This window comes from Frankia sp. BMG5.60, assembly GCF_059428125.1.
In genome coordinates this window covers 7,427,083-7,792,474 of sequence record NZ_CM182091.1, presented here as the reverse complement: position 1 = coordinate 7,792,474, position 365,392 = coordinate 7,427,083, and the positions used below count along the sequence as shown (strand labels likewise).

Here is a 365,392-nt window from a genome sequence, read left to right as displayed (position 1 = left end):
GATCACGCGGAGTCACCTTCCGTACACCACGCCGCTGGACGTGACCTTGGTCGAACTCGCCTTCCGCCGCATCCACCAGCTCCTGGTCAATTGACCCAATGCCTTCTCAACCGGTCCGAGTCTCACGGCCACCAGCGTTGAGCATTCGACAACAGCCTCGCCAGTCGGCCCGGCGATATCCAGTCGCGACCAGCCAGCAGGACGTTGTTTAGGACCTCTACAACGCTCGGCCTGCCAAGTACAGCCATGGCTGCCAGAGCCTCTCCTACGGCGACAGCGCCTCGCTCGGCATCGAGATGCGGGGCGAGCTCAGTCAGGGCCCGCGCATGGCCGTCAGGCTGGCCGATGTGGGTGGCAGCATCAAGAGCCTGATCCAGCACGTCGCGGCGTTGCTCGCCGTCGAAGTGGGCCGCAAGCTCGGTCAGTGTCCGTGCACGGACGGGTAGCTTCGTGATGTCGGTGGCAGAATCGAGAGCCCGGTCCAACACAGCGCGGCGTTCCTCGCCGTCAAGGTGAGCCGCGAGCTCGGCCAAGGCTCGGGCGCGGGCAGCCGGGTAGCTGATGTGGGTGGCAGCGTCGAGAGCCTGGCCCAGTAGGTCGCGGCGTTGCTCGCCATCGAAGTGGGCCGCAAGCTCGGCCAGTGTCCGTGCACGGACGTCTGACTTCGTGATGTTGGACGCGGCCTCGCGGGCTTGGCTCAGTATGTCGCGGCGTTGCTCGCCATCGAAGTAGGCCGCAAGCTCGGCCAGTGTCCGTGCACGGACGTCTGACCTCGTGATGTTGGACGCGGCCTCGCGGGCCCGACCCAGCACGATCTGACGCCGTTCGCCGACGAATTGGGCTACCAGCTTAACCAACACCTGCGCGTGGGCATCTGGCTGACCAGAATTCGTTGACGGGTCGAGCGCCCGGATGAGCTGCGCAGTATCAAGGTGGTCTGCGAGCTCCGTCAATGCGCGGGCGCGGTCGGCTGAGCGGTCAATCTGAATGGCGGCGGCGAGGGCCTGCTCCAGCACCACACGACGCCGATCGCCCTCAAAATGGGCTATCAGCCCGGCCAGCGCATGCGCACGAGCGTCCGGACGGTCAATTCCAACAGCCGCAGCGAGGGCCTGCTCCAGCACCACACCACGCCGATCGCCCTCAAAATGGGCGACCAGGACGACCAGCAGCCGCGCGCGGTCGACTGGGCGGTCAATCTGAATGGCAGCGGCGAGGGCCTGCTCCAGCACCACACCACGCCGATCGCCCTCAAAATGGGCTATCAGCCCGGCCAGCGCATGCGCACGAGCATCCGGACGGTCAATTCCAACAGCCGCAGCGAGAACCTGCTCCAGCACCACACGACGTTTCTCGCCCTCGAAATGGGCGACCAGCCCGACCAGCACTCGTGCCCGGTCGCCCGGCCAGTCGAAGCGGGTGACCGCCTCAAGGACTCGGGCCATCTGGTCGGCGTCGAGGTGGGCGACCAGCCCGGTCAACGCCCGTGCGCGGTCTTCCGACCTGCTGATTCGGGTGGCTGCATCAAGGGCTCGGGCCAGTGCCCATGCGCGGTCTTCCGACTTGCTGATCCGGGTGGCTGCATCAAGGGCTCGGGCCGGCTGGTCGGTGCCGAGGAGGGTTATCAGACCGGCAAGCGCCCGCGCCCGGGCGACGGGGTGGTCGATACGGGTGATGGCCTCGAGAGCCTGATCCAGCACCGCGCCACGCTGCTCAGGGTCGAGATGGGCTGCCAGGCCACCCATCGCCTGGAGCCGAGAGTCGGGATGGTCGATGCGGACGGCGGTGTCGAGCGCCCGGGCAAGCTGGTCAGCGTCGAGATGCACGGCCAGCAGGGCCAATTCCCGAGCGCGGTCGACCGGGCGGCTGATGTGGTTGGCAGCCTCCAGAGCCCGATCCAGCACCGCGCGACGCCGCGCGGCGTCGAAGTGGACTGCTAGCCCGGCCATCGCCCGCGCACGGTCGCCTGGGCGATTGATGTGCATGGCGGCGTCGAGAGCCTGATCGAGCACCATGCCACGCTGCTCGACATCGAGGTGCGGTGCCAGCCCGATGAGCGCACGAGTACGAGCTTCCGGCCGGTCGATGGAGATGGCGGTGTCGAGCGCCCGGGCAACCTGGTCGCCGGCGAGATGCGCGGCCAGCCCGGCCAGCACCCGCGCTCGGTCGTCCGGATGGTTGATGCGTGCTGCGGCGTCGAGAGCCCGGTTCATCACGGTATGACGCTGCACGGCGTCGAGGCGCGGTGCCAGCCCGATGAGCGCCCGCGCGCGGGCATCCGGCCCGTCAATGCGGATGGCGGCATCCAGCGCCCGGGCGAGCTGATCGGCGTTGAGCTGCCCTGCCAGCCCGGCCAGTGCATGCGCGCGGGCGGTCGGCCAGACAACGCGCACTGCCGCATCAAGCGCCCGGCTGAGCTGGTCTTCGTCGAGGTGTGCGGCCAGCAGGGCCAGGGCGCGCGCCCGGGTGAGTGGTTGGACGACACGGGTGGTGGAGTCGAGGGCCTGGTCCAGCACCGTGCGGCGTTGAGCCGCGTCCAGGTAAGCCGCCAGCCCGGCCAATGCCCGCACCCGGGCATCCAACGCGTCGATGCGCGCCGCAGCGTCGAGAGCCCGGATGACTTGATCGGCATCGAGGTCCGCGGCCAAGCCGGCCAGCACGCGCGCTCGGTCATCCGGATGGTCGATGTGGTCCGCGGCGTCGAGTGCCTGGTCCAGCACCGCCCGCCGCCGATCCACGTCGAGATGGGTGACCAGCCTGGCCAGTGCCCGCGCCCGCGACTGTGGCTCGCTGATGTGGATCGCGGCATCGAGGGCTTGGTCCAACACCGTGCGACGCTTCTCTGCGTCGAGGTGGATGATCAGTCCGGTCAGCGCCTGAGCGCGGCCTTCTGGCATCGGGATGGCCAACGCGTAGGCCAGCGCCCGCGGCAGCGGCCAGACGCGCAGAGCGACGGCGCGGACGAGCAGATCGGGGTGCATGCGCGCGGCAATGCTGCTGATCGATCCGATGATGAGTGCATAGAATGCCTGCCGATTCAGACCGTCGAGGCGGGAATGATCCGCGGCATGCCGCCACGCCGCGCGTACGTCCGAGAGATAGGTGTCTGTTTGGCCAAGGTTTTCGTGGACGGTATACCAGGCGTTGTGGGCCCGCCCGGGTTCGGCGTCCCATTCCACCGTCAGAAGTTCATCGACCAGATCGGCGCGATCGGCTGAGAGCAGATGGTTCACGAGGGCATCGGTTCCGTACTGGTCGAAGTCGTCGAGCCGTGCCGGGTCGCGTAGCCGGGGCAGTCCCTTGCCGAGCCCACCCCAACGGGTGAGGAGATCGTCGGCGAGGAGGAGGTGAATCCTGCCGAGATTGCTGGTGGGCATGGCGGCGCGTGCGTAGTCGAGTAGAAGGTCATGCACGGTGACCTGGTCGGTGCGTGGGTCGATCTGGACGAGGGAGCGGCGGCCGAGGAGCCGGAGAAGGTCATCGGCGTCGAGGTCATCCAAGCCGGCGGTGATCTGCCACAGCCGTATCACCACGGCAGCGGGAACGGGTCCGTGGAAGATCGCAAGCTCGGTGAACCGGTCCCGGCCGTTGTCGTCGAGGGTGGACACGGAGATGTCCATAGCGGCGAGGAGGTCGGTAGACGGGTAGTCCGGGAATCGGCCCGTCAGCCGGCTTAGATCCGCTCGACGTAGGCGTTCGAGAACGTTTACCCAGGGCCGGCCCTCGCCGACCATGCCGCCAACCAGGGCCAATGCAAGAACCAGCCCGCCACAACGCGTCAAGATTTCCTCGGTGACGGCCGGAAGTTCGTCGAGCTGGCAGCCCGCGTAGCGGGCTAACAGCTGCCGGCCCGCGCCATTGTCCACGCCGCCCACCAGGTAGACCGCGCTGGAGGTGAACAGGCTGTCTCGGCTCCGGGTGGTCACGAGCAGTCGGGCAGGCGCGATCAGGGGGAGGGCGCGGAGCACCTCCACGGACCACACATTGTCGACCACAATCAGGCACGCCGCCCCGGCCAGCAGCCGCCGAGCCCGTGCGATCCCGTCACTGAGGCCAACCAACGGCGCGGGATCTCCGAATGCGGAGAGCACGGTAGCCACCAGTGTGGTCAGGTCGATGTCCGGGCTGGCATCCACCCACAGGATCCCGTCCGTGAAGGCAGCCTTCACCTGCTCCTGGTGGATCAGGGCGCGGGCGAGTGTCGACTTGCCCGCCCCTCCCATCCCGACGATCCCGACCGTGGTTTCCCCTGCAGGATCGGTCAGTAGCCGGCACACCGCGGCCACCTCGCCGTCCCGCGGCACGTAGCGAGCCGGGAGCCCCGGGAGCAGCTCGGCCGAGGGACGCCGCCGGGCCAGCGTTCCCCCAGCGGCTTGCGGCACCGCCGCGACGCCAGGCCTCGGAGACATTCCAGGAAACGGCGGCTCCTCCGACGGTTTCAACCTCAGGTCGTGCACGGCCGCGTCAATCGACCGCAGCAGCCGGTCGCGGGCCTCTTCGTGCCCGAGTCCCACCAGATCGATGTACACGACCTGCTCAAGGACGTCCGGTGGTCGGCAGTCCTCTACTCGTACAACCAGTACCTTCCGCCGATCGCCAGCCGGATCATGCAGCCATGCCTGCCGCCACTCCGCCGCCCCGTACCGGGAACCCGGGTAGCGATGGGAGAGCACCACCACCGTCCGGTCCGCACGCACACCGCGGCGCATCTGCTCCACCCAGTTCGACCCTGGCGGGAAGTCCCATGCCTGCACCAGAACTCGGAATTGCACCTCCTCCAGCACCCAGGAAATCCACTCCGCCCACGGCTGGTCAGGCTGCGTGTAGGAAACGAAGAAATCCCAGCTGTCACCGCCGCGCGCGGCGCCCCCGACGCCCATCCCCTCAGTGTGACACCACGCATCCAGCCCAGAGTGGACGGAGCGGGGAGTGTCAGTTTGACGGTGCTTACCTCCACGCCGACCTGGTGGGCAAGGCGGACTGTGCGGCGCTGATAGCGGTCAAGGACCCCGAGCAGTGCCTCGCGGAAGGTCTGCAGGCAGCCCCGGCCGCCGCCCACTGGCCTTTCCGGCCGGAGACGCTCTCATGGTCGGCGGGCGGGCAGCGGTTGCAGTGAGGGCCAGCGGATGAGCATGCTGTCGCGCATGGCCGCGGCGAGCTGCCCCAGTCCTTCCAGCTCGCCACCGTCAGTGGTCATCCGGCTCAGGATTTCGAGGCGATGGGCGAGCCGCTGGCGCGCCGTCGCCGTGCCCAGCGCCAGTCACGGCGAGGAATCCTGGCCAGATGGTCAACGGCCCCACGCTGGGCCCGCTCGACCAGCGCATCGCCTCGCAGCAGCCAGCCCGCACACGCGTCGGTGAAATCGTCTGAGAGCCTGTCCTGAATCTTGATGGGTTATCGGTCGGTCGTCGGTCTGGGTGTCCAGCGTTGGACCAGGGTGCCGCGGGCGAGGCGGCGTGCCATGGTGCGGATCATCGCCCAGTGGATGAAGGTGGCGGAGCTTGCAGGGTCGCGTTCGTAGTCGCGGGCGAGGCGGCGGTGGGCGGTGATCCAGGCGAGGGTGCGTTCCACGACCCAGCGTCGTGGGAGAGCCTGGAAGCCTTTCTGGCCGTCTTTCTTCCGGACGATCTCAACCGTGGTCTTCACGAAGCGGGCGGCCCAGTCGACGAACTTTCCGGCGAAGCCGCCGTCGGCGAACAGGTGCCGGCAGCTGGGGGTGGCGAAGTAGTGATCGATGAGCAGCTGGCGGGCGCCGTCCCGGTCTTGCCGGCTGGCCGGGACGATCAGCACCCCCAGCAGCAGGCCGAGGGTGTCGACGACGATGAACCGCTTGCGGCCGTTGATCTTCTTCCCCGCGTCGTAGCCGCGAGAGGCGGCGGTAACGACCTGGGAGCCTTTGACCGACTGGGAGTCGATCACACCGGCGGTCGGCTCGGCCGCTCTGTGCTCGGTCTGGCGGACCGTGTCGCGTAACCCGTCGTGGACACTGATCGTCACCCCTTTCTTCTTCCACCGGTCGAAGAAGCCGTAGACCGTCTTCCACGGTGGGAAATCCACCGGCAGCGCCCGCCACACGATGCCGTTGTGGGTCACGTAGAGGATCGCGTCCACGATGTCGCGCCGGTCGTGGCTCTCGGGCCGGCCGTCCTTCGGGACCGGGGGCAGCAACGGCTCGACGTAGGCCCACTCCGCGTCGGACATATCGGAGGGATAGCGGCGAGATCGACCCATGCCCCGACCGTGGCCAGCCCGACCCGTCCGATCACGCCACCACACCGCGAAGATCAGAAACAGATCACGCGCAGGCCACACAACCAAGATCTAAGACAAAGACATCCAGACCGGTCTCCTGGCACCATGCCGCGCGGTAGGCGGCCTCCGCCGCTTCCAGCAGCGGCCGCGGTGGGGTGGTGACGCACCAGCAGGTCGGGAACCCGATGCGCAGGTAGGCGAGTTCGGTGAGCCCGCCGCCCAGCGCCGCCTGTTCGAAATCGATGAACCTGACACCGCCGTCGGTGTGCAGATCGTTACCCGGGCACGGATCGCCGTGCAGCAGGGCACTGTCCGATGAGCGGGCCAGGCGGCTCACGAGGTCGTCCAGTTCGGCGCCTACTCCGCGAGGCGCGGCGACGCCGAGTGCGTAGGCCAGCCGGAGGAAGGAGTCGACGTCGTTCTGGGTCGGGCCGGACCAGGCAGGTAGGACACCCGTGTCCTCGACTCCTGTGGAACCGTGGAGCCGAGCCAGCGCCTCGGCGTAGGCGACCACCCAGTCTTCACGCGGCCGCTGATGCTCCAGATATTCCAGAACCAGGACCCGTTGGTCCGGATCGGTACCGAGGAGCAACGGCACCACGGGCGGGTCAACGCGGGACGCGAGCGTCAACGCGGCCACCTCGCGGGCATACCTCTCGGTGGCCCCCGGCCCGTCGATGAGCTGCTTGACCACCGCGGGAGTGCCGGACAGCTCCACCCGCCATACCCGTGACCGCGGACTACTACCCAGCCGGCGAGGCCGCTGAGGTGAACCCAACTCGGCCCGCAACCTCTCCCCCATCGGCAACGGCAACCACATGGTCCCCATCCTGACGAGTCGGCGTAGCGCCGTCCGGTGAGAAGGCGCAGTGGAAGACGATCTCAGTGTGGCCCGCCAGCACCGTGCGCACCGCGCGCTCAGCCACGGCCCACGAGAGACGAGTTGAACGTTTTGATCCGAGAAAGGCGCGCCGGCGTGGTTCGATGCGGAGGGCGATCGTCGGGTCACGCTGACGACCGGGGGCGGTCGGACTGCCGGAGGTTGGGGTATGGCGATCAGGCCGCGGTTTCGTCGGGTTGCGGCGTTGCAGCGGGAGTTCGTGGATCGGGAACCGCTGCTGCGGGCGTTCGCGGAGGAGATCGGCCGGGTTCGGGACGCACTCGCCGGCAGAGCCTCGTCCCCGCGGGTGTTGAACGTGACGGGCGTCGGAGGGATTGGGAAGTCGCGGCTGCTGCGGGAGTTGCGGGTTCGGGCGCCGGAAGGTTGGCGGACGGCGTCGTTGGATCTTCAGGTGCCGGCGATGCGGCAGCAGGAGGACGCTCTCGCGGTGCTGCGCGCCGAGTTGGGCGGACAGGGTGTGCGGTTCGACCGGTTCGACCTTGCCTACGCGGTGTTGTGGCAGCGAATTCACCCGCACCTGCGGATCAGTCGGGAGACGTTGCCGTTCGTCGAGGAGAGCGGGATCCTCACGGAGATCGTCGACTCGGTGGCCGGGCTACCGGTGTTCGGCACGGCGCTCGGTCTTCTCAAGGCCGCTGAGAAGGTGGCGACCGATGCCCGCCGCCGGTCCCGCATCCGCCATGACGAAACCTTGTCATCGCTGGACGACCTTCCGAATGCCGAGGTCGTCGACGCCGTGACCTTCCTGTTCGCCGAGGATCTGCGGGCCGCCTCGCAGACCCGTCCCTATGTGCTGACGATCGACACCTACGAGGCGTTGGTCCCGGAACCGACGCGCTCGGGGCGCACCCAGCTCGCGGACGTCTGGCTGCGGGACCTGATCGCTCAGCTCGACCGCGGGCTGGTCGTGATCGCGGGAAGGGAGCCGCTGCGCTGGGACGTGTACGACGCCGACTGGCGCGGACTCATCCGTACCCGTTCCATCGACGGGCTGCCGATGGAGGCGCGCCTGGCGCTCCTCGGCTCATCCGGGATCGCCGAGGAAGGCGAACGGCAGCGGCTGGCGGCGGCGAGCGCTGGGCTTCCGTTCTATCTGCACCTCGCGGTCGACACCGGCGGCGCTGGCGCTGAAGACGACTCTGGCTCTGACGGCGACGCCGCCGGGCCGCGCCTGGCACGGGCCGCGGCAACCCAGCGGGAAATCCTGCAACGCTTCCTCCAGCACGTCGGTCCCGACGAGGTCCGGACACTCGAGATTCTCGGGGTGGCGAGGATCTTCGATCTGGAGATCTTCCGGGCGTTGACGGCCGCGCTGCAGTTACCAGGTCATGTGACGGCCTGGGAGTCGATCTCGTCGTACTCGTTCGTCTACCCGGCGGGCGCGCAGTTGCGTTTCCATCAGCTCATGGCGGAGGCGCTGCGCGACCGGCTGTCGGAACCGGCCCGGCTGGAGCTGCACCGGCTCCTGCGCGACGCCTGGACACGGCGGGCCTTCGAGGATCCCGAGGACGGCGGCATCACCGGCCAGGAGGCTTCCCGGACAGTGTACGGGCGGATGTTGGCAGACCCGATCGCGTTCCGGGAGATGGTCTTCCACGCGCTTCCCATCGGAGAGGTGACCGGGACGGAACTGCTCGACCTGGTCGAAGTCGCGGTCCGCGGCGGTTCCGAGAGCGCAGCCGACGGGGTACTGGCCGACCTGCGCGAGTTCCTGCGCAACAACCCGGCCAAAGCCACACCCGAGCTGACGCAGACCGCCCGGGTGCTCGGCGTCGAGGCGGTGCTGCGCAGCGGCGAGGCCACCAAGGCGCTGGAGCTGACGCCCGACCAGACATGGAACACCAGCACCCCGGTCAGCGCCCGACTCGCCGTCGCGGCCGGCCAGGCACGCCGCATCGCCGGACACACGTCCGAGGCACTGACGCTCTACCACCAGGTCTGGAGCGGCCGCGACGACACCGCCCGGATGGGCGCGGGCCTATGGGCCGCCGACCTGCACATGTGCCAGGGGCGTTTCGTCGACGCCGAACGGTTCGCGACCGAACTCGACGCCATCGCCGCGCGGCGCCACCCCGAGGCCTGCGGGGACGTCGCCCGGCTACGCCACCTCGCCCACCGGTTCGCCTTCGACTTCGCCACGTCTGGGCGCCTCCTCGACGAGGCCGCGACCTATTATCAGACGGCCCGGTCCTACCTCGGCAACGCCAACATCAAAACCAACCGGGCCGAGTTGCTCGCCTTCACCGACGCAGAGGCGGCACTCACCGAGGCGAGGGCTGCCATCGAGGTCCAGACCGAGATCGGCGCCCAGCACGAACTCGGCAAGTGCCACACGGCCATCGCCGTCGCATCACTGCGGCTCGGCCGCCTTGACCACGCCGAGGTCGCCTTCAGCGACGCGGTCGAAGCGTTGACCCGGGCCAGCTACCGTTCCGGACTTGCCCGCGCCAGACTGTACGGGGCGGCACTGGAAGCCCGACGCGGCCAGCTCGACCTCGCCCGGACATCCGTGAAGTGGGCGGTGAGCGAGTTGGAGGCCGCCGAGGTGTACCCGACGCTGATACTGGCTGCCGGCATCGCGCTGCGGGAACTGGGAATCGAGGACGGAGACGTGACGCAGGCCTGCCAGCACGCCCAGCGCGCCATCCAGCCACTCACGACACTGGACGACGTGAAGGGCCGTATCGACGTGTTCGTCCGTGACCTGCTCGACCTCGGCGAGGCAGCCCGATGACCCTCCCCGAGCCCGCGAACCCGTCAGCCGACGAGGCCCCCGCGGCCACGAGCAGCAATCCCGACGAGCTCTACCGAGTGGCTCTGGCCCGGACCGACCGAAGCGCCGGCTTCTACAACCACAACGTGCGGGTCGAGACCCCGGACGGCCCGGTCGTCGTCCGGATCCCGATCCCCGGCGCGGACACCATGGATCTGACGATCTGGCCCGAGGCCGCCGTCGTCCAAGCGATCAATCCCATGGTCGGTCGGGTCCCGCGGCTGCTCCGCGCCAACGCAGACCCCGCCTACCAGGTGGTCGAGTTCATCACCGGAGACGTACTCGACGCGGTAGCGCCACGGGGGAAGCGGGTGCCAGACCATGTGATCCGCGATGTCGGTGAACTGTTCCGCCAGCTCGGCCAGGTTCCCCTCGAGCAGCTACCAACGCTGCCAGCAGGCTGGCCCGCCGACGGCGGCACGGCGACGTTCGCTCATCGGCTCTCCGCCATCACCATCGACGTGCATACCCGGTTCCGCGACGAGTTCGGCGACCTGTTCGACTCCCTCGGCTTCCCCGCGGACCCGTTCGAGCCCATCCTCGAACGCTGGCAGACCCTCTCCCCCAGGCCGTTCCGGCTCCTCCACACCGACATCCACCGCAAAAACATGATCATCGATGCGGCGGTGACCTACTTCCTCGACTGGGAACTCGCCCTCTGGGGCGACCCCGTCTACGACCTCGCCGTCCACCTCCACAAGATGGCCTACCAACCCCACGAAGAAGGCGCCGCCCGCGTTGCCTGGCACGCCGCCGTCCCCGCCGACGCCGCCCTCGAGTGGACCGCCGACCTCGCGACGTATCTGGCCCACGAGCGGGTCAAGTCAGCGATCGTCGACACCGTCCGCTACACCAAACTGATCACCAACCACACCGAATCCCCCGCCGCCGAGGCCGCGCTCCTCGACAAGCTCACCACCAAACTGACCGCCGCCCACACCGTCTGGCAGACCGGCCACACCCCCGATCGGCACGGGGTTGAACAGCGGGTACGCGCCGCTCGGTGAACCGAACCACCAGCGAAGATCAGACGCCCCCGGCTTGACCCGTGCAGGAGCGCACCCACTGCCGGATCGTCCGACGAAGCCGTGGGGCCCGCATCCGAACAGAAAGCACTGGCTGGCGTCGCTGGAACCTGGCAAGTTCATCGCATGCAGGATTTCGATGTGTGGCCCCGGTCGGTGGAGTGGCCCCGGTCGGTGGACGACCTACGCAGGCTCCAGGAGACGGACGATCTGCCGAAGTTCCTGTTCTTCTGGGGTCACCGACCGGCCTCTGATGGCGGCATAGGGAAGGGCTGCCTCAGCCAGTGGTGGCCGATTGAGTTCACCGTCGATGGCACTGTCTACCGCAGCGCGGAGCATTTCATGATGGAGCAGAAGGCACGATTGTTCGGCGATGAGACCGTCGCCGAGCGCGTGCTTGTCGCTGCGAGCCCGGGTGAGGCGAAGGCGCTGGGACGCCACGTTCGCGACTTCGACGAGGAGACCTGGTCCGACACCCGCTACAACATCGTCGTGCGCGGCAACATCGCTAAGTTCGGTCAGCATCCCGCATTGCGGGACTTCCTTGTGAACACCGGTCAACGGACGCTGGTTGAGGCGAGCCCGGTGGACCGGATCTGGGGAATCGGTGTGGCGGCCGACGACGAACGATCAGGCCGGCCGAACGCCTGGCCGGGCCTGAATCTTCTCGGTTTCGCGCTGATGGAGGTGCGGGCCCGCGTCGCGAAGCTATGACCTGACCGACAGACGTGTTCAACAGCACCGCCGCGCGTCTCTGGGCCGGTTGTCGGTCTCCGTAGCGGGCCGGACGGTTCCCGGACATCAGGACCGAGCGGGCCCCACGGGGCAGCGCGAGGCGGTGCGGTCGGCAAGCCGCTCGAGCTCGTGGGCGTCCCGGGGCTGCCCGCAGCTCCGGCAGATGTCCACCCGCGGGGGCACGGGGCGCGGCGGCGCCTCGAGCGAACCGAGCTGCGCCGGCCCCATGACACTCAACAGGAAACGGTAGAAGCGGCTGGGCCGGCCCGCCGTCCCGCCCGCCGCGCAGCCTGCCGCGCCGACGGTGCTGTCCTGACGCTTCATCCGTCGCCCTCCCTCATCGGCCGCCGCGCGTGTCGCGTCGCCGGCCGACCCCTGGTGCCCGATTATTTCGTGCACATATGAATCGTACGCGATCGCTTCGTCGACGTGCCGGGTATCCTGGAGCATGACGCACGCCACGAAGGGAGGGACCGGCACGTGATCGAGGACGACGCGAGTATCGGCGAGGACCCCGGGGAGGACCCCCTCGCGCTGGACCGGCAGGTGTGCTTCGCCCTGTCGGTCGCGTCCCGGCTGGTGATCGGGGTGTACCGGCCGCTGCTGGAGCCCCTCGGCCTCACCCATCCCCAGTACCTGGTGATGCTGGCCCTCTGGGAACGCTCGCCACGCTCGGTGAAGGACCTCGGCGCCGCCCTCCTCCTCGACTCGGCCACGCTCTCCCCACTACTCAAACGGCTGGAGTCGGCCGGCTACGTGTCCCGGCGCCGGGCCGCCACCGACGAGCGCCTGCTGACGCTCGAACTCACCCCGGCCGGCAGCGCGTTGCGACAGGAAGCACTGAAGATCCCCCACGCCGTCGTCGATCGGCTGGGCGTCGAGGTCACCGATCTACAGGACCTGCACGGCGCACTCACCCGGATCATCGAGGCCGCCCGCCAGGTACCGGCCCGCTGACGCCCACAGCATGGTGACCCACGTGATCGTCGGCGGTCTCGGCGGAGCGGAGCCTACGCGTCGCGGCGGACCCGCCATGCGAACATAATCTGTCGCTTACATGGCGTGAATACTGGCTTGTGACGATCGACAGATGGTATGCCTCGAGTTCCGGCTGCTCGGCCGCGTCGAGGTGTACCGGGACGGTCAGCCGGTGGACGTCGGCGGGCCCAAGCAGCGCGCCGTCCTGGCCTCGCTCCTGCTCCGCGTCCGCCGAGTGGTTTCGGTCGATCAGCTCATCGACGACCTGTGGCCGCAGCAGCCCCCGGCCCGGGCGGCGGCCACGGTGCAGGTCTTCGTCTCCCAGCTACGCCGGGCCCTCGAACCCGAGCGTTCCCGTGGTGAGGCGGCGACCGTCCTGGTCACGGCGTCGCCCGGCTACCTGCTCGACATCGAACCCGATGCCGTGGACGCGCACGCCTTCGCCGACCTGGTCGTGCGCGGCCGGCAGGCTCTCGACGCCGGGGACCCCGAGCGGGCGGCGCGGGTGCTGCTGCGCGCCGAGGGGATGCTGCGCGGCCCGGCACTGGCCGACGTCCCGGTCACCCCGTTCGTCGGGGCCGCGGTGGCCCGGCTGACCGAACTGCACCTCGGCGCGGCCGAGGACCGGATCGACGCCGAACTCGCCCTGGGCCGGCACGCCGCGCTGGTTGCCGAGCTGGAACAGCGGGTGCGCCGGCACCCGCTGCGAGAGCGGCTCCGGGCGCAGTTGATGCTCGGGCTGTACCGGTGCGGGCGGCAGGTGGAGGCGCTGGCCACCTATCGCGAGACCCGCCGGGTGCTGGACGACGAGCTGGGGCTCGAGCCGGGCGTCCGGCTGCGCGAACTGGAACAGGCGGTCCTGCGGCAGGACCCTGGCCTGGCCTGGCAGCCGCCCGCGCCGCTGACGCGGCCCGCCGCCCCGGCCCAGGTGGCGATGCCGGGCCCCACGGCCCGGATGGCGACGCCGGGCCCCACGGCCCAGGTGGCGACGCCGGGCCACCAGCCACCGTCCGCGGATCGGCCAGGCAGGGTCCTGGTGGTCGATGACACCGCCATCAATCGCACGCTCCTGGCGGCCGCGGTGACCGAACTCGGTCACGAGGTGGAGACGGCCGAGAACGGCCACCGGGCTCTCGAGGTGCTGCGGGCCGCCGATGACGGTCCGCGCGGGTTCGACATCGTCCTGCTGGATCTGCTCATGCCGGTGCTGGACGGCTACGCGACTCTAACCGAGATCAAGGCAGATCCCGCCCTGGCCGCCGTCGGTGTGATCATGGTGTCGGCGGTGCCGGAGCTGGAGAGCGTGGTGCGCTGCATCGAGCTGGGTGCGATCGACTACCTGCCGAAGCCGTACAGCTCGACGATGCTCCGGGCCCGGCTGCGCGCCTCCCTCCAGGCCAGACGCTCGACCGCTGAGCGGGAGACCGCCCTGCGGACCGAGATCGCCGCGCTTCGCGCCGAGGTCTCCCAGGCGCGGATCGGCACCGGGCCAGAACACCCGTGAACTCCTCGCCGATGTCGCTGCGCGGTCTGGTCCGTAGCGGCGTCGGCATCGGCGTGGTCCTGCTGGCCGCGCTGTTGCTGGTCAGCCTGAAGGCCGAGCACAGCACCCGGCAGGCCGCCGCGGCCGAGGCCCGGCGGTCGCAGTCGCTACGTCTGGCCTACGAACTACGGCAGACCTCCGACGACCTGACCCGGATGGCGCGGACGTACGTGGTCACCGGTCAGCCGCGCTACCGCGCCTGGTTCCAGGAGATCCTGGAGATCCGGGACGGTACGGCGCCGAGACCGGAGAACTACGGCAACATCTACTGGGACGTCGTGACCGACACCGGCCGGCGGCCCACGCCGCCCGGGCCCCCGGCCGCCTTCGCCACGCTGGCCGCGCAGGCCGGGTTCACCCGCCCGGAGCTGGACCTGCTCGCCACGGCCAAGGCGCGTTCGGACGCCCTGGCCACCGTGGAGGAGCACGCGTTCGCCCTGGCCGCCCAGGGGGGTGCGGCCCATCGGCAGCGGGCGACGGACATCCTGTTCGACTCGTCCTACCTGCGGGCCAAGGACGAGATCATGCAGCCGATCGGGCGGGTGCTCACGCTCGTCGACACCCGCACGGCCCGGGAGACCGCGCGGGCGACGGACCAGGCCCGGGACTGGTCCGCGGCCGCCATCGCGGCGGCGCTGCTGCTTCTCGCGGGGATGGCGGTGTTCGCCGCCGTGACCCGCCGGGCGGTGCTCCGGCCGGTCGCGGAGCTCGACGCCGCCACCGCCCGGATCGCCGCCGGCGAGGCCGACGTCCGGGCGCGGGTCGTCGGAGTCGGCGAACTGCGTGCCCTGGCCAGGCGATACAACGAGATGACCGAACGGGTCTTCCGCACCGCCGACGCCCTGCGCGACGCCGCTTGCACCGCCCAGACCGCCAACGCCGCCAAGAGCGCCTTCCTGGCCACCATCAGCCACGAGATCCGAACCCCGATGAACGCGGTCATCGGCATGTCGGGGCTGCTGCTGGACAGCCGTCTTGACGCCGACCAGCGGCACCTCACCGAGGTCGTCCACGACGGCGCCCACGCACTGCTCCTGTTGATCAACGACATCCTCGACTTCTCCAAGATCGAGGCTGGCCACCTCGGCCTGGAACAGGTTCCGTTCCACGTCGCCGAATGCGTGCAGGCCGCCATCGATCTCGTCTCGGCCGATGCCGGAGCCAAGGACGTCGAACTGGCCTGCACCCTCGAACCCGGCACCCCGCAGGCCATGGTCGGCGACCCGACGCGGGTCCGGCAGATCCTGCTCAACCTGCTGAGCAACGCGGTGAAGTTCACCGAACGAGGCGAGGTGACCGTCACCGTCGGGGCGGCGCCGAGCGGCGCCGAAGGCACCTACGAGTGGCGCTTCACGGTGCGCGACACCGGCATCGGCATCCCACCCGAGCACCTGGAGTCGATCTTCGATCCGTTCACCCAGGTCGACACCTCCACCTCGCGGCGCTACGGCGGGACCGGGCTGGGCCTGGCCATCTGCCGCCGGCTGACCACCCTCATGGGCGGGACGATCACTGCTGCCTCCCCACCCGGATCCGGCACCACCATGACCGTCACCGTGCCCGCGGCGGCGGCAACGGTGGCGCGGCCGATCCGCCCAGCCCCACAGCGGCGCGCGATGACCACGGCCCTGCGGCTCCTGGTGGCTGACGATCACGCCGTGAACCAGCGACTCGTGCTCCTTCAGCTCCGCGGACTCGGCCACCGTGCCGATCTGGTGAGCAGCGGCGCCGAGGCGGTGGCGGTGGTCCGGCGCAGGCACTACGACGTCGTGCTCATGGACGTCCAGATGCCCGACATCGACGGCCTGGAGGCCACCCGCCAGATCCGGGCTCACTGTGGCGGCCGCGGGCCCTGGATCATCGCGCTCACCGCCAACGCGCAGGCCGGCGCGCGGGAGGCATGCCTGGCGGCAGGCATGGACGACTACGTCACCAAACCACTGGTAACCCCCGACCTCGTCGCCGCGCTGGCTCGGGCCCGGCCGCCGGGCGGCCGGCCCGTCCTGGACCCGGGCGCGCTGGAGCGGCTGCGTGACCTTCTCGGTGGGAACGCGGCAACCCTGTCCGGCCTGATCACCGACTTCCTCACCGACGCGCCGAGGCTGGTGGACACGCTGTCCGCGGCCAGCTCCGACCCCGGCGCGGTGCACCGCGCCGCGCATGACCTGAAGAGCCTCGGCGCCACCTTCGGGGCCACCGACCTGGCCCGGTTGTGCCAGCGGGTCGAGACCCACACCAGTGCCGCCGGCGAGGTGGGCCCACTGGTGCGGGAGATCGTCGCCGAGCACGAACGCGTCGCCCTCGCCCTGCGCGCGCTCGGCTGAGGCCGCCCGCGCCCGGCGGTGGCCGGGACGCTTGGCCGTTGCTTAACGGTTGCTTAGCGGCCGGATGTTGGCTGGTCGGCAGGGGTCAGCGTCGCTCCCGTCGCCCGTTTGTCCGGCGTCCTCGCCACCCGCGACCGCAGAAAGGCCAGCCTGCGATGAGCACCGTCAGTCCCCCGCACGAACCCGCAGCCCACCAACTCGACCCAGGGACCCACCAGCTTGATAGCGGGTCCGCGAAGGAGACCCTGGAGGACTACACGCTCCGGTTCGCGCCGCGCAGTTACCGGCGCTGGGGCACGGGCATGGTCGCGATCTCGGCCCTCGGTGGCATCGCCTACCTCGCGGACTTCGCCATCGGGGCCAACATCGGCATCTCCTACGGAACGACGAACGCCCTGTGGGGCATCGGCGTCTTCGCCGTCGTGATCTTCCTGACCGGCTTCCCCCTGGCCTACTACGCCGCCCGCTACAACCTGGACCTCGATCTGATCACCCGGGGCAGCGGTTTCGGCTACTACGGCTCGGTCGTCTCGAACGTGATCTTCGCATCCTTCACGTTCATCTTCTTCGCCCTCGAGGGCTCGATCATGGCCCAGGGCCTGAAACTGGGCCTGCACATCCCGCTGTGGGCCGGCTACGCGACCTCCACGATCGTCATCTTCCCGCTCGTGGTCTACGGCATGAAACTGCTCTCCACGCTGCAGCTCTGGACGACACCGCTGTGGCTGGTGCTGATGGTGCTGCCGTTCGCCTACCTGCTGATCAGCCACCCCGACTCGATCAGCGGGTTCTTCGACTACGGGGGGCAGGACGGCAGGGGCGGCTTCGACCTCGGCTCGGTCTTCCTGGCCGCCGGCGTCTGCCTCTCCCTGATCGCCCAGATCGCCGAGCAGATCGACTACCTGCGCTTCATGCCGCCACGCACGCCGGAGAACTCGCGCCGCTGGTGGACCGCGATGGTGCTGGCCGGCCCGGGCTGGGTCGTCTTCGGCGCCGTCAAGCAGATCATCGGCATGTTCCTCGCCGTCTACATCATCGCGGGCGTCGCGGACGGCGCGGGCGTGGCCAACCAGCCGGTGCACCAGTTCCTGGAGATCTACCAGGACATCCTGCCGCACTGGGCCGCGCTGGCCCTCGCCGTCGCGCTCGTCGTGATCAGCCAGGTGAAGATCAACGTCACCAACGCCTACTCCGGCTCGCTGGCCTGGACCAACTCGTTCACCCGGATCACCAGGACCTACCCCGGCCGGCTGGTCTTTCTCGGCTTCAATCTGCTCGTGGCGCTGATCCTGATGGAGGCCGACATGTTCAGCTTCCTGAACACGATCCTCGCCTTCTATGCCAACTGCGGCATGGCCTGGGTGGTCGCGGTCGCCTCCGACATCACGTTCAACAAGTACCTGCTCAAGATCTCGCCGCTGCAGCCCGAGTTCCGCCGCGGCATGCTCTACGCCGTCAACCCGGTCGGGTTCGGCTCGATGCTGCTGGCCGCCGGTATCTCGATCATCGACTTCTACGGGGGCCTCGGCTCCGGTCTCAAGCCCTACTCCCCACTCGTGGCGATCGTGCTCGCGCTCGTCCTGCCGCCGGTCCTGGCCGTGGCCACGAAGGGCAGGTACTACCTGCGCCGCACGGACGACGGCATCGACCTGCCGATGTACGACGAGTACGGCAACCCCTCAGGGGAGACCCTCACCTGCCACGTCTGCCAGCAGGAGTACGAGCGGCCGGACATGCTCAGGTGCCAGACGCACGACGCCTACGTCTGCTCGCTCGACCTCTCGACCGACAGGGTCGGCGACCACGTGCTCCCGGCCCAGGCCTGACCCGTCCGGCCAACTGATCACCCGGCGGGGGTCGGGCTGGGAGTCGACCCGTCTCAGGAGTGGTGGGCCAGTTCCCGTTCGTCGTCGGGTCGGTCGTCGTCCACGGAGCCGGAGCCTGCCCCGGTGCCCGCGGGGTGGGCGACGGCCTCGTCGGCCGGTTCGACCGAGACGTGCGGGGTGATCCGTTCCAGCCACGTCGGAAGGTACCAGTTGGCCTTGCCGACAATGTGCATCACCGACGGTACGAGCATCGTCCTGAGGACGAACGCGTCGAGGAACACGGCGGCGGCGAGGCCGGTGCCGAAGATCTTGATCGGGCGGCCCGGGCTGACCAGGAAGCCGAGGAAGACGGCAATCATGATGAGGGCGGCGGCGGTGATGATGCCGCCGGTCTCGGCCTGCCCGATGGTCACCGACCGCCTGTTGTCACGGGTGTGCACCCATTCCTCATGCATGCGACTGACCAGGAACACCTGGTAGTCCATCGACAGGCCGAAAAGGATGGCGAACAGCATGACCGGGATCCAGGCGTCGATCGGTCCGCCGGGACCGGCGCCCATGCTGTCCGACAGCCAGCCGTACTGGAAGATCGCCACGACCAGACCGAACGAACCACCCGCGGCCAGCAGGTTCATGACCGCGGCGGTCAACGGGATGACCAGGCTCCGGAACGCGATGAGCAGCAGGATGAACGACAGACCGACCACGACCGCGATGAACAGCGGCATCTTCCGGGCCAGCACCGAGGCGAAGTCGACGTTGATCGCCGTGTCACCGAAGGTGTAGATGTGGTTGGCGGTGCCGTCGTACAGCGGCGGCAGGGTGGTCGAGCGCAGGTGCCGGACCAGCGTGTAGGTCTTCTCCGACTGCGGTGACGTGGTCGTCTTGAACGTCACGAAGGCGATGTTCCTGGCCAGCGGAACCGTGCTCAGGCTGGCCGGGTCGACGCCCGGGACGGCGGACAGCGTCTTCGTCACGCGTTGCAGGTAGGCCTGGTCCGCAGCGCCGGGCCCGCTCACCACGGCTTCCAGCCCGGAGTTGTAGCCGACACCGAAGTCGGAGGCGATCAGGTCGTAGCCGGCGCGGGTGGTGGAGCTCTTCGGATCGCTGCCCTGGTCGCTGGCGCCCAGCTCCAGGGAGAAGAACGGCAGGGCGATGGCGACCATCACCGCGCCGGAGACGACCGCGACGGCGATGCGGCGCCGGGCGACGAACTGCGACCAGCGGGCCCAGAACCCCACCGGACGGTCATCGATGAACTCGCCGGCCCGCACCGCCGCCCGCTGGCGGCGGGGCAGCACCTTCAGCCCGAACAGGCTGAGCAACGCGGGCAGCAGCGTGAGTGAGGCGATCATGGTGAAACCGACCGCGAGCGCGGTCGCCACCGCCATGCCGTTGAAGAAGCTCACCCCGAGCGCGAGGAGGCCGAGGATGGCGATGCACACGGTCGTACCGGCGAACAGCACCGCCCGGCCGGAGGTGTTGATCGCGTTCACGATCGACTCCCCGACGGGCATGCCGCGCCGCAGATTGCGGCGATGTCGCGTGACGATGAACAGCGCGTAGTCGACGCCGACCCCGATCACCATCAGCTCGGCCAGGTACGGGGTGATGTTGGAGACGTTGATGGCGTGACTGAGGATGTAGATCACGCCGAGGCCGCTGACGAGCGCGACCACCGCGCTGGCCAGCGGCAGCACCGTGGCGGCGACGGTGCGGAACACCAGGGCCAGGATGATCAGCGCGGCCCCGAACCCGATGAACACCGACGAGCCCGAACCGTCGCTCTGCCCGATGCCGGTGAAGGCGTTACCGGTGAACTCCACCTGCAGCGCGTCGCTGCGCAGGGTCCTGAGCTGGTCGTAGACGTTCTTGAACAGCTCGGCGTCGTAGTGGTCGTTCTCCCAGGTGATGGCGACCAGCGCCGTGGTGGAGCCGTGCGCCCTGTTGAGCAGCCCCGGGTTTCCCCGCGCGGCGGCGGTGGTCTTCGAACAGTCGATCGACTCCCACGGCGTCGCGATCAGCGCCACATGGTTACCGGAGGTGCACACCTTGGCGAGGGTCGGCTTGAGCTGCGGGGGCGGGGCCGTGAACGCCCCGGTCCTGTTCTTGAGAACGACCGTGCCCGGGGCACCGTTCTGGTTGTTCAGGCCGGCGTTCTCGAGCAGCTTCGCCACGGACGCGGTCTCGGTGTGCGGGAGGCTGAACGTGTCCTTGTACGAGGCCCCACCCATCGCCCCGGCGATCCCCTGCGCCGCGACGACGAAGACGACCCAGCCGACGACGACGAGCCATCGGCGACGGACGGCGAGTTCAGCGATCCGCTTCATCACTTCTCCTGCTCGGCGGCTGGCGGCTGGCGGCTGGCGGCGTCCTGGCACCGGCGGCCGAATCCAGGTCGCCTCAGCTTCGCACATGCTCCCGAGCAGCCCAGTACCCGGTTGGATCATCTTAATTGCGGGTCCTCGTCGACGCCCTGTCCAAAACCCGACGTGACAGAACCCGACAGCGCCCCCTCGACGGCAGGCTGTCGCGATTTGGTCACGACGCACGTGGCCGCCGTGCGCCGTGGCAGAGTCCAGCCATGCGCGAACCCCGCGACGTCGTCGACGACCTCGAACGCCGGACGGAAGATCGGCCAGACCGGACGAACACGGTGGGTCAGCAGGATCCGCGGCCTCCGGCGGGCGAGGATCGGTTCGCGGGCTACGGGGTCATGGGCCTTCCGTTCCGTTCCGGGCACGTCCTCGGTCTGCGCCGGTTTCCGGAGTCCTCGGTCGGCCCCGGCTATCGGTCGGTCTGGCATCGCGACCCCGACGGCCGCTGGACCTTCTACCAGGACCAGCCCGCCGAGCTGGCCTGTACCCGCTACTTCGGCTCGGCCGTCGACGATGTGCGCGAGGGCCCGATCCACCTCGACTGGGCGGGTCCGCGGACGTTGCGCGTCACCGCCGGCGACGGCGATCTCGACTGGACGGTGACGGTCGCGGCGACACCGGTGACCCGGCTGTTCAGCACCCTCGGTTCCGCCCTGCCGGATCGCGCCTGGCGTTCCCGCCCGCTGCTCGAGGTCATGTCGCGGCTCGCCGGCGCCGCGCTCGGGCCGGGCCAGGTACGGCTGACCGGTCTCGCACCGGACGGGCAGCGATTCGCGGCCAACCCGTTGCGCCTGTGGGTCGTGACCGACAGCACCGCGACGGTCCGCGGTGTACACCTCGGCGAACCGGGACCGATTCCCGCCCAGGCATTCCTTCGCGATTTCGCCATTCCGCAGCGCGGACTGTTCGTCGTCGGGCGGGCGGTGTTCAGCGACCCGGCCGCCAGTGTCCTGAGTCGCTGATTCGCTGGCCATAAGCGGCGGGCCCATCCGAGACAGACACGGGCGATCGGCGGCGAGCGGGGACGACGGCACTTCGTCGTGCGTGGCGGGCGATCCGCCCGGCGATGGTGAACAGCCTGTGCCGTAGCCGTTTGGGCTCCCCGCGTCGGGCGGTGTGGTCCGCCAGGGCCGACCACCCTGAGTGAGCCAGCGCCGGATCCCGGAGAATACAGTGACACGCAGGCCCGTCCGGTGGCATTTGAGCACAATCCATTGGTCCATCGTGGCTAAAAATCGGTTCGACGCACTGGTTGCCTGCGTTCTCGGCGCCTGCGAACATGGCCCGTGACTGATCGTCGCTTTTCGAGGAACGGCCACCGGCGAATAACGGGAGCGTCCGAAGTGGACACGATCGGAACAGTCAATGACATTCACGCCGCCGCCACGGCCCTGACCGGGTTCACCGATTTCGGCCCACCCGACTATCACGAGGGGCTTGACGTCATCCTGGCCGCCTACCAGGACGAGGCCGACCTCACTCCGCTCGGCGTCACGATGGCCCGCGACGAGTTGCGCGACATTCTGGTGGCCCGGCTGTTCAGCGAGGCTGGCTGGCGGCGCTATCCGGAGTACGCCGAGGTTGCGGTCGTGCGGCCGGTGTTCATCGTCGGCATGCCCCGCACCGGCACGACCACGTTGCACCGGCTATTGACCGCCGATCCGGCCCACCAGGGCCTGGAACTGTGGCTGGGCGCGGCCCCGCAGCCCCGCCCGCCGCTTCCGAACTGGGCGAACGACCCGATCTTCCAGCGCGTCCAGGGGGCGATCCACGGATTCCTGGAGCGGAATCCGGGCTATCTCGGTATCCACAACCGGGACGCGGCGAAGGTCGAGGAATGCTGGCTGCTGACCCGCCAGTCGATGCTGTCGGCCTTCTTCGAGTTCACCGGGCACGTGCCGACCTACTCGAACTGGCTGGCCGAGCAGGACTGGACCGCCGCCTACGAGCGCCACCTGCGCAACCTGCAGCTGATCGGGCTGTCCACGCCCGGTCGGACCTGGGTGCTCAAGTACTCCGGCCACATGCTGTGCCTGGACGCCCTGCTGGCCACCTATCCGGACGCGCTGATCGTGCACACCCACCGCCGCCCGGCCAGCACCGTGCTCGGCTCGGCCTGCAGCATGGTCAGCAGGCTTGCGGCGGGCAAGTCCACCAGTTTCCACGGTGACGCCATCGGCCCGGCCCTGCTGGAGCTGGCCGAGCGCGCCCTGACCCGCTTCGCGGCGGACCGCGCCCGCCACGACCAGGCCCACTTCCACGACGTGGAGTTCGACGAGTTCACCGCCGATCCCCACGGTGTCGTAGCCGGGATCTACGCCCGGCTCGGCCGCCCGGTGCCCGAGCCCGCCCGCGCCGCCATGGCCGAGGTGCTCGCCGAGGACGACCGGCTGCGGTCGCACCGTTACGACCTGGCCGAGTTCGGTGTCACCGCCGAACAGGCCGACGCCCGCCTCGCGACTCTGGTCTGACCGCCCACCACACCGAACCGAGGAGATCATGACCACGACGGCACCCTCGGGGACGACAGACGCGGCACTGTCTCGCTGGGGCTTCTCCGAATGGATCACGCGAACCCGACAGACCGGCGAGTTCATCGACACCCCTGAGCTGGACGGGGTCAACGACGCGGTCATCAGCGTCGACGGCCGCCCTATGGTCAACTTCGCCGGCATCGGCATCCTGGGCTGGCAGCACGACCCGGAGGTCCGCCGGGTCTTCGCCACCGCGGCGGCCGAGTACGGCCTGGTCGTCGGCGGTTCGCGGCTGGTCCAGGGCCTCTCCCGGCCGCACCTGGAGCTCGAGACGCTCGTGGCCGAGATCACCGGCCAGGACAAGGCGCTCACCTTCGCCACCGGCCTGTTGGCCAACCTCGGTTTCGTCCACGCGATGAAGGCCCGGTTCTCGTTCGCCGGCGAACCCGGGGTGAACAACGCCGACATGGTCCTGGTGCTCGACTGGGACAGCCACTGGAGCATGTGGAAGGCCGCCGACGGGTTCAAGTACGGACGCAACCTGTTTGCCTTCCCGCACAACGACATCGCGGCGCTGCGAACGCTGCTGGCCGAGCTTGGCGACCGGCGGGTCGTGGTCGGTTTCGAGACGGTCTACTCGGCCGACGGCTCGATGGCGCCGGTGGGTGCGATCCTGGACGCCTGCGAGGAGTTCGGGGCGATCAGTTTCGTCGACGACGCCAACGGGTTCATGGCCTACGGAAACGGAGGCCACCGGTTCGCAGCAGAATACGAGGCGCTGCGCCGCGCCACCTTCCGGATGGTGTCGTTCGGAAAGGCCGTCGGTCTTTCCGGTGGTGCCATCGCCGGGCCGGCGGACGCCATTGACGCCTTCCGTTTCCTGTCGGGCACGTCGATTTTCACGACGAACATCCAGCCGCCGACCGCCCGGGCCATCACGCACGTGCTCGAGCGGATGCGACGCGACCCGTCGGTGATGGAGCGCTATCTCGACCGGATCGACCGCCTGCGCGGACGTCTGGCCGCGATCGGGTGCTCCATCAATCCCACGCCGACCTTCGTCACCTCGATCGCCGTCGGTTCCAACGAGACGGCTGTACGGGTGCGTCGGGACTTTCTTGAGCGCGGCTACCTGGTGCCGATGTTCGCCTATCCGGCGGTCCGGAAGAACGAGGCGGTGATCCGCCTGCTCGTGAACGATCGGCTGTCCGACGAGCAGCTCGACGGTTTCGTCGACGCGCTGGCCGAACTCCGGACGATCCACGGCTTCTGACACCGCCCGGCCCGCCGCGGGCCGGTCCGAGCGAGGGGCACCATGGATTCCCAGTCACCGGATTCCCCGTCTCTGCCCGCGACGGTCGCCCGGCCCGTCGCCCGGCCGGCATCTCGGCCGGTGGCCCTGGTCACCGGGTGTTCGAGCGGCATCGGCGTGCGCTGCGTCCCGGCGCTGGTCCGGCGGGGGTTCCACGTCGTCGCCACCCTGCGCGACCTGGGCCGCCGCGCCGCGCTCGACGAGGTCACCGACGAGCACGTCACGGTGCTTCGGCTGGACGTGACCGACCAGCGGACGATCGACGAGGCCGTCGCCGCCGTCCTGGCCGCGACCGGCCGCATCGACGTGCTGGTCAACAACGCGGGGACGGCGCCGCCGAACTTCGTCGAGGAGGCACCGCTGGCGCAGTGGCGATCGGTGTTCGAGACCAACCTGTTCGGCCAGGTCGCGGTGACCAACGCCGTCCTGCCCACGATGCGGGCACAGGGCCGGGGCCGGGTGGTGATGGTCTCCAGCGTCGGCGGGCGGGCGCCGACGCCACTGCTCGGCGTCTACTGCGCCTCGAAGTTCGCCCTCGAGGGGTACGCCGAGACCCTGCGACTGGAACTGCGACATTCGGGCATCGACGTCGCGCTGGTCGAACCGGGCTCCTACCGGACGCGCATCTACGACACGCCGCTGCTGCACGCGCCCGTCCCCGTCGAGTCGCCCTATGCGGACGACTTCGTCCGGCTGCGCGCGTTCTACAGCGAGTACATCGCCCATCACCTGCGCGACCCCGACGAGGTCGCGGACCTGGTCGCGACCCTGGCCGCCCGGCAGCGCCGGCGCCTGCGCCATCCGGTCGGCACCGACGCCTGGATCAAGCTCGCGCTGCACGCCCTGCTCCCCTGGCCGGCCTACGAGCGGCTGACCCGGCGACTGATCGGCCTGCGACCGTAGCCGCCGCCGGGCCAGCCAGCGTGCGGGGCACAGGTGCCGTCGGTTCGGCGCCGACCCGAGGGACGCCAGATCTGCCCAGCCTGGGGCGCAGCGGTGCTGACGCCGCCCGCCGCGATGCATGAGGAGCGCCGATGACATCGACTTCGAAGCTACCCGGCATGGAAACCACACGTGGTCCTGACCATGTGACGTCGAGTGGGCTGCCGGCCCGCCGGCGGCAGGTGGTGCTGGCGACTTGCTGTCTGAGCGTCTTCGTCGTCGCGATGGATGCGACGATCCTCAACGTCGGCCTGCCGTCGATCAGAAGCGACCTGCACGCCACCGACGCCAGGCTGCAGTGGACGGTCGACGCCTACAGCCTGGTGCTGGCAAGCCTGTTACTCCTTGCCGGCTCGATGGGCGACCGGTTCGGGCGACGGCGCGTCTTCCGGACCGGTCTGACGCTGTTCTCCGTGGGATCCCTGCTGTGCAGCCTCGCGCCTGGGCTCGGCTGGCTGATCGCCTTCCGGATGATCCAGGCGGTCGGCGGGTCAATGCTCAACCCCGTCGCCCTGGCAATCATCACGAACACCTTCACCGACCGTCGGGAGCGGGCCCGCGCAATCGGCCTGTGGGCCGCGGTGGTCGGGCTCAGCCTCGCGCTGGGGCCGGTGCTCGGCGGACTACTGATCGACACGGTCGGCTGGCGGTCGATCTTCTGGATCAACGTACCGGTCGGAGTCCTCGCGGTGGTCCTCAGCGGCCGGTATGTGCCCGAGTCGAGGGCGCCGCGGGCCCGCCGGTTCGATCCCGCGGGTCAGGCTCTCGTTGCCATCACCTTCGTCACCCTCGTGTTCGCGATCATCGAGGCGCCGGGCGCCGGCTGGACCGCCCCGCGGACGGCCGCCGCGTTCCTCGTCGCCGCGCTGGCCCTGGCCGGGCTGGTCTGGTGCGAAAAGCGGCGTGCGGACCCGCTGCTCGATCTGCGGTTCTTTCGCAGCGCACCGTTCTCCGGGGCCACCGCCATCGCGGTCTGCGGCTACGCGGCGATGGGCGGATTCCTCTTTCTGAACACTCTTTATCTCCAGGCGGTGCGGGGCTACTCAGCCATCCACGCCGGCCTGCTCACCCTCCCGATGGCAGCGATCGCCGCAGCGACGTCGCCGATCTCCGGGCGACTGGTGGCCCGCCACGGCCCCCGCCCCGCCCTTGTCCTCGCCGGGATCGCGATACCAGCCAGCGGCGTCATCCTTCTTTCCTTCCTGGGCACCAACCCGGGCCTCGCACCGGTCATCTGCGCGTACGTGCTGTTCGGCGCCGGATTCGGGATGGTCAGTGCCCCAACCACGAACATCGCCGTCTCCGGGCTGCCGCTCACCCAGGCCGGCGTCGCGGGGGCCCTCGCCGGTACCAGCCGACAGCTCGGCCTGTCGCTTGGCGTCGCCGTCTTCGGTTCGGTGGCCGCGAACCACGTCGCGGGTGGTCCAGGGACGGCGACCATCGACCCGACCAGCGCCGCCCCCTGGTGGATCATGATCTGCCTCGGGTTGGCCATCGCGGCACTTGGCGTTCTCACCACCGGCCGCTGGGCTCACGACACCGCTGCCCGCACCGCGGCGCTCCTCACCGCCCATCCGGCGTCGACGCAGCAACCACCAGGGCTGGCATGATGACGACGGCCCCGGATGTCCGGGACGGCTCGGACGGGCGCTTGCGCGGTCTACGTAGGCCGACGCACGGGATCGATGTGACGGTCAACTCGTCACACCGCACTCCGTGGCCGAGCCCGCACCGGGCTCAATGAGCATCTCGCGCCAGCAGGCGATCTGTTCGGTGTGCGCGCCGTTGGCGAGGAGGAATCCCGCGGCGCCCCCGGCGGTGTCGTCAAGGAGATCCAACACGGTGCCGATGGCCCGCGGGTCCAGGGCGGGAGCGCCCCCGAATCCGCGGTCAGGCGAGCCCGCGACACGCAGGTGCGCGTATTCAGGGCGGCGGTCCAGCGCCGCCCTGACCAAATTGATCCGCTGCTCGGTAGCCAGATAGTCGGCGAGGATCGCGGCCCTCTCGACGCCGGCGGCAGCGAGCAGAACCGCCGCGATGACACCGGTGCGGTCCTTACCGGCCGCGCAGTGCACCAGCGCGGGAGTGCGCCCGCTCGAGACCAGGAACCGCAGAATGCGGACCAGGCCGGTGCCGGCCGACTCAAGCATCGAGGCGTACAACGCAGCGAGCTTGTCGCCGACCCGGTAGCGCAACGCCGCCGGATCGGTCAGAGCGGAGAGGTCAATCAGAGGTTCGTGCAGCCAGGCGATGCCGACCTCCGGGAACCATGCGGCCGCGCGGGGATTCTCGAACGGCGCGCGCAGATCCACGACACCGCGCAGGCCGACGTCGTCCCGCAGCAGCGCGATGTCCTCGGCGGTCAGCGCGTCGAGGTTGTCGCCGCGCAGCAGCACCCGCGGACGTACGGTGCCCCCGGCCGCAGGCAACCCGCCCAGATCTCGGACGTTGTGCGCGCCGACGAGATTGATCCAACGAGGTTCTTTCTCTATGGCGGTCATATCAGAACATTAAGACAGCCCGACGCGCCAATCTCATTCATCTGGTTCTTCTATCCTCGGGTCGGTGGCGTAGCTGGTCACGTGTACAGGGCCATGCCGTGAGGCCGGCTCACGCCCTGCCCGGCGGCTCCCGACGGGCAAGGACCGGTCGAGAGGCTATCGGTCCATCCAGGAAACGCCAGCGGTCCGGCGGAATCCCGGAGCTGTCCACGCCGGCCGGCCGCTGGTCGTACGGGGGTTCGGCCCGCGCGTGCGGCAGTAGCGGAGCACCACCAACAGGGCGGCGATGTCACTCGCGTCCGGATCACCCCGGACGATTCGCAGCGCCGTCACCTCGGGACCATTCACTGGGGCTGGTTTCCGTGCTTGCGTACCGGCAGCGGCTGATGCTTGTGCCGCAGCATGGCGAGCGATCTGATCAGGGCCTGTCGGGTTTCCGCGGGACTGATGATGTCGTCGACCAGGCCCCGCTCGGCCGCGTAGTACGGATGCATCAGCTCCTCGCGGTACTCGGTGATGCGTTGGGCCCTCCGTGCGTCGGGATCGTCGGCGGACGCGATGTCCCGCCGGAAGATGATGTTGGCGGCACCTTCGGCACCCATCACCGCGATCTCGTTTGTCGGCCATGCCAGCGACAGATCGGCGCCCACCGAACGCGAGTCCATCACGATGTAGGCCCCGCCGTAGGCCTTGCGCAGGATCACCTGGACCCGAGGCACCGTCGCGTTGCAGTAGGCGTACAGCAGCTTGGCTCCGTGTCGGATGATCCCCTGATGCTCCTGCGCGATACCGGGCAGGAAGCCCGGGACGTCGACCAGGGTGACCAGCGGAATATTGAAGGCGTCGCAGGTCTGTACGAACCGGGCGGCTTTCTCGCTCGCGTGGATGTCCAACGCTCCCGCGAACGCCGCCGGCTGGTTCGCGACAATTCCGACCGTGGATCCGTCCAGCCGGGCCAGGGCGCACACGACGTTCGGCGCCCAGGTCTCGTGGATTTCGAAGTAGTCGCCGTCATCGACGACTTCCTGGACCACCGTCCGCATGTCGTAGGAGCGATATCCCTCGGCGGGCACCACGTCCAGCAGGCGGGTGGTCTGGCGGTCGGCGGGATCGGCGGTGGCCACGGTCGGCGGCAGTTCATGATTGTTCGCCGGTAGCAGGGACATCAGATGCCGGACGTTGTCGAGGCACGTGGGCTCGTCGTCGTAGGCGCCGGCCGCCACCCCGGACAGGGTGGCGTGGACGTCGGCGCCGCCGAGCCCCTCGTGGCTGACGGTCTCCCCGGTAACCGCCTGCACGACGTCCGGGCCGGTGATGAACATCTGCGATATCCCGCGCACCATGAAGACGAAGTCCGTCAGCGCCGGCGAGTACGCCGCGCCGCCGGCGCACGGACCAAGAATGACGCTGATCTGTGGGATGACACCGGAGTTCCGGGTGATCCGCTGAAATATACCGCCGTACCCGGCGAGCGCCGTGACGCCCTCCTGGATCCGCGCGCCGGCGCCGTCGCACAGTCCGATGATCGGGACACCGGCGGCCGCGGCCATGTCCATCACCTTGCCGATCTTCTCGGCGTGCGCCTCGCCGAGCGCGCCACCAAAGACCTGGAAGTCGTGGGCGTAGACGAAGACGGTGCGGCCGCCGATCGCCCCCCAACCAGTGATCACACCGTCGGTGTGCGGCCTTCTGCGCTCGATTCCGAACCCGCTGGCCCGGTGCCGGCGCAACATTTCCACCTCGTTGAAGGTGCCGTCGTCGAAGAGATAGTCGATGCGTTCCCGCGCCGTCCACTTGCCTTTCTTCCGCTGCGCGGCCGCGGCTTCGTGGTCCATGCCGCCGCGTATTACGCCGCGCAATGCGGTGAGCTCGCCGGTCGCTTCTCGCAGCCGGTTCACCGGCACTCCGGCCCCGCGAACCAGTTCGTCCTCGCGGGAATCGTGAACTGCTCGATCGGATACGACGGTCACGCCAGCCTCCTCTCATTACTCGGTCGGTCAGTCCGGACCGATCGCCTGGTGATGCCTTCCGCGATTACCTGCCACTGTCTCTGCCGCCGCTGGTCACTGCGCGGACGCGCTGGTCGTCCACCGCTCGCGGTCGGCGGACGACCGGCGCGCCAACGCCATCGTGAGGTGCGCCGGCTTGAGGGTCAGCGTCTGGCGCACATCGAGCGAGTAGTCGGCCTGATCAAGCAGGCGGTACCGGTGGACGAGCAGGGCCAGCATCAACGCGCCTTCGTGCAGGGCGAACTGCTGCCCGATGCAGGACCGCTGCCCGGTACCGAACGGCTTGTACGAGTGCGGCGGGCGCAGGGCCGTCTGCTCGCGGCTGAACCGGCTGGGGTCGAACAGCTCGACGTTGTCACCCCACACCGGGTCGCGGTGCAGCATGGCGGTCACCACGCTGATCGTCTCGCCGGCCCGTACCGGGTACCGGCCGACCAGCAGGGTGTCGCGTAGCGGGCGCCGGTCGAACGACGGGGCCGTCGGCCACAGCCGCAGCGCCTCCTGGAGGATCTGCCGAATGTAGGTCAGCTTCCGGACCTCGGCGAACGTCGGTTCGGGATTCGGGTCGTCGCCGAAGGCACCGTCGACCTCTCGCTGGGCCAGATGCAGCGTCTCCGGATTCTTCATCAGATAGTAGAGCGCGAACGACAGCAGCCCGGACGTCGTCTCGTGGCCGGCGATGAGAAAACTGATCACCTGGTAACGGACGTTCAGACTGTCGAGCAGCTCCCCGGTCTGCGAGTACGGCGAGGTCAGCATGAGGTCGAGCAGGTCCTTCGGGCCGGTGGACGGCGCGGCCTTCCGCGTCTCGATCACGTCATCGACGATCCGGGCCATGGTCGCGCAGTCCGCCTCGTACTGCCTGGTCAGGACCGGGTCCTCCTCGCCCGGACCCCAGCCCACCTGCAGACGGCTGTAGGTCAGAGCACCGTTCATCGCGCTGACGAACGGATGCGGCTCATCGCGGGTGAACGAGTCGAGGTCGTAGCCGAATCCCGCCAGGCCGATGGTGTCCAGCGTCATCCTGGTCAGATCGCCCGGGACATCGACCGGGGTCGCGCCGGCCGTACCCGCGCCAGCCGACTGATCCCACCGGTCGAGCAGCCTGCGGGCCGCGCGGAGCATGAACGCGTGGTAGCTGCGGAGGCCGTCGACCGCGAACGCGGGCCGCAGGATGGTGTGGGCTTTCCGCCAGTTCTCCTCCTCCGTGTAGGCGGTGAACAGTCCGTCCCCGATGTAGTCCCGCGCGAAGCGCAGCCCCGCGCCCAGGTCCTTACCGAAGCGCGTGTCGTCGCAGACGTCGGCGGCCAGTTCCTGGGAGGAGATGAGCAGCGGGGCGTAGTCGTCTCTGATACGCCAGCGGTAGATCGGGCCCAGCCGGCGGGCCACTCGGATGCAGGCCAGGCTGTACCCGTCATCACCGAACTCCTCCGGTGTGACGGTCGCCTCTGGTATTTCGTCGGGACCCACCGGTGAGAAAGGGGCGTTGGAGACTCCGACTGCCATGATGACGTCCTCCTTGACGCGGATGTGGCGGCCGCGATGTCGCTCCGCCGCGGCGAGACGGGCGGTCGAGACGGCGCGGTCAGCGAGACGGCGCGGTCAGCGATACAGACCGGTCAGCGATACAGAGAGTCGATCTCGGTGGCGAGGTCGAGCAGAACCTTGGTTCGGATGAGCTTTCCCGAGCTGGTGAGGTGGCCGGTGGAAACGCCGAGTTCGCCGGGGAGGAGCCGCCACCGGCGGATCGATTCGGCCCTGGACACCAGGGTGTTCGCGGCGTCGACGGCACGCTGGACCCAGGCCTCGACGTCGGTGGGCGACAGTCGCCGCCGGACCGCCTCGGCGGCGTCCACGGCGATCAGCGCGGTCACGTACGGCCGCTGGTCGCCGACGACGATGCACTGGGTGATCAACGGGTCGGCACGCAGCCGATCCTCGAGCGGCGCGGGCGCGACGTTCTTGCCCGACGACGTGACCAGGATGTCCTTGCGGCGGCCGGTGATCCGGATGAAGCCGTCGTCGTCGACGACCCCGAGATCGCCGGTACGGACCGAGAACGGTCCGGGCCCGCACCGGGCAGGATCCGTCTCACCCCAGTAGCCGGGCGACACGTTGCCGCCCGTTATGATCAACTCGCCTGCGTCGTCAACGACGATGGACGTCCCCGGGTTCGGGCGGCCGACCGTGCCGATCCGGTTGTCGGTCGCCCGGTTGATCGCGGCGGCGGATGCTGACTCCGTCATCCCGTAGGCGCCGAGGACGGCGATCCCGCGACTGCGGAACGACTCCTGCTGCTCGGGCGCCAGCGACGCCCCGCCGCAGATGACGTAGGCCAGCGCGCCCATCGCCCAGGCCGCGTCGCCGTGGCCCTCCCGCTCGTCGTCCAGCACCGCACGATCGAGCTTCTCCAGCAGGTAGGGGGTGAGCGCGAGGAAGGTCGGCGGCCGGTGGCCCATCGCGTCGAGCATTTCGGCCGGCTGTCGGACCACCACCGCCTCGCCGCCGGCGAGCAGGGTCGCCAGCAGCGTCGAGCGGCCGTACATGTGGGACAGCGGCAGGGCGATGACCGTGCGGGGGGCTGTTCCGTCCAGCGGCGAGAAGAGCTCGGGCAGCGCCGCGGCGACATTCGCCGTCCCGCAGTAGACATTGCGGTGGGTGAGCACACAGCCCTTGGGTTCTCCGGTGGTGCCGCTGGTGAAGACGATGGTGGCCACGTCCCCGGCGGTCACCGGACGGCCGGGGCCGTCGTCGCCGGCGGCGGCTTCGGGCAGCGCACCGGAGCGCGTCGGTGCCGGCCGTGGCGCCGCCGTCGGGTCGACGATGACCATGCCCACGCCGGCATCGCGCAGCAGGGCGTACCGCTGCGGGTTGTCGGCGACGCCCACGGCCGGCGTGGTGGTCCGCACGATGTGCTCGACCTGGTTGGCCGAGCTGGTCGGGTAGATCGGCACCACGACGGCACCGATGCTCAGGGCCGCGAAGTCAGCGACGATCCAGTCCAGGCTGCTGTCGCCCATCAGCGCCAGCCGGTCGCCATGCCCGATGCCGTGGCCTCGTAGCCGCGCGGCGAACCGGTCGACCAACTCGGCGAGCCCCCGGTGGCTCACGGCCTCCCAGCCCCGGTCGGCCCGGTAGCGGATGGCGGGCCGATCGCCGTGGTGGACGCGGCCCCGGTCGAGGAAGGGCCAGATGCTCCCCGCCTCGGCGAGGTCGACCGCCTCGGGCTCGGGCTCGGCCTCCGGGGCGGAACCCTGCTCAGCGCTGGACATGGCCCGCCGGACCCTCGTCCTCGGCACCGACGGCGTCGAAGGCGCAGGCGAACTCGAGGTACGCCTTCCCGATCAGGCTCCCCTCGCTGTCGCGCAGGTAGGCCTTGGCGTCACAGGTGATTCGCAGCGCGCCGGGATCGGTCAGCGCGGCGGACAGGATCCGCTCGTCCATCACGACCGCCACCGACACGTCGCCGGCGCCGGGCTTCAGGAAGTCGATCCGGCAGTTCCTGAGGAAGAACATGGTCAGCCCCCGCAGCCGGTGAGCGGTTGCGCCGACGAAGGCCGCCGAGCCCGCCATGTCGGCCGCCAGGAACAGCACACCCGCGTGCAGGGTGCCGACGGAGTTGGTCAGGTCCCTCCGGTAGACGATCTCGACCCGGCCGGCGGTCGGACTGACCTCGGCGATGGTCAGGTCGACGAGGCTGTTGAAGGGGACGGAACTCTGGAGAACCCCGCGCAGGCGGTCGTAGTCGGGGTTCTCGCCCGCGAACGGGTGGAACGCGGAGAACGGTGTGGACACGGTTGCGGCCAGCGCCGGCGTGCTCGTCACAGCCTCACTCCTGTCTGCGTGTCGAAATGGTGCAGGGACTGCGCGGGCACCAGTACGCGCATACGTTGGCCGACCGCGGCCGGGGTGGCCGCCGGGAACTCGACGCACCACGGCCCGCGGTCGCTCACGCAGTGGGCGACCCGTCGGTCCCCGACGAATTCGATGACATCGACCGTGCCCTCGAACACCTCGCCCGGCCCCACCGGGGCGGGCGCGGCGGGCGAGGCGGTGCCGTCCAGGGCGATCCCGTCGGCCGGGCGCCAGCCCAGCAGCCGGCCCTGGTCGTCCAGGCCCGCGCCCGGGGAATCCGGCAGGATGTTCATGGCGGGGCTGCCGAGGAACCGGGCGACGAACCGGTTCGCCGGGCGGCTCCAGATCTCCTCCGGCGTGCCGACCTGTTCCAGCCGGCCCGCGTTGAGGATCACCACCCGAGTTCCCAGGGACAGCGCCTCAACCTGGTCGTGGGTGACCAGGACGAAGGTTCCCGCCACCTCGCGGTGCAGCCGGATGAGCTCGGCCCGCGCCTGCGCCCGCAGGCCGGCGTCGAGGTTGGACAGCGGTTCGTCGAGCAGCAGTACGGGCTTGCGGCGGACCAGGGCTCGCGCCAGGGCCACCCGCTGTCGTTCTCCGCCGGAGAGCTCGCGGGGCCTGCGGCCGAGTTTGTCACCCAACCCGAGAAGGTCACACATCTCGCCCACCCGCCGGGAGATCTCCGCTCGCGGCAGCGCGTTGCGGCCGGCGTGCTTCGCCTCGAGCGTCAGCCCGAAGCCGATGTTGCGGGCCACCGTCATGTGCGGGTACAGGGCGAAGTCCTGGAACACGATCGCCACGCCCCGCTCGCCGGGCCCGACGGAGGTGACGTCCTGCCCGTCGATGTGGATCTGCCCGGCCTCCGGCGTCTCAAGGCCGGCGATCATCCGCAGCAGCGTCGACTTGCCGCAGCCGGACGGGCCGACGAGCACCGTGAAGGAGCCCGCCGGGATGGACAGAGCGGGCAGGTCTGCCGCCAGCTGGGAACCGTACGACTTGCGCACCGAGCGCAGCTCGATGCCGCCAGAGGCGGCGACCGCGGCCGTGGCGGCCGCAGCCGTGGCGGCCGTGGCGGCCGGTTCCGCCTGGGCAGGCGCGGGGACCGATGCCCGCCCAGGCACCGCGGGCTCGGATGTCTTCACTGCGTTCATCATTTGATCCCCGATTGGAGGAAGGCGTCGGTGATGCGCCGCGAGGCAAACGCGTAGACCGCGACGACGGGAACAGTCGTGACCATCGCGGCCGCGAGCAGTGCTCCGGAGGTCGGTCCCTCCTGGTTCCCGAGTAGCTGAAGCCCGGCCTGGATGGTCGTTCTGTTCGCCTTGGGCGCGATCAGCGTCGGCCACAGGTACTCGTTCCAGGTGTTGATGAAGACCAGGATCGACACGGCGGCGAGCGCCGGTCTCAGCAGCGGCAGAACGACCAGGCGCAGCGTCTCCGCGGGCCGGGCGCCCTCCACCACCGAAGCCTCGATCAGGCTGGTGGGGATGGCGGCCAGGTACTCCCGCAGCAACAGGATCGGCAGGCCGCACGCCGCGAGCTGCGGGACGATCAGCCCGACGTAGCTGTTGCGCCAACCGAGGTGACTGGCGGCCAGAAACTGGGGGATGATCAACGCCTGTGGCGGGATGACCACCGCCGCGCCCGCCAGCAGCACCACGGCGCTGGCCCAGCGCGGCCGGAAGCGCACCAGCGCGTACGCCGCGCCGATGGCCACCGCCAGCTGTAGCAGGGTGGCACCGACCGCCATGATCACTGTATTCAGCAGCATCATCCCGATCGGAAACCGGAACAGCGCGTCCCGGTAGTTCTCCGTCGACATCGGCCACGGGATCGGGCGGGTGGAGAACAGGTCGTTCGCCGGCCGCAGCGACGTGATCGCCACCCAGAACAGCGGGAACAACAGCCCCGCGATGACGATCAGCACAGCCCCGTGCCGGGCGAGCGTGGTGGCCCCGCCCCGCAGGCGGGTACCGGAGCGCCGCATCGCGCTCACCCGGCCGCCGGCGCGCCGGCGCGCCGGATCCGTCCGGTCACCAACCGCACCATCACGTAGCCGGCGGCGACACCCACAGTGATCACTACCGCGGCCGCCGCCGCGATACCAGTGTCGAAGAACGTGAACGCGTAGGTGTAGAGCTGGTAGAAGACGTTGTTGGTGGAGCCGTTTGGACCGCCCTGGGTCACAAGGGCGACGTTGGTGAAGACCCACTGGCCGGCCAGCAGCACGCACAGCAGCCCGAGCAGGGCGACGGGCCGGATGAGCTGGGGCACGACGACGTAGCGGACGATCTCCCAGCTCGTGGCGCCCTCGACCCGGGCCACCTCGATGGAGGACTGGTCGATCGTCGACAGAGATGCGGAGAAGAGCAGCGTGTTGAGGCCGATGATCTTTCCTGCGGTGATGGCCACGATGACCAGAGGTGCCCACGACGGGTCGTTCAACCAGCCCGGACCGGGCAGCCCGAGGCCGGTGAGAGCGGCGTTCGTGACCCCCTGCAGCGGGTTGAGGATGAACTGCCAGGAGACCGCGTTGGCTGCGGGCGCCAGCACCACCGGCAGGAACAGCAGCGCGCGGTAGACGCGCGACACCCTTCCGGGCCGCAGCCACAGGGTGATGGCCAGGGCGAGCGGCACCACCGTGGCCAGCGGCAGCATCACGATCACATACCATCCGGTCTGCCAGACCGCGCTGCGGAAGTCGTGGTCGGCGAACAGGTGACGGTAGTTGGCCAGGCCGACGAAGCGGGCCGGCGTGGTGAGGTCCCAGTCGAGCAGGCTCGCGACGCCGGTGGCGACCATGGGCAGGTATACCCAGGCGACCAGCGAGAGGATGGCCGGCGCCGAGTAGAGCCAGGGCCCCGAACGCCACCTGACGCTCGGCACGCCGTGTCCTGCCCGAGCGGGCGGGGCGGGCGGGGCGGGCGGGGCGGACACGTGTCCGGGAACGGCCCCGGCCATCGTCGCTTCGGTCACTGTGCCAAAGACCGGATCTTGTCCGCGGCCGCGCTGAGCACCGGTGCCGCGTCCGCACCCTGCAGGACGACCGGCGTCACGGCCTCGTCCTGGAGAACGACCACCGCCTGATTCGCGCGGCGGCCCCGAAAGTAGGTGTACGGCGTTACGTCCTCGATCTGGTCCAGCGACGGCAGGAGGCGCCCGTCCTCCTTGAAGTAGTCGCCGAGGTAGGCCGGATCGGACACGATGGCCGGCCGCAGTGGCAGGTATCCGATGGTCTTCGTGAGGATCGTGAAGCCGTCCGCGCTGGTGAGGAACCGGATGAACTTCCAGGCCGCCTGTTGCCTGCGCTTGTCCTTGCCGAGGACCGCCAGACCGGCCCCCGAGTAGGTGGGCCTGGCCTTCGAGTCGTTGAACGCGGGGAACGCGGCGGTGCGAAGGTCAAACTTGCCCGCTGCCGATTTCTCGAACGTCGACATTGCCGCCGTCGTGAAGATCATCATGCCGATCTTTCCGCCGGCGAACGCGGCCTGGGCGTCGGTCGCCGCCACCTTCGGTTGCAGTCCGCTGGTGACGAGATCCCGGATCGCGCTGAGGCCGGCGACGGACCGGGGCGAATCGACGGTGACGGCGCCGCTGTCGTCGACCTCGCCGCCGCCCATGCTGTTCATCACCGACTGCGTCATGTAGTCGGACTTACCCGGGTCGGCGATGGCGAAGTAGACGCCCTGCTTACCGATCCTGGTGATGGCGGCCGCGGCGGTCTTCACCTCGGCCAGCGTCGTCGGTGGCTTGTCCGGATCCAGGCCGGCCGCGGCGAAGATGCCCGCGTTGTAGTACAGGACCGGCACCGAGATGGAGAACGGGAAGATGTCGTTCCTTCCGGTCTCCGGGTTGCTGACCGCCTTCAGGATGTTCGGGTAGATCCCGTCGGTGCCGGCCTTCCACTCGGCCGCCGTCGGAATGTCCTGGACCGGGACCAGCGGAAGGGTCGAACGAGCCTCGCCGGCCTTGCTCCAGCCGAGCTGGACCACGTCGGGCGGGCTTCCCGCCGCGGTGTCGGTGCGCAGTTTGGTCAACACGTCCGCGGCCGCCACCCCCTCCGGCTCGATCCTGATGCCCGGGTTGGCCTTCTCGAACTCGTCGATCAGCTGCTGCGTGCCGGCGCCGCAGCAGGGAGTTCCGTAGTTGTAGGACATGAAGCGGAGCGTCACCGGGCCGCCGCCGCCTGTCCCACCGTCGTCAGACCCCGAGCAGGCGGTCATCGTCAGCCCCAGGGCCGCGGCGGTGGTGGCCGCCACCAGCCCGAGGCGAAACCTGTTTCTCCTCGTTCGCATCGTCATCGCTCACTTTTCGCGAGCGTGGAGAACGTCATGCCGGGCTCGCCGACGTGGATGGGTCCGGTGAATTCGGCGGCGGCATCCGCCCGCCGCGCCTGCTTCCATTCCGACTGGGGCGCGGTGAAGTGGGTCAGCACCAGCTCCCGCACCCCGGCCCGGGCCGCCACCCGACCGACATCGGTTCCCGAGAGGTGACCGTGGTTGGTGTGGTCGGACTCCCGCAGCGATGCTTCGGCGAGGAAGATGTCGGTGTCCTTGGCCAACCTCACCAGGTTCTCGTTGTAGCCGGTGTCTCCGGTGAATCCGAGGCTGCCGGAGGGACCGTCGATCCGGATTCCGCAGTCGGGCGATGAATGCCTCATCGGGATCATGCTGACGGCGCAGTCGGCGATCTCGTACGACCCACCCCGCTCGTATTCAATGACCTCGTAGGCCAGTTCGAAGGCCTTGTTCAGGTGGGGTATGGTATTGACCGGGAAGAGCTCGGCGAGCCGGTCGAGCGTCGCCCGCGCGCCGCGCGGTACGAGCAGCTTTATCCGGCTCCCGGTGTCGTCGCCGTGAAAATCGCCCTTGCCGTCGGTGTCGACGAGCCAGGTCTTTCCGTACGGCAGCATCGCCTGCTTTCCGATGGGCAGCACGTCGTAGCAGTGGTCGAGGTGCATGTGGCTGATGACCACCGCGTCCAACTGACTGGCATGCGTGTACTTCGTCAGCATCACCGCGATCCCCGGCCCGCAGTCCATGAGTATCCTGGATCGCTCGGTCCGCACCAGGTAACCCGAGCTGGCGGCACCATCCGCGGGCATGCCAGCTCGGTTTCCTATTATTGTCAGCTCCATGCGCGCCTCATTCTGGGTTTGTTCGGTGGCGGAGCTCAGCCTAGACCTCGAGAAAGGGCGATCCCGTGAAACATTTGGACTGCAAATAGTTCTATGTGGCCGGCGATTTGATCGGTGTTTTCGGCCAGCAACTCCCCGCCGAAACTTCCGAATCAGCTCGGATGTTTGCCTGCTGTTTTCCCTGGATTCCACCGGGGCTTTCCGGATGTCCGGCGTCATCTGTACCGGTCACGACCAGGACGGGAGGCCGAGACGGGAGGCCGAGACGGGAGGCCGAGCAGCCACGATGGCGGGCGTTGCCCCTCGTCCAGTCGGGGCGGCAGTCCTGCCTCACCCTGTCGGGGGCAGTGGCCGATAGCGGCTGGCCCGCAGCGGCGGAGTTACTCCGTGACAACGCAGCGCGGCCACCCGGTGATGAAAGGCGGCGCCCCGCATGATGTGGTGGGCGAGCTCCGGCGCTCGGCGGGCGCCGACCAACTCCAGATAGGTTCCGCGCAACCAGGTGTTGCACGCTCCCATCGCCGGGCCGCACCAGATCTGGTAGTCCGCCACCCGGTCGGCGGCACCGGCCGTGGCCCACCGCGAGGACTGCCCGAGATACCAGCGAAAGACCAGTGCCATCCTTCGTTTCTCGTTCCCCTCCGCCCGCTGGAGCTGCATGGGATCGCGCTCGGCGAAGTACCGGCGCGTGTCCGCCCAGACCTCCTCGAGCGGCAGCCGGAAGACGTTCCGCTCCAGCGCGGCACGCTCCGGCCCCGGGATGTCCGCGATGCCGTCGTAGCGCCGGTAGAGCTCGAAGAGCTGGCGAGCCCGGGCCGCGAACATCGACCCACGCCGCAGCACCTGGACGTCGGCACCGAGCTCGAACATGTCCGCCGAGGGTGCCATCTCGCAGTCGGTCATCCCGGCGGCGCCCAGCAGGGCCTTCGCCGCAGCGGATTGAGCGGACTCGACGCACGCCTGGTTGATCGACCCGGTGACGACGTAGTCGGCGCCCATCGTGAACGCCGCGGCCGCGGCCGTCGGGGTCCCGATGCCGCCGGCCGCGCCGACCCGTGCCATGCCGCCGTCGTAGCTCGGTCCGATCTCCTCGCGCAGGGCGATGATCTCGCTCAGCAGGACGGTGAGTGGGCGCCCGTCGGTGTGGCCGCCGGAGTCGGACTCCGCGGTGATGTCGTCGGCCATCGGCACGGTGGCAGCGAGGCGCGCCTGCTCCGCGCTGATCCGGTCGCTACGCAGCAGGGCGTCGAGGAGCCCTGGCGGCGCCGGCCGCAGGAACAACTCGGCGATCTCCCGACGGGACACCTTCGCGATGATCTGGTTGGCGATCTCGACTCGCCCGTCCCGGGCCATGCTCAGGCCGCGCGCGCGGTAACGCACGATGTCCTGGGTCAGGTCGAGGAATGCCGATGCCTCGACGCACCGCACGCCGTGGCGCAGGCAGGCGTCGACCGCGTCGCGTTCCATGGCCGGCTCACTAGGGCTGTGGATGACGTTGCAGGCGTACGGGCGCCCGGCCAACCGGCGGCTCAACAGCTCCAGCGCACCGTCGAGCCGTTCCACCGGCAGGCCGGCGGCACCGAACGAAGCGAGCAGCCCGCGCTCGGCCAGACTGACGACCAGGTCCGTCGACGCGATACCGCCGGCCATCGCGCCGGCGTGGTAGCACTGCCGAACGCCGTGGGCACGCAGGAAGGCCCGGGATCCGAGACGCTCGGGCGGCAGCGGCCCAAGGGTGAGCAGCCGTCGCGCGGGTGCCCCGCCCGGGCCAGTCCCGTCGTTGGACAGCCAGTAGCCGCCAGCGTGCCGGACAACGTGGACGGGTTCCTCCAGTCGACTCAGGACCGTGTAGACGTCGGCCGCCGGCTGGGTCCGGGCTCCGGCGTCGAGAACATGCGCCATGGGAGTCCCCTCGTGGTAAGTGGCGTGGTCGTGCAGGCCATGTCGGACGCATTCGCCCGGGGCTGTTCCCGAGCCGCTGTTGGCCGCTCGGCCGACCCGCCCGCAGGAGACAGCGGGTCGCACGCGGGTGCGCAGAAAGAGGTGAAGAGATGGCGGCCGTCGCTCATGGCGTCTGTCCGGATGCCGACCACGGCCGGGCCCAACGATTGCGGCGACGTCTGAACTGGCCGTAAACAAGGCGCCACGAGAGTGTCAAAAACGTCTTAATTGCAGACGGCGGAATTGATCCAGACGGTACCGCATTGTGAATCATCACGAAGGCCGATCCTTCTGGTTCACCGGACCGGCTCGTGCTGAAATAGGTTGACCAGCTCGACAGGCCGGCGCTCTGGGCTGCCGGCGGTGCGGGCGCCCAGCGCGGGTGTCGACAGTTGTGTGCGCCGGCGCCGATGGACGGATCACGGTCGCACGGTTCTTCCCCATCCGGTCCGGCCTGGCGGAGATGCCCTCACCTGCAATCATAAGGAAACACGATGATGCCGCGGACAATGCATGGTCGGACGGCTATGGTGATCGGAGCGTCCGGCGGAATCGGTCGGGCGGTGGCGCTGGCTTTCGCGCGTGAAGGCGCCGATGTGGCGCTGGCGGGTCGTGACACCGCGGCGCTCGAGCAGGTGGCGGCTAACTGCCGGGACCAGGATGTGGCGGTGGTCACATCGACGTTCGACGTGACCGACGAGGGTGCTTGTCTCGACGCGGTCGCGGCGGTCGCCACGCGGCTGGCCGCACCGAATGTGCTGGTCAACGCGGCCGGCGTCCCGGACAGTCGGCGGTTCACGGACATCACGGTCGATCTCTGGCGGAGCATCATGCGGGTGCACGTGGAGGGCCCGCTCGTGCTCATGCGGGCGGTCCTACCCCAGATGATTTCCACCGGCTGCGGCACGATAATAAACATCGGGTCGACCGCCTCCGTCGTTGGTCTCCCCAACGCCGCTCCGTACACCGCCGCGAAACACGCGCTGCTCGGGTTGACCAGGTCCGTCGCCGCCGAGTACGCCGATCGCGGAATAACCGTGAACTGCGTCTGCCCCTACTATGTGGACACCCCCATGACCCGCCGCGTCATTGACGAGCGGATGCAGGCAAAGGGATGCGACTACGAAGCGGCGGTCCGGCCGTTACTCAACCCGCAGAGACGGCTTGTCGCGGCCGAGGAGGTCGCGGCCGTCTGTGTACTTCTCGCCTCCGACGGAGGGGCGGCGATCACCGGCCAGGCGTTGCACGTCGACGGTGGAAAGGTCCAGGGCTGAATCCGGTGCCCGCACCAGCGAGCAAGGAGGAATCGCGATGCCTGAGGTCGAGCGCAGTCGCGACAGTAAACCTCGGGGACATGTGTACGTTCTCGGCGCGAGCATTGCGGGGCTGCTGGCCGCGCGCGTCCTCGCGGATCATTTCGACCGGGTGACCGTGCTCGAGCGTGACCCGTTCACCGCCGAGGGATACCGGGACGGTGCCCCGCAGGCCCGGCACATCCACGCCCTCATGCACGGCGGCAGTCAGATCATGGCGGAGCTCTTTCCCGGCCTGCTGGAGGAGATGGAGTCGCTGGGCGCGCCCCACACCCGATGGCTGGAGCGGTCCCGCTGGTATCTGGGCGGGACGCCGATGCGCGCACCGCACCACACCGAGACCACCCTGGCCACCCCCAGTCGACCGCTGCTGGAGCACCTGCTGCGGACCAGGGTGGCCGCCTACCCGAACGTGACGTTGCGTGATCAGGTCAGGGTGGTCGGCCTGGCCCACAGTCCGGGCCGGATCACCGGGGTTCGAGTTGTGGCCGGCCGATCCGGCAGCGAGGAGATCCTCCCCAGCGACCTGGTGGTCGACACGACCGGTCGCAACTCCGCGGCCGGGCGCTGGCTGGCCGAACTCGGCTACCAGACCCCCGCGGAGTCGCGGGTCGAGGTCGACCTCGGTTACTGCTCGCGGCGCTACCGCCGCCGGCCCGGCGACCTCGGCGGCGATGTCGCGCTGACGGCATCGACAGTGCCAGGGATGCCGGGCGCCGCCGTGCTGGCCATCGAGGGCCACGCCTGGCACGTCACCCTGTCGGGCACGCTCGGCCGACGGGCGCCGACGGACCCGGACGGCTATCTCGCCTACGCCGCCGGGCTGCCGATCCCGGACGTGTTCGAACTGATCCGGGACGCCGAGGCCCTGGACGCCCCGGTCCAGCACCGGGTGCGCGACTCCATCCGCCGCCGCTACGAGGATCTGCCGAACCCGCCCGCTGGCCTCATCTCCATGGGCGACGCCGTGACGAGCTTCAACCCCATCTACGCCCAGGGCATGACCGTCGCCGCGCAGGAGGCGCTGGTTCTGCGGGCCGTGCTGCGCGAGCCGGGCCCGGTTCGACCGCGGCGGTGGTACCGGGGTATCGCGCCCCTCATCGACTCCGCGTGGGGGATGTCCACAGCTATCGACCTGCGTTCCCCGCTGGTCAAAGGGGAGCGAACCCGGCTCGGGACGCTTTTCGGGCGGTACCTGAAGCACGTTCAGATGGCCACCGCGACCTCCCCGTACGTCACCGCCCGCCTGCTCGAGGTCATCAACCTGACCCGGCGGCCCCGGATCCTCCTGCGCCCGGGTGTCGCCCTGCGCCTGGGGACGGTCGCCGTGTCGCGCCGCCTGGCCGCCCGGCGGGCGCACCGCCACAGCGCAGTGCCGCCGGCCGTCACGGCCCCGGACAGCACCCCCGAGGTGGGCATGCTGGTCGTGCGCGACCGGATTGACGAGTCCGACGGGGTGATCTCGCTGACACTCGCCCGTCCGGACGGCGCGCCACTGCCGCCCTGGACGCCAGGTGCGCACATCGACGTCCGGGTCGGCGACGGCGAGGTCCGCCAGTACTCGCTGTGCGGCGACCCGGCGCACGTCACGCAGTGGCGGATCGCGGTGCTGCGGGAGCCGGCAGGCCGGGGCGGCTCGGCCTATCTGCACGAGCGGGCAGTCAAGGGCGCACGGCTGGCGGTCGGAGCCCTGCGCAACAACTTCTCGCTCATCCCGGGCGCCCACACGGTGCTGATCGCCGGCGGCATCGGCATCACCCCGTTGCTGCCGATGATGGACCGGCTACGGGCGACGGGCCGGTCGTGGTCGCTGCACTACGGCGGGCGCGACCGGGCGGCCATGGCCTTCGCCGCCGCGCTGGCCGGCGATCCGCGCTGCACGCTGCATCCGCAGGACGAGGTCGGTCCGCTGCCGCTGGAGACCATCCTCGACGCCCAGCCGGTGGAGGGGACGACGGTGTACTGCTGCGGGCCGGAAGGCCTGCTCACCGCTGTCGAACAGCTCTGCGGCGACCGGGAGGCCCTCACCCTGCGCGTGGAGCGGTTCCGTCCCCGCCCGGCGCAGGACGCCGGAACCGGTGCGGCCGCTGCCCGGTCCTACGAGGTGGAACTGCGCCGTTCCGGGGTCACGCTGACGATCGAGCCCGGCCAGTCGATCATCGACAGGCTGTGCGCGGCCGGCATCGAGGTCTCGTTCTCCTGCCGGGAAGGCACGTGCGCGAGCTGCGAGACGCGGGTGCTGGCAGGCGAGATCGTCCACCGGGACTCGGTGCTGACCGATGAGGAGCGGCTGGCCGGAAACACCATGATGCTCTGCGTCTCGACCACCCGCTCCGAGCGCCTCGTCCTCGATCTCTGATCCAGCGTCTCCACCCGCCGGTCCGCGTCGCCATCCCTGGCACGGCGCGGTCTGTCCTGCCTGCCCGCGCCGCGGTGCGGTGCGGTGCGGTGGATCCCGTCCGCCTGCAGCGCGAGCGGACACCCTCTCTCGGAAGGAAAGAAACCCGCCATGTACGACGTGATCATCGTCGGCGCCCGCTGCGCCGGATCGCCACTCGCGATGCTGCTGGCCCGCAGCGGGAGAAGGGTCCTGTTGGTGGATCGGGCGACGTTCCCGAGTGACACGGTGTCGACCCACTTCATCCAGCAGACCGGCATCGCGCTGCTGCGTGACTGGGGGGTGCTGGCGGCCGCGGTGGGCAACGCCGCGCCCATCCAGTACATGACCATGTCCTTCAAGGACGTCAACATCAGCGGATTCTCCGATCCGATCGACGGCATCGACGCGGTGTACGCGCCGCGGCGGACGGTCCTGGACGCCGCGCTCGTCGAGGCGGCGCAGAGCGCCGGAGCGGAGGTCCGTCAGGGTTACACGGTCGAGGAGCTCGTCTTCGACGACGAGGGCCGGGTCGTGGGCCTCCGGGGACGGTCGGCCTCCGGAGCGGTCAGCGAGGAGCGCGCCCGGGTCGTCGTGGGCGCGGACGGCGCGAACTCCACGATCGCCCGACTGGCCGGCGCCACCACCTACAAGCACGTCCCGGCGTCGTGCTTCATCTACTACAGCTACTTCGCCGGCCTGCCCTGGACCTCCTTCCATCACCGCACCGCTCACGACGAGCAGCAGATGGGAGCCTGGCCGACCAACGACGGGCTGTACCTGGTCGCCACCATGCGCAAGCGCTCCCGGTTCCGGGAGTTCCGCGCCACCGCCGAGGCCAGCTTCCAGGAGGTCGTTGACCAGGTGACCCCCGATCTCGGGGACGACCTCCGCCAGGCCGAGCGGGTCGCGCCGTTGCAGCCCATGCTCTATCCGGACAACTACTACCGGCAGGCCAGCGGACCGGGATGGGCGCTGGTCGGCGACGCCGGGTACCACAAGGATCCATACACGGGAAACGGCATCGCCGACGCGTTCCGGCATGCCGGCGCGCTGTCCAGCGCGCTGTTGTCCGGCCTGGCCGCGAGTAACGAGGTTCTCGACGGGTCGTTGCGTGCATACGGCCAGCATCGCGACGAGGAATCCGCGGAGACCTACGACTTCACGTGCACAATCTCCGAGCTCGACCTGCCTCAGGACGTCTACGACGCCTTTGACGCGTCCAGCCGCGACCAGCGCTACCGAACGGAGTTCTTCCGACTGCTGGCCGGTGCGATGCCCGGTCACGAGTTCTTCGCCCCCGAGCGGCTTGCCCGCATGTACCGCGAGGTCGGATTCCAGCCGACCGTCGAGGTCTGACTCGTAGCCGTCTGCGTACACGGAGGGACCGCTATGCCTGTCCGACTGGTGGTCATCGGCGACAGCTTTGTCGAGGGCCGCGGCGACCCCGACCCGCAGGGAGCCGGCTACCGCGGCTGGCTACCGACCTTCGCGGGCCTTCTCGGCCTCCGCGACGACGAGTGCCGCAACCACGGCGAGCACCTGGCGACCACGGCTACGGTCCTGGACCGGCAGCTCGACGAGGTCCGCTCCGCGCGCCCCCCGCTCACCGGAATGATCGCCGGCTTCAACGACATCGTCGGCGAATACCGGCCGGCCGAGTTCCGGCGCAATCTCACGACGATATTCGACGCCATGACCCGTCACGCGTCACTGGCCTTCACCACCACCTATCCGGACCTGACGCGGCGCATGGCCCTGACCGCCCCGGTGCGGGCCGGGATCAGGTCCCGGATCCAGGACGCGAATGCCGCGCTGCGCGGCATCGCGGCGGAATTCGACATGGTCTGTCTCGACCTGGCTCGCGCGGGAAAGGGGTGGGATGACGACGGCCTCTGGTCCGACGACGGTATCCATCCCAGCCGCGCGGGCCACCTCCGCTTCGCCGGAGAGCTGGCCGACGCCGTCGCCGACAGCCTCGGGGTCGTCCTGACCGGGACGGCACCGAATTCGACTCCATCGCCCCCGGCGCTCGCGCTCCGCTGATCCGCCGCCCGCGCGCCGGGCTGCGTGCGGGAACCATGAGAAAGGGAAATCATGGATTCGACCTCCTCGTTCGACGACCGACGGTTGGAGAACACTCCGATCGCCATCGTGGGAATGGCCGGCCTTTTCCCACAGGCCCGGAACAGCGGCGAGTACTGGCGCAACATCGTTGACGGCGTCGACTGTTCGTCCGAGGTCCCCCCGGACCGCTGGCGGGTCGCGGACTACTACGACCCGGACCCCGCCGTGCCGGACAAGGCCTACGCCAAGCGCGGCGGGTTCCTCCCCGACATCGACTTCAGCCCCATCGAGTTCGGCCTGCCACCGAACCTGCTCGGCGTCACCAGCAGCCTCCAGACGTTGAGCCTGCTGGTGGCCCGGGACCTCCTCGTGGACGCGGGTGCGGTCGGCTCACACTGGTACGACCCCGCCCGCACCGGTGTCGTCCTCGGGGTCGTCGGCTGCGTCGGCCTGATGCACCCGTTGGCCATGCGGCTGTCGGCCCCGGTCCTGCGGGAGGTCGTGCGCAGCTGCGGGCTGACCGAGGCCGACGCCGAGGAGATCGCCGACCGGTTCACCAAGGCGTTCGCGCCCTGGGAGGAGAACAGCTTCCCCGGGCTGCTGGCCAACGTCACCGCCGGGCGGATAGCCAACCGGTTCAACCTCGGCGGGATGAACTGCACGGTCGACGCCGCCTGCGCCGCGTCCCTGTCGGCCGTGCGGATGGCGGTCAACGAGCTGGTCGACGGGCGCGCCGACATGATGATCACCGGTGGTTGCGACACCGAGAACTCGATCTTCACGTACATGTGCTTCAGCAAGACCGGCGCGCTGGCCCACTCCGACCGGGTCCGGCCGTTCGACCAGTCCGCCGACGGCACCCTCCTCGGCGAGGGCGTCGGTCTGCTGGCACTCAAGCGCCTGGCCGACGCCGAGCGCGACCACGACCGGATCTACGCGGTGATCCGCGGGATCGGTGCGTCCAGCGACGGGCGGGCCAAGAGCATCTACGCGCCGCGGGCCGAGGGGCAGCACCTCGCGCTGCGGCGTGCCTACCAGGACGCCGGCTTCCCCATCTCGTCGGTGGAACTGTTCGAGGCGCACGCGACGGGCACCGCGGTGGGCGACCGGACCGAGATCGGCGCGCTCGTCACGGTCCTCGACGAGTCCACCACCGACCGCGGGTACGCCGCGATCGGCAGCGTGAAATCGCAGATCGGGCACACCAAGGGAGCCGCCGGCGCGGCGAGCCTCATGAAGACCGCACTGGCGCTGTACCACAAGGTCCTGCCGCCGACAATCGGCGTCGACAGCCCGAACGAGGCGCTCGCCGACGGTCCGCTGTACCTCAACACCACCGCCCGCCCCTGGATCCTCGACCCCGACCGGCCCCAGCGCCGGGCCGGCGTGTCCGCGATGGGCTTCGGCGGCACGAACTTCCATGTCGTACTGCAGGAACATGGTGAGGCCCCGGCCGTCGCCCTCCACCGGCGCGCGCGGGTCCACCTCTGGTATGCCGAGGACGCCGCCGCACTGGCCCGGGCGGTCCGGGCGGGCACGGCGGCGACGTCCGAGGGCCCGGTCCCCGCCGAGGCTCCGCGCCTGGCCCTGATCACCACCGGCGACGACCGGCTGGCCGAGCTGTGCGAGCAGGCGGCCGGCCTGATCGAGGCCCGACCCGACGCGGTCGTCTGGTCCACCCCGGCCGGGATCTACTTCCGGTCGCGCGCGCTGCCGCGGCCCCGGGTGGGCGCGTTGTTCGCCGGCCAGGGCAGCCAGTACGTCAACATGGGGCTTGAGCTGGCCCTGAACGATCCCGAGGTCAGGCGGGCATTCGACGAGGCCGAGAGCGCCTTCGTGGACGCCGGGACGCGCCTGGGACCGGTTGTCTTTCCGCCGCACGGCTTCCGGGAGGAGGACGCCGGCCAGGCTGAGGAGACGCTGCGGCGGACGGAGTTCGCCCAGCCCACGATCGGCGCCCTGGCGGTCGGCCAGTTCCGGGCGCTGCGCGAGCTGGGTCTGACCTGCGACGCCTACCTGGGGCACAGCTTCGGCGAGCTCACCGCGCTCTGGGCCGCCGGCGCGCTGGACGACGGTGACTTCTTCCGGCTGGCCTGCGCACGCGGGCGGGCGATGGCCCCGCGCCGCGCGGGGGACGAGGCCGGGGCGATGGCCGCGTTGCAGTGCTCGGCCGCCGACGCTCATCCCCTCCTGGCGCCCGCGGCGGAGGTCACGATCTGCAACTACAACACGCCCGACCAGGTCGTCGTCGGCGGTCCGACGGCACAGGTCGACGCGGTCGTCGCCGCCTGCCAGGACGCTGGGATCAAGGCCCGGCGACTGCCGGTGTCGGCCGCGTTCCACACCTCGCTCGTCGCCCACGCGGTCGAGGAGTTCCGGGCGAGCGTCGCCGAGGTCGACCTGCGCGTCCCGGACGGTCCCGTCCACGCCAACACCGCTGGCTGCGCCTACGGGCCGGACATTGCGGCGAACCGGGAGGTGCTTGTCAACCAGCTCCTGAACGCCGTCGACTTCGTCGGCGGACTGCGGGCCATCACCGAGGAGTCCGACTGCAACATCCTCGTGGAGTTCGGGCCCAAGCAGGTGCTCACCCAGCTTGCCCGGCGGACGGTCGCCGAGGACGTGTTCACCGTCTCCGTCGACGCGGGGCCACTCGGTGACAGCGACGTCGCCTTCCACCGCGCTGTCGGGCAGTTGCTCGTGCTCGGTGTCCCGCTGCGCGTGCCGCCCGCGGCGCCCGCCGCCGCCGGCGGCGCCCGGGACGCGGTCGCGACTTCGGCCGCCGGGACGGTCGCCTTGACCGGCGCCGAATACGTGCCACCGGCGCGCCGCCAGGCCTACGCCGACGCGATCGGGGCCGAGTACCGCCTCGAGGCGGCCTCGTCGGCGTCGCTGCCGGCTCCGGTGACGCAGGACGTGGCGCTCGTCGAGCCCGACGAGCCCGAAGGGCCCGACGTCGCGGCGCCGCGGCGCACCGAGACCCACGGCAACGGTCACGTCCCGGCGGCCGGGTGGGAGGGAGACGACCCCCTCGAGCGGTTCACCGACGTGCTGAACCGCCAGACCGACCTGCATACCCGGTACCTCGACGGTCAACTGAAGGTCGCCGACGAGCTGCTGGCCGTCCTGCGCGGTCCGCAGGCCAGCGAACGGTCCGGTCTGATCGGGAGCATCGCGGCGGTCAGCGAGGCGATCAGCAGCGGACACTCGGCGGCGAACAACGTCCTGGCCCGGCTGGCGCACGCCGGCCTGCCCGAGCTGGAAGATGCCCCGGGCGACCTCGCCGCGGGCGGCGACCGGGGTGCCGATGCGCGTACGGCGCTGCCACCGCCGCCGGCCGCCGCGTCGGACCTGCCGATCGTGCTGCCGGCACCGCCAACCAACGGCGCCGTGCTCGTCACCGACTCCGAGCTCGCACCGCCCGGCAGCGGGAGGACGCCACCGGCGACGGACCACGGAACCACTGCGGGCAGCGGTCCGGACGGGGAGGCGTTGCGGGTGGCGGTCGCGGCGATGGTGGCCGACCGGACGGGCTACACCATCGAGATGATCGATCCAGGGATGGATCTGGAAGCGGATCTGGGAGTGGACTCGATCAAACGGGTACAGATCGCCAGCCAGCTCCGCGAGCAGTACCCACTGCTGCCCCCACTGGGCCCGGAGACGATGGCCGAGCTCCGCACGATCGACCAGCTCGTGGGCCACCTGACCACCACCGGGCCGGCAACGACCGACCGGCCGGCGCCCACCGGCGGCGAGGGCAGCGGCAACACGATCGGCCCGCTCACCACCATCCCGCGCCACCGGCTCCTGGCGGTGCCGCTGCCTCCGGTCGACCAGGCGCCGGACCCGTTCTCGAAGGATCCGGTGGCGGCGATCGTCCGGCTGGGATCAGGCACCGCCGACGCCCGCGCTCTGGCGGACCACCTCGCCGCGGCGGGCTGGACGGTCGATGAGCTGGTCCTCGGCGACGAGCCGGCAGGGGGCTGGATCGGTGCGGACTGGGACGATGCCGGTCTGGAGCGGCGGCTGGTCGACTTCTTCGCGGCACAGACCCGGCTCGACGCCTGCGTGGTGTGCGTGGAGGCTTCAAGCGACCTCGGCCGCAACGTCCGCCACCTCGCCGACACCGTGCTTGTGGCGAAGCACGCGACCACGCGCCTGCGCGGCCTCGTCGCTGGCGACCGGGCCGCCTTTGTCACGCTGACCCGGATCGACGGGCGCACGGGCGAGCAGAGCACCGAGACGAACCCCGACGAGGACCCCGGCCAGGACCCCGGCCAGGACCCCGGTGCGGCGAGCCGGATCCTCGGCGGTCTGGCCGGCCTGACCAGGACGATCGCCACCGAGACGCCCGAGCTGTTCGCCCGGGCCCTGGACGTCCATCCCGACCTCCCGGCGCAACGGCTCGGTCGCCACGTGCTGGCGGAGCTGTGCGATGCCGCCGTCGCCACCCCCGTCGTCGGGCTCGACGCCGCGGGGAACCGGTGCACGGTCGTTCCGGTTCCCACCGTGAGCGTCGGCCGACCCGACCGGGACGGGGGGCCCGACCGGGACGGGGGGCCCGACCGGGACGGGGGGCCCGACCCGACTGTGCGTGCCGACGACGTCGTGCTTGTCACCGGTGGCGGACGAGGCATCACCGCCCGCTGTGTCGTCGCGCTGGCCGCGGCGGTCCCGGCCGAGTTCATCCTGCTCGGACGGACCGACATCGCGCGGCCCTTGCCCGTCTGGTCCGTCGGGGTGGACGACGCGGACCTGGCCCCCGAGATGATCGCCGCCCACGCGGGCGAGGGCGCCCCGCCGCATCCGCGGGCCGTGGCGGCCGCGGTCGCCCAGGTGCGGGCGCAACGGGAGATCACCAGGACTCTTCAGGCGGTGGAGGCCGCCGGGGCTCGGGCCCGTTACGTCAACGTCGACATCAGCGATCCGGACGCGGTCGCCCGGGCGCTGGAAGCCGACCGGGACCGGATCACCGTGCTCGTGCACGGCGCCGGCGCCCTGGCCGACGGCCTGCTCACCCGCAAGCAAGGCGAGGACCTGCGTCGCGTGTTCGGCCCCAAGCTGATCGGCATGGCCGGGATTCTCCGGACGATCGCGGGCGGGCCGCTGCGGCAGGTCGCGCTGTTCTGCTCGGTGGCCGGGGTCTTCGGTAACAGCGGCCAGTCCGACTATGCCGTCGCGAACGAGGCACTGAGCCGCTGGCCCGTCCCAGCGTCCGGCGGTTCGCGCCCACGCGCCGTGGCGATCGCCTGGGGCGCATGGGACGGCGGCATGGTGACCGCCGACCTGCGGGCGCTGTTCGAGTCGCGGGGCGTGCCGCTCCTCGACGCCGACGCCGCCGCCGACGCCTTCGTCGCCGAGATGATCGAGCACCGGGACGGCGGCAGCGTCCTGCTCGCACCGCCGATGCCGTTGCACGGCAGCCTGCCGGTCCCGGGCGGCACGGACCACATCGCCTGCCGCGACATCGGAAACCTGGCGACCGACGGCGTCCTCGATGCGCACCGGATCGACGCCACGATCGTGCTGCCCGCGGTCCACGCGATCGGCTGGATGATCGCGGTGGCCGAGGCGGCCCAGCCGGGCCGGCAGGTCACCTCGGTCGAGGGCTTCGAGGTGCTGCGGGGGATCACGTTCGATGCGGACGGGGAACGTCCCCACCACGTCCGGCTCACGACCCGGCCCGGGGACGGGGACGGTGACGGTGACGGTGTGATCGTCGCCGCCGCGATCGGAGACGGCCATCCGGCCCGGGACCAGGGACACGGCGCCGCCCGCTATCGCGCGGCCCTCACCCTCACCACCGGACAGCGGGCCGCGCCGGGGGCCGAGCACCCGGTGGTGGACGGGAACGGCCTGGTCGCGCCGGAGGACGGGACACGTCTCTACGAGGACGGCGTCCTGTTCCACGGCCCGGCGCTGCAGGGCATCAGGTCGGTCCTGCGCCGCGGCGTCGACGAACTGGTGGTCCGCTGCCGGATGCCCCATCCGGACGCCGAGCTGCCCGGCTACGGTGGGCAACGCTACCGTGCCGTGCCCACCGACCTGATGTTGCAGGCGGCGCTGGTGCTGGCCGCCGAATCCGGCACGGTCGGCTGGCTGCCGCTGGGGGTCGACCACATCGAGCTCTGGGAACCGCTTCCGTTCGCGGAGGCATTCACCATCCGGGCGCGGAAGGTCGGGCAGGACCTGAACCGGATGCGCGTGGACGCCGAGGCGTTCTCGGCATCCGGGCTCCTCCTGCAGCGGCTGACCGGCATCGCCCTGGTCACCTCGCCCGGCCTGGACGAGAAGTTCAGGGCCGGCGTGCGGAGCTGGAAGCTGTCCGACGTGCCGGCAGGAGGAAGCCATGTCGACTCCTGACCCCGTTCGCCACGGGCCCACCGCCGACGGTGAGATCCTCGTCGTCGAGGTCGACGAGCTGGACTGGTCCGACTTCTCGCACAACGGTGTGGATGGGCACGCCGGGCGGGAAGGCGGTACGGACGGCAACGGCGCGAGCGTCCCGGCCGATTTCGAGACGGCGGGGCAGACCGGCGGTTCGACGGCGACGGCGACGGCCCGTCCCGGGCCGAACGGCGAGGTGCGTGCGATGGACGGGATCGCCGATCGCCTCCACCGCAGCGTGTCGGACGCGCACGGTCATGCTCTGGCCGCACATCAGGCGCTGCAGATGGTCCTGGTGCGGCGGTGGGCGAACGGCCGCACCGGCCGCACCGGCCGTCCCGGTGCCGGGTCGCGGCCGGGTCCCGCGGCCGGCACGGTCGGCGCCCCGGTGCTGTCCGCGCCGCAGGGCCCGGAGGTGGGAGCCTGGCGCTTCTACGAGATCCGCGACAACCGACTCGTCGAACAGTCCGGCCCGCCCGCGGCGTCTCGGCCATGGCCTTCCCTCCGATCCTCGCCCAAGCCGCTGGCACGCTCGGCTCGGACAGCCCTCGCCGAGCAGGACCTGGTGGCGCTCGCCCGCGGCGAGATCGCCCCCGTCTTCGGAGCCGCCTACGCCCAGCCCGGTCTCAACCGGCGGGTGGCGCTCGGGGCGGGCCGGTCGCTGGAGCTGACGGCAGTCGACCAGCTCGACCATCGAGGCGGGACGGCGGGCCGTGGTGCCCTCGAGGCGCACCGCCGGCGGGTCGCAGTGGCGGGGGGCCTTGCGCAGCGCCACCTCACCGCGGCCCAGCAGGCGGTGGAGATCATGGCGCTCTACCTCGGCCTTCACCTGTGTTTCGCCGACTGCGAGCTGGCCGGTGGGCTCCCCGCCGATGCCGTTCCCGACGGGTGGCCGGTGTCCGTCCTGTCTATGCCGGCAGATCCCGACGTCCACACGATGCGGGTCGAGGTGGCAGCGGTCGAGCTGGTCCCGCTGCCATGGCTGGCGGCCGACGTCACGTTCCACGATCCGCGGGGCACGATCACCGGCCGGATCAGCGGGCTCGGCGTTCACGCCCGGCCCCGGCCAGGCGCGCCGCTGGGGCCAGGGCTCGGGGGGATCGTGCCCGAGTTTCTCGGGCGGTTCAACGGCCAGGGTGAACGGGCACTGCTCAGCGAGTTCAACATCACCCACATCGCGGACGGCGATCAGGCCCTCGCGATGGGCCCGGAGTTCGCCGACTTCTCGGACGTGGCGGCCGTCCGGCTGCCCAGCGGCGACCTGCTGCTGGTCGACCGCGTCATGTCCCTGACCGGTCGGCGGGGCGACATCCGTTCCGAATCCCGTTGGCGGACCGAGTACGACTCGCCGGCCGACGCCTGGTACTACCGGGACAGCGCGAACGCCGGGATGCCCAACTGCGTCCACATGGAGTCCTCGCTGCAGGCGGCGGCGTTCATCGGCCCCTACCTGGGCGGCACGCTGCTCGGTGGGGATGCGGAACCGCTGCGCCTGCGCAATCTGGAGGGCCAGGCGACGCTCCTGCGGGAGGTCGAGCTCCGAGACCAGACCATCAGCCAGGAAAGCTCGATCATCTCGACCTCGATAACACCGGGCGCGTTGCTGCAGGAGTTCGCCTACGAGTGCTCGCTGGCCGACGGGCCCTTCTACCGGGGCACGTCGCTGTTCGGGTACTTCAGCAACGAAGCCCTGAACAGCCAGATCGGCCTGGACGGCGGACGACTGGCGCCGACCTGGCTCGACCTCAACCAGACCGCATCCACCCGGACCGTCGACGTGTCCAGGCGCCGGGCCGGCTCGGGACGGACGGCCTGCTCGGTGGGCCGACTGGCGCTCCTCGAGGAGTTCGACGTCGTTGACGGGGGCGGGAGCGCCGGCCTGGGGTACCTGCACTGGGTACAGCCCGTCGATCCGACGGCCTGGTATTTCGAGCAGCATTTCCGCCTCGACCCGGTGATCCCCGGATCGTTCGGGGTCGAAACGCTGATCCAGGCAGTCCAGGAATGGTCACTGGACGCCGGTCTCGATCAGGGTCTCGATGGTGTCGAGTTCGTCGTCCCGGTCGGCTCCGCGCTACGATGGAAATACCGCGGACAGTTTCTCCGGTCCGACACTCCGATGACCTTCGAGGTCCACATCACCGGGGTCGAACGCCGGCCGGGCCGGGTGCGTGTCTCAGCTGAGGGGAATGTCTGGAAGCCGGGGATGCGTATCTACCGCGTCGATCAGATGTCCATCGAGCTGCGTGCGGCGGGTGCGCCGGCCTGGTGAGACGGAGTGCCACTCAGCTTCCCGGCGGGGCCGCTACAGCGGCCCCGCCGGGCTTCGTCATGACGGTCGCGGCTGCGTGGAGGGCATTGATGAATCGGACGAGCAGAGGTGACTCGTTGGATTTCCGCCACGTGGCGTGCAGGTCCAGCCGGGGAGTCGGATCGACCAGCGGAATGTACGCCATCGGACGGCTCACGTGCAGACCCGCCTGGCGGCGTTCGCGCTCCACGCCCGTGGTGAAGCCGACCATCGCGCGGGCGGCCACCAGCGCATTGGCATGCCAGGGGTCAGAAACGACGTCCGCGACATTCAGTTCCACGCCCGCCTGCAGCGCACCGTTCGCGATGGCGTCGTACATCATCGGGCTCTGCGCGCGTTCGAACAGGATGCAGGGACGGTCCGCAAGGTCACGGAAACGAACCGCGCTGCGACCCGCGAACCGGTCGGACGGACCGACGACCACCTGGACCTGGATCGGGTGCAGCAAACGGGCCGACAGGTCGGACGCGGACGGCTTGCCGGACATGATCGCCATATCGATCTCGCCGGCCGCGAGGGCGGCCAGTTGCGGGCCCGTCCGTAGCTGCTGCAGGTGGACGTGGACCCGCGGCGATTCACCCTGGAAAGCGCTCACCGCACCCGGCAATACCGTCCGACTGGCGACGACACTGTAGCCGATCTTGATGGACCCGATACGCCCGACAGCGGCCAGCAGCGCGTTCTCGCGAGCCTGCTCGAATTCAGCCATGGCGTTGCGGGCCTTCATCAGGAATGCTTCGCCGCTTGGCGTCAGCTCAACCTTCCTGGAGGTGCGGTTGACGAGCTGTACCGCAAGATCGCGCTCCAGGATCTGGATATGTTGACTGAGAGTCGGCTGCGTGACGTGAACGCGTCTTGCGGCACGGCTGAAGTGCAGTTCCTCAGCCACCGCGAGAAATGACCTGATGTGCTTGATCTCCATGATTATCTCACCTTGCAGCAGCTGGTCAGGAGTCGGCCCCGCGATGGACGGACACCCGGCAGGGATCATGGTCGGTCCGGGATGAGACTTGCCACCAGACGGTGTCCGCCCCGCTGGCTCGGGGTATTCCGGTTCGGTTCGGCTGCGGCGCCGGCTTCCCGTCGCCGCACTCGCCTCCGAGCAGCAATTCTTGTCCCACCAGCTCCTGGAAGTCCGTCCAGAGGTGCCGGCCTTCTCTACTTCAGGTGACGATGTACCGCGGTGCGGTAAGCTGATTCTCCGTCGCCGGAGCGGATCCGTACAATCCAACGTCGGCCGCCTGCTGCAAACATACCCAAAAATTCCGGTTGACTTCTGGACCAGATCTGGCTCGTTGCGACGACACCAGGCGACGCAAATCAATTCTATAGGCCGAATCTGAACCATGGGTGACAACGGGTCGAAATGTTGGCGACTCCGGTAACCGTACGTATTGAGGATGCTTGAGGCACCGCGCTTTTGTTGATCAGTATCGCCAGAACGTGCCCGCACAGCACGGTAGATCTTGTTGACCGGACGACGGGAGTCGGCGGGCGGGCAGGTGCCGGCACGCCAGGCCGCGATCGTCGCCTTCGTCGTCGCGGCCAGCGGCATCACCCTCGCCGGCATCGGCGCCCTCTTCTGGGCACTCGCCGGCGGCCTCCTCGTCCGCGCCACCCTGCGCCGCCGGCCCTCGGCCCGGCCGCCGGCCGGCATCCCGGCGCTGCCGCAACGCCGACCGGCCGGGTGACGGCCGGGCCCAGTCCTCCGGGTGGGGACCCGCGCCGGGTGTCGGGGGCCCCGCGCCGGGGCCGAGCGCGGCCCGTCAGCCGCGCCGGGTGGCGTTGAGCCGGGCGGCCTGGCGGGTCAGGTGGTCGCGCTCGGCGAGGTTGGGGGCCTTGTGGGCCGCCTCGGCGTACAGCCGCGCCGCCGTCGCCAGGTCGCCGTCGCGCTCGTGGAGGTAAGCCGCCACCGCGGTGTGGCGGGGCAGCGACTCGTCCAGCGCCGCGAGCGCCGCCAGGCCGGCGCGCGGTCCGTCGGCCTCACCGACGGCCACCGCGCGGTTGAGCCGGACGACCGGGCTGTCCGTCAGGTGCGCGAGCTCGTCGTACCACTCGACGATCTGCACCCAGTCGGTCTCCTCGGCGGTGGGCGCGTCGGCGTGCAGTGCCGCGATGGCCGCCTGGGCCTGGAACTCGCCCAGCCGGCCACGGGCGAGGGCCGCCTGCAGGATCTCGACGCCCTCGGCGATCGCCCCGGTGTCCCACCGGCCGCGATCCTGCTCCGCGAGCGGCACCAGACTGCCGTCGGGCGCGGTCCGGGCCGCGCGCCGGGCGTGGTGGAGCAGCATGAGGGCTTCCAGCCCCGCCACCTCCGGGTGGTCGATCGCGGCGGCGAGCTGCCGGGTGAGCCGGATGGCCTCGACGGCGAGGTCGACGTCACCGGAATAGCCCTCGTTGAAGACCAGGTAGAGGACTCGCAGCACGGTGGCGACGTCACCAGGCCGGTCGAACCGCACACCGGACACGGTGCGCTTGGCCCGGCTGATGCGCTGCGCCATGGTCGCCTCGGGCACCAGGTACGCCCGGGCGATCTGGCGGGTGGTCAACCCCCCGACGGCGCGCAGCGTGAGCGCGACCGCGGACGACGGCGTCAGCGACGGGTGGGCGCACAGGAAGTAGAGCTGGAGCGTGTCGTCCACCGCGGACGCGGGCCCGGGCGCCGGCTCCTCGTCGACGAGGTCCTCCCGCCGGCGGCGGGCGGCATCCGCGCGGGTCGCGTCGAGGAACCGGCGCCAGGCCACAGTGACCAGCCAGCCCTTGGGGTCCCGCGGCGGGTCGGCCGGCCAGACCCGGACCGCCTCGACCAGCGCGTCCTGCACGGCGTCCTCGGCCGCCACGAAGTCCGCTCCGCGGCGGACGAGGATCCCCAGCACGCCCGGCGTGAGGCTCCGGAGCAGAACCTCGTCCACCCGCAGCGGTCCGGTCACCACAGACGTCCGTTCACCACAGCGGTCCCTTCACCACAGCGGTCCGTTCACCGCGGAGGGCCGTTCACCGCGGAGGTCAGTGCGTGATGGTGGGTGACGCGGCCAGGAACGGGCGCACCTCGAGCCACTCGTGGATCGGCTTCCCGCCCGCCCCGGGGGCGGCCGACAGCTCCCCGGCCAGCTCGACGGCGCGCTCGTGGCTGTCGACGTCGATCACCATCCAGCCTGCGATGAGGTCCTTGGTCTCCGCGAACGGGCCGTCGGTGACCGGTGGGCGACCCTCGCCGTCGTACCGGACGAACGTCCCCTCGGGGGCGAGCGCCTGACTGTCGACGAACTCGCCGGTCCCCTCGAGCCGGGCCGCGAAGTCGTTCATGTACTGCATGTGGGCCGAGATCTCCGCCGGCGTCCACCGGTCCATCGGCACGTCGTTGACCGCCGCCGGAGCGCCGCGGTAGTGCTTGAGCAGCAGGTACCTGGCCATCGTGGTTCTCCTCGGTGCTGGCGCGACCCATTCTGGTCGCGTTCACTGCGGGGACGGAACCAGCCACCGGTTCTCGACATCGCCGTGCGAAATATTCTCCCTCTCGTAGCTGAACCCGGGTGCGCCGACTCGCGGTGCCCGGGTCCACGACGTGGCACGAGAGCGAGTCCGCCGTAGGGACCTCGGGGCCGGCGCTGGTCCTCGACGCCGTCGTCCGCGCGTCATGGCGTACCCGCTGCCGTTCGACGTCGCGCCGGCGCTGAGCGGCGCGCAGCGGGGTGCTGTACACGGGCCTTGCACCTGTTCGGGCACTACTAGGGCACCCACGAGGGCCTGATCGGCGCGCGGAATCAGGCCCTCGACGCTCCCGCATGCGCGCACAGGACCAGGTGACGGCGCGGGCGGCGCGTCCTGTCCCCGGCCCGACCGACGGCGCCCGCTCACGGACGGCCCGGCGTGAGCGGCTGCGCCGGAACATCCGCGGCGGCGCCGGGATTGAACGCGACATGACTGTGTCTTCGAGCGATACGGCGTCTTCGAGCGGTGCGGCGTCTCTGAATGGTGCTGCATCTTCGGGTGTTGCGGCGACTTCGGGTGTCGTGGTGGCTGCGTCCCCGCTGAGCAGCGAGCGCCTGCTGGACGGCACGGACGCGGCGCCGCTGTTCACGCCGTTCTCCCTGTCCGGCGTCGAGCTTGCCAACCGCTTCGTGATGGCGCCGATGACCCGCCAGTTCTCCCCTGACGGCGTCCCGGGCGAGGACGTGGCCGGCTACTACGCGCGGCGGGCGGCGCACGTCGGCCTGATCGTGACCGAGGGCACCTACGTGGATCACCCGTCGGCCGGGGCCAGCGACCGGGTTCCCCGGTTCTACGGCGAGGAGCCGCTCGCCGGCTGGCGCCGGGTCGTCGACGCCGTGCACGCGGTGGGCGGGCGGATCGTGCCGCAGCTCTGGCATCTCGGCGCCGGCCGGGCGGCGGGTGCTCCGCCGCACCCGGAGGCGGCGGTGTTCTCCCCGTCGGGCCGGCGGGGCGACGGAACGGTGGTCGGCGACGAGGCCAGCACCAGGGAGATCGACGAGGTGGTCGCCTCCTTCGCGCGCGCCGCGGCCGACGCGCGCCGAGCCGGGTTCGACGGCGTCGAGCTGCACGGGGCGCACGGCTACCTGCTCGACCAGTTCTTCTGGCTGGAGACCAACCGGCGCGCCGACGGCTATGGCGGAAGCCTGGCCAACCGGGCCCGGCTCGGGGCCGAGGTCGTCGCCGCGGTCCGTGGCGAGGTGGGGCCCGACCTCCCGGTGATCTACCGGTTCTCCCAGTGGAAGGGCGGCGACTACGACGCCCGGATCGCCGAGACCCCCGATGAGCTCGAGGCGCTGCTCACCCCGCTCGTGGACGCCGGCGTCACCGTGCTGCACGCCTCCACCCGCCGCTACTGGCTGCCGGCGTTCGACGGCTCCCCGCGCACCCTGGCCGGCTGGGCCAGGAACCTCACCGGCCTGCCCACCATCGCAATCGGCTCGATCGGCGTGCCGACGGCCTTCCGCGGCGACGACGAGGGTGCGGCAGCGACGCTGAGCCTCGCCCCGCTGCTGGAGCTGTTCGACCGCGGCGAGTTCGACCTCGTCGGCCTCGGCCGCGCCCTGCTCTCCGAACCCGCCTGGACGACCAAGCTGCGCGACCGCCGCCTGTCCGAGATCCGGCCCTACGACCAAGCCGACAACTCCCGCCTGATCTGACGATCGGCGAAGTGCCGAAGTGCCGAAGTGCCGGGGTGCCGAGGGTGCCGAGGGTGCCGCCGTCCGCGAACTCGCGCTCGCCCGACGGCGGCGGGATGGCGTGACCTCTACCGCGAAAGTGTTACACATTCATGGCAGAGAAATGTCCGCGGAGCCGGCGAGGATTGCGGTTTTCGGACGCCAGGGCTAATGTCCGACTGTGCCATGACGGCTCGTACGCGGGAGGTACGCCGGGTGGCATTTCCTGCCCGATCGGCGCACCGACCGCCCGCCGCGCCCCCTTTAAAACGCGCTCCAGAAAGGCCCGCGAGGCGGCAGCGTCACATGCGATTGTGAGGGAGTCACCGTGACCGCTACCCGCACCGCGCCATACGACATCCGCCCGGCCAGCCCCGTCCTCGGCGCCGAGGTCGTCGGTGTCGATCTGGCCGGTGGCGTCGACGACGCCACCGCCGAAGCCCTGCGCGAGGCATTCTGGCAGCACAAGGTCCTCGTGTTCCGCGACCAGGACCTCTCGCCCGACGCGCACGTGCAGGCGGTACGGATCTTCGACGAGCCCTTCGACCACCCCAGGTGGCTGTACCGCCACGAGGACAACCGGCTGGTGTACACCTTCAACCTGGAAAAGGCCGGGAGCGCGTCGACGTGGCACATCGGCGGCACGTGGCGGACCCCGCCGTTCCACCTCGAGTCGCTCACCTACCAGGTGGTGCCGGAAATCGGCGGGCGCACGCTGTGGGCCGATCTGCAGGCGGCCTATGACGGCCTGTCCGAGCCGTTCAAGCACCTGCTGGAGTCCGTCAGCGCCGTGTACAACGCCGACCCGGGCGACGGGAGCTACAACCGGCCGCCGCTGACCGAGACCGTCGAGCACCCGGTCGTGCGCACCCACCGTCACACCGGTCGCAAGGGGCTCTTCCTCAGCTCGTCGGCGCTGCGGCTGACCGGCGTCGGCGCGGCTGAGGGTGAGGCCCTGCTGCCGTTCCTGCTTGCGCATGCATCCTCGCCCAACTACTCCGTCAGCTTCGGCTGGAAGCCCGGGGACTTCGTCATCTGGGACAACCTGGCCACCTGGCACTTCGCGGTCAACGACTACGACGGCCCGCGCGTCTATCGCAAGGTCATCGGCGGCTGACCCACGACGAGGCCCGTCCGCCCCGTCAGCTCCGACACCGCGCGTGTCGGCGCGTCGCTCCCCTATCCGAGACTCGAAGAGTGATTGCCTGACTTCTCAGAGTGTCCGACGGCATGACGACGGTCGGCCACCTTTGGGGAGGCGTCGATGGGTGCGGTGCGGGCGATGAGGGTGGCGGCGGCAACGACGGTGATGACGGCGGTGATGACGGCGGTGACCGTGACCGGTGCCGTCCTGTCGACCGGGGTGGCGGTGGCGGCATCACCCGCCGGGCCCGTGCAGCCGGTCGACCTCGGTGCCCTGCCGGGCATCGCCCACAACAGTGCCACCTCGATCAACGACCGCGGGGACGTCGTCGGCTCCGGCTACAGCCATCCGTACGACAGCCACGGCTTCCGCTGGTCGCGGGGGGTCTTCACCGCCCTGCCCGACACCGCGCGAGCGCCCTTCCTGATCAACAACGCCGGGCAGATCGCCGGTGACCTTCCGGGGCGCTTCTCCTCGCCCGGCTTCGTGATCCGTCCCGACGGGACCGTGGTCGACCCGGGATTCACCCCGGTCGACCAGAACGAGCGCGGCCAGGTGGTCGGGACGGGTCCGGTCGCCGGTGGGACGCACGCGATGACCTGGCGCGACGGCCGGACCGTCGATCTCGGTGCTCCCGCGGGCTACACCAGCGCGGTCATCGCGGTGAGCGACAACGGGTGGGTCCTGGGTGAGGTGCAGCGCAACGACCACCTCGACGACCACTTCGCCCGCTGGGTGCATGGCCGCTGGGTGCCGCTGCCCGGCCCGAACGGTCGCGCTGTCGACATCAACGACCGCGGGGACGTCGTCGGCTGGGCCACGACGCCGGCGGGGATCACCCACGCCATGCTGTGGCAGCGGGACCGTGCCATCGACCTGGGCCCCGAGGACGCCACCCTCAGCGAGGCACTGGCCATCAACAACGCCGGCCAGATCGTCGGCTCGACGTTCGATCCGGTGACCGACGCCGGGCACATCCTGTTCTGGGAGCAGGGCCGCCGGACCGATCTGGGAACCTTCGGCGGCTCCTTCACCCGACCGCTCGCCCTCAACGACCGTGGTGACATCGTCGTGGAGACCAGCACCGGATCCTTCCGCCGGCGCCACGGCCGGACCGTGCAGCTCGGCGGCTCCGCCGAACCGGTGGCGATCAACAACCTCGGCCAGGTCGTGGGCTCCGTGCTCCTGCCCGACGGCTCCAGCCACGCCGCCCTGTGGAACTGACCCGCCCGGCCCCGATCCCGCCCCGCCCCACCCCTAGATCGCCGACGCCACGCACGATCTTCGCGATCGGTGACCGGATCCAGTGCTGCAGCCGGTGATGGTGGGGATGGGCGGCCACCCGGCCTGATGGGGTGCGCGCGCCGATGTCGCACGTAGAACCTGACCGGGCCCGAGAATGCGGTGATCTGACAGTGGGTCCGGATCGGTCCGATCCTGCGCCGATTTCCTATTGCTCCCAGTACATTCCTGCCGCCTCATTCAGGGTTTACTAAGAATCACAGGAGAGCCTTAGGGAAGTCACAGGGCAATCACAGAGAACCTGCCGCTCCATCTTTCCGGCCGGCGTTGACGCGAACACGCCGACCACAATCCGTCCGGTCGGAGCTACGCACGGCTAACCTTCCCGCTGCAGGTAGCCGATCGATAGTCTCGATGACGGGAGAATCATGGGAAGATCCCTGAAAGGGAAAGCAGCGGTCGCCAGCCTTTCCGCCATGGCGGCGGTCTGCGTGACGGTGGGCCCGCTGGCTTCAGGCGCCTGGGCCGCCGACCGTGTTCCGCCGCGGCCCGTAAACCAGTGGCACGCTACGGACGGTTGGGAGCGGAACAACCAGGACAGGGCGGGTGCGGAGAGGGCTCGTCAGGATACGTCTCGCCAGGGCTGGGATCGTCAGGCCAGGGATCGTCAGGCCAGGTGGCGCCAGAACCAGGGCCGCCAGAACCAGGGCCGCCAAATCCAGACCCCCAGGGGCGGGTGGCGCCAGGACTGGTGGCGCCAGAACCAGAGTGCTGGTCGCCAGGACCCGGAGCGGCGGAACCAGGGTTACCAACCGGGCGGGATAGTTCGATAGAAAGGTGCGTCGGCCGGCCGGTCCGGCGCCTTTGCGCCGGACCGGCCGGAGCGGGTCGCGGGCTTTCGCCTGACCGCGGAACTGGACCGGGATCAGAGTGTCCCCAGCAGATCCCGGGGCGGCTCAGACGAGACTGCCCACCTCGGCGGCGGCCCGCGCGGCGAGCAGGGTGTTGCGCAGCAGCATGGCGATGGTCATCGGCCCGACGCCGCCGGGGACCGGGGTGAGCCGGCCGGCGACCTCGCGCACGGCGTCGAAGTCGACGTCGCCGCGCAGGCCCTGCTCGGTGCGGTGCATGCCGACGTCGATGACGGTCGCTCCGGGCTTCACCGCGTCCGGGCCAATGATCGACTGCTTCCCGGCGGCGACGACCAGCACGTCCGCGCCACGGCAGACGGCGGCGAGGTCCCGGGTACGGGAGTGGCAGATCGTGACGGTCGCGTTGCGCCCGACCAGGAGCTGGGCGACCGGGCGGCCGACCAGCTCGGAGCGGCCGACGACGACGGTGGGGGCACCGCTGAGCTCCACGTCGTACGCGTCGAGCAGCTCGATGATCCCCGACGGGGTGCAGGGCCGCAGGCCGGGCAGGCCGCGGGCGAGCAGGCCGACGCTGGCCGTCGTCAGGCCGTCGACGTCCTTCTCCGGCGGAATCCGGCCGACCAGGGCCGCGCCGTCGAGCCCCTCGGGGACGGGAAGCTGCAGCAGGATCCCGGACACGGCGGGGTCCGCGGCGAGGGAGTCCAGCAAAGCGGCGATCTCGTCCTGGGGGGTGTCGGCGGGCAGGTGCTGGTGCAGGTCGGCCATGCCCGCCTCGACGCAGGACCGGCGCTTGCCGCCGATGTAGACCGCGGACGCCGGGTCGTCGCCCACCAGGACCGTCGCGAGACCCGGCTGGCGACCCGTGGCCGCACGGAACTCGGCGACGTCGCGGGCCACGTCCGCCCGCACCCGGGCGGCAACGGCCTTACCATCGATGATCACTGCGCTCATGTCGGCCTTTCGCCCTCACGATGTCCGGTCGGATCCGCCGTCGCGACCCCGCGCGCCGCCCTGCACCGCGTCACGCGGCCGGCGTCGGCGACGGCCCGACCGAGCACGCTACGCCATTGCGCCCCGGCGTGACCTGCGGGCGTCGCCGGCCGTCCGTCGGAAGGCCTAGCCTCGACGGGTGGCGGATTCCGTGAGCTTCGACCGCATCGCCGACCGGTACGACGCAACCCGGGGCGGTGAGGAGCGGGGCCGGCTCGTCGCCGAGGCGGTCGCCCCGCGCCTGCCCGGGCAGCGGTTGCTCGAGATCGGTGTGGGCACGGGGCTGATCTCGCACGCCTTCGCCGGGCGGGGCCGGTCGGTGCTCGGCGTCGACCTGTCGGCCCGCATGCTCGCACAGGCCCGCGGGCGCCTGCCCGGTCGGATCGTCCGCGCGGATGCGGCGGCCCTGCCGTTGCGCACCGCGACCGTGGATGCCTGCCTCGCCGTGCATGTTCTGCATCTCGTCGGGGATCCCGATCGGGTCCTCGCCGAGGTCGCCCGGGTGCTGCGGCCCGGTGGTCGGCTCGCGGTCGTCGGCGCGGGGCCGCACGAGGGGCGCGGCGACGTGACCGCCGTGCTGCGGGACCTCGACGAGGCGCTGCGAGCCGAACGACCCCGCCGGGACCGGCCGGAGCTCCTGCTGCCGGCCGCGGAGCGCAGCGGGCTGCGGCTGGTCGAGGAGTTCTCCTTCGCCCGGGAGAAGCGCGAGACGCTCACCCCGGCCGAGGCCCGCGCGCAGATCGAGAGCCGGGTGTGGTCGACCCTGTGGGACCTCTCGGATCGGCAGTGGGCGACGATCGTCGAGCCGGCCGTGGCCGCGCTGCGCCGGCTGCCCGACCCCGACCGGCCCCGGCCGGGCGGCCGGAGTTTCCACGCGATGATCCTTCGGCTGGTGGACGACGCCGGCGCGCCGCCACCGCGCTGAGCACGCCTCGGCCGGCCACGGCCATCTGCCGCAGGAAGACACCTGCCGCAGGACAGCCGCTGCCGGACGGCGGATCAGGTGCCGAGCGGGCCCGCGGACAGCGACCGCACCATCGGCAGGCTTGGGGCAGCCACCGCCCCGAGCCACAGCCGCACCTCCCGGGCGGTGCACAGCCGCACCACCCGAGCGGCGGCGCCGTGCGTGTCGAGGGCCCGCAACAGGCGGACCCGGCTGTCCCGCGGGTAGTTCCACAGCCAGCGCAGGAACGCCAGGTCCAGCTTCTCCGGGCACCCGGGGGCGGCGTCGGGACGGTTGCGGCCACGCCACCGGGCCCAACGGCGCAAGACCCGGGTGATGGTGATCCGCCGCGGCAGGTCGAGGAAGACGATGAGCTCGGCGGAGGGGATGCGCAGGTCCAGCGTGCCGCTGTAGTTGCCGTCCATCACCCAGGCGGGCTTCGCGACGAGGCTGGCGACAATCGCGCGCCACTCGTCCACCGGCGTCGCGACCCAGCCGGGCCGCCAGAAGTGCCGGTCGAGGTGCACCGCCGGCAAGCCCGCCTGCCGCGCGAGCTCGCGGGCGAGGGTGCTCTTGCCGGCGCCGCCGCTGCCGACGACGAGGACCCGTTGGACGTCGGAGGTCATCGACGGCGGGCCCTGCGGGCCCGTCCCGAGCGCATTCACGACGCCAGTGTCCCACCGGGACGATCGTTCCGCGTGCGGAACGTGCCGCTTCGACCCACCCGTGCCCACCCGGAGCGGGCACGCCCGGCGGCTGCCCTCAGCCGGCGAGGGTGTGCTGGGTGAAGAACTCCCACATGACGGCGGAGGCGTTCGGTGCCGGCGGCGGCGGATCGGCCTGCTCGCGCAGTCTGCTGCCCCCCGGCCAGGCGTGCCCGGCGCCGGTGACGCTGTACAGCTCGAGCGCGCCGCCGGGCGCGCACGGGCCGTAGACGTCGTGGACGACGGCGCCCTGCCGGGAGCGGGCCGGGGTGTCCGGGCAGCCGTCGCGGCGGGCCCAGAAGGTCATCGCCTCGGCCACCGACCGGTCGATGCGCTCGTCGCCCTGGCGCAGTCCGAGGGACGACTCGCCACCGTCGTAGCGGACCTTGTCGTCGGCGGTGCCGTGGAAGGCGATGACCGGCACGGGCCGGCTCGGCGTGCAGGAGGTCGTGTTCAGGGCGCCGGAGACGGGGGCGATCGCGGCGATGCGCCCGGCGAGTTCGCAGCCCAGCCGGTAGGACATCATGGCGCCGTTGGACATCCCCGTGACGTAGATCCGCGCCGGATCCACCGGGTAGTCCCGCGGCAGCCGGTCGAGAAGGGCGGCGATGAACCCGACGTCGTCGACGCCGTTGCCGTGGGCGTAACCGCAGCAGGTGCCCGCGTTCCAGGTCAGCAACGCCGACTGGCGCCGGCCGGTGCCGTCTGGGTAGACGGCGAGAAAGCCCGCCCGGTCGGCGACGGCGCTCATCCCGGTCTGCTGCTCGGCCTGGCGGGCCGATCCGCCGCCACCGTGCAGGACGAGCACGACCGGCAGCCCGTGTCCGACCGCGGTCGCCGTTGCCGTGGCGGTCACCGACGCCGTGGCGGCCAGCGACGCCGTGGCGGCCAGCGACGCCGTGGCGGCCAGAGTCGTGGTGGCGGGAGAGCTCGGCGTGCCGGCCGCGGTGGCGGCCGAGGGCGGCACGTGGACGAGATAGGTACGCTGCCGGCCGTCGGGGGTGGTCAGCGTGTGGCCCGTGGTGCCGGCGCGCAGTGCCGGCCCGCCGGCGCTCCCAGCAGCCCCCGGCGAAGTCGACCGCGGCGCGGCGCCGAGTACGGTCGGCCCCGAGCGGTCCCCGGCCTCGCCCGCGCCGGCCGACGCGCTGCCCCCGCACGCGACGAGGGCCGCAAGCAGCACGGCGCCGACGGCGAGTCCGGCCGCAGCAGTCGGTGTGGGCCCCGGTGGCCGCCGACACCACCGCCGGCCACGCGTCGTCCCGACCGGTCTCTCGCGGTACGTCCCGGACCAGTTCCCCGGACAACCCCGCCTGACTGCGCCAGCGGTGTCCCGCCGCATCGACGACCTCACGAAGCGACCGTAGGGTCGCCGGATGTGAAGGAGATGAGACCAGATGTGAGCGAGGTGAGCGGTCGCCCGGACGGCCTCAGCCGAGGCCGCGGGAGTCCTGCTTGAGCGCCGTGTCGATGGTGAGGGCGGCGGCGACGACCATGCTGTGCAGCGGCTGCGGCAGCGGCCGGTGGAGCTGGACGACGTAGTTGTCGGCCGTGGTGAACATCGTCCGCATGAGGCCCTCCCAGGTCTTGGTGACCCGGGCGACCTCGACGTCGGTGTGGTCGACGATCGAGAAGTTCCACGCCCGCCAGTTCTCGGCCTTGATCGCGCCGATCGTCGTGCCGCCCGCCTGCAGGTCGAACCGGATCCGGCCGAAGACGTTCTGCTGCGCGATGACGCCGAGTTCGGACCCGTCCGGCAGTGAGACGATCACCTTGGACTTGAACACCTTCGCCGGTCGGTGCAGGAGCAGCTGAACGGTACCGGCGGCGTCGCGGACCTCCAGGCGGTGGGAGAAGAACTGGTCCCACGAGGTGAGCACCCGCGCGGCCTTCTTCAGCGCGCTCTGGCCGACCTCGACGACCGAGCCGATCTGGTTGCCGCCCTGGTCGAAGACGGCGTACTCGTTCGTCACCTCGATGATCTTGGACTTCTGGTTGACCACGAGCACGGGCTCGCTGAACAGCGTCCCGCCACCCGGCCCCGTCGGTTGCACCCCGGCCTGCTCATGGACCTGCCGCTGCACCTGCTCGGCGCTGTGGTTCGTGTACACCGCGCCCTGCTGCACCCCCAGCGGCGCGCCCCACGCCTGGCCCGGCACGACCGCGGCCTGGCCCGGCACGCCCTGGCCGGGCGGCGGCTGGGTGTGCTCGGTCCACTGGTTTCCGTCCCACCATCGGGAACCGTGCTGCCCGCTCGGATCGGCGTACCAGCCGGACGGGATGGTCTGCGTCATGGGATCACTCTGGCATCCTTGGCCGGTGCCGGGCCAGACCGGTGCCGATGTCGGCGTCCCGACTGCTCGCCGCGCAGGTGCTCCTCGTGCCGTGCCGCGAGGCGGCGGCGGTAGACGTCGCTGCGGAACTTCCAGAGCGCCCCCTCCCGCCGCAGGACCTCGTACCGGTGCAGGAGGTCGAGGTAGCGGATCAGCCGCGGCGGCGCGCCGGTGGTCACCATGAACCAGACAGCGCAGACCAGGAACGTCGGCCAGGCCGTGTTGTAGGAGGCGAGGATCAGCCCGACGGTCAGCGCGAAGAACACGCCGTCCCAGGGATGCAGATCCATCGTTCCCGGACGGACGCTGTCCACCAGCGGAGAGAGAGGGCCGAGGACGAGCGCGACGGCCCCGGTGGTGATCAGGCCGACCAGCGCGACGCAGCCGAGGGCGATGACCATGTCCGCGCGGAACGTCGAGCGGGGGGTGGCCGCGATGGACCCGCCGCCAGGAGGCGGTTGGTTGAGCCAGGTCACGCCCCCGGCGACGAGCCCGACCGGGAAGCCGACGATGGTGCTGAACAGCACGGCCACGCCGATCCCGTGGGTGACTCCGTAACGCACACCGCCGACGAACCCGCCGGCCGTTCCCACCAACATGCAGGTCGCCACGCCGGTGAGCAGGAACCGCCAGATCGGGGGCCGGTCCTCGAAGCGCCGCAGCAGGTCGACCCGCGCCGGGGTCACCGGGGCGGCGGCATCGGTCATCGATCGGGCGACGGCGACCGCGACGCCGATGCCGAGAAACACCGACAGGCTGGTCTTCGCCGCCTCGCCGAGCCCCGCCGTGCCACCGGCGGCGACCGCGACGAGTTCGGTCGTGGCCGCGGTCGCGAGCCCCACCCCCGCCGCGGCGCCGAGCACCTGCGCGGGCGACCCGAACATGCGGCCCCACACCAGCAGGGTCAGCAGCAGCGCCGTGCCGAACTGTGCCGCGTCGGCCGACGCCTCCCAGGGGGCCTTCACCGCCATTCCCATCGTGAGCACCACCGCCGCGCTGGTCGCGGCGCCGACGACGGCCGCGGTCCGGTCCATCCGGCGCCCGCGCGTCAGTCCGAACACCAGCGACAGCAGGATTCCGATGGCGAACCCGCGGGTGAGCCCGGGCGGCAGGACGAGTGCGATCCGGTAGGCGGGCGCCGCGAGCAGGCCCACCGCGGCGGTGAACGCGGCCGTCGCGACGCTGTCCTGCAGGCGCCACCAGGCCAGCATCTCCTGGTCGAGCTCCACCATGCGCCCGGCCATGTACTCGGCAACACGCTGCGCGCGGGTCGGGGTGGGCGAGGTGAACCGCGCCAGCGCGTCGTCGAGGAACCGGTCGACGAGGAGCTGGGTGAGCCCCGCCGGCTCGCGCTCGGCTGCCAGCTCGACGAGCTGGGCTGGCTCGAGACCGCCGGCGCAGCACCGGTAGGCCAGCGCGATCATGAACGGCGTGCCGAGCACGGCCGCGAGCGGCCCCTGGGGACGGTCGTCCAACTCGCGCAGCACCGGCTGCCAGTCCGCGGCGCCTGCGGTCTGCCGCCCCGGCGGTGGCAGGTGGGCGATGACGGCGAGGTAGGCGCGCACCTGCTCCCCCGTCGACCGCGCCAGTGCCAGCACCCCACTCGCAGGCAGGTCGGCCAGGCCCGGCGTCCCGTCCCGGGCCAGCAGGAGCACCGGCTGGTCCTGGACCTTCGCGGCGATCAGCCGGACGGCAGAGACGCCGGGGAGCGCTGTGCGCACCTCGTCGATGCCGTCCAGGATGAGCAGGACCCGGTCGGCGGCGAGCAGGGCGGTGAGCAGAGTGCCGTCGCGGGCCGGGCGCAGGGCGGCGGTACTCGGATAGGTCGTGCGTAGCTGCCGGTCGCACCAGACGGCGAAGTCCTCGTGGGTGTCCCACGAGGACACGGAAAGCAGCAGCGGGATCCACCCTCGTCCGTCGGCCCCACCGGCGGCCGTGGCCGGGACCTCGTCGGCGGCGTCGACGTCGAGGAGGCCGAGGGTCAGCAGCAGGCCGAACGTCGACTTCCCGCCGCCCGCGGTGCCGGTGACGGTCGCCCGCCGGACCAGACCGTCGCGCACCAGTGCGGCCGCGAACGCCCGGTAGTGCGACGGCTCCCAGGCGGCGCCGGCGCCGGCCAGCAGGATCGACCGCGCGATCCCCGCCTCGCCGTGGCCGGCTGCTGCCCCACCGCGGACCTCCAGGGTGACCGGGAGCAGGGGGTCGTGCAGCAACCCGCGCTGGTGGGCTTCCGAGCGCCACTCCTCCCGGATCTGCGCCCGCAGGCTCTCCCGGAGCTCGTCGACGGTCTTCGCCGGCTCCTTCGGCCTCTCGACAAGGACCGTGATGATCGCGCCGAAGCCGCCGATGAGCCCGGCGACCTTGAGCGCGACGTCGAGATCGGCCAGGACGAGCACCATCAGCAGGACGCCGAGCAGCGCGGCACCCAACCTGGCCGCCCCGCGCTGCCGCGCCGTGAGCACCACCATCTCGCAGCTCCCCCGAGCGCCCGTGACGAGGTGTTGATCAGTTCGCCCGGGATGGTAGCCGATGGAGATGAACACCCCGGCGACGATCACACCAGAGTGCCGGTCTTCGCTGCGGGTGGTATCCGGTGAGGACTGGAGCGCTGCGGGTCACGCCGGCCAGGTTCACGGTGGCGCGTCACAGTCCCGCGCCTACCGGGTCACAGCGGCTTCTCGGTCACGAGACCGCCGTCGACTTGCAGACGGCGGTTGACCGCGACGGTGTCGAGCATGCGGCGGTCGTGGGTGACGAGCAGCAGCGTGCCGGTGTAGCCGGCGAGTGCCTGTTCGAGCTGTTCGATGGCGGGCAGGTCGAGGTGGTTGGTGGGCTCGTCGAGGACCAGGCAGTTCACTCCGACGGCCTGCAGCAGCGCGAGACCGGCCCGGGTCCGCTCCCCCGGCGACAGCGAGGCGGCCGGGCGGGTCACCTGGTCCGGGCCAAGGCCGAACTTGGCGAACAGGGTGCGGACCTCGGCCGCGGGCCATGTGGTCGCCCGCTCGGCGACGACGAGGGCGGTGGCCTCGCCGCGGAACAGGCCCCGGACCTGGTCGATCTCGCCGAGCCGCACACCGGCACCGAGGGACTGGCTCCCCGCGTCGAGCGGGAGGCGGCCGAGCAGGGCTGAGAGCAGGGTCGTCTTGCCGCCACCGTTCGGCCCGGTGATGACGATCCGGTCGGCCCAGGCGACGGTGAGGTCGACCGGGCCGAAAGTGAAGGCGGGCCGGCGCACGACCGCACCGGTGAGGGTCGCGACGACGTCGCCGGAGCGGGGGGCGGCCGCGATCGACATGCGTAGCTGCCACTCCTTGCGTGGCTCCTCGACCTCCTCCAACCGGTCGAGGCGGGACTCGATCGACCGGACCCGCGCGGCGCTCTTCGTCGCCGCCTCGATGCGCGCGCCCCGCGCGGCCCGGTCGTTGTCGGACATCCGCCGCTTGGCTCGCACCGAGCCACGTACGGACTGCTCCCGCTGGCGCTGCGCCTGCGCGGTGAGACCGTCACGCTGGTCGGCATAGTCCTCGTAGCGATCGCGGGCCTGCCGCCGGGCGACCTCGCGGGCCTGCAGGTAGGCCGCCCACCCACCGGCGAAGAGGGTGAGGCCGTGCTTGTGCGGGTCGATCTCGGCGACGGTGTCGATGGTGCGGTCGAGGAACTCGCGGTCGTGGCTGACGACGACGAGCGCGCCGGACACGCCGCGGACGAAGCGTTCGAGCCGGTCCAGCCCATCGAAGTCAAGATCGTTGGTGGGCTCGTCGAGCAGGGTGATGTCGAACCGGGACAACAGGACGCTCGCGAGCGAGCCGCGGGCGGCCTGCCCACCGGACAGGGCGGTCGTGGGGCTGTCGAGGGCGTCGGCGGGCAGGCCCAGCTCGGCGCAGACCTCCTCGGCGCGAACGTCGAGGTCGGCGGCGCCGAGGGCGAGCCAGCGCTCCAAGGCGACGCTGTACCGGTCGTCGGCGCCGGGGACGCCCGCCGACAGCGCCTCCCCGGCGTCGTCGAGTTCCCGCTGCGCGGCGCCGACCCCGGTGCGGCGGGCGAGGAACGCCCGCAGGGTCTCGCCGGGCAGCCGGTCGGGTTCCTGGGGCAGCAGGCCGACGCCCGCGGTCGGCGGCGCGAGATCGACCCGACCCTCGTCGAGGGGGACCAGGCCGGCGAGGGCCCGCAGCAACGTCGACTTACCGACGCCGTTCGGCCCCACCACCCCGAGCCGGTCACCGGGGGCGACGGTGAGCGAGATGCCGTCGAGAACGGTCGCCCCACCGCGGGTGACGGTGAGGCCGGAGGCGACGAGAGTTGCGGACACCTGGCCAGTCTCGCGCATAACCGGCGCGCGTCGGCCGCCCGCCCGCGCACCGCGGCCACGAGGGCAGCCAGGCCGCGCATGGTCACCCCCCGAACCCGGGCAGGGTGAGCTGCTCGTCGCGGCAGCCCGGCCCGGCAGGCTCGGCCGGCGCCGCCGGCTCGGCCGCTCCGTCGGGCTGCGGCGCGGACGCCGCGAAGCGCCGAACCGGACGCGGCACCGCGGCTCCGATGCGCGCCCGCTCGGCGAGCTCCCGCACCTGCGCCGCGATCCGCTCCCGGTAGGCGCGCGGCGCGTACGCCCCGGACCCGTAGAGCCGGCGGTACGGGCCGACCAGCGCGGGATGGTGCTCGGCAAGCCAGGCCAGGTACCACTCCCGGGCGCCGGGCCGCAGGTGCAGCACCAGCGGCGTGACCGACGACGCCCCGGCCTGCGCGATCTGCTCCACCGCCCGGGCGAGCGCCGCAGGGGAGTCCGTGAGATACGGCAGGATCGGCGCCATGAGGACCCCGGTGAAGATCCCGCGCTCGCCCAACGCCGCGCACGCCTCCAGCCGCCGCCGGGGATGCGGGGTTCCGGGCTCGACGAGCCGCCACAACTCGTCGTCGACGAAGCCGACGGACAGTGCGACGCCGACCTGCGTCACCTCCGCGGCCGAGGCGAGCAGATCGAGATCACGCACGATGAGCGAGCCCTTCGTGAGCACCGAGAAGGGGTTACGGGCGTCGCGCAGGGCGGCGAGGACACCCGGCATGAGCCGGTAACGACCTTCGGCCCGCTGGTAGGGATCGACGTTGGTGCCCATCGCGACGTGCTCACCGCGCCAGCGGGGCGCGGCGAGCTCCGCGCGCAGCCGCTCGGCGACGTTGACCTTGACGACGATCTGGGTGTCGAAGTCGCGCCCGGTGTCGAGATCGAGATAGGCGTGGGTGCCCCGGGCGAAGCAGTACCGGCAGGCGTGGGAGCAGCCCCGGTAAGGGTTCACCGTCCGGCGGAACGCCATCCGCGACGCCGGCGGAACCCGGTTGAGCACGGACCGGGCGTGGATCTCGCAGAAGGTGAGGCCGGCGAACCCGGGGGTGTCGAACGTGCGGGTGACAGCGCCCCGGGCAAGCAGCGACGGCGCACTCGCGCCGGCCGCGACGGGCTGCTCGGTGGCGGCGAGCCGGAGGTTGTCCCAACGCATGCCTCATGGGAACATGTGTTCGACAGATTGTCCAGTCCGGGCGACGAGCCGCGGACCGGGCCGGCTGCGGCCGGCGAGGCCACCGCCCGCGGCGGGTGCTGGCCTCGGGCGGGCGGACGTGGGGAAGGCGGACTCGGTGAGGCTGCGGGGATAGTGAAGGGATGCGGCTCAGTGGCGTCGAGGCCCGGAAGCGGTTCGCGGCGGCCCGGGTGGCCCGGCTGGCCACCGCCGACGCGGACGGTCAGCCGCTCGTGGTGCCCGTGACCTTCGCCGTCGAAGCGGCGGGCACGCCTGCCGAAGCGGGAGGCACGCCTGCCGAAGCGGAGGGCACGCCTGCCGAAGCGGGCGACGCGCCCGGCGAGCCCCGCGAGGTGGGGGGCGCCGGCGGCGACGCTCACGGCGGTGCGGACCCGCCCGCGACGATCGTGACCGTCGTCGACCACAAACCGAAGAGCACCCGCACCGAGCTGCGACGCCTGCGCGACATCCGCGCCAACCCGCGGGTCAGCCTGCTGGTCGACCACTATGACGACGACTGGGCGGGGCTGTGGTGGGCCCGGGCCGACGGGCTGGCCCGCATCGTCGAGGCCGATGATCCTCTGCACGCCGCAGCCGTCGCGGCCCTGACCGCGCGCTACCGCCAGTACCGGCAGGTCCCGCCGACCGGTCCGGCCATCATCGTGGCCGTGACCCACTGGTCCGGCTGGGCCTATTCGGAATCCCCCCCGGCCGCGTGAGCCGCGCCGGGTCCGTCCGCCCAGCCCCGCGGCCAAGCCCCGGACCAGCACCCGGGACCTGGACCCGTGCATCAGGCGCGGGGGCGGTCCCAGCCGGCGGGCAGCGCGTCGGGGGTCTGCCAGGACGGATCCGGGCAGAAGTCGGTCCAGGTGCCGTCGAAGGGGAACACGCCGGCCTCCACCAGCCGCAGCAGCCGCTCCCCCTCGGCCCGCACCGCGTCCGGGTCGGGCACCCAGTAGTGCTCGGGGAAGGCGAGGCGCTCCTCCAGTTCGTGCTCGTCCTTCCACTCCCAGGTCCGCTCCGGCGTGACCCACAGGTCGAGGTCATGATCGGTGGTGTCGACGCCGACGACGCCGTCGTGGCGCCAGGCGACGGCGGGCTCCTCCAGGTTGATGTACCAGCGGACGAACCGGCCCTGCCAGTCCCAGAACCACCACACCGAGTTGGCTCCCTGCGGCGGGACCAGCATGAAGATGTTCGGCCCGCGCCAGACGGTCGTCGTCATCACCGTCGGCTGGCGGATCCACTCGGCGAAGGGCATGTCCCGCAGCCCGCGGCCGTCCGCGCTGAGCTCGACGGCCATCGGGCAGCCGTGCGGAATCCACAGCCGCAGGCCGCGCTCGTCATGCCCGACGACGTGGCCGGTACGGACGAACACCAGCCGCTTCGTGGTGAACGACCGGTGCACGACGACCTCACCGGGCGTGTAGGGCGCGGCCGCCGTCAGGCTCCTGGCGGCTCCCTGCACCGCCGCGTCGGCGGCGAGGCGGGAGACCGGGTCGGTCGGGGACCTCCCCGCGGACGAGACCCCCGCCGGCAGGGGCGGCGGCGAGGCGGGACCGGGACCGTTGACCGCTGGACTCTCCGGCATCGTCACCGCCTGACTGTACGGCGAAGGCCCGTGCGGGCCGAGACTTGCGGCCCACCCGCCCCGACCGAACGCGCGAACCGTCCGGGCCGGACGGCCTGGGAAGCCTCGGAAGCCTCGGAAGCCCGATCGGAACCCACCCGAAACCGTGCCGCCACGCGACCTCGCTTTGCTGGACGAGCGTCCCCGTGGGCAGCCGGCGGTCCGGTTCCGCCTCCACGCGGGCCCTCGGAGGAGCGTTCACCGCGTGACCCCCGCCGCATCGCCAGCACCGTCGCAGTCGTACGCCCCGTTCCACGCGCACATCCACATCACCTATCCCGACGGCCTGCGCCACCTGATGATCAAGGCGATTACCCCGGTCGACGACGACCGCTGCGTACTGGCCCAGATCGTGCTGCGCACCGACACGGAGACCGACCGGCCCGCCGCCGACATCCTGGCGTTCGACGTGGAGGTCGAGAACGAGGACCGGGAGCTGCTGAACCTGCTGCCCACGCCGTTTCCGCTGGCGCCCCGCCTCAACGCCCACGCCCGCGCCGACCGCAACAGCCTGGCGATCCGCCGCTTGTGGACCGACCTCGTCACCGGCCGCTGGCTGCCCACCTGGTAGCCGACCCGCCTGCGGCCGGCGCGCCGTTGACGAGGAGGTCGGCCCGGCCGGCGACGTCCTCGGCGACGAAGTACCGATCCTCGTGACGAGCCCAGCGATCCCAGTGCGGGGCGAAGGTGTCCCCGTCCCGGGCAAGCGCGCGCCGCCGCCGAACCCGCACCGGCGCCGCGACGCACACCAGCCCGCTGAGCAGCGGTGTCGCGGCCCGCGCACCGGCGCCGACGCCTTCGACGACGAGGATCGCGGTCGCCGGGTCCAGCGTCTGTCGGGGGCCGTAGCGCCCCTGGTGCCAGTCGTAACGGCGCCAGCACGCCCGCTCCCCGCGGTCCAGCGGCCGCAGGATCCTCGCGACGAGCTGGTCGACGCCGGCGGCGAGCCCGTCCCAACCGTCATACAGGTCGTCCATCCGCAGCACGGGCGCGTCAAGTCGCTCGGCGACGGCCTGCGCGAGCGTCGACTTACCCGCGCCGGAGCGCCCGTCGACGGCGAGCACCCGAGTGCCGCCCGCCCGCGGCCGTCGGCCAGCAACCCACAGCGCGATCTCCACCGCCGGACTCATCCCGACACCGCTGTCCGCGCCGCCATCCGACACGCCGCCGCTCCCCTCCCGGATCGCCGCCCGGCCGACCCGGGTTCCGCCAGAGAAGGAAAGGCTCGCCGGCCGATCGGGTGTCATACCCGGCAACCCGCCCGCTTCCATCGCAACGTGCACGGATCGCCGCTATGTCGCCATCTTCGGCCTGCCCGCGTGACCGTGCCAGCCGACCGGGTCACGAGCCGGCTCCGGGCCGGCTGAACCAGTCGTCGCGGCTGACGGCATAGATCGCGTGCGTCTCCTCGTGCAGGTACTCGGCGCCCGTCCGGTGCATCCCGAGGCGCAGCGCGACCCGGACCGATCGGATGTTCGCCGGGACGATGGCCGCACACACCCGGTCGAGTTCGGGCCGCAGCCGGAGCACCCAGGTGATCGCCGCGGCGGCCGCCTCCGCCGCATATCCACGTCCCCACCAGGGCCGACCGATGTACCAGAGCGCCTCCACGCCCGGCCAGCCCGGCTCGTCCCACAACCCCGACCGCCCGACGAGCGTCCCGCTCTCCCGCTCCACCACGGACCAGGGCCCGACCCCGGTGAGCGACCAGCACCCGATGCACCCGGCCATCTGGTGCCACACGGCATCCGGCGACGTGACCGGCCCGCCGACATGGCGGGCGAACTCGGGGTCGGCCCAGATCCGGGTGAAGCCGTCGACGTCAGCATTCTCGATCGGCCGCAGGATCAGCCGCGACGTCGTCAGCGTGGGAACGGTCATCTCCACAACACTGCCATCCATCGTCGCCGCCAAGCGCCTGAACTATCCAGGACGCCCGTGGAGCGAGGGACTCACGCTGCTCATGGATCGACCGCACACCTGGTTGATCGATCAAATTGTGGAGCATGCCGGGGGAGCAGGAGTTCAGCCCCCGTCGCCCGCAGGACTGACCGGGCCTTCCGGCCGCGCCGCGGCAGACTGACCGTGAAAGCAGTCGCCGCAGCGCGGCTCGGTAGTTGCTCGCCCCCTCGGGCGCCACTCCGTGCCCTGAGGGCGGATCCAAACGCCGCCGGGAGAGCAATGGCGCCCGGCAGGTCAGCGGGCGGGCTCCAGGGCCCAGCCGCGGTCCTCGCCGAAAACGGGCGAGAGGGCGACCATCGGCGGGAAGATCAGTGCCGGGTGCAGACCGAGGGTGAGTTCGTTCTCCACGACACCGATGGTGACCGTGCCCGGCCGCGGGCCGTCGCTGATCCGCCATTCGCGGGGCTCGGGGAGGGGACGGACCCGCTCGAACACGTCCGGGGAGCCGTCGAAGCCAACGAACAGCGGCGCGGAGGTCTGGCGGATCGTGTAGGTGCTGTCGCCGTTCTGCCCGTTTCCGGACTGCCTGATCTCCCATTCCTGCCCGGGGCCCTCGCCCGGCAGCAGGAAGATGTTGTTGCGGTCAGGCGAACTGAGGGTCAGATTGTCCCGGCCGTCGATGCGGATCCGGTAGACGCCGTCAGCGATTTTTCCCACGGTCAACCCCGTTTCTGGTCGTGAAACAAGCCGACCGTGACACGGCCGGCTCCGGACGGGAGGATGCCACGCCGCGGCGGGACGTCCCCTTCCGCGGCCGATGCCGGCATGTTGCCGGTGCGGCGGTGCTGCGACGGCGCACGGGCACAGTGCATGCGCGGTGGACGTGGGGTTCGGAGCTGAGGTGCGCTGCCCGTGGCGCCGGGCACCATCATGCCCGCGCACGGTCCGGCGGGCCATGAACGCCACACCCGGATTCCGCGGGGCAGCGTATTGACCACAACTGGGATTTCTCGTCGCTCTCGTACTCTCACGTCCCGCGAGCCCGCCGACGCCCCATTCTTGTGGGAACGATCGGTAATGCTGTCGGGGGTGTTTATCCGAGATCACGCTGAGACGAATCGCGCCGTGGACGACCCGGGTGGGTCGTCCACGGCGCAGGGCGGCCGGTCCCCGCCGGCCGGCCCGGGTTCCCGGCCGGCCCCGCATGGGAGGGTCGTGGCTAGCCGATGCTCTCGAAGCTCCAGCCCTTGTCCTCGCTGAAGACCGGCGAGAGCGCGATCAGCGGCGGGAAGACGAGCGCCGGGTGCAGCCCCAGAGTCAGCCCGCTGTCCGGCACACCGATGGTGAAGGTTCCGGCCTGCGGACCGTCGCTGATCCGCCATTCCCGCGGCTGGCCGAATACCCGCACCCGCTCGAAGGTGTCCGGCTCGCCGTCAAAGCCGAGAAACTGCGACGAGTCCGCCGGACGGATCACCCAGGTCCCTTTGTCCGCCTGCTGAACCTGCCATACCTGCCGGTCGGTGCGCTCCGACAGGAGGACGGCATTACCCCCGCCGGCGGCGGTCAGGATCTGCCGCCCGTCGAGCGTGATGCGATAAACACCCTCGTTGACACCTGCCATGCTCCACCCCGTTTCCTGGCGCGCGGCCGACCCAGCCGAGAAGCGTCGGCGTTCCGCGCGAGAATCAGCATCGATGCCAAATCGATTGTTCGTGGGTGGGGTCGTGCCGTCAACCTGAATACGGATTTCAGGTCGGATCCGTGACGACATGCGCAGATCTTTCACGAGCATCAGGGATAACCCGGACGAGAAATCCTCACACTTCCCGCCCGAAAGTTGCAGAACATAGCAGGTTGGCCGAGCAGGCGACGAAACGTCCCAAACGGGACCGCCTGCCATGATCCGTGGATGCGAGCCCAACTCGTCCATCCCGCCGGACCTCAAAGGTCGGGTACGGGGTAGACCTCGCGTAACCGCCGGTCGAACTCGCCGGAGGGGTTCCAGCGCTGCAGGAAGGTCCCGAGCTCCCGGGCGAGCAGGCTCCGGCGATCGTCACCCGGCGTCGGTAGCACGCAGGCGACGAGCGCCCGGGCATGATCGGCGAAGTCCAGCACGGGAGCAGGCACCGCGGCGGGCGGGGGCTGCCAGGGTGAGTTGCCTGCCTGTCGTGGCCCGTCGGCGACGACGGACACCAAATATTCGAGCTTCTCGAGGGTCAGTCCGGTCCGATCGACGTCCACGCCGGGGTGCAGGAGGTGCCACAGGACAGCCGACCTGGTGGAACCGAACACCCGCCCGGCAAACCGCAGCGTCTGCCATTCCTGCGCAAGGTCGCCGGGCAGGTCCGCGGGTGGCTCCGACGCGAAGGGCCATTCCGAGGCCGACCGCCGGTCCGCCGCGCCGCGCTGGCGCGCCAGGGCTGTCCCCGAGGTCGGGAGCACCGCGGATCGGCCGGACGGCGCCGTGGCGTGACGAAACTGCGGGACAGTGGTGACGATCGCGAGCGCGGCGGCAAGCAGCAGCCAGACCGGCGTGGGTCCGCCGACGAGATGTCCGAGCAGCAGCGGGGTCGCGATCGCGCACGATAGACTCACCGCGGCCGCAATCCGACGATCCAGGCCGCTCATCGCACCTCCTCGTCACCAGTGAGGACTTCCGCGCGGTGCAGCGCCTCGGCGTTCCTGATGGGGTCCGGCGATTCCCCGCCTCCGAGCAGATGGTCGATGCGGGCGACGATGCCGCCTCGCGTCGCGTTCACAACTCGGCGTTGAGCTCCGCCGACCGATGCACCAGCCGGCCGACCGACGGACGTCGACCCGGTGGACGTCGACCCGGTGATCGGGGATGCATTGAACGGAGACGCAACGACCGGGGACGCGCTGGCCGGGGGCCGCGTCAGGTTTCCGCTCTCCGCCGAGGCACCTGTGTCGGGGTTCTCCGGGTAGGCATGGCAGCAGACCAGACGGACGGTGGCGAGCAGATCGAAGCGCTCCCGCAGCCCGTCGACGAGCAGGTCAGCCAACCCGGTAGGAGGCGGTCCGGCGCCGTCAGCCGGGCCGTCCAGCCACTCGACGATGCGCTGCTCGACCGCGGGCGACAGGTTGGACGGCACGCGCCGATCAGAGCCGGTGGCGCCGAGATCCTGTTCGATCACGTCGGCCCAGCCGGCGCGAAGCAGGTCGCGGACCTCGGCGTCATCGAGCGCGCGCCAGCCGCCGTGGTGCTTGCACAGCCGGGAGACGGCGGCCAACCGCAGGAACACCTCGCGGTTGCCCGCGCTGCCGACGACCGGCTGTGGGGCGCGGATCACCCGGTCCAGCAGGTGGCGATAGCCGTCCGGGTCGGCGGTGGCCACTCGTTCGGCGGCGAGGAGTGCCTGGTCGGCTACCTGTGGGTCCTCATGGGCAGTGAAGTTGTGCAGGCGGGTCAGCGCCTGAAGCGGGTAGGTGAGGGCGACGAAATTCTCGCAGAGCTGGACGCAGAGCAGGGCGAGGTGGCGGTTGAGGTGACGATTGCGCGACCAGGAGAGGATCGCCCGCCGGAACACCAGGCCGCCCGTGCCCTCGTCGCCCACCGCGAGGCCCGTTTCCAGCAGGCGGGCGCAGCCCGCCATCGCCGCGGCGCCGCGGCGCTCCAGCCATCGGCGGGCGAGGGTGAGGGCGTCCCCGGGCTGGTTGACCCGCAGCGACTGGGTAGCGAAGCGCACGCCGAACTCGCCGAGGTCGCGAGCCGTGAGATGCCGGTCGGCGCCGACGACCACCGCCACCGCCCAGCCGAGGAAGTCCGCGCGCAGCGACGGATAGTTGTCCCAGGCGTAGCCGCGGACGGCCTCGGCGCGCCGCGGCGGGTCGAACTCGACCCGGCGGCGGTCGTTCCAGTCGATGCCGAGGTCCCGCAGCCGCAGACGGTATCCGCGGCCGGCGAGTGTGTGCGTGTCGACCGGCGGGAGTCCGCAGATCGCGGCGAGGCGATGTTCGGCGGTCAGGACGGCGTCGCGGTCCGCGCCCGCCAGCATCGCGGCGGCGACGAGCAGCGAGGCCCGCCGTCCGGTCGCATCTTCGGCGAGCATCTTGTCGATCTCCTCGCCGACCCCGGCTTCGAGTCGACCGAATGCCTCCCAGGCGTGTCGCAGGCAGGTCGCCGGCCGGTCGCTGGGATGGTCGGTCTGCCGTCGGGCCGCCTCGCGGGCGACCCGGCTGACCTGATCGATGGTGGCGTCGGCGAGTCCGGCGACTACCGGAGTCAGGAGTGCCGCGTCGGTGGATACGGGGTTGGTGAGGAGCGACGCGAGTCCGGCCGGCGGCCGCGGCAGCACGGCCTCCCAGTGCCGGGTCAGCACCTCCCGCCAGTCGGGCCGGCCCAACGGCTCCGCCAGGCTATGCAACCCGACGGGCAGCCACGTCCGCGCGTCAGGGGGGAGCAGCACCACGAGATGCCGCTCGGCTCCGGCGCGCTGGACCCGGGAGCACAACGCCTCAAGCCGGCTGGTCTGCTCCGCGGCGGGCGGCAGGTCGGGGCCGCACAGGTCGAGCAGCAGCCCGGCCCGCGGCGGGAGGTCGCGGGGCAGCGCGCCCGCGTCGGCCTCGTCGCCTTCGAGGGGAAGGCGCCACACCTCGGACAGGCCGGCGCCAGCCTCACCGGCCTGCGCGGCCAGCAGGCCGCCGGCGGCACGGCGGCCGTTACCCGCCGCCGCTAGCAGCAGGACCATCCCCTCCCGGTCCAGGACCGCCCGCGCCCGAGCCCAACCGTCGGGACGCACGAAGACGTCGGCGAGGTCGCGCAGCGTCGTGGCCGCCAGCCGCGCCGGCCGCCCGCTGCGGCGGCCGGCCTCCCGGACCTGGTCACCAAGGATCGTGACGAGATCACCGCCGACGGCGATCGCGTCCCCGTATCCCCTGGACTGGGCGGAGAGCAGATCGCCCCTGCCCGTGTGGGTAAGACCGTCGGGATTGATGGCGAGGCCGCCGCCGAGGGCGTCAAATCGCCAGCCTGCGGAAGCCTCAGTCGAGTCCCCCGCCGTGTCTGCGGGGAACATGTGCGCGGCCGGATCGTCACCGTCCCAGCGGCCGACGAGATCGGCGGACCGCGGGTCCGCCGCGTCGGATCGCGGCACGCCCGGGCGGTCCGCCGCCGGGTCGTCGGCGGGTGGGGAGTCCCCTGGGAAAGATCCCGTCCCCGTGGGCCGTTCTGGGAGGTCTCCGTTCGGCGCGAGCGGCGGGTGGTCGCGGTCGCGGTCGCGGTCGCGGTCAGTCATCGTCGGCCCCGTCGGAACCGTGGTCGTCGCCGTTGTGATGGCCGGGCCGGTCCTGCCGGTCGGGTGGGAGTGACGCCTCCTGGGTGAAGGTGTGGCCGTCGAAGGAGGAGCGGTCGATCGGACCGGTGAACTGGTGGCCGGCGCCGTGATGCTCGGTGTGGTGCTCCGCACGCGGCCCGAGGTACTGGTCTGCACCGGCGGAGTAGCTGTCGCCGCGGGTCGTGTGGACACCGCCCGAGATGTTGTCCCCGACGCCCGTGTGCCTCTGGCCATGGCCGTTGACCTCTACGCCGCCGCCCATGCTGTCGACGTCGATGGCGATGGACGATCCGGAGTGGCCGGGTCCCGTGGCGGGCTTCCTCACGCGCGAGGGGACGCGTCGGCGGGCAGCGGCGCGCCCGGCCGGGTTGGACGGGTCGGCCGGGTCAGGCGGGGCCTGCGGCGGCCGGAAGCCCCGGTCCAGCAGGCCGCCGGATGGCCGTGGGACCCGGACGTAGGCCTCGCCGCGGTAGGTCTTCTCCGCGACGGTCACGGGGACGAAGTCGGCGGGACGCAACCCGCAGAAGCCGCCGGTCACGACGTCCCCGAAGGCCCGCGATGACAGGATCGCGCCGACGAGGGTCGCTTGCGGGTCCGAGTCGTCCAGCAGGTGACGCACCGCACCGGCGTCGAGCAACCGGTGCAGGGCGATCCGCGCGTCGCCGCTGCCGTCACCGAGCCGGTTCGTCCCCGAGTCCGTCACCGGGCCGACGTTCAGGCTGACGCGCATCCGCAACGGCCGGTCGCCCCCGGCGCCCGTCGACGCGACCCGGTTGCGGTCCTCGAGCTCCCGCTGCAGGTTCTCCAAGAACGGATGCACGAGGAATGGCAGGCTCCACGGTTCGAGGGCGAGGACGTGCCCGTCCCCGGTGCTGATGTCATAGCGCTTCGCCTGCGTCCAATCCGACCAACCGCTTCGGCGGAATGTCTGGTCCAGCAGTGTCGGCACCTCGCGGGTGAGGCTCTCGTGCCAGCGGCCGGGCATGCCGCTGAAGTCCTTGATGTCGACGACCAGCAGGGCTCGGTAGGGCGGGAGCTCCACGGCCGGAGCGGGAAGACGGTTGGTGTTCGGCGGGGACGTCATCGTCAGTCCTCCAAGTTGGGGGGCGATCCGTCGGCGGTGACGGACGAACACGGACCGGATGTCCGCGTCTACAGGGTCGTGACCGGCGCGGGCGGAAACCGTCCAGCGATGGATGGTCCGACGGTTACCCACGTCACATCCGCCACGGCCATGGGTGCGCGCTCAGCTCGCCGGCAGCCCCGCCTCCAGGCGCAGCAGACGCAGATCGGCGACGGTAAGGCGGGGACCCGGGCGCAGCACGCCGGCCGCCCGAAGCGCCCCCACGTGGGCAGCCACCGTGCTGCGGCCAAGCCCCAGCGATCCGGCGACCAGGTCCAGCGAGAACGGCACCCGCATCGGGTCTGCGAGCTCCGGCCCGGCGTGGGCAACCACCTCCAGCATCAGCCGCGCGATCTTCTGCCGGGGCGGGAGATGCACGAGTCGATGCTGGTAGGGCACGGTCTCGGACAACTTGCCGACCAGGTAGTCTGCGAGGGCGCCTTGGGCGCCGTGCCGGACCAGCAGCGCCTCGAAGGACGTCGCGGTGATCCGGTACGCCGTGCACCGGTCGATCGCCTGCACGGTGGCGGTGCGGCCGCCGCCGATCCGAGCCATCTCACCGATCACGTCACCGGTTGTGCGCAGTGCCAGCAGCAGCTCGGCGCCGTCGGCGTCGGAACGCACGACCCGCACCCGGCCGCGGGCGAGCAGAAGCAGGAAGTCGCCGGGATCCCCCTGACGCAACAGCCGCTCCCGCGGCCGGAACTGACAACGGGTGCCGGCGTTGATGAGAAGCTGCCAGAGTTCGTCACCGAGCAGGGCCCGCATTCCCCGCCGGACAGGTCGGATGACATCGGACATTCCGCAGGGTTATCGCACCCGGGAATACCGACGCCGCGACGAGGACGGCTTCAGGTGACCGCCGTGACCAATCGCCCCTAATTATCCAGACAATCCCATTCGACGTCGCTGCCGCGCCGGCTCGACGCCATCACGGCTGGCGGGCGCCCAGGAATTGCCGGAGCTCAGTGGCGGTTCGCCGGCCTTGGAACAGCCGTCAACCTCCAGCAATGCGCCGCGCGACCGCGAGCCATCCAGCGCTTCGAACGCAGTCGCGACAGGGACGGGGGCAGGTACGCGGCCGGGGTCGGGGCCTCAGACGGGGCCGGGGTCGGGGACAACGCCGGAGCAGGTGCCGGTGCCGGGCAGGCGGCGCGGCGGCGAAGGGCGGGAATGGTGGCGGCGAGCGCGCCGAGGGCGAGGGCGGCGGTGTGGCCGATCCCGTCGAGCTCGCCGTCGGTCACCCCGTACATCATCGCCGGGGCGACGACGACGAGGGCGGCGCCGGCGACGGTGCGCAGCCGGCGCGGGGTGGGTAGCGCGACCAGGGCGGCCAGGGCCGCACCGGCGGCGTAGCTCGGCCCGACGTCGAGCACGTGCAGCGCGCTGGACGGCAGGTCGCCGGTCACGACCCGAAGCCCCAGGATTCCCTCGGAGATCAGCGTCGCGGCGGTGTGGCCGCCGAACGCGACCGCGAGCGCCGCCACGCTCCCGATCGTGGCCTCCAACCCGCCGACGGCCAGGGCGGCGAACGCCAGCCATGGCGCCACCGGCCCGTCGGTCACCCAGGGGATGCTGCCGACGAGGACGCCGAGGGGATGGTGCAGCATCTGGTGCAGCGTCGTGCTCGTCGCCCACTGCCAGCGGGTGGCGCGATCCGGGTCAACCCCGCGTAGCACCCGCGCCGCGAGGAGCACTGCGAGCAGGACGGTCGTCACCGGGAAGCGCCGCAGCGCCGAATGCAGCCACCACGTAGCCCTCGCCGCGGTCCGGCGGGCGGCCGACCCCTGGCGCGGCGACGATGCCCGGCGCGGTGGCGATGCCGGTCGCAGCAGCGATGCCGGTCTCGGTGGCGATGCCGGTCTCGGTGGCGATGCCGGTCTCGGTGGCAGGGCAGCGCTGCGCAGCGAAGCGACTCTCAGGTACTGAGCGTCGCGACGTCCACCCGGCAGCATCACGGAACACCCCCGCCCCACGAGGATCACTGTCACCGTCATGACATCGTGACCTGCCAAGGCATTCCCCGCCACCCGTCGCGGCAGCGTGGATGTGGCCACCGCCACATCTCACGCGCGACAGACGGCGGGTGACAGACCGCGCCGTCCGCCTGGCCGATGCGCGCTGACGACGCCCGCGCGCCGGTCCAGTCCGCCGGGCGCGTCCGAGGTCAGGCCGCCGCGGCGACCCGGGTGGCCGGCCGGAGGGCCGGACGCGCTGCCGGCAGCCCGATGGGGACGCCGGACGCCGGCGCGAGCGCCCAGGCCAGGCCCTCGCGCAGCGCCGGGCGCCACACGCCGAAGTCGTGCGCGCCAGGGCGAAGCCGCAGCCGGACGGTGAACCCCGGCCGCCGGCCCAGGATCGACGCCATCGCCCGGGTGTCCCCCAGCGCCTCGTGGTCACCGAGGCCGCAGTCGAACCAGATGCGCATCGGCGGGTCCGGCATCAGTGTGGCGGCGTAGCGGGCAGGGGTGTTCGCCTCGACGACCCGGGCGAGGTCGGGACGGCGGCCGAACAGTCCGACCATGCCCCCGTCGTGGGTGGGCCGGTCCATGCCGGACATGTCGACGATCGTCCCGACCAGGTCGCGATGGCGCAGGCCGAGGTTCAACGCGCAGAAGCCGCCGGCGGACATGCCGGCGAAGACCCGATCGGCGCGGTCGGGTAGGACGCGCAGCCGGGCGTCGACCGTCGGGATCACATCGTCGACGACGTAGGTCTCGATGTGCTCGCCGGGCCGGTCGACGCATTCGCTGTCGTCGAGCCAGCCGTGGCTCAGCCGTGGGGCGACGAAGATCGCCGGCCGATGATCGTCGGCGAGCCAGGCGCCGGTCTGCGCGGCCCGGTTCGCCCGGTACCAGTCGACCGGCACCCCCGGGGAACCGTGCAGCAGGTAGACCACCGGGAAGCGGGCATGCGGCTCGGTGAAGTACTGCGGTGGCAGATAGACCAGCGCCTGCTGGACACCGAAGCCGCTACGGACCCCGGGCACCGGCAGGTCGACGACCGAACCGTGCGGGTGGGTCCGCACCGGCGCGGCGGCGACAGCCTCATGGGTCGACGCGGTCGGCCAGGACCTGACCCCGATGACGTCGTCGACCCGCGGCAGGTAGCCGTAGTGGGCGTTGACGAGGTCGGCGGCGGTGGCGAGGGTGAGCACGACGGCGACCCCCGCCATCCCGGCCGTGACGGCCCGACGTCCGCGCCGTGCGAACCGCAGGCAGCCCACCCACGCCGCCAGCGTGGCGCCCGCGAACGCCAGCAGGAACCACTTCCCGATGATGACCAAGGAGCCCACACCACACCCCCGCAGCGCCGTCCGAGTCCGCCCGCAGTCCGTATCCGAGTCTCGACCGCAGTCCGGGTTCGACCGCCCCCGGGGTTCGACCGCCGTCCGAGTCTGCTCGCCGTCCGAGTCTGCTCGCCAGCCGCGGTCAGGGCGCGCCCGGCGCCTGCGTCCGGTCCTCCTCGGGCAGGTGGCACTCGCGGCGGGGGCGGCGGGCGGCGGCGAGCAGCGCGCCGGGGCGGGGAAGGTGGTCACGCCAGCGGGGCCAGACGAGGAACGCCTCGGCCTCGAGCATCGCCAGGGCGATCCGCGGCAGTTCGGCGGTCGCCGGATAGCAGACGAAGCGGGGCTGCCAGGTGGGCTGGAACTTGGCGTTGAACCGGTAGAGGCTGTCGATCTGGAACCAGCGCGACAGGAACAGCAGCATGCCGCGCCAGGAGCGGATCACCGGCCCCGCGCCCAGGCGCTCGCCGCGTTCGAGGGCGGAGCGGAAGAACGCGAAGTTCAGCGACACGCGCGCCACGCCGAGCTGCGACGCCTGGCGCAGGGTGCTGACGATGAGGAACTCGTTGAGTCCGTTGTCGGCCGAACGGTCGCGCCGCATGGCGTCGAGGGACAGCCCGTCGCGCCCCCACGGCACGAAGTGCAGCAGCGCGCGCAGCCGCGGCTCGGCGTCGGACGGCAGCGGCCCGCCGGACGTCGCCGACCCGTCGGGCCGAGCCGCGGCGCAGGTGTCCGGCGCCATGTTCTCGTAGGCGAGGACGACGACGCAGTCGCCGTCCTCGGCGTCGCCCAGCCGGCCGAGTGCCATCGAGAAGCCACGTTCGGTCTCGCTGCCCCGCCACGCCGCCGCCTGCGCCTTCAGCCGCGCGATGTCGGGCGGGGCGAGATCGCGGACCCGGCGGGCGACGGCCGTGTAGCCGGCGCGTTCCACCCGCGCGACGGCCTGCCGGACGTTGCGCATCGCCCGGCCGTCCAGGGTGAAGGTGGCAGCGTCGACCACAGCCTCGTCGCCGAACTCCAGCGCGCTCAGTCCGGCGCGGGTCCACGCCGTGCCGCCGGCCTCCGAGCAGCCGATCACCGCCGGGGTCCAGGCGTGATCGGCGGCCTCGCGCAGGAACTCGCGGATCGCCCCCGGCCAGGCCTCCCGGTCCCCGAGCGGATCGCCGCTGGCCAGCATCACGCCGGAGACCACCCGGTAGGCCACGCACGCCTTGCCGGACGGTGACCAGATCACCGACTTGTCAGAACGCAGCACGAAGTAGCCGAGCGAGTCGGCGTCGCCGTGCCGGGCGAGCAGCGCCCGCACCCGCAACCGGTCCTCCTCGGTCAGCCGCGGCCGCGGCTGGGGTGGACGCAGCGCCAGGTAGCCGGTGGTGCCGATGGTCACCACGCCCAGGGTGAGCAAAACCCGGTCGGCGAGGTCGGCGAACCGGTCGGAGGTGAAGTGCAACGGGCCGGGGACGCCGACGAGCCCCAGCACGATCTGTTCGAGCTGGGCCGACCAGGCGTGCGGGCCGGCGATGCGGTGCTCGCGCAGATGCAGCAGCAGGAAGCCGATCGCGATCGAGACGGCGGTGAGCAGCAGGCCGGCGCCGAGTGCCCGCCAGCGGGTCGTCGGGTCGCCCTTGGCCCGGAACTCCCCGCGCACCAGCACGAGCGCGCCGAGCAGGGCCGCCGACGCCGCCGCCTCGTCGTAGTCGAGCCCCTTGGCGACGTGCAGCAGGACGCCCAGCCCGAGCAGAACGACGACGGCCCGCCACGCCCGCCGCTTGCGCCGACGCAGTCCGGCGGCGAGCAGGACCAGCAGCATGCCGACGACGACGGTGAAGGCCGCCGCCTGCCGGGAGGCCGCCGCTGGCAGCAGGACCCGCAGATCCGCCAGTCGGCTCCGCCATTCGGGGGTCAGCGCGGACACCACGTCGCCCAGCCCGACGGTCAGGGTGAGCAGCGCCGCGACCCGCGGCACCCACGGCCGACCCCACGCCGGCAGACCCGGACGCCGTCGCCCGCGGGCGTCCTGCGGACCCGGCCGGCCGACGCCGGGCCCGCCGGCGTCGCCGGCGGCGTCCGGGCCCGGAGTGACCGCACGGACCACGGCCGATCCGGGCACCCGGGCGGTGAACGGCGTGCGCCCCCGCGCACGCCGCCGGCCGAGTTCCGTGCCGGGTCCGGCCCCGCTGGAGCTACTCATGTATGGCATCGTCCCCCGAGGTGTTGACAGCGACGGCACATGGTCCGCCGAGACGATAAACCGCCGCTCGATCGCTCCCGCGACGAACCACCCGAACGTGACCGTCCGGTGCCGGAAAGCCGGCGGGACGGCGCTGGAGACCCGCGACTCCCGCGACGGTGGTAGCACCAACATCACCCACCGTGCCCCCAATACGGGGTGGAACGCACCACTACCGGTCAAGGTGTACGCATGGCGGCCACCCGGCACGGATCCGCACTCATGCCGCCCGGGCATCTCGTGATGTGCTGTCCGGCACCCCGCCGGAACGGGTCACGCAGGGCGCGGGAACGGGTGGCACCGCAGCGACGGGGGAGACGGATGGCCCGGTCAACGACGGAGCACGGGAGCGGATCGCCGTGCGGGTGATCTCGGTCGTGAACTACAAGGGCGGCGTCGGGAAGACCACGCTGACCGCGAACATCGGCGCCCAGATCGCCGCCTGGGGGAAGCGGGTCCTGCTCCTCGACCTGGATCCGCAGGCCAGCCTGACCCTCTCGTTCTACCGACCCGAGCAGTGGCGGGCGGGGCTCGCGGACAATCGGACGATCAAGCAGTGGTTCGAGGCGTGGCGGATGGACGGCCCGGTGCCGCCGCTCGCCCCGCTGATCACGTCACCGGCGGTGGTGAACTCCCGGATCGCGCAGGGCAGCGGGGCGCTCGACCTGATCGCCTCCCACCTCTCCCTCGGCGACGTCGAGATGAACCTCGCCGCGCGCCTCGGCGGCGCGGAGGTGCACCGCTCGACCCGCCACTACTTCGACGTCTACCTGCGGCTCGCCGCCGGGCTGGCGACCCTCCCCCCGACCGCCTACGATCTGGTCCTGCTGGACTGCCCGCCGAACTTCGGCGTCATCACCCGCGCGGCGGTCGCGGCCAGCGACCAGTTGCTGATCCCCGCCCGCCCGGACGAGCTGTCGACCCTGGGCATCGAGCACCTGCAGTCCCGGCTGCGCCGGTTCATCTGGGAGTTCAACCGGATCGTCGACCTGCAGTCGGATCTGCATCCGGCGGTGAAGAAGCTGGAGCCGATCATCCTCGGGGTCGTCTTCACGATGGTGCAGTACTACTCGGGCAAGCCGATCGCGGCCCTGCGCCCCTACATCGCGCAGACCCGGCAGCTCGGGCTGCCGGTCTTCGAGGCGATGGTCCGCGAGAGCAATCACCACTTCGCCGGCGCGGCGCGCACCCAGCTTCCCGTCATCCTCTCCGACCAGGTCACCCCCGCTCTCGCCTGGGAGCTGCACCGCCTCGTCGAGGAGTTCCTCAAGCGAATCAGGACGCCTCACCCTTGACCAACGCCCGCAGCGCCCCCGACGCGCCCGATGCGCCCGATGCGCCCGATGCGCCCGGAGCCTCCAGAACCCCGGAGGCTCCCGATACCGCCCGCCTGAGCACGCTGCTCCTGCGCCAGCTCGCCGACCTGGTGGCCGGACTTGACGAGCAGCAGGTCGGTGACCTGTTGGCCGGGCGCGCGCGGCTGACCGTCACAGCCGCGCCCGGCCGACGGGCGGCGGATCCCGCCGCCGACCCGGCCGCCCCCTCCCCCGCGTCGCTCCGCGACACCGCAACGCACCCCGCCGCACAGACCCCGGCGGGACAGACCCCGGCGCCGAAAGCAGCGTCGACGACGCGGCGGCCGGCGAACCGGTCAAACGCCCGCTCGAAGACGGAAGCCGCCTCGAAGACGGAGGCCGGACCGATGACGGAGGCGGCGGCGGCGGCCTCAGTGGACGTCGAGGCGCTGCGGGCGGCGCTGCTCGGCGCGGCGAGCCGGGAGGAGGCTGCCGACCACCTGGCAGCCCTCGGCCGGGTGTCGGTGCCGCAGCTTCGGGCGCTGGCCGGCGCCCTCGGAGTCGACGGGGTCGGCGGGAAGGACCCGAAGGCGACCGTCATCCGCAAGATCGTCGATGGCACCGTCGGCTTCCGGCTCAGCTCACGGGCGATGCAGAGCGAGGAGACCGACCTCTGAACACGGCGGCCGACCCATGAGCGAGGGGCCCGGCCCATGAGCGAGGGGGCCGACTCCTGCAAGGGGGCACCGGCCTCAGCGGTCACGCCGGGCCGGTGCGAACCCCGTTCGGGGCCCGCACCGGCGACCGGCGGGATCAGCCGACGTGCGCCGGGGCACCCTCCACGTTCGCCGCGGACTCCCGCCCAGCGCGGATGAACACGAAGATCACCACCGCGGCGATCGCGATGAGGATCGCGCCCCAGAGGAACGCCGTGGTGTATCCCTCGATCTGCGACTGCGCGAGGGCGGCCGGACCGTGGCCGTGGCCGTCGAGGTAGCTGCCGACGGCGGTCGCGTAGACCGTGTTGAGCAGGGCGGTGCCCAGCGAGCCGCCGATCTGCTGGGTGGTGTTGACCAGGGCGCTCGCGACCCCGGCGTCGTGCGCGGCGACGCCGACGAGGGCCAGGCTCGACAGCGGGACGAACGAGAAACCCATGCCGATGCTGATGAGCAGCTCCGACGGCAGCACGTGGGCGACGTAGCTGGAGTCGACCCCGATGGACATGAGCAGCGCCATGCCGACCGCGGCCATCGTCGTCCCGACGCCGGCGAGCAACCGCGGACCCACTTTCGGCAGGAGCTGGCTGGCCGCGCCCGCGGAGAAGATGATCCCGGCGCTGAACGGCAGGAAGGCGAACCCGGTCTTCAACGCGCTGTAACGCAGGGTCTGCTGAAAGTAGTAGGTCAGGAACAGGAACATCGCGAACAGCCCGGCGCCGATCAGCAGCGAGGCAAGGAACGACCCACCGCGGTTACGTTCCCACGCGACCCGCAGCGGCAGCAGCGGCGCGGCGGAGCGCGCCTCGATGACGACGAACGCGGCGAGCAGCGCCACCGAGCCGATGAGCAGCCCGAGGGTGCGGGCGTCGCTCCAGCCGTCGTCGGCGGCCACCGTGAAGCCGTAGACGAGCGCGACGAGGCCGGCGGTGACCGTCACCGCGCCGGGCAGGTCGTAGCGGGCCTCGCCCTGCGCGCGGCTCTCCCGCACCACGGGCACCGCGAAGAACGCCGTGACGAGCGCGATCGGCACGTTCACCAGCAGGCACCACCGCCAGGAGGCGTACTCGGTGAGCAGACCGCCGACGATGAGCCCGATCGCGGCGCCACCGCCGGAGATCGCGCCATACACCCCGAACGCCTTGGCCCGCTCCCGGCTCTCCGTGAACGCGACGGTGATCAGCGACAGCGCCGCCGGGGCGAGCAACGCCGCGAACGCGCCCTGCAGGGCCCGGGCCGCGAACAGCAGGGCGGCGTTGGGCGCCAGGCCGCCGAGCGCCGAGGCAAGCGCGAAGCCGATCAGGCCCCAGACGAACGCCCGCTTGCGGCCCAGGTAGTCGGCGATGCGCCCGCCCAGCAGTAGCAGGCCACCGAAGGCGAGGGTGTACGCGGTGACCATCCATTGCCGGTTGGCGGTGGAGATACCCAGGTCGGCCTGGGCGTGCGGCATCGCGATGTTCACGATCGAGGCGTCGAGCACGACCATGAGCTGCGCGACGGCGATGATGCACAGCGCCAGCCACCGCCGGGGATCGGGCTCGCCGTCGGCCACGCCCACCGGGGGATCCCCAGCCTTGCGGTCGACAGTTGTGGTCACAGGAGGCTCCTTGCCGGAGAAGACGAGCTGCCGGGACATCGAGCGGGACGTTCACAACAAGGGGGCGTTCACAACAAGGGGGCGTTCGCATCAAGCGGGTGGTTCACAACAAGCGGGCGTTGACATCGAGCGGGACGTTGTCCTGCGCGGGCAGGGGCGACCGGCGCGCGGGGCAGGGACGCGGCGACGGACCGAAGCGGATGCTGGCCGCCCACGTCGGGCTGGCAGCAGGTGGTGGAACCCGCACAGGGTGGGACGCGGCGGGGTGGGGCAGGTGTGACTCGCGGGCTGGGTCGGCGCTATCTTCGCCGCCCCTGGTCGACCTCTCCACTCGTTTTCAGGTCCGCTGGGCGGCACGCCCAGGCCACTCCGCCTTCGCGCGGGTGTTCGAGAAGATATTAGCTCAGGTGTTCGATCCCCATCGCGGGCGGGGTCGATCGGCCGGCGAGCAGCGGAAGCACCACGTCATCGACGACGTGGCCGGCGAACGCCTCGTCCAGCGGCTCTCCCGTGACGAGCAGACGGGTGAAGATCATGGCAAGGATGACCTCGACAAGCACCTCGGGTTCGGTCTTCGCGAGCAGTTCCCCCCGCTGCGCTGCCCGCTCGAGCAGGCAGCGGCCGAGCTCCACCTTGCGTTGCAGGATGTTGGTCTGGATCACCGCGGCCAGCCGAGAGGACTCGCTGGCCGCCCGCAGGACGCCGACGAGCAGCGCCCCGTCCGGGCCCGAAACGGTATCGATCAGGAGGCGGACCTCGGCGGCCACGTCGTCTCGCAGGCAGCCGGTGTCCGCGGGGACATGATCGGCGGGACCGTGCCGACGCAGCGCCTCCACAACCATCTCGTCCTTGCAGGACCACCGACGATAGATCGTCGCCTTACTGGCCCGGGCCCGGGCCGCGACGGCGACCATGCTCATCCGCTCGTAGCCAACCTCGACGAGCAGCTCCAGCGCCGCGTCCAGGATCGCCTGCTCGCGGGACTCGTCTCGGGGCCGACCCCGACCGGTGGCGGCCGGCGGCGAAATGGCTCGCCACCCCCTTCCTTCTGATCAACGCCCGGCGGACACTCCGGGGAGGGTCGCAGGCCCCCGCGAGGGGTGCTGCGCGACCATGAAAACAGTACCGTACTGTACCGATAAAGTCGTCCCGCGAACCCGCATGGCGTCGCTCACATCCCGCCGACGCCTCGACCTCTCATCCGGGCCGGACTGGCGGCAATCGTGCGTATCCGGGCAGGCATGATGGCACGCGACCACAAGTCGCCCGGACCGCCAGTCGCCGCCCGGCCCCCGAGAGGACCGCCGCCATCCATCACGTCCCGCACCGACTCATGGCCGCGGCCACGGGCGGCCTGCTCGCCCTGGGCCTCGCCGTCGCCGCCTGCTCCCGGCACGACGCCGCCCAACCCGGAACGTCGACGTCGACCAGCGGCCCCGGCCGGGTGGGCGTCCCGGCCGGGACGCCCGGCGAGGTCGACGGGATGTGGGTGCTGCGGGACGTGCCCTACGCGCCGGTGTCGCCAGCCCAGCGCCTGGATCTCTACCAGCCGAAGGAACCGCCCGCCGCCGACGCACCCCGCACCGGGACGGGGCGGCCGGTGGTCATCACCATCCACGGCGGCGCGTTCGCGCTCGGCGACAAGCACGACGACCTGCCCGTGGTCCGCGCTCTGGTTCGCGCCGGGTATGCCGTCGCCAGCCTGAACTACCGGCTCTCCGGTGAGGCCCGTTTCCCCGCCGCGGTGCAGGACGTCAAGGCCGCGGTGCGCTGGGTGCGCGCACACGCCGCCGACCACGGTCTCGACCCGGACCGGATCGCGGCGAGCGGGGCGTCGGCCGGGGCGTACCTCGCGGTCATGCTGGGAACGACGCCGGGGGTCGCGATGTACGACGACCCGACGCTGGGTAATCCGGGCGTCTCCAGCGCCGTGCAGGCCGTCGTCGACTTCTACGGCCCGGTCAACTTCGGCTCCATGGACGACCAGGTCCGCGCGAACGAGCGCTGCGCCGCGTCCGACGCCGGGCACGGCCGCCCCGACTCGCCGGAGTCCCGTTTCCTCGGCCGCACGGTGGCCGCCGTGCCCCAGCTCGTCCGGGTCGCGAGCCCCCTGAACTACCTCGGCCGCGCCCCCCTGCCGCCGTTCCTCATCGAGCACGGCGATGCCGACTGCACCGTGCCGCACCGCCAGTCCCTCGAGCTCGCCGACGCGCTGCGGGCCGCCGGCGCGCCGGCCGTCGAGATCACGATCGTGCCCGGCGCCGGCCACGGCGGCGCGTTCCCGACCGCCGAGCGGATGCCCGCCGTCCTCGCGTTCCTCTCCCGGACCCTCGGTCACTGACCACCCCTGCTCACCGCCTCACACCCTCGGTCACCGGCCAGCACCGTTGGTCACCGCCCCCCTCCCTCGCCAGGCAAGGACCGAGAGCGGGATCAAGGGTCCTCCGGCCCTGTCCGGCCCGGCCACCCGGCCACCCCACGGGTGGCGTTCGGCGCGTCGCCGCAGGTCACCGCACGGGCATGGTGGACGGTGTCGGGGATCACGGTGGCGAGAAGGGTGACAACGATGGCGCGGACCACAGGACGCACGGACGGGGCAGGCCAGTCGAACGTCGCCGGCCAGTCGAACGTCGCCGGCCAGTCGAACGTCGCCGGCCAGTCGAACGTCGCCGGCCAGTCGAACGTCGCCGGCCAGTCGAACGTCGCCGGCCAGTCGAACGTCGCCGGCCAGTCGGAGGCTGCGGGCCAGTCGGAGGCTGCGGGCCAGTCGGAGGCTGCGGGCCAGTCGGAGGCTGCGGGCCAGTCGGAGGCTGCGGGCCAGTCCGACACCGCCGGGGCTCAGCCGGACGCGGGCGGCACGGGCGGCACGGGCGGCATTGTGGTGGGGATCGACGGCTCCCCGGGGTCGGCCGCCGCCCTGCGCTGGGCCGTCGACGAGGGTGCGCGGCGCCGGCTGCCGGTGACGGCGGCGCTGGTCTGGGACGCCGTCGGGGAACCGCGCGCGGTCTTCGACAGGGCGGGCGGTGCCGACCGCGCGGGGTTGGAGCAGGCGGCACGGCGGGTCCTGGCGGACACGGTGGCGGCGGTGCGCGTCCACGACCCGGCGGTCACGGTGACCGAACGCGTCGCCGAGGGCAGCCCGGTGCCCGAGCTGCTCGGGATCGCGACCGGCGCGCGGCTCGTCGTCGTCGGCGAGCGCGGGCCCGGCGCGCTGCACCGGCTGGTGGCCGGGTCGGTGTGCCAGGGGGTCGTCCACCACGCGCCGCTGTCCGTCGTCGTGGTACGCGGCGGCGCCGACCGGTCCGGCGAGGCAGCGGGGGCGGCCGACGCGGTGGGCGCGGCGACGACGTCAATGGACGAACGCCCGGTTGTCGTCGGCGTCGACGGGTCGGCCGGCTCGCTGCGGGCACTGCGCTGGGCGGTGGAGGCCGCCGCCGTGCGCAAGACCGCCCTGCGCGCCGTGCATGCCTGGCATCTCGACGTGCCGGTGTACCTGGGGATCTACGCGGACTTCGGCTCCACGCTCGCCGAGCAGGCGCAGCGCACCCTCGACGACGCCGTGAGCACGGTCATCGCCGAACACGGCGGCGGGCTGCCGACCCAGGTGGTCAAGGAGGCCGTCGCCGACGGCGCCGCCCGGGCCCTGCTGCGCAGCGCCGCGGACGCGCAGTTGCTCGTCGTCGGCAGCCGCGGCCACGGCGGGTTCGCCGAGCTGTTGCTGGGCTCGGTCAGCCACCAGTGCGTGGCGCACGCCCCCTGCCCGGTGGCCGTGATCCGCTAGCAGCCGGTCACGTCACTCGCGCCAGCAGGATGGTTCTGGTACAGATATTCTCTGTACCAGAACTAATCTTCTGACCTGGTGAGGCGCCGTGAGCCCGTTGGCCGAGATCGTCGCCATCACCGCCGTCTGCGTGGCGTCCGGCTGCCTGGGCAGCCTGCTGGGCCTTGGCGGCGGCACCTTCGTCGTGCCGATCCTGACGCTGGCCTTCGGCCTGGACGTGCGGCTGGCGATCGGCGCCTCGGTGATCTCGGTGGTCGCCGGCAGCGCCGCGGCGTCACCGCGCTACCTCGACGAGGGCTTCGCGAACCTGCGCGTCGCGGTCACCCTGGAGGTGGCGACGGTGAGCGGCGCCGTCGCCGGGGCGCTGCTCGCCGGGCACCTCAGCGCCCGCACGCTGTACACGGTGTTCGGTGTCGTGCTGGCGTTCAGCGCGGTGCAGATGCTGCGCAACCGGCAGGACCGCGCCGGCACGGCCGTGCCGGACGACCGCATCGCCGACGCCCTGAGCCTGCACGGCACCGGCACCGGCACAGCCGCCGGCACGGTCGTCCGCGACGTCCGTCCCTACCGGGTCACCCGCACCGCGACCGGCCTGACCATGATGACCGCCGCCGGGGCGGTCAGCGGCCTGCTCGGCATCGGCTCGGGGGCGATGAAGGTGCCGGCCATGGACCTCGCGATGCGGCTACCGCTCAAGGTGTCGACGGCGACGAGCAACCTCATGATCGGGGTGACCGGCGCGGCGAGCGCCGTCGTCTACCTGCAGCGAGGCGACGTCGTGCCGGCCCTGGCCGGCGCGGTGGCGCTCGGGACCGTCGTGGGCGCGCGCCTCGGGTCGCGGCTGCTGGCCGTGGTTCCCGTGGGAGCGCTGCGGGTGATCTTCCTGCTCGTCCTGCTCGTCATCAGCGTCCAGATGCTGCTGCGGGGCCTCGCGTGAGGGCGGTCCGGCGGTCGGGCCGGCGGTCCGCCGCCACCGGGCCCCACCCCCCACGCCGCGGCCCCTCGCCGACAGTTCCCGGAAAGGCGGGTCCCGTCATGGTCCCGACGCCGACATCCCCGACGCCGACATCCCCGACGCCGACGTCCCCGGCGCCGACGTCCCCGGCGCCGACGTCCACGGTGGGGGCGCCCGAGACGGGTGCCCGCCAGGTCGCGCTGGTGCTGCGGATCGGTGGGGCGCTCGGTGCCGCCCTGGTGCTCGCCGGGCTCGCGTTCGCCGTCGCCCAGGGCGGCGCGGGCTGGCGGCACGGCGCGGGCGGGAATCCGCTCGGCGGCGGCGCGGCGATGCGGCTGTCCGACCTGGGTGGCGGGCTGCGCCACGGGCGGGCCGGCGCCGTCATCCTGCTCGGCACGATCGTCCTGGCGGCGACGCCGGCTGCCGGCGTCGCCGCGGCCGGATACGCCTGGCTGCGGGCGCGCCGGGCGTGGCTGGCGGGAGTGGCCGTCGTCGTGCTGCTGCTGCTCGTCCTCGCCAGCGCCCTCGGCGCCGCCGAGTAGCGCGACATCACCGAGCACCCCGACCCGACCGAGCACCCCGACCCTACGGAGCACCCTGACCCGACCGAGCACCCTGACCCGACCGAGCACCGTGACCCGACGGGGGACGCAGGGCACGTAGCAGATCGAGGGCACGCTCGGTGAACTCCTCGGAGCCCCACGTCGACCCGCCGCCCGCCCCGGCCCGCGTCGTCCCCCGGACGAAGGACGGCTCCAGCCGGACGTAGAGCTGGACCGCGGTGACACCCGGCTGGACGAAGGCGGCGATCTGGTCGCGGCACTGCTGGGGCGTGCCGTGGATGAACAGCCGATCGATGACGTCGTCGGGCAGGCCGGCAGCCGCGCCGTGCTGGTCGCCGGCACGCCAGCGCTCGTGGGAGGCGGCGAGCAGGTCGCCGTTGCCGAGCCATGCGTGGAAGGCGCGGTACGGCGTCTGGTTGAGGATCCAGGTGAGGAACGGGCGGCTGCCGCGGCGGGCCGCATCGGCGTCCTCGGTCGGGCTGACGAACACCTTGACGACCAGTTCCCTGCCGGCCGGCTGCGGGCCCACGGTGGCGCGCACCGTGGCCAGGTCCTCGGCGGACAGGAGATTGGTGACCGCGCCGTCTCCCTCGGTGAAGGCGAGGCGCAGCATGCCCGGCCGCAGCGCGCCGAGGATGACCTTGGGGGTTTCGGCCGGCGGTTCGGGCAGCGCGAAGCCGCGAACGGTGAACGTGTCGAATGCGCCCGACACCACCTCCCCACGCAGGGCCCTGGTGAGGAAACGCAGCGTGTCCCGGGTCCGGCGGAACGGCTCGTCGAACGGGATGCCGTTGAGGTCGGTCACGTGCGCGGGCACGGACGAGCCGATACCGAGGACCAGCCCGCCGGCGGTGAGATCGGCCAGCGTCGCCGCGGTCTGGGCGAGCACCGCCGGCCCGCGGGTGTGCACAGGCACGATGGCGCTGGCCAGGCGCAGCCGAGGATCCCACGCCGCGGCGGCCGCGAGCGGGGTGAAGGCGTCCCCTCCCCCGCCTTCGGCCGTCCACACGTCGCTGTAGCCGGCGTCGACGAGTCCACTGACGATGCTGCGGTGCTCCCGCAACGGAACGCCGGGCAACGGCAGGGTGACGCCGAAACGGACCTCGCTCATGGAGACACCTCATGGATGCTGGTCGGAACCCGGCGGCACCGCCGGGGTGGGTGGATGAGTTCTTTCTCGCCGCATTCCAGCCGGGGCCGCCGACCGGGCCGGACGAGCCGAACACACCCTCGGCGGCCGCGACGTTCCCGAACTCACCCGGATGTTCCTGGCCGCGAGCCGACGGCGCAGGCGGATCGGCGGCGACCGGTCGCCCACCCGGCTGGGACTGCGCCCTGCGCGACGGGCAGTGGCAGCCGACCCCGGACGATCGGCGTCTTCCGGACTGGGCCGAGGAGTACGCGGCCGCAGCCGCCCACGACCTCCCGGCCGCTCCCTGCGGGACCTGACGACGCCGGGCGCGGGCGGGCGCTCCCGAGCGGCCGCCCCCGTCCGCCGGGTCACGCCGAGGCCGGGACTCCCGGCTCGTGCTCCTGGGCAACCGCCACCAGCAGCTCCTCGGCGCTGGACGGGGCAAGTCCGTCCGACCTGCCGGCGAAGTAGCGGCGGGCAAGGCTGGCGGCCGATACGTGCCGTGCCTGGTCGAGACCGGCGTCGCGGGCCAGCGCCAGCATCTCCTGGGGGGTGTAGAAGCTGGTGAAGGGCGTGCCGGCGGCCCGCGCGGCGCGCTCGGTCGCCTCCCGCAGCGGACGCTCCGCCGGATCGACGAGCTCCAGCGGCAGCATGAACGTCATGGCCAGGGTGGAGCCGGGGGCAAGGGCCGCGACCTGGCGCAGCGTGGCCGCCGTCGCGTCCCTGGTGAGGTACATGGAGACGCCGGCGGAGGCGACGAGCGCCGGGCGGCCCGCGTCGAAACCGGCGCCCGCCAACCCCTGCCGCCACGAACCGCCCGCCTCGAAGTCCACGGGCACGAACCGCAGCCAGGGCGGGGCGCCGAGACCGAGCTCGGTCAGGCGCAGCCGCTTCCACTCCTGCGGACCCGGCTGATCGACCTCGAACACCCGCATGCCGGCGGCGAGCTGCGGCCGACGCTGGGCGAAGGTGTCCAGGCCGGCGCCGAGGATGACGTACTGGTCGACGCCGAGGCCGGCCTGTTCGACGACCAGATCCTCGATGAGGCGTGCCCGCGCCACGATGGACGCCCGGGTGCGGCTCGTGGTGGACGGGTCCATGTCCGGGCGGCGCAGCCATCCGTCGTCCGGGGCCGCCAGCCGCAGCCCGATCTCGTCCTCGAACACGTGCGGCGGCGGGTCGACCTGGACGTGGACGACCCGCCACAGCGCGACCCGCACCGCCGTGCTGTCCGGCTCCGCGGTTCGCAACCTGTTGATCATCTTGCCGCTCCTCTCGACGATTCCGTCTGCGGCGACGCGCGGTGCAGCGCTTCACCGAGCGGATGGGCATCGGCGTGCGGGCGCACGTCGATCGGCTCGGGCTGCCGTTCGGTAGGATGCTAGCATCCTAGAATGAGAGCGAGCCCTTTCCGAGACGAAAAGGCGACCGACCACCAGAGGGGGCGCCTTGGGGGCGCGCGCGGATCACCCCAGCGTGGGGTGATCCGCCGACGACGGGACGCATGAGGCACCGGCGCCACACGCCCGATCACGACCAAGAGTCACAGCGTAACGCACATATGGTCACCATGGCCGAAACTCATCTTTTATCGACCGGAAACCGCCCGTCGACCGCCGGGCTGGACAGTGTTGGCGTGATGAACATCGGAGCGGCTGCGGACGCCACCTGGCGTGGCGCGGTCGCCCGGTGCCCCAAGAAGATGGATCATGGCCCCTGCGGAGGAGTCCAGGCCGACGGTCGCTGCGAGGTCCCGGAACTCGGCCGGTGCTCCTTCCTGGACGCCCTCGACGCCTGGCCCTACCCCGACCCGCCCGCCATCGCCCCGCCCCTCGTCGACCCGCCCGCCATCGCCCCGCCCCTCGTCGCGCCGCCTGTGGCCGCCCGACCCGTCGCCGCCCGACCCGTAGCCGCCTTGCCCCCGGCCGTTCCTGCTTCCGACGCCCCGGACAACGCAGGCCGATCGGCCCGGCCAGCACCGGCCCGCTCCGCGGCGGCCGCGGCGTTCCTCGCGGCCGCCGCGGAGCGGCCGGTGATCGTGGCCGACCTGCCGGCGGCGGCGATGTCCGCCGACAGCCTGCGCGCCTGCGGCGCGGAACTCGCACCGGTGACCGACGCCTGCCTCATCGGCGATCACGGCGGCGCCCGCGTCCAGTTCCCACCGTCCTACCGGGCCAGGCTGCTGGCCGACGCCGGCGTGTCCGTCTGGGCCGGGGTCAACTGCCGGGACCGCAACCGGGTGGCGATCGAGGGCGAGATCGCCGCCTGCGTCGAGGCCGGCGTGACCGGACTGCACTGCGTGACCGGCGATCATCCGGCGCTCGGTCACCGCGCCGACGCGGCCGGCGTGTTCGAGCTGGACTGCGTGGACGTCGTCGACCTGGCCCGGGACCGCGGGACGCTGGTCTCGGTGGCACACGCGCCGGCCGCGCCGCCCGTCTCCCGCCGGACCTCCCGCCTGCTCGCCAAGGTCGACGCCGGGGCCGAGGTGGTCTTCGTCGACCACTGCGGCGGCCCGGCGGCGGTCGGCGACGCGGTCGCCGAGCTGCGCGCGGCCGGCTTCGGCGGCCTCGTGCTGGCCTGCGTGCCCGTCGTGACGAGCGTCGCGACCGCCACCGTCGTCGCGTCCTTCGCCGGCGGCCGCCTGCCGGCCGGCTACCTGGAGGAGATCATGGCCGCGGACGATCCGCACACCACGGGTACGCGCGCCGCGGCGGAGCTCGCCGGTCGGCTGCTCGACCTGCCCGGAGTCGACGGGATCAACCTCTCCGGCGGCGCGCAGCCGGGCCACGAACCGGTGGCGGCCCGCGCGACCGCCGAGATCGCCCACCTGATCCTCGGCACGCGGGCACGGACGTCATGAGCTGGCTTCGGGGCGCGATGACCGCGCACGGCGACGTGGTGGACGTGGAGCTGTCGGACGGTGTCATCGGGCGGGTCGTCCCGAGCGGCGCGGGCGCCGACGTCGCCCGGGTCGGCCCGGGTGACGTCGACCTGACCGGCCAGGTGCTGCTGGCGTCGTTCGTGGAGCCGCACGCGCACCTGGACAAGGCGCTCACCGCGTCCCTGGCCCGCAATGTCACCGGCGATCTCGCCGGCGCGATCGAGGCGATCCAGACCCTGCTGCCCGACTCGACGGTCGAGGACTTCACGACCCGGGCCGAGGCGGCGCTGCGCATCCAGCTCGCGATGGGCACCACGCACATCCGTACGCACGTCAACGTCGGGGTGCAGTCGGGCATGCGGGCGCTGGAGGCGCTCGTCGACGTGCGGGAACGCTGGCGCGGCCTGGTCGACCTGCAGCTCGTCGCTCTCGTGTCGAACCCGCTGGACGGCCAGCCCGGCCGCGACCTGCGCCGCGCGCTGGCCGAGGGAGCCGACGTGGCCGGCGGTTGCCCCCATCTCGACCCCGAGCCGCACCGCGCGGTCGCGATCTGCCTGGACGCGGCCGGCGAGGCCGGCCGCCCGCTGGACCTGCACACCGACGAGACCCTCGACCCGCGGCTGCTCACCCTCGCCACCCTCGCCGACCTGGTCGGCCGCACCGGTTTCCCGCACGGCGTGACGGCCAGCCACTGCGTCAGCCTCGCGATGCAGCCCCCGGACGTGCAGGACAGGGTCAGCGAGCAGGTCGCCGCCGCCGGCATCGCCGTCGTCGCGCTGCCCCAGACCAACCTGTTCCTCCAGGGGCGCAACCATGCGGTCGGCACCCCGCGCGGGCTGACCGCCGTCGCGCCGCTGCGCCGCGCCGGGGTGACCGTGGCGGCGGGCGGCGACAACCTGCGCGACCCGTTCAACCTCGTCGGCCGCGGCGACGCGCTGGAGACCGCGTCGCTGATGGTCACCTGCGGGCACCTCGCCCCGGACGAGGCGCTGGCGGCGGTGAGCGACGCGCCGCGGCGCGCCCTCGGACTGCCGGCCGTCTCGATCACGCCGGGCAGCCCGGCCGACCTTGTCGCGCTGCCGGCGGCGAACGCCCTCGAGGCGCTGGCCGCGGCCGGCGAGCAGCGGACCGTGTGGCGGGCCGGCCGGGTCGTGGCCCGCACCACGGTGCACTCGGAGCTCGCCGAACCGCACCGACCGGCCCCGCGCGCCGAGCCGGTCCGGCGCCCCGGGACCGAGCCGTACGACGCCCAACCGGACCAGTGGGAGGCCGCCTCATGACGATCGCCGACACCACCGCCGCCGACACCACCGCCGCCGACGCACCGGCCCTGCACTTCGCGGGGGTACGCAAGCGGTTCCGGGACGGCACCGTCGCGCTCACCGACACCGACCTGACGATCCGCCCCGGCGAGTTCGTCTCGATCGTCGGACCGTCGGGGTGCGGCAAGAGCACCCTGCTGCGCATCGCCAGCGGGCTGGACGAGGCCACCGACGGAACCGTCGACGTGGCCTCGACGAACGTCGGCTACGTCTTCCAGGACGCCACCTTGCTGCCCTGGCGCAACGTCCGCGACAACGTGCGGCTGTTCGCGGAGCTGGAACACCTCGACTCCGCCGAACGGGGGCGACGCGTCGCCGACGCGATCAGCCTCGTCGGACTCACCGGCTTCGAGAAACATCTGCCTCACGAGCTGTCCGGCGGCATGCGGATGCGCACGTCGCTGGCCCGCTCGCTCGTGCTCGACCCCTCGATCTTCCTGTTCGACGAGCCGTTCGGCGCGCTGGACGAAATCACCCGCGAACGGCTCAACGACGAGCTGCTGCGGATGTTCATGCTGCGCCGTTTCGCCGCGCTGTTCATCACCCACTCGGTGGCGGAGGCGGTGTTCCTGTCCACCCGGGTGGTGGTGATGAGCGGTCGACCGGGACGGGTGAAAGCGGATCTCGCCGTCCCGTTCGGCTACCCGCGCTCGCCGCGACTGCGCTACAGCGCCGAGTTCGCCGCCCTGTGCGGCGAGGTGTCGCAACATCTCAGGAGCGAGTGATCAGCATGACGGTACCTTCCGTGGCCGAGACGGACGCGACCGGCGCCGCGGCCGCGGCGACGCCGGCGACCGGCGCGCCACCCCCCCGCCCCCGGTCTCGCCGGCGCGGCGGCGGCCTGGTCAGCTTCGTGCTGCTGCCCGGGGCGGTGTTCGCCGTCTTCGTCGGCATCTGGTACGCGGTGTCCGACGGAGTGCTCAACGACCAGCAGCGGTTCATGCTGCCGCCTCCGCACGAGGTCGTCCGGGTCGGCTTCCTGGACTGGTCGAACTTCACGACGATGATGAGCGCGCTGCGGTTGACCTGTGAGGTCACCTTCGCCGGCCTGGCCATCTCGATTGTCATCGGGGTCACCGTCGCGGTGGCGATGAGCCAGGCCAAGTGGATCGAGAACTCGCTGTACCCGTGGGCCGTCGTGATCCAGACGGTACCGATCCTGGCGCTCACCCCGGTGCTGAGCTTCTTCTTCGGGTTCGCGCTGACCAGCCGGATCATCGTCTGCGTCATCATCGCGTTCTTCCCCATCGTGTCGAACACGCTGTTCGGGCTGCAGTCGGTCGACCGGGGGATGCACGAGTTGTTCAGCCTGCACCATCCCAGCCGGCTGACCCGGCTGTGGAAGCTGCAGGTGCCGGCGGCGCTGCCGTCGATGTTCACCGGGTTCCGCAACGCGGCCGGTCTGTCGGTCATCGGCGCGATCGTCGGCGAGTTCTTCTTCAAGCAGGGCGAGCCGGGGCTCGGCACGAACCTGTCGGTGTTCACCTCCCGGTTGGAGGGCGAGCGCCTGTGGGCGACCACGCTCACCGCGAGCCTGCTCGGCGTCGCGGTCTTCGTCTTCTTCGGCTGGCTGGCGCGGCGCGTGGTCGGCCGCTGGTACCAGCCGAAGCGCGGCTGACCCATCCGGCGCGACCCACGCGACGGCGGCGCACCCTGCACGCCGTCGCCCCCCGCCGCCGCGCCCCCACCGCACCACACCCACCGGCCAGAACGGCCTAGGAACTCGGGGAGACATAGTTGACCAGATCTCGGCGACGGCCCGCGCGGCTCGTCGCGCTGACGGCGACCGCGACCGCGCTCGCCCTCACCGCCGCCGCGTGCGGCAGCAGCGGCGGCGACGGCGGGTCCACCGGCGCCGCGGCGCCGTCCGCGGCGGGTGCCGCGCCCGCGGCGCTCGACCTCAAGGCCGCCGGCTGCCCGTCGACGATCGTGCTGCAGACCGACTGGAACCCGGAGTCCGAGCACGGCGGCCAGTACGGGCTGCTCGGGCCGAACCCGAAGATCGACGCGGGTAAGAAGTCGGTCACCGGTGAGCTGACGGCCCACGGCGGCGTCGATACCGGGGTGAAGCTGGAGATCCGCGCCGGTGGCCCGGCGATCGGCTTCCAGACGGTGACCTCCCAGCTCTACAAGGATTCCGGGATCACGCTGGGCTACCTGGGCACCGACGAGCAGATCGCCCTGTCCAAGACGCAGCCGACCGTGGCGGTGCTGGCGGGTCTGGAGAAGAGCCCGCAGGTCATCCAGTGGTCGCCGGACAAGCACCCGGACTGGAAGACGATCGCCGACATCGGCAAGACCGACACGAAGGTCCTGTACTTCCAGGGCGCGTCCTACATGGACTACTTCACCGGCTCCGGCATCCTGAAGAAGGGTCAGGTCGACGGCAGCTACGACGGCACGCCGACCAACTTCGTGGCCTCCGGCGGCGCCGACGCGGTGCAGGGCTTCGCGACGTCGGAGCCCTACACCTGGTCCCACGAGGTGCGCTCCTGGGACAAGCCGCTGAAGTACCAGCTCATCGCGGATGCGGGTTTCAACTTCTACCAGCAGGCGATCGGCGTCCGCAAGGACAAGCTCGACGCGCTCAAGCCCTGCCTGAGCAAGCTCGTCCCGATCATGCAGCAGGGCATCGTCGACTTCATGGCCGCCCCGGCAGCGACGAACAAGCTGATCCTCGGCCTTGTCGACAAGTACAACAACGGCTGGGTCTACTCCCAGGGCGTCGCGGACTACGCGGTGCAGACGATGAAGTCGCTGGGCATCGTCGGCAACGGGGCCAACAGCACCCTCGGCGACTTCGACGACGCGCGACTGCAGAAGCTCATCGAGATTCTCGACCCGATCTACCAGTCGCAGGGCAAGCCGATTCTGTCCGGGCTCAAGCCGGCGAACCTCGTCGACAACAGCTTCCTCGACACCAAGATCGGACTTGGTACCTGAGCGATGTCGGATTCGACCCTCGCGGCGTCGCGCGGCCGGGCCGGGGAGCGCGCGCTCCCCGGCTTCGGCCGGGCGGCGCTGCCCGCCGTGACCCCCCTCGACCCCGATGTGCTCGACGCGCTGGCCACCGAGCTCGCCACCCTGCTCGGCGCCGACGCCGTGCTGCGCGACGAACCGGCCCGCCTGTCGGCCTCCACGGACTGGGCACACATGAGCCCGGTGCTGGCGCCACTGTTGCCCGGCGGTGTCGCCGACGTGGTGGTCCGCCCGCCCGACGCCGCCGGGATCGCGGCGGCGGTCGGGGCCGCGCACCGCCACCGGGTGCCGGTGACCGTGCGCGGCCAGGGCACCGGCAACTACGGGCAGGGCATCCCCCTGTTCGGCGGGCTCGTCATCGACACCACGGCGGCCGCCCGGATCCTCGCGGTGGAGGACGGCTGGCTGACCGCGGAGGCCGGCGCGTCGTTCGTGCTGATGGAGAAGGCGGCCCTGGCCACCGGGCAGGAACTGGCGATCCTGCCGTCGACCGTGGGCAGCACGGTCGCCGGATTCATCGCCGGCGGCTCCGGCGGCACCGGCTCGATCGCCAACGGCGCGATCTGGGACGGCTACCTGCGCTCGCTGCTCGTCGTGCCGTGCACCGACGATGCCATCCCGGTGGAGGTGCCCTTCCCGGCCAACACCGCGATGGCGCACGCGTTCGGCGTCAACGGGGTGATCGCGCAGGCGACCGTGGCCCTGCGCCCCGCGCGCCGCTGGGCCGGGCTGTTCGCGTCCTTCCCGGAGCTGGCCGGCGCGGTCGCCGCGGGCGAGGAGCTGTTCGACCTGGAGCCCACCCCGCGGCTGCTCTCCCTCGACGAGGCCGGGATCATCGCGACCTACCGGCCGGTCGATCCGGCGATGCCCGCCGACCGGGTCAGCGTGCGCGGGATCGTGACCGAGGACAGCGTCGCCGCGGCGAGGGCCGTCGTCGAGCGGCACGGCGGGCGGGTCGACGCCGTGCGCCCCAAGGGGCCGGCGCACATCGCCTCGCTGTCGTACAACCACACCACCTACCGCGTCCGCAAGGTCCGCCCGGAACTCACCCACCTGCAGTGCATGGGCCCCGGGCTCACCCGGCGCCGCGTCGAGGTCGCCGCGCTCGCCCCCGAGTCGCTCATCCACCTCGAGGGCTTCCTCACCGCGAACGGCCGCGACTGGGTCTCGATGCTGTTCCTGCGCTACGACGGGCCCGACGACCTGTACGAACGGATGGCCCGGCTGGCCGACGTCGAGGTGTACGTCGACGACCCGCACACCTGGGAGCTGCACCACGGCCGCCTGGACCTGGTCCGCGAGGCCGCCGCCCGGTTCGACCCGGACGGACTGCTCAACCCCGGCAAGCTCCCCGCCCCCGCCCCCGCCACACCGTCCTGAGCCGTCGCGTCGACCCATGGCGACGAGCGCGAGGGCGAACAGCCACCGTACGAGGAGCGGCCGAGGACGGGTGGCGAAGGTCATGCGGCAACGCTAGTTCCGGCACGGCCCACATGTCGAACACATGTTCGGTTCCGTGACCGGCGAGCCGCAGGATCAGCCGAAAGTATTGATCTTCTTCGGGGTCACCGCGATGCAGTAGCGGTGCTCGCCGGGCGGGGTGAGCTTGCGGATGTCGTCGGCCGTGCGGCCGCGGCTCTCGGCGATCTTCGCGGCCCAGGTGTAGTCGTCGTCGAGGATGACCTCGGCGCTGCCGCGGACCTCCACCGTGCGGTACACGTTGGTGATGTCCAGAAGGAACAGCGAGCACTGCGGCGTGCGCTGCAGGTTCTTCAGCTTCTGCTTGTCCGAGCTGACGGAGATGCGGAAGACGCCGTCGTCGAGCAGGTAGCCCACGGCCGTGGTCTGCGGAGCGCCGTCGGGACCGAGGGTGGTGAGGATCGCGACCTCGGCGTTCTGGGCGAGGTCGCGATGGGTCTCTGGGATGAGGGTCACCGGAAAATCGTACGCACACCGCGCTTTAACGGGATGACGGCGGTCCGGGCATGAATGTCGGGACCACTGGAGCGGTCTCGGTCGCCGGTCGGCCGGTCGCGCCGCTCGGCTCAACGGTCCCGGCGCCGGGAGGCGAGAACGATCTCGGCGGTGTTGCGGCCGCTGGCGCCCCACACCCCGGCGCCTGGGAAGGTCCCGGCGCCGGTGACGTAGAGCCCGGCCACCGGCGTGCGGTAGCGGCTGAGCTCGCGCCGGCGACCGAGCAGCGCGGCGACGACGCCGCCCGGGAAGGACGGGGCGTACCCGCGGGGCATGGAGAACTCGCGCTCGTAGTCCGGTGGGGTCATGACGCGCCAGTCCCGCACGGACGCGACCAGCCCCGGGTCACCCAACGAGGCCAGCCGGCGCAGCCAGGACCACGGCTGGGTCGAGTCGGTCCAGCCGCCGCGCAGCGCATACGGCGTCCACAGGACCTCCAGGCTCAGCAGGTGCGCGTCGGCGGCCGGCCGCATCGACGGGTCGAGCACCGACGGCGTGTTGACGAGGAACATGGGCGGGTCGCTGACGAGCCCGCGCCGGCGCGCCGCCGCGGCGGCGACCTGCTGGGAGACGGTGGGGCTGACGATCGTCGTCGGCACGTGCCGGGCCTCGGCGGGCAGCACGTCCGCACCGATCCGCGCCACCGCGCGCAGCGCCGGCAGTGCGGCGACGACCGCGTCCACCTTGGACTCGTAGCCGTCGACCGCGGGCGCAGCGGCCCAGCGGGCATGCAGCCGGGCGGCGGCCGGCACGCCGTCGAGCCAGTCGACGAGCAGCGTGCGCGGGTCGGTCGCCGTGACCACCGTCGGGGCGCCGACCTCGCGGCCGTCGACGAGACGCACGCCGCGCACCCGCCCGTCGCGGACCAGGACACCGCCCACCCGGGCCCCGGTGACCAGCAGGCCGCCGTGGGCACGCACGCAGGCGGCGAGCGCCGCCGGCAGGGCGCCGCTGCCGCCCACCGGGCGGCCGACGCCGATGAGGTGGCGCATCGCGAAGCCGAGGGCACCCAGCCCGCTGCCGGGCGCGTCCGGCGCCAGGCCCCACACGGCCGGCCCGTTCGTGCCGGCCGCGGCGATGAGCCACGACGGCAGGCCGAACGAGGTCAGCACGTCGAGCAGGCTGCGCCGGGCCCAGTTCAGCACCACGGCGCTGCCACGCAGGCGGCGCCGCGCGGCGGTCGCCGCGATCGCCGCGGTGCTCGGGCGGGTGCCCTGCACGGACTGCACGAGCCGGGCGGCGGGCAGGGCGACGTCCAGGTAGCGCCGGTAGGCGGCCGCCGCCGCGGGGTCCGTGCGGGCCAGCCCGTCGATGGTCCGTTCGACGGAGCGCCAGTGGACGAACGCCGGCTCGTCGCCCCAGCCGACGGCGATGCCCATCGGATCGACGTCGAGGTAGCGCAGCTCGTGCGCGCCGAGCTCGAGGTCGTCGACGATCCCGCTGGCCAGGACCATCGTGTGGTCACAGTTGCAGATGTTCACCCGGGCGCCGATCGCGTCGACGGTCGCGGCGCAGCCGCCGAGCTCCGCGCGGGCCTCGACGACGACGACCGACCGGCCCGCCCGGGCCAGGTAGGCGGCGCAGGTCAGCCCGTTGTGACCACCCCCGACGACGACCACGTCCGCCTGCGCGGGCAGGTCGTCGGCGGAGGACAGCCCGGACGGGGGGCGCTGGGCGGTGTGGGTCACCGCGTCGGTCGCGGGTCGAACCGGGCGATCTCGGCGAGCGACTGGCCCGCCGCGACCACCATCGCCTCGTAGAGCCGTTTGCCGCGCTCCACGGTGGCCCCGGTCGGGTCGCCGATCGTTCCATCGGTGCCGAAGTCGTCGCTGAGCCACCCGAACGAGACCGCACCGCCGAAACGGACCCGGTCGAACGACGCGAGCTGCCCGGGGACGCTGCGCACCCCCAGATCGAGGCGGACCAGGTCGGGACGCAGGTGCAGCAGCAGCGAGGTCTCGTCGATGCCGGCGTGGATGCCCATGCCGAGCTCGGCGGCCGGCGAGGTGCCGCCGTGGTCCGCCGGCAGGGACGGGTGCATGACGAACGTGCGCAACCCGTGCGCGAGGCGGACGTCGCGGCTGGCGACCTGCAGCAGCGCGCTGTTGCCGCCGTGGCCGTTGAGGAACACGAGCCGGCGCACCGGGGTGGTCGCGAGGCAGCGGGCCAGGTCGTCGAGGACCGCGAGCAACGTCGTCGCCGACAACCACATCGTGCCCGGCGACCAGGCGTGCTCGTTGGACTTCGAGTAGGCCAGCGCCGGCAGCAGCCACAGGTCACAGGCATCACCGAAAGCGTCGACGGCATCCCGGGCGAGCGACTCGGCGACGACGAGATCGGTCGACAGCGGCAGGTGGGGGCCGTGCTGCTCGATCGACCCGATGGGCAGCACGGCGACCGCGTCTGGCGAGAGCCCGGCGGCCTCGGGTGCACGTAGATCGGCGAAGTACCGGGTCATCCTGGCTCCTCAGAGGTCCGGGCCGCAGCCGGCAGCAGGGGCACCACGTCGCGGACGAAACGCTCCATCTGCTCGCGAGCCCGGTCGTAGGGGTCCCCGGGCATGGCCGGGAAGATCACCAGGTCGGTCAGGCCGAGCAGATCGTCGAGGGCGACGATGTGCGCGGCGACGTCGTCGGGGGTGCCGACCGCCCACGGCCCCTGCGCCATCGAGTCCTCCAGGGTGGGGACGAACGAGCCGTCGGCGGGCCGACCGTCCGGGCCCACATAGCCCCGACCCCAGCCGTAGGGGGCCAGAAAGCGCCAGAACTCGTCATGGCCCGCGCGGACGGTGGCCATCGCCTGCGCGCGGGTGTCGCCGACGGCGATGTTGAGCACGAGCATCCGGCGTTCTCCGCGTTCCAGCGGCCGACCGTGGACCTGCTCGAAGGTTTCGGCGAACGCCCGCCAGTCGGCGGCGAGCCGGTGGCGTTCGCGCAACCAGAAGACGCCGCCGAAGCCGCGGGTCGGCGCGGCGCGCAGCGTCGGCGGGCTGGTCACCGCCTGCCAGGTCTGGAACGGATAGCGCGGACGGGGCACCAGGGTGAGCTCGCGGACCTCCCCGCCGCGGTCCGGGATCCCCGGCGGCGGCACGCAGAAGTGCTTGCCCGAGTAGCTGAACCGCTCGTGGGTGAACGCGGCGTGCAGGACGTCGAGGCTTTCCTCGGTGATCTCCCGGTTGAGCCGGTCGGCCGCCGCCGCCGACGGGTTGTCGTAGGAGCCGACGGACACCGCTCCCGCCGTCAGCGGCAGCATCTCGCGGGGCACGGTCCCGCGGCCGACGCCGAGGATGCCGCGCCCGCCGCTGAGGTTGTGCAGCAGCGCGAAGTCCTCGGCCAGGCGCAACGGGTGCCACTGGCCGACCACGTTGAACATCGTCCCGATCCGGATCCGGCCGGTGCGGGCGGCGAGGAAGGCGGCGAACATCAGGCCGTTCGGCACGACCTCGTAGCCCTCGTGCTGGAAGTGATGCTCGGTCAGCCAGAAGCTGTCGTAGCCGAGCCGGTCGGCCAGCTCCCCGCAGGACAGCAGCTCCCGGTGGGCGTGCTCGATCGCCGCCTGGTCGTAGCGGCGCTCGGTGGGCTCGGTGCCACCGAGCCCGGCGTCGGCCATCTCGACGCCGCCGAAGAGGAACACGCCGATCCGCACGCTGCCTCCGAATGTTGACGGGATCAACATCGTCGCGCGGGTGCGTGACGGGGCCGTCAGCTCCGAATTTCGGCGGCGCTAAACATATGGCCACCCAGGTGGGGGGTCAGGCGTTCTGCTGGACGACGACGAGGCGCACCTGCTCGCCGTCCAGGCCGCGCCAGCGGTGGCGCACTCCCCCGGCGTAGTAGACGCTCTCGCCCGCGGCCACGGTGTGCAGCACGCCGTCGACGTCGACCTCGATGCAACCGGAGACGACGTAGACGAACTCCTCGCCGTCGTGCTGGAAGTAGTCGTGGAACGACGCCGGGGCGCCGGTGTACTCCGAGGGCAGCATCGCCCGGGCGCCGCGCACGAGGCTGCGGACCGACCCGCCGGGCGAGTCGACGGCGACGGTGTCGTGGCGCACCACGCTGACCGCTTCGACGAGGGGGACGGCTGCCTCCGCCGCGGCCATCAGGGCCTGGGCGCTGGTCCCGAGCGCGGAGGCGATCGCCGTCAGCGACCGCATGCTCGGCCGGGCCAGGCCGCGCTCGAGCTGGCTGAGGAACGGATGGCTGAGCCCCGCCCGGCCCGCCACGTCGACGAGGGTGAGGCCGAGCGCGTGCCGCTGCGCGCGGACCGCCCCGCCGAGCCGGACGCCGACATCCTCCGCGAAGGCGGTCATGACGCGACCGGGCCGGCGGCGGCCACCGCCGCGTCGAGCAGCGCACGGTCCGCCCCGGGCGAGCCGACCAGGGCTAGTCCCACCGGGCCGCCCTGGGTCCTGGGAGTCGGCACGACGCAGCTCGGCAGGCCGTACGCACTAGCCACAACGGTGCAGCCTAGCGTCGCCTGGCGCCAGGCATCCCGATCACGCGCGCCGCTGCCGCGAAGGTGGCCCGGGCCGCCGGCGGCGGGCACCACGAGCCAGGTGTCCACGCCGAGCCGGTCCAGCAGCCGCTGCCGCCCGGCGGCGATCTGGCGTCGGGCCGCGCGTTCGGCGTCGGCGTCGACCCCGGCGCCGAACCGGAAACGCTCCTCGACGGCGGCGCCCAGCGCACGGGGGTGCGCGGTGATCCAGGCACCGTGCAGCCGCCACGCCTCAGCGGCCTGCACCACGCGGAACGCCGCGACCAGTCCCGAGACGTCGCCGAGTTCGCGGACCGGCCCGGTGTGGACGTCCGCTCCCAGCGCGTCGGTGAGCGTGCGAACGGCCGCGGCCGGCAGAGGCCCCGCGACGAACAGACGCGCCGCCGGCCCCGAGGCCGACGCCGGCGGCAGCAGGACGTCTCCGACGGCGCGCAGCAGGCCCGGATCGGCGGTGAGCCAGCCGACCGTGTCGAAGGACGGGGCGAGCCCCAGCACGCCGCCTGCCCCGACCGTGCCATGCGTCGGCCGCAGCCCGTACAGCCCGCAGACGGAGGCGGGCACCCGGATCGACCCGGCCGTGTCGGTCCCCAGCCCGACATCGGCCTGCCCGGCGGCGACCGCCGAGGCGGGCCCGCTGGTCGACCCGCCGGGCACCCGGTCGGGGGCCGCCGGATTGGGCGGGGTGCCGTAGTGCACGTTCGCGCCGGACAGGGAGAAGGCGAGCTCGTCGGTCTGCGCGATCCCGGCGATCGCGGCGCCGGCGGCTCGCAGCGCCCGGACGGCCTCGGCGTCGACCGGCTCCACCGGCGCCTCGGCGAGCCAGCGGGGGTTGCCAGCGCCGATCCGGTACCCGCCGACGGCGAAGAGGTCCTTCACCGCGACCCGCAGCCCGTCGAGCGGGCCGCCGCCGGTCGGCGCCAGCAGCGGGTCGCCGTGTTCCCGCCACACAGCCCGCGGCCACCGGTCGTCCAGGCTCACCGGCCACCCTCCGGCGGCTCCATGCCCAGCAGGTCCGCCGCCGGCGCACCGCCCGACGGGGCACCGCCCGACGGCGCACCGACAGACGGCGCACCGACAGACGGGGCCGCGACCGACGGCGCACCGGCGGGGTTCCCGTCGCTCATCGGCGCGACGCAGGCGGCGATCACCCGCCAGCCGTCGTCGGTGCGGGCCCACACCTGGGTCTGGGTGCTCAGACCGACGATCCGGCCGTCAGGTCCCAGTCGCTCGTTCGTCGACACGGTCACGACGGTCTCCCCGGGGCTGCGCACCGTGTGCAGCGCGCGCAGTCGCCGCGGGCCGGGGGTGGGCCGGGCGGCCCGATAGGCCGCGAGCGCCGACGGCCCGACCAGCGGCCCGTCTCCGTCGACGCGCACCACGTCCGCACCGGCGGAGAAGGACGCCTGCTGGGTCGCCACGTCCCCGGCCATGAGGGCCCGTTCGTAGGCCGCGAAGGCGGCGCCGAGCGCCGGGTCGATGCCCACCAACGCCGCCGCCTCGTCGCCGCCCACCCCGACCCCCGCCGGCATGGGCACTGCGGAGGGGACGGCGGCGTCCGCCGGGATGGGCGCATCGGCGGGGACGGGCGGACCGGACGGGACGGTGGCGGTGGCGGTGGCGGGCGGACGCAGAATGCTGAAGTCGGCGAAGTCGTGCCGCAGCGCCGGGCGGCGCAACAGGTCGGTGCCCGGTCGGCCGGGCGCCTCGCCGGCGGCGACCGCCTCGAACGCGTCCGCGGCCCGGCGCAGGAAGTCCGGGCCGACCCGGTACCGCAGGGTGTGCGCGGGATAGATCTCCCGCACCGAGCCGGCCAGCCGCGACACGAGGCCGCGCAGGGTCGCCGCGAACACGTCGACCTCGGCGTCGGGCATGTGCACCCAGAAGTCGCCGGTGATGAGCGTGTCGCCGGCGAACAGCAGGCCGGCCCGCTCGTCGAACAGGCACAGCGAGTCCGGCGAATGGCCGGGTGTGTGCAGCACGGTCAGCTCCCGGCCGCCCAGGTCGATGCGCTCGCCGTCGGCCAGCGCGGCCGGCGCCGGCCCCGCGGGCACGGTCCAGGCGTCGGCGGACGGCGGCAGCGCCCGGGGCGTCGTGTCCTCGGTGAGCAGGTGGAAGAATCGCTCGTCGTCGGCGCGCAGCCGCTCGTAGGCGGCGTACTGCTCGCGGGCGACGGCGAGGTAGGCGGCCAGCCGCTCGGCGGGCACCGGTGCCGTCAGCGACGACGCCGCCAGCGGGTGCGCCGCGACGTCGCGGAACAGCCAGTTGCCGCCGCGGTGGTCGTCATGCCCGTGGGAGTTGACGGCGAGGATCGGCCGGGCGGTCAGCGAGCGGGCCGCCGCGTGCACGTCGGCGAGGCCCAGCCCGGTGTCGACGAGCACCGCGCGCTCGTCGCCCTCGACGAGGAAGCAGTTGACGTGGCCGGGCTCGGCGACCAGCCAGGTCCGGGCCGCGACGGGCCGCAGCGCGAACCAGTCCGCCGCCGCCACGGCCGCCGCTCCCGTCGGCCCGCCGCCGCCCACGGCAGAACCGGAGACCACCGCGTCGACGCCGGTCATGGCGCGGCGGACGGCGCGGCGGCCAGGACGGCGCGGTCCTCGTCGTCGGTCCCGGCGAGGGGCCCGCGGCGCACCATCGCCGCGAACCCGTCGTCCGGGCTCATCAGGGTCAGCGCGTACATCCGGCCCGGTCCCGTGTTGGTGATGTGGTGCAGGGACGTGGGCGGAAGCACCAGCGTGGCGCCGGCGGCGACGGCGACCTCGGTGCCGTCGCAGACGGCCACCCCGCGCCCGCGCAGGAACACGAACAGCTCGGTGGACGCCGGATGGCTGTTGGGTGGCTGGGCCCCGCCGACGTCCCAGGACTCCAGGATGACGGTGACCGGCGAGACCTCGGGGCCGGCGAGCACGCCGAGGCGCACGGTGTCCCCGGCGCTGATGTGGTGCATCTCCAGGGCGTCCGGGGTGATCAGGATCGGCGTCGTCGGCACGGCGTCACCCCTGCCCGGCGGAGTTGGCGGCGTCGGTGACACCGGCCGCGGCCGCCGGGTGGCGCGCATCGGCGGTCTCGGCGAGGCCGTCGATGAGCGCCGCCGAGGAGGCGACGAACCCGAAACACTGGGCGACGTTGTAGACGGTGGCGTCGTGGCAGAACGGCGGGGACGTCGTCGCCGCGCAGTCCTCGAGCAGCACGACGTCGTAGCCGAGGCAGGCCGCGTCGGTCAGCGTGGCCAGTACACACTGGTCGGAGTTCACCCCGGCGAACAGCAGCGTCGTCACCATGAGGTTGCGCAGCACGGCGTCCAGCGGCGTGTCGAAGAAGCCGCTCATCCGGTACTTGTCGACGCGCACGTCGCCCGGCGGCGCCCGCAGCTCGTCAACGATCGCCGCCGACCAGCTCCCGGCCTGCAGCGTCGGGCTGCCGCCGGGGCGGGCCGGCGCGCCGATGCCGCCGCTGACCCCGTCCGGGTTGTAGACGTGCAGCACGCCGGGGGGGAGGTTCGCCGCGTCCGGCCGGTTGCCCCAGTTCAGCCAGACGACGGCGACGCCGGCGGCGCGCAGCATCGGCAGGGCTCGGCGCAGCGGTGCGATGGGGCGGCGCGCCGGGGTGATGTCGACGCCGATCGAGGCGAGCCAGCCGTCGGGATGGCAGAAGTCGTTCTGCATATCGACGACGACCACGGCGGTGCGGGCCAGATCGAGGGTGAGCCGCTGCGGGCGGGCGTCGACGGTGACCGGCAGCGGCGCGACCGGGGCGCGGCGCAGATCGACGTGTTCGGACGACACCGCCCACGAGTTCCGGGCCCCGCCCAGCCGGATGTTGACCACGCGAACATCCTGCGGGCGGTCGTTTGCCACGGCATTACCGCGCCGTTGCGTCGCAGTGGCGACCGCGCAAGGTGCGCCGCTCCGCCCGAGATGCCCGCCCGAGATGCCCGCCCGCAATGCCCGCCCTCGATGCCCGCCCTCGATGCCGGTGGGCGCCGCGGGTGCCCGTTCCGGCACGGATGCGCTGGTCACGTCGGTAACGACGCCGACATCGGGGTGTGGCAGGGTCCCGGGCCGTGACTGTCTTGCACAGCGGGATCGGGGTCCCGGCGGGCGAGCCGTACCTGCCGTCCCGGCCGGACGAGGTCTGGTGGGGGCTGCTGCCGAACGCGGCCAGCCGACCGGTGCTGACCGTGCCGTCCGGACGGGCCATCCGCATCGACACGATCAGCCACGAGGGACTGCTCGCCGACCAGGGCGGCGACCCGGTCGCCTTCTTCGGCGCCGCGGGCATCCCGGCCGACGGACTGCTCGATGACGTGCTGGCGCTGGCAGGCAGCGACCGGCGCCACCAGCCCGACGTCGCCGGCCCGCATGTCGTCACCGGCCCGGTGGCCGTGGCCGGGGCCCGGCCGGGGGACGTCCTGGAGGTCGAGGTGCTCGACCTGGTCCGCCGGGCGCCCTACGGGGTGATCAGCAACCGGCACGGGCGGGGGGCGCTGCCCGGCGAGATGCCGATCGCGCCGCCGGGTCTGCCGGCCGGGGCCGCGGTGCCGCCGGTGTGCCTGGTCGCGCACACCCGCGGCGAGTCCGGCGTGCTGCCCGTCGGCGACGGCCGCGAGATTCGTTTCCCGCTACGCCCCTTCCTCGGGATCATGGGGGTGGCCGTGGCGACGACCGGGCCGGTCCACTCGGTGCCGCCCGGGCCGCACGGCGGCAACCTCGACATCCGCCATCTAGGCGTCGGCGCCCGCCTCTACCTGCCCGTCCAGGTCCCGGACGCGCTGTTCTACGCCGGGGACCCGCACTTCGCCCAGGGCGACGGCGAGGTCGCACTCACCGCGTTCGAGGCACCGCTGCGCGCGCTGCTGCGCCTGACCGTGCACTCCGACGCCACGGTGCGCCGCACCGCCCGCGCCCTGAGCGCGCCCTGGGCGCAGACCGACGCGCTGCACATCGTCGCCGGGCTCGACCCGGAGCTCGGCGCGGCGATGCGCGCGGCCACCCGCAACGCCGTGGCGTTCCTGCGCGAACGGTTCGCGCTGCCGCCGCAGGTCGCCCTGGCCTACCTGTCCGCCGCCGCCGACTTCGCGGTGAGCCAGGTGGTCGACCAGGTCGTCGGCGTGCACTGCTGCATCCGCCGCGACGACCTGCGCGGGCTGGATGCGCCGGACGGGCTGGGCGGACCGGACGGGCTGGGCGGACCGGACGGACCGGACGGCGACATCGGCGGATGAGACGGCGCCGCAGCGGATACCCTCGGCTTCTGAGCGGTTCCGCGGGCGTCGGAGGGTGGTCCGGGTGGCGATGGCCGAGCAGGTCGAGGTCCCGCTGCTGCGCGGGCTGATCGGGCGGGCGCTGCGCCGGCGCCGGCTTGCCCAGCAGCGCACCCTGCGCGACGTCGCCGCGGCGGCGCTGGTGTCGATGCCCTACCTGTCCGAGATCGAGCGGGGTCGCAAGGAGGCCTCCTCGGAGATCCTCGCGGCGATCTGCCGCGCGCTCGGCGTGCGCCTGACGGACCTGCTCGACGAGGTGCGCCTCGAACTCGCCCGCATCGAGCCCGAGATCACCCCCGCCGTGCCGGCCGCGCCGACGTCCGAGCTCGCCGGGCCGGTCACGGCCCATCTCGGCGTCCCGGCCCCGACGGGGCTGGTGCGAGCGTTCGAGCCCCGTGCCGCCACCGGCGGCCCCCTCGGAATTCGCGGCCCCATGGCAGTCGGCGGCCCCCTCGGAATTCGCGGCCCCATGGCAGTCGGCGGCGCTATGGGGGTGAGCGGCCCTATCGCGATGGGCGTCTCGGCGGCCTGGGACGGCGACGGCACCGGCGCGCGCCCGGTGCTCGACTCCCCAGCGCACCAGCACGGCGTGTCCCCGAACCTGGGATTCTCGGCGGGGTTCGAGGCCGTCCTCGGCGCCGGCCGGATCGTGGTCCCTGCGGGCGCGCGGTTCGCCCGCCGAGCCTTCCACTGGCCCGCCGCCGGAGAGATCCGCGCTTCCCGACGCGGTCGCCCCGCGCTGGCCGGCCGGGCCTGCCCTACCGCGAGTCCGCGGCACCCCGCTGGACGGGTCGGGCGGACCACCCGCCGATCAGCCTCGGTCGCCTCCACCCGCTGACCGTCGACCACTCCCCGGGGGGACATCATGCGGTTCCTGGTCATCACCCTGATCGTCCATCGGCCAGATCCGGTCACCGGCGCCACGCCGTCGACCCGTGATCGGCTGCGCGAGGTGGTCGACAGCGCGGTGCTCGCCGAGGAGCTGGGCTTCGACGGGTTCGGCGTCGGTGAGCGGCACGAGCGGCCGTTCATCTCCTCCTCGCCGCCGGTCGTGCTCAGCCACCTCGCGGCGCGTACCTCACGCATCCGACTGTTCACCGCGGTGACGACCCTGAGCCTGCTGGATCCGGTGCGCGCCTACGAGGACTACGCCACCCTCGACAATCTCTCCGACGGCCGCCTCGAACTGATCATCGGCAAGGGCAACGGCACGGCGCAGCGGGAGCTGTTCGACGTCACCCCCGAGGACCAGTGGGATCGCAACGCCGAGTCCTACGAGCTGTTCCGGCAGATCTGGCGGCAGGACACGATCACCGCGCAGCCACGCTACCGGCCCGCGTTGCACGAGGCCGAGGTCTGGCCGCGGCCATTCCAACAGCCGATCCGGGTCTGGCACGGCAGCGCCACCAGTCGGGAATCGGTGGACCTCGCCGCCCGCTACGGCGACCCGCTATTTTCCGCCAACGTCACCAACCCGATCGAGCCCTACGCCGAATTGGTCCACTACTACCGGCAGCGCTGGGCGGAGTACGGCCACGACCCGGCGCTGGCCGCGGTCGGCGCCGGCACCGCCGGTTTCCACGTGGCCCCCCGCTCCCAGGACGCCGTCGCCGCCTTCGCGCCGGTCTTCGCCGGGCAGCTCGCCTTCCAGCGTTCCATGGGGATGGAGCCGGTGTTCCCGACCCTCGAGGACTTCATCGAACGCAGCTCCGCGTTGATCGGCAGCCCCCAGCAGATCGTCGACAAGGTGCACCGCTACCACGAGCAGTTCGGCCACAGCGTGCTGCACCTGCACGCCGAGGCCGGCGGCCTGCCCGCCGCCGAGCACCGGGCGAGCCTGGAGCTGTTCCAGGCCGAGGTCGCCCCGGCCCTGCGACAGACCATCCCCGACCCGCCGTGGCCCTGGGCGCCGGTCCTGCCCAAGGCCGCCGAACCCGTGTCCGCGGACGCCGAGCCCGTGCCCGCAGATGCCGACTGACCTGACGTCGCGCCCGCCCGTGCAGCACACCGGCGCGTGCGCCTCGTCGCCGGTGAACGCTGACGCCGATCGCGCATCCGTGGCCACGCCCGCGTTTTCGCTGGTCCGGGCGATGGCGTGGGCACTACGCCGAAGCGTTCGGGCGCCCGTTACCCGTATCGGTGGAAAGCGGGTTCGCTCGGCGATACCGTAAAACGGTCGCCGGCCGGCCCGAATCGCCCGCACGCGCGGCGAGGAATCGCACCACGGCATGACATTGTTGCGCCGCCGTGCGGTGGTGTCGTCATGGATGGGCGGAACATGGTCGAACTACAGGTCAGGCCCTGGAAACGATTCGGGCAGGATCGCCTTTACGTGAATCTGCACGACGGCCGCAGCGCCGCCAGTTTCGACCGCCGGACCAGTGAGCTCACCCTGCTGCTCGATGTGGACCGGGACGCCGTGCTCGCCGCTCTGGCACCCCACCTACCCGCAGCACCGACGCCGGAGACCCGGATGGACCCGCCGCCCGCGGCCGCGCCGGACGCCGGGCCGGCCGGCGGCGGGCAGGCCGGCAGCGGGCAGGCCGATCTGGCGACGTATCCGGACGACCTCGCGGGCAATCCGCCCGGGCTCGCCCTCCAGGCGAAAATCGCGGAGCTGACCCCGGGATTCTGGCGCAGGCTGACCAACCGCCTGCTCCGGCGCCCTCGGCCGGAAGTGGAAAGCTGGCGTAAGGGCCTGGCCGGCGAACAGCTCGTGGCCGCGGAACTGGAATCGCTGACGGCGGGCGGCTGGCGGGTGCTGCATTCGATCCCGTTGCCCCGGAATGTGGACATCGATCACCTGCTGATCGGCCCGGGTGGCGTCTTCACCCTCAACACCAAGAATCACCGCGGCGCCCGGATCTGGGTCGGCGACCGGGCGGCCACCGTGAACGGCCAGCCCTATCGGTACGTCGACCGGTCCCGCGCCGAGGCGAAACGCGCATCCGCGGCGCTGAGCGACGCCTGTGGCTTTCCCGTCGCCGTCGCCGGGGTGCTGGTCTTCGTCGAAGCGGACACACTCACCATGGAACCCTCGCTCAAGGACGTCTACGCGACGCACCACAATCTGATCGCCGACGCCTTCGGCGCGCTGGCCGGAGTCTGGCATCCGGCGGACGTCGAGACAATCTACGCCTCGGCGCGCCGCCGGCACACCTGGCACCACGCCTGACGCCGCCGCCGCGCGAAGTCAGCCACCAGGCCGCGTGTCGACTTGTGATCGCTGGGTGGGTGGTTGAAGCGCACCCGAACCTTCCACGACCGCGACCCGCGGCCGCGCCGGCGGCGCTCCGCGTGCCCTGACCCGGTCTGCTCCTCGAGATCGCCGCCGCCGCGCTCCGTCCCGATTTCCGGTCAGAACACGGCCAGATCGTGCCGAGGCTCCGGTACGTTTTTTCGGCCGAAAAGTGGCTTGAACCCTCGGCTCGACTCCGTGTGCAGACAGCCACACAAAGACACGGGGGTCGGAGTGGCCAGATGCCGGTGATCGGCGGTGCGCCGGGCGCCGGCCCTGCGCGGGCACCGAGGTGGCACTACCTGTCGCATGATCCGATCTCACGCCACGGAGACCTACGATCATGCCCTCACCTGCGCACCACGACGGTCAAGATGGAAGGACCACGACAGGCCCCCACGGCCACAACCACCTACGCGGCCTGGCGTCGCGGCGCCAGGAGCACCCGCTGGTCCGGCCGGGTCCTTCGCCGGCCGGACCAGCGGGTGGGGTCAGGCGGCGCCGGTCACCGGCCGGGCCGTCGTCGACTTGCGGCTGGTGATGACGTCGTCGATGAGGCCGTAGGCGCGGGCCTCGGCGGCACTGAAGATCTTGTCGCGTTCCGTGTCGCGGCGGATCTCCGTCTCGCTGCGGCCGGTGTGCCGGGCGAGCAGGGTCTCCTGCAGGGCGCGGACGCGGAGGATCTCGCGGGCCTGGATCTCCAGGTCGCTGGACTGGCCCTCCCCCTGCGCCGAGGGCTGGTGGATCAGGATCCGGCTGTTGGCCAGCGCGAACCGCTTACCCGGCGTCCCCGCCGCCAGCAGCACGGCCGCCGCCGACGCCGCCTGCCCCATGCAGATCGTCGAGATGTCCGGCCGCACGAACTGCATCGTGTCGTAGATCGCCGTCAACGACGTGAACGACCCACCCGGCGAGTTGATGTAGATCGAGATGTCCCGGTCCGGATCCTCCGACTCCAGGAACAGCAACTGCGCCATCACGTCGTTCGCCGACACATCGTCGATCTGCACGCCGAGGAAGACGATCCGCTCCTTGAGCAGCTTCGAGTACGGGTCCATCGAGTACTCGCCGCGCGACGTCCGCTCCACGATGTTGGGCAGGACGTGGCGGGCGGACGGCGCGCCACCGCCCGCGTGGAGCGGCCGGGCGGCGCTCATCGGGCGCTTCCCGCCGGGCCGAAGCCGGTGCGGCCGGCCGCGCGGCGCGGGCCGATCCCGGCGCCGCCGACGCCGCTGGGCACCTGGTCGACCCGTTCGACGACGTGGTCGACCAGCCCGTAGTCGCGGGCCTCCTCGGCGGTGAACCACCGGTCGCGGTCGGAGTCGGCCTCGATCTGCTCGACGGTCTGCCCGCTGTGGAAGGCGATGCGCTGCTGCAGCGTCCGCTTCGTGTACAGCATCTGCTCGGCCTGGATGGAGATGTCCGCGGCCGTGCCGCCGATGCCGCCGTGCGGCTGGTGCATCATGATCCGCGCGTGCGGGAGGGCGTACCGCTTGCCCGCGGCACCGGCGCAGAGCAGGAACTGGCCCATGGACCCGGCGAAGCCGAGCGCGACGGTGGCCACGTCGTTGCCGACGTACTGCATCGTGTCGTAGATAGCCATGCCGGCGCTCACCGAACCGCCCGGCGAGTTGATGTAGAGATGGATGTCGGAGGTCGGGTCCTCCGCGGCGAGCAGCAGCAGCTTCGCGCTGATCGCGTTGGCGACGGTGTCCTCCACCACGGCGCCGAGGAAGACGATGCGGTTTTCCAGCAGCCGGCCGAACACCTGGTCGTCGGCGGTGGCGGCGCCGGCGGCCTGGGCTACCGGGCCTCGCGGCCGGCCGATGCCGGGCCCCGCGTGCGCCGTCGATGTTTCGATCATGAGACGTGTCCTCCCGCCGGCCGGGTCGGGACTCGTCGCGCACGACGAGGGGCCGGCCCTTCCAGGGTCACCTGGAAAGCCGCCGCCGGGCCTGCGGTCTGCCTGCGGCAGATCTGCTCATGGCAGACGGGCCGCGGCGCCGGCCCCCACCACGGCCGGCGCGCCCCTCACCCAGCGCCCGGCGCCCAGCGCCTCAGCGGTCGTCGCCTCAGCGGTCGTCGCCGCCGAGCGGGTCCTCGAGGAAGTCCAGGAACGAGTCGTCGAGGTCCCCCCGACCGCCGGCGAGTCCCGGGGCCGCACCGCCGCGGTCGGACCCGCCCTCGTCGCCGTCGGTCCGCAGCGACCGGGCCGTGTCGTCGCGCAGACCGATCATGAAGTCCTCGGCGAGGCGAACCTGCTCCTGCAGCGAGGCGAGCTTCTCCTCGGCCAGGGTGACCCAGGTCTGCAGCCGGTCGTGCAGCTCGGCGCGAAGCTGAGGAGACAACCCCGGCTGCGCCATCCGCTCACGCAGGGTAAGCAGCGAGCGCATCTCCTCCACCGTGAAACCCAGCGGCTTCATCTTCTTGATCAGAAAGAACCGGTCGAGGGCATCCTCGTCATAGAGCGGAAAACCGCCCTCCGAGCGGCCCACGGCGACAAGAAGGCCGGCCTCCTCGTAGAACCTGGCGGTACGCAGGGACAAGGTCACCAGGGTGGCGACGTCGCCGATCTCGTAGCGCCCGTCGCGGGCGTCGGCGGAAGACCTGGCGCTGCTGGTTGTGGACAATTCAACCCTTATCAGGTGAGCTTGGCGGCTGGTGTTCAGATATCTAGCGTCTACGCGTGGGCAATCCGCGGCTACACACAAGCGGTAAAGATCTGGTAATCCCTGGCCGAGATCGCGTTCCCCGCGGATGCGGCTCCCCGAGGCCCCCACGCACGGCCCTCCCCACCGGGACCGGGGCGGCACCGCGGCGAGCGTCGGCGGACTCTCCGAACCCTCGGAACCGGGGCCGGGCGGCAGACGCCGGAGCCTGCTCCGTCACCTCGCGTAGCCGGCAGGCCCGGCGGGCCGATGTGCCCCACCGGCCTACCGTAGCCGGTGACCTGGCACGACACGCCCAGGCGCAGCCGCCGGCCGGAGGGACGCCTAGCGCCGGGTCAGGCTGATCGGTCGGCGTCGCCGTGCAGGCCGATGACGAAGTCCTCGGCGACGCCGGCCTGCTGGCGCAGGGTGGCGAGCTTCTCCTCGGCCAGCACGACCCAGGTGCGCAGCAGCTCGCGCAGCTCGGCCCGACGGGCATCGGAGATCTTCGGGTCGGACAGCTCGTCGCGAACGGACAGCAGCGAGCGCATCTCCTCGAGGGTGAACCCGAGGGATTTCATCTTCTTGATGACCAACAGCCGGTCGACGGCCTCGTCGCCGTAAAGGCGGAATCCGCCGGGGGTGCGGCCGGCGGTCGTGAGCAGCCCGGCCTCCTCGTAGTACCGGACCGTGCGCAACGAGAGCCCGACCCGCTCGGCCACCTCACCTATCTGATACGTGGTTCCGCGGGCCGCACGGAGCGCGGATGGATCGCGACGCGTCGTGGACAAGGTGACCCTCACGTTAGTGGCTCGACGCCGGGAGCAAGGCTGATAACAGACGACTCTACGACCTTCCGGACAGCGGGCCGATACGGGTCGCTTCGGCCCACCGTGCGCCCCCGAACGATCCGTCCGACCCGGTGCGGAAGGTGCCGTCCCGGCCGGCGCCGGCGGTCCGGGCGGGCGTCCGCGGGCCCGGCGCGACCGCCGTCACCTGCGCCACCTACCCGGATCGGTCGACGCGGGGATCGCGAACGGGCAATCTCTTCCTCGAGGCCCAGGTCTGCGGCGGGGCGGAACTCGCCGGCGGGGCCGAGCCCGGACGCCGCTCGTCTCGGGCACCATCATCGGCAGGATCCGGCCGCCGGGCCGGCGGAGCAGGGAGAGCGTTGTGCTGACCAGGATCGACCATGTCGGGATCGCGGTGGTTTCACTGGCCGAGGCGATTCCGCGCTACGAGGAGGCGTTCGGCCTCAAGGTCGTGCACCAGGAGGACAACGACCGCCAGGGCGTGCGCGAGGCGATGCTGCTGGTGCACAGCGGCGAGGCCGGCAACTCCTACGTCCAGCTCCTCGAGCCGCTGCGCGAGGACAGCCCGGTGGGCAAGTTCCTGGCCAAGCGGGGCCCCGGCATCCACCACATCGCCTACGGCGTCGCCGACATCGACAGCGCCCTGGCCGCGCTGACCACCACCGGCTTCGACCTGGTCAACTCCACGCCGGTGCACGGCACCGCCGGCAGCCGGATCGCCTTCGTCCATCCCAAGGGGCTCGGCGGGGTGCTCACCGAACTGGTCGAGGCCGCAGAGGGACACTGAGCCGACGCACTCCGCGGGAGTCGACCCATCCCGCGGAGTGTCGACCCATCCCGCGGAGTGCGGACGCATCCCGCGAGGTATCGTCCCGGGCCGGGCGGCGAGAGTCGGCGGAGGCGGGCGCGGGGCGGTCGGGAGGAGCATCGGTGCGGATCGTGATCGCGGGGGCGCACGGCCAGATCGCCCGGCTGCTGAGCCGTCGGCTGCGCGGGCAGGACGCGACGGTGATCGGACTGATCCGCAACCCCGACCAGCGCGACGACGTGCGCGCGGCGGGCGCCGAGCCCGTCGTCGCCGACCTGGAGTCGATCGACGCCGCGGCGCTGGCGCAGCACGTGCGCGGCGCGGACGCCGTCGTCTTCGCGGCCGGCGCGGGACCGGGTAGCGGCGCGGCCCGCAAGGACAGCGTCGACCGGGCTGCGGCGGTACTGCTCGCCGACGCGGCGCAGCGCGCCGGGGTCCGTCGCTACCTGCTGGTCTCCTCGGTCGGGGTCGACGGACCGCCCCCACCGGGCACGGACGCGGTGTTCGCGGCCTACCTGCGGGCCAAGGCCGCGGCCGAGGAGGCGATCCGCGGCCGCGATCTGGACTGGACCATCGTCCGCCCGGGCCGGCTGACCGACGACGACCCGACCGGCCGGGTGCGGCTCGCCGCCGGGGTGGACCGCGGGGCGATCTCCCGCGCGGACGTGGCCACGGTGCTCGCCGCCCTGCTCACCACTGCCGGCACGGCCGGGATCACCGCCGGGCTGGTCAGCGGCGAGACGCCGGTGGCGCGGGCAGTCGCCGAGCTCACCTCCGCCTGATCCGGGCGCCACGCCTGAAGCACAGGCGCCGGCACCACCTTGCGTCCGGCCTCGCCGCCACCTGCCTTGCCCTTCCAGAGGGCTCCGTGTCCGATTCGTCCCCCTGGAAGGGCAAGGCACCCACGGGCTGGCGCGCCGCGGGTGGCGGAGCACGGTCAGCGGCGGCCCGCCGAGGCGGCGAAGTCGGCGCTCGGGATCGGGTCGAGCGGCGTCACCGAGGAGCCGTTCCACTGGTAGCGCACGGTGGCCCCGCCGGCGGTCGGGCAGCACATCGGATCGCCCGGCTTGTACAGGTCGTACTGCAGGGCCACCACCCGGTCGGTGGACCAGATCCAGCGGATCGTCGCGCTCGACTGCTGCGAGTCGTTGCCGATGTACGCCCCGCGGTGGAAGAAGAACGCCCGCTGCGGGTGCCCGTCCGCGGAGGTCGAGCGCAGCCCGACGATCACGCTGAGGTCGCTGTTTTGGTCGAAGCCACCCAGAGATATCGGCGTGTAACCGGCAGCGCGCACGACCGACGACGCCTTCGCGACGCTGAGCGCGGGCGCTCCCGCCGCACTTGGCGTGGCCGAGGCGCTGCCGGCGAGTCCGCCTACCAGTATGAGTGCACCGATCATCACTGAAACGGCAAGTCCGCGACGTAGAGTCATGAGACCCCCCAGGTTCCGTGTTGACCCGACCACGCTAGATGCCCTCTTCGACGGCCGCCGCCCCAGCAGGGCCTATGGGCGGTATGTCGCCCGGTTCGACCGCAATCGCCTGGCAGGCGGCCTGTCCGGCTTCGCGGGACGGGCTGTCTCGGGGCACGGGGCACGGGCCTCGGGGCGCGGGCCTCGGGGCGCGGGCCTCGGGTCAATGCCTCGGGTCAAGGCCTCGGGTCAGCGGTCGCGGCGGGCGGACGGGCCGCCGCCGTGGCGGCGGCGGGCGACCCAGTTGACCGCTGCCAGCAGCCCGGGCGGGCGCTGGAAGGTGGTCAGCGTCGTGCCGGGCAGCGGCAGACGCAGCGTGGCCACCGAGCGGGGGCGGGCGAACTCGCGCAGCCCCTCGGCGCCGTGCACCCGGCCGAAGCCGCTCTCGCCGCTGCCGCCGAAGGGCAGGGCGGGAATCCCGGCGAAGGAGAGCACGGCGTTGACGGACACCATGCCGGCGTCGAGTCGGCGGGCGATCTCGTCGCCGCGGCGACGGGAGAACACCGTCGCCCCCAGCGCGTACGGGGTGCCGTTGGCCAGGGCGACGGCCTCGTCGACGTCGGCGACGGTGCGGACGGTGACGACGGGACCGAAGGTCTCCTCCTGCACGGCGGGGCTGTCCTCGGGGACGTCGACGAGGACGATCGGGGAGATGAACGTCTCGCCCACCGCGTCGACGCCGCCGATCAGGGCCGTCGCGCCGCGGGCCAGCGCGTCGGAAACGTGGCGGCGCACGACGGCAGCCTGGCCGGGCATCGTCATCGGGCCGTAGGAGGCGTCGGGACCGCCACCCGGGCGCACCGCGGCCAGAGCCCGGCGGACCTCGGCGAGGAACTGCTCGGCGACGGCCGCGGTGACGTAGATCCGTTCGACGCCGGCGCAGGTCTGCCCGGCGTTCGCCAACGCCCCCCAGACGGCCGCCCGGGCGGCGGCGACCACGTCGGCGTCGTCCGCGACGATGCACGGATCCTTGCCGCCGCATTCGATGACGACCGGGGTCAGCGACTGCGCGCAGGTCGCCATGACCGTGCGGCCGCTGGCCGCGGAACCAGTGAAAGCAATCTTGTCGACACCCGCGGCGCAGAGCGCGGCGCCGGTGTCGGCGAACCCGGTGACCACGCCCAGCACTCCGGCGGGGGCGGCCGGGTTCGCCGCGGCGAAGGACTGCGCCAGCCGGCTGCCCAGCGCCGGGGTGTACTCGCTGGGCTTGAACACCACCGGGTTGCCGGCGGCGAGGGCGTAGGCGATCGAGCCGACCGGGGTCAGCAGCGGGTAGTTCCAGGGGCCGATCACCCCGACGACCCCGAGCGGGCGGTACTCCACCCGGGCGGTGTAGTTGGCCAGGAACGGGCCGGGCAGGACCCGACGCGTCCGCAGCACCCGCCCGGCGTGGCGGGCCGCCCAGCGGATGTGCTCCAGGGTGAGCAGCAGCTCGATGCGGGCGTCGGCGGCGGTCTTGCCGTTCTCCGCGTGCAGCAGCTCGACGAGCTCCCGGTCGTGGAGGGCGAGATGAGCGGCCCAGCGCAGCAGGTGATCGCGGCGCCCGGCGGCGCCGAGCCCGGCCCACCAGGGGGCGGCGACGCGGGCCGCCGCAACCGCGGCCGAGACCTGCCGCGGGGAGAACACCGGGAAGTGGCCGACGATCGCGCCGGTGACCGGGTTCGTGGAGGCGAACGTCGAGTCGGGAGCGACGGCCGGATCAGCCGCGGCGCCTGGGGACGCACCGACGCCGACGAGAAGGGTCGGGGCGCCGCTCGCGGCCGGCTGATCGGGCACCTCCGCCGCCTCCGGCCGGCGGCCAGCCACCTCACCCGGCGAGGTCGCCGCAGACTGTCGCACCGCACGCCCCTCGGTGGTCGTCCCGGACCCTCCCTGATGGGAAGCCCGTCCGCAGCAAGGATAGGTCGCGCGCGAGCCGAGGTCGACTACAGGAAGGAGTCCCGGTAGGCGGTGAACCATTCCCGTTGGGCCCGCTGGTCGGCCGTCTCGTCCGCGTAGACGTTGCCGAACATGGTCACCGGGGCCGGCGGGTCCATGGCGAGGCATGCACGGCGCAGGTCGGCGGCGGCGTCGTCGGCGTGCTCGCGGACCCCGTCGAACCAGTCGGCGGCCACGTCGGCGGCCAGCAGCAGCCGCAGTCGCTCGATGGGGTCCCGCGCCCGCCAGACGGCGAGCTCCTCGGCCGGCTGGTACCGGGTCGCGTCGTCCGACGTGGTGTGCGGCGCCATCCGGTAGGTGTTGGCCTCGATGAGCACCGGGCCATCGCCGCCGCGGGCGTGCTCGAGCGCCCAGGTGGTGACGGCGTGCATGGCGAGCACGTCGTTGCCGTCGACGCGCACGCCCGGGAAGCCGAACCCGTCGGCGCGCCGGGCCAGCTGCATCGTCGACTGCCGCCGGGTCGGCGTGGAGATCGCCCACTGGTTGTTCTGGCAGAGGAACACCACCGGGGCGCCGAAGCTCGCCGCCCACACGAACGCCTCGTTGGCGTCGCCCTGGCTCATCGCGCCGTCGCCGAGGTAGACCAGCACGGCGCCGTCGCGGTCCGGATCGCCGCTGCCGACCGTGCCGTCGAGCACCATGCCCATGCCGTAGCCGACGGCATGCAGGGTCTGCGACGCGAGGACGATCGTGTAGTTGGCCATGTTGTGCTCCGCCGCGTCCCAGCCGTCGTGGCTCACCCCGCGCAGCAGGCGGATGACCTCGGCGGCCGGCACTCCCCGGTGCCAGGCGACGGCGTGCTCGCGGTAGCTGGGGAAGATGAAGTCGCGCGGCCGGACCGCCGCCGCGGAACCGACCTGCGCCGCCTCCTGCCCGCGCAGCGGAATCCAGAGCACCAGCTCACCCTGGCGTTGCAGGGCTGTGGCCTCCTCGTCCAGGCGGCGTGCCAGCACCATCGACGAGTAGAACTCCCGGCACAGGTCGTGGTCGGCGAGGACGGCGAAGCGCGGGTCGGTGACCCGGGTGCCGTCCGGCGCGAGCAGCCGCACGCCGGAATCGGCCGGCTCCTGCGGTGGCGACGGCACTGCCGGGGGTACGGCGACGGCCGGAGCCGGTTCCGGTGGCCGTGCCGGCCGTGCCGGCCGCTCCGCGATCAGCCCCGGCCCGCGTACGACATTCATACCGAGTACCTCTCCCCCACCGGAAGATCGCAGGACGTCCTACGATCGGAAACCATCGAAAAAAGACCGGTATACCGGTAAGACAGTACGCGGTCCGGGTTCGACGAGAACGTCGGATCCCCTTCCTTCATTCACGTCGTACTCCTACCCAGCCGGCCGCCCGGGATTCCGAGGACGTCCAACGATCGGAAACCATCGAGAGGAAACGGTCACAGTTGTGAACTCGCCCGAAACTCGAGTGGGCCTTATGGCGGCCGCAGGTAAGGAGAACATTTCGGCCGCCGCCTTGAGCTCCGCCCGCCGGCGATCCGCCAAGTGCCGTCAAGGGCCGTCCGACCGACCGGAAAGGGGCCCGCCGGTCGGCCCGATCGGCCCGCCGGACCGGACCGGTGGACACCCGACGCGGGGTGGTCGCCGGCCTCCGCCGGCGCACAATGGCCCCATGGCTGGCAGGGCGGGACGTGTCCGGGTGGTGTTGGAACGGTCCGGCGGGCTGCTGGGACGGCCGATCCGGCGGGGGCTCGACAGCGCCGATCTGCCCGAGCCGGAGGCCGCCCGGCTGCGCGAGCTGGTGCGCGGAGCGCTCTCACCGGTCGGCGCGCCCGCGCGGCGGGCCGGCGGCGCGGGAGGGGCAGGAGGGGCAGGAGACGCAGGCGGCGCGGGAGGGGCCGCGCCGCGGGGCGTGCCGGTCGACGGCGGGCAGGGCGGGGGCGCGGACCGCTTTGTCTACACCCTGGAAATCGACTACACCCCTGAGACCGACCAGACCCCCGAGACCGACCACACCCCCAAGACCGACCACACCCCGCGGGTCGACCAGCAGGGCGGACGCACCGTGCGGACCTTTTCCGAGCCGGTCCCCGAGGCCCTGCGGCCGCTGCTGGCCCTGCTGCGGGCCGCCCCCCTCCTGCCGGCCGGCGGCCGCGACACGCCGCGCTGACCCGCCGATGTGTCGACCCGCCGACCCCACCGGCCGGACTGCCGAGCTGGGGGCGGAAAATCATTCGCCGGGCGGCCGTGAACCGGGCATCCTGATCAGGCGGAGCGGAACGGCTTCGATTCGAACTTCCGGACCGGGCCGGCACCTTCACTGAAGGCGGTGGCAGCGACAGGGCGGGAACTGACATGAATACACAAAGCCGGGGTTGCCGTGGCCGGTGGAATCCACCCGCCGGTGTGTTCCAGCGCCTCCGGCGGCAGGCGGGACGGGGAACTTCCGGCGCGGGGCCCTGATTCCGGACCGCCCACCGGCATTCTGAGCGACCGTGGTGAATGCGTTCGCTCGACCAGAGGTGAACTGCACGGAGCCACCCCCGTCGAGAGGAGGAACCACCAGATGAGTCCCGTCGCGACGCTCGGCGCAGCGGCGCATCCGATCTGGCTGTGGACCCGACCCGAGGAGGTCGAGAGCGCCGCGCTGGACCAGTTGCGCAATGTCGCGTCCCTGCCCTACATCCATCACCACGTCGCGGTGATGCCCGACGTGCACCTCGGCTACGGCGCGACGGTCGGCTCCGTCATCGCCCTGCGCGACGCCGTCTCCCCCGCCGCCGTCGGGGTCGACATCGGCTGCGGGATGGCCGCGGCGCGGACCAACCTCACCGCGGCCGACCTGCCCGACGACCTCGGTCCGCTGCGGGCCGCGCTGGAGGCGGCCGTCCCGGTCGGGATGACCAGCCACCGGGAGCCGACCGCGCGGGCCCGGCGCCAGGACGACCTGTGGAGCACGTTCGGCGCGCTGCACCCGCGCGTGGCCGGGCGGCTGGCGAGGGCCATGAACCAGCTCGGCACCCTCGGCTCGGGCAACCATTTCCTCGAGGTGTGCCTGGACACCGACGACGCGGTCTGGATCATGCTGCACTCCGGTTCGCGCAACGTCGGCAAGGAGCTCGCCGAGGGCCACATCCGCGTCGCCAAGCAGCTCGAGCACAACGCCGGCCTGGCCGACCGCGACCTCGCCGTGTTCCTGGCCGGCACCCCCGAGATGGCCGCCTACCGCCACGACCTGGACTGGGCGCAGACGTACGCCCGGCGCAACCGGGACCTGATGCTCGCCGCCGCCGTCGAGGCGCTACGCGGCCCGCTGCCCGGGCTGCGCGTGCCCACCCCGCCGGCCGACGGCCCGCATGCCGGCGACCGCGACTTCGCCCTCGTGAACTGCCACCACAACTACGTGGCCGAGGAGCACCACTTCGGCGCCGACGTACTCGTCACCCGCAAGGGCGCCATCTCGGCCCGGGAAGGGGAATACGGCATCATCCCGGGTTCGATGGGAACCCGGTCCTACCTGGTCCGCGGGCGGGGAAACCCCGACTCGTTCCATTCCGCCAGCCACGGCGCCGGCCGCACGATGAGCCGCAACCGGGCCCGCCGGACGTTCACCGTCGACGACCTCGCCGCCCAGACCCGCGGGGTGGAATGCCGCAAGGACGCCGGCGTCCTCGACGAGATCCCCGCGGCGTACAAGGACATCGACACCGTCCTGGCCCGCCAGAGCGACCTCGTCGAGATCGTCGCTCAGCTTCACGCCGTGCTCTGCGTGAAGGGCTGACTCCACACCATGCGCGCGGCGGCCGGTCGCATCGGACGACGGCCCCCGCGACCTCAGCGGACGCTCCCCTGGGGCTCCCGACCAGCTCGCCCCCGTCCGGCCGGCTCGTCGGCGCCGCCGTCACCACCCGTCACGGCCCGCGGCGGTTTCAACCGCCGTTTCAACCGCCGGCTCCGCGCCTGGGGGTGTCCGACGAACGATGGACGTGCCTCGGCGGTCTCGCCCGACCGATGTGGGAGGAACAGCTCGCATCGGCGCCCATGTCGGTCTTTCGCCCCCTCCGCACGCACGGGTGATTCGACTGCCCCGTCCATCCCGGATTATTGGTGGCTGACGCAGGGTAAAAATAATCCGGCCGATCCCGACGACTTCTGACCGGGGCGGTGGCGTCCGCGCACGTTGCTGGGGGGCGTGATGCTTTTTCGATACCGAGCCGCACGACTCACGGTTGCGGCATTGATCGGTGCCATTGTGATGGTCGGCGCCAACCAGCCGGGCATGTCCGCGCCGACGGCGGCGCCCACACCGCCGCAGGGACAGCCGCTTCGGGACCCGCCGCAATACGTGAGTCAGGACGGCGTCCTGCGGGTCCGTATCGTCGTGGAGCGCCGCCAGGTCGAGTTGGCCGGCCACCGGCTGTGGGCGCTTACCTACAACGGCCTGTACATGCCGCCGACGCTGCGATTCCGGCCGGGTGACCGGCTGGATCTGACGATGGTGAACCGCGTCCGTCCTTACACGAACCTGCATATCCACGGGCTGCACGTGTCGCCAGCCGGAAACTCCGACAACGTCTTCATCCACATCCATCCGGGCGAGACATATCATTACGTATACCAGTTCCCTCGGACCCTGACACCGGGGACCTACTGGTACCATTCCCATGGGCATCCGCATGCCGCGTCGCAGGTCGCCGGAGGGATGTCGGGAATCATCATCGTCGACGGCCTGCAGCGGTACCTGCCGCCGGATCTCCGTCACATCACCGAGCACGTCGTCGCCCTGAAGGACTTCCAGGTCCAGGGCGACGCGATCCGGACCGAGGACCTGCACATCGGAGCGGCGACGAACCGCACGGTCAACGGCCAGCGGAACCCGACCATCCAGATCAGGCCGGGCGAGACCCAGCTGTGGCGGCTGGCCAACATCAGCGCCAACATCTACTACCGACTGCGGCTGCCGGGGCAGCGGTTCCACGTGATCACGCAGGATGCGAGCCCCGTCACCCGGGTCTGGTCCGCGGACTCTCTCGTCATTCCGGCCGGCGCCCGCTATGACGTGCTCGTGCAGGGCGGCCCGGCCGGCCGCACCGCACTGGAAACCCTCGCCTACAACACCGGACCGGCAGGCAACAGTTTTCCCCGGCAGGCCCTCGCCACCGTCGTCTCCAGCGGTCCGGCGATGCGACCGGCGGTGTTGCCCACCACCTTCGACCCGAGACCGCGGACGGACCTGAGCCGCGATCCCATCGCCGCGCGCCACACCATCGTCTTCTCGGAGAACAGCGCCGGAACCCAGTTCTACATCAACGGTCGGACCTTCGACGAAAACCGGGTCGACATTCGGTCCAGGCTCGACACGGTCGAAGAATGGACCGTCCGCAACGAATCCGACGAGCAGCACTCCTTCCACGTGCACACCAACCGCTTCCAGGTGATGAGCATCGACGGCGTACCGCATCACGCACTGAGCCTGCAGGACACCGTGAACCTCCCCGCGCGGGGAGAGGTGGTCGTGCGAATCCATTTCACCGACTTCACCGGAAAGACGGTCCTGCACTGCCACATCCTCAACCACGAGGACATGGGCATGATGGCCGTCCTCCAGATCGTGAGATAGGCCGCCGCATGATGATCGTCATGGCGAAGGACCGCAGGAATGCGCCCGACGACGCGGTTCGATCAGGCGGCATCGTGGAAGATCAGACCGAGGGTGTGGCTCGACGGCGCAGGGCGGCCTGCGGCTCTGGGACGAGGCCATCCATCTGGGGGCGGCGTTTCACCTGGCCGGCTTCCGGCAGGTCATCGCCACCCTGGGTCCGGTGGAGGACCAGACCCTCCGAATGGGCCACCTGCATCCACATCGGTCCTTGAGCTACGGTGCGGCGGCGGTGTTGGGGGGCGGGGCGGGCCGCCTTGGGGACTCGTCAGACGAACGCCTCGTCGACGTAACACCAGCGCCAGTCCTCGCCCGGTTCGAACGAGCGGACGATGGGGTGGCCGTGGTGGGCGGCGTGGGCGCTGGCGTGCCGCGCCGGCGAGGAGTCGCAGCAGCCGACGTTGCCGCAGGTCAGGCAGAGCCGCAGGTGTACCCAGCGGCCGCCGGTGCGCAGACATTCGCCGCAGCCCTGGGGCGTCGCCGGCTCGACGTCGCGGATCGCCGACAGGTGAGGGTCCTGGATGGTGGTCATCGGCCGCTCCGATCGTCGTCTGGCCGGCACGCACGAGGGGTGCACGCCGATGTCGACTATGCCCGGCTGGGAGCCCTGACACATCCTGGCCCGGGTGGTCGGCGTGCCCCGGGTGGTCGGCGTGCCCCGGGTGGTCGGCGTGCCCCGGGTGGTCGGCCGCGGCCCCGCGCTCGTCGCGGACTGCACCCGGGGGTCCGATCAGGCGGCATCATGGAAGATCAGGCCGAGGGCGTGACGCCGGCCCGATCGGACGGTGCTGACTCCGTGCCGCATGGGCGAGGCGGACCAGCCGCGCGCGGAGGGGACCGGCCGATCCCGGGTGGTGAAGATCAGGGCATGCCCTCGCCGGAGGGTGAGAGCGGTGCCCCGGGACTGGGCCCGCATGCGCTGCTCGACGAGCAGGAACTCGCCACCGGTGTAGTCCGCGCCGGGGGTGTCGAGGCCGATGACGACCTGCAGGGGGAAGACCAGCTCGCCGTACAGGTCGCGGTGCAGCGCGTTCCAGTCGCCCGCCCGGTAGCGCAGCAGCAGCGGCGTGGGCAGGCACTGCCCGCCGCGGTGGCAGTCGGCCAGCCAGGCGTCGAGGGTGTCCGGCCACGGGGCGGACCGGCCCAGCCGGGCGGCCCACCGCCGGGCGACGGGCAGCAGGAACGGGTAGAACGCCGCGCGCAGGGCCCGGACCGGCGGGGGAAGTGGCTGATCGAAGTAGCGGTATTCCCCCGACCCGAACCGGTGGCGTCCCATGTCCACGGTGGACCGAAAGCGGGCGGGCTCCTCGTACAGACGCACGAGGTCGCGGCACTGCGTCCCGGTGAGCACCGCGCCGGCGAGGGCACAGCCGGTGGCATCCAGCTCCGCGCCGATCGCCGCCCAGTCCATGGCCCGTACGCGCTCCTCGGCTCCGGCGACCGGCTGCGGTGCCGTCATCCGAACCCCACGGCTGGGCCGGCCGGCGCGCTCGCCGCGGTGGCCTCGCCGGCGAGGTCCAGCGTCGGTGCGAGCGCGCCCTCGTGGCGCAGCAGGAACTCCTTGCGGTCCAGCCCGGCGGCGAAGCCGCGCAGCGTGCCGTCCGCGCCGATCACCCGGTGGCAGGGTCGTACCAGCAGCAGCGGATTCGCACCAACCGCCGCGCCGACCGCGCGCACCTCGCCGCGCCCGACTCCGACGCGGGCGGCGAGCTGGCCGTAGCTGATCGTCGTGCCGTAGGGGATCGCCTCCAACGCCCGCCAGACCCGCTCCTGGAACACGGTGCCGCCGGTCCGCAGGGTGAGGGTGAACGTGTGCCGTTCGCCGACGAAGTACTCCTCGATCTCGCCGGCGGCAGCGGCGAGGAGTTCGGGGGCGCGGCGCCAGTGCGGCGCGGGTACCGCTGCGCCGCGCTGCCCCGGCATGGACAGCGAGGCCAGGGCCAGCCCGCCGGGCGCCTGGTCCGTTGCGGCCCCCACCAGCAGCAGCTCGCCCACCGGGCTCGCCAGCGTCGTGTAGAACATCACCGCTCCCCTTCCGATCCGGTCCCGTCCGTCGGGACTGCCCCGCCCACCGGGACTGCCCCGCCCACCGGGACTGCTTCGCCCACCGGGACTGCGTCGACGTGCGTGGTCGACCCGGCCCGGGAACCGGGCCCGCGGCCAGCTTCCGCCGCGTGCCGGCTCGGACGGGCACGGCCCGCGCGCAGACCCGCGCGGGTCATCCTGGGTGGGTCGCCGCGGGTGGCTGCGGCAGCCCACACGTGGTGCGCCGCATAGCTGCGCCAAGGCGCCCAGGCGGCGGCGCGACCCAGGTCGACGTCGCCGCGGCGGTCCGCGGCGCGCAGGGCCGCATCGCCCGGCGGGAGCACATCCGGGTCGCCCAGGGCTCGCATCCGGAGGTAACCCGCCGTCCAGGGCCCGATGCCGCGTAGCGCCAGCAGCGCCCGTCGCGCCTCGTCGCGGTCCACGCCGGCGTCGAGGACCACGGAGCCGTCCGCAAGCGCGCCGGCAAGCGTCCGCACGGCGTCCCGTCGCGCCGCCGGCATCCCCAGCTCCGCCAGACCGGCCGAGGCGAGGGTGTCGACCCGGGGGAACAGCAGGGTCAGGCCGCCGCTCGGCGTGGGCAGCGGATCGCCGTAGGCAGCCAGCAACACCGCGCCCAGGCGCCGCCCGGCGGCCACCGACACCTGCTGCCCCAGCACGGCCCGCACGGCGAGCTCATGCGGGTCGGCGGCACCGGGGGCGCGTAGTCCGGGTAGGCGGCCCACCTGCGCGGCCAGGGCGGGATCACCGGCGAGCCGGTCGGCGACGGCGAGCGGATCGGCGTCGAGGTCGAACAGCCGACGGAGCCGGCTGACGGCGCTGCCGAGGTCCCGCAGATCGCTCAGGATCAGCCGGCAGTCCAGCCAGCCGGCGTCGTCGCCGGTCGGGCGCTCGGCCACCTCTGCGACGCCGTGGCCACGGGCCAGGCGCAGGGTGCGCCGGTAGGTTCGCCGTCCTCGCTCGCCCACGACCTCCTCCGCCCCGGGCAGGGCCCGCTCGGCGAGGTAGTCGAACAGGTGACCCGCCTCGTAGGGCCGGCGGTAGCCCAACCGGAGGGTGAGGCCACCCTCTTCGGGTCGGCCGCCCGGACCCACCCGATCGCCGCGGCTCGGGCCGGGCGGGACGGTCCGTGGCGGCCGTGGACCGCGCAGCTCGAGGGGTGTCGCCGCATAGACCGTTCGGATGGTGTCGTTGAACTGGCGAACGCTCGCGAAGCCGGCGGCGAAGGCCACCTCGGTGGCGGGCAAGGCGGTGGTCTGCAGCAGCAGCCGCGCGATGTGCGCGCGCCGCGCTCGGGCCAGGGCTAGCGGCCCGGCGCCCACCTCGGCGGTCAGGTGCCGGTGGAGCTGGCGCGCGCTGTAGCCCAGCCGGGCGGCGAGGCCGGCCACGCCTTCCCGATCGACGACACCGTCGCCGATCAGGCGCATCGCCCGGCCGACCACGTCAGCGCGGATGTCCCACTCGGCGGAGCCGGGCACCGCGTCCGGCCGGCACCGGCGGCAGGCCCGGAAGCCGGCACCGTGCGCCGCCGCGGCCGTCGGGAAGAACCGGACGTTCGTCCGCTTCGGCGTCACCGCCGGGCAACTCGGACGGCAGTAGATGCCCGTGCTGGTCACGGCGAAGTAGAAGGCGCCGTCGAATCGGGCATCCCGGCTGGCCACCGCCTCGTAGCGGCCCTCGTCGGTCCTCATGCCCCCACTCTCGGCGCGATCGCCTCCGGATGCTGGCGGGAATCGGACGTCGTGCCCGCTCGCCGGATCGGCGACGTCAGGCGAGCGGCTTGCGCAGGACGATGAAGTAGAGGTCGGGCCGCAGCGGCCGACCGAACCGCTCGTCGGCGTACGGAAACGGTCGGGTGGCGGTGGTCGGGAGGTATCCCTTGCCGCGGTACCAGCCGATGAGTTCGCTTCGCTGAGCGATGACCTGCATCTCCATCCACGACGCCGACCACGCGGTGACGGCGTGCCGCTCGGCGAGCCGCAGCAGCGCCCCGCCCACTCCGGCCCCCTGCCGGGTGGGGCTGACGGCGAACATGCCGAAGTAGGCCCCCGTCACCGCGCTGATCCCCGCTGCGATGGTCCCCTTGTCCTCGCCCGGCCGGGCTACCAGCTCATCCGTCCGGACCACACCAGCTCCGCCGTGCGCCGGGGGCTCGATCCGACGCTCCACGTGGCAGCAGCCCACGAGGAGACCCGAGGGCTCCTCCGCGAGCAGAACTGTCCCGTCCGGAGCGGTCAGGGCGGCACGCACCTCCTCGACATCCGTGCGCTGGCCCCCGATCAGGTCCGCCTCGGTGGTCCACCCCGCCCGGCTGGGCTCCCCTCGGTACGCGGATTCGACGAGAGCGACGATCGCCGCCGCCTCGGCGGCGCTGTCGGTGGCATGACGGAACGCCACGTTCGCGGGCTGGGAGCGGGAGACCGATCGCATCTCCCCATCCTCACAGCTCAGCGGGCGAATCCCCCGACAGGGCCAGGGACGGCACGGTCCGTGACGGCGCGAGCGTTTGTTCGCCGCTGGTGACGGCGGCAGCCAGCCGGGGCAGCAGCGTCCCGAGGGGAGCGTCGACACGGACCGTCGCCCGGCTGTCTCCACGGGTGGACCCCTGGTTGACAATCGCGACCGGAATGTCAAGCTCGGCCGCCCGCAGGACGAACCGGTATCCGGACATCACCGTCAGTGACGATCCCAGGATCAGCACCGCACGCGCGCTCTCGACCAGATCGAACGCCTGCGCCACGCGGGGTCGCGGCACGGTGGCGCCGAAGAACACCACGTCCGGTTCCAGCCGCTCACCGCCGCAGCCACGGCAGTCGACCATGACGAAGCGGGCGACCGTCTCCGCCGAGAGGGTGACGTCACCGTCCGGGTTGGTGGGGGCTCCGGAGATGCGGAAGCCCGGGTTCGCCGCGCTCAGCCGCTCGTCGAGGTCGAGGCGCGGGCTCACCTGCCCGCAGTCGCCGCACACCACGCGGGAGAGGCTTCCATGCAGATCGATGACATGCCGGGAGCCGGCGCGCTGGTGCAACTCGTCGACGTTCTGGGTGATGATGCCGTTGACCAGGCCCGCCTGCTCCAGGCGGGCCACCGCACGGTGGCCCGCGTTGGGCTCGGCCCGGGCGACCTGCCGCCAGCCGGCGTGGCTGCGCGCCCAGTAGCGGTGACGAGCCCCCGGTTCCTTGGTGAACTGCTGGTAGGTCATCGGGGTGTGGCGGCGCAGCGCCCCGTTCGGGCCCCGATAGTCCGGGATACCGGAATCGGTCGAGATCCCCGCCCCGCTCACCACGGCGACGCCGCCTGCCGCGACGAGGGCGCACAGCCGGTCGAACGCCTCGCCGTCGTTGGTCGTCTTTACTCCCACCGCTCCCATGCTGCCCGATCGCACGGCCGCGGACCCGTCCGAGCCGACTGGTGACCTCCGAGCGCGGGTCGTACCGTTGCGCCGGGTAGACCTGTATCGAGGTGATGACCGATGAACGAGCAGGTCAGAAGCGCCAGCAGACCACCACGCCGGCGGCGGGACACTCCCGGCCCCACCGTGGCGTCCCCCGAACGGCGTACGCCGCGCGTCACCGGTGCGGGAGACGAAGCCGCACGTACGGGAGCTGAACGGCTGTCAGCGTGGGAGGCCGCGCAAGCAGCCGCCCGTCCGGGCCCTGAGGCGCCCGTGTGTGGCGCGGCGGGGCAGCTCGCCGGACCGGAGGAGACGATCGAGGCCGAGATCGTCCGGTGCCTGCCGGGCGCGGTAGCACTTGTCCGGACACCGGCCGGCACCGAGGAGATCGGTCTCGCCCTCGTCCGAGCCCAGACAGGCGACGCGGTGCTGGTCCACGCCGGGGAGGCGATCAGCGTCCTCTGACCAGTCGTGCCGTCGGACCGTGGGGTCCGTTCGGCGTGGGGTCCGCTCGGACGGTGAGGTCCGCTCGGACGGTGAGGGTCCATTTTGGCGGTGGCCGGACAGGGTCCGGGCGGTGACAGCACGCGGGGTGGGCGGTGCGGAGACCAGTCCGCCTGCTCGGCCGATCGTGTGGCGCAGCGGCACGCCGGTGCAGCCGAGCGTGAAGGGGGCTTGCGATGAGGACGGTTCAGGCGCGGCTAGACCGGGCGGCGGCGATCGCCGACGCGACGATCTACCGGCACGATCCGGGCCGTCGCGTGCGGCCCGGTGGGGGCGCGTCGGGCGGGCTCGTCGGGGTGCTGACCCCGGCTGCCTACGCCGCACGCCATCCGGCTGACCGGGCCTACGTCCACGCGGAGTGCCTGTTGGAGGCGGGCCCCGACGCCATGCTGACCGCGCAGGTCCGTTGGCTGCAGATCACGACGCGAGAGCAGCAGGTCCTCCGATCGGGCGGTAGCAGCGTCGGGCGGGAGGTGGCCGTCGACGCCGACCCCGACGACCAGGCGGAGTTTCTGCCCCACGAGGTCGATGAGGACGTGACGATCGCGGACCTGCTCGCGGCGCGCCCCGGCCCGATCACTCATCCCTCGACTCCGTCGACCGGAACATGGCCTCGCGGCTGGCTACCTCATCTCAGTGCCCCTCGCCCGGCCCCCTGGGAGCCGGCGGGCGGGCGGGGTGTGGCCCGATCGGGGGCGCACACGGTACGGCTCAGTGCGCCGTCCGGCCGCCAGGTCCGGACAGTGGATCACGGTGGGACGAGGCCGACCAGGATCACCTGGGACGCCTGGTTCGCCCAGGCGGAACTGCGACTGAGCGCTGGGCTGTATCCCGGTCCGCGCCCGCTGCTGCGGCTGCGCGCGGAGCTGGTCAACACCTCCGGCTGGCCGCCCCGCGCAGACGAGGCCGGCGGATGGACTCCGGTGGGGTGGGCCGCCCGGACCCCGCGCGGGCAGGCATTGCGCCATGCGCTGATCGGGGCACACGTGATCCTTGGCACGGACCAGGGTCGGTTCGTCTCCCTGAGCGCGCCCCCCGACTGGGCTGCCGATGTCGCACAGGACTGCGTCAACGACGGCCTGTGGCCTGCGGTGGTCGGCGGGCCGGGCGGTGACCCGACCGCCGTGCTGCTCGCGCCGGTCCGGATCCCCGACGATCCGGGACCGCGGCCGGCGCCCTCCCCGGCGTGACGGGGCCGTCCGGGCGGCGTCGTGGCGGCGACCGGATTCCCTGGCCGAGATCCGCTATGGTCGGCGGCCGCGATCCACGTCGGCCGACGGACCGGGAACCCTCTCGGCCGACGGACCGGGAACAGCCTCGGCCGGCGGACCGGGGACGGCCTCGACGGATGGACCGGGGACCGCGGCGGCGGTCGGGTCACGACCCACGCCCGGGGCCGCCGACGACGGGTCGCTCGCCGGGCGCTGCTGGTCCGGCAGATCGGTGAAGGTGACGTCCACCTGCTGGAAGCTCTTGAACTGCTCCGCCTTGGCGTATGAGGTGTAGGCCCGCCGGTCGGAATCGGTCAGCTCGACGTCGTCGGTGAACGGGGTCAACAGCGCCCGCGGGTAGAGCCGGCCCGCCCGCACCGCGTTGATCTCCATGGCGAGAACCACGACGACGGCGAGGAAGTACAGCCAGGTCATCAGCCCGAGAACGAGCCCGAACAGCCCGTAGACCTGGGTGGAGCCCTTGAGCTGGTGGGCGATGTAGTAGCTGCCCAGCGTCTGCACGAGCTGCCAGCCGAGCGCCGCGAACACCGCCCCGGGCAGGATCTCGCGCACCCGGACGGACCGGGCGGTGAGGACCTTGAAGGCGACGAGGACCAGGCCGGCGTTGCCCGCCGTGGAGATCGCGACCGCGAGCACCTGGAACCCGGCGGCCAACCGGCCGAACGCCGAGGCCCCGGTTGTGACGCTGGAGAGCACCGTCGTCATGAGCACACCGAGGCCGAGCAGGCCGATGAGGCTGAGGCTGCGCAGCCGGGCGAAGAACGGGTTCGGTCGGGCCCGGCGCGGCACCGCCCAGACGGTGTCGAGGGCGTTGCCGATCGCCCGGGCGACGCCGAGGCTGCCGGAGATGGCGCCGAGGACGCCGACGGCGACGGCGATCCCGCTGCCCTTGAGCGCCTGCACGTCGTCGCGGAGCTGATCACCGATGATCGGGAACTGGCTCAGTGTAGAGGTCACGACCTGTTCCTGCAGGTCGGGATGGCCGTGCAGGACGAAGCCCAGCCCGGTCGTGAGCAGCAGCAACAACGGGAACAGCGACAGGAAGGCGTAGAAGGTGATCAGGGCCGCGAGGTAGCCGCCCTGATCGTCGGCGAACTTGTAGATGACGGCGATGACGAAGCCGACCCCCCGGTTGCGTTGCTGGGCCCGGTCGATGCGGCCACCGAGCGCCATCCCGCGCCTCCCAAGGCCGTCCGTCGTCATGAGGCTGTCCCCCGTCCGGGTGGGCCGAATACCCGCTGACCTGCCGATAAAGCGTCTCGACCGGCTACCAACGGACCTCCCACCACAACGCGCCCAAATCGCCGCCTCGGCTGGCCCGATCGGGTGATGTGCCGACTGCGCGACCGGCCCCCACCCGTATCCCCCGATCCGGGCGGCGCCGCGGCGGGCTCCTTCTGCCGGCTCATCATCGCGTTGACGGATAGGCGCTCATGGCCTTGGCTGATGCCGCCACCCTACGCACCCGATCGATCACGAGGCAGCCACGGTTCACCGCCCGAAAGGAGTCCGCGGATGCGACGAGGTCTCAGGGGGATCGTCCCGGGAATCGGCGTGGGCCTGCTTCCCCTCGCCGTCCTCCCGGTCCTGGCCGTGTCCGCCCCCGATGGGGCAGCCACGGTCGGCGCGGACAGGATCGGCGCGGACGCCGGCCATCCGCTCGCGCCGCCCGCCGACGCGGCCTCGACGCCGCCCGGACGAGGTGACACGCCCGGCGGCGAGCCGACCTACCTGATCGCCGAGCTCGGTCCGGTGAACCGATCCGGTGCGAGCGGCACGGTCACCGCGACCCTGCGGGGCAACCTGCTGAGCCTCCGGATCGTGACCCACGGTCTGGCGCCGGGACTGCCGCACCCCCATCACATCCACATCGGCGGCAGCCATTCCTGCCCAAGCCCGGACGCGACGGGCACCGGCGCGAGGGGCCAGGTCCGTTCGGGCGACGCGAAGAAGTCGATCGGCCCCATCGCGGTGTCGCTCACCACGACCGGGGACACCGGCCCAGACAGCTCCTACGCGCTGGACCGCTTCCCCGTCGGCGACGCCGGCTACGAGCGCACCATCACCGTCTCCCCGAAGGTCGCCGCGGAACTGCGCGGCGGCGAGGGCGTGATCGAGCAGCACGGCGTCGACGCGAACCACAGCGGCCGCTACGACGGGGCGGCCCGCAGCGACGTGAAACCCGAGCTGCCCGAGGAGGTCTCCAACTCGGCCGCCTGCGGCCGGCTCGTCACGAGCCCGACCGCCATCCCGGTGGGCGGGGTGGCGGCCGGTGGCGGCGGGACCGCCTGATCCGATCGGGCCGGGGGCCGTGCCTCATCCGATCGGACCGGATGCCGTGGCTCATCCGATCGGACCGGGTATCGGGGCTCATCCGATCGGACCGGGTATCGGGGCTCATCCGATCGGACCGGGTATCGGGGCAGCGGGGCGGAACGCCGGGCCCGGTTCATCGTCCCGCGACGCCACCCACCGCACGGCCCGGGTGCGCCTGGGAGTCACTGGGGTCGGCGTCGACGCCCGCCCGTCCCGGCGCCGCGGCGGGGTAGATCCCGGTCTGCTCGGTGGCGTCGATCGTGGGTGGCCGCCCGTCGGCGAAGCCTAGCTGCACGATCTGGTGCGGGATGACCAGGTCCAGGGCCCAATCCGTGAGCACCCTGACCCGATTGGACCCGTTGTTCAACGCGTACGCGTGGTACGCCCGGGTGACCACGGCCGCGGGCAGGCCGTGCAGGGTGACCCCCAGCGGGTTGGCCACCGCGTCCCGGCCGCCCAGATCGACCACGAACCCGAGATCGCGGTGCCGGTACGGCCGGGCGGTGCCGTGACCGAGGGACGCCGCCACGTTGCGGGCGGCGGCCGCGGCCTGGCGCACGGCATGCTGGGCGGTCTGACCGGCGGGGGCGCCCGAACGGGTCACGTCCGGCACGGCGGCGGCGTCGCCCAGTGCGAACAGGCCATCCACCTCAGGGACGCGGAACCAGTCGTCGACGACGAGGCGCCCGTGCGTGGTGGGCAGGCCCAGCTTGGCCACGAGCGGGCTCGGGGACACCCCCGCGCACCAGACCACCGTGTGGGTGTCGATCGTCTCGTGCTGGTCGGGGGCTTCCGCCTGGCCCAACCGGACGGTGCACTCGGTGACCTCGTTCACCGCCGTCCGCAGCCGTAGCTCGACGCCGCGGGCGGTGAGCACGTCGGCGGCCCGGCGGCCTAGCGACGGCGCCAGCTCGTGCAGCAGGCGCGGCGCGTGGTCGACAAGCACCCAGCGGACATCCTCGGCCCGCACCCGCGGGTAGTTCGCCACCGCGCGCCGGCTGAAGCGGGTCATCTGCGCGGCGAGCTCCGTGCCCGTGTACCCACCGCCGACGATCACGAAGGTGCACAGGGCGCGGCGGCGGGCGTCGTCGGTGGTGGCGTCCGCCCGCTCGAACTGCCGCAGCACGTGATCGCGCAGGTGCACGGCCTCGGCGAGGTTCTTCAGGCCGATCGCGTGCTCGCGCACGCCCGGGATGTCGAAGGTCCGCGTGACGGACCCGGGGGCCAGCACGAGCCGATCCCAGCCCAGCTCCTCGACCGTGCCGTCGCTGCCGAGCACGGTCACCGTGCGGGCCCGGGTGTCGACCGCCGCCGCATGGCCCAGGCGCAGCACGGTGCGGCGCAGCGCCCCCCGGGTGGCCACCGCCAGGTGCCGCGGCTCGACCGAGCTCGCGCAGACCTGCGGCATCAGAGAGGTGTAGAGCAGGTGGTCCACCGGCGAGACGACGGTGAGCTCCGCCGCGGACGCCGGCAGCAGACCCTCCAGCCGCCGCAGCAGCCGCAGGCCGGCGAACCCGCTGCCCACCACGACCACGCGGGACGCCCCCGGAGCCGCGGCGGACCCGGTGGCGCCGGATACGGGGGCCACCCGATCGGACGCCCTGCCAGCGCGCAGGAATCGACGCAGGGGCGCCGGCAACGACGTTGCTGCGGGCACGTTCCACCTCCGGAAGGGCCGCCCACGGCGGTAGCGAGTCGGGCGGCGGCGGGCGCGGGCGCGCAGCCGCACGGGGATGCGGACCGCGCCAGCCACCTTCCCCTGCGTGCCCGGGTATGCGGTCGGGCAACCGTTCGGCGCCGTGACCCCGCCCCCACGCCTGGCCGCTTCTGATGGGCGCGGCGGCGGGAGGCTGTCAACAGCGTTGATTATCTTGTCGTCGTCCACATATCGGAGATCAGCCGACCGGCAGGGCACGAAAACAGGCTCGCGAGGATGCCCGCGACCGGTTGGAAACGTAGTGAATGGCGACGCGAATGACGTGACTGCCATGGATGGAGCAGAGACGAGCTACCGACAGCGATCACGGTGCGGATGGGGTAGGGACCCGAAGCCGATCGCGCTCCACCACTGCTGACACGTCATTCCGCGCTGCGGACCAGGTCCACCATCTGTGGCGCAACCTCCAGTGCGGCCCTGACTTCCAGGGCATCGACCACGACGGTCGAGACGGGAATACCCAGGCGCTCCGCTCTGGAGGTCGCCCATTCCAGAACCCCAGCAGGTAGGCGTAGACATACGTCGCTGATGTCGGACTCATCTTCCAGCAGAGCGTCCAGAAACGTGTAATCATCCGCACTGTCAGGGCGGGAGCCCCACTGTCTACGTTCACGGTGACGGCCACGACTTTGCCCCTGCGAGGGCGTGAGCTCATCGGCTCTCGGGCCGCGGGAGATCCTCACAGCGTCACCACCGCCATGATCGCGATCCCCGACCCCGGCCGGCGATCCATTACGTCGAACCGGTCCGTGTAAATGCCATACGAACGGTGCTCCGCCACACTTCTATCCGTACCCATGGAAGTAATTCCTTAACTATCTGGCCTTGTACCAAAAACGTACCGACCGACCGTTGTCGAATGCTGATTCCGCGCCGACAGGAGCGTCTTCCCTGGCTGACCTCAATACTTCCACCACGAGCGTGCACCCGCTGCGCCCGCGACCGCCGAAGCCGGCTTCAGCGCATTCGGACGCCATACGGCGGGGCGGCAACATCCATGGTCGCCCGAGGCCGTGATCAGCCGAGGGTCATGCCGTCCTCTTTCTGGGCCCAGCCCCAGCCAGCCCTCACACCCCAACTCCACCAGAAATCCACACCGGGACCTACGAGCAGCTACTCGTCGAACTTGCCGGTGTCCTGGTGCCATCGGGGTGCTGGTTCAGGTCTGGACGAATCGGGTGCCGCTTGCGGAGAGCAGGAAGCCTCGGCCGCGGCCTGGTCCGCTCGGCGGGTAGGTGAGGTACCGGCCGCTGACGGGATCCGACTCGCCGGGTTCCGGCTCGAGCACGAGGCGGGTCGGCGCCGACTTGAGCCGGCTCGCGGTCCAGGTGTAGTCGGCCGTGCGCAGCTCGCCGACGCGGGCCGTCGCCACCAGGCGGACACGGGGGTGACGTTCCTGCAGGAAGGCGTTCAGGCTGTCGCCGAGCCGGGTCACGTCGTCGATGAGCAGCAGGGCGGGCCGCTGCTCGCTCGCGGCCCGCTGGGCGAGGGTCACCGCCGTGTCGAGCCCACGCACCCGGTCCGCGGCCGGGCAGCCGGCGAGCGGCGAGTCGGGGGCAGCCGCCGCGTAGATCGCCACGGCGTCACCCAGGCTCGCCCGTGTCAGCTCCGCGAGTCGGCGCAGCAGCGTGCTCTTGCCGCAGCGAGGTGGCCCGTACACCAGGGCCGGGCTGTCTTCCGCGAGGTCAAGGCACACCTGCACGACCGCGCCGTCCTGGGTGGTGAGGCCCACCGGGATCACCAGCACGTCGTCGTCCAGACGGGCGCCCCCGTCCGCGGTGAGTTCGTCCGGCTCGATCGTTGCCGGCAGGGCCCGGATGCGTCTGGGTAGGGACGCGGCGCCGGCGCCGTCCGCGCGGACGCCGTCCGTCCAGGCCCACCGCGGCGACTGACCCGGCCCGCCGGCGCCGCCGAGCAGGGTTGCGGGCACACCGGTGGGCAACGCTCCGGGCGCGGACTCGCGCGTGGTCCCGGCGGGGGAGACGGCGTCGGGGGTGGCGACCTGGACCTCCATCACCAGGTCGTTGCCGGTGGTCCACAGGCCCCGGCCGGGCACACCGCGTGGGATCGAGCGCCGTTCGATGTTGAGGTCGGCGTAGGCGTTGCGGTCCGGTAGGCGCAGGATGAGCCGCTGCGGCGCGCGAGCGGCGACCTCGTTGCGCACCCGGGTGCCGACGACGGACGCGGCCACGGCCACCTTCGACCCGGGCCCCGCGCCGATCACCGCGGCGAAGTCCTCCAGCACCGCGATCCCCTGTTTGGAGCTGACGGCCTCGTGCGCGTTCATGAAGCCACCCAGGTTGTCGATCAGGAGGATCGACTGGGCCTCGGCCGCTCGGCCCGCCGCGTCCAGCGCCCCCAGGCGGGCGATCCGGGCCCGCAGGTAGGCCAGCAGGTTCACCTGCCGCTCCCGCTCGTCACCGAGGATGACGTTGCCGGCACAGTGCGGCAGCCCGGCCAGCCCCTGCAGGTCGCCTCCGGCGAAGTCCAGCGCGTACAGGTGCAGCTCGGCCGGGGACAGCGAGGCGGTGAGACCGGTGGCGAGAACGGTCAGCGCGGTGGTGGCGCCGGCGCCCGGAGCGCCGAAGACGAGCAGGTTGCCCGCGTCGAGATGCCAGGCGACCGCGGGCTGGCGAGCGTGCTCGGACTCGTCCGGACGGTCTGCGCGAGCGAAGTACGCCGCGAGCCCGGCGGGACGCCCGGGGATCACCTCCCCCGCCCGGGCCTGGGCCACGACCTCGCCCCGTGCCAGCGACGTGGGCAGTGCCGGTGGCCAGACGTCCGCGACGGGCCGCAGCTGGCGCCGGTGCAGCGCCGACCGGTAGGCGCGCCGGACTCCGGCGATCAACGCGCCCAGCTCGGTCCGCTCCCCGGTCGCGACATTCTCGTCGTCCTCGGCACTGGTGCCGGTGCCGTCTGCGGCACCCGCGCCGCCCTTGATGGCAGTGCCGGCCCCGAGAACGGTGCCAGAGCGGCCGGTGCCGTTCGGCAGGTTGTCCACCTGCCACCAGGGCTCGTCCAGAGCGGCGGCGCCCGCCAGGTCCGCGCCGCCGGACATCGACGTGACGACGCCTGCGACATCCGCGGTAGCGATGACGGCCGCGCCGGGTGGGACGGCTGAGGCGGCGGTGGCGACCGCACTGGGCGTGGCGGTCCACATGTCGTCGTCGGGGGTGGCGGGAGCGGCGGCGGGGAGCAGCGTGAACGGTTCGAGGCGGACCGCGTCGTCCTCGGACGCGTCGACGGAGCCGGACGGGTAGCCGGCCTGGAAGGCGAGCACCTGGTTGTCGACCCGGGCCAGCCCTCGGCCGGGCACGGTGAACCGGGCGGCGTCCGGCAGGTCGATGAGGCGCAGCGAGTCCTCGACGTCGAGGAGCTTGAGGGTCATCCGCAGCTGGGTGTTGCGCTTGATCTCGTCATAGTTACGCACCGAGGCGGGGCTCTGCGTCGCGAACAGCAGGTGCACGCCGAGGGAGCGGCCCCGCTTCGTCAGGTCGATGACGGTCTGCAGCTCGTCGGGGAGCTCGTCGGCGAGGATCTGGAACTCGTCGATGATGACGATCAGTCGGGGCAGCTCACCGGCGATCTGCTCGATCTTCGCCGCGCCGCGGGCGAACAGCAGCCGTTCGCGGCGCAGCAGCTCGGTGCGCAGGTAGCGCAGTGCCCGCTCGGCCTCGTGCAGGTCGGTGTCGCTGACCAGGCCGACGCAGTGCGGCAGCCGGGTGAGCTCCTGCAGGGACGTGCCGCCCTTGAAGTCGAACAGCCCGATGATCACCTCGTCGGGCGAGTACCGCGCGGCGAGCCCGGCCACGATCATCTTCAGCAGCTCGCTCTTGCCGGATCCGGTCGCGCCGCCGAGTAGTCCGTGCGGGCCATGGCGGACGATGTCGAGCTCGAACGGCCCGTCCTCGCCGACGCCCACCGGGATCGTGAGGCTCCCCGGGTCGTGGCGGGCGGACCAGTGCGCGCGGATGGCGTCGGCAAGCCGGTCGGACGGCTGCGCCAGGTCGAACGGGACGAGGTCGGACAGCCGGACCCCGGCGGGCAGCGGCGCGTCCCGGTCGGCTACGAGCGGATCGTCGAGCCGCGCGAGCATCCGCGCGCAGCGGTGGGCGTCGTCGGCGTCGAGCGCCGCCGGGCTCGCGCCGGGTACGACCCGGCCGGTCCTGGCGTCGGCCTGCGTGACCATGCCGTCGGGGCCGAACTCGACCAGGGTGGTGGTCAGGTTGGGGGGTGGGCCGTCGACGACGATCGCCGACGCGTCGGCGGCGAGCGCGCGACGGAAGGCGAGGCTGGACCCGGGCCGCAGCCGCGGGCCGTCGACGATCAGCAGGGTACGGACCGCCTGCACCCGTTCGGGGGACGCGGCGGCCGGCAGGCTGACCGCGGGACCCCCGCCGGCGGCCCGGCCACCGGAGCCACCGCTGCCGCCGAGGCCGCCCGATCCGCCCGCCCTGCCTGGTCCTCCTGGTCCGGCGCTGCCGGCGGCGGCGAGCGAGTCCACGGCCGTCAGCCAGGCGGCGGCCTCGTCGACGGCGCGCTGCGGGTCGGCGGCGGCGTCGATGCGCCGCACCCGGAGTTCCCCGCTGGCCTCGTCCCGCAGGTGCGGGAGCCACTTGAGCCACTCCCAGTCGGCGGTGTCCTCGACCAGCAGGCCGATCCGCAGATGGGCGGGCCCCTGCGCGCAGCAGGCCTGGCAGATCGCCGCGCGGACCAGGCCCAGCACCTCCGGCCGCGGGCCGCGCAGCGTCACGAGCTCGCCGCGGTCCAGGCTGAAGGTGAGCGGGACGGGTGAGAGGCCCCCCGAACGGGCCACCCGTTCCCTGATCTCGGCGCCGGCCTGGTCCGCCCGCTCGACCGCCGGACGCCACGGCAGGTGCCCGACGGCGACGAAGACGTCCAGGAAGTCGCTGTCGGTCGGACCGCGTTCCCACAGGGTGGCGCCCAGCTGGTCGGCGGCGCGCACCCAGTCGGCGGCCGTCGGCGTGACGTCCCAGCGGCGCCGCAGCTCCTGGCGCCGGGCTTCGGCCAGCCTGGTGTCGAACGCGGCGAGGTCCGCCGCCCGCTCGGCGGCGCCGCGGCGCACCTCCCGGCGGCGGCGCAGGCGGCTTTCCACGAACGAGAACACCACGATGATCGCGCCCATCGCGGACAGGAGCGCGTACGTGAGCTGCCTGGTCATCGTGAACAGCAGGCCGGCGAGGACCAGCGGAGCGCCGAGGGACGCCCAGTTGAACGGGCTCGCCCGGCCCGGCTCCCGTGGCGTCGGCGGCAGCGTGACCACGTCCGGCCCCGGCGGTGGCACCGGACGGGCGGTGCGGTGGAATGGCACGGTCGGGCGATGCTCGGCCGGCAGGCCCAGTGCCTGGCCCGGTTGAGCCAGCCCGCCGCCCGCGCGGGCCAGGCGTACGGTGCTGCTCCCGGCGGTGAGCACCGCTCCGGGGCGCAGCACCTGGTAGTCCGCGGGGGCCTCGCCGTCCACGGTGAACCCGGCCGCCGCCCACCGGCAGGTGACCGCGTCGTCGGCCACGGTGAACTCGGCCGCCGCCTCCTGGACGCCGCCGCGTTCGAGCAGCGGCCCGTCGAACGGGTCGACGAGCAGCGAGACCTCCTGCCCCACCGGCACGGGCAGCCGCCACCCGGCGCCTGGGCCGGCGACGACCACCAGCTCCCACCCGCCGGGGTAGGACCCCGCCAGCGACCAGGGCAGCGCGTCGGACGATGCAGCACGCAGCGACGGCGCGGGGGTCCACCAGTCCGCATCCGCATCCGCATCCGACGCGACCGCATCCGACGCGGCCGCCTCGAAGCCGCCGGCTCCCGGCCCGGCCGTGGGCTCCCACCATGCATCGGCGTCGTCGCCCTGCCAGACGAACGCGCCCGCCGCGGTGAACCCGCTGCCGTACCCGGACCGGTACCCGTCCACGGGTTCGGCCGGGGCCACCTCGACGCCGTCGACGATCCCGCAGATCGCCACCGGCACCTCAGGCCCGAACGACTCCCCCGCCACCACCAGACCGAATTCGCCGAGCGGCCCGAACAGACGAAAGCCCAGCTCCCGCACAGTCGCGTCCGCCCCGACCTCCACCGACCAGTCCCGCACCCCGCCGCCCCCGGCGACCGCGCGCACCCTGACAATCATGAGGTCCGAGACCGCGGACTGCGCCCGACTGGACCGGTCGGAGGTGTCATGAGGCCGTCCAGGCCACCGCATCTTGCAGCGTGTTCACCACTCCCTGCCTCGAGGTGACCTCCCGGTTCTCCTCGCACACAGCAGCTCCGCGTGCGACGTCCAGCACCGTGAGGTCCACCTCACCAGAGTCCCAGAAGATCACGGGAGCCAGACGTGTATCCGACTCCAGATCAACCCAGGCGGCCTTCTTGGCCCGCTCCGCCGGACCAACAACCAGTTCCGCCCGGACGCCCATCCCAGCGAGCGCCTCCGATTCCCCGTCGACCCATTCGCGTACACAATCGAAACTCCACGTCACAGTCCTGCGCCCAGCCATCGTCCCACCCTGGTGAAGCTCCGCGCCGGTCCGGCGTCCAGCGCCGGCGGCAACGGGCCGAAACCGAACCCGTCTCCCCGCCTGAGCAGGCTACCCGTCCTGGTGCCGAGGCCGCCGGTGACAAACGAAAGCCCAGCTCCCGGACGGGTTGCGTCCGCCCCAGTCAACGACCCACGAAGTCATGGGACCGCGCGGGCCTCACACGTTCTCCGGGAACACCTCGAGCCGCGGGGAACGCACGGACATCAGTAGTCCGTCCGTCCGCGTGGGCGCCTCCCCCATGGTACTGATCATCAAGAGACCTCCGAGTACCGAGAGGATCAGGACGTCGTAATAGGTAAGCTCCAGGCAGCGGCCGACCAGAATGCAACCGTCCCCCTGCGGACCGCCCGGCCAGATTCCTTCTGTCAGCCCCTCCGGCTCAACCTGGATGTCCAGCCCCCACCGACAGTCATCCGGAACATCGAGCTCGACGTACACGGGCCCGGGCCGGGGAGCCTCGTCACCGCGCCACCGTCCGACCAGCGGGCCGCCACCGTACCTGAAGTTGACCAGACCGGCTGAAGGGTCGAAGCCCACCACGTCGATCTGCACCACTTTCCTTTCAGTGCGGCGCGCCGGACGACATCATCCCAGGTCGGTGAGAGCTCTGGGCTCCGACTCGGGCGGCGGCCCCCACGGGCACGGAAGTAGGCCGTGCCGTTGAAGGCTGCGGGTCTCCGGGCTGTTGTGGTATTCGAGTGGGATCTCCACCAGCGGCACCTCGCACCCGGTCGATGATCGCCTCGCCGCGACGATGCCGACATAGGGCCGCGGCCCCGGGCCAGTCCGTATCCAGGCATCCAAAGACACCTCCACGTCACCCCAGGGGTGGGCGACGGTAACCAGGACATCCGGGTACTCCTCGAGAGACAGCATCATCACCCTCCGCGGCGATGGCCAAGTTCTGAAGCCTCGCGTACTTTCGGTCCCGTGTCACCGTGATATTGGCCCGAAGACTGCCTTGACGGCCCCCGCGCCTCGGTCGATGTCCACTCGGACGTTGCCGCCACGGTGATCGGCGTAAGTCCATACTTCCCAGTCCCCGAAGTCGCGGCGCACCATCACCGGCTCCCACCACGGGAGGCCTCGCCTGGCACACTCCGCCCGCGCGATTTCCCTGGCATCCTCCTTGCTGATGTGGCCCTTCGACAGGAACAGGCATCGCGCAAGTCGGCTCATCGCAAACCCTCGTAGATTCCGTTTCTGGTAGCGCCGCCCGCCGCGCCGACTCCCGCCAGCTCCAGTACTCGGTGATCTCGTCGGATGTGTAGACGCTATACGCCAGCTCTCCTCTCGCCGACCATCCGCTCTGTACTCCAGCCTCGCTCCCCCAGGTCGCGATCCCGCCGGCGCGCCTTTCGGCGGTTGCCAGTTCGACACTGAGACCACTCGGCCCTGCACCACCCGTCACAGAACCGCCCACAATGAGGTTCTCATCAGTAAATTAATGGTAACGTTCAAAGATTTCTTCCGCTTTGGCAAGAACATCACGCACGGCCGGCATCTAGCTCTCGGGTAGAAGTGTGAATCGAATTCTTTCAATGTCATTGACCATGTCATGGAGGGCATGCTCGTCCGACCGGGCCACATTCATGAGAGAATAAGTCAGGGGCTCAAATGTGTCGTAAGCATCATCGATGCTGATTTGACCAGAAGAAACGCTAGCGCGGAGCATCCGCAACTTCCGGAGAACTTCTGAATTGCTCACTTCGTCATCACTGTCACCACTCGACCCTCCGGGCTTAGAACGACCTCTAGACTGCCACTATAGTGTATGATATTGCCGTCCTGCTGCAATACACCGTCGATGCCTCTTATGGCATCCTCGATATATTGTGGAGCGACACTGCGGCCGTAACCGCCACCAGCTTGGAATATCTGCGGAGTTCCACCGGTACTGCCCCTTCGTGCGGCCCAGGCTTGGCCGAATACCGGAGTCCGCTTGGCTGCATTCTGTCCACCGCATGTCTCGAGTACAGCCGGTTCCCGATCTGAGCGTATTGCCTGCCATCAACAGAGACCTTTGGATAGTTCTGCCAGGTCCACAGTATTTTACCTTCGGCGGCCGGGGCCAGGCTCCTGGTCGCAGCGGATCTGCGGGCCACGGCCAGGCCACCAGCACCGCCCACGCCCACATTCTCCCAGCAATACTCACTACTCCGACGTGACTGCGACTGGCGGCCAAAAAGCTATTCGCCCCATTCAATAAAATCCTCGACAGCCCGCCGGAACCAGGCGTAGAAATTGACATCAGGTAGTAGATCGGCGCACGCCCGAAGAACCGGGCCGTGACACGCCGCACGTTCTCCCGGGCGGCCCAGTACGGATCCTCCCAGCGAAAGTAGTTGCGCACCTCGTCAGCACTCTCGAACGGAACACCTGCCGGCCAGTAGTCGACTTCGTAGTTCACGATCTCGGCTTTTATTGCAGCCAACGCGCCACCCCGATCATCTGCCGTATCAAGATTTCGGAATCCGGCGAATCTTCCCGCCCGGAACCGGAAGGCGCCGCCCGGCGCCCGGCCCGGTCACGACGACCAGCGCCCACCCGCTGGGACGCGGCCCCGCCGGGGGCGTTCGCGGCCCCGACCGGGTGACCACGGCACTCGACGCCGCCGTCCCCTTCGACGTCGGGGTGTGGGCTGGCGCGGGGGTCCACCAGTCCTCGTCCGGCAGGGCCGCCGTGGGCCCACTATCGCGCGACGCCGCAGCGGGCTCCCACCAGGCCTCGCCGGTGCCGGGCCACCCATCGGGCGGGCCCGCCGCGGTGTACCCGCCCCCGTTGCCGGAGCGATTGTCGACCGCAGCCACGGCGACGCCGTCGAGGATGCCGCAGCGCGCCATCACGATCTCGGGACCGAACGACTCTTCGTCCACCAGCGGACCGGCCTCGCCCGGCCGGACGAACAGATGAAGGCCCAGTTCCCCACGGTGGCGTCGGCCCCGATGTCGACCGACCAGTCCCCCGTCGCGCCGTCCTCGGCGACCGCGCACACCCAAATGATCATCGTCTGAGCACGGCGTCCGATACCGCTCTACCCGTCATACGCGATCATGTCCTCGACAGCCTGCCGGAACCAGGCCCAGAAGGTCTCGTAGTTCCGATTGCCGTACCAGAGCTTGTCCGGGGGATCGACGGTGACAATCTTCCTCGTAGCCGGGTGCCAGCAGACGACGTCATCATTCTCCAAAAACCCGGCGAAGGGCACGAGTTGCTCGTTCGGGAACGTGTGGGCGAGGTTGGCGTAGATGACGAGTAGCGCGCGTCCCTCGATGATCTGCCAGGGCTGGAGATCGGTCAGGCCGAGTTCGACGACCCGGAGATACTCCGGCGGATAGGTGAATCCCGGCGGCAGCTCGGTCGGCGGAATCAGCTCGACCACGTCATCCTCAATCCCGTTCCGTGAAATCGGACCCATAACCAGGAGAGCCGACAAGTCAAAGCCTCACCACCGCACCCGACGGTCCCGCACCAGCCACCATCCCCCGCCCTATACGTCGAACTCGATCAGGTCTTGGATCGCCTGCCTGAACCAGGCATAAAAGTCTTTGAATTCTCCCCGCCGATGCCGACTCGAGCTCGTATAGTCATGCACTACGACGATGTTCCTTCTGGCCAGGCGCCAGCAGGCGACATCGTCATTGTCCTCCCTTTTCGCAAAGGGTACGAAACTGTCGCCAGGATAACGCTCGGCAAGTCCGTTGTATATATTGAAGAGGATGGCGCCGTCCATGAGCCACCATGGTTCGAGGTTGGTCAGCCCAAGTTCCATGATGCGCAGATATTCCTTGGGGTAAAAAAAACCCGTCGGGAGCTCCGCCATCGGTATCAGCACCGCCATATAAGCCTCCATCCAAGCCAATTATCGCAAAGCCCGAGGGATACCTGCTCAGGCCCGCCGTCCTATGCGGTGTGCTACACATCTCCCCAGTTCTTGGGAGGCTTGCAATCTCGAGCCGCGAGCCGGCCAGCCGTCGAGGTCGCTCCAGCAAGAACCCCGCGCACAGCCGCCACCTGATTCTCGGGAATCTTTCATCAGCAATACGACTCGAAAAGCGTCTCCGCCTTGTCGAGAACATCACACAGCAGACGGCTGGTTCTCGGGCAGGAGAGTGAAGCGAATTCTTTCGACATCATTGACCAGGCCATGAAGAGTGCACTCGTCCGACTTGGTCACATTTTCAAGTAAATTAGTCAGACCCTCAAAGGTGTCGTCAACCTCATCAATACTGGCCTGACCGGAAGAAATGCTCCCGCGGAGCACGCGCAACCTCTGGAGAAGATGAAGGTTCCTCACTTCGTGACCACTGTCACCACTCGACCCTCCGGATTCAGGGCGACCTCGACTGCCAATCACCTGGCCGCCGGGGACGAACATCACGCTGACGCCGGCTCCGATGACGGCGGCGGCACGGAATTAGGCCTTGCCCTTGTCACCACGGCGTTGGCCCGAAGACACCCATGACGGCCCCCGTGCCTCTGTCAACGAACACTTGGATGTTTCCGCCGCGGAAATTGGCATGAGTCCATACGTGCCAGTTTCCGAAGTGGCGATACACCTTCACGGGCTCCTCCCAGATGAGGTCTCGCCTGGCGCACTCAGCTCGCGCGAGCTCCATGGCATCGTCCTTGCTGATGTTGCCCTTCGACAGGAACAGGCATCGCGTAAATCGGCTCATCGCACACCCCCGTAGATTTCGCAGCCGGCAGCACCGACTCCCGTCAGCTCCGCGCCCAGTCAGGGGATCCGTACGTAGTTGTTGGTGATCGGGAACTTGAGGCCCTGCCACAGGCTGCCCGTACCATAGGTCTCGGCGGCGACCTCCTCGGCATATCGGTTCTTTACATCAGCGGTAACGCTCGAAAATTAATTCTGCTTTAGCGAGAACATCACACACCGCCTGCGGTTGATTCTCAGGTAGACGACCAAATTGAATTAGTTCGATATCGTTGACCATCTCGTGGAGAGCCCGCGCGTCCGACCGAGTAACATCACGGATAGCATAAGTGAGCCCCTCAAAGGCCGCATGAGCATCACCGATATCAATTTGACCGGAAGAAACGCTCATGCGGAGCGCCTGCAGTTCTTCAAAAATTCCCGGATCAATCATTCGCCATCACAGTTACCACTCTACCCTCCGGGCTTAGGACGACCTTGAGACTGCCGCTACAGTGTACGATATTACCGTTCTCCTGGACAATAACGTCGGTGCTTTTTATGACATCCTCGACGTACTGCGGGGCGACACTGCGCCCATAGACGCCGCCAGCTTGGACGATCTGGGGGGTATTGCCAGTCCTGCCACCTTCGTACGGCCCGGGGTTGGCCGAATACCGGAGTCCACTCGGCTGCATTCTGTCCACCGCGTGCCTCGAGTAAAGACGGCTCCCGACCTGGGCATATTCCCGGCCGTCGACGAGGACCTTCGGATAGTTCTGCCAGGTCGTCCAGAGAATTTTATCCTCGGCGACCGTCGGTGCTGCTGGCCGTACCAGGCGTCGGCTGCCGATACCGCCGAGGCCGCCGGTTGCAGTGCTGAAGGCCAGCTCGCCGATATCAAGGTGGCCGGGATGGGTGAGTTCCTGCGCGACGAGGTCTCCGGATGCTCCGGCCAGTGCACCCGACCCGCCCGCTGCCAGATATCCGGCCTGCGGGGCAAGTCTGGCGGTGGCCCCGCCGACGCCGCCGCCGACTCCGCCGGCGATTCCGGCGATGGCAATGGACTTGGGATCGACGTTGCCGGTGACGAGTCCGAGGCCGCCCGAGGTGGCGGCGCCGATGAGGATGCCGGCGCCGATTGCCTGGCCGCCGGGGACGAACATCAGGCCGACGCCGGCGGTGATGACTCCGGCGGCGGCCAGGCTTCCCCAGGGGTCTTCCCTGATGTTGTCCCAGACTTTCCCGAACGTGTTCTTGCTTTCGTGGGACCGATACTTGTCGTAGTCCTTGTCGGACAGTGGGCGCAGACCGGTCGGGTCCAGCATTCCGACCGGGTCGTTCCACGCCTGGTGGTACGGGTTCGCCGCGCCCGGCATCCCGGGAACATGCTCGAGCGGATCCGGCGACAGGAAAGACCGTGTCTGCGGGTCGAGGATCCGGGCGCGCTGCCAGAGCAGGCCGTCGAAGGCGAGTTCGCCGCGGTAACCCAGCCCGACCGGGTCACCGCCGACCGGTGACGGCCCGCGCGCGGCCTGCCCGGTGTCGCGCCCGGGAAGCAGGTCTCCCCAGGGGTCATGGCTGCCGACCGAGCCCTGCCAGTCGGTGTCGTGCCAGCGGCCACGTCCGGCGCTGTTCCCCGACGGGGGCGTGCGTGCTGCGGACGACTCCCGGTCGATCACACCGATGGCTGACCCGGCGCGGACGAACGTGCGCTCACCGAGGCTGTGGACCTGCCCCGGCCAGGTCACCGGGTCCCAGCGGACCGTCGTGGCGTCGATCTGCAGCAGCTCGCCGAGGGCGTCGGTGACCAGGCGAGTCGTCCGCTCCCTCGGCGCTCCGCCGCCGACGGCGCCCGACGGGGTGTGGCTGACCTCGGCGAGCCCACCCAGGGCGTCCCAGCCGTACCGGGTCGCACCCGACGGACCGTCCGCCGCCACCCGCCGGCCGCCCGCGTCATACCGGTAGCGGGTCACCTCGGCCGCACCCAGGCGGCGTTCGACCAGCTGGCCGGCAGCATCGTAAGTGGACCGGAGGACGCCTGCCGGGTCGCCGCGGTCCTCGGCGACGAGACGTCCGCCCAGGTCCCAGGTCAGGGTCTGGGTCCCCCACGGCCCCTCGGCGGTGACCAGCTGGCCGGCTGCGTCGTAGCCGAAGCGCATCTCGCGGCCACCCTCGACGACCCGGGTGATCCGACCCGCGGCGTCGCGTTCCACTGTTCTGTCCGATGCGCTGATCCGCCCGTCGGCGTCCCGATCGATCCGCCGCACGCCGAGCGCCGGGTGCCCGACGGAGCGCAGGTAGCCGTCGTCGTCGTAGTCATGGCGCACCGGCGGCGCGCCCGCCTGGCCCAGCCGGACGCAGCGGTCGTCCGCGTCGTACTCCCAGGTGAGCCGGCCCGCCGCGGTCGTGCGAGAGACCAGCCGACCGGCCGCGTCGTAGGTCAGGGAGACGCCCCGGTCGGATCCCGTCGCATCAGCCCGTGCCGTGGCCCTGATCAGGCGGCCGGCGGCATCGTGGTCGAAACGAGTCCGGGGCTCGGCGTCGTCGAGGAGACCTTCGCCCACCAGCCGGCCGGCCGCGTCCCGCCACCACCGTTGGCCGACGCCGTCCGCACCACGCCAGGTCTGGACCGCACCGTCGCTGGTCCGGGTGACGGTGGTGGTCCGGCCGAGGGGGTCGGTCGTGGCGGTCAGGCGGCCGACGGAGTCGTGGCGCAGTTCGTGGCGGCCGCCGAGGGGGTCGGTCCAGGCGGACAGCTGGCCGCGGGTGTCGTAGGTGTAGCGGGTGACAGCGCCGAGCGGGTCGGTGGCGCTGGTCAGGGCGCCGCGGGCGTCGTAGGTGTAGCGGCGGGAGGCGCCGGTGCCGTCGGTGACGACCACGGGCAGGCCGAGCGGGTTGTGCTCGATCGTCGTGCGCCGCTGGCCCGGGCGGGTCACCGCGACGACCCGGCCGTACGCGTCGTACTCCCAGGTCGTCTCGCGGCCCGCGGGAGTGACGAGCGCGGTCAACCGGCCCGCGGCATCCCGCCGGTAGCGGGTGCGTGCTCCGGACGGGCTGGTGGTCTGGATCCAGCGGCCGGCCCGGTCGTAGCCGTAGGTCTCGCGCCGGCCGAGCGGGGTGGTGACGGCGGCGAGGCGGCCGCCGGGAGTCCATTCGAGCGTGCGCCGCCCGCCGAGCGGGTCGGTGACGGCCACCACCCGTCCGCGCGGGTCATGCCCGTAGCGGGTGGCGGCACCCGCCGGGTCCGTTTCGGCGACGACCGCGCCGGCCGGGTCGTACGCGCGCTGCCAGACCCGCCCGTCCGGACTGGTCCGGCGCACCGGACGGCCGGCCTCGTCGTACTCGACCCGCCACTCGTGGCCCTCGGCGTCGGACTCGACGGTCGGGCGGCCGTCCGGGTCGTAGCCCCGGCGGAACGTCGCACCAGCCGGATCGCTCAACGCGACCAGCCGGCCGAGGCCGTCGTGGTCGAAGTGGAACTTCTCCCCGTCGGGGGCGACGATCAGCGCGGTGTTGCCGAACAGGTCGTACTCGAAGCCGAGCATCGAGCCCAGCGGGTCGGTGACCTGCTCGACCCGCCCGTGCGGACCGTACGTCGAACCCCACCGGCCCCCGGCCGGGTCGACGTAGCCATCGGGACGGCCCGCGGCGGTGTAGTGGTACTCGCTGCCTGCCCCGTCCGGGCCATGCTCGCGCACCACCCGCCCGGCGTCGTCGTTCTCCCACACCCGGGTCTGCCCCGCCGGCCCGGTGATCCCCACCAGCCGGCCGGCCGCGTCGTAGCGCAGCCGGGTCCTCCCACCACCCGCGACCCGCACATCAATGAGCTGGGCGTCGTCGTCCCAGCGGAACCGCGTCGTGACGCCGTCCGGATCAATGACACAGGTCGGCAGATCATCATCGCTGACCGTGATCCGGGTCAACGCACCCGCCGCATCAACGATCTCCACCGGAGTACGGCCGGTGCCGGCATAGACCCACCGGGTCAGATGGCCACGCGGATCGGTGTAGCCGGTCAGCCGGCCCAGGGCATCCCACGACCAGCGTTCGGTGATGCCGCACGGACCCGCGCGATGGACAAGGTTGCCCTCATCGTCGTAGTCCATCGACCACCGGGCACCGGAACGTTCCTCCACACCGCGCAGCCGACCGGCGTCGTCGAACACCCGGTGAAACGGACGATCCGCATCGTCGACGACGCTCACCAACCGACCGGCCGAGTCGTGCCGATACTCGTTGATCGCCCCACCCGCAGCGTCCGTCACCAGAGTGCGACGGCCCTCGCGATAGGCGAACTGGACGAGGCGGCCCTCGGGGGTCAGCTGGGTCAACACCCGGCCGGCGTCGTCGTAGGTGTTACGCACCAACGTCACACCATCGGCGTCGACGACCTCAACGAGCGGGCCGGTACCGCCCCCACCGGCGCTGTGGTCCGCACCAGTACCAACCCCGACCCCGACGCCGGCATCGTCGGCACCGGCATCGTCGGCACCGGCATAGCGATAACGCCGAGAACCCTGCGGACCACCATCAACCCCGACCAGACAGGCATGCTCGTCGTAGCTGTAACGCACCACCCGGCCATCACTGGCCCGCACCGACGTGACCAGCCCGGCCGCGTCATCCCAGCCAAGCTCGACCCACCGGCCCGAACGGGGGTGCGAAAGCCTGGTCAGCCGCAGGTCAGCCCAGGTCAGCAACAGCTCCGACCGGTCGGCACGGACCCGCACCGGCCGACCCGCCGCGTCATACCACCAGGTCTCCCCGGAACCGCGGGTGAAACGGAAACCAGTACCGTCGGCGTGCAGCGTCGCGCCCAGCAGCGGCAGTTCGGTCGGCCGGTCCACCCTGGGGCGCGCCAGCAGACAGTGCGCGCCGTCCGGGGCGCGCCACTCGATCTGCTCGGCGCCCTCGACCCGCTCGTCACCCTCGACTCGCTCGTCACCGAGGTCCAGCGCGGTGTCGGCCCAGCTGGACCACCCGCGCCCGTGCGCGCCGAGCCGCTCATGAGCACGGGAGTTGTAGGTCCGCTGCCAGCTGGCCGGCGCCACCCGGCCGGGTAGCGGCAGGTCGAGTTCCTGCTCGACGAGGTTGCCGTTGGCGGTGCACACCGGGTCGTCGACGAAGCCGCTGTCCGGTGTGTGGCCCAGCAGCGTCGGGTCGTCGATGGTCAGCGAGGCCGTCGGCAGCGCACCGATGCCGGCCGCCCTCAGACCGGCGGCGATCCGGCTGTCGTCGACCGTGACCGGACCGGCGGCCGTGCCCGCGGAACCACTGTCCGCGGCGACGAACGCGTCCCTCACCGTGGCGACGAAACGGTCCCGCTCCTCGGCGTCGCTCAGGTGCGAACTTAATTTCGCCCACAGATCCGGATGCGAAAGACTGTACTGCGCCCCGAACCGGGCGAGCACGTCGTCGTAATAGGCCCGCACACCGCTCGCCGCCGCCGCCAGCGTCGTACGAGCCGCGGTGGCATCCGTCACATAGGTGCCCAGGTCCTCAGGATCCGCGGAACTGGTCGCCACGACGCTCTTCCTCTCTCCCCGCTCCTTCGCGAGGCCGGGTCCCCATCCACCGACCGAGGACCCCGCGGATCCGAACAAAGTTTTCCGCGGTCGTCCGTGCCCGTCCTAGTGCCGGAGCCCTACAATGCCCCGAGCGTTCCGCTGATTCCCGGGGGAGGCCCAGGATGGATGTTCATGGCGGCCAGCACGTGGTCTTCGACTTCGACGGCGCGCTTGAGCTGGCCAGACGGCTGTGGGGCCTGGCCGACGGCGTCGACACCTTCCGCGGAAAGCGGGACACCGCCGCGACCACGGCCCTGCGCCACTGGCAGGGCCGTTATGCCACGGAGTTCCGCGGCAGTGTGACCACCGAACAGGGCGGTGACACACATCTCAGTACCGCGATGCGAGGTGACGCCCGCGCCCTGGCCGTTCTGTGGAGCCAGGCGATGACGGAGGAGGCGAGAGTCCGATACGCCGACAACGTCACCGAGAAAAAGCAGCACCGGAGCTTCTTCCATCGCGTCGAGGACGCGGTGTTCGGTTCCGACGAGGACTACGGACCCGAGCCCGAGCCGTTCGCCGTGCCGCAGCCGCCCGCCTTCACCGCGACGGGCTGCCTCCCGGTCTACGGCTAGGAACCGCACCCCGTGCCGGCGGCCGTCGGCGGCAGTACCTCCCAGGAGCGCCTGCCGCGCAGGGTGCCACCGGCACCGGCACCGGCTCGTCGCCTGGCGGCGGGGCGGGCGGGCGTCGGCACGTCGCTCAGTTGCCGCCCGCATTCATGATGTCCGTGTTGATCTGGCTGACCTTCTGCTGCAGCGCGCCAAGCTGGGTGACCGCGTTGTCCAGCGCCGTCTTGGTCTGCGGCCAGATGTCAGCCCGGAACTGAACGGCGAGGCCGCCGTCCCAGTTGTTCGGGTCACTCAGCAGCTGACCTTCGCGTTCCAGGTTCTGGATCTCCTGGCTGAGCCCGGAGTTGATGATCTGCTGCATACGCCCGATCGCATCGCGCGCCGTGTCAGTGGAGACAACCCGAGCCATCGATCCTGCTCCCCCTGCGAGACGATTCCGTCGCCGACGCCATCATCATAACCACACTCATCTCCTCGGCCGGCGCCTCGTCCTGGCGGCGCCATATCTTTCCTGTTGAACGGCATCGCAGCCCGGACGGACGCCCGCGCCGGCCACCCGAGCAGGCGATTGCGAGTGGACAAACGGCGGTAACGGGTTGGCCGTCCAGATGACCTTGGCGGCCGGTTCCAAGATTCGTGCGCGTTCGAACGGTGGACGCTCTCGCCGGCGCCCGGCTATAGTCGGCCAGCAATGGTGTTGGCCGTTCCCGCGCTGGCCCGGTAGCGCGGTCCCGGCCCGGGTGAATGTGTATACGGGCAGCTCCGGCCGCCGACCGCCACGAGGCCGGGAATTCCGATGACGTTGCTTCCGGGGTCGGCGCGCATTCGGGTGTCGCCGCTGTCCGCTGTCCGCCGGAGACAATGGTGAGTGGTGTGCGTATCTGGCCAGATGACGGGCAGTTCGAGGCGGCGGTCGCGCGCGGCTCGTACTGGCATCCGCGCCTGACCGGCGTCACCTTCGATCGGGAGGGCCCTGCCGGGCTGGGCCGGGCCGATGCCGGCGGCGACGGGTCCGGGCCGCTGCTGCACGCGCTCGGCGCGTCGGCGGTCGTCTTCTTCGGCCGTCGCGGCCCGCAGGGCGTGGCGCTGCGCTGCCCGACCCGTGACCTGGGCGCCGGTGCGACCCGTCGCTACGAGAAGCTCGCTGCCCGGCGAGCCGCCCAACCGCTGCTGGCCGCCGCGATCGCCGAGGCGGAGTGGATCGACCAGGGCGTCGAGATCGACGGCACCTGGTGGCCGGTGATCGTCATGGAGCGGGTGGAGGGCCGGTCGCTGGCCGGCGAGGTGGAACACGTGCTCGAGAAGGACCCGGCCGGGCTGCGCGGCCTGGCCTGGAACTGGGCCGAGTTCGTCGCCGCGCTCGGGGCGGCCGACGTGGCGCACGGCGACCTGCAGCAGAACAACATCTTCGTCACCGGGGACGGGCAGCTGAAGGCGGTCGACCTGGACGGCGTCTGGCTGCCGGCCGTCGCCCACCTGCCGCCGGACGAGACCGGTCATCGGCACTACCAGCATCCCCGGCGGCGGCGCGGCGACTGGGGCCGTACCGTCGACACGTTCTCCGCCCTGGTCATCTACCTTTCCCTGCGCGCGCTGGCCGTCGAGCCGGACCTCTGGGGGCTTTACCACAACGGCGAGAACCTGGTGTTCACCGACGACGATCTCGCGCATCCCGACCAGACCCCGCTGTGGGACCGGCTGAACAGCAGTCCCGGCCAGGACGTCCGTCGGCTCGTGCCGCTGCTGCGGGAGCTCTGCCACGGCCCGGCCGACTCCGGCCGGGACCTGGCCGGCCTGCTGGACGGGTATCGCCAGGTCCGGTCGGAGGGGCTCCTGCGGCCGGCATCGTTCCTCCGTCCCGCCGGGCACGACGACGTCAAACGCTGGTGGGACGAGCCCGAGGCGGCCCCGCCGGATCCCGACGCCACCTGGTCCTGGCCCGGCGAGGCGGACGTCGGCGCCGGCCTGGCCGAGTACAGCGACGCGAACGAGGGTGATGGCTCGGCCCGGTCGGGCCCGGCGCGCGCGCTCGCCTACGTCACCGTGTTCCTCACCGTCTTCGGTGTCGTCTTCGTCATCGTGTACCGCACCGGACTGCTGCGGGCGCTGGTCTCTTGACATCCTCCCCCGACTACGCCCTGGGAGTCGCCCTGATGCCGCTGACCCGCCTCGTGACCCGCCTCGTGACCCGCCTCGTCCTGCGGACCGCGCGGGCAGACGCCAGGTCCGGTCAGCCGCGTCCGACCGGCCGGCCGGACACCTCCGCCGGTCAGGAGCCGGCGACCGCACGATCCGACCCCTCGGCCGACCACCCCGGCGGCCACCCCGGCGGCCGGGACGGGGACCGGACCCGGGTCGGCCGCACCGCCGTCGAGGGGAACGGAGAGCGGGCCAGGGCGCGGGCCGGTGGGCCGCCCCGGCCATCGGGCCCGGCGGACCGTGGCTGGCGGCTGCTGGACGACCCGATCTGCCCGCACTGCGGCACCGATCACGCGATCATCGCGGACTACTACTGCGACCACTGCGACCATGCGTGGACGATCGAGCCCGGCGACCCCTGGCCGGACCTCCTGGTCGATCCGACCGCCCCCATCCCCCGACGACCCCTGCCCCTCGACGACCCTCCGTCCCACCGCTAGGAGCCGGTCCGTGCCCTACTCCCAGTCGATCGACCGCACCACCCCGGGTTGCGTGATCTTCCTGTTGGACCAGTCCGACTCGATGAACCTGCCGGTCGGCGGCCGCCCCAACGTGTCGCGGGCCGAGTTGCTGGCCGACATCGTCAACGACACCATCGCCATGATCATGCGGCGGTGCCGGAAGGTGCACACCGAGCCGACTCCGCGGGCCTACTACGACCTGGCCGTGCTCGGCTACTGCGGGCAGGAGGTGCGCTCGCTGCTGGACGGTCCGCTGACCGGCCAGTGGCTCGTGTCGATCCCGGAGCTGTTCTCCTCGGTGCTGCGGCACGAGGAACGGGACGGACGTTCCAAGCCCGTCTGGGTGGAACCCTTCGCGTCCGGTCCCACGCCGATGTGCCTGGCTCTCAACCAGGCCGGTCGGCTGGCCAGCGGCTGGGCCTCGGGGCACCAGCGGTCCCACCCGCCGATCGTCGTCAACATCACCGACGGGATGGCGACCGACGGGGACGGCGACGAGGTGCGCACCTGGGCCGACCGGCTGCGCTCGCTGCGCACCCGGGACGGGGACCTGCTGCTGTTCAACGTGAGCCTCTCCGACGGCCTGTCGGCCTCGGTGCGTTTCCCGGCCAGCCCCGCGGAGCTGCCCGCGGGCGACGAGTTCGTCCGTCTGCTGTTCGACATCTCCAGCGAGATCCCGGAGGAGATGCGCAAACGGGCGGAATCCAGCACCAACGTCAGTCTCTCCGCCGGGTCCCGCGGTTTCGTGGCGAACGCGGCGCCCGACGACCTCGTGCTGGCGCTGCGGGTCGGCACCAGCCTGACCGACGACCGTCGGTGACCGCCGGCCGGCGGGACCTCGCGCGCCCGCAGGCGCCGCTGCGGTGCAGTGCGAGGATCCTGCGGCTACCGAAGAACGAGATCGACCCGATCGAGGACGGCGCGGCCGCGAGCGAACGCGACGGTCGGTTCGCCGTCGCCGACGGCGCGTCGGCCGGACGCGACGTGCACCTGTGGGCGCAGGCGCTGGTCCGCGCCTACGTCCGCCAGCCGCCCGCGGGCCAGGCCAGCGACGCCGACCTGCGGGAATGGTTCCTCGCCGTGGCCAGGCAGCACGCGGTCACCCTTCCCCAGGCGGTCGGGCCCAGCTGGCTCGACGAGGGTCCCGGCGCGGTGACCAGCGCCTACGCCACGTTCCTCGGGCTGCAGCTCATGTTCGACGACCAGGGCCGCGCAGCCTGGAAGGCAATTGCCATCGGTGACTCCTGCCTGCTGCAGGTAACCGCCGCCGGTGTGCTCACGGCCTTCCCGCTGGCCGCCCCGGAACAGTTCTCCGACACCCCGCGACTGGTGCCGGGCCAGCCCGACCTGCTCGCGGCCAGTATGGACTCCGCCGGGGTGGAACGGGCCTCGGGCTCGGTGGCCGCGGGTGACACCCTGCTGCTCGCCACGGATGCCGTCGCCCGCTGGCTGTTCACTCTGGCCCTCCACGACCTCGGCGCGCTACATCGGGTCATCCGCAGCCCGCGCGACGACCTGCGCGACCATCTCGCCGCGCAGCGGGCTATCGGCGCAGTGGACAAGGACGACCTCACCCTCCTCACCGTCCGCCTGCGCGCCAGTCCACGCAGCCGGTGATGGGTGGGTCGGGCCACAGCGCGCGCAAACCCCACGCGGAAGGCCCGGAGAGGCCCGTAGCCCGTCAGGGGTAGGGGGTGGGGGGGTACCAGCAAACCCATTTGACGGCACCAGAACTGACCCCAAAGCGGGTCGAAGCACCTACGACGAGGGCCCGTTGCCGTTGCTGCTGCGCGGGTTCCGCCCGGCAGTGACCACGATGTACGTTCTACGGCGCGTAGAATCCGGCGGGTGCGACGACAGGTGCAGACGGCTTCCGCGCGTCGCGGCGGCGCCCGGCGGAGCAGGGTCGCCGCCGCGGTCGGCGTCGTCGCCGCGATCCTGCCCGCGCTGCTGCTGGCCCTGGCGGCGCCCGCCGCGGCGCATTCCAGGCTCGTGGCCACCACGCCGGCGGCGGACAGCGTGCTGCCCGCCGCCCCGGGTGAGATCACGTTGACCTTCAACGAGTCCGTCTCATCCCGCTACACCCACGTCGCCGTGACCGGCACCGATGGTGCCAGCGTGATCAGCGGCGCCACGATGGTCGAGGGCGCCACGGTCCGCCAACCGCTCATCGCGCTGGCCGGCGGGCGCTACACGGTCTCCTACCAGGCTGTCTCTGAGGATGGTCATCCCGTCGGGGGGACGTTCACGTTCACCGTCGCCGGACGGGCGGGCCCGCAGGGCGGCGGCGCCGGCTCCGCGTCGCCGGCCGGAAGGGGTGTTCCCGCTCCCGGCGTCGGCGCGGCCACCGCGGCGGTCCCCGGCGGGGCCGCCTCGACCGCGCCCGCCGCCGGCGCGCACGATGGGGACGGCGGGGGTGTCGGCGGGGCCCTCTTCGTGGTGATCGCCGCCGTCGTCGTGGTCGTCGTCGGCGGCCTGCTCGTCTTCCTGATCCTGCGCCGTCGTCAACCCGGAGCGCACTGACCATGGACAAATCCGCCTCGACGGGCACGCCCACCTCGACCGGCGGTCCCGTCGCCCCGGAGATCCTCCCGTCGGGGGGCGTCTCCCCGGCGTCGCTGTCCGCCCGGCCCGCGGGCGCCGCCCGCGCGCTGCCCGTCGCCGTGCTGGCCGGCTGTGCCGTGCTGGCTCTGGTGGTCGGCTTCGGTCCGGGTCCGCTGCGGCTACCCGGGCTGCCCTCGTCCGGCGAGGGCACCTACTGGGCGTTGCCGTTCGCCCGGCTGGTGGGTCGGATCGCCTCGGTCGCCACGCTCGGCTGGCTGCTCACCGCCGCGGTCCTGCTGCCGGCCCGGCGCGCCCCCGCGCGCCGCGACCGAGAGCCGTCCGCCGCGGACGCGCCGGCAGCGCGGGCAGGCGACGCGGCGACACGCGCAGGTGATGGGGCGGCGGCTCGCGCGGGTGACGCGCGGGCGGGCGCGCGGGCGGTCGCCCTGCCGGAACGTGCGGCCGGGTCCCGTCAGCGGCCGTTGACGTCGACCGCGCGCCGCTGCGGGCGGTACGCGGCCGACGCCGCGGTGGTGTGGTTGATCGCCACGCTGGCGGAGCTGGTGTTCACCCTGTCCGACGTCTCCGCGCAGCCGGCCGGGGACGTGCTCGACCTGCACGCGCTGCGCTCGTTCGTCGCCTCGACCGAGCAGGGCCGCGCCCTGCTCACCGTCGCCGCGCTCGCCGCCGTGGTGGCGATCGTGGGCCGCACGGTGACGACGACGACCGCGGCCGGCACGCTGCTCGCCCTCGCCGCCATCGGGCTGCTGCCGCCGGTCCTCGCCGGGCACGCCGCCACGTCCGGTGACCATGCGATCGCGGTGGTGGCGCTCGCCGTGCACATCCTCGCCGCGTCGGCGTGGGTGGGCGGGCTGCTGGGCCTGCTGTCCGCCGTGCGGCTGCCCGCCGGCTCCTTCGGGCCTGCGCTGCGGCGGCACAGCCGGTTCGCGGCCGGCGCAGCGGCCGTCACCGCGGTCAGCGGAATCGGCGGGGCCGCGCTGCGGCTCGGCGGGTTCGCGCCGCTGTGGGAGACCCGCTACGGCCTGCTCGTCACACTCAAGGCGGTGGGCCTGATCGCCGCGGTCGTGCTGGGCGGCCTGCTGCGCCGCCAGGTCGTCGCCCGCCTTGCCCCGGCCACGCCGCCGACCACGCTGGCGGGTCGGACTGCGACGGGGGCCGGGACCACGGCAGTGGCTGGGACCACGGCAAAAGCTGGAACCACGGCAAAAGCTGGAACCACGGCAGAAGCTGGAACCACGGCGGGGGCTGGGACCACGGCGGGGGCGGTCGGCCGGTTCGTCCGCCTGGCGGGCGTGGAGCTGACCGTGCTGACGGCGACGCTGGGGCTGGCCGTGGGGCTGTCCCGCACGGCGCCGCCGGTGGACGACGCCCTCGTCCCCGCCGACCCGACCCGGGCGCTGCTCGGCTACCCGATGCCGCCGCCGGTGTCGGCCGTCCGGCTGGTCGCCGACTGGCGGATCGACTGGGTGTTCCTCAGCGCCTCCGTGATCGCCGCGGGGCTGTACGTCGCCGGGGTGCTGCGGCTGCGCGCCCGGGGCGTCCGCTGGCCGGTCGGGCGCACCATCGCCTGGCTGTGCGGGCTGGCCGTCGTCGTCTTCGCCACCTCCAGCGGGCTGGGGCGCTACGGGCCCGTCCTGCTCAGCGTGCACATGACCCAGCACATGCTGCTGAGCATGCTCGCCCCGATCCCCCTCGTCCTCGGCGCGCCGGTCACCCTGGCGCTGCGGGCGATGCGGCCCGTCCGGGCCCCGCACCGCAGCGGGCCTCGGGAGTGGCTGGTGGCGTTGCTGCACTCCTGGCCGGTGCGGGTGCTGACCCATCCGGCGCTGGTGACGGTGAACTTCATCGGCAGCCTGTACGTGCTGTACCTGACGTCGCTGCTGACCACGCTCATGCACAACCACCTCGGCCACCTGTACATGAACGTGCACTTCCTCGCGGTCGGCGTGTTGTTCTTCGAGCTGCTCATCGGGATCGACCCGTTGCCGCGGCGGCTGCCGCACCCGGGGCGGATCATCATGCTGCTCAGCGCCGTTCCGTTCCACACCTTCCTCGGAATAGCGATCATGAGTGAGTCGTCGCTGCTCGCGGCCGGCTGGTACGGCCGGCTGGTACGGCCGTGGGGCGTCAGCGCGCTCAGCGACCAGCACACCGCCGGCGCCATCGTCTGGGCGTTCGGCGAGCTGCCGACGTTCGCCGTGCTCATCGTGCTGGTCATTCAGTGGTCGCGGATGGACGACCGACGCACCCGGGCCCGCGAGCGCCGCATCGCCGCCGCCGGCGACGTCGACGCGGAACTCGACGCGTACAACGCCTACCTCGCCCGGCTCGCCGACGGCCCGACCCGCCGCCGCACCGCGGCGACGATCAGCCCGGGGCTCACGGCCGGCGTGGCGAGCGGCGGCGGGCCGGCGGGACCTGCCACCACGGGACCTGCCACCACGGGATCGGCCGCGCCCACGGTCGCCGCGGGGCCGGCCACGGCTACGGCTCCCGCGCCCCGGGACGCCGCAGACGACGAGGGTGGCGGCGGGCGCGCTTCGGCCGGGGGCGGCGGCTGACGGCGCCCGCGACGGCGTCTCGCCAGCCGGGCCGGCGACGACCCCTGCGCGCCGCCGTCACGTCCGCGTGACGGCGGTCGACCGCCGCCCGATTCTCGCCGTACGCCATGCTGGGCAGACATTCGTCTCCACCCGTCGCCCCGGCACCCGCTTTCCACCGAAAGTAGTGCGTGACGGCACGGGCGCGTAAGCCTGAACGGAATAGAACATCGCCGGTTCCCGCCGTATTGGCAGCCCATTTCCCGGCAAATCCCGGGCCGTGGCAGGCCACCGGCGGAATGTCGGCGGGGCCGACGGCCCGTCGCATGGGTGGTACGCCCGGCCTCGCCGCGACCCCCGGAAAAGCCCGCGACAACGGGTCCGGACGTGGCGTCTTCGCCATCGACACCGCAGGAGAAGGCATTCCTCGTTACGATCTACAAGGCGGCCGGGAATCCGCCGCCGATCCGCAGACGCCGTCGCGGGGCGGCCGCGACGGAGGAGCAGTCACGTGTCGCAACCGCCCCGTGAACCGGGCCCGGTCCGCCGCCGAACCGCGCAGAAGCAGGCAATTGTCCCGGGCCAGGGAAAAGGTCCGGCCCGGTGGCCGCGCCGACCGTACGGCGACGCACGAGGGGCATATCGCGACCGGTTCGCCGTGTTCCTGCGGGCGGAGACCACCGGCGGGCTGTTCCTCGTCGGCGCGACGGTGGCCGCCCTGGTCTGGGCGAACGTCGCACCCGGCGGCTACAACGCGGTCTGGTCCACCCCGGCCGGCCTCGGCCCGGCCTGGCTGCACCTGGCCGACATGCACGTCACCGACTGGGTCGCCGACGCCCTGCTGGCCGTCTTCTTCTTCACCGTCGGCCTGGAACTGCGCCGCGAACTGACCGTCGGCGCCCTGGCCGACCGCCGCAGCGCGGCGCTGCCCGTCGCCGCCGCGGCCGGCGGCATGATCGCACCCGCGCTGATCTGCCTGGCCCTCACCCACCGCACCCCGGGCGCCGGGCACGCCTGGGCCATCCCCGTGGCCACCGACATCGCCTTCGCCCTCGGGGTGCTGTCGCTGGCGGGCCGCCGGGCCCCGGCGGGACTGCGCACCGTCCTGCTCGGCCTGGCCGTCGCCGACGACCTCGGCGGCATCCTGCTCATCGCCGTCGGGTTCAGCAACCGGATCTCCCCCGGCTGGCTGGCCGCCGCCGCCGCCCTGCTCGCCGCCGCCGCCCTCGCCCACCGCCGGCGCTGGGCCTCACCGCTGCTGCACGTCCCGCTCGCCGTCGCCACCTGGGTCTGCGTGCACGCCGCCGGCATCCACGCCACCGTCGCCGGCGTCGCCCTCGGCCTGCTGGTCCGGGTCCGGCCCGACCCCGGCGAACCCGAGGCGCCCGCCGCCCGGCTCGAACGGCACCTGGGCCCCATCAGCGCCGCCGTGGTCCTCCCCGCGTTCGCGCTGTCCGCCACCGGAGTGTCCCTCGCCCCGTCGGCCCTGCTGCACGTCGCCACCGACCCGATCAGCCGGGGAGTCGCCGTCGGCCTGTTCGCCGGCAAACTCCTCGGCGTCCCCGCCGGGGCGTGGCTCGCCGTACGCCTCGGGATCGCCCGCCTGCCCGACGGCGTCCACTGGCGCCACCTCGTCCCCCTCGGCCTGCTCGCCGGTGTCGGCTACACCGTCAGCCTGCTCATCGCCCGCCTCGCCCTGCCCGACCCGACCGCGGTCGAAGGCGCCTCCACCGCGATCCTCACCGCGTCCGTCGCGGCCAGCGCCCTCGCCCTCACCGCGCTGCGCACCCCGCTCGCGACCGTCGGCGTCCCGGGCGCCCGTGGGTCGAGCAGGCCGGTCGAGCAGGCCGGCGGCCTGGCCGGACCGATCCCGCATACCCGGCGGGAGTCGGACGGCGGCCCGGCCGGCGGGCAGGAGCCGCCCCCGGCGAGCCGGCCGTCGGCGCAGGCGGGGAAGCCCTCGGCGGGGAAGGCTGTCCCCGGGAGGTCCGCTGCCCGCGCCGCCCGCCCCGCATCCTGACCGGCACCGTGGCGCCCTCGGGCCGCGCGTCCCGTCCCGTCCTCCCCTCGCGGCCCGGGTCAGGCGCGAGCCCCCGGCGTCCCCCCACCCGCGGCGGGCTGGGCACCGGGCAACGGCTGCGCCGGCAGCGCCGGCAGCGTCCGCACGTTGCTCTGCGTCGTCGAGGGGCGCCGCGCCGCGGCCAGCTCATTCCTGGAGGCCGCGACCGACAGGTGCCGGCGGGTCAGCAGCCAGACGAGTTCGAGCAGGACCGCCGCGCCCGCGGCGATGCCCACCCCCGTCCACGGACCGGTCGTTCCCACCAGCGACAACTGGAAGAACTCCTGGCCGAACGGGATCACCAGGACCAGCACGAAGGCGACCGCCATGGTCAGGACCAGGGCGATGCGCCACCACGTGTAGGGGCGGGCGACGATCGCCAGCGCCCACAGCGCGATGAGGAACAGCGTCAGGGTCGCCATCGACGTCTCGGCGTTCAGATCGTCGTAGATCGACCGGGCCACCAGGTAGGACGCCATGGTCGCCGCCGCGGCGAGGATCCCGGCGGGCAGCGCGAAGCGCAGCACCCGGCCGACGAAGTCCGGGCGGGCCCGCTCGGCGTTCGGGGCGAGCGCGAGGAAGAACGCCGGGATGCCGATCGTCAGCGAGCCGAGCAGCGTGAGATGCCGCGGCAGGAACGGGTAGGGCACCCGGGTGACGACGACCAGGATGGCGAGCAGCACCGAGTAGACGGTCTTCGTCAGGAACAGGTTCGCGACACGTTCGATGTTGCCGATGACGCGGCGTCCCTCAGCGACGACGGACGGCAGCGTCGCGAAGCTGTTGTCGAGCAGGACGATCTGCGCGACGCCGCGGGCCGCCTGGCTGCCCGAGCCCATCGCGACGCCGATGTCGGCGTCCTTGAGGGCGAGGACGTCGTTGACGCCGTCGCCGGTCATCGCGACCGTGTGCCCGCGTGACTGCAGCGCGGCGACCATCGCCCGCTTCTGCTGCGGGGTCACCCGCCCGAAGATCGAATGGGTTTCCAGGGCGTCGGCGAGGCCGACGGGATCGGTCGGCAGCGTCCTCGCGTCCACCGGCGAGTCGGCACCGGGCAGGCCCAGGGAACGGGCGACCGCGCCGACGGACAGCGCGTTGTCCCCGGAGATCACCTTCGCCGCGACGTTCTGCTCGGCGAAGTAGCGCAGCGTGTCCGGCGCGTCCGCCCGCAGCCGCTGGGCGATCACGACCAGCGCGACCGGGACGACGGCCGCCGGGACGCTCGCCGGGTCGGCCAGCGCGCCGTCGAGCGGGGCGGAGAACCGGCCGAGCAGCAGCACCCGCAGCCCGCGCGCGCCGTAACCGTCAACCTCGGTGAGCACCGGGTGGCCGGCGGGCAGCAGCACGTCCGGCGCGCCGAGCAGCCAGGTGGTGACGGTGCCGGCCGGGTCGGCCAGGGTGGCACCGCTCCACTTGCGGGCCGAGGAGAACGGAGCGTCCGCGCGCACCGTCCAGCCCACCGGCGCCGGGTAGGCGTCGATGATCGCCTGCATGCTGGGGTTCGGTCGGGTGTCGGCCGCGCCGAGCACGCCGAGCACCTGACGGGCCGCCTCCGTCGCGGGGCCGCCGTCCGTGTCGGTTGCGGCCGTTGCGGCCGTTGCGGCCGTTGCGGGGGTTGCGGCGGGTGCGGCCGTTGCGGAGGGTGCGGCCGTTGCGGAGGTTGCGGCGGGTGCGGCGGGTGCGGGGGTTGCCGCGGTCGCCGCGGTCGCGTCGACGATGCGCAGCTCGGCGACGTCCATCGCCGCCTCGGTCAGGGTGCCGGTCTTGTCGAGGCAGACGACGTCGACGCGGGCCAGCCCCTCGATCGCCGGCAGCTCCTGGACGAGGCACTGGCGGCGCCCCAGCCGCACCACCCCGACCGCGAAGGCGACCGAGGTGAGCAGCACGAGCCCCTCGGGCACCATCGGCACCAGGCCCGCGACCATCCGACGGATCGCCTCGGGCAAGTCGTCATCGTTGACGAAGATCTGGCTGATGATCAGCGCGACGCCGGTCGGAATGATCATCCAGGTCACGACCCGCAGGATCGTGCTGACGCCGGCGCGCAGCTCGGAGTGCACCAGGGTGAACCGGCTGGCCTCCTCCGCGAGCTGCGCGGCGTAGGCCTCGCGGCCCACCCGGGTCGCCCGGAACGCACCCCCGCCCGCGACCACGAAGCTGCCGGACATGACCTGGTCGCCGGGCAGCTTGTGCACCGGGTCGGCCTCGCCGGTCAGCAGCGACTCGTCGACCTCCAGGTGTTCGGCCTCGGCGACGACGCCGTCGACGGGAATCCGGTCGCCCGGCCCGAGCTCGATGACGTCGTCGAGGACGATCTCGGACGCGGCGAGCTGCGCCGCGACCCCGTCGCGGCGCACCAGCGGCCGGGACTCCCCGACCACCGCCAGGCGGTCCAGGGTGCGCTTGGCGCGCAGCTCCTGGAACAGCCCCACCAGGGTGTTCGCGACGATCACCCCGCCGAACAGGGCGTCCTGCAACGGGCCGACGACGAGCACGAACGCCAGCAGGACGCCGATGATCGCGTTGATCCGGGTGAACACGTTGGCGCGGACGATCTGCCCGAGGGTCCGGCTGGAGCGCAGCGGCACGTCGTTGACGTGGCCGTCGGCGATCCGCTCGGCGACCTCGGCGGCCGTCAGCCCGGCGGCGGCTGCGCCGGCTGCGACGGATCCCGCGGACCTCACGGACCCCACGGTCGGGGCGGCTGCGCCGGCCGGATCACCTGCCTCGACGGCCTCGGCAGGGTCCGCCGGGTCACCGCCCGACGCGACCCCGCCGCCCGACGCAATCTCGCCGCCCGACGCAACCCCGCCGCCCGCCGTGTCCGGGTCGTCGTGCCGCCCCGGGGACGGCCGCGTTCCCGCGACCCCTGGCCGATTCATGGCGTTCCTCCACGCTCCGTCGCGGCCGCCACCAGGAGCTCGGCGGCGGCGTCGGGCATCGCCTGCTGGGCCCGGGTCCGGCAGGCGGCCGGCGCGCGCACGCGGATCCATGCGCGTGCCCGGGGACGGCCACGTCCCGGCATGCCGCGTCCCCTCGGCGCCGTGTTCCCCGCCACCGCGCCGAGCAGGTACCCCGCACCCCCGCCCACCGCGCGTCGCGTTCCGTACGCCGCATGGGCTGCGAGCCCACCGTAGTTGACGCGACCGCGGCGGGTCCGTCCGCGGGTCGTCAGTCGGTCGCGGCACCCGCGTCCGCGCTGATCGCGCCCCCTGCGAGCAGCGCCAGCAACAGCAGCCCCAGCGCGACCCGGTACAGCACGAACGGCGCGAAACTGCGGGTCGAGATGTAGCGCAGGAACCAGGCGATGGCCGCATAGCCGGTGGCGAACGCCACGATCGTGGCGACGATCGTCGGCCCCCAGGACACCTCTTCGCCGTCACCGCCGATCGACTTCAGCTCGAACACGCCGGAGGCGAGCACCGCGGGCATCGCGAGCAGGAACGAGTAGCGCGCGGCCGCCTCCCGGGTGTATCCGAGCAGCAGCCCGCCGCTGATCGTCGCCCCCGACCGGGACACGCCCGGGATGAGCGCGGCCGACTGCGCCAGCCCGTAGAGCAGGCCGTCGCGCACCGACAGGTCGGGGAGGGTCTTGCGCGGCCGCGGCAGCGAGTGCCGCCCGCGCGGGCGGCCCTTCGAGGCATACCAGTCCGCGCCGCCGAGGATGAGACCGAGCACGATCAGCGTCGTCGCGATCAGGCGAAGGTCCCGGAACGGGCCCTCGATGGCGTCCTGCAACGTGACGCCGAGCAGACCGATCGGGATCGTGCCGAGGATGACCAGCCAGCCGATGCGGGCGTCGGTGTCCTTGCGCATCTCGCGGCGGGTCCACGACAGCGCCCAGGCCCGCACGATCCGCGCGATGTCCCGACGGAAGTAGATCAGCACCGCGGTCTCGGTGCCGATCTGGGTGACCGCGGTGAACGCCGCGCCGGGATCCTCCCAGCCGGCCAGCGCGGCGGTGATCCGCAGGTGGGCGCTGGAGGAGACGGGAAGGAACTCGGTCAGCCCCTGGACCAGCCCGAGAACCGTGCCCTCGAAATAGTTCATGGGCGCCGGCTGGAGCCCGCGGGCCCACAGCGCCCGGACTGCAAGCCGTGCCCGGAGCGCCTGCAGCGGCCGGAGTGCCTGCAGCGGCCGGACTGCATGCCGGTCGGCGGGTCACCCGCCCGTCGGGTCCGGTCTGGTCGCGTCATCCGTCTGCACCCCTCCACGCGCCTCACGCTAGCGGAGCGCGAAGCACGCCTTCAGGGCGGGGACGACGGCCGCCATCGGGCCCGCGGTCGCGGCGACGCGCCCGAATCGTCAGCATCGTGCCTGGTAGGGTGCGTTGCAACTCGTCGTCCGGTTTCCCGCCGTCGTGGCCGGTATGGGCGGCGGTCGTCGACGCGTTCGCCGCGCGTCGGCAGCCCGGACGGTCGCCGCGTCGGCGTCCACGCCCCGGGCCGGACGTTGCCGGGCTTCGTCACCCCGCCGGATTCGCGCCCGCTGCGCGCTGTGGCCCGCGGACGCATCCATGAACCTTTCCCACGACGACGCCGCCGTCCCCCCGGACGTGCCCCACCCCCTCACCGCGCCATCCCGCCGCTCCCCGCGTCTGACGCCGGGCACCGGCGCCGGCCACCGGCGCGCGACCGCCCTCCCCCGCCTGGTCCGCCCCGGCCGGCGAAGCCACGCCGGTGCGGCGCACCGCCCCTCCTCCCCCAACGTGACCTCCCCCAGGCCGACCTCCCCCAGGCCGGCCGAGCCGCCCATCCCGGCGGGCTCCTCGCCCGTTCGGACCACACCTGCACTGCCAGGGCCGGCCGTGTCGCCCGCTGCTCCCGACAGCCTGGCGACCCACGGTTACGGCATGTTGTTGGACCAGCCGGGCGGGTGGGTGCGCGTCGCGGCCGGACTCGTGGGGCGGCTACCCGTCTCGATGCTGGGTCTGGGCAGCCTGCTGCTCGTGGCGGACGTCACCGGCTCCTACGGCCAGGCCGGCGCCGTCAGCGCGACCCTGGCCCTGGCCGGTGCCCTCACGGGTCCCGTGATCAGCCGACTCATCGACCGAGCCGGCGCCCGCCGGGTGCTGCTCGTGCTCGCCGGCCTCCACGTCCTCGTGGGCGTCGTGTTCGGACTGGTGGTGCTGGTCCGGGCGCCGACCGTGGTGATGCTGGCCGCGGCCGCGCTGACCGGCGCGACACTGCCCCAGGTCGGCGCGGTGGCCCGGGAACGCTGGGCGAACCTGCTCGCAGGCTCGCCGACCCTGCAGTCCGCCTACGCACTGGAGTCCGTGCTGGACGAGGTGTCGTTCGTCCTCGGGCCCGCCGCGGCCGGCCTGCTCGCCGGTGCTCTGCCCCCCGCCGGGCTGATCGTCGCCCTGGCCTGCGCGGCGACGGCGGTACCGCTGTTCGCGGCCCTCCCGGCCACGGATGTGCCCCGGCCCGTCCGGACCACGCCCGGCACCGGCACCCCGCTTGGCACCAGCAACAGCGCCCCGTCCGACGTCGGAACCTCACCGCGCGTCGGTGAAGTGGCCGGCTCCGTGACCTCGACCTCCGTCGCCGCTGGAACCTCGACCGACACCAGTAACCCGATCGACACCACCACCTTGGCCGACACCACCACCTCGGCCGCCACCACCACCTCGGCCGCCACCAGCACCTCGGCCGCCGCTGGAACCGTTGCCCACAGGGGTACGACAGCCGGCGCCTGCGCAACGACCGCCCGCCGATCCGTGCCGGTGGTCCTGCTGCCCGGCATGCCGGCGGTGATCATGGCATTCGTCGGGCTCGGCGGCTTCTTCGGCGCCGGTGAGGTCGCTCTGATCGCGCTCGGCCGCGAGCATGGCTGGGGAGCCGGCGCCGGGCTGCTACCCGTCCTGATCACCGTGGTGAGCCTGCTCAGCGGGCTGGTCTACGGCGCGCGCCCGGCCGGCGGCGACCCGGTGCGCCGGTTCGCGCTCGCGGGCCTGGCGCTGGCCGTGGCGGCGGTGCTGATCCCGGTCACCGATCGGCTGGTCCTGGTCGTCGTGGGGGCCGGCCTCGCCGGCCTCCCGCTGGCCCCGCTGATGATTCTCGGAAACACCGTCGCCGGGCGGCTGGTCCCCGCCACCCGGCGGACCGAGGGTTTCACCTGGCTCACCGCCGGCACCAGCGTCGGAGCGGCGGTCAGCTCGCCGCTGTGCGGAATGGTCGTGGACGCCGCCGGGGCGCGGCCGGCGACCGTCGCCATCCCGGTCTCGGCCGGCCTGGCCGCCGTCGGCGCGCTGCTCGCGGCACGGTCCGATGCCGCACGGTCCGATGCCGCACGGTCCGACGTCCCGGACCCGACCGGCTGACTCGGTCCATCCGCCGCCGTCCGCGGGCGTTCACCGCGGATGGCTTCACCATCACGTCACACCGCCGAACGGGGAATCTCGCCTTCCGTTCACCTTAGGACCGCATGGTGTCACCGGAGCGCGGGGTCCGTCGACGCATGCCCTGATCCGCGTCGACACGGGCGGCCGAGCCGCTCCGACGGCGTCGGATCCGCGCGTGCAGCACGTCCACGGCAGCTTCGGGAGGTCCGATGATGAACCATCTGCTCGCAGGAGTGATCATCGAGGTGGTCGGGACAGCCGTGATCCTCGTCCTGACCACCCTGGTCCGCCGCTGGCTCGGTGTGCCGGCCGGCCAGCGAGCCTGACCCGGCTCGGTCTGGCTCGGCCCGGCTCGACCCGGTCCGGCCTGACCCGGCCCGGTCGGGCCCGGCCGGAGGTAGGGCGGGCCCGGCCGGGCGACACACCCGCCGCCTCGGCCGGGTCAGCCCAGATCCGACTGGTCAATGCGGGCCGGGCGGCCTCTCGGAACTCTGACGCCTCGCCGCCCGCCAGGCCACGAAGGTGGCCGCGCCGGCGGCGCCCAGCGCGATGCACCAGCCGACCGGCCCGACCGGGCGGGACCCGAACAGCGCGCTGAGCACCGGTGTCTGGACCAGCACGGCGAGCGCGACCACGCTGGCGATCGCCGTCGTGATGACCAGCGGATCCCGGCCCGCGAGGGTCAGGGTCTGGCCCAGTTGGGCCCCGACGAGCGCGAGTAGCGCGACGGTCGAGGCGCGCCGCCGGGTACCGGTCAGCCGGGCGAGCAGCCAGGCGGCGCTCGCTCCGCCCGCGGTCGTCCCGCCCCGGATCAGCAGGATGCGTCGCAGCGGGCCGGTGAGCCAGTCGATCGCCGCCACGCCGCCGCGGCGGACACCCCCCGGACCGGCCGGGCCGGTCCCGGGCAGCGCCCGCTCGACAGCCCCACCCGTCCGGGCGGACTCGGCGCCGCCGACGGCGGAGGGCTGCCCGCCCTGCGGTGCGCGCCCCCGGACGGCGAGCGCCATCGCCGGGGCCATGTCGGTCAGCAGGTTGACGAGCAGCAACTGGCGCGGATTCAACGGCGCCGTCCCCCCGAGTGCCGTGCCGAGAACGGTGAACGCGACCTCCCCGGCGTTGCCGCCGACCAGCACGGACACCGCATCGGTCACCGCCTGCGACATGCCCGCGCCCTCCTCGAGGGCGTCGACCAGGCGGGTGACGTCGGCGTCGGTCAGCAGGAGGTCGGCGGCGCCGGTGGCCGCCGCCGACCCGTGGCCGCGGACGGCGACACCGACGTCGGCGGCGCGAATCGCGGCGGCGTCGTTCGTGCCATCCCCGGTCATGGCCACGACGTGGCCGCGCCGGCGCAGCGCGAGGACGAGGCGCACCTTCTGCTCGGGGGAGATGCGCGCGAACACCGTCGCCTCCTCGACCCGGCGCGCGTACTCCTCGTCGCCGAGCGCCGCGAGCTCCGCGCCGGTGACGACGTGATCGGCCCCCGGGACGCCGAGCTCGGCGGCGATCGTGCCCGCGGTCACCGGGTGATCTCCGGTCACGACGAGCACCCGAATCCCGGCCTCGACCAGCCGGCGCACGGCTGGGGCCGCCGACGGTCGGGGTGTGTCGGCCAGGCCGAGGAAGCCGACGAGTTCCAGACCGCGGAGCTGCTCCGCCCCCACCGAGCTCCCCCGGCCCGATCTCGGGTGCCTGCCCGGGGGCCACGGCCTGTCGGGTGGCATCGGCTCCGGCGGCGTCTCTTCGGGCAGTGTCCGCTCGGACGAGGTCCGCTCGGACGACGGGTGGTCCGCACGGGCGACGGCGAGGACTCGGAGCCCGCGCCGGGCCAGGTCCTCGGCGACCGACGCCGCCGCGCGCCGCCGGACGGACCCCAGCCCGCAGCGGTCGAGCAGCACCTCCGGGGCGCCCTTGACGGCGAGCGCCTCCGTCCCATCCGGGCCACGCAGCAGCGTGGCCGCGTATCCACGCGCGGTCTCGAACGGCGTCTCCGCCAGGCGTTCCCCCAGCGGAGGAAGCCCGTGGGCGGCGTCGAGCACCGCCCGGTCGGTGGCGTGCGGCACCGGCCCACCCGGCGCGGGACTGGCCGCGGCCGCAAGCCGGTGAACCGCCGCCGCGGCCGGGTCCGATGCGGCGACCCGCCGCCATCGGGCGGCTGGCACGCCTGCGGCACCGCCCGACCCTCCTCGCGCCACGCCCGCGCGGACCACGACGTCGCGCAGCACCAGCCGCCCCTCGGTGAGGGTGCCGGTCTTGTCGAAGCACACGGTGTCGACACGGCCGAGGGCCTCGACGGTGCGAGAGGAGCGGACGAGCACTCCGAGCCGGGCCAGGCGGCGCGCCGACGCCATCTGCGCGACGGTGGCGACCAGCGGAAGCCCCTCGGGGACCGCGGCCACCGCCACGGCCACCCCGGCGTTGACGGCGGACCGCAACGATGTGCCGCGCAGCCAGGACAGGCCAGCCACGGCGGCCCCGCTGACCGCGGTGAGCGGCATCGACAGCCGGGTCAGATCAGCGAGCCGGGCCTGCACACCCTGCGGGCGGTCGTGGCCGACCGCGGCCTGCCCCGCCCGACCGGCCTCGGTCGCAGCGCCGACGGCGACCACCACCGCCCGACCGGCCCCCGCAAGCACGGTCGTCCCCTCGTAGAGCATGTTGCGCCGCTCGGCGAGCGCGGCGCCCGGAGTCGGGGCGAGGTCCTTCAGGACGGGCACAGACTCCCCCGTCAGGGAGGACTCGTCGACCTCCAGGGACTCGGCATGGACCAGCCGGGCGTCCGCGGGCACCACGTCGGCGGCACGCACCTCGACGAGGTCGCCCATGCGCAGGTCGCCCGCGTCGACGAGCAGGGTCCCCGCCGTCGTCACCAACCGGGCCAGCGGAGTGTGCCGGGCCACCAGCCGGCGCATCACCGCCTCGGCCCTGGCCCGCTGCGTCCCGCTGACCACCGCGTTGGCGACCGACACGCCCGCCACGAGTGCCGCGTCGACCGTCGACCCGAGCACCGCGCTCGCGGCGGCCCCGACGAAAAGCACCGGGATGAGCGGATCGCGCAGGTCCGAGAGCACGGCGCCGGGGAGCCCGCGGACGCTGGACACCATCGAGCCCAGGGCCCCTCCGGAGGTCGGGGAGTCGAAGTTCCTCGCAGCCGGCTGGCCCGCCGGCGAGGGACCTGCGAATGGCGCGGCCACGGGCATGGTCCCCTCGGGCGGGACCGGCCGTGCGGAGTCCGGTTCGGCGGTGCGGGCGACGGTCAGACCCGCCGGGTCCCGCGGACCAGCGGCCAGGCGGCGTCGCACGGTGTCGGCCGACAGGGCATGCCAGTCGGTGCGCCATACGGGCGCCGGAGGGCTCCGCCGGTCGGCGCGGCTCGCGCTGAGCGCGCCGAGGGCCATCGCGGCAAGCGCGGCGGCGTTGACCGGCCCGCCGCGTAGAAGCTCCGCGGGCCGGAGCAGCGCCGCCCAGCCGTGGCCCGCATCGGCGTCCCCGCGTCCCAGCCCGGCGATGGTGGTGAGGACGGCCAGCGCCGACGCGGAGTGGGCGAGGGTCGCCGACCGGCTGCTGACCGCCGCGGCGACCGGCGGGAGCTGCAGGATCCGCCAGGCATCGGCGAGCCCGTCCGCGCAGATCAGATCCGCGGACCAGGGCGGCCGGGCACCGGGGGCGTCCACCCCGATGGCCACGTCCGCGCAGAACATCGCGTCAGCGTCGTCGGCGATCGCCGGCGCCTCCGGTCGCGCGCCCCCGGCCACGGCGGCGACCACCCGACCGGCCGCCTGCAAACGCCAGACCTCGGTGTCCGCAGGCGTGTCCGCGGACAGCACGGTGTCGACGATCGCGGCGAGCTCGGCCGTGCTGGCGTGGGCGGTGAGCACGACGGTGCCGCAGGACCGGGCCGCGCGCAGGAGCGCCTCGGCGAGACCGTCGAGTTCCGCGCCGACGACGGCACGCGCCCGGCGGCGGCCGGCGCGCAGCTCGACGGGTAGCCCGGCCGGGTGCAGCGCCGACCGCGGCCCGTGGGCGTGCATCGCCACCACCCGGGCGGCCCCCTCCCGCGCCACGACGTCGCCCGGGTGGAAAACCCTCCGCGGATCCACCTCGTCGAGCAGCCGGTCCGCCCGCGACCAGGTGGCCGCATCGGCGGCGGACAGCACCCGCATTCGCTGTCCCAACAGGACCGGTGCGCAGACGACGACGGCGTCGATCCGATCGAGCCGGCGCAGGCTGGCGGCATCGAGGGTCAGCACGTCCCGAGCGGACAGCCGGCGCGCCGCCGTGGCCGCGAAGACCTCCCGGCCCAGTCGGGCCGCCCGCGGCACGGTCGCCAGCACCAGCTCGCCGCCCATACGCGGGGAGCCGTCCGCAAGCAGGCCGGCCGCGCCGACGGCGAGCCCGACGGCGGCCATCCGCTCGGCGCTGCGCTCGATCGGGCCGGCGGGAAGCGGGCGGGGCCGACGTTCCCGCGCGCGGGCGCCGAGCTCGCCGGGTAGTCGGGACGGGCCAGGCAGACCGCCGGGCGGCGGCTGCCCCGACACCGTCGGATCCGCGGCACCCGGCGACGCCGCAGCATTCGGCGACGCCGCGGCACCGGGCCGGTCCACCGGCGGCAGGATGTCCGGGAGGGCTGGCCGGTCAGGGACCGCACGGCCCGGCTCGGACGGAACCGTGGGCGAGGCGAGTACCTGGTCCGCCTGGGCGGTGCGGCGCAGCAGGTCGGACTGCCGGCGGATGAACACCGCCCGTTCGGCAAGCAGCTCGCCGACGGCCGCCGCCCGGTGGGCAACGCCGACGACGAGGGTGTCCGGGCTCTGGGTCACCGCACCCGCGCCCGCGCCGAGCAGGCCGATCATCAGATCGGCGCCATGCTGGCCGAGGCGGCGTTCGACCGCCCGCCGGACCCACGGTTGATGATCCACGAGCGCCACCACGGCTCCCGCGGCGCGGGGCACGGCGGGCACCCGGCAGATTCGGGCGGCCACGGTGACGCCGAGCGCCGCGGTGTCCACGCCGAGTCCGATCACCGCGGCCGCCACCGGCCCCGGATCCCCCGGGTGCGCGGCCCGCCCGCGCGCCCCGTCCGGGTCCGGCTCGCCGGGGGCGCCCTGGCGCAGGGCTGCCTCCGCCGCGGCGACGGCCTCGACCAGCTCCGCCACGTCCACCCGATCGGAGTCGAAGCTGACCAGGACCCGCCCCAGAGCCTCGTCGACCCCGGCCCAGTCGACGCCGTCCAGTCGATGCAGCGCGGCGACGACGGCGCGATGCAGCCGGCGCCGGTGGACGTAGGCGACCGCCGGATCCGGCTGCGTACCCTCGGGCCACGGCGGATGAACCTCGATATGCGCGTCGCCGTCCCTCGTCCACACTCGCCGCGGTCGCCGCTGCGGCCGGGTCAGCTCGGCGCTCAGCGTCCGGACGAGCACCGCCGCCGCAGACCTGGCCGCGGCCGGGCCGGGAAGCCTCACGCGCGGGGGTTATCCCCGAGAGCGAGGCCGAGCGGCGCCGCCGCCGCCGAGACCGTTGTGACCAGGTCGCTCAGGACCAGGTCGGGAAGAACCAGGCACCGTTGAACCACGTCCCCCGGAACCACGCTCGTGGCGGCCGTTCCCGCTGTGGCCGTTGCGGTCGGACAGCCCGCCCGGCCCGTGTTCGGCATGCCGGAACCGACGCCACAGCCCACGCGGGCCAAGGCCGACTGGCAGCTCCGCGCTGATCTCGACCTCGGCCTCCCGCTCCCGCGCAGGAGCAGCCTGCGGTCCCACCGCATGCCCGGCCACGTAGGTGCCGGCGGCGATGGCCAACGCCACCGGCCACTCGATCAGCTCGACCACGGCCAGAGTGCCCAGGCCGAGGTAGTAGGCGGTGCGACCCGGGGTGGGCAGGCTCAACGGCCCCAACCGGACCTGGCCGCCCGGCGCGGGTGGCGGGGAGACCTCGAAGTGGGCAGTGACGAAGGGCAGTCGCAGAGTCGCCGTGCGCAGCTCGGTCGGAGTGTCTCGGCGGCGACGGGTCTGCGCCACACCCCCCGCAGGGGTGGAGCTCACCCGAACGGCGGAGGAGGCCGTGACCCGGCTGCCCCCGGCCTTCCGGACGGTGCCGCGTCCGCTCACGGCCCGGCCCGACGTCGTCGCAGTGACCCGGCCCGACGCCGGCCTGGTCGCGGCGGCCCGCGATGTCCCGGGACGCGTCGCCGCGCCGGCCCGGGTGCTTGCAGCCCGGCTCGTGGTGCTCCGGCCAGCCGCCGTCGACCGGCCGGCGGTGGCCTCGCCCGACGCCGACCTGTCCGTGCCCCGGGGGGCGGCGGCCGCCGAGGCCGCGGTGCCGCGCCCGGACGCCGCCCGGCTCGGCGTCGACCGGCTGGCGGGGCCCGTTCGGGCGGCTCCCGCCCGCGCGGTGGTCGACGGGGTGCCCGCGGCCCGTCCCGCAGTCCCGGTGGTCGTCCCGACGGAGGCCGATCCCGTCGGCGCCGCCGAGGCGGCGGACCGGCGGCCCGAGGCTGCCCGAGTCGTGCTCGCCCGGGTGGAGCTGGCGCGCGTGGCGGCGGACTTCGCGCTCGCCGGCCCCGACTCTCCCACCTTCCCGGAACTGGACTTGGCGGTGCTGGACTTCGCCGCGGTGGATTCTTCGGTGGCGGTCCTGCCGGTGCCGCTCTTCGCGGTGCCGGTCTTGGCGGTGGACGTCCTGGACGCGCCGGAGCCGGATGTGGCGGGCGCGGACGTGGAGGAGCCCGACGTGGCAGATTCGGGCGTGGCAGATTCGGACGTGGCGAAACCGGACGTGGCGGAACCGGACGTGGCGGAACCGGACGTGGCGGAACCGGACGTGGCGAAGCCGACGCCCGTGGTGCCTGTGCCAGTCGCGCCGGGAGACGTGCCGGCCGAACCGGCCTGCGATGCCGATGCCCCCGCAGACGCCGGGCCCAGCCGCAAGCCGCCATCGCCCGACGACGAGGCGCCGCCGGCAGGTGACTCCGAGGGATACAGGGAGGTCGCCGAGGTCCCGGCGATGGTGTTCTCGCGCGTACCAGCGCTGCTCGGCTCGGCGCCGTTCCTGGAGCTCGTGCTTGCCATGGAGCGCTTCCTCCCCGTCAACCAGCCGGCCGTCGACTCCGAAGAGTCATCGGACTGCGTCGATGGATGCACAGCCTCGCAGCTTCCACGCCGAAGCGCCACCGCTCACCGCAATGATGTGACTACTTTTTGTCGCGACGCGCGCGGGCGGAGCGCCGCCGGGCGGTACGGCCCCCCAGCCCTCAGAAGGCCGCGAAACCGGTCGCAAGCAGCCCGAGCGCTTCGCCGAGGATCGCGACCAGGTCCGTGCCCTCCTCCCGCAGCCACTGTTCGTACGCGGTGACCGCGACCCCCAGGTGCGCGGCTGCGACCGCCTGCGGCGTCAGGGCGTCCGCCGGTTGACCGACCCGGCGGGCGACGAACTCGGCGATGACGCCGCGCCAGCTCGCGTAGCGCAACGTCGAGTGCGCCTGCAGGGCCGGGGTGCGCAGGATGAGCGTCATCCGGCGGCGCAGCCAGGCGCCCTCCGCGGGCGGATAGGTGTTGAAGTCGAGAATCGCCCGGCGCAGCACGGCAACCGTCGGTTCGCCCGCCGCGGCGGATGCCAGCGACGCGCGCATGACCTCGAGCTGGCCGTCGAAGTCACCCCAGGGGACGTCGTTCTTGGAGGCGAAGTAGCGGAAGAAGGTGCGCCGCCCGATCCCGGCCGCGCGGGCGATGTCGTCGACGGTGGTCTCCTCGAACCCACGTTCGGTGAAGATCTGTAGGGCGAGGTGTTCGAGCTCCGCCGCGCTGGTGGCGGGCCGGCGGCCGGTGCGTCGACCGTCGGCGCCCATGCTCACAACGGGGGGCATCACTTGCCCCTCACCCCACTTCACTTCACTTTCGGCACCGAGTGCCATTAATGTTCGAGGCGGCGGGCGACGCCCGGTCGGCCCGCGTCGCCGGCACACCGGACCTGCCGCGCCCAGGCCGCACCCCGCCCGCTACCCACCATCACCGTAGAGGAGATCGATGCGGCCCGGGAAACCGGCGGGCGCACCGCCCGTCCGCGCGGTGGACCCACCCACCCGGCTGAGTCAGCCGATCGTCCTGCGCGGCGGGCGGCGCGCGCCCTCCCGGGTCCTGTTCGGACCGCACGAGACCAACCTGGGCCGGGGGCGGGCGCTGTCCGAGCGCCATGTCGCCTACTACGGGCGGCGGGCGGCGGGCGGCGCCGGCGTGATCGTCACCGAGACCGCCTCGGTCACCCCCGACGACTGGCCCTACGAACGGGCCCCGCTTGCCGCCGACTGCGGGTCCGGGTGGGCGGCTGTGGCCCAGGCGGTCCGCCCGCACGGGACCGTGCTGCTGGCCGGCCTGGGCCATGCCGGCGGCCAGGGGTCGAGCGCATGGTCGCAGCAGCCGTTGTGGGCCCCCTCCCCGGTGGCCGATGTGGTGAGCCGCGAGGTACCCGCCGAACTGGACCAGAGCGCGATCGCGGGCATCGTCGCGGGCTTCGCCGCCGGGGCCGACCGGGCGGTGGCGGCCGGGCTCGACGGAGTGGAGATCGACGCCGGGGTGTTCTCCCTGCTTCGGCAGTTCCACTCGGGGTTGACGAACCGGCGTGCCGACGACTACGGCCGGGACCGGCTCCGCCTGACCCGGGAGATCCTCAGGGCGGTCCGCGCGGCCATCGGCGACGCGCGGATCCTCGGCCTCCGGCTGTGCTGCGACGAGTCGGCACCCTGGGCGGGCATCACCCCGGACCTGGCGGCCGACCACGTCGGCGCGCTCGCCGGCCTCGTCGACCTGCTCGTCGTCGTCCGTGGCGGCCCGTTCGCGACGGGCGCGTACCGACCCGACGCGGCCACCCCACCGGCCTTCAACACCGATCTCGCCCGCCGGATGCGCCGCGCCGCCGACGGGCGGGTGCCCATCGTCCTGCAGGGCAGTGTGGTGGACGCCGCCGACGCCCAGCAGTCCCTCGACACCGCGGCCGCCGACGTCGTGGAGATGACGCGCGCCCTCATCGCGGAGCCGGACCTGGTGGCTCTGGTCCGCGCGGGCCACGGCCACCGCATACGTCCCTGCGTGCTGTGCAACCAGGCCTGCCAGGTCCGGGATGTCCGCAACCCGGTCGTGAGCTGCATCGGCGAGCCCGCCAGCGGCCATGAGACCGTCGAACCCCGGCCCCGCGGTCGCGCCGCGGCGCCGGTGGACGTCCTCGTCGTCGGCGGCGGCCCGGCCGGACTGGAGGCCGCGCGCGTGCTGGCCACCCGCGGGCACCAGGTCCGACTCGCCGAACGCGGCGCCCGGCTCGGCGGGACGCTGCGGATCGCCGCGCGTGGCCCTGGGCGCGACCGGCTCGCCGGGCTGGCCGACTGGTGGGCGGCCGAGTGCCGCCGGCTCGGGGTTCGGATCTGCCTGAACACCGATATCGGCATCGAGGAGATCGACCAGCACCGGGCGACCGGCGGCGCCGTGCTGCTCGCCACCGGCTCGGTCCCGGCGCCCCCCGCCGCGCGGACCGACCTGCCCGCCCCCGACGCCGCCGCGACGATCAAGGTCCTCGACGTGGTCCACGTCCTGGCGGCGGGGCCGGCGGTCCTGCCTCCGGGGCCGGTGGTCGTGCATGACCCGCTCGGGGGACCCGTGGGGGTGGCGACCGCGCAATGGCTGGCCGAGTTCGGCCGGCCGGTCACGATCGTGACGCCCGACCCGGTGGTGGGCGCCCGTCTCGCCGCCGGCGATCTCGCGCCCGCGAACGTGCGGCTGGCCCGCGCCGGGGTCCGGCGGCAGGTGCGGTCCCGGGTGCGCGAGATCGGTTCGGGCGGTCTGGTGCTGGAGGACGTGTGGACGTCCGAGCGGCGGATCCTCGGCTGCGCCGCCGTCATCGACTGCGGTCCCCGGCTGCCGCGGGACACCCTGCACACCCACCGCCCGGACCTGCCCCGAGCGGGGGACACGGTCGCGCCACGGACCATCCTGACGGCCGTCCTCGAAGGCCGTCGCCGAGCGCTGGAGATCGACGTCGGTCGGCCCGGCTCCCTCCGGGCGGACCATGGCATCCCCCGCTCTGACCATGATCGGCCCACCCGGACGGATGATGCCGCGGGCGGCCCACAGGGGCCACAGAGGTCGCAGAGGCCGGAGGGACCACAGAGGTCGCAGAGGTACGGGCCCGGCGGGGTTGGGACGGGGGAAACTCCCGGCCTGTTCACCCCTCGGCGAATCGGGCCGTTGACACTGCGCAACCGGATCGTGTTCTGTGCGCACCTGACGAACTACGCCGACGAGGGTCTGCCGAACGCACGCCACGCCGCCTACTACGCGGCCCGGGCGGCCGGCGGAACCGGGATGGTCATCACCGAGGAGCTCACCACCCACCCGGGCGACCGCCCCTACGAGAAGATGATCCGCGGTTTCGACCCGGCGGTGATCCCCGGCCTACGGCGGATCGCCGACGCGGTCCACGCGCACGGGGTTCCGGTCCTCGCCCAGCTCAACCACAACGGTGGGCAGTCCGCCTCGACCTATACCCGGCTGCCCGTCTGGGCGCCGAGCGCGGTGGCGGACCCGATGTTCCGCGAGGTGCCCAAGGCACTGACAGAGTCCGAGATCGCCGACGTGGTCGCCGGTTTCGCCCGCACGGCCGCACACGCCGTGGCAGGCGGGTTCGACGGCGTCGAGGTGCAGGGTTCGCACAGCTCCCTCATCCGTGGGTTCCTGGCCCCGGCGACGAACCGGCGCACCGACCGCTACGGCGGCTCGCTCGCGAACAGGGCTCGACTGCTACTGGAGATCATCGAGGCGACGCGGGCCGCGATCGGCCCCGGCCGGGTCCTCGGCGTACGGCTGTGCGGGGACGACGGGATCGAGGGGGGCATCATCCTCGACGAGGCGGTCGCCGTCACGGCGATGGTCGAGGCCACCGGCGCGGTCGACTACCTCAACACGGCCATCGGTGTGGCCACCTCGACGCTGCCGCTGATCGTGCCGAGCATGCAGGTCCGCCCGGGCTACGCGGCGCACATCGCCGCGGCGATCCGGGCGGCGGTCGACCTGCCGGTCGTCGCCGTCGGCCGGTTCACCGACCCGGCGCAGGCCGAGCAGGTCCTGGCCGCCGGTCACGCCGATCTCGTCGGAGTGGTCCGCGGCCAGATCGCCGACCCCGCCTTCGCCGCGACGGCCCGGGCAGGAGACCGGGGCCGGGGCGGACGCGAGGAGGGCGCAGGCGACGGCCGGGGCGACCGCGACGTCGACGGCCGCCAACGCAAGAGCGAGCGGGACCAGGACGACCGGCGCGAGGACGACCGGCACCAGGGCGAGCGGGACCAGGGCGAGCGGCGCGAGGGCGGTACCTGTGTGGCCTGCAACCAGGAGTGCGTGGGCCGGACGGGCCGCAATCGCTGGCTGGGCTGCCTGGTCAACCCGCGGGCGGGCCGGGAGGCGGTGCCGCTGGCGCCGCCGCGCCGGCGCGGACGGCGGGTGTTCATCGTGGGGGGCGGCCCTGGTGGCCTGCGGGCCGCTGTCACCGCGGCCGGACGCGGGCACCGCGTCACCGTGGTCGAGCGTGGCGACCGGCTCGGCGGCCAGGTGCGCCTCGCCGCGCGGTTGCCGGGCCGGAGCGCGCTACGCGCACTGGTCGACGACCTCGCCGCCCGCCTCGGCGGGCTCGGCGTCGAGGTGCTGCTGGACACCGTCGCCGACGCCGATCTGCTGCACACCGCCGGCCCCGACGCCGTCGTCCTCGCCACCGGATCCCGGCCGGCCCGGCCCGACTGGGCGGGTGACGATCCACGGATCGTCGGCGTGCGAGAGGTGCTGACCGGCGCGGCCCGCCCGCGCGGGCGGGTGCTCGTGGTGGACAGCACGGGGTTCCACCAGGCCCCGTCGGTGGCGGAGCTGCTCGCCGCCCGTGGCGCCGACGTGACGGTGATCAGCGACGCGATGGTCGTCGGCCAGGATCTCGGCCTCACCCTGGACCTGGAGCGGTGGAACCGGCGAGCGGCCGCCCTCGGCGTCCGGCAGGCCGGCGATCTCGTCGTGACGGCCGTCGGCGACACCGACCCGGATCCGCACAGATCCGCTCCGCCCGATCCACCGGATACGTCCGGCCGCTCCGGGCACGCCGGGCATGTGGACGGGCTGACGGTGAGCGTCACGCACCATCCCACCGGGGCGGTGCGGCGACACGCGGTGGACTGGGTGGTCCATACCGAACCCCCCCGAGCAGAGGACACTTTGTGGTCCACGCTGCGGGTGGATGCCCCGTTCGAGCTACACCGGGTCGGTGACTGCCTGGCGCCACGGCGCGCGCACGCCGCCGTCCTCGAGGGTGACCGGGTGGCTCTCCTGCTCTGAGTAGTCCGAGGCGGCGAGGCAGGTCGTCATCGAGCCGCCTGCTCGGGCTGCTCGGCCCGCGACGGCACGGGCTCCCCCCGGCGGCGGGCCAGACACCACCGGCCGCCCGAGTTCAGGCCGCGCATCGCCCGGCGGACCACCGGGACCTGGGTTGCACGGTGCACTCGGTAGCGCCACGGCGGCTGCGGGCCGTGGCGCCCCGCCATCGCATAGGCGAACGACACCGCGCCCCGGTCGCCGTCCCGGCCGCCCTCCTCGTTGCGCTGCTCGTCGCCGTCCCGGTCGCCGGCCCGGTCGAGGTAGCGGTCCGCCTGCTCGAACCAGGTCATGCTGGTCCGCGCCGCCGCCTGCACCGGGCGCAGCGCCAGGCGACCCCGGGCGTCGAAGGACCGCAGCGCGGCGGTCAGATCGTCGTCGTTGTCGTCGAGGATCTGCGCGAGCATGACCGCGTCGACGATCGCCAACGCCGTCCCGGATCCCAGGGTGAAATGGGTCGTGTGGGCGGCGTCCCCGAGCAGCACGACGTTGTCGTGGTACCAGCGCTCGTTGGAGATCTCGGTGAAGCGCTGCCAGCGCGCGGTCCGGCCGCGACACTGGCTGATGAGGCCGTGGCCGTCCAACGGCTCGGCGAAGATCTCCTCCAACTCTCGCAGCGTGTCGGCGTCGCCACGCTCGCCGAAGCCGAGCCCCTCCCAGGTCCGCCGGGTGCATTCCACGATGCACGTGCTCAGGCCCGCGCTGGACGGGTAGGCGTGACACCAGATCCAGCCCGCCGAGGTCCGCTCGAAGTCGAAGGCGAAGGTGTCGAGGAACCTGTCCGTCCCCAGCCAGATGTAGGGGTTGCTCCCGGTCGCGACGCGGGTCCCGAACGGGTTCCCGCCCCCTTGGCGCACCCGGCTGTTGGCGCCGTCAGCGGCCACGATCAGGTCGGCGTCGGCGTACGCACGCGGATCGTCGACCTCGTGGCGGTAGGAGATCCTGACCCCGAGTTCGACGGCGCGCCGCGCGAGGATGTCGAGCAGCACCGCCCGCTGCATGCTGAAGCCGTATCCGGCCAGGTAGGCCGCGCCCGCCCCCGCGACGCTGATGCGCTGCTCCTGCCAGAGGGTGGACTGCGCCCGGATGTGGCGCGCGCTGGGGGGATCGTTGCGGAAGAAGACGTCGAGCAGGTTGTCCCAGTAGACGACCCCCCAGCCGTAGGTGGCTCCCGGCGGGTCGCGTTCGATCACCGTGACCTCGTGTGCGGGATTGCGCAGTTTCGTCGAGATCGCGAAGTACAACCCCGCCGGTCCACCGCCCACGCAGACGACGCGCATACCGAGTCCTCCGGATCCGCACCCCCTGTTCCGCGCCGCCCGCCGCCATCCGAGAACGACGAAATGGCGACGGTCGACCGGATCGGTACGTCGCCACCTCGTCCCCGGATTAGCAGAACAGCACTGAATGGTGGGTGTCGTGACAGTTGGTTGGAACGTTGCCGGACTACCGGCGACGGCCTGGCCGGCCGAGGGACTGCCGCAGGTCGCGGCGAGTCAGCCGAGGGCTACCAGCCCCAACCGCCCCAGCCACCCCAACCGCCCCAGCCGCCTCCGCCGCCTCCGCGGCCCCAGCGGCTCCAACCCCAGCCACCCCAGCCACCCCAGCTGCTCCAGCCGCCGCCCCAGCCGCCGACGAAGAAGCCGACGAAACCGGTCGCCTGCCGGAACGATCCCTGGGCCTGCAGGGCCGGTGCCTCATATGTAGCCTTCATGCCGGGTTTCCCCCCGTCTGCACTCGGATACTTTCTCTCGGGCATGCCCGGCCCTCGGTGTTCCTCGTTCAAGGCCGGATACACGACCTTCGACCGAGCAAATTCCATTGTGCTACTTCCGGGTCCATTGGGGGTTCATCGACGGTTCGTTGCGGCCGGTCGCAATGGCTTCTGCGGATCTCGCCGCGCCGGCCGCCCCGAGGCGCCCGGCGGGCCCGCCGGGCGCCTCGGGGCGGCCGGGAGCCGGGACGGACGGGGCGACGGGTGGGCCGGCGGGGTTGTTACCATGGAGAAGTCCAGTATCTGGGAGATCCAGTCCACATGGTGGGATACCCAGATGGTGGGATACCTAGCGGGAGAGGCCCCCTGAGGGGACACCCCCGTCGGTGTCCCCGGCGGGCCGAGACAGTCGGCCGGCGTCGGGGACCCTGACGGCCCGTCCGCCGCCGCGACCCGGCCTGGCGGGCGGGCCGTCGACCCCGACACCCGCCATCCCGCCGCCCCCGCGACCACCCGCGCAGTCGACCGGGCGGCGGTTCGACCGCACGCCCGCGGTCGGATCACGGCCGACGCCGATGGCAACCCGGCGCAGGCTGGGGCGCCCGCCCCCACCGTCACCCTGCCGCGCCCACCCGTCCGCAGAAGGAATCGAGAAGCCGCCATGACGACCGCCGCCGCCCCGCCGCAGCTCGCCGCCCGAGCCCGCGCGGTGCGCACCTCCCCGGTGCGCGAGATCCTCGCCCTGACCGCCCGGCCGGAGGTGATCTCCTTCGCCGGCGGTCTGCCGGCCCCCAAGCTGATCGACGCCGACGGCATCCGGCGCGCCTACGACCAGGTGCTCACCGACGAGCCGCGGCGGGTGCTGCAGTACTCCACCACCGAGGGGGACCCCGACCTGCGGACGGCGATCGCCGCGCGCCTGGCCCGGCGCGGCCTGCCGACCGAGCCCGACCACCTGCTGGTCACCACCGGTTCCCAGCAGGCCCTGACGCTGCTCGCCGCCGCCCTGCTCGAGCCCGGGGACGCCGTCGTGGTGGAGGACCCGACCTACCTCGCCGTGCTGCAGTGCTTCGGCTTCGCCGGGGCCCGGGTGCTCGCGGCCCCCACCGACGACCAGGGGATCATCCCCGACCGGCTGGCCGACCTCGTCGCCCGGGAGCGCCCCCGGCTGCTGTACCTGGTGCCCACGTTCCAGAACCCCACCGGACGCACCTTGGCCGCGGACCGCCGCCGCGCCGTCGCCGAGGTCGCCGCCCGGCAGGGCCTGTGGATCGTCGAGGACGACCCGTACGGCGAGCTGCGCTACGAGGGGACGGCGCAGCCGTGGATCGCCTCGTACGCCGCCGCGGCCGACCGCACGGTGCTGCTCGGCAGCTTCTCCAAGACCATGGCTCCGGGCATGCGACTGGGCTGGCTGCGCGCGCCGGCGGCGCTGCGGCGCGCCTGCGTGATCGCCAAGCAGGCCGCGGACCTGCACACCTCGACCGTCGACCAGGCGGCCGCCGCCCGCTACCTGGCCGAGGCCGACCCCGACGCCCACATCGCCCGCATGTGCGCGGTGTACCGGGAGCGGCGCGACGCGATGCTCGACGGGCTCGCCGCGGCGCTGCCGGCCGGCAGCTCCTGGAACCGGCCCGAGGGCGGCATGTTCGTCTGGGCTCGGCTGCCCGCCGGTTACGACGCCACCGCCCTGCTGCCCACTGTGGTCGCCCACGACGTGGCCTACGTCCCCGGCGCCCCGTTCTTCGCCGGCGCGCCGGACCCGGCGGCGCTGCGACTGTCGTTCACCACGCACGCGCCCGCGCGGATCGCCGAGGGGATGGCCCGCCTCGCCCGCGCCCTCGGCGGCCAGGCCGCGACCGGGTGAGGACACCCCCGCCCCACCGGGCGCGGGCGGGGCGGGTGGCGGGGCGGGTGCCGGCCAACCGGACACCCGTGCTGCGGCGCGTGCCCGCGCTCAGGCGCGGATCTCCAGGGTGGCGCACTTGATTCCGCCGCCGCCGCGGCGCAGCTCGTCGAACTCGATCCCGATCGGCTCGAACCCTCGGTCGCGCAGCTCGGCGGCGAACCCCTCGGCGGCGGCGGAGAGCACCACGTGCCGCCCGTCGCTGACGGCGTTGAGCCCGAACACCGCCGCGTCGGCCTCGCTCACCCTGATCGCGTCCGGGAACAGGGTGGCGAGCAGCCGGCGGGCGGCCTCGTCGAAGGCCGCCGGCAGGTAGGCGACGAGATCATCGTCGAGGACGCACAGCGCGGTGTCGAGATGGTAGAAACGCGGGTCCACCAGGGTCAGCGAGTGCACCGGGCGGCGCAGGACGCGCGCCGCCTCGACATGCGCGGCCGGCTCCGACCGGAACCCGGTGCCGGCCAGGATCATCTCGCCGACAGGCAGGAAGTCGCCCTCGCCCTCGTTGCAGAACGCCGGGCGGTGCACCCCGTCCGGGGCCAGTCTCACCAGTCGTCGCAGGTAGGGCTCCTGCTCGCCGCGCCGTTCGGGATGGCGGAACCGGACCCCGAGCGCCCGGCCGCCGACGACGAGCCCGCCGTTGGCCGCGTAGACCATGTCGGGCAGGCCCGGCAGCGGATCGATCAGCTCGACGGTGTGCCCGAGGTCGCGGTACAGCGCACGCAGCGTCTCCCACTGCGCGCAGGCCCGCGCGGTGTCGACCGGGCGGTGCGGGTCCATCCACGGGTTGATGGCGTAGCGGACGTCGAAGTAGGTCGGCCGGCACATCAGGTACCGGCGCGCGCGGGCCCGGCGGCCCCCGGCACACGACGACGTCATCGGCGACTCCCGGGACCGACAGGTGCACTGTCCACCGCCCGACTCAACGCGCCATACCCCGGGGCCGTTCCGCCGGCCGGATCGGTTCGCGGGTTGAGTGAGCACGGGGGCCGGAGGAACGGAGCGACCCCCATTCGGGCTAGGCAAGTAGGTTCGTCCGGAGTGGTCGCCGCTGTGCGCGACCGCACGGTCGCCGCGCCGGTCGTGGCGCCGGGGCACGCGGACCCCCGTCCGATCCCCCGCGGTCAGGAAGGCAGGACACGAGGGCGATGTCGACCTCCGAACCGGAACCGTCCGGTCCCGCCACCCCCGGCGCGCCGGGCTCGCGACGCACCCGCCCCGCCCCGCGGCGCCTACAGGTCGTCCGGGTGGCCCCGCTGGCGGACGACATGGTCACCGTGACCCTCGGCGGCCCCGCACTGGCCGGGTTCGCCCTGCCCCGGCCCGCGCATCACCTCAAGATCTTCCTTCCGGTCGACGGGCAGCGGGAGCCGACCGTCCCGGCCTGGGGACCGGACGGGCGGCCGGTCTTCCCGGCGGGGCAGCCCCGCCCGGTGGTCCGGACCTACACTCCGCGACGGTTCGACCCTGACGCCCTTGAGCTGGACGTCGAGATGCTGCTGCACGCGGGGGGCCCGGCCGGGCGGTGGGCGGCCGTGGCCCGGCCCGGGGACCATCTCGCCATCGCCGGTCCGGGGGGTGGCTACGAGGTCCCCACCGGCGCGGCCCATCACCTGCTCGCCGCCGACGAGACCGGCCTGCCGGCGCTGGCGACGATCCTCGAGCGGCTGCCCTCGCCGGAACGCGTCACGGTGCTGGCGGAGGTCCGCGACGCGGGGCGCCGCCGCGACCTGCCGGTCGACGCGGCGGCCACGGTCACCTGGCTGCACCGCGGCACGCGGGTCGCCGGCGAGCTGCTCGCCGAGTCCGTCGCGGCGGCGGCCCTGCCGGCGGGCACGGCGGCCTGGGTCGCCTGTGAGGCCTCGGCGGTGCGCCGGATCCGCCGCCAGCTACTCGGCTCCGGACTGGACCGCAGCCAGATCTCGACCCGCGGCTACTGGCGGCTGGGAGCGGCGGACCATCCCGACCACGACTTCGGTGAGGTGGACCTCGCCGACGTCGCCCGGGGCGGCGGGGGCCGCGGGGACCGGCTGCGTGGCACGCTCGGGCCGCTGAAGAACCGCGCCCGCAACGCCGCCCGGGAGGTGCGTGCCGCGATGCGCGATCGCGGCGACGGTCGGACCCGATGACCACGGCCGACGCACCGCTGAACGGCGGCGTCCCCGCCAGCGGCGCCCTGACCAGCCGCCTCCCGACCAGCCGCCTCCCGACCAGCGGCGCCCTGACCGGCGGCGCCCTGACCGGCGCGGCGCCGGCACCCCGGTCGGCTGTCGACGCCGCGAACGGCCCGAGGTCGGGACCGCCGGTGCTTCGCTGCGCGGGCGTAGCCCTGGTGCGCGAGGGCCGGGAGCTGCTCGCCGACGTCGATCTGACGGTCCGTCCCGGCGAGCACTGGGCCCTGCTCGGCGCGAACGGGGCGGGCAAGAGCACTCTGCTCGGCCTGTGCGCCGCGGTGCGCCACCCCACCCGCGGCAGCGTGGACGTCCTCGGGCACCGGCTGGGCCAGGTCGACGTCCGGACGCTGCGGGGCTGGATCGGGCACGTCGACCCCCGCCATCCGCTGCGTTCGCCACTGTCCGTCGAGGAGGTCGTGCTGACCGGGGCGACCGGCTCGATCGAGCTCGTTCCCCGTTGGCAGCCCACCGAGGCGCAGCGGCGGCGGGTGGCGGAGCTGCTCGGGCTGCTGGGCATCGCCGCGATCCGGCACGCACGCTGGCCGACCCTGTCCCAGGGCGAACGGGGGCGGACGCTGATCGCGCGGGCGCTCGTGCCCCGGCCGCGGCTGCTGCTGCTCGACGAGCCGGCGACGGGCCTCGACGTCGCGGCCCGCGAACGGCTGCTGACCAGCGTCGAGACGCTGGCCGGGGAGTTCGGCGAGCTGGCGAGCGTCCTGGTGACCCACCACCTGGAGGATCTGCCGGTCACGACGACCCATGCCATGCTGCTGCGCGCCGGGCGGGCGCTGGCGACCGGCCGGGCGGACGACGTGCTGACCACCGAGCTGGTCAGCACCTGCTTCGACCATCCGATCGCGGTCCGCCGGCAGGACGGCCGGTGGTCGGCCCGCGCGCCGCGCCGTACGGGGTGACCAAAAGGTTCGACCTCACTTACCCGTGGGCGTCCGGGAACCTTTTGCGAAATCGGCCAGTTTGACGGGAGCCGCACCGGGGATACAACCCGCGATCATCCCGGCGAACAGGAAAGCGGCGCACCCCGGCACCGCCGCCGGCCACGGCAAAATTGCGGAGGCTCTCGTGCTCTGGTTCATCCTCACCATGATTCTGCTTGGGCTCGTCGCTGGCGCGGTCGCCCGCCTGGTGGTTCCGGGTCGCGATGCGATGAGCATTCCGGCGACGATTGTCCTGGGCCTTGTCGGTTCCTTCATCGGTGGTTTCCTCGGTTACCTCCTGTTCGGCCATGACTTCGACGAGGGTGCGTTCCAGCCCTCCGGGCTGATCGGCTCCATCATCGGTGCGATCATCGCGCTGCTGATCTACCGGGCCGTGCACAACCGTCGGCCGGTGCACCACTGACCTCCGCTGAGCCTGCGCCCGGCGACCCGCCCATCAGCGGCGTCGCTCGGGTCCGGGAGCTGCTTCGAGGGCCGACCGGGCAATCCGGTCGGCCCTCGGGCGTGTGCGGGGTCGACGGCGGGCGATTCCCCGCGCCCGGTGCGGCCGTCGCCGTCCTGGCGCAGCGGCCGCCGATTCCGGCCGGCCGGGGCCGCCGCCCGGAAGACGCGCCGCCGGGAAGCCGGGCCCTTGGTCCCGGCGCACGGTTCGTCGGGCGCCCGGCCGGAATCCGGGTGATGCGGTGGGTATCCCACCGGTCCCGGTTTTGTTCACCGCCACACCCCACGCGCGTAACCGTGCAAACACCGGGCGAGCTCCGGCCGACGAAGCGGGACATGCCCGGGTCACAGTCCAGAAGGCCGTCAGCATACGGCCGACCTCTGGGGCACGGTCGGGCCGCCACGGTCGAACCATCCGTGTCAGGAGTAAAGGGAGCTCCACCACGACGGACGGACGGGCCCATGGCAGGCTGACGGCACGGGCACGGCACGGCAGCGCCCCAGCCGGGCCGCGGACGTCGACGGAGAGGCACGCATGGCGGAGGACGACGCGACGCTGCCCGACGGGGACCATCGCGAGGATCGGTCGGACTCGCTGGGGGACGGCCGTACCGGCGGCGCGGCCGGGTCCGCCCGGTGGCTCGAGCCGACCGAGCCCACCCGGGCTCGCTTCACCGGTTCGCCCCGGCCCGGAGACGGCGACGAGGACGGCCGCGAGCGGGCCGTCGACGCCGGTGCGGTGCCGGTCCCACGGACGATCTCCTCCCCCCGCCGGGGCCCCGCGCCCGGTGTTCCTCGCGACCCGCTGCGGCTGCCCCGCCGGATCGGGCCACCGCTCGGTGCCACCCCACCGCTGCTGGAGGCGCCGAGCGTGCCCGTGGGGCTGCGGGAGTGTGCCGGATGCGGCGCGCCGGTGGCCCGTCCGGGCCAGTCGGGAACGGTCGCGCTCGAGGGCACGTGCGGGGGGTGCGGCCACCGCTACTCGTTCACCGTCAAGCTGCGCCCCGGCGAACGCGTCGGCCGGTACACCGTGCACGGTGTGATCGCCCACGGCGGCCTCGGTTGGGTGTACGCGGCCACGGACGACAATCTGGGCGGCGACGACGTACAGGCCTGGGTGGTGCTCAAGGGCCTGCTCGACGCGGCCAACCCGGAGGCCCGGCGGATCGCGGAGGGCGAGCGCCGCATCCTCACCACGGTGTCCCACCCGGCGATCGTGAAGATCCTCGACTACGTCACCCACGAGGGCGAGGACTACATCGTGATGGAGTACGTGCCCGGGGTCTCCCTGACCGGGCTGGCCGACACCGGGCCGCCCGGTCCGGACGGGCGGCCCGCCCCACCACCCCCCGCGGACGTGCTGCGCTATCTGCTGCGGGTGCTGCCCGCGCTGGGCCACCTGCACCGGATGGGCCTGGTCTACTGCGACTTCAAGCCGGACAACGTGATGGTCACCGCGTCCGGGGTGAAGCTCATCGACCTCGGCGGGGCCCGCCGCCTGGACGACATGGTCTCCGGTTACCTGTCCACACCGGGCTATCGCGCGCCCGAGCTCGACGACGACGGCGAACGCCCCGGCGGCGTCGAGCGGGCCGCGCCGTCGGTGACGACGGACACCTTCGCCGTCGCCCGGACCCTGGCCCGGCTCGTCCTCGGCCGCTTCCCCGGGTTCGTCGACGCCTACCGGCACGTGCTGCCCCCGCGACGCGCCCACCTGCCGCTGCGGGAGTTCGAGTCGCTGGACCGGCTGCTGCGCCGGGCCACCGCGACCGACCCGCAGCGGCGCTTCCAGAGCGTCACCGAACTGGCCGACGAGCTGGTCGGCGTGCTCTACGAGATCGTCGCCCGGACGGAGGGGCCGGTTCCACCGCTGGCGAGCCGATGGTTCGACGCGACCGGGCATCCCACCGGGGAGGCCGGCCCGGCCGGACCCCCCGCCGCCTGGGAGGTGCTGCCGGACCTGCGGGTCGATCAGGACGACCCGCGTGCGCCGGCGCTGACCGCCGGCCCGGAGGAGGACCCGGCGGCGCTCGCCGCCCGGCTGGCCGCGATCGTCCCGGTGACCACGGAGGTGCGTCTGGCGCTGGCCCGGGCGAGAATCCGCGCCGGGCAGCTCGGCGAGGCGGCCCGCGCCCTGGACACCGCGGCCGCGGCGGCCCCCCGCGAGTGGCGCATCGACTGGTACCGCGGGCTGGCCGCCCTGGTCGCGCGGCGGCCGGGGCTGGCCGCGGCGGCCTTCGACCGGGTGTACTCGCAGGTTCCCGGGGAGCTCGCCCCCCGTCTCGCCCTTGCGACGGCCCTCGCCGACGTGGCGGCCACCGCCGGCTCCGCACGGGAGCGCCAGGCGGCCCGGGAGCGCGCGGGAGAGCTGTTCGACGTCGTCGGCGCCATCGACCCCGGCGTCACCAGCGCCGCGTTCGGGCTGGCGCGGTGCCGGACCGACCCGACCAGCAAGATCGACGCCTACCAGCGGGTGCCCCGCTCCTCCTCCGCCTACACGGCGTCGCGGGCGCGGATGATCGGCGTCCTGGTCGCCCGCGTCCCCGGGACGGACTCCCCGGCGGCCGGGTCCGCGGCGCTGCTGCGGGCCGCGGCGCTGCTGGCCGACCCCCTGCTCGACCTCGGTGAACGACGCCGCGCCGAGCTGCGCCGCGACATCTTCACCGCCGCCCTGGCCTTGGTCCCCGCGGGCCACCCACCGCCCGACTCGCCGCGGTCCCCGACCCTGCTCGGTCGGGCCATGGTCGAGCGGGAGCTGAGGTTCGGGCTGGCCGAGACCTACCGGGAGATGGCCCGGCTGACCCCCGATCGGGCCAGCCGGGTCCGGCTCGTCGACCGGGCGAACCACGCCCGCCCCCGCACGCTCCTCTGACCCTCCGACCCGCCCGGCCGATCCGGGTGCCCGGCCCGGCGCCCGCCGGGCTCAGGGGGTGTCGGCAACGGCCAGCGGCGGCCGGCCGGGGACGCGCAACCCGGGACGCAGCCACTCATCGTACAGCCGTGACCAGGTGCCGTCAAGCATGATCTGCCGCAGCACCCCGTTGACGAACGCGACGAACCCGTCGTCCCCCGCGCTGTCCCCGGTGATCGGCATCGCGATGCCGTAGGGCTCGTCGAGCCGCCCGCCGGCCGCGAACGCCGCCCCGAACGCCTGCGGGCCGAGCACCGTCGTGTACGGGTCCTGGGCGGCGAGCCCGGCGAGTAGGACGTCGTCGCCGACGATCGCGTCGACGTCGCCGTGCTGGAGGGCGACCAGGCAGTCGGCGATGCGGGAGCGGGTCACCACGCGCGGGGCGGGCGCCGGCAGCCGCACGAGCTTCTCGCTGGCCGTGCTGCCCGCCGACGTGCACACCGGCCGGCCGGCGAGGTCCGCGATGCCGGTGAAGCCCGCCTCCTGGCGGACCAGCAGCCGCAGCGTCGATTCGTAGTAGACGCTGGAGAACCGGACCTGCCGCTTGCGCTCGCAGGTGATGGTCATCGTCGCGACGAGCATGTCGACCATGTTGGATCGCAGCAGGTCCTCCCGCTCCGACGTGGTGACCGCCCGGAACTGGATGTGGTCGTCGACGTCGTCCGATCCGAAGATCGCCGCGGCGACGGCGCGGGCGATGCCGACGTCGAACCCCTCCAGCCGCAGGGTGCGCCAGTTCATCAGCCCCGCGGGCGGTGCGTCGGTGACGATGCCGACCCGCAGGTAGCCCCGGTCCTGGGCGATCGCACGCATCCGGCTGCCGGCCGGCATGCGACCCGGTGCCGGCATCGGGTCCAGCGGCGGCAGTGTCGAGCGCACCGGCCGGCCGTCCTGGCGGCAGGTGCCGTCCGGATTGACCGCCCCGGCCGGCGCCGGCGTCGGCTCGGCCGGCGGCGCCGGGGAACGCGGCAGCGGGCCGGCCTCGATCGGCAGCGGGCTGCGCGCCGTGCTGCAGCCGGCACTGCCCAGCAGGGCCAGGCAGCAGGCGAGCCCCGCGGCGACCAGCCGGGCACCCCGGCGCAGGCGAGCACGGCGGCGCAGGCGGGCGGCGCCGTCGCGGGGGCTCAAAGGAACTCCCGCAGTCGCGGCCACATGCCGGCCGCGGCGGCGACGATGGCGGCGAGCACGAGGGCCGGGCCGGCCAGCCGCAGGGCCCGCAGGGCGTCGGCGGCCCGGCGCACGTCGCCCTCGAACCGACCGCGGGCGGTGTCGACGGCCATGTCCAGCTTGCCGAGGAAACGGGTGAACGCGGCCGTGCTCGGCCCGAGGGTGCGGGTGACGGCCTCGCCGAACGTGTCGGACGAGCGCGCATCCCCACCGGCGGACGAGCCGACGTCCCCGGGTCCGTGGGCGGCGGCCACGACCGAGTCGGGCGAGGAGGCCAGCAGCCGCACCACGGAGTCGCGCACCCGCAGCCAGGAACGCAGGTCCGCCTCCAACCCGGGTGGCAGGTCGGCACCCTGACGGCTGTCGAGAGCCACGACGAGGGACCCGCGGCGGGTGACCGGTTCGGGCGGCAGCCGGTCACCGGCCGAGTCGAAGCCCAGCCCCCGGGTCACCCAGGCGAAGTGCTCGTCGAAGCGGACGCCGTTACCCAACGCGGTCAGCGACAGGTTCTCGTCGACCCGGGCCTCCAGGGCGAGGGTCTTCGACCGCGTGAGCAGCGTCATCTGCCGATAGCCGGCATCGCGCGCGGTGTCCAGACGGGTCTGCTGGGTGCCGAACGCCACCGCCGTCCACACGACCGCCGCCAGCACCGCGCCGGTCGCGACCACCAGGCCCGGGTTGATCAACCGGTTCGTGCGACGTACCAGCAGCAACTGCACGCCGACCAGCGAGCCCAGCGCGAAGCCGGCGGTGATCACGATGGCCCACTCCCCCTGCGAACCGGTCGCCCGCTGGTAGGCGAGGTCGACGGCGGCGGCGTAGCGGGCGACGAGGACCTCGGTCGAGGGGAGGATCTCGGTGCGCATCATCGTCGAGGCGGCCCGCAGGTTGGCCTCGCCCACGGACAGGCCCGCGCGGTTGTTCGCCCGGGCCCGCTCCACCATCCCGTTGTAGACGGGAATGCCCTGGGCCAGCAGGTCCAGGGGGCACGCCGCGGACGCCCCGCCCCCCGACGACCCCCCCGACGAGCCGCCCGCCGCGCCCCCGGCTCCCGCGGCGCCGAGCCCGCCCGCCGGTCGCACACCGCCGGACGCATCCGCACCCCCCGGGTCGGACCAGGGTGGTTCCATCCCGCCGGCCTGGTCCGACCCGTCGACCGGCCCGTCCGGGGCGATCAGAAGGTCGTTGTCGACGTCGCCGTCCCCCGCCGCGGCGACCGGATCGGGAGCGGCCGCATCTGGGACGAGGGGCCCGAGCCGGGGATCGGGATCCGTGGCGCACAGCCTCGGGTCGAGGCGGCGCAGGTCGAGGACGTCGCGGGCCGCCTCGGCCACGCTCGCCTCGAAGGGCTGACCGGCCTTGATCCCGTCGTAGCGGGTCCGCAGCTCCGCCGCCGGCTCACCCTTGTCGACCAGCAGTTCGACGGGGGCGAACAGCTCGGCGGCTGCGGCGGCGTCGGCCTGGGACAGCGCGGCACGCAGCTCCTGGGCCGTGGCCAGCGCTCGCCCCTGCCGGGTGACCAGGTCGTCGGTGGCGTCGAGACGGTGGGCGACGACACCGCGCAGGGTCAGCCCGAACAGGGCCAGTGCGACGACGAGCACGCCGAGCAGCCCGACCAGCCGCACGCCGGCATCGCAGCGCGCGGCGACGGTGCGCGCCAGCCGCGCGGCCCGGAGGAGCAAGCCCGGGCCGGGCGGGACCGGCGCCCCGGACGCCCTACCCTCGCGCCCTCGCCGGACGCCCCCGCGGCGCCCGGAATCCGGCCCTCCGCTGGGAGCAGGCGGCGGCGACGCTACAACCGTCACGGTCACCGAGCGTATACGTATCCCACGGATCCCGTTACCTCACGCGGTGATTTCACCCGACCCGAGCCGGCGAGGCGCCATGCCCGGTCGTCCGTCCCGTCCGTCCCGTCCGTCCCGTCCGTTCCGTACGTCCTGTCCGTCTGGGAGGATCGGTCGAGCCCATGCCCCCCGACCAGGCGGCGCCGCGTCGGGCGGCGGCCGTGGCGGGGCACCGGGGAAGGAGCAGGCAGCGACGTGTCGACGATCCCATCCCCCGTCCGCGACGAGCCCGCGGGTCCGACGGGACGGCCGGTCGAGCCGCCCCCGGGGATCACCGACGCGCGCCTCGCCCGGCAGATCGCCTTCCTGCTGGAGATCGACCAGCTCAAGTCGGTGCTGCGGCAGAGCCACCTGATCGACCGGTCCCGCCGGGAGAACGACGCCGAGCACTCCTGGCATCTGGCGATGCTCGCCGTCGTCCTCGGCGAGTATGCGGCGGCGGAGGTCGACCAGGCGCGCGTCGTCCGGATGCTGCTGATCCACGATCTGGTGGAGGTCTACGCGGGCGACACGTTCCTGTACGACACGCAGGCCGCGGCCGGCCAGGCCGAACGCGAGCGTGCCGCCGCCGATCGGCTGTTCCCGCAGCTTCCCGGTGACCAGGCGAGCGAACTGCGGGCGCTGTGGGACGAGTTCGAGGCGCGGCGCACCCCCGACTCCCGGTTCGCCCGGGCGCTCGACCGGGTGCAGCCGCTGCTGCTGAACTTCTACACCGGCGGGAGCACCTGGCGCCCGCACGGGGTGACCAGGGCGGACGTGCTGACCCACCGGACGACCATCGAGGACGGTTCCCCGGCGCTGTGGGAGTACGTCCGAGTCATGATCGACGAAGCGGTGCGCCGCGGGTACCTGCCTGCCTGAGGGCCCACCCGCGCCGCGGCCGGGCAGCCCGCTCGGAAGCGGCCGTCAGGACAGTCCGCAGTGCTGCTGCGAGGTGTACTCGCGCAGCGCGGACGCGACGGCGGGCAGGACCGGCACCAGGCAGAACACCGGGTTGCGCCAGAGCTGGCGGTACTCGCTGCCGCCCGCGTCGGTGTCGGATTCGAGCGCGTCGCTGTGGGCGTGGGCGACGGCGGCGGGTGCCGCCTGGCCCAGCACGCCCGCGAGCCACGGCCGGTCGGCCATGATCCTCGCCGCGGCGACGGCGAGCCCGGGGTCGACGGAGTCGCGGACCACCAGGCCGTTGGGGGCGCCGATCGTCGCCGTCGGCTGGTTCACCCCGCTGTACGTGCCGGCGGCGATCGTCCGGTCGGCGAAGATGCCCGGCGCGCCGTCGCGACGGACGAACCCGGCGCCGGCGACCTGCCCGTAGTACCGGTCCCAGTGCGTGCCGAAACCCTCGCGGTACCGGTCGATCGGGAGGAGCTGCAGTCCGCTCGCGGCACCGCCGAGCCGGCGGATCCGCTCGTCGAGGATCTCCGAGGGCGCCGCCACCCACACCACCGCCCGCACCGGGTCCGTGGACGACGCCGGATCGGTCAGCGAACCCATCCCCTCGCCGAGCGTCTGGTAGACGACGTGAGGCAGCGGCAGCTTCGGCGGCGTGAGCGCGCACACGTTGTCGAACAGCACGTCGTTCATCTGCAGGGAGCCGGACAGTTCCAGGCCGCCGGAGACGGTCTTGCCGCACAGGTCGCGCAGGCTCGACACCTCGCCCCGGCGGACGATGACATGCACGAGGTCGAAGTAGGCGGGTCCGAGCGTGCGCAGCCGGTTGACCTGGTTCAGGGTGCCGCGGCGGAACCGGGCCGCACTCTGGTAGTCGAACTGGTAGATGCCGAAGGTGGCGTCCACGGCGACGTTGAGCTGGGTCAGCGCGAGGGAGCACGGCGCGGCCCCGTCGTCCTGGAGCCGGTAGAGGTTGTCGGCGCTGCCGTCGGTGGCGACCGGGTCGACGGTCAGCCCCCAGCCGGGATGGCGCCGGACGAGCTCGCGGCCCAGCTCCTGGGCGACGACCCAGTAGGGGGAGTTCGCCTGCCCGGTGTAGATCTTCACGTTTCGGCAGCGCGTCCCCGGATCGTGGGAACTCCCGCGTGCCGGCACGAGCAGGACGACGAGCAGCGACGCTCCGAGCAGGCCGACCGCCAGGGCGGCGGCCGTGCGCGGCCGCCTCCGTGGCAGCGTCGGCGACGATGACGACACCCCGGTACCCCCGCTTCTCCCCGATCCCCGGCCCCCACAGCGGCGACCGCGGCGGCGCACGCGGGCCCGATGTGCGCTCAGTATGCCCGAGATATGCAGGCGCCTTCACGCTGGGAGACCGGCCGGCGCCACCGCGTCGGCGCGACCGGCACGATCACCGCAGCGCCCCGCACGAGGGCGCGGGGCGGGGGCGGGGGCGGGGCGGGGCGGGGGCGGGGCATCGCGGGGCATGGCGGGGGATGGGAGGCCGGGGGCCGGGCTCAGGCGTCCAGCAGGGACTCCAGGAACAGCACGGTGCGCGCCGCGACGCTGCGCCGTCCCGACCCGGTGAGCACGTCGTGGCCGCCGAGGACCACGTCGAGTTCGGCGCGCGGCGCGGTCCGGGTCGTCATCCGCACCAGGGGCAGGGGGCTGATCTCGTCGTCGGCGCCGTGCAGCAGCAGGATCGGCAGGTCGGGCAGGGCGCGCGGCGAGGGCTCCTCGACGGGCAGACCGGCCACGGGCAGGTGCAGCAGCGGCAGGCCGAGCAGAACCAGGCCATCGGGGCGCACGGCGGGCGAGCCCACCATCGCCAGCGCCGCCAGCGCGCCCGTGTCGGAGCCGAGCAACACGAACGGTGTGCCCGGCACCCGTCCCTCGACCAGGGCGGACACCCGGTTACCGCCGTCGGGGACGACGGTGAGCAGGTAGCCGTCGAGCGCCAGCCGGTCGGCGAGTGCGTCGAAGACCGCCGGGTCCTCCCCGCGGCCGGGCAGGGCAGCGATCGTGGCCCGGATGTCCCGGCGGGCGAGGGTGGCGCGGGCGGCCGGCCGCACGGGTGTCGCGACGGGGCTGCGCGGAGCGGGGGTCGCGGTGGAAGCCACGAGCGGGCGCGCGGAGCGTGGCGCCGCGACGGCGGGATAGGTGCCCGCCTGCCGATCGGCGAGGGACAGGGGCTGGAACGGCGACATCATCGGCGCCTGGTCTCCTTCGAAGGAAACGGATCGCCGCGGCCTGATCACCGGGCGTGCCGCGGACGCGGCAGGAGCATGGTCGTGCGTGGGGTGGCCGGTCCGGGCGGGTCACGCGAGTGGGCGTCCGGGCGGTGGCCTGGTCCCCCGCCTGTCCCAACGCCGAACGCGACGATGCCGGTTCCCGGGATACGGCCGGCTCGCCGGCCGAAGGACGAAGCGGCGCCGGCAAGCCAGCGGGAGCGGGGGCTTCAGGGATGGCGGGGAGGTCTCTCGGCGGCGGCCCACCCTCGTCTGACGGACGAGGTTTGGCGACCGACCGAAGGTCGGTCGCTCCCGGCGGATCAGCTCAGCGACAGCGCCAGGAGGAGGAGGACGGCGACAGGGAGACCCCGTGCCCGAGTCGAACGGACTGACGTGCGTCCACAGACATGACTACTACTCTGGGTAGTCGTGCCGTCATCCGTCAACTGGTTCTTGCTGTGCGCTACATCACTTTCGTGGATCACAGAACGGCGGAGCGCGTAACGACGGCAAGGGCACCACCCAAGCGGGTGATGCCCTCGCCGTGACTCGCCCACGACGCCGCGACGGGGCTCACCCCCGCCGCGCGCCTCGGCCCGTGCCCCCACCAGCCCGGGTCCGGTGGACCGGACTCGAGCGGGCGTGGACCCCGGGCGGCGGTGCTGCGATCAGACTCAGACGGCCGCCGCGGCCTTCGCCTTCGCGAGACGCTCGGCGACGTCGGCCCAGTTGACGATGTTCCACAGGGCCGCCGCGTAGTCCGCCTTGACGTTCTTGTACTGCAGGTACCAGGCGTGCTCCCACGCGTCGAACACCAGCAGCGGGGTGTTGCCGACACCGACGTTGCTCTGGTGGTCGTACACCTGCTCGATGAGCAGCCGCTGGCCGGTGGCGTCGTAGGCCAGCACCCCCCAGCCGGAGCCCTGCACCGTCGTGGTCGCCGCGTTGAGCTGCGCCTTGAAGGCGTCGAAGGACCCGAAGTCGGCGGTGATGGCCTCGCCGAGCGCGCCGTCCGGCTTGTCGCCGCCGTCCGGGGAGAGGTTCTCCCAGTAGATCGAGTGGAGAATGTGCCCGGAGAGGTTGAACGCGAGCGTCTTCTCCAGGCCGACGATGGCGCCGAAGTCGCCCTTGTCGCGCGCCTCCGCGATCTTCTCAAGGGTGTCGTTCGCACCCTTGACGTAGGTCGCGTGGTGCTTGTCGTGGTGCAGCTCGACTATCTGTCCGATGATGGACGGTTCAAGTGCGCCATAGTCGTACTTCAGGTCAGGCAGCGTGTACGTCGCCACTAGAGCACGATCCTTTCCATTCGCAAGGGATTTTTCGGGGGCACCCACGCGGGGGCTCCCGGCGGTTCAGGTGGGCGGTTCCGGCGACGTCGGCGGCCACCGGCCGGGCAGCCGGGGTCGGCGGGGCCTGGCGATGCCCATCGACCCTCTCCTCCTCCGGTGAGCCGCCGAGACGGCACCCTGTGGACGTCGACGTCAGGTGCTGCGAACGCCCGACTGGACACTATCGCCAGGAGGATCGGTCCTGCATAGCGAGACCGGACATCGTCCCGCGAGAAGGATCGCCCATAGCTCCGACCAATAACAGCCGGTGACGGCGACGAGGAGGCGGACGGGATTCGGTGACCCAGGGAACAGCCGAGCGGGCCGGCCGGGGTACCACCCCGTACGAACGTCCCCGACAATCCTCGGCGCCGCCCGTTCGGCCCCGCCCGCACGTGCGCGACGGGGCCGAACGGGCCGCAATAGGAGCCGCCGGGCCGCCAGCGGACCGCCCCAGCCGACCGGATCGGTCGGCGTGAGCCGCACCCGCTCGGACCGGTGACGCGCCCGGCCGCCGCACCGCGGTGCCCACGCGGCGGCGACGCCCCGCATGCCGGGGGCGTGGCGGGGCGCGCGCGTTCGGCGTCGCGGGCGGGGGTGGCCCGCGGAGGTGTCAGTCGTCCTCGTGGATCTGCTGGCTGAGGTAGTTGGCCGCACCGAGCTGGGAGATCAGCTCGAGCTGCGCGTCGAGCCAGTCGATGTGCTCCTCCTCGGAGACGAGGATCTGCTCCAGGAGGACCGCCGAGCCGATGTCGCCGCGCTCGCGGCTCAGCGCGATGCCGCCACGCAGCACGTCGACGGCCTCGAATTCACCGGACCGGTCGATCTCGAGCTGCTCGGGGACCGTCTCGCCGATGCGCAGCGTGTGCAGCCGCTGCAGGTTCGGCAGGCCGCCGAGGTAGAGGACACGCTCGATGAGCAGATCGGCGTGCTTCATCTCGTCGATGGACTCGTGGTAGTAGTGCTCCGCGATCCGCCGATAACCCCAGTTGCGCTGCATCCGGCTGTGCAGGAAATACTGGTTGATGGTTGTGAGCTCGTTCGTCAGCACACTGTTGAGCAGTTCTATGATTTCCGTGTCACCACGCGTCGCCATCGGTCCACACCTTTCCGTCGACTGTTTCCAGCCGGACGTCCCACACCGCGCCGGGGCGGGGCGGCCGGCTGCTCCGCTCACCCCGGCGGCCCGCGACCGGACACCGACCATCTGCGACGACGGGGACACAGATCGACCGGACCGGGCAGGCTTACGACCCTCGAGGCACCAGCAAATCACAAGGATGCGTAATTCGCAGCGAGCCGACACTCCCGACCCGTCACAACGATCCGAACATCGGTACAGGTAAGGCTGCCCGAAGCTAGGAGAGGCTACCCGTAGGTGGTATGCACGACGGGGACGATCCGCCGCAATCACAGCCGGGTTCACCACCGGGCGACCCCCGGGAATCGGCGTGCGATGCCCCGCCGCGCCCACTAATACGGCGGATGGGACGAGCTCAGCTTCCGGGCAGACGGACCAGGCCGAGATAGAAGTCGTCGATCCGATGAAGGGCCTGGATGAAGGCGTCGAAGTCGACGGGCTTGGTGACGTACGCGCTCGCGTGCAGACTGTAGCTGCGCAGCACGTCGGTCGGGGCGTCCGAGGTCGTCAGGACGACCACCGGGATGGTCAGCAGGACCGGATCCTCCTTGACCGACATGAGGACCTCCCGGCCGTCCATCCGGGGCATGTTGAGGTCGAGCAGGACCAGGTCCGGCCGGGGCGCCGCGGCGTCGCGCAGGAAGCGCATCGCCTCGACGCCGTCGGCGGCCACGTGCAGCTCGTGGTCGAACCCCCGGTCCGTCAGCGCCTCGGTGACCATGAGCGTGTCACCGGGGTCGTCCTCGACGAGCAGGATCCGGAACGAACGGACGGCGGTGGCGGACACTGATTCGCCTCTCCTGGCAGTCGTCGGCGTCCCGGGTGAACCGGCGCGGGGTCGGCGCTCACGCGCACTCGGCCACGATATCGCCGGGTGCCCGGTTCGTCCGGGCCTGTCCGCGGGCCGCGGCCGGCCTGGCCCGGGCGGGCGGCGGGCCACCCGTCCCCCGCAGGTCACGCGGTGTAACAATCCCGCCACGACCTCCGCCGCGCGGAGGGGGCTGGTTCGCGCGGTGGGTGCCTGCCCGGCCGCCACCCCGCCAGCTCGGGTCGGTCGGGAGGAGTCGCGTTCGATGTCCACGGGCCAGCGCGCCACCGCCGCCCTGTTGCTGGTCTGCGCGGTGTGCGGCGCGGTCGGCCTCACCGAGTTGCGCCATGCGCTCGACTACCCCGAGGTGCTCAGCGCACCTCCGGCCGACACCCTCGCGGTGGTGCGAGAGCACCGGCTGGCGATCGGCATCGGTGTCGTGCTCGCCGGCATCGCCGCGGGTCTGCTGCTGCCGATCACCGTGGGAATCGTCCGTCTGCTGCCGCGCGGTCCGCATCGCCCCCTGCTGACCGTGCTGGGCGCGGCGACCGCCGGCGCGCACCTCACCGGACTGCTGTTCTGGCTGATCACCGTGCCGGCGCTGGCCCGGCGCGCGGCGATCCCCGCCCAGGCGGACCATGCGTCCGCCGTCTTCGACACCGCACGCACACTGTTCGGGGTGATGATCGGTGAGGTCCTCGCCTGCCTGCTGACGGCGAGCTGGACGGTCGTCCTGCTGACCCGCGCGGCGCGGGCCGGCATGACCCGGCGGCCGGCAGCCCGACCCGCGTTGCCGAGAGCGGCCGCCATCGCTCTCACCGGCTGGGGCGGCCTCGCCGCGGGGGGTGTGCTCGGCGGGGTCCTGCTGCCGTTCGGGGTGGATGCCGCGGTCACCGGGCGCGTCGTCGGGGAGCTGCTGTGGTACCTGTGGCTCGTCGGGCTGGCGGTCGCCGTCGGGCATCTGGATCCCCGGTCGCTCTCGGCGGACCCGACCGCGGCGGCAGCGGCCGGCGGCCCCGCGTTGCCCACCGAACGGGTGGGCAACGACGCAGCCCATTCGGGCGGGGGCAGCCCGGGCCTGCCCGTCGGCAGCATGCCCGCCCGGGCCGCCCATGCCCCCGGAGGCGTCCCCTCGCCCCCGATTGCCCTCCCCACCGGGACCCTCCCCGCCGCGGCCCTCCCCGCCGGAGCCGTTCCCACCGGGGCCGGTCCCACCGGGGGCCCGACCTCCGACGGGGACCCGAGCCCCGCCGCGGCCGTCGCCGGGCGCGACGCTCGACTCTGCGAGCCGAGGTCGACCGTCGACGCCTTCTTCGACGCGGCCACCGAGATCTCCTGGAAGGACCCGCCCGCCGTCGACGGCGGGGCCCTGGACCGGACGGACCATGAGGGCACCCATCGGGAGGATCCCGGCGGCTCCGGCCCGGCTGATCGCGTGCATGCCGGCGACATCGTCGATCCCGACCGCCGACCGCTGCGTGCCGCCACCCAGCCGGCGGGTCGGCTGCTCGGCGACGACGCGCCCACCGACCCGGCGGTCGACGCGCCCACCGGCGAGGACCCCGGCCGGGCCACTCGATCAGCACCGCAGGAAGGTCTGACTCGAACGGGCGAGAAGGGCGGATCCGGTGAGACGGGCGTTGGCGAGGCGAGCGAGGCGGGTGGGAGGGACAAGACGGGCGAGGCGGCTGGGACGGACAAGGCAACCGAGGCGGGTGGGGCGAGCGAGGCGGGTGGGGCGAGCGAGGCGGGCCGAGAGGTCACCGGATGAGGCGTTTCGTCGGCGCGACCGGTCAGGGAGTGTGCCCGCGATCGGCCGGCAGCGTCACAGGGCCGCGAGAGGGCTGGACAACCGGGGCGGCGGCCGTGGCGGACCCCGTGGCCGTCACCCCGGGCACAGCGCGTCGACGACGGCGCGAGTGTCCGCCCCCGAGGCGGCGGCCCGCGCCCGGCCGGCCTCCCTCGCGCCGGTCCCCCCCTGCGGGGGACGCGGCGGCAGGACCCGCTGCGTCTGCCCCGCCTGGTGCACGGTCCAGCCGTCCCGATCGCCACCGGTGACCCTCCACGGCACCGACCCGGTCGGCTCCACCTCGCCGGGCGGGCCCATCCCCTGATCGGGCGGTGCGGCCACCCAGGCGGCCACCTCCCGCATGGCGACGTCGAGCAGATGGCCGCCGCCGCCGAGCACGGAGGCAGCCACGGCGAGCGCGGCGAACAGGCCGGTGAGCGGGTCGGCGATGGCGTCGCCGCAGAACACCGGGCTCGCGGTGCCACCGCCGCCGGAGCGGTCCCACGCGACGAGACCACCCGCCACCGCGGCATCGTCGCCGAACGCGACGGGGTCGGGGCCCGGATGGGCGCTGGCGTAGGCCCGCCCGTAGCCGGTGACGCTCACCCAGGTGCGCCCGGCTCGGGCGGCGACGAGCTCCGCGGCGTCGAGCCCGAGCTGGGCCAGGGCACGCGGCCGCGACGACTCGATGACGACGTCGGCCCGATCCACCAGGCGACGCAGCATGGCCCGGTCGCCCGGGGTCGTGAAGTCCAGGGCCACGCTTTCGTGGCCGGCGTGCAGCCAGTCGTAGAACTCGGGGTCGCCGCGGCGTGCCCCGTCCGGTCTGTGCACGCTTTCGACCTTCACCACCCGCATCCCGGCCTCGCCGAGCAGGTGCGCGCACAGCGGACCCGCCCACATGGCGGACAGGTCGACGACCAGCGGTCGTTCGGCGCTGACGCCTGGCGCGGCCCCCACGGCCCCGATCAGGGGCGACGCCGGCGCAGACGCCGTAGGCCGGGTGGCTCGAGTCGGCCGGGAAACCTGTGTCGGCAGGGTCCGAACCGGCCTGGGCCGGCGGGGCCCGTCCAGCTCGCCGGCTGGGATGGCGAGCAGCCGTGCGATGTCGACCACATCGGCGGCCGGCCGGGCGGCCACCGCCGCGCTCAGTACCGTCCACGCCTGCTCTACGGGATGCAGGCACGGGTCGGCCGACACGAGTCCGATCTGATCCCCAAGAGCGCCGACAAGGGCGTCCACGGCGTCCACGTCGTGCGGCCGCGCGAGGTTCACGGCGATCCAGCCGTCCGCGGCCGGCAGCAGGCGGCAGCTCCCGTTCGCCGACCAGGTGCCCCGGCGGTGCAATCCCAGCAGCGCGGCCCGACCGCCCAACAGCGTGGCCACATCGGGCCGGACGGCCCGGCCGAGTTGCCGGGACAACTCCGTGAACAACCGGGCCGCCGCCTCGGCTCGGCCGAGCACCGGGCCGTCGGGAACCAGCGGGGCCCGTCCGGGCGGGCCCGTGAGCCACATCAGCCCGCTGGCGGCCCAGCCCAGCGCGGCTGGCAACCCGGCTGTCCCCCCGGTGCGGGCGGTGTCCGGCGCCGGCGGGTCGACGGCGACCGGCAACCCCTGGCCGGCGAGCATCGATCGCAGCTCGTCGAGCAGCACGTCGGGTCCGGGCTCGACGGAGCCCTCCGTGCGAGTCCCCCGTGCGGGCCATCCGGCTCGTCCGGCCAGGGCGGCGCCCGCCGGAGGCGTTGCTGGCGACGACATCTCGGCTCCCTGCACGATCACGATTCCTGCGCCGCGGTCCCTACTCTGCGTTGCATGCGCGACGTTGCGGAGGCAACGTACTTCCGCGACGTTGCGTCCGCGACGTTGCGTCCGCGACGTTGCGTCCGCGACGTTGCGTCCGCGACGTTGCGTCCGTGGCGGTACGGCAGGCGGGTCAGTGCCTTTCCTGGGCCGTGCCGGCGGCCGGAGTCTCGCCGCACTGGACGACGACGAAGCCCCCCCGACCGGAGTACTCGATCTGCGCGAGCTCCCCGGAGCTGCGCCCCACGAGGTTGCCCATCTTGAAGGTGGACACGACCCGGGTGCGCACGCCCGCGGTCCAGGCGACGGCCGCGTCCCGGTCGACGCACACCGGCTCGTCCGTCGGAAGTACCAGCGGGGAGCCCAGGCAGAGCACGGCCACTCCGCCGGTGCCCGAGACCTCGGTGTTGAACACCCCACCGGCGATCATCGCCCCGAGCCCACCCGAGGTCGTGGTCACCTTGTAGCGCACCCCGGACTCGAGCGCGAGCAGGCTGCGGCCGTTGACCGTCAGGCTGTCGTGGTCGAGGGTGAAGATCGAGATGTGGCTGCCCGACTCGGCGAACCAGACGGTCCCGCGGCCGGTGACCTTCATCAGGTCCTGGCCCTCGCCGGTCACCGCCCGCCGCAGGAACCCACCCACGCCCTGGCCCTTGTAGGCGAAGTCGAGCCGCCCCCGGTAGGCCACCATCGACCCCTGCTTGGCGTACGTCTGCCCACCGTCGAGGCGGACCCGCAACATCCGGTCGCCCTCCTCGAGAGCGAACGGTGGGCCCGCGGGCTGGCCGTTCGCGAAGTGTCCCAGCGGGTGTGTCATGCCTCCATTGAACGCCCCGCCACCCATCCGTTCGGGCGGTACGTCCCGATGCCGGACGCCTTTCCCTTCGCGGCCGGCCGGAGTGCGGCGTCAGCCCGAGGACCCCGACCAGGGCCACGGCCATGACCCCGCGCAACGGACGGGACGGCAGACACCTGATGTGCCCACAGCCGCCGATGGCCGGAGCGGGCGCGGCTCGGCCGACACAGGACTGTACCCACCCCGCCCGTGGCCGGCTGCGGTGCCATACAGGCCGGTTTACCGAGCCCGGACCGAATGCAAGGCACCGCAACGAGCAATCCGCACCGCAACCGCCGACTCCATTGCAGTGGACACAGCACTTTGTTTTCCTTCCGGGAGGCACCGAATGCGCCGGAAACAGCGCCGGCAGGGCGATCCGGGCAAGACCGGCACGCACGACGCCAACCGTGCGCAGACGATTGGTGAACCAGCACGGACTCGTGCCCGACGAGGCAGGCGGCGACGGGTCGATCGGCGGCGCACCGACCACACAGCGGCGATGCCTTCGCGCATGACTCCCTCGGGCGACGTCACCGATCGCTGCCCGCGCGCGGCGCCCACCGGGCTCAGGCCACGACGGCTCAGGCCACGACGAAATCAGTCGCGTCGGTGGTGTGCGCATCCCGGAACGAGGGGAGAAACGGGATATCAGGTTCCTTCGATGAAACGGTGTGCTATGCGAGCTCTGGGTGCGGTGACCGCGTTCTGTACCGTCCTGCTCGTCGGGGCCGGCGTCGTCGGCCGGCAGACCTCCGCGGACGGTCGGTGGGGATACGTGGTGGTGGTCGTCCTCGCCGCGCTGGCGGCCGGACTCGCCGCCCGCCTGATTCCTGGCCGCCATCATGGTGCCGTCGAGCTGGACTGCCCGCGCTGCCGTGGCGAGGGGCAGGCCTTCTACGGCGTGGGTCGCGAGACCTACCGGCGCCGCTGCCGTGCCTGCCATGGGCGGGGCTCAGTGCGGGGTGGCCAGGCGGGTTCGGCCCGTTGGCCGGTGCCGGAGACGGCCGGGGACCCGCCTACCCTGCCGATGGCGGAGCCGGAGATGAGCACGACCTCGGCGCGATGAGCGCGGACCTCACCCTCAGACCAGCATGAGCAGCATCCCGCCAGCCATGATCAGCCGGGACGCGGCGGGGGTGATGGGGGCAGGGGCGGCGTCCCAGGCCGGCCGGGCCCGGCGCAGCAGCGGCCCGCCGACGGCCGCGACCGCGGCGACGGCGAAGACGACGGCGAACCAGCCGGACAGATCGCCGGGGTCACCGAGGTCACCGAGGTCACCCACCGGCCACCGGCCCGAGCGGGCCATGCACGCCATCGCCAACGCCTCGACGACCAGCATCGAACAGCACGACCAGCGGGCCGGCTCGCAGCAGGCGGGGTTCGTCAGGACGAGGACGAGAAACACCCCGGCGAGGGCGAGATAGGTCAGCGCGAACGCCCCCGAGGACGCCACCCCGGACGGACCGACGAACATGACCGCCATGCCCACCGCGACGATCGTGTGACCGATCTCCACCGGCACGAACGCGGCCACCCGGCCCCGCAGCACCTGGCGGACGAACGCCGGGACGTGGTGCGCCCGGCCGTCGTCGGTGACGATGCGGGTGGCGTGGAACAACGCGACGATGCCCATCGCGGCGGCGGCGACGAGCGCCACGGCCGTCGGAAGCTGCTGCGAGGACAGCGCCGCGGAGTGATGGTGCGTCACCGCGGCGGGCGGCAGGTGCCGGACACCCGGCCGCATGCCCGGACGGCGCCCCGGACCGCGACCCACCCGCTCCCCCGGCGGGGCAGGCCGCCGGGCATCTCAGCCCACGCCCAGGGCGAGTTCCGCGTCGACGAGCTCGGTGATGCGGCCGGCGCGCGCCTCGTCGACGATGACCTGGAGCTGCTCGACGCTCATCTGGATCCGCTGCCCGAAGTCGTCGGTCAGCACGATGCGGCGCTCCGCGGACGCGGTGTGGTCGACGAACAGCTCCGGACAGCCGCAACTGCACTTTCCGCAGAAGGTCAGGACGTGGCGGGAGTTCTCGGCTGCGGGCATGTCGACTCCTGGATCGGAGGAGGGAGCGATGGCGCCAGTTTAGAGATCCACAGATCCAGTTGTCCTTACGTTCATCAGGTTTCCGGCAGTTGTCGTTTTGTTCACTAACGTTTGCTCATGGACGGCCGCCGCGCCTGTCGGCGGGCGGATCCGCGCCGTTCGGGCCGGACGAGCGGTCCGCGACGCCGCCACCACCCCCGCCCGCTCCGCCGCCCGCCGCCCCGCCGCCCGCCGCCCGGCCGGCCGCCCGGGCCGTCACCGCGAGACCGGAGGCGACGCCACCGCCGCCCATGTGCGGATGGCCGTGCACGACCGGCGGACACAGGTTTTCCTTGACCACCCGGGAGCTGACCCAGCGCAGGAGGTTCTGGGCGGAGCCGGCCTTGTCGTCGGTCCCCGACCGGCGCGCCCCGCCGAACGGCTGGCGCCCGACGACCGCCCCGGTCGGCTTGTCGTTGATGTAGAAGTTGCCGGCGGCGAAGCGCAGCACGTCCTCGGCGCGGGCGATCGCCGCGCGGTCGGTGGCGACGACCGCGCCGGTCAGCGCGTAGGGGGACGTGCGGTCGACCAGGCGCAGGACGTCGTCCCAGGCGTCCGGCCGGGAGTCGTCGTAGACGTGGACGGACAGGATCGGGCCGAACAGCTCGCGGGTGAACCACTCCCGGCCCGGGTCGGTGCCGACGAGGATCGTCGGGCGCACGAACCAGCCGATCGCGTCGTCGCACTGGGCGCCCGCGAGCACGGTGACGGTGGAGTCGCTGGCGGCGCGGGTGCAGGCGGCGGCGAGCCGGGCGTACGCCCGCGCGTCGATGACGGCGCCGGTGAAGTGGTCGAAGTCGTTGACGTCGCCGACGGACAGGGCCTCGGTGGCCGCGGCGAGCTCGGCGTCCATCCGCCGCCACAGGCTCGCCGGGACGTACGCCCGCGACGCCGCCGAGCACTTCTGCCCGCTGTACTCGAACGCGCCGCGCACCAGCGCCGTGCGCAGCACGTCGACGTCGGCCGAGGGATGCGCGACGACGAAGTCCTTGCCCCCGGTCTCCCCGACGATCCGCGGGTAGGACCGGTAGCCGTCGAGGTTGTCCGCGACGGCCCGCCACAGCCGGGTGAACACCGCGGCGGAGCCGGTGAAGTGCACGCCGGCGAGGTCGGGGTCGGAGAACACGACGTCGCTGACCGGCTCCCCCGAGCCGCCGACGAGGTTGATGACCCCGGGCGGCAGGCCGGCCGCCTCCAGCAGCCGCATGAGGAAGTGCGCGGCGAACGCCTGGGTCGGCGCCGGCTTCCAGACGACCGTGTTGCCCATGAGAGCGGGCGCGGTCGGCAGGTTCCCGGCGATGGCGGTGAAGTTGAACGGCGTGACCGCGTAGACGAACCCCTCCAGCGGGCGCAGGTCGAGACGGTTCCACTCGCCGGCGGCGCTGCGCGGCTGGGCGGCGTGCAGCTCGGCGGCGAACATCACGTTGAACCGCCAGAAGTCGATCAGTTCGCAGGCGGCGTCGATCTCGGCCTGCTGGCAGGTCTTCGACTGGCCGAGCATGGTGGCGGCGTTCAGGGTGTCGCGCCAGGGTCCGGCGAGCGCGTCGGCCGCACGCAGGAACACCGCGGCCCGGCCGGTGAAGCCGAGGTCGCGCCAGGGACCCGCGGCCTGTTTCGCCGCGGCGACCGCCGCGGCCGCGTCGGCGTGGGTGCTCTCCCGCAGCGTGCCGAGTACACGGCGGTGCGCGTGCGGCTGGACGACGTCGCGCGGCGGCCCGCCACCCGGGCGGCTGTGCCCCCCGATCGTGTTGGTCAGCTCGAGATGCTCACCGCCCAACCGGAGCAGGGCCCGGCGCAGCCCGGCGCGCTGCGCCGAACCCGGGGCGTAGGTGTGGACCGGTTCGTTGTCGGCCACGGGCACCGACCCCGCGCTCACGCCTGCCGGCACGGCTGCCTCCCTTCCCGCGCCCGCCCGGCGCGGCCCGTCAGGAACCGTGCCGGCTGCCCAGCGCCCGCACGGCCAGCAGCAGGTTGGCGGGTTTCTCCACCAGCCGCCGCGTCAGGTAGGGCACGCTGTCCGGCCCGTACGGCAGGTACACCCGCACCGTCGCCCCGGTTGCCGCGAGCCGCCGCTGCTCGCCGGGACGCACCCCGTGCAGGAGCTGGTACTCGTAGGTCGCCGGCGCCCGCCGCAGTTCTGCGGCCAGCCGGCCGGCGACGCCGATCAGCGCCGGGTCATGGGTGGCGATCATCGGATATCCCGGCCCGGCGAGCAGGATGCCCAGGCAGCGTGCGTAGGCGGCGCGGACGGCCGGCCGCCCGCGGTGCACGGTGCCGGCCGGCTCCCGGTAGGCCCCCTTGCACAGCCGCACCCGCGAACCGGCCCGGGCCTGGTCGCGGCAGTCGCCCTCGGTGCGCAGGAGCTGGGCCTGCAGCACCGCGCCGACCGACGGGAAGTCCCGGCGCAGCTCGACCACCGTGTCCAGCGTCGCGTCGGTGGTGGTGTGGTCCTCCATGTCGACGGTGACGGTGGCGTTCACCGCCGCCGCCCGGGCGCAGATCTCCGCGGCGTTCTCGTAGGACAGCTTGCGGCCGTCGCGTGGCACGGCCTGGCCGAGCGCGGACAGCTTGACCGACAGGTCGAGCCCCGCGGCGATGCCCGCCCGGTCGGCCAGGTCGAGCAGCCGCAGGTAGGCCAGGACCGTGGCGAGCGCGTCGTCCGGCCGGGTGACCCCCTCGCCGAGCAGGTCGACCGACGCCAGCAGGCCGCGATCGGCCAGCCGCGCGGTGGCGGCGACGGCGTCGGCATCCGTGGGACCGGCGACGAACCGGTCGACGACCCCGGCCGCGAGCGGCCCCCGGGCGAGCACGGCGCGCGCCGGCGGGCTGGCGACCAGCCGGGGAACGACACGGCGGATCACTCCAACCCTCCGACCTCAACAACAGGCGACGAGACAGGCACAACCAGTAGCCTTGCCCAGGCGGTGTGTCCTGTCCAACCGGGGGGCAGCGGCCTCAGAGCCGGCGCAGGTTCGTCAGGACGCGGTCGAGCAGCGCCATCTCGGGCGCGCCGGTGGGCATGGTGAGCTGGGAGATGTCGACGAGGCGGTCGGCCGCCGCGTCGGCGACGAGGACCCGCACGACGCCCACCGGCAGGCGCAGCGCCGCGGCGATCTCGATCACCGACTGCGGCTGGACGCACATCGCGACGATCGACTTCTGTTCCAACAGCAGCGCGGGCAGCCGCGCCAGGCCGAACGGCGTCGTGGTCACCATGGCCTCGAGCGCCAGCAGGCGGGACGGCCGCGCCCGGCCGCGGGTCGCCGTGTACGGCCGGACGAGTTCCCCCGACGGCTCCGCCGCGTCCCCGTTCATCCGTTCACCCGCTTCCCCGAGGCCATGGCTGTCACCGGCGGCCGGTCGGCGTCAGACGCTCTCGCGCGTGTCGGCGCGCCGCGCCGGGGTCAGCGCCTCCCGGGTGCGGGCGACAAGCACCGTCATCTCGTACCCGACCAGTCCGATGTCGCAGGTGCTCGTGGCGAGCACCGCCAGGCAGGACCCCTCACCGACGGCCATGAGCAGCAGCGACCCCTGCACCATCTCGACGACCGTCTGGGTCACCGAGCCGCCCTCGACGAAGTCCGCGGCCGCCAGGGTCAGGCTGAACAGCCCCGAGGCGATGGAACCGAGCTGCACCGCCCGCTCGCGGGGGAAGCCGCTGCACACCGCGAGCAGGTGACCGTCCGAGGACGCGACGATCGCGTTCGCCACACCGGGGACGAAGTCGACGAAGTTGTTGATGAGCCAGTCGAGTGAGGGGATGTCCGGATCTGCGTCGGTCACGGCTGTCCTCCAGGCTGCGGGGTCGGGGTGGACGGGGAATCGGGGTCAGGGTTCGTACGGACGGGGCTCGGCCGGGCTCAGCCGTCCCCGTTGCCGTCCTCCGCGGCGGCTGGTGCAGTCCCTCGGGCGTGGTGGATGCCTTCGTAGAGCCGGCTCAGCCGCCCGCGGATCCGCTCGGGTGCGACGCCCGGGTCGGGCGTCGCCGACGACGAGGCGGCGGAGCCGAGGAACACGCTCGGACCGGCCGCGCCGCCCGACTGCCCCGTCGGCGGACCGATCGGGATCTGCCCGGGGATGGGCACGGTCTTCGGGGTGCGGATCGGCAGCCCGGACGCGGTGGAGGTCCGCCGCGGCCCCGTGGTCGACCCCGCACCCGGTCCGGTGCCGGGGCGGGGCGACGAAGGCCCAGGCTTCGACGCGACGAACGGCCCCGTCCCGGCAGCCTGCTCGGGCGCCGGAACGGCGAACCGCCCCGGGTTCGGTGCCGGCGCCGCGATCGGCTCGGACACCAAGACCGGCTCAGGCGCCGCCGGCGGCTCGGGCATCGCCACCAGCCCGGGCCCCGCGAACCGATCGGCGGCCACGGCCGGGCCGGCCAGCGGCCCAGCGGCGGCCAGCGGCCCGGAGCCGGCCAGCGGTAGGGCTGCGTCGAATGTGCGGGGCGCAGCGAACGGCTCTGGGGCCCACCGCTCGACTCCGTACACCCGGCCGGCGGCAGGGATCGCCCGGCCGGGCGCCACGGCCAGCTCATCGCGCACGAACCAGTTGAACGGCTCAGCCGACTCGTCGAGGGCCGGCGGCTGTAACCCGGTGGCATCGGCGAGCCGCGCCCACGGCCCGGCGGTTGGCGATCCTGCGGCCGACGTGGCGGCGCGCGACCTGGCCGCGGGCGACGTGGCGGGTGCGGCGACGGCCCAGGCCGGATGGAGCGCCGGGGCCGACACCGCCGGGAACGCCGGCAGGGAGGTGGTGGGCAGCGCGAGGTCGACGTCCACGTCGGACGCGTCTGGGGCTGGCGGAGGGGTGGGCACGGCGGCGGTCGACACGTCGGCGGCTGTGGCGGCGGTGGTCGGGGGCGGCTCCGCGGCGGTCGATACGTCGGCGGGTGCGGTGGTGGTGGTGGCCGGGGCCGGCTTCTCGACCGCGGGCGCCGCGTCCTCGGCGGCGCTCGGGTCGGGCTGCGCTCCCCCGGCACGCGCGCGATCGAGGGCAGCCCGTTCGCGTCGCCGGTCGAGCGCGGCGACGGCCTGGGCAATCGAGGGCAGCCCCACCCCGGCCCCGTCCCCGGCCGGCGCCGTTGCGGCAGGCCCCGCCGCCGGGTTGCCGGTGGGCCGGTCGACGCCGCCGCGGCCGGCGAGATCCGTGAGGTCGGCGAGGTCGTCGTCGGTGAGATCGATGCCGCGCGGCCGGAACCATTCGGCGGTCGGCGTGTACGGGGCGAAGGCGCCCGAGGTGTGCCCCGCGCCGGACGCGGGGACCTGGCCGAAGCCGGGGCTCCCACCGAACGAGGACGTGTCGCCGGGCGGGGACGTGTCGCCGGGCGGGGACGTGTCGCCGGGCGGGGACGTGTCACCGAGCGATGGCGCGTCGGCAAGGGATGGCGCGTCGGCGAGGAAGGACGTGTCGCCGACGCCGGCGGAGCCGTCACCGAAGGCGGGGCTGTGTCCGTTGTGGCCGTTGCGGACGGCGCGCCGCGGCAGCGGATCGGCGGAGCCGTTCGTGATCGTGCCGTCGATCAGGGGGGCGCCCGGATGGGGCGCCGGCGCGGCGAGGGGAGCGCGCAGGGACGTGCCGGGCGGGAGGTCTGCGAGCGGTGCCGGCGGCGCGCCGGGCAGGCCGGTGCGGGTCGGCTCCGCGTCGGACAGCGCCGTCCCGGGTAGCTGCTCACGCCGCGCCGGCGCGGGCGGGCGGGCCTCGGCGGCGGAGCCGGGCGCCACGAGCAGCGGCGCGGGCAGCCGCACGGATGCCCGCACCCCGCCGGCGTCCGAGCGGCTCAGCCGCACCTCGATGTCGTGACGGTCGGCGAGGCGGGCGACGACGAACAGGCCGAGGCGCTGGGCGATGGAGAAGTCGAACAGCGGCGGGTGGGCGAGGCGCTGGTTGACCGCGGTGAGCTCGCGCTCGGACATCCCGAGCCCGCCGTCGTCGATGGTGATGAGCACCCCGCCGTCGTCGAGGACGGCCGCGAGGTCGACGGACAGGTAGGGCGGCGAGAACTGCGCGGCGTTCTCCAGCAGTTCGGCCACCAGGTGGACGACGTGGTTGACGGAGTCCGCGGCGATCCGCGCGTCCGGCACGTCGATGATCTGGATCCGCTCGTACTGCTCGATCTCGCCGAGGGCGGCCTGCAGCACGTCGCCGAGCGGCACCGGCCCGGCGCGGCGCCGCCCCGGCCCGGTGCCGGCGAGGACCAGCAGGTTCTCGCTGTTGCGGCGCATCCGGGTCGCGAGATGGTCGAGCCTGAACAGGTTCTCGAGCTGCAGCGGGTTCTCCTCTGCGGCCTCCAGCCGGTCGATGAGGGCGATCTGCCGCTCGATGAGGCTCTGGCTGCGCCGGGAGAGGCTGAGGAACAGGGTGTTGACGTTGCGGCGGAGGCCGGCCTGCTCCGCGGCGAGGCGCACCGCCTCCCGCTGCAGTTCGTCGAAGGTGCGCGCGACCTCCCCGATCTCGTCGCGGGAGTCGACACCGATCGACCGGATCGTCGTGTCGACCTGCTCCGGGTTCGCCGTCTGCAGCTCGGAGATCAGGCGCGGCAGGCGCACCTGGGCGACGTCGAGGGCGCCGCTGCGCAGGCGGCGCAGCGGGACGGTCATCGTCCGCGCGATCAGCAACGTCCACACGATCGCGCCGACGGTGATCACGAGGATGAGCGCACCGATCATGGCGGTGCGCCGCCAGGCGTCGGAGCGCAGGTGCCGTGCGGAGTGGGTGACGTTGTCGAGCAGGTCGGACTCGACGGTGCGCAGCAGCTCGATGTGGGTCGTGCTGGCCGCGAACCACTGGTCGGGATCGATGTCGAGGTCGGTCAGCCGCTGGCGCTGGACGGCCCGTTCGGAGATGCGCTTGACCGTCAGCACCGCCTGACCGTTGACGATCTGGTCGAAGCGGGCACGGTCGTCGGGGCGGGCGGCGGCGCGGAAGCCGTCCTGCGTCGCCTGCTCCTGGGCGAGCAGCCCGGCCAGCCGGTCGGAGGCGCCGAAGGCGAACCGCTGCGCGAAGCTCGTGGCGAACAACTCGCCGCGGATCTCGGAGTCGATCTCCTTCAGCGTCGACACGTCGTTGAGGACGGTCGCGGCGTAGCGCAGGTCCTCGTCGTCGCGGTCCTGCCCGATGCGGTCGTCGAGGCCGAGCAGGTCGGTGATCGTGGTGGAGTACTGACGGAAGATCGCGTCCGTGGACAGGCCGCCGGTCTGCACGGACCGGCGCAGCGCGGGCAGCCCGGCGAGGTCGCCCTCGACCCGGTCGGTCACCCGCCCGGTGCCGGCGCCGAGGTCGCCGACGGAGGAGCGCAGGGTGCCGCGGAACCTGCCCACGGCCGCGTCGACGGCCCGCTGCTGGCCGTCAAGCCGGCCGGTGAGCGAGGTCTCCGGGTCCGCGCCGCGGCCGCTGCCGATGAACCCGACCGCGAGGTCACGTTCCAACTGGAGCTCGTGCACCGTCGCCGTGACGTCACGGCCGAGCTTCGCCGCGGTCACGTCGCGGCCGTAGCTGGCGGCGTTGGACAGCCAGGTCGTGCCCGCGAGGATCCCGAGCGCCAGGAACGCCGCCGTGGGCACGGCCAGCGCGGCGAAAAGCTTCCCGCGCACGGGCAGGTCGCGCAGACTCACCCGCCGGCGCCGCCGCGGCCGGGCGCGCCGGCCACCCACCCCCGGACCGCCGGAGGCGGCCGGCGGCGCGGAGCGAGCCGGGCCGGGGCCGGGGCCGGGGCTGGGGCCTGGGGCCAGCGGGCCGGTGGCGGCGGTCATCGCGCCCGCCGCGGCACCCGGGCGGGCAGCGAGGGGCCGCGCGCGCGCGCCGGCGCCATCCCGGCCCCGGCCGAGGCTCTGACCACCGTCGAGGCCCTGACCACCGTCGAGATCCCGGCCCCCGTCGGGGACTCCGCGGGAGGTGTCCGGCGGCTCGCCCGTCACGTCCCGCCCCTTTCTGGCTCGATCACGCGCCCCGTACCTCTCCGCCTCTCGAACGCCCGAATACCGACCCCGGAACCCCGGGCGGCGCCTGGTGAGCGCCGCCGCCGCTCGGGGCCCTGCGCACCCGCCCGCGCGACGTTCGGCGTCGCCGCGGTTGGCGAACCAAAAGGCTATTTGCGCACCGGACGCGACTGCCAGCGGGGTCACTTGACGAACGGGCTCGCAATCGTCCGGGATGAGCCAACCCCGCTGCGCTTGACCGGCGTCAAACCACTAGTGTCGTCGCGGTCGCTGTAGCTTTCACCCCTCACTCCAGGCGGGCGCACGGGGAGCGTGATGATCCACGGTTTTCGAAGGGCGGGCGCGGCGGGTGTTGCGCTGCTCTGCATCGCCGCACTCGCCGGCTGCGGCGGTGGCGACAATCCCGGGCCGCCCGCGGTTTCCGGCGAGGTCAAGATCGGTCTTCTCGCCCCGTTGACGGGCGGGAACGTGGAAGCCGGCCGCGACGCCCAACGGGGAGCGGAACTCGCCAGCCGGCTCATCAACACCGGAGAAGACTGGTCCGGATACCCGGCCGGGCGAATCTGGGGACCCGCCGGTCACGCCCGGCTGTCGATTGTGACGTTGGACACGAAAAGCGACCGGCAACGCGCGGCGGACGGTACGGCGACCCTGGTGAACGGCGACGGCGTGGCCGGCGTCATCGGTGCGTTCGGCGCCGAGGCCACCCTGGACGCCAGCCAGCGGGCCGAGCGGCTACAGACCCCGTTCATCAGCGGCGATGCCCCGTTCACGGCACTCACCGAGCGCGGGTTGAGCTGGTTCTTCCGGGCCGGACCCGACGCCGCGGACTACGGCGGCGCCTTCCTGTCCCTGCTGCGCAACGCCGAACAGCCTGGTCAGGCGCGTCGACGGGTGGCCGTGCTCTACAGCAACGACGCGACCGGCACCGACCTGAACTCCACCATCGCCGAGTACGGCGAGGAGGCCGGCTACCAGATCGTGGCAAGCGCCCCCTACGAACCCGGCGACGCCGATCCCGCCGCCGCGGTGGAGACGGTCCGGGCCGCCGCGCCCGACGTCGTCCTCCTGGCGACGGCCTCCGGCGCGACGGAAAGGCTCGGAAGCGCGTTCCAGGCCGCCGGGTATACACCGCCCGCCGTCGTCGTTTACGGCGCCCCCGCGGACGCCGCCCGGCTCGCCGCAATCCCCGGGTTCGCGGGCCGGGTGAGCAGGCAGGTCTCGTGGTCGCTGCCCATCACCCGTGCCAACCCACTCGCCGCGGCAGTCACCGAACGTTATCAGCATGACTTCGGGACGACGATGACGGCGGAGGCGGCGACCGCCTTCACCGCGGTGACAATCTATGCCCGGGCAATCGAGGACGCCGACAGTTCCGCACGGGAGCGGATACGCTCCGCACTTGTCGCGATCGATCTCCCGGGGGCCGCGACCATCATGCCGTGGAACGGTGTCCGTTTCGACGGAACCCACCAGAACACACTTTCCGCAACGGCCATCGAACAGGACACCGACGGAACCTTCGCCACCGTCTATCCGCGCGACCTGGCCACAACATCGGTCAATTGGCCGCCGCCGGGAAGCCCGGTCCCGACCGCCCTCGCCGCGGCCGGATCGGGAACACGGGCGGCATCGACCGAGGCACGGAACGGTTAGGCCCACGGGTCATGCGCCATCCTATTTGGACATACAGCAACGAATCGTGCGGGGTCGGCTCCGCCGCGGGGGTCGACTCTGCCGCGGAGGCCGCGGAGGTCGGCTCTGCCGCGGAGGTCGGGGAGGTCGGCTCTGCCGCGGAGGCCGGGGAGGTCGGGGAGGCGACCGGACCGGCGGACGACCCCCCGCCGACGCTGGTGACGTTCACCGGGGTCGAGAAGCGCTACCCGGACGGCACCCAGGCCCTCGCCCCGGTCGAGCTCACGGTCCGTGACGGCGAGTTCGTGAGCATCGTCGGCGCCTCCGGCTGCGGCAAGAGCACCCTGCTGCGGCTGGCGTCCGGCCTGACCGAGGCCACCGCCGGCACGGTGTCGCCGTCAACCGGCCGGATCAGCTACGTCTTCCAGGATCCGACCCTGCTGCCCTGGCGCAGCGTGCGGCGCAACGTGGAGACGCTGGCCGAGCTGACCGGCGTGCCCCGCGCCGAGTACCGGCCGCGGGCCGCCGAGGTCATCGACCTGGTGGGGCTCGGCGGGTTCGAGCGGCACCGGCCCCGCTCGCTGTCCGGCGGGATGCGGATGCGGGTGTCCCTCGCCCGCTCGCTGGTGCTCTCCCCCGACCTGTTCCTGCTGGACGAGCCGTTCGGCGCCCTCGACGAGATGTCCCGGGAGCGGCTGGGCGGCGAGCTGCTGCGGCTGTTCGAGCTGCGCCGCTTCGGCGCCGCCATGTTCGTCACCCACTCGGTCGCCGAGGCGGTGTTCCTGTCGACCCGGGTCCTGGTGATGTCACCGCGCCCCGGCCGCGTGGTCGCCGAGTTCACCGTCCCGTTCGGCTTCCCACGACCGGCGGAGCTGCGCTTTCGGGACGACTTCACCCGCCTGACCGCCGCGGTCTCGCGCCGCCTGCGCGCCGGGGAGCCCGCGTGAGTGCGCCGGGGGTCGTCGGCGGGCCGACGACGCCCGGTCAGGGAGGCGGACCCGCGCCCGCGCCCGGGGGGCGACGCGCCGCGGGCCGGATGGCGGCCCTGGTCCGCGGTGGGAGCCGGGCGCTGCGCACCGGGCGGCCGCGGGCGACCTGGCGCGACCGCGTCGCCCCGCTCGTCCTGTTCGCGGTCATCATCGGCGTCTGGTACTTCGTCAGCCTGGTGGTCCTCGACCGGGACCGCCGGTTCCTGCTGCCCAGTCCCGACTCGGTCGTCCGCGTCGCCTTCCTCGACGGCCACAACCTCGCGCAGCTCCTGCGGGCGCTGTGGCTGTCGACGTCGGTGGCGCTCATCGGCCTGGGGGTGTCGGTCGCGCTGGGCATGGCCGTGGCGATCGCGATGAGCCAGGCCCGGTGGATCGAGAGGTCGGTGTACCCGTACGCGGTGATCCTGCAGACCATCCCCACCCTGGCGATGGTGCCGCTGATCGGCTTCTGGTTCGGCTACGGCTTCCTCAGCCGGGTGATCGTCTGCGTCCTCATCGCCCTGTTCCCGGTGATCAGCAGCACGCTGTTCGGCCTGCAGTCGGTCGACCAGGCCATGCTCGACCTGTTCCGGCTGCACCGGATCCCCCGCTGGCGCCGGCTGGTGTCGTTGCAGCTCCCGGCCGCGATGCCGGCGACGTTCGCCGGCTTCCAGGTCTCCGCCGGGCTGTCCGTCGTGGGGGCGGTCGTCGGCGACTTCTTCTTCAAGCAGGGCAGGCCCGGCATCGGCGTCCTGATCGATCTCTACCGGGCGCGACTGCTCTCCCAGCAGCTTTTCGGCGCGGTCATCCTCGCCTCGCTGCTGGGAGTCGTCGTGTTCACGTTCTTCGGCTGGCTGAGCCGGCTGGTCACCGGTCGCTGGTACGGCGCCGAGACACCCTGACGCCGCGGGTGGTCGCGCCCGCCGATCCCGGCGGCGCCGACGGCCCGCGGAGCTGTGTCACACCCGGCCCGCGGGGGGTTCCACGAGCCCGGGGTCTTCACGAGAGGGAGCAACATGGGACGTTTCCGACGAGGAGCCGCCGTCGCCTTCGGCACGGCGCTCGCCCTGACCCTGGCGGCGTGCAGCGGGGACTCCGGCGGCGGGTCCGCCGCCGGGTCCACCGGCGGAGGGTCCACCTCCGCGGCGCCGGCCGTCGCGTCCGGCGGCGCACTCGACCTGACCGGCGCCTGCCCCGCCACCGTCGTGGTCCAGACCGACTGGTTCGCCGAGTCCGAATACGGATTCCTGTACAACCTGATCGGACCGGATGCGAAGGTCGACACCGGCAAGAAGCGGATCACCGGCTCCCTCGTCTCCGGCGGCAAGGACACCGGGGTGAACATCGAGGTCCGATTCGGCGGCCCGGCCATCGGGTCCGAGCAGGTCAGCGCCCAGATGTACGTCGACAAGTCGATCAATCTGGGGATCGTCTCCACGGACGAGGCGATCCAGAACTCGGCCGCCCAGCCGACCAAGGCCGTGTTCGCGCCGTTCGAGATCGCCCCCATGATGATCATGTGGGACAAGAGCAAGCACCCGAACTTCACGACGCTGGTCGACATCGGGCAGACCGACACCAAGGTCCTCTACTACGAGACCGACGCCTACATGCAGTACCTGCTCGGCGCCGGCATCCTGCGCCAGGGCCAGGTCGACGGCAGCTACGACGGCTCGCCGTCGCGCTGGGTCGCCGAGGACGGCAAGATCGCCGAGGCCGGGTTCGCGACCTCCGAGCCCTACATCTACAAGAACGAGCTCGGTGACGGGCACAGCTACGACGTCAACCTCCAGCTCGTCAACGACACCGGCTACCCGGTGTACGGCCAGGCGCTGTCGGTCCGCAGCGGCGACGAGGCGAAGCTCGCCCCGTGCCTGAAGAAGCTGGTGCCGATCGTGCAGCGTTCGCAGGTCGACTTCCTGGCGCATCCGCAGACGGCGAACGGGCTCATCATCAAGGCCGTCAAGGCGGACGCCGCGTCGGTGTGGAACTACTCACCGGGACTCGCCGCGTACGCCGTGCAGACGATGAAGAACCGCGCGCTGGTCTCCAACGGGTCGAACGCGACGATCGGCGACATGGAGCAGAGCCGGGTCAACCGGATGATCCAGATCCTGACCCCGATCTACGCCGGCCAGAAGAAGCCGGTGAAGAACGGACTCACCCCCGCCAACCTGTTCACCAACCAGTACATCGACAAGACCATAGGACTGAAGTGACTGATCCCGCCGCCGTCGCCGCACCCGCTCCCGGCGTCACCGGCACCGCCACCACCGCCACCACCGCCGATCCGGCGAACGCCGGGGGTCCGGCGAGCTTCGTGCTGCGGGCCCGGCATGTGCTGACCATGGGCGCGGCCGGGCATGTGCGCGACGGCGCGGTCGCGGTGGTCGACGGGCGCATCGCCGCGGTGGACGGGTACGCCGCGATCGCGGCGCGGTTCCCGGACCTGCCGGTCCTCGGCGACGGCGGCGGGATCATCACCCCCGGCTTCGTGAGCTGCCACGGGCACTTCTCGGAGGGCCTGGTCACCGGCATCGGGGAGACCCACACGCTGTGGGAGTGGTTCGTCCACGTGGTCGAGCCGATCGAGGCGCACCTGACCCGCGACATGGCCTACGTCGGCACGCTGCTGAAGGCGACCGAGATGGCCCTGTCGGGGGTGACGACGGTCGGCGACATGTTCTGCTCGGCGCCGGGCCGGTCGCCGGTCACTCCCGGCATCGTCGACGCGCTCGACGTCGTCGGGCTGCGCGGGGACGTCTCGTTCGGCCCCGCGGACGTCCCACACGACCGCTCGATCGACGCGATCGTCGCCGAACATCACGCGCTCGCCCACGCCGCGGCGACCTCCCGGCGCACCCGGTTCCGGGTCGGCCTGGCCACCATCCCGTCCAGCAGCGACGCGCTGCTCGCGGCCACCCGGTCGCTGCTGGCCGAGACCGGCCGGCTGCACGTCCACCTGCACGAGGTCCGGGAGGAGGTGACGGCGTCGCGGACGACTCGCGGGGCCAGCTCGATCGAGGTCGCCGCCCGGGCCGGCCTGCTCGACGCGCAGACGGTCGCCGCACACTGCGTCTGGCTCTCCGACGACGACGTGGCGTTGCTGCGCCGGCACGCGGTCGCCGTGGCGCACTGCCCGGTGTCGAACATGATCCTGGCCAGCGGGGTCTGCCAGGTGCCGCGGCTGCTGCGGGACGCGGTGCCGGTGGGCCTCGGGGTCGACGGCGCCGCCAGCAACGACAGCCAGAACATGCTCGAGACCGTCAAGGCCGCGGCGCTGCTGCAGAAGGTGCACCACCAGCAGGCCGACGTCCTGACCGCGCCGGCGGTGCTGCGGATGGCGACCCTCGGCGGCGCCCGCGCCCTCGGCCTCGACGACACCGTCGGCAGCCTGGACGTGGGCAAGGCCGCCGACCTGGTGCTCTTCGCCGAGGCGAGCCCGTCGATGGCGTTCGTGCACGACCCCTACCAGGCCGTCGTCTACTGCGCCGGGACCCGGGACGTCGCCGGGGTCTGGGTCGACGGCGAGCGGATCGTCGCCGACGCCCGGATCCTCACCGCCGACCTCCCGGCGATCCTGCCCCGGGCCCGCGAACTCGCCGTCGAACTCGCCACCCGCGCCGGCCTCGCCTCGGAACTGGCCATCACCTAGATCGTGTATCCGATTGTGATCTGACGGCCTGTCTGCCACGAGATCCGGGCCCGTCGAGGCGTGGATGCGGGAACACGTCGTGATCATGAAAACCATGATTACCGGAGTTGAGGCTCGTACGGAAGCATTCCCCGCACCCCACCGATCACGCACAGATACGAACATCGGTCACGGTCGTCTCCGTCACCCGCAGCCAGCAGATGCAGGAGGTTTTGGGCGCCGGCGGCGGCGAAGACCGTCACCAACCTCCTGCAATTGCCCACGCAACCACGACCGGCACCAGTCACGGCGCCTGCCACACGCCACCCCATGATCGAAAGTGGGTACGCGCCCTGGTGCTGCGAGGGGTCTCGGAGACGGTCGATCAGGGGATGGGACCTGCAGGCAGATCCTCTCCAGTTGCCACCTTCGCCGTGAAGGCGTTGATGGCATCGATCCGGTTGGTAACACCGAGCTTGCCGTAGATCGACTCCAGATGCTTTTCCACCGTGCGGTGCGACCTATTCAGCCGGATGCCTATCTGACGACTGGTCAAGCCATCCCGGACCAGGTTCATGATCCTTCCCTCGGTGATTGTCAGTGGGGTTGGCCGCTGCTGCTGGAGTCGCCTCGCCTTGCCATCCATGGCGATCAGAAGCGGGTGGAGAGCGAGTATCAACTCCCGCTCCTGGTCCGTGAACGGGCCATCGTCCCGCCCCAGGGCGAAAGAACGCATCGTACCCGGAGGCGAGTCCAGGGGGATGGCGATGTGATCATAGAAGTTGACCGCGGCGTAGATATCCGAGCCGGCCTCCGATGATTTCCATTCCCGTAGGGAGATCCTGTCCGTCACCGTCAGCGGCCGACGGTCGGAGGTTTTCACGTAGTGTCGGATCAGCGGGTGCCGTCGCATATTGCGCAAGGTTACCGCAGTGATCTCGGATGCATCGATTCGGGTTGTCGGCCAGCCAACACCAAGCGCGCCATCTTTCGACATACCCACCTCGGAGAATACGCACACAGGGCACTCCAGAACGTCCTGCAGGACCTGCGCCATCACCCCGTAGTCGATCTCCGCCGGATGGCGACTGTAGAGCTCGCGAGCAAGATCGAGAACCTGGTGGTACCTGCGAGGACTGATCATCGTGCATCCCCGATCGCTACGTAGTTCTACTAATTCCGTTTTAGCTGGCCGGGACCTAGTGTCGCACCTGAGGCCATGCCTCGCGGCCAGTTTTCCCGGGCCGCTCTCGACTGCGCGCAGTGGTGAACCAACGGACCGGAGCGTCCGAGGGACCACGACGGAGTGCGACCTCGCGCAGGACTAGGTCCGCTTCTGACGCCGATCAACCGCTGCGCCGACTCCACCAGGCACTCGACGAACCCAGGAGTGAGAGTTGACAAGACTCGGAAGACAGGCGGGGGCCGCGGCAATGCCTCGTCGACCACGGAAACGGATTCCGACCGCATTCGGCCAGGCGGGGTCAGCGGCTCCCCGTCGGTTTCGGGCTACGTCCGGTCCCGCTTCAAGGCTGATAGCTGTCGCCGGGGTCCTGACGGTCGCCCTGCTTGGCGTCGCGGCGGTACCGGCCGGCGCGGCCACCTCGTCTCCCCCTCAGCGACTGCCTGGCAATGCGGACAGCTTCGAGCGGACCTTCCAGCCGGCATACGACTATGACAGCGACGGCTGCTATCCCACCCCTGCGATCGGCCCCACCGGAGTGCTGAACAGCGGGCTCAAGCCAACAGGCTCGCTCGGTGGCAGCTGCCACGACCGCAGTGACCTCGACAACACCAACGGATACTCCCGCCATTACTGCAGCAATGGCTGGTGCGCAATCCTCTACGGGCTCTACTTCGAAAAAGACCAGTTCACCTTTGCCGGAGGCGGCCACTGGCACGACTGGGAACACGTCGTCGTCTGGGTACAGAACAACCAGGCGAAATATGTCGCAACCTCGGCACATGGAGAATTCGACACCTACCCGGCCAGCGCGATCCGCTGGACCGGCACCCATCCGAAGATTGTTTACCACAAGGACGGCGCGTCAACCCACAGCTTCCGTCCCGCAAGATCTGGTGACGAGCCGCCGGAGAACGCCTATCACACGTGGCGCTTCCCGGACCTCGTCGGCTGGAACGGATATCCCGCCGGAATACGCGAGAGACTGTCCGCAGCCGACTGGGGAAAAGCTACCTTCGGCCTGAAGAACGGCGAGTTCTTGAAGAATATCCTGACAGCCAAGCCGAAAGCCGTCACCTTCAACCCCTTCGACTCCTGCTCCATATATCAAAATTTTGCCACTATTCTGAAATGCCTGGCGGCAACTGAAGCGCGGTCCTGATTCTCCTGGCGATGACCGTCGATGTCAGTGATAGTGGGTCGATCTCAGCCTCGGGGGGTGAGATCGGCGACGAGGACGGGGTCCAGGCCGCCGGGGGTGCCGTCCGGCTCCGTCTTCGACACGGTCAGCCGCGCGGCGCGGCCGTCGAGCTCCAGCACGGCGAGCTGGCTGTCGAACCAGGGGCCGTCGGTCACCTTCCAGCGCAGCGCCCGTCGCGGCACGCCGGCCAGTCGCGCGACCGCGCCCGACGCGACGGCGAACGGGGCCCGGCGGGACAACGCGTCGATCCGACGGATCCCGGGGCCGAGCGGGTTGCGGAACGGCGAGCAGACCGCCTGCCAGACCGGCACGCCCGCGCCGCCCGCGCCGCCCGGACTACGTGGACCGGCCGGACCGGCCGGACCGGCCGGACCGGCCGGACCGACCTTCGACAGGTCCGCGCGGGCGAGGTAGGCGTGGTGAACGTCGCCGGACAGCACGACGACGCTGGCCGGAGCGGGACCGTGCTCGCCGGCGCTGACGGCGCGCAGCAGCTCCGTCATCGCGTCGAAGGACGCGCCGAACGCCGCCCAGTGTTCGAGGTCCAGCGCCTGGCGCAGCTTCTCGGCCGCGGCGGCCGCGCGGCGGCCCCACCGACCCGCCGCGATCTGCTCGTTGGCCGCCTCGACGTTGTGGATCAGTGGGCTGAGCAGGTACGGCACCGACGTGCCGAGCAGCAGGTGGTCGACCTGGCCGGTGTGCTCGGTCTGCCGGCGCACCCAGGCCCACTCGGCGGCGTCGACCATCGCCCGCGTGCCGTCCGCCGCGACGACCCGCGTCGCCCGCGAATCGATCACGACCAGCCGGGTGCGGCCCAGGTCCCAGCGGAAACTCCACCGCACCGCCCGGTCGGCGTCGACGTCCGCCTGGTCGGGGCGGGGCCGGTCGGCGTCGGCGTCCGACCGCCGGGCGAAGGCGCGCAGCAGGTCCTCCGCGGACGGCCCGGGACCGCCCGGGCCGCCCGGGCCGCCAGGGCCGGTTGTGCCCGGTGTGCCGGCGGCGACGACGGCGCGGTGGACCGGATCCCCGTCACGCTCCCGCGGGCTCAGGTTGCCCAGGTGCTGGTACAGCCAATAGGCCATGATCCCGCCGGTGATCCGCGCGTCCCACCAGGGCTCGGACCTGATCCGGGCGCGCCACGCCGCGGAGATGTTCCAGTCGTCGCGCACATCGTGATCGTCGAAGATCATGGCCGTGGGGATCGTGGACAGCAACCAGCGGATCTCCGGCTGTGACCAGGCCTCCTGGTAGAGCCAGGTGTACTCCTCGAAGTCGGCGATCTCCTCCCCCGGGGGAACGGCGACGTCGCGTCGCCGCCGGATCCGCGCGGCGGTCCGCGGGGAGACGTGGTCGGCGTAGACCTGGTCGCCGAGCAGCAGCAGGGCGCCCGGCCAGGTGTCGGGGTCACGCGTGGGCAACTCCAGCGCGAGGGCGTGTAGCGCGTCCGTGCCCAGACCCTGGCTGTCGTCGTCGGCCTTGAGGGTGAACGGCGGTTCCTGCGGCGCGGTGACCCGGCACGAGCCGAAGACGATCCGCACCGGCGCGTCGCCGCCGACGGGCCGCAGCAGGCTCGGCGGCGCCCCGGGCTCGGGCCAGACCCGCACGGGCGCCGGCTGCGCGGTCCCGGTCAGCCACACCTCGTACGCGACCGGCTCCCCGGGCACGAGCCCCTCGGCGACGACCAGGCCGTAGTGGTGCCCGGCCACCTCGAACGTCGACGCGCGGCCTGCGACCCGTCCCGCGAGGGTTCCGCCCGCGGCGTCGTCGACGGTCTCGCTCCCGACCTGCGGTGGGATGGCGAGCAGGATCTCGCAGGCGGCATCGGTCTCCACCCAGACGGTGACGCGGGAGCCGTCCGGGTGGCGCTGGATGGGACCGAGGACGAGACGAGTCATTCGTCTACTCTCACCCTTCCCGCCCCCCGTCCGTCACTCGCGTCGACCGCACGACCGCCCGCATCCGTCCTGATCATGCGTGCGCCGCGTATCGCTGGAGGTTGACGGCGGTGCGGGGGCCGGCGGCCGGCGGCCGCGACCACCCTCCTGCGACTGCCGCCCGGGGAAGCCGGAGGACGGGGCGGGTGAATGCGGTCGGGCAGGCATGTTTCACCGATGCGACCGGAGGGCGGCTGGGCACAGACAACGGCGCGTCGCGCTGCTAGCGTCGTCAACCGTGAGGCTACACGTCGGACATCCGCGACGGTTTCGCGCCGCCGTGCGATGTTCCGTGGGATGCCCGGACTCCGGCGTCCAGGCCGTCCGACGGCCACCCGGCGCCGCCCGCCTCGTGGCGTTCTCCGGTCGCTGACCGGGCTGTTTCGCCGCGATCGTTCGTCGGCATCCCGCCCACCGACCCTGGCCGCGTCGGCTGCGCTGACCGACACGTCCACATCCCGCCACGGGCCGCGGCACACCCAGGTCACGTCCGCGTCACAACCACGTCACGTCCCTCATGGTGGACGGCGGCCCGCCGGGCCCGGCATCATGCCGCCCGCACCCGACGCCCCGCCGCAGGCGACGTTCCACCACAGGCGACGTTCCACCACAGCCGACGCAACGCGGCCACAGCGCAGCGCAGCCACACCACACCGACACGGAGAGAGTCACCCAATGAGTGCCGAGAGCTGGTCGTTCGAAACCCAGCAGATCCACGCGGGCGCGCAGCCCGACCCGGCGACCGGCGCCAGGGCGGTGCCGATCTACCAGACGACGAGCTACGTCTTCCGCGACACCGACCACGCGGCCGCCCTGTTCGCGCTCGGCGAGCCCGGCAACATCTACACCCGGATCGGGAACCCGACACAGGACGTGTTCGAGCAGCGCATCTCCACGCTGGAGGGCGGCGTCGGGGCGCTGGCGCTCGCGTCCGGGCAGGCCGCCGAGACGCTGGCGATCCTCAACCTCGCCGAGTCCGGCGACCACGTGGTGTCGTCGTCCAGCCTGTACGGCGGGACGTACAACCTGTTCCACTACACGCTGCCGAAGCTCGGCATCGAGGTCACCTTCGTCGCGGACCCGGACGACCTGGAGGAGTGGCGCGACGCCGTCCGCCCGAACACGAAGGCGTTCTACGGCGAGACGATCGGCAACCCGCGCGGCGACGTCCTCGACACCGCCGGGGTGTCCGAGGTCGCCCACGCCCACGGCATCCCGCTCATCATCGACAACACGCTGGCCACCCCGTACCTGTACCGGCCGCTCGAGCACGGCGCGGACATCGTCGTGCACTCGGCGACGAAGTTCATCGGCGGCCACGGCACGGCGATCGGCGGTGTCATCGTCGACGGCGGCCGGTTCGACTTCGGCGCGTCCGGCCGGTTCGCGAACTTCACCACGCCCGACCCGAGCTACCACGGGCTGGTCTACTGGGAGGCACTCGGCCACGGCTCCTACATCGCCAAGGCCCGCGTGCAGCTCCTGCGCGACATCGGCGCCTCGATCTCCCCGTTCAACTCGTTCCTGCTGCTGCAGGGGCTGGAGACGCTGTCGCTGCGGGTCGAGCGGCACACCGCGAACGCCCAGCGGGTAGCCGAGTGGCTCGAGGCGCGCGACGAGGTGAGCTGGGTGACCTACCCCGGGCTGCCGTCGTCGAAGTGGTACTCCCGGGCGCAGCAGGTGCTGCCCCGCGGTGCGGGGGCGATCCTGTCGTTCGGCATCGCCGGCGGGGCCGCGGCCGGACGCAAGTTCGTCGAGGGGGTCGAGCTGTTCAGCCACCTGGCCAACGTCGGCGACGCGCGCTCGCTGATCATCCACCCGGCGACGACGACGCACTCCCAGCTCACCGAGGCCGAGCAGGCCGCGGCCGGGGTCACCCCCGACCTGATCCGGCTGTCGGTCGGCATCGAGGGGATCGACGACATCCTCGCCGACCTCGACGCGGGGTTCCGTGCCGCCAAGGGCTGAGCCGGGGGGCGCCGGTCCGGCCCCGCCGACCGGACCGCCGCCGGCGGCCTCCCCCGACCCGGCCACACCCGACCCGGCCTCCCCCGACCCGGCCGCGCCCGATCCGGCCACACCCGACCCGGCCGCGCCCGATCCCCGTGGCGAGGTGGAGGTGGACGACCGGGCAGCGGCCGTCTCCGGCGCGTGGCGGGCGGGCGTCGATCCGATCGGGCGGCGCCGGTTCGCCGAGCTGCCCGGCCCGCTGCGCCTGGAGCGCGGCGGGGTGCTGCCGGGGGTGCGGGTGGCGTACGAGACCTGGGGGCGCCTGGACGCCGCGGCCGGCAACGCGGTGCTGGTCCTGCACGCGCTCACCGGGGACAGCCACGCCGCCGGCCCCGCCGGACCGGGCCACCCGAGCGCGGGCTGGTGGGATGGGCTGATCGGGCCGGGCCGGGCGCTCGACACCGACCGGCTGTTCGTCGTCAGCCCCAACGTCCTCGGTGGCTGCCAGGGCACGACCGGTCCCGCCACCACCGCGCCGGACGGCCGCCGGTGGGGCGGTCGCTGGCCCGAGATCACCATCGCCGATCAGGTCGCCGCCGAGGTGGCGGTCGCCGACGCCCTGGGCGTGCGGCGCTGGGCGGCGGTGGTCGGCGGGTCGATGGGCGGGATGCGGGCGTTGGAGTGGGCCGTCGGCCATCCGGAGCGGGTCGGGCGGGTCGTGGTGCTGGCCTGCGGCGCCACCGCGACGGCGGAGCAGATCGGGCTGTACGCGGTGCAGGTGCGCGCGATCACCGACGACCCGGGCTGGCACGGCGGCGACTACCACCGCCCGCCGGCAGGGCAGGGGCCGGCCGCGGGGATGGGGCCCGCCGCGGGGATGGGCCTGGCCCGCCGGATGGCCCAGATCAGCTACCGCAGCGAGGAGGAGCTGGAGGACCGCTTCGCCGCCCGGACCCGCGCGGACGGCCAGTTCGAGGTGGCCTCCTACCTCGACCACCACGCCGGCAAGCTGGCCCGTCGATTCGACGCCGGCACCTACGTCACCCTGACCCGGGCGATGATGACGCAGGACGTCGGGCGGGGCCGCGGCGGGTTCGCCGCGGCGCTGCGCGCCTGCCCGGTGCCGTTCACCGTTGCGGGCGTCGACTCCGACCGGCTCTACCCGCTGCGGCTACAGGAGGACATCGCCACGCTCACCGGCGCGCCGCTGCACGTGATCCGCTCCCGCAGCGGCCACGACGGCTTCCTCACCGAGAACGACCAGGTCGGCGCGCTCGTCCGGGAGGCTCTCGGGGCGCTCGGGTCGCTGCGCGGCGGCGACTCCCCGACCGGGTCACCCGGCTCGTCACCTTAGGCGTGTATGACGTCCATCATGGTGACTCCCTCCACCGGACTGGCCGGAGCCGTCCGTCCGGGCGGGCTGTTCGCGGCCATCCGCGCGACCCTGCCGAGTCTCGTGCCGAGCGAGCAACGGGTGGCCGAGGTGTGCCTGGCCCGTCCGGGGGAGGTGGTGGAGTGGTCCGCGGCCCAGCTCGCGGAGGCGGCGGGGACGTCGGCGGCCACCGTCGTGCGGGCCTGCCAGTCGCTGGGCTTCCGCGGGTTCCAGCACTTCCGGGTGGAGCTGGCCCGCGAGGCCGGGGCGGCGGCGCTGCGCGGCGAGGTCGGCCGCGCCGGCGCCGGGGACCCGGTCGAGCGGCTGGTCGACACCGTGTTCGAGGCGGCGGCGAAGGTGCTCGCCGACGCGTTGGGACCGTTGGACCGCGCCTGCCTCACCCCGGCGGTCGACCTGCTGGACTCCGCCGGGCGGCTGCTCATCGTCGGCAACGGCGGTTCGGGGCCCGTCGCCCAGGATGCGGCGCTGCGCTTCCTGAGCATCGGCCGTCCGGCGGAGGCGCCGGGTGATTCGATCATCCAGGAGATCGCGGCCCGGCTGCTCGCCCCCACCGACGTCTGCCTGGTCATCACCTCCTCCGGCGCGAACGAGCCGACGCTGCGCGCCGCCGAGGCCGCCCGCACCGCCGGGGCCACGGTCATCGGGATCACCAGCTACACGTCGGGCCCGCTGGCCGAGATCGCCGACATCACCCTCGTCGTCGGGACGCCCGACTGGCCGGTCGGCACGGACACGATCGCCAGCCGGCTGGCGTCGCTGCTGCTGCTCAACGCGCTGCAGCTCGCCGTCGGGCTGCGCCGGGAGAACGACCCGCAACGAGCGTCGTCCCTGGTCCCGGACGTCCTCGGGCACTCCGTGCGGGCCGAGCCGGCAAGTCCGCCGGAGCCGGCGGGGACCGAGCACGGCGACGGGCCTCCGGGGCGGTAGGCACCCGGCGGTCGGTCCCCGAGGGTGGGGATCCGACGGTGGGGATCCGACTGCAGGTACACAGCCCACAGATCTTCTCACTTTCGGTAATAGGTGACGACGGCACAGTCGACGCCTTGACCAGGTCAAATGGCACCCCCCGCCGCCAGAAGCCAGAGAGAACCGTTGCGATAAGTGACCACCGTCCGTTTCCCGTCCGTCGAAGACCGTTCATCTCGGTATTCGACGCTGCCCAGGTAACAGGAAACCGGGAGCAGCCCTGCTCCCGGAATGGACGTTACCTGGAGTGCTGGTGGCAGAGATCCGGATCGAGGGCCTGACGAGGACCTTCGGCGATGTCCGCGCCGTCGACGACATCTCCCTCGAGGTGGCCGACGGCGACTTCCTCGTGCTGCTGGGCCCGAGCGGATGCGGGAAGACGACGCTGCTGCGGATGATCGCGGGCCTGCTGGAGCCGAGCGAGGGCCGCATCCTGCTCGGCGAGCGCGACATCACCCACCTGCCGGCCCGCCAGCGTGACCTCGCGATGGTGTTCCAGAGCTACGCGCTCTACCCGCACCTGTCCGTCGAACGCAACATCGGTTTCCCGCTGCGGGCCGCCCGCGTGCCCCGGGCCGAGATCCGCCGCCGGGTCCGCGAGGTCGCCGGGCAGCTCGAACTCGACCACCTGCTCGCCCGGCGGCCCCGAGAGCTGTCCGGCGGTCAGCGCCAGCGGGTCGCCCTCGGCCGCGCGCTGGTCCGCGACCCGCAGGCGTTCCTCATGGACGAGCCGCTGTCCAACCTCGACGCCAAGCTGCGCACCGCGACCCGCACCGAGCTCACCGCCCTGCACCGCCGGCTCGGACGCACCTTCGTCTACGTCACCCACGACCAGGTCGAGGCGATGTCGATGGCCACCCGCGTGGCACTGCTCAACGGCGGCCGGGTGGAGCAGGTCGGCACGCCGACGGAGGTGTACGACACCCCGGCGTCGGTGTTCGTCGCGGGCTTCCTCGGCGCACCGCCGATGAACCTGCTGTCGGCCCGCATCTCCGCGGACGGCCCGATGCTGACGGTGCAGGCCCCGGGGCTGCGCCTCCCCCTGTGGCCGGGCACCGCGCCGGACCGCGAGGTGACTCTCGGCATCCGGCCGGAGAGCCTGCATCGGATCTCGGCCGGCGACGTCACCGCGGAGCACCACCCGGAGGTGGAGATCGACGGGGTCGTCACCGCGATCGAGAACCTGGGCAGCGAAGAGGTCGCCTGGTGCGACGTGCACGGGCAGGCGGTGGCGCTGCGCGGGCCGCGGCCGATCGGACTCGCGGTCGGTGACCGGACCCGGCTCGGCGTCGACCCGGCCCGCGTCCACCTGTTCGACCGGGCCAGCGGGCGCCGCCTGACCTGGCAGCAGCCGGCCGGCCGGCCCGCGGTGACGGTCGCCATCGCCGCCGGGACGCCGGTACCCCCCGATCCGACCAACGCCACTCCGGCCGCCGCCGGCGTCTGATCCGGCGAGCCAAGTACCGCCACACCCGCCACACCCGCCACACCCGCCACACCCTTCACACCCTTCACACCCGCGGCACCCACAACGCCCGCGACACCCGCCGCACCGCCCTCGCGGGCCGGGCCCGCGAGACCCGGTCGACGCCCCGGGCGAACCACAACCCCGAACCAGCACCCACTCGATCCCCCAGGGAGCATGCCCGTGGCCCGACCACGCCTGCTGCGCGCCGCGGCCGGCCTCGTGCTGATCGCCGCGCTGGCCTCCGCCTGCGCGACGACCTCGTCCACCCCGTCCAGCGCGGCCGCCGGTGCCGGTGGCGGCACGACCGCGACGATCCCCGAACTCGCCCCGGACCAGAAGGTCTCGATCGTCTTCGAGAGCTACAACCTCACCAGCACGGGCACCTGGAAGCCGGTCATCGAGGGGCTGCTGCACGACTTCGAGGCCGCGCATCCCAACATCACCGTCAAGGGCCAGCCGCCGCAGGGCGTCACGAACGGCGACTACGCCACCAGTGTCAAGAACCAGGTGCTCGCCGGCAACCCGCCGGACGTCGCCCAGGTCACGTTCGACGCGCTGCGGTTCGCCGCCAGCGGCCTCGGCGCCCAGCCGCTGGACACCCTGGTCGGCCGGGACGCCGTGCAGGCCAACTTCGGCGGCACCCACCCGTTCGCCCCGACGGCTCGCACCCTCGGCGACGTCGACGGGAAGACCTACGCGATGCCCTACGTCTTCTCCACCCCGGTGCTCTGGGTGAACAGGACACTGTTCACCCAGGCCGGGCTCGACCCGGCCAATCCGCCGAAGACCTGGGCCGACGTCAAAGCCGCCTCGCTGGCCATCAAGGCCAGGACCGGCAAGGACGGCATCGTCGTCGACTGCCTGACGAAGGCCGCCGTCTGGTGCTTCCAGAGCCTGGTCCGATCCTCCGGGGGTCGGGTGATGTCCGCGGACGGCCGGACTCTGTCGTTCGGCGACGCGCCGGCCGTCTCGGCGGTCTCGACCGCGGCCGACCTGGCCCACAGCGGCGCCATGCCCAACCTGGACCAGCAGCAGGCGTTCAAGGCGTTCAGCAGCGGACAGCTCGGGATGATCCTGGAGACCAGCGCCGTGCAGGGGCTGTTCATGGCCGGGGCCAAGGCGAACAACTGGGAGCTCGGCGCCTCGCAGGAGCCGTCGTTCGGGTCGAAGCCGGTCGTCCCCACCAACTCGGGCTCCGGCCTGGCCGTCTTCAGTAAGGACCCGGCCAAGCAGCGCGCCGCCTGGGAACTGATCAAGTTCCTCACCAGCGACCACGCCTACACCCAGATCTCCTCGAAGATCGGCTACCTGCCGCTGCGCACCGGGCTCATCGACGACCCGAACGGCCTGCAGGCGTGGGCGAAGGCGAACCCGCTCATCAAGCCCAACCTCGACCAGCTCACCCGGCTCCAGCCGTGGGAGTCCTTCCTCGGCGACAACTACCTGCAGATCAGCGACACGATGATGTCCGCGGTCGAGGGCGCCGTCTTCGGCGACAAGGACCCCGCAGCCACGATGGCCGCCGCGCAGAAGCAGGCCACCACCCTCCTGCCGCCCAAGTGACCCCGACGGACAAGTGACCCCGACGGACATGCCCGCCACGTCCGCGGAAGGGACGCCCGTGCTCCCCCTGCCCGCCTCGAACGCCCACACGCCCACCCACACCCTGATCCAGATCAGCGACACCCACATCGTCCGACCGGGCGAGCTGCTGTACGACAAGGTCGACACCCACGCCGTGCTCTCGGCCGTCCTCGCCCAAATCGAGGCGTCCCCGCTGGACGTCGGCGTCCTGCTGCTCACCGGCGACCTGGCCGACAGCGGCGATCCGCTGGCCTACCGGCGGCTGCGGGAACTCGTGGAGCCGGTCGCCGCCCGGATGGGGGTGCCGGTCCTCTACGGGATGGGCAACCACGACGCGCGTGGCCCGTTCCGGGCGGGGCTGCTCGGCGTCGAGCCGACCACCGAGCCGCACGACTACACGCACTGGGTCGGCGACCTGCGGGTCATCGTTCTCGACAGCACCGAGCCGGGCCAGCACGGCGGTTTCCTCAGCGCCGCCCAACTGGGCTGGCTCGCCGACGAGCTGGCCACGCCGGCGCCCGCCGGGACGGTGCTGGCCCTGCACCACCCGCCCGTGCCCTCCCCGATCACCGCGGTCAACACGCTGCTGCTCGCCGAGCCGGAACGCCTCGCGGCCGTCCTCGCCGGCAGCGACGTGAAGATCGTGCTGACCGGGCATGCCCACCACGCGTCGGCGGGCGTGCTCGGCGGGGTCCCGGTGTGGGTGGCGGGTGCCACCGCCTACCGGGCCCAGGTGGTCGGGCCCGCCGACCGGATGACCGGGTTGGTGGGCGGCGAGTACACCCGGGTCGACGTCTACCCGGCCGGCGCGGTGGCCACCACGGTGCCGATCGGCACCGCCGACGTGGTCTACGACATGAGCCTGGACGACCTCAGCCGCCACGCCGCCGAGTACACCGACCACGCCGCCCACGCCGCCCTCTGACGGCCCACCCGAGCGCACGGGAACGCACCGCCCCCGTGCGGGACCCGACCGGGCCCCGCACGGGGGCGGCGTCCGCCTGCCGGAGAGGAAGTTCCAAACCGTGTTTGTCGAAGTCGCGCCGTCCGGCGCCGCGAGGATCTCCGGCGGCGGTGGGGCCGCGGTGGCGATCCCGGCCCAGCGGATCCAGGCGGCCCGCCCGCCGCTCGCCCGGCGCGCGTTGGGCGCCCTTCCGCCGTATCTCTATCTGCTGCCCGGCCTGGCCTGCCTGGTGCTGTGGACCTACAAACCGATCGTCGAGGCCGTCCAGCTCTCCTTCTACCACTGGAACCTGCTGCCGACCTCGCCGCGGACCTACGTCGGGCTCGAGAACTACCGGCGGGTGTTCACCCTCCCCCAGTTGCGCGGCGCCGCCGAGAACACGCTCTGGTACATGCTCGGCCTGATCCCCTTTTCGATCATCCTGCCCACCGCCATCGCCTTGGGAATCCGGAACCTGGGCGGTCGCTCGCGGTCGACGTACCGTGCACTGATCTTCCTGCCGATGCTCATGGCGCCGGTCGCCACGGCCGCGGTGTGGCGCTGGCTGCTGGACCCCAAGGGAATCGTCAACCACACTCTCGGGCTCGGCTCCTACAACTGGCTGCGGGAGGAGCGGACAGCGCTGCTCGCCATCCTCGCCATCTGCGCCTGGCAGATCATCGGTTTCGCCACCCTCGTCATCTCCGCCGGCCTGACCGGCATCAGCGCCGACTACGCCGAGGCGGCCGAGATGGACGGCGCCTCCCGCTGGCAGGTGACCCGCTGGGTGACGCTGCCGCTGCTGCGCTCGACGCTGCTGTTCATGCTGCTCATGACGGTGCTGCTGTCCGGCCAGTGGACGTTTCCGCTCCTCGACGTGCTCACCCAGGGCGGGCCGGCGGACTCCTCCACGAACATCTACTACCTGCTCTGGGAGTACGGCTTCCGCAGCCTCGACTCCGGTCTCGCCTCGGCCGCCGGCATCGCGTTCTTCGCCGCCTTCGCCGTCGTCGCGGCGTTCCTGGTGAAACTCGCCGACCGATACAGCTTCGCCGACAACTGACCGGTGCCGCGCCGCCCCGACCGACGCCCGTCTGCCCCGCCGACCCGAGGACACGAACACGATGAGCAGCGTGCGGACATCCCGCCTGCGGGCCGCGACCAGCCACTCCATGCTCGCCCTGTTGAGCCTGATCAGCCTTTTCCCGGTGTACTGGATGTTCGCGAGCTCGTTCCGCCGGCGCGGTGACACCTTCGACCAGTCGTTGCTGCCCTGGCCGCTGAGCCTCGGCAACTACCGGCAGGTCTTCGACAGCCTGGACGTCGCGGGCCTGCTCGGCAACACCCTCGTCATCGCCGTCGTCACCGCCGCCGGCCAGCTCGTCGTCTGTCTGCTCGCCGGGTACGCCTTCGCCGCCTGGGAGTTCCGCGGCCGGACCGTGCTGTTCATGGCGTTCGTGGCGACCTGGCTCATTCCGTTCCAGGTGACGATGATCTCCAACTATCTGGTGCTGTCGAACCTGGGCCTGCTGAACACGCTCGCGGGCGTCATCGTGCCGAACCTGTGCTCGGCGCTGGCCGTGCTCATGCTCCGCCAGCACATGCAGGCGTTTCCGCGTGAGCTGCTCGACGCGGCCCGGATCGACGGCCGGGGGTCGTGGACGACGCTGTGGACGGTGGTCGTGCCGAACCTACGCCCGGCGTTGGCGTCGCTGTCGATCCTGCTGTTCATCTCCGCCTGGAACGAGTACTTCTGGCCCGCGCTCGTGCTTCAGCGCGCGAACTCGGTGATCCAGCTCGGTATCCGCGGCTTCCTCACCGACGAGGGCGACGACTGGGGTGCGGTGATGGCCGCCTCGGGCCTGGCCTGCCTGCCGGTGTTCGCGCTGTACCTCGCCATGCAGCGCCAGGTCATCGACGCCTTCGTCCGCTCCGGCCTGCGCTGAGAACGCCAGAAAACCGGTGGTGGGCCCGGACCGACTACCGCCATGCTGGCACCATGCCTGGGACACCCCCCGCCTGGACCACGCCGATACTCGCCGGCAGCCGTGTGCGGCTGGAGCCGATGGACGCCGGCCACGTCGACGGCCTGGTCCGCGCCGCCACCGAAAACCGGCGGACCTACGGCCTCACCCACGTCCCGGCGACCCAGGAGGCGATGGCCCGGTACGTGGCGGCGGCCATCGCGGAACGCGAGCGCGGCCTGGCGGTCCCGTTCGTGCTCCGGGAGCGGCCCGCTGGTCCCGGCAGCGCTGATTCCGGCAGCGCTGATTCCGGCAGCGCCGGCCGGATCGTGGGCACCACCCGCTTCCTCGACCTAGGCTTCTGGCGGCCGACGGCGAACCCGGCCGGTGCAGACCCGGCCGGCGGGGCGGGCCGAACGACCTCGTTCCACTGGGCGACGGCGTCGGGCGGATCCACGGCCGCCCACACCTCGACAACCACGACGACCACCGTCACGTGGACGACCTCGGCCGGCGGCGCGGCCGCGGCCAGCCCCGCCGAGACGTCGGCGTCGACGGGCGAGCTGCCGTCGGTGGCGGAGATCGGCTGGACGTGGCTGGCGGCGTCGGCCCAACGCACCGCGGTCAACACCGAGGCGAAGCTGCTGCTTCTCGGCCACGCCTTCGACATCTGGGCGGCGCTGCGGGTGTGTCTGAAGACCGACGCGCGCAACGCCCGCTCCCGCGCGGCGATCGAACGACTCGGCGCTCGCTTCGAGGGCCTCCGCCGCGCCCACGTACTCGCCTCCGACGGCACGGCTCGCGACTCTGCCTACTACTCGATCGTCGGCGCCGAATGGCCCGTCGTGCGGGCCACCCTCATCGCCCGGCTGGCGCGCCCCTGATCCTCCGCCTGGACATCCCCCACCTTCCAGGAACTACTAAAGGTAGCCAGAATCCCACAGAAGGACCGATCCCCTCCTCCGAACGGGCGCCGATCGACCGGCACTGTCAGCAGCTCGACACCGACCGGACGCACGATCGCCGTCCGACCGGCAACGGGTATCGCGGAGATCGATTATGCCGCCGAGCAGGAGTTTCCGCGATGCCCGAGCCTCGGGGCGCCCGTCGAATCTCGGTATTCCTCCCGCAGGTCCTAGTAACTGGACGACGCCCGACCCGACGGCTGTGAATGCTTCGCGTCCAATGCCGACCGGAGTCACGCAACGGAGTCGCCGTCGGATTTTCGAAGATCGACGACTACGGAGATGACGGTATCGGTTTCTCCGCGCCGCGAAAAGGGTTACGGTCTCCCGGTTGCGTCAATGGGCTGATGCTTGCCCCGGGGGAAATGCATGACCACACTTCCATACTCGGCCAGAGCGCCGCGATGACTCCCGCTGAGATCCACCGCGCCGAAAACGCGTCCGAACAGGTCGAGACAGGCGACGCGCCACGCACCCGCGACCAGGACAGGCGCCAGCAGCTCGACCGGAAACTCAGCCTCCTCGATCCGGACCGCGCGGCAGCTCACCCAGCCGGTGACGGTGAGCCCGGCCAGACCGCCGCACCGGAGAACACAGCGGATCGCAGGGATCGAACGCCCGGAGGCGAAAAGCGGCCGCCCGGCAAATATACGACCGGCGAGAATGCGGACATCGAATCACGCGGCGGGGCGCCCCCCATCCGGAGAGACTCGTCCGACCGCGGAGAATACGCCGAGACCGCCGCACAGACCCACACCGATGCCCGCGCCGACACCACACCCCGGGCGCCGACCGAAAGACCAGCGGACCCGGATGCCCGCTCGGCGGTGCGATGGGCGGCACGAGGGGTACTACCGACATTAGATCGCGGCGATTCGCGCCTGACGCCAAGGGACAGCGACAACAGTCCGGAACGCCTCGCACTGCGACAGAAGATCGTGACGGATCTGATGGGGGACGTCCAGCCCCAGGAGCGGGGTCAGCCCGCCCTCTACCTGCTGGGTGGCGGCGGGGGATCCGGCAAGAGCCGGTTGGCCGTGGGACTCACCGAGAAGACCATCCTGCCGGCGGAGAACGTGGTGCGCCTGGACCCCGACGACGTCAAGAGGCGGATTCCGGAGTTCGAGGAGATCAGGAAGCTGCGTGATCCGCGCGCCGCGGACGTCGTCCACGAGGAGAGCAGCGCGCTCACCAAGCAGGCATACGCCGAGGCACTGGACCGTGGGGTCGACATCATCTTCGACAGCGTTCTCGCCGACGCGGAGAAGGGCATCGCCCGTATCGACGCCGCGAAGGCGCGCGGATACCAGGTTCACCTCTACGGCGCGATCGCGGACGTGGAGATCGCCATCGAACGCGCGATGACCCGAGGCGAGGAGACCGGCCGGTACGTACCGGTCGACCGACTCCTCGCGGCGCACCGCGGATTCGCGGAGGCATTCAGCCAGTACATCGACCGCGTGGACACCGCCGTCCTCTTCGACACGAACGGCGAAGAGAAGGTCATCGCGGCGAAGGAACTCGGCGGCGAGTTGGAGATCGTCGATCAGGCCGGCTGGCAGAGCTTTCTTCGCAAGCGGGACATCAACCCGGCCGCCACCGGTCCAGCGACGTTGTATGGCGACGCCGGTCCGCACTCCTCAGCAGCTCATGACCAGCTGCCCCTGGACATCGCAAGCGCAGAACCGAAGACCGTGGCGAGAGGAGATGACCATGCCTGACGAGGAGACTGACGAGGAGTACCAGGCCCGCCTGGACCGTGAGCACAACGAGAAGATTCGGGGATTCACGAAGTTCTCGCCGGAGACCGTCGAGAAGATCCGGGAGCAGGAACGCCAGCAGGACGAGGAGGAGCGGCGGCGGCTGTTCGGCGACGACGAACCGGCGGTGTGGATCGACCGCTACATCGACCCGTGACGGGCTGCGCCGGGCGCGGGCCCGGCTGCCGCCGCCTGCGGGGATGCGCGCCAGCACGGTGATACAGCATTCCGTTCGGCGACCACCCGCGGTTCGAACCAGATCCCCGCATCGCCCGGCGTGCCCGTGAGGCGCCGGTGGTGCAAGGTGGAGATGCCGCGCGAGCGGGGACGTTCAGGGTGAACGCGTCGAAGGGATGTGCAGGTGCGCAAGGCGTCGATCAATGATGACACGATCGCGGGACCGTCGACGGTGGCCGCATGACCGCCCAGGGATCCACGGGTCGGCTGCTGGCCAAGCTCGTGTCGTCGGTACCGGCCACCATCAGCCCGGCGGACGTCCGCGCACGGGTCGCCGCGTACTACGCCAGCTACGCGGCGGGTGACGTCGCGGGCCGCGAGGCGCTGTTCAGCGACGACTGCCTCGTGGAGGATCCGGCCGGGTACGTCGTCGCCCGCGGCGCCGAAGCCCTGCACCGGTTCTTCGTCGAGGGGATTCCCCCGGACTGGTCGGTCACGTTCCGGCTCGACCGCGTCGCGGTGGTGGGCAACGAGGCGGTGGCCACGACGCTGTCGGTCATCGACGCCGGCGCCCGGGGCGGGCTCGAGAACGTCGTCACCACGCACTTCGTGTTCGACGACGCCGGTCTCATCCGCAGCCTGCGCACCTTCTTCGACGCCGACTCGATGAACGATCCCCCGACGAGCGACCCCTCGGCGAACTGACCCGGCACGCAGCGAGGCCGGGCCCGCGGTGCGGACCCGGCCTCGATGTCGGACGGTTCAGGCCACGCCGACGGGCGCCCGGCTGTGGGCGACCTGCTCGCCGGCCACGTAGGCCATGGTCATGCCCGTCCACAGCGTGGTGCCGCCGCCGGGGTAGCCCCAGCCCAGCGGGCTCGCCGCGGCGTTGCCCGCCGCGTACAGGCCCTCGATGACCCCGCCGCGCGCGCGGCGCACCTGGCCGTTGACGTCCGTGCGCAGGCCGCCGTTGGTGCCCAGCGTTCCCGGGTAGATGCGCACGGCGTAGTACGGGGCGCGGTCGACGGGACGGATCTTGGAGCCGGTCATGCCGCGCGGCCGGTCGAAGCGCGGGTCGACGCCGTCGGCCGCGTACTTGTTGAACTCGGCGACGGTCTCGGTGAGGTGGTCGGCGTCGATGCCCAGCTTCTCGCCGAGTTCGGCGATGGTCTCGCCGGTCACGACCCAGTCGGGGATGGGGTCGCCGGGCTTGAACGACAGGATCTGCTTGCGCGAGCGGACGCCCTCGTCGAAGACCATCCACGCGATCTCGTTCGGGAAGTCGATGGTCGTCGCGTCGAACTCGCCGAAGGCGTGGGCGAAGTCGTGGTACGGCTGGGCCTCGTTGACGAACCGGTCGCCGTGGGAGTTGACGATGATGGTGCCGCCGGCCGCCCGGGCGTCGTCGAAGGTCGGCAGCGGGACGCCCAGGGTGAGGTCGGTCGGGTCCATCATCGCGCCGGAACCCCAGAACGAGTGCATGTTGCCGAGCAGCGCCCCGGCCTCCATGCCCATGATCTGCCCGTCACCGGTCGCGTGCTGGGGGCTGATCGGGTAGAGCTCGAAGCCGATGAACGCGGACACGAGCTCGCGGTTCCACTCGAACCCGCCGCTGGCGAGCACGACACCGCGCCTGGTCTCGATGGTGGACGTCGTACCGTCCGCGGCGGTGACCCGGATCCCGCGCACGACGCCGTCCTCGCCGAGGAGCTGCTCGGCGCGGGTCTGCATGCGCACCTCGATGCCGCGGTCGAGCACCCCGCGCAGCAGACCCGCCACGATGGCGCTGCCCTTCGTGCGGACGTCCTCGCGGTTGCGCCGCTCCAGCTCCTCCGGGGTGCGCTCGCGCTGCCCGATGTCCTCGGCGAGCATGTTGCGGGCCACCTGACCGCGCACGGCCACCTTCGTCTGGATGCGGGCGGCCCAGTCCGGGAGCAGCTCGCCGACGGGGAAGGGAAGCGGCTCGCACGAACGCCCGCCGTACTTCTTCCCCGGGATGTCGTAGGCGGCGTAGTAGTCCGGGTACTTCGCCATGGTCGTCATCTTCAGCGGGGTGTGCGTCTCGATGTACTCGAGCATCTCGGCGCCCCGGTCCACGCACAGCTCGAGCAGCTCGGGGTCGGCCACCCGGCCGGAGAGCCGCCGGATGTAGGCGAGCGCCTCCTCCCGGGTGTCGGAGATGTCGAACTCGGCCTGGTGGGAGTTCAGCGGCACCCACACGATCCCCGCCGAGACTGAGGTGCTGCCCCCGACGACGGCGGTCTTCTCCAGCACCAGCACGCGCGCCCCGGCGTCGGCGGCGCGGACCGCCGCGGTGAGCCCGGCGGCGCCGGTGCCCACCACGACGACATCGGTGGTCTCGTCCCAGGAGGCGGGGGTCGTGTCCATGTAGCTCCTCGTCATCGCGGCTCTGCAGCAAGTCCTCGTACGGCGACGGCGCCGTCGCCGCCCCGTGGCACGCGGATCGTCAGAGCCCGCGGCTCGGGACCGGCCGGCGGGGTGCACCCCCGTCGGGGAGAGGAATAGAGCATCCTGAACATAACCGCGCTGTCAGAAGCGGGCAACCGGCGCCAACCCGGGGGCGTTCGGCCGGAGCCGGCGGCGTCGGGGACACGGGCGATCAGCCGCGGCCGCGGCTCCCCGAACGTGGCTTCGATGTCAGAAACAGGTGACTGGCCTGGCCCAGGCCGGCTCGGGTGGAGCCGGCGGGGTCCGGCGGGGTCCGGCGGGGTGTCGGGTGAAGTCGGCCGGCTCGGGCGGGATCGGGGGTACCCACCGCCTCGACCTCGAATGCGATCGTGGCCCCCGGAGAGCGACACTCTCCTCAGGCAGGCGCCGACGGGCGAGCCGGGTGACCGCACGCCATGACACACGGCAATCGACAGCCACAGTCCGCCATCACCGACAGGTCGATCACAGGGTCGCCCCCGGCCATGGACGGGAACCTTGCCCTCCAGAGGGTTTCGGGTCCGATTCGTCCCTCTGGAAAGGCAAGGCAAGGCGGTGGGGGCTACTCGAAGTGGAGGGGCTGGCCGGTGGCTTCGAGGACGGACATCCACAGGTCGCCGGCGGGGTCGACCTGGTTGCGCTGGCTGACGGCGAGGCCGATCGGGATGTGGATGAAGCGGCGGCGCCAGCGGCCGACGACCATCTCGGTGCGCCCGGACATCGCGGCGTGCACGGCGGCGTGGGCGAGCCGGATCGTGTAGACGTTGTCGTACGGGTTGGCCGGGACGCTGCGGATCAAGTAGCTGGGGTCGATGTACTTCAGGTTCAGTTCGACGCCCTCGTTGGCGAAGTGTTCGGTGATCCGGCGGGACAGCACCGGACCGACGTCGTGCAGCTTGCGGTTGCCCGACGCGTCGGAGCCCTCCGGCTGGTCGGTGATGAGCTCCTGGCCGGCGCCCTCGGCGACGACGACGACCGCGTGCCCGCGCTCGACCACGCGGCGGCGCAGGTAGTTCAGCAGGCCGCCCTCGCCCTCCAGCTTGAACGGCAGCTCCGGGATGAGCACGACGTCGGCGTTGCTCTTCGCCAGGGTCGCGTAACAGGCGATGAAGCCGGAATGCCGACCCATCAGCCGGACCACGCCCATGCCACCGGGGGCGGACGTCGCCTCGGCATGCGCAACACGGATCGACTCTGCCGCCTTGCCGAAGGCGGTCTGGAAGCCAAAGCTCTGATCGATGTAGGGGATATCGTTATCGATCGTCTTCGGGATGCCGACGACGGCGATCTTCTCGCCGCGTTCGGTGGCCACCCGGGAAATCTCCTTGGCGCCCCGCAGCGTGCCGTCCCCGCCGATGACGAACAGAATGTTGATGTTCATCCGGGAGAGGCAGTCGACGATCTCACCGGGGTCCTGCTGGCCACGGGAGCTGCCGAGAATCGTCCCGCCGTCGTCGTCGATGTTCGCGACGCTCTCCGGGGTCAGGTCGACGACGTCGTGCCCGTAGCGGGCGATGAAGCCCTGGTAGCCGTTGCGGAAGCCGAAGATCCGCCGGACCCGGTAGTGCGAGGTCAGCTCCAGCACCAGGCCCCGGATGACGTTGTTCAGCCCGGGGCACAGGCCTCCGCAGGTGACGATGCCGACCCGGGTCTTGGACGGGTCGAAGTAGATCTTCCGGCGCGGGCCGGCCGGTTCGAACCCCGGTAGGTCGGCGAGATCGACCTCCCGGGCGGCGATCATCGACGTGGTGTCGTCGTAAAGGACCTTGTCCGCCTCGTCGATGTAATGCTGCGTCGTCGGCCGTTCCCCCAACAGCGGCATAAGAGGGGAATCTATCCGGCAGGCCCCCAGGGTCTTCACCGACAGATCGGCATTATCCACAAGCAGTGGCGCACCCACCGTTGCCCGGCCCTCACGTCTCACTCGGCGCTTCGTCTCTTGGTGACTTCGCTCCATACATACCCCGGGCGAGCCGGCGACGGACGCCGCCGATCATCCCAGTTCTTCCAGACCGAGACTACCGGGCCAAACCAGCCGTCACGGGGGCATCGCCGGGTCAACCCGGCCACCAGCGCACCGAAACATGCGCTTCACCACCCGGAAACCGGCGAAACGCCCGTCGAACTCACCCTGAACCTGTCCCCGGCGGACACCTCGGTGCCCGCTCGAGGCCCGGGCCGCCCGCCACGTCACCGACCGCCGTCGCCGCGCGGTCGAAGACCGCCCAACCGGCCGGACCTGCATAAACCCGGCCCGACGCTGCGCAGGCGGGTGGGCGCCCGACCGCTCCACCCACGGCGCCACCGCACAACCTGGCTCAGCTCCACCACCTCCGCAGGGGGCAGCCAGCGCCCGCAGCCTGTGCTGTTCCGCGACCGTCCTGTCCACCGAACGCCCTGTACTCCAGCCGCCCCGCGCGCGGGCCGTCCTGCCCGTGGGCCGTCCTGTCCGCGAATCGTTCTGCACTCGGAGCACCCGCCCCACCACAATTCGGCACAGAATAGTCCTGATTCGCGGTGCGATTCGTGGTCCGCCGACTGTCACCGAGGCATGTCAGGAACATGACGGGGGCGCCGTGACGCGATCCGGCTGGCATCTGCCGGACATGGATGGTCCCTCCCGGTCGGACGGGAACCCGACTCGACCGCCCCACCCAGATCACACCCCACAGTGCCGGCCGTCCACCGCCCGGACGGGCGGTGCCGACAACGCCGGCCACCGGCATTCAGGGCCACGAATCCCGATCGTCGGGGATGCCGCCCGTCGGCCGGCCGATCCTTCCCGGCAACGCCGGCGATCCCGCTGGGCAGCGGGACGTCGGACCCCTTGCCCGGGGGCCGATAGGACCGGTGCGGCGGTGGCCCTTCGGCGCCCCGGATACGGTCCGCTCGCCCCTGCCCCGTCGCCGCCCGATCCAGGAAGCTCAAACCACGCTCACGCCGACCACGGCAGCGGACGGGGAGGTCACGGTGCACGTCATCGGGCACGGCCGGATCGGCGGGCCACGCCCACCGCAGTGGCCCACTCGGACGGTCGCCGCCGGGTCCACGCCGCCTGCTGGTCGGCACCCGGACGGGGGCACGACAGGCTGACACCGGGCTCGGGATCGTCGCACCGCCGGGGTCCGACACGGACCCGCGGTCAAGGATGCGGCGTCACCCGACGCAGACGGCTGCGACCCGTGGAGGGATCGGGTCGGAGCCAACCAGGCACGGCGCGGCGGCCACCGACGCGATGGCGAGCGTGTCGGTGGGGACCGACCGCCGCGCCGTGCCCGGACCTCCGGCATCCCCCAGCCCCGTCCGGACACATAAGCCGGCCCCATCCGGAGGCCCGCCGGACCAGCTCGGACCAGCCGCGACCGCGCACGCTCAGCCCGGGACGTCGAGGCGCCACAGCCGCAATCCGCCCCGCCCGAACGTCCATACGCTGCGTGACCCACGCCTCGCCAAGCCAGCCGCAGGTGTCAACCCGCCCGCGAACTCGCAGGGCGGCCACCCGCTCGGCCGAACGCAGGTCGAACACCCGCAGCACGTTCGCCTCGTCCACCGACGCGAGCATCGCCTGATCGCCGCTGACCGAGAACGCCGTCACCCCGCCCACATGCCCGTCGAACGACCACGTCCGCGTCCCGCCACGAAGATCCCAGACCGCGATGGACGCTGGCGGGTCGTTCACTCTCCCGGTGCCGTCCACAACGATCAACCCCGCACCGTCGGGGAGGTACTGGACGCCTTGGGTCGGACCGAGTCCAGGCGGATTCGCCTTGACTTCGAGCGAGTCCAGATCGAGGCGGGTCGGCGTGGCGCTGTCGTCCAGCACGAGGATCTCCCGCCCGGCGGCGTTGAGCGCGAGGTGATGGACTCCGCCGTCGAACGTGCGGACGACCCCGAAGGCCTTCCCATCGGCCGCCGTCCACAGCGATATCCGCCAGCGCTCGCTCAGGTGACTCGGGGCGCTGGCGACGAGGAGCATCGCGGCGTCCGTCGGTCCAGCCGGGAGCGACGATACGGCGATCTTCACTGCGTGGCCCTCGGTCGCCAGCTCGTCGATCAGCCCGCCGGAGATCGGGTTCCAGACCCGGACCCGCTCGAACTCCCGGACAGCGAGCCAGCTCCCGTCGGGCGCCGCGCCCCAGTCCACCCGGCTGGAGGCCTCTGCCGGGAACCGTGACAACAGCTCCCCGGTCTCGGTAGCCCACACACTCAGGTCACGACCCTTTGAGCGCTCGCGAGCCGGCGCGGACGCGCACCATCGGCCGTCCGGGGAGTTCAGAACGACCCGCACCGCGTCGTCGGTGGCAGCCTGCGCCACGACCTCGCCGGCCGGAGACCAGACACGCACCGATCCGTTGCCATGCCCCGACACCAGCCTGCGGCCAAGCGGGTCGCCTGCCACATCGATCGCGTCATCAATGTCGCGCTCTGCGACGGTCGTCGCCGTCCGGAGCCGGGCATCCCAGATGCGCACTACCGGACTGTGCCGTTCCCTGCTGGCCAGCCAGGAGCCGTCCGGCGCCGGCATCAGACCCGCGATCTTGTTCTGATGCCCCGTCAGGACGCTACTCAGACTCCAGTCGGCCGCATCCCACAGGCAAATCCTCCCCCGGCGTCCCGCTCGGTGCGGATCAACGGCCTCGGCGGAGGCGACCCACTGCCCGCCGGGAGCGGCCGCGACCGGCCCGACCCCACCGGCGTGTCCGGCCAACCGGGCGACAAGCGATCCATCGAGAATGTTCCAGACGTACAGCCGTCCGCCCGCCTCGTCCGAGGATGCATCGGACGTTTCCGATTCGCCGGTGACCAGTCTGATGCCGTCCGGAAGAAAGGCGACGGCCGACACTGCACCCTCGTGTCCGGTGAGGCTTACCCGCAGCGAGCGCGTCGCGACCTCCCAGACGAACACCGCCCGTCCGGACGCGACCGCGAGAAGCAGCCCGTCGGAGGAGACCGCCAGAGAGGTTCCGGGCCCCTGGTACCTCGCACCCGGCAAAACGCCGAAGACCGTGTCCTCGGCGATGCTCCACAGCCGGACGAGACCGTCGGTCGAATGTGAAGCCAGCCAGGAGCCGTCGGGGGCGACGGCCAGCTCATCCTGAGGTCCCGGCAGACTGCGGTACAGGTCCCCCGTGCGGCTGGCGAAGACCTCGACGGCGGGCGGCGGCATGCCGTTACCGGAATCGTCATCGGCGGGGACAGCGCGATCGGAACGGCCCACCAACAGCCAGCGACCGTCCCCGATGAAGTCGAGGTGACCGACTCTGCCGCCGGACCCGTCGAGCCAGTACAGGCGCGTGCCGGAACTCATGTCCCAGACGTTGACCCGGCCTAGGCCATCCGCGATCGCGAGCAGCCCTCGGGTGGTATCTCGGACCGCCACCGCGGACACCCCGCGGGAGTGTCCGCGCACGCCGCCCTCTAGACGACCACTCGCGACATCCCAGAACCGGACCTCCCCCGGCCGCACCCCCCAGAAGTCCGACCGCTCACCGACGAACAGCCGTTGACCGTCACGGGAGGCGGCCAGGGTGGAGGCGTCGCCGTCGCCGCCGGAGAGGATCCGTCTCAGTGCATCGTGGGGGCGGTCGAGATGCGGCCATACCGGGGTGAGTCGGACGCCACCGACGGTCGCGGTGAACGTCGCCGCAAGGTCGTGCAGACGCTCGTCCGAGGCCATCCGGGCGAGCAGGGTCGCGGCGAGGACATCCGCGGCGGGGGCCGGGGTGAGCACGTCGAGAGAACGTGCGATCACCTCGGCCAGCAGGCCGAGGTGCGGGTCGGCGGAGCGGGCCAGCTCCGTCTCCACGGCCATCGGGCCCGAGCGTTCGAACTGGGCGACGATCCAGCGCAGGTCGTGCACCAGCGCCTCGGCCTCGCCACCGGCCCGGGGCTTGCCATCGGTCCGAGGCTCGGCGTCCAGTTGAGGCTCAGCGTCGGGACGAGGCTCGGCCGAGCGATCGGGGCCGGGGCCGGTGGCCTGACGCAGGTGCGTGATCAGGTGGCGCCACAGGTAGGTCTCGGACTCCGCCAGTAGCCACCAGGCGGTGCGGCCGTCGATGGCGGGCAGGTCGCGGCGGTAGGCGTCGAGCAGACGGGCGTGGCACGCGGGCAGCTCGTCACCCAGCGCGAGGCGCAGGTGCTCGCGGATGACCTGGTGCACAGTGAGACCGGGCGGGTCCTGGCCGAGGCGGGCCAGGGCGAGCTCGTCAAGGAGCTCGCAGAACCGGCCGGTCTGCCAGGCTGTCCAGCCGGCGCCCGCGGCCCAGAACCGCTCGAGCACCGGCAGCGGGATGACCGCCTCCTCTGCGAAGATCGCCAGCTCGTGGTAGCGGGTGACCCGGTCGGGGCCGCTGCCGGCAGCCAGGATGTCGATGCTGGCCGTGATGGCGGCGGCGACCGAGCGGGCGCGGTTGCGTTCGTCGTCGAAGGCGACGGGTCCGGCGGCGGCGAATCCTTCGAGGGTCGCGGTGACGGCGTCAGCGATGGGGACGCCGCGGCCGACGCGGGTCCGGATCGCCCCGGCGGCCAGGCCCAGCAGCAGCGGCCAGTCGCCGCAGCGGGCAGCGAGGGAGTCAGCGGAGGCGGCGTCGAGGTCGGGCTCGGCGGCGGTCAGGATGCCGATCGACTGTTCCCGGGCCATCGCGTCGACCGCGACGACGGACGCCTCCGGCGGGAACACGGATCGGTCGCGCCCGGTGACGAGCCGCCCGCAGCGGCGTCCCCCGTGCAGGAACGGCGCAAGTTGGTCGGCAGTCCACACGTCGTCGACGATGAGCAGCATCCGCCGCTCGGCCAGCAGCTCGCCGAGGCGCATCCCGGCCTGCGCCGGATCGGAGGAGCCAGCCGAGCGGTCACCGAGGCGGCGCGACAGACCGTTGACGGTCTCGGCAAGGGGCACCCCGGCCAGTTCGGGGCCGACGCCGACCCAGAGCACCCCGTCGGGGTAGCGGGCGCGGAGGTCGTCGCGATGGCCGATCATTCGGGCGAGGGTGGTCTTGCCGAAGCCGCCGGCGCCGTGCAGGGCGACGGCCGGCGCGGGGACCGCCTCGTCACCCGGTTGGACGAGTCTGCGGGCCACGTCCTGTGCCAGCTCCCCGCGGTCGACCTCCCGGCCCGTGAGATCCGGCAACCAGCGGATCTCCTCCTCGATGGGCGGTTCCGCGGGGCCGGACGAGTCGACCGCTCGCGGAGCGAGGGCAGCGAGCGCACGCAGGAGCTGGGACTCCAGGTCGGCGGGGCTGGTGACCTTGCCGGCAGTAACGCCGCTGTCGAGGATCCGGCTGCGAAACGCCTCCTGCCGGTCGCCGTAGGACGGGTCGATGAACAGCTCATACCCGCCCAGGACACGGTCCGGGTCGAGCAGGAACAACAGGCGCGGCTTGTCCAGCCGGGTCGCGGTGTCGAACTCCAGCTCCGTGTAGGAGACCGCTGGCCGGTCGCGGACCGGGGAGCCGTACCGGAACCCGATGATGCCCACGTAGACGTCGCACTCGGCGACCTCCCGTTCGCACACCTCGGCGGGCGGCACGTCGGCCGCGGCGAAGTAGGCCATGTCCCGCGGCGTGAACCCCATCCCCAGCACAGCGTCGGTCGCTGCCCGCACCCAGGACCGCTCGGCGGGAAGCCGGCCCAGCTCGCCGGTGTGGCTCAGGAAGACCCGCACCCGAACCGCCTCACTGCGGATGTCCATCCGATCGCTGGAACGCGGTGGCGGCGTCGGCCGCATTCGATGCCTGGATGCACGACGAGTACACCGATCAATGTGACTCTTCGTCCCCCTACACTCACAGTGCATCAAATTATCACCGGATGTGGCGCTCCGGCTGCGGCCCGGACCGGGCGCACCAGGTCGCCCACAGCGCCGGCCGTGATGCTGGACGTCGACGCGTGGCCGGTGGCGGTCGGGAACAGTACCTGCTGATCATCGACTCGGCACGGGGATCCACCCGGCCGCGGGCGCGGTTCCGCGGAACACCAAGATCATCGGGGTCGAGACCGATATGCGGTTCCGCGGAACCCATGGTCGACAAGGGCGGGGCCAAGTGCGGTACGCAATGCACGGTCTGAGCCCGCGGACCGTGCACATCTCGCCGCAACACCTCCCGCACACCGCAACCGGCCGTTGCCGGTGATCGTCCACGACACTGGTGGATGAGAGTCTCCCGTCCAGGGCGGCCATCCTCCCGGGCACCGGTCCCCTCGGCGAAGACGGAGGTCGGCCTGGGGATCGGGACGGTGCTGGGGCCCGATGCCTCTCGGCGGTCGGGAAACCGGCGATGTTGTCGGACGTAGGCCGTAGTGTCGCCTCAAGCGGAGGCGCGGACCACAACCGGCCGCGGCCGCCGCGCCCTGACCCCGCCGTCCGTCCGAGGAGCCGATGTCCGTTGTCCGCCCGTGACCTGGTGCGCAGCCGGTCGCTTCGGCTGTTGGACTACCTCGCCGCGCTCGCCGCAGAGCGGCGCGGCGCCCCCCGCCGTCAGCTCGCCGACTACTCCCCCGCCCCGATCGTCCCGGCCGCCGTGCCCGCCCACGCCGACGTCCGCCTCGGCCCGTCGAACCGCCGCGACTCGTGGCTGGAGATCGACCGGACGGCGCCGCCGCGGCCACCCGCCTGGCCCCGAGCCCTCGACACGATCCTCGGCCCGACCGGGGTGAACCCCGACACGCCACCCACGATCCCCTCCCCCACGCCCTCGGGCGGGCCCGGCGGCATGGCAGGCGGCGGCATCGTCGGCGTCGGCGCGAACGTCGCCGTCGGCGATGGTGCGACGGTGGCCGTCCCGGCGCAGGCAGTCTTCCCCGCGGACACGGCCTCGTCGTCGGGCGGACTCGCGGCGGCGGGCGGACTCGCGGCGGCGGAGACGGAAGCGGCGGCGGCCCGGCCCGGCGAACCGGCCGACGCCGGCCGGCACTCGACGCCGGCCCCGCTGGACGAGCCCGACCCCCGGGCGGAGCTGCTGGCTGCCTGGGTGCGTGACGTCTGGCGGCCCTGGGCGCCGGCGGCACGCGCGGCGCGCGACGCCCGCGCGCTCTACCAGCGCCTGTTCGACCTGCGGCTGGCCCTGCAGCGCGACGACGCCACCACCGAGCTCGTGTGGGGGCATGGCGTGCTGTGCTGGCGGGTCGGCGACGCCGTGATCAGCCATCCGCTGCTCGTCACCCGGGTGGTGACGACGCTCGATCCCGAGTCCGGCGTCATCCGCCTGCATCCCGACGGGCCGACGAGCCTGGAGACCGAGCCGCTGCACGGCCTCGGGCTGCCCGGCCTCGACGAGCTCTCCGCCCTGCGCGACCGGCTGCGCGCCGCGCCGGTGGACCCGTGGGACGCGCCTGGCCGCGCGGAGGTGTTCCGCCAGGTCATCGCACCGCTCGGGCTGGACGCCCGGCTGGTCGCGGGGCCGGGGCTGCCGTCGCCCGGGGCGGCACCGGTCCTCGTCGACACCTGGGCGCTGTACGCGCGGCCGCGGCCCGCTCTGCAGGCGCAGTTCTACGCCGACCTGCGCACCGCCCTCGCCGAACGCGACGTCGTTCCCGAGGCGATCGCGGCCGTCGTCGCCGACGAGGCCCTCGTCGCCGACGCGCTGGCCGGCGACGCACTGGCCGACAGCGGCGCCGGGCCGGCATCGGGCCCGGGACGCCGGGATCATGACGATCCGGGCGCGCGGCCGGAGCCGTGGCCGGGCGTCGGCGCGCCGGTCGGCCTGGGTGAGCGGCTGCTCATGCCGCTGGCGACCAACGCCGACCAGGAGCGGATCGCCCGCCAGCTCGCCGGCTCCCGTGGGGTGACCGTGCAGGGGCCGCCGGGCACCGGCAAGAGCCACACCATCGCGAACCTGATCTGCCATCTCGTCGCCCACGGGCAGCGCGTGCTCGTCACCGCGCAGGACGAGCAGGCGCTCGGCGTGCTGCGCGACAAGATCCCCCCGGAGCTGCGGGATCTGAGCGTCGCCGTGCTGGGATCGAGCCGCGCGGACCTCGACGAGCTGCGCGCCGCCGTGGTGGAGATCTCCGGGGCGCTCAGCGACGTCGACCCCGCGCGGGAGACGGCGGCCGTCAAGGCGCTCGCCGAGGAGCTCGACGCGGCCCGCGCCCACGCCCGCACCCTCGAACTGCGCATGGTCGATCTGCTGGCGGCCCAGGCCCGCGAGTTCGAGCTGCCGCACGGGCGGGAACGAGCCCCGGCGGTGGCGGCGTGGCTCGCCGAGCGGGCGGGCGAGCTGTCGTTCATCCCCGACCGGCTCGACCCGACCCGGGCGCTGCCGCTGGACCCGGCGGAACTCGCGTCGCTGTACCGCACGGCGCGTCAGATCAGTCCCGCCGACGCGCGGGCGCTCGACCAGGAGCAGCCGGACGCCGCCGCCCTGCCGGACGCGGTCGCCCTGGCGCGGCTGCACGCCGAGCTCGACGAGGTCCGAGACGGCCTCGCCGACCTCGAGCAGGCGGGGCTGTCGGTGACCGCGCTCGACGCCCTCGGCGAGGCCGCGGTGCGCGCGCTGGTCGACGACACGCGGGTCGGCGCCGAGCGGGCGGTGCGGCTGTCGGCAGGCTGGCTCGCCGCCGCCCGTGGGCAGTGTGCCGCCTCCGGCGCGCAGGCCGAGTTCTGGGCCGGGCAGGCGTCGGCGCTGGCCGCCGAGGTCACGGAGCTGCGCGGGCTCACCGCGCGCACCTTCGGCCATCCCGTCCAGGTGCCGGACGGCGACCCGCGGGTGCACCTGCGCCTGCTCGGGGAGCTGCGCGAGCGCTACGCCGCCGGCCGTGGCATCCCGCGGCTCGGCGGGCGGGAGCTGCGGGAGCTGCGCGACGCGGTGCGCGTCGACGAGCTCGTCCCGCACACGGTGGACGACGTGGCCGTGGCCGAGGCCGAGGTGCGCCGCCGCCAGGCGCTGGCCGCGGCGGTGTCCCGCCACGACGCGATCGCCGCCGCGCTCGGTGGCCAGCCCGTCGACGCGGGTGCGTCCGACATCCTCAGCCGGCTCGACGCGGCCGCCCGAGACCTCGCCGACGCCGTCGACTGGGAACGTCGGGCCCGACCGGAGCTCGCCGCCCGGCTGCGCGCCGTCGCTCCCGGCACCGTCGACGGCGATGATCCGGCCACGCTGTCCCGGCTTGCCGACCTGCTTGCCACGGCGGCCGGACGGCGCCGCGAACAGGAGGTCACCGACCGGCTCGCGGCCCTGGCGCGGACCCTCGACGAGGGCCGCCGCGGCCGGCGGTCCGGACGGCTGTGGGGCGAGCTGCACGAGGCACTGACCCGACGCGACCTCGCCGGCTGGGATGCCCTGCTCGACGAGGCCGCCCGGCTGGCGGCGCTGCGTCCCGACGCCGTCGCGCGCACGCGACTGTCCGAGCGCCTCGCTGCGGTGGCGCCGCTGTGGGCCGACGTCATCCTCGATCGGCCCGACGACGTCGCCGCCTGCGGCGACCCGGCGCGAGCCGCGGCGGCGTGGCGCTGGCGGCAGGCGCAGACCTGGCTCGACGACCTGCACGCCGACGGCGACCTGGCGGTGCTCGGCCGTCAGCTCGGCGACGCTTCGGAGCAGGCCCGCCGGCTCGTGCTCGACACCGCGCGGCGGGCCGCCCGCCTCGGGCTCGCCACCCGGCTCGGCGACCCGCAGCGCCGCGCGCTCACCGGCTGGGTGCAGGCCCTCGACCGACTGGGGAAGGGCACCGGGAAGTACGCCCCGCACTGGCGGGCGCAGGCCCGCGCGCACATGCGCGCCGCGATGGGCGCCGTGCCCGTGTGGATCATGCCGACGTACCGGGTGATGGAGAGCTTCGACCCGGGTTCCGACGACCTGTTCGACGTCGTGATCGTCGACGAGTCCAGCCAGTGCGACATCCTCTCCCTCGGCGTGCTGAGCCTGGGTCGGCGCGCCGTGGTCGTCGGCGACGACGCCCAGACGAGCCCGGAGGCCGTCGGGATCGACCGGGCCCGGGTCGGGGCGCTGATCGACGCCCACCTGCCCGACGTGGCCCAGCGCTCGCTGCTCGACGTGGAGGCGAGCCTCTACGACACCGCCACCCGGGTGTTCCCGCGGACCGTGGTGCTCAAGGAGCACTTCCGCTGCCTGCCCGACATCATCGGGTTCTCCAACCGCTTCTACGACCATCAGATCCTGCCGCTGCGGGAGGATCCGGAGCTCGCGATCGGCGCCGCGCTGCGCCCGGTGCGCGTCGCCGACGGCGCCCGGACGCAGACCCGGTTCGGCGACGCCAACCCGGCGGAGGCGCGGGCGATCGTCGATCAGATCGTCGCCTGCTGTGCCGACGCCGCGTACGACGGGATGACGATGGGCGTGGTGACCCTGCTCGGCGCCGGGCAGCCCAGGCTCATCGAGCACGCCCTGATCGAGCGGCTCGGCGAGCGCGAGTTCTCCCGGCGGGCGCTGCGGGTCGGCGACCCGTACCAGTTCCAGGGCGACGAGCGTGACGTCGTGTTCGTCTCCATCGTCGCCGACGACAACCGCTCGGCGGCCACCCGCCGCCGCGACCTGCAACGCGTCAACGTCGCCGCCAGCCGCGCCCGCAACCAGATGTGGGTGTTCCACACCGTCGACCCGGCGACGCTGCGCGACGACGACATCCGCCGCCAGCTCATCGAATACGCCTACGCCGGTGCGACCCCGCAGGCCGAGGGCCGGCTCGCCGACCGCTGCGAGAGCGAGTTCGAGCGGGCCGTCCTGCGCGAGATCCTCGCCCGTGGCTACCGGGTCCGCCCCCAGCATCCCGTCGGCCGCTACCGCATCGACCTCGTCGTCGAAGGCGCATCCCGCCAGACGGCGTCCAGCGCCGGCGGGATCGGGACGGATGGGACGGACGGCGCGAGGGGTGGTTCGGCCGGCGGGCGCGTGCGCGGCCCCCGGCTCGCCGTCGAATGCGACGGCGACCGGTTCCACGGCCCGGACCAGTGGGAGGCGGACCTGCGCCGCCAACGGATCCTGGAGCGGCTCGGCTGGACGTTCCTCCGCATCCGCGGCTCGGAGTTCTACCGCCATCCCACCCGCACGCTCGACGGCCTGTGGCGCCGGCTGGACGAGCTCGGCATCCACCCGGACGTCGGCGGCTGACCCCTGCTCCCGCCACGGCGCGCACGCCCGGGGGCGGTCGGATCGGGTCGGGTCGGGTCGGTCAGCGGCTCGCGCCGGGCATGACCGCCCGCGGGGCGATCTCGTCGACGAGCCCCCAGGCCAACGCCTGCTCGGCGTCGATGGGAAGGCCGCTGAGGATCAGGTAGGCGGCCCGCTGCGGGCCGATCCGCCGCGGGATGCTCGCGGTCCCCCCGGCGCCGGGGACCAGCCCCATCGCCACCTCCGGCAGCCGGAACGTGGTGTCGGGGGCGGCGACGACCCGGCCGCAGAACGCGGGCAGCTCCGCACCCGCGCCGATGCAGAGCCCGTGGACGTAGGCGGTCACCGGCAGCCCGGTGGCCAGCAGGCCCAACGGGATGCTGCGGGTGGTTCGCACGGCGTGGGCGCCGACCGGATCGAGCATCGTGCCGAACTCGGTCAGGTCGCCACCGCTGGAGAACGACGGCCCCGTGCCGGCCAGCCGGATCTCGGCGAGCTCGCTGTCGGCGGCGGCAAGCCCGAAGGCGGAGACCAACCCGTCACGCAGGCTGATGCTCACGGCGTTGTGCACCCGCGGCCGGTTGAGGATCACTGTGAGAACCGCACCGTCCCGCTCGATCAGGACGGCCGGTCCGGCCTCGGCTCTGGCCGCCGCCGCCGTCGCCGTCGCGGTCGCGGTCGCGGTCGGATCCGTCGCCACGTCGGCCGCAAGCGCACTGTCGGCGGGCGGGACGGCGGCCGCGGAGGCTGCGGCCGCCGGGTCCAGGCCGGGCCGGGCCGCCGCGCGCGCACTCTGCCGGGCCCGTCGGCGGGCCAGCCAGCCGGCGAACTCCGGGCCGGCCTGCAACGCCGAGTAGGCGAACGACTCGGCGACGACCGCATCGCGCACGTCGATGCCGGTACTCACGCGCAGCAACTGCACGAGTGCGACGGCGGCGTAGGGGTTCGCCGCGGTCGCGGCGGCCAGCGCGTCCACCGCGGAGTCGATCCCGTCCGGGGCGGTCACCCACGGCTGCGGCGCGCCCGGCTCGTCGGTAAGCAGGATGTCGAAGCCGCAGGTGGCGACGCCGTCAGGGACCCACCGCAGATCCTCGGCCACGGCGGCGCAGACGCAGGGCAGCCGGCGGCCGAGTTCACCGACCCTGATCGCGGCCGGGGAGGCGGCGTCAACGATCAGGATGGGCCGGCCCCCGAGTGGGCTGAAGGCCTCCGGATCGGCATGCAGGTCCGCGAGCACCGCTTCGGGGTCGGTGACCCGCCGTCCACCCACGCCGTCCAGACCGGCGAGCAGATCCCCCCCGACCGGGCTGGGGGTGACGGCGAGCGGGTCGGAGCCGACCGGTTGCGCGGCCGGCCCGGGCACAGAAGTGTTCACGGACGATGACGCTAGTGCCCCGGCGCCGCGGAATCGCGCGGTCCTCCTCGCCGGACCGCCGACGGCGGGGCACCGCGGCGGTCTGCCCGCGGCGCGGGCCCGCGTTCGGCGTCGGCCGAAGCCGTCAGGCCGGATGGCCCGGCTGCATGTCCCGGACCTGTTGGAAGCCGAGCTGGGTGAACGGCCCGCCGGCCGCGCCGTCGACGGGTTCGAGGACGAACGCCGTATGGTCACCGACGCCGAACCGGGTGTGAACGGGGCCGGCGAACCAGGCGAGTGGCTGCGCGAGGACGGGCAGTCCGAACGGGCCCTCCCGCCAGGCGCAGCGCGCGAACTTGTCGATCTCGTCGCCGGTCTGCTCGCCGAACAGCGTCGCGAGCTCCTCGTCGGCCTCGTCGAGAAGGTGGACCGCGAGATGGCTGGCCGCCAGGGCAACCCGGTGGGTGTGGTTGGCCCGCGAGATACACAGCAGGTACCGTGCCGGCTCGATGCTGCACTGGGTGTGGAAGCCGACGAGGCAGCCGCTGCGTTCCCCGTCGGGCACCGCCGCGGTCACGATCACCATCGGGTAGCTGATCGCACTCACGGCCTCGTGGAACGCGGTGGGCTCGGTCATCGCCCGCCACGCTCCTCCGATCGGGCGGCCCGGTCAACGCCCAGCGACACGGGGCCACCGGCAGCGCGAGACCGCAGCCCCACGCGGTCAGCCGCTGGTGGCCGACCGCGGCTTCGGCCCGGCGGCGCGCATGTTGACCAGCCGTCCCAGCAGCTCGAACCAGAAGGGGGCTCCGGCGGTCAGGGCAAAGCAGGCGATGGCCAGTCCGGCGATCTTCAGCAACCAGCCGCCGACCGTGTGCGGGACCTCCCTCGGGTCATCGCGGTCGTCGCTCGTCCGAACCCACCCGATCGGCAGGGCGAGGCCGGAGGCGTCCCGCACCGACCTGATCGCGCTCTCGACGGCGTCGCCCACACCGGCGTCGCCCACACCGGCGTCGGAGGCATCGCCGTTCTCCTGGTCGCCGGACTGCGCAGCGTCCTTCGTGTCACCGGCCCCGGCGCCACCGGACCCCGCGTCGCCCGAACCCGCCTCGCCCGAACCCGCGGTGGAGTGGCCGACATCAGCGGGCTGGCCGATCTGGCTCTGGCTTGCGGTCACCGCCGCGTCGCGCACGGTCCCGTCCTGCCACAGTGCGCGGGAGATGGCGACCGCGTCGAGGTTGAACACGGCGGCCAGCACGATCGCGTAGACGAGCAGGAACACCGCGACCCGCCGCTTGTACCACCCGGACAGGCGGTCCATCGCCTCGTCATACCACCGCGCCACCTCGGTGATGATCTTCTCTCGGTCACCGCCCGTCCGGACCACCGCCGCGGTCAGCGCGTCCTTCGCGAGGGACGGCGGCAACGCGGCCAGCCCGTCCTCCAGCGTGCCGACCGTCCCGCCGCCGACGGCGGACACCAGCGCGGCGGCCACGACCCGCCCAGTCGGGTGGTCCGCCGGCATCGCGGCGTACAGCGCCAGGGCGGACCCCTCGTCCAGCGAGCGCCGCGCGGCCTCGTACGCGGCCTGGTAGGCCTCTCGGGTCTCATCGGGGATGTGCGAGGGCAGCCCGTCCGGGCGTAGCTGGGCCAGCATGGCCCGGGCGGGTGGGTCGACCCGATCGAGCAGCGCCCGGGCGAATGCGGTGGAGGGCACGTAGGAGGGCAACCGCAGCCGACGGGCCCGGCTCACCGCGGCCCAGGTTCGCTGCTCGGGCGGATGATCGGCCATGTCCGCGGAGACCTCGTCCCGGCCGGCGGTACGCATGGCCCGCAGGGGTCCGTCGAGCAACTCCGCAGCGACGTCCGCGGGCGGCGGGCCCCCCGGATCGGACGGTGCGCCGCCCGGCGGGCGGCCGCCGAGCAGCCGGCGCAGCTCCGACTCGAGGCGGCGGCCCCGGTAGCGCACGAGGCCCAGCACGGCCTCGTTGATCCGCGACACGGCGAGGCTGAACGCGGCGAACAGCAGCGCGAGGCCGATCAGAACGTCCAGCGCGGACGAGTCAGGCATCCGATTCCCCCGATCCCCACCGCGCCGACGACGGCCGGTTCACCACCCGCCACCACTCACACCGCCCCGGAGCTGCCCGGATTCCAGCGGGCGGCGGGACGCGTCCGGACACCGCGGGCGCATCCAGGCCGGACCGGGCATTTGTACACCGAGCGGCAGGATCGCCACCCAGCGACGCCGACCAACCCCACTGCCGACACGGACAGTCACAGCAGGGGAAGTTTGAGCCCAGCTTCGGGGCCACAGTCCGGGCACGGGGCCACAGCCTCGAGGTGACCTGGGGGGCGCTGTGCGGGAGGCGGAGACGTCCGGAAGCAGAGACGTTCGGAAGCCGTGACATCGCCGAGCGGTGGCGTCGGGGAGCGGTGGCGTCGCGGAACCTGCTTCGAGAGGGTCTCCGTCCTGCGCAATGCGGCTGCGGGCGGGTACACCGCCCCGATGGGTAGTGGCGGCGCCGGCAGTGACCACACGAGAGGGACTCGGCTGGCCGAGTACCGGTCACGCCGGCACAGCGGACGCACCCCCGAACCGGACGTGTCACCCTCCGCCGTTGCGGGAGACGACGGCGGCCGGCGTACCCCCGTTCGCAGGAGTGGCCGACCACCGCTCCGCCCGCGCCCGCGGACCACACGGGAGACGACCAGAACGGCCGCGGCGACCGGTTCGTGATCCACGAGCACCATGCCCGACGCCTGCACTGGGACGTCCGGCTGGAACGGGACGGAGTCCTGGTCAGTTGGGCGGTGCCCCGCGGGTTGCCGACGGATCCCCGGAAGAACCATCTCGCCGTCCGCACCGAGGATCATCCCCTCGCCTATGCCGACTTCGCCGGGACCATCCCGAAGGGGGAGTACGGCGCCGGCGAGGTGAGCATCTGGGACCGTGGCCAGTACCGGCTGGAGTCCTGGTCCGCGGGGAAGGTCAAGGTGACGCTGCACGGCGACCGGGTGCACGGGCGCTACGCCTTCTTCTCCACCGGCCGCACCGGGGGGACCCGACCGGACCAGGCTTCGGCCCGGGAGGACCAGGAGAACCGCAACTGGATGGTGCACCGCATGGACCCGCCGGGCGGAATGGACCCTCAGGACGTCCCCGAACGCGAGCCGATGCCGGGCCGGATGGCGCCGATGCTCGCCGTCCCCGCCGCCGCACCGCCGGACGGGGACGACTGGGCCTACGAGGTCAAATGGGACGGGATCCGGGCGCTGACCTTCGTCGACGGCGGCCGGGCCCGGCTGCGCAGCCGCTCGGGCCACGACGTCACCGACGCCCCGAGCTGCACGCGCTCGGCCCGGCGTTCGGCGCGACCCAGGTGATCCTCGACGGGGAGATCGCCGCCTTCGGCCCGGCGGGCACGCCCGACTTCGAGCTGCTCAGCCACCGGATCCACATCGCGACGCAGGCCCTCGCGCGCCGCGCCGCGGCGACGATTCCCGCCCGGTATCTGGTGTTCGATCTGCTGTTCCTCGACGGGCACTCGCTCGTCGCACGGCCCTACTCCGAGCGGCGGGCGCTGCTGACCGCTCTCGCCGACCGGGCGCGGCTGCGCATCTCCGAGGAACTGGTCGGAACGGGCGACGAGGTCATGGCGGCAAGCGCCGCCGGTCGGCGGGTGGGAGCCGGGCACCGGTCGGCGCGCCGACCGGATAGGGGCACTGCTCGTCGGCGTCGCCACGCCGGCCGGCCCCCGCTACGCCGGGCAGGTCGGCACCGGCTTCAGCGAGGCGACGCTCGACCGGCTGGCCGCGCTGCTGGCGCCATTGCGCCGCCCGGACCCCCCGCTTGGGGACGTCCCCGCCGAGGTTGCCCGCGGCGCCGTCTGGGTGGACCCCGAGTTGATCGCCGAGGTCGAGTTCACCTCGTGGACAGCGGACGACCGGCTGCGCCACCCCTCCTTCCAGGGGCTGCGCGTCGACATCTCCCCGGCCGACACCGCCCGCACGGAGGAGCCCTGACCAGCCGACCCACGATTGAGACGGGGTGGGTGCTGGTGACTCGTGGTGGCCGCAGCTCGCTGATTCCCCTCCCGATTCACCTCGCGAAACCGCCAGCAAGGCCGGCGCCGTCGGTCGGCGGCACCGCGGAGGGTGCACGTCATCGGGATTGTCAACCCCTCGGGCATACCGCGCCTGTGCAGTCGGTGGTGTTCTCCCCGACGGGCACACACTTGCCGCCGGCTTCGGCGACCACACGGTGCGGTTCTGGAAGGCGGGGTAAGTGGTCCAAAGAGGGCATGGCGCCGGCCGCGCCGCCTGCCCCAGACGGTGCGACCGACGCCATGCGACTGTGGCGCCCGCGGGCGGTGGGTCCGGCCCGCGGGCGGCCGGATCAGCCCACGGGCGCCTCGCTGAACGGACCCCGCGGGCCGTACGCGGCGACCTCGGCGTAGATCGCCGGGCGGCGCTCTGGATCCTGCAACGGCCGCAGCGGGGAGGTCGTCCCGCGGTGGTTCGCCCCCTGCTCCCAGGCACTGAACTCGGTCATGCCCGACCAGACGCTCACCACGACGTACCGTGACGGGTCCGCCGCCGAACGCTGCAGCGTGTTGCCGAGCAGCCCCGGGGTGTCGACCAGCTTGGAGCTGATCGCGTGGTAGGCGCGTTCCACCGCCCCGGGATCATCGGGCGGATCGACCGCCCAGAGCATCACCCGGACCGCCGCCTCGCCGCCGGCTCCCACGGCTAGCCGGCCGCCGGCACCGGCAGGGACGCCGCGCCGGCCAGGTGCGTCAGGACGCTGCCGGTGGCCATCGAGCCGCTGGCGCGCAGCGGGTGCAGCTCCTTGCGGTGCTCCAGGTGCCGCTCGCTGGTCTCGAACTCGCGGAACTGCGCCTCGTCGACCCAGTCGCTGGTGATGAAGTACGTGCTCGGCTCGTCCTCCGAACGGATCAGCCACTGGCCCAGGTTGGCGGGGTGAGAGGTCACCGCGTCGCCGATGCGCAGCCAGGTCTGCTCGAACTCGGCCTCGCGGCCCGGGTGGATCCGCATGGTCAGCATGATCCGGAAGGGCGGGGTCGATGCCATCAGATTCCTCCGTCGACCGTGAAGGTGGCGCCGTTGACGTAGGACGACACGTCGCTGGCCAGGAACAGGACGACCGCGGCGACCTCGCCGGCCTCGCCGAGACGACCGAGCGGGATGCGGTTGGTGTAGGCCGTCCGGGCGGCCTCGGGCATGCCGGCGGCCTGGTCGGTCTCGATGACGCCCGGCGAGACCAGGTTGACCCGGATGCCGCGGGAGCCGAGCTCCTTGGACAGCGAACGGGTCAGCCCGATCAGGCCGGTCTTCGCCGCGGTGTAGTGCGCCCGCAGCGGCACGCCGACGACCCCGGCGCCCGACCCGATGTTGACCACCGAGCCGGACTCGCCGAGCAGCGCCAGCGCGCCCTGGGTGACCAGGTGGGTGGCGGTGAGGTTGGTGGCGAGCACCTGCGTCCAGGCGTCCAGCGGCAGGTCCGCGTAGGGGATGTGGCTGATCGTCCCGACGCTGTTGACCACGATGTCGAGGCCGCCGAGGTGCGTGCCGGTGGCCTCGATGAGCTCGGTGATCTGGGCCGGGTCGGCCACGTCCGCCTGGACGAGCAGGTGGTCGCCGCCGGTGTCCTTCAGTTCGCGGCGCAGGCTCTCGGCTTCCTCGGTCTGGCGCTGGTGGCCGACGACGACCGTCGCTCCGGCGCGGGCCAGGCCGAGCACGACGGCCCGGCCGATGCCGCGGGTGCCACCGGTGACCAGGGCGCGTCGCCCGGCCAGGTCTGGGAACATCGCTGACTGTCTCCTAGGTAGAAAGATCGGGCAGGTCACGCGGGTCGAGCAGGTTGGAGCGGGTCGGGCCGGTTGAGGCGGGGCCCGGTCAGGTGGGGTCGACGGCGCGGACGACGAGGCTGCTGTTGAAGCCGCCGTAGCCGCGGGCGTTGATCAGGGCCACCCGGACGGGGGCCCGGCGGGGGGCCTGCACCAGGTCAAGGCCGTAGCCCGGATCGGGGGTGTCGAGGTTGCCCACCGCGGGGATGACACCGTCCCGGATCGACAGCAGCGCCGTCGCCACCGACAGCGCCGAGCCGCCGGCGCACAACCGGCCGACGAGGCCCTGCGGCGCCGTCACCGGCACCGCGCGGTCGCCGAACACGGCCCGGATCGCCGCCGCCTCCTGGGCGTCGAGGTCCGGGGAGCCGGCGCCGTCGGCGAACACCACGTCCACGTCGTCCGGGGTGAGACTCGCGTCGGCCAGGGCCCGGCGCATGGCGGTGGCCAGCCAGCGGCCGTCCGGCGCCGGGCGGGCGTGGTCGGCGGCGTCGTGCGTCGCGGCGTATCCCGCGATCTCCCCGTAGACGCGCGGGACGCCGCGGGCGGCGGCCGCCGCCGGATCCTCGACGAGCAGGGTCGCGCCGCCCTCCCCCGGCAGGTAGCCGTTCGCCCGAATGTCGAACGGCTTGTAGCCGTCCGCCGCCGCGGCGGCGGTGCTGACCCGGCCGCTGCTGAGATGGCAGGTGAGCCCGTACGGCGTCAGGCCCGATTCGGCGCCCCCCGCGAGCACCGTCGACGTGCCACGACGGATGACCCGTCTGGCCTGGGCGAGGCTGTCCAGCCCGCCGGCGCCGTCGCTGACCACGACCCCGGATGGCCCCTTCAGACCATGACGGATCGACGTCTGACCGGTCGTCGCCGCGTAGAACCAGGCGATCGACTGGTAGACGCTCACCGCGGTCCGCCCGCGGGTCCACAGCCGCTGCAGCTCCCGCTGGCCGAAGTCGTTGCCGCCGGAGCCGCTGCCGAACACGACCGCGGTGGCGTACGGATCGTGGTCGGCCGGGTCGTAGGCGGCGTCGGCCAGGGCCAGCCGGGAGGCGGCCATCCCGAACCAGGTCCACCGGTCGGTCTGGACGATGTACCGCTTGTCGACGTGCTCCTCCGGCTCGAACCCGGCGACCTCGCCGGCGAGCCTGGCGGAGTAACGAGCCGGGTCGAACCGGCTGATCGGGGCGACGCGCAGCTCCCCGCGCAAGGTCGACGCCCAGTACTGTTCGACCCCCAGACCGCTGGGGGCGATGACCCCCAGGCCGGTGACGACCGGCCGGACGGCGGCGCCCGCGGCCGCGGTGGCGGCGGTGGCGGTGGCGGTGGCAGTCGCGGTGTCCACTGCGGCGCTCACCGGTTCGGCGCCGACAGGACGATCGCGGACTGGAACCCGCCGAACCCGCTGCCCACCGACAGTGCCACGTCGACGGCGTGATCACGGGCGATGTTCGGCACGTAGTCGAGGTCGCACGCCGGATCGCGGGTGGCCCAGTTGGCGGTGGGCGGGACGACGTCGTTCTCGATGGCCAGGGCGCAGGCGGCGATCTCCAGGGAGCCGATCGCTCCCAGGGAGTGACCGACCATCGACTTGATCGAGCTGACCGGGACCTCGTACGCGCGCTGGCCGAGAGAGCGCTTGAAGGCCGCCGTCTCGTGCCGGTCGTTCTGCTTGGTGCCCGAGCCGTGCGCGTTGATGTAGTCGATGTCGTCCGCACCGACCCGCGCCGCGTCCATCGCGACCCGGATCGCCTCGGCCATCTCGACGCCGTCGGGACGCAGACCGGTCATGTGGAAGGCGTTGGACCGCGACGCGTAGCCGCCGACCTCGCAGTAGATGTGCGCCCCACGGGCCCGCGCGGACGACAGCTCCTCGAGGATGAGCACGGCCGAGCCCTCCCCCATCACGAAGCCGTCGCGGCTGGCGTCGAACGGGCGGGAGGCGTGTTCGGGGTCGTCGTTACGCGCCGACGTCGCCCGGATCGCGTCGAAGCAGGCCACCGAGATCGGCGACAGCGGCGCGTCGGAGGCGCCGGCGATCACGATGTCCGCCTCACCGTCGGCGATGAGCTGCGCGCCGTAGCCGACCGCGTCGATGCCGGAGGTGCAGCCGGTGGACACCACCGACGCCGGGCCGTGCGTGCCGAAGCGGCAGGCGATCTCCGTGGCCAGGCAGCTCGGGACCAGCGCGTGGTACAGGAAGGAGCTGGCGTAGTGCGGGTCGACCTCCCAGTGGCGGCCCGAGTCGGAGACGACGACGTACTCGTTCTCCAGCCGGGTCGTCGCGCCGACCGCGCTGCCCATGCTGACGCCGACGATCGGGCCGTCCCCGCCCTCGTCGCCGAGGCCCCCGGTGCCGGCGGGGCGCAGGTCGAGGCCGCTGTCCTCGACCGCCTCCAGCGCCGCGGCGAGCGCGAACTGCACGAAGCGGTCGTTACGGGCGATCTGCCGGGCGGTCAGCCCGGCCGCCGCCGGGTCGAAGTCGCATTCGGCGGCGACCTGGGAACGGAACTGCGACGGGTCGAAGAACGACAGCCGCCGGGTCGCCGTGCGCCCGTCGGTCAGCAGCGTCCAGAACTCCTTGCGGTTCACCCCGCCCGGAGCGACCACCCCGATCCCGGTGACCGCGGTCCTCCTCGGTTCGCTCACCGTCTGGCCCCGGCGGGCAGGGCGTCGGCGGGCACGGTGTGGGCATGGGGGCCCGAACGGATGATGGGGGCGTGCGGCGCGTCCGGGTTCAGCACCGCCTCGGTGTCGACGTGGCCGAGGTCGGGGCGCGGCGCCAGCGGGCTGAGGTGGAACACGAGGAACGCGGTCTCCTCGCCCGTGTTGACGATGCGGTGGCGCATGCCGATCGGGATGCACACGCCGTGGTCGGCGGCCAGGACCTGGTGCTCACCGTCCAGCCGGGCGGTCACGATGCCGCGCACGCAGTAGAGGAACTCCTCCGAGTAGGGGTGCCAGTGCTCGGTGACGACCTCGCCGGGCTCGAGGGTGAGCGTGCCGAGGAAGCCGGTGGTCGAGCCGACCGTCGCAGGGGAGAGCAGAGCGCGGATGTCCCCGCCGCGGCGCCGGTTGGGCGCGATGTCGTGGATGCAGAGAACCTTGGGGGTCGTCGTCACTGGAGCTGCCATCGGTCGCGTCCTCCTCAGACCTGTTCCGGCACGGCCACTGCGAGCGGGGCGGGGCGCGCGGCCGCGGCGGCCCGCTCGACCTTCTCCCGGATCACGGCCATCTCCCGGGCGGTGTTGGTGTTGATCCGGGCGGTCATCTGCTCGTCGTTGAGCGGCGCCGCCGGGCGCATGTGGAAGTCCTGCACCCAGCGCATCCGGGTACCGGCGCCCTCCGGGGTGTAGGTCCAGTGGATGTGCATGTACTCGAACGGCCCGGTCTCGACGCGGTAGGCGCGGACCTGTCGGTTCACCGGGTCGAGCGTCCGTTCCGATACCCAGCTCCACGCGGTGCCGTTCTCGTCCGGATGCATGGTGAGCCGGAACTTGAAGGTGTTCCCGTTGCTCTCGATGATGTCCACCGACGCGTATTCCGTAAACAGGTCGGGCCACGCGGGCAGATCGTTGGTGATGGTCCAGACCGTGTCTATGTCGGCGTCGATGAGAATCGAGTTGTCGGTATGCCCACTCACGGCTACTCCCCGGTTTGTGAAGGAAATCCGGATGCGGATCGGGAATCGGCGGCCGGCGAATCCGGGCGCCCGGCGGGAATCAGACGGGTTCGCGCTCGCCGAGCGCGGCGTTCACGGTGTCGAGAATCTCGGCGAGGGTGTAGCCGTCGGGCATCTCGCCCGGCAGGTCCACGCCGAAGGCACCGACCACCTCCGCCGAGAGCTGGAGGTAGGCCAGCGAGTCCAGGCCGATGTCCAGGAACGTCACGGCCAGGTCGGTGGGGCGGTCCTCCGGGGGCAGCCCGGCCTGCTCGACGAGGAAGTCGAGCAGGGCGTCGGCCGTCCACTGCTGGGGCATGTCACGATCTCCTCGGATTGGTGCAGATGGCGGGTTGGTGCAGATGGGATCGGCGGGAAGGTTGTCGTCAGGTTTGTGCCGGATTCCGCCGCGGGCAGGGAGCTGCCCGTCGCGGCGGGCGACGGCGGGCGACGGCCGGCGACAGACCGCACGCCGGGGCAGAACCCCGACGGAGCAGGCGGTCGCGCGCAGTCGGGTGGCCGGCGTGGCGCCCGCCGCGCCTGCGTCACCGGGGCAGGTCGAGGCGGCCCTGAGCACCGCGGCGATCGCGAGCCCGGACCGGGACGTCGCGGCGGCGCGGGTCGGGACGGGTCGGCGAGACCGGTCGGTGCGGATCCCGCGGCGCCGGCCGGGCGGGCATCCTGATCAGGGCACGACGGCGCGCGCCCCTCGCGGGGGGCGGGCCGGGGCCGCGGGTGACCGATGCCCGCGGCGGCGTGGACCCGGGCCGGTCAGCCGGCCGACCAGTGGTAGAAGCTGCGCGCCATCGCGTCCCGCGGCCCCCGCCAGGTCGCCGGGTCGTAGGCGGTGATGAACTTCTCCAGCTTCGTGTTCACGTCCACGAACAGCGGATGCCCGCGCACATCCGAGACGGTCGGCGCGATGTCCGCCGGCGCGTCGATGAGGTGAAAGTAAAGCCCGTGGAACTCGAACAGCTCGCGGCGGGTGACGCCGACGATGCCGGGGAGTTCCCCCGCGTCGGACTCGGCGAAGGTCTCAGCGACGGCGTCGGCGTCGGCGGGGTTCATTCTCGCCACGATCAGCGTGCGGTGCGTCGGCTTTCCCGACGATGTGGCGGCGGGCTGCGATCCGGCAACTGCGGGCACGGAAGGACTCCTCGGGCGTTTTCCAGGAGAGGCGAGCGGCGTGCATGGCGACCTGCGGGCCGGCGGGTCGACGGCACGGTGGACTGCGGACGGACGGGCCCGCCGCGTGCCGCGCGTGCGCCCGCGCGGCCTGCGGGGCCCGTCGACGACGGGCGGGCAGGCGGACGCCGACCGACTCGCGACCGCCGGTCGTGCCCGCCGACCCCCTGACATGGTCAGTGTTCGGCTCATCGAGAGCATGCGGCCGGGCGCGGCCGGTGTCCTGGAATTGGCGTGGCATCAAGCTGCCCTGGCAATGACGTGCCAACTGACGCGCACGGACTCCACAACACCGCTACAACGGTTCGGCTGCCAGGCCCGTGACCAGCGGCGATGCACCTCAACGCCAGGCCGTCCACGCCCACCTGGAGCACCACCGACCGGATGGCCAGCGGGGCGTACGGCCGCCCGAGTGAGAGCTGTCACGTCCGGCCGGCGGCCTCGACGAGGCCATCACCACCGGCGGAATGTCGTTATTCCCCGCCCGACCCGCACTATTCCGCTACCTTCCGTGACACCGCCAGGCCACGATGGCCACGATGGCCGCGAACGCCGCCAGCCCGCGCTCGGCGCCGAGGGCCCCAGGGCGGGCGCAGGCCACCGACGACGGGATCAGAGCCAGCCGCGGCGGGAGGCGAGGGTGCCGGCCTGAAAGCGGCTGCGGGCGTTGAGGCGGGCCATCAGATCCGCGATCATGCGACGCACGGTGCGCACGGAGACACCGAGGTGGCGGGCAGCCGCCTCGTCCTTGACGCCGAGACTGAGCAGGCGCAGCAACAGCCGCTCGGTGTCGGAGGGGTCGTCGGCCGACTCCTCGCCGCCGGTCTGCGCCGCCCCTCCGCCGAGCGGCTCCGCGATCTCCCAGACCTGCTCGAACAGGGTGAGCAGGACGGCGGTGAGCTCGGGCGTCCGCACGAGCAGCGTGTGGCCGCCCGCGCCGACGCCGCCGCGGGCCAACCGAACGAGCCCGACGCGGCCGTCGACGGTGGTGGCGTCCAGCCGCGGGTCGTCGGTGACGCGCGCGTCGAGGCCGTGGGCGGCGACGGTGCGCACGTAGCCGGCGCCCCGTTCGTCGAGGCGCAGCGACCGCGGCAGCACGCTGCGCATCACGACCCCGCGCCGCAGGGCCCGCAGCTCGACCGGCAGGACGTCGGCGGACAGCGCCGCCGACCAGCCCCGGCGCGTGCGTAGGGTGAGCACCTCCCGCTCGGCCCGGCCGACGAGGGTGAGCAGCTCGGCGCGGGCCTGGTCGACGCCGTCGATGCGCTGCACCTCGACCGTGTCCGGACCGGGACGGCCCTCCAGGTAGTCCGAGACGAAGACGCTCACCTGCGCCCGAGCCCGCACGAGCCGCTCGTGGCGCCGGATGAGCTGCTCGTGCTGGGCCTGGAGCAGATGATCCAGGCCGGCCTCGGGATGGACGGCGACGAAGCGTCCGGGCCGGTCCCGGGAGGCCAGCAGCAGGCCGAGTTCGACCAGCCGGTCACGGACCCGACCGACGCCGATCGTCGGTTCCCCGAGCATCTGCGCCGCCTCGGAGACACTCAGCGACCCGTGGCGCAACCAGAGCCGGTAGGCGGACAGGGCGTCGTCGTCCAGACCGAGAATGTCGAGCACCTTGCCCTTCCCGGGAGCGGGATCGGGAACCGGATCGTGACCTCCCCGGCGGGCCGGGGGCGTGGCGATCGGCCCCGCCGCGGGCGGTGCGCTCGTGCTGGTCAGGTCCGAACAGTCGTCCGTGGCGTTCACCCGGACCGCTGCGGCAGGCTCGGCCGGGCGGCCGACTCGGCGGAGACCACGTCGAGCGCATGACGGACCAGCGAGACCAGCGACTGGCGGACCGACTCGCGCTGGCGGGCGTCGCAGAACACCACCGGCCGGCGCGGGTCGAGGTCGAGCGCCGCGCGGACGTCCTCGACGCGGTACTCGCGGGCGCCGTCGAACCGGTTCAGCGCGATGAGGAACGGGATGTCGCGCTCCTCGAAGTAGTCGATCGCGGGGAAGGAGTCCGCCAGCCGTCGGGTGTCGACGAGCACCACCGCGCCGATCGCGCCGAGGACCAGCTCGTCCCACATGAACCAGAACCGGTCCTGCCCGGGGGTGCCGAACAGGTAGAGGATGACGCTGTCGACGAGCGTGATCCGCCCGAAGTCCATCGCGACGGTCGTCGTCGTCTTCGAGCTGACCGAACTGGTGTCGTCGATGCCGATGCTGGCGGCCGTCATCGCGGCCTCCGTGGTCAGCGGCGGGATCTCGCTGACCGCGCCGACGAACGTCGTCTTTCCGACGCCGAACCCGCCGGCGATGATGATTTTGACCGGATGCGGCGCCGTCGTCTCCGGCGTCCGCGTCCTGTCGGGCCGGTAATCCGTATCCGGCCGGTAGTCCTTAGAGTGCCTGTAGTCCATCGAGCACCTTTTCGATGAGGGCGGCGGAAGGACGATCGGACGAACGGGCCGGTCGGTTCACCGTGACCAGTCCGGCGTCGAGCATGTCGCCGACGAGGACCCGCACGACGCCGACCGGCAGATCCAGCCGCGCCGAGATCTCGACGATCGACTGCACCCGCTGGCAGAGCATCGCGATCGAGCGCTGCTCCACTTCCAGCGTCGCGCCCATCAGCCGTCCGTTGGGCGTGGTGGTCACCAGCGCCACCAGTTCCAGCGTCCGGTTGGTGGGCCGGGTCCGACCGCCGGTGACGGCGTAGGGCCGGACGACCGGACCCGCATCATCGTCGAACCATTCCTCGTCGTGCGACATACCGGTCCTCCTGCCTGAAAGAGCTCCGCTGCCATGACGGTGAGCGTTGCGGTCCGGTCGGTACGCCGCAGGGGTCGACCGGTGGGCCAGATTCGCGGTCGCCCCCCGTCGACCGCCGCGGCGCCGCCTACAGCGGCAGCGCGGACTGCATCTGGGCGCGCAGCTCCGGGGTGAGGAACTCCCCGACCCTCGTCACCAGTAGGGCCATCTCGTAGGCGATGAGCCCGATGTCGGCCCCGGTGCTGGACAGGATCGCCAGGCACGAGCCGTCGCCGACCGCCGTGACGAACAGGAAGCCCTGGTCCATCTCGACGATGGTCTGGCGGACGTTGCCACCGCCGAAGAACCGGCCCGCGCCGCGGGCGAGGCTGTTGAACCCGGAGGCGACCGCCGCGAGCTGGTCGGCGGTCGCCCGGTCCATCCCGTAGGAGGTCGCGAGCAGCAGACCGTCCGAGGACAGGGCGATCACGTAGGTGACTTCCGGAACCTTCTTGACGAGGTTGTTGAGCAACCAGCTCATGTTCTCGGACGGCCCCAGCGGACGCATCTCAGGTCACCTTTCCCACATCGTCGCCGTCGTTGGAAACCTGGCCGTCCGCCAGCCCGCGACCGAAGTTGCTCTGGAAGGACGACATCATGCTGCGGATCTCTTCCGGGCTGCGCTGCGCGGCGAGCTTGCTCGGCTGGTCGTCCGGGCCGTCCCGGCGGAGCTGGGGCGCGAGGCTCGCCCGTCGGGTGCGCCGCGGCAGGCCCACCTCGGTGTGCTCCTCGGGCGCCTGGCCGCCACGCTCCGGCAGGTCCGTCCCGCCCGCCCCACCGATACCGCCGGCACCGCCGGCACGGGCGGGCGGTGCCGGGCGGTGCAGTGGAACGATCTCGTGGCCCGCGCCGGGGGTGTCGCCGCGGCGGGGCCCGGTCGGGCGGTTCAGCGGCGAGGTGAACGGGTCGTTGCGGGCCAGGGGACCGTCGGGCCGGTCACGCGCCTCCGGGGGCGGCCCGAACAGGGAGGTGCGGCGCCCGGCGTCCCGCGCCGGCGGCTCCGGCGGCCCGAACCGATCGGCCTCGGTCGGCGGGAACGGCTCCGGGGCACCCCTGTTACCGCGCGAACGGCGGGTCGGCAGGTCGGGCAGGTCACCGTCGCCCTGGCCGGGGTCGCCGCCCGGCGTGGGCTCGGGGCGCGGCCCGGCCGGTCGCGGCGGGCCGTCCGGGCGGCGGCCGTTGGAGCGGTGCCGGGGGCGGTCCGCGACGAACCAGCTCGACCGGACCGTGGCGAAGACCGGCAGATCGTCGATCAACGGCTCGTCCTGGCCGCGCGGCGCCTCGTCGGGCCGCTCCGGGGCGGGGGCGGCGGTCAGATTGCCGTCCGCGTCGACGAACGGTCCGCCGAACCCGTCCTCGTCGACCGCCGGGCCGTCGAGCGCGGGCACGGCGGCGACGGGCAGCGCCCGCACCGTCGCGGTGCTCTCCGAACGGGTGTCGCCGTCGCCCTCGGGCTGGCGCAGCAGGGTGGCCGGCACCAGGACGATGGCCATCGTGCCGCCGTAGGGCGAGGGACGGAGCTCCACCGAGATGGCGTGCCGCTCGGCGAGACGGCCGACGACGAACAGGCCGAGCCGCTCGCTGGTCGACAGGTCGAAGGGAGGCGGGTTGGCCAGCCGATCGTTGAGGGAGTGGAACTCCTCCGGGCTCATCCCCAGCCCGCGGTCCTCGACCTCGATGACGAAGCCGTTGGACACCTCGTGCCCGTTGACCTGGACCGGGGTGTGCGGCGGGGAGAAGGAGGTGGCGTTCTCGATGAGCTCGGCGAGCATGTGGATGACGTCACCGACGGCGTGCCCGCTGATGGCCCCGCCGTCGATGGGCATCACCTTCACCCGGGTGTAGTCCTCGACCTCGGCGACGGCGCCGCGCACCACGTCCTTGACGGCGACCGGTCGACGCCAGCCTCGCGCGGGCTTGGAGCCCGACAGGACGATGAGGTCCTCGGCGTGGCGCCGCATGCGGGTGGCCAGGTGGTCGAGCCGGAACAGCTCCTCGAGCTCGTCCGGGTCGGTCTCCTTGCGCTCCAGCGCGTCGATCACCTTGAGCTGGCGGTGGATGAGGGCCTGGCTGCGGCGGGCCAGGTTGAGGAAGGTGTCGCCGATGCTCTTGCGCATCGCGGCCTGTTCGACCGCGGTGCGCACCGCGACGGAGTGCACGATGGAGAACGCCTCGGCGAGCTGGCCGATCTCGTCGGTACTTTGCACATCGACCGGGAATTGCTCGGCGGACATGTCGACCTGTTCGCCTCGGTGCAGCCTCTCGACGACCCCGGGCAGCCGCTCGTTGGCGACTTCGAGGGCACCGCGCCGCAGCGTCCGCAGATGCCGGATCATCGGGCTTGCGACCAGCAGCGAAATCACCACCGACACGACCAGGACCAACGCGACCCCGATACTGCCGAACAGTGCGTCACGAGTGGCTGAACTGGCGATGTCCTGGCTGGTGGAGCCCAGGTCGGTCGCGATCCTCCGCTCGACCTGCCGCATCGCCGCGATCTTCTGATCGACGGTGTCCAGCCAGATCTGCTGCGTAATCGTCAGCGGCTGACCATTCTGAACAGCGTTGACCGTGTCGTCGCGCATTGCGGTGGCGGCGGAGATGGTTCGGCCTACCGTGACGTTGTAAAACGCCTGCTCATCCGCGGTGGCGGTGGTCCGGAACTGCTGCAGCCAGGCGTCCTCGGCGCCGGCCGAGCTCTCGATCTGGCGCAGGGTCACGGAATCCGTCTGGCCGAGAATGATCACGCGGGCGATCGAGCCGCGCTGCTGGGCCGCCTCCTCCTTCGCCCGGGAGATACCGACGAGCGTGGTGGCGCCGTTGACCAGCGACGCGTTATCGCTGCCGGCGGTGACGCTGGCGTTGAGCGAAAGGAGGTCGCGCACCAGGTCGTTGTAGAAAGTGTTGTTCTGGTCGACCTGCGCCTGCCGGGCGTCGATCGCCTTGCGCTGCGCGGGCAGCCGGTCCAGGCGCGTCGAGATCGACGCCAGCGTGGCCGCCAGGGTGTCCCGGGCGCCCGAGGGCAGCCCGGCCTCGCCGGCGCTGTAGGTCCCCAACGCCTGGTCCACCGGGCCACGGGCGGCCACGGCGGCCTGCCCCGGGCCGGCGGCCAGGTAGTTGGAACCCACATAGGCGTTCGTCGCGTACCGCTCGGCCTGGAGCGCGGCGACGAGGTCGTTGCCTTTGATCGAGAAGGCTGCCAGCGCCTTGATGCGGTTCGCGGCCCGTACGTTGTCGACGTTCCCCCGCACCTGTATCGCGCTCAGTACCGCCAACGCGGCCAGGGGGACGACGAGAATCACCACGAGCTTCGAGCGGATGGGCCAATTCTGGAGCATCCGGTCCTCTCGTCCGGCACCCGGGAGTTGGGCGCCTCATGTGCGGGGTGAGTGTTCGAGTTCAACGGGTCTTGTCCCCGAAGGACCACGCGCGACAACACCCGGACCGGGGTATTGGAGGCGAGGCCCCAACGCCGGGGGAATGTTCCTGGGGCGCCGACGACTCTAGCGGGCGAATGAAGCGGCCGCGTTAGGGGAGGGCCCCTATAACGGAAGAGCATGACGGTGTTGCACCCCGTGACGGGAATTCGTTCCGACCTGCGATGAGCGATAGGACAGCTACGCATAATGAAATCGACGCAGCCCGGACCAAGTGACATCCATGCACCGGAACTAGCACTGATCGGCAGCATCTGGCAGGAGCCGGCACGGGGACGTCGGCTGGTGGCGCCGGTCCGATAACCGGACTCCCGACGATGGCAACACAAACAGACGAAGTGTTGCCCGAAACACATCCGAACATCCCGGGACGCCCAGCCGGGGCCGGGTCGCCCCATGACCCGGCAATGCCCAGCCGCACAGCATCCGCTGTGCTGCTCGCATACCCCGGCCACCGTGGTTTCAATCCAGCGTCCGCAACGGATCCCGTCATGCGCGGGCAGCGCGGGCGCGGGCAGGCCGCAGGAAGGGTTCGGCAGCCGGTTCACCTGGCCGAAGGGCGCACCGGCCAGCCCGTTCGGGCGGCCAGCCCGTTCGGCCGGCCAGCCCGTTCAGCCAGTTCAGCCCGCCAGGCCGTTTCAGCAGGACAGCACGTTTCAGCAGGCCGACCGTTCAGCAGGCGGCCCGTTCGGCAGGCCGCCCCGTTCGGCAGGCTGTCGGTCAGCCGACCGTCGGGGCCGGTGACGGTTGATCGCCCCGGCTCGCCGGGGACGGCGGACGCACCCGGTGGACCAGCGTCGTCTGACTCACGGTGGCGACCAGCGCACCCGTGCGGTCGTACATCCGCCCGCGCACCTGCGCAACGTTGCGGACGATCGCCTCGACCCGCACGTCCAGCAGTACCCACTCGCCGGTCGGGGGCGCGACGATACGCAGGCTGTTGTCCAGGCTCGTGCCGGCGGCCATGTCCCCCGTGGCCTCGATGAGTCCGACCGGGGCGAAGTCGCCGAGCAGCGCGAGCACCGCCGCGTGCAGGGGCAACCGAGGTCGCAGGCGCAGCCACAGCGCGCTGCTCCCGCCGCCCGGCCGGCCGTCGAGGTCGGTCCGGGCCGGGCGGGCCCACCGCTGCTCGACCAGGGAGATCACGCCGTCGCGGGGGAAGTCCAGCCAGTTCGGGTACTCCCGCGGGGGGCAACCGTCGGGGTCCGGCGCCCAGTCACCGGCCGGCCCGAACCGGCTGACGACGCCGCTCACCCGGCTGAACGTGCCCCCCGCGAGGAACACCAGCCGCCCGGCCGCGGTGGCGCGCACGACGACCTGCGACAGACCGCCGGCGCCCGGGTCGACGCTCAGCTCCACCTCTTCACCGGCGTGCACGGGGGCGAGAAACTGGGTGTGCGCCCACACGCAGTCCCGCCCGCCACAGGCCTGGACGAAGGCGATGGCGGCGGCGAGACCGCATCCGCCCCACAGGGTGCCCCGCGTGTTGAGAAGGTGAGCGTCGGCCACGAAGCTGCCGCGGCACTCCCCCGGGTCGACCGTCAGCCCGAGCAACCCGGCGAGGGAGGTGGCGTCGCGGCGGAGCTCACCGCGGGACCGCTCTGCCCGCCGCGGACCGTCCCCCTGGCCGAGCTGAGTCGGCAGGTCGGCCGCGGGTCTTGGCAGGATGCCGGGTTCGCACGGGTGTGTCACATTCTCATCCTGGCAGGCCCGGTCGGGCCATGCGCCAGGGTCGCCCGACGGGACCCCCCGGGTCTGCTTTCGCGCGGACCCCGCACGGTGACACAGTGTGAGTCAGCCCGCTGCCCGTTCCCAGCACCGCCCGTCGGCACCAGGAGGCCGGTTTGAGCAGCCAGATCGAGACCGAGGTCGCCGACGGCGTGCTCACGGTGCGCATCGCGCGCCCGGACAAGCGCAACGCCCTCACCCAGGCGATGTACGCGGCGCTCGCCGAGGCGTTCGCGGCGGCCGAGGCCGATACCGGGGTGCGGATCGTCCGGATCAGCGGCAGTGGCGGTTCCTTCACTGCCGGCAACGACCTCGCCGACTTCCTGGCCACGGCCGACCTGGCCCCGGACGGTCCGACGATGACCTTCATCCGGACGGTCGCCCGCGGCACGAAGCTGCTCGTCGCCGAGGTCGACGGGCCGGCGGTGGGCATCGGCACGACGCTGCTGCTGCACTGCGATCTGGTGTACGCCACCGCACGCAGCACCCTGGGCATCCCGTTCGTCAACCTCGGCGTGGTGCCCGAGTTCGGCTCGTCCCTGCTGCTGCCGCGCCGGGTCGGGCCCGCGGCGGCGGCGAGGCTTGCGTACTTCGGCGAACCGTTCGGTGCCGCGCAGGCCGCGGAGCTGGGGATCGTCACCGAGGTGCTGCCCGACGCCGACGCGCTGCGCGCCCGGGTCGACGACCGGGTCGCGGCGCTGCTGGCGCAGCCGCCGCAGGCCCTGGCCGCCGCCCGCGCCCTGCTCCACGACGGCGGGACGCCGCCGGTGCTCGAACGCATCGACGTCGAGGGTGCGCTCTTCGCCGAGCGGCTGGCCTCCGCGGAGGCGAAGGCGGCGATGACCGCGCGGCTGCCCGGCCGCGGGGCGTCCCCTCGGTCGGGCTGAGCCCCGCGGTCGGGCGGCACCGCCGAGGTGGGGCCAGGGCCGCCATCCGCGACCCGTACGGTCCCCCGCACGAGCACCCACTGGCCCGAAGCGGTCACGATCCCCGGTTCACCCTGGGCGTGGCCGGGCATACCGGGGATCGTGACCAGTTCCCTGCCGCGCCAGCGCGATCAGGGGGACGTCCTGCCGCGTCGGCACTGGTGGCATCGGCTCTCCCCCGGTCCGGGGGGTGCACCGCCGGCCCGCAGTGCGCTCGGGTTGCGGTTGGCGCTCGCCGTGTTCGGTCTGGTCTTCTGCGGCGTCTCCGCGGGACTGTTCGCCTCGCGCGACCAGCCTGCCGCCGCGGGGGTGCTCGCGCTGCTCGCGCTGGTGGCCGTCGTCGACCTCGCCGTCATCCAGCGCCGGTTTCACCAGCGTTCTCACCCTCGCCGGCCGCCACCTCCGCGACCGTGACCGCCGACCGCCCGTGCCCGCCGATGTCCGCTCCGGCCGCGGGCTGTCCCGCTCCGGCCGCATAAGGTGTCCGAGGATCGGCTGATCAGATCCGACGGGCCCGGGTGGGCGTCGAGGTGGCACGGGAGAGGGACGGCGGCCCATGAGCGAGCCGGTGGGCGGCGGGCGGCCGGTACCGGCCGGGCTGCCCCGGGGCACCGCGGACGAACCTGGGTTGCGCCAGGCGCTGCGCCGGATGCGACTGATCGCCACCGGGCTGCTCGCCGCCGTCGTGACCGTCTATCTGCTCGCGCAGGGCTGGCACAGCCACGGCGGCCCCGGCTGGGTGGCGTACGTGGCCGCCGCCGCGGAGGCCGGCGTCGTCGGCGCGCTGGCCGACTGGTTTGCGGTGACGGCCCTGTTCCGCCACCCGCTCGGCCTGCCGATCCCCCACACGGCGATCATCCCGGAACGCAAGGACGCCCTGGGCCGGGGCCTGGAGAACTTCGTCAGCACGCACTTCCTCGCCGAGGACGTGATCCGGGAGAAGGTCGACGGCATCGGCGTCTCGGTGCGCGTGGGGTCGTGGCTGCGCCAACCGCGCCACGCCGAGCGGGTGACGACCGAGATCGCCGGGCGGCTCACCTCGGCCATCTCCGGGATGAGCGACGACCTGGTCCGCGAGGTCGTGGAGAAGGCGGTGCTGCCCCGGGTGGTCGAGCGCCCCTGGGCGGGGGTGCTGGGCGCGGCGTTGCAGCGGGTGCTCGACGACCGGCTGCACGTCCGGCTCGTCGACGTGATCGTCGCCGAGGTCCAGGAGTGGCTGACCCGCAACCCGGAGGTCTTCACCCGGCTCGTGGTCGACCAGGCGCCGAGCTGGACGCCGCAGTGGTTGGACGAGGCGGTCGCGATCAAGGCCTACGACAAGGCGCTGGAGGCGATCGCGGAGCTGCGCGCCGACCCGGAGCATCGGGTGCGCCTGGCGCTGGACCGGTTCCTCGGCGACTTCGCCGGCCGCCTGCGCGCGGATCCGGGCCTCGGCGAGCAGGTCGAGCAGATCAAGCAGCGGCTGCTGGGGCACGCGGAGGTCGGCCGGGCCGTCGCCGCGATCTGGGCGACGACGCGGACGATCCTGCTCGACCTCACCACCGATCCCACCAGCACCGCCCGGATTCGGGCCACCGACGAGCTGGCCGCGTTCGGGGCGCGGCTGGCCACCGACCCGGAGCTCGGCCGCACCGTCGACCGGGCCGCGTCCGATCTGGCCGCCCGGGCGGTCCACCGCTACCAGGGGGACATCGCCGCGATCATCGGGGACACCGTCGCGAGCTGGGAGCCCGAGGAGACCTCGCGGCGCATCGAGCTGCACGTCGGCCGGGACCTGCAGTTCATCCGCATCAACGGCACGGTCGTCGGCGCCCTCGTCGGGTTGATCATCCACACCCTCACCGAGCTGGTCTTCTGACCGGCGTGGCCGCGACCTCCCGGCCCGTGCACGCGGCCATGCACCTGTACCGAGATCCGCACGGCCAGGCGCACGGGAAAGCGGGCGTGCGTCCAGACGAGCCGCCGGGTGGGCGCGACCCGCACCTGCGCCCGAACGGGCAGGGGCAGTCGGCGGCCGCCACCCACGCCGCACGTGCACACCGACCGGCCGTCCGGCCCGGGTCCGCAGGGCCCCCCGGATCGGGGGGCCGGCCGACCGACCCTCCCCCGGCGGGCCGTCGGACCGGTCACACCGCCCCGCCCGACCCGGGGTACCGCCTCGACGTGGGCCGGGGGGCCGCGCCGACCGGGCCACCCGGAAGGACGGTATCCCCGGTGATCCCGGTGACAGGCTGCGTCACCTCACCTCTTCATCCCTTTGTCCGCTTCATCCCCTTGTCCGCATTCGTCCGCTCGGCCGCACGGCACGGCGCGGACGAGCGCCCCTGCCGTCCGCGGCTGCGCTCCGCGACCGGGTCCGGCCCGGCCGACGACGACGTCGCGCCGCGTGCGGTCGCCGTCTCGTGCACCCGCCCGTTCGGACCCCCACGGCGCCGGCGGTGGCCGCCTCACCCCAAGGTCCCGTCCACCCCGTGCCGGTCGCCACGTTCACGGTGGTCTTCTGGCTCCTCCGGCCGCTGCGGCACCGCACCGGACTCGAACCGGCCGTGACCGCCGTCATCCCGCCGCCGCTGACGGTGTTCGGCCTGCTCGGCGGGCATACGGCCGGGCCCTTCGCCGGTCGGCGCAGGCCGACGTTCCCGATGGTGACCCTCATCGCGTCCCCGGCCGCCACGCCCCTCACTTCCGGTGACGGCCCGCCGATTGTTGCTGCTGCGCAAGCGGCGGGCGCACACGTCATCCGCCGATGCCGCCCACGTCGGGGTGTTCGCCCAGGTCACAGGGGCAGTACGGAGGAGCCCGACACGCTGCGCAACCATCGCCGCCGCGGGTCGGCGCCGACCCGCGGGCCCGGCCGGGACGAGGCGGACGACCGTGCGGACGCGCACCAGCACACCGCCGTTCCGTGACCGCCCGAACCGGCACAGAGGGGTATGCAACGGCTCGTTGCGTGCCGCGGCCCTATCCCGAAGCACGGATCGTCGATGTACCGTGAAGGAGACGACGGCCCGAGCGGCTGTCCGCGCCCGGCTGAATGGTCGGGTGTGCGAGGTCGGTGCGAGCGCCATAGCGGGAATCACCCGCCGTTGGGTCTGGTCGCGGAGCCGGCCGTACCCCGGCCGCCGGACGATGCAACGGGCTGGTGTGGACCTCCTCACCCGTCCAATTGATCTCATGGTGGCCCTGACCTGATCGGCGGATCCCTCTGTCTCAGCACGGAAACTCCCAGTCCCATGCTGCCCATCGCCAGCCCCGCCCGGCCCGTGGCCGCGGCGTCGCAGGCGGTGCCGGACGCGGCGGCGCCCGCACCGCGGGCCGCGGTCCGCGGCCCGGCGGCTCCCGCTTCGGCGGCCCGGCGCGCCCGGCCGCTCCCCTCATCACGACGCGTGAACCCCGACCCCCGGCCGAGTCGTTCGAGGCAGCCGGCCTGCCCAAGCGCCTGATCAAGGCGCTCGCCGACCGCAACATCGCCGCGCCGTTCCCGGTGCAGGCCTCGACCCTGCCCGACGTCCTCGCCGGGGAGAACGTCCTCGGCCGGGCGAAGACCGGATCGGGCAAGACGCTCGCCTTCGGGCTGCCCATCCTCGCCCGGCTCGCCAGCGGTGGTCCGGCGCAGCCGCGCCGTCCCCGCGCCCTGGTCCTCGTCCCGACCCGTGAGCTGGCCCAGCAGGTCAGCGACGCGCTCGAGCCGCTGACCCGGGCGTTGAACCTGCGCCTGGCGCCGGTGTACGGCGGGACGTCCATCAGCCGACAGATCTCGGCGCTGCGCCGCGGCGTGCACCTCGTCGTGGCCACCCCGGGCCGGCTGACCGACCTCGTCGAGCGCAGCGCCTGCGAGCTCGGTGACATCGAGATGACGGTGCTGGACGAGGCCGACTTCATGTGCGACCTCGGCTTCCTGCCCGCCGTGCGGGCGCTGCTCGACGCCACCCCGTCCACCGGGCAGCGGCTGCTGTTCAGCGCGACGCTCGACCGTGAGGTCGAGGTCCTGGTCCGCGACTACCTGCCCGACCCGGTCCTCGTCGCGATCGACTCGGAGACCTCCCAGGTCACCACGCTGGTCCGGCACGCCCTCGAGGCGCCCGACCGCGCCGCCCAGGTCGCGCTGGTCACCGCGCTGGCCGGCGGCTCGGGCCGCACCCTGGTCTTCGTCCGGACCCAGCGGGACGCCGACCGTGTGGCCGAGTCGCTCAGCCGCGCGGGCGTGCCGGCCGAGCCGCTGCACGGCGGGATGCCGCAGGGCGCCAGGACCCGGGCGCTGGCCGGCTTCACCGACGGCTTCTACCGGGTGCTCGTCGCCACCGACGTCGCCGCCCGCGGCATCCACGTCGACGGCATCCGGCTGGTCATCCACCTCGGTCCGCCGGAGGACGCCAAGACCTACCAGCACCGCGGCGGGCGGACCGCGCGCGCCGGCGCCGACGGCGCCGACGTGCTGGTCACCCTGCCCGCCGAGCGGGGCAAGGTGCGCGGGCTGCTGCGCGCGGTCGGCATCGAGGCGCGCCCCGAGCCGACCACGCCGGACGACCCGATCGTCCTGGAGCTCGCCGGCCCGCCGGCCCCCCGGGTCAGCAAGGACGAGATCCCGCAGGCGCGCATGGCCGGCGCGACCGGTGGGCGCGGACCGCGCGTCGGCGCACCCCGGACCGGCGGCGGCCGTGACGGTGAACTCCGGCACGCCCGCCGCGACGGCGGTCACCGCTTCGGCCGATCCGGGACCGCCCACGGCCGGCCGCAGCGTCGCCCCGGCGCCCCGGCGGCGGCCCCGGCCCCCGCCGCCCCGGCCTCGACGGCCTGACCCATCGACGGCCTGATGGCTGACGGCCTGATGGCTGACGGTACCAACCACCGCCGGCCTGACCGGCCAACGGCCTGAACCACCGCCGTTCACCCGCTCCCGACGCCGGCGCCGCCGCCCTGACCTGTCAGGGCGGCGGCGCCGGCCGGGACGGGGCGCCGGGACGGCAGGGTCCGCGCACCCATCCGGACCGCAACACCCGCATGGGCCGCCCCGCCGACCACCCGTGACGGGCCCGCCACCAGCCACCTGGCACGGACACGTGACGAGACAGTCCGGATCTGTGGTGTGAGCAGGGCCACCCGAGGTCTTTGTGTGCCCCGTCCGCTCGATACCGTTTTAGGGACAGGTGTCGGCATCGATGGAAGGAGCGTGCACATGGAGCATGACCAGTCGACCTATCTGACCTCGGGTCTTTCCGGGCCCGGTCCGCGGGACAGCGTCCCCGGCGCCGTTGACGCGGTAGAGGTCGCAGAGATCACGACCGAGAAGATCGCGTTCGGTCCCGTCGCGAACCCGAAGCGGCTGCGGCTCGGAGCCTCCCGCGCGCTGTGACCCCCGACGGGTCAGAATTTCTCCAGGTCGGCCGCCATCGGGCGGCCGACCTTGCGTTTCATCTCACCGATCCCGGCTTCCGGTCGGGGGCGGGGTGGTCCTACCGTCGAGGGATGAGCAGCCCCGAGACGACGCCGCGCGCAGCCGGATCGACCGCATCCACCGGCTCCACCGGTCCGGAGCCGGCCGGCGCGGGGCACGAACGCGTCACGCCGCCGGCCGGCGGTGACGGCTTCCGGTCGTCCTGGGCCCAGCTCGACGGCCCGGTGCATGTCGTCGACTTCGGCGGCCCGGCCGACGGTCCGCTGCTGCTGTGCGTGCACGGCCTCGGCGGTTCCTATCTGAACTGGCTGCCCCTCGCCCCGCTGCTCACCACCACCCACCGGGTGATGGCCGTCGACCTGGCCGGTCACGGCCGCACCCCGGCCGCGGGCCGGCGCACCGACGTCGTGGCCAACCAGGGTCTACTCGACCGCTTCCTGGCCGAGGTCCTCGACACCCCGCCCATCCTCGTCGGCAACTCGATGGGCGGCATGATCAGCGTGATGCAGGCCGCCCGGCGACCCGACTCGGTCGCCGGCCTGATCCTCGTCGACCCGGCGCTGCCCCGCCCGCGCGGCGTGCGCCCGGATCCGGAGATCGCCCGCATCTTCGCCGGCCTGTTCGTCCCCCGCCTCGGCGCCGCGGTCCTCGCCCGCCGGCGGACCCGCTTCACCCCGCGTGAACTCGTCGACCAGAGCCTGCTGCGGCTCACGGCCGACCCGAGCGCGATCCCCGAGGCGGCGCTGGCGTCGATGGAACGCGCCCAGCGGGAGCGCGGCGGGCTGCCCGACGCCGACCAGGCGTTCGTGGGCGCGGCCCGCTCGGTGGTCTGGTCGCTGCTGCGCCCGGCGCCGTTGGCCCACATGGTCCGCACCGTGCCGCAGCCGACGCTGCTGCTGCACGGCTCCGCCGACCGGCTGATCCCGGTGGCGGTGGCCCGCAACGTCGCCGCGCAGCGGCCCGACTGGCGGGTGGAGATCCTCGACGGTCTCGGCCACGTGCCGATGCTCGAGGCCGCGGAGCTGACCGCGGAGCTCATGGCGGACTGGCTGGGTCGCGAGGGCCGCGCGGCGGCCGAACGCGCCCGCGGTCCCGTCGGCCCGGCACTCCCGACCCTGGCCTCGCTGCCGGCGGTGGGGAGCTGACCGGGGCGACCGATCCCGGCGAGGCGCTGCGGTCCGCGCTGCGTGCCGCCGCCGGGCACGCCGACGCCTGGCTCGCCGGCCTCGCCGAGCGCCCGGTGCGCCCGGCGCACAGCGCCGCCGAGGTCCTGGCCCGGCTCGACGGCCGGCTGCCGGCCGGCCCCAGCGACCCGGTGGCCGTCGTCGACGCGCTCGTCGAGGCGGTGGGGGGCGGGCTGACCGCCACCGGCTCGCCCCGGTTCTTCGGCTACGTCGTCGGCGGCACGCTGCCCGCCGCGCTCGCCGCGGACCTGCTCGCCGTCGTCTGGGACCAGAACGCGGCGCTGGCGTCGCTGTCGCCCGCGGCCAGCGCCGCCGAGACCGTCGCCGGACGGTGGGTCGCCGAGCTGCTGGGCCTGCCGGCGGACGTGTCGGTGGGCTTCACCACCGGTACCCAGATGGCGCACGTGACCGCGCTCGGCGCCGCCCGCCAGCGGGTGCTCGCCGACGCGGGCTGGGACGTCGCCGCCGACGGCCTGACCGGAGCGCCGCCGGTGCGCGTGCTCGCCGGCGCGGACCGGCACGCCACCGTCGACGCCGCGCTGCGCCTGCTCGGCTTCGGCACCCGCGCGATCGTCGAGGTGGCCACCGACCGGCTCGGCCGGATGCGCCCCGACGCCCTGCGCGCCGCCCTCGCACCGACCGCGACCTCGACCTCGACCGCGCGCCCGATCGGACAGGCCGGCGCCGAGCCGCCGACGCCGACGCCGACGCCGACGCCGACGATCGTCATCGCCCAGGCGGGGGAGGTCAACACCGGCGCCGTCGACCCGCTCGCCGAGATCTGCGCGATCGCGCACGCCCACGGCGCCTGGGTGCACGTCGACGGCGCCTTCGGCCTCTGGGCGGCGGTGTCGGGGTCACCGGCGCGGCGCGACCTCGTCGCCGGCGCCGAGCTCGCCGATTCGTGGGCCACCGACGGGCACAAGTGGCTCAACGTCCCCTACGACTGCGGGATCGCACTGGTCGCCGACCGGGTGGCCCACCGGCGGGCGATGTCGACCTCGGCGGACTACTTCGTGCTCGACGCGGCGGGGCAGCTCGACCCGGTGGACTGGACGCCGGAGTTCAGCCGGCGGGCCCGCGCCCTCGCCGTCTACGCGGCGCTGCGCTCGCTGGGCCGCGCGGGCCTGCGTGACCTCGTCGACCGGTGCTGCGCCCTCGCCGACCACGCCGCCACCCGACTCGCCGCGCTGCCAGGGGTGACCATTCTGAACGCGACCGGCGCCCCCGCCGGCCCGGGGCCCCTCGTCGCCCTCAACCAGGTGCTGATCCGGGTGGACGACCCACGCCCGGTGGCCGGCCGGACGCACGGCTCCCGGCCAGCGAGGCTGTCCGAGGCAACGGGGTCAGCGGGGGCGGCAGGGTCAGCGGGGGCGGCGGCGCGGGGCGACCGGCTGACCCGGCAGGTCACCGCGGCGGTGACGGCGGGCGGCGAGGCGTACGTGACCGGCACGGTGTGGCGGGGCCGCGCGGCGATGCGGCTGTCGGTGAGCAACTGGGCGACCACGCGACGGGAGGCCGACCGGGCGGTCTCGGTGATCACCGCGGCGATCACCAGCGCGATCGCCGACGCCCGGCGTGAGCCGTTCCAGCCGGACGCCGCGCCGGCGGCGGCCGGGCCGCCCACCCGCCCCCGTGATGCCGATCCGCACCGTGGCGGTGTCCCTTCGTGATGCTCGGGCCGACACGGCGGTGGAGGTGCCGGCGGGCTCGGGCGGGCCGCTAGGCTGCCGGGTAAAGCCCCGTCCATACCGGCCGATCCCCGTGGCGAGCGCACCCGGCGCGCCGGCGTGCCGTCCGCCCGTGACGGGGTGATCGGCCCCGCTTCGACCGGCGTGCCCAGCGCGCGGGAGGGTCCGACGTGTCAAACTCCTTCGTCCACCTGCACGTCCACACCGAGTACTCGATGTTGGACGGGGCGGCTCGACTGAAGGACATGTTCAGCGAGGTGTCACGCCAGCAGATGCCGGCGGTCGCGATCACCGACCACGGCTACATGTACGGGGCGTACGACTTCCACAAGCAGGCCACCGCGGCGGGCGTGAAGCCGATCATCGGCTGCGAGGCGTACGTCGCCCCCGAGTCGCGCCTGCTCAAGCAGCGGGTGCGCTGGGGGGAGCCGCACCAGAAGAGCGACGACGTCTCCGGCGGCGGCTCCTACACCCACATGACGATGTGGGCGCGCAACGCCGACGGGCTGAAGAACCTGTTCAGGCTGAACTCGCGGGCGTCGATCGAGGGCCACTACATCAAGTGGCCGCGGATGGACCAGGAGATCATCGCCGAGCACGCCGACGGGCTGATGGCGACGACCGGCTGCCCGTCCGGCATCGTGCAGACCCGGCTGCGCCTGGGCCAGTACGACGCCGCCCTGCAGGCCGCCGCCACCTACCAGGAGATCTTCGGCAAGGAGAACTTCTTCTGCGAGATCATGGACCACGGGCTCGACATCGAGCGCCGGGTCCGCGACGGCCTCGTCGACATCGCCCGCGCGCTGGACATGCGCTTCGTCGTCACCAACGACTCGCACTACACCTACGAGCACGAGCGCGACGCCCACGCCGCCCTGCTGTGCGTGCAGACGGCCTCGACGGTGGCCAACCCGTCGTTCCAGTTCGAGGGCTCGGGCTACTTCCTCAAGAGCGCCGAGGAGATGTACGGGATCGACTCCTCGGACATCTGGCAGGAGGGCTGCGAGACCACGCTGCTGATCGCTGAGCGGGTCGACCCGGCCGGCATGTTCGGCAAGCGCAACCTCATGCCGCGCTTCCCGGTGCCCGACGGCGAGACCGAGGAGAGCTGGTTTCGCAAGGAGACCTGGGCGGGCATGGCCCGGCGCTTCCCCGACGGCTACGACGACGAGCACCGCGAGCGGGTCGAGTACGAGATCCGGATCATCCTCCAGATGGGGTTCCCGTCGTACTTCCTCGTCGTCGCGGACTTCATCATGTGGGCGAAGGCCCAGGGCATCCCGGTCGGGCCGGGCCGCGGCAGCGCCGCCGGGTCGATGGTCGCCTTCGCCCTCGGCATCACCGACCTCGACCCGATCCCCCACTCGCTGCTGTTCGAGCGCTTCCTCAACCCCGAGCGCGTGTCCATGCCCGACATCGACATCGACTTCGACGAACGTCGTCGCGGTGACGTGATCCGGTATGTGACCGAGCGGTGGGGCGACGACCGCATCGCCCAGATCGTCACCTTCGGCACCATCAAGGCCAAGGCCGCGATCAAGGACTCCTCGCGGGTGCTCGGCTACCCGTACGCCGTCGGCGACCGGATCACCAAGGCGATGCCGCCGGCCGTCATGGGCAAGGACATCCCGCTGGGCGGCATCTTCGACCCGAAGCACCCGCGCTTCAGCGAGGCCGGGGAGATCCGCGGGCTGTACGAGTCCGACGCGGACGTCAAGAAGGTCATCGAGACGGCGAAGGGCCTCGAGGGGCTGATCCGCCAGGCCGGGGTGCACGCGGCCGGCGTCATCATGTCCGCCGAGCCGATCATCGACCACATCCCGGTATGGCGCCGCGACGCCGACGGCGCGATCATCACCCAGTTCGACTACCCGACGTGCGAGACTCTCGGCCTGCTCAAGATGGACTTCCTGGGCCTGCGCAACCTCACCGTCATGGACGACGCGGTGCGCAACGTCGAGGCCAACCGGGGCATCACGATCGACCTGCTGGGGCTCACCCTCGACGATCCCGCCGCCTACGAGCTGCTCGGCCGCGGCGACACCCTCGGGGTGTTCCAGCTCGACGGCGGGCCGATGCGCTCGCTGCTGCGGATGATGCGCCCGGACAACTTCGAGGACATCTCCGCCGTGCTCGCCCTCTACCGGCCGGGGCCGATGGGCGCGAACTCGCACATCAACTACGCGCTGCGCAAGAACGGCCAGCAGGAGATCACCCCGATCCACCCGGAGCTGTCCGACGCGCTCGCCGACATCCTCGACACGACCTACGGCCTGATCGTCTATCAGGAGCAGGTCATGGCGATCGCGCAGAAGGTCGCCGGCTACTCCCTCGGCGGCGCCGACCTGCTGCGCCGGGCGATGGGCAAGAAGAAGAAGGAGATCCTCGACAAGGAGTTCGTCCCCTTCTCGGAGGGGATGAAGACCAGCGGGTACTCCGAGGCGGCGATCAAGACGCTGTGGGACATCCTCGTCCCGTTCTCCGACTACGCGTTCAACAAGGCGCACACCGCCGGCTACGGGCTGGTCTCCTACTGGACGGCGTACCTCAAGGCGAACTACCCGGCCGAGTACATGGCCGCGCTGCTGACGTCGGTGCGTGACGACAAGGACAAGAGCGCGATCTACCTCAACGAGTGCCGTCGGATGGGCATCCGGGTGCTCCCGCCGGACGTCAACAGCTCCAACGCCGACTACACCGCGCACGGCGAGGCCGAGATCCGGGTGGGCCTGGCCGCGATCCGCAACGTCGGGACGAACGTCGTCGAGTCGATCGTCCGGACCAGGAAGGCGAAGAGCCGCTTCGTCTCCTTCCCGGACTTCCTCGACAAGGTCGACGCGGTGGTCTGCAACAAGCGCACCATCGAGTCGCTGATCAAGGCCGGCGCGTTCGACGCGCTCGGGCACACCCGCCGTGGCCTGGTCGAACGGCACGAGCAGGCCGTCGACGCGGTGATGGGCGTGAAGAAGAAGAACGCCGAGGGCCAGTTCGACCTGTTCGCCCTCGACGCCGACGACGACCCGGGCGCCGCGCCCGTCTTCGGCGTGCAGGAGTTCTCCGACCAGGAGTGGGACAAGGCGGTCAAGCTGTCCCACGAGCGGGAGATGCTCGGGCTCTACGTCTCCGACCATCCCCTGCGCGAGGTCGAACACATCCTCACCGCGAAGGCGGACTGCAGCATCGCCGCCCTGACCGGCGGGGAGTACGCGGACGGGTCCACCGTGACCATCGCCGGGATCATCTCCAGCCTGCAGCGCAAGGTGACCAAGCAGGGCAAGCTGTGGGCGCTGACCACCGTCGAGGACCTCGCCGGCGGCCTGGAGGTGATGTTCTTCCCGCAGACCTACGAGGTGTGCTCCACCCAGCTCGCCGAGGACGCCGTCGTCATCGTCCGGGGCCGCCTGGACAAGCGGGAGGACACCCCGCGCCTGATCGCCGCCGAGCTGACCGTGCCGGATCTCAGCGACGCGGCGCTCAGCCCCCCGGTGGTGATCACCATGTCCGCGGCCCGGGTGAACCCGCCGACGGTGGAACGGCTGCGCGAGGTCCTCGGCACCCACCCGGGGACGACCGAGGTGCACCTGCGGCTGCAGACCCCCGGGCAGATCACCCTGCTGCGCCTCGACGACGCCTACAAGGTCCAGCGCACCCCCGCGCTGATGGGCGATCTCAAGGCCCTGCTCGGCGCCGCCGCGGTCGCCTGAGCCCGCCGGCTCCCGGCCCCTCCCGACCCCTCCCGACCCCTCCCGACCCACCGCCACCTGCGGTTTTCCCTACGTCAACCGGACGAATTATTCCCGCCGACGGGATACCGCCATGCGACACCGGACACCGTTCGGACACGGCGTTTCTGGGGGACGATGGGAGCCAGGTAACCAGGTGCGACCGCGCCCCGCGGGGCTGGGCCGACCACGGGCCTTCCGCTGATTGACCGGGGCCACCGGCGTGGGCGAAGGTCCTGGTCGGGCGGGTGCCGACCGGGCAGTCTCCGGCGACGTCCCAGCCGAAGGGACCGCGCACACGACCCGGAGGATGCGCCTTGACGATCAGTCGAGAACTGGAGGAGCACGAGCCCGCCGCCCAGCCGACCCCTGTTCCGGACCCACGGTGGTCACCGGAGCTGGCACGGGCGACCCGCACCCTGCTCGAGACCTTCATCGGGACCGCGCCGCCGGTGCGGATCGTCCTGTGGGACGGCTCCGCGCTCGGCCCGGACACCCCCACGCAGGTCGTGGTGCGCTCGCCGGAGGCGATGCGCCGCGCCCTGTTCCGCCCCGGCGAGCTGGGTTTCGCCCGCGCCTTCGTCAGCGGCGATCTCGACGTCGAGGGCGACATCTTCGCCGCCCTGGAGCTGCGCAACCACCTGTCCGCCATCCCGCACCGCCCCACCGCCGCCACGGCACCCGCCCTGCTGACCCTGCTGCGCGAGCTCGGCGCCCGACCGCCCGCCCCGCCGCCGGAGGAGGCCCGGCTGCACGGGCGCCGCCACAGCCGCCACCGCGACGCCGCGGCGATCTCCCATCACTACGACGTGTCCAACGCGTTCTACCGGCTGTTCCTCGGCCCGACGATGACCTACTCGTGCGGAGTGTGGGAGTCGCCGACCAGTGGGCTCGACGCCGCGCAGACCGCCAAGCACGAGCTGGTCTGCCGCAAGCTCGGGCTGCGCCCCGGCGAGCGGCTGCTCGACGTCGGCTGCGGGTGGGGCAGCATGCTCATCCACGCCGCCCGTCACCACGGCGTCCGCGGCGTCGGGGTGACGATCTCCGTGGAACAGGCCGCCGAGGCCCGCCGGCGGATCGCCGAGGCCGGGCTCACCGACGCCATCGAGATCCGCCTGCAGGACTACCGGGAGATCCCCGACGGTCCGTTCGACGCGATCAGCTCGGTCGGCATGGTCGAGCACGTCGGGCGGGCGATGCTGCCGACGTACTTCGCCAGCCTCTACGGGCTGCTGCGCCCCGGCGGCCGGCTGCTCAACCACGGCATCTCCTCCCCCGGCGACCCGGCCGGGGCGTACCGGTACCAGCCCCATCTCGGTCCCATCCCGCTGCCGAAGGGCCGCGACTTCCTGCGCCGCTACGTCTTCCCGGACGGGGAGCTGCACGAGATCGGCCTGATGACGTCGCTGACGCAGGCCGCCGGCTTCGAGGTCCGTCACGTCGAGAACCTGCGCGAGCACTACGGCCTGACCCTGCGGGCCTGGGTGCGGGCGGTGGAGGAGAACTGGGACGCCGCCGTCGCCCAGGTCGGCGCCGGGCGGGCGCGGGTGTGGCGGCTGTATATGGCCGGCTCCGCGCTGAGCTTCGAGGGCGGCCAGACCCAGATCCACCAGACCCTCGCCGTGCGCCCCGACGCCGGCCGCTCCGGCCAGCCGCTGCGCCCCCGCTACGACTCCCCCGCCCCCCTGCCCACCCAACCCACCACCGGCTGACCGCCGACGACCCCGGACGCCGGCCCGGCATCCGCCCGGCCGGGCTGGCGTGCTGGGGCGGCCTCCGCGCAAGCTCACCCAATTCATGGAGACGTTCGCCTCGCCCGCCTCGGCAAGGAATTCCGATGCGTTCTCGGTGCTGGATCAGCCCATCGGGCCATGGTGGCAGCCCGGCCAGATGCGGGCATCACAATTATCCGGCAGGCGAGGGCGGTCAGAGCGCGAGCACCTGACGTAGTCCTCGGTCCAGGTCTCGCATGAGGCCCTCCGGTATGGCGCCTACAGCGTGCCCGAGTTCGTCCTTGTTGAGAGTGACGATGGCCGTCACGTTGGCGACGGAGTCGCGCGGAAGGCCGGTCACCGCGGCGGGGAGGAAGATGTTGCCAGGCATGGTGGCAAGCGCGGTGTTCGAGGTGATGACGACCGCGACGACCGTGGCCAACCGGCTCGCGTTGTAGGGCGCGGACTGGACGACCACCACCGGGCGGCGCTTCGCGGGGCGACTGCCCTCCGCCTCACCGAGGTCGACCCAGTGAATGTCGCCCCGGCTGATCACCAGTCCTCGCTGTCGCCCAGTGCTCGCTGGCCGGCGCGCGCCGCAGCCTCGAACGAGTCGTCGGGACCCGCGAGCTCCAGTGCGGCGTCGATGCGCTCGGTAAGGGACTGCGCGTCAAGCTCCTCGATGTAGCGGCGCGCGGCTGTCGTGAAGAACTCGGAGCGACTCACGCCAAGTGCGGCCGCGCGACGCTCAGCCTCGTTGAACGTCTCGTCCGGGATTGAGATCGCAGTTTTCACACCCTCAGTATAACCGGGTATGACGATCATCCAAGCGCGTTCCCCTTCTGGGCGGCGGGTCCGGGCCTGTCCGCGAGGGCGTTGAGGACCGCGACGACCGTCGTGCCGGGCGGGAAGGCGGCGGCGGCGAGGGCGAGGGCGAACAGGGCGTAGAGCAGCTTCGCCTCGTAGACCGGTTCCAGGGCGAGGCCGTAGCGGTCGTGGAAGTCGGTGATGAACCGGGCCAGCTCCGGGGTCGACCTCGCATAGCCGCCGAGGTGGAAGTCGTAGGCCATGGTCCAGTTGCCGGAGTTCGCGCCGAACGCCGCGCGCTGGAGGGCGTCGACGTCGTCGGCGAGGAACCGGGCGCCCCGCAGCACCGGGACGCCGAGGGCGCGCTGGCCGGGCGCGAGGCCCGCGGCGATGCCGGCGAGGGTGCCACCGGTGCCGCACGAGCAGCAGATCACGTCGAAGGGGCGGTCGATCTCGGCGGGCAACCCGGCGCAGCCACGCACCCCGAGGGCGTTGCTGCCGCCCTCGGGGAGCAGGTAGAACGCGCCGAACTCGGCGCGCAGCCGATCGACAACCCCCGGTGACGACTTCGCCCGGTACGAGGTGCGGTCGAGGTAGGTGATCCGCATCCCGGCGTCGACGGCGAAGCGCAACGTCGGGTTGAGCGGCAGGTGCTCCTCGCCGCGGATCACCCCGACCGTCCGGAAGCCGAACAGCCGGCCGGCCGCCGCCACCGCCCGGATGTGGTTCGAGTAGGCGCCGCCGAAGGTCAGCAACGTGTCGTGCCCGAGTCGGTGCGCCTCGTCCAGGTTGCCCCGCAGCTTGCGCCACTTGTTGCCGGGAATGTCCGGATGGATCAGGTCGTCCCGCTTCAGCAGCAGGCGGACACCCCGCGCACCCAGCCGCGCGTCCGCGATCTCCTCGAGCGGCGACGGCAACGCCGGCAGCAGCCGCCCCGCCGCCGGACCGCCCGGCTCGCGCTCGCCGTCCACCTTGCCCTTCCACAGGGACGAAACGGACAGCAACCCCCTACAACGGCAAGGTATCCGAGCCCGCGGCGCCGGGCCGGCTCAGTGCAGCGAGGGGAAGGTGCGGTCGGCCTTCTCGCCGGTCTCCAGCAGGTTCACCGCGGGGCCGACGATGAGCGGATCGGGGGTGCCGACGATGTCGGTGTCCTTGCCGGCGTAGGGCAGCTCGTGCAGCACGTGGCGCATGGTCTCCAGCCGGGCCCGCTTCTTGTCGTTGCTCTTCACCACCGTCCACGGCGCCTCGACCGTGTCGGTGTAGAAGAACATCGCCTCCTTGGCGTCGGTGTAGTCGTCCCAGCGGTCCAGCGCGGCGAGGTCGATCGGGCTGAGCTTCCACTGCCGGACCGGGTCGATCTGGCGGACGATGAACCGGGTCTGCTGCTCGCGGCGCGACACCGAGAACCACAGCTTGATCACTCTGATCCCGCTGCGGGTCCACATCCGCTCCAGCTCCGGGGCCTGGCGCAGGAACTCGCGGTACTGGTCCGGGGAGCAGAAGCCCATGACCCGCTCGACGCCGGCCCGGTTGTACCAGGACCGGTCGAACATGACGATCTCGCCGGCGGCGGGGAGGTGCTCGATGTAGCGCTGGAAGTACCAGGACTGCTGCTCGCGCGGCGACGGCTTCTCCAGGGCGACGACCCGGGCGCCGCGCGGGTTGAGGTGCTCGGTGAACCGCTTGATCGTCCCGCCCTTGCCGGCGGCGTCGCGGCCCTCGAAGACGAGCACGATGCGCTGCCCGGTCTCCTTGACCCAGTACTGCATCTTCAGCAGCTCGATCTGCAGCAGCCGCTTGTCCCGCTCGTAGTCGGCGCGCTCCAGCCGGGTCTCGTAGGGGTAGTTCTCGCGCCAGGTGTCGACGGGGGTGCCGTCGGGCCGCAGCAGCGTCGCCTCGTCGTCGTCCTCGTCGAGGACCCGCAGGCCGGCGAGGTTCTCCGCCTGGACGCCGACCCGCTCGGCGAGGCCGGCCGCGCCGAGCCATCCGCCGATGCCGTCGGCGATGCCGCGCACCAGCGGCTCCACCCGGCCGTCGGCCCCCTTGGGGATCACCCGTTCGACATGCGTCACGCTGATTTCCTCCCGTACGGACAACGAAGCTGCACCGGGTGGCTGTTCCCACCCGGCGGCACCGGCCACCAGGGCGGATCCGCAGGGCCGGGGGCAGCCGGCCGGCCAACGGTACGGAAGCCGGCCAGCCCATGGTTGACGCGCACCCGAACACCGGGTAACAGAACAGTCCGCATCCGACACAAGCGACACATCGGACGCCCATCGAGCGCCATCTCGGAGCGAGCGGATACAGGGGAGAGCGCCCACCTGTCTCTTCCACAGGGTTCGGCGCCCGATTTGTCCCTGTGGAAGAGACAGCGGGCGCCGTTCCCAGGCACGCGGCAGGTCGGGCTCGGCGGGTGGGAGGTCAGCCGGGCAGGCGGAAGGACAGGTCGGCGGCGGGGACCGCGGTGTCGAGCTGGGCGCGCTGCAACCGGCCGGAGTAGTCCCAGCTCAGTGACTGCCAGCGGGTGACCTGGTCGAGCATCCAGATCCCGGACTGGCGGCTGCCGTTGCCGGACCGGCCGTTGCCGCCGAAGGGCAGGTGCGCCTCGGCGCCGGTCGTCGACCCGTTGACACTGACCATCCCGGCGCGCACCCCGCGGCGGAACCGGAACGCGCTCGCCGCGTCCGCGGTGTAGATCGACGACGACAGGCCGTAGCCGGGCAGGTTCGCCAGCTCGATCGCCTCGTCGAGGTCGCGGTAGGTGGTGACGCCGACGATCGGGCCGAAGGTCTCCTCGCGGAACAGCTCGTCGTCGGGGCGGACCCCGTCGACGATCAGCGGATGGTAGTAGAGCCCGCGGTCCGGGTCGCCGACGAAGCCGCGCCGCGGGCCGTTGCGGGGCAGGCCGCCGGCGCCCCGCGGTTCCGCGGAACCGCCGGCTCCGCTGGCTCGGCCGGTCCAGCCGGTCCGGCCGGTTCCGCTGGCGCCGCCGGTTCCGCTGGCGCCGCCGGTTCCGGTGATGCGGCCGGTTCCGGTGATGCGGCCGAGCGCGGTGGAGCCCGCCAGGCGGTGGTGGTCGCGCAGGAGGGTGAGGTGACGCTCGAAACCGGCGGCGAAGCGGGCGTCGAGCAGCGGCCCGTAGAGCACGTCGCCGGTGGGGTCGCCGATGACCGCGGCGGACACGGCGGCGTCGAGTCGGCGGACGAACGCGGCGTGCACCGACTCGTGCACGATCGCCGTGCCGAGCGAGGTGCAGCGCTGCCCGGCGGTGCCGAAGCCGCCGAACACGGCGGCGGAGACGACGGCGTCGAGGTCGGCGTCGGGCGCGACCACCATGGGGTTCTTGCCGCCGAGCTCCAGGCACGGCGACTGCAGGTGCCGCCCGCACAGGGCGCCGATGAACCGGCCGACCTCGGTGGACCCGGTGAAGCCGACCTTGTCCACGGCGCCGGCGGCCAGCGCCCGTTCCAGCCCCAGCGACGTCGCCCGGCCGTCGGCGGGGACGAGGTTCACCGCGCCCGCAGGCACCCCGGCGGCGGTCAGCAGGTCCAGCATCGCCTGCGCGCAGGCGGCGGCGTACTCGGCCGGCTTCCACACCACCGTGTTCCCGGCGAGCAGGGCCGGCATGAGGTACCAGGACGGGACCGCCACCGGGAAGTTCCCGGCCGTGATCACCATCATCACCCCGAGGGGCTCACGGAACGTGAACAGCTGGCGGTCCGGCATCTCGGACGGCACGGTCTGCCCGTAGAGCCGCCGGCCCTCCCCGCGGAAGAACTCGCAGGTGTCGATGATCTCCTGGACCTCGCCGCGGGCCTCCGCGGCGGGTTTGCCGACCTCGCGGGTCACCAGCCGGGCGAGGGCGTCGGCGTTGTCCGCGACGAGCCGGCCGAAGCTGCCGATCACCGAGCCGCGCACGGGGGCCGGCACCGCGGCCCACTCGCGCGCGGCCGCCCGGGCGGCGACGGCCGCGGCGAGGATGGTCTCGGGGCCGCCGAGCTCGACCTCCGCGACGACCTCGTCGAGGCGGGCCGGGTCGGTGGAGGCGACGACGCGGACCGCCGCCGCCTCGACCTCGGCGCCGCCGGCCGGTCCCCCGACGGTCGCGCACAGGTCGTGGGCGCGTCCGGCGATACGCGCGCCGACGCGCCGCGGGCGGACCAGGGTCATGCCAGGTTCCCCTCTTCCAAGTCGGCGACGACGCGGGCGAGCGCGGTGACGCCGGTGCTGAGCTGGTCGGCGCTGACGGTCAACGCCGGACGAAACCGCAGGGTGCGGACGCCCGCGGGCAGCGCGAGGACATGTTCGCGCACCCGCAGCCGGCGCAGCACCTCGTCGCGGGTGGTCCGATCGGGCAGGTCCACCGCGCAGAGCAGGCCCCGCCCGCGCGGGTTGGCCAGCAGCCCCGGATGGGCCGCCGCGAGCGCGGACAGCTCGGTCAGCAGGCCGGCACCGAGCTCACCGGCCCGCGCGATGAGCCCCCGGGCCTCGATGACCTCCAGGATCCGGGTCGCGCGGACCATGTCGACCAGGCCGCCGCCCCAGGTGGAGCTGATCCGGCCGGGGACGGCGAGGACGTTGGCGGCGACCTCGTCCACCCGCCGCCCGGCCATGATCCCACCGAGCTGGACCTTCTTGCCGAACGCCACGATGTCGGGACGCAGGCCGAGCTGCTGGTAGGCCCAGGCCGACCCGGTCGCGCCGACCCCGGTCTGGACCTCGTCAAGCACGAACAGCGCGTCGTGGCGCCGGCACAGCGCGGCCATGGCGGCGAGGAACTCGGCACGCAGGTGGTTGTCACCGCCCTCGCCCTGGATCGGTTCGGCGAGGAAGCAGGCGATGTCGTGCGGGTGGGCGGCGAAGGCCGCCTCGGCCTGCGCCAGCGCGGCGCGCTCGGCGGCGACGACGGCGTCGAGGGCGGCTCCGGTGCAGGGGAAGGTCATCGCCGGGCAGTCGATGCGCGGCCAGTCGAACACGGGAAACCGGTCGGTCTTGACCGGATCGGTGTTGGTGACCGACAGCGTGTAGCCGCTGCGCCCGTGGAAGGCGTGGCGCAGGTGCAGCACGCGGCGGCCGAGTCGGGCCGGGCGGCCGTGCGCGGCGTTGTGCCGGCTCTTCCAGTCGAAGGCGCACTTGAGCGCGTTCTCCACCGCCAGCGCGCCGCCCTCGACGAAGAACAGGTGCGGCAGCTCCGGGTCGCCGAGGACCCGGGCGAAGGTGCGCACGAACTCGGCGTAGGCGGCGGTGGCGACGTCCGGGTTCGCCGGCTTGTTGACCGCGATGCGGCCCAGCCGGTCGAGGAAGCCCGGGTCGCCGGCCAGCTCTGGCGGGTTCACCCCGAGCGGCGCCGAGGCGAAGAAACTGTAGAGATCGAGGTAGCGCCGGCCGTCGCGGGCGTCGACCAGGACGCTGCCGGCGCTCTCGGCCAGGTCGCAGACCAGGTCCAGGCCGTCGACGAGCACGTGGCGGCGCAGGACGGCCAGCACGTCGCGCGCCGCGACGCCCGGCCCGACCGGCACCTCCTCCACCGCCCGAAGCGCCTCCACCGCCCGAAGCGCCTCCACCGGCTGCCCCGCGGCCGGCATCACCTGCGCTGCGGCCGGCATCACCTCCGCCGCGGCCGGCCCCGTGGGATGGATGGTGAATCCGGCCGCGGCGCCGGAACCGGGCGGCGGGACCGAGCGCCCCGTGGCCCGTGGAACGCGGACGACCATCCAGGCTCCCTCCGTCACCGGCCGCGGCGAGCGCAGCCCGCTCGCGACCTCCACTCCTGCGAATATCTTCCCTCGAAAGCTGCATTGAATCTTCAATATTCTCGCATTACCTCAGATCCTCCTCCGATCATCCCGTCAAGACGGAACCGACCGATGATTCATCGGATCGGCGATCGCAGGCCAGATCGGAACGGAGAGCGATCGATACGAAGCGTCCCGTGACGATTCGGCCGGCAGATGAGCACGACCACCGCACTGAGAGACAATTGGCTCATTCCCCGCGTTGCCCCGGGGTGCGCTCCACCAAGGCGTGATCGGATAGCCTCCCCCGACCCTGTCGATCCCCGCACCACCCGCCCGCCGGCGGAGAGCTCGGAGAATAGGAAGCGGTGTGCTGACGCCCCTGACCTCGGACGACCCACGCCGCATCGGACACTTCCGGCTGGCGAACCGCATCGGCGCCGGTGGCATGGGCGTCGTCTACCTCGGCTTCGGCGACGACGGCAAGCCGGTCGCCGTCAAGGTCCCCTCTGCCGGCCTCGCCGACAACCCCGAGTTCCGCTCCCGGTTCCGGCACGAGGTCGACGCCGCGCGGCGCGTGCGGGGCAGCTCCGTGGCGACGGTGCTCGACGCCGACCTGACCGGCGAACGCCCCTGGATGGCCACCGAGTACGTCGAGGGCCGCAGCCTCGCCGACGCCGTCGCCACCCGCGGTGAGCTCGACGACCGCCTGGTCCACGGGCTGGCGATCGGGCTCGCCGACGCCCTCGTCGCCATCCACGCGGCGGGTGTGGTGCACCGCGACCTCAAGCCGGCGAACATCCTGCTGGCCTGGGACGGTCCGAAGGTCATCGACTTCGGCATCGCCCGCGCGGGGGACAGCACCAGCCACACCCGCACCGGAATGCTGATCGGCACGCTGGTCTGGATGGCCCCCGAGCAGTTGCGCGGCGAGCGCGCCGGGCCGCCCGCGGACATCTTCGCCTGGGGGGCCTGCGTGGCGTTCGCCGCCGCCGGGCGCCCCCCGTTCCGGGGAGAGCGCGCCGAGGCGGTCGGCATGCAGATCCTCACCGCCGAGCCCGACCTCGACGACCTGCCGCCCGACCTGCTCGGCGTCGTGCGGGCCGCGCTGGAGAAGGAGCCCACCCGCCGGCCCACGGCGACCGAGCTGCTCGCCCGGCTGGTCGGCCGCGACGTGCGCTCCCCCGCCGACTCCGACGAGGCCAGCGAGACCGCCCTGGCCCAGGTGTGGTCGCTGCCGCCCACCCCGCCGCAGGGCGCCGGTCCACTCAGGGGAGCGCGCAACGCCGGGTATGACCCGGCCGGGGGGCAACCCCAGCGCGCCGCCGGCGGCTACCCGGATCCGACGCTGCGCGACCCCCGATCGGCCTACGACGCCCCGCCCGCCTACGGCAGCCGTGGCGGGTACGACAGCCGCGCCGGATACGACCAGGCCCGATATGACCAGGCCGGATATGACAGCCGCGCCGGATACGACAACCAGGCCGGCTACGGCGCGGCGTCCCCGCGCGCCGGCGGTCCGGGCTACGACGACCGCGACTCGGGTCCGGGTGGCCGCCGGGGCACCGCCCCCTACGCGGACCAGCACGCCGCGGGCCACGGCGGCGCCGGTCGCCGGGCCGACGGCTGGGACGGCTCCCCCGGGGGTGGGCGCGGTTCGGGCGGTGGGCGGCGCGGCCCGGTCATCGCGGTCGCCGTCCTGATCGCGCTGCTGCTCGGCGGCGGGATCGCGGCGGCAGTCGCGCTCAGCAGCGGTGGTGGCGGCGGGGACGACAACGTCGCCACCCCGCCCGTCGGGACCACGCAGGATGCCGGTGGCACGGCGGGCGCGACTGCGACGGGCGGCCCGGCGCCGGCCACGGGCGTCGCCACCCCGCCGAGTACCTCGCCGTCGCCCAGCGCGACGCCGTCGGCCTCCCCGAGCCCCGCGACGCTGTCCACCGACGACGCGGCCGCCCTCGTGCGAGGGAAGGGCTACGAGCCGGACATGAGCACCTACCAGGAGGACCGCCAGCTCAGCGTCGTCATCGGTACCGCGCCGGCGACCGGGGACACGCCGCGCCAGCTCGCCTACGTCTTCGCCGACGGCAAGTTCCGCGGCACCGACACCTCGGCGCCGAGCGCGCACATCACCGTCAAAAGCCAGCGCAACGACCACGAGGTGGTGCTGCGCTACGACACCTTCAACCCGCAGGACCCGATCGGCTCCCCGTCCGGCCACGCCGACGTACGCTTCCGCTGGAACGGGACTGCCTTCTCCACCCTCGACCCGATTCCATCGAACGATCCCAACGCCACCGGTAGCCGCCGGTAGCCGGACCATGGCGGCTGCCGGGGACGACGCGCCCACCCCCGCAACCGGCGGCATACGGACGGCTGGAAGCATTACGGTTCAGACAGCGCGATCCCGCGGCGGATGGGGCGGCCTCGACGGGTGGCCCACAGCCCGGCGGGGGCGGCGGGCCGGCCGGGGCCCATGATGATCGAAGGAGTGACCATTTCGGCGCAGGTCGGGCGGTCCGGTTGGCGTCACCGGACTCGGCGGCGGACACGGTGCCGGTCGGGACGGCCGGTCGGGACGGCGTCGGTCGGGGTGGCGTCGGTCGGGGTGGCGTCGGTCGGGGTGGCGTCGCGATGTTGACACCGCTTGTCGAGGACGACCCGCGCCGGGTCGGCCCCTTCGCCATCCACAACCGGATCGGCGCGGGCGGCATGGGCACCGTCTACCTGGGGTTCAACGCGGATGGACGGGCCGCGGCGGTGAAGGTGCCCGACGCCAGGTTCGCCGACGACCCCGAGTTTCGGGAACGCTTCCGCCGCGAGGTCGCCGCCGCCCGGCGCGTGCACGGCCGCGCGGTCGCCGCGGTGCTCGACGCCGACCCGGAGGCCGTCGCGCCCTGGCTTGCGACCGAGTACGTGGAGGGAACCAGCCTCGCGGACGCGGTGCTGCGCCACGGGCGGATGGAGGAGCGGCTGCTGCACGGCTTCAGCGTCGGACTGGCCGACGCCCTGATCGCCATCCACGCCGCCGGGGTCGTTCACCGCGACCTCAAGCCGTCGAACATCCTGCTGGCCTGGGACGGCCCGAAGGTCATCGACTTCGGCATCGCCCGGGCCTCCGGGGTGCCCAGCCACACCCGGACCGGGATCCTCATCGGGACGCTGGCCTGGATGGCCCCCGAGCAGCTACGCGGCGAACGGGCCGGGCCGCCCGCGGACATCTTCGCCTGGGGTGCCTGCGTGACCTACGCGGCCACCGGCCACCCGCCGTTCGCCTCGGAGCAGGCCGACGTGCTGACCCGGATGCGCGAGGACCGCCCACCGGACATCGCCGGGGTGCCCGACGGGCTCGCCCCCCTGGTACGAGCCGCGCTCGCCCGCCGCCCGGAGGACCGACCGAGCGCGGCCGAGCTCGTCCGCCTGCTGGTCGCCGACCCGCGGGTCGCCACGCCCGCGGACGCCGACCGGGCAGCGGCACTCGCCCTCACCCCCTGGCAGGCCCGTCCGCCGCTCGCCGCCCCCGACGACGCCCCCGCCGCCCCCGCCGTCGGGCCCGCCCGGGCCGTCGGGGTTGCCGGCGTCGCCGCGGCGCCCGCGGCGCTCGATCCCGACAAGCCCGATCAGCCCACCCACCCGCTGGCGCTGCGTCCCACCCCGCCGCCGGGCGGTGACCGCTCCATCGGCACCTTCCCCGTGCCACGCTGGACCGACGCCAACGCGGGCGGCGACGGGCCGCCGGTCGGCGGCGGCCTGGACCCGGCCGGACGCGAGGTCGTCGGTGTGTCACACCCGACCGGCCCCCGTCCGTTCCCCGGGCGCCCCGTGCCTGCCGCCACGGGAGGTCCGGGCGCCCAGCGCTCCCCCGCGCCGGGGCCGGGCGTGCTGCGGGCCGGCGCGGGAGGGTCGGGAGCCCTGCGCGTCGGCTCCGGGGGCACGGGCGGAGGTGGGGTGATCCGCCGCAGCAGTCCGCTGGACGCCGCCTTCGGCTGGTTGCCGCCGCCGTGGCGGCGGTCGGGCCCGCTGGCCGGCGGTGCGCTGCTGGTCGTCCTGCTGGTCGGCATCCTCGCGGTCCTCGTCGCGGCCGGCGGCTCGGATTCGCAGGTGGAGCCGCCGGGGGTGCCGCCGCTGGACCGCACGGCTCCCGGCGCGCGCTCCGATCCGGCAGTGCCCGGCGGCCCGCGGTGGACGTCCGACGGCGGTGCCCGCGATCGGTTGCCGCCGCCGCGGACCGCCGCGCCCCCGTCCGGCGGTGCGCAGCCCTACGCGACGTCCGATCCGCGGACCCCGGCGACGGCGACCGTCTCGCCGAGCACCGAACCGAGTGCGCCGCCGACCGAGCGGTCGACACCGACGTCGGGTGCCTCCCCGAGCGGCGAGCCGTCGCCGTCGGCGACCGCGTCGGCCCCGGCGTCGCCCACGAGCTGCCCGACGGGGTCGGGCGGCACGGCCACGTCCCCGCCGCCCGCCTGTTAGCCGAGCGCGGCCGAGGTCCAGGCCGACAGACGGCGGGCGGCGGGATCTCCGGCCGCCGCGTGGTCGCGGCCGCCGTCCGTGGATGTCCGCGTACCGAGAGGTGCTGGAGGCTGATGGCCGTTCCGAGGCCCGGGGACCGTCACCAGCCTCCAGCACTTCGACCCCGCCCGGGCCGGATCGCGTCCGGGCCGCCGAGGGATCGGGGGGATGCGCGCGAGCCGCTACCCGACGTGGTGGGTCACGGCGCGGCGCTGGTGTAGAGGCGCAAGCCGCTCGCCGAGGGCTGCCCGGTCGGGGAGCTGCCGCAGGTGCGCTTGCTGCCTGCACGTCCGCCGGAGCTCTGGCAGGTCTTGGTCGGCTTGGGCGTTGGCTTGGGCGTTGGTTTGGGCGTTGGTTTGGGCGTCGGCGGGCTGGACGAGGGCTCCGCCGTCGGCGGCGGTGGCGTGGCGATCGGCGAGCGCGTCGCGGGAGGAGCCGGCGGCGGCGTCGTGACGGTGCCGCCACTGGGCGACGCCCCACCCGGGGCTGGCGGCGGTGGACCGGCGGCGCCCGAGGCCGGGGCGGGCCCGGCTGCGCCGGGAACCGGCGAGCCGGGAACACCGGCGCCGGGGGCGGCCGGATCGCCCGCGACGCCCGCGCCCGGCGCCATCGCGGAGCCGTACCAGGCGCCTTGCCCGCCACCGCGGGCTCCGTCCTGCCCCGGCGCGGTGAGGCCGGCCCTCGGGGATGCGCCGGCACTGGCGCTCACCCGGAAGGCCGGCGAGGGGGCCGGGTCCGAGCCGTCGGAGGGGATCGCCGCGGCGGCGACCGCCGCGGTGGCAAGGCCGAGCAGCAGGGCGACGCCGCCGGCCAGGACGCGGGACCGCCGTCGGCCGGCCGCATCGGCGCTCCCGTCGCCCGGCTCGCCGGATCGCCCCCCGGTCGGCCCGGCCGTCCCCGTCCGATCGGGCCGCCCCGACGACGCCGGGCCGCTCTCACCCGACCGGGCCGTACCCGCCGAACGGGACGGTGGTGGCTCTCCCGCGCCGGCCAGGCCCGTACCCACCTGGGCCGACGTCGGAGCGGACGCAGGCGCCGACGCCCTGTGCGCCGCAGCGGCCGGCTGGGCCTGGATCTGCGTCATGGCCAGGTCGGGCGCCTTCGCCGGATCGGGCGTCCCCGCGAGACCGGCCGCCCTCCCGGGATCGACCGCCTTCCCCGGATCTGCCGCCTTCCCCGGATCGACCGCCGTCCCCGGATCGACCGCCGTCCCCGAACCGGCCGACTTCCCCGGATCGACCGCCGTCCCCGAACCGGCCGACTTCCCCGGATCGACCGACTTCCCCGGGCGGGCGTCGCGTTGGACCGGCAGAGCAGGCGGGGCCACCCCGGCGGCATTCGGCGACACCGACCCACCGGGCAGGTACACGGGAGCCGGTGTCGTCACCGGATCGTCGAACTCCTCGTCCGTCAGTCCGACCGGGCCCGTCCCCGGCGCCACCCCCTGACCGGGCAGGTACAGCGGGACCGGCGTGGTCACCGCATCGTCGAACTCCTCGTCCCCCGGGACGAGCGGGGCCGCCCGGACGGCGGGTTCGCCCGGGGAGGGTGGCCCGGACGGGGTGAACCATCCCACCGGCCCGGGGGAACCCGCGGAGGCGGCGGATCCCGCGTCGGATGGTCCGGCCGGGCCACTCGGACGCCCTACGGACACCCCCTGGATCGTCGTCGGAACCACCGAGGGCGGCGGGGTGCGCATCGGCGGCAGTGCGGGCAGCCCCGTCAGGCCCGGCAGCAGCGCCTGCAGCCGGTCCACGCCGGGCCGTTCATCCGGGTCCTTGGCGAGCATCGCGGCCACCACGGCCCACAGCTCGTCGGGAATGCCCGTGGGCCGGCCCGGGGCCAGATCGGCGTGGGCCCGCAGGATGGACAGCATCTCCCGGCCGGCGAACGGTGCGACGCCGCAGAGCATCTCGTACAGCATGGTGCCGGCGGCGTAGATGTCCGCGGCCGGCCCGACGGCGCCGCCGTCGACGCTTTCGGGGGCCATGTAGAGGGGGGTGCCAAGCATGCCGCCGGGAATGGTCAGCCTCGTCGCCGCGGACGCCATCAGGCCGGCGACACCGAAGTCCGAGATCTTCGGCCGGAACCGTTCCCCGCCGCGGTCGAGCAGCACGTTCTCCGGTTTGAGGTCACGGTGGACGATGCCGAGCCGATGGGCCGTCCCGAGTCCGGCGAGGATGTCGACCACCAGGCCGACCGCCTCCGCGGGCGGCATCGTGCGGCGCCGCTGCAGCTCCCGACGCAGATCCGAACCCTCGACGAATTCCATCACGATGGCCAGGTCGCCGCGTTCGGCCACCAGGTCGTGAATCGCCACCACAAAGGGCGACTGGACCCGGATGAGAATGGCACGCTCGCGCATGAACCGGGCGACCACTCCCGGATCCGACGTGAAGTGGGGCAACAGGAGTTTGAAGGCGAGAACATTGCCCGCCTCGTCATGGCCGCGCCACACCTCGCCCATGCCACCCCGGCCGATGCGGTCTTCCAGGGTGTAGGAACTTCCCAGCTTTCTAACCACTCCGCGCCATCACCACTTCACTGTGGGTTCCAGGTGGACCCGCGGACCCGCACATTCCGCGGGTTCCGGGATTGCCACGGCCGACGGACGGGCGACGGAACGCAGCACGTCCATCATCACGGCGCGGCATTCATGTCGCGGTCCACTGCCCGACGGTGTTACCCCGCGTTCCGCGCACACGTCGTCCTCTCCGCGCCGGCATCGGCGGGCCGCCCTCATTCCCGGTAAAGGCGTGCCCGCCGGCCGAAGCTGGTACCCGCGGTCCCAGGGTGCGCTGTCCCTGGTCAGGATGCAGGACGTCGGAGAGCATGGGGAACATGGCAGATATGGCTTTCATCACCGGGGGAAACAAGGGACTCGGGTAGTCGGCGGCGCGGCGGCTCGTCCGCCGGGGCGCGACGGCCCTGCTCGGGTTCGCGCCACGCCCGGCGGGCGACGGGGTCATCACCCAGCCCATCCGGGCGGGGCGAGCACCGCCCACCCGGCTGGGATCAGCAGGCCGCCCGCGACCGGCAGGGCGATCAGCGGTCCGATCGAGCGCGGCAGGACGCACAACCCGGAGATGACGGTGAAAGCCGCCAGGGGACCACAGTCACGGCCATCCGATGCCGTCACGGCGGCCCATGCCAGCCGCGCACAGCGGCAACGCCGCCGGCAGTCCGAGCAGGTAGCCACAGGCGATCCACCGGGCCGGCACGTGAGGGAGGCACCGAGTCGCGGCTGAATCGTGTCCAGACCGACATTGACGAGCGCGGCGTCCAGGTTGGCGAGAGAGGCGCCGAGCACGACGACACCGACCACCCGCCAGACCTCGGCGGAGATCCCGAGCGACCCGGCGGTCGGGGCCGTCGCGGACCCCGCGGCGACAGCGGTGACCGCTGCCCGGCCCTGCTCCGGCACAGGCGAGATGGCCTGATCGGGGGCCCCACCCTAGGGGCTCGGCGCGCCCGCGGGTGGCCCGTTCGGGCGGCGCAGTCCAGGACGCCGTGGCGACAAGGCAAGGGTGCCGATAGGACGTCCTCCTCGGCAGGACGCGGTCAGCCGGCCGAGCGCAGGGCGGCGGCGACCTGGAGGGTGTGCGCTCGCTCCTGTGGGTCGCCGACCAGACTCACCAGCACCTCGGTCGCGCCGGCGTCGGCGTAACGACGCAGGGCGCGCGCGACGGCCTCCTCCGTGCCGGCGATGACCGTCTCGTGCACCCCGAACCAGCCCTCGCGATCCAGGACCGCGCGGTAGGCGGGAAGGTCCGAGGCGAAGCCGAGCCGCGCCGCCACCTCGTCGCGGACCCGGTCCGGATGGGCGGTGACGCACACCCCCACCCCGGCCACGACCCGCGGCGCCGGCCGGCCGGCGGCCGCCGCGGCCCGGGTGATCGTCGGCACGATGTGGTCGCCGACGGTTCGCGGCCCCGTCCACACCGTGACCGTACCGTCGGCCAGTTCCCCGGCGGTTCGCAGCATCACCGGTCCCAACGCGGAGACGAGCACGGACGGCGGGGTCGCCACCGGGGCGTCGAGCCGGCCGACCACGGTGACGGTCTCCCCGTGAACGTCGACCGCCGCGCCGTGCAGCAGCGGGCGCAGCGCGGTCAGGTACTCGCGGATGTGGCGGGCCGGGCGGTCGTAGCGGTAGCCGAACGACCCCTCGATGTACTGCTGGTGACTCGGCCCGATCCCGAGGGTGAGGCCGGCGGTGGCGACGGCCTGCACCGTGAGTGCCTGCCCGGCCAGGGCGAGCGGGTGACGGGGATAGGTCGGCACCACGGCCGTCCCCAGCTCGATCCCGGGCACCGCCGCCGCGCCGATCGCGATCAGGGTGAGCGCGTCCCACGACGGGAGCTGGCTGAGGAAGGCGCTGTCGAGGCCCGCCCGGGCCGCGGTCAGGAGCTCGTCGACCACGGTGTGTGGTCCCGAACCGCCGCCGAGGTACAGCCCAATCTTCATGATCACTCCAATCTGAACCGGATGTTCCCCTTCCGGTGGAAGGCTACATTAAACTGAGCGTCTGCTTCCGGTTGACGCCGTCCGCCGTCCGCTCGGCCCGCCGGGACGCCGGGCCCTGCTGGGCCGACGAGGCCGACGAGGCCGAGGGAGCCGACGACGATCCAGAGACGACGATCCAGAGACGACGATCCAGAGACGACGACCGAGAGACGACGACCGAGAGCGGAGGGAGTCGACCATGCGAGCCGACGCGCAGCGCAACCGCGAGCTCATCGCGTCCACCGCGCTCGATCTACTGGCCCGCCGCGGGGCGGCCGTCTCGATGGAGGAGATCGCCCGCGCCGCGGGACTCGGCGTCGGCACCCTCTACCGCCACTTCCCCGACCGGCGGTCGCTGCTGGACTCCATCGCCGCCGACGCGCTGCACACGCTGCTCGCCGCGGGCCGGTCCGAGCTGTCCTCCCCCGCGCCGCGCTGGCAGGTGCTGGTCCGGATCGTGGCGCGGTGCACCGGCCTGCCCCTCGCCCTGATCAAGTCGCTGACCGACACCTCGCCGGTCGACCCGACCGTGGCAGACCTGGTCGAGGAGTTGAACGCCCTGCTCGCGGGCCTGGTCGAGGACGCTCAGCGCGAGGGGTCGCTGCGCGCTGACCTCACCGGCACGCAGGTCGTCGACCTGCTCAACGTCGCGGTCTGCCGGCCCGGGGCACGCGCCGACGATCCGCTGACGACCGTCCTGCTCGACGGCCTGCGCGCCCGCCCCTGACGCCCATCCCCGCCGGGACGGCCTACGCGGGGCGCCGCTCGGGACGTCCATGCCAGCGTTCGGCGTGGATGGCGTCGGCCAGGGGACGCCGCCGCGCCCAGCCGTGACGTTCCAGGTCGGGGGTGGCCTCGAGGTGGGTCACGGGGCCGACGCACAGCCAGGCGACCGGCCGTATCCCGGTCGGGATGCCGAGCAGCTCCTGGACGAACGGCTCCCGGTAGAACGACACCCAGCCGACCCCGAGGCCCTCGGCGGTCGCGGCGAGCCACAGGTTCTCGATGGCCAGGCACACCGAGTACAGGCCCGCATCGGCGATGGCATGCCGTCCGAGAACCGCCGGTTCCCCGCGCGCCGGATCGTAGGTGACGACCAGCGACATCGACGCGGCGAGGATGCCATCGATCCGGATCCCGGCGAATCGTTCGGCCCGTTCCCCGGCCAGGGTCGCGGCGAACACCGCCCGTTCGTGCTGGACGTGCGCGTGGAAGGCCCGACGCGTCCCGTCGTCGGTGACGCGGATGAAGTCCCAGGGCTGGCTGAGCCCGACACTCGGCGCGGCGTGGGCGGCGGCGAGGACGCGCCCGAGGGCGTCGGCGGGGATCGGCGCTCCGGTGAACTGGCCGCGCACGTCGCGCCGACGGTGGATCGCGTCGTACAAGGCGTCGGCACCCGAGCCGATCGCGGGGCCCGAGCGGGCCATCGGGTCGCGCCGGGCCGTCGAGTCGGGCCGGGCCGTCGAGTCGGGCCGGGCCGAGTCGGGCGAGCTCACGGCGTCCGGCCGGGGGGTGGTCCCGGCGTCGCGGTGGTGTGGCAAGGCAGGCTCCCGCTGTCGGCCGCCCGGGTGGGCGGCGTGGCGGCGGGGCCGGTCTTCGGACTCCCGGATCGACGCCGGACCGTCCGCCTTCCCAGGCCGGTGGCCCAGTGGCTGCGTGGCACGCGTGGACGGCGACTTCCCGGTTACCGCGGCGGGCCCGTGCCGGATTCGCACCGGCTTCCCGATTCTCCCCGGTCGTTCGGGGCACCCCGCAATTGTTGCCATCGCGGACGCTACCAGCCCGGCGCGGGCATACCCCACCATCGCCGAGCGCGGGCGCCACCGGGATCGCCCCGCGATCCGGCTCCAGCGCAGCGGGCGCATCCCGGGCCGAGGCCCCGGTGCGGCGCCGCACCCGCCACGAGCCACCAGGTCGTGAGGGTCGTCAGGTCGTGAGGGTCGTCAGGTCGTCGGCTGCCGGATCTGGGCCAGGGTCTGGTCCAACTCGGCCCGCAGGATCTCGCCGGCCCGCGCGCCGTCCCCGGCGGCCACCGCGTCGACGAGGGCGGCGTGCGCGGCGTCGCCGTGATTCACCTCCGCCGCCCGCAGCCCGAGCAGGTCCACCAGCTCGACAAGGCCCCGGCGTAGCACGGGCACGAACTCGGCGAACAGACCGTCGAGCACCGGGTTGTGCGCCGCCGCGACGACGGCCACGTGCAGGGTGACGTCCGCGTCGACGAAGGCCACATCGTCCCCGCCGGCCGCGGCGGCGCGGCGACCCGCGAGCGCCGCGCGCAGGGCGGCCACGTCGGCGTCGGTGCGCCGCTGTGCGGCCAGCCACACCGCCTGCACCTCCATGAGCATCCGGACCTCGTACACATCCCCGACGGCGGCACGGCGCAACGTGTCCGGCCAGTCCCGCGGGGACTCGGCGGCGATGACGAACACGCCGGCCCCCTGCCGCGACTGCACCATCCCCGCGCCCGCCAGCGCACGCAGCGCCTCACGCACCGTCGAGCGGCCCACCCCGAGCGTCGCCGCCAGCGTCGTCTCACCCGGCAGCCGGGTTCCGACCGGCCACTCGCCGCTGGTGATCTGCTCACGAAGGCGACGGGTCGCCTGCTCGACCAGAGGCGTCGGACGCAGCGCTCCGAGCGGCACAGTCATCCCCCAGTTATCAGAGAAGTAGAGAAGCCGCTTACCAGGGAAGCCGATGGATCTGCGGAGTATGGTACGTCGCGTGACGCCGGGCGGGCGGCCGTTCCTTCCCCGCCGCGGCAGGGCCTGACCAGCGGCGGGCACCCCGCTGCGGTCAGCTCCCGCCTCCGGTCGACCCCCTTTCATCCGAGCATGGGAAGGCACTGCCACAACATGTCTGACAACCTGAAGAGTCGACGGGCCGACGCTCGGTTGCGGAGCCGTGAGCCGATCATCGATGCCGGCTCGTCCGGCTTCCCCACCGTGATCAGGCCTCGCGGCCCGATGCCCGCCGACGCCCCCGGGTGGAACCCGCAGCGCCCCAGCGCGATGCCCCACCAGCGATACCGGGCGGCCCACGAGCGGGCCGGGCTGCCCGCGTTCGATCCCGCCGCGCGAGTCTGGCCGACCCGACGCCTCGAGTCGGCGCCGCTGTGGGTGCCGGTGGACCTGCGCGACGGCAACCAGGCGCTGCGCGAGCCGATGGACACCCCCCGCAAGCGGGCGATGTTCGACCTGCTGGTCGCGATGGGGTTCAAGGAGATCGAGGTCGGCTACCCCTCGGCCAGTCAGACCGACTTCGACTTCGTCCGACATCTGGTCGACGACGACGCCATCCCGCCGGACGTGACCGTGGTGGTGTTCACCCCGGCGCGGCGCGACCTCGTCGAGCGGACCTTCGCCTCGATCGAGGGGATGCCTCGCACCGAAGGGAGGGTGCCCCGCACGGTCGTGCATCTCTACGTCGCCACGGCCCCGGTGTGGCGACAGGTCGTCCTCGGCCGTGACCGCGCGGACCTGCTGGCCCTGCTGCACAACGTCGCCGGGCACATGGTCCGGCTCGCCGACTCCCCACGCTGCCCCGACGTCCGCTTCCAGTTCTCCCCGGAGGTCTTCAACGCGACCGAACCGGACTTCGCGCTGGAGGTCTGCAACCGCCTCACCGCCCGGTGGGACGCCTGCCCCGAGCGGCCGGTCATCCACAACCTGCCGGCCACCGTCGAGATCGCCACCCCCAACGTGTACGCCGACCAGATCGAGTACATGCACCGCAACCTGGATCGCCGCGACTCGGTGATCCTGTCCGTCCATCCCCACAACGACCGGGGCACCGGGGTGGCGTGCGCGGAGCTGGCGCTGCTCGCCGGGGCGCAGCGGGTCGAGGGCTGCCTGTTCGGCAACGGTGAGCGCACCGGCAACGTCGACCTGGTCACCCTCGCGCTCAACCTGTACTCCCAGGGCGTCAACCCGATGATCGACTTTTCGGACATCGACGTCGTCCGCGACACGGTCGAGCACTGCAACCGGATGCCGGTCCACCCACGACACCCCTACGGCGGCGAACTGGCCTACACCGCCTTCTCCGGCACCCACCAGGACGCGATCAGCAAGGGCCTGGCGTGGCACGCGGCCCGCGCCGCGGAGCAGGACATAGCGGCGACCGAGGCGCTGTGGGACGTGCCCTACCTGCCGATCGACCCGGCGGATGTCGGCCGCAGCTACGAGGCGCTGATCCGGGTGAACAGCCAGTCCGGCAAGGGCGGCATCGCGCACCTGCTGAACCTGCACCACGGGCTGGAGCTGCCGAAGGGGCTACAGGCCGACTTCTCCCGGGCCATCCAGGTCGCCGCGGACCGCGACGGCCGGGAGCTGACCCCCAAGGACCTGTGGGAGATGTTCCGCGCCCGCTACCTGGCGCCGCTGCGCGACGGGCCGATCATCCTGACGGCCTGGCGGACCGTCGAGACCGCGTCCGGCGAGCACGAGTTCACCGCCGAGCTGTCGATCGCCGGCCGCGAGCACCACGCCCGGGGCCTGGGCAACGGCCCGCGGGCCGCGTTGACGGCGCTGCTCGCGGACGTCGGCGTCGACGTCGAGATCCGCGGCTACGGCGAGCACGCGATGGACCGCGGTGACACCAGCCCCGCCACGGCCTACGTCCTGATCCGCCACCGGGACGCGGACTACTGGGGCGTCGGCCAGGACACCTCCGTGCTCACCGCCTCGGTCCACGCCGTCCTCGCCGCGGTCAACCGCCTCCCGTTGTAGCCCCTCGCCCCCACCCGGCGGGTCCCGGAGCCGCGCCCGCTCACGCGGCTGCCTCCGGGCGACGGCGGACCGCCGGTTCCCACCGTGGTCGCCGGCCGTCTGTCTCAGCCGCACCCGCCACCCCGACGGGTGCGCGGCCGGGTCCACGACCAGTTCGACGCCGCGTCGGGTCTGCCGAGCTACCGCGCCGTCTTCGACCGCGAAGGCGTCGAAACGGCGCCCTGCCCCTGTCTGCACTTCCGGTCACTTCCCCAGCCCCGGACAGGAGGTCCTACTGGCCGAAGGAAAATCGGAGCTGCGCGTTGATGAGTTCGTTCAGGCGCTTTCGCCGCGGGACGACGACGTCGGGCGGTGCCTCCTGCGGGGCCAGCAGGGTCCACCGCAGGTCGGTCTCGTGCCCGATGGACTCGATGTCGAAACGGATGAGGTCGTCGGGGTGGGCCTCCCAGATCGACGACCAGACGACCAACCCGGGTCGGGTCGACTCCATCACCCGCGGCGCGGCTTCACCCCGACGCAGGGTCAACCATTGCCGCTGCGGGTCCCGGTTCGGCTTCATCAGCGCCTCCCAGACCACCCAGGACGGAGGCGGCTGGCTTCTTCGCCGGGTCGCGATCGCGTACATGTCGCGTCACGTTAGCGACCGAACCCGGCCCCGTCACCGGCCCCGGCTCCGGCCGGGCCGCCGTCCCCGACGGCCAGGCGGACGGCACGCGCGCAGGCCTGGACGAGCGGACGGCGGTCATCGGTATGCCAGGCCACCGCCAACCGGCTGGGTGAGACGCCGACGACGGGACGGGTGACGACACCTCCGCGGGTGACCAGCGGGGCGTTCCCCATCGCCAACAGGCAGACGCCGTAGCCACCGACAAGGGCCTCGTACTTCTCGTCCGCGCCCGCGATCTCGGCACCGATCACCGGTGGGCGTCCGCCGCGGGCGTCGAGCGCGAGCCAGTAGTCCCGCAGCCGTCCCGCGCTGCGCGGCTAGGCGAGGAACGGCTCGTCGAGCAGGTCTGCGAAGTCGACGGTCTCCCTGGACGCCAACCGATGCGTCCGGGGCAGGGCGACGTGGCGCGGTTCCGCGGCGACGACGATCCACGTGTAGCGCTCGGCGTCGCCGAGCGGCAGCCAGACGAAGGCCACGTCGCTGGACCCGCCTGCCAGTCCGGCGGTCGGGTCGTTCCAACTGACCTGGCGCAGCCTGAGCCCGACGCCGAGCTTCGATCCCTTTTCGACGTCCACGAGTTCGGCCCGGCGGCGCTGGTCCGAGCCGTCCTGCCGCACATGCGCGCCGCGGGATCCGGCGCGATCGACGCGATCATCAACCACCTCGACGGCGTCCGCGCGGACATCACCGCCTGGGAGAAGGTCGCCCGGGACACCGCGATCGACGCCTGACCCGCGCTCTCCGTCACCGGCTCCCGCGGCTGCCCGCCAACGCCGGCAGGCGGCGCGGCGGGCTCGCACGGGGCGGCCGGGGCCGCGGCCCCGCGGGGCGGCGCCGCTGGACGGGCTGTTCGAGCAGGTAGTACGACGCGGCCGCCAGGGCCACCGAGATGAGGCCGACCACCACGATCGCCGGCCACCGGCCGAGCGCACCGGTCAGGTCGCGGCCCCAGTACGCGACCACGGGAAAGTGCCAGAGGTAGAAGCCGTAGGAGATCCGGCCGAGCCAGGCCAGCGGGCGGGCGGCGAGGGCGCGGAACAGCCAGCTCGTCGTCGCGCCCTGCTCCAGGGTGAGGATGAGGGCGCCGGCGAGCAGCGCGACCACCGTGTAACCGCCGCGGGACAGCAGGGCCGACCCCTCACCCCAGCCGCTCGGCGCGGTCACCGTCGCCACCGCCAGCAGCCCGAGCGCGACCGGTCCGGCCACCGGCAGGACGGCCCTGACACGGTCGAGACGGCGCCGCCAGCACAGCGCCGCCAGCCCCCCGCCGGCCGCCACACCCTCGCCAGCCGTCCCAGTCCCGCTCGCCGTCCCAGTCCCGCTCACCGTCCCAGTCCCACCAGCCGTCCCGGTCCCACCAGCCGCGCCGTCCTCGCCGGCCGCTCCCAGGCGCGCCGCCCGCAGCCAGGCGGCGAGCGCGCAGCCGACCAGCAGCGCGTCGGCGCGGGTGTCCAGGGCGAAGTAGGTCCGCGTCCCCGGAGCCCCGGACGTGACCAGCGCGTTGCGCCACAGCGCGACCCCGGCCACCCCACCCAGCAGGACCACGGGCAGCCGGCGGGCCGGCCACGGCCGGCGGCACAGGGCCACCAGCACCAGCGGCCACAGCAGGTAGAACTGTTCTTCCAGCGACAGCGACCAGGTGTGCCCCAGCCAGCCGGCCCCCGTGCTCTGCCGCACCACCTGGAAGTAGTTGTTCACATACAGCGCCGACGCGGCCAGGCTGTCCAGGAACTCGCTGCGCTCGCCGGCCGTGCCGATCCCCAGCAGGACGACCGCCGTGAGGCCGACGAGGGCCAGCAGCCAGAAGGCGGGCAGCAGCCGGTAGGCCCGTCGGAGGTAGAACCGCGTGAGGGACACCCCGCCGGTCCGGTCCCATTCGGCCAGCAACTGTCCGGTGATCAGGAAACCGCTGAGCACGAAGAACACGTCGACACCGAGGTAGCCGCCGGGCAGCGAGTCCATGTGGAACACGAGCACGCAGAGCACGGCGAGCGCCCGGACGCCGTCCAGCGCGGGGTTGCGGCCGCCGCGCCTGGCGACGCTCCGCTCCGGCGCCCCGGTCACCCAAGCAGCCCGCTCCTGGGCGGTGGCCGACCCGGTTGGCCCGATCGGACCGGACGGCCGGTCCTCCGGCCGTGGCTGGCCGGGCGAGCGCGGCTGGCCGAGCGTTCGTGGCTGATCGAGCGTTCGTGGCCGATCGGACGTTCGTGGCTGATCGGACGTTCGTGGCTGATCGGACGTTCGTGGCTGGCCGGGCAGCCCCGACGGTGGGTCGGCCAGCAGGGTGCCCGCCCGGCGGTCCGCCGCTGCCGAGCGTCTGGGCGACACTCCTGCGGCGCGGCGCGCTTCGCGTTCCGGGTCGTGTCCGTACTCAGCCATCCACGCTCCCCTCAGAACTGCCGGTCTGCCCGTCTCCTGTCCGTTCGCCCCCTTCGTATCCCGGCAACCTGGGCATTTCCTGTCAGGCGGACCTGGCGACCGCGACGACGAGGCCGACTTTCGGCATCCAGAGAACTACGCAGCGAAGTCATTCCCCGCAGGTGCGGGTTGAGCCGTCGGCGCCCGGCCGAGTCCGCCGGCAGCCGAGGGCGCGCCGGTCGACAGGTCGACAGATAGGTTGTCCGCGTGCACGACCAGGGCACGACCTCCACGGACGTCCGGGCGGCCGTCCTGTCCGCCGCCGTCATCGGGGGCATGGCCGGAGCAGCCCTCGGCGCTCATCGAGGACGACGCGGGGTCGGCGTGGGCGGCCTCACGGGAGCGGTCGCGCTGGCGGCCTCCGAGGCGGTGGCCCGTGCTCGGCAGCGGCCGGGCGAACTACCCGCCCTGTGGCAGCGGATAGCGACCAGCGCGGCGCTCGTCGCCCCCGCCGGGTGGGCGGCCGGGCTGTTGGCCGGCGCCGGCCCCGTCACGGTGGGCGCGGCGACCGGAGGCGTCGGCGGCCTGCTGGGGCTGCGGCCGCAGAAGGTGCTGCTCGGGCCGCTGTTCGGAGCGGCGGTGGGCACGGCGCTCGCGGCACGCGGGCGCCCGGTACCGCCGGCGGCGGCAGCCAGCATCACGATGGCGGCCTACCGGAGTGTCTCGCCGCTGGTCTTCCGCGATCCGCAGGTGAGTCTGCTCGCCGAACGGGTCCCCGCGCAGCGGCTGCCCTTCGTCGTGCCCCGGCAGTCGCGCTCCCGCCGGGTCGGCACCGGCTACGTCCGGGAGCTGGCCGAGGAGCTCGGCGGCCACTACGTCGCCGATGCCGTCGACGTGGGGATCGTCGCCTCCCTGGACGACCTGGCCGGCCCGGATCTCGACCCCGCCGACGTGGATCCGCTGGTCCGCGAGTTCTACGAGCACACCACCCGGTTCACCCTCGACATCGTGCCGCGGTGGCGGCTGTGGGTGCGCCCCGGCTACCTGTTGTATCGAACCGCGCTGGCGCGCCCGCTCGGGCAGGCGAACGTGCCCATGAACCAGCGTGACACCCAGCGCGGCATCCGCAGCCGCATCGACACCATCACCACGCCGGGCACCACGCCGGGCACCACACCGGGCACCACACCGGGCACCGAGGCGGTGGCGGTCCGCGGCTGGATCCGCTCGTTCGCCGATACCGACGAGCCCATCTACGTCGGCATCTACACCACCTACCGGCACCGCGACCGCGGTTACGTCAGCGTCGGCTTTCCACTGCCCCAGGCGAGTTTCACGGCGACGCTCCTGCCCCGCGGCCGGGCCGACGGCGGGCTGACCCTGACCAGCCGGAGCGATCAGGAGCACCCCGGCCACTACCTTGCCTATCGCGACCCGACGGACGGCAGCCTCACTGCCCTGGCGGTCCACGGGTTCGCCGAGGAACTCGACGTCCACCGGGACGAGGACGAGCTATGCGCGGAACACTCGTTCTTTCTTTTCGGCATCCCCTTCCTCGTCCTCCATTACCGCATCACCCGCAAACAGCCGACCCCGAGGTGAGGGCCGCAGTACCAGTCGCGGTCCGCCAGGACGACGCACAGCCGATCGGCAGTCTGCTGGACGTCGGCGATCCCCTGCGCCGCGTCCATGACGAGCTCGAACGCCTCGTCGTCGACGAGGTCGGTGGTGGAGCCGATGCCATCCTGATACCAAACCGGGGCCCGGGCCGTGAGAACCCGAGCCCCGGTGCCGTGCGAGCTACCCGGCCGCGATCTGCGTGACGGTCTTCAGGTCCGCGCTGACGAGGTACTTCACCGTGACGCCGGCCTTGGTTCCGACCACCAGGTAGGACCCGTCGGAGTTCTTCACCACGCTGGTGACCGCGACCGACGAGTCCTTGGCCTTGAGCGCCGCGGTCACGTTCGCCAGCTCACCCGCCGACAACGACGTGTTGACCGCCGTGGCCAGGCCGGGCGCGGAGTTCCCGCCCGTTCCCGCCTGGACGCCGGCGGACAGTCCCGTGGTTGCGCTCGCCATCGTCGCACCACCGAAAACAAGCCCCGCGGTGGCGGCGATGGTCGTGAAGGCGAGGCCGATCTTCTTAGCGGACATGTTCCTGGCTCTCCTTCGCGCGAGGCGGGCCGACAGCCGGCCCGCCCAGTTCTCCACACATTCCTTCGACGACCCGCCCGTTTACCTCTGGTCGACCCCGCGCATGGTTCCGGGAATTCCCGCCCACATTCACGAGCTTTTCCGACTTCCGGCGAGACGTTGCGAGTGCGTCGAGATGAAAGCTACCCACGGGCCGGCCGGTCCCAGCTCCGGAACGCCTGTCGTCAGGCCGATAGTTTGTGGATTACCCGGCTTCCGGCCAGGTCGAGGAGGGTGCCGTTGCCAGGCTCACACTCCGGCGGGCATCGCGACATTCAGGCATTCCCGGGCGGCGACGGCGAAAAGGTGTCGTGCGTCCCACGCGGCGTGCCGCGGCTACTCCGGTGAGGTGGCCGGCGGTGGGGTCTGGCCGCCGGGCCGCAGCTTGGTGATCAACCGGGCGCGTTCCGCGAGCAGGGCCCGCTCGCGTGCACGCATCGCGGTCGCGGCGGCGAAGTCACCCTCGTCGATGGCGGCGTCCTTCGCCGCCTGGGCCTGGCCGAGCTGCTCGGCGAGCTCACGAGCCCGCGCGTTGGCGCCGGTGACGGCGTCCCGGCGCGGCGAGTACATCACCTCGGACAGCGGGACTTCCCCCCTGGCGGCGATGGCGGCGAGCACTCGGTGGCCGGCTTCCTCGGGGTCGACGCCGTGACGAGCGAGGATGTCGGCGGCGACGCCCTGGTCCTCGCCCAGCAGCCCGAGCAGAAGATGGCCAGGGCCGATGAACGTGTGCTGGAGCCGCTGAGCCGCCTGCAGCGACTTCTCCAGGACCAGCTTCGCGCGCGGGGTGAACGGGATCTGCCGTGCTGACGTGTGCTCGCTCGCACCCACGGCCGCCGCGACCGCCGACCGGCCCGCCGCCAGCGTGAGTCCGAACGCACCCAGGACGGCGTCCGCCGGCGCGGTGTCCTCGTGAAGCAGGCCGAGCAGGACATGCTCCACGCCGATCCGGTCGTGGCCGAGCGACCTGGACTCCTCCTGCGCGTGGACGACGGCCCGCCGGGCACCGTCGCTGAATCTCTCGAACATCGGACCCTCCTCGGGTTCCCGTCCGCTCGACACCGCTGCAGCCGACCCCATCATCGATCACGTCGGGCAGCAGCCGCAGGCGATTCAGCACGAACGTCGCGCCGTGGGCCGGGCCCTCGACTCCGTCGACCGCTACTCGATGATCTCCTTAACCGTGGGCAGGACGGCCACCTGGGTCTGGTGCAGGGTCGGGGTCTCGGCCTGATCCGCCACAGCCCGCGCGAGCTGGCCGTAGCCGAGTGCGCCCCCGGCGAGGCGGCGGTCGAGCGGCAGTTCGGCGAGCACGTAGCCCGCCGCATCCGCCACGCCGTCGACCTGCAACCCGGCCGGTGGGGTGATGATCAACCAGTCGAGGCCGGACGCGCGGCGGCGCAGCGCGGGCAGCTCACGCGCGTGCGCGCGCGCGAAAGGCAACAGCCACGGCGGAAAGACGCCGGGATCGTCCATCACCGTTGCGCCGTCGTCCAGGGTCAGCGTGGCGAACAACCCAATCGTGATCAACCGGGTGGCCGGCGACGTCCGCGCGGCGCCGACGACACCGGCGACGATGTGTTCGTAGAACGCCTCGTCAAAGCCGTCGAACGAGGGCGGCGGCGCCGAGAAGGGCGTCACCGCGACCACGATGATGTCGGCGTCACGCAGAACGTCGACGAGGTCGGCGCCGCGGGTCGCATCCCCCTCGGCCACCTCGACACCGAGATCTCCCAACGACCGGTGCCGCCCGGCGTCACGTACCACGCCGGTCACCCGATGCCCCCGGGTGACGAACTCCCGGCTGACGGCGCGTCCCGCGCGACCACCGGCACCGAGCACGACGACCCGCGCCGGTGTTTCCGATCGAGATACCGCCTGGGCGGCTCGTGCTCCTGGGCTGTTTTCCGTCATGGCGGCCAAGCTAGAACGCGGTAGGCCGGTTACCGCAACGTGACCGGTTACCGTTGGCGGTGTGGAGAAAGCGGCCGACGCCCCGACCTTCGACCCGGCCTGCCCGATGAGCGCCTTCCCGGTGCAGATCGGCGACAAGTGGACCGCGATGGTCGTCCTGTGCCTCGAGGCCCGGCCGCGGCGGTTCTCCGAGCTCAGGCAGCTCCTCGGCGCGGTGAGCGCGAAGGTCCTGACCGACACCCTGCGCGCGATGGAACGCGACGGCCTGCTGACCAGAAGCGTCTTCAACGAGAATCCGCCCCGGGTGGAGTACCAGCTGACCGCCCTCGGCCGGACGTTGCTGCACCTGGTCGAGGCGGCCCGGAACTGGGCCCGGGACAACCTCGACGACCTGCTCTCGGCCCGCCGGCGGCACGACGAAATACCTTTCCTGGATGGGACGCCCTCACCCTTCCGCGTAGAGATCCGGGGGGCCGACAGGCATGATGTCCGGTGACTTCGCGGCGGTCGTCGCAAGCGCGCGCTGATGCCCGCGACACTGAAGCAGACGAGTCGAGCGGTCGCTGCGCCAGGGCGGTCCTGGGCGCTGAACAAATCCCGGGTCCTTCTGACCAAGCCGACCTGACGGCACGATGGGAGACGCGCCACGGGCCGGCGGATCAGTAACCTCGCGGGATGAGCCGCCCCCGCACGACGGTCACGCTCACCGCGGATCTCGTGATCGTGACGATCCGAGCCGGACGACTCTGCGTGCTGACAGTCGAGCGGGGAAACGAGCCGTTCGCCGGCATGCCGGCGTTGCCTGGCGGTTTTCTGCGAGGCCGCGAGAGTCTGGATGAGACCGCGCCGCAGCCGGCCCAGCCGGCCGGCCGTGCCACCGTGGTCTGCCGTCAGTCGGTCGTCGGCGACGCCGCAGCCGGGTCACCCGGGCGTCCTGAGCAGGGGCAACAGCTGGTTGCCCTGACGCTCGATCTCCTGTAGGTAGGGCGTGTCCGACAGGACGAAGTGGGTGATCCCCAGGTCGGCGTACCGGCTCAGGGACTTCGCGACGTCCGCCGCCGAGCCGACCAGCCAGGTCGTGCCGGCGCCCTCGCCGCCGATCCGACCCGGCGCGGTGTAGAGGTTGTCGTCCAGGACCTCACCGCGCGTCTGCAGGTCGAGCAGGCGCCGCTGGCCGACGGCGTGGAAGCGGCCGCGGCCTTCGGGGAGGTCATCCTGGCGGGCAGCCAGGTCGGCGACCTTGGCCTCGGCATCGGCCCAGGCCTGCGCGGTGGTGTCGCGGACGACCGTGGTGACGCGCAGCCCGAACTCCAGCGGCGGGTGCTCGCGGCCCAGCTTCTCGCTCAGCTCCCGCAGGCGCGCGACGCGTTCGGCGATGCCGTCGAGCGGCTCACCCCAGAAGAGCTGCACGTCCGCCTCCGCGGCCGCGACCCGTTCCGCCGCGTCGGAGGCCCCGCCGAAGTAGAGCTTCGGGTGAGGCCGGCCCGGGCGCGCCTGGACCCGGAGACCGAGGGTCGAGTCGGTCACCTGGAAGTGCTCGCCACGGTGGGTGACGTCCTGTTCGGTCCACAGCCGGCGGACCAGTCGCATGAACTCGCCGGTGCGGGCGTAGCGCTGCGCCTGGCCCGCGTCGCTGTCGCCGTACGCCGCGAGCTCGTCCCGGCCCGAGACGATGTTGACCCGCACCCGCCCGCCCGACAGATGGTCGAGGGTGGCCGCGGCGGCGGCGAAGTGCGCCGGGCCCCAGTAGCCGGGACGCACGGCGATGAGCGGCTCGAAGCTGGCCGTACGCGCCACCAGGGCCGTGGCGACGGTGAAGGTGTCCGGCCGGCTCCATCCGGCGCCGAGCAGCGCTCCCCGCCAGCCGTGCCGCTCGATCGCGACGGCCTGCCGGGTCAGCGTGTCGAGACTGTTGTGGCCCGCCGCCGTGTCGTCGCCGCGGTGCCCGGGCCGGACCTCGTTCGGGATGTACCAGAGGAACTCCGCCGCGGTCATCCGCGGTCTCCCGCCTTCACCTCGGCGGACGGCTCGGGCGCCGGTCGGCCGCTCGCGGTGTGCACCAGCGAACCGGTAATCGTCTGGGGGTTCGTGAACAGGGCAAGCAGCGGGTACTCCGCCTCGACGGACTGCGCCCGCAGCACCGCCGGACCCGAGAAGGTGCCCGCGGCGATCGCGCCCTCGCGGGCCAGCACGGCCGCGCGCTTGTGGACGAGAAACTCCCGCAGGCCGGGGCGCGCGGCACCCGAGGTGGACCCGTCCCGCGCAGTGCCGTGACTGCCGCCGGTGACATGGCTGTCGCGGTTGCCGTCGCCCGGCGCCGTGCTGACCGTGGCGGGCTGCCCGGCGGCAGGGCCGGGCTCGCCGGCCGTCGAGGTATCGGTCGTCGGCATGACGTTTCCCTCCAGGAACAGTGGTGCCCTCATGCCACACCACGCGGCCGCGCGTACGCAACATCACGCCATGCGTCCGTAACACATGAACAACAATCTGGGCGCGTTCTCGGCAGCGGTTTCAGGGCGCATGCGCTGTCCTGCGGACAACCGCCACGTCCGCCGGCGGGTGATCGCCGGTTGGACCGCTGGTGGAGGTAAAGCCGGTCGTCGAGCCGCAGCACCGGGCCACGATCACCCGGGCAGGCGCAGCGTTCCGGAATGCCGCGCGGCGAATACCGGGAAAGCCTGTCCTATCTGGCAGGCCGGTCGTGATGGTCCTGGCGCCGCGGGGCCGTCAGTCCGGGGAGCCGAAATCGCGGACGGCGCGGCCGATGCGGCGGTCGGGGACGACCCAGATCAGCGCGACGATGGTGTAGCAGGCGCTTGCGATGATCACGCCGAGCCTGCCGTCGGTGTCGACGAACTGCGCGGACAGCATGCCGAAGAGATAGAACAGCGGCGAGATCTTGCCCTTGAGATCCCATCCGACGGCCTGTCTGAGCGGGGAGTCGGGGCCGTGCGCCCGGATGACCACCCATTGGAGCACGACGTAGGCAAAGGCCGCCGCCAGCAGGTTCAGCCCGAACAGGACGACCGGGAAGCGTGCGTAGTCCGACTCGTCGGTCCAGGTGGTCGTGAACGGGAGCAGCGACAGGCAGAACAGCAGGCCGAGGTTCGCCCAGAGCACGCCACCGGTCACCCGGCGGGCCAACTGGAACATGTGATGGTGGTTGTTCCAGTAGATCCCGACGTACACGAAGCTGAGAAGGTAGCTGAGCAGGCCCTTCCCGGTGGTGTGCCGCAGGTCCGCGAACGTGTGCCCCTCGGGGACCTTCAGCTCGAGCACCATGATCGTGATGATGATGGCCAGCACACCGTCACTGAACGCCTCCAGGCGACTGGTCCTCACCGGACTGTCCCGTCAGCGCCCTGACGGACCATCCTCGTGGGCGCGGCTGCCCTCGTTACCCCTGTCCACATACCGCTATAAGAGCATCTCCCCTGGCCAGGACCACCACGGCGATCCGCAGACCGCGGCCGAAGTCGTCGCCGGTCCCGGTCGACCGACCCGACCGACCCGACCGACCGTGCATTGGGCAGGGCGGACGGGTGAGCGCGGTCGGACAGGCATCAGCGCAACCGGTGGGACAGGAGGCCGCCGTCCAGCGCGTGGACCGTCAGGATGACGATGACGCCGGCCAACACAGGCACCACCACCAGGCGTTCGGCCCTCCCGTCGGTGCGGGGGACCAGGACGATCTCCATCCGCCAGTTCACCGGCCAGAGCAGGAGGCAGCCTCGGGGGGTCAGGCAGTCACCGATCAGGTGCGCGAGGCACCCCAGGACAACCGGGTAGGCGACGAAGCTCATGTCCAGGCCGTGCATCAGATAGACGGCGACCCCGGCCGTCACGCAGTCCTTCAGACCCGACCAGAACTCGTGCCCCTCGAAGTCCAGGCCAAGGCCGCGCAGCCCGAAGCCGACGAGGACGAACAGTGCCGCCCACCAGCCATACCGTGAATGGTCCGCCAACAGGCTCATCGCAACGCCCATGGCGAGCGCGAAAAGCAGGGAGTGGGTGGCGTGCCGATGGCCGCCGCTGGCCCGGCTCACCCATCGGCACATCGTCCGGGTGACCGGGCCGAGGGTGTTCGCGATCCGGCCGTTGGGATGGTCGACGTCGGGCAGCAGGCCCGCACCCGCGGCCACCACCCCGCCGGCGATCACCTGATGGGACGACAACGACAGCGCGTAGGTCCCCAGCCAGTCCTCCCGGCCCAGGAAGGGCACGACGGCCAGCCAGAGCGCCGCACCGCTCAGCGCGTGTGTCCGCCCCATCACCGCTGACAAACCTCATTGATCGGCATTCGGCGGACTCTAGCGTGACGATCCACCGGGCCACGCCGGGCGTGCCCGACCGGTCACTCGGGCAGCAGGCTGGCCGCGACCGTCACCCCGAACTCCCAGCCGACCTCTGGCCTTCACCCCGGGGGATCGCTCCAATGTGGCAGGGACCAGATCGGCGGTTGACGCAGAGGGCGGTCTTCGCTACCAGGCGAAGTGCTCGGGGGCCGTCCGATAGCCCGGGAAAATCTCGTCCAGCCGGGCGAGCGACTTCTCGTCCAGGTGGACGTCGAGGGCCCGGACGGCGTCGTCAAGATGCTGCTGGATGCGCGGACCGACGATCGGCGCGGTGACGGCCGGCTGGTGCAGCAGCCAGGCGAGCGCGATGTCGCCGGGCTCGTGGCCGAGCTCGGCGGCGAAGTCCTCGTAGGCCTCGATCTGGGGGCGTCTGGCCTCCAGGGTCTGCGCGGCACGCCCTTCGAGACGCCGCCTGCTCTCGCGCTCCTTGCGCAGCACGCCACCGAGCAGCCCGCTCTGCAGCGGCGACCACGGCAGCAGGCCCACGCCGTAGTGCTGCGCGGCGGGCAGCACCTCCAGCTCGACCTCGCGGGTGAGGAGGTTGTAGATCGGCTGCTCGCTGACCAGGCCGAACGTCCCGCGCTGGGCCGCGGCGGCCTGCGCCTGGGCGATGTGCCAGCCCGCGAAGTTGCTGCTGCCGACGTAGAGGATCTTTCCGGCCGCGATGGCGACGTCGACGGCCTGCCAGATCTCATCCCACGGGGTGGCGCGGTCGACGTGGTGGAACTGGTAAAGATCGATGTAGTCGGTCTGCAGGCGGGTCAGGCTCGCGTCCAGGGCACGGCGGATGTTGAGCGCCGACAGCCTGCCCTCGTTGGGCCACTCCCCCATGGCGCCGTAGACCTTGGTGGCCAGCACCGTGCGCTCCCGGCGCCCGCCGCCCTGCGCGAACCAGCGACCGATGATCGACTCGGTGTAGCCCGTGCCCTCGCCCAGGCCCGACACGCCTGCCGAACGCAGGCCATAGACGTTGGCCGTGTCGAAGAAGTTGATGCCGTACCCGTGCGCCGAATCCATGATCTTATGGGAGTCGTCCTCGCTGGTCAGGGGGCCGAAGTTCATCGTGCCGAGGCACAGACGCGAGACGGACAGACCGGAACGACCGAGGTGGGTGAACTGCATTTCGGGCGACGTCCTCTCCGATTAGGGATGAGCCGGCGCCGCGCTCAGGTGGGGCGATGGACCGGCATCATCGAGTCTGCGTCTTCGAGCGTGCTCCAGGTCAAGCCGGCCGAGCACCACCCATGACGCAGCCAGACCCCACCTCGGTCAGAACCAGGGTCGGAACGATCAATGGACCCGAATGTGGGCGGTTCACCAGGGAACCTTGCCTGCTTCTGCTACCGGGTGACGACGACCGTCGCGCGGTGTCCGGCAGCGTTCTTGAGCTTGGTGTCGCCTGTGAGCAGGTCGCAGCCGAGTGCTTCGGCGAGCGCGATGTAGGCGGCGTCGTAGGCGCCGAGGTTGTGCCGCAGCTGCCACATCCGGGGGTGGTAGGGCCAGACCGGATGACGGGTGATCCGCAGGCGCGCGTAGTCAGCCAGCATCTGCTCGCCGCGATGAGCAGTGATCTTCTTTCCGGCGGCAAGCCCGCGGACTGTTGACGCGACCTCGACGTCGAGATGGTGCGGGGCGTGCAGTGTCCGCGGGGCGGACAGGCGCTGCCGGAGCACCTCGTCGCCATCGCGGACCGACAGCACATCGATGACGAGCGAGCAGTCGACCACGTACGTGACGGTCAACGCCGCCCCTCGTCGCGCGCCGCGAGGATGTCGTCCATGGTGAGCCCCACCGGTTCCCTGTCGCGGGCCATGCGGGCGATGACCTCGGCGTTGGTCTCCGTGGCCGCGTCGGCATCCATCAGGTCCCGCAAGTACCCGGACAACGACTGACCAAGCGATCGGGCACGCTCGCGGAGGACCGCGAGCGTGGTCGGATCGACATCGCGCACCTGGATGATGCCCCCGTCGACAGACTCGCTCATATGTCCACGCTACCACGATTCATGCATCACGCATGAATCGTCGCGTCAGCCTCGCCAGGAGCGTTCGTGGGCACCTCACGACACCTCCGCCGCTCGCGCGCTGTCCCGCCAGATCCGCCGCACCCCGAGGCGGTCCGAGCGGCTAGCCATTGGACCTGGACACGCGGGTGGAGCCCCGAGTCCTGCCCCGTCCAGATCACGTGAGCATCAGGCTTGCCGCGGCCGTCGCCCCGAGCTCCCAGCAAGCTTCGCGCGCAGCGGCGTCCATCTCGCCGACGATCGACAGCGGCTCTCGCAGTCGCTTCCACTTCAGGCCGGTGGCGATGGTCTCGACCCCCCGGATCGCACCGGTCGTGTCGCTGCCACCGTGCACGTACAGCGCGTACGGCCGTCCTACAGAGGCTTCGAGCACGGGATAGTAGATCTGGTCGCAGAAATGCGCCGAACCCTGGTCAGGAAGAAGTCACTTTCGGCGACGGCTGGTCCGGCTCGAAGCGTTCAGTGTGGTGACGCGCTGTCGTAGCTCATCGAAGAACACGACCTCGTAAGAAGGCCCCAGCTCCCGCGCTACGCGGATTGCCAGAGCGTAGCCTCGCTTGTTCCAGTCGGCCCGGACCTGTTCGCTCGGCCAGCTGTAGCCGTTGGCGATCAGTACGCGGGTGTAGTCGGCCGACCACAGGTCGAGCTCGTCACGCAGCACATCGGTCAGCGGCAGCTCCTCGGGCGACGGCATCCCGCCTTCCTCGCTGACCCACAACGGAAAAGCGTAGTAGTCGGCCATCACCTTCACCCGCCGCACAGCCATGGTTGATCATAACGCCGAGATCAGTTCTGAGCCCGGGAGACGCACACCGCCGAACGCTGCGGCGTCAGCGGCAGTCCGCCCGTCAGAAACATCTGCCATCCGCCGCCCCGAGTCGCCGCTGCGGGCACCTACATCACAAGACTCGCCGCCGCTGTCGCGCCGAGCTCCCAGCAGGCTTCCCGGGCGGCCGGGTCCAGGGCTCCGATGACGGTGACCGGATCACGCAGCCGCTTCCAGCGCAGGCCGGTCGCGATCGACTCCACAGCATGCACGGCTCCTGTCGTGTCGTTATTCCCGTGGACATACAAGGCGTACGGATGACCAACCGTAGCGCTAAGACACGGATAGTAGACAGTGTCGAAGAAGTGTTTCAGAGCCCCTGACATGTAGCCGATGTTGGCGGGCGTCCCCAGCAGGTAGCCGTCGGCGGCGAGCACGTCGGCCGGCGTCGCGGCCAGCGCCGGCCGAACCTGGACGTCCACTCCCTCGATCATCTCGTTCCTGGCGCCGGCCAGCACTGCTTCCAACATCGCTTGCAGGGACGGCGAGGGCGTGTGGTGGACGATCAAGAGGGTCGGCATCGCGGCCATGCTACGGCCCTCGGCGGCCACCCGGCCCTGACAGCCCGTCGCGACCAGGGAATACCCAACCTTTTGTCTAGACAAAGTCGACTTGACGGGCTACGTTCGTCCGGGTCAGCCACTGACTGAAGATCACAACTGTCACGAGTGCCGACGTCCAGCCCCGGCTTGTTGGCCGGCAACCCTCCACCGCGAAGGGGTGCCCCGGGTGAGGACACGGCCGCATCCAGTGGATGCGGCAAAACGCGGGCCCGGTCTCCTGGCCCTCGGCCGAGGGAGCGACGACATGCTGGGAGCGACTCGCCACGCGGGTGGCCGCTCCACGACCGCCGGTCGCGTCCCGGGTACGACCCCCGTGCCCGGCCCGCGGATTCACCGGTCACCACAGGTACGGCTTACCCGCCGCCTGTCGATCGACCTGCGTCGTTCATCCAGCTGTCTCTGTTCGCCGGCCTGACGCCCCCCGCCGGCCGGCTCCTGGCGGCCCCGCCGCCCCACCCGCCCGAGTTCACCCGACTGTCGCCGTCCGTCGGCTGAGTGCCCGGACGGGGCTGCTCGGCTGCCCTGGTTCGGTCGGGCGGCGGCCTCGCTCAGGTCGCGCTCCGGGTTGACCGCCCCCGGGCGCGCGCGGCGGGCCGGGCGCGTGCGGCCGGTCGGCTCATCCGGCGGGCCGGCCGTCCGGAATCCCGATACCGATCGCGGCAGGAGACGCCGCCGGGTCGTCGTGTCGGTTCCGATCGCCGCGACCAACGCGGCTCCGTCCATCGACGCGGCTCCACGACCAACCAACCCCGTCGACCACTCGATCAGGAGAACGGAAACCCGATGTCCAGCAACGTCTTCGGCGTCAGAAAGCGAGCCGCGCTGACGCTCGCCGCCGGGTCCGCAGCGCTCGCCCTCGCGGCCTGCGGCTCCAGTGGCGGCTCCACAGGCGGCTCTGCCGGCGCGGCCGGCGCCCCGGTTCGTGGCGGGACGTTGACGTTCGCGATCAACTCCGACGGCACCTGCCTCGACCCGCACCAGAGCCCGGCCGACGTCGACGGGTTCTTCGCCCGGTCGATCGTCGACTCGCTCGTGGCCCTGAGCGACGACGGGACGATCTCCCCCTGGCTCGCCACGAGCTGGACCGTCTCGCCGGACCAGAAGACGTACTCCTTCGTCCTGCGGGACGACGTCACCTTCAGCAACGGCGAGAAGTTCGACGGCGCGGCCGTCAAGGCCAACCTCGACCACATCGTCGCCCCGGCGACCAAGTCGCAGCTGGCGGCCGGCACCATCGCGACCTACACCGGCACCACGGTGCAGGACCCGACCCACGTCGAGGTCCACTTCAGCACGCCGAACTCGGCGTTCCTGCCCTCGCTGGCCACGGCCTACCTGGGCATCGAGGCGCCGAGCACGTTGACGAAGCCGCCGTCCGAACTCTGCTCGAAGATCGTCGGCAGCGGTCCCTTCATCAGCTCGGGCGGCTACGTCAAGGGCAAGGGCATCGACTACGTCCGGAACGCGAAGTACAACTGGGCGCCGAAGAACGCCAAGCACACTGGCCCGGCCTACCTCGACGCGTTGTCGATCCGCAGCCTCCCCGAGGACTCCTCCCGCTACGGCGCGCTGACCAGCGGGCAGATCGACGCGATCGCGAGCGTCCCGCCGGTGAACGTGGCGCAGCTCAAGTCGACGCCGGGATTCCGGATCCAGACCGCGTCCGCGCCGGGCGGCAACTACAACTACTACCCGAACACCGTCAAGGGGCCCTTCGCGGACGTCAAGGTCCGGGAGGCGTTCCGGGCGGGCATCGACTGGGCGACGATCGTCGACAAGCTGTACTTCGGCGTCTTCCCGCCCGGTAAGGGCCCGCTGTCCCCGTCGACCGTCGGCCACGACACGTCGATCGAATCCGCCTACCGCTACGACGCCGCCAAGGCGAACCAGCTGCTCGACCAGGCCGGCTGGACGGGTCGGGACGCGCAGGGCTACCGCACCAAGGACGGCAGGCGGCTCACCGTCGTCCATCCCTTCCTCAAGCAGTTCGCCCGGGAACAGCGCGACGTCGTCGCCGACCAGGTCCAGGCCGCAGCGAAGCAGATCGGCATCGAGGTCAAGACCACGAACCCCGAGTACACCTCGTACATCAAGGACGTCGCGGCCGGCAACTACGACCTCATCGACTTCAGCTGGCAGCGTGCCTCGCCCGACGCGCTGCGCACCCTGTTCGGCAGCGCGGCCATCCCGAAGGACGGCTTCGGCACCAACGGCTCGCGGCTGTCCGACCCGGCCCTCGACAAGGACTTCACCGACGCCCTGGGCACCACCGACCTGGCCAAGCAGGCCGCGCTCTACGGCGACGCGCAGCAGCGGATCACCTCGGCCGCCGCGGTGTTCCCGATCTACGTGTTCAACTACGTCCTCGGGTCGAGCACGAAGGTGCAGGGGCTGCGGTTCGAGCCGCAGGCGTTCCCGCTCTTCTACGACGCCTGGACCAGCAGGTGACCATCGCCCTCGCGGCGGACGAGCGGCGCGGAGGGGGCCGTGCGGCCTCCTCCGCCCGCTCGATCGGACTCGCCGTCCTGCGGCGGGTCGGGTACGCGGTGCTCGTGCTCTGGGGTGCGGTCACCGTCACCTTCGCGGCTCTGCACCTGAAGTCCGGCGGCATCATCGACGCGATCATCGGGCAGGCGACGGTCTCCCCCGAGGTCAGGGCACAGATCATCTCCGACTACGCCCTGGACAGGCCCTGGCTGGTCCAGTATTTCGACTACCTCGGGCACCTGCTGCGGGGCGATCTCGGCCATTCCTACAACCAGGGGATGGACGTCACGACCGCCATCGGCGACCAGCTTGCGCCGTCGTTCGAGCTGATGGCCGCCGGCGTCGTGCTCGCGCTGGTCGGGGCGATCGTGGTGGCGTTGCTGACCGCCAACCGACCCCGCTGGATCCGCGGCCCGTTCGCCTTCCTGGAGATCGTCGGCGTCTCCGTGCCGGCGTTCTGGTTCGCCATCCTGCTGCTCACCGTCTTCTCCTTCCAGCTCCACTGGTTCCCGGCCATCGGATCGAACAGCGTCCGGGGACTGGTGCTGCCGGCGATCGCCCTGGCCGTGGCCCCGGGCGGAACCCTCGCTCAGGTGCTGCGGGACGGTCTGGAACGCGCGCTCGACGAGCCGTTCGTGACGACCGCCCGCAGCCGCGGCATCCGTGAGACAGCCGTGCTGGTCCGCCACGCCCTGCGGCACGCCCTGATGCCGGCCATCACCATCGCCGGCTGGCTCGCGGGCGCGTTCCTCGGCGGCGCGATCGTGATCGAGAACGTGTTCTCCCGGCAGGGGCTCGGGACGCTGACGGTCGGCGGACTCGGCCGCCGGGACTTCCCGCTCGTCTCCGGGGTCGTGCTCATCGCGGCGGCTTTCTACGTCGTCATCAACCTGCTCATCGACGCCGTCTACCCGCTGCTGGACCCCCGGCTTCGTCCCGCCGCCCCGACCACAGCCGGGCCCGCGAACGCGGCCGCCGCCGGCATCACCTCGACAACGAGCCCGTCCGTGTCCGGGACCGGGGCCGACCAGAAAGGCGAAGGATGACCGTCACGCCGGTCGATCCGACCGGGCTTCCGCCCGGCGGCGCAACACCGGACACGCCGGTCGGGACCGCGACCGCGACCCGCGGACGCTGGTCCGGGCTGCGCGTGTCGCGGCCGGGGGTGATCCTGAGCTTCGCCTTTCTTCTGGTGTTGGTTCTGGCCTCGTTCTGGCCGCACCTGTTCACCGGCACCGATCCGAACGCCGCCGACATCTCGCAGACGTTGCGGGGCCCGGGCTCCGGTCACCTGCTGGGCACGGATCAGAACGGCCGGGACATCTTCGCCCGGATCGTCCACGGCACCCGGCTCTCCCTCTGGATCGGTCTGAGCGCGTCGGCGCTCGCGCTCGTGGTGGGAGCGGCCGTCGGGGTCGCGGCGGCGCAGGGCGGACGCGTACTCGGAGCGGTGACAGACTGGCTGCTGAACGTGTTCCTCAGCATTCCGGGGCTGTTGCTCGCGCTCCTGGTCATCGCCATGCTCGGCCCCGGCACCCGCAACTCGATCATCGGTCTGAGCCTCATCTTCACCCCGGGCTTCGCACGGGTGGTCCGCGGCGAGGTGATGCGCATCCGCGCCTCGGTCTACCTGGAGGCCGCGCGGGCGCTCGGCTGGCCGAAGCGGCAGGTGATCATCCGACACCTGGTTCCGAACGCGTTGGGTCCGGTCCTGATCCTGGCGACGATCAACGTGGGCGGGGCGATCAGCCTCGGCTCCACCCTGAGCTTCCTCGGGCTCGGCCCGCAGCCGCCCACCGCCGAGTGGGGCGCGATGCTGTCCAGCAGCCGCACCTACTTCTCGGTCGCCTGGTGGCCCGCGATCTTCCCCGGGATCGCGATCACGCTCGCCGTCCTGGCCATCACGGTCGCTGGACAGTTCCTACAGGCACGACTCGAAGGCCGGAACGCGCGATGACGTCCGACAGCGACCCGACGACCGGCGACCCGACGACGCCGGACCCGGCGACGCGGCCCGGCGATCCCCGAACCCTCGTCGACGTGGCGAACCTGCGCGTGCGGTTTCGGCTGGGTCGACACTCGGTGGACGCCGTGCGCGGCGTGTCGTTCCGGATCGACGCCGGTCAGAGCATCGCCGTCGTCGGAGAGTCCGGCTCGGGGAAGAGCGTCACCGCGCGCAGCCTCGTCGGGCTGGCGGGACGCGGGGCCGAGGTGCGGGCCGACCGCCTGGTCATCGACGGCACGGATACCCGGGCGCTGCCGGAACGCCGATGGCGGACCCTGCGCGGGCGGCACATCGGCTTCGTCCTGCAGGACGCGCTCGTCTCACTCGACCCAGCCCGCCGGGTCGGCGCCGAGATCGCCGAGACGCTGCGGGCCCATCGGGTGGTTCCTCGGGCGGAGGTCGACGCCCGGGTGGTCGAGCTGTTGCGGGAGGTCGGCGTGCCGGAGCCGGCGGCCCGCGCGGGCCAGTACCCGCATCAGCTCTCCGGCGGGCTGCGGCAGCGGGCCCTGATCGCTTCGGCGATCGCGGCCGACCCGGCGCTGCTCATCGCCGACGAGCCGACCACCGCGCTGGACGTCACGGTGCAGGCCCAGATCCTCGAGATGCTCGCCGCTCGCAGGCGGGCCGGGACGGCGCTGCTGCTCATCAGCCACGACCTGGCGGTCGTGTCCCAGGTCGCCGACCACGTCTTCGTCATGAAGGACGGGATCTTCGTCGAGCACGGCCCGACCCGGCAGGTGCTCGACGACCCGCGGCACCCCTACACCCGCCAGCTCCTCGCCGCCGTGCCGGTCGCGCACGCCCGCGGCACCCGACTGTCACCGCAGCCCGGTGGCCCGGTCGCGCAGCCTCGGGCGGTCGTCGGCGACGGGGTCGTGCTGGCGGCAAGGAACCTGGTCAAGACGTTCGCCCTGGACGGGCGCCGCATCCTGACCGCCGTGGACGACGTGTCGTTGGAGCTGCGGGCCGGCGAGACGCTCGGCATCGTCGGCGAGTCCGGTTCCGGCAAGACCACGACCGCCCGGCTGCTGCTGGACCTGGAGCGGGCGGACTCCGGCACGGTCGAGGTCGACGGCACGGCCTGGGGCGAGATCGACGCCCGGACGGGTGCGCGGCTGCGCCAGCACATCCAGGTGATCTACCAGGACCCGCTCAGCTCGTTCGATCCGCGATACCCGGTTTGGAAGATCATCGCTGAGCCGCTGGCCGTGGCCCGGGTCTCCCGCGCCGAGCGCCGGACCCGGGTGCTGGAGCTGCTCGACCAGGTCGGGCTGGCGCGCGACGTGCTGGACCGGCGACCGCGCCAGCTCTCCGGCGGGCAGCGTCAGCGGGTGGCGATCGCCCGGGCGCTGGCCCCCCGGCCTCGCGTCATCGTCTGCGACGAGCCGGTCTCGGCCCTCGACGTCTCCATCCAGGCCCAGATCCTCGACCTGCTCGCCGATCTCCAGGCCCGGCTCGGCATCGCCTACGTGTTCATCTCCCACCACCTCGGCGTGATCTACCACGTCAGCGACCGTGTGCTGGTCATGAAGGACGGCCGGATCGTCGAGTCCGGCGATGTCGAGCGGGTCTTCCGGGAGCCGCGGCACGACTACACCCGCGGTCTGCTCGCCGCGGTGCCGACGCTGGACGGCGCGGCGCTGCGCCCCCGCGTCGAGCCACCATCGGCAACGGTGAAGGACAGCGAAGGAGCGGTGGCATGACCGTCCACAAGGTCGACGTCGTCGTGCTCGGCGGCGGGGCGATGGGGTCGGCGGCGACCTGGCATCTGGCCCGCCGCGGCGTCGACGTCGTGCTGCTCGAACGGTTCGCGGCCGGACACGTCCGGGGGGCCTCCCACGGCGCGTCCCGGATCTTCCGGCTCGCCTACCCGGACCTCGGCTACATCCGTCTCGCCCAGCAGGCTCGGGTGCTGTGGCGGGAGCTGGAGGATCTCACCGGCACCGAGCTGCTCACCGTCACCGGGGGGGTGGAGCACGGCGGCGACCCCGTGTTGGACCAGGTCGCCGACGCCACCGCCGCGGCCGGCGTGGCGTCGGAGTGGTTGACGCCGCGCCAGGCCGCGCGGCGCTGGCCCGGCCTGCGCTTCGACACCCGGGTGCTGGTCCACCCGGACTCCGGCCGGCTGCACGCCGACAACGCCGTCACCGCGTTGCAGGAGAGCACGGTCAAGCACGGCGGCGTGGTCCGGCACGAGGTGCCCGTGCGCTCCCTCGCGGTGCGGGGGGACGACGCCGTCGAGATCCACACCGATGACGACCGCTACCTCGCCCGCCGCGTCGTCGTCGCCGCCGGGGCCTGGACGGAGAAGCTGCTCGGCGGCCTCGTGCCACTGCCGGCCCTGCGGGTCACCCAGGAGCAGCCGGCGCACTTCGCCCCGGTCGGCCCGCCCACCGAGGCGAATCAGGACCGCTGGCCCAGCTTCGTGCACCTGCTGACAGCCGGGACCCAGGAGGCCATCGCCTTCCACGGCGGGGTCTACGGGCTGGCGACCCCCGGCGAGGGCGTCAAGGTCGGCTTCCACGGAGTCGGGCCGGTGGTCGACCCGGACAGGCGGGACTTCGCTGCGGTGCCGGCCCAGCTCGCGGCGTTGCGGGAGTACGTGCGGCGCTGGATCCCCGGCGTGGACCCGGACCGCTTCGCCCCGATCAGCTGCACCTACACCACGACCCCGGACTGGCACTTCGTCCTGGACCGGCACGGCCCGGTGGTCGTGGCGGCGGGATTCTCCGGCCACGGCTTCAAGTTCGTGCCCGCCATCGGCCGCATCCTCGCGGACCTGGCCGTCGACGGCACCCGCCCCGATCCCCGCTTCGCCTCCACCCGCTGACCTGTCGCCCGACGGACCCCCCTTTCACCGCTGAGACCACCGCCGCTCCCGACGCCCGCTCCCGACGCCCGCTGCCGACGCGCGGCGGCCGACCAGAAAGCGATGATCACCATGCCTGAGCCCGATCCGCTGCATCTTGCCGTCGCCCTGGATGGTGCGGGGTGGCATCCGGCGGCGTGGCGCGAGCCGTCGGCCCGGCCGCGCGAGCTGTTCTCCGCGGGCTACTGGGTGGACCTGGTCACCGAGGCCGAACGCGGCCTGCTGGACTTCGTGACCTTCGAGGACTCCCTGACGTTGCAGTCCTCGCTGCTGGGCGGCCCGGACGGCCGCACCGACCAGGTCCGTGGCCGGTTGGACGCGGTGCTGGTCGCCGCCCGGGTCGCCCCGGTGACCTCGCGCATCGGCCTGGTGCCGACCACCTCGGTCCTCAACACCGAGCCGTTCCACATCTCCAAGGCCATCGCGACCCTGGACTACACCAGCGGCGGCCGGGCCGGCTGGCGGGTGCAGGCCGGCCGGCCCGGGGAGAACCCGCACTTCGGTCGGCGCGCCTCCCCCGAGGTCACCGTCGACAATCTCGACACCCCCGAGATCCAGGCATTCGTCTCCGAATCGTTCGACGAGGCCGCCGACCACGTCGAGGTCGTCCGCCGCCTGTGGGACAGCTGGGAGGACGACGCCGAGATCCGCGACGCCGCCACCGGCCGGTTCATCGACCGCGACAAGCTGCACTACATCGACTTCGAGGGCCGCTGGTTCACGGTCCGCGGGCCCTCCATCACCCCCCGCCCGCCGCAGGGCCAGCCGCTGGTCACCGCGCTGGCCCACGCCACCGTCCCGTACCGGCTCGCGGCCCGCGCCGCCGACGTCGTCTACGTCACCCCCCGCGACATCGACCAGGCCCGCGCCATCGTCGCCGAGGTCCGCGACGAGCAGGACCGCGCGGGGCGCGCCGGCGAGACCCTGCACGTCTTCGCCGATCTGGTGGTTGTCCTCGACGACACCGCCGAGGCGGCCGCGGACCGCCTCGGTCGGCTCGACGGGCGCCTCGACGCGCCGGCCGGCTCCGACGCGAAGATCTTCGCCGGTACCCCCGCCGGCCTCGCCGACCATCTCCTCGACTGGCAGGCCGCGGGCATCACCGGCTACCGGCTGCGCCCCGCCGTCCTCCCCGACGACCTGACCGCCATCACCCGCCGGCTCGCCCCCGAGCTCGCCCGCCGCGGCCGGTTCCGCACCGAATACCAGACCACCACCCTGCGCGGACACCTCGGCCTGCCCCGACCGGCCAGCCGCTACGCCGCCGCCAAGCAGCGAATCGAGGTCACCTCCGCATGACCGGACCACGCAAGCAGATCATCCTGGGTCACTACATCGGCGGGGTCAATCACCACACGGTGTGGTCGGACCCGGCCGCCGGCAGCCAGATCGCGTTCTCGTCGTTCCAGCACGCCGCTCAGGCCGCCGAGCGCGGGAAGTTCGACTTCTTCTTCCTCGCCGAGGGGCTGATCCTGCGCGAGCGGCTCGGGCAGATCTTCGACCAGGACATCGTCGGGCGCCCGGACACCCTGCCGGTGCTCGCCTCGCTGGCCGCCGTCACCGAGCATCTCGGGCTCGTCGGCACCCTCAACGCCACCTTCAACGAGCCGTACGAGCTCGCCCGTCAGCTCGCCTCGCTGGACCATCTCTCCGGCGGCCGGGCCGGCTGGAACGTGGTGACCTCGTTCGACGCCTTCACCGGGCAGAACTTCCGCCGGGGCGGCTTCCTGCACCGTGACGACCGGTACGTGCGGGCCGAGGAGTTCGTCGCCCTCGCCCGCCAGTTGTGGGACTCCTGGGCCGCCGACGCGATCGTCGCCGACGCCGAGCAGGGCCGGTTCCTGCGCGACGCCGCGGCCGGGACGTTCCGCCACTCCGGTCGCCAGTTCGACGTGGCCGGCCAGTTCAACGTGCCGCGCAGCCCGCAGGGGCGGCCGGTGGTGCTGCAGGCCGGGGTCTCCCCGCAGGGGCGTGACTTCGCCGCCGCCACCGCGGACGCGATCTTCTCGCCCTACCATGAGCTCGGGCCGGCCCGGGAGTACTACCGCGACATCCAGGCCCGGGTCGTCCGGGCGGGCCGGCCGCCGGGCTCGGTGAAGCTGCTGCCCGGCGGGGCGTTCATCCTCGGCGACACCGAGGCCGACGCCGTCGAGCGGCAGCGGGAGGTCGCCCGCGCCCAGGTCAGCGGACGGACCGCGCAGATCCTGCTGGAGACCGTCTGGAACCGGGACCTGTCCGGCTACGATCCGGACGGCCCGCTGCCCGACGTCGACCCGGACCCGACCGGCCCGCCGGTGATCCAGGGCCGCGCCCGGCTCGGCGAGGACCCGTTCGAGACCGTGCGGACGTGGCGGGCGTTGGCCGAGGCCAACCGTTACTCGCTGCGGGACCTCGCGATCCGCGTGTTCAGCCACACCGAGTTCGTGGGCACGCCGACCCAGATCGCCGACCGGCTCGACGACTTCGTCCAGAACGACGGCTCGGACGGCTTCATCCTGGGCTCGCACGTGACCCCCGGGGGGATCGACGAGTTCGTCGACAAGGTCGTCCCGTTGCTGCAGGAGCGCGGCTCGCTGCGCGCCGAGTACAGCGGGACGACACTGCGGGAGAACCTCGGCCTCCCACTGGTCCCGGCCACCCCGGACCGGACGCCCCAGGGTGCGCCGGCGTGACCGAACGCCATCCGCTGGACAACCCGGCGCTGGCCGACGGCGTCGCCGCGGTGCCCGACGAGCCGGCGGGCGGTGTGCCGGCCCCGAACCCGTTCGCCGTCGTGCGCGACGCGGGCGCCCCGAACACCGCCGTCCCGAACACCGGTGACCCGAACACCGGTGACCCGAGAAGGACCAGCCTGCTGCAGACGTAGTCCGCGTTCGGCCGCTCATCCCGCGCGAGCGTCACCGGGTCGGGATAGCGTAGGAAATCGGCCGTCGCTGCGACGGTCCTGGACGCCGGGCCGATGCCTGTCGCCCAACCCGAGGTGAGGAGCGCACAGATGCTGCGTGTCGGCGACACCGCGCCGGACTTCGAGCTGCCGGACGAGGCCAACACCACTCGCAAGCTCTCCACTCTCCTGGCGGACGGTCCGGTCGTCCTGTTCTTCTACCCGGCGGCGTTGACCAAGGGCTGCACCGCGGAGAGCTGTCATTTTCGGGACCTCGCGGCGGAGTTCGCCGAGGTCGGCGCCCAGCGCGTCGGTATCAGCACGGACACCGTGGCCAAGCAGAAGAAGTTCTCCGACAAACACTCCTTCGACTATCCGCTGCTTTCCGACGCCGACGGCAGCGTGTCGCGCGCCTTCGGCGTGAAGCGGCCGATCGACCTGCTGCGGGTCCGGCGCGCCACCTTCGTGATCGGTACGGACCGGGTCATCATCGAGGTCATCAGCAGTGAGCTGAACATGAACACCCACGCCGACAGGGCACTGGTCGCGCTGGGCAGATAGGACGCCGGCACGTCGCCTCGCCGTGAGTTCCGTAGAAGTAGACATGCGCTCCAGTCAGGAATCGACCGACGGCACCCGGCTGGAGAGGCCCCTGCCTACCCGACCTTGATAGTAGATCTGCTCGCGGCGCCCTTGCTAACGTATGGGTAGGAAAAACAAGCGAACAGCGCCCTGTCGGGACGCTAACCGGGCGGCGGCAGGAGAGCGGATGTGGGCTGGCGAAGTTTGGTGGGTGGATTTCGGCGAACGACGGCCGGTGGTTCTCCTCTCAGCTGAGGGCGAGTCCGGATTCCTGGCTATGCAAGTGGTCCCCCCAGCCGGCACCGACCTCGATGGCGTGGCCGCGGAGGTTGCGATTGGAACTCCCGAAGGACTTCCCTTCGAGGGCGTCCTGCGCGTCGCGTTTCCGCGTCCAGGCGTAGTCCCCTGCACCTGGCTCCTTTCGGTGACCAGAGAGGACCTGGTCGAACGGGTCAGCACCCTGCCGCCAGCGAAGCTCGCCGAAATCGAGAACCTGGTCCGCCTCGGTAATCCAGCGTAGGCAGCGTCAACGGCTTCACAGGTTTCTCCGGCGACGGTACGCACAGCAGCGGCGGCGCCCAGCGCCTGGTCGATCAGACCGGCATCAGGCTTGCGGCGGTAGTGGCGCCGAGATCCCAGCAGGCTTCGCGGTCGGCGGCGGATATTTCGCCGAGGACGGTGAGCGGGTCGCGCAGGCGCCTCCACCTCAGGCCAGTGGTGATCGTCTCAACGCCGCGGACCGCGCCGGTCGTGTCACTGTTGCCGTGGACATAGAGGGTGTATGGCCGGCCGACGGTGAACTCGAGGACTGGGTAGTAAATCTGGTCGCAGAACTTGCAGAAAGTCGCATGCGTCGCGCGGTCACACTACGTGTCGCACCGGTTCGACGACACTTCTGGTCCTCTCGACTTGACATAGAGTTAGTTATGCCCCATAACGTTATGCACATAACTAGTTCGTCGAGGAGGGTCCGTGGACTTCGAGCGAGCCGACGCCATCAACCAGGCCATCCGCCTCCTGAGCTTGCGCCACCGGGCCAGGGCCGCGGCCCTGCTGACCCCACTCGGCCTGTACCCCGGGCAGGAGGCGCTCCTGCTCGAGCTCGCCAGGACCGGCCCGATGATCCAGGCCAAACTCAGCGAGGCCCTCGGCTGCGAGCCACCCAGCGTCACGCTCATGACCCGCAAGCTCGAGGCCTCCGGCCACATCCGCCGCACGCCCGCCCCATCCGACAAGCGCGCCAGCGTCGTCGAACTCACCGGCCGCGGCAAGGCGGTAGCCGACCAGGTCAAGAGCCTGTGGTGCGCTCTCGCGCAGGAGACCGTGACCGGCCTGCCCGCCGAAACGGTGACGGAACTACCCGCCATCCTCAACACCTTGACCGGCAACGTGGACACCAGGCGCCCCGACCACCCACACGGCCGCCGGCCCGGTCTGGTCGCGGAATCGCGACGGGCCGGGCGCATTGATCAGGGTAATCCGATAGCGGGTGACTACGAACCGAGCGCATTGGGGTTTGTGCGCGAGCATGTCGAGCAGATCGTGCGCACCGGCACGACCGACGGCGTCACGATGAAAGACCGGCCCATGGTGCTGATGACCTACCGGGGCGCCAGGACCGGCAAGGTTCGCAAGACACCTGTGATGCGTGTCGAGCACAAGAGCCGCTACGCGGCCGTCGCGTCCAACGGCGCCCAACCGACCAACCCGCAGTGGTACCCGAGCCTGCTCGCCGAGCCGATCATCGAGCTCCAGGATCGCACAGTGACGCGCCAGTACCGGGCCCGCGAAGTGTTCGGGGAGGAGAAGGCCCTCTGGTGGCGCCGGGCGGTGGACGCGTTCCCGGACTACGCCGACTACCAGCGCAAGACCGACCGCAGGATCCCGGTCTTCGTACTCGAGCCACTCGACGGGAGCACACCGGACGATGACGATACTGAGGGATAGCGGCACAATCTGATTGGCCCGTCCAGGTCACGCGGGCATCAGGCTGGCGGCCCTACCTGCCAAGATGAGTTGAGACAGGTGAACTTCCCATTAACCCAGCGAACAAGCGGCCGGTGCTGCTCGTACCGGAGCGGTTTCTGCGCGACCTGCCATCGCTGAACGCAGAAGACTGGTGGGAGGACTATGAAGCTACCCAGCTGCGGAATGACGTGAACTACGATCTCCTCGGAAGGGTCAACAAAACGGCGATCGTGGAAGCCGCCCGCCGTGATCCCGAGGCGGTGCATGCCTGGGCAAGAACAACGCGAAGCGACTCCGTATAATCTGGCGGGCGACCGTCGCGGCGTCTACCAATGGGATGCCGCGTCCACGAGCTATGTAGCGCTCAACCCCTTGGTAATCAACCCGCCTACCGACGAGGAGGGATTCTTCTCGGTCATCGACCAGGTGATCGACGAGTTTACCCGCTTCGTCGAAGAGCAAGCTGGTTGGCGGCTTCTCTGGAACGATGACGGCACGGAGAAGCCCGAAGAGGCGGCCCAGCTTCTGTTCATGGGTATAACCCGTAACTACTGCCGAGCCAACAGGCCTGACACACAGTAGGAGCCAGATTATCGCAGGTGGACCGGGTCACCCGTGCCCGTCCTGGAGATACCGAGCGTTCCCGCTGGCGAGAGCAGCCAAGGCTGCCTCCACTCGGCGCCACACATACGGCCGCAGCAGGCGGTCCGCCTCGTCCGCCGTGCAGAATCGGACAGCGGCCAGCTCTGGATCTACGGAACGCAGTGCTCGGGCCTGGGCCGGGACCGGAGGCAGCGTGTCTCCGTCGATGACGAGGCGCCAGTGGTCATGCTGCGAGGCCGCTGTTGACGGGTTACATGTCGTCTACGACCATGAGTGCGAACGGTTCGCAAGATTTCGAGCAACGGAGGTAGGCCCGTGCGCGCTCGGTTCCTCGGCAAGGACCCGAAGTCCCAGGTTGACAACTCGCCCACCCTGTTCGCCACCGACCGCACCGACCGCGTCACCTACATCGCGCAGGGGTGGAAGGTGACCGACCCCCTGGCGCTCGCGGACATCGGCACCGTCCCCGATCACGAAACCTTGATCGAGATTCCGGACGACGTCCTCAAGTTCTACGCCCGCCGGTACCTGGAGCAGGAGGAGGAGCACTGCGCCAGCTCATCCCGCCCGGACCCGAGTTCCGGCAGCTCTTCCACTCCTTCGAGCACACCGCGTACCGCTTGGAGGCCCGCGACACCTACGACGCGACCTACGAGCAGGAGTCACTGGAACGGTTCCTCGCCGGCGAGCCGGACGATCTTCCGTGGATGCGCAGCTGGCTGGACATGCTCCATGAGGCGACAGCGGCCGGCCGGCGGTTCGCCCGGGTCCGCGTTGTGAGCCTGCCGCTGACCGACTACAGCCGCTTCGGCGTGTACTGCGCGCAGTTCACGAACGGCGCCGGCGAGGACATCCGCTACCTACCACGTGACCAAGCCGAGGCCGCTCGGCTGCCCCACCACGACTACTGGCTGTTTGACTCATCCAAGCTGGTCCGGATGCACTTCGACGAGACCGACCGCTTCCTCGGCGGGCAGATCATCGAGGACCCGGCCGAGATCGTGCAGCACAACGTGTGGCGTGATGCCGCCTGGCACCACGCCGTCAGACGGGACGACTTTGCCACCCAGCAGCACCTCGGACGCGTCTAACGTCCAGGAGGCGCGCAGCGCCCTCGGCAAACGGCTCCGCGAGCTTCGTACCTCGGCCAGCCTCAGCGGCCGGCAGCTCGCGGAGTCCTTGTCATGGCCGCCGTCGAAAGTCTCCAAGCTGGAGAACGGCCGGCAGACCCCGACAGACGGGGACATCCGGGGCTGGACCGAGGCAACCGCCAGCCAGCCAGAGGCCGAGGCCCTGCTGGCTGCCCTCCATACCCTCGAAGTGCAGCACGCCGAGTGGCAACGCATCCTCCGCGCCGGCCTGAAGCCGCGGCAGCAGGAGCTGATCGAGTGGGACGCGCGCACCCGCCTCTTCCGGGCCTTCGAGGCTACAGTGATCCCCGGCCTCCTTCAGACCGCCGAGTATGCCCGCGCCCGCTTCGCCGAGAGCATCCGCCGGTTGAAGCTGCCGAACGACATCAACGACGCCGTAGCTGCCCGGGTGCGGCGGCAGGAGATCTTGTACCGCCCCGACAAGCGCTTCCACTTCGTGCTGACCGAGGCGGCGCTGCGGTTCCGGCTCTGTTCCTCCGAGGTCATGCTCGGCCAGCTCGACCGCCTGATCTCCTTCTCCCAGCTGCCCAACGTCCGGCTTGGGATCATCGGCTTCGAGACGCAGTACGCCACTTCGCCGTGGCACGGCTTTTGGATCTACGACGCCGAGCGGGTGCTCATTGAGACCTTCAGCGCGGCGCTTGACCTCCGGCAGCCGCAGGAGATCGAGCTGTACGCGGGCGCCTTCGAGCAGCTCGCCGCCGTCGCCAGCTACGGCCGGTCCGCGCGGGCGATCATCAATCGCACCATCGACGATCTTGCCGATGAAGCGCCTGCGGATGGCTCGTAGTTTCGCTTGTACCACTTGGCCTCTCATAGATTCGAGAAATCCCTAGCAACTTTCTGGTCAGATGCCGTGGTCGCTTCCTACCCTCCGACTCAGACAGGTCACCGCCCCGACCCAACGGGGCATTGGAGGGCACAGGTGAGCACCTCGTCCCGCTGCTGGCCAGCGGACAGATCGAGCAACTTCCCCCACGGGCGCGCGAGGTCGTGGAGTACCGCAAGAGCGGGCTTTCCCTGAACCACATCCAGGGCTGCCCCCTGGACTGCGCCTACTGCATCCGCCACACCTACGGTCTGTGGGACCAGCGCCGGCCGCAGGCGCTCATGTCCGACGCCGAGGCCGTGGCCCAGCTCGTGGCCCACCCGTACTTTCGGGCGGATGTCACGCCCGTCCAGCTCTTCAACCGGGCCACCGAGCCCTTCCTCCCGGCGGTGAAGCCGCATACCTTCGCCGTGCTGGAGGATCTGGACCGCCGGGGTCTGACCAACCACGTCCTCGTCATCACCCGCCACCAGGTGGGGCCCGAGGACTGCGAGCGGCTGAACCGGCTCGCGCACCTCAAGGTGACGCTCTTGTTCACCTACTCCGGCATCGACGAGGCGCGCATCGAGCCGTACCCCTCGGCCGTGGCCGCCGCCTCCCTGAAGCTGGCGACGAGCGTCCAACCCCGGCGCTACCGCACGGTGCTCTACTGGCGTCCCCTGGTCCCCGGCCTCAACGACACCGACGAGCACCTGGCCCGCGCCGCCGCCCTCAGCCGCCACGCCGACGCCACCGTCTTCACCGGGCTGTTCTACCGGGACCAGATCGCCAGCTACTACCAGGCAGCCGGGTTGCCGGAGCCCTACGCGGGCACCGCTCGCCGCAAGATCGTGCCGGAAACCCTGGAGCAGCGGGTCCTGGAGGCGTTGGACGGCGGCACCGTCTTTCGCAAGACCTCCTGCGCGGTCTCCTACGTGCACGGCCTGCCCGACTACAACGGGCACTACGGCGTGCGGGAGCTGTGCGACATCTGCCCGCTGGCGCAGGTCGGGCGCTGCGCGCAGGCCCACCGCAGACCGACCGCGGAAGCGGTCACCGCTCTGGCCGCCACGGTGCCGGACGCCGAAGAGCTGGAGATCATTGACATCGACGACCGGGCCGTGGTCGTCGCTGGCCTTCCCCATGAGCAGCCCCGCTACTTCCTCCAACATGCCCTGCGCTTCCAGGTTCACGACCTCCGGCATCCTCACTACCTCGGACGGCATGGGCGCGCCGACATCGGATGGCAGCAGGAAGAAGGCAGCTCGTGAGTGACTGGAACAGCCGCGACTTCGTCGTCGTCGACCTCGAGGGCAACGGCCAGCGGCCACCCGACCTGGTGGAGCTGGCAGTCGTCCCCATCACGGCCGGCGTCATCGGGGAGCCGGTCACCTGGCTGGTGCACCCGGAGACGCCCATCAGCGGCTTCGCCCAGCGCATCCATGGCATCACGAGCGAGATGGTGGCCGACGCCCCAAGCTTCGCCGACGTGGAGAAGGAGGTGCGGACGGTTCTGGACGACGCCAAGATCGTCGCCCACAACGCGCCGGTGGACCTGAGCGTGCTTCGTCGCAAACTCGCTGACTGGGAGCCGGCCGAGGCCTTCGACACGCTGCGGTTGGCCCGCCGGCTTCGGCCAGAGCGGGTCAGCTACCGCCTCGGGGCGCTCGTCGAGGCCTTCGGTCTGGCCGAAGGGCTTTCCCCGGAGCTGCGGCCCCACCGCGCCGCCTACGACGCCCTGGTTACCGCCCGGCTCTTCGCACTCCTTGCCACCAGCCCGGAGGGCCGGCCGCGCACGCTGGACGAACTCCGGGGCCAACCCTCAGGAGACGGCGATGCCCCGCCTCCAGCCCTTTTCTGACCACCAGCGCGGCCTGTTCATCAGCGTCGACGGGCCCAGCGGAGCCGGAAAATCCACGCTCGTCAGCCACCTGGCCCAGCTACTCGTCGCCGACGGCGAGGACATCCACCTCACCCTCGAACCCTCCACCGGCCCCATCGGCGCGCTGGCCCGCGAGCTGACCGAAACCGTCACCGGGCATGCCCTGGCAGCCCTCTACGCCGCCGACCGCTACCACCATCTCGAAACGGAGATCCGCCCCCACCTCGAAGCCGACCCCGACATCATCGCCCGTGGTCCGCCGCGGGCCGGGCCCTCAGCGTTCGGCCGACCTAGACTGATCAGCGTGGTCGTGAGTCTCACCCTCCTGGACGGGGTGCGCTGGGAGGGCGCCCCGGTGGCGGGCGACCGGCCGCAGGCGCTGCTCGCGGCGCTGGCGTCCGCGCACGGGCGGTCGGTGCGGGCGGAGCGGCTGGTCGAGATGATCTGGTGCGGGGAGCCGTTGGCCAACCCGACCAAGGGGCTGCAGGTGGTCGTCTCCCGGACCAGGGCGGCCTGCGGCGCCGGCGCGGTGGTGCGCGACGGCGTCGGCTACCGGCTCGGCCTCCCACCGGTGCAGGTCGACAGTTGTCTGCTGGGCCGGCTGGTGGCCGAGGCCGCCGGACTCGTCGCGGCCGATCCGCGGGCCGCCGCCGAACGGGCCCGCGAGGCACTCGAGCTCGGCGCGGCGCTGCCGTCGGTGCCCGCGGACGACCGGGGGACGCTCGCCGACGTCCGCCGGGTCGCCGGCCGCGATCTGGCGGCGGCCCGGCTGCTGCTGGCCCGGGTTGCGAGCCGGGCGGGCCGGCACCCCGAGGCGCTGCCACTGCTGGAGACGGCCCACGCAGGGCGGCCCGACGACGAGGGCCTGCTGGCCGACCTGCTGCGCAGCGAGGCCGCGGTGCGCGGGCCCGGGGCGGCCCTGCACCGCTTCGAGGGCTACCGCCGGGACCTGCGGGAGCGGCTGGGCACCAGCCCCGGGGAGGCGCTCACCCGCATCCAGCGCGAGCTGCTCGCCCTCGACCGGCCCGTTCGCGACGGGATCCGGTACGACGCCACCGCACTGCTGGGCCGCGGGCACGACGTCGACCGGCTGCGGGCGCTGCTGGACCGGTCCCGGGTGGTGTCGATCATCGGGCCGGGTGGTCTCGGCAAGACCCGCCTGGCGTACCTGCTCGCCCGGGACAGCGCGCTGCCGGTGGTGCATGTGGTCCATCTCGTCGGGGTGACGGCACCCGAGGACCTGCTCGGCGAGATCGGTGCCGCGCTCGGGGTCCGCGACTCGATCGGCGAGCGCCGGGTACTGACCCCGGCGCAGCGCGCCGACCTGCGCGCCCGCATCGCCGCGCGGCTCGCCCGGGGGCCGGGCCTGTTGCTGCTGGACAACTGCGAGCACCTCGTCGCCGAGGTCGCCGAGCTGGTCGCCTTCCTCGTTACGGCCACCGCCGACCTGCGGGTACTCACGACGAGTCGGGCCCCGCTGGCGATCAGCGCCGAACGGGTCTACCTGCTCGGGGAACTGGCCCGCGCCGACGCGATCGAGCTGTTCTGCCAGCGCGCCGCCGCCGCCCGCCCCACCGTCCGGCTCGACCGTGAGGTGATCGGCCGGATCGTCGACCGGCTCGACGGGCTTCCGCTGGCGATCGAGCTGGCGGCGGCGCGGGTCCGGGCGATGTCGGTGGAGGACGTCGACCGGCGGCTGGCGGACCGGTTCACCCTGCTGCGCGGCGGGGACCGGGCCGCCCCGGACCGCCACCGCACGCTCCTCGCGGTGATCGACTGGTCGTGGAACCTGCTGGCGGAGCCGGAGCGGCGCTCCCTGCGCCGGCTCGCGCTCTTCGCGGACGGTTTCACCCTCGCTGCGGCGGAGGAGGTCCTCTCCGCCCCCGGTCCCGCCGACCCGGACGCGGGCTCCGATCCCGTCGACAGCTCCGATCCCGTCGACGGCTTCGATCCCGTGGAGGTCGACGGCTTCGAACCCGTGGAAACGGTGCAGAACCTCGTCGACCAGTCGTTGCTGAGCGTGCGCGAGTCGGCCGTCGGGGTGCGCTACCGGATGTTGGAGACGGTCCGGGAGTTCGGTCGGCTAAGGCTGGCCGAGGCCGGCGAGCAGGCATCGGCGCGCCGCGCCCAGCGCGACTGGGCAGTCGGCCACGTGAGCCGACACGGCGGGGGTCTGTCCAGCGAGCGGCAGTTCGCGGCGATCGACGCGATCGCGGCCGAGGAGACGAACCTCGCCGACGAGCTGCGGACCGCGCTGGCCGGCGGCGACGCCGAGACGGTCGTGCGGCTGGTGGCGGTGCTCGAACAGTTCTGGACGATCCGCGGCGAGCACGTCCGGATGATGACGCTGATCGACGCGGTCACCGCGGTGCTGTCCGGCTGGACACCGCCGCCCAGGTTGGTCCCGGCGGCGCTGGCCGCCGGGACCGCCGTGGCGAGAACCGCGATCTTCATGAGTGACGGGGTTCTCCCGCCGCCGGTCCGCGACCTGTTGGCACGGCTGGGCCCCGGAGCGGCGGACGATCCGCCGTTGGACGGTGCGGCGCGGGTGCTGCTCGCCCTCGCTCCGGCGGCGTCGACCGCGGACGCCGACACGCGGCTCACGCGGCTGGCGGACGATCCCGACCGGCACACCCGCCTGCACGCTCTGGTGTGGCTGGCCCATCAGCGGGAGAACGCCGGCGACGCGCAGGCCGCGGCCACGGCCGCAAGCGGGGCGCTGGCACTGGTCGCGCCGCGGGACGGGCCGTGGCTGGCGGCCCTGATGCACACGCGTCTCACCGAACTGACGATGCAGCTCGGGGATCTGCCGGCCGCGCGTTCCCACGCCCGGGCGGCCCTGCCGGTCCTGGAGCGTCTCGGCGCCCACGACGATGTCGCGCAGCTACGGGTGCTGCTGGCGCTCGACGCCATCAACGACGGCCGGCTCGACGCGGCCGAGCGGTACCTTGCCCTGATCGGCTCGCCCCGCGACACGCTGCACGGCGGCGCGATGATGGCGGCGATCGGTCGGGCGGAGCTCGATCTCGCCCGCGGCGACGCCGCCGGCGGCCTGCGCCGCTACCTGGACGCGGCGCAGGGGCTGCGGGCGATGCGGTGGCCCGGCGTCGAACCGACCGGAGTCGAGCCCTGGGCGCTCGTCGGCGACGCGGTGGCCCTGGCCGCGTTCACTTGGCACGCCACCACCGCCGGCGATCTCGCCACCGGCGACGAGCTGTTCCGCTCCGGTCTCCGCCGGTGCGTCGACGTGATGCGGCGTGGCGACGCCGCGATCGACTATCCGGCGTGCGGAACGGTGCTGTTCGCGCTCGGTGCCTGGGGCCTTCGCGACGGCCGGCCGACCGGGACGACGGTGGGCGAGGCGGTGGAGCTGCTCGTGCTGGCGCAACGGTTCTCCTACGTCGCGACGGTCCCGTCGCTGGGGTGGGCGCGGGTCGAGGCGCTCGCCGAGCGCCGGGAGCCCGGGGCGCTCCCGGCGGTCCGGGCGGCCGATGACGATCGGCGCCCGGCGCAGCTGCTCGACGAGGTGCGCCTGCTCGTCGAACGGCTGGCCGGGCGGCTCGACGACGTCCCGCCGGACCACGGACTAGAGCTGCCGCTTGTAGCGGGCGACCGACAACGGCATGAAGATCACGACCACGACGAACCCGGTGAGCAGCGTCCAGCCCACCTGCCCGGTGATCACGCCGTTGTTGGCCAGGTCCCGGGTCGCGGAGACGAGATGTGACACCGGGTTGACCTTGGTGAAGGTCTCCAGCCAGCCCGGCATCGTCTTCGACGGCACGAACGCGTTGGACAGGAAGGTGAGCGGGAAGAGGATCATCATCGAGATGCCCTGCACGCCGCGGGCGGTGCGGGCGACCGTGCCGATCCAGGTGAACGCCCACGCGATCGCCCAGCCGGTGAGGACCGCCAGCACGATCGCGCCGAGCACGCCGAGCACCCCGCCGCCGGGTCGGTAGCCGAGGATCAGGCCCATCAGGTAGGTCAGGCTCGCCGCGATCAGGTACCGGACCAGGTCGGCGATCATCGGGCCGGCCAGTGGTGCGATCCGGGACATCGGCAGCGACCGGAATCGGTCGAAGACTCCCTTGTCCATGTCCTCCCGCAGCTGCGTCCCGGTGGCCATGCAGGTGGTGAGCACGGTCTGGGCGACGATGCCGGGGATCAGCAGCGGCAGGTAGCTGTGGACGTCGCCGGAGATCGCGCCGCCGAACACGTAGGCGAACATCGCGGTGAACAGCAGCGGCTGCAGCGCGACGTCGAAGAACTGTTCCGGGTTGCGGCGCATCTTCTTCAACGCCCGCCACGCCATCGCGAGGGTCTGGGTAAGGGTGTCCCCCACACCGACGCGGGCCCGCGTGCGGGCGACGGCGGCGGCCGGGTCGGCGGCCGGGGCCGGGCGCGGGGGCGCGGCGGTCGGATCGGCGAGAACGGTGTTCATCGGGCCATCTCCGTGGCGGTGTCGTCGAGGCTGGGCGTGTCCTGGTCGGGGACGGCTCCGGCCGGGCCGCCGGCCTCCGTCGGGTCGCCGGCATCGGTCGGGTCGCCGGCATCGGTCGGGTCGCCGGCATCGGTCGGGTCGCCGGCATCGGAACCGGTCGCGGTGCCATGGCCGGTGAGGGCGAAGAAGACCTCGTCGAGGGTCGGCTTGGCGACGCTGACCGAGGCGATCGCGACGGCGGCCTCGCGCAGCGCGATCAGCACGTCGGCGGCCCGGTCGGCGACGTCGAGCGGAACGTTCAGCCGACCGGACTCGGGGGTGGTGACCGGCTCCTCGCCGAGCACGCGGCGCACCACCGCGCGGGCGAGCGCCTGATCGGCTCCGGGGGCGAGCTGAAGTTGCAGGGTCGAGTCGCCAACCTGGGTCTTGAGCTCGTCCGGCGTGCCCTCGGCGACCTTGCGGCCGTGGTCGATCACGCAGATCCGGTCGGCGAGCTGGTCGGCCTCGTCCAGGTACTGGGTGGTGAGCAGGACGGTGCAGCCGTCGTCGACGAGCTCGCGGATGGTGTCCCACATCTGGCCGCGGGTGCGCGGGTCGAGGCCGGTCGTCGGCTCGTCCAGGAAGATCAGCGGCGGCCGGGTGATGAGGGAGGCGGCGAGGTCGAGGCGGCGGCGCATCCCGCCGGAGAACGCCGAGATCCGCCGCTCGGCGGCCTCGCCCAGACCGAACTGCTCCAGCAGTCGGCGCGCGGTGGTACGCGCGTCCGCCGAGCGCAGGCCCTGGAGTCGGCCGAACAGCCACAGGTTCTCGGCGGCGGTGAGGTCCTCGTCCACGGAGGCGTACTGGCCGGTCACGCCGATGAGCTGGCGGACCCGGTGGGGCTCGGCGGCGACGTCGACGCCGAAGATCTCGGCCCGGCCACCGTCGATCGGCAGCAGCGTGGCCAGCATCTTCAGCATCGTCGTCTTCCCGGCGCCGTTGGGCCCGAGCACTCCGAAGATCTCGCCGTGGCGCACCTCGAGATCGATCTCGTCGACGGCCCGAAATTCGCCGAACCTCTTGACCAGGCCGCCGGCCTGGACCGCGGGCGTTGGTGTCACACGACTTCCTTCCACGAGATGCGGGCCTGCTCCCACGGGAGGCAGGCAGGGCAGGGTGGTGCGATGCGGGCAGGGCGGTGCGGATGAAGAAGCGTCGCGGCCCGCAGTGGCGAGCGCGCTGAACATGACGCTAGACAACGGCGGTATCACCGCCCCTACACACCGGTTTCACCCGCCTTCGGCTGTGCCTCCGGTTCGACCGACAGGCAAACCGCTCAGCCGACAGCCGTCCAGCTCAGCCGACAGCCGTCCGACCCGCGCCGTCCGGCGAGCGGGTGCCGGCGAACGTGGCCCGGTAGGCGGCCGGCGCGACACCGAGGATGCGACGGCATGACGCAGCACTGCGTGGACACCACCGCACGGCAGGCCTCGCATGCCGGGTTCGTCGTCGGTTCCATCGTCCACCGGCGTCGCAGCCCCCGGCTGACCCCTCGCCGACCATGGGCAGCGGCAGGAGCGGGGTTTCCGCGCACTCATCTCTTCCCGGGTACGTGCGGGCGGATCAGCCGTCGGCCAACATCCTGCGGACCACCCGTTCGAGCTCTGGGAGCTTCTCCTGTAGCACCTGCCAGACGAGGGCGTCGTCGACGGTGGCGTAGCCGTGGATCAGGATGTTCCGGAAGGCGACTATCCGAGGGAGTTCGGGAATTGCCGAGGCGAGGTCTGGAGCGACTTTACTTGCGCGGGTCAGGCGGCATACAGAGGCTGCCTCGTGCGCAGGACCTGGTCGCGGAAGTAGGGATTGCGGATGCTGGTGACGCTGACGACGCCGACGGCGCGTCCCAGACGTTCGAGCCCCTCCTTGAGGGCGAAGTAGGTGCCGAGGTAGTCGAATCCGGAGCGGTCGGCGTCGAACTCGACCAGAACATCGACGTCGCTCGTGTCGAGGTCGAAGGCGTCGCTGGTCGCGGAGCCGAAGAGGTCGAGGCGCCGGATGCCCAGCCCGCGGCAGGCGGGTCGACGGCGCGGCCAGGCCATGGCCGGGCGCCGTGGCCAGCTCCGCAGGTCGCTCCCCTCCCGTTCCTGACTACCGGGTACGCCGTGTCCGCAGGTGAACTAACGTCCAGGCCATGACGACGGACCACATCGCGGGGCATCTGCGGGCCGGCGGCCACCCGCCCGGTGGCGTGCGGGACAGTGCCGACGTGCGGGTGGAGCAGCATCGCCTGCCGCAGACGTATGCCGCGTTCGCCGCGCTGCGCGACGCGACCGGCGAACAGGCCGCGGCGGTGGTGCAGGTCCTCGCGCTCTACGGCCATGCGGCCGACAACGATGACGCACAGCTGCTGGCGCAGGTGTTCGTCGACCCGCCGGCCCTCGATGGCGCGACGTCCCCCTCGCACCACACCGTCAACACGGAGGTGAAGCTGGTCCCCGGCGGCCTGGCTGCCTGGAGCCGGCTGGTGACGATCGCCGGCGACGGCAGCGTCGCGAGCGCCGACGTCGTCGACGTGCTCACCGAGACCCCCGCCGGCTGGCGCGTCGCCCGACGGACCGTCCACCCCCGCCACGGCGGCCCGGGCGCCGTCGCCGACGGGGAGGGACCGTGGGCGTGAGGATCGCGCCGGTCGACGCGGCCACCTACGCCGAGGTGTGCAGCCTGCTCGCCAAGCATCCGCACCTGTTCGACAACATCGCGCTCGGCGCCGCGCCGACGGCGTACACCGACGACGCGGTGATGGGCGGGGCGCCGCTGGCGCAGGTCACCAGCGGGCTCCCGTACGGGCGGGTGATGTTCCCGCACCACACCACCGACATCGCCGTCCACCGGGTCGACGACGACACGCTGCGGGTCTGGGCGAAGTACTTCGTGATACGCGGCGACGGCACCGCGGGATCGGGCGACTACCAGGACACCGTGGTCCGCACGCCGCAGGGCTGGCGAATCGCCGAGCGGTCCGTCACCCGCGGCAACCGGCCCAACGACGACCCCGACGGCCCCTCCACGCGGACCCTGTCCGCCACCACCTGGCTGCAGACCGACGGTTGACCGGCCGGGAGTCGACCGAGCGAGGTCTCCGCGGATCTGCCGGTGAGCGAGGTGCCCGGTGCCAAACCGGGAGCGCTGGCCCGGCCGCTGGGATCGCTGGCCGTGCGCAATCTGCTCCGCAGCGAGGTCCTGGGCCTGCCGGCCGGGCAGTCGGTCGCCCGGAAGGTCGGGGAAACACCGCTGACCGACCAGCAACTCGACTCCACCGGGCCCGCCTATCTCTGGTACGACCTCCTCCAGGAGGCCGAGCTGCTTGGTGAGTCACGGCATCTCGGACCGGTCGGCACCCGGATCGTGGCCGAGACGCCGGTCGGATTGACAAATGCCGATCCGCTCTCCTACCGGTCGGTCTACCCTGGATGGCAGCCGACGCTCGGCCGGGACGGCTCCTTCGGCATCGTCGACCTGCTCCGCTTCGCGGGCGTCGCGCCAGGCCAGGACACGGCGACGGCTCGCCCAGAACACACAAGGGGACGTTTCCGTGTCACCTAGAAGAACGATTCGCGAGACCGTCAAGAACGGGATCAACAGTGTCCCCGAACTGCAGGCCTCCCTGCTCACCGCCATCCAGCTGGAGTTCTCGACCATTCCGCCGTATCTGTGCGCCCAGTGGTCCGTCCCCGACAGCGGCGCCCCGGGCAGCGTGAGCTATGGCATCGGGAACGTGGCGGTCCAGGAAATGGGGCATTTCGGCCAGGTCTGCAACCTGTACACCGCCACCGGAGCCTCACTCAAGGGCGAGATCGCCACACCGGATCTCGTTCCCGTCTATCCGACCGTTGGACTGCCCGGCGGCGTCCATCCCGGTCTGGTCGTCGCGCTGGCACCGCTGGGAGACCAGGCGCTGCGAACGTTCATGGCCATCGAGTATCCGGAGAAGGGCCCCGTTGTGCCGCCGCCCCCGGACGCGCCGCCGCCGCCCCCGCCGCCGGCAGAGCCGACCATCGGCCAGTTCTACGACGCGATCAGCACTGGATTCGAGACCGTCTTCCCCACAGGTTCGCTGCCACAGTACCCGGTGCCGAACCAGGTGAGTTATGCCGACCTGCTGTCCGCCATCGACACGGTCGAGGATGCCGTGAACGCCATCAGCGAGATCACCGTGCAGGGCGAGGGTACCAGCGCATCGCCCGAGGAGGGCACATTTGATCCAGGCACGCTCGCGCATTACTACACGTTCGCGGAGATCTACTACGGTAGGACGATAATCCAGGTGGGGTCTGGCTTCGAGTACTCGGGCGCCAGCATAGAAAGGCCGGCGGTCTACGATTTCTCGCCCCAACAGTCAGGCGCACCCGATCAGGACGAGTTCATCGACACGTTCACGCAACTCTTGAGGAGCCTGGAAGCCTGCTGGACCGACGGCTCCGACATCAGTGAACAGTTCATCGCGATGAATTCCCTGCAGTCCGCGGGCACCGCTTTGATCAAGAACGGGTTCGCCCCTCAGTTCACGTTCGCGTAGATCACCGCCGACCTGGTGCGCGACGTTCCGGATGTCCATGGCGGCGTCGTTGACGGTGGCGACCGGCGATGGCAGCGCGCAGACGCGACGGTCGCGACACCCCGGACACGCCGGCACTGGTGCCGCGCGGTCGACGTCTGTCAGGCTCCAAGACCCCTCGGGCTATTCGCAGTTTCGCGGTTCGGACTACACTCCGGTCCCCCGGAGATCTTCCGTTTTCGGGAAGAACCATGACGATCCATAGGGGGGTCCGATGACCGAGGCAAACTATCCGACGGGCAGCGAGCAGAGGGCTGCGCCGCGCGCCGACCTGTGGCCGGCTCAGACACCGAATGCGCCGCTGTCACCCCAGCCCGGCTGGGCCGCCGCCTCGACTCAGCCTCCGTTCGGCGCGACTCCCCCCATCCCCCGCAAGCAGGGCGCGTGGGGCCTGTGGTGGCTCTGCATGATCACATTCTCGATCTACTACTTCATCTGGTACGACAGGATCAACAGCGAGCTGTCCACAATCCTCGGCCAGCCGCGCGCGGCGAACAGCCAGTGGTGGAACCAGATCATCCCAATCTGGGGCCTCGTCGGCCTTGGCGCCACAGCCAAACGACTCAACGCCGCGCATGCGCTCGTCGGCTCACCGACCCGGGTCGGTGTCTTCACGTCCTGGTTCTGGGCGCCAGGCTGGTTCGGCTCGCAGACCCGCTATCTGCAGCGACGCGTCAACATTCTGCATGACGTGCTGGCCTCGCGGACCGCCCACCGAGGGTACTGATCCCATGTTGCCCGGCGGCGACAGGCAGCCCGTCTGAACCACGGCGACGGCGCGCACGGGGAAGGTGCCCATGCCGCGCACGGGCGCGGGCAGCACGGTGAGTCGGACCGGCTCGCCGTCGGGCAACTCGTCCAGGGCGGTGAGGTGCTCGACGATCGGGATGCCGGCGCCGAGCAGATCCTGGTGGGCGGGACGGGCCAGGTCGTCGACGTCGTCGATGTTCAGCGAGTCGATGCCGACCAGCAGCGCGCCAGCGGCGACGAGGGCCTCGACGGCCGCCCGGGTCAGGTGCGGCGCCGGGCCGAAGTACGCCTCGCTCCCCCAGTGCCGGGCATGGCCCGTGTGGACGAGCACGGCCCGCCCGGCGAGCTCGGCGGCGGCCGGCAGCCGATCGGCGCCCACGGCCCGTGCCCCGCCCGCTCGGACCACCACGGCCGGCACGTCGACCAGCCGGGCCAGATCGAGCGCCGCGACGTCCGGGCCGTCGGCGTGGAAGTGGAACGGGGCGTCGAGGTAGGTCCCGGTGTTCGCGACGAGGTCGACGGCGGCGATGTGGAAGGACACCCCGGGTGCGAGCCGCTCCCCCGAGGCGGCCCGACTGGTCCATGTGGAGATCCGCGGACCGGGCAGGCCCGGGTAGGTCACCATGCCGTCGACGATGGGGTGGGACAGGTCGACGATGCGGCGGTCCCCGACAGGCATGGCGCGCTCCTTGCGTCCACGGCACGGTTGCAGTGCCGCCACGCTACCGGTGCGGCCACAGCTACCGGGACCGTGCGCGCCGCGGCCGGCGAACCGTCCCTGCCCGGCGCGGGCGGCGGTGGGGTCGCTCGGGGGCGACCCGGTCCGCCCGCCCGCGCCGGGGGGTGCCCAGCGGTCAGCCGTCGGTGCCGGTCACCGGCGCGGGCGGCGGGCCGGCGGGCGACGAGCGCCCGCGCGGGACGAGCGTCGGCCGGGGGCATGGCGGCCGACGCGCGAGGGGTGACCGCTGGGCCGGAACCCGCCTCGGGGCGGCGCCCGGCGGCGTGGACTCCGCCGGAAGCCGCGGAGGCGGAGCGGACGGCGACGCATGCCGCGGCCATCCCGCCGGGGCCGACGGATGGCGCGGCGCCGGCGCTGCCGGCGGGGTCCGTGGTTGCGGGAGCTGCGGGGGCGCCGCCGGCCGAGAGGACGGGGGCACGGTCCTCGGCGCGGGGGTTCTTTCGGGTTCGGCGGCCGGGTTCTCCCGCCCGGCGTCGCCGGGGGCGTCGTCGCCCGTCGGGGCGGGCGCGCCCTCGTCCGGAGCGGGGGTACTCGGCTCGCTCGTTCCCGCGTCGTCTCCGGACGCGGCGACAGCCGGCGCCGCGGAGGCGGCCTTGGTTCCGGCGCTCGCGCTATCCCCCGCGGCGACCGCAGCCGGCGCCGGCTCCGCCGAAGTGCCGGCGGACGGAACGGCGGGAGACGGAACGGCGGCGGACGGGACCCCGGCGGGCGGTGACACGGCCAGGCGGGGTCTCGGAATGAGCGGGAACGTGGGAGTGGCAGGAGTGGCAGGAGTGGCAGTAGGTGCGGAGACGGGCTCGTCGGCGTCGGGAGGACCGACACCGGCGTCCTTGCGGGTCCGCTCGGGCAGCGGTCCCCAGGCGTCGGCGTCGACGGTCGACGTCGCCCACTGCTCGTATGGATCTCGGTCGGGTGGGAACGTCTCGGGGTCGGGCGTGTGGCGGGTCAGTCCCACCGCCGCCGCGAGCACGAGTACTAGTCCCCCCAGAATCAGCACCGGCGTCAGCATCGCCGTCCTTCCCCCCCGAACAGGTCACCGCGGGCCCGCCCCCCTGCCTGAAATCAAGGACGGGAAGGCCCGATCGGTCCCGCATTCCTGTCATGCGCGGGCAAGTGACAACGTACGGGTGACCAGCCCGGACGGGGCCCATATCGATGACACGCAGCGAGGTAGCCGGTTCGGGTGGTAAGGCCGCTCGACCGGCGCCAAGGCCACGGGTCCGGACCAGGCTGGACCGGTACATTACGGGCCATAGACTCCAACGTGCCCGGCCCGGATGATCATCCTCAGCCGGTCGGTCCCGGGCCCAGCCGCGGTCTGGGCACAGGTGCCCGCGACGGCAGCGCGGCCGCGACGCGACCGCTGCCCCGCCCCGCGCCGGCCGCCGCCGGCCGGGACCGCACCCACTGATCGCCCACACCGCCCGTGCCGCTCTTCATCCCGCTCGCGCTGCTCGCCGCGTTCCTGTTGGCGTCGTCGGCTGCTCTCCAACAGCGCGCCGCGGGCCGCAGCCGGTTCGCGGCCCGCGACGACCACGACATGGCCGTGCCCGGGTTCGGGCATCTGCTCGACCTCGTCCGCGAGCCGTTATGGCTGGTGGGCTGGCTGACGAACCTCGCCGGCTTCCTCACCCAGGCCCTGGCGCTGCATCTCGGATCGCTCGCCGAGGTGCAGCCGCTCATGGTCACCCAGCTACTGTTCGCGCTCCCCCTCGGGCTGGTGGGCACCCGCCTGCGGATGGCCCGCACGGCCTGGTGGGCCATTGCGGCGATCTGCGCCGGGCTCGCACTGCTGCTCGGCGTGCAGGATCGGCTACCCACCCGCCCGCCGCTCGACCAGGAACGCCTCGTGTTGGCGATCATTGCCATCGCCACGCTGGCCGCGGCGTTGGTCGCCGCGTCGCGCGGGCGGGGACCGGCGGCACGGGCGGCGCTGTTCGGCGTCGCCGCCGGATTGTTCTTCGCGCTCAGCGCGCTGCTGCTCAAGCAGGCGACCGACGAAACCCTCGACAACGGGTTCGACGCGACAGTGACGCACTGGTTCGCCTATGCCCTGTGCGGGGTGACACTGACGAGCCTGTGTCTAGGTCAGATGGCCTACGCGGTCGGTCCGCTGACCGCGGCGGTCACCGCCATGAACATCACCAACCCGACCGCCGCGTACGCACTCGGCGTCCTGGTGTTCGGGGTCCCCGCTCCGAGGGGGTCCGGGGTCATCGCGGGCGTCGCGGTCTCCGCCATCCTGGTCGTGGGCGGGGTGTTCCTGCT

At 72.5% G+C, this 365,392-nt stretch carries 277 protein-coding genes, 4 pseudogenes and 2 riboswitches (1 of these 283 cut by a window edge); of the genes and pseudogenes, 128 read left to right on the top strand and 153 right to left on the bottom strand.

Annotation, left to right across the window (positions count from 1 at the left end; translation table 11 throughout):
* Positions 1-122: 122 nt before the first annotated feature.
* The 3 genes from AC5R91_RS31845 to AC5R91_RS31835 all read right to left on the bottom strand — a co-directional run bounded on the left by AC5R91_RS31845 (position 123) and on the right by AC5R91_RS31835 (position 7,072).
* Entirely contained in the window at positions 123-4,880 is a 4,758-nt protein-coding gene (locus AC5R91_RS31845; protein ID WP_495394982.1) for a TIR domain-containing protein, read from the bottom strand.
* 514 nt (positions 4,881-5,394) lie between these two features.
* Positions 5,395-6,231, bottom strand: a complete 837-nt coding sequence (locus AC5R91_RS31840) for an IS5 family transposase (protein ID WP_495392242.1) — start codon at positions 6,229-6,231, stop codon at positions 5,395-5,397.
* Between the two features lie 64 nt (positions 6,232-6,295).
* Positions 6,296-7,072: a phosphotransferase gene (locus tag AC5R91_RS31835; protein ID WP_495394981.1), complete on the bottom strand. Its 777-nt coding sequence runs from the start codon at positions 7,070-7,072 to the stop codon at positions 6,296-6,298.
* A 229-nt stretch (positions 7,073-7,301) separates the two neighbouring features.
* On the opposite strand from AC5R91_RS31835, the gene AC5R91_RS31830 reads away from it, so the two are divergent.
* From AC5R91_RS31830 to ybiA, 3 genes are all read left to right on the top strand, one after another.
* A complete protein-coding gene (locus tag AC5R91_RS31830) occupies positions 7,302-9,887 on the top strand; it encodes an aminoglycoside phosphotransferase family protein (RefSeq protein ID WP_495394980.1) in 2,586 nt (861 codons plus the stop codon).
* The gene (locus tag AC5R91_RS31825; protein ID WP_495394979.1) at positions 9,884-10,933 is read left to right on the top strand and encodes a phosphotransferase family protein; all 1,050 of its coding nucleotides are present in this window, start codon (positions 9,884-9,886) and stop codon (positions 10,931-10,933) included. The genes AC5R91_RS31830 and AC5R91_RS31825 overlap by 4 nt, the downstream gene beginning before the upstream one ends.
* A gap of 144 nt (positions 10,934-11,077) precedes the next feature.
* On the top strand, positions 11,078-11,665 hold the full coding sequence (ybiA, locus tag AC5R91_RS31820) for a riboflavin biosynthesis intermediates N-glycosidase (RefSeq protein ID WP_495394978.1): 588 nt from the start codon (positions 11,078-11,080) through the stop codon (positions 11,663-11,665).
* 87 nt (positions 11,666-11,752) lie between these two features.
* Here ybiA and AC5R91_RS31815 read toward each other — a convergent pair whose 3' ends face one another.
* Complete coding sequence (locus AC5R91_RS31815; protein ID WP_495394977.1) at positions 11,753-12,010, bottom strand: hypothetical protein; 258 nt, start codon at positions 12,008-12,010, stop codon at positions 11,753-11,755.
* A 156-nt stretch (positions 12,011-12,166) separates the two neighbouring features.
* Between AC5R91_RS31815 and AC5R91_RS31810 the strand changes: the two genes are divergently transcribed.
* The 4 genes from AC5R91_RS31810 to AC5R91_RS31795 all read left to right on the top strand — a co-directional run bounded on the left by AC5R91_RS31810 (position 12,167) and on the right by AC5R91_RS31795 (position 18,357).
* Entirely contained in the window at positions 12,167-12,643 is a 477-nt protein-coding gene (locus AC5R91_RS31810; RefSeq protein WP_495394976.1) for a MarR family winged helix-turn-helix transcriptional regulator, read from the top strand.
* A gap of 133 nt (positions 12,644-12,776) precedes the next feature.
* The gene (locus AC5R91_RS31805) at positions 12,777-14,168 is read left to right on the top strand and encodes a BTAD domain-containing putative transcriptional regulator (RefSeq protein WP_495394975.1); all 1,392 of its coding nucleotides are present in this window, start codon (positions 12,777-12,779) and stop codon (positions 14,166-14,168) included.
* Positions 14,165-16,531 (top strand): ATP-binding protein, encoded by a 2,367-nt coding sequence (locus AC5R91_RS31800; RefSeq protein WP_495394974.1) that lies wholly within the window; start codon positions 14,165-14,167, stop codon positions 16,529-16,531. The genes AC5R91_RS31805 and AC5R91_RS31800 overlap by 4 nt, the downstream gene beginning before the upstream one ends.
* A gap of 155 nt (positions 16,532-16,686) precedes the next feature.
* Entirely contained in the window at positions 16,687-18,357 is a 1,671-nt protein-coding gene (locus AC5R91_RS31795) for a purine-cytosine permease family protein (protein WP_495394973.1), read from the top strand.
* Positions 18,358-18,410: 53 nt separating this feature from the next.
* On the opposite strand, the gene AC5R91_RS31790 is transcribed toward AC5R91_RS31795, so the two are convergent.
* Positions 18,411-20,687: an MMPL family transporter gene (locus AC5R91_RS31790; RefSeq protein WP_495394972.1), complete on the bottom strand. Its 2,277-nt coding sequence runs from the start codon at positions 20,685-20,687 to the stop codon at positions 18,411-18,413.
* A 254-nt stretch (positions 20,688-20,941) separates the two neighbouring features.
* Between AC5R91_RS31790 and AC5R91_RS31785 the strand changes: the two genes are divergently transcribed.
* From AC5R91_RS31785 to AC5R91_RS31765, 5 genes are all read left to right on the top strand, one after another.
* Positions 20,942-21,697, top strand: a complete 756-nt coding sequence (locus AC5R91_RS31785; RefSeq protein WP_495394971.1) for a hypothetical protein — start codon at positions 20,942-20,944, stop codon at positions 21,695-21,697.
* Positions 21,698-22,078: 381 nt separating this feature from the next.
* On the top strand, positions 22,079-23,206 hold the full coding sequence (locus AC5R91_RS31780; protein ID WP_495394970.1) for a sulfotransferase family protein: 1,128 nt from the start codon (positions 22,079-22,081) through the stop codon (positions 23,204-23,206).
* Positions 23,207-23,234: 28 nt separating this feature from the next.
* Positions 23,235-24,482: an aminotransferase class I/II-fold pyridoxal phosphate-dependent enzyme gene (locus tag AC5R91_RS31775; protein WP_495394969.1), complete on the top strand. Its 1,248-nt coding sequence runs from the start codon at positions 23,235-23,237 to the stop codon at positions 24,480-24,482.
* Between the two features lie 42 nt (positions 24,483-24,524).
* Entirely contained in the window at positions 24,525-25,424 is a 900-nt protein-coding gene (locus AC5R91_RS31770) for an SDR family NAD(P)-dependent oxidoreductase (RefSeq protein ID WP_495394968.1), read from the top strand.
* 131 nt (positions 25,425-25,555) lie between these two features.
* Positions 25,556-27,073: an MFS transporter gene (locus AC5R91_RS31765; protein ID WP_495394967.1), complete on the top strand. Its 1,518-nt coding sequence runs from the start codon at positions 25,556-25,558 to the stop codon at positions 27,071-27,073.
* 84 nt (positions 27,074-27,157) lie between these two features.
* Here the strand turns inward: AC5R91_RS31765 and AC5R91_RS31760 are convergent, their stop codons facing one another.
* From AC5R91_RS31760 to AC5R91_RS31705, 12 genes are all read right to left on the bottom strand, one after another.
* Positions 27,158-27,964: a tyrosine-protein phosphatase gene (locus AC5R91_RS31760; RefSeq protein ID WP_495394966.1), complete on the bottom strand. Its 807-nt coding sequence runs from the start codon at positions 27,962-27,964 to the stop codon at positions 27,158-27,160.
* A gap of 156 nt (positions 27,965-28,120) precedes the next feature.
* On the bottom strand, positions 28,121-28,297 hold the full coding sequence (locus AC5R91_RS31755) for an acyl-CoA carboxylase epsilon subunit (RefSeq protein WP_495394965.1): 177 nt from the start codon (positions 28,295-28,297) through the stop codon (positions 28,121-28,123).
* Between the two features lie 11 nt (positions 28,298-28,308).
* On the bottom strand, positions 28,309-29,934 hold the full coding sequence (locus AC5R91_RS31750) for an acyl-CoA carboxylase subunit beta (protein WP_495394964.1): 1,626 nt from the start codon (positions 29,932-29,934) through the stop codon (positions 28,309-28,311).
* A gap of 93 nt (positions 29,935-30,027) precedes the next feature.
* Positions 30,028-31,479 (bottom strand): cytochrome P450, encoded by a 1,452-nt coding sequence (locus AC5R91_RS31745; protein ID WP_495394962.1) that lies wholly within the window; start codon positions 31,477-31,479, stop codon positions 30,028-30,030.
* A gap of 113 nt (positions 31,480-31,592) precedes the next feature.
* Positions 31,593-33,245, bottom strand: coding sequence for an AMP-dependent synthetase/ligase (locus AC5R91_RS31740; RefSeq protein ID WP_495394961.1), 1,653 nt, complete (start codon positions 33,243-33,245; stop codon positions 31,593-31,595).
* Complete coding sequence (locus tag AC5R91_RS31735) at positions 33,232-33,798, bottom strand: PaaI family thioesterase (protein WP_495394960.1); 567 nt, start codon at positions 33,796-33,798, stop codon at positions 33,232-33,234. The genes AC5R91_RS31740 and AC5R91_RS31735 overlap by 14 nt, the downstream gene beginning before the upstream one ends.
* Positions 33,795-34,979 (bottom strand): ABC transporter ATP-binding protein, encoded by a 1,185-nt coding sequence (locus AC5R91_RS31730; protein ID WP_495394959.1) that lies wholly within the window; start codon positions 34,977-34,979, stop codon positions 33,795-33,797. The genes AC5R91_RS31735 and AC5R91_RS31730 overlap by 4 nt, the downstream gene beginning before the upstream one ends.
* A complete protein-coding gene (locus AC5R91_RS31725; protein WP_495394958.1) occupies positions 34,979-35,815 on the bottom strand; it encodes a carbohydrate ABC transporter permease in 837 nt (278 codons plus the stop codon). The genes AC5R91_RS31730 and AC5R91_RS31725 overlap by 1 nt, the downstream gene beginning before the upstream one ends.
* A gap of 5 nt (positions 35,816-35,820) precedes the next feature.
* Positions 35,821-36,714 carry a carbohydrate ABC transporter permease gene (locus AC5R91_RS31720; protein WP_495394957.1) on the bottom strand — a complete coding sequence of 298 codons (894 nt, stop codon included), beginning with the start codon at positions 36,712-36,714 and terminating at the stop codon, positions 35,821-35,823.
* Positions 36,715-36,800: 86 nt separating this feature from the next.
* Positions 36,801-38,123 carry an ABC transporter substrate-binding protein gene (locus tag AC5R91_RS31715; protein WP_495394955.1) on the bottom strand — a complete coding sequence of 441 codons (1,323 nt, stop codon included), beginning with the start codon at positions 38,121-38,123 and terminating at the stop codon, positions 36,801-36,803.
* Positions 38,124-38,125: 2 nt separating this feature from the next.
* Positions 38,126-38,965: an MBL fold metallo-hydrolase gene (locus AC5R91_RS31710; RefSeq protein ID WP_495394954.1), complete on the bottom strand. Its 840-nt coding sequence runs from the start codon at positions 38,963-38,965 to the stop codon at positions 38,126-38,128.
* Between the two features lie 330 nt (positions 38,966-39,295).
* Positions 39,296-40,867: a PfaD family polyunsaturated fatty acid/polyketide biosynthesis protein gene (locus AC5R91_RS31705; RefSeq protein ID WP_495394953.1), complete on the bottom strand. Its 1,572-nt coding sequence runs from the start codon at positions 40,865-40,867 to the stop codon at positions 39,296-39,298.
* A 533-nt stretch (positions 40,868-41,400) separates the two neighbouring features.
* On the opposite strand from AC5R91_RS31705, the gene AC5R91_RS31700 reads away from it, so the two are divergent.
* The 6 genes from AC5R91_RS31700 (at position 41,401) to AC5R91_RS31675 (ending at position 55,325) form a co-directional block, all read left to right on the top strand.
* Entirely contained in the window at positions 41,401-42,180 is a 780-nt protein-coding gene (locus tag AC5R91_RS31700; RefSeq protein WP_495394952.1) for an SDR family NAD(P)-dependent oxidoreductase, read from the top strand.
* Positions 42,181-42,217: 37 nt separating this feature from the next.
* Positions 42,218-44,578 carry a 2Fe-2S iron-sulfur cluster-binding protein gene (locus AC5R91_RS31695; RefSeq protein ID WP_495394951.1) on the top strand — a complete coding sequence of 787 codons (2,361 nt, stop codon included), beginning with the start codon at positions 42,218-42,220 and terminating at the stop codon, positions 44,576-44,578.
* Positions 44,579-44,728: 150 nt separating this feature from the next.
* Complete coding sequence (locus AC5R91_RS31690; RefSeq protein ID WP_495394950.1) at positions 44,729-45,955, top strand: NAD(P)/FAD-dependent oxidoreductase; 1,227 nt, start codon at positions 44,729-44,731, stop codon at positions 45,953-45,955.
* Positions 45,956-45,988: 33 nt separating this feature from the next.
* Positions 45,989-46,642, top strand: coding sequence for a GDSL-type esterase/lipase family protein (locus AC5R91_RS31685; protein ID WP_495394949.1), 654 nt, complete (start codon positions 45,989-45,991; stop codon positions 46,640-46,642).
* A 51-nt stretch (positions 46,643-46,693) separates the two neighbouring features.
* The gene (locus AC5R91_RS31680) at positions 46,694-53,029 is read left to right on the top strand and encodes a beta-ketoacyl synthase N-terminal-like domain-containing protein (protein ID WP_495394948.1); all 6,336 of its coding nucleotides are present in this window, start codon (positions 46,694-46,696) and stop codon (positions 53,027-53,029) included.
* The gene (locus tag AC5R91_RS31675; protein WP_495394947.1) at positions 53,016-55,325 is read left to right on the top strand and encodes a hotdog family protein; all 2,310 of its coding nucleotides are present in this window, start codon (positions 53,016-53,018) and stop codon (positions 55,323-55,325) included. The genes AC5R91_RS31680 and AC5R91_RS31675 overlap by 14 nt, the downstream gene beginning before the upstream one ends.
* A gap of 13 nt (positions 55,326-55,338) precedes the next feature.
* On the opposite strand, the gene AC5R91_RS31670 is transcribed toward AC5R91_RS31675, so the two are convergent.
* Positions 55,339-56,286, bottom strand: a complete 948-nt coding sequence (locus AC5R91_RS31670) for a LysR family transcriptional regulator (RefSeq protein ID WP_495394946.1) — start codon at positions 56,284-56,286, stop codon at positions 55,339-55,341.
* A gap of 547 nt (positions 56,287-56,833) precedes the next feature.
* Here AC5R91_RS31670 and AC5R91_RS31665 point away from each other — a divergent pair.
* The gene (locus AC5R91_RS31665; RefSeq protein WP_495394945.1) at positions 56,834-57,055 is read left to right on the top strand and encodes a hypothetical protein; all 222 of its coding nucleotides are present in this window, start codon (positions 56,834-56,836) and stop codon (positions 57,053-57,055) included.
* A 75-nt stretch (positions 57,056-57,130) separates the two neighbouring features.
* Here the strand turns inward: AC5R91_RS31665 and AC5R91_RS31660 are convergent, their stop codons facing one another.
* Together AC5R91_RS31660 and AC5R91_RS31655 are read right to left on the bottom strand one after the other, a co-directional pair.
* Positions 57,131-58,276 carry an RNA polymerase sigma factor gene (locus AC5R91_RS31660; RefSeq protein ID WP_495398105.1) on the bottom strand — a complete coding sequence of 382 codons (1,146 nt, stop codon included), beginning with the start codon at positions 58,274-58,276 and terminating at the stop codon, positions 57,131-57,133.
* A 94-nt stretch (positions 58,277-58,370) separates the two neighbouring features.
* The gene (locus tag AC5R91_RS31655; protein WP_495394944.1) at positions 58,371-58,778 is read right to left on the bottom strand and encodes a YciI family protein; all 408 of its coding nucleotides are present in this window, start codon (positions 58,776-58,778) and stop codon (positions 58,371-58,373) included.
* A 617-nt stretch (positions 58,779-59,395) separates the two neighbouring features.
* Between AC5R91_RS31655 and AC5R91_RS31650 the strand changes: the two genes are divergently transcribed.
* From AC5R91_RS31650 to AC5R91_RS31640, 3 genes are all read left to right on the top strand, one after another.
* The gene (locus AC5R91_RS31650; RefSeq protein WP_495398103.1) at positions 59,396-60,514 is read left to right on the top strand and encodes an NADH:flavin oxidoreductase; all 1,119 of its coding nucleotides are present in this window, start codon (positions 59,396-59,398) and stop codon (positions 60,512-60,514) included.
* A 346-nt stretch (positions 60,515-60,860) separates the two neighbouring features.
* Positions 60,861-61,649, top strand: a complete 789-nt coding sequence (locus AC5R91_RS31645) for a TauD/TfdA dioxygenase family protein (protein WP_495394943.1) — start codon at positions 60,861-60,863, stop codon at positions 61,647-61,649.
* A gap of 147 nt (positions 61,650-61,796) precedes the next feature.
* Entirely contained in the window at positions 61,797-62,900 is a 1,104-nt protein-coding gene (locus tag AC5R91_RS31640) for a hypothetical protein (protein WP_495394942.1), read from the top strand.
* A gap of 974 nt (positions 62,901-63,874) precedes the next feature.
* Here the strand turns inward: AC5R91_RS31640 and folD are convergent.
* On the bottom strand, positions 63,875-64,741 hold the full coding sequence (gene folD, locus AC5R91_RS31635) for a bifunctional methylenetetrahydrofolate dehydrogenase/methenyltetrahydrofolate cyclohydrolase FolD (protein ID WP_495394941.1): 867 nt from the start codon (positions 64,739-64,741) through the stop codon (positions 63,875-63,877).
* Between the two features lie 190 nt (positions 64,742-64,931).
* Between folD and AC5R91_RS31630 the strand changes: the two genes are divergently transcribed.
* The gene (locus AC5R91_RS31630) at positions 64,932-65,705 is read left to right on the top strand and encodes a class I SAM-dependent methyltransferase (protein ID WP_495394940.1); all 774 of its coding nucleotides are present in this window, start codon (positions 64,932-64,934) and stop codon (positions 65,703-65,705) included.
* 74 nt (positions 65,706-65,779) lie between these two features.
* On the opposite strand, the gene AC5R91_RS31625 is transcribed toward AC5R91_RS31630, so the two are convergent.
* From AC5R91_RS31625 to AC5R91_RS31600, 6 genes are all read right to left on the bottom strand, one after another.
* Entirely contained in the window at positions 65,780-66,388 is a 609-nt protein-coding gene (locus tag AC5R91_RS31625; RefSeq protein ID WP_495394939.1) for a P-loop NTPase family protein, read from the bottom strand.
* Positions 66,389-66,485: 97 nt separating this feature from the next.
* Positions 66,486-67,607, bottom strand: a complete 1,122-nt coding sequence (locus tag AC5R91_RS31620; protein WP_495394938.1) for an extracellular catalytic domain type 1 short-chain-length polyhydroxyalkanoate depolymerase — start codon at positions 67,605-67,607, stop codon at positions 66,486-66,488.
* A gap of 247 nt (positions 67,608-67,854) precedes the next feature.
* Entirely contained in the window at positions 67,855-68,718 is an 864-nt protein-coding gene (locus AC5R91_RS31615; RefSeq protein WP_495394937.1) for an LURP-one-related family protein, read from the bottom strand.
* The gene (locus tag AC5R91_RS31610) at positions 68,715-71,225 is read right to left on the bottom strand and encodes a hypothetical protein (protein ID WP_495394936.1); all 2,511 of its coding nucleotides are present in this window, start codon (positions 71,223-71,225) and stop codon (positions 68,715-68,717) included. Before AC5R91_RS31610 ends, AC5R91_RS31615 begins: the two co-directional genes overlap by 4 nt.
* Positions 71,226-71,422: 197 nt before the next feature.
* A complete protein-coding gene (locus AC5R91_RS31605) occupies positions 71,423-73,066 on the bottom strand; it encodes an ABC-F family ATP-binding cassette domain-containing protein (RefSeq protein WP_495394935.1) in 1,644 nt (547 codons plus the stop codon).
* An 82-nt stretch (positions 73,067-73,148) separates the two neighbouring features.
* Positions 73,149-74,249, bottom strand: coding sequence for an Rv2578c family radical SAM protein (locus AC5R91_RS31600; RefSeq protein WP_495394934.1), 1,101 nt, complete (start codon positions 74,247-74,249; stop codon positions 73,149-73,151).
* A gap of 161 nt (positions 74,250-74,410) precedes the next feature.
* Here AC5R91_RS31600 and AC5R91_RS31595 point away from each other — a divergent pair, with 161 nt between their 5' ends.
* Entirely contained in the window at positions 74,411-74,986 is a 576-nt protein-coding gene (locus AC5R91_RS31595; protein ID WP_495394933.1) for a TIGR03668 family PPOX class F420-dependent oxidoreductase, read from the top strand.
* A gap of 71 nt (positions 74,987-75,057) precedes the next feature.
* Here the strand turns inward: AC5R91_RS31595 and AC5R91_RS31590 are convergent, their stop codons facing one another.
* Positions 75,058-75,858, bottom strand: a complete 801-nt coding sequence (locus AC5R91_RS31590) for a ribonuclease FAU-1 family protein (protein ID WP_495394932.1) — start codon at positions 75,856-75,858, stop codon at positions 75,058-75,060.
* Between the two features lie 244 nt (positions 75,859-76,102).
* Here AC5R91_RS31590 and AC5R91_RS31585 point away from each other — a divergent pair, with 244 nt between their 5' ends.
* Positions 76,103-76,468, top strand: coding sequence for a hypothetical protein (locus tag AC5R91_RS31585; RefSeq protein ID WP_495394931.1), 366 nt, complete (start codon positions 76,103-76,105; stop codon positions 76,466-76,468).
* Here AC5R91_RS31585 and AC5R91_RS31580 read toward each other — a convergent pair.
* The 11 genes from AC5R91_RS31580 to AC5R91_RS31530 form a co-directional block, all read right to left on the bottom strand.
* Positions 76,440-77,144 (bottom strand): nucleoside/nucleotide kinase family protein, encoded by a 705-nt coding sequence (locus AC5R91_RS31580; protein WP_495394930.1) that lies wholly within the window; start codon positions 77,142-77,144, stop codon positions 76,440-76,442. The genes AC5R91_RS31585 and AC5R91_RS31580 overlap by 29 nt on opposite strands.
* A 94-nt stretch (positions 77,145-77,238) precedes the next feature.
* Complete coding sequence (locus tag AC5R91_RS31575; protein WP_495394929.1) at positions 77,239-77,778, bottom strand: GNAT family N-acetyltransferase; 540 nt, start codon at positions 77,776-77,778, stop codon at positions 77,239-77,241.
* 315 nt (positions 77,779-78,093) lie between these two features.
* Positions 78,094-78,516: a ricin-type beta-trefoil lectin domain protein gene (locus AC5R91_RS31570; protein ID WP_495394928.1), complete on the bottom strand. Its 423-nt coding sequence runs from the start codon at positions 78,514-78,516 to the stop codon at positions 78,094-78,096.
* A 502-nt stretch (positions 78,517-79,018) separates the two neighbouring features.
* Positions 79,019-79,729, bottom strand: a complete 711-nt coding sequence (locus tag AC5R91_RS31565; protein ID WP_495394927.1) for a ricin-type beta-trefoil lectin domain protein — start codon at positions 79,727-79,729, stop codon at positions 79,019-79,021.
* Between the two features lie 11 nt (positions 79,730-79,740).
* Positions 79,741-80,427, bottom strand: a complete 687-nt coding sequence (locus tag AC5R91_RS31560; protein WP_495394926.1) for a hypothetical protein — start codon at positions 80,425-80,427, stop codon at positions 79,741-79,743.
* A complete protein-coding gene (locus AC5R91_RS31555; RefSeq protein WP_495394925.1) occupies positions 80,424-82,913 on the bottom strand; it encodes a hypothetical protein in 2,490 nt (829 codons plus the stop codon). The genes AC5R91_RS31560 and AC5R91_RS31555 overlap by 4 nt, the downstream gene beginning before the upstream one ends.
* 133 nt (positions 82,914-83,046) lie before the next feature.
* Positions 83,047-84,177, bottom strand: coding sequence for a hypothetical protein (locus AC5R91_RS31550; protein ID WP_495394924.1), 1,131 nt, complete (start codon positions 84,175-84,177; stop codon positions 83,047-83,049).
* Between the two features lie 162 nt (positions 84,178-84,339).
* The gene (locus tag AC5R91_RS31545) at positions 84,340-85,017 is read right to left on the bottom strand and encodes a Crp/Fnr family transcriptional regulator (protein ID WP_495394923.1); all 678 of its coding nucleotides are present in this window, start codon (positions 85,015-85,017) and stop codon (positions 84,340-84,342) included.
* A 164-nt stretch (positions 85,018-85,181) separates the two neighbouring features.
* Positions 85,182-86,171 carry a rhomboid-like protein gene (locus AC5R91_RS31540; protein ID WP_495398102.1) on the bottom strand — a complete coding sequence of 330 codons (990 nt, stop codon included), beginning with the start codon at positions 86,169-86,171 and terminating at the stop codon, positions 85,182-85,184.
* Positions 86,172-86,383: 212 nt separating this feature from the next.
* Positions 86,384-87,511, bottom strand: a complete 1,128-nt coding sequence (locus tag AC5R91_RS31535) for an alpha/beta hydrolase (RefSeq protein WP_495394922.1) — start codon at positions 87,509-87,511, stop codon at positions 86,384-86,386.
* A 136-nt stretch (positions 87,512-87,647) separates the two neighbouring features.
* Positions 87,648-89,693: a phosphatidylglycerol lysyltransferase domain-containing protein gene (locus AC5R91_RS31530; RefSeq protein ID WP_495394921.1), complete on the bottom strand. Its 2,046-nt coding sequence runs from the start codon at positions 89,691-89,693 to the stop codon at positions 87,648-87,650.
* Between the two features lie 398 nt (positions 89,694-90,091).
* On the opposite strand from AC5R91_RS31530, the gene AC5R91_RS31525 reads away from it, so the two are divergent.
* Positions 90,092-91,027 carry a ParA family protein gene (locus AC5R91_RS31525; RefSeq protein WP_495398101.1) on the top strand — a complete coding sequence of 312 codons (936 nt, stop codon included), beginning with the start codon at positions 90,092-90,094 and terminating at the stop codon, positions 91,025-91,027.
* A complete protein-coding gene (locus AC5R91_RS31520; protein WP_495394920.1) occupies positions 91,024-91,704 on the top strand; it encodes a hypothetical protein in 681 nt (226 codons plus the stop codon). Before AC5R91_RS31525 ends, AC5R91_RS31520 begins: the two co-directional genes overlap by 4 nt.
* A gap of 136 nt (positions 91,705-91,840) precedes the next feature.
* On the opposite strand, the gene AC5R91_RS31515 is transcribed toward AC5R91_RS31520, so the two are convergent.
* Together AC5R91_RS31515 and AC5R91_RS31510 are read right to left on the bottom strand one after the other, a co-directional pair.
* Positions 91,841-93,340, bottom strand: a complete 1,500-nt coding sequence (locus AC5R91_RS31515; RefSeq protein ID WP_495394919.1) for an MFS transporter — start codon at positions 93,338-93,340, stop codon at positions 91,841-91,843.
* 398 nt (positions 93,341-93,738) lie between these two features.
* Positions 93,739-94,308 carry a TetR/AcrR family transcriptional regulator gene (locus tag AC5R91_RS31510; RefSeq protein ID WP_495398100.1) on the bottom strand — a complete coding sequence of 190 codons (570 nt, stop codon included), beginning with the start codon at positions 94,306-94,308 and terminating at the stop codon, positions 93,739-93,741.
* 365 nt (positions 94,309-94,673) lie between these two features.
* Between AC5R91_RS31510 and AC5R91_RS31505 the strand changes: the two genes are divergently transcribed.
* The 4 genes from AC5R91_RS31505 (at position 94,674) to AC5R91_RS31490 (ending at position 98,618) form a co-directional block, all read left to right on the top strand.
* Positions 94,674-95,681 carry an alpha/beta hydrolase fold domain-containing protein gene (locus tag AC5R91_RS31505; RefSeq protein WP_495394918.1) on the top strand — a complete coding sequence of 336 codons (1,008 nt, stop codon included), beginning with the start codon at positions 94,674-94,676 and terminating at the stop codon, positions 95,679-95,681.
* A gap of 225 nt (positions 95,682-95,906) precedes the next feature.
* Positions 95,907-97,121: a universal stress protein gene (locus AC5R91_RS31500; RefSeq protein ID WP_495394917.1), complete on the top strand. Its 1,215-nt coding sequence runs from the start codon at positions 95,907-95,909 to the stop codon at positions 97,119-97,121.
* 88 nt (positions 97,122-97,209) lie between these two features.
* Positions 97,210-98,058, top strand: a complete 849-nt coding sequence (locus AC5R91_RS31495; RefSeq protein ID WP_495394916.1) for a sulfite exporter TauE/SafE family protein — start codon at positions 97,210-97,212, stop codon at positions 98,056-98,058.
* 98 nt (positions 98,059-98,156) lie between these two features.
* Positions 98,157-98,618 carry a DUF1634 domain-containing protein gene (locus AC5R91_RS31490; protein ID WP_495394915.1) on the top strand — a complete coding sequence of 154 codons (462 nt, stop codon included), beginning with the start codon at positions 98,157-98,159 and terminating at the stop codon, positions 98,616-98,618.
* 43 nt (positions 98,619-98,661) lie between these two features.
* Here AC5R91_RS31490 and AC5R91_RS31485 read toward each other — a convergent pair whose 3' ends face one another.
* On the bottom strand, positions 98,662-99,750 hold the full coding sequence (locus AC5R91_RS31485; RefSeq protein WP_495394914.1) for an LLM class F420-dependent oxidoreductase: 1,089 nt from the start codon (positions 99,748-99,750) through the stop codon (positions 98,662-98,664).
* An 11-nt stretch (positions 99,751-99,761) separates the two neighbouring features.
* On the opposite strand from AC5R91_RS31485, the gene AC5R91_RS31480 reads away from it, so the two are divergent.
* Positions 99,762-100,088 carry a hypothetical protein gene (locus AC5R91_RS31480; RefSeq protein ID WP_495394913.1) on the top strand — a complete coding sequence of 109 codons (327 nt, stop codon included), beginning with the start codon at positions 99,762-99,764 and terminating at the stop codon, positions 100,086-100,088.
* A 51-nt stretch (positions 100,089-100,139) separates the two neighbouring features.
* On the opposite strand, the gene AC5R91_RS31475 is transcribed toward AC5R91_RS31480, so the two are convergent.
* Positions 100,140-101,033, bottom strand: coding sequence for a class I SAM-dependent methyltransferase (locus tag AC5R91_RS31475; protein WP_495394912.1), 894 nt, complete (start codon positions 101,031-101,033; stop codon positions 100,140-100,142).
* A 377-nt stretch (positions 101,034-101,410) separates the two neighbouring features.
* Here AC5R91_RS31475 and AC5R91_RS31470 point away from each other — a divergent pair, with 377 nt between their 5' ends.
* The 6 genes from AC5R91_RS31470 to AC5R91_RS31445 all read left to right on the top strand — a co-directional run bounded on the left by AC5R91_RS31470 (position 101,411) and on the right by AC5R91_RS31445 (position 108,336).
* Positions 101,411-102,634, top strand: a complete 1,224-nt coding sequence (locus tag AC5R91_RS31470) for a methylenetetrahydrofolate reductase (protein WP_495394911.1) — start codon at positions 101,411-101,413, stop codon at positions 102,632-102,634.
* Complete coding sequence (locus AC5R91_RS31465; protein WP_495394910.1) at positions 102,631-103,935, top strand: amidohydrolase family protein; 1,305 nt, start codon at positions 102,631-102,633, stop codon at positions 103,933-103,935. The genes AC5R91_RS31470 and AC5R91_RS31465 overlap by 4 nt, the downstream gene beginning before the upstream one ends.
* A complete protein-coding gene (locus AC5R91_RS31460) occupies positions 103,932-104,702 on the top strand; it encodes an ABC transporter ATP-binding protein (RefSeq protein WP_495394909.1) in 771 nt (256 codons plus the stop codon). Before AC5R91_RS31465 ends, AC5R91_RS31460 begins: the two co-directional genes overlap by 4 nt.
* Positions 104,703-104,707: 5 nt before the next feature.
* A complete protein-coding gene (locus tag AC5R91_RS31455; protein WP_495394908.1) occupies positions 104,708-105,595 on the top strand; it encodes an ABC transporter permease in 888 nt (295 codons plus the stop codon).
* Positions 105,596-105,714: 119 nt separating this feature from the next.
* Positions 105,715-106,920 carry an ABC transporter substrate-binding protein gene (locus tag AC5R91_RS31450; RefSeq protein WP_495394907.1) on the top strand — a complete coding sequence of 402 codons (1,206 nt, stop codon included), beginning with the start codon at positions 105,715-105,717 and terminating at the stop codon, positions 106,918-106,920.
* 3 nt (positions 106,921-106,923) lie between these two features.
* The gene (locus tag AC5R91_RS31445) at positions 106,924-108,336 is read left to right on the top strand and encodes an FAD-binding oxidoreductase (protein ID WP_495394906.1); all 1,413 of its coding nucleotides are present in this window, start codon (positions 106,924-106,926) and stop codon (positions 108,334-108,336) included.
* Between the two features lie 156 nt (positions 108,337-108,492).
* Here AC5R91_RS31445 and AC5R91_RS31440 read toward each other — a convergent pair whose 3' ends face one another.
* The 9 genes from AC5R91_RS31440 to AC5R91_RS31400 all read right to left on the bottom strand — a co-directional run bounded on the left by AC5R91_RS31440 (position 108,493) and on the right by AC5R91_RS31400 (position 117,251).
* Positions 108,493-108,891 carry a PPOX class F420-dependent oxidoreductase gene (locus AC5R91_RS31440; protein WP_495394905.1) on the bottom strand — a complete coding sequence of 133 codons (399 nt, stop codon included), beginning with the start codon at positions 108,889-108,891 and terminating at the stop codon, positions 108,493-108,495.
* Positions 108,892-109,001: 110 nt separating this feature from the next.
* Positions 109,002-110,618 carry a phytoene desaturase family protein gene (locus AC5R91_RS31435; RefSeq protein ID WP_495394904.1) on the bottom strand — a complete coding sequence of 539 codons (1,617 nt, stop codon included), beginning with the start codon at positions 110,616-110,618 and terminating at the stop codon, positions 109,002-109,004.
* Positions 110,615-111,388, bottom strand: a complete 774-nt coding sequence (locus AC5R91_RS31430) for a creatininase family protein (protein ID WP_495394903.1) — start codon at positions 111,386-111,388, stop codon at positions 110,615-110,617. The genes AC5R91_RS31435 and AC5R91_RS31430 overlap by 4 nt, the downstream gene beginning before the upstream one ends.
* Entirely contained in the window at positions 111,385-112,575 is a 1,191-nt protein-coding gene (locus tag AC5R91_RS31425) for an LLM class flavin-dependent oxidoreductase (RefSeq protein WP_495394902.1), read from the bottom strand. Before AC5R91_RS31425 ends, AC5R91_RS31430 begins: the two co-directional genes overlap by 4 nt.
* A gap of 106 nt (positions 112,576-112,681) precedes the next feature.
* Positions 112,682-113,242, bottom strand: a complete 561-nt coding sequence (locus AC5R91_RS31420) for a helix-turn-helix domain-containing protein (RefSeq protein WP_495394901.1) — start codon at positions 113,240-113,242, stop codon at positions 112,682-112,684.
* The gene (locus AC5R91_RS31415; protein ID WP_495394900.1) at positions 113,239-114,405 is read right to left on the bottom strand and encodes an amidase family protein; all 1,167 of its coding nucleotides are present in this window, start codon (positions 114,403-114,405) and stop codon (positions 113,239-113,241) included. Before AC5R91_RS31415 ends, AC5R91_RS31420 begins: the two co-directional genes overlap by 4 nt.
* Complete coding sequence (locus AC5R91_RS31410) at positions 114,402-115,982, bottom strand: AtzH-like domain-containing protein (RefSeq protein WP_495394899.1); 1,581 nt, start codon at positions 115,980-115,982, stop codon at positions 114,402-114,404. The genes AC5R91_RS31415 and AC5R91_RS31410 overlap by 4 nt, the downstream gene beginning before the upstream one ends.
* Positions 115,979-116,413, bottom strand: a complete 435-nt coding sequence (locus AC5R91_RS31405) for a cupin domain-containing protein (protein ID WP_495394898.1) — start codon at positions 116,411-116,413, stop codon at positions 115,979-115,981. The genes AC5R91_RS31410 and AC5R91_RS31405 overlap by 4 nt, the downstream gene beginning before the upstream one ends.
* 4 nt (positions 116,414-116,417) lie before the next feature.
* Positions 116,418-117,251 carry a cysteine hydrolase family protein gene (locus tag AC5R91_RS31400; protein ID WP_495394897.1) on the bottom strand — a complete coding sequence of 278 codons (834 nt, stop codon included), beginning with the start codon at positions 117,249-117,251 and terminating at the stop codon, positions 116,418-116,420.
* A 236-nt stretch (positions 117,252-117,487) separates the two neighbouring features.
* Between AC5R91_RS31400 and AC5R91_RS31395 the strand changes: the two genes are divergently transcribed.
* From AC5R91_RS31395 to AC5R91_RS31380, 4 genes are all read left to right on the top strand, one after another.
* A complete protein-coding gene (locus AC5R91_RS31395) occupies positions 117,488-118,648 on the top strand; it encodes an acetamidase/formamidase family protein (RefSeq protein WP_495394896.1) in 1,161 nt (386 codons plus the stop codon).
* A gap of 70 nt (positions 118,649-118,718) precedes the next feature.
* Positions 118,719-119,525: a helix-turn-helix domain-containing protein gene (locus AC5R91_RS31390; RefSeq protein ID WP_495398099.1), complete on the top strand. Its 807-nt coding sequence runs from the start codon at positions 118,719-118,721 to the stop codon at positions 119,523-119,525.
* A gap of 27 nt (positions 119,526-119,552) precedes the next feature.
* Positions 119,553-120,665, top strand: a complete 1,113-nt coding sequence (locus AC5R91_RS31385) for an LLM class flavin-dependent oxidoreductase (protein ID WP_495394895.1) — start codon at positions 119,553-119,555, stop codon at positions 120,663-120,665.
* Between the two features lie 117 nt (positions 120,666-120,782).
* Positions 120,783-121,862, top strand: a complete 1,080-nt coding sequence (locus AC5R91_RS31380) for a nuclease-related domain-containing protein (protein WP_495394894.1) — start codon at positions 120,783-120,785, stop codon at positions 121,860-121,862.
* Between the two features lie 554 nt (positions 121,863-122,416).
* On the opposite strand, the gene AC5R91_RS31375 is transcribed toward AC5R91_RS31380, so the two are convergent.
* From AC5R91_RS31375 to AC5R91_RS31360, 4 genes are all read right to left on the bottom strand, one after another.
* Positions 122,417-123,082, bottom strand: coding sequence for an ATP-dependent Clp protease proteolytic subunit (locus AC5R91_RS31375; RefSeq protein ID WP_495394893.1), 666 nt, complete (start codon positions 123,080-123,082; stop codon positions 122,417-122,419).
* The gene (locus AC5R91_RS31370) at positions 123,079-123,789 is read right to left on the bottom strand and encodes an ATP-dependent Clp protease proteolytic subunit (RefSeq protein ID WP_495394892.1); all 711 of its coding nucleotides are present in this window, start codon (positions 123,787-123,789) and stop codon (positions 123,079-123,081) included. The genes AC5R91_RS31375 and AC5R91_RS31370 overlap by 4 nt, the downstream gene beginning before the upstream one ends.
* Positions 123,790-123,997: 208 nt before the next feature.
* Positions 123,998-124,555, bottom strand: a complete 558-nt coding sequence (locus tag AC5R91_RS31365) for a MerR family transcriptional regulator (RefSeq protein WP_495394891.1) — start codon at positions 124,553-124,555, stop codon at positions 123,998-124,000.
* Between the two features lie 374 nt (positions 124,556-124,929).
* Positions 124,930-125,364, bottom strand: a complete 435-nt coding sequence (locus AC5R91_RS31360) for a MerR family transcriptional regulator (RefSeq protein ID WP_041940731.1) — start codon at positions 125,362-125,364, stop codon at positions 124,930-124,932.
* A 382-nt stretch (positions 125,365-125,746) separates the two neighbouring features.
* On the opposite strand from AC5R91_RS31360, the gene mce reads away from it, so the two are divergent.
* On the top strand, positions 125,747-126,172 hold the full coding sequence (gene mce / locus AC5R91_RS31355; protein WP_495394890.1) for a methylmalonyl-CoA epimerase: 426 nt from the start codon (positions 125,747-125,749) through the stop codon (positions 126,170-126,172).
* Positions 126,173-126,315: 143 nt separating this feature from the next.
* Positions 126,316-126,975, top strand: a complete 660-nt coding sequence (locus AC5R91_RS31350; protein ID WP_495394889.1) for an NAD(P)H-binding protein — start codon at positions 126,316-126,318, stop codon at positions 126,973-126,975.
* Positions 126,976-127,130: 155 nt separating this feature from the next.
* Here AC5R91_RS31350 and AC5R91_RS31345 read toward each other — a convergent pair whose 3' ends face one another.
* The 3 genes from AC5R91_RS31345 to AC5R91_RS31335 form a co-directional block, all read right to left on the bottom strand.
* On the bottom strand, positions 127,131-127,592 hold the full coding sequence (locus AC5R91_RS31345; RefSeq protein ID WP_495394888.1) for an LppP/LprE family lipoprotein: 462 nt from the start codon (positions 127,590-127,592) through the stop codon (positions 127,131-127,133).
* Positions 127,593-127,853: 261 nt separating this feature from the next.
* Positions 127,854-129,440: an aldehyde dehydrogenase family protein gene (locus AC5R91_RS31340; RefSeq protein WP_495398098.1), complete on the bottom strand. Its 1,587-nt coding sequence runs from the start codon at positions 129,438-129,440 to the stop codon at positions 127,854-127,856.
* Positions 129,441-129,589: 149 nt separating this feature from the next.
* Positions 129,590-130,783, bottom strand: coding sequence for a thiamine pyrophosphate-dependent dehydrogenase E1 component subunit alpha (locus AC5R91_RS31335; protein ID WP_495394887.1), 1,194 nt, complete (start codon positions 130,781-130,783; stop codon positions 129,590-129,592).
* Positions 130,784-131,252: 469 nt separating this feature from the next.
* Between AC5R91_RS31335 and AC5R91_RS31330 the strand changes: the two genes are divergently transcribed.
* The 3 genes from AC5R91_RS31330 (at position 131,253) to AC5R91_RS31320 (ending at position 135,173) form a co-directional block, all read left to right on the top strand.
* A complete protein-coding gene (locus AC5R91_RS31330; RefSeq protein ID WP_495394886.1) occupies positions 131,253-131,723 on the top strand; it encodes a hypothetical protein in 471 nt (156 codons plus the stop codon).
* 396 nt (positions 131,724-132,119) lie between these two features.
* On the top strand, positions 132,120-133,334 hold the full coding sequence (locus AC5R91_RS31325; RefSeq protein ID WP_495394885.1) for an RtcB family protein: 1,215 nt from the start codon (positions 132,120-132,122) through the stop codon (positions 133,332-133,334).
* A gap of 456 nt (positions 133,335-133,790) precedes the next feature.
* Complete coding sequence (locus AC5R91_RS31320; protein ID WP_495394884.1) at positions 133,791-135,173, top strand: multicopper oxidase family protein; 1,383 nt, start codon at positions 133,791-133,793, stop codon at positions 135,171-135,173.
* Between the two features lie 307 nt (positions 135,174-135,480).
* Here the strand turns inward: AC5R91_RS31320 and AC5R91_RS31315 are convergent, their stop codons facing one another.
* The 6 genes from AC5R91_RS31315 to AC5R91_RS31290 form a co-directional block, all read right to left on the bottom strand.
* On the bottom strand, positions 135,481-135,744 hold the full coding sequence (locus AC5R91_RS31315) for a UBP-type zinc finger domain-containing protein (protein WP_495394883.1): 264 nt from the start codon (positions 135,742-135,744) through the stop codon (positions 135,481-135,483).
* A gap of 198 nt (positions 135,745-135,942) precedes the next feature.
* A complete protein-coding gene (locus AC5R91_RS31310) occupies positions 135,943-136,671 on the bottom strand; it encodes a 2OG-Fe(II) oxygenase (RefSeq protein WP_495394882.1) in 729 nt (242 codons plus the stop codon).
* On the bottom strand, positions 136,668-137,234 hold the full coding sequence (locus AC5R91_RS31305; protein WP_495394881.1) for a methylated-DNA--[protein]-cysteine S-methyltransferase: 567 nt from the start codon (positions 137,232-137,234) through the stop codon (positions 136,668-136,670). Before AC5R91_RS31305 ends, AC5R91_RS31310 begins: the two co-directional genes overlap by 4 nt.
* The gene (locus AC5R91_RS31300) at positions 137,234-138,946 is read right to left on the bottom strand and encodes an AlkA N-terminal domain-containing protein (RefSeq protein WP_495394880.1); all 1,713 of its coding nucleotides are present in this window, start codon (positions 138,944-138,946) and stop codon (positions 137,234-137,236) included. The genes AC5R91_RS31305 and AC5R91_RS31300 overlap by 1 nt, the downstream gene beginning before the upstream one ends.
* A 76-nt stretch (positions 138,947-139,022) precedes the next feature.
* Complete coding sequence (locus AC5R91_RS31295; protein ID WP_495394879.1) at positions 139,023-139,685, bottom strand: GNAT family N-acetyltransferase; 663 nt, start codon at positions 139,683-139,685, stop codon at positions 139,023-139,025.
* A 10-nt stretch (positions 139,686-139,695) separates the two neighbouring features.
* Complete coding sequence (locus AC5R91_RS31290) at positions 139,696-140,625, bottom strand: NAD-dependent protein deacetylase (RefSeq protein ID WP_495394878.1); 930 nt, start codon at positions 140,623-140,625, stop codon at positions 139,696-139,698.
* Between the two features lie 297 nt (positions 140,626-140,922).
* Here AC5R91_RS31290 and AC5R91_RS31285 point away from each other — a divergent pair, with 297 nt between their 5' ends.
* A complete protein-coding gene (locus AC5R91_RS31285) occupies positions 140,923-141,114 on the top strand; it encodes a HypC/HybG/HupF family hydrogenase formation chaperone (RefSeq protein ID WP_495394877.1) in 192 nt (63 codons plus the stop codon).
* 215 nt (positions 141,115-141,329) lie between these two features.
* Positions 141,330-142,343 carry a hypothetical protein gene (locus AC5R91_RS31280; protein WP_495394876.1) on the top strand — a complete coding sequence of 338 codons (1,014 nt, stop codon included), beginning with the start codon at positions 141,330-141,332 and terminating at the stop codon, positions 142,341-142,343.
* Between the two features lie 54 nt (positions 142,344-142,397).
* Here AC5R91_RS31280 and AC5R91_RS31275 read toward each other — a convergent pair whose 3' ends face one another.
* Positions 142,398-143,588 carry a YihY/virulence factor BrkB family protein gene (locus tag AC5R91_RS31275; RefSeq protein ID WP_495394875.1) on the bottom strand — a complete coding sequence of 397 codons (1,191 nt, stop codon included), beginning with the start codon at positions 143,586-143,588 and terminating at the stop codon, positions 142,398-142,400.
* A 312-nt stretch (positions 143,589-143,900) separates the two neighbouring features.
* On the opposite strand from AC5R91_RS31275, the gene AC5R91_RS31270 reads away from it, so the two are divergent.
* A complete protein-coding gene (locus AC5R91_RS31270; RefSeq protein WP_495394874.1) occupies positions 143,901-144,677 on the top strand; it encodes a hypothetical protein in 777 nt (258 codons plus the stop codon).
* A 157-nt stretch (positions 144,678-144,834) separates the two neighbouring features.
* On the opposite strand, the gene AC5R91_RS31265 is transcribed toward AC5R91_RS31270, so the two are convergent.
* The 8 genes from AC5R91_RS31265 to AC5R91_RS31230 form a co-directional block, all read right to left on the bottom strand.
* Positions 144,835-146,289 (bottom strand): NAD(P)/FAD-dependent oxidoreductase, encoded by a 1,455-nt coding sequence (locus tag AC5R91_RS31265; RefSeq protein WP_495394873.1) that lies wholly within the window; start codon positions 146,287-146,289, stop codon positions 144,835-144,837.
* A gap of 1,288 nt (positions 146,290-147,577) precedes the next feature.
* The gene (locus AC5R91_RS31260) at positions 147,578-152,560 is read right to left on the bottom strand and encodes an FtsK/SpoIIIE domain-containing protein (protein WP_495394872.1); all 4,983 of its coding nucleotides are present in this window, start codon (positions 152,558-152,560) and stop codon (positions 147,578-147,580) included.
* Positions 152,561-152,606: 46 nt separating this feature from the next.
* Positions 152,607-152,927 carry an immunity protein TriTu family protein gene (locus tag AC5R91_RS31255; protein ID WP_495394871.1) on the bottom strand — a complete coding sequence of 107 codons (321 nt, stop codon included), beginning with the start codon at positions 152,925-152,927 and terminating at the stop codon, positions 152,607-152,609.
* A 198-nt stretch (positions 152,928-153,125) separates the two neighbouring features.
* Positions 153,126-153,521, bottom strand: coding sequence for a hypothetical protein (locus AC5R91_RS31250; protein ID WP_495394870.1), 396 nt, complete (start codon positions 153,519-153,521; stop codon positions 153,126-153,128).
* 2,482 nt (positions 153,522-156,003) lie between these two features.
* Entirely contained in the window at positions 156,004-156,351 is a 348-nt protein-coding gene (locus AC5R91_RS31245; RefSeq protein ID WP_495394869.1) for a hypothetical protein, read from the bottom strand.
* Positions 156,352-156,459: 108 nt separating this feature from the next.
* The gene (locus AC5R91_RS31240) at positions 156,460-156,810 is read right to left on the bottom strand and encodes a hypothetical protein (protein ID WP_495394868.1); all 351 of its coding nucleotides are present in this window, start codon (positions 156,808-156,810) and stop codon (positions 156,460-156,462) included.
* A gap of 1,006 nt (positions 156,811-157,816) precedes the next feature.
* Entirely contained in the window at positions 157,817-158,080 is a 264-nt protein-coding gene (locus tag AC5R91_RS31235) for a hypothetical protein (protein ID WP_495394867.1), read from the bottom strand.
* A complete protein-coding gene (locus AC5R91_RS31230; RefSeq protein ID WP_495394866.1) occupies positions 158,073-163,154 on the bottom strand; it encodes a DUF6531 domain-containing protein in 5,082 nt (1,693 codons plus the stop codon). The genes AC5R91_RS31235 and AC5R91_RS31230 overlap by 8 nt, the downstream gene beginning before the upstream one ends.
* A 164-nt stretch (positions 163,155-163,318) precedes the next feature.
* Here AC5R91_RS31230 and AC5R91_RS31225 point away from each other — a divergent pair, with 164 nt between their 5' ends.
* Complete coding sequence (locus tag AC5R91_RS31225) at positions 163,319-163,771, top strand: hypothetical protein (protein ID WP_495394865.1); 453 nt, start codon at positions 163,319-163,321, stop codon at positions 163,769-163,771.
* 127 nt (positions 163,772-163,898) lie between these two features.
* On the opposite strand, the gene AC5R91_RS31220 is transcribed toward AC5R91_RS31225, so the two are convergent.
* Positions 163,899-164,177, bottom strand: a complete 279-nt coding sequence (locus tag AC5R91_RS31220) for a hypothetical protein (protein ID WP_044884053.1) — start codon at positions 164,175-164,177, stop codon at positions 163,899-163,901.
* Positions 164,178-164,641: 464 nt separating this feature from the next.
* Between AC5R91_RS31220 and AC5R91_RS31215 the strand changes: the two genes are divergently transcribed.
* From AC5R91_RS31215 to nhaA, 7 genes are all read left to right on the top strand, one after another.
* Positions 164,642-165,886, top strand: coding sequence for a protein kinase family protein (locus AC5R91_RS31215; protein ID WP_495394864.1), 1,245 nt, complete (start codon positions 164,642-164,644; stop codon positions 165,884-165,886).
* Entirely contained in the window at positions 165,883-166,407 is a 525-nt protein-coding gene (locus AC5R91_RS31210) for a hypothetical protein (RefSeq protein WP_495394863.1), read from the top strand. The genes AC5R91_RS31215 and AC5R91_RS31210 overlap by 4 nt, the downstream gene beginning before the upstream one ends.
* Before the next feature lie 10 nt (positions 166,408-166,417).
* Positions 166,418-167,248 (top strand): vWA domain-containing protein, encoded by an 831-nt coding sequence (locus AC5R91_RS31205; protein ID WP_495394862.1) that lies wholly within the window; start codon positions 166,418-166,420, stop codon positions 167,246-167,248.
* Positions 167,245-168,045 carry a hypothetical protein gene (locus tag AC5R91_RS31200; RefSeq protein WP_495394861.1) on the top strand — a complete coding sequence of 267 codons (801 nt, stop codon included), beginning with the start codon at positions 167,245-167,247 and terminating at the stop codon, positions 168,043-168,045. Before AC5R91_RS31205 ends, AC5R91_RS31200 begins: the two co-directional genes overlap by 4 nt.
* Positions 168,046-168,288: 243 nt before the next feature.
* Positions 168,289-168,951 carry a copper resistance CopC family protein gene (locus tag AC5R91_RS31195; protein WP_495394860.1) on the top strand — a complete coding sequence of 221 codons (663 nt, stop codon included), beginning with the start codon at positions 168,289-168,291 and terminating at the stop codon, positions 168,949-168,951.
* Between the two features lie 2 nt (positions 168,952-168,953).
* Positions 168,954-171,554: a bifunctional copper resistance protein CopD/cytochrome c oxidase assembly protein gene (locus AC5R91_RS31190; RefSeq protein ID WP_495394859.1), complete on the top strand. Its 2,601-nt coding sequence runs from the start codon at positions 168,954-168,956 to the stop codon at positions 171,552-171,554.
* Between the two features lie 637 nt (positions 171,555-172,191).
* Entirely contained in the window at positions 172,192-173,553 is a 1,362-nt protein-coding gene (gene nhaA / locus AC5R91_RS31185) for a Na+/H+ antiporter NhaA (protein ID WP_495394858.1), read from the top strand.
* 59 nt (positions 173,554-173,612) lie between these two features.
* On the opposite strand, the gene AC5R91_RS31180 is transcribed toward nhaA, so the two are convergent.
* Positions 173,613-176,474: an HAD-IC family P-type ATPase gene (locus AC5R91_RS31180; RefSeq protein WP_495394857.1), complete on the bottom strand. Its 2,862-nt coding sequence runs from the start codon at positions 176,472-176,474 to the stop codon at positions 173,613-173,615.
* Between the two features lie 289 nt (positions 176,475-176,763).
* The gene (locus AC5R91_RS31175) at positions 176,764-177,642 is read right to left on the bottom strand and encodes an undecaprenyl-diphosphate phosphatase (RefSeq protein ID WP_495394856.1); all 879 of its coding nucleotides are present in this window, start codon (positions 177,640-177,642) and stop codon (positions 176,764-176,766) included.
* 802 nt (positions 177,643-178,444) lie between these two features.
* Here AC5R91_RS31175 and AC5R91_RS31170 point away from each other — a divergent pair.
* A complete protein-coding gene (locus AC5R91_RS31170; RefSeq protein WP_495394855.1) occupies positions 178,445-179,914 on the top strand; it encodes an MFS transporter in 1,470 nt (489 codons plus the stop codon).
* Between the two features lie 482 nt (positions 179,915-180,396).
* On the opposite strand, the gene AC5R91_RS31165 is transcribed toward AC5R91_RS31170, so the two are convergent.
* On the bottom strand, positions 180,397-185,397 hold the full coding sequence (locus tag AC5R91_RS31165; protein ID WP_495394854.1) for a cation-translocating P-type ATPase: 5,001 nt from the start codon (positions 185,395-185,397) through the stop codon (positions 180,397-180,399).
* A 9-nt stretch (positions 185,398-185,406) separates the two neighbouring features.
* Positions 185,407-185,976, bottom strand: coding sequence for a hypothetical protein (locus tag AC5R91_RS31160; RefSeq protein ID WP_495394853.1), 570 nt, complete (start codon positions 185,974-185,976; stop codon positions 185,407-185,409).
* 19 nt (positions 185,977-185,995) lie between these two features.
* Between AC5R91_RS31160 and AC5R91_RS31155 the strand changes: the two genes are divergently transcribed.
* Positions 185,996-187,285 carry a hypothetical protein gene (locus AC5R91_RS31155; RefSeq protein ID WP_495394852.1) on the top strand — a complete coding sequence of 430 codons (1,290 nt, stop codon included), beginning with the start codon at positions 185,996-185,998 and terminating at the stop codon, positions 187,283-187,285.
* On the opposite strand, the gene mftR is transcribed toward AC5R91_RS31155, so the two are convergent.
* The gene (gene mftR, locus AC5R91_RS31150) at positions 187,185-187,796 is read right to left on the bottom strand and encodes a mycofactocin system transcriptional regulator MftR (protein ID WP_495394851.1); all 612 of its coding nucleotides are present in this window, start codon (positions 187,794-187,796) and stop codon (positions 187,185-187,187) included. The genes AC5R91_RS31155 and mftR overlap by 101 nt on opposite strands.
* 160 nt (positions 187,797-187,956) lie before the next feature.
* Between mftR and AC5R91_RS31145 the strand changes: the two genes are divergently transcribed.
* Positions 187,957-192,288: a mycofactocin system FadH/OYE family oxidoreductase 2 gene (locus AC5R91_RS31145; RefSeq protein ID WP_495394850.1), complete on the top strand. Its 4,332-nt coding sequence runs from the start codon at positions 187,957-187,959 to the stop codon at positions 192,286-192,288.
* Positions 192,289-192,314: 26 nt separating this feature from the next.
* Here AC5R91_RS31145 and AC5R91_RS31140 read toward each other — a convergent pair whose 3' ends face one another.
* Both AC5R91_RS31140 and AC5R91_RS31135 read right to left on the bottom strand, forming a co-directional pair.
* Positions 192,315-193,604 carry an FAD-dependent monooxygenase gene (locus tag AC5R91_RS31140; protein ID WP_495394849.1) on the bottom strand — a complete coding sequence of 430 codons (1,290 nt, stop codon included), beginning with the start codon at positions 193,602-193,604 and terminating at the stop codon, positions 192,315-192,317.
* Between the two features lie 227 nt (positions 193,605-193,831).
* On the bottom strand, positions 193,832-194,038 hold the full coding sequence (locus AC5R91_RS31135; protein WP_495394848.1) for a putative RiPP precursor: 207 nt from the start codon (positions 194,036-194,038) through the stop codon (positions 193,832-193,834).
* Between the two features lie 661 nt (positions 194,039-194,699).
* Between AC5R91_RS31135 and AC5R91_RS31130 the strand changes: the two genes are divergently transcribed.
* On the top strand, positions 194,700-195,905 hold the full coding sequence (locus tag AC5R91_RS31130) for an aminotransferase-like domain-containing protein (protein WP_495394847.1): 1,206 nt from the start codon (positions 194,700-194,702) through the stop codon (positions 195,903-195,905).
* A gap of 90 nt (positions 195,906-195,995) precedes the next feature.
* Here the strand turns inward: AC5R91_RS31130 and ddaH are convergent, their stop codons facing one another.
* Complete coding sequence (gene ddaH / locus AC5R91_RS31125; RefSeq protein ID WP_495394846.1) at positions 195,996-196,823, bottom strand: dimethylargininase; 828 nt, start codon at positions 196,821-196,823, stop codon at positions 195,996-195,998.
* A 269-nt stretch (positions 196,824-197,092) separates the two neighbouring features.
* On the opposite strand from ddaH, the gene AC5R91_RS31120 reads away from it, so the two are divergent.
* From AC5R91_RS31120 to AC5R91_RS31105, 4 genes are all read left to right on the top strand, one after another.
* On the top strand, positions 197,093-198,073 hold the full coding sequence (locus tag AC5R91_RS31120) for a siderophore-interacting protein (protein ID WP_495394845.1): 981 nt from the start codon (positions 197,093-197,095) through the stop codon (positions 198,071-198,073).
* Positions 198,070-199,032 (top strand): ABC transporter ATP-binding protein, encoded by a 963-nt coding sequence (locus AC5R91_RS31115; RefSeq protein WP_495394844.1) that lies wholly within the window; start codon positions 198,070-198,072, stop codon positions 199,030-199,032. Before AC5R91_RS31120 ends, AC5R91_RS31115 begins: the two co-directional genes overlap by 4 nt.
* Before the next feature lie 187 nt (positions 199,033-199,219).
* On the top strand, positions 199,220-199,477 hold the full coding sequence (locus AC5R91_RS31110) for a GlsB/YeaQ/YmgE family stress response membrane protein (RefSeq protein ID WP_495398097.1): 258 nt from the start codon (positions 199,220-199,222) through the stop codon (positions 199,475-199,477).
* Between the two features lie 573 nt (positions 199,478-200,050).
* A complete protein-coding gene (locus AC5R91_RS31105) occupies positions 200,051-202,387 on the top strand; it encodes a serine/threonine-protein kinase (RefSeq protein WP_495394843.1) in 2,337 nt (778 codons plus the stop codon).
* Positions 202,388-202,438: 51 nt separating this feature from the next.
* Here the strand turns inward: AC5R91_RS31105 and AC5R91_RS31100 are convergent, their stop codons facing one another.
* Both AC5R91_RS31100 and AC5R91_RS31095 read right to left on the bottom strand, forming a co-directional pair.
* Complete coding sequence (locus AC5R91_RS31100; RefSeq protein WP_495394842.1) at positions 202,439-203,554, bottom strand: glutamate ABC transporter substrate-binding protein; 1,116 nt, start codon at positions 203,552-203,554, stop codon at positions 202,439-202,441.
* A complete protein-coding gene (locus tag AC5R91_RS31095; RefSeq protein ID WP_495394841.1) occupies positions 203,551-205,275 on the bottom strand; it encodes a GlnX family signal transduction membrane protein in 1,725 nt (574 codons plus the stop codon). The genes AC5R91_RS31100 and AC5R91_RS31095 overlap by 4 nt, the downstream gene beginning before the upstream one ends.
* A gap of 357 nt (positions 205,276-205,632) precedes the next feature.
* Here AC5R91_RS31095 and AC5R91_RS31090 point away from each other — a divergent pair, with 357 nt between their 5' ends.
* Entirely contained in the window at positions 205,633-206,298 is a 666-nt protein-coding gene (locus AC5R91_RS31090) for an HD domain-containing protein (protein ID WP_495394840.1), read from the top strand.
* Positions 206,299-206,343: 45 nt separating this feature from the next.
* On the opposite strand, the gene AC5R91_RS31085 is transcribed toward AC5R91_RS31090, so the two are convergent.
* From AC5R91_RS31085 to AC5R91_RS31065, 5 genes are all read right to left on the bottom strand, one after another.
* The gene (locus tag AC5R91_RS31085; RefSeq protein ID WP_495394839.1) at positions 206,344-207,579 is read right to left on the bottom strand and encodes a TAXI family TRAP transporter solute-binding subunit; all 1,236 of its coding nucleotides are present in this window, start codon (positions 207,577-207,579) and stop codon (positions 206,344-206,346) included.
* A gap of 260 nt (positions 207,580-207,839) precedes the next feature.
* Positions 207,840-208,532: an alpha/beta hydrolase gene (locus AC5R91_RS31080; RefSeq protein WP_495394838.1), complete on the bottom strand. Its 693-nt coding sequence runs from the start codon at positions 208,530-208,532 to the stop codon at positions 207,840-207,842.
* 695 nt (positions 208,533-209,227) lie between these two features.
* Entirely contained in the window at positions 209,228-209,839 is a 612-nt protein-coding gene (locus tag AC5R91_RS31075; protein WP_495394837.1) for a superoxide dismutase, read from the bottom strand.
* A gap of 655 nt (positions 209,840-210,494) precedes the next feature.
* Positions 210,495-210,977: a bacterioferritin gene (gene bfr / locus AC5R91_RS31070; protein ID WP_495394836.1), complete on the bottom strand. Its 483-nt coding sequence runs from the start codon at positions 210,975-210,977 to the stop codon at positions 210,495-210,497.
* Between the two features lie 400 nt (positions 210,978-211,377).
* A complete protein-coding gene (locus AC5R91_RS31065) occupies positions 211,378-211,809 on the bottom strand; it encodes a response regulator (RefSeq protein ID WP_495394835.1) in 432 nt (143 codons plus the stop codon).
* 286 nt (positions 211,810-212,095) lie between these two features.
* Between AC5R91_RS31065 and AC5R91_RS31060 the strand changes: the two genes are divergently transcribed.
* Entirely contained in the window at positions 212,096-213,601 is a 1,506-nt protein-coding gene (locus tag AC5R91_RS31060) for a hypothetical protein (protein ID WP_495394834.1), read from the top strand.
* A gap of 114 nt (positions 213,602-213,715) precedes the next feature.
* On the opposite strand, the gene AC5R91_RS31055 is transcribed toward AC5R91_RS31060, so the two are convergent.
* Both AC5R91_RS31055 and AC5R91_RS31050 read right to left on the bottom strand, forming a co-directional pair.
* Complete coding sequence (locus AC5R91_RS31055) at positions 213,716-215,377, bottom strand: CoA transferase (RefSeq protein ID WP_495394833.1); 1,662 nt, start codon at positions 215,375-215,377, stop codon at positions 213,716-213,718.
* Positions 215,378-215,552: 175 nt separating this feature from the next.
* The gene (locus AC5R91_RS31050; RefSeq protein ID WP_495394832.1) at positions 215,553-216,236 is read right to left on the bottom strand and encodes an AIM24 family protein; all 684 of its coding nucleotides are present in this window, start codon (positions 216,234-216,236) and stop codon (positions 215,553-215,555) included.
* A gap of 697 nt (positions 216,237-216,933) precedes the next feature.
* Here AC5R91_RS31050 and AC5R91_RS31045 point away from each other — a divergent pair.
* Complete coding sequence (locus tag AC5R91_RS31045; RefSeq protein ID WP_495394831.1) at positions 216,934-217,323, top strand: cytochrome C; 390 nt, start codon at positions 216,934-216,936, stop codon at positions 217,321-217,323.
* A 15-nt stretch (positions 217,324-217,338) separates the two neighbouring features.
* Here AC5R91_RS31045 and AC5R91_RS31040 read toward each other — a convergent pair whose 3' ends face one another.
* The 7 genes from AC5R91_RS31040 to AC5R91_RS31010 all read right to left on the bottom strand — a co-directional run bounded on the left by AC5R91_RS31040 (position 217,339) and on the right by AC5R91_RS31010 (position 226,253).
* Entirely contained in the window at positions 217,339-218,001 is a 663-nt protein-coding gene (locus AC5R91_RS31040) for a DUF5134 domain-containing protein (protein WP_495394830.1), read from the bottom strand.
* Positions 218,002-218,064: 63 nt separating this feature from the next.
* Positions 218,065-218,301, bottom strand: coding sequence for a hypothetical protein (locus tag AC5R91_RS31035; RefSeq protein WP_495394829.1), 237 nt, complete (start codon positions 218,299-218,301; stop codon positions 218,065-218,067).
* A 115-nt stretch (positions 218,302-218,416) separates the two neighbouring features.
* Entirely contained in the window at positions 218,417-220,228 is a 1,812-nt protein-coding gene (gene pruA, locus AC5R91_RS31030) for an L-glutamate gamma-semialdehyde dehydrogenase (protein ID WP_495394828.1), read from the bottom strand.
* Positions 220,229-220,265: 37 nt separating this feature from the next.
* Positions 220,266-221,201, bottom strand: a complete 936-nt coding sequence (locus tag AC5R91_RS31025; protein ID WP_495394827.1) for a proline dehydrogenase family protein — start codon at positions 221,199-221,201, stop codon at positions 220,266-220,268.
* 94 nt (positions 221,202-221,295) lie between these two features.
* Positions 221,296-221,655, bottom strand: coding sequence for a DUF742 domain-containing protein (locus tag AC5R91_RS31020; protein WP_495394826.1), 360 nt, complete (start codon positions 221,653-221,655; stop codon positions 221,296-221,298).
* A gap of 51 nt (positions 221,656-221,706) precedes the next feature.
* The gene (locus AC5R91_RS31015) at positions 221,707-222,123 is read right to left on the bottom strand and encodes a roadblock/LC7 domain-containing protein (RefSeq protein WP_495394825.1); all 417 of its coding nucleotides are present in this window, start codon (positions 222,121-222,123) and stop codon (positions 221,707-221,709) included.
* Between the two features lie 77 nt (positions 222,124-222,200).
* Positions 222,201-226,253 carry a sensor histidine kinase gene (locus AC5R91_RS31010; RefSeq protein ID WP_495394824.1) on the bottom strand — a complete coding sequence of 1,351 codons (4,053 nt, stop codon included), beginning with the start codon at positions 226,251-226,253 and terminating at the stop codon, positions 222,201-222,203.
* 336 nt (positions 226,254-226,589) lie between these two features.
* On the opposite strand from AC5R91_RS31010, the gene AC5R91_RS31005 reads away from it, so the two are divergent.
* The 5 genes from AC5R91_RS31005 (at position 226,590) to AC5R91_RS30985 (ending at position 232,532) form a co-directional block, all read left to right on the top strand.
* Entirely contained in the window at positions 226,590-227,930 is a 1,341-nt protein-coding gene (locus AC5R91_RS31005; RefSeq protein ID WP_495394823.1) for an ABC transporter substrate-binding protein, read from the top strand.
* A gap of 11 nt (positions 227,931-227,941) precedes the next feature.
* Positions 227,942-228,856 carry an ABC transporter ATP-binding protein gene (locus AC5R91_RS31000; protein ID WP_495394822.1) on the top strand — a complete coding sequence of 305 codons (915 nt, stop codon included), beginning with the start codon at positions 227,942-227,944 and terminating at the stop codon, positions 228,854-228,856.
* Positions 228,857-228,945: 89 nt separating this feature from the next.
* Positions 228,946-229,779 (top strand): ABC transporter permease, encoded by an 834-nt coding sequence (locus AC5R91_RS30995; protein WP_495398096.1) that lies wholly within the window; start codon positions 228,946-228,948, stop codon positions 229,777-229,779.
* Positions 229,780-229,893: 114 nt separating this feature from the next.
* Positions 229,894-231,096, top strand: coding sequence for a hypothetical protein (locus AC5R91_RS30990; protein ID WP_495394821.1), 1,203 nt, complete (start codon positions 229,894-229,896; stop codon positions 231,094-231,096).
* On the top strand, positions 231,093-232,532 hold the full coding sequence (locus AC5R91_RS30985; protein ID WP_495394820.1) for an amidohydrolase family protein: 1,440 nt from the start codon (positions 231,093-231,095) through the stop codon (positions 232,530-232,532). The genes AC5R91_RS30990 and AC5R91_RS30985 overlap by 4 nt, the downstream gene beginning before the upstream one ends.
* A 364-nt stretch (positions 232,533-232,896) precedes the next feature.
* Here AC5R91_RS30985 and AC5R91_RS30980 read toward each other — a convergent pair whose 3' ends face one another.
* Complete coding sequence (locus AC5R91_RS30980) at positions 232,897-233,655, bottom strand: helix-turn-helix transcriptional regulator (RefSeq protein WP_495394819.1); 759 nt, start codon at positions 233,653-233,655, stop codon at positions 232,897-232,899.
* Between the two features lie 253 nt (positions 233,656-233,908).
* Between AC5R91_RS30980 and AC5R91_RS30975 the strand changes: the two genes are divergently transcribed.
* Complete coding sequence (locus AC5R91_RS30975) at positions 233,909-234,856, top strand: NPP1 family protein (protein WP_495394818.1); 948 nt, start codon at positions 233,909-233,911, stop codon at positions 234,854-234,856.
* 44 nt (positions 234,857-234,900) lie between these two features.
* Here AC5R91_RS30975 and AC5R91_RS30970 read toward each other — a convergent pair whose 3' ends face one another.
* Positions 234,901-236,790 carry an alkaline phosphatase D family protein gene (locus AC5R91_RS30970; RefSeq protein WP_495394817.1) on the bottom strand — a complete coding sequence of 630 codons (1,890 nt, stop codon included), beginning with the start codon at positions 236,788-236,790 and terminating at the stop codon, positions 234,901-234,903.
* 714 nt (positions 236,791-237,504) lie between these two features.
* Here AC5R91_RS30970 and AC5R91_RS30965 point away from each other — a divergent pair.
* The 12 genes from AC5R91_RS30965 (at position 237,505) to AC5R91_RS30910 (ending at position 250,704) form a co-directional block, all read left to right on the top strand.
* Entirely contained in the window at positions 237,505-238,797 is a 1,293-nt protein-coding gene (locus tag AC5R91_RS30965; protein WP_495394816.1) for a bifunctional o-acetylhomoserine/o-acetylserine sulfhydrylase, read from the top strand.
* Entirely contained in the window at positions 238,781-240,133 is a 1,353-nt protein-coding gene (gene metX / locus AC5R91_RS30960) for a homoserine O-acetyltransferase MetX (protein ID WP_495394815.1), read from the top strand. The genes AC5R91_RS30965 and metX overlap by 17 nt, the downstream gene beginning before the upstream one ends.
* An 18-nt stretch (positions 240,134-240,151) precedes the next feature.
* Entirely contained in the window at positions 240,152-241,099 is a 948-nt protein-coding gene (locus tag AC5R91_RS30955) for a MurR/RpiR family transcriptional regulator (RefSeq protein ID WP_495394814.1), read from the top strand.
* A 292-nt stretch (positions 241,100-241,391) separates the two neighbouring features.
* A complete protein-coding gene (locus AC5R91_RS30950; protein WP_495394813.1) occupies positions 241,392-242,585 on the top strand; it encodes an ABC transporter ATP-binding protein in 1,194 nt (397 codons plus the stop codon).
* Positions 242,586-242,780: 195 nt separating this feature from the next.
* The gene (locus AC5R91_RS30945) at positions 242,781-244,169 is read left to right on the top strand and encodes an ABC transporter substrate-binding protein (protein ID WP_495394812.1); all 1,389 of its coding nucleotides are present in this window, start codon (positions 242,781-242,783) and stop codon (positions 244,167-244,169) included.
* Positions 244,170-244,197: 28 nt separating this feature from the next.
* Entirely contained in the window at positions 244,198-245,115 is a 918-nt protein-coding gene (locus AC5R91_RS30940; protein ID WP_495394811.1) for a metallophosphoesterase, read from the top strand.
* Positions 245,116-245,215: 100 nt separating this feature from the next.
* Entirely contained in the window at positions 245,216-246,196 is a 981-nt protein-coding gene (locus AC5R91_RS30935; protein WP_495394810.1) for a carbohydrate ABC transporter permease, read from the top strand.
* A gap of 61 nt (positions 246,197-246,257) precedes the next feature.
* On the top strand, positions 246,258-247,079 hold the full coding sequence (locus AC5R91_RS30930; protein WP_495394809.1) for a carbohydrate ABC transporter permease: 822 nt from the start codon (positions 246,258-246,260) through the stop codon (positions 247,077-247,079).
* Positions 247,080-247,132: 53 nt separating this feature from the next.
* Complete coding sequence (locus AC5R91_RS30925; protein ID WP_495394808.1) at positions 247,133-247,981, top strand: GNAT family N-acetyltransferase; 849 nt, start codon at positions 247,133-247,135, stop codon at positions 247,979-247,981.
* Between the two features lie 287 nt (positions 247,982-248,268).
* Positions 248,269-249,783: a zeta toxin family protein gene (locus AC5R91_RS30920; RefSeq protein WP_495394807.1), complete on the top strand. Its 1,515-nt coding sequence runs from the start codon at positions 248,269-248,271 to the stop codon at positions 249,781-249,783.
* On the top strand, positions 249,776-249,979 hold the full coding sequence (locus tag AC5R91_RS30915; RefSeq protein ID WP_495394806.1) for a hypothetical protein: 204 nt from the start codon (positions 249,776-249,778) through the stop codon (positions 249,977-249,979). Before AC5R91_RS30920 ends, AC5R91_RS30915 begins: the two co-directional genes overlap by 8 nt.
* A gap of 260 nt (positions 249,980-250,239) precedes the next feature.
* Positions 250,240-250,704, top strand: a complete 465-nt coding sequence (locus tag AC5R91_RS30910; protein WP_495394805.1) for a nuclear transport factor 2 family protein — start codon at positions 250,240-250,242, stop codon at positions 250,702-250,704.
* Between the two features lie 57 nt (positions 250,705-250,761).
* Here AC5R91_RS30910 and AC5R91_RS30905 read toward each other — a convergent pair whose 3' ends face one another.
* The 3 genes from AC5R91_RS30905 to AC5R91_RS30895 form a co-directional block, all read right to left on the bottom strand.
* Positions 250,762-252,402 (bottom strand): FAD-dependent oxidoreductase, encoded by a 1,641-nt coding sequence (locus AC5R91_RS30905; RefSeq protein WP_495394804.1) that lies wholly within the window; start codon positions 252,400-252,402, stop codon positions 250,762-250,764.
* Between the two features lie 607 nt (positions 252,403-253,009).
* Positions 253,010-254,347 carry an ATP-dependent 6-phosphofructokinase gene (locus tag AC5R91_RS30900; RefSeq protein ID WP_495398095.1) on the bottom strand — a complete coding sequence of 446 codons (1,338 nt, stop codon included), beginning with the start codon at positions 254,345-254,347 and terminating at the stop codon, positions 253,010-253,012.
* A 1,242-nt stretch (positions 254,348-255,589) separates the two neighbouring features.
* Positions 255,590-260,137, bottom strand: coding sequence for a DUF4062 domain-containing protein (locus tag AC5R91_RS30895; RefSeq protein WP_495394803.1), 4,548 nt, complete (start codon positions 260,135-260,137; stop codon positions 255,590-255,592).
* 694 nt (positions 260,138-260,831) lie between these two features.
* On the opposite strand from AC5R91_RS30895, the gene AC5R91_RS30890 reads away from it, so the two are divergent.
* The gene (locus AC5R91_RS30890; RefSeq protein ID WP_495394802.1) at positions 260,832-265,514 is read left to right on the top strand and encodes a PDDEXK-like endonuclease domain-containing protein; all 4,683 of its coding nucleotides are present in this window, start codon (positions 260,832-260,834) and stop codon (positions 265,512-265,514) included.
* Between the two features lie 61 nt (positions 265,515-265,575).
* Here the strand turns inward: AC5R91_RS30890 and AC5R91_RS30885 are convergent, their stop codons facing one another.
* The 3 genes from AC5R91_RS30885 to AC5R91_RS30875 all read right to left on the bottom strand — a co-directional run bounded on the left by AC5R91_RS30885 (position 265,576) and on the right by AC5R91_RS30875 (position 268,939).
* The gene (locus AC5R91_RS30885; protein ID WP_495394801.1) at positions 265,576-266,889 is read right to left on the bottom strand and encodes an enoyl-CoA hydratase/isomerase family protein; all 1,314 of its coding nucleotides are present in this window, start codon (positions 266,887-266,889) and stop codon (positions 265,576-265,578) included.
* Positions 266,890-267,013: 124 nt separating this feature from the next.
* Positions 267,014-267,505: a flavin reductase family protein gene (locus tag AC5R91_RS30880; RefSeq protein WP_495394800.1), complete on the bottom strand. Its 492-nt coding sequence runs from the start codon at positions 267,503-267,505 to the stop codon at positions 267,014-267,016.
* 87 nt (positions 267,506-267,592) lie between these two features.
* Positions 267,593-268,939 (bottom strand): hypothetical protein, encoded by a 1,347-nt coding sequence (locus AC5R91_RS30875; RefSeq protein WP_495394799.1) that lies wholly within the window; start codon positions 268,937-268,939, stop codon positions 267,593-267,595.
* A gap of 635 nt (positions 268,940-269,574) precedes the next feature.
* Between AC5R91_RS30875 and AC5R91_RS30870 the strand changes: the two are divergent.
* From AC5R91_RS30870 to AC5R91_RS30860, 3 genes and pseudogenes are all read left to right on the top strand, one after another.
* Positions 269,575-270,255: pseudogene (locus AC5R91_RS30870) on the top strand (DNA polymerase ligase N-terminal domain-containing protein); the annotation flags it as partial.
* Positions 270,252-270,446 (top strand): annotated as a pseudogene (locus AC5R91_RS30865) (ATP-dependent DNA ligase); the annotation flags it as partial. The pseudogenes AC5R91_RS30870 and AC5R91_RS30865, both read left to right, overlap by 4 nt.
* Positions 270,447-270,585: 139 nt before the next feature.
* Positions 270,586-270,894, top strand: a complete 309-nt coding sequence (locus AC5R91_RS30860) for an ATP dependent DNA ligase (protein ID WP_495398094.1) — start codon at positions 270,586-270,588, stop codon at positions 270,892-270,894.
* A gap of 373 nt (positions 270,895-271,267) precedes the next feature.
* Here the strand turns inward: AC5R91_RS30860 and AC5R91_RS30855 are convergent, their stop codons facing one another.
* The 15 genes from AC5R91_RS30855 to AC5R91_RS30785 all read right to left on the bottom strand — a co-directional run bounded on the left by AC5R91_RS30855 (position 271,268) and on the right by AC5R91_RS30785 (position 285,503).
* Positions 271,268-271,585 carry an antibiotic biosynthesis monooxygenase family protein gene (locus AC5R91_RS30855; protein ID WP_495394798.1) on the bottom strand — a complete coding sequence of 106 codons (318 nt, stop codon included), beginning with the start codon at positions 271,583-271,585 and terminating at the stop codon, positions 271,268-271,270.
* 35 nt (positions 271,586-271,620) lie between these two features.
* Complete coding sequence (locus tag AC5R91_RS30850) at positions 271,621-271,962, bottom strand: antibiotic biosynthesis monooxygenase family protein (RefSeq protein WP_495394797.1); 342 nt, start codon at positions 271,960-271,962, stop codon at positions 271,621-271,623.
* The gene (locus AC5R91_RS30845) at positions 271,962-272,699 is read right to left on the bottom strand and encodes an SDR family NAD(P)-dependent oxidoreductase (RefSeq protein WP_495394796.1); all 738 of its coding nucleotides are present in this window, start codon (positions 272,697-272,699) and stop codon (positions 271,962-271,964) included. Before AC5R91_RS30845 ends, AC5R91_RS30850 begins: the two co-directional genes overlap by 1 nt.
* A gap of 88 nt (positions 272,700-272,787) precedes the next feature.
* Positions 272,788-274,074, bottom strand: a complete 1,287-nt coding sequence (locus AC5R91_RS30840) for a beta-ketoacyl synthase N-terminal-like domain-containing protein (protein ID WP_495394795.1) — start codon at positions 274,072-274,074, stop codon at positions 272,788-272,790.
* 8 nt (positions 274,075-274,082) lie between these two features.
* A complete protein-coding gene (locus AC5R91_RS30835) occupies positions 274,083-275,378 on the bottom strand; it encodes a beta-ketoacyl-[acyl-carrier-protein] synthase family protein (RefSeq protein ID WP_495394794.1) in 1,296 nt (431 codons plus the stop codon).
* The gene (locus tag AC5R91_RS30830) at positions 275,375-275,863 is read right to left on the bottom strand and encodes a cupin domain-containing protein (protein WP_495394793.1); all 489 of its coding nucleotides are present in this window, start codon (positions 275,861-275,863) and stop codon (positions 275,375-275,377) included. The genes AC5R91_RS30835 and AC5R91_RS30830 overlap by 4 nt, the downstream gene beginning before the upstream one ends.
* Before the next feature lie 14 nt (positions 275,864-275,877).
* Positions 275,878-276,372: an SRPBCC family protein gene (locus AC5R91_RS30825; RefSeq protein WP_495394792.1), complete on the bottom strand. Its 495-nt coding sequence runs from the start codon at positions 276,370-276,372 to the stop codon at positions 275,878-275,880.
* A 79-nt stretch (positions 276,373-276,451) separates the two neighbouring features.
* Complete coding sequence (locus AC5R91_RS30820) at positions 276,452-276,709, bottom strand: acyl carrier protein (RefSeq protein ID WP_251745723.1); 258 nt, start codon at positions 276,707-276,709, stop codon at positions 276,452-276,454.
* A gap of 452 nt (positions 276,710-277,161) precedes the next feature.
* Positions 277,162-277,536 (bottom strand): TcmI family type II polyketide cyclase, encoded by a 375-nt coding sequence (locus AC5R91_RS30815; RefSeq protein ID WP_044884104.1) that lies wholly within the window; start codon positions 277,534-277,536, stop codon positions 277,162-277,164.
* A 651-nt stretch (positions 277,537-278,187) separates the two neighbouring features.
* The gene (locus AC5R91_RS30810; RefSeq protein ID WP_495394791.1) at positions 278,188-279,324 is read right to left on the bottom strand and encodes a LuxR C-terminal-related transcriptional regulator; all 1,137 of its coding nucleotides are present in this window, start codon (positions 279,322-279,324) and stop codon (positions 278,188-278,190) included.
* Positions 279,321-279,983, bottom strand: coding sequence for a GTP-binding protein (locus tag AC5R91_RS30805; protein WP_495394790.1), 663 nt, complete (start codon positions 279,981-279,983; stop codon positions 279,321-279,323). Before AC5R91_RS30805 ends, AC5R91_RS30810 begins: the two co-directional genes overlap by 4 nt.
* Entirely contained in the window at positions 279,964-280,335 is a 372-nt protein-coding gene (locus tag AC5R91_RS30800) for a DUF742 domain-containing protein (protein WP_495394789.1), read from the bottom strand. Before AC5R91_RS30800 ends, AC5R91_RS30805 begins: the two co-directional genes overlap by 20 nt.
* A 127-nt stretch (positions 280,336-280,462) precedes the next feature.
* Complete coding sequence (locus tag AC5R91_RS30795) at positions 280,463-280,882, bottom strand: roadblock/LC7 domain-containing protein (protein WP_009737517.1); 420 nt, start codon at positions 280,880-280,882, stop codon at positions 280,463-280,465.
* 1 nt (position 280,883) lies between these two features.
* A complete protein-coding gene (locus AC5R91_RS30790; protein WP_495394788.1) occupies positions 280,884-283,712 on the bottom strand; it encodes a nitrate- and nitrite sensing domain-containing protein in 2,829 nt (942 codons plus the stop codon).
* An 819-nt stretch (positions 283,713-284,531) separates the two neighbouring features.
* Entirely contained in the window at positions 284,532-285,503 is a 972-nt protein-coding gene (locus AC5R91_RS30785) for an acyl-CoA thioesterase (protein ID WP_495394787.1), read from the bottom strand.
* Positions 285,504-285,655: 152 nt separating this feature from the next.
* On the opposite strand from AC5R91_RS30785, the gene AC5R91_RS30780 reads away from it, so the two are divergent.
* From AC5R91_RS30780 to AC5R91_RS30740, 9 genes are all read left to right on the top strand, one after another.
* Positions 285,656-286,426 carry an enoyl-CoA hydratase-related protein gene (locus AC5R91_RS30780; RefSeq protein WP_495394786.1) on the top strand — a complete coding sequence of 257 codons (771 nt, stop codon included), beginning with the start codon at positions 285,656-285,658 and terminating at the stop codon, positions 286,424-286,426.
* A 141-nt stretch (positions 286,427-286,567) separates the two neighbouring features.
* The gene (locus AC5R91_RS30775; RefSeq protein ID WP_495394785.1) at positions 286,568-286,879 is read left to right on the top strand and encodes a DUF6343 family protein; all 312 of its coding nucleotides are present in this window, start codon (positions 286,568-286,570) and stop codon (positions 286,877-286,879) included.
* Positions 286,880-287,021: 142 nt separating this feature from the next.
* Positions 287,022-288,323, top strand: coding sequence for a DUF445 domain-containing protein (locus AC5R91_RS30770; protein WP_495394784.1), 1,302 nt, complete (start codon positions 287,022-287,024; stop codon positions 288,321-288,323).
* Between the two features lie 1,626 nt (positions 288,324-289,949).
* A complete protein-coding gene (locus AC5R91_RS30765; protein WP_495394783.1) occupies positions 289,950-291,263 on the top strand; it encodes a DEAD/DEAH box helicase in 1,314 nt (437 codons plus the stop codon).
* A gap of 378 nt (positions 291,264-291,641) precedes the next feature.
* On the top strand, positions 291,642-291,818 hold the full coding sequence (locus AC5R91_RS30760; protein WP_495394782.1) for a hypothetical protein: 177 nt from the start codon (positions 291,642-291,644) through the stop codon (positions 291,816-291,818).
* 113 nt (positions 291,819-291,931) lie between these two features.
* Positions 291,932-293,005: an alpha/beta fold hydrolase gene (locus AC5R91_RS30755; RefSeq protein WP_495394781.1), complete on the top strand. Its 1,074-nt coding sequence runs from the start codon at positions 291,932-291,934 to the stop codon at positions 293,003-293,005.
* Between the two features lie 26 nt (positions 293,006-293,031).
* The gene (locus AC5R91_RS30750) at positions 293,032-294,717 is read left to right on the top strand and encodes a pyridoxal phosphate-dependent decarboxylase family protein (RefSeq protein ID WP_495398093.1); all 1,686 of its coding nucleotides are present in this window, start codon (positions 293,032-293,034) and stop codon (positions 294,715-294,717) included.
* A gap of 188 nt (positions 294,718-294,905) precedes the next feature.
* Positions 294,906-298,439 carry a DNA polymerase III subunit alpha gene (dnaE, locus tag AC5R91_RS30745; RefSeq protein WP_495394780.1) on the top strand — a complete coding sequence of 1,178 codons (3,534 nt, stop codon included), beginning with the start codon at positions 294,906-294,908 and terminating at the stop codon, positions 298,437-298,439.
* Between the two features lie 335 nt (positions 298,440-298,774).
* Positions 298,775-300,169, top strand: a complete 1,395-nt coding sequence (locus AC5R91_RS30740; RefSeq protein ID WP_495394779.1) for a class I SAM-dependent methyltransferase — start codon at positions 298,775-298,777, stop codon at positions 300,167-300,169.
* Between the two features lie 214 nt (positions 300,170-300,383).
* Here AC5R91_RS30740 and AC5R91_RS30735 read toward each other — a convergent pair whose 3' ends face one another.
* From AC5R91_RS30735 to lat, 6 genes are all read right to left on the bottom strand, one after another.
* A complete protein-coding gene (locus AC5R91_RS30735; protein WP_495394778.1) occupies positions 300,384-300,725 on the bottom strand; it encodes a type II toxin-antitoxin system PemK/MazF family toxin in 342 nt (113 codons plus the stop codon).
* Entirely contained in the window at positions 300,722-300,994 is a 273-nt protein-coding gene (locus tag AC5R91_RS30730; RefSeq protein ID WP_495394777.1) for a hypothetical protein, read from the bottom strand. Before AC5R91_RS30730 ends, AC5R91_RS30735 begins: the two co-directional genes overlap by 4 nt.
* Complete coding sequence (locus AC5R91_RS30725) at positions 300,991-301,980, bottom strand: 1-aminocyclopropane-1-carboxylate deaminase/D-cysteine desulfhydrase (RefSeq protein WP_495394776.1); 990 nt, start codon at positions 301,978-301,980, stop codon at positions 300,991-300,993. Before AC5R91_RS30725 ends, AC5R91_RS30730 begins: the two co-directional genes overlap by 4 nt.
* 45 nt (positions 301,981-302,025) lie before the next feature.
* Positions 302,026-303,051 (bottom strand): polyphosphate kinase 2, encoded by a 1,026-nt coding sequence (gene ppk2, locus AC5R91_RS30720; protein ID WP_495394775.1) that lies wholly within the window; start codon positions 303,049-303,051, stop codon positions 302,026-302,028.
* A gap of 349 nt (positions 303,052-303,400) precedes the next feature.
* The gene (locus AC5R91_RS30715) at positions 303,401-305,149 is read right to left on the bottom strand and encodes an aldehyde dehydrogenase family protein (protein ID WP_495394774.1); all 1,749 of its coding nucleotides are present in this window, start codon (positions 305,147-305,149) and stop codon (positions 303,401-303,403) included.
* Entirely contained in the window at positions 305,146-306,564 is a 1,419-nt protein-coding gene (gene lat, locus AC5R91_RS30710; RefSeq protein WP_495398092.1) for an L-lysine 6-transaminase, read from the bottom strand. The genes AC5R91_RS30715 and lat overlap by 4 nt, the downstream gene beginning before the upstream one ends.
* Before the next feature lie 520 nt (positions 306,565-307,084).
* On the opposite strand from lat, the gene AC5R91_RS30705 reads away from it, so the two are divergent.
* Both AC5R91_RS30705 and AC5R91_RS30700 read left to right on the top strand, forming a co-directional pair.
* Positions 307,085-309,028, top strand: a complete 1,944-nt coding sequence (locus AC5R91_RS30705) for a protein kinase domain-containing protein (RefSeq protein WP_495394773.1) — start codon at positions 307,085-307,087, stop codon at positions 309,026-309,028.
* Between the two features lie 320 nt (positions 309,029-309,348).
* Entirely contained in the window at positions 309,349-311,187 is a 1,839-nt protein-coding gene (locus AC5R91_RS30700) for a serine/threonine-protein kinase (RefSeq protein ID WP_495394772.1), read from the top strand.
* 238 nt (positions 311,188-311,425) lie between these two features.
* Here the strand turns inward: AC5R91_RS30700 and AC5R91_RS30695 are convergent, their stop codons facing one another.
* Both AC5R91_RS30695 and AC5R91_RS30690 read right to left on the bottom strand, forming a co-directional pair.
* On the bottom strand, positions 311,426-313,750 hold the full coding sequence (locus AC5R91_RS30695; protein ID WP_495394771.1) for a serine/threonine-protein kinase: 2,325 nt from the start codon (positions 313,748-313,750) through the stop codon (positions 311,426-311,428).
* 1,037 nt (positions 313,751-314,787) lie between these two features.
* A complete protein-coding gene (locus AC5R91_RS30690) occupies positions 314,788-315,693 on the bottom strand; it encodes a TIGR03564 family F420-dependent LLM class oxidoreductase (RefSeq protein ID WP_495394770.1) in 906 nt (301 codons plus the stop codon).
* A gap of 238 nt (positions 315,694-315,931) precedes the next feature.
* Here AC5R91_RS30690 and AC5R91_RS30685 point away from each other — a divergent pair, with 238 nt between their 5' ends.
* Positions 315,932-316,459, top strand: a complete 528-nt coding sequence (locus tag AC5R91_RS30685) for a TetR/AcrR family transcriptional regulator (protein ID WP_495394769.1) — start codon at positions 315,932-315,934, stop codon at positions 316,457-316,459.
* Positions 316,460-316,481: 22 nt separating this feature from the next.
* On the opposite strand, the gene bluB is transcribed toward AC5R91_RS30685, so the two are convergent.
* Entirely contained in the window at positions 316,482-317,159 is a 678-nt protein-coding gene (gene bluB / locus AC5R91_RS30680; protein WP_495398091.1) for a 5,6-dimethylbenzimidazole synthase, read from the bottom strand.
* Positions 317,160-317,302: 143 nt separating this feature from the next.
* Positions 317,303-317,500: riboswitch (cobalamin riboswitch) on the bottom strand.
* 175 nt (positions 317,501-317,675) lie between these two features.
* The gene (locus AC5R91_RS30675) at positions 317,676-318,380 is read right to left on the bottom strand and encodes a FadR/GntR family transcriptional regulator (RefSeq protein WP_495394768.1); all 705 of its coding nucleotides are present in this window, start codon (positions 318,378-318,380) and stop codon (positions 317,676-317,678) included.
* A 204-nt stretch (positions 318,381-318,584) separates the two neighbouring features.
* Between AC5R91_RS30675 and AC5R91_RS30670 the strand changes: the two genes are divergently transcribed.
* Positions 318,585-320,459 (top strand): 2-isopropylmalate synthase, encoded by a 1,875-nt coding sequence (locus tag AC5R91_RS30670; protein ID WP_495394767.1) that lies wholly within the window; start codon positions 318,585-318,587, stop codon positions 320,457-320,459.
* A gap of 271 nt (positions 320,460-320,730) precedes the next feature.
* Here the strand turns inward: AC5R91_RS30670 and AC5R91_RS30665 are convergent, their stop codons facing one another.
* From AC5R91_RS30665 to AC5R91_RS30655, 3 genes and pseudogenes are all read right to left on the bottom strand, one after another.
* Positions 320,731-321,084: a hypothetical protein gene (locus tag AC5R91_RS30665; RefSeq protein WP_495394766.1), complete on the bottom strand. Its 354-nt coding sequence runs from the start codon at positions 321,082-321,084 to the stop codon at positions 320,731-320,733.
* An 11-nt stretch (positions 321,085-321,095) separates the two neighbouring features.
* Positions 321,096-321,701 (bottom strand): annotated as a pseudogene (locus AC5R91_RS30660) (LysR family substrate-binding domain-containing protein).
* A 169-nt stretch (positions 321,702-321,870) separates the two neighbouring features.
* A complete protein-coding gene (locus tag AC5R91_RS30655; protein WP_495394765.1) occupies positions 321,871-323,190 on the bottom strand; it encodes an acyltransferase family protein in 1,320 nt (439 codons plus the stop codon).
* 561 nt (positions 323,191-323,751) lie between these two features.
* Between AC5R91_RS30655 and AC5R91_RS30650 the strand changes: the two genes are divergently transcribed.
* A complete protein-coding gene (locus tag AC5R91_RS30650; RefSeq protein WP_495394764.1) occupies positions 323,752-325,086 on the top strand; it encodes a hypothetical protein in 1,335 nt (444 codons plus the stop codon).
* Positions 325,087-325,284: 198 nt separating this feature from the next.
* Here AC5R91_RS30650 and AC5R91_RS30645 read toward each other — a convergent pair whose 3' ends face one another.
* From AC5R91_RS30645 to AC5R91_RS30635, 3 genes are all read right to left on the bottom strand, one after another.
* Positions 325,285-325,638 (bottom strand): hypothetical protein, encoded by a 354-nt coding sequence (locus tag AC5R91_RS30645; protein ID WP_495394763.1) that lies wholly within the window; start codon positions 325,636-325,638, stop codon positions 325,285-325,287.
* A gap of 375 nt (positions 325,639-326,013) precedes the next feature.
* Complete coding sequence (locus AC5R91_RS30640; RefSeq protein WP_495394762.1) at positions 326,014-326,706, bottom strand: Clp protease N-terminal domain-containing protein; 693 nt, start codon at positions 326,704-326,706, stop codon at positions 326,014-326,016.
* Positions 326,707-326,838: 132 nt separating this feature from the next.
* A complete protein-coding gene (locus tag AC5R91_RS30635; protein ID WP_495398090.1) occupies positions 326,839-327,519 on the bottom strand; it encodes an NAD(P)-dependent oxidoreductase in 681 nt (226 codons plus the stop codon).
* A 133-nt stretch (positions 327,520-327,652) separates the two neighbouring features.
* Here AC5R91_RS30635 and AC5R91_RS30630 point away from each other — a divergent pair, with 133 nt between their 5' ends.
* Positions 327,653-328,087, top strand: a complete 435-nt coding sequence (locus AC5R91_RS30630) for a winged helix-turn-helix transcriptional regulator (RefSeq protein WP_495394761.1) — start codon at positions 327,653-327,655, stop codon at positions 328,085-328,087.
* A gap of 425 nt (positions 328,088-328,512) precedes the next feature.
* Here the strand turns inward: AC5R91_RS30630 and AC5R91_RS30625 are convergent, their stop codons facing one another.
* The 10 genes from AC5R91_RS30625 to AC5R91_RS30580 form a co-directional block, all read right to left on the bottom strand.
* A complete protein-coding gene (locus AC5R91_RS30625) occupies positions 328,513-329,586 on the bottom strand; it encodes an LLM class flavin-dependent oxidoreductase (RefSeq protein WP_495394760.1) in 1,074 nt (357 codons plus the stop codon).
* Positions 329,583-329,981, bottom strand: coding sequence for a hypothetical protein (locus AC5R91_RS30620; RefSeq protein WP_495394759.1), 399 nt, complete (start codon positions 329,979-329,981; stop codon positions 329,583-329,585). The genes AC5R91_RS30625 and AC5R91_RS30620 overlap by 4 nt, the downstream gene beginning before the upstream one ends.
* Positions 329,982-330,318: 337 nt before the next feature.
* Positions 330,319-330,933, bottom strand: a complete 615-nt coding sequence (locus AC5R91_RS30615; protein WP_495394758.1) for a TMEM175 family protein — start codon at positions 330,931-330,933, stop codon at positions 330,319-330,321.
* Positions 330,934-331,154: 221 nt separating this feature from the next.
* A complete protein-coding gene (locus AC5R91_RS30610) occupies positions 331,155-331,862 on the bottom strand; it encodes a metal-dependent hydrolase (RefSeq protein WP_495394757.1) in 708 nt (235 codons plus the stop codon).
* A gap of 210 nt (positions 331,863-332,072) precedes the next feature.
* Positions 332,073-333,068: an aldo/keto reductase gene (locus AC5R91_RS30605; protein WP_495394756.1), complete on the bottom strand. Its 996-nt coding sequence runs from the start codon at positions 333,066-333,068 to the stop codon at positions 332,073-332,075.
* A gap of 218 nt (positions 333,069-333,286) precedes the next feature.
* Positions 333,287-333,688 carry a type II toxin-antitoxin system VapC family toxin gene (locus AC5R91_RS30600; RefSeq protein ID WP_495394755.1) on the bottom strand — a complete coding sequence of 134 codons (402 nt, stop codon included), beginning with the start codon at positions 333,686-333,688 and terminating at the stop codon, positions 333,287-333,289.
* On the bottom strand, positions 333,685-333,930 hold the full coding sequence (locus AC5R91_RS30595) for a hypothetical protein (RefSeq protein ID WP_495394754.1): 246 nt from the start codon (positions 333,928-333,930) through the stop codon (positions 333,685-333,687). Before AC5R91_RS30595 ends, AC5R91_RS30600 begins: the two co-directional genes overlap by 4 nt.
* A gap of 196 nt (positions 333,931-334,126) precedes the next feature.
* Entirely contained in the window at positions 334,127-334,342 is a 216-nt protein-coding gene (locus tag AC5R91_RS30590) for a flavodoxin (protein ID WP_495394753.1), read from the bottom strand.
* 51 nt (positions 334,343-334,393) lie between these two features.
* Positions 334,394-334,735 (bottom strand): immunity protein CdiI family protein, encoded by a 342-nt coding sequence (locus AC5R91_RS30585; RefSeq protein WP_495394752.1) that lies wholly within the window; start codon positions 334,733-334,735, stop codon positions 334,394-334,396.
* Positions 334,736-334,863: 128 nt separating this feature from the next.
* On the bottom strand, positions 334,864-335,325 hold the full coding sequence (locus AC5R91_RS30580; RefSeq protein ID WP_495394751.1) for a flavodoxin family protein: 462 nt from the start codon (positions 335,323-335,325) through the stop codon (positions 334,864-334,866).
* A gap of 130 nt (positions 335,326-335,455) precedes the next feature.
* Positions 335,456-335,568: riboswitch (SAM riboswitch) on the top strand.
* Positions 335,569-336,141: 573 nt separating this feature from the next.
* Between AC5R91_RS30580 and AC5R91_RS30575 the strand changes: the two genes are divergently transcribed.
* The 17 genes and pseudogenes from AC5R91_RS30575 to AC5R91_RS30495 form a co-directional block, all read left to right on the top strand.
* Complete coding sequence (locus AC5R91_RS30575) at positions 336,142-337,806, top strand: ABC transporter substrate-binding protein (RefSeq protein WP_495394750.1); 1,665 nt, start codon at positions 336,142-336,144, stop codon at positions 337,804-337,806.
* A complete protein-coding gene (locus AC5R91_RS30570; protein ID WP_495394749.1) occupies positions 337,803-338,891 on the top strand; it encodes an ABC transporter permease in 1,089 nt (362 codons plus the stop codon). The genes AC5R91_RS30575 and AC5R91_RS30570 overlap by 4 nt, the downstream gene beginning before the upstream one ends.
* Entirely contained in the window at positions 338,888-339,802 is a 915-nt protein-coding gene (locus AC5R91_RS30565) for an ABC transporter permease (protein WP_495394748.1), read from the top strand. The genes AC5R91_RS30570 and AC5R91_RS30565 overlap by 4 nt, the downstream gene beginning before the upstream one ends.
* Positions 339,799-341,553: a dipeptide ABC transporter ATP-binding protein gene (locus tag AC5R91_RS30560; RefSeq protein WP_495394747.1), complete on the top strand. Its 1,755-nt coding sequence runs from the start codon at positions 339,799-339,801 to the stop codon at positions 341,551-341,553. Before AC5R91_RS30565 ends, AC5R91_RS30560 begins: the two co-directional genes overlap by 4 nt.
* Complete coding sequence (gene solA / locus AC5R91_RS30555) at positions 341,550-342,680, top strand: N-methyl-L-tryptophan oxidase (RefSeq protein ID WP_495394746.1); 1,131 nt, start codon at positions 341,550-341,552, stop codon at positions 342,678-342,680. Before AC5R91_RS30560 ends, solA begins: the two co-directional genes overlap by 4 nt.
* Positions 342,681-342,791: 111 nt before the next feature.
* Complete coding sequence (locus AC5R91_RS30550; protein ID WP_495394745.1) at positions 342,792-344,018, top strand: LLM class flavin-dependent oxidoreductase; 1,227 nt, start codon at positions 342,792-342,794, stop codon at positions 344,016-344,018.
* Positions 344,015-345,391, top strand: coding sequence for an NtaA/DmoA family FMN-dependent monooxygenase (locus AC5R91_RS30545; protein WP_495394744.1), 1,377 nt, complete (start codon positions 344,015-344,017; stop codon positions 345,389-345,391). The genes AC5R91_RS30550 and AC5R91_RS30545 overlap by 4 nt, the downstream gene beginning before the upstream one ends.
* Positions 345,388-345,585 (top strand): hypothetical protein, encoded by a 198-nt coding sequence (locus AC5R91_RS30540; RefSeq protein WP_495394743.1) that lies wholly within the window; start codon positions 345,388-345,390, stop codon positions 345,583-345,585. The genes AC5R91_RS30545 and AC5R91_RS30540 overlap by 4 nt, the downstream gene beginning before the upstream one ends.
* A gap of 129 nt (positions 345,586-345,714) precedes the next feature.
* Positions 345,715-346,164, top strand: coding sequence for a peroxiredoxin (locus tag AC5R91_RS30535; protein WP_495394742.1), 450 nt, complete (start codon positions 345,715-345,717; stop codon positions 346,162-346,164).
* A gap of 993 nt (positions 346,165-347,157) precedes the next feature.
* Positions 347,158-348,132: a nitroreductase/quinone reductase family protein gene (locus AC5R91_RS30530; RefSeq protein WP_495394741.1), complete on the top strand. Its 975-nt coding sequence runs from the start codon at positions 347,158-347,160 to the stop codon at positions 348,130-348,132.
* A 113-nt stretch (positions 348,133-348,245) separates the two neighbouring features.
* Positions 348,246-348,455 (top strand): hypothetical protein, encoded by a 210-nt coding sequence (locus AC5R91_RS30525; protein ID WP_495394740.1) that lies wholly within the window; start codon positions 348,246-348,248, stop codon positions 348,453-348,455.
* Positions 348,418-348,735, top strand: coding sequence for a DUF8371 domain-containing protein (locus tag AC5R91_RS30520; protein ID WP_495394739.1), 318 nt, complete (start codon positions 348,418-348,420; stop codon positions 348,733-348,735). The genes AC5R91_RS30525 and AC5R91_RS30520 overlap by 38 nt, the downstream gene beginning before the upstream one ends.
* Positions 348,736-349,376: 641 nt before the next feature.
* Positions 349,377-349,847, top strand: coding sequence for a DUF6879 family protein (locus AC5R91_RS30515; protein WP_495394738.1), 471 nt, complete (start codon positions 349,377-349,379; stop codon positions 349,845-349,847).
* Positions 349,780-350,697: a helix-turn-helix domain-containing protein gene (locus tag AC5R91_RS30510; RefSeq protein ID WP_495394737.1), complete on the top strand. Its 918-nt coding sequence runs from the start codon at positions 349,780-349,782 to the stop codon at positions 350,695-350,697. The genes AC5R91_RS30515 and AC5R91_RS30510 overlap by 68 nt, the downstream gene beginning before the upstream one ends.
* Before the next feature lie 122 nt (positions 350,698-350,819).
* The gene (locus tag AC5R91_RS30505) at positions 350,820-351,986 is read left to right on the top strand and encodes a radical SAM protein (RefSeq protein ID WP_495394736.1); all 1,167 of its coding nucleotides are present in this window, start codon (positions 350,820-350,822) and stop codon (positions 351,984-351,986) included.
* Positions 351,983-352,576 (top strand): 3'-5' exonuclease, encoded by a 594-nt coding sequence (locus tag AC5R91_RS30500; protein WP_495394735.1) that lies wholly within the window; start codon positions 351,983-351,985, stop codon positions 352,574-352,576. Before AC5R91_RS30505 ends, AC5R91_RS30500 begins: the two co-directional genes overlap by 4 nt.
* Positions 352,551-353,969 (top strand): annotated as a pseudogene (locus AC5R91_RS30495) (BTAD domain-containing putative transcriptional regulator); the annotation flags it as partial. The gene AC5R91_RS30500 and the pseudogene AC5R91_RS30495, both read left to right, overlap by 26 nt.
* A gap of 2,214 nt (positions 353,970-356,183) precedes the next feature.
* Here the strand turns inward: AC5R91_RS30495 and AC5R91_RS30490 are convergent.
* From AC5R91_RS30490 to AC5R91_RS30475, 4 genes are all read right to left on the bottom strand, one after another.
* The gene (locus AC5R91_RS30490; protein ID WP_495394734.1) at positions 356,184-357,041 is read right to left on the bottom strand and encodes an ABC transporter permease; all 858 of its coding nucleotides are present in this window, start codon (positions 357,039-357,041) and stop codon (positions 356,184-356,186) included.
* The gene (locus AC5R91_RS30485) at positions 357,038-358,141 is read right to left on the bottom strand and encodes an ATP-binding cassette domain-containing protein (protein WP_495394733.1); all 1,104 of its coding nucleotides are present in this window, start codon (positions 358,139-358,141) and stop codon (positions 357,038-357,040) included. Before AC5R91_RS30485 ends, AC5R91_RS30490 begins: the two co-directional genes overlap by 4 nt.
* Before the next feature lie 502 nt (positions 358,142-358,643).
* A complete protein-coding gene (locus AC5R91_RS30480; protein WP_495398089.1) occupies positions 358,644-358,772 on the bottom strand; it encodes a HepT-like ribonuclease domain-containing protein in 129 nt (42 codons plus the stop codon).
* A gap of 56 nt (positions 358,773-358,828) precedes the next feature.
* Entirely contained in the window at positions 358,829-359,119 is a 291-nt protein-coding gene (locus AC5R91_RS30475; RefSeq protein ID WP_495394732.1) for a nucleotidyltransferase family protein, read from the bottom strand.
* A 92-nt stretch (positions 359,120-359,211) separates the two neighbouring features.
* Between AC5R91_RS30475 and AC5R91_RS30470 the strand changes: the two genes are divergently transcribed.
* Genes AC5R91_RS30470 through AC5R91_RS30455 form a run of 4 tightly spaced genes read left to right on the top strand, consistent with a single transcriptional unit; the run spans position 359,212 to position 361,596 of the window.
* Positions 359,212-359,697: a hypothetical protein gene (locus AC5R91_RS30470; protein WP_495394731.1), complete on the top strand. Its 486-nt coding sequence runs from the start codon at positions 359,212-359,214 to the stop codon at positions 359,695-359,697.
* Positions 359,694-360,131 carry a nuclear transport factor 2 family protein gene (locus tag AC5R91_RS30465; protein WP_495394730.1) on the top strand — a complete coding sequence of 146 codons (438 nt, stop codon included), beginning with the start codon at positions 359,694-359,696 and terminating at the stop codon, positions 360,129-360,131. The genes AC5R91_RS30470 and AC5R91_RS30465 overlap by 4 nt, the downstream gene beginning before the upstream one ends.
* A 42-nt stretch (positions 360,132-360,173) precedes the next feature.
* Entirely contained in the window at positions 360,174-360,623 is a 450-nt protein-coding gene (locus tag AC5R91_RS30460) for a hypothetical protein (RefSeq protein WP_495394729.1), read from the top strand.
* Positions 360,613-361,596 carry a ferritin-like domain-containing protein gene (locus tag AC5R91_RS30455; protein ID WP_495394728.1) on the top strand — a complete coding sequence of 328 codons (984 nt, stop codon included), beginning with the start codon at positions 360,613-360,615 and terminating at the stop codon, positions 361,594-361,596. Before AC5R91_RS30460 ends, AC5R91_RS30455 begins: the two co-directional genes overlap by 11 nt.
* 628 nt (positions 361,597-362,224) lie before the next feature.
* On the opposite strand, the gene AC5R91_RS30450 is transcribed toward AC5R91_RS30455, so the two are convergent.
* Complete coding sequence (locus AC5R91_RS30450; RefSeq protein WP_495394727.1) at positions 362,225-363,064, bottom strand: cyclase family protein; 840 nt, start codon at positions 363,062-363,064, stop codon at positions 362,225-362,227.
* A 1,486-nt stretch (positions 363,065-364,550) separates the two neighbouring features.
* Here AC5R91_RS30450 and AC5R91_RS30445 point away from each other — a divergent pair.
* Positions 364,551-365,392 carry the 5' portion of a DMT family transporter gene (locus AC5R91_RS30445; protein ID WP_495394726.1) on the top strand. 49 nt of this gene lie beyond the right edge of the window, so the window shows 842 of its 891 coding nt (coding positions 1-842); its start codon is at positions 364,551-364,553; its stop codon lies beyond the right edge, outside the window.

What these genes read in the sequence shown, in the direction of transcription:
- AC5R91_RS31845 (WP_495394982.1), bottom strand. Translation starts at nt 4,880, where the DNA reads ATGGGCGTCGGGGGCGCCGCGCGCGGCGGTGACAGCTGGGATTTCTTC.
- AC5R91_RS31840 (WP_495392242.1), bottom strand. Translation starts at nt 6,231, where the DNA reads ATGGGTCGATCTCGCCGCTATCCCTCCGATATGTCCGACGCGGAGTGG.
- AC5R91_RS31835 (WP_495394981.1), bottom strand. Translation starts at nt 7,072, where the DNA reads ATGTGGTTGCCGTTGCCGATGGGGGAGAGGTTGCGGGCCGAGTTGGGT.
- AC5R91_RS31830 (WP_495394980.1), top strand. Translation starts at nt 7,302, where the DNA reads ATGGCGATCAGGCCGCGGTTTCGTCGGGTTGCGGCGTTGCAGCGGGAG.
- AC5R91_RS31825 (WP_495394979.1), top strand. Translation starts at nt 9,884, where the DNA reads ATGACCCTCCCCGAGCCCGCGAACCCGTCAGCCGACGAGGCCCCCGCG.
- ybiA (WP_495394978.1), top strand. Translation starts at nt 11,078, where the DNA reads ATGCAGGATTTCGATGTGTGGCCCCGGTCGGTGGAGTGGCCCCGGTCG.
- AC5R91_RS31815 (WP_495394977.1), bottom strand. Translation starts at nt 12,010, where the DNA reads ATGAAGCGTCAGGACAGCACCGTCGGCGCGGCAGGCTGCGCGGCGGGC.
- AC5R91_RS31805 (WP_495394975.1), top strand. Translation starts at nt 12,777, where the DNA reads ATGGTATGCCTCGAGTTCCGGCTGCTCGGCCGCGTCGAGGTGTACCGG.
- AC5R91_RS31795 (WP_495394973.1), top strand. Translation starts at nt 16,687, where the DNA reads ATGAGCACCGTCAGTCCCCCGCACGAACCCGCAGCCCACCAACTCGAC.
- AC5R91_RS31790 (WP_495394972.1), bottom strand. Translation starts at nt 20,687, where the DNA reads ATGAAGCGGATCGCTGAACTCGCCGTCCGTCGCCGATGGCTCGTCGTC.
- AC5R91_RS31785 (WP_495394971.1), top strand. Translation starts at nt 20,942, where the DNA reads ATGCGCGAACCCCGCGACGTCGTCGACGACCTCGAACGCCGGACGGAA.
- AC5R91_RS31775 (WP_495394969.1), top strand. Translation starts at nt 23,235, where the DNA reads ATGACCACGACGGCACCCTCGGGGACGACAGACGCGGCACTGTCTCGC.
- AC5R91_RS31770 (WP_495394968.1), top strand. Translation starts at nt 24,525, where the DNA reads ATGGATTCCCAGTCACCGGATTCCCCGTCTCTGCCCGCGACGGTCGCC.
- AC5R91_RS31765 (WP_495394967.1), top strand. Translation starts at nt 25,556, where the DNA reads ATGACATCGACTTCGAAGCTACCCGGCATGGAAACCACACGTGGTCCT.
- AC5R91_RS31760 (WP_495394966.1), bottom strand. Translation starts at nt 27,964, where the DNA reads ATGACCGCCATAGAGAAAGAACCTCGTTGGATCAATCTCGTCGGCGCG.
- AC5R91_RS31745 (WP_495394962.1), bottom strand. Translation starts at nt 31,479, where the DNA reads ATGGCAGTCGGAGTCTCCAACGCCCCTTTCTCACCGGTGGGTCCCGAC.
- AC5R91_RS31740 (WP_495394961.1), bottom strand. Translation starts at nt 33,245, where the DNA reads ATGTCCAGCGCTGAGCAGGGTTCCGCCCCGGAGGCCGAGCCCGAGCCC.
- AC5R91_RS31730 (WP_495394959.1), bottom strand. Translation starts at nt 34,979, where the DNA reads ATGAACGCAGTGAAGACATCCGAGCCCGCGGTGCCTGGGCGGGCATCG.
- AC5R91_RS31725 (WP_495394958.1), bottom strand. Translation starts at nt 35,815, where the DNA reads ATGCGGCGCTCCGGTACCCGCCTGCGGGGCGGGGCCACCACGCTCGCC.
- AC5R91_RS31715 (WP_495394955.1), bottom strand. Translation starts at nt 38,123, where the DNA reads ATGCGAACGAGGAGAAACAGGTTTCGCCTCGGGCTGGTGGCGGCCACC.
- AC5R91_RS31710 (WP_495394954.1), bottom strand. Translation starts at nt 38,965, where the DNA reads ATGGAGCTGACAATAATAGGAAACCGAGCTGGCATGCCCGCGGATGGT.
- AC5R91_RS31705 (WP_495394953.1), bottom strand. Translation starts at nt 40,867, where the DNA reads ATGGCGCATGTTCTCGACGCCGGAGCCCGGACCCAGCCGGCGGCCGAC.
- AC5R91_RS31700 (WP_495394952.1), top strand. Translation starts at nt 41,401, where the DNA reads ATGATGCCGCGGACAATGCATGGTCGGACGGCTATGGTGATCGGAGCG.
- AC5R91_RS31695 (WP_495394951.1), top strand. Translation starts at nt 42,218, where the DNA reads ATGCCTGAGGTCGAGCGCAGTCGCGACAGTAAACCTCGGGGACATGTG.
- AC5R91_RS31690 (WP_495394950.1), top strand. Translation starts at nt 44,729, where the DNA reads ATGTACGACGTGATCATCGTCGGCGCCCGCTGCGCCGGATCGCCACTC.
- AC5R91_RS31685 (WP_495394949.1), top strand. Translation starts at nt 45,989, where the DNA reads ATGCCTGTCCGACTGGTGGTCATCGGCGACAGCTTTGTCGAGGGCCGC.
- AC5R91_RS31680 (WP_495394948.1), top strand. Translation starts at nt 46,694, where the DNA reads ATGGATTCGACCTCCTCGTTCGACGACCGACGGTTGGAGAACACTCCG.
- AC5R91_RS31675 (WP_495394947.1), top strand. Translation starts at nt 53,016, where the DNA reads ATGTCGACTCCTGACCCCGTTCGCCACGGGCCCACCGCCGACGGTGAG.
- AC5R91_RS31670 (WP_495394946.1), bottom strand. Translation starts at nt 56,286, where the DNA reads ATGGAGATCAAGCACATCAGGTCATTTCTCGCGGTGGCTGAGGAACTG.
- AC5R91_RS31655 (WP_495394944.1), bottom strand. Translation starts at nt 58,778, where the DNA reads ATGGCCAGGTACCTGCTGCTCAAGCACTACCGCGGCGCTCCGGCGGCG.
- AC5R91_RS31640 (WP_495394942.1), top strand. Translation starts at nt 61,797, where the DNA reads ATGGGTGCGGTGCGGGCGATGAGGGTGGCGGCGGCAACGACGGTGATG.
- folD (WP_495394941.1), bottom strand. Translation starts at nt 64,741, where the DNA reads ATGAGCGCAGTGATCATCGATGGTAAGGCCGTTGCCGCCCGGGTGCGG.
- AC5R91_RS31615 (WP_495394937.1), bottom strand. Translation starts at nt 68,718, where the DNA reads ATGACGCAGACCATCCCGTCCGGCTGGTACGCCGATCCGAGCGGGCAG.
- AC5R91_RS31610 (WP_495394936.1), bottom strand. Translation starts at nt 71,225, where the DNA reads ATGGTGGTGCTCACGGCGCGGCAGCGCGGGGCGGCCAGGTTGGGTGCC.
- AC5R91_RS31600 (WP_495394934.1), bottom strand. Translation starts at nt 74,249, where the DNA reads ATGCGTTGGGACAACCTCCGGCTCGCCGCCACCGAGCAGCCCGTCGCG.
- AC5R91_RS31595 (WP_495394933.1), top strand. Translation starts at nt 74,411, where the DNA reads ATGCGGCTCAGTGGCGTCGAGGCCCGGAAGCGGTTCGCGGCGGCCCGG.
- AC5R91_RS31590 (WP_495394932.1), bottom strand. Translation starts at nt 75,858, where the DNA reads ATGCCGGAGAGTCCAGCGGTCAACGGTCCCGGTCCCGCCTCGCCGCCG.
- AC5R91_RS31580 (WP_495394930.1), bottom strand. Translation starts at nt 77,144, where the DNA reads ATGACACCCGATCGGCCGGCGAGCCTTTCCTTCTCTGGCGGAACCCGG.
- AC5R91_RS31575 (WP_495394929.1), bottom strand. Translation starts at nt 77,778, where the DNA reads ATGACCGTTCCCACGCTGACGACGTCGCGGCTGATCCTGCGGCCGATC.
- AC5R91_RS31565 (WP_495394927.1), bottom strand. Translation starts at nt 79,729, where the DNA reads ATGGACGAGTTGGGCTCGCATCCACGGATCATGGCAGGCGGTCCCGTT.
- AC5R91_RS31560 (WP_495394926.1), bottom strand. Translation starts at nt 80,427, where the DNA reads ATGAGCGGCCTGGATCGTCGGATTGCGGCCGCGGTGAGTCTATCGTGC.
- AC5R91_RS31550 (WP_495394924.1), bottom strand. Translation starts at nt 84,177, where the DNA reads ATGACGTCCCCGCCGAACACCAACCGTCTTCCCGCTCCGGCCGTGGAG.
- AC5R91_RS31545 (WP_495394923.1), bottom strand. Translation starts at nt 85,017, where the DNA reads ATGTCCGATGTCATCCGACCTGTCCGGCGGGGAATGCGGGCCCTGCTC.
- AC5R91_RS31540 (WP_495398102.1), bottom strand. Translation starts at nt 86,171, where the DNA reads ATGCTGCCGGGTGGACGTCGCGACGCTCAGTACCTGAGAGTCGCTTCG.
- AC5R91_RS31530 (WP_495394921.1), bottom strand. Translation starts at nt 89,693, where the DNA reads ATGAGTAGCTCCAGCGGGGCCGGACCCGGCACGGAACTCGGCCGGCGG.
- AC5R91_RS31505 (WP_495394918.1), top strand. Translation starts at nt 94,674, where the DNA reads ATGGCCGCGGCCACGGGCGGCCTGCTCGCCCTGGGCCTCGCCGTCGCC.
- AC5R91_RS31500 (WP_495394917.1), top strand. Translation starts at nt 95,907, where the DNA reads ATGGCGCGGACCACAGGACGCACGGACGGGGCAGGCCAGTCGAACGTC.
- AC5R91_RS31490 (WP_495394915.1), top strand. Translation starts at nt 98,157, where the DNA reads ATGGTCCCGACGCCGACATCCCCGACGCCGACATCCCCGACGCCGACG.
- AC5R91_RS31485 (WP_495394914.1), bottom strand. Translation starts at nt 99,750, where the DNA reads ATGAGCGAGGTCCGTTTCGGCGTCACCCTGCCGTTGCCCGGCGTTCCG.
- AC5R91_RS31480 (WP_495394913.1), top strand. Translation starts at nt 99,762, where the DNA reads ATGGATGCTGGTCGGAACCCGGCGGCACCGCCGGGGTGGGTGGATGAG.
- AC5R91_RS31475 (WP_495394912.1), bottom strand. Translation starts at nt 101,033, where the DNA reads ATGATCAACAGGTTGCGAACCGCGGAGCCGGACAGCACGGCGGTGCGG.
- AC5R91_RS31470 (WP_495394911.1), top strand. Translation starts at nt 101,411, where the DNA reads ATGAACATCGGAGCGGCTGCGGACGCCACCTGGCGTGGCGCGGTCGCC.
- AC5R91_RS31465 (WP_495394910.1), top strand. Translation starts at nt 102,631, where the DNA reads ATGAGCTGGCTTCGGGGCGCGATGACCGCGCACGGCGACGTGGTGGAC.
- AC5R91_RS31460 (WP_495394909.1), top strand. Translation starts at nt 103,932, where the DNA reads ATGACGATCGCCGACACCACCGCCGCCGACACCACCGCCGCCGACGCA.
- AC5R91_RS31455 (WP_495394908.1), top strand. Translation starts at nt 104,708, where the DNA reads ATGACGGTACCTTCCGTGGCCGAGACGGACGCGACCGGCGCCGCGGCC.
- AC5R91_RS31445 (WP_495394906.1), top strand. Translation starts at nt 106,924, where the DNA reads ATGTCGGATTCGACCCTCGCGGCGTCGCGCGGCCGGGCCGGGGAGCGC.
- AC5R91_RS31430 (WP_495394903.1), bottom strand. Translation starts at nt 111,388, where the DNA reads ATGACCCGGTACTTCGCCGATCTACGTGCACCCGAGGCCGCCGGGCTC.
- AC5R91_RS31420 (WP_495394901.1), bottom strand. Translation starts at nt 113,242, where the DNA reads ATGACCGCCTTCGCGGAGGATGTCGGCGTCCGGCTCGGCGGGGCGGTC.
- AC5R91_RS31410 (WP_495394899.1), bottom strand. Translation starts at nt 115,982, where the DNA reads ATGACCGGCGTCGACGCGGTGGTCTCCGGTTCTGCCGTGGGCGGCGGC.
- AC5R91_RS31390 (WP_495398099.1), top strand. Translation starts at nt 118,719, where the DNA reads ATGGCCGAGCAGGTCGAGGTCCCGCTGCTGCGCGGGCTGATCGGGCGG.
- AC5R91_RS31385 (WP_495394895.1), top strand. Translation starts at nt 119,553, where the DNA reads ATGCGGTTCCTGGTCATCACCCTGATCGTCCATCGGCCAGATCCGGTC.
- AC5R91_RS31375 (WP_495394893.1), bottom strand. Translation starts at nt 123,082, where the DNA reads ATGAGCGCCGCCCGGCCGCTCCACGCGGGCGGTGGCGCGCCGTCCGCC.
- AC5R91_RS31370 (WP_495394892.1), bottom strand. Translation starts at nt 123,789, where the DNA reads ATGATCGAAACATCGACGGCGCACGCGGGGCCCGGCATCGGCCGGCCG.
- AC5R91_RS31345 (WP_495394888.1), bottom strand. Translation starts at nt 127,592, where the DNA reads ATGATCGGTGCACTCATACTGGTAGGCGGACTCGCCGGCAGCGCCTCG.
- AC5R91_RS31335 (WP_495394887.1), bottom strand. Translation starts at nt 130,783, where the DNA reads ATGAATGTCGTACGCGGGCCGGGGCTGATCGCGGAGCGGCCGGCACGG.
- AC5R91_RS31325 (WP_495394885.1), top strand. Translation starts at nt 132,120, where the DNA reads ATGAGTCCCGTCGCGACGCTCGGCGCAGCGGCGCATCCGATCTGGCTG.
- AC5R91_RS31315 (WP_495394883.1), bottom strand. Translation starts at nt 135,744, where the DNA reads ATGACCACCATCCAGGACCCTCACCTGTCGGCGATCCGCGACGTCGAG.
- AC5R91_RS31310 (WP_495394882.1), bottom strand. Translation starts at nt 136,671, where the DNA reads ATGACGGCACCGCAGCCGGTCGCCGGAGCCGAGGAGCGCGTACGGGCC.
- AC5R91_RS31305 (WP_495394881.1), bottom strand. Translation starts at nt 137,234, where the DNA reads ATGTTCTACACGACGCTGGCGAGCCCGGTGGGCGAGCTGCTGCTGGTG.
- AC5R91_RS31300 (WP_495394880.1), bottom strand. Translation starts at nt 138,946, where the DNA reads ATGAGGACCGACGAGGGCCGCTACGAGGCGGTGGCCAGCCGGGATGCC.
- AC5R91_RS31295 (WP_495394879.1), bottom strand. Translation starts at nt 139,685, where the DNA reads ATGCGATCGGTCTCCCGCTCCCAGCCCGCGAACGTGGCGTTCCGTCAT.
- AC5R91_RS31290 (WP_495394878.1), bottom strand. Translation starts at nt 140,625, where the DNA reads ATGGGAGCGGTGGGAGTAAAGACGACCAACGACGGCGAGGCGTTCGAC.
- AC5R91_RS31280 (WP_495394876.1), top strand. Translation starts at nt 141,330, where the DNA reads ATGAGGACGGTTCAGGCGCGGCTAGACCGGGCGGCGGCGATCGCCGAC.
- AC5R91_RS31275 (WP_495394875.1), bottom strand. Translation starts at nt 143,588, where the DNA reads ATGACGACGGACGGCCTTGGGAGGCGCGGGATGGCGCTCGGTGGCCGC.
- AC5R91_RS31270 (WP_495394874.1), top strand. Translation starts at nt 143,901, where the DNA reads ATGCGACGAGGTCTCAGGGGGATCGTCCCGGGAATCGGCGTGGGCCTG.
- AC5R91_RS31260 (WP_495394872.1), bottom strand. Translation starts at nt 152,560, where the DNA reads ATGATTGTCAGGGTGCGCGCGGTCGCCGGGGGCGGCGGGGTGCGGGAC.
- AC5R91_RS31255 (WP_495394871.1), bottom strand. Translation starts at nt 152,927, where the DNA reads ATGGCTGGGCGCAGGACTGTGACGTGGAGTTTCGATTGTGTACGCGAA.
- AC5R91_RS31240 (WP_495394868.1), bottom strand. Translation starts at nt 156,810, where the DNA reads ATGGCGGTGCTGATACCGATGGCGGAGCTCCCGACGGGTTTTTTTTAC.
- AC5R91_RS31235 (WP_495394867.1), bottom strand. Translation starts at nt 158,080, where the DNA reads ATGATTGATCCGGGAATTTTTGAAGAACTGCAGGCGCTCCGCATGAGC.
- AC5R91_RS31225 (WP_495394865.1), top strand. Translation starts at nt 163,319, where the DNA reads ATGGATGTTCATGGCGGCCAGCACGTGGTCTTCGACTTCGACGGCGCG.
- AC5R91_RS31220 (WP_044884053.1), bottom strand. Translation starts at nt 164,177, where the DNA reads ATGGCTCGGGTTGTCTCCACTGACACGGCGCGCGATGCGATCGGGCGT.
- AC5R91_RS31190 (WP_495394859.1), top strand. Translation starts at nt 168,954, where the DNA reads ATGGACAAATCCGCCTCGACGGGCACGCCCACCTCGACCGGCGGTCCC.
- AC5R91_RS31180 (WP_495394857.1), bottom strand. Translation starts at nt 176,474, where the DNA reads ATGAATCGGCCAGGGGTCGCGGGAACGCGGCCGTCCCCGGGGCGGCAC.
- AC5R91_RS31175 (WP_495394856.1), bottom strand. Translation starts at nt 177,642, where the DNA reads ATGAACTATTTCGAGGGCACGGTTCTCGGGCTGGTCCAGGGGCTGACC.
- AC5R91_RS31170 (WP_495394855.1), top strand. Translation starts at nt 178,445, where the DNA reads ATGTTGTTGGACCAGCCGGGCGGGTGGGTGCGCGTCGCGGCCGGACTC.
- mftR (WP_495394851.1), bottom strand. Translation starts at nt 187,796, where the DNA reads ATGCCCCCCGTTGTGAGCATGGGCGCCGACGGTCGACGCACCGGCCGC.
- AC5R91_RS31145 (WP_495394850.1), top strand. Translation starts at nt 187,957, where the DNA reads ATGCGGCCCGGGAAACCGGCGGGCGCACCGCCCGTCCGCGCGGTGGAC.
- AC5R91_RS31140 (WP_495394849.1), bottom strand. Translation starts at nt 193,604, where the DNA reads ATGCGCGTCGTCTGCGTGGGCGGTGGACCGGCGGGGTTGTACTTCGCG.
- AC5R91_RS31135 (WP_495394848.1), bottom strand. Translation starts at nt 194,038, where the DNA reads ATGAAGGCTACATATGAGGCACCGGCCCTGCAGGCCCAGGGATCGTTC.
- AC5R91_RS31130 (WP_495394847.1), top strand. Translation starts at nt 194,700, where the DNA reads ATGACGACCGCCGCCGCCCCGCCGCAGCTCGCCGCCCGAGCCCGCGCG.
- ddaH (WP_495394846.1), bottom strand. Translation starts at nt 196,823, where the DNA reads ATGACGTCGTCGTGTGCCGGGGGCCGCCGGGCCCGCGCGCGCCGGTAC.
- AC5R91_RS31120 (WP_495394845.1), top strand. Translation starts at nt 197,093, where the DNA reads ATGTCGACCTCCGAACCGGAACCGTCCGGTCCCGCCACCCCCGGCGCG.
- AC5R91_RS31115 (WP_495394844.1), top strand. Translation starts at nt 198,070, where the DNA reads ATGACCACGGCCGACGCACCGCTGAACGGCGGCGTCCCCGCCAGCGGC.
- AC5R91_RS31110 (WP_495398097.1), top strand. Translation starts at nt 199,220, where the DNA reads ATGATTCTGCTTGGGCTCGTCGCTGGCGCGGTCGCCCGCCTGGTGGTT.
- AC5R91_RS31105 (WP_495394843.1), top strand. Translation starts at nt 200,051, where the DNA reads ATGGCGGAGGACGACGCGACGCTGCCCGACGGGGACCATCGCGAGGAT.
- AC5R91_RS31080 (WP_495394838.1), bottom strand. Translation starts at nt 208,532, where the DNA reads ATGATGTCGCCGTTCCAGCCCCTGTCCCTCGCCGATCGGCAGGCGGGC.
- bfr (WP_495394836.1), bottom strand. Translation starts at nt 210,977, where the DNA reads ATGGCGACGCGTGGTGACACGGAAATCATAGAACTGCTCAACAGTGTG.
- AC5R91_RS31060 (WP_495394834.1), top strand. Translation starts at nt 212,096, where the DNA reads ATGTCCACGGGCCAGCGCGCCACCGCCGCCCTGTTGCTGGTCTGCGCG.
- AC5R91_RS31055 (WP_495394833.1), bottom strand. Translation starts at nt 215,377, where the DNA reads ATGTCGTCGCCAGCAACGCCTCCGGCGGGCGCCGCCCTGGCCGGACGA.
- AC5R91_RS31050 (WP_495394832.1), bottom strand. Translation starts at nt 216,236, where the DNA reads ATGACACACCCGCTGGGACACTTCGCGAACGGCCAGCCCGCGGGCCCA.
- AC5R91_RS31045 (WP_495394831.1), top strand. Translation starts at nt 216,934, where the DNA reads ATGCGAGCTCTGGGTGCGGTGACCGCGTTCTGTACCGTCCTGCTCGTC.
- AC5R91_RS31040 (WP_495394830.1), bottom strand. Translation starts at nt 218,001, where the DNA reads ATGCGGCCGGGTGTCCGGCACCTGCCGCCCGCCGCGGTGACGCACCAT.
- AC5R91_RS31035 (WP_495394829.1), bottom strand. Translation starts at nt 218,301, where the DNA reads ATGCCCGCAGCCGAGAACTCCCGCCACGTCCTGACCTTCTGCGGAAAG.
- AC5R91_RS31020 (WP_495394826.1), bottom strand. Translation starts at nt 221,655, where the DNA reads ATGAACGGGGACGCGGCGGAGCCGTCGGGGGAACTCGTCCGGCCGTAC.
- AC5R91_RS31005 (WP_495394823.1), top strand. Translation starts at nt 226,590, where the DNA reads ATGATCCACGGTTTTCGAAGGGCGGGCGCGGCGGGTGTTGCGCTGCTC.
- AC5R91_RS31000 (WP_495394822.1), top strand. Translation starts at nt 227,942, where the DNA reads ATGCGCCATCCTATTTGGACATACAGCAACGAATCGTGCGGGGTCGGC.
- AC5R91_RS30995 (WP_495398096.1), top strand. Translation starts at nt 228,946, where the DNA reads ATGGCGGCCCTGGTCCGCGGTGGGAGCCGGGCGCTGCGCACCGGGCGG.
- AC5R91_RS30990 (WP_495394821.1), top strand. Translation starts at nt 229,894, where the DNA reads ATGGGACGTTTCCGACGAGGAGCCGCCGTCGCCTTCGGCACGGCGCTC.
- AC5R91_RS30980 (WP_495394819.1), bottom strand. Translation starts at nt 233,655, where the DNA reads ATGATCAGTCCTCGCAGGTACCACCAGGTTCTCGATCTTGCTCGCGAG.
- AC5R91_RS30970 (WP_495394817.1), bottom strand. Translation starts at nt 236,790, where the DNA reads ATGACTCGTCTCGTCCTCGGTCCCATCCAGCGCCACCCGGACGGCTCC.
- AC5R91_RS30965 (WP_495394816.1), top strand. Translation starts at nt 237,505, where the DNA reads ATGAGTGCCGAGAGCTGGTCGTTCGAAACCCAGCAGATCCACGCGGGC.
- AC5R91_RS30955 (WP_495394814.1), top strand. Translation starts at nt 240,152, where the DNA reads ATGGTGACTCCCTCCACCGGACTGGCCGGAGCCGTCCGTCCGGGCGGG.
- AC5R91_RS30945 (WP_495394812.1), top strand. Translation starts at nt 242,781, where the DNA reads ATGCCCGTGGCCCGACCACGCCTGCTGCGCGCCGCGGCCGGCCTCGTG.
- AC5R91_RS30940 (WP_495394811.1), top strand. Translation starts at nt 244,198, where the DNA reads ATGCCCGCCACGTCCGCGGAAGGGACGCCCGTGCTCCCCCTGCCCGCC.
- AC5R91_RS30930 (WP_495394809.1), top strand. Translation starts at nt 246,258, where the DNA reads ATGAGCAGCGTGCGGACATCCCGCCTGCGGGCCGCGACCAGCCACTCC.
- AC5R91_RS30925 (WP_495394808.1), top strand. Translation starts at nt 247,133, where the DNA reads ATGCCTGGGACACCCCCCGCCTGGACCACGCCGATACTCGCCGGCAGC.
- AC5R91_RS30920 (WP_495394807.1), top strand. Translation starts at nt 248,269, where the DNA reads ATGCTTCGCGTCCAATGCCGACCGGAGTCACGCAACGGAGTCGCCGTC.
- AC5R91_RS30915 (WP_495394806.1), top strand. Translation starts at nt 249,776, where the DNA reads ATGCCTGACGAGGAGACTGACGAGGAGTACCAGGCCCGCCTGGACCGT.
- AC5R91_RS30910 (WP_495394805.1), top strand. Translation starts at nt 250,240, where the DNA reads ATGACCGCCCAGGGATCCACGGGTCGGCTGCTGGCCAAGCTCGTGTCG.
- AC5R91_RS30905 (WP_495394804.1), bottom strand. Translation starts at nt 252,402, where the DNA reads ATGACGAGGAGCTACATGGACACGACCCCCGCCTCCTGGGACGAGACC.
- AC5R91_RS30895 (WP_495394803.1), bottom strand. Translation starts at nt 260,137, where the DNA reads ATGGACATCCGCAGTGAGGCGGTTCGGGTGCGGGTCTTCCTGAGCCAC.
- AC5R91_RS30880 (WP_495394800.1), bottom strand. Translation starts at nt 267,505, where the DNA reads ATGACCGAGCCCACCGCGTTCCACGAGGCCGTGAGTGCGATCAGCTAC.
- AC5R91_RS30875 (WP_495394799.1), bottom strand. Translation starts at nt 268,939, where the DNA reads ATGCCTGACTCGTCCGCGCTGGACGTTCTGATCGGCCTCGCGCTGCTG.
- AC5R91_RS30855 (WP_495394798.1), bottom strand. Translation starts at nt 271,585, where the DNA reads ATGCTCTGGGCGGTCGATCCGCCCGATGATCCCGGGGCGGTGGAACGC.
- AC5R91_RS30850 (WP_495394797.1), bottom strand. Translation starts at nt 271,962, where the DNA reads ATGGCATCGACCCCGCCCTTCCGGATCATGCTGACCATGCGGATCCAC.
- AC5R91_RS30845 (WP_495394796.1), bottom strand. Translation starts at nt 272,699, where the DNA reads ATGTTCCCAGACCTGGCCGGGCGACGCGCCCTGGTCACCGGTGGCACC.
- AC5R91_RS30830 (WP_495394793.1), bottom strand. Translation starts at nt 275,863, where the DNA reads ATGGCAGCTCCAGTGACGACGACCCCCAAGGTTCTCTGCATCCACGAC.
- AC5R91_RS30820 (WP_251745723.1), bottom strand. Translation starts at nt 276,709, where the DNA reads ATGCCCCAGCAGTGGACGGCCGACGCCCTGCTCGACTTCCTCGTCGAG.
- AC5R91_RS30805 (WP_495394790.1), bottom strand. Translation starts at nt 279,983, where the DNA reads ATGGACTACAGGCACTCTAAGGACTACCGGCCGGATACGGATTACCGG.
- AC5R91_RS30800 (WP_495394789.1), bottom strand. Translation starts at nt 280,335, where the DNA reads ATGTCGCACGACGAGGAATGGTTCGACGATGATGCGGGTCCGGTCGTC.
- AC5R91_RS30795 (WP_009737517.1), bottom strand. Translation starts at nt 280,882, where the DNA reads ATGCGTCCGCTGGGGCCGTCCGAGAACATGAGCTGGTTGCTCAACAAC.
- AC5R91_RS30790 (WP_495394788.1), bottom strand. Translation starts at nt 283,712, where the DNA reads ATGCTCCAGAATTGGCCCATCCGCTCGAAGCTCGTGGTGATTCTCGTC.
- AC5R91_RS30770 (WP_495394784.1), top strand. Translation starts at nt 287,022, where the DNA reads ATGAGCGAGCCGGTGGGCGGCGGGCGGCCGGTACCGGCCGGGCTGCCC.
- AC5R91_RS30760 (WP_495394782.1), top strand. Translation starts at nt 291,642, where the DNA reads ATGGAGCATGACCAGTCGACCTATCTGACCTCGGGTCTTTCCGGGCCC.
- AC5R91_RS30755 (WP_495394781.1), top strand. Translation starts at nt 291,932, where the DNA reads ATGAGCAGCCCCGAGACGACGCCGCGCGCAGCCGGATCGACCGCATCC.
- AC5R91_RS30730 (WP_495394777.1), bottom strand. Translation starts at nt 300,994, where the DNA reads ATGATCGTCATACCCGGTTATACTGAGGGTGTGAAAACTGCGATCTCA.
- AC5R91_RS30715 (WP_495394774.1), bottom strand. Translation starts at nt 305,149, where the DNA reads ATGACCCTGGTCCGCCCGCGGCGCGTCGGCGCGCGTATCGCCGGACGC.
- lat (WP_495398092.1), bottom strand. Translation starts at nt 306,564, where the DNA reads ATGCCGGCCGCGGGGCAGCCGGTGGAGGCGCTTCGGGCGGTGGAGGCG.
- AC5R91_RS30700 (WP_495394772.1), top strand. Translation starts at nt 309,349, where the DNA reads ATGTTGACACCGCTTGTCGAGGACGACCCGCGCCGGGTCGGCCCCTTC.
- AC5R91_RS30690 (WP_495394770.1), bottom strand. Translation starts at nt 315,693, where the DNA reads ATGAAGATTGGGCTGTACCTCGGCGGCGGTTCGGGACCACACACCGTG.
- AC5R91_RS30685 (WP_495394769.1), top strand. Translation starts at nt 315,932, where the DNA reads ATGCGAGCCGACGCGCAGCGCAACCGCGAGCTCATCGCGTCCACCGCG.
- bluB (WP_495398091.1), bottom strand. Translation starts at nt 317,159, where the DNA reads ATGGCCCGCTCGGGCCCCGCGATCGGCTCGGGTGCCGACGCCTTGTAC.
- AC5R91_RS30675 (WP_495394768.1), bottom strand. Translation starts at nt 318,380, where the DNA reads ATGACTGTGCCGCTCGGAGCGCTGCGTCCGACGCCTCTGGTCGAGCAG.
- AC5R91_RS30670 (WP_495394767.1), top strand. Translation starts at nt 318,585, where the DNA reads ATGTCTGACAACCTGAAGAGTCGACGGGCCGACGCTCGGTTGCGGAGC.
- AC5R91_RS30665 (WP_495394766.1), bottom strand. Translation starts at nt 321,084, where the DNA reads ATGTACGCGATCGCGACCCGGCGAAGAAGCCAGCCGCCTCCGTCCTGG.
- AC5R91_RS30645 (WP_495394763.1), bottom strand. Translation starts at nt 325,638, where the DNA reads ATGTCCGCTAAGAAGATCGGCCTCGCCTTCACGACCATCGCCGCCACC.
- AC5R91_RS30640 (WP_495394762.1), bottom strand. Translation starts at nt 326,706, where the DNA reads ATGTTCGAGAGATTCAGCGACGGTGCCCGGCGGGCCGTCGTCCACGCG.
- AC5R91_RS30625 (WP_495394760.1), bottom strand. Translation starts at nt 329,586, where the DNA reads ATGACCGCGGCGGAGTTCCTCTGGTACATCCCGAACGAGGTCCGGCCC.
- AC5R91_RS30620 (WP_495394759.1), bottom strand. Translation starts at nt 329,981, where the DNA reads ATGCCGACGACCGATACCTCGACGGCCGGCGAGCCCGGCCCTGCCGCC.
- AC5R91_RS30610 (WP_495394757.1), bottom strand. Translation starts at nt 331,862, where the DNA reads ATGGGGCGGACACACGCGCTGAGCGGTGCGGCGCTCTGGCTGGCCGTC.
- AC5R91_RS30605 (WP_495394756.1), bottom strand. Translation starts at nt 333,068, where the DNA reads ATGCAGTTCACCCACCTCGGTCGTTCCGGTCTGTCCGTCTCGCGTCTG.
- AC5R91_RS30595 (WP_495394754.1), bottom strand. Translation starts at nt 333,930, where the DNA reads ATGAGCGAGTCTGTCGACGGGGGCATCATCCAGGTGCGCGATGTCGAT.
- AC5R91_RS30585 (WP_495394752.1), bottom strand. Translation starts at nt 334,735, where the DNA reads ATGGCTGTGCGGCGGGTGAAGGTGATGGCCGACTACTACGCTTTTCCG.
- AC5R91_RS30580 (WP_495394751.1), bottom strand. Translation starts at nt 335,325, where the DNA reads ATGGCCGCGATGCCGACCCTCTTGATCGTCCACCACACGCCCTCGCCG.
- AC5R91_RS30575 (WP_495394750.1), top strand. Translation starts at nt 336,142, where the DNA reads ATGTCCAGCAACGTCTTCGGCGTCAGAAAGCGAGCCGCGCTGACGCTC.
- AC5R91_RS30565 (WP_495394748.1), top strand. Translation starts at nt 338,888, where the DNA reads ATGACCGTCACGCCGGTCGATCCGACCGGGCTTCCGCCCGGCGGCGCA.
- AC5R91_RS30560 (WP_495394747.1), top strand. Translation starts at nt 339,799, where the DNA reads ATGACGTCCGACAGCGACCCGACGACCGGCGACCCGACGACGCCGGAC.
- solA (WP_495394746.1), top strand. Translation starts at nt 341,550, where the DNA reads ATGACCGTCCACAAGGTCGACGTCGTCGTGCTCGGCGGCGGGGCGATG.
- AC5R91_RS30550 (WP_495394745.1), top strand. Translation starts at nt 342,792, where the DNA reads ATGCCTGAGCCCGATCCGCTGCATCTTGCCGTCGCCCTGGATGGTGCG.
- AC5R91_RS30545 (WP_495394744.1), top strand. Translation starts at nt 344,015, where the DNA reads ATGACCGGACCACGCAAGCAGATCATCCTGGGTCACTACATCGGCGGG.
- AC5R91_RS30535 (WP_495394742.1), top strand. Translation starts at nt 345,715, where the DNA reads ATGCTGCGTGTCGGCGACACCGCGCCGGACTTCGAGCTGCCGGACGAG.
- AC5R91_RS30520 (WP_495394739.1), top strand. Translation starts at nt 348,418, where the DNA reads ATGCCTGGGCAAGAACAACGCGAAGCGACTCCGTATAATCTGGCGGGC.
- AC5R91_RS30510 (WP_495394737.1), top strand. Translation starts at nt 349,780, where the DNA reads ATGCCGCCTGGCACCACGCCGTCAGACGGGACGACTTTGCCACCCAGC.
- AC5R91_RS30490 (WP_495394734.1), bottom strand. Translation starts at nt 357,041, where the DNA reads ATGAACACCGTTCTCGCCGATCCGACCGCCGCGCCCCCGCGCCCGGCC.
- AC5R91_RS30475 (WP_495394732.1), bottom strand. Translation starts at nt 359,119, where the DNA reads ATGGCCTGGCCGCGCCGTCGACCCGCCTGCCGCGGGCTGGGCATCCGG.
- AC5R91_RS30470 (WP_495394731.1), top strand. Translation starts at nt 359,212, where the DNA reads ATGACGACGGACCACATCGCGGGGCATCTGCGGGCCGGCGGCCACCCG.
- AC5R91_RS30450 (WP_495394727.1), bottom strand. Translation starts at nt 363,064, where the DNA reads ATGCCTGTCGGGGACCGCCGCATCGTCGACCTGTCCCACCCCATCGTC.